410 protein-coding genes, 2 tRNA genes, 1 other RNA gene and 2 pseudogenes (2 of these 415 cut by a window edge) are annotated in these 453,884 nt (G+C 68.5%); 206 read left to right on the top strand and 209 right to left on the bottom strand.

Translation table 11 applies throughout. The features are described 5' to 3' along the window. Nucleotides 1–308, bottom strand: partial view of an OPT/YSL family transporter gene (locus WG902_RS06070; protein ID WP_340059055.1) — the 5' portion only. The gene continues 1,414 nt to the left of window position 1, outside the view; the window shows 308 of its 1,722 coding nt (coding positions 1–308); it begins with the start codon at nt 306–308; its stop codon lies beyond the left edge, outside the window. A 169-nt stretch (nt 309–477) separates the two neighbouring features. After that, nucleotides 478–1,506 carry a fumarylacetoacetate hydrolase family protein gene (locus tag WG902_RS06065; protein ID WP_340059054.1) on the bottom strand — a complete coding sequence of 343 codons (1,029 nt, stop codon included), beginning with the start codon at nt 1,504–1,506 and terminating at the stop codon, nt 478–480. Between the two features lie 87 nt (nt 1,507–1,593). Here WG902_RS06065 and WG902_RS06060 point away from each other — a divergent pair, with 87 nt between their 5' ends. The 4 genes from WG902_RS06060 to WG902_RS06045 all read left to right on the top strand — a co-directional run bounded on the left by WG902_RS06060 (nt 1,594) and on the right by WG902_RS06045 (nt 4,611). Then, nucleotides 1,594–2,376, top strand: a complete 783-nt coding sequence (locus WG902_RS06060) for an IclR family transcriptional regulator (RefSeq protein ID WP_340059053.1) — start codon at nt 1,594–1,596, stop codon at nt 2,374–2,376. Nucleotides 2,377–2,381: 5 nt separating this feature from the next. Next, nucleotides 2,382–3,392 carry a DUF3108 domain-containing protein gene (locus WG902_RS06055; protein WP_340059052.1) on the top strand — a complete coding sequence of 337 codons (1,011 nt, stop codon included), beginning with the start codon at nt 2,382–2,384 and terminating at the stop codon, nt 3,390–3,392. 117 nt (nt 3,393–3,509) lie between these two features. Beyond that, on the top strand, nt 3,510–3,782 hold the full coding sequence (locus WG902_RS06050) for a BTH_I0359 family protein (RefSeq protein ID WP_340059051.1): 273 nt from the start codon (nt 3,510–3,512) through the stop codon (nt 3,780–3,782). A gap of 82 nt (nt 3,783–3,864) precedes the next feature. Continuing rightward, on the top strand, nt 3,865–4,611 hold the full coding sequence (locus WG902_RS06045; protein ID WP_340059050.1) for a ChaN family lipoprotein: 747 nt from the start codon (nt 3,865–3,867) through the stop codon (nt 4,609–4,611). Between the two features lie 103 nt (nt 4,612–4,714). Here the strand turns inward: WG902_RS06045 and WG902_RS06040 are convergent, their stop codons facing one another. Beyond that, nucleotides 4,715–6,046 carry an aminotransferase class III-fold pyridoxal phosphate-dependent enzyme gene (locus WG902_RS06040; RefSeq protein WP_340059449.1) on the bottom strand — a complete coding sequence of 444 codons (1,332 nt, stop codon included), beginning with the start codon at nt 6,044–6,046 and terminating at the stop codon, nt 4,715–4,717. Nucleotides 6,047–6,111: 65 nt separating this feature from the next. Here WG902_RS06040 and purU point away from each other — a divergent pair, with 65 nt between their 5' ends. After that, nucleotides 6,112–6,960 (top strand): formyltetrahydrofolate deformylase, encoded by an 849-nt coding sequence (gene purU / locus WG902_RS06035; RefSeq protein WP_340059049.1) that lies wholly within the window; start codon nt 6,112–6,114, stop codon nt 6,958–6,960. Between the two features lie 31 nt (nt 6,961–6,991). Further along, nucleotides 6,992–8,485 (top strand): FAD-linked oxidase C-terminal domain-containing protein, encoded by a 1,494-nt coding sequence (locus WG902_RS06030; protein WP_340059048.1) that lies wholly within the window; start codon nt 6,992–6,994, stop codon nt 8,483–8,485. A 19-nt stretch (nt 8,486–8,504) separates the two neighbouring features. On the opposite strand, the gene WG902_RS06025 is transcribed toward WG902_RS06030, so the two are convergent. The 4 genes from WG902_RS06025 to tsaB form a co-directional block, all read right to left on the bottom strand. Then, entirely contained in the window at nt 8,505–13,553 is a 5,049-nt protein-coding gene (locus WG902_RS06025; RefSeq protein ID WP_340059047.1) for a beta strand repeat-containing protein, read from the bottom strand. 128 nt (nt 13,554–13,681) lie between these two features. Then, nucleotides 13,682–14,443 (bottom strand): uracil-DNA glycosylase, encoded by a 762-nt coding sequence (locus WG902_RS06020; protein ID WP_340059046.1) that lies wholly within the window; start codon nt 14,441–14,443, stop codon nt 13,682–13,684. Further along, on the bottom strand, nt 14,440–14,904 hold the full coding sequence (gene rimI, locus WG902_RS06015) for a ribosomal protein S18-alanine N-acetyltransferase (RefSeq protein ID WP_340059045.1): 465 nt from the start codon (nt 14,902–14,904) through the stop codon (nt 14,440–14,442). Before rimI ends, WG902_RS06020 begins: the two co-directional genes overlap by 4 nt. After that, the gene (gene tsaB, locus WG902_RS06010; RefSeq protein ID WP_340059044.1) at nt 14,901–15,620 is read right to left on the bottom strand and encodes a tRNA (adenosine(37)-N6)-threonylcarbamoyltransferase complex dimerization subunit type 1 TsaB; all 720 of its coding nucleotides are present in this window, start codon (nt 15,618–15,620) and stop codon (nt 14,901–14,903) included. Before tsaB ends, rimI begins: the two co-directional genes overlap by 4 nt. A 54-nt stretch (nt 15,621–15,674) precedes the next feature. Between tsaB and dacB the strand changes: the two genes are divergently transcribed. Continuing rightward, complete coding sequence (gene dacB, locus WG902_RS06005; protein WP_340059043.1) at nt 15,675–17,063, top strand: D-alanyl-D-alanine carboxypeptidase/D-alanyl-D-alanine endopeptidase; 1,389 nt, start codon at nt 15,675–15,677, stop codon at nt 17,061–17,063. 19 nt (nt 17,064–17,082) lie between these two features. Here the strand turns inward: dacB and WG902_RS06000 are convergent, their stop codons facing one another. The 4 genes from WG902_RS06000 to purE all read right to left on the bottom strand — a co-directional run bounded on the left by WG902_RS06000 (nt 17,083) and on the right by purE (nt 20,824). Further along, nucleotides 17,083–18,042, bottom strand: coding sequence for an SGNH/GDSL hydrolase family protein (locus WG902_RS06000; protein WP_340059042.1), 960 nt, complete (start codon nt 18,040–18,042; stop codon nt 17,083–17,085). 70 nt (nt 18,043–18,112) lie between these two features. Next, on the bottom strand, nt 18,113–19,102 hold the full coding sequence (locus WG902_RS05995) for an L-threonylcarbamoyladenylate synthase (RefSeq protein WP_340059041.1): 990 nt from the start codon (nt 19,100–19,102) through the stop codon (nt 18,113–18,115). Nucleotides 19,103–19,110: 8 nt separating this feature from the next. Further along, nucleotides 19,111–20,268: a 5-(carboxyamino)imidazole ribonucleotide synthase gene (locus WG902_RS05990; protein WP_340059040.1), complete on the bottom strand. Its 1,158-nt coding sequence runs from the start codon at nt 20,266–20,268 to the stop codon at nt 19,111–19,113. 55 nt (nt 20,269–20,323) lie between these two features. Beyond that, nucleotides 20,324–20,824, bottom strand: coding sequence for a 5-(carboxyamino)imidazole ribonucleotide mutase (gene purE, locus WG902_RS05985; RefSeq protein ID WP_340059039.1), 501 nt, complete (start codon nt 20,822–20,824; stop codon nt 20,324–20,326). Between the two features lie 60 nt (nt 20,825–20,884). Between purE and trxA (WG902_RS05980) the strand changes: the two genes are divergently transcribed. Next, nucleotides 20,885–21,772 carry a thioredoxin gene (trxA, locus tag WG902_RS05980; RefSeq protein WP_340059038.1) on the top strand — a complete coding sequence of 296 codons (888 nt, stop codon included), beginning with the start codon at nt 20,885–20,887 and terminating at the stop codon, nt 21,770–21,772. 108 nt (nt 21,773–21,880) lie between these two features. On the opposite strand, the gene WG902_RS05975 is transcribed toward trxA (WG902_RS05980), so the two are convergent. The 10 genes from WG902_RS05975 to def form a co-directional block, all read right to left on the bottom strand. Further along, nucleotides 21,881–22,303: a hypothetical protein gene (locus WG902_RS05975; RefSeq protein WP_340059037.1), complete on the bottom strand. Its 423-nt coding sequence runs from the start codon at nt 22,301–22,303 to the stop codon at nt 21,881–21,883. Between the two features lie 51 nt (nt 22,304–22,354). Next, nucleotides 22,355–23,260, bottom strand: coding sequence for a phosphoribosylaminoimidazolesuccinocarboxamide synthase (locus tag WG902_RS05970; protein WP_340059036.1), 906 nt, complete (start codon nt 23,258–23,260; stop codon nt 22,355–22,357). Continuing rightward, a complete protein-coding gene (fba, locus tag WG902_RS05965; protein ID WP_340059035.1) occupies nt 23,261–24,325 on the bottom strand; it encodes a class II fructose-bisphosphate aldolase in 1,065 nt (354 codons plus the stop codon). Between the two features lie 104 nt (nt 24,326–24,429). Then, nucleotides 24,430–25,863 carry a pyruvate kinase gene (gene pyk / locus WG902_RS05960; protein ID WP_340059034.1) on the bottom strand — a complete coding sequence of 478 codons (1,434 nt, stop codon included), beginning with the start codon at nt 25,861–25,863 and terminating at the stop codon, nt 24,430–24,432. Between the two features lie 52 nt (nt 25,864–25,915). Continuing rightward, complete coding sequence (locus WG902_RS05955) at nt 25,916–27,109, bottom strand: phosphoglycerate kinase (RefSeq protein WP_340059033.1); 1,194 nt, start codon at nt 27,107–27,109, stop codon at nt 25,916–25,918. Between the two features lie 67 nt (nt 27,110–27,176). Further along, entirely contained in the window at nt 27,177–27,515 is a 339-nt protein-coding gene (locus WG902_RS05950) for an AzlD domain-containing protein (RefSeq protein WP_340059032.1), read from the bottom strand. After that, on the bottom strand, nt 27,512–28,249 hold the full coding sequence (locus WG902_RS05945) for an AzlC family ABC transporter permease (RefSeq protein ID WP_340059031.1): 738 nt from the start codon (nt 28,247–28,249) through the stop codon (nt 27,512–27,514). Before WG902_RS05945 ends, WG902_RS05950 begins: the two co-directional genes overlap by 4 nt. Continuing rightward, a complete protein-coding gene (fmt, locus tag WG902_RS05940) occupies nt 28,249–29,208 on the bottom strand; it encodes a methionyl-tRNA formyltransferase (protein WP_340059030.1) in 960 nt (319 codons plus the stop codon). Before fmt ends, WG902_RS05945 begins: the two co-directional genes overlap by 1 nt. A gap of 7 nt (nt 29,209–29,215) precedes the next feature. After that, nucleotides 29,216–29,710, bottom strand: coding sequence for a hypothetical protein (locus tag WG902_RS05935; protein WP_340059029.1), 495 nt, complete (start codon nt 29,708–29,710; stop codon nt 29,216–29,218). Between the two features lie 13 nt (nt 29,711–29,723). Continuing rightward, complete coding sequence (gene def, locus WG902_RS05930; RefSeq protein WP_340059028.1) at nt 29,724–30,236, bottom strand: peptide deformylase; 513 nt, start codon at nt 30,234–30,236, stop codon at nt 29,724–29,726. Nucleotides 30,237–30,375: 139 nt separating this feature from the next. On the opposite strand from def, the gene WG902_RS05925 reads away from it, so the two are divergent. The 3 genes from WG902_RS05925 (at nt 30,376) to WG902_RS05915 (ending at nt 33,325) form a co-directional block, all read left to right on the top strand. Continuing rightward, nucleotides 30,376–31,602 carry a LysM peptidoglycan-binding domain-containing protein gene (locus tag WG902_RS05925; RefSeq protein WP_445263656.1) on the top strand — a complete coding sequence of 409 codons (1,227 nt, stop codon included), beginning with the start codon at nt 30,376–30,378 and terminating at the stop codon, nt 31,600–31,602. A 10-nt stretch (nt 31,603–31,612) separates the two neighbouring features. Next, a complete protein-coding gene (gene dprA / locus WG902_RS05920; protein WP_340059026.1) occupies nt 31,613–32,722 on the top strand; it encodes a DNA-processing protein DprA in 1,110 nt (369 codons plus the stop codon). Between the two features lie 117 nt (nt 32,723–32,839). Beyond that, nucleotides 32,840–33,325 carry a DUF494 domain-containing protein gene (locus WG902_RS05915; protein WP_340059025.1) on the top strand — a complete coding sequence of 162 codons (486 nt, stop codon included), beginning with the start codon at nt 32,840–32,842 and terminating at the stop codon, nt 33,323–33,325. Between the two features lie 93 nt (nt 33,326–33,418). Here the strand turns inward: WG902_RS05915 and WG902_RS05910 are convergent, their stop codons facing one another. The 5 genes from WG902_RS05910 to WG902_RS05890 form a co-directional block, all read right to left on the bottom strand. After that, nucleotides 33,419–36,229: a DUF1631 family protein gene (locus tag WG902_RS05910; RefSeq protein ID WP_340059024.1), complete on the bottom strand. Its 2,811-nt coding sequence runs from the start codon at nt 36,227–36,229 to the stop codon at nt 33,419–33,421. Nucleotides 36,230–36,241: 12 nt separating this feature from the next. Continuing rightward, nucleotides 36,242–37,195, bottom strand: a complete 954-nt coding sequence (gene secF / locus WG902_RS05905; protein ID WP_340059023.1) for a protein translocase subunit SecF — start codon at nt 37,193–37,195, stop codon at nt 36,242–36,244. A 64-nt stretch (nt 37,196–37,259) separates the two neighbouring features. Continuing rightward, nucleotides 37,260–39,143: a protein translocase subunit SecD gene (secD, locus tag WG902_RS05900; RefSeq protein ID WP_340059022.1), complete on the bottom strand. Its 1,884-nt coding sequence runs from the start codon at nt 39,141–39,143 to the stop codon at nt 37,260–37,262. Between the two features lie 3 nt (nt 39,144–39,146). Further along, nucleotides 39,147–39,479 carry a preprotein translocase subunit YajC gene (gene yajC, locus WG902_RS05895; RefSeq protein WP_340059021.1) on the bottom strand — a complete coding sequence of 111 codons (333 nt, stop codon included), beginning with the start codon at nt 39,477–39,479 and terminating at the stop codon, nt 39,147–39,149. Between the two features lie 98 nt (nt 39,480–39,577). Then, nucleotides 39,578–43,147 (bottom strand): indolepyruvate ferredoxin oxidoreductase family protein, encoded by a 3,570-nt coding sequence (locus WG902_RS05890; protein WP_340059020.1) that lies wholly within the window; start codon nt 43,145–43,147, stop codon nt 39,578–39,580. 95 nt (nt 43,148–43,242) lie between these two features. On the opposite strand from WG902_RS05890, the gene WG902_RS05885 reads away from it, so the two are divergent. Then, nucleotides 43,243–43,722 carry an Lrp/AsnC family transcriptional regulator gene (locus WG902_RS05885; RefSeq protein ID WP_340059019.1) on the top strand — a complete coding sequence of 160 codons (480 nt, stop codon included), beginning with the start codon at nt 43,243–43,245 and terminating at the stop codon, nt 43,720–43,722. A gap of 150 nt (nt 43,723–43,872) precedes the next feature. On the opposite strand, the gene mltA is transcribed toward WG902_RS05885, so the two are convergent. The 5 genes from mltA to WG902_RS05860 form a co-directional block, all read right to left on the bottom strand. Next, nucleotides 43,873–45,078: a murein transglycosylase A gene (mltA, locus tag WG902_RS05880; RefSeq protein WP_340059018.1), complete on the bottom strand. Its 1,206-nt coding sequence runs from the start codon at nt 45,076–45,078 to the stop codon at nt 43,873–43,875. Nucleotides 45,079–45,240: 162 nt separating this feature from the next. Further along, nucleotides 45,241–45,867: a response regulator transcription factor gene (locus WG902_RS05875; protein ID WP_340059017.1), complete on the bottom strand. Its 627-nt coding sequence runs from the start codon at nt 45,865–45,867 to the stop codon at nt 45,241–45,243. Further along, nucleotides 45,867–47,897, bottom strand: a complete 2,031-nt coding sequence (locus WG902_RS05870; protein ID WP_340059016.1) for a PAS domain S-box protein — start codon at nt 47,895–47,897, stop codon at nt 45,867–45,869. The genes WG902_RS05875 and WG902_RS05870 overlap by 1 nt, the downstream gene beginning before the upstream one ends. 94 nt (nt 47,898–47,991) lie before the next feature. Further along, nucleotides 47,992–48,801 (bottom strand): carbon-nitrogen hydrolase family protein, encoded by an 810-nt coding sequence (locus WG902_RS05865; RefSeq protein WP_340059015.1) that lies wholly within the window; start codon nt 48,799–48,801, stop codon nt 47,992–47,994. 13 nt (nt 48,802–48,814) lie between these two features. Beyond that, nucleotides 48,815–52,963: a YhdP family protein gene (locus WG902_RS05860; RefSeq protein WP_340059014.1), complete on the bottom strand. Its 4,149-nt coding sequence runs from the start codon at nt 52,961–52,963 to the stop codon at nt 48,815–48,817. Nucleotides 52,964–53,065: 102 nt separating this feature from the next. Between WG902_RS05860 and glnE the strand changes: the two genes are divergently transcribed. From glnE to WG902_RS05840, 4 genes are read left to right on the top strand one after another with little or no spacing between them, the layout of a single operon-like run. Then, nucleotides 53,066–55,762 carry a bifunctional [glutamate--ammonia ligase]-adenylyl-L-tyrosine phosphorylase/[glutamate--ammonia-ligase] adenylyltransferase gene (glnE, locus tag WG902_RS05855; protein WP_340059447.1) on the top strand — a complete coding sequence of 899 codons (2,697 nt, stop codon included), beginning with the start codon at nt 53,066–53,068 and terminating at the stop codon, nt 55,760–55,762. A 16-nt stretch (nt 55,763–55,778) separates the two neighbouring features. Continuing rightward, a complete protein-coding gene (locus WG902_RS05850; protein WP_340059013.1) occupies nt 55,779–57,200 on the top strand; it encodes an efflux transporter outer membrane subunit in 1,422 nt (473 codons plus the stop codon). Between the two features lie 28 nt (nt 57,201–57,228). Then, a complete protein-coding gene (locus WG902_RS05845) occupies nt 57,229–58,332 on the top strand; it encodes an efflux RND transporter periplasmic adaptor subunit (protein ID WP_445263655.1) in 1,104 nt (367 codons plus the stop codon). Further along, nucleotides 58,332–61,412 carry an efflux RND transporter permease subunit gene (locus WG902_RS05840; protein WP_340059445.1) on the top strand — a complete coding sequence of 1,027 codons (3,081 nt, stop codon included), beginning with the start codon at nt 58,332–58,334 and terminating at the stop codon, nt 61,410–61,412. Before WG902_RS05845 ends, WG902_RS05840 begins: the two co-directional genes overlap by 1 nt. Here WG902_RS05840 and rfaE2 read toward each other — a convergent pair. Together rfaE2 and WG902_RS05830 are read right to left on the bottom strand one after the other, a co-directional pair. After that, a complete protein-coding gene (gene rfaE2 / locus WG902_RS05835) occupies nt 61,399–61,878 on the bottom strand; it encodes a D-glycero-beta-D-manno-heptose 1-phosphate adenylyltransferase (RefSeq protein WP_340059012.1) in 480 nt (159 codons plus the stop codon). The genes WG902_RS05840 and rfaE2 overlap by 14 nt on opposite strands. Further along, nucleotides 61,875–62,735, bottom strand: a complete 861-nt coding sequence (locus WG902_RS05830) for a ferritin-like domain-containing protein (RefSeq protein WP_340059011.1) — start codon at nt 62,733–62,735, stop codon at nt 61,875–61,877. Before WG902_RS05830 ends, rfaE2 begins: the two co-directional genes overlap by 4 nt. A gap of 154 nt (nt 62,736–62,889) precedes the next feature. On the opposite strand from WG902_RS05830, the gene WG902_RS05825 reads away from it, so the two are divergent. Continuing rightward, entirely contained in the window at nt 62,890–63,474 is a 585-nt protein-coding gene (locus tag WG902_RS05825; protein WP_340059010.1) for a glutathione peroxidase, read from the top strand. A gap of 414 nt (nt 63,475–63,888) precedes the next feature. Here WG902_RS05825 and WG902_RS05820 read toward each other — a convergent pair whose 3' ends face one another. Continuing rightward, nucleotides 63,889–64,503, bottom strand: coding sequence for a glutathione S-transferase family protein (locus tag WG902_RS05820; protein WP_340059009.1), 615 nt, complete (start codon nt 64,501–64,503; stop codon nt 63,889–63,891). An 80-nt stretch (nt 64,504–64,583) separates the two neighbouring features. On the opposite strand from WG902_RS05820, the gene purB reads away from it, so the two are divergent. After that, nucleotides 64,584–65,963: an adenylosuccinate lyase gene (gene purB, locus WG902_RS05815; protein ID WP_340059008.1), complete on the top strand. Its 1,380-nt coding sequence runs from the start codon at nt 64,584–64,586 to the stop codon at nt 65,961–65,963. A gap of 13 nt (nt 65,964–65,976) precedes the next feature. Further along, nucleotides 65,977–66,537, top strand: coding sequence for a YaeQ family protein (locus WG902_RS05810; RefSeq protein WP_340059007.1), 561 nt, complete (start codon nt 65,977–65,979; stop codon nt 66,535–66,537). Between the two features lie 3 nt (nt 66,538–66,540). On the opposite strand, the gene WG902_RS05805 is transcribed toward WG902_RS05810, so the two are convergent. From WG902_RS05805 to WG902_RS05795, 3 genes are all read right to left on the bottom strand, one after another. Continuing rightward, nucleotides 66,541–67,374 (bottom strand): calcium-binding protein, encoded by an 834-nt coding sequence (locus WG902_RS05805; RefSeq protein ID WP_340059006.1) that lies wholly within the window; start codon nt 67,372–67,374, stop codon nt 66,541–66,543. Between the two features lie 84 nt (nt 67,375–67,458). Next, on the bottom strand, nt 67,459–67,758 hold the full coding sequence (locus tag WG902_RS05800) for a putative signal transducing protein (RefSeq protein ID WP_340059005.1): 300 nt from the start codon (nt 67,756–67,758) through the stop codon (nt 67,459–67,461). Nucleotides 67,759–67,760: 2 nt separating this feature from the next. Next, nucleotides 67,761–68,210: a DUF3717 domain-containing protein gene (locus tag WG902_RS05795; RefSeq protein ID WP_340059004.1), complete on the bottom strand. Its 450-nt coding sequence runs from the start codon at nt 68,208–68,210 to the stop codon at nt 67,761–67,763. A gap of 295 nt (nt 68,211–68,505) precedes the next feature. Here WG902_RS05795 and WG902_RS05790 point away from each other — a divergent pair, with 295 nt between their 5' ends. From WG902_RS05790 to WG902_RS05780, 3 genes are read left to right on the top strand one after another with little or no spacing between them, the layout of a single operon-like run. Next, nucleotides 68,506–69,192, top strand: a complete 687-nt coding sequence (locus WG902_RS05790; RefSeq protein WP_340059003.1) for a TerC family protein — start codon at nt 68,506–68,508, stop codon at nt 69,190–69,192. Between the two features lie 22 nt (nt 69,193–69,214). After that, entirely contained in the window at nt 69,215–69,610 is a 396-nt protein-coding gene (locus tag WG902_RS05785; RefSeq protein WP_340059002.1) for a hypothetical protein, read from the top strand. A gap of 51 nt (nt 69,611–69,661) precedes the next feature. Further along, on the top strand, nt 69,662–70,015 hold the full coding sequence (locus tag WG902_RS05780) for a phage holin family protein (RefSeq protein WP_340059444.1): 354 nt from the start codon (nt 69,662–69,664) through the stop codon (nt 70,013–70,015). On the opposite strand, the gene WG902_RS05775 is transcribed toward WG902_RS05780, so the two are convergent. Both WG902_RS05775 and tfpZ read right to left on the bottom strand, forming a co-directional pair. Next, on the bottom strand, nt 69,983–71,473 hold the full coding sequence (locus tag WG902_RS05775; protein WP_340059001.1) for a M48 family metalloprotease: 1,491 nt from the start codon (nt 71,471–71,473) through the stop codon (nt 69,983–69,985). The two genes, WG902_RS05780 and WG902_RS05775, sit on opposite strands and share 33 nt — an antisense overlap. 5 nt (nt 71,474–71,478) lie before the next feature. Beyond that, nucleotides 71,479–72,279, bottom strand: coding sequence for a TfpX/TfpZ family type IV pilin accessory protein (tfpZ, locus tag WG902_RS05770; protein ID WP_340059000.1), 801 nt, complete (start codon nt 72,277–72,279; stop codon nt 71,479–71,481). On the opposite strand from tfpZ, the gene moaC reads away from it, so the two are divergent. After that, nucleotides 72,278–72,766 carry a cyclic pyranopterin monophosphate synthase MoaC gene (gene moaC / locus WG902_RS05765; protein ID WP_340058999.1) on the top strand — a complete coding sequence of 163 codons (489 nt, stop codon included), beginning with the start codon at nt 72,278–72,280 and terminating at the stop codon, nt 72,764–72,766. The two genes, tfpZ and moaC, sit on opposite strands and share 2 nt — an antisense overlap. Nucleotides 72,767–72,949: 183 nt before the next feature. After that, nucleotides 72,950–73,243 (top strand): hypothetical protein, encoded by a 294-nt coding sequence (locus WG902_RS05760; RefSeq protein WP_340058998.1) that lies wholly within the window; start codon nt 72,950–72,952, stop codon nt 73,241–73,243. Nucleotides 73,244–73,249: 6 nt separating this feature from the next. Here WG902_RS05760 and WG902_RS05755 read toward each other — a convergent pair whose 3' ends face one another. Together WG902_RS05755 and WG902_RS05750 are read right to left on the bottom strand one after the other, a co-directional pair. Continuing rightward, entirely contained in the window at nt 73,250–74,773 is a 1,524-nt protein-coding gene (locus WG902_RS05755) for a PglL family O-oligosaccharyltransferase (RefSeq protein WP_340058997.1), read from the bottom strand. Nucleotides 74,774–74,871: 98 nt separating this feature from the next. Further along, nucleotides 74,872–76,023 carry a glycosyltransferase family 9 protein gene (locus tag WG902_RS05750; RefSeq protein ID WP_340058996.1) on the bottom strand — a complete coding sequence of 384 codons (1,152 nt, stop codon included), beginning with the start codon at nt 76,021–76,023 and terminating at the stop codon, nt 74,872–74,874. Nucleotides 76,024–76,083: 60 nt separating this feature from the next. On the opposite strand from WG902_RS05750, the gene WG902_RS05745 reads away from it, so the two are divergent. Further along, a complete protein-coding gene (locus tag WG902_RS05745; RefSeq protein WP_340058995.1) occupies nt 76,084–77,079 on the top strand; it encodes a glycosyltransferase family 4 protein in 996 nt (331 codons plus the stop codon). A gap of 33 nt (nt 77,080–77,112) precedes the next feature. On the opposite strand, the gene WG902_RS05740 is transcribed toward WG902_RS05745, so the two are convergent. The 24 genes and pseudogenes from WG902_RS05740 to sucC form a co-directional block, all read right to left on the bottom strand. Then, the gene (locus WG902_RS05740; protein ID WP_340058994.1) at nt 77,113–78,084 is read right to left on the bottom strand and encodes a class I SAM-dependent methyltransferase; all 972 of its coding nucleotides are present in this window, start codon (nt 78,082–78,084) and stop codon (nt 77,113–77,115) included. 11 nt (nt 78,085–78,095) lie between these two features. After that, nucleotides 78,096–79,085 (bottom strand): glycosyltransferase, encoded by a 990-nt coding sequence (locus WG902_RS05735; RefSeq protein WP_340058993.1) that lies wholly within the window; start codon nt 79,083–79,085, stop codon nt 78,096–78,098. Next, nucleotides 79,078–80,184: a glycoside hydrolase family 99-like domain-containing protein gene (locus WG902_RS05730; protein WP_340058992.1), complete on the bottom strand. Its 1,107-nt coding sequence runs from the start codon at nt 80,182–80,184 to the stop codon at nt 79,078–79,080. Before WG902_RS05730 ends, WG902_RS05735 begins: the two co-directional genes overlap by 8 nt. Before the next feature lies 1 nt (nt 80,185). Beyond that, complete coding sequence (locus WG902_RS05725; protein WP_340058991.1) at nt 80,186–81,283, bottom strand: glycosyltransferase WbsX family protein; 1,098 nt, start codon at nt 81,281–81,283, stop codon at nt 80,186–80,188. Then, nucleotides 81,280–82,491, bottom strand: coding sequence for a glycosyltransferase family 4 protein (locus WG902_RS05720; protein ID WP_340058990.1), 1,212 nt, complete (start codon nt 82,489–82,491; stop codon nt 81,280–81,282). The genes WG902_RS05725 and WG902_RS05720 overlap by 4 nt, the downstream gene beginning before the upstream one ends. After that, nucleotides 82,488–83,447 (bottom strand): glycosyltransferase family 2 protein, encoded by a 960-nt coding sequence (locus WG902_RS05715; RefSeq protein ID WP_340058989.1) that lies wholly within the window; start codon nt 83,445–83,447, stop codon nt 82,488–82,490. The genes WG902_RS05720 and WG902_RS05715 overlap by 4 nt, the downstream gene beginning before the upstream one ends. A 9-nt stretch (nt 83,448–83,456) precedes the next feature. Then, the gene (locus WG902_RS05710; protein ID WP_340058988.1) at nt 83,457–84,113 is read right to left on the bottom strand and encodes a class I SAM-dependent methyltransferase; all 657 of its coding nucleotides are present in this window, start codon (nt 84,111–84,113) and stop codon (nt 83,457–83,459) included. Beyond that, the gene (locus WG902_RS05705) at nt 84,110–85,258 is read right to left on the bottom strand and encodes a glycosyltransferase (RefSeq protein WP_340058987.1); all 1,149 of its coding nucleotides are present in this window, start codon (nt 85,256–85,258) and stop codon (nt 84,110–84,112) included. The genes WG902_RS05710 and WG902_RS05705 overlap by 4 nt, the downstream gene beginning before the upstream one ends. Before the next feature lie 175 nt (nt 85,259–85,433). After that, nucleotides 85,434–86,057: pseudogene (locus tag WG902_RS22500) on the bottom strand (ATP-binding cassette domain-containing protein); the annotation flags it as partial. 941 nt (nt 86,058–86,998) lie between these two features. Then, complete coding sequence (locus WG902_RS05695; protein WP_340058985.1) at nt 86,999–88,192, bottom strand: glycosyltransferase; 1,194 nt, start codon at nt 88,190–88,192, stop codon at nt 86,999–87,001. Continuing rightward, nucleotides 88,189–90,411, bottom strand: coding sequence for a glycosyltransferase (locus tag WG902_RS05690; protein WP_340058984.1), 2,223 nt, complete (start codon nt 90,409–90,411; stop codon nt 88,189–88,191). Before WG902_RS05690 ends, WG902_RS05695 begins: the two co-directional genes overlap by 4 nt. Then, nucleotides 90,401–91,615, bottom strand: coding sequence for a hypothetical protein (locus WG902_RS05685; RefSeq protein ID WP_340058983.1), 1,215 nt, complete (start codon nt 91,613–91,615; stop codon nt 90,401–90,403). The genes WG902_RS05690 and WG902_RS05685 overlap by 11 nt, the downstream gene beginning before the upstream one ends. A gap of 1 nt (nt 91,616) precedes the next feature. Continuing rightward, on the bottom strand, nt 91,617–92,459 hold the full coding sequence (locus WG902_RS05680; protein ID WP_340058982.1) for a hypothetical protein: 843 nt from the start codon (nt 92,457–92,459) through the stop codon (nt 91,617–91,619). Further along, a complete protein-coding gene (locus WG902_RS05675; RefSeq protein ID WP_340058981.1) occupies nt 92,456–93,670 on the bottom strand; it encodes a glycosyltransferase family 2 protein in 1,215 nt (404 codons plus the stop codon). Before WG902_RS05675 ends, WG902_RS05680 begins: the two co-directional genes overlap by 4 nt. A 118-nt stretch (nt 93,671–93,788) precedes the next feature. Further along, nucleotides 93,789–94,289, bottom strand: coding sequence for a pilin (locus tag WG902_RS05670; RefSeq protein ID WP_340058980.1), 501 nt, complete (start codon nt 94,287–94,289; stop codon nt 93,789–93,791). 145 nt (nt 94,290–94,434) lie between these two features. Continuing rightward, the gene (locus tag WG902_RS05665) at nt 94,435–96,843 is read right to left on the bottom strand and encodes a GspE/PulE family protein (RefSeq protein ID WP_340058979.1); all 2,409 of its coding nucleotides are present in this window, start codon (nt 96,841–96,843) and stop codon (nt 94,435–94,437) included. Beyond that, nucleotides 96,840–97,631: a 3',5'-cyclic-nucleotide phosphodiesterase gene (locus WG902_RS05660; protein WP_340058978.1), complete on the bottom strand. Its 792-nt coding sequence runs from the start codon at nt 97,629–97,631 to the stop codon at nt 96,840–96,842. The genes WG902_RS05665 and WG902_RS05660 overlap by 4 nt, the downstream gene beginning before the upstream one ends. A gap of 9 nt (nt 97,632–97,640) precedes the next feature. Next, complete coding sequence (locus WG902_RS05655; protein ID WP_340058977.1) at nt 97,641–99,890, bottom strand: CHASE2 domain-containing protein; 2,250 nt, start codon at nt 99,888–99,890, stop codon at nt 97,641–97,643. A gap of 12 nt (nt 99,891–99,902) precedes the next feature. Further along, nucleotides 99,903–100,601, bottom strand: a complete 699-nt coding sequence (locus WG902_RS05650) for an FHA domain-containing protein (protein WP_340058976.1) — start codon at nt 100,599–100,601, stop codon at nt 99,903–99,905. Nucleotides 100,602–100,644: 43 nt separating this feature from the next. After that, complete coding sequence (locus tag WG902_RS05645) at nt 100,645–101,430, bottom strand: Stp1/IreP family PP2C-type Ser/Thr phosphatase (protein WP_340058975.1); 786 nt, start codon at nt 101,428–101,430, stop codon at nt 100,645–100,647. A gap of 10 nt (nt 101,431–101,440) precedes the next feature. Then, complete coding sequence (locus WG902_RS05640; protein ID WP_340058974.1) at nt 101,441–104,278, bottom strand: CHASE2 domain-containing serine/threonine-protein kinase; 2,838 nt, start codon at nt 104,276–104,278, stop codon at nt 101,441–101,443. A 248-nt stretch (nt 104,279–104,526) separates the two neighbouring features. Beyond that, on the bottom strand, nt 104,527–105,234 hold the full coding sequence (locus WG902_RS05635; RefSeq protein WP_340058973.1) for a TerC family protein: 708 nt from the start codon (nt 105,232–105,234) through the stop codon (nt 104,527–104,529). 81 nt (nt 105,235–105,315) lie between these two features. Then, nucleotides 105,316–106,209, bottom strand: a complete 894-nt coding sequence (gene sucD, locus WG902_RS05630; RefSeq protein ID WP_340058972.1) for a succinate--CoA ligase subunit alpha — start codon at nt 106,207–106,209, stop codon at nt 105,316–105,318. Between the two features lie 2 nt (nt 106,210–106,211). Next, nucleotides 106,212–107,384, bottom strand: coding sequence for an ADP-forming succinate--CoA ligase subunit beta (gene sucC, locus WG902_RS05625; protein ID WP_340058971.1), 1,173 nt, complete (start codon nt 107,382–107,384; stop codon nt 106,212–106,214). Nucleotides 107,385–107,554: 170 nt separating this feature from the next. On the opposite strand from sucC, the gene argC reads away from it, so the two are divergent. Further along, nucleotides 107,555–108,475, top strand: a complete 921-nt coding sequence (argC, locus tag WG902_RS05620; protein WP_340058970.1) for an N-acetyl-gamma-glutamyl-phosphate reductase — start codon at nt 107,555–107,557, stop codon at nt 108,473–108,475. A gap of 40 nt (nt 108,476–108,515) precedes the next feature. On the opposite strand, the gene recX is transcribed toward argC, so the two are convergent. Then, complete coding sequence (recX, locus tag WG902_RS05615; RefSeq protein WP_340058969.1) at nt 108,516–108,968, bottom strand: recombination regulator RecX; 453 nt, start codon at nt 108,966–108,968, stop codon at nt 108,516–108,518. 92 nt (nt 108,969–109,060) lie between these two features. After that, nucleotides 109,061–110,119 carry a recombinase RecA gene (gene recA, locus WG902_RS05610; protein ID WP_340058968.1) on the bottom strand — a complete coding sequence of 353 codons (1,059 nt, stop codon included), beginning with the start codon at nt 110,117–110,119 and terminating at the stop codon, nt 109,061–109,063. Between the two features lie 144 nt (nt 110,120–110,263). On the opposite strand from recA, the gene WG902_RS05605 reads away from it, so the two are divergent. The 3 genes from WG902_RS05605 to WG902_RS05595 all read left to right on the top strand — a co-directional run bounded on the left by WG902_RS05605 (nt 110,264) and on the right by WG902_RS05595 (nt 113,185). Next, nucleotides 110,264–110,740 carry a MarR family winged helix-turn-helix transcriptional regulator gene (locus tag WG902_RS05605; RefSeq protein ID WP_340058967.1) on the top strand — a complete coding sequence of 159 codons (477 nt, stop codon included), beginning with the start codon at nt 110,264–110,266 and terminating at the stop codon, nt 110,738–110,740. Between the two features lie 299 nt (nt 110,741–111,039). Next, entirely contained in the window at nt 111,040–111,711 is a 672-nt protein-coding gene (locus WG902_RS05600; RefSeq protein ID WP_340058966.1) for a response regulator transcription factor, read from the top strand. 19 nt (nt 111,712–111,730) lie between these two features. Continuing rightward, nucleotides 111,731–113,185, top strand: coding sequence for a sensor histidine kinase (locus WG902_RS05595; RefSeq protein ID WP_340058965.1), 1,455 nt, complete (start codon nt 111,731–111,733; stop codon nt 113,183–113,185). On the opposite strand, the gene WG902_RS05590 is transcribed toward WG902_RS05595, so the two are convergent. The 4 genes from WG902_RS05590 to WG902_RS05575 are packed head-to-tail and all read right to left on the bottom strand — an operon-like array spanning nt 113,182 to nt 115,772. Next, nucleotides 113,182–113,829 carry a glutathione S-transferase family protein gene (locus WG902_RS05590; protein ID WP_340058964.1) on the bottom strand — a complete coding sequence of 216 codons (648 nt, stop codon included), beginning with the start codon at nt 113,827–113,829 and terminating at the stop codon, nt 113,182–113,184. The two genes, WG902_RS05595 and WG902_RS05590, sit on opposite strands and share 4 nt — an antisense overlap. Nucleotides 113,830–113,851: 22 nt before the next feature. After that, nucleotides 113,852–114,508 (bottom strand): SPOR domain-containing protein, encoded by a 657-nt coding sequence (locus WG902_RS05585; protein WP_340058963.1) that lies wholly within the window; start codon nt 114,506–114,508, stop codon nt 113,852–113,854. Nucleotides 114,509–114,515: 7 nt separating this feature from the next. Then, on the bottom strand, nt 114,516–115,280 hold the full coding sequence (locus tag WG902_RS05580; RefSeq protein ID WP_340058962.1) for a biotin--[acetyl-CoA-carboxylase] ligase: 765 nt from the start codon (nt 115,278–115,280) through the stop codon (nt 114,516–114,518). 6 nt (nt 115,281–115,286) lie between these two features. Continuing rightward, on the bottom strand, nt 115,287–115,772 hold the full coding sequence (locus WG902_RS05575) for an SET domain-containing protein (protein WP_340058961.1): 486 nt from the start codon (nt 115,770–115,772) through the stop codon (nt 115,287–115,289). 123 nt (nt 115,773–115,895) lie between these two features. Between WG902_RS05575 and WG902_RS05570 the strand changes: the two genes are divergently transcribed. From WG902_RS05570 to WG902_RS05545, 6 genes are all read left to right on the top strand, one after another. Then, the gene (locus WG902_RS05570) at nt 115,896–118,886 is read left to right on the top strand and encodes a DNA topoisomerase III (RefSeq protein ID WP_340058960.1); all 2,991 of its coding nucleotides are present in this window, start codon (nt 115,896–115,898) and stop codon (nt 118,884–118,886) included. A 46-nt stretch (nt 118,887–118,932) separates the two neighbouring features. Next, nucleotides 118,933–119,493, top strand: a complete 561-nt coding sequence (locus WG902_RS05565) for a YbhB/YbcL family Raf kinase inhibitor-like protein (protein WP_340058959.1) — start codon at nt 118,933–118,935, stop codon at nt 119,491–119,493. After that, on the top strand, nt 119,490–120,509 hold the full coding sequence (locus WG902_RS05560) for an AI-2E family transporter (RefSeq protein WP_340058958.1): 1,020 nt from the start codon (nt 119,490–119,492) through the stop codon (nt 120,507–120,509). Before WG902_RS05565 ends, WG902_RS05560 begins: the two co-directional genes overlap by 4 nt. Before the next feature lie 93 nt (nt 120,510–120,602). Next, entirely contained in the window at nt 120,603–121,181 is a 579-nt protein-coding gene (locus WG902_RS05555) for a TetR/AcrR family transcriptional regulator (RefSeq protein WP_340058957.1), read from the top strand. Further along, nucleotides 121,178–122,551, top strand: coding sequence for an MATE family efflux transporter (locus WG902_RS05550; protein WP_340058956.1), 1,374 nt, complete (start codon nt 121,178–121,180; stop codon nt 122,549–122,551). The genes WG902_RS05555 and WG902_RS05550 overlap by 4 nt, the downstream gene beginning before the upstream one ends. 47 nt (nt 122,552–122,598) lie before the next feature. Next, entirely contained in the window at nt 122,599–123,435 is an 837-nt protein-coding gene (locus WG902_RS05545; RefSeq protein WP_340058955.1) for a hypothetical protein, read from the top strand. Here WG902_RS05545 and WG902_RS05540 read toward each other — a convergent pair. Next, complete coding sequence (locus WG902_RS05540) at nt 123,432–125,714, bottom strand: DUF6600 domain-containing protein (protein WP_340058954.1); 2,283 nt, start codon at nt 125,712–125,714, stop codon at nt 123,432–123,434. The two genes, WG902_RS05545 and WG902_RS05540, sit on opposite strands and share 4 nt — an antisense overlap. Before the next feature lie 287 nt (nt 125,715–126,001). Here WG902_RS05540 and WG902_RS05535 point away from each other — a divergent pair, with 287 nt between their 5' ends. The 10 genes from WG902_RS05535 (at nt 126,002) to WG902_RS05490 (ending at nt 133,691) form a co-directional block, all read left to right on the top strand. Then, complete coding sequence (locus WG902_RS05535; RefSeq protein WP_340058953.1) at nt 126,002–126,532, top strand: RpiB/LacA/LacB family sugar-phosphate isomerase; 531 nt, start codon at nt 126,002–126,004, stop codon at nt 126,530–126,532. A gap of 12 nt (nt 126,533–126,544) precedes the next feature. Next, nucleotides 126,545–127,315: a FadR/GntR family transcriptional regulator gene (locus tag WG902_RS05530; RefSeq protein WP_340058952.1), complete on the top strand. Its 771-nt coding sequence runs from the start codon at nt 126,545–126,547 to the stop codon at nt 127,313–127,315. Next, a complete protein-coding gene (rbsK, locus tag WG902_RS05525; RefSeq protein ID WP_340058951.1) occupies nt 127,312–128,199 on the top strand; it encodes a ribokinase in 888 nt (295 codons plus the stop codon). Before WG902_RS05530 ends, rbsK begins: the two co-directional genes overlap by 4 nt. Then, nucleotides 128,196–128,879 carry an amino acid ABC transporter permease gene (locus WG902_RS05520; RefSeq protein ID WP_340058950.1) on the top strand — a complete coding sequence of 228 codons (684 nt, stop codon included), beginning with the start codon at nt 128,196–128,198 and terminating at the stop codon, nt 128,877–128,879. Before rbsK ends, WG902_RS05520 begins: the two co-directional genes overlap by 4 nt. Before the next feature lie 26 nt (nt 128,880–128,905). Next, on the top strand, nt 128,906–129,547 hold the full coding sequence (locus WG902_RS05515) for an amino acid ABC transporter permease (protein WP_445263668.1): 642 nt from the start codon (nt 128,906–128,908) through the stop codon (nt 129,545–129,547). Further along, complete coding sequence (locus WG902_RS05510; RefSeq protein WP_340058948.1) at nt 129,544–130,269, top strand: amino acid ABC transporter ATP-binding protein; 726 nt, start codon at nt 129,544–129,546, stop codon at nt 130,267–130,269. The genes WG902_RS05515 and WG902_RS05510 overlap by 4 nt, the downstream gene beginning before the upstream one ends. A 34-nt stretch (nt 130,270–130,303) precedes the next feature. Continuing rightward, entirely contained in the window at nt 130,304–131,104 is an 801-nt protein-coding gene (locus tag WG902_RS05505) for a transporter substrate-binding domain-containing protein (RefSeq protein ID WP_340058947.1), read from the top strand. A 7-nt stretch (nt 131,105–131,111) separates the two neighbouring features. After that, a complete protein-coding gene (locus WG902_RS05500; protein WP_340058946.1) occupies nt 131,112–131,999 on the top strand; it encodes an amidohydrolase family protein in 888 nt (295 codons plus the stop codon). Nucleotides 132,000–132,011: 12 nt separating this feature from the next. Next, nucleotides 132,012–133,325: a PQQ-dependent sugar dehydrogenase gene (locus WG902_RS05495; protein WP_340058945.1), complete on the top strand. Its 1,314-nt coding sequence runs from the start codon at nt 132,012–132,014 to the stop codon at nt 133,323–133,325. A 150-nt stretch (nt 133,326–133,475) separates the two neighbouring features. Then, nucleotides 133,476–133,691, top strand: coding sequence for a hypothetical protein (locus tag WG902_RS05490; protein WP_340058944.1), 216 nt, complete (start codon nt 133,476–133,478; stop codon nt 133,689–133,691). Between the two features lie 18 nt (nt 133,692–133,709). Here WG902_RS05490 and WG902_RS05485 read toward each other — a convergent pair whose 3' ends face one another. From WG902_RS05485 to WG902_RS05400, 18 genes are all read right to left on the bottom strand, one after another. After that, nucleotides 133,710–134,207, bottom strand: coding sequence for a DUF4396 domain-containing protein (locus WG902_RS05485; RefSeq protein WP_340058943.1), 498 nt, complete (start codon nt 134,205–134,207; stop codon nt 133,710–133,712). Continuing rightward, on the bottom strand, nt 134,204–134,689 hold the full coding sequence (locus tag WG902_RS05480; RefSeq protein ID WP_340058941.1) for a GFA family protein: 486 nt from the start codon (nt 134,687–134,689) through the stop codon (nt 134,204–134,206). The genes WG902_RS05485 and WG902_RS05480 overlap by 4 nt, the downstream gene beginning before the upstream one ends. 18 nt (nt 134,690–134,707) lie before the next feature. Then, complete coding sequence (locus WG902_RS05475; protein ID WP_340058939.1) at nt 134,708–135,643, bottom strand: cupredoxin family protein; 936 nt, start codon at nt 135,641–135,643, stop codon at nt 134,708–134,710. Nucleotides 135,644–135,735: 92 nt separating this feature from the next. Then, nucleotides 135,736–136,359 carry a hypothetical protein gene (locus WG902_RS05470; protein ID WP_340058937.1) on the bottom strand — a complete coding sequence of 208 codons (624 nt, stop codon included), beginning with the start codon at nt 136,357–136,359 and terminating at the stop codon, nt 135,736–135,738. Between the two features lie 22 nt (nt 136,360–136,381). Beyond that, nucleotides 136,382–137,383, bottom strand: coding sequence for a Bug family tripartite tricarboxylate transporter substrate binding protein (locus WG902_RS05465; RefSeq protein ID WP_340058935.1), 1,002 nt, complete (start codon nt 137,381–137,383; stop codon nt 136,382–136,384). Between the two features lie 64 nt (nt 137,384–137,447). Continuing rightward, nucleotides 137,448–137,696 carry a hypothetical protein gene (locus tag WG902_RS05460; RefSeq protein WP_340058933.1) on the bottom strand — a complete coding sequence of 83 codons (249 nt, stop codon included), beginning with the start codon at nt 137,694–137,696 and terminating at the stop codon, nt 137,448–137,450. Nucleotides 137,697–137,850: 154 nt separating this feature from the next. Further along, nucleotides 137,851–140,241: a hybrid sensor histidine kinase/response regulator gene (locus WG902_RS05455; RefSeq protein WP_340058932.1), complete on the bottom strand. Its 2,391-nt coding sequence runs from the start codon at nt 140,239–140,241 to the stop codon at nt 137,851–137,853. A gap of 26 nt (nt 140,242–140,267) precedes the next feature. Then, nucleotides 140,268–141,419, bottom strand: coding sequence for a flavin-containing monooxygenase (locus WG902_RS05450; RefSeq protein WP_340058931.1), 1,152 nt, complete (start codon nt 141,417–141,419; stop codon nt 140,268–140,270). Between the two features lie 69 nt (nt 141,420–141,488). Next, a complete protein-coding gene (locus WG902_RS05445) occupies nt 141,489–142,163 on the bottom strand; it encodes an HAD family hydrolase (protein ID WP_340058930.1) in 675 nt (224 codons plus the stop codon). Then, nucleotides 142,139–143,515, bottom strand: a complete 1,377-nt coding sequence (locus WG902_RS05440; RefSeq protein ID WP_340058929.1) for an aldehyde dehydrogenase family protein — start codon at nt 143,513–143,515, stop codon at nt 142,139–142,141. Before WG902_RS05440 ends, WG902_RS05445 begins: the two co-directional genes overlap by 25 nt. Then, nucleotides 143,512–144,285, bottom strand: a complete 774-nt coding sequence (locus WG902_RS05435) for a gamma-glutamyl-gamma-aminobutyrate hydrolase family protein (RefSeq protein WP_340058928.1) — start codon at nt 144,283–144,285, stop codon at nt 143,512–143,514. The genes WG902_RS05440 and WG902_RS05435 overlap by 4 nt, the downstream gene beginning before the upstream one ends. A gap of 149 nt (nt 144,286–144,434) precedes the next feature. After that, nucleotides 144,435–145,568 carry an iron-containing alcohol dehydrogenase gene (locus tag WG902_RS05430; RefSeq protein ID WP_340058926.1) on the bottom strand — a complete coding sequence of 378 codons (1,134 nt, stop codon included), beginning with the start codon at nt 145,566–145,568 and terminating at the stop codon, nt 144,435–144,437. Next, complete coding sequence (locus WG902_RS05425; RefSeq protein WP_340058924.1) at nt 145,565–146,053, bottom strand: GNAT family N-acetyltransferase; 489 nt, start codon at nt 146,051–146,053, stop codon at nt 145,565–145,567. The genes WG902_RS05430 and WG902_RS05425 overlap by 4 nt, the downstream gene beginning before the upstream one ends. 19 nt (nt 146,054–146,072) lie before the next feature. Beyond that, entirely contained in the window at nt 146,073–147,431 is a 1,359-nt protein-coding gene (locus WG902_RS05420; RefSeq protein ID WP_340058922.1) for a glutamine synthetase family protein, read from the bottom strand. 21 nt (nt 147,432–147,452) lie between these two features. Beyond that, on the bottom strand, nt 147,453–148,571 hold the full coding sequence (locus tag WG902_RS05415) for a 2-aminoethylphosphonate--pyruvate transaminase (RefSeq protein WP_340058920.1): 1,119 nt from the start codon (nt 148,569–148,571) through the stop codon (nt 147,453–147,455). A 10-nt stretch (nt 148,572–148,581) separates the two neighbouring features. Beyond that, the gene (locus WG902_RS05410; RefSeq protein ID WP_340058919.1) at nt 148,582–150,297 is read right to left on the bottom strand and encodes a putative 2-aminoethylphosphonate ABC transporter permease subunit; all 1,716 of its coding nucleotides are present in this window, start codon (nt 150,295–150,297) and stop codon (nt 148,582–148,584) included. Then, nucleotides 150,297–151,349: a putative 2-aminoethylphosphonate ABC transporter ATP-binding protein gene (locus WG902_RS05405; RefSeq protein ID WP_340058917.1), complete on the bottom strand. Its 1,053-nt coding sequence runs from the start codon at nt 151,347–151,349 to the stop codon at nt 150,297–150,299. The genes WG902_RS05410 and WG902_RS05405 overlap by 1 nt, the downstream gene beginning before the upstream one ends. A gap of 26 nt (nt 151,350–151,375) precedes the next feature. Further along, nucleotides 151,376–152,425, bottom strand: coding sequence for a putative 2-aminoethylphosphonate ABC transporter substrate-binding protein (locus WG902_RS05400; RefSeq protein ID WP_340058916.1), 1,050 nt, complete (start codon nt 152,423–152,425; stop codon nt 151,376–151,378). 182 nt (nt 152,426–152,607) lie between these two features. Here WG902_RS05400 and WG902_RS05395 point away from each other — a divergent pair, with 182 nt between their 5' ends. From WG902_RS05395 to fusA, 9 genes are all read left to right on the top strand, one after another. After that, complete coding sequence (locus WG902_RS05395; protein ID WP_340058915.1) at nt 152,608–153,297, top strand: phosphonate utilization associated transcriptional regulator; 690 nt, start codon at nt 152,608–152,610, stop codon at nt 153,295–153,297. A 19-nt stretch (nt 153,298–153,316) separates the two neighbouring features. Then, the gene (phnA, locus tag WG902_RS05390; RefSeq protein ID WP_340058913.1) at nt 153,317–154,531 is read left to right on the top strand and encodes a phosphonoacetate hydrolase; all 1,215 of its coding nucleotides are present in this window, start codon (nt 153,317–153,319) and stop codon (nt 154,529–154,531) included. Nucleotides 154,532–154,574: 43 nt separating this feature from the next. Further along, nucleotides 154,575–155,990, top strand: coding sequence for a phosphonoacetaldehyde dehydrogenase (gene phnY / locus WG902_RS05385; RefSeq protein WP_445263667.1), 1,416 nt, complete (start codon nt 154,575–154,577; stop codon nt 155,988–155,990). A 9-nt stretch (nt 155,991–155,999) separates the two neighbouring features. Continuing rightward, on the top strand, nt 156,000–156,551 hold the full coding sequence (locus tag WG902_RS05380; protein WP_340058912.1) for a phosphonate degradation HD-domain oxygenase: 552 nt from the start codon (nt 156,000–156,002) through the stop codon (nt 156,549–156,551). Beyond that, nucleotides 156,548–157,393 carry an EamA family transporter gene (locus tag WG902_RS05375; protein ID WP_340058910.1) on the top strand — a complete coding sequence of 282 codons (846 nt, stop codon included), beginning with the start codon at nt 156,548–156,550 and terminating at the stop codon, nt 157,391–157,393. Before WG902_RS05380 ends, WG902_RS05375 begins: the two co-directional genes overlap by 4 nt. A gap of 5 nt (nt 157,394–157,398) precedes the next feature. Continuing rightward, on the top strand, nt 157,399–159,804 hold the full coding sequence (locus tag WG902_RS05370; RefSeq protein ID WP_340058908.1) for a GcvT family protein: 2,406 nt from the start codon (nt 157,399–157,401) through the stop codon (nt 159,802–159,804). A gap of 39 nt (nt 159,805–159,843) precedes the next feature. Then, nucleotides 159,844–160,710: a hypothetical protein gene (locus WG902_RS05365; RefSeq protein WP_340058907.1), complete on the top strand. Its 867-nt coding sequence runs from the start codon at nt 159,844–159,846 to the stop codon at nt 160,708–160,710. Continuing rightward, on the top strand, nt 160,707–161,369 hold the full coding sequence (locus tag WG902_RS05360; protein ID WP_340058905.1) for a 2-C-methyl-D-erythritol 4-phosphate cytidylyltransferase: 663 nt from the start codon (nt 160,707–160,709) through the stop codon (nt 161,367–161,369). Before WG902_RS05365 ends, WG902_RS05360 begins: the two co-directional genes overlap by 4 nt. Nucleotides 161,370–161,430: 61 nt before the next feature. Continuing rightward, entirely contained in the window at nt 161,431–163,485 is a 2,055-nt protein-coding gene (fusA, locus tag WG902_RS05355; RefSeq protein ID WP_340058904.1) for an elongation factor G, read from the top strand. A 114-nt stretch (nt 163,486–163,599) separates the two neighbouring features. On the opposite strand, the gene WG902_RS05350 is transcribed toward fusA, so the two are convergent. The 3 genes from WG902_RS05350 to WG902_RS05340 form a co-directional block, all read right to left on the bottom strand. Beyond that, a complete protein-coding gene (locus WG902_RS05350; RefSeq protein WP_340058903.1) occupies nt 163,600–165,666 on the bottom strand; it encodes a DUF6600 domain-containing protein in 2,067 nt (688 codons plus the stop codon). A gap of 167 nt (nt 165,667–165,833) precedes the next feature. Continuing rightward, nucleotides 165,834–166,538, bottom strand: a complete 705-nt coding sequence (locus WG902_RS05345; protein WP_340058901.1) for a GntR family transcriptional regulator — start codon at nt 166,536–166,538, stop codon at nt 165,834–165,836. Then, the gene (locus WG902_RS05340) at nt 166,529–167,254 is read right to left on the bottom strand and encodes a maleate cis-trans isomerase family protein (protein WP_340058900.1); all 726 of its coding nucleotides are present in this window, start codon (nt 167,252–167,254) and stop codon (nt 166,529–166,531) included. Before WG902_RS05340 ends, WG902_RS05345 begins: the two co-directional genes overlap by 10 nt. 308 nt (nt 167,255–167,562) lie before the next feature. Here WG902_RS05340 and hydA point away from each other — a divergent pair, with 308 nt between their 5' ends. The 14 genes from hydA (at nt 167,563) to WG902_RS05270 (ending at nt 182,135) form a co-directional block, all read left to right on the top strand. Then, nucleotides 167,563–168,981 (top strand): dihydropyrimidinase, encoded by a 1,419-nt coding sequence (gene hydA / locus WG902_RS05335; RefSeq protein ID WP_340059443.1) that lies wholly within the window; start codon nt 167,563–167,565, stop codon nt 168,979–168,981. Between the two features lie 13 nt (nt 168,982–168,994). Then, nucleotides 168,995–169,741: an aspartate/glutamate racemase family protein gene (locus tag WG902_RS05330; protein WP_340058899.1), complete on the top strand. Its 747-nt coding sequence runs from the start codon at nt 168,995–168,997 to the stop codon at nt 169,739–169,741. 15 nt (nt 169,742–169,756) lie between these two features. Continuing rightward, nucleotides 169,757–170,755 carry a TRAP transporter substrate-binding protein gene (locus WG902_RS05325; RefSeq protein ID WP_340058898.1) on the top strand — a complete coding sequence of 333 codons (999 nt, stop codon included), beginning with the start codon at nt 169,757–169,759 and terminating at the stop codon, nt 170,753–170,755. Nucleotides 170,756–170,774: 19 nt separating this feature from the next. Further along, complete coding sequence (locus tag WG902_RS05320; RefSeq protein WP_340058897.1) at nt 170,775–171,305, top strand: TRAP transporter small permease; 531 nt, start codon at nt 170,775–170,777, stop codon at nt 171,303–171,305. Then, nucleotides 171,302–172,582 carry a TRAP transporter large permease gene (locus tag WG902_RS05315; protein WP_340058896.1) on the top strand — a complete coding sequence of 427 codons (1,281 nt, stop codon included), beginning with the start codon at nt 171,302–171,304 and terminating at the stop codon, nt 172,580–172,582. Before WG902_RS05320 ends, WG902_RS05315 begins: the two co-directional genes overlap by 4 nt. A 38-nt stretch (nt 172,583–172,620) precedes the next feature. Then, the gene (locus WG902_RS05310) at nt 172,621–173,670 is read left to right on the top strand and encodes a TRAP transporter substrate-binding protein (RefSeq protein ID WP_340058895.1); all 1,050 of its coding nucleotides are present in this window, start codon (nt 172,621–172,623) and stop codon (nt 173,668–173,670) included. Nucleotides 173,671–173,735: 65 nt separating this feature from the next. Beyond that, nucleotides 173,736–174,317, top strand: coding sequence for a TRAP transporter small permease subunit (locus WG902_RS05305; RefSeq protein WP_340058894.1), 582 nt, complete (start codon nt 173,736–173,738; stop codon nt 174,315–174,317). Beyond that, complete coding sequence (locus tag WG902_RS05300; protein ID WP_340058893.1) at nt 174,314–175,606, top strand: TRAP transporter large permease; 1,293 nt, start codon at nt 174,314–174,316, stop codon at nt 175,604–175,606. Before WG902_RS05305 ends, WG902_RS05300 begins: the two co-directional genes overlap by 4 nt. Nucleotide 175,607: 1 nt before the next feature. Beyond that, complete coding sequence (locus tag WG902_RS05295; RefSeq protein WP_340058892.1) at nt 175,608–177,011, top strand: amidase; 1,404 nt, start codon at nt 175,608–175,610, stop codon at nt 177,009–177,011. 143 nt (nt 177,012–177,154) lie between these two features. After that, nucleotides 177,155–178,222: a hypothetical protein gene (locus WG902_RS05290; RefSeq protein ID WP_340058891.1), complete on the top strand. Its 1,068-nt coding sequence runs from the start codon at nt 177,155–177,157 to the stop codon at nt 178,220–178,222. Between the two features lie 31 nt (nt 178,223–178,253). Then, nucleotides 178,254–179,021 carry a fumarylacetoacetate hydrolase family protein gene (locus WG902_RS05285; RefSeq protein WP_340058890.1) on the top strand — a complete coding sequence of 256 codons (768 nt, stop codon included), beginning with the start codon at nt 178,254–178,256 and terminating at the stop codon, nt 179,019–179,021. Between the two features lie 172 nt (nt 179,022–179,193). Then, on the top strand, nt 179,194–180,432 hold the full coding sequence (locus tag WG902_RS05280) for an MFS transporter (protein ID WP_340058889.1): 1,239 nt from the start codon (nt 179,194–179,196) through the stop codon (nt 180,430–180,432). Beyond that, nucleotides 180,429–180,905: an FKBP-type peptidyl-prolyl cis-trans isomerase gene (locus tag WG902_RS05275; protein WP_340058888.1), complete on the top strand. Its 477-nt coding sequence runs from the start codon at nt 180,429–180,431 to the stop codon at nt 180,903–180,905. The genes WG902_RS05280 and WG902_RS05275 overlap by 4 nt, the downstream gene beginning before the upstream one ends. A gap of 177 nt (nt 180,906–181,082) precedes the next feature. After that, nucleotides 181,083–182,135 carry a pirin family protein gene (locus WG902_RS05270; RefSeq protein WP_340058887.1) on the top strand — a complete coding sequence of 351 codons (1,053 nt, stop codon included), beginning with the start codon at nt 181,083–181,085 and terminating at the stop codon, nt 182,133–182,135. On the opposite strand, the gene WG902_RS05265 is transcribed toward WG902_RS05270, so the two are convergent. The 4 genes from WG902_RS05265 to tkt are packed head-to-tail and all read right to left on the bottom strand — an operon-like array spanning nt 182,113 to nt 187,043. Beyond that, nucleotides 182,113–182,952 carry a hypothetical protein gene (locus WG902_RS05265; RefSeq protein ID WP_340058885.1) on the bottom strand — a complete coding sequence of 280 codons (840 nt, stop codon included), beginning with the start codon at nt 182,950–182,952 and terminating at the stop codon, nt 182,113–182,115. The genes WG902_RS05270 and WG902_RS05265 overlap by 23 nt on opposite strands. A gap of 9 nt (nt 182,953–182,961) precedes the next feature. Continuing rightward, nucleotides 182,962–183,978, bottom strand: a complete 1,017-nt coding sequence (locus tag WG902_RS05260) for a hypothetical protein (protein WP_340058884.1) — start codon at nt 183,976–183,978, stop codon at nt 182,962–182,964. Further along, nucleotides 183,979–184,977 carry a type I glyceraldehyde-3-phosphate dehydrogenase gene (gene gap, locus WG902_RS05255; protein WP_340058883.1) on the bottom strand — a complete coding sequence of 333 codons (999 nt, stop codon included), beginning with the start codon at nt 184,975–184,977 and terminating at the stop codon, nt 183,979–183,981. A 32-nt stretch (nt 184,978–185,009) separates the two neighbouring features. Continuing rightward, a complete protein-coding gene (gene tkt, locus WG902_RS05250; RefSeq protein ID WP_340058882.1) occupies nt 185,010–187,043 on the bottom strand; it encodes a transketolase in 2,034 nt (677 codons plus the stop codon). 100 nt (nt 187,044–187,143) lie between these two features. Here tkt and WG902_RS05245 point away from each other — a divergent pair, with 100 nt between their 5' ends. The 4 genes from WG902_RS05245 to WG902_RS05230 all read left to right on the top strand — a co-directional run bounded on the left by WG902_RS05245 (nt 187,144) and on the right by WG902_RS05230 (nt 190,290). Further along, entirely contained in the window at nt 187,144–187,521 is a 378-nt protein-coding gene (locus WG902_RS05245) for an S-adenosylmethionine decarboxylase family protein (protein WP_340058881.1), read from the top strand. Between the two features lie 9 nt (nt 187,522–187,530). After that, on the top strand, nt 187,531–188,232 hold the full coding sequence (murU, locus tag WG902_RS05240; RefSeq protein WP_340058880.1) for an N-acetylmuramate alpha-1-phosphate uridylyltransferase MurU: 702 nt from the start codon (nt 187,531–187,533) through the stop codon (nt 188,230–188,232). A gap of 19 nt (nt 188,233–188,251) precedes the next feature. Next, nucleotides 188,252–189,649: an aminopeptidase P N-terminal domain-containing protein gene (locus tag WG902_RS05235; protein WP_340058879.1), complete on the top strand. Its 1,398-nt coding sequence runs from the start codon at nt 188,252–188,254 to the stop codon at nt 189,647–189,649. Between the two features lie 128 nt (nt 189,650–189,777). After that, entirely contained in the window at nt 189,778–190,290 is a 513-nt protein-coding gene (locus WG902_RS05230; protein WP_340058878.1) for a pilin, read from the top strand. A 7-nt stretch (nt 190,291–190,297) separates the two neighbouring features. Here WG902_RS05230 and WG902_RS05225 read toward each other — a convergent pair whose 3' ends face one another. After that, nucleotides 190,298–195,106: an NAD-glutamate dehydrogenase gene (locus WG902_RS05225; protein ID WP_340058877.1), complete on the bottom strand. Its 4,809-nt coding sequence runs from the start codon at nt 195,104–195,106 to the stop codon at nt 190,298–190,300. 180 nt (nt 195,107–195,286) lie between these two features. Between WG902_RS05225 and WG902_RS05220 the strand changes: the two genes are divergently transcribed. The 4 genes from WG902_RS05220 to WG902_RS05205 all read left to right on the top strand — a co-directional run bounded on the left by WG902_RS05220 (nt 195,287) and on the right by WG902_RS05205 (nt 199,336). Next, entirely contained in the window at nt 195,287–197,596 is a 2,310-nt protein-coding gene (locus WG902_RS05220; protein ID WP_340058876.1) for an NADP-dependent malic enzyme, read from the top strand. Between the two features lie 229 nt (nt 197,597–197,825). Further along, nucleotides 197,826–198,182: a ribonuclease domain-containing protein gene (locus WG902_RS05215; RefSeq protein WP_445263666.1), complete on the top strand. Its 357-nt coding sequence runs from the start codon at nt 197,826–197,828 to the stop codon at nt 198,180–198,182. Between the two features lie 50 nt (nt 198,183–198,232). Further along, nucleotides 198,233–198,661, top strand: coding sequence for a barstar family protein (locus tag WG902_RS05210; protein ID WP_340058874.1), 429 nt, complete (start codon nt 198,233–198,235; stop codon nt 198,659–198,661). Between the two features lie 306 nt (nt 198,662–198,967). Then, a complete protein-coding gene (locus WG902_RS05205; RefSeq protein WP_340058873.1) occupies nt 198,968–199,336 on the top strand; it encodes a hypothetical protein in 369 nt (122 codons plus the stop codon). A gap of 51 nt (nt 199,337–199,387) precedes the next feature. Here WG902_RS05205 and rsmA read toward each other — a convergent pair whose 3' ends face one another. Genes rsmA through WG902_RS05190 form a run of 3 tightly spaced genes read right to left on the bottom strand, consistent with a single transcriptional unit; the run spans nt 199,388 to nt 203,998 of the window. Next, complete coding sequence (gene rsmA / locus WG902_RS05200) at nt 199,388–200,149, bottom strand: 16S rRNA (adenine(1518)-N(6)/adenine(1519)-N(6))-dimethyltransferase RsmA (protein WP_340058872.1); 762 nt, start codon at nt 200,147–200,149, stop codon at nt 199,388–199,390. 27 nt (nt 200,150–200,176) lie between these two features. Continuing rightward, nucleotides 200,177–201,547, bottom strand: coding sequence for a peptidylprolyl isomerase (locus tag WG902_RS05195; protein WP_340058871.1), 1,371 nt, complete (start codon nt 201,545–201,547; stop codon nt 200,177–200,179). Between the two features lie 15 nt (nt 201,548–201,562). Continuing rightward, nucleotides 201,563–203,998 (bottom strand): LPS-assembly protein LptD, encoded by a 2,436-nt coding sequence (locus tag WG902_RS05190; RefSeq protein WP_340058870.1) that lies wholly within the window; start codon nt 203,996–203,998, stop codon nt 201,563–201,565. Nucleotides 203,999–204,066: 68 nt separating this feature from the next. Between WG902_RS05190 and WG902_RS05185 the strand changes: the two genes are divergently transcribed. The 3 genes from WG902_RS05185 to WG902_RS05175 are packed head-to-tail and all read left to right on the top strand — an operon-like array spanning nt 204,067 to nt 207,056. Then, a complete protein-coding gene (locus WG902_RS05185; protein ID WP_340058869.1) occupies nt 204,067–205,164 on the top strand; it encodes an aminoglycoside phosphotransferase family protein in 1,098 nt (365 codons plus the stop codon). A gap of 9 nt (nt 205,165–205,173) precedes the next feature. Further along, a complete protein-coding gene (locus WG902_RS05180; protein WP_340058868.1) occupies nt 205,174–205,887 on the top strand; it encodes a 16S rRNA (uracil(1498)-N(3))-methyltransferase in 714 nt (237 codons plus the stop codon). Further along, nucleotides 205,884–207,056, top strand: a complete 1,173-nt coding sequence (locus WG902_RS05175) for an MFS transporter (protein WP_340058867.1) — start codon at nt 205,884–205,886, stop codon at nt 207,054–207,056. The genes WG902_RS05180 and WG902_RS05175 overlap by 4 nt, the downstream gene beginning before the upstream one ends. A gap of 20 nt (nt 207,057–207,076) precedes the next feature. Here WG902_RS05175 and WG902_RS05170 read toward each other — a convergent pair whose 3' ends face one another. Together WG902_RS05170 and WG902_RS05165 are read right to left on the bottom strand one after the other, a co-directional pair. Beyond that, nucleotides 207,077–207,925 carry an alpha/beta hydrolase gene (locus tag WG902_RS05170; protein WP_340058866.1) on the bottom strand — a complete coding sequence of 283 codons (849 nt, stop codon included), beginning with the start codon at nt 207,923–207,925 and terminating at the stop codon, nt 207,077–207,079. Nucleotides 207,926–208,011: 86 nt separating this feature from the next. Continuing rightward, on the bottom strand, nt 208,012–209,484 hold the full coding sequence (locus WG902_RS05165) for a M20 family metallopeptidase (protein WP_340058865.1): 1,473 nt from the start codon (nt 209,482–209,484) through the stop codon (nt 208,012–208,014). A gap of 87 nt (nt 209,485–209,571) precedes the next feature. On the opposite strand from WG902_RS05165, the gene WG902_RS05160 reads away from it, so the two are divergent. Together WG902_RS05160 and WG902_RS05155 are read left to right on the top strand one after the other, a co-directional pair. Continuing rightward, entirely contained in the window at nt 209,572–210,276 is a 705-nt protein-coding gene (locus tag WG902_RS05160) for a hypothetical protein (RefSeq protein ID WP_340058864.1), read from the top strand. Continuing rightward, the gene (locus WG902_RS05155) at nt 210,273–211,019 is read left to right on the top strand and encodes a DUF72 domain-containing protein (RefSeq protein WP_340058863.1); all 747 of its coding nucleotides are present in this window, start codon (nt 210,273–210,275) and stop codon (nt 211,017–211,019) included. Before WG902_RS05160 ends, WG902_RS05155 begins: the two co-directional genes overlap by 4 nt. Before the next feature lie 3 nt (nt 211,020–211,022). Here the strand turns inward: WG902_RS05155 and WG902_RS05150 are convergent, their stop codons facing one another. Genes WG902_RS05150 through WG902_RS05135 form a run of 4 tightly spaced genes read right to left on the bottom strand, consistent with a single transcriptional unit; the run spans nt 211,023 to nt 214,667 of the window. Further along, on the bottom strand, nt 211,023–212,045 hold the full coding sequence (locus WG902_RS05150) for a Cj0069 family protein (RefSeq protein WP_340058862.1): 1,023 nt from the start codon (nt 212,043–212,045) through the stop codon (nt 211,023–211,025). Nucleotides 212,046–212,059: 14 nt separating this feature from the next. After that, nucleotides 212,060–212,380, bottom strand: coding sequence for a rhodanese-like domain-containing protein (locus WG902_RS05145; protein WP_340058861.1), 321 nt, complete (start codon nt 212,378–212,380; stop codon nt 212,060–212,062). Nucleotides 212,381–212,400: 20 nt separating this feature from the next. Continuing rightward, a complete protein-coding gene (gene chrA, locus WG902_RS05140) occupies nt 212,401–213,726 on the bottom strand; it encodes a chromate efflux transporter (protein WP_340058860.1) in 1,326 nt (441 codons plus the stop codon). Then, complete coding sequence (locus tag WG902_RS05135; protein WP_340058859.1) at nt 213,723–214,667, bottom strand: chromate resistance protein ChrB domain-containing protein; 945 nt, start codon at nt 214,665–214,667, stop codon at nt 213,723–213,725. The genes chrA and WG902_RS05135 overlap by 4 nt, the downstream gene beginning before the upstream one ends. Nucleotides 214,668–214,802: 135 nt before the next feature. Between WG902_RS05135 and WG902_RS05130 the strand changes: the two genes are divergently transcribed. Beyond that, entirely contained in the window at nt 214,803–215,267 is a 465-nt protein-coding gene (locus tag WG902_RS05130; RefSeq protein WP_340058858.1) for a DUF421 domain-containing protein, read from the top strand. Here the strand turns inward: WG902_RS05130 and otnI are convergent. From otnI to WG902_RS05100, 6 genes are all read right to left on the bottom strand, one after another. Further along, on the bottom strand, nt 215,248–216,069 hold the full coding sequence (gene otnI / locus WG902_RS05125) for a 2-oxo-tetronate isomerase (protein ID WP_340058857.1): 822 nt from the start codon (nt 216,067–216,069) through the stop codon (nt 215,248–215,250). The two genes, WG902_RS05130 and otnI, sit on opposite strands and share 20 nt — an antisense overlap. A 7-nt stretch (nt 216,070–216,076) precedes the next feature. Further along, nucleotides 216,077–217,087: a D-erythronate dehydrogenase gene (gene denD, locus WG902_RS05120; protein ID WP_340058856.1), complete on the bottom strand. Its 1,011-nt coding sequence runs from the start codon at nt 217,085–217,087 to the stop codon at nt 216,077–216,079. Between the two features lie 25 nt (nt 217,088–217,112). Beyond that, the gene (gene metW / locus WG902_RS05115; protein ID WP_340058855.1) at nt 217,113–217,697 is read right to left on the bottom strand and encodes a methionine biosynthesis protein MetW; all 585 of its coding nucleotides are present in this window, start codon (nt 217,695–217,697) and stop codon (nt 217,113–217,115) included. Further along, on the bottom strand, nt 217,694–218,866 hold the full coding sequence (gene metX, locus WG902_RS05110; RefSeq protein WP_340058854.1) for a homoserine O-succinyltransferase MetX: 1,173 nt from the start codon (nt 218,864–218,866) through the stop codon (nt 217,694–217,696). The genes metW and metX overlap by 4 nt, the downstream gene beginning before the upstream one ends. Before the next feature lie 210 nt (nt 218,867–219,076). Next, nucleotides 219,077–219,613: an REP-associated tyrosine transposase gene (locus WG902_RS05105; protein ID WP_340058853.1), complete on the bottom strand. Its 537-nt coding sequence runs from the start codon at nt 219,611–219,613 to the stop codon at nt 219,077–219,079. 230 nt (nt 219,614–219,843) lie between these two features. Further along, complete coding sequence (locus tag WG902_RS05100; protein ID WP_340059442.1) at nt 219,844–220,401, bottom strand: TMEM165/GDT1 family protein; 558 nt, start codon at nt 220,399–220,401, stop codon at nt 219,844–219,846. 130 nt (nt 220,402–220,531) lie between these two features. Between WG902_RS05100 and WG902_RS05095 the strand changes: the two genes are divergently transcribed. The 3 genes from WG902_RS05095 (at nt 220,532) to WG902_RS05085 (ending at nt 223,168) form a co-directional block, all read left to right on the top strand. Then, nucleotides 220,532–221,734: an ammonium transporter gene (locus tag WG902_RS05095; RefSeq protein WP_340058852.1), complete on the top strand. Its 1,203-nt coding sequence runs from the start codon at nt 220,532–220,534 to the stop codon at nt 221,732–221,734. A 225-nt stretch (nt 221,735–221,959) separates the two neighbouring features. After that, nucleotides 221,960–222,406 (top strand): RNA recognition motif domain-containing protein, encoded by a 447-nt coding sequence (locus WG902_RS05090; RefSeq protein ID WP_340058851.1) that lies wholly within the window; start codon nt 221,960–221,962, stop codon nt 222,404–222,406. A 228-nt stretch (nt 222,407–222,634) separates the two neighbouring features. After that, on the top strand, nt 222,635–223,168 hold the full coding sequence (locus WG902_RS05085; RefSeq protein WP_340058850.1) for an RNA recognition motif domain-containing protein: 534 nt from the start codon (nt 222,635–222,637) through the stop codon (nt 223,166–223,168). Between the two features lie 144 nt (nt 223,169–223,312). On the opposite strand, the gene WG902_RS05080 is transcribed toward WG902_RS05085, so the two are convergent. From WG902_RS05080 to WG902_RS05065, 4 genes are read right to left on the bottom strand one after another with little or no spacing between them, the layout of a single operon-like run. Further along, nucleotides 223,313–224,086, bottom strand: a complete 774-nt coding sequence (locus WG902_RS05080; RefSeq protein ID WP_340058849.1) for an SDR family oxidoreductase — start codon at nt 224,084–224,086, stop codon at nt 223,313–223,315. A gap of 2 nt (nt 224,087–224,088) precedes the next feature. Then, on the bottom strand, nt 224,089–224,709 hold the full coding sequence (lptC, locus tag WG902_RS05075) for an LPS export ABC transporter periplasmic protein LptC (RefSeq protein WP_340058848.1): 621 nt from the start codon (nt 224,707–224,709) through the stop codon (nt 224,089–224,091). After that, complete coding sequence (locus tag WG902_RS05070) at nt 224,706–225,197, bottom strand: KdsC family phosphatase (RefSeq protein WP_340059440.1); 492 nt, start codon at nt 225,195–225,197, stop codon at nt 224,706–224,708. The genes lptC and WG902_RS05070 overlap by 4 nt, the downstream gene beginning before the upstream one ends. A gap of 55 nt (nt 225,198–225,252) precedes the next feature. After that, complete coding sequence (locus WG902_RS05065; RefSeq protein WP_340058847.1) at nt 225,253–226,230, bottom strand: KpsF/GutQ family sugar-phosphate isomerase; 978 nt, start codon at nt 226,228–226,230, stop codon at nt 225,253–225,255. A 50-nt stretch (nt 226,231–226,280) separates the two neighbouring features. On the opposite strand from WG902_RS05065, the gene WG902_RS05060 reads away from it, so the two are divergent. Together WG902_RS05060 and WG902_RS05055 are read left to right on the top strand one after the other, a co-directional pair. Continuing rightward, complete coding sequence (locus tag WG902_RS05060; protein WP_340058845.1) at nt 226,281–228,266, top strand: monovalent cation:proton antiporter-2 (CPA2) family protein; 1,986 nt, start codon at nt 226,281–226,283, stop codon at nt 228,264–228,266. A 2-nt stretch (nt 228,267–228,268) separates the two neighbouring features. Continuing rightward, nucleotides 228,269–228,823, top strand: coding sequence for an adenine phosphoribosyltransferase (locus WG902_RS05055; protein WP_340059439.1), 555 nt, complete (start codon nt 228,269–228,271; stop codon nt 228,821–228,823). 144 nt (nt 228,824–228,967) lie between these two features. Here WG902_RS05055 and WG902_RS05050 read toward each other — a convergent pair whose 3' ends face one another. The 6 genes from WG902_RS05050 to nth form a co-directional block, all read right to left on the bottom strand. Continuing rightward, entirely contained in the window at nt 228,968–229,759 is a 792-nt protein-coding gene (locus WG902_RS05050; RefSeq protein WP_445263654.1) for a hypothetical protein, read from the bottom strand. Nucleotides 229,760–229,804: 45 nt separating this feature from the next. Next, complete coding sequence (locus tag WG902_RS05045) at nt 229,805–230,296, bottom strand: Crp/Fnr family transcriptional regulator (protein WP_340058843.1); 492 nt, start codon at nt 230,294–230,296, stop codon at nt 229,805–229,807. A 148-nt stretch (nt 230,297–230,444) separates the two neighbouring features. Next, nucleotides 230,445–230,819 (bottom strand): VOC family protein, encoded by a 375-nt coding sequence (locus WG902_RS05040; RefSeq protein WP_340058842.1) that lies wholly within the window; start codon nt 230,817–230,819, stop codon nt 230,445–230,447. A 21-nt stretch (nt 230,820–230,840) separates the two neighbouring features. Then, nucleotides 230,841–231,938 (bottom strand): quinone oxidoreductase family protein, encoded by a 1,098-nt coding sequence (locus tag WG902_RS05035; RefSeq protein ID WP_340058841.1) that lies wholly within the window; start codon nt 231,936–231,938, stop codon nt 230,841–230,843. Nucleotides 231,939–232,263: 325 nt separating this feature from the next. Beyond that, a complete protein-coding gene (locus WG902_RS05030; RefSeq protein WP_340058840.1) occupies nt 232,264–232,551 on the bottom strand; it encodes a hypothetical protein in 288 nt (95 codons plus the stop codon). Nucleotides 232,552–232,599: 48 nt separating this feature from the next. Further along, entirely contained in the window at nt 232,600–233,250 is a 651-nt protein-coding gene (gene nth, locus WG902_RS05025) for an endonuclease III (RefSeq protein ID WP_340058839.1), read from the bottom strand. A gap of 72 nt (nt 233,251–233,322) precedes the next feature. Here nth and WG902_RS05020 point away from each other — a divergent pair, with 72 nt between their 5' ends. Genes WG902_RS05020 through WG902_RS04995 form a run of 6 tightly spaced genes read left to right on the top strand, consistent with a single transcriptional unit; the run spans nt 233,323 to nt 237,978 of the window. Further along, nucleotides 233,323–234,054, top strand: coding sequence for a GntR family transcriptional regulator (locus tag WG902_RS05020; protein ID WP_340058838.1), 732 nt, complete (start codon nt 233,323–233,325; stop codon nt 234,052–234,054). Beyond that, the gene (locus tag WG902_RS05015) at nt 234,051–234,887 is read left to right on the top strand and encodes a transporter substrate-binding domain-containing protein (protein WP_340058837.1); all 837 of its coding nucleotides are present in this window, start codon (nt 234,051–234,053) and stop codon (nt 234,885–234,887) included. Before WG902_RS05020 ends, WG902_RS05015 begins: the two co-directional genes overlap by 4 nt. A gap of 27 nt (nt 234,888–234,914) precedes the next feature. Then, nucleotides 234,915–235,592 carry an amino acid ABC transporter permease gene (locus WG902_RS05010; protein WP_340058836.1) on the top strand — a complete coding sequence of 226 codons (678 nt, stop codon included), beginning with the start codon at nt 234,915–234,917 and terminating at the stop codon, nt 235,590–235,592. Between the two features lie 3 nt (nt 235,593–235,595). Next, the gene (locus WG902_RS05005; protein WP_340058835.1) at nt 235,596–236,255 is read left to right on the top strand and encodes an amino acid ABC transporter permease; all 660 of its coding nucleotides are present in this window, start codon (nt 235,596–235,598) and stop codon (nt 236,253–236,255) included. Next, the gene (locus tag WG902_RS05000) at nt 236,255–237,046 is read left to right on the top strand and encodes an amino acid ABC transporter ATP-binding protein (protein WP_340058834.1); all 792 of its coding nucleotides are present in this window, start codon (nt 236,255–236,257) and stop codon (nt 237,044–237,046) included. The genes WG902_RS05005 and WG902_RS05000 overlap by 1 nt, the downstream gene beginning before the upstream one ends. Before the next feature lie 8 nt (nt 237,047–237,054). Continuing rightward, nucleotides 237,055–237,978, top strand: coding sequence for an aminotransferase class IV (locus tag WG902_RS04995; RefSeq protein ID WP_340058833.1), 924 nt, complete (start codon nt 237,055–237,057; stop codon nt 237,976–237,978). Nucleotides 237,979–238,094: 116 nt separating this feature from the next. On the opposite strand, the gene WG902_RS04990 is transcribed toward WG902_RS04995, so the two are convergent. Next, on the bottom strand, nt 238,095–238,955 hold the full coding sequence (locus WG902_RS04990; protein WP_340058832.1) for a LysR substrate-binding domain-containing protein: 861 nt from the start codon (nt 238,953–238,955) through the stop codon (nt 238,095–238,097). An 82-nt stretch (nt 238,956–239,037) separates the two neighbouring features. On the opposite strand from WG902_RS04990, the gene WG902_RS04985 reads away from it, so the two are divergent. After that, complete coding sequence (locus WG902_RS04985) at nt 239,038–240,651, top strand: gamma-glutamyltransferase family protein (RefSeq protein ID WP_340058831.1); 1,614 nt, start codon at nt 239,038–239,040, stop codon at nt 240,649–240,651. Nucleotides 240,652–240,757: 106 nt separating this feature from the next. Here the strand turns inward: WG902_RS04985 and WG902_RS04980 are convergent, their stop codons facing one another. The 8 genes from WG902_RS04980 to WG902_RS04945 are packed head-to-tail and all read right to left on the bottom strand — an operon-like array spanning nt 240,758 to nt 248,906. Beyond that, nucleotides 240,758–242,605 (bottom strand): tannase/feruloyl esterase family alpha/beta hydrolase, encoded by a 1,848-nt coding sequence (locus WG902_RS04980; protein WP_340058830.1) that lies wholly within the window; start codon nt 242,603–242,605, stop codon nt 240,758–240,760. Between the two features lie 33 nt (nt 242,606–242,638). After that, nucleotides 242,639–243,544: a sugar phosphate isomerase/epimerase family protein gene (locus tag WG902_RS04975; RefSeq protein ID WP_340058829.1), complete on the bottom strand. Its 906-nt coding sequence runs from the start codon at nt 243,542–243,544 to the stop codon at nt 242,639–242,641. Continuing rightward, entirely contained in the window at nt 243,541–244,464 is a 924-nt protein-coding gene (locus WG902_RS04970) for a 4-hydroxyphenylpyruvate dioxygenase (RefSeq protein ID WP_340058828.1), read from the bottom strand. The genes WG902_RS04975 and WG902_RS04970 overlap by 4 nt, the downstream gene beginning before the upstream one ends. 1 nt (nt 244,465) lies before the next feature. Next, nucleotides 244,466–245,302: a shikimate dehydrogenase family protein gene (locus WG902_RS04965; protein ID WP_340058827.1), complete on the bottom strand. Its 837-nt coding sequence runs from the start codon at nt 245,300–245,302 to the stop codon at nt 244,466–244,468. A gap of 5 nt (nt 245,303–245,307) precedes the next feature. After that, entirely contained in the window at nt 245,308–246,306 is a 999-nt protein-coding gene (locus WG902_RS04960; protein ID WP_340058826.1) for a TRAP transporter substrate-binding protein, read from the bottom strand. Nucleotides 246,307–246,339: 33 nt separating this feature from the next. After that, nucleotides 246,340–247,620: a TRAP transporter large permease subunit gene (locus tag WG902_RS04955; protein WP_340058825.1), complete on the bottom strand. Its 1,281-nt coding sequence runs from the start codon at nt 247,618–247,620 to the stop codon at nt 246,340–246,342. Further along, nucleotides 247,617–248,174, bottom strand: coding sequence for a TRAP transporter small permease (locus tag WG902_RS04950; RefSeq protein WP_340058824.1), 558 nt, complete (start codon nt 248,172–248,174; stop codon nt 247,617–247,619). Before WG902_RS04950 ends, WG902_RS04955 begins: the two co-directional genes overlap by 4 nt. A gap of 48 nt (nt 248,175–248,222) precedes the next feature. Then, a complete protein-coding gene (locus WG902_RS04945) occupies nt 248,223–248,906 on the bottom strand; it encodes a TetR family transcriptional regulator (protein WP_340058823.1) in 684 nt (227 codons plus the stop codon). 102 nt (nt 248,907–249,008) lie between these two features. Here WG902_RS04945 and WG902_RS04940 point away from each other — a divergent pair, with 102 nt between their 5' ends. From WG902_RS04940 to WG902_RS04910, 7 genes are all read left to right on the top strand, one after another. Then, entirely contained in the window at nt 249,009–249,440 is a 432-nt protein-coding gene (locus WG902_RS04940) for an AtaL-like protein (RefSeq protein WP_340058822.1), read from the top strand. A 145-nt stretch (nt 249,441–249,585) separates the two neighbouring features. Then, on the top strand, nt 249,586–250,191 hold the full coding sequence (locus WG902_RS04935) for a hypothetical protein (RefSeq protein ID WP_340058821.1): 606 nt from the start codon (nt 249,586–249,588) through the stop codon (nt 250,189–250,191). Between the two features lie 131 nt (nt 250,192–250,322). Then, nucleotides 250,323–251,513 (top strand): aminotransferase-like domain-containing protein, encoded by a 1,191-nt coding sequence (locus WG902_RS04930; protein WP_340059438.1) that lies wholly within the window; start codon nt 250,323–250,325, stop codon nt 251,511–251,513. Nucleotides 251,514–251,602: 89 nt separating this feature from the next. Then, a complete protein-coding gene (locus WG902_RS04925) occupies nt 251,603–252,475 on the top strand; it encodes a DMT family transporter (protein WP_340058820.1) in 873 nt (290 codons plus the stop codon). Next, nucleotides 252,436–253,926 carry a sensor histidine kinase gene (locus tag WG902_RS04920; RefSeq protein WP_340058819.1) on the top strand — a complete coding sequence of 497 codons (1,491 nt, stop codon included), beginning with the start codon at nt 252,436–252,438 and terminating at the stop codon, nt 253,924–253,926. The genes WG902_RS04925 and WG902_RS04920 overlap by 40 nt, the downstream gene beginning before the upstream one ends. 152 nt (nt 253,927–254,078) lie before the next feature. Next, on the top strand, nt 254,079–255,056 hold the full coding sequence (locus WG902_RS04915; RefSeq protein WP_340058818.1) for a sugar ABC transporter substrate-binding protein: 978 nt from the start codon (nt 254,079–254,081) through the stop codon (nt 255,054–255,056). A gap of 1 nt (nt 255,057) precedes the next feature. Beyond that, a complete protein-coding gene (locus tag WG902_RS04910) occupies nt 255,058–255,420 on the top strand; it encodes a response regulator (RefSeq protein ID WP_340058817.1) in 363 nt (120 codons plus the stop codon). A 6-nt stretch (nt 255,421–255,426) separates the two neighbouring features. Here WG902_RS04910 and WG902_RS04905 read toward each other — a convergent pair whose 3' ends face one another. Then, entirely contained in the window at nt 255,427–256,200 is a 774-nt protein-coding gene (locus WG902_RS04905; protein ID WP_340058816.1) for an IclR family transcriptional regulator, read from the bottom strand. A gap of 114 nt (nt 256,201–256,314) precedes the next feature. Between WG902_RS04905 and WG902_RS04900 the strand changes: the two genes are divergently transcribed. The 5 genes and pseudogenes from WG902_RS04900 to WG902_RS04880 form a co-directional block, all read left to right on the top strand. Further along, entirely contained in the window at nt 256,315–257,289 is a 975-nt protein-coding gene (locus tag WG902_RS04900) for a Bug family tripartite tricarboxylate transporter substrate binding protein (protein ID WP_340058815.1), read from the top strand. Between the two features lie 5 nt (nt 257,290–257,294). Continuing rightward, nucleotides 257,295–257,984 (top strand): RraA family protein, encoded by a 690-nt coding sequence (locus tag WG902_RS04895; RefSeq protein ID WP_340058813.1) that lies wholly within the window; start codon nt 257,295–257,297, stop codon nt 257,982–257,984. Next, nucleotides 257,981–258,910 (top strand): NAD(P)-dependent oxidoreductase, encoded by a 930-nt coding sequence (locus WG902_RS04890; RefSeq protein WP_340058812.1) that lies wholly within the window; start codon nt 257,981–257,983, stop codon nt 258,908–258,910. The genes WG902_RS04895 and WG902_RS04890 overlap by 4 nt, the downstream gene beginning before the upstream one ends. A gap of 103 nt (nt 258,911–259,013) precedes the next feature. Beyond that, nucleotides 259,014–259,616: a DedA family protein gene (locus tag WG902_RS04885; protein WP_340058811.1), complete on the top strand. Its 603-nt coding sequence runs from the start codon at nt 259,014–259,016 to the stop codon at nt 259,614–259,616. A 73-nt stretch (nt 259,617–259,689) separates the two neighbouring features. Beyond that, a pseudogene (locus WG902_RS04880) lies at nt 259,690–260,286 on the top strand (L,D-transpeptidase); the annotation flags it as partial. Between the two features lie 155 nt (nt 260,287–260,441). Here WG902_RS04880 and WG902_RS04875 read toward each other — a convergent pair. Together WG902_RS04875 and WG902_RS04870 are read right to left on the bottom strand one after the other, a co-directional pair. Then, nucleotides 260,442–261,302 (bottom strand): alpha/beta fold hydrolase, encoded by an 861-nt coding sequence (locus WG902_RS04875; protein WP_340058810.1) that lies wholly within the window; start codon nt 261,300–261,302, stop codon nt 260,442–260,444. Further along, nucleotides 261,299–262,561, bottom strand: a complete 1,263-nt coding sequence (locus WG902_RS04870) for a phospholipase D-like domain-containing protein (RefSeq protein WP_340058809.1) — start codon at nt 262,559–262,561, stop codon at nt 261,299–261,301. Before WG902_RS04870 ends, WG902_RS04875 begins: the two co-directional genes overlap by 4 nt. Before the next feature lie 215 nt (nt 262,562–262,776). On the opposite strand from WG902_RS04870, the gene WG902_RS04865 reads away from it, so the two are divergent. Then, entirely contained in the window at nt 262,777–263,838 is a 1,062-nt protein-coding gene (locus tag WG902_RS04865; protein WP_340058808.1) for an Ldh family oxidoreductase, read from the top strand. A gap of 3 nt (nt 263,839–263,841) precedes the next feature. Here the strand turns inward: WG902_RS04865 and WG902_RS04860 are convergent, their stop codons facing one another. The 4 genes from WG902_RS04860 to WG902_RS04845 all read right to left on the bottom strand — a co-directional run bounded on the left by WG902_RS04860 (nt 263,842) and on the right by WG902_RS04845 (nt 268,105). After that, nucleotides 263,842–265,338 (bottom strand): tripartite tricarboxylate transporter permease, encoded by a 1,497-nt coding sequence (locus WG902_RS04860; protein WP_340058807.1) that lies wholly within the window; start codon nt 265,336–265,338, stop codon nt 263,842–263,844. A 16-nt stretch (nt 265,339–265,354) separates the two neighbouring features. Continuing rightward, nucleotides 265,355–265,876 carry a tripartite tricarboxylate transporter TctB family protein gene (locus WG902_RS04855; RefSeq protein ID WP_340058806.1) on the bottom strand — a complete coding sequence of 174 codons (522 nt, stop codon included), beginning with the start codon at nt 265,874–265,876 and terminating at the stop codon, nt 265,355–265,357. A 49-nt stretch (nt 265,877–265,925) separates the two neighbouring features. Then, a complete protein-coding gene (locus WG902_RS04850) occupies nt 265,926–266,906 on the bottom strand; it encodes a tripartite tricarboxylate transporter substrate binding protein (protein ID WP_340058805.1) in 981 nt (326 codons plus the stop codon). Between the two features lie 89 nt (nt 266,907–266,995). Further along, complete coding sequence (locus WG902_RS04845) at nt 266,996–268,105, bottom strand: peptidoglycan-binding protein (RefSeq protein WP_340058804.1); 1,110 nt, start codon at nt 268,103–268,105, stop codon at nt 266,996–266,998. A 102-nt stretch (nt 268,106–268,207) separates the two neighbouring features. Between WG902_RS04845 and WG902_RS04840 the strand changes: the two genes are divergently transcribed. Next, a complete protein-coding gene (locus WG902_RS04840; RefSeq protein ID WP_340058803.1) occupies nt 268,208–268,564 on the top strand; it encodes a translation initiation factor Sui1 in 357 nt (118 codons plus the stop codon). Nucleotides 268,565–268,583: 19 nt separating this feature from the next. Continuing rightward, nucleotides 268,584–270,617: a penicillin-binding protein 1A gene (locus WG902_RS04835; protein WP_340058802.1), complete on the top strand. Its 2,034-nt coding sequence runs from the start codon at nt 268,584–268,586 to the stop codon at nt 270,615–270,617. Between the two features lie 37 nt (nt 270,618–270,654). Here the strand turns inward: WG902_RS04835 and WG902_RS04830 are convergent, their stop codons facing one another. Next, the gene (locus tag WG902_RS04830) at nt 270,655–271,260 is read right to left on the bottom strand and encodes a 3'-5' exonuclease (RefSeq protein ID WP_340058801.1); all 606 of its coding nucleotides are present in this window, start codon (nt 271,258–271,260) and stop codon (nt 270,655–270,657) included. Between the two features lie 108 nt (nt 271,261–271,368). Between WG902_RS04830 and WG902_RS04825 the strand changes: the two genes are divergently transcribed. The 6 genes from WG902_RS04825 to WG902_RS04800 all read left to right on the top strand — a co-directional run bounded on the left by WG902_RS04825 (nt 271,369) and on the right by WG902_RS04800 (nt 276,357). After that, nucleotides 271,369–272,349: a Bug family tripartite tricarboxylate transporter substrate binding protein gene (locus tag WG902_RS04825; protein ID WP_340058800.1), complete on the top strand. Its 981-nt coding sequence runs from the start codon at nt 271,369–271,371 to the stop codon at nt 272,347–272,349. A gap of 13 nt (nt 272,350–272,362) precedes the next feature. Further along, nucleotides 272,363–273,004, top strand: a complete 642-nt coding sequence (locus WG902_RS04820; protein WP_340058799.1) for a glutathione S-transferase family protein — start codon at nt 272,363–272,365, stop codon at nt 273,002–273,004. Nucleotides 273,005–273,015: 11 nt separating this feature from the next. After that, nucleotides 273,016–273,801 (top strand): 2-keto-4-pentenoate hydratase, encoded by a 786-nt coding sequence (locus WG902_RS04815; protein ID WP_340058798.1) that lies wholly within the window; start codon nt 273,016–273,018, stop codon nt 273,799–273,801. A gap of 332 nt (nt 273,802–274,133) precedes the next feature. Next, nucleotides 274,134–275,204, top strand: coding sequence for a L,D-transpeptidase family protein (locus WG902_RS04810; protein WP_340058797.1), 1,071 nt, complete (start codon nt 274,134–274,136; stop codon nt 275,202–275,204). Next, a complete protein-coding gene (locus tag WG902_RS04805) occupies nt 275,201–275,596 on the top strand; it encodes a hypothetical protein (protein ID WP_340058796.1) in 396 nt (131 codons plus the stop codon). The genes WG902_RS04810 and WG902_RS04805 overlap by 4 nt, the downstream gene beginning before the upstream one ends. After that, nucleotides 275,596–276,357: a M23 family metallopeptidase gene (locus WG902_RS04800; RefSeq protein WP_340058795.1), complete on the top strand. Its 762-nt coding sequence runs from the start codon at nt 275,596–275,598 to the stop codon at nt 276,355–276,357. The genes WG902_RS04805 and WG902_RS04800 overlap by 1 nt, the downstream gene beginning before the upstream one ends. On the opposite strand, the gene WG902_RS04795 is transcribed toward WG902_RS04800, so the two are convergent. Next, nucleotides 276,317–277,594: a YbfB/YjiJ family MFS transporter gene (locus WG902_RS04795; protein ID WP_340058793.1), complete on the bottom strand. Its 1,278-nt coding sequence runs from the start codon at nt 277,592–277,594 to the stop codon at nt 276,317–276,319. The two genes, WG902_RS04800 and WG902_RS04795, sit on opposite strands and share 41 nt — an antisense overlap. Before the next feature lie 61 nt (nt 277,595–277,655). On the opposite strand from WG902_RS04795, the gene WG902_RS04790 reads away from it, so the two are divergent. Genes WG902_RS04790 through WG902_RS04760 form a run of 7 tightly spaced genes read left to right on the top strand, consistent with a single transcriptional unit; the run spans nt 277,656 to nt 281,296 of the window. Next, complete coding sequence (locus tag WG902_RS04790; RefSeq protein ID WP_340058792.1) at nt 277,656–278,558, top strand: hypothetical protein; 903 nt, start codon at nt 277,656–277,658, stop codon at nt 278,556–278,558. 10 nt (nt 278,559–278,568) lie between these two features. Next, nucleotides 278,569–279,036 (top strand): DUF2721 domain-containing protein, encoded by a 468-nt coding sequence (locus tag WG902_RS04785; protein WP_340058791.1) that lies wholly within the window; start codon nt 278,569–278,571, stop codon nt 279,034–279,036. A 58-nt stretch (nt 279,037–279,094) separates the two neighbouring features. Further along, nucleotides 279,095–279,706 carry an FHA domain-containing protein gene (locus WG902_RS04780; RefSeq protein WP_340058790.1) on the top strand — a complete coding sequence of 204 codons (612 nt, stop codon included), beginning with the start codon at nt 279,095–279,097 and terminating at the stop codon, nt 279,704–279,706. A 14-nt stretch (nt 279,707–279,720) separates the two neighbouring features. Further along, nucleotides 279,721–280,383, top strand: a complete 663-nt coding sequence (locus WG902_RS04775) for a hypothetical protein (RefSeq protein WP_340058789.1) — start codon at nt 279,721–279,723, stop codon at nt 280,381–280,383. Between the two features lie 6 nt (nt 280,384–280,389). Further along, nucleotides 280,390–280,773 carry a hypothetical protein gene (locus WG902_RS04770; RefSeq protein WP_340058788.1) on the top strand — a complete coding sequence of 128 codons (384 nt, stop codon included), beginning with the start codon at nt 280,390–280,392 and terminating at the stop codon, nt 280,771–280,773. A gap of 2 nt (nt 280,774–280,775) precedes the next feature. Next, nucleotides 280,776–281,036 (top strand): DUF5985 family protein, encoded by a 261-nt coding sequence (locus tag WG902_RS04765; RefSeq protein ID WP_340058787.1) that lies wholly within the window; start codon nt 280,776–280,778, stop codon nt 281,034–281,036. Between the two features lie 2 nt (nt 281,037–281,038). Further along, nucleotides 281,039–281,296 (top strand): DUF5985 family protein, encoded by a 258-nt coding sequence (locus WG902_RS04760; protein WP_340058786.1) that lies wholly within the window; start codon nt 281,039–281,041, stop codon nt 281,294–281,296. 13 nt (nt 281,297–281,309) lie between these two features. Here WG902_RS04760 and WG902_RS04755 read toward each other — a convergent pair whose 3' ends face one another. Next, on the bottom strand, nt 281,310–281,939 hold the full coding sequence (locus WG902_RS04755) for a CDP-alcohol phosphatidyltransferase family protein (RefSeq protein ID WP_340058785.1): 630 nt from the start codon (nt 281,937–281,939) through the stop codon (nt 281,310–281,312). A 211-nt stretch (nt 281,940–282,150) separates the two neighbouring features. Here WG902_RS04755 and WG902_RS04750 point away from each other — a divergent pair, with 211 nt between their 5' ends. From WG902_RS04750 to WG902_RS04740, 3 genes are read left to right on the top strand one after another with little or no spacing between them, the layout of a single operon-like run. Beyond that, nucleotides 282,151–283,410, top strand: coding sequence for an MFS transporter (locus WG902_RS04750; protein WP_340058784.1), 1,260 nt, complete (start codon nt 282,151–282,153; stop codon nt 283,408–283,410). Nucleotides 283,411–283,426: 16 nt separating this feature from the next. Further along, complete coding sequence (locus tag WG902_RS04745) at nt 283,427–284,980, top strand: alkaline phosphatase D family protein (protein ID WP_340058783.1); 1,554 nt, start codon at nt 283,427–283,429, stop codon at nt 284,978–284,980. Continuing rightward, entirely contained in the window at nt 284,980–287,700 is a 2,721-nt protein-coding gene (locus WG902_RS04740; protein WP_340058782.1) for a sensor histidine kinase, read from the top strand. The genes WG902_RS04745 and WG902_RS04740 overlap by 1 nt, the downstream gene beginning before the upstream one ends. Nucleotides 287,701–287,736: 36 nt before the next feature. On the opposite strand, the gene serB is transcribed toward WG902_RS04740, so the two are convergent. The 4 genes from serB to WG902_RS04720 form a co-directional block, all read right to left on the bottom strand. Then, nucleotides 287,737–288,459: a phosphoserine phosphatase SerB gene (gene serB / locus WG902_RS04735; RefSeq protein WP_340058780.1), complete on the bottom strand. Its 723-nt coding sequence runs from the start codon at nt 288,457–288,459 to the stop codon at nt 287,737–287,739. A 143-nt stretch (nt 288,460–288,602) separates the two neighbouring features. After that, entirely contained in the window at nt 288,603–289,826 is a 1,224-nt protein-coding gene (locus tag WG902_RS04730) for an MFS transporter (protein ID WP_340058779.1), read from the bottom strand. 77 nt (nt 289,827–289,903) lie between these two features. Then, the gene (locus WG902_RS04725) at nt 289,904–290,581 is read right to left on the bottom strand and encodes a Vgb family protein (RefSeq protein WP_340058778.1); all 678 of its coding nucleotides are present in this window, start codon (nt 290,579–290,581) and stop codon (nt 289,904–289,906) included. A 46-nt stretch (nt 290,582–290,627) separates the two neighbouring features. Further along, a complete protein-coding gene (locus WG902_RS04720) occupies nt 290,628–291,848 on the bottom strand; it encodes a helix-turn-helix domain-containing protein (protein ID WP_340058777.1) in 1,221 nt (406 codons plus the stop codon). A 179-nt stretch (nt 291,849–292,027) separates the two neighbouring features. Here WG902_RS04720 and WG902_RS04715 point away from each other — a divergent pair, with 179 nt between their 5' ends. From WG902_RS04715 to WG902_RS04705, 3 genes are all read left to right on the top strand, one after another. Further along, the gene (locus tag WG902_RS04715; protein WP_340058776.1) at nt 292,028–293,671 is read left to right on the top strand and encodes a hypothetical protein; all 1,644 of its coding nucleotides are present in this window, start codon (nt 292,028–292,030) and stop codon (nt 293,669–293,671) included. 102 nt (nt 293,672–293,773) lie between these two features. Beyond that, the gene (locus tag WG902_RS04710; protein ID WP_340058775.1) at nt 293,774–295,438 is read left to right on the top strand and encodes a hypothetical protein; all 1,665 of its coding nucleotides are present in this window, start codon (nt 293,774–293,776) and stop codon (nt 295,436–295,438) included. Nucleotides 295,439–295,447: 9 nt separating this feature from the next. Further along, nucleotides 295,448–296,353 carry a class I SAM-dependent methyltransferase gene (locus tag WG902_RS04705; protein WP_340058774.1) on the top strand — a complete coding sequence of 302 codons (906 nt, stop codon included), beginning with the start codon at nt 295,448–295,450 and terminating at the stop codon, nt 296,351–296,353. Nucleotides 296,354–296,365: 12 nt separating this feature from the next. Here the strand turns inward: WG902_RS04705 and WG902_RS04700 are convergent, their stop codons facing one another. Continuing rightward, entirely contained in the window at nt 296,366–297,247 is an 882-nt protein-coding gene (locus WG902_RS04700) for a class I SAM-dependent methyltransferase (RefSeq protein WP_340058773.1), read from the bottom strand. Between the two features lie 121 nt (nt 297,248–297,368). Here WG902_RS04700 and WG902_RS04695 point away from each other — a divergent pair, with 121 nt between their 5' ends. Beyond that, nucleotides 297,369–298,058, top strand: a complete 690-nt coding sequence (locus tag WG902_RS04695; protein WP_340058772.1) for a winged helix-turn-helix transcriptional regulator — start codon at nt 297,369–297,371, stop codon at nt 298,056–298,058. A gap of 135 nt (nt 298,059–298,193) precedes the next feature. On the opposite strand, the gene mfd is transcribed toward WG902_RS04695, so the two are convergent. Beyond that, complete coding sequence (mfd, locus tag WG902_RS04690) at nt 298,194–301,697, bottom strand: transcription-repair coupling factor (RefSeq protein ID WP_340058771.1); 3,504 nt, start codon at nt 301,695–301,697, stop codon at nt 298,194–298,196. 104 nt (nt 301,698–301,801) lie between these two features. On the opposite strand from mfd, the gene ispD reads away from it, so the two are divergent. Continuing rightward, nucleotides 301,802–302,497, top strand: a complete 696-nt coding sequence (gene ispD, locus WG902_RS04685; protein ID WP_340058770.1) for a 2-C-methyl-D-erythritol 4-phosphate cytidylyltransferase — start codon at nt 301,802–301,804, stop codon at nt 302,495–302,497. Between the two features lie 4 nt (nt 302,498–302,501). Beyond that, nucleotides 302,502–302,981 carry a 2-C-methyl-D-erythritol 2,4-cyclodiphosphate synthase gene (ispF, locus tag WG902_RS04680; RefSeq protein WP_340058769.1) on the top strand — a complete coding sequence of 160 codons (480 nt, stop codon included), beginning with the start codon at nt 302,502–302,504 and terminating at the stop codon, nt 302,979–302,981. Between the two features lie 69 nt (nt 302,982–303,050). On the opposite strand, the gene WG902_RS04675 is transcribed toward ispF, so the two are convergent. Next, nucleotides 303,051–304,529 carry a sensor histidine kinase gene (locus WG902_RS04675; RefSeq protein WP_340058768.1) on the bottom strand — a complete coding sequence of 493 codons (1,479 nt, stop codon included), beginning with the start codon at nt 304,527–304,529 and terminating at the stop codon, nt 303,051–303,053. A gap of 39 nt (nt 304,530–304,568) precedes the next feature. Then, complete coding sequence (ompR, locus tag WG902_RS04670) at nt 304,569–305,300, bottom strand: osmolarity response regulator transcription factor OmpR (RefSeq protein ID WP_169419489.1); 732 nt, start codon at nt 305,298–305,300, stop codon at nt 304,569–304,571. 217 nt (nt 305,301–305,517) lie between these two features. Here ompR and WG902_RS04665 point away from each other — a divergent pair, with 217 nt between their 5' ends. The 4 genes from WG902_RS04665 (at nt 305,518) to WG902_RS04650 (ending at nt 308,599) form a co-directional block, all read left to right on the top strand. Beyond that, complete coding sequence (locus tag WG902_RS04665) at nt 305,518–306,222, top strand: SIMPL domain-containing protein (protein WP_340058767.1); 705 nt, start codon at nt 305,518–305,520, stop codon at nt 306,220–306,222. Nucleotides 306,223–306,304: 82 nt separating this feature from the next. Next, nucleotides 306,305–307,291, top strand: a complete 987-nt coding sequence (locus WG902_RS04660; protein ID WP_340058766.1) for a diacylglycerol/lipid kinase family protein — start codon at nt 306,305–306,307, stop codon at nt 307,289–307,291. Continuing rightward, nucleotides 307,288–308,103 carry a metallophosphoesterase family protein gene (locus tag WG902_RS04655; protein WP_340058765.1) on the top strand — a complete coding sequence of 272 codons (816 nt, stop codon included), beginning with the start codon at nt 307,288–307,290 and terminating at the stop codon, nt 308,101–308,103. Before WG902_RS04660 ends, WG902_RS04655 begins: the two co-directional genes overlap by 4 nt. Nucleotides 308,104–308,293: 190 nt before the next feature. Beyond that, nucleotides 308,294–308,599, top strand: coding sequence for a WGxxGxxG family protein (locus WG902_RS04650; RefSeq protein WP_340058764.1), 306 nt, complete (start codon nt 308,294–308,296; stop codon nt 308,597–308,599). Nucleotides 308,600–308,701: 102 nt separating this feature from the next. Here WG902_RS04650 and WG902_RS04645 read toward each other — a convergent pair whose 3' ends face one another. Continuing rightward, nucleotides 308,702–309,472, bottom strand: a complete 771-nt coding sequence (locus WG902_RS04645; protein WP_340058763.1) for a 3-hydroxybutyrate dehydrogenase — start codon at nt 309,470–309,472, stop codon at nt 308,702–308,704. Nucleotides 309,473–309,545: 73 nt separating this feature from the next. On the opposite strand from WG902_RS04645, the gene WG902_RS04640 reads away from it, so the two are divergent. The 6 genes from WG902_RS04640 to rimO all read left to right on the top strand — a co-directional run bounded on the left by WG902_RS04640 (nt 309,546) and on the right by rimO (nt 315,423). Then, entirely contained in the window at nt 309,546–310,487 is a 942-nt protein-coding gene (locus WG902_RS04640) for an alpha/beta fold hydrolase (RefSeq protein ID WP_340058762.1), read from the top strand. Next, the gene (locus WG902_RS04635; protein ID WP_340058761.1) at nt 310,459–312,663 is read left to right on the top strand and encodes a RelA/SpoT family protein; all 2,205 of its coding nucleotides are present in this window, start codon (nt 310,459–310,461) and stop codon (nt 312,661–312,663) included. The genes WG902_RS04640 and WG902_RS04635 overlap by 29 nt, the downstream gene beginning before the upstream one ends. 29 nt (nt 312,664–312,692) lie before the next feature. After that, entirely contained in the window at nt 312,693–313,121 is a 429-nt protein-coding gene (locus tag WG902_RS04630) for a hypothetical protein (protein WP_340058759.1), read from the top strand. A gap of 95 nt (nt 313,122–313,216) precedes the next feature. Further along, a tRNA-Val gene (locus WG902_RS04625) sits at nt 313,217–313,291 on the top strand. Nucleotides 313,292–313,433: 142 nt separating this feature from the next. After that, a complete protein-coding gene (gene phaR / locus WG902_RS04620) occupies nt 313,434–313,970 on the top strand; it encodes a polyhydroxyalkanoate synthesis repressor PhaR (RefSeq protein ID WP_340058758.1) in 537 nt (178 codons plus the stop codon). 67 nt (nt 313,971–314,037) lie between these two features. Then, the gene (gene rimO, locus WG902_RS04615) at nt 314,038–315,423 is read left to right on the top strand and encodes a 30S ribosomal protein S12 methylthiotransferase RimO (RefSeq protein ID WP_340059437.1); all 1,386 of its coding nucleotides are present in this window, start codon (nt 314,038–314,040) and stop codon (nt 315,421–315,423) included. A gap of 187 nt (nt 315,424–315,610) precedes the next feature. Here rimO and WG902_RS04610 read toward each other — a convergent pair. After that, nucleotides 315,611–315,695: transfer RNA gene (locus WG902_RS04610), tRNA-Leu, on the bottom strand. 18 nt (nt 315,696–315,713) lie between these two features. Here WG902_RS04610 and rnr point away from each other — a divergent pair. After that, nucleotides 315,714–317,975 (top strand): ribonuclease R, encoded by a 2,262-nt coding sequence (rnr, locus tag WG902_RS04605; RefSeq protein ID WP_340058757.1) that lies wholly within the window; start codon nt 315,714–315,716, stop codon nt 317,973–317,975. Between the two features lie 22 nt (nt 317,976–317,997). After that, nucleotides 317,998–318,762, top strand: coding sequence for an SDR family oxidoreductase (locus WG902_RS04600; protein WP_340058756.1), 765 nt, complete (start codon nt 317,998–318,000; stop codon nt 318,760–318,762). A gap of 91 nt (nt 318,763–318,853) precedes the next feature. Here the strand turns inward: WG902_RS04600 and WG902_RS04595 are convergent, their stop codons facing one another. Genes WG902_RS04595 through WG902_RS04585 form a run of 3 tightly spaced genes read right to left on the bottom strand, consistent with a single transcriptional unit; the run spans nt 318,854 to nt 322,917 of the window. Continuing rightward, nucleotides 318,854–320,281, bottom strand: coding sequence for an NAD(P)H-hydrate dehydratase (locus WG902_RS04595; protein WP_340058755.1), 1,428 nt, complete (start codon nt 320,279–320,281; stop codon nt 318,854–318,856). A 15-nt stretch (nt 320,282–320,296) separates the two neighbouring features. After that, nucleotides 320,297–321,571, bottom strand: coding sequence for a D-amino acid dehydrogenase (locus WG902_RS04590; RefSeq protein ID WP_340058754.1), 1,275 nt, complete (start codon nt 321,569–321,571; stop codon nt 320,297–320,299). Further along, on the bottom strand, nt 321,571–322,917 hold the full coding sequence (locus tag WG902_RS04585; protein ID WP_340058753.1) for an amidase: 1,347 nt from the start codon (nt 322,915–322,917) through the stop codon (nt 321,571–321,573). The genes WG902_RS04590 and WG902_RS04585 overlap by 1 nt, the downstream gene beginning before the upstream one ends. Before the next feature lie 193 nt (nt 322,918–323,110). On the opposite strand from WG902_RS04585, the gene rpsB reads away from it, so the two are divergent. From rpsB to WG902_RS04505, 16 genes are all read left to right on the top strand, one after another. Further along, the gene (gene rpsB, locus WG902_RS04580; RefSeq protein ID WP_340058752.1) at nt 323,111–323,863 is read left to right on the top strand and encodes a 30S ribosomal protein S2; all 753 of its coding nucleotides are present in this window, start codon (nt 323,111–323,113) and stop codon (nt 323,861–323,863) included. Nucleotides 323,864–323,947: 84 nt separating this feature from the next. Then, entirely contained in the window at nt 323,948–324,841 is an 894-nt protein-coding gene (tsf, locus tag WG902_RS04575) for a translation elongation factor Ts (protein WP_340058751.1), read from the top strand. Between the two features lie 71 nt (nt 324,842–324,912). Beyond that, a complete protein-coding gene (pyrH, locus tag WG902_RS04570; protein WP_340058750.1) occupies nt 324,913–325,632 on the top strand; it encodes a UMP kinase in 720 nt (239 codons plus the stop codon). A gap of 23 nt (nt 325,633–325,655) precedes the next feature. Next, nucleotides 325,656–326,219, top strand: coding sequence for a ribosome recycling factor (gene frr / locus WG902_RS04565; protein ID WP_340058749.1), 564 nt, complete (start codon nt 325,656–325,658; stop codon nt 326,217–326,219). A 16-nt stretch (nt 326,220–326,235) separates the two neighbouring features. Continuing rightward, nucleotides 326,236–326,964, top strand: a complete 729-nt coding sequence (gene uppS, locus WG902_RS04560; RefSeq protein WP_340058748.1) for a polyprenyl diphosphate synthase — start codon at nt 326,236–326,238, stop codon at nt 326,962–326,964. Between the two features lie 10 nt (nt 326,965–326,974). Further along, complete coding sequence (locus WG902_RS04555) at nt 326,975–327,829, top strand: phosphatidate cytidylyltransferase (RefSeq protein WP_340058747.1); 855 nt, start codon at nt 326,975–326,977, stop codon at nt 327,827–327,829. Continuing rightward, entirely contained in the window at nt 327,826–329,016 is a 1,191-nt protein-coding gene (gene ispC / locus WG902_RS04550; RefSeq protein WP_340058746.1) for a 1-deoxy-D-xylulose-5-phosphate reductoisomerase, read from the top strand. Before WG902_RS04555 ends, ispC begins: the two co-directional genes overlap by 4 nt. Before the next feature lie 19 nt (nt 329,017–329,035). Next, entirely contained in the window at nt 329,036–330,412 is a 1,377-nt protein-coding gene (rseP, locus tag WG902_RS04545; protein ID WP_340058745.1) for an RIP metalloprotease RseP, read from the top strand. 63 nt (nt 330,413–330,475) lie between these two features. Then, nucleotides 330,476–332,770 (top strand): outer membrane protein assembly factor BamA, encoded by a 2,295-nt coding sequence (gene bamA / locus WG902_RS04540; RefSeq protein ID WP_340058744.1) that lies wholly within the window; start codon nt 330,476–330,478, stop codon nt 332,768–332,770. Beyond that, on the top strand, nt 332,770–333,279 hold the full coding sequence (locus WG902_RS04535) for an OmpH family outer membrane protein (RefSeq protein WP_340058742.1): 510 nt from the start codon (nt 332,770–332,772) through the stop codon (nt 333,277–333,279). The genes bamA and WG902_RS04535 overlap by 1 nt, the downstream gene beginning before the upstream one ends. A 13-nt stretch (nt 333,280–333,292) precedes the next feature. Continuing rightward, the gene (gene lpxD, locus WG902_RS04530) at nt 333,293–334,261 is read left to right on the top strand and encodes a UDP-3-O-(3-hydroxymyristoyl)glucosamine N-acyltransferase (RefSeq protein ID WP_340058741.1); all 969 of its coding nucleotides are present in this window, start codon (nt 333,293–333,295) and stop codon (nt 334,259–334,261) included. Continuing rightward, a complete protein-coding gene (gene fabZ / locus WG902_RS04525) occupies nt 334,258–334,707 on the top strand; it encodes a 3-hydroxyacyl-ACP dehydratase FabZ (protein WP_340058740.1) in 450 nt (149 codons plus the stop codon). The genes lpxD and fabZ overlap by 4 nt, the downstream gene beginning before the upstream one ends. A gap of 4 nt (nt 334,708–334,711) precedes the next feature. Next, complete coding sequence (lpxA, locus tag WG902_RS04520; RefSeq protein WP_340058739.1) at nt 334,712–335,500, top strand: acyl-ACP--UDP-N-acetylglucosamine O-acyltransferase; 789 nt, start codon at nt 334,712–334,714, stop codon at nt 335,498–335,500. Nucleotide 335,501: 1 nt separating this feature from the next. Beyond that, nucleotides 335,502–336,641: a lipid-A-disaccharide synthase gene (gene lpxB / locus WG902_RS04515; protein ID WP_340058738.1), complete on the top strand. Its 1,140-nt coding sequence runs from the start codon at nt 335,502–335,504 to the stop codon at nt 336,639–336,641. Next, nucleotides 336,613–337,323 carry a ribonuclease HII gene (gene rnhB, locus WG902_RS04510; RefSeq protein WP_445263653.1) on the top strand — a complete coding sequence of 237 codons (711 nt, stop codon included), beginning with the start codon at nt 336,613–336,615 and terminating at the stop codon, nt 337,321–337,323. Before lpxB ends, rnhB begins: the two co-directional genes overlap by 29 nt. Continuing rightward, nucleotides 337,320–338,108, top strand: a complete 789-nt coding sequence (locus WG902_RS04505) for a TrmH family RNA methyltransferase (RefSeq protein ID WP_340058737.1) — start codon at nt 337,320–337,322, stop codon at nt 338,106–338,108. The genes rnhB and WG902_RS04505 overlap by 4 nt, the downstream gene beginning before the upstream one ends. Before the next feature lie 2 nt (nt 338,109–338,110). Here the strand turns inward: WG902_RS04505 and WG902_RS04500 are convergent, their stop codons facing one another. From WG902_RS04500 to WG902_RS04490, 3 genes are all read right to left on the bottom strand, one after another. Next, nucleotides 338,111–339,313: a sensor histidine kinase gene (locus tag WG902_RS04500; protein WP_340058736.1), complete on the bottom strand. Its 1,203-nt coding sequence runs from the start codon at nt 339,311–339,313 to the stop codon at nt 338,111–338,113. A gap of 61 nt (nt 339,314–339,374) precedes the next feature. After that, on the bottom strand, nt 339,375–340,064 hold the full coding sequence (locus WG902_RS04495; RefSeq protein ID WP_340058735.1) for a Crp/Fnr family transcriptional regulator: 690 nt from the start codon (nt 340,062–340,064) through the stop codon (nt 339,375–339,377). Nucleotides 340,065–340,206: 142 nt separating this feature from the next. After that, nucleotides 340,207–340,935, bottom strand: coding sequence for a Crp/Fnr family transcriptional regulator (locus WG902_RS04490; protein ID WP_340058733.1), 729 nt, complete (start codon nt 340,933–340,935; stop codon nt 340,207–340,209). A 142-nt stretch (nt 340,936–341,077) separates the two neighbouring features. Here WG902_RS04490 and WG902_RS04485 point away from each other — a divergent pair, with 142 nt between their 5' ends. The 6 genes from WG902_RS04485 (at nt 341,078) to WG902_RS04460 (ending at nt 347,419) form a co-directional block, all read left to right on the top strand. Then, complete coding sequence (locus WG902_RS04485; protein WP_340058732.1) at nt 341,078–341,392, top strand: BON domain-containing protein; 315 nt, start codon at nt 341,078–341,080, stop codon at nt 341,390–341,392. 9 nt (nt 341,393–341,401) lie between these two features. Continuing rightward, complete coding sequence (locus WG902_RS04480) at nt 341,402–341,773, top strand: hypothetical protein (RefSeq protein ID WP_340058731.1); 372 nt, start codon at nt 341,402–341,404, stop codon at nt 341,771–341,773. Between the two features lie 193 nt (nt 341,774–341,966). Next, nucleotides 341,967–343,136: a glutamine-hydrolyzing carbamoyl-phosphate synthase small subunit gene (gene carA / locus WG902_RS04475; RefSeq protein ID WP_340058730.1), complete on the top strand. Its 1,170-nt coding sequence runs from the start codon at nt 341,967–341,969 to the stop codon at nt 343,134–343,136. A gap of 3 nt (nt 343,137–343,139) precedes the next feature. Further along, entirely contained in the window at nt 343,140–346,424 is a 3,285-nt protein-coding gene (carB, locus tag WG902_RS04470) for a carbamoyl-phosphate synthase large subunit (RefSeq protein ID WP_340058729.1), read from the top strand. An 83-nt stretch (nt 346,425–346,507) separates the two neighbouring features. After that, complete coding sequence (greA, locus tag WG902_RS04465; protein WP_340058728.1) at nt 346,508–346,987, top strand: transcription elongation factor GreA; 480 nt, start codon at nt 346,508–346,510, stop codon at nt 346,985–346,987. Continuing rightward, complete coding sequence (locus tag WG902_RS04460; RefSeq protein ID WP_340058727.1) at nt 346,988–347,419, top strand: DUF4149 domain-containing protein; 432 nt, start codon at nt 346,988–346,990, stop codon at nt 347,417–347,419. It abuts the gene before it with no gap. Here the strand turns inward: WG902_RS04460 and WG902_RS04455 are convergent. Beyond that, nucleotides 347,397–347,870, bottom strand: coding sequence for a YhbY family RNA-binding protein (locus tag WG902_RS04455; RefSeq protein ID WP_340058726.1), 474 nt, complete (start codon nt 347,868–347,870; stop codon nt 347,397–347,399). The genes WG902_RS04460 and WG902_RS04455 overlap by 23 nt on opposite strands. A 32-nt stretch (nt 347,871–347,902) precedes the next feature. Between WG902_RS04455 and WG902_RS04450 the strand changes: the two genes are divergently transcribed. After that, a complete protein-coding gene (locus tag WG902_RS04450) occupies nt 347,903–348,577 on the top strand; it encodes an RlmE family RNA methyltransferase (protein WP_340058725.1) in 675 nt (224 codons plus the stop codon). Here WG902_RS04450 and WG902_RS04445 read toward each other — a convergent pair. The 10 genes from WG902_RS04445 to WG902_RS04400 form a co-directional block, all read right to left on the bottom strand. Then, nucleotides 348,518–348,832: a hypothetical protein gene (locus WG902_RS04445; RefSeq protein ID WP_340058724.1), complete on the bottom strand. Its 315-nt coding sequence runs from the start codon at nt 348,830–348,832 to the stop codon at nt 348,518–348,520. The genes WG902_RS04450 and WG902_RS04445 overlap by 60 nt on opposite strands. Before the next feature lie 54 nt (nt 348,833–348,886). Continuing rightward, nucleotides 348,887–349,516 carry an SCO family protein gene (locus WG902_RS04440; protein WP_340058723.1) on the bottom strand — a complete coding sequence of 210 codons (630 nt, stop codon included), beginning with the start codon at nt 349,514–349,516 and terminating at the stop codon, nt 348,887–348,889. A gap of 20 nt (nt 349,517–349,536) precedes the next feature. After that, the gene (locus tag WG902_RS04435) at nt 349,537–351,306 is read right to left on the bottom strand and encodes a multicopper oxidase family protein (protein ID WP_340058722.1); all 1,770 of its coding nucleotides are present in this window, start codon (nt 351,304–351,306) and stop codon (nt 349,537–349,539) included. A gap of 28 nt (nt 351,307–351,334) precedes the next feature. Continuing rightward, entirely contained in the window at nt 351,335–352,675 is a 1,341-nt protein-coding gene (locus WG902_RS04430) for an HlyD family type I secretion periplasmic adaptor subunit (RefSeq protein ID WP_340058721.1), read from the bottom strand. 21 nt (nt 352,676–352,696) lie between these two features. Further along, nucleotides 352,697–354,379: a type I secretion system permease/ATPase gene (locus WG902_RS04425; RefSeq protein WP_340058720.1), complete on the bottom strand. Its 1,683-nt coding sequence runs from the start codon at nt 354,377–354,379 to the stop codon at nt 352,697–352,699. A 39-nt stretch (nt 354,380–354,418) separates the two neighbouring features. Continuing rightward, nucleotides 354,419–354,745, bottom strand: coding sequence for a hypothetical protein (locus WG902_RS04420; RefSeq protein ID WP_340058718.1), 327 nt, complete (start codon nt 354,743–354,745; stop codon nt 354,419–354,421). A 78-nt stretch (nt 354,746–354,823) separates the two neighbouring features. Beyond that, complete coding sequence (locus WG902_RS04415; protein WP_340058716.1) at nt 354,824–366,196, bottom strand: peroxidase family protein; 11,373 nt, start codon at nt 366,194–366,196, stop codon at nt 354,824–354,826. A gap of 388 nt (nt 366,197–366,584) precedes the next feature. Further along, entirely contained in the window at nt 366,585–366,962 is a 378-nt protein-coding gene (locus WG902_RS04410; protein WP_340058715.1) for a response regulator, read from the bottom strand. A 133-nt stretch (nt 366,963–367,095) separates the two neighbouring features. Then, complete coding sequence (locus WG902_RS04405; protein WP_340058714.1) at nt 367,096–367,752, bottom strand: response regulator transcription factor; 657 nt, start codon at nt 367,750–367,752, stop codon at nt 367,096–367,098. A gap of 112 nt (nt 367,753–367,864) precedes the next feature. Beyond that, nucleotides 367,865–368,818 carry a sensor histidine kinase gene (locus WG902_RS04400; protein WP_340058713.1) on the bottom strand — a complete coding sequence of 318 codons (954 nt, stop codon included), beginning with the start codon at nt 368,816–368,818 and terminating at the stop codon, nt 367,865–367,867. A gap of 532 nt (nt 368,819–369,350) precedes the next feature. Between WG902_RS04400 and ftsH the strand changes: the two genes are divergently transcribed. The 5 genes from ftsH (at nt 369,351) to WG902_RS04375 (ending at nt 374,705) form a co-directional block, all read left to right on the top strand. Then, complete coding sequence (gene ftsH, locus WG902_RS04395; RefSeq protein WP_340058712.1) at nt 369,351–371,258, top strand: ATP-dependent zinc metalloprotease FtsH; 1,908 nt, start codon at nt 369,351–369,353, stop codon at nt 371,256–371,258. Between the two features lie 97 nt (nt 371,259–371,355). Further along, nucleotides 371,356–372,207 (top strand): dihydropteroate synthase, encoded by an 852-nt coding sequence (gene folP, locus WG902_RS04390; RefSeq protein WP_340058711.1) that lies wholly within the window; start codon nt 371,356–371,358, stop codon nt 372,205–372,207. Then, entirely contained in the window at nt 372,204–373,538 is a 1,335-nt protein-coding gene (gene glmM / locus WG902_RS04385) for a phosphoglucosamine mutase (RefSeq protein ID WP_340058710.1), read from the top strand. The genes folP and glmM overlap by 4 nt, the downstream gene beginning before the upstream one ends. Further along, entirely contained in the window at nt 373,535–374,077 is a 543-nt protein-coding gene (locus tag WG902_RS04380) for an MOSC domain-containing protein (protein WP_340058709.1), read from the top strand. Before glmM ends, WG902_RS04380 begins: the two co-directional genes overlap by 4 nt. A gap of 148 nt (nt 374,078–374,225) precedes the next feature. Then, the gene (locus WG902_RS04375) at nt 374,226–374,705 is read left to right on the top strand and encodes a hypothetical protein (RefSeq protein WP_340058708.1); all 480 of its coding nucleotides are present in this window, start codon (nt 374,226–374,228) and stop codon (nt 374,703–374,705) included. A gap of 21 nt (nt 374,706–374,726) precedes the next feature. Here the strand turns inward: WG902_RS04375 and WG902_RS04370 are convergent, their stop codons facing one another. The 3 genes from WG902_RS04370 to WG902_RS04360 form a co-directional block, all read right to left on the bottom strand. Next, the gene (locus WG902_RS04370) at nt 374,727–376,946 is read right to left on the bottom strand and encodes a PhoX family protein (RefSeq protein WP_340058707.1); all 2,220 of its coding nucleotides are present in this window, start codon (nt 376,944–376,946) and stop codon (nt 374,727–374,729) included. Between the two features lie 91 nt (nt 376,947–377,037). Next, nucleotides 377,038–377,706: an MIP/aquaporin family protein gene (locus WG902_RS04365; protein WP_340058706.1), complete on the bottom strand. Its 669-nt coding sequence runs from the start codon at nt 377,704–377,706 to the stop codon at nt 377,038–377,040. Further along, nucleotides 377,703–378,203: an arsenate reductase ArsC gene (locus WG902_RS04360; RefSeq protein WP_340058705.1), complete on the bottom strand. Its 501-nt coding sequence runs from the start codon at nt 378,201–378,203 to the stop codon at nt 377,703–377,705. The genes WG902_RS04365 and WG902_RS04360 overlap by 4 nt, the downstream gene beginning before the upstream one ends. Before the next feature lie 116 nt (nt 378,204–378,319). Here WG902_RS04360 and pstS point away from each other — a divergent pair, with 116 nt between their 5' ends. The 7 genes from pstS to phoR are packed head-to-tail and all read left to right on the top strand — an operon-like array spanning nt 378,320 to nt 384,820. Then, a complete protein-coding gene (pstS, locus tag WG902_RS04355; protein WP_340058704.1) occupies nt 378,320–379,354 on the top strand; it encodes a phosphate ABC transporter substrate-binding protein PstS in 1,035 nt (344 codons plus the stop codon). Between the two features lie 28 nt (nt 379,355–379,382). After that, nucleotides 379,383–380,348, top strand: a complete 966-nt coding sequence (pstC, locus tag WG902_RS04350; protein ID WP_340058703.1) for a phosphate ABC transporter permease subunit PstC — start codon at nt 379,383–379,385, stop codon at nt 380,346–380,348. Then, a complete protein-coding gene (pstA, locus tag WG902_RS04345; RefSeq protein ID WP_340058702.1) occupies nt 380,345–381,229 on the top strand; it encodes a phosphate ABC transporter permease PstA in 885 nt (294 codons plus the stop codon). Before pstC ends, pstA begins: the two co-directional genes overlap by 4 nt. Before the next feature lie 5 nt (nt 381,230–381,234). Next, nucleotides 381,235–382,017, top strand: a complete 783-nt coding sequence (pstB, locus tag WG902_RS04340; protein ID WP_340058701.1) for a phosphate ABC transporter ATP-binding protein PstB — start codon at nt 381,235–381,237, stop codon at nt 382,015–382,017. 14 nt (nt 382,018–382,031) lie between these two features. Continuing rightward, the gene (gene phoU / locus WG902_RS04335; RefSeq protein WP_340058700.1) at nt 382,032–382,736 is read left to right on the top strand and encodes a phosphate signaling complex protein PhoU; all 705 of its coding nucleotides are present in this window, start codon (nt 382,032–382,034) and stop codon (nt 382,734–382,736) included. 4 nt (nt 382,737–382,740) lie between these two features. Continuing rightward, nucleotides 382,741–383,451: a phosphate regulon transcriptional regulator PhoB gene (gene phoB / locus WG902_RS04330; RefSeq protein WP_340058699.1), complete on the top strand. Its 711-nt coding sequence runs from the start codon at nt 382,741–382,743 to the stop codon at nt 383,449–383,451. A 7-nt stretch (nt 383,452–383,458) separates the two neighbouring features. Further along, nucleotides 383,459–384,820, top strand: a complete 1,362-nt coding sequence (gene phoR / locus WG902_RS04325; protein WP_340058698.1) for a phosphate regulon sensor histidine kinase PhoR — start codon at nt 383,459–383,461, stop codon at nt 384,818–384,820. Here phoR and WG902_RS04320 read toward each other — a convergent pair. The 5 genes from WG902_RS04320 to trxA (WG902_RS04300) all read right to left on the bottom strand — a co-directional run bounded on the left by WG902_RS04320 (nt 384,768) and on the right by trxA (WG902_RS04300) (nt 390,268). Beyond that, nucleotides 384,768–386,111 (bottom strand): MATE family efflux transporter, encoded by a 1,344-nt coding sequence (locus tag WG902_RS04320; RefSeq protein ID WP_340058696.1) that lies wholly within the window; start codon nt 386,109–386,111, stop codon nt 384,768–384,770. The genes phoR and WG902_RS04320 overlap by 53 nt on opposite strands. After that, nucleotides 386,108–387,793, bottom strand: coding sequence for a hypothetical protein (locus tag WG902_RS04315; RefSeq protein ID WP_340058695.1), 1,686 nt, complete (start codon nt 387,791–387,793; stop codon nt 386,108–386,110). The genes WG902_RS04320 and WG902_RS04315 overlap by 4 nt, the downstream gene beginning before the upstream one ends. 78 nt (nt 387,794–387,871) lie before the next feature. Then, nucleotides 387,872–388,129 (bottom strand): type B 50S ribosomal protein L31, encoded by a 258-nt coding sequence (locus WG902_RS04310; protein ID WP_332824658.1) that lies wholly within the window; start codon nt 388,127–388,129, stop codon nt 387,872–387,874. 239 nt (nt 388,130–388,368) lie between these two features. Next, complete coding sequence (gene rho / locus WG902_RS04305; protein ID WP_340058694.1) at nt 388,369–389,640, bottom strand: transcription termination factor Rho; 1,272 nt, start codon at nt 389,638–389,640, stop codon at nt 388,369–388,371. Between the two features lie 295 nt (nt 389,641–389,935). After that, nucleotides 389,936–390,268 (bottom strand): thioredoxin TrxA, encoded by a 333-nt coding sequence (gene trxA / locus WG902_RS04300; protein WP_340058693.1) that lies wholly within the window; start codon nt 390,266–390,268, stop codon nt 389,936–389,938. Nucleotides 390,269–390,423: 155 nt separating this feature from the next. Between trxA (WG902_RS04300) and WG902_RS04295 the strand changes: the two genes are divergently transcribed. Next, nucleotides 390,424–392,895 carry a PD-(D/E)XK nuclease family protein gene (locus tag WG902_RS04295; protein ID WP_340058692.1) on the top strand — a complete coding sequence of 824 codons (2,472 nt, stop codon included), beginning with the start codon at nt 390,424–390,426 and terminating at the stop codon, nt 392,893–392,895. A 10-nt stretch (nt 392,896–392,905) separates the two neighbouring features. Then, nucleotides 392,906–396,136 (top strand): UvrD-helicase domain-containing protein, encoded by a 3,231-nt coding sequence (locus WG902_RS04290; protein WP_445263665.1) that lies wholly within the window; start codon nt 392,906–392,908, stop codon nt 396,134–396,136. 15 nt (nt 396,137–396,151) lie between these two features. Here the strand turns inward: WG902_RS04290 and WG902_RS04285 are convergent, their stop codons facing one another. Both WG902_RS04285 and ffs read right to left on the bottom strand, forming a co-directional pair. Continuing rightward, on the bottom strand, nt 396,152–396,808 hold the full coding sequence (locus WG902_RS04285; RefSeq protein WP_340058690.1) for a hypothetical protein: 657 nt from the start codon (nt 396,806–396,808) through the stop codon (nt 396,152–396,154). A gap of 207 nt (nt 396,809–397,015) precedes the next feature. Further along, nucleotides 397,016–397,112: signal recognition particle sRNA small type (gene ffs, locus WG902_RS04280), an RNA gene on the bottom strand. Nucleotides 397,113–397,175: 63 nt separating this feature from the next. On the opposite strand from ffs, the gene dnaX reads away from it, so the two are divergent. The 5 genes from dnaX to WG902_RS04255 all read left to right on the top strand — a co-directional run bounded on the left by dnaX (nt 397,176) and on the right by WG902_RS04255 (nt 401,507). Next, nucleotides 397,176–398,999, top strand: a complete 1,824-nt coding sequence (dnaX, locus tag WG902_RS04275) for a DNA polymerase III subunit gamma/tau (protein ID WP_340058689.1) — start codon at nt 397,176–397,178, stop codon at nt 398,997–398,999. An 11-nt stretch (nt 399,000–399,010) separates the two neighbouring features. After that, nucleotides 399,011–399,334, top strand: coding sequence for a YbaB/EbfC family nucleoid-associated protein (locus tag WG902_RS04270; protein WP_340058688.1), 324 nt, complete (start codon nt 399,011–399,013; stop codon nt 399,332–399,334). A gap of 13 nt (nt 399,335–399,347) precedes the next feature. Then, nucleotides 399,348–399,941, top strand: coding sequence for a recombination mediator RecR (recR, locus tag WG902_RS04265; protein ID WP_340058687.1), 594 nt, complete (start codon nt 399,348–399,350; stop codon nt 399,939–399,941). After that, nucleotides 399,938–400,351 carry an MAPEG family protein gene (locus WG902_RS04260; protein ID WP_340058686.1) on the top strand — a complete coding sequence of 138 codons (414 nt, stop codon included), beginning with the start codon at nt 399,938–399,940 and terminating at the stop codon, nt 400,349–400,351. The genes recR and WG902_RS04260 overlap by 4 nt, the downstream gene beginning before the upstream one ends. A 118-nt stretch (nt 400,352–400,469) precedes the next feature. Beyond that, nucleotides 400,470–401,507 (top strand): ABC transporter substrate-binding protein, encoded by a 1,038-nt coding sequence (locus WG902_RS04255; protein ID WP_340058685.1) that lies wholly within the window; start codon nt 400,470–400,472, stop codon nt 401,505–401,507. Nucleotides 401,508–401,573: 66 nt separating this feature from the next. On the opposite strand, the gene WG902_RS04250 is transcribed toward WG902_RS04255, so the two are convergent. The 3 genes from WG902_RS04250 to gloB all read right to left on the bottom strand — a co-directional run bounded on the left by WG902_RS04250 (nt 401,574) and on the right by gloB (nt 404,548). Continuing rightward, nucleotides 401,574–401,984 (bottom strand): thrombospondin type 3 repeat-containing protein, encoded by a 411-nt coding sequence (locus WG902_RS04250; protein ID WP_340058684.1) that lies wholly within the window; start codon nt 401,982–401,984, stop codon nt 401,574–401,576. A gap of 171 nt (nt 401,985–402,155) precedes the next feature. Next, nucleotides 402,156–403,778, bottom strand: coding sequence for a transglycosylase SLT domain-containing protein (locus WG902_RS04245; RefSeq protein WP_340058682.1), 1,623 nt, complete (start codon nt 403,776–403,778; stop codon nt 402,156–402,158). Beyond that, nucleotides 403,775–404,548, bottom strand: coding sequence for a hydroxyacylglutathione hydrolase (gene gloB / locus WG902_RS04240; RefSeq protein ID WP_340058681.1), 774 nt, complete (start codon nt 404,546–404,548; stop codon nt 403,775–403,777). Before gloB ends, WG902_RS04245 begins: the two co-directional genes overlap by 4 nt. Between gloB and WG902_RS04235 the strand changes: the two genes are divergently transcribed. The 6 genes from WG902_RS04235 (at nt 404,547) to WG902_RS04210 (ending at nt 411,850) form a co-directional block, all read left to right on the top strand. Then, nucleotides 404,547–405,332 (top strand): class I SAM-dependent methyltransferase, encoded by a 786-nt coding sequence (locus WG902_RS04235; protein WP_340058680.1) that lies wholly within the window; start codon nt 404,547–404,549, stop codon nt 405,330–405,332. The genes gloB and WG902_RS04235 overlap by 2 nt on opposite strands. Next, on the top strand, nt 405,329–405,772 hold the full coding sequence (gene rnhA, locus WG902_RS04230; RefSeq protein WP_340058679.1) for a ribonuclease HI: 444 nt from the start codon (nt 405,329–405,331) through the stop codon (nt 405,770–405,772). The genes WG902_RS04235 and rnhA overlap by 4 nt, the downstream gene beginning before the upstream one ends. A gap of 160 nt (nt 405,773–405,932) precedes the next feature. After that, nucleotides 405,933–407,243 (top strand): efflux RND transporter periplasmic adaptor subunit, encoded by a 1,311-nt coding sequence (locus WG902_RS04225; protein WP_340058678.1) that lies wholly within the window; start codon nt 405,933–405,935, stop codon nt 407,241–407,243. 20 nt (nt 407,244–407,263) lie between these two features. After that, nucleotides 407,264–410,422, top strand: coding sequence for an efflux RND transporter permease subunit (locus WG902_RS04220; protein WP_340058677.1), 3,159 nt, complete (start codon nt 407,264–407,266; stop codon nt 410,420–410,422). Between the two features lie 60 nt (nt 410,423–410,482). Then, complete coding sequence (locus tag WG902_RS04215) at nt 410,483–410,752, top strand: MoaD/ThiS family protein (RefSeq protein WP_340058676.1); 270 nt, start codon at nt 410,483–410,485, stop codon at nt 410,750–410,752. Nucleotides 410,753–410,755: 3 nt separating this feature from the next. Beyond that, a complete protein-coding gene (locus tag WG902_RS04210; protein WP_340058675.1) occupies nt 410,756–411,850 on the top strand; it encodes a WD40/YVTN/BNR-like repeat-containing protein in 1,095 nt (364 codons plus the stop codon). Here the strand turns inward: WG902_RS04210 and WG902_RS04205 are convergent, their stop codons facing one another. From WG902_RS04205 to WG902_RS04175, 7 genes are all read right to left on the bottom strand, one after another. Beyond that, the gene (locus tag WG902_RS04205; protein WP_340058674.1) at nt 411,851–412,642 is read right to left on the bottom strand and encodes an FkbM family methyltransferase; all 792 of its coding nucleotides are present in this window, start codon (nt 412,640–412,642) and stop codon (nt 411,851–411,853) included. A 19-nt stretch (nt 412,643–412,661) separates the two neighbouring features. Beyond that, on the bottom strand, nt 412,662–413,930 hold the full coding sequence (gene moeA, locus WG902_RS04200; RefSeq protein ID WP_340058673.1) for a molybdopterin molybdotransferase MoeA: 1,269 nt from the start codon (nt 413,928–413,930) through the stop codon (nt 412,662–412,664). After that, nucleotides 413,927–414,538, bottom strand: coding sequence for a molybdenum cofactor guanylyltransferase MobA (gene mobA / locus WG902_RS04195; RefSeq protein WP_340058672.1), 612 nt, complete (start codon nt 414,536–414,538; stop codon nt 413,927–413,929). Before mobA ends, moeA begins: the two co-directional genes overlap by 4 nt. Nucleotides 414,539–414,573: 35 nt before the next feature. Further along, the gene (moaA, locus tag WG902_RS04190; protein WP_340058671.1) at nt 414,574–415,689 is read right to left on the bottom strand and encodes a GTP 3',8-cyclase MoaA; all 1,116 of its coding nucleotides are present in this window, start codon (nt 415,687–415,689) and stop codon (nt 414,574–414,576) included. A gap of 182 nt (nt 415,690–415,871) precedes the next feature. After that, complete coding sequence (locus tag WG902_RS04185; RefSeq protein WP_340058670.1) at nt 415,872–416,633, bottom strand: SDR family oxidoreductase; 762 nt, start codon at nt 416,631–416,633, stop codon at nt 415,872–415,874. Between the two features lie 25 nt (nt 416,634–416,658). Beyond that, nucleotides 416,659–418,092: an aldehyde dehydrogenase family protein gene (locus tag WG902_RS04180; protein ID WP_340058669.1), complete on the bottom strand. Its 1,434-nt coding sequence runs from the start codon at nt 418,090–418,092 to the stop codon at nt 416,659–416,661. A 133-nt stretch (nt 418,093–418,225) separates the two neighbouring features. After that, entirely contained in the window at nt 418,226–419,056 is an 831-nt protein-coding gene (locus WG902_RS04175) for a metal-dependent hydrolase (RefSeq protein WP_340058668.1), read from the bottom strand. A gap of 56 nt (nt 419,057–419,112) precedes the next feature. Here WG902_RS04175 and WG902_RS04170 point away from each other — a divergent pair, with 56 nt between their 5' ends. Beyond that, nucleotides 419,113–419,688 carry a TetR/AcrR family transcriptional regulator gene (locus WG902_RS04170; protein WP_340058667.1) on the top strand — a complete coding sequence of 192 codons (576 nt, stop codon included), beginning with the start codon at nt 419,113–419,115 and terminating at the stop codon, nt 419,686–419,688. A gap of 109 nt (nt 419,689–419,797) precedes the next feature. Here the strand turns inward: WG902_RS04170 and WG902_RS04165 are convergent, their stop codons facing one another. Beyond that, entirely contained in the window at nt 419,798–421,864 is a 2,067-nt protein-coding gene (locus WG902_RS04165) for a sodium-translocating pyrophosphatase (RefSeq protein WP_340058666.1), read from the bottom strand. 222 nt (nt 421,865–422,086) lie between these two features. On the opposite strand from WG902_RS04165, the gene ppa reads away from it, so the two are divergent. Continuing rightward, the gene (ppa, locus tag WG902_RS04160) at nt 422,087–422,623 is read left to right on the top strand and encodes an inorganic diphosphatase (RefSeq protein ID WP_340058665.1); all 537 of its coding nucleotides are present in this window, start codon (nt 422,087–422,089) and stop codon (nt 422,621–422,623) included. Nucleotides 422,624–422,884: 261 nt separating this feature from the next. On the opposite strand, the gene WG902_RS04155 is transcribed toward ppa, so the two are convergent. Beyond that, the gene (locus WG902_RS04155; RefSeq protein ID WP_340058664.1) at nt 422,885–424,045 is read right to left on the bottom strand and encodes a GNAT family N-acetyltransferase; all 1,161 of its coding nucleotides are present in this window, start codon (nt 424,043–424,045) and stop codon (nt 422,885–422,887) included. Here WG902_RS04155 and WG902_RS04150 point away from each other — a divergent pair. Beyond that, the gene (locus WG902_RS04150; RefSeq protein WP_340058663.1) at nt 424,044–425,708 is read left to right on the top strand and encodes an NAD+ synthase; all 1,665 of its coding nucleotides are present in this window, start codon (nt 424,044–424,046) and stop codon (nt 425,706–425,708) included. The two genes, WG902_RS04155 and WG902_RS04150, sit on opposite strands and share 2 nt — an antisense overlap. Nucleotides 425,709–425,722: 14 nt before the next feature. Further along, entirely contained in the window at nt 425,723–426,061 is a 339-nt protein-coding gene (locus WG902_RS04145) for a P-II family nitrogen regulator (protein WP_340058662.1), read from the top strand. A gap of 89 nt (nt 426,062–426,150) precedes the next feature. Here WG902_RS04145 and WG902_RS04140 read toward each other — a convergent pair whose 3' ends face one another. The 6 genes from WG902_RS04140 to WG902_RS04115 are packed head-to-tail and all read right to left on the bottom strand — an operon-like array spanning nt 426,151 to nt 429,387. Then, nucleotides 426,151–426,738 carry an LOG family protein gene (locus WG902_RS04140; RefSeq protein ID WP_340058661.1) on the bottom strand — a complete coding sequence of 196 codons (588 nt, stop codon included), beginning with the start codon at nt 426,736–426,738 and terminating at the stop codon, nt 426,151–426,153. Beyond that, a complete protein-coding gene (locus tag WG902_RS04135; RefSeq protein ID WP_340058660.1) occupies nt 426,735–427,142 on the bottom strand; it encodes a diacylglycerol kinase in 408 nt (135 codons plus the stop codon). Before WG902_RS04135 ends, WG902_RS04140 begins: the two co-directional genes overlap by 4 nt. A gap of 50 nt (nt 427,143–427,192) precedes the next feature. Then, nucleotides 427,193–427,684, bottom strand: coding sequence for an RDD family protein (locus tag WG902_RS04130; RefSeq protein WP_340058659.1), 492 nt, complete (start codon nt 427,682–427,684; stop codon nt 427,193–427,195). Next, entirely contained in the window at nt 427,681–428,385 is a 705-nt protein-coding gene (locus WG902_RS04125; RefSeq protein WP_340058658.1) for a DUF3106 domain-containing protein, read from the bottom strand. Before WG902_RS04125 ends, WG902_RS04130 begins: the two co-directional genes overlap by 4 nt. Nucleotides 428,386–428,401: 16 nt before the next feature. After that, nucleotides 428,402–428,824 carry a DUF3619 family protein gene (locus tag WG902_RS04120; protein WP_340058657.1) on the bottom strand — a complete coding sequence of 141 codons (423 nt, stop codon included), beginning with the start codon at nt 428,822–428,824 and terminating at the stop codon, nt 428,402–428,404. Further along, complete coding sequence (locus WG902_RS04115) at nt 428,821–429,387, bottom strand: RNA polymerase sigma factor (protein ID WP_340058656.1); 567 nt, start codon at nt 429,385–429,387, stop codon at nt 428,821–428,823. The genes WG902_RS04120 and WG902_RS04115 overlap by 4 nt, the downstream gene beginning before the upstream one ends. Nucleotides 429,388–429,651: 264 nt before the next feature. Here WG902_RS04115 and WG902_RS04110 point away from each other — a divergent pair, with 264 nt between their 5' ends. From WG902_RS04110 to pbpG, 7 genes are all read left to right on the top strand, one after another. Further along, nucleotides 429,652–431,427 carry an acetolactate synthase 3 catalytic subunit gene (locus WG902_RS04110; RefSeq protein WP_340058655.1) on the top strand — a complete coding sequence of 592 codons (1,776 nt, stop codon included), beginning with the start codon at nt 429,652–429,654 and terminating at the stop codon, nt 431,425–431,427. 216 nt (nt 431,428–431,643) lie between these two features. Beyond that, nucleotides 431,644–432,135: an acetolactate synthase small subunit gene (ilvN, locus tag WG902_RS04105; RefSeq protein WP_340058654.1), complete on the top strand. Its 492-nt coding sequence runs from the start codon at nt 431,644–431,646 to the stop codon at nt 432,133–432,135. 40 nt (nt 432,136–432,175) lie between these two features. Beyond that, nucleotides 432,176–433,192, top strand: coding sequence for a ketol-acid reductoisomerase (ilvC, locus tag WG902_RS04100; RefSeq protein ID WP_340058653.1), 1,017 nt, complete (start codon nt 432,176–432,178; stop codon nt 433,190–433,192). Nucleotides 433,193–433,336: 144 nt separating this feature from the next. Further along, nucleotides 433,337–434,149 (top strand): CDP-diacylglycerol--serine O-phosphatidyltransferase, encoded by an 813-nt coding sequence (pssA, locus tag WG902_RS04095; protein ID WP_340058652.1) that lies wholly within the window; start codon nt 433,337–433,339, stop codon nt 434,147–434,149. A 182-nt stretch (nt 434,150–434,331) separates the two neighbouring features. Further along, on the top strand, nt 434,332–436,026 hold the full coding sequence (gene leuA / locus WG902_RS04090; RefSeq protein ID WP_340058651.1) for a 2-isopropylmalate synthase: 1,695 nt from the start codon (nt 434,332–434,334) through the stop codon (nt 436,024–436,026). Further along, the gene (locus WG902_RS04085) at nt 436,011–437,549 is read left to right on the top strand and encodes a 2-isopropylmalate synthase (protein ID WP_340058650.1); all 1,539 of its coding nucleotides are present in this window, start codon (nt 436,011–436,013) and stop codon (nt 437,547–437,549) included. The genes leuA and WG902_RS04085 overlap by 16 nt, the downstream gene beginning before the upstream one ends. 164 nt (nt 437,550–437,713) lie before the next feature. Further along, nucleotides 437,714–438,766 (top strand): D-alanyl-D-alanine endopeptidase, encoded by a 1,053-nt coding sequence (pbpG, locus tag WG902_RS04080; RefSeq protein WP_340058648.1) that lies wholly within the window; start codon nt 437,714–437,716, stop codon nt 438,764–438,766. Nucleotides 438,767–438,812: 46 nt separating this feature from the next. Here the strand turns inward: pbpG and WG902_RS04075 are convergent, their stop codons facing one another. Genes WG902_RS04075 through aat form a run of 3 tightly spaced genes read right to left on the bottom strand, consistent with a single transcriptional unit; the run spans nt 438,813 to nt 441,140 of the window. Beyond that, nucleotides 438,813–439,610: an IclR family transcriptional regulator gene (locus WG902_RS04075; RefSeq protein WP_340058647.1), complete on the bottom strand. Its 798-nt coding sequence runs from the start codon at nt 439,608–439,610 to the stop codon at nt 438,813–438,815. 46 nt (nt 439,611–439,656) lie between these two features. Continuing rightward, nucleotides 439,657–440,397 carry an arginyltransferase gene (locus WG902_RS04070; protein ID WP_340058646.1) on the bottom strand — a complete coding sequence of 247 codons (741 nt, stop codon included), beginning with the start codon at nt 440,395–440,397 and terminating at the stop codon, nt 439,657–439,659. Beyond that, nucleotides 440,394–441,140 carry a leucyl/phenylalanyl-tRNA--protein transferase gene (gene aat, locus WG902_RS04065; protein WP_340058645.1) on the bottom strand — a complete coding sequence of 249 codons (747 nt, stop codon included), beginning with the start codon at nt 441,138–441,140 and terminating at the stop codon, nt 440,394–440,396. Before aat ends, WG902_RS04070 begins: the two co-directional genes overlap by 4 nt. A gap of 155 nt (nt 441,141–441,295) precedes the next feature. Here aat and WG902_RS04060 point away from each other — a divergent pair, with 155 nt between their 5' ends. Then, nucleotides 441,296–441,607 carry a PilZ domain-containing protein gene (locus tag WG902_RS04060; protein ID WP_340058644.1) on the top strand — a complete coding sequence of 104 codons (312 nt, stop codon included), beginning with the start codon at nt 441,296–441,298 and terminating at the stop codon, nt 441,605–441,607. Here the strand turns inward: WG902_RS04060 and WG902_RS04055 are convergent. After that, nucleotides 441,604–441,975 carry a PilZ domain-containing protein gene (locus WG902_RS04055; protein ID WP_340058643.1) on the bottom strand — a complete coding sequence of 124 codons (372 nt, stop codon included), beginning with the start codon at nt 441,973–441,975 and terminating at the stop codon, nt 441,604–441,606. The genes WG902_RS04060 and WG902_RS04055 overlap by 4 nt on opposite strands. Nucleotides 441,976–442,143: 168 nt before the next feature. Here WG902_RS04055 and WG902_RS04050 point away from each other — a divergent pair, with 168 nt between their 5' ends. Both WG902_RS04050 and WG902_RS04045 read left to right on the top strand, forming a co-directional pair. Beyond that, nucleotides 442,144–442,317, top strand: coding sequence for a hypothetical protein (locus WG902_RS04050; RefSeq protein ID WP_340058642.1), 174 nt, complete (start codon nt 442,144–442,146; stop codon nt 442,315–442,317). A gap of 123 nt (nt 442,318–442,440) precedes the next feature. Beyond that, on the top strand, nt 442,441–443,712 hold the full coding sequence (locus tag WG902_RS04045; protein WP_340058641.1) for an ABC transporter substrate-binding protein: 1,272 nt from the start codon (nt 442,441–442,443) through the stop codon (nt 443,710–443,712). A gap of 7 nt (nt 443,713–443,719) precedes the next feature. Here WG902_RS04045 and WG902_RS04040 read toward each other — a convergent pair whose 3' ends face one another. After that, entirely contained in the window at nt 443,720–444,088 is a 369-nt protein-coding gene (locus WG902_RS04040; RefSeq protein ID WP_340058640.1) for a response regulator transcription factor, read from the bottom strand. A 112-nt stretch (nt 444,089–444,200) separates the two neighbouring features. Next, a complete protein-coding gene (locus WG902_RS04035) occupies nt 444,201–446,027 on the bottom strand; it encodes a sensor histidine kinase (RefSeq protein WP_340058639.1) in 1,827 nt (608 codons plus the stop codon). A gap of 267 nt (nt 446,028–446,294) precedes the next feature. Between WG902_RS04035 and WG902_RS04030 the strand changes: the two genes are divergently transcribed. Further along, nucleotides 446,295–446,879, top strand: coding sequence for a hypothetical protein (locus WG902_RS04030; protein WP_340058638.1), 585 nt, complete (start codon nt 446,295–446,297; stop codon nt 446,877–446,879). On the opposite strand, the gene WG902_RS04025 is transcribed toward WG902_RS04030, so the two are convergent. The 6 genes from WG902_RS04025 to WG902_RS04000 form a co-directional block, all read right to left on the bottom strand. Next, nucleotides 446,800–447,834, bottom strand: a complete 1,035-nt coding sequence (locus tag WG902_RS04025; RefSeq protein ID WP_340058637.1) for a DUF2955 domain-containing protein — start codon at nt 447,832–447,834, stop codon at nt 446,800–446,802. The genes WG902_RS04030 and WG902_RS04025 overlap by 80 nt on opposite strands. 10 nt (nt 447,835–447,844) lie before the next feature. Further along, a complete protein-coding gene (locus tag WG902_RS04020; RefSeq protein WP_340058636.1) occupies nt 447,845–448,948 on the bottom strand; it encodes an HlyD family secretion protein in 1,104 nt (367 codons plus the stop codon). Then, a complete protein-coding gene (locus WG902_RS04015; RefSeq protein ID WP_340059435.1) occupies nt 448,945–450,531 on the bottom strand; it encodes a TolC family protein in 1,587 nt (528 codons plus the stop codon). Before WG902_RS04015 ends, WG902_RS04020 begins: the two co-directional genes overlap by 4 nt. Then, a complete protein-coding gene (locus tag WG902_RS04010; protein ID WP_340058635.1) occupies nt 450,528–451,568 on the bottom strand; it encodes a transporter suffix domain-containing protein in 1,041 nt (346 codons plus the stop codon). The genes WG902_RS04015 and WG902_RS04010 overlap by 4 nt, the downstream gene beginning before the upstream one ends. A gap of 85 nt (nt 451,569–451,653) precedes the next feature. Beyond that, nucleotides 451,654–453,483 (bottom strand): esterase/lipase family protein, encoded by a 1,830-nt coding sequence (locus tag WG902_RS04005; RefSeq protein ID WP_340058633.1) that lies wholly within the window; start codon nt 453,481–453,483, stop codon nt 451,654–451,656. Further along, nucleotides 453,480–453,884: the end of an Lnb N-terminal periplasmic domain-containing protein gene (locus WG902_RS04000; protein WP_340058632.1), read on the bottom strand. Its footprint extends 636 nt past the window's final position; only the last 405 of its 1,041 coding nucleotides appear in the window; its start codon lies beyond the right edge, outside the window — the gene reads right to left on this strand; it ends in the stop codon at nt 453,480–453,482. The genes WG902_RS04005 and WG902_RS04000 overlap by 4 nt, the downstream gene beginning before the upstream one ends.

Below are 453,884 nucleotides of genomic sequence, written 5' to 3'. Positions count from 1 at the left end.
GGCAGGCCCATCCAGACCATCGCCTGCACCAGCACGCCCATGCCGCTCATGCTGGCCACCGATGCCGCTGCCGTCTGGATGTAGTTGGCGCCGTGCTTGCCGTCGCTGCCGTAGCCTGCGGTCACGGCGGACCCGAGCAGGCCCGCGAGCACCTGGCCGCCGACGAAGAAGCCGAGCGAGAAATTCATGTAGGCCGCCGTCACGCCGGCCAGCGGCCCGAGCAGCAGGATGCCGGTGGCGGCGAGCAGGAGGTGATAGCGCCAGCTGCCCTGCGCGGGCAGCCAGGACCAACGCGGCGTCCCGTACATCCGAGCAGTATGCTGCCTGGCGCGGCCCGGAAAAGCCAACTTCCGGACGCAGAAGGCGCAGAAATTACGCGGAAGACGCAGAAGGAAGGCAGAAGAGGAAAAGCATTCCCTGGATGTTCTTTTGCGGCTTCTGCGTCACTTCTGCGGCTTCTGCGTCCGGTTCCCGTTTCTACGCCACCTTGACGTCACTGCCCGGTCCGACCACGCGCTGCTCGATGGCGCCGAAGATGCTCTGCCCGTCCTTCCCCTTCATCTCGATGCGGATCGTGTCGCCGAAGCGCATGAACTCGGTGGCCGGCTTGCCGTCCTGGATGGTTTCGATCGCGCGCTTCTCGGCGATGCAGCTGTAGCCCTTGGGCCACTCGGTCTTGCCGCCGGCGCCCTCCACGCCCTTGTTGCTGACGGTGCCGGAGCCCACGATGCTGCCGGCGCGCACGTTGCGGGTCTTGCAGACATGCGCGATCAGCTGGCCGAAGTGGAACGTCATGTCGGGACCGGCTTCGCACATGCCGACGCGGCGTCCGTTCCAGCTGCTTTGCAGCACCCCGGCGAGGCGGCCGCCGGACCAGGCGTCGCCCAGTTCATCGGGCGTGATGGCGACGGGGCTGAATGCAGTGGCCGGCTTGCTCTGGAAAAAGCCGAAGCCCTTGGCCAGCTCGTTCGGGATCAGGTTGCGCAGGCTCCAGTCGTTGGCGATCATCACCAGCCGCACGCCGTCGAGCGCCTGGTCCGGCGTCGCGCCCATGGGAACATCGCCGGTGACCACCGCGATCTCCGCTTCGAAGTCGATCCCCCACGCCTCGTCCAGGAAATGCGCGTCTTCCTGCGCGCCGAGGAAGTCGTCGCTGCCGCCCTGGTACATCAAGGGGTCTTCGTAGAAGCTCTGGGGCACTTCCGCCTTGCGCGCGGCCCGCACCAGCTCCACGTGATTGATGTACGCGGAGCCGTCGGCCCATTGGTAGGCGCGCGGCAATGGCGCCATGCATTGCGCGGGATCGAAGGGAAAGGCGTGGCGGGACTTGCCGTTGTTCAGGGTCTCGTAGAGGTCCTGCAATTGCGGGGCGAGGAAGTTCCAGTCGTCCAGCACCTGCTGCAGCCGCGCCGCGATGCCGGTCGCATAATGCGCCGACTGCAGGTCGCGCGAAACCACCACCAGCTGCCCGTCGCGCGAGCCGTCCCTGTACGTTGCAAGCTTCATCGATTTAATTCTATCGGATGGCATTCGCATGAGCCGCCGGGCCGCCCCAAGGCGAATCCCGCAGCGCATGGCGCGGAGGGAAACTGAATGAGCACGAAGGAGCGCGCGGGCATCCAGTCGGTGGAGGTCGGCTTCAGCCTGCTGCAAGTGCTGGGCGAAGCACAGGGCGCGCTGATGCTGCGCGACCTGGCGCGCGCCGCCAACATGAGCGCCGCCAAGGCGCACCGCTACCTCGTGAGCTTCCAGCGCCTGCAGCTCGTGGTTCAAGACGCGGCGAGCACCCGCTACGACCTGGGCCCCGCGGCCCTCAAGCTGGGCCTGGCCTCCCTGTCCCGGCTGGATGCCGTCAAGCTCGCCCGCGATCGGGTGGCGCTTCTCATGGAAGAGATCGGCCACACGCTCGCGCTCGCCGTGTGGGGCAACCAGGGGCCCACGATCGTGCACTGGGAGGAGTCGCCGTCGGCCGTCACCGTCAACCTGCGCCTGGGCGACGTGATGCCGCTGCTGTCCTCCGCCACCGGCCAGTGCTTCGCCGCGTACGCGCCGAAGGACGCCATCGCCCCGATGGTGAAGGAGGAACTGGCCCGCGCCCAGAAGCAGGGCCGCACCGACCTGCCGACGTCGATGGCCGAGGCGCGCAGCCTCTTCGATGCGGTTCGAAAGCGCGGCGCCTCGCGCGTCGTCGACACGCTGCTGCCTGGCATCGTCGCCTTCTGCGTGCCGGTGTTCGATTCCGACGGCCACATGGCGCTGGGGATGGTGGCGCTGGGCCCCGCCGGCAGCTTCGATGCCGAATGGGGCGGGGCGGTGGAGAAGCCGTTGCGCGCGGCGGCTGCGCAGCTCTCCAGCGACCTCGGGCACCGGGGATGAGATCCATGCCTGCCGCAGCCACACTGCGGCGGCTGGCGCCGCTGACCGCGGTCGTGCTTGCAGTGCACGTGCTCCTTTTGCAGCCGGAGGGCGACAGGATCGTTCCAACGCCGCCGGTGCCGTTCCTCACGCGCACGATTGCGGCGCCGCTGCCGGCGCCCCGCACGGTCGTCGAACCGCCTGCAGTGACTCCTCCTGCGCCAGCGCCAGCGCCAGCGGCCATTGCGCCGAAGCCGCGGCCCCGCCCCGCCATGGCACAGGCACCGGCGGCGGCCCCACCACCACCCACCGCTGGGCCAGTATTCGCCGCGCCTGCCACCGAGCCGGCTGCAGAGCCAGCGGTTCGCCCGGCTGCTGCCGCCGCGCCGGAATTTGCCGTGGCGATCCTGCCTTCAGCGCGCCTGCACTACGAACTGCAAGCCCAGGTGCGCGCTTTCTCGCTCGGCGGCCGGGCGGAACTGACCTGGCGGCATGACGGCCAGGCCTACGAAGCGCGGCTCGAAGCATCCGCGCTGGGGCGGCCGTCCCGCGTGCAACGCAGCGTGGGCCGCGTGACCCCGCAAGGCCTTGCGCCCGACTACTTCTCCGACAGGAGCCGCAGCGAGCAGGCGACGCACTTCGACCGGGACAGGAACCGGCTCGTCTTCAGCAACAACAAGCCCGAAGCGGCATTGGCCGAAGGCATGCAGGACCGGCTGAGCGTGGTGCTGCAACTGGCGGCGCTGGTGGCCGGGAACCCCGGCCGGCACGCCGCAGGCACGACCATCACCATTCCCACCGCCGGTACGGGGGATGCGGAGAACTGGATCTTTTCCGTGGAAGGAGAGGAAGACCTGCGCTTGCCAGGCGGCGCCGTACGGGCCCTGAAGCTGCAGCGGCTGCCCCGAAAGGAGTACGACCAGAAGGTGGAACTCTGGTTGGCTCCCGGCATGGATTACGCCCCCGTGCGCCTGCGTCTGACAAATCCCAACGGTGACGCGGTCGATCAGCGCTGGTCATCAACCGACAGGGGTTGATGAGGCCGAGGCCTAGATTGCATCCATGGCCAATCCGGCCGGTGCCTGCGGTGTTCTGGTTGAGTGACTACTTGAATCGGAGCGTCTCGCAGCCAGCTACAGGCATAAGGAACAGACATGCAAATGCTTTATGACTCCGATTCTTTCGTCGTGGTGCACCTGCAAGCCAACGAGCCGGCGGAGGGCGAGACCCATCCGCCGATGGTGAGGCACGGCTTCGAGATCGTGGACAAGCGCTCCAACAAGGAGGTCTACCTCGACGGTTCCTGGGCCGACGCCTTCCAGCGCCAGATCAATGCGTGGCAGCTCAACACCCCCACCCAGGAAGAGGTCGAGGAAACCCTCGACGGCTACGCCGAGCTTGCGCAGAATCCGCTCGTCATCCACTGACGGATTTCACCGGCCGGGCCAGCATGGCCCGGCAATGCGTTTCGACACATAGCCCAGCCGCAGCACCGGTACCATCCGGTGGATGCGCTTCTTGGCTGCCATCGCTGTTCCGCTCCTCCTCGCCGGTTGTTCCGGCGTTCCACTTGCCCCCGAGACCCCCGAGCCTGCCAAGGCAACCGAGGTCGACGTCCTGCTGCTAGGTGAGCAGCACGACGCACAGAGCCATGCGCGGACCCACGAGCGGTGGGTGACGACCTTGGCCGCACAGGGTCGACTGGAGGCGCTGGCCCTGGAAATGGCGGAACAGGGCACGAGCACCGGCAGCCTGCAACCCACTGCCTCCGAGCAGCAAGTGCAGCTTGCGCTGCGCTGGAACGTGGTGAGCTGGCCCTGGCCGCGCTACGCTCCCGCGGTGATGGCGGCCGTGCGCGCGGGCGTGCCCGTGGTCGGCGCCAATCTGCCGATGGACCGGCAGCGGCAGGCGATGCGCGACGACCTGCTGGACCAGCGGCTGACGCCAGCCGCGCTCGCCGCGCAGCGGCAGGCGGTACGGGATGGCCATTGCGACACCGTCCCCGCGCAGCAGATCCCGCCGATGACACGCATCCAGATCGCGCGGGATGTGTCGATGGCGCAGACAGTGGCGTCGCTGGCGCGACCCGGCAAGACGGTGGTGCTGGTGGCCGGATCCGGCCATGTACGCCCGGATGTCGGGGTGCCGCTGCACCTGCCGCCCACCTTGACGGTCCGGCCAGTCGAACTGCCGAAGGAAGAGACGGGGCGAGACTACTGCGCGGAGTTGCGCAAGCAGATGGAGCCGCGCAAGTAACCGGGGTTCGCTTCGCTCACCGCCGGCCTACAGGGATGGGACGAAGCCAGACCGCGGTCAAGTCGGTAGGCCGGCGGTGAGCGCGCAGCCGAACCCCGGTGCCCTACGCGTGCGCCTTCACCGAGTCAGCCAGCACATTGACCAGCTTGTCGATGTGCGACTTCTCCACGATGTACGGCGGCGCGATCACCAGCACGTCGCCGGCCGGGCGCACCAGCGCGCCTTTCTTGAAGCAGTCCACGAAGATGTCGTAGGCACGCTTGCCGGGCGAGCCGGCGATCGGCGCCAGTTCCACGGCCGCGGCCAGGCCGAGGCTGCGGATGCCGACCACGTTGGGCAGGCCCTTGAAGGTCGCGTGGAACGCGTCCCCCAGCACCTTGCCCATCTCACCGGCGCGCTGGAACAAGCCTTCCTTCTCGTACAGGTCGAGCGTCGCGATCGCCGCGGCGCAGGCCACGGGATGGCCGGAGTAGGTGTAGCCGTGGAAGAACTCGATGACGTGCTCCGGTGCGTCCGTCTTCATCATCGCGTCATAGATCTTGTCGCGGCAGATCACGCCGCCCAGCGGGATGACGCCGTTGGTGACCGCCTTGGCGAAGTTCAGCATGTCGGGGACGACGCCGTAGTAGTCCGCGCCGAAATTGGTGCCCATGCGGCCGAAGCCGGTGATCACCTCGTCGAAGATCAGCAGGATGCCGTGCTTGTCGCAGATCTCGCGCAGCCGCTTGAGGTAGCCCTTGGGCGGCAGGTACCAGCCGGCCGAGCCGGCGACCGGCTCGACGATGATGGCCGCCACGTTGCTCGGGTCGTGCAGCGGCAGGATGCGCTGCTCCAGCTCCAGCAGGTAGTCCTCCTGCGACTCGGGCTCGCGGTTGTGGATGTACGCGTTGGCCGGGTCGTGGATGAAGCGCATGTGGTCCACGCGCGGCAGCAGCGCCGCGCCGAACATCTTGCGGTTGGCCGGGATGCCGCCCACGCTCATGCCGCCGAAACCGACGCCGTGGTAACCCTTCTCGCGGCCGATGAAGACGTTGCGGTGCCCCTCGCCCCGCGCGCGGTGGTAGGCCAGCGCCACCTTCAGCGAGGTGTCGGCCGCCTCCGAGCCGGAGTTGCAGAACAGCACCTTGTTCAGGTCGCCCGGCGCCATCGCCGCGATCCTCTGCGCCGCCACGAAAGCCTGGTCGTTGCTGGCCTGGAAGGCCGTCGCGTAGTCCAGCGTGTCCAGCTGCTTCTTGATCGCTTCGTTGATCGGCAAGCGGCGGTGGCCGGCGCCCACGCACCAGAGGCTGGAAATGCCGTCGATCACCTGGCGGCCGTCGTGCGTGGTGAAGACCATGCCGTCCGCGCCGGTGAACACGCGTGGATCCTTGCGGAAAGCGCGGTTGGGGGTAAAGGGCAGCCAGTGGCTGTCCATGTTGAAGTCGTTGTACGCCATGGCGGGAAACTCCTGGGAACGAACCGCCATTTTGCCCCTTCCGGCCCCTGCGACAATGACGCGCTATGTCCGACGCCTACATCCTGACGCTCTCCTGCCCGGACCGACCGGGCATTGTCCATGCCGTCTCCGGCTTCCTGCTGGAGCGGGGCGGCAACATCGAAGAGGCCGCGCAGTACAACGACCACGACACCGGCCTGTTCTTCATGCGGGTGCGGTTCGCCTGCGGCCAGTTGACGCAGGACGACCTGCAGGCGCAGCTGAAGCACTTCGGCGAGGGGTACCGGATGGACTGGAAGCTGCACGCCGCGCGGCAGCCCATGAAGACGGTGATCTTCGTCAGCAAGGACGGCCACTGCCTGAACGACCTGCTGTTTCGATGGAAGAGCGGCTTGCTGCCCCTGGACATCCGCGCCATCGTCTCCAACCACCGCGAGTTCTACCAGCTGGCCGCCAGCTACAACGTGCCCTTCCACCACATCCCCGTGACCGCCGCCACCAAGGCGCAAGGCGAGGCGCGCCAGTACGAAGTGATCGAGTCGGAAGACGCGGAGCTGGTGGTGCTGGCGCGTTACATGCAGATCCTGTCGGACGACCTGTGCCGCAAGCTCGCGGGACGCGCCATCAACATCCACCACAGCTTCCTGCCCAGCTTCAAGGGCGCCAAGCCGTACTACCAGGCCCACGACCGCGGCGTGAAGCTGATCGGCGCGACCGCGCACTACGTGACGGCCGACCTCGACGAGGGCCCGATCATCGAGCAGGACGTCGCGCGGGTGGACCACGCGTACTCGGTGGAAAGCCTCACCGCGCAGGGCCGCGACACCGAAAGCATGGTGCTGGCGCGGGCCGTCAAGTGGCACAGCGAGCACCGCGTCCTGATCAACGGCCACAAGACCGTGATCTTCCGCTGACGCGAAGCCAGCACGTCGCTACAGTGCCAGCATGAACGCCCCCGCCGACCCCGAAGTCCTGCAGCGCGCCGAGCGGCAGGCCGCTGTCGTCGCCGCGCTGGAGCCGCTGCTGCCGCGTGGCGCCCTGCTCTGGCATCGCGAGGACACCACGCCGTACGAGTGCGACGGCCTCACGGCTTACCGCCAGCGCCCGCTGGTGGTCGCGCTGCCGGAATCGGAAGCGCAGGTGCAGGCCGTGCTGAAGGCCTGCCACGCGCTGAAGGTGCCGGTGGTGGCGCGCGGCGCGGGCACCGGGCTGTCCGGCGGCGCGCTGCCCCACCAACTGGGCGTGACGCTGTCGCTGGCGAAGTTCAACGCCATCCGCGGCATCGACCCGGTGTCGCGCACCGCGGTCGTGGAATGCGGCGTGCGCAATCTCGCGATCAGCGAGGCGGCCGCCAGCTACGGCCTGTACTACGCCCCCGACCCCTCGAGCCAGATCGCCTGCACCATCGGCGGCAACGTGGCGGAGAATTCCGGCGGCGTGCACTGCCTGAAGTACGGCCTGACGCTGCACAACGTGATGAAGGTGCGCGGCTTCAGCGCGGCCGGCGAGCCGGTGGAATTCGGCAGCGATGCGCTCGATGCGGCGGGCCTGGACCTGCTGTCCGTGGTGATCGGCAGCGAAGGCATGCTGGCCGTGGCGATGGAAGTGACGGTGAAGCTCATTCCCAAGCCGCTGCTGGCGCGCTGCATCATGGCCAGCTTCGACGACATCCGCAAGGCGGGGGACGCGGTGGCGTCCGTGATCGCGTCGGGCATCATCCCCGCGGGGCTGGAGATGATGGACCGGCCCATGACCGCCGCCGTCGAGGGCTTCGTGCACGCCGGCTACGACCTGACCGCCGAAGCGATCCTGCTGTGCGAGAGCGACGGCACGCCCGAGGAAGTGGAAGAAGAGATCGGCCGCATGAGCGAGGTGCTGCGCAACGCCGGCGCCACCGCCATCGCCGTCAGCCGCGACGAGCCGGAACGCCTGCGCTTCTGGAGCGGCCGCAAGAACGCGTTTCCCGCGTCAGGCCGCATCAGCCCCGACTACATGTGCATGGATTCCACCATCCCGCGCAAGCGGCTGGCCGACATCCTGCTGGCGATCCAGGCGATGGAGAAGAAGTACGGCCTGCGCTGTGCCAACGTCTTCCATGCGGGCGACGGCAACCTGCACCCGCTGATCCTGTTCGACGCCAACGACGCCGACCAGCTGCACCGCTGCGAGCTGTTCGGCGCGGACATCCTGGAAACCAGCGTCGCCATGGGCGGCACGGTGACGGGAGAGCACGGCGTCGGCGTGGAAAAGCTCAACTCCATGTGCGTGCAGTTCAGCGAGCCGGAGCTGCAGCAGATGCGCGGAGTGAAGCTGGCGTTCGATCCGCAGGCACTGCTCAACCCGGGCAAGGTGGTGCCCACGCTGAACCGCTGCGCCGAGTACGGGAAGATGCTGGTCCGCGGCGGCCGCATCAGCCACCCCGACCTGCCGCGCTTCTAGGAGGCTGCGCGGCTGCCCGTCACGGCTTGCAGGCCGTGTCGGTGATGACGATGTCGTCCTTGCCCTTGTTCTCGTTCTCCTGCTCCCTGGCTTCCCTCACGAACAGCTCGGCGAAGGTCACGACTTCGTTCTGCACCACGCGCGGCGGCCTCGGCGGCGGCGGCGGTGGCGGCGGCGGTGGCGGTGGCGGTGGCGGTGGCGGTGGCGGCGGCGGCGGCGGCGGCGGTGGCGGTGGCGGTGGCGGCGGCGGCGGCGGCGGTGGCGGCGGCGGTGGCGGTGGCGGCGGCGGCGCAACGACCAGTTGCAGGTCCGGCCCGTTGGCGACGGCGTCGAAGAGCGGTGCCACGGTGGGCAATGTCCCGGCGTCGAGCGTCGCGGCCTGGACCACGGTGTAGGAACCGTCGGGAACCGAGACGCCGCCCAGCAGGTTGACTGCCAGGGCTCCGCCGGTCGTCGCGGCGCCGGTCACGGCAAGCTTGTCGTAGGAGGTAGGGCTGGCGAAGTCGATCTCCAGCCTCGACCCGGCGTGCATGACCAGATTGCCCGTCAACGTCAGCGTGCCGACGCTGCCCGCGCCACCGGGCGAGATCGTCCCGAAGTTGTCGACCGTGCCGGCGCCGCCGGCGACGACCAGGTTGCCGGTGCCGCTGATCTCCCCGCTGGCGGCGTTCGTGAAGCCGGTGGCGATCAGCGCGGCCGGGCCGCTGCTCACGCCCGACCCGATGTTCAAGGTGCCGTCGACCACCACCCGGGCTTCGTTGAAAGCGAAGTCGGGCGTGGTGACCGTGGCGCCCGAGGCCACCCTGAACAGCCCGTGGTTGTCGACCAGGTTGAGGCTCGAATTGCCGCCGACGGCGACGATGCGCGCCCCGTCCGAATTGACGACGCCACCCGAGGGCAACAGCGCGGTCGCGTCGGCCAGTTGCACGTCGCCGAAATTGATGAAAGCGCCGCCGCCCGTGACGGAGGACGCGGCCTCCATGCGCACGTCGGAGTTGTTCACCCAGATGGAGTGCAATTGCATCGCGCCCTGCACCCGTACCGTGGTGCCGGCGGCGGTGAAGGCGCCTTGCTGCCCTGTGGCGCCGGTGGTGCTGTCGAAGTTGATGCCCCCCATGCCGCCCTGCGAATGGATTTCCGGCGCCCGCAGCACCACCGCGGCGTTCGCGGAAGAAACGTCGATCAGTCCGCCGGCGCCGCCGTTGCCGGCCAGGGGCGCGCCTTCGAACTCACCGTCGCCGCCGTCGCCGCCGCGCGCGATCAGCTGGATGCCGCTTCCCAGCAGCAGGTTGCCGCTGGAGCGCACGACCTTGACCGTGCCGCCGCTGCCGCCGGCGCCGCCGCCCGTGGTGGCGACCGCGCTGCCACCCTTGCCGCCGCTGGCGTCGATGAAGGGTGTGGCCAGGGAGCCGCCGAAGGTGACGGCGGCAATGCCGCCGGCGCCGCCCTGTCCGCCCCCTGGCTCGGCGTAGCCACCCATGGCATCGACGCCATCGGTGCGGATGTCGAGTTTCGCCTCGATGTCGATGCCACCGCCGTCGCCTCCCGAGGCGCCATAGCCGCCGTTGGCACGGAAACCGGGGGTCGCCCCGTCGATCGCGGCCATGCCGATGCCGGCCAGGGACGCCGGCATCTGCTCGGCCACGATGGAGCCGCCAGTGGACTTGACGGTGATGAAGCCGGCGTCGCCGCCGCGGCCGATGTAGCTGCTGCCGCCGTCCACCGAGACTGCCGCGTTGCCGAAGGAGCGCAACGTGATGTCGCCCGCAGCGGTGACGGACACCAGGCCGCCCCGGCCGCCGCTGCTGTCACTGTCCGAGAAGCCGCCGTTCGCATGCAGATCCTGCATCTCCACGAAGCCGCCGGCGCTGATGTCGATCGAGCCTGCGGCCCTGCCCGTCGCGCCGCTGCCTCCGCTGACGTCGGCGTTGTAGCCGAACACATTGCCGCCCGCCGAGACGAGCACGGTACCGCCCAGGCCGCCGGGGCCTGCGCCGATCGTGCCCTGGGAGCTGCCGCCGAAAGCATTGAGCGAGGCAAGCGTCACGTCGCCGGTGGTGCTCGTCACCTCGATGCCGCCGCCGGCGCCGGCCGTGCCGCCCGTTCCGGTCGTCGCTTCCGCCCGGCCGCCCGTGGCCCACAGGTCGCCGGCCTGCACCCCGGTCGCCGCGGCCAGCAGGATCCTGCCGCCCGCGCCCGCGGTGCCACCGCCGCCCGAGCCGGCGGATACGTTGCCGCCGTCCGCCTGCACGCTGGCCAGGTCGATGCGGCCGCCGGAGGTCACGCTGATGTCGCCGGCGCGCCGTGCGACCAGTGCCGTGGTCACGCTGGATGCCATGGCGTCACCGCCATTGGAAAGGATATTGCTGCCGCTGACGTCCGTCGCGGCCTGCAGGATGATGTCGCCGCCGCGGCCGGCCCGGCCGGTCGCGTCGAACGAATCGCCGCCTTGCGCCTCGATCGTGTTGACGAAGATGCCGCCATTGCTGGACGTGACGGTCACCAGGCCGCCGTTGCCGGCGTTCTGGCTGCCGAATGTGTCGTAGCCGTTGGCGAAGACGCTGGTGCCCCTGATGTCCCCCTGCGCGAGCAGCGTGATGTCGCCGGCGAAGATGCCCGAGAAGCTGCCCTGCGACCGCACTTCCAGGAAGCTGAGCGACCCGCCCGCGGCGTTGAGCCTGATGCTGCCCGAGGCGCCCGGGACGCGGCCGTTGGTCCAGAACCTGCCGTCACCCCGGATGCTGCCGCCGGCGAACACGTCGATGCTGCCGCCGGAGCGTTGCACGAAGGTGTCGGTGCTGAAGTCGATGTCGCCGCCGGCATCGATGTTGGTGGCCTGCCCGGTTCCGTAGCCGGAGATCGAGTTCGACGAGGAGCGGAACCTGATGTCGCCGCTCGCATTGACGTCGATGGTCCCACTGCCGCTGTAGAGGCTGGTGGTCGATCCGACCTCGACGCCGTTGTTGCCGATGACCACGTTGCGGCCGCCGGTGACGCTCAAGCCGGAGTTGCCGCTCAGGTTCGTGCTGGTGTCGCCCGGCACGGCCCCGATGCGCACGTCCTGCCCGGCCACCACTTGCAGCGTACCCATGGCGTAGACGGTGACGTCGTCGATCACGACATGGGAGGCCGCATTGAGCAGCGCGTTGCCGCCGACGTAGAAGTTGGCTCCGGGCGCGACCGTCAGGTCACCCGTCGTGGTGGTGATGTCGGCGTTGCCGGCGTTGGTGCCGTCAAAGGTGCTGATCGCGTCGCCCCCGCCGCCGCCGAAAACGGTACTCACCTGTCCGATGGTGAGCGGCGCGGCATTGACGATGGCGATGTGGTTGCCCGGTCCCGCGGCAACGCCCTGGAAGCGGTCCATCTTGTTGCCGCCGGTCAGCGAAATGCCGCCGCCCGCGGTCTGCGCGAAGACCGAGCCGACCTGCAGCACGCTGGTGGTCGCGTTCTGCTGGATGTACGTGCCCGCCTGCATGTACAGCGCGCCGTTGGTGGAACCGGCCGCGGGCGCCGGAGACGCAGCGACCGTCGCAGTGATCCTGCCATCCAGCTGGATGAAGCTGTCGGCGAACAGGCCCAGGGTATTGCCGGAGTTCCAGGCGACTTCGGCAGCCCCCAACAGGGTGATGGAGCCGTTGTTGGGGCCCAGGGAACCGCCCGACGTCCTGACCTCCACATGCGCCATTTCGAGCTGGGCCGCGAGGTCGGTGTCCAGGATGCGCGACGTGCCGCCACCGCCGCTGAAGATGGAACCCTGGTTCGTCGTGTTCGTGGTGCCGTTGCCCCGGATCTCGATGTCGTTCGGGTCCAGCAGCAGCGTGCCCGCCGCGCCTTGCGGCGCGCGCAAGTCCACCAGGCCGGCGAACTCGAGGAATTTCTTGCCGGATACCTCGGCAAAGCCGCCGTTGCCGCCCTGCTCGCCGCCGCGCGCGGAAATGTCGCCGTGCATGCGCGTGCTGTCGTCGGCCCAGACGATCACGCGACCGCCGTCACCATGGACGGTGGCATCCGCGCGGACGGTCGCTGCTGCGTCCACGTACGTCGCCTTGGCATTCGGCACGTTCGCGTTGTTGCCCTGGTAGTCACCGCCGATGCGCACCTGGCCGCCGCCCTGGGCGCCGCTGGCGTCGATCGCCGCGCCCGCCAGCAGCCCGACGCGCTCGCCGAGCACGTCCACGCTGCCGCCTTGCCCCCCGGCCGAGGCGACGATGGCGCCGCTGACGAGCGCATCGCCGCCGGTGGCCCGCAGGACCACCTTGCCGCCTTTGCTGGTCAGCGCGCGCGCTTCGACCAGGCCCGAGTGCTTCAAGGTCTGCGCAAAGATGCCCACCGCGTCGCCCTTGAGCGTGCCCAGGTTGACGGCCTTGTCCCCCGCCTGCACCTCCATGTGGATGCCTTCGAGCCCGCGGCCGGTGATCTCCACCTTGCGCCCGGCGGCCAGCACGGTCGACCCGTTGCTCTGGACCAGCGCCGCTTCGCCCGTGCGCACGTTCGGCGCGATCAGCACGATGTCGCCGCTGCGCGCCACGATGCTGCCGTCCACGGTCAGCGCGCCGGCGCTGTCACCGGAAAAACGCAGCCGTCCCGCCGCCGCATCGTCGTCGCTCATGCCCAGCGTGGATGCCGTGAAGCCCGCCGTGTCGACCACCGCGCCGGCGCCGACCGCGATGCCCGACTGGTTGACGAGGACCAGCTTGCCGTTGGAGCGCAACGTGCCGAAGATGGCCGACGGGTCGTTGCCCACCACCCGGTTGATCGACGTGCTGTCCCGCGTGGGCTGCACGAAGCGCGTGACGCTGCCGGCGGGGATGGAGAAGCTTTGCCAGTTGAGGGCCGAGAAGTTGCCCGCGCCGTTCTGCGTGCGCACCACCAGGTTGTTGCCGTTGGACGAAAAGCTCGCCTGCCCGTGGATCGCCTGGCCGCCGGTCGGCTGCGCGGGCGCGATGACCGGCTGCATCCCCAGCGCGGCGGCGACGGCCAGGGCGGCACCGGCAGGACGAAAGCCGGCGACGGCTGGCGCCGATGCGACGCTGTAGGCGGCTGGGCGCCTGGTCTTGGGCCTGGACATGCGGTGTGCTCCTGCTACTCAACGAAGGTAGCACAGCGTTACAGTCATCGCAATGTGTTCGCGGGCGCCGCCGGGCGGGGGGCCGCACTGGTGCGCGCGATTGCGCCTTACGTCACGAAAAGGCGGCTTCAGCCGCCATCGCGCAGCACCGTCTTGGCGAGGCAAAGGTCGGCCCAGGCCCGTCCCTTGTCCGGCAGGTTGTGCAGCAGGTATTTCGGATGGAAGGTCACCACCACCGGCACGTCGCCATAGCGGTGGACCCGGCCACGCAGGCGTCCCGGCGGTTCGTTCGCCTGCAGCAGCATCTGCACCGCGAACCGGCCCATGGCCAGGATCACCCGGGGGCGCAGCAGTTCCACCTGGCGCCGGAGCACCAGGGCCCAGCGGGCCGCTTCCTCCGCCTCGCGCTCGCGATCGTCGGGCAGGCGGCACTTGAAGGCGTTGGTCAGGTAGGCGCCGCGGCGGCGGCTGGTGCCCACCGCCTGCAGCATGTTGTCCAGGAGCTTGCCTTCGTCGCCGGCGAAGGGCGCGCCGCGCCGCAGTTCCTCCTCCACCGGGGGATCGCCGACGCACAGCCAGTCCGGTTGCCGGTCGCCTTCGCCGAACAGGGGCTTGCGCCGCAGGGCCGAAGCCCAGTCGCCTACCACCTGCTCCAGCGCCTCCCAGCCGAGACCGTCGACGCCCTCTTGCGGCGACGACAGGGCTGCCACGGGTGCCGGCCTCGCCGCCGGCGTGGCGAGCGGCGCCGCGGTCAGTGGCGACTGGATGCGCGCGACGGAAGGCTCGAGCACGGCCGGCGCGACGTCGTCCCTCCCCGGCACCGGCTCCGGGAGGAAGACGCGGACGCCCATCTCGGCCAACATGGCGCGTTGCCGCGGGGAGAGGTTCACAGCTTGAGGCTCATGACGATGGCGTCTTCCCGGCCGTGGTCGGCCGGGTAGTAGTTCCGGCGCTCGCCGACCCGCCGGAAGCCGTAGCGCTGGTACACCTGCTGCGCCCGGACGTTGGTGGTGCGCACTTCGAGCCACAGCCACTGGGCGCCTTGCGCCCGCGACCACAGGACCAGTGCGTCGAGCATCACGCGGCCCCAGCCCTGCCCCTGCCAGGCCGGCTCCACCGTGATGTTCAGGAGGTGCACTTCGTCGACGCCCTGCATGGCGACGAAGTAACCGAGCACCGCGTCGCCCGCGCCGAGGATCTGGGCGTGATAGCCGGAGCGCAGGGAATCGGCGAAGTTGCCGCGGGTCCAGGGCTGGGCGTAGGCGCGGCGCTCGATCGCGACCACGTGCTCCAGCCGGGCCTCGGTCATGGGCTCGAAGCCCGCTTCCATGCTCTTGAAAACTGCGCTCATGTCGGTTCCGCCGCGTCGGCCGCGCGCTGGGAGTCCTTGCGCGCGCGATCGGCCGCGCGTTCTTCGGTAGTTTGCGCCACTTTGTCGCGGATGTAGAGCGGCAGGGCCTGCGCGGCGGGATGGGCGGCCTGTCCGGCAAGCCCGGCGGGGGCCAGCCGCAACAGGGCGGCGGCGGTGGGCAGGGCCGTGACGCGGCGCGCCGGCGGCAACTGGCCGGCGAGCGCATCGGGCAGGTTGCCGGCAATCGTCCAGCCTGCAGGAACCTGCACGTCCTGCGGCCGCCCCAGCGCGGGCGGCGTGCGCGTGGTCCACGCCGGCCCGCTGCGCTCGTACGCCGCGTAGTAGACCTCGCCCATGCGCGCATCGAGCATCGCGACCACCTGCGTGGCGCCGCAAAGGCCGTGTGCTTGCTCCGCCACGGCCAGCAGCGTGTCGATGGGCAGCACCGGGACGCCGGCGCCGAAGCCGAGCCCCTGCGCCACGGCGGCGGCCGTGCGCAGGCCGGTGAAGGAGCCCGGCCCGCGGCCGAAGGCTATCGCGTCCAGTGCCGCCAGCGTCAGGCCGGAGCGGGCCAGCAAGTCCTCGATCACGGGAATGAGGCTGGCCGATGCCTGCGGCCCGCCGGCCGCCGTGTGCTCCAGCACGGCTGCGCCTGCGGCCACGGCCACGGCCACGGAAAGCGTCTCGGTGCTGGTGTCGAAGGCGAGGAGGTTCAAGTCGGGTTCCGGCAACCGCCATTATCGAAGCATCAGGACAACATAATGGCGCGCATGAAGTACCGGACCCACCTTGCCTGCTGGCTGCTTGCCTGGACCGGTGCCACGGCGCTCGCCCAGGGCCTGCCTGCGGAAGTCGAAAGCGCGCTGGCCGAAGCCGGATTGCCACGCGACGCCGTCGTCATGCTGGTGGCGCCCGTCGATGGCGGCCCGGCGCGCGTGGCCCACCGGGTCGACGTGCGCGTGAACCCGGCGTCCATCGCCAAGCTGTCGACGACGCTGGCCGGCCTGGAATTGCTGGGCCCCACTTACGTCTGGAACACTCCCGTCTATTTCGACGGCCCGGTGCGCGACGGCGTGCTGCAGGGCAACCTGGTGATCAAGGGCCAGGGCGACCCGAAGCTGGTGATCGAGCGGCTCTGGCTGCTGCTCAAGCGCGTGCAGTCGATGGGCGTTCGCAGCATCACCGGCGACATCGTCCTGGACCGAACGGCGTTCGCGCTGCCTGCGCGCGATCCCGCGGCCTTCGACGGCGAGCCGCTGCGCCCCTACAACGCCAGCCCGGACGCGCTGCTGGTGAACTTCAAGGCCGTGACCGTGACGATCACGCCGCAAAACGGCCAGGCGCGGGTGCGCACCGAGCCCGCGCTGGCCGGCGTGCAATGGCCCGCCGGCGTGCCGCTGGGCGGCGGCGAGTGCGGAGACTGGATCACCTCCCTGCAGGCGGACTTCCGCAATCCGGCGCAGGTGCGCTTTGCCGGCACCTTTCCCGCTGCCTGCGGCGAACGGGTCTGGCAGGTCGCCTACCCGGACCCCGCGAACTACGCGTCGCGCGCCATCGCGGCCGCCTGGCGCGAGATCGGTGGTGAACTGCGGGGACAGGTGCGCGACGGTCGCGTGCCGGCCGGCGCGAAGCCGGCGTTCGAATTCGCATCGCCCGGACTGGCGGAGGTCATCCGCGACATCAACAAGTTCAGCAACAACGTGATGGCGCAGCAGCTGTTCCTGACGCTCAGCCTGCAGCAGCGCACGGTGGGCACCTTCGAAGGCTCCCGCGAGGTGCTAGGGGCCTGGTGGCGCGACCGCTTCGGCGGCGAGCCGCCCGTCACCGACAACGGCTCCGGCCTGTCGCGCACCGAGAGCATCACCGCCGGCCAGCTCGGGCAGTTGCTGCAGGCCGCGTGGGCCTCGCCCCTGATGCCGGACTTCGTGGCTTCACTGCCCGCGCTGGGCCTGGATGGAACCTTGCGGCGCAACCGGCAGAACGCCGGCCTCGCGCACCTGAAAACGGGCAGCCTGGTGGACGTGTCCGGAGTGGCCGGCTACGTGCACGGCCCGCTGGGCCGGCGCTACGTGCTGGTCGCGATTGCCAACCACCCGCGCGCCTCGGCCGTGCGGGCCGCGACCCAGGCGCTCGTGCAATGGGCCGCCCGCCAGCCTTGACGGCCGGCCTGCGTGCAGCCTAGAACCGCTCCTTGATGCGGTCGTAGACGTAGTCGCCGAACAGCTGGTGGCCACGCGGCGTGGGATAGACGCGATCGGCGAACACGTACCGCGTGTAGTCCTCGCGCCCGGCGGCCAGGGTGTTCGGCGTGCACAGGTTCGAGTTGACCTCGCCGGAGCCGGTGCCGATTCCGGGACCCGGATCGACAGAAGTGCAGACAACGGCGGTCGGCGACAGCTCGTTCAGGTCGTAGGCCGCGGGGTTGCCCGTGACCTGGTTGAAATACAGCGCCGCATCGACATACAGCACGTTCTCGCCCAGGTCCTTGATGTAAATGAGGAACTGCTGGTTGAAGCGGCTGCTGGCGCTTTCCAGCAATGACCCCTGGTTCACTTGAAACGCCCACGGCGAGCGGCCCAGGTTGTACGGGCCCGCGACCACCACATGGAGTGCGCCGGCGTCCACCAGGCGCTTGACCTGTGCGCCCAGCGCGCGGCCGGCCTGCCCGAGAGCATCCAGCATCTGGTCTTCGGACTGCGCGCCGGTGATCACCTTCTGCGCTTCGGCGATCACGTCCGAGGTGCCGGCGCTGATCAGGATCAGGTCGTCGTCACCGAGCGTGCCCGTCGCCAGGAACGTGTCGATCTGTTCCTTCACGGTGGGCGTGGCATTGCTGCCGGCCGCATCCGGCCTGGCCGCCACGCGGGCGTTGCCGGTGGCATAGGCGAAGCCGCCGGTTGAAGAGGGCGCCGTGGTCAGGCCGTACTGCACCGACACGGCTTCCGTCCAGACATTCAGCGTGCCGTCGTTGACGGTATAGCGCGAACCGTTCTGGCCCAGGTCGGCCATGGCGTCGCCGAAAGTGACGACCCGCGCAGGCGAGAACGGATCCACGATGTCGCCGCCGCCGCATGCGACCAGCAGCAAGGCCGACGCACAGGCCGCCAGCCAGCCGCGCCGCAACCATTGAGTTGCCATGATGAAAATCTTTCCCGGTGAAACGAGCGAGTTTACCGACGGCGCGTAAACCCGTCGCCGGACGCCAGCCTCAGCTCGCGGCCGCGCGCTGCAACCGGTCGCGCACGCCGTCCCACTCGGGGGCGTCCGGTGGCGCCTCCACCCAGATGAGCTTGACGCCTTGCGCGTCGAATTCACGCAGCACGGCAAACAGTTGCCGCGCGGTCTCGACGGCATCGTCGGGCATGCGCCGGTAATGCGGCGAGCGCGTGCGCAGCGCCGAGCGGGCGTACACGGCGATGGCGGCGGCGTCCGGGCCCAGAAGATCCAGCGCCGTCTGCATGAGCTTGCCGTCCATGAGCCGCACCTTCGCATCCGGGGCGTAGTGAGACTCCAGGGTGCCCGAGGCGCGCGGGCCGGCATCCGGCATCTCCTCGGGCAGCCACAGTCTTTCGCCGCACGCCTGCTCGATCTGCGAGCGCGTCAGCACGCCCGGGCGCAACAGCACCGGCTGGCCGCGCGAGCAATCGACGATGGCGGACTCGATCCCCACGGGAGTGGCGCCGCCATCGAGCACCAGCAGGCCGTCGTCGAATTCCGAAGCCACGTGCGCCGCGGTCGTGGGGCTGACGCGGCCGAAGCGATTGGCGCTCGGGCCTGCCAGCCCGTCCACCGGCGGCGTGCACTGGGCGCACGCCAGCAGCAAGGCGTGCGCCACGGGATGGGCGGGGCAACGCAGTCCGATCGAATCCTGTCCGCCCGCGGCCGCCGCGCCGCGTTCGGGCCGGCGGGGCAGGATCAGCGTCAGGGGTCCGGGCCAGAAGGCCTGCATCAGGCGTTGCGCCACCGGGGGCACTTGCGCTGCAAAGCGCTCCGCGGCGGCGGCATCCGCCACGTGGACGATCAGGGGGTGATCGCTGGGGCGGCCCTTGGCGGCGAAGATCCCGCCCACGGCGCCATCGTTGCCTGCGTCCGCGCCGAGCCCGTACACCGTCTCGGTGGGAAACGCCACCAGGCCGCCGGCGGCAAGCACCTGCGCGGCTTGCGCGATCGACCCTGGCAGACGCCCGTCGAGGATCATGGGTCGGCTCAGAAAGGCTGGAGGCCCAGGCGCTGCGCCGCCTGCAATGCGACCGCCCGCACGGCTTGCGGCGAGGTGCCGGTGACCGTGAGGTGGCCCATCTTGCGGCCGGGCCGCGCGCCCAGCTTGCCGTACAGGTGCAGGTGCGTGCCGGGCAAGGCCAGCACGGAACCCCAGTCCGGCGTGCTTTCCTCAGCGCCCCTGGCGAACCACAGGTCCCCCAGCAGGTTCAGCATGAGCGCCGGACTGTGCTGGCGCGGCTGCACCAGCGGCAGGCCGGCCAGCGTGCGCACCTGCAGTTCGAATTGCGACACATCGGCGGCATCCATGCTCCAGTGCCCGCTGTTGTGGGGCCGCGGCGCCATCTCGTTGACCACCAGCGCGCCGTCTTCCAGCCCGAAGAATTCCACGCACAGCACGCCGACGTAGTCGAGTCCTTCGGCGATGCGGCGCGTGGACTCCACCGCCCGGCGCGCCTGCTCCGCGGGCACGCAGCCCTCGTGCACTTCGGTGACGGCGAGGATGCCGGCCCGGTGCAGGTTGCGCTGCACCGGCAGGTGCACCATGGCGCCGTCGCGCCCGCGCGCGACCAGCACCGAGCATTCGAAGGCCAGCGGCAGCAGCTTCTCCAGCACGCACGGCGCACGCCGCAGGCCTTCCCACGCCGCGCGCAGCTCGGCCCGGGTGCCCACGCGGGCCTGCCCCTTGCCGTCGTAGCCCAGCCGCGCGGTCTTGAGGATGCCGGGCAGCAGGTCGTCGACGACGCGGTCCAGGTCGTCCGCGTCGGCGATCACCGCGTGCGGCGCGCAAGGCACACCGCAGCGCGTGAAATGGGCTTTTTCCTGCGCGCGGTCCTGCGCTATGGCCACTGCAGCCGCGCCCGGGGCCACTGGCCGCCGCTCGGCCAGGCGGGCCAGCGCGTCGGCGGGCACGTTCTCGAATTCGGTGGTGATGGCATCGGCATGGCCGCACAAGCGGACGAGGCCTGATTCGTCGAGGTAGTCCGTGCGCACATGGTGATGGCTCACGCTTCCAGCCGGACTGCTTTCGTCCGGATCGAGCACCGCCGTGAAATAGCCCATGCGCTGGGCGGCATGCACGAACATGCGGCCCAGCTGGCCGCCTCCCATGACGCCGAGCGTGGCGCCGGGCAGCAGCACTGTCATTCGGATGCCCTCCGCGCTACGCGCTGTGGGATTCGCCTTGGGGCGGCCCGGCGGCTCATGCGGCGTCCTTGGGGGGCAGGGTCATGGCGCGGGCGGCGTCCGTCTGGCGCGCGCGGAAGGCGTCGAGCCTGGCGCGCAAGGCAGGGTCGTGGCTGGCCAGCATGGCCACGGCGAAAAGCGCCGCGTTGGCAGCGCCGGCGGCGCCGATCGCGAAGGTGGCCACCGGAATGCCCCTGGGCATCTGGACGATGCTGTGCAGCGAATCGACCCCCTGCAGGTGGCGGCTGGCCACCGGGACGCCCAGCACCGGCACCGTGGTCTTGGCCGCGAGCATGCCGGGCAAATGGGCCGCGCCGCCCGCGCCGGCAATGATGGCCTGGAGGCCTCGACCGGCGGCGGCCTCGGCATAGGCGAACATGTCGTCGGGCATGCGGTGGGCCGAGACGACCTTCGCTTCATGGGGGATGCCGAATTCCTGGAGAATCTGCACCGCGTGCTGCAGGGTGTCCCAGTCGCTGCTGGACCCCATGACGACCCCGACCGACACGGCGCTCATGTTCATAGAATTCCCGAAGAAGACCCTGATTTTACTTTTAGCGAGCCGAGCGACCCCCGCATGATCGACATCACCGCCGAGAACTTCGAACAGGAGGTCATTGCAGCCTCCATGAGCCAGCCCGTGCTGGTGGACTTCTGGGCGCCCTGGTGCGGGCCCTGCAAGGCCATCGGCCCGATCCTGGAAAAGCTGGAGGGTGACTACGGCGGCGGCTTCAAGCTGGCAAAGATCAACTCCGACGAGGAGCAGCAGCTGGCGGGCGCCTTCGGCATCCGCAGCATTCCCACCGTCGTCCTGATGAAGAACGGCCAGCCGGTGGACGGCTTCATGGGCGCCCTGCCGGAAGGCAAGGTGCGCGAGTTCCTGGACAAGCACGTGCAGGCGCTGGCCGAACAGCCGGAGGAAGAGGAGCCGGCCCCCGATCCGCTCGCCGAGGATCCTGCCGCCCGGCTGGAAAAACTGCAGCAGGCCGTGGCCACCGATCCGTCGAACGACGACGCGCGCGTGGACTATGTGAAGGCGCTGTTGCAGGCCGGCCGCGAGGCGGACGCGCGCCGCACCTTCGAGCCGATGGCCGCCAAGGCTGCCGCGGTGCGCAAGGTGGATGCGCTCGCACGCTGGCTGGACGCGCTGGCGTTTGCCGCGGCCAAGCCATCGGCCGCGCAGCTGGACGCGAAGATCGCCGCGAACAAGCGCGACTTCCAGGCCCGGTTCGATCGCGCGCGCCTGCTCGTCGCGCAGCAGCAGTGGACGGCCGCGATGGACGAATTGCTGGAGATCCTGATGCGCGACAAGGCATGGAGCGAAGACCTCGCCCGCAAGACCTACATCGCGATCCTGGAAATCATCGAGCCGCCGAAACCGAAGGTGGCCGAAGGGCAGATCCCGCCGGACGATCCGGTGGTGGCGACGTACCGGCGCAGGTTGTCGAGCGTGGTGCTGTCGTAACGAGACCAATGTCGGGGTCGGCTCGTCGCCGAACCCGACCTACGATCAGCGTCGATCGATTCCGCCGCTCCACGGTAGGTCGGGTTGCGCGACAGCGCACCCCGACATTCACCGGGTGAGCATCACCACCCGCTGCGCCGGCGCCCGCACGCGCACCTCGACGAGCTCGCCGCCGGTGCGCAGTTTCAGGAACGAAACGCCATCGACGTCCAGGACCCCGGCGGACAGGGCCGGCACCTCGGTCTTGCGGCCGGCCGGTTCGCCGTCGGCGCTCAGCAGCGGCTGCACGCCGTTGCAGCTGGACAGGAGCGCGGGCTGGGACAGGCGCACCTGCTTGGCGCTCGCGATGGCGTTCCTTGCGCTGCCGGCGAGCGCCTGCCCCTTGGCGCCGAGCAACTGGACACCCGCCAGGCGCGGCGCCCAGGCGCCATCGCTCAGCCGGCCGGCCACGATGCACTGCGCGTCGGATTGCGCGAACGCCGGCACCGCAAGCAGCGCAGCGGCGCCCAGGAGAAGGAGCTTGGCTTTCATCGCGCCAGCATAGCGCGCAGGGTGGCTGCGCGCGCCGGCCTTTACATGCTGCTACGCCGTCAACCGGTCGAGCGCTTCCCGGTACTTCGCCGCCGTCTTCAGGATCACGTCCTGCGGCAGCCGTGGCGCCGGCGGCGTCTTGTCCCAGGGATGGCCGTCGATGCTGGCCGACTCCAGCCAGTCGCGCACGAACTGCTTGTCGTAGCTCGGCGGATTGTCTCCGTTGGCGAACGCGGCCTGGTAGCCCTCGACCGGCCAGTAACGCGAGGAGTCGGGGGTGAGCACCTCGTCCATCAGCACCAGGGCGTCGCGCTCGTCCAGCCCGAACTCGAACTTGGTGTCGGCGATGATCAGGCCCTTGGTCAGCGCGAAGTCGGCGGCCTCGCGGTACAGGCGGATGCTGGTGTCGCGGATCTGCGCGGCCAGCTGCGGGCCGATCATCTCCACGACGCGCTCGTAGCTGACGTTCTCGTCGTGGCCGGAAGTCGCCTTCGCGGCGGGCGTGAAGATCGGCTGCGGCAGCTTCGATGCGTTCTTCAGGCCGGGCGGCAAGGGCACGCCGCAGACCGACTGCGACTGCTGGTACTCCTTCCAGCCGCTGCCGGCGAGGTAGCCGCGAACGACGGCCTCCACCATGATCGGCCGCAGGCGCTTGACCAGCATGGAGCGGCCCTGCACCTGCGGGATTTCGGCGGGCGTGACGACGCTTTCCGGCGCTTCGCCCGTCAGGTGGTTGCGGCACACATGCCCGAGCCGCGCGAACCAGAACAGCGCCATCTTCGTCAGGATCTCGCCCTTGCCGGGAATGGGCTCGCCCATGATCACGTCGAAGGCCGAGAGGCGGTCGCTGGCCACCATCAGGATGCGGTCGGCGCCCACCGCATAGTTGTCGCGCACCTTTCCGCGCGCCAGCAGCGGCAGCGAGGTGATGTTGGAAGTGTGGAGGGCAGTTGCCACTCAGTTCACGACTTGCGCGAGCTCGCCCTTGGCGTACTTCGCGGCCACCACCTGCAGGTTCTCGCCCTTGATCTTCGACCCCTGGCCCTCGCAGCCGAATTCGATGTAGCGCTGCTTGCAGATCTGCTTGGCCGCCTCGCGCGCCGGCTTCATCCACTCGCGCATGTCGAACTTGTCGGGGTTCTGGGCCAGGAACTGGCGCACCGCGCCCGTCATGGCCAGGCGGATGTCGGTGTCGATGTTGATCTTGCGCACGCCGTGCTTGATCGCTTCCTGGATCTCTTCCACCGGCACGCCGTACGTTTCCTTCATGTTGCCGCCGTACTTGCGGATCACGGCCAGCAGGTCCTGCGGCACCGAGGACGAGCCGTGCATCACGAGGTGCGTGTTGGGGATGCGGCGGTGGATTTCCTTGATGCGGTCGATCGCCAGGATGTCGCCGGTGGGCTTGCGGGTGAACTTGTAGGCGCCGTGGCTGGTGCCGATGGCGATGGCGAGCGCGTCGATCTGGGTGCGCTTGACGAAATCCGCGGCCTGCTCCGGGTCGGTCAGCAGCTGTTCGCGCGTCATGGTGGAGTCGGTGCCGTGGCCGTCTTCCTTGTCGCCCTTCATCGTCTCCAGCGAGCCGAGGCAACCGAGCTCGCCTTCGACCGTGACGCCGTACGTGTGCGCCATGTCGGCGACCTTCTTGGTCACCTCGACGTTGTAGTCATAGCTGGCGATCGTCTTTCCGTCCGCCTCCAGCGAGCCGTCCATCATCACGGACGAGAAGCCCAGGTTGATGGCGCCCTTGCAGACGTCGGGGCTCTGGCCGTGGTCCTGGTGCATCACCAGCGGGATCTGCGGGTACGCCTCGATGGCGGCGGAGATCAGGTGCTTGATGAAGGACTCGCCGGCGTACTTGCGCGCGCCTGCGCTGGCCTGCAGGATCACCGGCGCATTGGTTTCCTTCGCCGCCTCCATCACGGCCTGGACCTGTTCGAGGTTGTTGACGTTGAAGGCGGGGATGCCATAACCGTTGGTGGCGGCATGGTCCAGCAGTTCGCGCATGGAAACGAGGGGCATGGCAGTTCCTGGGGGTACGACAGAGCGGGCCGGGCAGTCGTCGCAACCGCCCGGTAACCGAGGAATTCTAGCGCTGAGCCCCGCCGGCCGGGGCCCCGCCCAGCTCAGCTGGCGCGAACGATCTTGAGCATGTTGGTGCCGCCCGGCGCGCCCATCGGCTCGCCGCAGGTGATCGCGTAGATGTCGCCGGCCGAGAGGATGCCGCGCTTCTTCAGGTGGGCCTCGGCTTCGGCCAGCGCCATGTCGCGCTCGACGTTCTGGTCCATCAGCAGCGGCCGCACGTTGCGGTACAGCGCCATCTTGCGCTGCGTCACCAGCTTGGGCGTCAGCGCATAGATCGGGATGTGGATGCGGTGCCGGCTCATCCACAGGGCGGTGGAGCCCGAGTCCGTCAGGGCCACGATCGCCTTGCAGCCCAGGTGATACGCGGTGAACAGCGCGCCCATCGCGATGGACTGGTCGATGCGCGAGAACGCCATGCCGGTGAAGTCGGCGTCCAGCTTCACGTCCTCGGCCATCTCGGCCTCGGCGCAGATGGCGGCCATCTGCAGCACCACCTCCACCGGATACGCACCGGTCGCCGTCTCGGCGCTGGTCATCACCGCGTCCGTGCCGTCCAGCACCGCGTTGGCGACGTCGCTCACCTCGGCGCGGGTCGGCACGGGCGCGGAGATCATCGACTCCATCATCTGGGTGGCGGTGATCACGACCTTGTCGTGCTCGCGCGCCAGGCGGATCATCCGCTTCTGCAGCGCCGGCACCGCGGCGTTGCCGACTTCCACTGCCAGGTCGCCGCGCGCGACCATGATGCCGTCGCTGGCGCGCAGGATCGATTCGAGGTTGGGGATCGCTTCGGCGCGCTCGATCTTGGCGATCAGCGCCGGCTTGTGCCGGTACTCCGCGGCCGCCACGTTGCACAGTTGCCGCGCCATCTCCATGTCGGTGGAATTCTTCGGGAAGCTCACGGCCACGTAGTCGGCCTGGAAGCTCATCGCGGTGCGGATGTCTTCCATGTCCTTGGCGGTCAGCGCCGGCGCGGTCAGCCCGCCGCCCTGCTTGTTGATGCCCTTGTTGTTGGACAGCGTGCCGCCCATCTTGACGGTGGTGCGGATCTGTTCGCCCTTGACGCTCTCGACCACCAGCACGATCAGCCCGTCGTTGAGCAGCAGCACGTCGCCCGCCTTCACGTCGCGGGGCAGCTCCTTGTAGTCCAGGCCCACGCCCGCCACGTCGCCCGGCTCGGTGCGCGAGGCGTCGAGGACGAATTTCGCGCCCGACTGCAGCATGACCTTGCCCTCGGCGAACTTGCCGACGCGGATCTTGGGCCCCTGCAAGTCCGCCATGATGGCCACTTCGCGCCCGGCCTCCTGGCTGACGCGGCGCACCAGCGCTGCCAGCTCGATGTGGTCCTTGGCCGTGCCGTGGCTGAAGTTCAGCCGCACCACGTTGACGCCGGCGCGGATCATCCGCTCCAGCACGACGGGTTCATTGGAAGCAGGCCCGAGGGTAACGACGATCTTGGTGGCACGACGCGCCATGGAGGCGTTCTCCTCTGTAATTCAGTGGGCGATTCTCACACGGATGCGGAGTTCAGCCGTTCGCGCGCTTCTGCAGGATCTCGAACGCCGGCAGCGTCTTGCCCTCCAGCACTTCGAGGAAGGCGCCGCCGCCGGTGGAGATGTAGCCCACGTCCTGCTCGATGCCGTACTTGGCGATGGCCGCCAGCGTGTCGCCGCCGCCGGCGATGCTGAACGCATCCGATGCGGCGATCGCCCGCGCGATGGTTTCGGTACCGTTGGCGAAGGCGTCGAACTCGAACACGCCCACCGGGCCGTTCCAGACGATGGTGCCGGCGGCCTCCAATTGCCGGGCCAGCTTCAGCGCGGTTTGCGGCCCGATGTCCAGGATCATGTCGTCGGGCGCCACGTCCGCCGCGGCCTTCACGCTGGCGGGCGCATCGGCGGCGAAGGTCTTCGCCACCACCACGTCGGTCGGGATCGGGACTTCGGCGCCGCGCGCCTTCATGGCCTGGATCACCGCGCGGGCCTGGTCCAGCAGGTCCGGCTCGGCGAGCGACTTGCCGATCGGCAGTCCCTCCGCCAGCATGAAGGTGTTGGCGATGCCGCCGCCGACGATCAATTGGTCGACGTTCTTCGCCAGCGCTTGCAGGATGGTCAGCTTGGTCGACACCTTCGAGCCGGCCACGATGGCCACCAGCGGCCGCTTCGGATTCGCGAGCGCCTTGGTGATGGCGTCGATCTCCGCTGCGAGCAAGGGCCCCGCGCACGCGATCCTGGCGTGCTGCGCGATGCCGTACGTGGAAGCTTCCGCCCGGTGGGCGGTGCCGAAGGCGTCGTGCACGAAGATGTCGCACAGCGCGGCCATCTTCTGCGCCAGCACCGGATCGTTCTTCTTCTCGCCCTTGTTGACGCGGCAGTTCTCCAGCAGGACCACCTCGCCGGGCTGGACGTCGACGCCGTCCACCCAGTTCGCCTTCAGCGGCACGGGCCGGCCGAGCAGCTCGGACAGCCGCGCGGCGACCGGCGCCAGGGAATCCGCCGGTTTCAGCTCACCCTCGGTGGGCCGGCCCAGGTGCGACGTCACCATCACCGCGGCGCCGCCGGCCAGCGCCATCTGGATGCATGGCACCGAAGCGCGGATGCGCGTGTCTTCGGTGATGCGGCCTTCGTCGTCCTGGGGCACGTTCAGGTCGGCCCGGATGAAGACACGGCGGCCGCGGGCGCGGCCCTCGTCGCAGAGATCGGAAAAGCGCAGGACGTTCATGGAATGCAGCGTTTCTTGTTGGACGGGAGAACCCGCCATTCTAGGAAGGCGGGCACGGCCGCGCTGGCTACCAGCGCAGGCCGAGGTGCAGCGGCAGGTACACGGCCATGCCGACCAGCAGCGTGACCAGCACGCTGCGGCGCCAGAAGAAGGCGGCGCCGCCGGCCAGGGCGGCGAACAGGCGCGCATCCTGCCAGGTGGCGATCAGGTGCCCGTTGCTCATCACCACCTCGGGCAGCACCACGCCGGCGAGCGCCGCCACGGGTGCGTACCGCAGCGCGCGCTGCACCCAGTCCGGCATGGCCCAGCGCTGGTCGAGGATGAAGAAGAAGCAGCGGGTGAGCACCGTCACCACGCCCATGCCGGCGATGATGAACAGCGTCCAGCCGTCGGTGACACCGGTCATGCCGCGCGCTCCCGTGCAGCCGCTGGCATCCGGCCTTCCAGCCACAGGCAAGCCAGCACCGCGACGGTGATCGCCACGACGACGTTCAGCTTCAACGGTAGCGCGTACGTCGCCACGGCCGCTGCGCCGGCGACCAGCGCCGCGACCAGCCGCAAGCGGGTGTTGGCCAGCGAGCAGACGATGCCGACCAGGCACAGCACGCCCGCGAAGCCCAGTCCCCAGTGGCTGGGCACCAGGTTGCCCACTGCGATGCCGGCCAGGCTGGCAGAACACCATGCGCACCAGGTGAGGAAGTAGTTGCCGGCGAGGAACGCCTCCTGGGCGGCGCGCTCCGCCGGGTCCGCCGACGGCGCGGGATAGCGCTGGGTGAACAGCGCATAGCTCATGTCGGCAGTGAGGAAGCCGTTGACCAGACGCCGCCACCGCGGCAGGTGCATCAGGTAGTCGCGCAAGTGCAGGCTGAACACCACGAAGCGCAGGTTGACGCACAGGGCCGTGGCCCAGATCACCCACGCCGGCGCGCCGGCGGCGAGCAGCGGGATCGCGGCCAATTGCGAGCTGCCCGCGTAGACCCACATCGTCATGGCCACGGCCTCCGTCACGCTCATGCCGGACTTGATCATGGCGACGCCGGTCATGAGCCCCCATGCGGCGATGCCGGGAGCGACGCTGGAGCTGGAACGGATGCCTGCGCGGAACTGCGGATGCCGGTGGACGGAAGGCAGGAAGAACATCAGCTGTCGAAACGCATGCCGGCTTCGACCGCGAAGCCCCGCAGGAAGTCGGCGGCGGGCAGCCGCCTGCCGCCCGGGCGTTGCAGTTCGGTGATCTGCAGCCGGCCCTGCCCACACGCGACGCCGATGCCGTCGCCATCCAGGGCCACCACGGTGCCGGGCGGCACGCTGCCCCCTCCTTGCATGACGGCGTGGGCGCGCCAGATCTTCACTGCTTCGCCGCCCAGGGTCGAGGTCGCTCCCGGGAACGGGTCGAAAGCCCGGACCCGGCGTTCGATCCTGTCCGCGGGCTGCCCCCAGTCGATGGTCGCTTCGGCCTTCTCGATCTTGTGCGCGTAGGTCACGCCCTCGGCCGCTTGCGGCGTCGGACGCAAGCCTCCGCAAGCGGCCAGCTCGAGCGCCTCCACGATCATGCGGCCGCCGAGCGCGGCGAGCTTGTCGTGCAGCGTGGCGGTGGTGTCGTCCGGGGCGATCGGGGTCGTCTCCACCAGCAGCATGTCGCCCGTGTCCAGCCCCGCGTCCATCTGCATGATGGTGATGCCGGTTTCGGCGTCGCCCGCTTCAATGGCGCGGTGGATCGGGGCGGCGCCGCGCCACCGGGGCAGCAGCGAGGCATGGATGTTCAGGCAGCCCAGGCGCGGGGCGTCGAGCACCCATTGCGGCAGGATCAGTCCATAAGCCGCGACCACCATCACGTCCGCCCGTGCTGCGGCGATCGCATCGCGCGCAGCGGCGGCGTCGCCGGGATGCTTGCCGTCCAGCCGCAGCCCGCGCGGTTGCGCCACCGCGATACCGTGTTCGAGCGCGAATTGCTTCACCGCGGACGGCTGCAATTTCATGCCGCGACCGGCCGGGCGGTCCGGCTGTGTCAGCACCAAGGGGATGTCGAAGCCGGCGGCATGCAGCCGCTGCAAGGCGACGCGGGCGAACTCGGGCGTGCCCGCGAAAACCACGCGCATGCGTCGCTTACTTGCGTTCGTTGGGCGCGTTGACGAGCTCCATCGCCTGGTGGGCGCGCCCCACCGTGCCCTGAGGATCGAGGTACACGTAATAGAGCATCGGGCTGCCGCCCAATTCCTTCCAGCGGTACATCATGATCGGGCCGTTCCAGCTGGCGACGCCGTCGACTTGCGCGGGCGGACCGAACTCGCGCAACACGTCGGCGCCGGTCCACTTGCCTTCCTCGATGCGCGCGAACTCCTGCGCCGTCAACACCTGCCGCGATCGCACCACGCGGCCGGAGGCATCGAGGTCCACCATGAACGCGTAGCGGCCCCAGGGCTGCATGGTGTATTGCAGGCGCTGGCCGCCCTCCGGCATGGGCACCACCCGGACCGGCTGGCCGGCCCGGGCGATCACCTCGTCGCGTGGGGTGCCGGGGGCGACGTCGACCGTGTTCCAGGGGTGCGCGCAGGCAGCCAGCACCAGCGCGGCGGCGGCAAGGGCGAAAACGGTACGCATGGAGACTCCTTGGTCAGACCCGCTCGGTGTCTCGGCGGGCCTTGAGCATCTTGGTCTTGATCCGGTTGCGCTTCAGGGGCGAGAGGTATTCTACGAACACCTTGCCCTGCAGGTGATCCATCTCGTGCTGTATGCACACTGCCAGCGTGCCTTCAGCGGCAAGCTCGCGCTCCTTGCCCTCCCCATCCAGGGCGCGCACGCGGATGGCAGTGGACCGCTCCACGCCGTCATAGATGCCCGGCACCGACAGGCAGCCCTCGTCACCGACCTGCACTTCCTCGCTGGCCCAGGTGATCTCTGGGTTGATCAGCACCAGCGGCTGGTTGCGCTGCTCGGACACGTCGATGACGACCACCCGCTCGTGGACGTCCACCTGGGTGGCGGCCAGGCCGATGCCGTCGGCGTCGTACATCGTTTCCAGCATGTCGGCCACCAGGCCGCGGATGCGGGCGTCCACGGCCTGCACCGGCTTGGCGACGGTGTGCAGGCGGGGATCGGGATAACGGAGGATGGTGAGGAGCGCCATGGAGATCACGGAAAAGGCTGTTGTCGCTATTTTCGCCACTTTTGCCGTTGCCGGCTGGCGACAAAAGCCATAAACATTGCCCAATCAAGGACTTGAGTGGAGAATCGCCAGCAACTTGTCAAGAGCGGACGAAACACAGATGGCTCTCTCCAAGGCGGTTTCCGGCCTTTCTCATCGTAGCAATGTGGCGCTCGCCGCACTGCTCGTTGCCTGGGGCCTGGCCTCCATCCCCGCAGCGGCGCAGAACTTCCCGATCACGCCACAGCAGCGCTCCACGGCGGAAGTGGTGGCGGTGAGCGGCATCCCGTTGTCGGAGCTCGCTCCCAACGCGCCGGATTCGTACATCGTGAAGGTCGGGGACACCCTCTGGGGCATCTCCGGCATGTACCTCAAGACGCCGTGGCGCTGGCCCGAGCTGTGGGGCATGAACATGGAGCAGGTGCGCAATCCGCACCGCATCTACCCCGGCCAGACGCTGTACCTGGACAAGCTCGACGGCATGGCCCGGCTGCGCATGGGAGCGATCCCGGACGGCGCATTGGGCACCGTGCGCGTTTCCCCGCGCACCCGCCTGTCCTCGCTGCCCGACACGTCGATCCCGACGCTGCCGCCGGGAGCCATCGATCCGTTCCTGAACGAAGCCATCATCGTCGGCGAGGGCGAGCTCGATCGCGCGCCGCGCATCGTCGCCGGTCCTGAAGACCGCGTGCTGCTGACCCGCGGTGACCGCGCCTACGTGCTGGGCCGCCCTGGCACTCCGATGGTCGAGCGCAACCCGCGCTTCGTCGAGGCCTTCCGGGTCTTTCGCGAAGCGAAGCCATTGGTGGACCCGCTGACCGGGCAGTTGCTGGGCTACGAGGCCCACTACCTGGGCAGCGCGGACCTGGTGCGCAGCGAATCGATCCAGAAACTGCTCGTGAGCAGCGGCAAGATGGAAGACACCCTGGTTCCCGCCACGGTGGACATCACCCGCGCCAAGGAAGAAATGCGGGTGGGCGACCGGCTGCTGCCGGAGCCGCCGCGCCAGTTGACCAGCTACGTGCCGCGCGCGCCGACGGTGCCGGTGGAAGGCACCATCGTGTCCGTCTACGGCGACGCGGTCTCGCTGGTGGGCCAGAGCCAGGTGGTCGTGATCAACCGCGGCACGGCGCAAGGCGTGGAGAATGGCCACGTGATGACCATCCTGAAGGCCGGACGCCGCATCCTGGACCGCTCGCAGCCCGGCGAGCTGGTGTCGCTGCAGTTGCCCAATGAACGCAACGGCCTGCTGATGGTGTTCCGCAGCTTCGAGAACCTGTCGTACGCCCTGGTGCTGGAAATCTCCGACACCGTGAGCATCGGCGACCACGTCACCAACCCGCGCTGACGGCGCGCCCATGCAGCGCGACGAGCTGGCAGCCTGGCTGCGCCTCTCGCTGAATCCCTCCCTCGGTCCGCAGGCCGCCCGCAAATTGCTGGCGGCCTTCGGCTTGCCGCAACAGGTGCTGGCGCAGACCGACACCGTCCTGGCGCAGGTGCTGGACGCCGGCCGCATCAACGCGCTGCGCAAGGACCCGCCAGGACACGAGGCGGTGCTCGAATCGACGCTGGCCTGGCTCGCCCAGGACCCGGCCGGGCGCGAGGTGCTCACCCTCGCCGACCCCGACTATCCAGCGACGCTGCTGCAGACGGACGACCCGCCGCTGATGCTGTACCGCATGGGACGGCTCGGCGCCATGCCCGAGCGCGCACTCGCCGTCGTTGGCAGCCGCAATCCGACGCCGCAGGGCCTGCAGAATGCGCGCCGGTTTTCCCGCGCCTTCGCCGAGGCCGGCGTGACCGTGGTCTCCGGGCTGGCGCTGGGCATCGACGGCGCCGCGCACCAGGGTGCGCTGGACGGCGCCGCGCCCGACGCGGTGGCCACCATCGCCGTCGTCGGCACGGGGCTGGACCGGGTGTACCCGAAGCAGCACCTGCAACTGGCCCACCACATCGCCGAGCGCGGCATGATCGTCAGCGAATACCCGATCGGGACGCCGCCGCTGCCGGCGAACTTCCCGCGCCGCAACCGACTGATTTCGGCGCTCGGCCAAGGCACGCTGGTGGTGGAGGCGGCGCTGCAGTCCGGCTCGCTGATCACGGCGCGCTTTGCGGCCGAACAGGGCAAGGAGGTGTTTGCCATCCCCGGCTCCATCCACTCACCGCACGCGCGCGGCTGCCACGCGCTGCTGCGGCAAGGGGCCAAGCTGGTCGAGAGCGCGCAGGACGTGCTGGAGGATCTGCGGCTCGTGCTGCCTGCGGCGCCGTCGCCCCACGCCGGCGAAGAAGCGGAAGGCGAGGACGCGCTGCTCGAGGCCCTGGGGTTCGATCCGATGGGGCTCGACGCGATCATCGCGCGCACCGGCATCCCCGCACCGCTGCTGCAGGCGCGCCTGCTCGAACTGGAACTGGCGGGCGATGTCGCGCGGCTTCCCGGCGGGCTGTTCCAGAGGCAAGCGAAAGCCTAGGAGCGCGCGGCACAGCGACGAGCCGGCGCAGGCGCGTGGCCCGGCCGACGCGGCGATGCAACAGCATCGCGTAAAGGCCTGGCGGGAGGCCTCACGTTCTGGGCTATATTGAGGTTCATGTTTGAAGTGCTGGTGTTCGTCTACGAAAACTACTGGCGCGGCGATGCTTGCCCCGAGCTCCACCAGCTCGGACGCAAGCTCAGCGCCCATGGCTTCGAACCCGACGAGATCCACGATGCCCTGGTCTGGCTCGATGGACTCAACGTCGCCGCGCAGAACATCACCCTCCCCGTCGAACCCGAGCCCGAGTGGGCGCCCGAGCAGAGCGCCACGAGCATGCGCGTGTTCTCGGTGTCCGAGCAGGACCGGCTGGGTGCCGCATGTCTCGGCTTCATCAGCTTCCTCGAAAGCTCCGGCGTGCTGCCGCCGGCCCTGCGCGAGATCGTGGTGGACCGCGCCATGGCCGCGGGCCTCGACGGCGAGATGCCGCTGGACGCACTGAAGATCATCGTGCTGATGGTGTACTGGCGCTTCGGCCACGAGCCCGATGCGCTGATCCTCGACGAGCTGTGCGACGACACCGAGGATCGGCTGGCGCATTGAAGGAACGCCGGGGTGCGCTGCGCGCAACCCGGCCTACAGGTTGCCCTGGCCATCGGGTAGGTCGGGTTGACCGCAGGTCACCCCGACACCCGTTTACTGCAGCAACCGTTCCGGATTCGCGTCCAGCTTGGCCAGCGCATCGCGCGTGGCGCGCACGGTCAGCGCCTCCTCCTCGGTCGGCACCAGCAGCCCCGCTTGCAGGTAGGCGCCCAGGCGGCGCAGCGGCATGAGGTAGCAGTAGCCGTCGCTGGCGGCGAACAGGTGCAGCTGGCGGCGGTCGCTGGCCCACGAGTACTGCACCTGCCGCATCTTGCCGTTGTGGTCCAGCGTGAACCAGTTGCCCGGCTGCAGCTCGTTGGCCCACCCCATCATGGCCGCATTGGGCTGCGAGCCCCCGGTGCTGATCACCTCGATCATGGAGGCGTCGATGCCCAGCATCATCTCGATGCTCTCCTGGTCCAGCGGCAGCTCGCCGGCATCGTCGTCGGAGACGAAGTCTTCCAGGTTGGCCAGCCGCTTGGTCATCTCCTCGATGCGCGCGTGCGGGATGGCCTCGGTCTTGGACAGGAAGGCGTCGGCCAGCGTATCGCCGATCGCCTTGATGTGGTTTTCCTGGTCGCCGGCGTTCAGCCCCAGCAGCGTCATGCCGCGCCGCAGGCGCGCCAGCAGCTCGGGCAGGTCCTGGATCACCTTGGCGCGGTCATCGCGGTTCGGCTTGGCGCTGGCCGCCCAGACCAGGTCGCTGGCGGACTTCTTCAGTGCCAGCGTCTCCTCGTGCTGCGGCCCGTTCTTGACTGCGGCCACGGCCAGCACCTCGGCCCAGACCTTGAACAGGAATTCGCGGATCTCGTCGCGCACCGGCACGTCGCTGAGCATCTTGCGCAGTTCGATGGTGTACTGGACCGCCATCGTCTCCTTCTGCTCCACCTGCTGGGCGACGGTGACCAGCTTCTGGGACGGGCCCTTCTCGGTGAGGAAGCGGGAGAGGAAACGCTGGAACTCCTCGTAGACCAGCTGGAACACGCGCCGGCCGGTCTCCGGGTACTGCTCGATGACCTGCACCACGCGGCGGATCTCCGCCTCCATGGCGCTGCCCGAGATGTCCGTCGAGTCGAACCCGAGCACGCACGAACCCATGCGGTCGATCAGCTGGCGCGCGGGGTGCTCCAGCGTGCCGAAGAATTCCGGCTCGCCCAGGGCCACCCGCAGCACCGGCATCTGCAGCCGCGCGAACCAGACGCGCACCGTGGCGGGAATGCGTTCCTCCGCCAGGATGCTCTGGAACATCAGCGCGACGATTTCGATCGTGGCCTTCTCGCTGGTGGAGGCGGCCTTTTTCTTGAGGTCCTGGGTGCGGACGCGCAGGTCCTGGGCGACCTGTTCGACGGCTTCGTCGTCGAACACCACGATGTCGCCAGCCGTCACCGCCTCGTTGACGCGGGCCTGCACCTGCGTCTGCACCTGCGTCGCGTGCACCGTCACCGCCTGCACCAGCGCCGCGGACGGGGCCGGGCGCGTGCCTTCCGGCGCGTCGAAGCCGGCCACCTTGTCGCGCAGCAGGCGCTTCAACTGGCCGATGACACCGGAGGCCCGGGCCTTGGCCCGCGCCAGCGGCGTCGTATTGGTCATCATGCGGGTCTCGTCCTGGATCCCGCTGCCCTGGGCCGTGGAACTGCCGCCGGCGTAACCCGATGCGGGGCCGCCCTGGCCGTTGGAACCACCGGGGCGGCCGGTACCGTCGGAGCCGAAGCTGCTGCCATTGCCGCCGGCATAGCCGCCGCCACCGAAGCCGCCGCCAGGCCCGCCCGCACCTGCACCGCCGCCACCGCCGAACGCGGAGCCTCCCGCGGCACCCCCCGCGTAACCCGCGCCTGAGAAACCGCCGCCGCTGGAGCCACCGCCGCCTGCGCCGCCGCCATATCCGCCGGAACCCGCGGCGCCGCCGCCGCTTCCACCGCCACCGGAGCCACCGCCGCCCGAGCCACCGCCACCGCCACTGGCGCCACCGCCGCCGCCAAAGCCGCCGCCGCCGCCACCGCCAGCGAAGCCGCCTTGCGTGGACGCGCCCGCATAGGCGGAGCCGGGCCCGCCGTGCGCCGAACCGCCGAAGCCGCTGCCGTTGCCGCCGCCGCCGGAACCGTTGCCGCCGCCGAAGCTGCTGCCGCCCCCGGCCCCGCCGCCGCCCTGCCCCCCACCGCCTTGGCCGCCCGGCCCCATGCCGGTCGGCTTCGGTTCCGGCCGGCGTTCGGGCGTGCCGACCGGCCGCTTGACGCGCGAACGCAGGTCGATGTGCGGCAGCACGCCGCTTTCGACCAGGAATTCGTTGGCCTGCTGGTAGCCCTCCAGCGCCCGCGGCACGACCGCGTCCTGGATCACGTCCTTGACGGCGACCCAGGTTTCACGCGTCAGCTTGGCCGCGCTCCATTGCTCCACCAGCATCTGCGAGAGCGCTTCCGGGCGCAACACGTCCTCGGTGGCGAGCTCCTCGCCGCCTTCGAGGTGCGTGATGCGCAGCTTCAGGTCGTTCAGGTCCCAGACGGCTTTTTCCTGCACCGCCATGGCCAGTCGGGAGGAAAGGATCTTGTTCTCGACGACGTCGTCGCCGATCAGCTCCAGGCTGGCAAGCTGCATGCGCACGCGCCCGGTGACCGTGGGCGGCACCACGGCGCGCCGCCAGGAGCGGGCCGCGGCATCCACCCAGCTCGCGGAGGCGCGCTCGAATTCGACCAGCTGGTCCCGCTTTTGCTGCATCGCCCGGCTGCTTTGCGCCGTGTTCATCTGCTCGCCCAGGGCCGTGCGGATGGACTCCACCAGTTCGGGCAGCACGCCCTGCATATGGGCGACGAACCGCTCGCGCGCCTGCCGCGCCAGGGGCGTGGAAGCAGGGGTGAGCGTGGAAGCCATCGGTCTGCGGCCTCAGACGGTTGCGCCCGCGTTCGGGTCGTTGCCGTCGCCTTCGCGCTTGGGCTGCGCCTTCACCAGGTCCTCGCGCTTGATGCCCAGCCACATCGCGATGGCCGCGGCGACGAACACGGACGAATAGATGCCGAACAGGATGCCGATCGTCAGCGCCAGCGCGAAGTAATGCAGCGTCGCCCCGCCGAACAGCAGCATCGACAGCACCATGATCTGCGTGGAGCCGTGGGTGATGATGGTGCGGCTGATGGTGGAGGTGATCGCGTTGTCGATCGTCTGCACCGTGGTCAGCTTGCGATAGCGCCGGAAGTTCTCGCGGATCCGGTCGAAGATGACGACCGACTCGTTCACCGAATACCCCAGCACCGCCAGCACCGCCGCCAGCACCGCCAGCGAGAATTCCCACTGGAAAAAGGCGAAGAAGCCCAGGATGATGACGATGTCGTGCAGGTTGGCGAGGATGGCCGCCACCGCGAATTTCCATTCGAAGCGCACGGCCAGGTAGATCATGATGCCGGCCACCACCATGGCCAGCGCCTTCAGCCCGTTGGTCACCAGCTCCTCGCCCACCTGCGGCCCGACGAACTCGACCCGCCGCAGGGTGATGCCGGGATCGACCGTTTTCAGGGCCGCGAACGTGCGGTCACTCTGTTGCGCGGAGGTGACACCCTTTTGCGCCGGCAGCCGGATCAGGACGTCGCGGGCCGTTCCGAAGTTCTGCACCTGGACGTCCGAGAAACCGAGGTCGGCCACGGCCTTGCGCACCGCCTCGACGTCGGCGGGCTGGGAATAGCTCACCTCCATCACGGTCCCGCCGGTGAACTCCACCGACAGGTGCAGCCCCCGCGTCACGAGGAAAAACACCGCGGCGATGAACGTGAGCACGGAGATCACGTTGAACACCAGCGCGTTCTCCATGAACGGGATGTCCCGTCGAATCTTGAAAAACTCCACTGCCTGATTCCTTCTTGGGCATGATTTTCCCCGGGCGATCCGGTGGAAAAACCGCCTCTTTTCCCTACTCTGCCTTGGTTATAGCGCCATCCGCGTTCGGCCGCCAGACCGTTCCGATGGACACCGACTTGAGCTTCTTCTTCCGCCCGTACCAGAGGTTCACCAGGCCCCGCGAGAAAAACACCGCGGAGAACATCGACGTCAGGATGCCGATGCAGTGGACGACGGCAAACCCGCGCACCGGGCCGGAGCCGAAGGCGAGCAACGCGACCCCGGCGATCAGGGTCGTGACGTTCGAGTCCAGGATGGTCGCCCAGGCCCGGTCATAGCCGGCCTGGATCGCCGCCTGCGGGGAGGCGCCGTTGCGCAATTCCTCCCGCACCCGCTCGTTGATCAGCACGTTGGAGTCGATGGCCATGCCCAGCGCCAGCGCCATGGCCGCCATGCCCGGCAGGGTCAGCGTCGCCTGCAGCATCGACAGGATGGCCACCAGCAGCAGCAGGTTCACGGCCAGCGCCACGCCGGAGAACACGCCGAACAGCATGTAGTAGATGCCCATGAAGGCGACGATGGCGGCAAAGCCCCAGGCCACGCTGTGGAAGCCCTTCTGGATGTTCTCGGCGCCCAGCGTGGGGCCGATGGTCATCTCCTCGATGATCTCCATCGGCGCGGCCAGCGAGCCGGCGCGCAGCAGCAGCGCGGTGTCGCTGGCCTCCACGGTGCTCATGCGGCCGGAGATCTGGACGCGCCCGCCGCCGATCTCGCCGCGGATCACGGGCGCGGTCACGACTTCGCCCTTGCCCTTCTCGAACAGCAGGATGGCCATGCGCTTGCCGACGTTCTCGCGGGTGACGTCGCGGAAGATCCGCGCGCCCTTGGCGTCCAGCGTCAGGTGCACGGCCGGCTCCTGGGTCTGGTTGTCGAAGCCCGCCTGTGCGTCGGTGAGGTTCTCGCCCGTCAGCACCACCTGCTTGCGCACGATGTTGGGACGGCCTTCGCGGTCCAGGTAGCGCTCGGCGCCGAAGGGCACCGGCCCGCTGCCCGCCTCGGCGGCGCGGCCTTCGGAGCTTTCGTCGACCATCCGCACTTCCAGTGTGGCCGTGCGGCCCAGGATGTCCTTGGCGCGGGAGGTGTCCTGCACGCCGGGCAGCTGCACCACGATGCGGTCGGTGCCCTGCTGCTGGATCACGGGTTCGGCGACGCCGAGCTCGTTGATCCGGTTGCTCAGGGTCACCATGTTCTGCTTGAGCGCCTGGTCCTGCACGCGGCGCGCGGCTTCCGGCTTCAGCGTCGCGGTCAGCCGGGTCGTGTCGCCGGCGACGGTGTCCACCACCTGCAGGTCGGGGAACTGGTCGGCCAGCACGGCGCGCGCCGCGGTCAGCGCGGCCGGATCGCGGAAACTGACTTCGACCGTCTGGTTGTTGCGGTTGATGCCCGCGTGGCGGATGTTCTTTTCGCGCAGCACCGAACGCAGGTCACCGGCATACGACTCCGCCTTCTTGGTGATCGCCGCCTGCATGTCGACCTGCAGCATGAAGTGCACGCCACCGCGCAAGTCCAGCCCCAGGTACATGGGGGCCGCCCTCAGCGAGGCCATCCACGCGGGGGTCTTCGACACCAGGTTCAGCGCCACCACGTAGGGAGAGTCGGCGGGGTCCGGCGACAGCGCGCGCTGGATCGCGTCCTTGGCCTTGAGCTGGGTGTCCGTGCTGTCCAGCCTGACCTTCAGCGAGGCGCCGTCCAGCGCAATGGACAGCGGCTTGATGCCGGCTTGCGCCAGGGCCTGCTCGACCCGGGCGCGGGTGGATGCGTCCACCTTCACGGTGCTGCGGGCGGACGCCACCTGCACGGCGGGGTCCTCGCCAAAGAAGTTGGGCAGGGTGTAGAGCACCCCGATCAACAGCGCGACCACGATGATCGCGTACTTCCAGAGGGGGTAACGGTTCACGGCTTACTTGATCGAGCCCTTGGGCAGCACCTGGACGACCGCGCTGCGCTGCACCTGCACTTCGACGTTGGGCGCGATCTCGACGGACAGGTAGGTGTCGCCGAGCTTGGTGACGCGGCCCAGCAGGCCGCCGGCGGTGGCGACCTCGTCTCCCTTGGCGAGCGCCTCGACCATCGAGCGGTGCTCCTTCTGCCGCTTCATCTGCGGGCGGATCATCACGAAGTACAGGACGACGAACATCAGCACCAGCGGCAGCAGGCTCATGAAGGAGGACTGCATGTCGCCGCCGGCAGCGGCGGCCGGCGCCGTTTGGGCGAAGGCGGAAGAAATGAACACGGTTGCTCCAGGGCGGAAAGCCGTCAGGGAAGGGAGACACCCATGGCTCGGCCTGGCCGCTGCCATGGGAAGGGACTGGCGATTGTATGCGGCGTCGCTCAGGCGGCCTGGCGCTGCGGCGCGGCGCCGCGCCATTGCTGCAGCAGGCGCTCCCACTGCGGCCGCACGGCCGCCAGGTTGCGCTCCTTCACGTGGCCATAGCCCTTGACCTGCTCGGGCAGCCGGGCGATTTCCACGGCCAGCCCATGGTTGCCGGGCTGCAGCCCCGCGACCAGTTCCAGCACGGTCTGCCGGTACTCCTCGATCAGGGCCCGCTCGGTGCGGCGCTCCTCGGAGCGGCCGAACACGTCGAGCGCGGTGCCGCGCAGCCCCTTCAGCCGCGCCAGCAGGCGGAACAGGTGAATGGTGGCAGGGCCGAACTTGCGCTTGACCAGTTCGCCCTTGTCGTTGCGCCTGGCAATGAGCGGAGGCGCCAGGTGGTAGTGGATCTTGAAGTCGCCCTCGAACTGGGCCGCCACCTTCTCGCGAAAGCCCGTCTCCGCGTGCAGCCGCGCCACCTCGTATTCGTCCTTGTACGCCATCAGCTTGAACAGGCCACGCGCAACGGCTTCGGTCAGCGCCGTCTTGCCCAGCGGCAGTTCGGCGACCCGCACCCGCTCGACCAGGTCCTGGAAACGCCGGGCGTAGGCCGCGTTCTGGTAGCCGGTGAGGAATTCGACACGGCGGGCAATCACGGTTTCGAGCGTCTCGCGCTTCTTGAACTCGATGACCTGCCCGCCCGACCCGAGCAGGGCGGCGACCGATGCGGGATCGTGCGCGGCGCGGCGGCCCCACTCGAAGGCGGCCTTGTTGTTGTCCACCTGCACCGCATTCAGCTCCATCGCACGCAGGATCGATTCACGGGCCAGCGGCACCCAGCCCTTCTGCCAGGCGAAGCCCAGCATCAGCGGGTTGGTGTAGATGCTGTCGCCGAGCGCGCGCTCGGCCAGCGCATCGGCCTGGACCGTGGCGAGCTGCGCCGCGCCCACGGCCTTGCCGATCTCGGTCGCACAGGCGTCCGACGGGTTGTCCCAGGCGCCGTTCTTCACGAAGGCCGCCGTCGGCGTGCCGTGTCCGTTGAGCGCGACCCGCGTGCGGCCCGGCCGCATGCGCAGGACCGTTTCCTTGCCGCCGGTGACGATGGGATCGCAGCCGATCACGAGGTCGGCCGCCGCCGCGCTGACGCGCGTCGTGCGGATCGCATCCTGGTCGTCGGCGATCAGCACGTGGCTCCAGGTCGCGCCGCCCTTTTGCGCCAGGCCCGCGGAGTCCTGCGTGACGATGCCCTTGCCTTCCATGTGCGCGGCCATGCCGAGCAACTGGCCGATGGTGATGACGCCGGTGCCGCCGACACCGGCCACCACGATGCCGTAGGCTTCGCGCGTGGCGGGCAGCTGCGGCTCGGGCAGGGCGGGGCCGTCGTGCGGCGAAGGCAGGTCCTGTTTGGCTTTCGACCTGCCTTTGAGCTTGCCGCCTTCGACGGTGACGAAGCTGGGACAGAAGCCCTTGAGGCAGCTGGTGTCCTTGTTGCAGGTGCTCTGGTTGATGACGCGCTTGCGGCCGAACTCGGTTTCCAGCGGCTCGACCGACAGGCAGTTGGATTGGACGCTGCAGTCGCCGCAACCCTCGCACACCAAGTCGTTGATCATCACGCGCAGCGCCGGGTCCACCATCGTGCCGCGCTTGCGGCGGCGGCGCTTCTCCGTGGCGCAGGTCTGGTCGTAGATCATGGCCGTGACGCCGGGCGTGTCGCGCAGCTCGCGCTGCACCTTGTCGAGGTCGTCACGGTGATAGACCATGGTGCCGGCGGGCAGCGCGGCGCCATCGTACTTTTCGGGTTCGTCGCTCACCACCACCAGCTTCGCCACGCCTTCGGCCACCAGGCTGTGCGCGATCTGCAGCGGCGTGTGGCCCTCGGGCCGTTCGCCCACCGGCTGGCCGCCGGTCATGGCGACCGCGTCGTTGTAGAGGACCTTGTAGGTGATGTTCACGCCGGCCGCGATGGCCTGGCGGATCGCCAGCGAGCCGCTGTGGAAGTAGGTGCCGTCGCCGAGGTTGGCGAACATGTGCTTGTCGCTCGTGAACGGCTGCTGCCCCACCCACGGCACCCCCTCGCCCCCCATCTGGGTGAAGCCGACGGTGGCGCGGTCCATCCAGGTCGCCATGAAGTGGCAGCCGATGCCGGCCATGGCGCGCGAGCCTTCCGGCACGACGGTGGACGTGTTGTGCGGGCAGCCGGAGCAGAACCAGGGCGCGCGGTCGCCCTTGACCTCCACCACCTGCATCGCGCGCTCCTTGGCTTCCAGGATCGCCAGTTGCGCGTCGATGCGCCCCTGCACGTCGGCGTCCAGCCCCATCTTGCGCAGGCGCCGCGCGATGGCGGAGGCGATCAGCGCCGGCGACAGGTCGGCGTTCGCCCGCAGCAGCGTGTTGTTGGTGGGGTTCGGCATCGACCACTCGCCGCCGGAGAAGTCGCCTTCCACCTCGTTGAACTTGCCCACCACCACGGGGCGGACGTCGGGGCGCCAGTTGTACAGCTCCTCCTTCAACTGGTACTCGATGACCTGGCGCTTTTCTTCCACCACCAGGATCTCCCGCAGCCCCTGGGCGAACTCGCGCGTGCCCTGCGCCTCCAGCGGCCACACCACGCCCACCTTGTGCAGCCGCACGCCGATGCGCCGGCAGGTGTCGTCGTCCAGGCCCAGGTCCAGCAGGGCCTGGCGCGCGTCGTTGTACGCCTTGCCGCTGGCGATGATGCCGAAGCGGTCGTTCGGGCCTTCGATCACGTTGTAGTTCAGGCGGTTGGCGCGGATGTACGCCAGCGCGGCGTACCACTTGTAGTCGAACAGGCGCGCCTCCTGCTCCAGCGCGGTGTCCGGCCAGCGGATGTGCACGCCACCGGGCGGCATCGCGAAATCCGTGGGCAGGCGGATCTGCACGCGCTCGGGATCGATCATCGCGGTGGCGCTGGACTCGACGACCTCCTGGATCGTCTTCATGCCGGACCACACGCCGGAGAAGCGGCTCATGGCAAAGGCGTGCAGGCCCAGGTCGAGGATCTCCTGCACGTTGGCCGGGAAGAACACCGGCAGCCCGCAGGCCTTGAAGATGTGGTCGCTCTGGTGGGCCGCGGTGGAGCTCTTGGCGACGTGGTCGTCGCCGGCCACCGCGATCACGCCGCCCCACGGCGTGGTGCCCGCCATGTTGGCGTGCTTGAAGACGTCGGAACTGCGGTCCACGCCGGGGCCCTTGCCGTACCAGATGCCGAAGACGCCGTCGAACTTGTTGGTGCCGGGCGGCGCGAAACCCAGTTGCTGCGTGCCCCACAACGCGGTGGCAGCGAGTTCCTCGTTGACACCTGGCTGGAACACGATGTTCTGCGCCTGCAGGTACTTCTTGGCCTTCCAGAGCGCCTGGTCGTAGCCGCCCAGCGGCGAGCCGCGGTAGCCGCTGATGAAACCGGCCGTGTTCTTGCCGGCCAGGGCATCGCGTTGACGCTGCAGCATCGGCAGCTTCACGAGCGCCTGCACGCCGCTCATGAACGCGCGGCCGTAGTCGAGCGAATACTTGTCGTCCAGCGTGACGGTCTCGAGCGCCTTGCGGATGTGTTCGGGCAGGGGTGCGTTCATGCGCAAAGTGTAGGGCGGCATGTGCCGGTATGTCTTTGCGTTCAGTGCCCGGAATACCCTAGGATGCGAAATATCCTTTCGCGAAACGGGCGCTTATGGAAAAGCTTGACCGATATGACATCCAAATCCTTACCGAGCTCCAGGCGGATGCGCGGCTGACGAACGCCGAGCTGGCGCAGCGCGTGGGCCTGTCCGCGGCCCCGTGCTGGCGGCGCGTACGGGCGCTGGAGGAGGCCGGCTACATCAAGGGCTACCACGCGGAGATCGACCGCCATCGCATCGGCCTGGGGGTGCTGGCCTTCGTGCGGCTCGATGCCGACCGCAACACCGGCGAGCGCACGCGCGAGATGGAAGAGGCGATCCGCAAGATCCCGGAGATCGTGTCCTGCCACTACATCAGCGGGGCGGGCACGTTCGAGCTGCAGGTGGTGTCACGGGACCTGGACTCCTTCTCCGAGTTCGCGCGCAAGGTGCTGATCAACCTGCCGAACGTGAAGGACATCCACACGAGCTTTTCCCTTGGGGAGGTGAAGGCTTCCAGCAGTTGGCCGTTGGCGCATCTCGCGAAGGCCTGAAGGCGGGAGCGGACAGCCGGACGCAGAAGGCGCAGAAGTTACGCAGAAGTCGCAGAAGGAAGACAGGAAGGATTGGAAGAAAAACCCTTCAGGCTGTTCTTTTGCGTCTTCTGCGTAACTTCTGCGCCTTCTGCGTCCCGGTTGTTGGTCTTATCTAGGCCAGAGCACCCACATCGCCAAAGGCTGCTTGAGACGTCCCGCAATCTCGCCCGCCGCATCGCCCCAGCCGACGAAATAGTCGGCGCGCACGGCGCCGACGATGGCGCTGCCGGTGTCCTGGGCGAAGACCAGCCGGTTCAGGGACAGCACCGGGCCTGGCGTCGACAGCCACACCGGCGTGCCATACGGAATGCTCTCCTTGTCCACCGCGATCGAGCGGCCCGGCGTCAGCGGAACACCCTGCGCGCCGCGCGGGCCGAAGCCGGCGTCCAGCTCCGACAGCGGCTCCTCGCGGAAGAACACCACCCGCGGATTCGCCCACAGCATTTCCTGCACCCGCTGCGGGTTGGCGCGCGCCCACGCCTTGATGCCGGGCCAGGACGCATCGGTGATCGCGCGCTGCTGCAGCAGCCAGCTGCCCACGCTGCGGTACGGCTGCTCGTTGGTGCCGGCATAGGCCACGCGCACGATGCTGACCCGCCCATCCGGCTCGGTGACGCGCAGCCGACCCGAACCCTGGATCTGGAGGGTCAGCGCATCGAGCGGATCGGCCACGTAGGCGATCTCGCGCCCGCGCAGCGCCGCGCGCGCCTGCGGCAACGTGTCGATCTCCTGTTTCGTGTACCAGGGCCGCCGCGTCGCCAGGTCGGCGGGCGGCCGGTACAGCGGTGACTGCTGCGTGGAAGTGGGCTGCCGCGAAGCATCGAGCACCGGCTCGTAATAGCCGGTGAGCAGGCTTTCCGCGCCGGCCTGCAACGGCTCCACCCGGTACGGCTGCAGCCGCCGCTGCATCCAGTCGCGCTGCTCCTCGACGGAGGCGATCGACAATCGCCGCACTTCCGGACACAGCCGCGCGTGCGGCCCTGCAGGCCGTTCGCAGCTGCGGATCCAGGCGTTCCACGCGTCGTGCAACGTGTCGGCGTTGAAGCCCGGCAGCTCCGACCAGCGCACGGCCTGCCAGCGGCTCTTGCCCTGCACCAGCGCCGGCGGCAGCGCCACGCCGTCGTCGGGCGGCAGGGGCAGGGCGCCCGCGGGAGCGGTGGAACCGGACGGCGTGGGCGGCACGCGTGGCGACGGGGGCAGGGGCACGGAGCCGCAGGCCGCCAGCATTCCTACAATCGCGCTCAATGCAAGGACACGGAACATGTTGCTGATTCTGCTGGAAGCCCTGCTCGCGTTGGTGGTGCTGGTGGGCATCGTCTGGTGGACCATGTTCTCGGGTCGCAAGGGCGGCGAGCCGCCGCGCGATGGAGACGACTCGTAGGCTGGAGGTGAGCGCAGCGATTCGTAGGCTGGTGGTGAGCGCAGCGAACCCCAGCTGGACGCTCGCCGACCTGGGGTTCCTGTGTCACCGCCAGCCTACAAATCCCGCATCAGGTTCGCCAGCTCGACCGCCGACTTCACCTCCATCTTGTCGAACACGCGCGCCCGGTGCACTTCCACCGTGCGCACGCTGATCGCCAGCTGGTCCGCGATCAGCTTGTTCGGCATGCCCTTGGCCACCAGCCCGATCACGTCGCGCTCGCGTTCCGTCAGTTCGGCCAGCCGGCGTTGCAACAGCCGCCTGGCACGCTGCGCTGCCACCACCTCGGCCGAGCGGCGCAGCGCCTCCTCGATGCGATCGACCAGCGCATTGTCGGAAAACGGCTTCTCGCAGAAATCGAAGGCCCCGCGCTTGACCATGTCCACCGCGGTCGGCACGTCCGCGTGGCCGGTCAGGAAGATCACCGGCATCACCTGGGCCAGTCCGCGCTGCACCAGCTGCTCGAACAGCGCCAGCCCGCTCATGCCCGGCATCCGCACGTCCAGCAGCAGGCAGCAAGCCTGCTCCGGTGCGAGGCCGCCCTCGATCGTCGCGGCGAACTCCTCCGCGCTGGCGTAGCTCGTCGACAGCAGCCGCCGCGACCGCAGCAGCCAGGCCAGCGCCTCGCGCACGCCGGCGTCGTCGTCGACGATGTAGACGGTGGCATCGCTGGCGGGTTGCATCAGGCTTTGAGGTCCGGCTGGGCGGGCAAGGTGAAGCGGAAGATCGTACCTTGGGGCAGGTTGGGCTCGAACACCAGGGAGCCGCCATGCTGCTCCACGACCGTGCGGCAGAGGCTGAGTCCCAGCCCCATGCCCTCGACCTTGGTGGTGAAGAAGGGAGTGAACAGCTGCCCCTTCACCTCCTCGGCGACGCCGGGCCCCACATCGGCGACGGAGAAGGCGAGCCAGCGCCGGCCGCCCTCGCCGGCGGTTGTCGCGCGCACCTCCAGCACCAGCTCGGGCTCGGCCACGTGCGCATCGTCCATCGCCTGCATGGCATTGCGCGCCAGGTTCAGCAACACCTGTTCCACCATGGTGCGGTCGCACAGCACCGAGGGCAGGCCGTCCGCCATGCGGATTTCCACCCGCACGCGCAGCTTGCGCGCCTGCAGGTTCACCAGGGGCAGCACGGCGTCGACCAGCTCGCGCGCGCTGACCGGCTCGCGGGCCTGGTCGCGCCGCCGCACGAAGTCGTGCACGCTCTTGATGACGCGGCCCGCGCGGTCGGCCTGCTCCGCGATGCGCGCCATCGCCAGCCGCAGCTCGACGGCCGGCGGCGCGTTCTGCTGCAGCAGGTTCATGGAGCCGTGGGCGTAGCTCGCGATCGCGGCCAGCGGCTGGTTCAGCTCGTGGCTGAGCAGCGACGCCATCTCGCCCACCGTGGCCAGCCGCGCCGTCGCCTGCAGCCGCTCCTGGCTGGCGCGCGACAACTCCTCCACGCGGCGCTGCTCGCTGATGTCCAGCACGGCACTCATCCAGCCGGTCTGCAGGCCCTGGGCGTTGATCAAGGGCGCCTCGATGATCAGCACCGGAAAGCGCGTGCCGTCCTTGTGCATGAAGACCGACTCGAAGCCCTCGCGCGGCGGCGCGTTGCGGCCGGCCAGCCGCACCTGCTGCCGCTGGCGGTACTCGTCTGCGCGCTCGGGCGGCCAGTAAGGCGCGGGCGAGCCTTGCCCGAGGAGCTCTTCGGGGCTGAAGCCCACCATCTGGCAGAAGGCCGGATTGACGTAGGTCGTGTGCCCCTGCAGGTCGCGCGCGCGCAGGCCCGTCACCAGCGAATCCTCCATCGCCTTGCGGAACGCCAGCGCATCGGCGAGGTCCTGTTCCGCGCGCAGCCGGCGCCGCGTGTCATGGCCCAGCGTGAACAGCACGGTCACCAGCGCGATCGACATCACGGTGACCAGCGCCGTGAGCACGTTGGGAAACAGGTCCGGCTCCGAGCGCCGCCAGCTGTCCATCCGCAGCACCATCGTGTTGCCCGGCAGGTCCAGCAGTTGCTGCGCGGTGAACACGCGCCTGCCGCGGCGCGCCAGCCCATGGATCGCCAGCCGCGTGCCATCCGCTTCGGTGAAGGAGATCTCCTGGCTGCGGCCCATCTGCGGCCCGATGTGGGTGGCCAGCAGGTCCGTGAGCGAATAGGTGGCCACCACGAACCCGAGCAGGCGGCCCGCCTCCACGTGCGGCAGGCACAGCTCCATCAGCTCGAGCCCGAGGCCGTCGGGTTGCGGGACGAAGTGGCTGCGCGCGTAGGCATGGCCGCTGATGCGGCGCGCGCCGGCGCAGGCCTGCTGGATCTCGGGCAGCGAGTTCGCGCGGCCGAGACGGGCGAACACCGGCGGGCGGTACGGCGTGTCCGCTTCCGCCACGAGCTCCAGGCCCGGCCCGCGCCGTTCCAGCCGCACCCAGTCGCGGTGTTCGCGCAGCAGCCGCTCCGCCTCCGGTTGCCAGCGATCGAGGTCCGCCCGGCCCGACTGCAACGCCTGCAACTCCTGCACGTTGCGCGTCATGGCGGAGCGGATGTCGCTCAGTGCGTCGGCCACGTCCCGCTCGACGTTGGCCTGGGCCACGCTGGCCTCGTACCGCGCCGCCAGGTAGACCAGGGTGACCAGCAAGGCCACGACGATGACGCCCAGCAGCACCCACAAGGACCAGCCGCGCCAGGACGACAGTCGCCGCAGCCCCGATCGGAAGGACCTCGGAACCGCTGTCAATCAGGAACCTCCCCCAGGCTTGTCCGCTGCGCGGCCTGCGCCTCCCCCCTCCGCAAGCGGAGGGGGCGAGCGCCTTCGGGCGGCCGTGCGGCGCTCACAGCACCCGGTGGCCGAGCGCGGGCAGTTGCTGCCGCACTTGCTGCAGGCGTTCGATCGACAGGTCCGCGATCACCACGCCTTCGCCTTCCTCGGCGCGCTGCGACAGCACGCCGCCCCACGGATCCACGAGCATGGAATGCCCCCAGGTGCGGCGGCCGTTCTCGTGGCGGCCGCCCTGCGCCGGCGCGACCACGAACGCCAGGTTCTCGACGGCGCGGGCGCGCAGCAACAGCTCCCAGTGCGCCTGGCCGGTGGTGTAGGTGAAGGCGCTCGGCACCAGCAGCAGGTCCGCGCCAAGGCCGCGGTACAGCTCCGGAAAGCGCAGGTCGTAGCACACCGACAGGCCGACCCGCCATGCATGGCCGTCGCGAGACGGCAGCGTGAACGCCTGCAGGGCGCTGCCCGGCTCGATGACGCGCGACTCGTCGTACTGCTCGCGGCCGTTGTCGAACCGGAACAGGTGGATCTTGTCGTAGCGCGCGACGCACTCGCCCCGCGGCGAATAGGCCAGGCTGGTGTTGCGGACATGCGCCGCATCGGCGCCGGACAGGGGCAGCGTGCCGCCGACGATCCACAAGCCGAGGCTGCGCGCCTGCTGCGCGAGGAAGTCCTGCACGGGGCCGCTGCCGAAGGATTCGCGCACCTCCAGCTTGTCGGTGTCTCGCCGTCCCATCAGGCAGAAATACTCCGGCAGCACGGCCAGCTCCGCGCCGGCGCCCGCAGCCGCGGCCAGCAGGCGCGCGGCCGCGTCGAGATTGCCTGTCACGGTGGTGCCGGAGACGGTCTGCAGCGCGGCGACTTTCATGCAAGGCTCCTGTTCAACGCATGGCCGGCTCGTCCGGCCTGCCGGAAGTGGCCCTCGCCGCGCCGGCGGCGTCGGCCCCCCCGCTGCTGCGCGGCACGCGGGTGATCTTCGGGTCGGTCCACGTCCCGTCGATGTGGAACTCCTGCGTCGCCGCCTTCATCAGCGGATCCCGCAGGAAGTACTGCGCCAGGAACGTGGCCAGGCCGATGGCCGGGTTGATCGCCGTGGCGACCAGTGACGCCGTGCCGGCATTGATCTCCGGCACGACCAGCACCTTCACGTTCTGCGTCTCGCGCGCGATGTCGGCCTTGCCCTCCATCAGCACCGCGGCATTCACGCCCTTCATCTGCAGGTTGTTGGTGGCGGCGATGCCCTGCTCGATGGCGATGTCCCCGCGGACGAAGTCGAAGGTGAAGCCTTCGCTGAAGACATCGCGGAAGTCCAGCGCAAGGCGGCGCGGCAGCGACTGCAGGCTCAGCACGCCGAGCAGCTTGGCCAGCCCCGGGTCGGCCTTGAGGAACTGGCCGTTCTCCACGTTGACGTTGAAGGATCCGGACATGCTCGGGTAATCGAAGGTCAGCGGCGAGCCTGTCCACGCCACCGTGCCCTCCATGGCGCCCGTGCCGCGCCGCACGACGTCCTTCATGCCGAAGCGCGCCAGCGCCAGCCCCGCATCCGCGATGTCCACCCGGAATTTCACCGCGGTGCGGCGGCGCTCGCCCGGCCGGCCTTCGCGCCGCGGCCCGCCCGGCGCCACGGCCTGGGCGCCGACCTCCGCCCAGTTGCCCGAGGCCGCGAACGTGGCTTCGGGCATCGACAGGGTCAGCTTGTTCAGGCGCCATTCGCGGATGCCTCCTTCGCGCACCACGGTGCCCGCCCCGCGGTTCACCGCATCGATTTCCAGCCGGCCGAGGCGGCGGCCCTTGAGCTCGAACTCGTCGACGACCACGTCCAGCGCGGGAATGTTGCCGGGCTGCTGCTCGAGCAATGCTTCGACCTGGCTGGCCGCCGCTGCCGCGATGCTCAGGCGCGTCAGGCGCGCGTAGACGCGTCCCGAGCCGCTCGCCTGCGGCTGCCGGTATTCGACGTAGCCATTGAGCTGCTCGGCATCGACGTTGGCCCGCCAGACGCGCCCGTCGCGCGAGCCGCCGACCACCAGGTGGTTCAGCGTGCGTCCCTCGACACTGAGTTCGCGCGCCCGCAGCGCTATCACCGACGGCAAGTAGGACTGGGCTGCGGACCGGAGGTCCGTGGGGGCCGGCGGGGCCGCGCCCGCCACCGGTGCGGCTGCCGCAACAGGAGCGCCGACCAGGCGGTCCACCGCCGCTTCCCACGCATCCACGTTCAGCTGCGCCAGCTGCACGTTGGCGGTCACGCCTTCCTGCGGCATCACCACGCTTTCGCCGGGCGACAGGCCGATGGCGATGGTGCCCCGCAACACCCTGGGCTCGGGCGTCGAGAGGTCGCGCACGTAGGTCACCGCGGCCAACCGGCCCAGCTCGAAGCTCAGCACCTCCTGCGGCGGCGCGCCAGCCGCCAGCGACTCGCGCGTCAGCGCCGTCTCGTACCGCATCGGCAGCGTCGTTTCCGCGCTCTTGCCCAGCGGCGCGGGGAGATCGACGGCCAACCCCTGCAGGCTGCTGTTGACATGCACTTCCGGATGGCCGCGGCGCACCGTCAGCGCCAGCGTGTACGGGGTGCTGCCGGAAAAGTCGCGCGCCAGGCGCGACACGAAGCCCAGCTCGCGGGCCTGGCGCAAGCCCTCCGCCGTCACGGTGCCCTGCGCGCGCAGTTGCACCGCCTGCACCTCGCCGGCCGCAGGGGGACGGATGCCGCCTTCGATGCGCACGTCGCCGCCCAGTGCCCGCGCCTGCACGCCGGCAAGCTGGAAGCCCCGGTCGGAAAACACCACCGCGCCGCGGGCGCGCGACAGCATCGGGCTGTCCGGCGTGACCTGCAGGTCATTGCCGGCCAGCGTGACCGTTCCCAGCACGCGGGACTGCGCGAGGTCCCGGATGGGCAGCAGCAGCTCCAGGTCCACGTCCGCATTGCCGCTGCCGCTGGCGCGCGCCATCGCATCGCCGATCAACGCCGCAATCGGCGAGGTGTTCACCACCGCCAGCGAATCGGCCAGCGGGCCGCGCACCTTGCCTTGCACGCGCACCTGGGTCTGCCGGAAGTCGGGGATCTGGGCCTGCGCCTCGACCTGCAGCCGGCCGGGAAACTGGCCCGCCGCACTGTTGATCTGCATCCCGTTGCCCTGGAACACCAGCTCGCCCGACAGGGCGGTCAGTGCCGGCCACCGCTTGCCCGCGCCGGCCGCGTCGTGAGGCACGTAGGCAAAGATCACGTCGCGCACTTGCGCGGTCACCAGGAATTCGCCGTTCTTGCCGTCGGCGAAAGGGAAGCGGCGCAGGTCGCCCTTGACGCGGAATTTCGCGCCGGTGGCGACGCCCGCGACCACCGACTCCTTCACGTAGTCGCGCGCGCGTTTCGACACGCCCAGCGGCAGGTAGCGCCAGACCCGCGTGCCGTCGGCGCGGCTCAGGCTGGCCTGCAGGTCCAGCGTGCCCGGAAATCTCTGGCCCCCCGGCGCATTCGCGTCACCGGTGCGCCAGCTGCCCTGCGCCTCGCCTTCGACATCGGCGCTGCTGAACTTGAGGTTGCGCACCTCCAGCGAAATCCGCTCGCCGTTGACCTGCCACTTCACGTCACCGGCCAGGCTGTCCATGGGCAGGGATGGCTCCTCGAACACGCCGGGGAAATCGAGCGCGCCGTCGACCACCACGAGCCGCGCCGTGCCGCCAGCCTGGTCGAGGTCGAAATCCAGCGCCGCGCCGCGCAGGCCCGGGACGCCGGCAGCTCCCTGCGGACTCGGCGACGCGGCAATCTCCAGCCGGCTGGCGCGGCCGCGCGCTTCGTACTTGACCGGCGCATCCAGCGGCCCCTGCCAGGTTGCCTGCAAGGTTTCCACCAGGCCTTGCGGCGCGTAGGTTTCCAGCGCGGCATGGGTGCGGGCGCCCAGCGGCAGCCGGCTGGCCAGCTGCCCCAGGGCGCCCAGGTCCAGCCGGTCGGCACGGATCTCGCCGCGCGCCGGCGCCTGCCCTTGCGCGTCGGTCCACGTGACCAGCACGTTGCCTCCCGGCCACTGGCGGCCGTCGGCGGTGGTGAACTGCAGCTCCTGGGTCCGGAAGGTGAAGCCGCCGGGCAGCCGCTCGCCACCGACGCGACCCGACACCGTCTGCAACAGGAGCGGTTGCAGGTGCGGCCCGAGCGAGGCACTCACGTCGGACAGCACCACATCCGCGGTGCCCCCGGTCACCTGGCCGTCCTCGATGTCGGCCCAGGCGCGCAGCCGACCTCGCCCCTTGGCGACGTCGATGCCCACATTGACGTGCCGGCGCAACTGCGCCAGGTCCACGACGCCGAAATCGCCGTGCAGTTCGCCGCTCCACTTGCGCCAGTCGCCGGCGCGGGCGGTGAGCAGCGGCTGGCGGAACACGCCGGCCAGCGTGAAGCGCTCGCCCCAGTCGCGCGGCGGCGTGGCGTCCAGCCGCAGCTGGTGGCGCCGCGCCTGGTTGCGCACGACCAGGTCCACCTGGGTCAGCGCCAGCAGCGGCGCGCCCCGCAGTTCGTCCGTCCATTGCAGCCGGCCGCGCTGGACGATGAATTCGGTCTGGCTGAAGAACCAGTCGGCAGCGCGCCCCTTGTTGTCGCTGCTGCGGGTGAAGTCCAGGCCGCCGACGAAGATGTGGCCGGCCGCGTCGCGCCGGATGTCCAGTTGCGGCTGGTCGATATAGAGCTGGTGGAAACCGAGATGGAGCAGCGAACGCGGCGACACCGCGGCCACCACCAGCGGCAGCCTCAGGGCCTCGCGGCCTTGCGGGTCCAGCAGCACCACGTCCTGCAGGGTGAAGGTGGGGATCAGCCCCTCCGTGCGCGCGCTGATGGCGCCGATGCGCACCGGCACGCCCAGGATGCGGCTGGCCCGGATTTCCACCTCGGGGCGCAGCTCGCCGATTCGCGGCACAATGAATCCATGAAGCGCACCCCACGCCAGCGCGAGCAGCAGCGAAACGGCCAGAAGCAGCCCCAACGTCCAACGGGCCGCTGCGGCAAACAACCTCAGCGTCCGTGAGGGAATCAGCGGCGTCGCATTCATGAAAGCATTGAAGTGGCGGGAATTATGACCCTCGGCACGGCGCCGGGCTTGCCGAAGGACGAAGTTGCTCCTGGCAACGGTGCGGCCGCTTCCTTCGCCGACATGGACGGCGGACCCGATTCCCTCTCCGGCCATCCGCGCTTCATCCAGCGGCTGCGGCGCCGCTACCCCGATGAACTGGCGCTGCTTCCGGCGGGCGTGCCGACCCCCGCAACCCTCGCGAGCACCTACGAGGCGTTGCGCGCGCGCGGCTTCGACACCGGGTCCGCGCTGCGCGTGCTGCGCCAGCTGGTCCTCGAGCGGCTGGCGGTGCTGGACTGCGACCAGCAGGCGCCGCTTTCCACGATCACGCTGGCCGTCACCGAACTGGCCGAGTTCGCCCTGGACGTCGCCTGCACCGAAGCTTTCACCCGCCTGGACGCCGACCATGGCGCCCCGCGCACCGCCGCAGGCGCGCGCGCGCAGCTCTGGGTGGTCGGCATGGGCAAGCTCGGCGCGCGCGAGCTGAATGTCTCCAGCGACATCGACCTGGTCTACGTGTTCGACGAAGACGGCGAGACGGCGGGCACGTCGGCCGGCCGCGGCCGGATCTCCAACCACGAGTATTTCGGCAAGGCGGTGAAGGCCATCTTCGGGCTGATCGGCGACGTCACCGAGCATGGCTTCGTGTTCCGCGTCGACCTGGCGCTGCGCCCCAATGGCAATTCCGGCCCGCCGGCGGTGTCGCTCGACGCCCTGGAGCACTATTTCCTGGTGCAGGGCCGCGAATGGGAGCGCTTCGCCTGGATGAAGAGCCGCGTGGTGGCGCCGCGCAGCGGCATCAAGGACCGCTCCGCCGAGGCGCTGCGCAGCGCGGTGCTGCCCTTCGTCTTTCGCCGCTACCTCGACTACGCGGTGTTCGATGCGCTGCGGGTGCTGCACCGGCAGATCCGCGAGCACGCCGCCCGCCGTGCCGCCGGCCGGCCGGAGCGCGCCAACGACGTCAAGCTGTCGCGCGGCGGCATCCGCGAGATCGAGTTCACCGTGCAGCTGCTGCAGGTGGTGCGCGGCGGCCAGTTTCCCGAGTTGCGCACGCGCCCGACGCTGCAGGCGCTCGAGCGGCTCGCCGTCGCCGGGCTGATGTCGCAAGGCACGGCCCGGTCCCTCGCCGACGCCTACATCTTCCTGCGGCGCGTGGAACACCGCATCCAGTACCTGGACGACCAGCAGACGCACGTGCTGCCCGGCGACGCGGACCTGACGTGGATCGCGCACTCCATGGGGTATGCCGATTGCTGCCCCTTCCTGCACGAGCTGGACGGGCACCGCGAGCTGGTGGCGGAGGAATTCGACAAGCTGCTGGGCGGCGGCATCGAGTGCAAGGGCTGCGCCGGCCCGCGCGGCCAGAAGGCGCCGCCCGACCTGGAAGACCTTCTCGAGCAACTGCCCGCGCAGCTGCAGCAGCGCATCGCGGCGTGGTGCAAGCACCCGCGCGTGATGGCGTTGCGCGACGACGCCCGCACCCGCCTGTCCAAGCTCATCGCGCGCACCGGCGTGTGGCTGCAGGAAGGCACCGTGGGCGAGGAGGCGGCGCTGCGGATGATCGACTGGATCGAACCGCTGCTGCGCCGCGAAAGCTACCTCGCGCTGCTGTGGGAGCGGCCGGGCGTGCACGAACGGTTGCTGCGCCTGCTGGGCGCCGCGCGCTGGCCGGCGCGCTACCTGATGCAGCACCCGGGCGTGATCGATGAACTGGCCAGCGACGGCCTGCTGGCGGAACGCTTCAGCGCCGAAGACTACGAGCGCGAGCTCGAACACCGGCGCCGCTCCCTGCAGATCACCGGCGAGGACGACGACGAGACGCTGCTGAACCTGCTGCGACGCGCGCACCATGCGGAGCTGTTCCGCACGCTGGCGCGCGACGTCGAGGGCGCGCTGACGGTGGAACAGGTGGCGGACGAACTGAGCGCCCTGGCCGACAGCACGCTGCGCGTCACCTCGCGCTGGTGCTGGGAGCGCCTGAAGCAGCGGCATCGCGACACGCCGCGCTTCGCGATCCTGGGCTACGGCAAGCTCGGAGGCAAGGAGCTGGGCTACGGCAGCGACCTCGACATCGTGTTCGTCTACGAGGACGACGACGAGCGCGCCCCGGACGCCTATGCGGCCTACGTGCGCAAGATCATCAACTGGCTGTCCACCAAGACGGCCGAGGGCGACCTGTTCGAGATCGACACGGCCCTGCGCCCCAACGGCAATTCGGGCCTGCTGGTCACCACCTTCCGCGCGTACGACGACTACCAGCAACGCCGCGGCAGCAACACGGCATGGACCTGGGAACACCAGGCCATGACCCGCGCCCGCTTCGTCGTCGGCCTGGAGGAGCTGCGCCCGCGCTTCGACGCGGTGCGCGAAGCGGTGATCACGGCCGAGCGCGACGTCGACGCGCTGCGGCGCGAGATCGTCGCCATGCGCGAGAAGGTGCGCAGCGCGCGCCCGGTCAAGGCCGGCAGCTTCGACCTGAAGCACAGCCCCGGCGGCATGGTGGACGCCGAGTTCGCCGTGCAGTTCCTGGTGCTGTCGCAGTCGGCGCGGCATCCCGAACTGGTGCCGAACGTCGGCAACATCGCGCTGCTGCAGCGTGCCGAAGGCGCGGGCCTGCTGCCGGCGGGGGTCGGCCACGCGGCCGCCTCCGCCTACCGCCAGCTGCGCCGGCGCCAGCACCACGCGCGGCTGGACGAGGAACCGACGCAGTTCGCCCAGCAGCAACTGCAAGCGGAACGCGACGCCATCCTGGCGCTGTGGCGCCACGTGTTCGGCTGAACTTCGAGACGGATCCATGAAGCACTTGCGCCCGGTAGCGGCGGCGGCCAGCTTGTTGTTGTTGCTCGCCGGTTGCGCCGTCCCCCGTCCCCCATCGTCCGTGGCCACTGAGGCTCCGCCTCGCTGGTATGCGTCGCTGCCGCATGGCGGAACGCTGTCCGACCTGCGCCAGTGGTGGCAGCAATTCAACGATCCCTTGCTGGTTGACCTGGTGGAGGCCGCGCAGACGGCGAACCCGGACATCGCGACCGCGGCCGCCCGCATTGCCGAGGCGCGCTCGGCCCGCGTGGCCGCGCGTGCCGCGCTGCTGCCCACCCTGGATGGCAACGCAACCCTCGAGCGCGGCAACGCGCTGCAGGGCTTGCCCCTGGCGGCAACCATCGGGCAGGCCGGACTCCAGTCCGCCTGGGAACTCGACTTGTTCGGCGGCCGCGGGGCGCAGTCGGACGCCGCGCAGGCGCGACTGGCCGGCGCCCAGGCGGGCTGGCATGAGGCGCGGGTGGCGGTGGCCGCGGAGACCGCCACCACCTACGTCGACCTGCGCACCTGCGAACGCCAGCTGGCGGTGACGCTCAACGACGCGCGTTCGCGCGTCGAGACCGCGCGACTCACGGGCCTGAGCGCGGAGGCCGGCTTCACCGCGCCGGCGGTGGCCGCGCAGGCCCGCGCGAGCGCGGCCGATGGCTCGGCGCGCGCCACCCAGCAGCAGGCGCAGTGCGACCTCACCGTGAAGGCATTGGTGGCGCTGACCGGCCTGCCGGAGCCGCAGCTTCGGCAGCGGCTGACCGTGCCGTGGGTGGAACCTTCGGGCTTCTCCTTGGCGGCGATCCCGTCGGTGCCTGCGCGGCTGCTGGCGCAACGGCCCGACGTGTTTGCCGCGGAGCGCGCCGTGGAGGCGGCCAGCGCCGACGTCGGGGCGGCCCGGGCCGACCGCTTCCCGCGACTGTCCCTCAGCGGCCGCATCGCCGGCGGTTTCATCCACGCGGGCGGCCAGACCAACGACCTGCAGACCTGGTCGATCGGGCCGCTGGCCCTGACGGTGCCGCTGTTCGACGCCGGCCGCCGCGCGGCCGCGGAGGACGCCGCGCAGGCGCGCTACGAGGAAGCGGCGATGCTGTATGCCGCGCGGGTGCGGCAGGCGGTGCGCGAAGTCGAGGAAGCCCTGGTCATCCTCGAGAGCGCGCGCCTGCGCGGCGACGACGCGCGTACCGCGGTGGAAGGCTACCGAACGTCCTTCGCCGCCACCGAAGCGCGCTACCGCAGCGGGCTGGGCAGCCTGATCGAACTGGAAGACCAGCGTCGCGTGGCCCTCGTCGCCGAGATCACGCTGGTGAACCTGCAGCGGGACCGCGTGGCCGCCTGGATCGCGCTCTACCGGGCGCTCGGCGGCGGCTGGGAACGACCGGACGAAACGTCGGCCGCCGCGCGCCGCGACTGAACCAGCAAAACAAGAAGGAACGAGCAACGTGAATCTCCTGTCCTCCCGCCTCGCTCGCGCCGGGGCGCTGCTGCTGGCGCTGGCCCTGGCCGCCTGCGGCGACAAGGCCGCCGACGCCAAGGTCGCCCCGAAACCGGCGCTCACCGTGACCACCACCACGCCGACGCAGGCCATGCTGCCGCTCACCTTGCCGGCCAACGGCAACCTGGCTGCCTGGCAGGAGGCCAGCATCGGCGCCGAGGCCGGCGGCCAGCGCATCGCGGAAGTGCACGTGGGCGTGGGAGACCAGGTCCGGCGCGGGCAGGTGCTGGCACGCTTTGCCGGCGAGACGCTGCGGGCGGATGTGGCGCAGGCGCGCGCGGCGCTGGCCGAGGCCGAGGCGAGCGCCGCGGACGCCGCCAACAACGCGGCCCGGGCCCGCACGCTGCAGGAGACCGGCGCCATGAGCGCCTCGCAGATCAACCAGTACCTCACGGCGGAGAAGACGGCGCAGGCGCGCGTCGCGGCCACGCGCGCGCAACTGCAGGCCCAGGATGTCCGCCTGGGCCAGACGGAGGTGCACGCGCCGGACGACGGCATCATTTCCGCCCGCTCCGCCACGGTTGGTGCGGTGGTGGGCAACGGCACGGAGCTGTTCCGCCTGATCCGCAAGGGCCGCCTCGAGTGGCGCGCCGAGGTCACCTCGGCGGAGCTCGGACGCATCACGCCCGGCACGCGCGCCCTCATCACGGCCCCGAGCGGCGCGCGACTGGAAGGCCGCGTGCGCATGATCGGGCCGACGGTCGATCCCCAGAGCCGGCTGGCGCTCGTCTACGTGGACGTGACTTCGCTGCCGGGTCCGGCGGCGGGCAGTGCGCGTGCCGGCATGTTCGCCCGCGGCGAGTTCGACTTGGGTGCGCAACCGGCGCTGACCGTGCCGCAGCCGGCGGTGGTGGTGCGCGAGGGATTCAGCTACGTCTTCCGCGTCAATCCGGACAACCGCGTCAGCCAGGTGAAGGTGGAGATCGGCCGCATCGCCGGCGACCGCCTGCAGGTGCTGTCGGGACTGACGCCCGACATGCGCATCGTGGCCAGCGGCGGCGGCTTCCTGAACGACGGCGACCTGGTGCGCGTGGTGGCGGCCAAGCCATGATGAATCTCTCGTCCTGGTCCATCCGCAACCCGATCCCGGCGGTGATGCTGTTCGTGATGTTCACGTTCGGGGGCCTGCTGTCCTTCAACGCGATGAAGGTGCAGAACTTCCCGGACATCGACCTTCCGACCATCATGGTGACCGCGTCGTTGCCGGGCGCCGCACCGGCGCAGCTGGAAACGGACGTGGCGCGCAAGCTGGAGAATTCCATCGCCACCGTGCAGGGGCTCAAGCACGTCTACAGCAAGGTGCAGGACGGCGTGGTGACCATCACCGCGGAATTCCGGCTGGAGAAACCGGTGCAGGAGGCCGTGGACGACGTCCGTTCCGCGGTGACCCGGGTGCGCGCGGACCTGCCCGCGGACCTGCGCGATCCGATCATCACCAAGCTGGAACTGGCGGGCCAGCCGGTGCTGGCCTTCACCATCGCCTCGCGCGCGATGGACGAGGAAGCGCTGTCCTGGTTCGTGGACAACGAGATCTCGCGCAAGCTGCTGACCGTGCGCGGCGTCGGCGCCGTCGGCCGGGTGGGGGGCGTGAACCGGGAGATCCGCGTTGCGCTGGACCCGGTGCGCCTGCAGGCGCTGGGGGCCACGGCGGCGGACATCTCGCGCCAGCTGCGCCAGGTGCAGACCGAAAGCGCGGGCGGCCGCACCGACGTGGGCGGCGGCGAGCAGCCGGTGCGCACCCTGGCCACCGTGCAGACGGCGCGCCAGATCGGCGAGATCCAGATTTCGCTGGCGGGCGGCCGCACCATCCGGGTCAACGACGTGGCCGACGTGACGGACACCACTGCCGAACAGCGGTCTGCGGCGTTGCTCAATGGCAAGCCCGTGGTCGGCTTCGAGGTGTCGCGCAGCCGCGGCGAAAGCGAAGTCGCGGTCGGCGCGGCGGTGCAGCAGGCCCTGGCCGAACTCAAGGCGCAGCACCCCGACATCGAACTCACCCAGGCCTTCGACTTCGTGACCCCGGTGCAGGAGGAATACGAGGGCTCGCTGCACCTGCTGTACGAAGGCGCCGCGCTGGCCGTGCTGGTGGTCTGGCTGTTCCTGCGCGACTTTCGCGCCACCTTCGTCTCCGCCGTCGCGCTGCCGATGTCGGTGCTGCCCGCCTTCATCGGGATGTACCTGCTCGGGTTTTCCATCAACGTCATCACGCTGCTGGCGTTGTCGCTGGTGGTCGGCATCCTGGTGGACGACGCGATCGTGGAGGTCGAGAACATCGTGCGCCACCTGCGCATGGGCAAGAGCCCGTACGAAGCCGCGATGGAGGCGGCCGACGAGATCGGGCTGGCGGTGGTCGCGACCACCTTCACCCTGATCGCGGTGTTCCTGCCCACCGCGTTCATGAGCGGCATTGCGGGCAAGTTCTTCAAGCAGTTCGGCTGGACGGCGGCGCTGGCCGTGTTCGCCTCGCTGATCGTGGCGCGCGTGCTCACGCCCATGATGGCCGCGTACATGCTCAAGCCGATCGTCACCCAGGAGAAGGAGCCGAAGTGGTTGACGATCTACATGAAGATGGTGAACTGGAGCATGCGCCACCGCGTGGTGACGATGGTGCTGGCGACGCTGTTCTTCTTCGGCTCCGTGGCCCTGATCCCGCTGCTGCCCACCGGCTTCATCCCGCCGGACGACAACTCGCAAACGCAGGTCTACATCGAGCTGCCGCCGGGCTCGACCCTGGCGCAGACACGCGACCTCTCGGAGCAGGCGCGCCGCGCCGTCATGCGCGTGCAGCACGTCAAGAGCGTCTACACCACCATCGGCGGCGGCAGCGCGGGCACCGACCCGTTCGCCAGCGCGGGCGCCGCCGAAGCGCGCAAGGCCACCCTGACGATCCTGCTGGCCGAGCGCGGCGAGCGGCCCCGCAAGCAGGCGATCGAAAACCAGATCCGCACGGCGCTGGAGCCGCTGCCCGGCGTGCGCAGCAAGGTCGGATTGGGCGGCTCCGGCGAGAAATACATCCTGGTGCTGACCGGGGAGGACCCGAAGGCGCTGCTGGCGGCATCGCTGGCCGTGGAAAAGGACTTGCGCACCATCCCCGGCCTGGGCCAGATCGCATCGACGGCCAGCCTGATCCGGCCCGAGATCGCGGTGCGGCCGGACTTCGCGCGGGCCGCCGACATGGGCGTGACCAGCGCCGCCATCGGCGAGACGCTGCGCATCGCCACCTCGGGCGACTACGACGTGTCGCTGCCGAAACTGAACCTGTCGCAGCGGCAGATCCCCATCGTGGTCAAGCTGCGGGAGGACGCGCGGCAGGACCTGCGCGTGCTGGAACGCCTGACGGTGCCCAGCGCGCGCGGCAACGTGATGCTCGGGCAGGTGGCGACCCTGGAGCTCACCGGTGGCCCGGCCGTGATCGACCGCTACGACCGCTCGCGCAACATCAACTTCGAGATCGAGCTGTCCGGCCAGCCGCTGGGCGACGTGGCGGCGGCGGTGCAGCAGCTGCCCTCCGTGCGCAACCTGCCGCCGGGCGTGAAGGTGGTGGAAGTCGGCGATGCGGAGGTGATGGGCGAGCTGTTCGCCAGCTTCGGCCTGGCCATGCTCACCGGGGTGCTGTGCATCTACATCGTGCTGGTGCTGCTGTTCAAGGACTTCCTGCACCCCGTGACCATTCTCAGCGCGCTGCCGCTGTCGCTGGGGGGCGCCTTCGTCGGCTTGCTGCTGGCGCAGAAGAGCTTCTCCATGCCGTCGCTCATCGGGCTGATCATGCTGATGGGGATCGCCACGAAGAACTCGATCCTGCTGGTGGAGTACGCCATCGTCGCGCGGCGCGACCACGGCATGAGCCGCTTCGATGCGCTGCTGGATGCGTGCCACAAGCGGGCCCGTCCGATCGTCATGACGACCATCGCGATGGCCGCCGGCATGCTGCCCATCGCCATCGGCTTCGGCACGGCCGACCCCAGCTTCCGCTCACCGATGTCGATCGCCGTGATCGGCGGCCTGTTCACGTCGACGGTGCTCAGCCTGCTGGTGGTGCCGGTGGTGTTCGAGTACGTCGACGACGTCGAGCACTGGCTGCGCAAGCAGGAGGCGCGCATACGGCGTAAGCCGCCGCCTACGAAGACTTGATCCGGCGGACCAGGTTGGTCGTCGAATACCCATCGACGAAGGGGATGGCGACCGCGCTGCCGCCGTAGCTTTCCACCAGCGCCGTCTCCGCCAGCTTGCGCATGTCGTAGTCGCCGCCCTTCACGTACACCTGCGGCCTGAGCTCGGAGAGCAATTCCACGGGTGTGTCTTCGTCGAACCAGGTGACCAGGCTCACCGACGCCAGCGCGGCGATGACGACGGCGCGGTCCTGTTGCGCGTTCAGCGGCCGGTCGGGGCCTTTGCCGAGGCGGCGGGCGGAGGCGTCGGTATTGAGGGCCACGACCAGGCTGCCGCCCAGCGCCCGGGCCTGCGCCAGGTAGGTGACGTGGCCGCGGTGCAGGACGTCGAAGACGCCATTGGTGAAAACGACGGGGCCCGCGAGGGCCCCGATGCGTGCGGCAGCTTCCCGCCGCGAAACGATCTTGTCGAGGAAGTCCGGGCTCACACCGGGGTGGGCGCGCCGGCGCCGCTGGCCAGGCCGGCCTGCAGTTCCTTGCGGTAGCGATTGAGCTCCTGCACGCTCTTGAAGCTGCGGTCCATCAGCAGGCTCAGGTTGTGCAGGATGCGCTCGACCACCTTGGACTCCCACACGGCGTCGAACTTGATCTGGGTGTCCAGCCAGTGCTCGAGCCATTCCGGGTTGGGCAGGCGCGACTGGATGGTGTCGCGCGGAAAGAGCGCCTTGTTGACGTGCAGGTTGGTCGGGTGCAGCGCCTGCGCCGTGCGGCGCGCGCTGGCCATCAGCACACCCACCTTGGCAAACGCGGCCTTGGCCTCGTTGCCGAACTTGTTGATCGCCCGCTTCATGTAGCGCAGGTAGGCGCCGCCGTGCCGGGCTTCGTCCTGGCTCAGCGTCTGGTAGATGTGCTTGATCACCGGCTCGGTGTGCCATTCGGCGGCGCGGCGGTACCAGTGGTTCAGCCGGATCTCGCCGCAAAAGTGCAGCATCAGCGTTTCCAGCGGCGGGGCCTTCTCGAATTCGAAGCGCACTTCGTGCAGCTCCTCCTCGGTGGGCACCAGGTCGGGCCGGTAGCGCTTGAGGTATTCGATGAGCACCAGCGAATGCTTCTGTTCCTCGAAGAACCAGATCGACATGAAGGCCGAAAAGTCGCTGTCGTCCTTGTTGTCACGCAGGAACATCTCGGTGGCCGGCAGGGCCGACCACTCCGTGATGGCGTTCATCTTGATCGTCTGCGCCTGCTCCTCCGAAAGGAGCGCCGCGTCGAACTTGTCCCACGGGATGTCCTTGTCCATGTCCCATCGGACGGACTCGAGTTGCTTGAACAATTCCGGGTACAGCATGGCGCGGGAAGTCTTTCGTTGAACCCGCCATTTTAGGCTGCGGGCGGCACAAGCGCTTGACAGACAACATCGCAGCCTGCAGGGCCCCAAGGCCATGGGCTCCCGCGAACCGGGGCGCTGCCACACAATACACCTCTTTGCCCAAGGGCCGCGCATGAAAATCCCAGCCGTTCTTGCCCTCTTCCTGGCCGCCCCGCTGGGTGCGCCCCCGGCCGCGGCCCAGGCGCCCGGCCCGGCGGCAGCCACCGTGGACGCCGCCTGTCCGGCCCTGCTGCGGCACACCTTCCCGCGGCTGCAGGACGAAAAGCCCCAATCCCTTTGCCAGTACCGCGGCAAGGTGCTGCTGGTGGTCAACACGGCCAGCTTCTGCGGCTTCACGCCGCAATACGAAGGCCTGGAGAAGCTGCACGCCCGCTACAAGGACCGCGGCCTGGTGGTGCTGGGCTTCCCCTCCAACGATTTCGCCCAGGAGGCCGGCAGCAACAAGGAGATCGCGGACTTCTGCGAGAACACCTTCGGCGTCAAATTCCCGATGTTCGGCAAGACCGCCGTTCGCGGCAGCGATGCCAACCCGCTGTTTCGCCAGCTGGCCGAACAGACTGGCCGCGCGCCGCTCTGGAACTTCCACAAGTACCTGATCGGCCGGGACGGCAAGGCGGTGGCGAGCTACACCAGCCTGACCAAGCCGGACGACGCCACGCTGCTGAAGACGCTGGAGCAGCAACTGGCGGCGCGATAACGACGGCGGCCGGTTCACAAAAATTTACCACGGCCCTCAGGGCGGCCGGGAACCGCACCGGTGCGGGGGGACTCCATCACCGCAAGAGGCGAGACTCCACCGTTTTCCTGCTGCGAAGCCATCCGGACCCACGGGCCGCGGATGCAATCCCGAGGCGACTCTTCTCCTCCTCCCTCCCTCCCTCCTTCGTCAAGGGGCGCTTCGCGGCAATTTTCTTTCACCCGGAAAAGTCGTTCCGACTTTTCCGGGTGCTTGATCAGTACGACAAAGCCCGGCCAAGCCGGGCTTTGTCGTATGGGGGATGGCGCTGCAAGTTATTCCGGGGTTGCCGGGGTGCGGCTGCGCCGCAACCCGGCCTACGGGATTCCGGTCCGCTTGCTCGTAGGTCGGGTTGCGCGAAGCGCACCCCGACACTTACTTGGGGGCGGTTTCGATGAAGCTCGGGCGCGCCGCCAGCTTCTCGTACAACTTGCCAAGATTGGGGTAGCTTGTGCGCCAGTCGATGTCCGGGAACCGGAAGTCGACATAACCGAGCGCGCAGCCGACGGCGATGTCGGCCAGGCTGAGGTAGATGCCGGCGCAGAATGGCTTGTCGCCCAGGCCCTGGCTCATGGCCTTCAGGCTGGCGTGGGTCTTGTCGATCTGCCGGTCGATCCAGGCCTGGCTGCGCTCGCCCTTCTTGCGGTGCGCCCAGTTGGCCTCCAGCCGCGCGAGGATCAGGGCGTCCAGCACGCCATCGGCCAACGCTTCCCAGGTCTTGACTTCCGCGCGCTCGCGGCCGACGGCCGGAATCAGCTTGCCGACCGGCGACAGCGTGTCCAGGTATTCGACGATCACGCGCGAATCGAACAGCGCCTCGCCGCCTTCCATCACCAGGCACGGCACCTTGCCCAGCGGGTTGGAATGCATGATGGCGGTGTCGGCGGACCACACATCCTCCTCGACGAAGTGGTAGTCCAGCTTTTTCTCGGCCATGACCACGCGCACCTTGCGCACGTAGGGGCTGGAGGTGGAACCGATCAACTTCATGGGCGTTGCCTGGCGTGTTCGAGTTATGGGGGTGGGTGACGGAATCATTCTAGGGGAAGCCGCCGCCTACAATTCCGCGCATGGCACTCTCGACGATCTCCGCCCTCTCTCCGCTGGACGGTCGCTACGCCTCCCGGCTGGCGGCGCTGCGGCCCCTGATGAGCGAGCAGGGCTACATGCACAGGCGCGTGCAGGTGGAGGTGTGCTGGTTCATCGCGCTGTCCGACGCCGGCTTCGCGGAGTTCAAGCCCCTGTCGCCGGGAGCGCGCACCTATCTCCTGGGCCTGGTGAAGAACTTCTCCGAGGCCGATGCCCTGGCGATCAAGGAGATCGAGAAGACCACCAACCACGACGTGAAAGCCGTCGAGTACTGGATCAAGTCCCGCTTCGAGGCCCGCCCGGAACTGCGCCACGCCAGCGAGTTCGTGCACTTCGCCTGCACCAGCGAGGACATCAACAACACCAGCCATGCGCTGCAACTGAAGGGAGCGCGCGAACACGTCCTGTTGCCGGCCCTGGACACCGTGATCCAGAAGACGCGCGAGCTGGCGCATGCGCACGCCGAAGTTCCGATGCTCAGCCGCACGCACGGCCAGACCGCCAGCCCCACCACCGTCGGCAAGGAACTCGCCAACGTGGCGGTGCGGCTGGCGGCGGCGCGGGAGAAGATCGCAGCGGTCAAGCTGCTGGCCAAGATGAACGGGGCGGTCGGCAACTACAACGCGCACCTGGCGGCATGGCCGGACCACGACTGGGAGGCCTTCAGCCGCAAGGTGGTGGAGTCGCCGGAACCGCTGGGCCTGGGCCTCGCGTTCCAGCCCTACAGCATCCAGATCGAACCGCACGACTACATGGCGGAACTGTTCGACGCGGTGGCCCGGGCGAACACCATCCTCATCGACTTCAGCCGCGACGTCTGGGGCTACATCAGCCTGGGCTACTTCAAGCAGAAGCTGCGCGAGGGCGAAATCGGCTCGTCCACGATGCCGCACAAGGTGAACCCGATCGACTTCGAGAACGCCGAAGGCAACCTGGGGCTGGCCAACGCGCTGCTGCGGCACCTGTCGGAGAAGCTGCCCATCTCGCGGTGGCAGCGCGATCTCACCGATTCCACGGTGCTGCGCAACATGGGCGTGGCGCTCGGTTATGCGACGCTGGCCTACCACTCGCTGGGCATCGGCATGGGCAAGCTGGAGCTCAACGAGGAAGCGCTGCGGCAAGACCTCGACGCGGCTTGGGAGGTGCTCGCCGAGCCGATCCAGACCGTGATGCGCCGCTACGGCCTGGAGGGTGCGTACGAGAAACTGAAGGAAGTCACGCGCGGCAAGACGGTGCAGGCCGCCGACCTGCACGCGCTGATCCGCTCGCTTCAGATCCCGCAGGCCGAGAAGGACAGGCTGCTGGCCATGACGCCGGCCAGCTACACCGGCAAGGCCGCCGAACTGGCGCGGCGCGCCTGACCGGTCCCGACCCTTGGCCATCAAATCCACCGTCTTCAAGGCGCAACTCGCCGTCGCCGACATCGACCACGGCTACTACGCGGACCATGCGCTCACGCTCGCCCGCCATCCCAGCGAAACCGACGAACGCATGATGGTGCGGCTGGCGGCGCTGGCCTTCCATGCGCATGAACTGCAAACGGTCTGCGGCGGCGACGGCACGCTGGCTTTCGGCAAGGGCCTCAGCGACCCCAGCGAGCCGGATGCATGGCTGCGCGACTTCACCGGCGCGACGCGCCTGTGGATCGAGGTCGGCCAGCCGGACGAAGTCGCGATGATGAAAGCCTGCCGGCAGGCCGACCAGGTGGCCGTCTATGCCTTCCACCATGCCGCGGAAGTCTGGTGGCGCGGCATCGAGACCAAGCTGACGCGACTGCCGAACCTGACGGTGTGGCGCGTCCCGGCCGAGGCCTCGCAGCAGCTCGCCGCGCTGGCGCAGCGCTCGATGCAGCTGCAGGCGACGCTGCAGGAAGACGTGCTGATGATGGGCGACGGCGCGCGCACCGTCGACATCGAGCCGCTGCGCTGGAAGTAGGCGCTAGAGGACCAGGTCCGCGACGCTGAGCGCGTTGACGCCGTTCAGCACGATCGCGAATTCGGCCGCGGCGTCGGAGTCGGTGTTCCCCATCAGCACGCCATCGACGAACCGCAGCTGGCCCGCGCGCGTGAAGTCCGCGCCCGCCCTGATGAAGCCGGTGAAGGCCTGGTTGGTGGCGGTCGCCGAGTTGGCATCGATGCCGGACAGGTCGATCCTGTCCACGCCGCGAACGAAGTCGGTGATCAGGTCGCTGGTGCGCAGGCCCGATTCCGTGGCCAGGTTGTAGTCGAACACGTCGGCGCCCGCATTGCCGGTCAGCCGGTCCGCTCCAGCGCCGCCGACCAGGGTGTCGTTGCCGCCATCACCCGACAGCACGTCGTTGCCGTTCATGCCTTTCATCAGGTCGTTGCCGCCGAAGCCGCGCATCTTGTCCGCGAACCTCGAAAGCAAGAAGGTGTCCGCGCCGGACATGGCAGTCGTCACGATCGACATGTCGTCTGCGGTGCTGGCCGTCAGGGCGGCACGGTAGAGGGAAACGGCGGAGACGTTGACGCCCTCCAGCACCCAGTCCATGGCCCATGCGGAGCCCGTCCACACTTCCGTCAGGACACCCGTCACGGTGCCGCCGGTGACCGCGTCCGCCTGCATCGTGAAGCCGGTGCCACCGAAGGCGGTGTTGTCCGGCCCTTCCTCGAACCAGAGGATGTCCTGGTAGACGATGCCGTTGTAGTTGACGTTCAGGTTGTCGTCGAAACCGGAGTCGTTGGCGGTGCGAAGGCCGCTGAGGTCCAGCTGGCTGTAGTCGATCGCGCGGGTGGCTTGCAGTTTGGCCATGGAGTGCCCGAAGATGTTGAAGGCACGCATTGCAACAGTTGTCCGACTTGGTTACAACCATCCATTCGGCATACGAAAAAAAGCTTACGGCATCGCCCGCCCGCAGTTCCAGCACGACTCGAACCCGCCTTCCACCATTTCGCCGCAGCTGCACAGCCAGCGGCGCTGCGGCAGGCTTTGCAGCTGCTCGAGCAGCACGCGCGCGGCGCCCTCCTGCTCCTCGTGGGCGATCCAGATTTCCGGCAGGCACTGGTCCGGCGGCAGCTGCCCCGCGGCGCCGGAGAGGAACTGGCGCTCGACGCTGGCCGTGATGCCAGCCTCGCGCAAAGTGTCCACCCACATCGCGGCAATCGCCAGGTTCGGAGCCTGCAGCAGCCGCCGCACGGTCAGCGCGGCTGCGGTGCGGCGGCGGGCTCGGCCTCCTCTGAAGCGCCCTCCGCCGCCCGCTCCGCGTACCGGTTGAAGCGCCAGGCATCGCCTTCCATGGTGATGCGGCGCCACACGTGGCGCTTCTCGGCCGGACTCATCTCGGTCCAGTGCCGCACTTCCTCGAACGTGCGGCCGCAGCCCTTGCACTCGGCGTCGCCCTGGCTGGTGGAGCAGATCGCGATGCACGGTGTGTCCGGCTGGGTGTCGAACCAGGCCTTCCAGGCCGCGAATGCCTTCGGCGGAAAGCCGGTCTCGTCGGCCTCGTCCTCGTGGTGGAACACCATCAGCGCGTACACCTCGGCCAGCGCTCGCAGCTCGGGGCCGAGCGTGACGCCATCGGTGGAGGGCGCGCGCTGGCGCCACCAGTTGATGGCGGCTTCGATGTCGGTGATGTGGATGCCGGCCATGGGTCGGGCGTTGAAAGCCCCAGGCCATGATAGCGCCCGCTTGCTGCACGACGGCGCGGCTTGTGGTCTAATCCGCCTGCGAAGGGGAGTAGCTCCCATCCGCGGCGCCAATCGCCGCGACTCGGTCCGCCGTCAATACGAAGCATTCGCTTCCGGCGCACCGGGCGGCCCCCACGGGCCGCTGAGCAAGACCTTCGATCGGGCCCGCGCGGCCTGGATCGAAGCCCGCTTTCGCCCCCGAAACGAAGCTCCATCCGCCGCCGGGCATGTTCACGTCCGACCGGAGCTCTCGTCCATGGAATTTCTCTCTGCCCCCTGGTGGTCCGCCCTGCTGGCCATCGTCCTGATCGACCTCGTGCTGGCGGGCGACAACGCCATCGTCATCGCATTGGCTGCCCGCAACCTGCCACCGCACCTGCAGAAAAAGGCAGTGCTCTGGGGCACGGTGGGCGCGATCGCCGTGCGCTCGCTGATGACGGTGGGCGTGGTCTGGCTGCTGAAGATCCCCGGGCTGATGCTGCTGGGCGGCCTCGGCCTGCTCTGGATCGCCTACCGGCTGGTTGCGGAAGATGAGCGCAAGGATGAACACGGTCCCGTGGTCACCACCTTCTGGGGCGCGATGAAGACCATCGTGATCGCCGACGCGCTGATGGGCGTGGACAACGTGCTCGGCGTGGCCGGGGCCGCCAACGGGGCGATGGACCTCGTGGTGCTGGGACTGCTGATCAGCGTGCCGATCGTGGTCTTCGGCAGCAAGGTCGTGCTCAAGCTGGTCGAACGCTTCCCGATCATCATCCAGCTCGGCGCCGCCGTTCTGGCCTTCACCGCCGGCAAGATGATCGTGGGCGAACCCATGCTCGATGCCGTGTTCGACCCGAATGCCATCGCCCGCTGGAGCACGTATGCTGCCTGCGTCGCCGGTGTGCTCGGCGCCGGCTGGTGGGCTGCCCGCGCCTCGCGGGAGCCGGCCCAGGCCGGCTGAGCGCCGGCCCAAGGAGCCCGAGATGGACAAGGTCATCGTGTACCTGGACGATCCCGCCTACGCCTGCCAGCACATGGCTGGCGGCAGCGCGCCCACGCACTGGGTGCTGGTGGCCTGCGCGCCGCGGGCGACGCATCGCATCAGCAAGTGGGTCAGTCATTCGGCCCGCGAGAACTGGCGCGCCAAGTGGGCGGGCAAGCTGTTCGACCAGGTGGTGCCTGCGCTGCGTGCGCGCGGCGACGACGTCACGCCCATCCTCGCCCGCGGGCCGCTGCCCGAGCTGACCCGCACGCTGATGGCGGAGCACGGGACCGCGCGGGTGCTCGACGTGCGTCGCCCCAAGGCGCCGGCAGACGACGGCCGGGGGCCCGCGGCCCTGCTGGGCCTGGGCGCGATGCTGCTGCTGGCCGCCGACTAGGCCCGGCGGCGAGGCGGCCCTGCAGCTCGGCTGCTATGCTCTACCGCCATGGTGAAACTGATCGTCAAATGGGTGCTCAGCGCCGCGGCCCTGCTCTTCGTGGCGTACGTCTACCAGGGCGTGACGGTCAGCAGCTTCGGCTCCGCCATGCTGGCGGCGCTGGTGATCGGGCTGCTCAACGCCGTGGTGCGACCGGTGCTCGTGGTGCTCACCCTGCCCGTCACGGTGGTCACGCTCGGCCTGTTCCTCTTCGTCATCAACGCCCTGATGTTCTGGGCGGCGGCCGGCGTGCTGGACGGCTTCCAGGTGCGCGACTTCGTGGCGGCCCTGGTCGGCTCGCTGATCTACACCCTCATCGGCGTGGTGATCGAATCAGCGCTCGAGCGCCTGTTCGCGAAGAAGTGATTCGACGGCGCGCGTTCGCGTGTCGATGATCGAGGCCTCGATGTGGTCCGTTCCCGGGCCGCGGCGTCCCATCTCCTGCGCCGCCTTCAGGCGGTCCAGCGCCGCCGGGTAATCGAGCTGCGCCACCCGCGCCTCGGCTTCGGCCCGCACCGCGCGCAAGGGCTGCCGGTCGGCAAGGTAGGCCGCCGACAGCAGTTGCCATGCTGCCGCGTCGCGCGGCTGGTTGGCCACCCACGTCTGCAGGCGCTGGGCCGCCTCGGCGCCTTGCCCGGTCTGGACCTGGGCTTGCGACACCAGCAGCAGCTCGGGGCGTCGCGCCACGCCGTCCACCAATTGCAGTGCGGGAGCCGTGTTGCCCTGCGACAGCGCGATCTCCGCGCCCAGCAAGCGTGCCAGGCGCTGGCCGACCGGATTGGCGGCCACCGACGCCTCCAGCCGCGCCTGCAGGCGCTGCACCGCGGCGCCATCACGCAGCCGCGAGGCCGCGAAGGTGGCGGAATACAGCACCGCCGCCTGCCGCACGCGGGACATGCCGGCGAAACCGGCGGCGTCGGGCTCGGCCACCATGGCGCGCTGCGCATCGACGGAGGGATTCGAGATGACGCGGGCCCGCGCCGCCGCCAGTGAATGTTCCAGCGCCGGCTGCACCGGAGCCCGGGTGGTCAGCGGTTGCCGCGCCTGCATCTCGGCGGCGCGCTCGGTCGTCATCGGGTGCGAACGCAGGTACGGATAGTTGCCGTTGTCGTTCAGGCGGGCGGCCTGCTGCAGCTTCTCGAACATCGTGACGAAGCCCTGCGGATCGAAGCCCGCCTGCGACATGACGCCGAAACCGATGCGGTCGGCCTCGCGCTCCATGTCGCGCGAGAAATTCAGCTGCTGCTGGATCGCCAGCGCCTGGCTGCCGGTCATGAGCGCGCCGCCGGCCTGCGGACTCTTGCTGGCTGCCAACGCGCCCAGCAGCATGCCGGCGACGATCCAGGGCAACTGTTTCGCCTCGTTCGACACCATGCGAGAGATGTGGCGCTGGGTCACGTGCGTCAATTCGTGGGCCAGCACCGATGCCAGTTCATCGCGCGTGACGGTGGCGCCGACCAGCCCCAGGTGCAGGCCCAGCCAGCCGCCGGGCAGCGCGAAGGCGTTGATGCTGCGGTCCTTGCCCAGCAGGACTTGCCAGGCGAAGCGTTCGTCCAGCTCGGAAGTCAGCTCGCCGCGCGCGCGGGCCGCCACCAGCAGCGGCTGCCAGATGGCCTGCACATATTCCACCAGCACCGGGTCGTCGATGTAGTCGGGGTCGCGGTACAGCTCCCGCGCAATGCGCTCGCCCAGCTTGCGCTCGGCGCTGCTGGTCATGTCGCTGGTGTCACCCAGCGTGGGCAATTGCGCGGCCGCCGGCGTGCCGGCGAGCAGCGTCCCGGCCAGCATGGCCGCCAGCGCGCGGCGCCAGAAGGGCGGGGACATCAGGGTCAAAAGGAATCCAGGGCCAGGTAGCCGATGACCTCGGCGGTCCCGGCGTCCAGCAGCACGGTCCAGCCTTCGGACTTGCGGGCCACCAGGGGCAAGTATGAGGCTTGCGCGGCGCTGCGACCGGCCCGCTGGAGGGCGCCATCGATCTCGGCGGCTCGCTCGGGAAAGCGGCTCTTGAGCTGGCTGACCGGCTTGGCCGCCTGCAACACCTGCGGCGCGCCTGCTTCATAGGACTGCCAGAGATCGGGCCGGGCCGAGAGCGGCAAGCCCTGCAGGGCTGCCATCGTGTACTCCGCGTTCTCGTTGTTGTCCTTGAAGGGGCGCAGCGTCAGCAGCGTGGGGCCCAGGACCGGGGAAATCGGGATGCCGGCCGGGGCGCGCGCGAGCAGCTCTTCGGGGATCTCGACCTGGTGCACGACCCGGAAGCGGTCGTATTCGAACACCATGTGCACCGGCCGCGCCAGGTGCACCGTCCACAGGCCGTAGGCCAGCGCGGAAAGCTGCAGCAGGGCGACGACGGCCAGGTCGCGCCGCAGTTCCTTGCGCGGCTTCGCCCGGTTGAACACGGCGAACGTGATCAGGGGCCCCATGATCACGTCCACCGTCACGACCAGCAGGAACAGCTCGCGGCCGCCGGAGATCTCGCGGTAGGGAAAGGGGTACCAGACGGCGAACACCAGCAAGCCGGCCAAGGCAGCGACCAGCGCGCTGAGCCCCAGGTGGATGGAAGCGGCCTTCAGGCGCGAGCGCCAGTCGAAGCGGACCGTATGATGATCGATGGTCACAGAGGACTCTTGCATGAGCGGACTCACCCACTTTGATGAACAGGGCCAGGCCCACATGGTAGATGTCGCCGGTAAAGCGTCGACGCACCGCATCGCGGTGGCCGCGGGCCGCATCGAAATGCTACCCGCGACCCTGGCCCTGATTCAAGCGGGCACCGTCAAGAAGGGCGACGTCCTCGGCGTCGCGCGCATCGCAGCCATCCAGGCCGCCAAGAAGACCAGCGACCTCATCCCCCTGTGCCACCCGCTGGCCCTGACCCGCGTGGCCGTCGATTTCGAGTTGTTGCCCGGTGCCGACGCGGCGTCGCCCGCGGTGGCCTGCACCGCCCGCGTGGAGACCGTCGGCCCCACCGGGGTGGAGATGGAAGCCCTGACCGCCCTGAACGTCGCCCTGCTCACCATCTACGACATGTGCAAGGCCGTGGACCGGGGCATGACAATTACATGTGTGCGTCTGTTGGAAAAACACGGCGGAAAGTCGGGGAGTTTTAGGCAGCCCTGACGGCTGCGGCGGCTTGGCCTTGCCGGGCACCACGGTTGGACATCAGAATGGGTGCAGGGAGACCACAGGCTGGAGCCTTGGCCGCAATGTCCGGCCTGCCCGCCCTCGGAGCGCGAAATGTTCAGTTGGTTGAAGCGCCTTGTCGGGCCCGCCAAGCCGCAACCTGCCCCCAGGCGGTCGGCGATGGCATCGGACAAGAAGGCCGCCCGCGCCGGTGGCCGCAGCGCTTTGCCCCCGGGATTCCTGCCGTCGGCGCCCGCGGCGCTGCCGGAGGTGCTGGGCGAAGGCAACACCCACGCCGACTGGAGCGCCTGGGAGGACTCCATGACGGCGCTGGACAGCCAGATGCAGGATGAGCTGGTGCCTTCGGCCCGCGTGTACGTGCGCGATACGCGCCCCAGCCAGCTGGGCGACGCCGAGCCCGACCCCGAGGTGGACGCCTTCGCCAGTGTGCGCCGCAAGCAGCGCAGGGTCTGAGGGACTTCAGGGGGCGATCGGCTGCCGCTTCAGCGCGGCGGACCACTGCGCATAGTCCTCGGGAAACGCGGCGCGATACCGCGCCAGGTGCAGCACCGCTTCGTCTTCCTGTCCCACCATGGTCGCGCTCTCGATCAGCCGTTCGATCACGCGCGGCTCGGGCGAGTAATGCAGCATGCGGCCCGACAGCTCGTACATCCAGACGGCATTGCTGCGCGACAGCGAGGCCAGCGTGAGGTCGGCGAAGCGCGCCTGCCCCGCAAACAGCCAGGAGCGGCGAACGTGTTCCAGCGCGTCGTCGGCCCAGGCGCTGCGGCGCTGCTCCGGCGGCAAGTAGACCTGGCTCACGCGCACGTAGTCCCAGCCAGCATAGGCGAGCGCCAGCAACAGCACGCCAGCCAACGCCGCTGAGGGCGCGAACGGCCGGACGACAACATCCGGTTCCTGCTCGCTGGCCAGCAACCAGCCCACCGCGGCGCCGAAAGCGATCTGGAACGGCCCGTACCAGAGCGGATATTCCAGCAGGCCGTGCAGCAGGATGAGGGCGATCACGGCCCACGCCAGTTGCCGCTGCGGCAGCGCCTCCTGCCACGGCCGGCGGTTCCAGGCCCAGAGGACCGCCCCGCCGGCGATCAGCAGCGCCGCCGGCAAGCCGAGTTCGACCGCCAGGTGCAGCGGCAGGTTGTGCGCGTTGTCCAGGATGTCGCAAAAGCGCGCGCCGGGATAGAGCGTCATGAAGTGCGCGTAATCCAGCTCGCCCCAGCCCCAGCCGGTGATCGGCTTCAATGCGACCAGGCGCAGCACGTTCGACCACAGCACCAGCCGGCTGTTGCAGCCGTCGCCGCCGCCCAGCCGACCCCACAGCGTGCGCGTGGGTTCGACTTCGGCCGATGCCTGCAGCGCCAGCGGCAACAGCACCGCCGCGGCGAAGTAGGACGCCAGGGCGATCGCGCACAGCAGCAGCCGCTGGCGCCGCGCCGGCCCGCTCCACATCGCCGCCAGCACCGCGAGCGCCAACGCCTGCAGCAACCCGGTGCGCGACACCGATGCCGCGCTGCCCGCCGCCAGCAGCGCGATCAGCGCCGCGCGCAGGGGGAACGGCAGGCGCAAGCCGCCCCACAGGACGACCGCCGCGCCGATCCAGCACAGGCTGGCGTACAGGTTCGGCTGGCGCAGGTTGGCATACGCCTCGCCGGCGCGGGCGACATTGATCCAGGGGATGAAGTGTTCGGACCAGCCGAGGTACTGCACGATGCCGAACACGGCGCTGATCGCGGCAGCCGCCAGCACGCCGGCGCTCATCGCGGTGCTCGTGCCTTCGTCCTGCGCCAGCCCTGCGGCGATGGCCATGAGCAGCAGGCCCATGGCGAGCATCACCATCTCCGGTCGCAGCGACAGCTGCGACAGCACCGCCCAGGCCGTGATGGCCAGTGCCGGCAACCACAGGCGCAGGCGCGGGCGCAGGCCGCCCATCATGGCCAGCAGCCAGATGCCCAGCGCGCAGGCGGCGCTCGTGAGCCACGGTTGCACGGCGGGCGATGGACCGGAGGCAAAGGGGTTGAGCCACGGAAGCGCGGAGAGCAGGGCCACGCAGCCCCACCGGAAAGACAGTCGACCCATCGCGGCTTTCAGCTCGCCGCCACCATGGCTTGCCGGGGGTCGTGCTGGCCGGCCGTCACCTGCCGGACCGCGTCGAGGACCGCGTCCACCGGGATGCGCTGCATGCAGTCCACCGGATGCGCGGGATATTCGAAGCCGAGGTGCAGGAACTCGCAATCGGCGCCGCCCGGGACCAGTGCGATGCTGCGCGCGCCGACCGGTCCCCACCGCAACCGGCTGGTGGGACCGTGCAGCGCCACCAGCGCGACATCCAGCAAGGCGGCGAGATGCATGACTCCCGTGTTGACGCACACCAGGGCGGCCGCCCCGCGCAACACCGCGGCCAGTTCAGGCAACGCCAGTTCGCCCGCGGCCGATGTCACCGGCAGTCCGGCCGGACACGCGCCCACCAGCGCGGCGGCCCTGGCACGATCGGCCGGGCCACCCGAGACCAGGATCGCATAGCCCGCCGACGCGGCCCGGGAGATGAACTCCACCCACCGCTCCAGCGGCCACTCGCGCGAAGCGAAGCGAAAGCCGCTGGCCCAGGGATGCACGACCAGGTACGGCCTCGTGATGCCGTTGCGCGGCGCGGCCGCCGCGACGGGGCGCAGCACCGCAGCGGGAGCCAGGGGCGTCACACCGGAGATCGGGGCCAACAGCCGCTGGAAATTGACGACCTCGTGCACGTCGCGGCCATGCGGCACGGCGGCGTCGTACGCGTAGTGGCGCGCCTGGCCCGGCGTCGCGAAGCCGATCGTGAAGGAACTGCGCGACGCGGCGCAGAGCAGCGCATACCAGCGCGGCCACTGGCCGATGTCGATCATCACGTCCACCGGCTCGCTTCGCATCGCGGCCAGCGCGCGCAGGGGCCGCGTCAGCGGCACCTCCACCACCCGCGCGATGCCTTCGAACAGCGGCAGCACGCCCCGGTTGCCGCGCGATGCGAACACCACCAGCTCGCAGCCCGGGAACGCGGCCCGCAGGCTGGCGGGCACGGTGCCGGCCAGCAGCGTGTCGCCGATGGTCTCGAACATCATGAGCCCGAAGCGGCGCGGTGCGCGCGGCAAGGCGCGGCGCCGTCGCAGGGCGCCCCACAGCCACAGCAGCGGCGCGCCGGCCACCTGGTCGATGACACGCGGCAGCGCGCTCTCTCGCAGGCGGGACAAGGTGGAAGACATCGGTGGCCGATTGTGCCAGCCGGCCCGGACGCTACACTCGTTTGCCAGTCCACCGATTCAATGCAAACGCCGATCCACTACGACACTCGCTGGAACGGCAACCACGGCATCGGCCGGTTTTCGGCGGAGTTGCAAAAGCGCCTGCCAGGCATCGTGCCGCTGCCCATCTTCGGGCCGAAGCTGTCGCTGATCGACCCGCTCGCGCTGACCCTGGCGCTGGCCAGCCGGAGAAGCGGCTGTTTCCTGTCGCCGGGCTTCAATCCGCCGCTGGCCAGCCCGATCCCCTTCGTCTTCACCATCCACGACCTGGCGCACCTGCACGTGCCCGAGGAGTCGTCGCCGCTGCGCCGCCTGTACTACCGCCTGGTCGTGCGGCCCGCCACGCGCAAGGCCGCGCGCATCCTGACCGTGTCCGAGTATTCGCGGGCGGACATCCTCGCCTGGACTGGCCTGCCGCCCGGCCAGGTGCGCGTGGTGGGCAACGGTGTATCGCCCGTGTTCCGGCCGAAGGCCGACCCGCTGGCGGGGCGCGAGCCCTTCCTGCTGCACGTGGGCCGCCGGGCCGGGAACAAGAACATCCGCAACCTGCTGCGCGCGTTCGCGGCGAGCCGCGCCAGCGCATCGCTCGGCCTGCGCTTCACCGGCGCCCCCGATGCGCGGACGCTGGCCTGGGCCGCCGAGGCCGGCGTGGCCGACCGCATCGCGTTTGCCGGCGACCTCGGCGACGAGGCGCTGCTTGGCCTGTACCAGCGTTGCACGGCGTTCGTGTTCCCGTCCGTGCATGAAGGCTTCGGCTTGCCGGTGATCGAGGCGATGGCGACCGGCACGCCGGTGGTGACCTCCACCACGACATCGCTGCCGGAAGTGGCGGGAGCGGGCAACGCGCTGCTGGCCGATCCCCACGACGTGGAAGCGCTCGCCGCCGCCCTCGACCGCGTGGTCGAAGACCAGGCGCTGCGCAGCGAGCTGTCGGCGCGCGGCCTGCGGCGCGCGGCGGACTTCACCTGGGAGAACGTTTGCGCACGCGTCGTGCAGGCCATGGAACTGACGGGGTGACGGCAGGCGCGGTACCTGCCGCCGGGACACCGCCTACTTCCTGAGACGGAACACCAGCAAGGGAACGCCGAGGTGACCGAAGGCGTCGTTCATGTACACCTCGCACGCCGCGTCCGAAAAGCCGGCCTGCCGCATCGTCGCCAGCAGGTCCCAGCCGAAATCCTGGAAGACCAGCGATCCTTCGGCGGACACCGGGTTGCCATGGAATTGCGCTGGCAGCAGGTGCTTCAGCCCACCGGCGCCGAGCGTTGCGCGCACCACCGTGGCCTCGCTGCCCGTTTGAAAAGGGAAGGTGGCGAGCACCACGCCGCCTGGCCGCAAGACCCTGCTGCACTCGCGCAAGGCCTTCGCCGGGTCGGGAATGTGCTCGAGCACGTCGTTGCTCACGATCAGGTCGAACGAGGCATCCGGGTAGGACAGGTTCATCGCGTCCTCGTGCCGCACGCCGTCCATCACGTCCCCGCCCCGGTGCTGGTCGCCCAGGTACTCGCTGCCGTGGACATCCGTCGCCGGCAGCCGCCGCACCCATTGGAAAATCGGCGTGACCTGTTCGGTCAGGTAGATCCGGGCCCGCTCGTGTTCCGCGGCGGCTTGTTGCACCAGCTTGGCGACCAGGCGCTGCCGATTGTTCATCCCGCACTGGTCGCAAATCAACCGTTCCCGCCAGTTCAGGACGCGGGCGCCATCGCGCCCCTGCCACGATGATTCCATGTCGACCAGCATCGGCGTGGTCTCGTTGCAGCACAAGCAGAAACGCTGCAGGTGGATGCGGCCGCCTTGTGCCTCCAGCTTCTGCTCATACCCCGCCAGCCATGGGGCCGGTTGCACGCGGGATGCGCCCGCGTGAAACGCGTGCGCGTCGCGCGCGACGAAGACCGGGTCGATGCGAAGCAGGCGGCCCACGTCGCGCTGCAACGCGGCGAGCCGCTTGCGCGCCGAGGGCCTGCGCACGGCACGCAACAACGCATGCAGGGGCGAGACGGCTTGCTGCAGGGGATTTTTCATGGGTCGGAAACTCAGGTACGTAGCCAGAGAGAGGGCTTGAACATCAGCCGCAGCACCAGCGCAGCGCGGGCAGCTTCGCCGTGCAGGAGACGGTCGAGGATGACGATGAACAGGCTGGACCACACCACCGGCAGGTAGTGCGGCCAGAACTTGCGGGTGATGCGCAGGCGGCTGATGACGCCGTACCGCTCGGACAGCAGCGACTTGCCGCGCACGCCTCCGCGTGAATCGGTGCTCGCTCCCTCCTTGTGGCGCAGGCGGCTGGCGAGCGCCACGATGGCGCGGTAGCCGAATCGCCGGCCGCGCTCGGCCCAGTCCATTTCCTCGCAGTACAGGAAGTAGCCGGGGTCCATCGGGCCGACTTCGTCCAGGTAGCCGGCGGCCACATACATCGAGGCGCCGACCGGGTAGTCGACCTCCACGCTCGGGCCGCTGCCCTCCTCGGGCAGCCGCGTCTGGTGCCAACCCACACCCAGCCACCGCCGATACACGCCGGCCACCGCTTGCACACGCTGCGGGGCGTCCCAGTCCAGCAGCACCGAGCCGCAGATGCCGGCGCGCGCCGCGCCCGCATGCGCCGCGAGCAGGGCGCGCAGCGCACCGGGTTGCGCCTCGACGTCGTTGTTCAGGATCCAGAAGCCCCGCGGGGACCACCGCTGGCGCGCCCAGTCGATGCCGGCATTGGCGCCGCCCGCATAACCCAGGTTGCGCGGCAGGCGCAGCAGGTGCACGGCGATGACAGCGTCGTGCGCAGCGGCATCCGTCGCCGCGAATCCGGGCTCGCCGGGCGCATCGGCCCAGCCGCGGCAACGCGCCTGGAGGTGCCGGGCCAGTTCGTCGCGCGAGCCGTCGTCCGATCCGTTGTCGCACACCACCACCCGCAACGGCGCATCCCGCAGGGCCAGCAGGCTGTCCAGGCAGGTGACGGTGTCGCGCCAGCCGTTCCAATTGACGACCACGGCGCAGACGGCCGACGCGCCGGGGTCCTGGACTTCAGCCACGGCGCAGGCCGCGCGCTTGCGCGTGGGCCTCCAGGAAGCCGCGGCCCCAGCGCTGGCAGGGCTCGAGATGGTTGCCCTCGGCCCATTCGTTCCATGCGTTGACGAACACCAGCTTCTCGTCGTCCAGCACCGGCCGAGACGCCTCCTGCTGCAGCAACTGCCGCAGCCAGTCGCCGTAGGCTGCGGGCGTGCTGCCCGTGAGGATCAACGCATCCTTGCGGCGTCGCGGCGAGTTGTCGAAGCCGGGCGTGGCGCAGCGGATGCGACGGTACCCGGGCTCGGGCTTGGCCAGCATGCGCGCGGCGAGCGCCTCGTAGTCGGCGAAACGGTGGTGCCGGTAACCCGCCGGCTGCAGGCCGGCCCAGGCCGCCATGCGGCGCAGCCGCGCTCCCGCACCAACGCGGACGCGGCGCCAGTCCGGAGCGAACTCCAGCGCCGCATCGAAGCCGATTCTTGCCGGGTCGACGTCCGGCACGAAGGATTCCACGCGCACCAGGTACAGGTCGCCGACGCCGGCGCGGACGGCTTCGTTGCGCCACAGCTCCGCGGTGCGCCGCGGCTGCGGCATCAGTTCCGTCCGATACACCGCCAGCACCGGCCGGCCGCCCACGCGCAGGTAGCGGCGATCCGCCAGCACCGGCAGCAGGTGGCGAATGTGCGCGATGTCGTCCGCATCGGAATAGTGCTGCTGTAACAGGACGTCACCGGAGCGGCCGTCCCAGGAGCGCGTCCAGTCCTCGTTGGCCCAGCACAGGCAGAACGGGAAATCCGGTCGGCCGCTGGCGACGATCTCGTCCACCGGCCGCTGCAGCACCTGCCGGCCCGTGAACCAGTAGTGGTAGTAGCAAAAGCCATCGATGCCGTAGGCGCGAGCCAGTTCCGCCTGCGCCTCGCGCACCTCCGGCAAGCGCAGGTCATAAAACCCCAGGTCAGCCGGCAAGTGGGGTTGCTGATGACCGGGAACGACCGGTCGTGCCGACGCCACGTTGGTCCACTCCGTGAAGCCTTTTCCCCACCATGCGTCGTTCTCGGGAATGGGGTGGTATTGCGGCAGGTGGAAGGCGATGCAACGCAAGGCGGAGCTTTCGGCGGCGGTCATGTCAGGCGGGCGCGGGGCCAGGCGCGGGGCGCCCCTGAAGCGCGGCATGCAGGGCCTCGAGGTAGGCGCGGCCCTGCCCCGTGTCCGGTTCGAGGTGGTTGCCTTCGGCCCACTCGTTCCAGGCATTGACGAACAGCAGTTGCTCCTCGGCCGGCCGGCTGCGGGCGATCTCCAGGGCGCGCACCACCTGCGCATGAAAGCGCGCCGGCGATTCGCCAACCACCACCACGCCCCGCTCGCCGCGCCGCGGCGTGTTGTCCCAGCCGACGAAGACCGAGGGGAAGTAGTGCGCATGCCCTGGCGCGATCCCTTCCATGCGGCGCAGGAACTCGGCGTAGTCGATGGCTTTCAGCCGGCCGCTGCCGATCCCCAGGCGCCGGTTGCGCCACCAGCGGCGCCACTGGAAACCGTCATCGGTGACACCGGGCACCAGTCCGAGCTGCGGGCGGAAGTTCATCGTGTAGTCGAAGCCGTCGGCGCGGAAGTCGCGGCCGGACTCGCGGCTGTCGACCGCGACCAGGAAGGGGTCGCACCCGGCTTCCTGCTGCACGACCCGGCGGTAGACGCCCAGCGCATCCGGCAGGTCGGGAATGTCCAGCGGTCGATAGACCAGGAACACCGGCCGGCCATGCACGCGGATGTAGCGGGGATCCACGAATGCACCCGCGAGCCAGCGCGCATGGCGTTCGTGGTCGGCCATCGAATAGGTCTGGCGCAGCAGCACCTCGCGATCCTCGCCGAGCCAGCGGCGCGACCACGTTTCGTTGGCCCAGCAGAGCATGAAGGGAAAGTCGGGACGTCCGCTCGCCAGCATCTCGTCGACCGGACGTTCGATCAGGCGCTGCCCCTCGAACCAGTAGTGGTAGTAGCAAAAGCCGTCGATCCCGTGGCTGCGTGCCAGGCTGGCCTGCGCTTCGCGCGCCTCGGGCAGGCGCAAGTCGACGTAACCCAGGTCCGCGGGCACGCGCGGCTGCCGGTGTCCCCTGAACAGCGGCCGCGCCTTCGCCACGTTGGTCCACTCGGTGAACCCCTTGCCCCACCACGCATCGTTCTCGGGAATCGGGTGGAACTGGGGAAGGTGGATGGCAATGCTTCTCATGCGACCCGTGGCCGTTGCGAAAGCGGAGACCGGGCCGCACAGGCTTCCTCGATGATCCGGACGATCTGCGGCAGGATCACCGCGGGCGCGTGGAGTTGCCGCACGCGGGCTTGCGCCACGGCGCCCAGGGCGCCCCGCCGTTCGCTGTCGGCCAGCAGTTCCTGCGCCATGGCGGCGAGCGCCGGCAAGTCGAGATACGCCGTGCAGGCGCCGGCGTCGGCGCCGATGAATTCCGCGGCGCCTCCCGCGTCGCGGAATGCCAGGGTGGGGACGCCGTGGACTGCGGCTTCCATCACCACCAGGGGAAAGGGATCCTCGCGCGAGAGCAGCAGGTGGAGGTCGAAGATCGACAGCCAGTCCGCCGGCGCGCGGGTCACCCCGACGAAATGGATGCGTGACTTCACCCCGGCCGCGAGTGCGTCCTGCAGCGCCAACGCGTGCGGATACTCGGGCGCCTCGGCGCCGACCCACACCATGTGCACTTCACGCCCGCCGACATGCGTTGGCAGCAACCGCGCCACGGGCACCGCCAGGTCGACGCCTTTGCGCAGGTCGCCATGGCCGCACATCCCGACCACGTGCGCATCCAGCGGGATCCCCAGGGGTTCCAGCAGGCGGCGCCGGCGCTCCAGCGGCGTGCCCGCCGGGGTGACGTCCACCGGGACGAAACCGTGGACGCGCCGTGCCTTGTGCGGCGGGCAGCCGTGGGACCTCACCAGGTTGTCCAGCACGGCATCCGACACGCAGATGACCCGGTCCGAGCACTCCAGTACGCGCTGTTCGTGCCCGTGCGCGTAACGCCGGATGGCCCATTCCAGCTCGTGCACATGGGTCACGACCGGCAGCGCCAGCCGCTGCAGCCGCGCGAGCTGTTTCCCGAGCGTGATCGTGTTCAGGTACAGCAGGTCGTAGCCGCCGCCATCGAGGAGGGACTGCAGGCTGCGGTATCGCCCCAAGCTGCGTGCGCGCTTGAGCCAGGCCTGCAGCCTGTCGCAGGCGCCGCCATCGGCGGCGGGCAGCGGCTGCAGCACGAAGGCGCGACAGACCGGCTCGAACTCCGCCACCATCTCGCCCTCGCAAGGCAACGCCACGTCGAACTGCAGCTCGGTGTGCGCGCGCAGCCAGCGCAGCATGTTCAGCAGGAACAGCGTTCCGCCCGCCCGGTAGGCATCGTGGGCGACGAACAGCACGCGCAACGGACGGCTCACGCGGTCCTGCCCCACCCGAGGGTGCGCTTGAACCCGACCCAGGCCATGGCCCGCACCTGCGGATGCCAGGGCGAGGCGCGCACGGCCTCCCAGCGCAGCTGGCGCGCGCGGTCCGGCGCGCCGACCCGCTCCAGCATGTCGGCCCAGAACACGCTGCCGGCCGCCAGCGCGGCGCGCAGGCGGGCCGGGGATTCGGCGGGATCGGCGTGCGCCAGTGGCAGGTCTTCGGGCCGTCCGCTGCGCCGCTGCCGGGCCAGCGCCCGGTACAGCTGCGCCGACCGCAGCTGGGGCTGCATCTTCGTCACCGTGATCTGGCCGGGATGGATGCGGTAGCCGATCAGCCGCTGCGGCAGGTTGCCGACCTTCCCCAGTTCGGCCATCCGCAGGCACAGGTCGTAGTCCAGCCCGTACGGATTCAAGACCTGGCGGTACCCACCGAGCGAGCGCAATGCCTCGGTGCGCATCAGCACGGACGGGTGGCAGAACGGGTTGCCGGAGTCCATGAGCGTCGCCTGCAGCGCGGCATCCTCCAGCGGCGGATGGCCCTCGCCCACCACGCGACCGGTGGCGTCGATGTAGTCGAAGGCGCTGCCAAGCAGCACCAGCTCCGGTTGCCGGTCGAACGCCGCCACCTGCAACGCGAGCCGGTCGGGGCGGCAGACATCGTCCGCATCGAGGCGGGCCACCAGGGGCGCGCGGACCTCGGCCAGGCCATGGTTCGCGGCCAGGACGGGGCCACCGTTGGCGGCCATGCGCAGCACGCGCACGCGCGGGTCCAGCCGGCGAAAACGCTCGAGCGCAGAGGGCGTCTCGTCGGTGGATGCGTCATCCACCACGATCAGCTCGAAATCCCGGAAGGTCTGGTCCAGGATGGACTGGATCGCCTCCTGGACATAGGGCAATCCGTTGTAGACGGCGACCAGGACGGCGACGCGGGGCACGGGGGTTTCTGGCATGGGGATCGCTCAGGCCTGGCCGCTCCGGCGGTAGATGAAGAAGTCGCAGAACGATGTCGTCCTGTAGTCGCCGTTGTAGGGAAAGGCGTTGGGGATCCGTTCCACCAACGTCCACCGCGCACCCATCTCGCGCTCCACCCATTGCGAAAAGTGACGGTGGCGCACATGCGGCGCCGCCGGCTGGACGGGCTCGTCCCGGTCGGACGAATAGACGATGACGTACCTGCGTCCCGCCTCGAACAGCCTGCGCATGTAGGCATCGAAGACCCGGTCCTCGGTCAGATGGAACACCACGTCCAGCGACAAGGCGAGGTCGGCCTGTCGGCCGTCATCGTCTGGCGCCAGCAGAAATTCCTTCGACGCATCTGCCTTGAACCGTTCACGGCAGCTCTCGACGGCCAGCGGACTCACGTCGATGCCGGTGTACGCGGGATAGTGTGCGAGGCCCAGCTGGTTGCCGTCCCCGCAGCCGAACTCGATGACGGAGCCGACTGCATGCTCCCGGACGAAGCGGTTCAGGACGTCGGCCTTGAACTTCGCCAGTTCTCCGTAGGAGCCGGGGCCCGAATTGCCGCCCGCCGAATACCGGTCCTTCCAGTAGGAAGCCGACGAGAAATTGCTGCGCGCGAACCACTTGCGGCCAAGGTCTGCGATCCAGGTCTTCATGGGGAATGCGCGTGAGCGCAGTGCGATTCATAGATCTGCTCCAGCCGCCGGGCGCCAGCCTGGAGGTCGAACGATTCGGCGACGAACCGTGCCGCGGCAGCCGACGCGGAGTTGGCGAATGCATCGTCCTCGAGAAACCGCAGCAGTTTCGCCGCGAGGGCATCGACATCTCCTTCCGGGACACCGTATCCGGTGCGACCCTCGAGCAAGCCCTCCGTGGCGCCGCCCAGGGCGGAGGTGACGACGGGGACGCCGCAAGCCTGCGCTTCCAGCAGCACCAGGCCGAATCCTTCGGCGTCACCATTGCTGGCCGTCACGCTCGGCAGACAGAAGACCCTGGCGCGATGGATCTGGTCCCGCACCTCCACCGAGCTGCGAGCGCCAAGCCATTCCACCGGTACCGCGAGGTCCCGCGCGAGGGCACGCGCATCTTCCAACAGCGGCCCCACGCCGACCATGGCGAGCTCCGCGTCGGGCAGCCGCTCGCGCACCTTCTCGAACGCGCGGACCATCAGCAGCGGGCCCTTCTTCTCCAGCATCCGGCCGACGAACAGGATCCGCCTGCGCCGCTCTCCCGGCGGCACGCCGGCTGGCTGGAACCGCTGCGTGTCCACGCCGATATAGGAGACGCAGATCTTTTGCGCCGGGATGCCATAGGCGATGGCGCGCTGCCGCATGGCCTCGGACACGGCGATGAACCGGACCTGCGGATGCCGTGCCATGCGTCGCAGCCGGCGCGGGTAGAGGCGCATGGCCCATCCCGCGTGTCCCCTCTCCCACCACTCCCGCCGGATGTTGATGTCATAGCCGTGCAACGTGACCACCATCGGCACACCTGCGGCCCGCACGCTGGGCCAGGCCCGCAGTGCGTCGGTGCCGAAGTGCGCGTGGACCAGCCGGACACCCAGCCGCCGGAACGTGTCGACCAGGGCCGGGATGGGAAGCGCGAGCAGGAATCGCCACTCGGTGGAACGCTGGCGCGTCGCGACGATTTCGCGCGGCACCTTCGGCGTCTCGAGCCCGTCCGGGACCTCCCAGAGGCCCACCAGCACGGGCTCCCAGGTGCCCAGCGCCGCGGCCTGGTCGCGAATGAAGGTCTCCGAAATCGGCAGCAGGCTGGCGCGGAAGATGGCGACTCGCTTCATGTCAGGCCGGCTGGACGATGCGTTCGGAATTGCCGTCCGCGACGAGGCGGCCGCCAACGAGTTCGAACACCGCGTCGGCCGCGTGGATCGGCGCCGGCCGGTGCGAGACGATCACGATCCCGGTCGTGGCCGCCAGCTCCTTCAGGGTGGCGAGCAACTGCAGTTCCGTCTCCGCATCGAGCGCCGCGGTGGGTTCGTCCAGCAGGAGGTAGTCGCACTCCATGTACAGGGCGCGTGCCAGTGCCAGGCGCTGGATCTGGCCACCGGAAAGCGTCTGGACGAACCCGAGCTTGTGATCCAGCTGGCCGGGCAGTGCGCGGATCACCTCGTCCAGGTGGGCGCGCGCGAGCGCCCGCCAGACCGCGGCATCGTCGATGTGTTCGGACGGCCGCCCGAAAGCGATGTTGGCGCGCACGGTGTCGGGGAAGACGGCGGGCTGCTGGCCGGCGTAGGCCACGCGGCCCACCAGCGCCTGCTTGTGCGGGATCCGTTCGCCGTCGAGGGTGATCCACCCTTGCGCGGGCGTGCGAAGCCCGGCGACGATTTCCAGCAGGGTGCTCTTGCCCGCTCCGGAGCTGCCCTTGATGGCGACGAGCGAGCCTCGCCGCAACTCCAGGTCCAGGCCGGCCAGCACCGTCTTGGTCGCGTCGTAAGCGTAGGAAATTCCCACCAGCTTCAGGACCTGCGCCGCCCCCGCGTGGCGATCGGTAGCGACCGCGACGCCAGTTCCCGCGGCGGGCGCCGCCGGGCGCGCCAGCACGCGCACGATGCGCTCCACCGTGGGCCCGGCAAAGCGCATGGCTTGCACGCAGGCCACCACGCGGTTGATGCCCAGGAGCAGCCGGAAGCCCGCGACCGCGAACACGCCGATGCTGACGATCAGGGTCGGGTCCCTGCGGTCTCCCGCCTGCCAGTACACCACCAGCAGCAGCACGCCGACCAGCGTCACCTCCAGCACGAACCGCGGCGAGGCCTGCAGCATCTGGAAGCCTCGGTAGGTGGCGGCCAGGCGCGTGAGCACGCCATGCAGGTGCACCACTGCGCGAGGGCCGGCGGAATACACGTACATCTCGCGCAGGTGGGAGAAGATGCCCGACAGGAACTGCAGCTTGTCGTTCTCCGAGCGATGGCGGTCCGCGCCGAGGCGCAGCACCAGCCGCCGGCTGATGACGACCAGCAGGCTGGCCACAGCGCACAGCGTCGCCAGCATCCCGCTGACGAACAGCGGCTGGGTCGTCACCAGGAAAATCACCAGCGCCGTCATCAGCGTGGCCTCGGCCAGCAGCGTCAGCGCCGGCACCAGCACGTTGAAGGCGAAGTGGTACATGCCGCCCGTGAGCAGGTTGATCTTCTCGCTGCCCTCGCCCCGGCTCGCCTCCTCGTAGTCCTGGCCCAGCATGGACTCGAGCGTCTTCGTGCTCAGGTGCACCTGCACGCCGAAGGCGAGGCGGGCCTCCAGCCATGCGAGCAACCACATGAGCGCGTTCTTGCCGACGTAGACGATGCCGCAGGCCACCGTGACGCTGCGCAGGTCGGCGCTGCCCAGCCAGGAATGAATTCCGCCCAGGGCCAGCCAGGTCACCGCGAGGTCGCCCTGCGTCAGCCGCAGCAGCACGGCACCGAACAGGGCCAGGCCCACCACTTCCAGCACGGACGCGGCCAGGTTCCCGAGGGTGAGCGCCACCGCCCCCGCGCGGTGCAGCGGGGCGAGGTACGACCAGAGTTGCAGATACTTCCTGATCATGGTGCGGACGCTCCGAGGCAGCGACTCAGCGCCGTGACATGGCTGCCGTGCCAGCGCTTCGCGTCTTCGCGCGCCGCCAGGCCAAGGGTGCGGCGCAGGATGGGGTCGGTCGCAAGGCGCACGACCGCCGCCGCGAATTCTTCGGCGGCATCGTCGTCCACGACACACACCCCGGCGCGCAGCGTCGCAGGCAGCCCGCGCGCGCCGGTGGTCGTCGTGACGCTGGGGACTCCGGCCCCCATGGCGTCCAGGAGCTTGATGTTGATCCCCGTGCCGGCACGCATCGGATTGATGGAAAGCGGCACGCGTGCATACACTGCCCGCGCGTCGTCGACCCAGCCCAGCCGGGTCACATTGGGCAGGTCGCCGGCCGCTGCACAGATGGAGCCGGCGAGCTTGAGGTCGAAACGCGGGATGTCGCGCACGATGCGCGGCAGGATGTGCGAGGCCAGGGCCTGCAGCGCATCGCGATTGGCGGGATTGTCGGAGGCAAGGAACACAGCCGTATTGTCGACTGCGTAGTCCACTTGCGCCTCGCCGCCGGCAAGGAGATGGCCGACGACCGCCACTTCCGGGTCCTTGCCGCGACGGTCGCCCGCCAGCTGCGCGCGAAAGCGGTCGGCCTCCTCCTGCTGGATCGCGAGCACCACGTGGGCGCGGCGAAAGCCGGTGTTTTCGTCCTGCGGACGCAGCGACACCCAGTAATCGCGGATGCCACGCGCCACGTACGACCTGTGGCGGTCGGCGAAGGCGTCGTGGGTGTCGAGCACGCGGCGCGCCGTCGCCGGAAAGGCATCGAACGCCCACGAGTCCAGCACATATTCCACGACCACCGCATCGGGGCGCAGCTGCAGCGCGCGCAGCGCGGCGAGGAAGCCGCGGTCGCGAAAGCGGTCCAGCCGCGAGTAGTGGGCCGCATCCACCCCGAGCAGCCGCAGCGCCCACTTGACGCCCCCGACGAGGACGTCGCGCGCCCACTTGGCGCGCCAGTGCTTCCTGGGAATCCGCACGAACGCGTCGAACGCGGCTTCGTGCGCGGCATCGTCGCAGGCCTCCCAGGGCGACTCCAGGTAGACGAAGGTGAGTTCGTGCCCCAGCTCGCGGACGGCCGCTGCCAGCTGCCGGATGCGGCTGCGGTTGCCCGCGCTGGTCGGGAATGCCGGAAAGCTGGAGACCAGGACCACCTTCATGGCAGCGCCGCCGCAGGCTGGGGCTCGGCGCGATGCTCGACGCCCATGCCGAGCCGCAGCGCCTGTTGCATGGCAGCCAGCGAGAAGCGCCCTTGCATGTACGCCTGCTGCGCGCGGGCTGCGCGCTGCCAGGCGCCGTCGTCGCGCAGCAGTTCGATCAGCGCATTCGCCAGCACGGCATCCTCGGCCGACACGCAGGCGATCGCATCCAGGCCTTCCAGCCCTTGCGCGCCGACCGGCGTGGTCACCAGCGGCAGCCCGTGATGCAGCGCTTCGATGACCTTTCCCTTCATGCCGGCGCCCATGCGCAGCGGAACGATCGCCACACGTGCCTGGCGATAGCACGCCAGCAGCTGCGCGTCCGTCACGAAACCGGTGACCTCCACGTCCGGACCGGCCAGCCGCAGCACCTCCTCGGAGGGATTCGACCCGACCAGCCAAAGCCGCGTGGGCGCCCCGGATGCGGCGCGCACCAGCGGCATGATCGCGTGCACCAGCCACTTCGCCGCATCCACGTTGGGGGCCCGGTCGAAGCCCGCGACGAACAGGATGCCGTCCCGGCCGGCCGGCTGTGGCGGCGGCGCCGGCGTGTCGAAGTAGTACAGCGGCAGGGTGAAGGCAGGCACGCCGGGGACCTGCGCGCGCACGAAGTCCGTTTCGACCGACGACGGGTAATACACCGCGTCCACCTCGCGCCAGATCGACCGCTCCAGCTTCTTCATCGATTCCGCCTCGCGCCGCGCCGTGAGCGAGCCGGTGAGCGCGTGCTCCGTGGCCAGGCGCGCGGAGTGCAGGTCGTGGCCGTAGAACAGCACCCGCGCGTCGCTGGCGCGGCGCAGTTCCGGCAGGAATGCGGTCACCACCGCCGGCCGGCTCAGGAGCACATGATCGAGCTGGTCGCGATTGGCGGCGAGCCAGCGCGGGAAATCCCGCCTGCAGCCATCTTCGCCCAGCAGCACCTCGATGCCGGCTTGCTGCAGCCAGTCGGTGTAGACGGGGTCGTGGGCCTGGTCCTCGGGCCAGAACTTCACCACCAGCCCCATCGACTTCAACGCCAGCAGGATGCACCACATGGAGCGCGAGCCGGCATCCTGGTCCGGCTGCGGGATGTGGTGGTCCACCACCAGGACCATCCGCCGCCCGGCCCCACGGTCATAAGCACGCTCGGGATCCCAGAAGGGTTCCGGCTGCTGGCTGCCCAGCAAGTGGTGCCAGCGCTCGTGGAACTTCGCCCGGTTGCTCACGTGGTAGGCCTTGATGCCGGAGGTCACCTCCTTGCCATTGGAAATGCCTTCATGGTGCACCACCAGCGACAGCGGCTGGTACAGCACGCGCTTGCCCGCGGCGCGCACGCGGAAGGCCAGGTCGGTGTCTTCCCAGTACGCCGGCGCAAACGCCTCGTCGAAGCCGTGCAGGGTGGTGAACAGGCCGGCTGCGATCAGGAGCGACGCGCCGGAGCAGTAATCGACTTCCCGCACGTAGTTGAACGCGCTGCGGCGCGGTGACGCGAGCCGGCCGAAATTGTCGGAGCCGCCATCGCGCCAGATGATGCCGCCCGCTTCCTGCAGGCGGCCATCGGGAAAGACGAGCATGGAGCCCACCATACCGCAGTCCGGTTCGGTGGCGAACAGCCGCAGCATCGCGTCGAGCCAGCCCGGCGTGACTTCGGTGTCGTTGTTTAGGAAGTGCAGGTACTCGCCGCGCGCCTGCCGCGCGGCGGCGTTGCACGAGCGCAGGAAACCCAGGTTCCGGTCATGCACCAGCAGGCGCAGGCCACTGATTTCGCGCAGGCGCAGGATCTGCGGGTCCCCGGATGCGTCCTCCGCGACGATCACCTCGATCGGCGCGGCCGGCATGCAGCGGTGGATGGAGCGCAGGCAGGCCAGGGTGTGATGGATGTTGCCGTACGCAGGAATGATGATCGACACCACCGGTTGGGCGACGGCGGGAAAGCGGATCTCCTGCAGCAAGGCGCCAATCTCGTGGTCCTCCACCGGCGTCACGACGACGGCGATGCGGCGGCCCGTGTTCGCCCGGTTCCACAGTTCGTAGCTGCGGTCGCCCCGGAAGATCCAGCCGGTGACGCCGTACAGGCCGTGCGCGATGCGGTTTTTCCAGGGCAGCGGCAGCGGCGTGAAGACATAGCAGGCGTGGGCGGCCTTGCGCAGCCAGGCACGCGCACCGCCGGACGGGTCGGGGGAAAGCGCTTTAGAAGCCACGGTTCCACGGCAGCCCCGAACGGCCCCGGATGTTGTCGCAATCGATGCGCGAGCGGCCCGCCACCACGTCCGGCGCCAGGCCGACGCGCTCGGCGTTGAGCGCGCGGTGGTACTTGTAGTACACCTCGCCGGTGTCATACACATAGGCCTTCATCTCGGCCCGGTGGTAGCTGCGCATCTCGCCCGAGCGGATCGCCAGGCTGGCGCCGTCCCCGCCGGCCGGGAAGAAACGGGGGCACTGCAACTCCAGCGCCTTGAACACGTCGTCGTGACGCCGGCCGCGGGATCCTTCGGCCGGCACGCCGGGCGCCACGCGAACCAGCTCGCACAACCAGAAGCCGGAGCGGGCCCGCTGCTCCTCGGTCTTCTCGCCCAGTCCCATCTGGGCCAAGGTGCGGGAGGCCAGGAAGCGACAGGACTGCGGCTGCGCAAACGCCAGCCGGTACGGCGCCAGCTGGCCTTCCATCGCCTTGGCCACGTCGGCGTTCGGCAGGCGATCCGCCGTGAGCGAGCCCGCGACCACCGGCGCCAGCAGCACGATGCGCCCTTTTTCCGCGCTGGCCAGGAAAGCCGCGGTGCGGCTGGCATCGTGCGCGCCGCTGTCCGGTGGCGGTGCGTTGTGCAGGCTGATCCACCGGGATTGCGGATGCAGCTTGGGGGCGATCGCGGAATAGCTGATGGCGGACAGCGTCACGTAGGTTGCCGGTGCCGCATTCACCTCCGTTCCGAGATCCACGTGGACGTAAGGCGGCTCGGCCCAGGCGGCAAGCTCCCACGCGCGCAGCGGTGCGCTTTGCTGCACGGCGAATGCCTGCAGCAGCACCATGCCGGCGACGATCGCCAGGCGCATGGCCTTGGTCACCGGCAACAGGCAGGCGAGCCCGACGCAGACGGGGCCCACCATGAGCAGTCCCACCAGGAAGTAGCGCCCATTGCCCGTGGTGGCGAGCCAGGGCACGAAGGCCAGGGCCAGCGCCGCCAGCAGCACCAGCACCGCGCGTGGACGCGGGCTTGCCGGCCCACCGGCGGCGTCCCCCTGCTTGCGACGCAACAGCAGGATGGCCAGCACTGCGACCGACAGCGCGAGCGCGAACACGAAGCGGAAGTCCGGCGCCATGATTTCGACGTAGACGTTGGCGTCCGCCGCCGCCATCGCGATCGGCCGCAAGACCATCTCCGCCCACGTGTCGGGTTGGAATCGCATGTCAGCGCGCCCACCACACCCAGGTGCGCAGCAGCGAGAACCAGGGATGATCGAACGGGTAGACCGGGTTTCCGTAGTACTGCCAGAGCAACGATCCCCAGTGCCCGTACGCCAGCAGGAAGGCCCCGATGGCAGCCAGGCCGCCGAGCGCCGCGCCCTGGATCCGGCCACGCCAGTGCGACGCGCATTGAAGCCAGAGCAAGGGCAGAAGGATCGCGAAGGGTCCGTTGCTCAGTTTGAGGGCCACGGCCAGACCGGCGCTCACGCCCGAGAGCAGCACGTAGCGCCGTGCGCTCACCGGCGACAGGGTGGCGCCACGCGCGATAGGCTCCATGGCCAAGGCCAACGCCCACACCATGGGGACGGCCGCCAGCAAGTCGTTGATGCTCGCGCCGAAAGCCGACAGCACGAGACCGGAAAGGAAGGCGAGCATCACCGCCAGCGCGCGCATCGTGAAGTCGTACACCGAAGGTCCGGGCACACAGGCGCGCGCCAGCATCCAGACCGGCCACACCGCGGTGGCTTGCAGCGAAGCGAGCATCACGCCTGCCGCGCGGCCCGACCAGCCATCGAGCGCCATGCGATACAGCGGCCAGTTGACGTACGGGGCCTGGAACGACTGGTACCCGGCGCCGAGGAAGTCCCGGTCGAAGCGATGCTGCTGCGCCGTCCATCCGAGGTAGATGTGGTGATTGAGCGCGTCCCAGCTGAGCCCCAGCGCTGCGTTGGACAGCGGGATCAGGAGCAGCAGCCCCCAGGCCACGACACACACCAGCGCACCTTCCCACCGCAGCAGCGCTGCCGGGAGGCTTCGCTCCAGCGGCGTCGGTCCGGCCGCGTTCACGCCGGCGATTTCCGCTCGGACGACGCCCAGCTGTAATTCAGGGCACCGGCGAACAGCGAACCCGCCGCGACCTGCGCGCCCAGGATCATCAGCGTGACCGCGGGAATGGCGATGCGCATCGTCTGGGTTGGATCGAGCGCCCCGAAGCCCGCGCTTCCCCAGTCCCACGTCAGCCAGGCCGACCAGGACAGCCCCACGCCCACGAGCAGCATGCCGGCGAGCAAACCGTTTTCCAGCTTCAGGTAGGGCGACAACCCGTCCAGCCAGCGCTGCGGCGGCACGACCCCCGAGACGATGCCCACCCACTTGGTGAGCAACGCCAGTTGAACCATCTGGGCGCCCAGCACGGTCGCTGCCGCCATGTAGAGAAGCGAGTGGATGCCCAGTTGCATCCGGCCGGCCTCGGCCCCGCTGGCCGCGAAGCCCGCCAGCCCCAGCGCCACCAGCGCAAGGCCCGGATAGAGGAACAGCCAGCGCGGGCAGAACAGCAGCAGGAAACGCAGGTGCCGCCAGCCGTCGCGCCAGGTGCGCAAGTGCGGCGGCCGGTCGCGGCCGTCCAGGCGCAGCGCCGTCGGCACCTCCTCGATGCGCAATCCCGCGAGCGCCGCCTTGGCCACCATTTCACTGGCGAATTCCATGCCCGGCGAGATCAGGCCGAGGCCCTGCATGGCGTCGCGGGAGAAGCCGCGCATGCCGCAATGGAAGTCGCCGATGCGCGCGCGGAAGAACAGGCGGCCGACGAAACTGAGCACCGGGTTGCCCAGGTAGCGGTGCAGCGGCGGCATGGCGCCGGGAGCGATGCCGCCTTCGAAGCGGTTGCCCATGACCAGGTCGGCGCCAGCGTGCAGCTTGTCGACGAAGGCGTGCAGGGCGGAAAAATCGTAGCTGTCGTCGGCGTCGCCCATGATCACGTAGCGACCGCGGGCGGCGGCAATGCCGGCCTGCAATGCCGCGCCGTAGCCACGGCGCGCAACGTGGAGCACGCGGGCGCCGGCATGGCGGGCGAGCTCCTGCGAACCATCGGTGGAGCCGTTGTCCGCCACCAGGACTTCGCCGGTCATGCCCGCTTCCCGCAGGAAGCGGCGCGCGGCGGCGACGCAGGCGCCCACCGTCCGTGCCTCGTTCAGGCAGGGCATCAGCACCGTCAGCTCGATCGCGGGGACCGGCTCGACGGCGGCGTCGGCAAACACTTCAGCGGCAGGAGCGAACATGGCTCTCAAGGTACAAGAAGCGTCCCGGGGACGCAAAGAAAACGAGCGGCCCGAAGGCCGCCCGTTGCACAGACTCGTCAAACCCCCGGGGCGAGCCCCGGGAAGCTTGCCGGCCTGATTAGCCGCGGCAGGAGCCGGGCAGGAACTTCAGGGCAACGGTCGTGCCCGTGCCGCCGCAGGTCCACTTCTTGACGGTGGACGAAGGCGTGGGGGCGCCCGTACCGGCGACTTCAGCCCACGGGATCAGCGTCACGATACCGCCGGTGCCGCCGTTGTCCAGGTTGGGGATGTTCTGGCTGGTCACGCGGATGACACCCTTGTGCGGGGTATCGATGGTGTCGACGCGAGCCACATACTGGGAAGAACCCAGAGCGGCGGTCTGCTCACAGCCCCAGGCGCCGGCAGCCGGCAGGTCCGAGTTGGCAGTGCCCGAAGACGACTGGATCACTTCCGTGATCGAGGTACGGCAGCTGGAAGCAGCCAGGATCACCTCGGACATCTTGGCGCGCTTGGTGTAGTCCTGGTACGCGGGCAGAGCCACGGCAGCCAGGATACCGATGATCGCGACCACGATCATCAGTTCGATCAGGGTGAAACCCTTTTGCAGTTGACGCTTCATGAAAACCTCCGGTTGTTGATGAGAGAAGCGGAGGAGTTAGCGCAAGGGCTGTGCCAGCGAGTTTCCGTGATGCAAATCACGCTTTTGAGGCGTTGCCTGGCTCAACACCGACAGGAACGTCAGACACGGCTGACGAATCGTGTCACTAACGGATACAGACCGACCTAACCTGCTTCAAGTCGGTCAGGCCCATCATGATCTTCTCCATGCCGTCCATCTTCAGCGTGCGCATGCCGCTGGCGACCGCCGACACGAACAGGGTCGCGACCCGGGCGCGCTCCTGGATCAGGCGCTTGATTTCGTCGTCGGCCACCAGCAGTTCGTGCAGGCCGACCCGGCCCTTGTAGCCGGTCTTGTTGCACTTGTCGCAGCCGACGGCGCGGTACAGCTTCACCTGGCCGTCCGTTCCGTAGTCCTCGACCCAGCTCTCGTACAGCTTCTGTGCTTCCCCTCCGGGGTCCGCCACCCAGGCCTCGGTCTGCTTGAGATCCAGCGCGTATTCGTCGATGAACGAGCGCAGTTCCTGGTGCGTGGGCGTGTACGCCTCCTTGCAGCCGCACAGGCGCTTGGCCAGGCGCTGCGCCAGGATGCCGAGCAGGGCGTCAGCGAAGTTGAACGGGTCCATGCCCATGTCCAGCAGGCGGGTGATGGACTCGGGCGCGGAGTTGGTGTGCAGCGTGGAGAACACCAGGTGGCCGGTGAGCGAGGCTTCCACGCCCATGGATACCGTTTCCTTGTCGCGCGACTCGCCCACCATGATGATGTCCGGGTCGGCGCGCAGGAAGGCGCGCATCACCAGCGCGAAGTCGATGCCGGCCTTCTTGTTCACCTGGACCTGGCGCAGCCCGCGCTGCGTGATTTCGACGGGGTCCTCCGCCGTCCAGATCTTGGTCTCCGGCGTGTTCAGGAATTTCAGGATCGAGTGCAGGGTGGTCGTCTTGCCCGAGCCGGTCGGGCCGCAGACGTAGAACAGGCCGTACGGCTTGCTGACCGTCTTCTCGAGGTTCGCGCGGTTGTGTTTCGTCAGGCCCAGCTTCTCCATCGGGATCGGCTCGCCGGCGGCCAGGATCCGCATCACCACGTCTTCCACCGCGCCCGCGGACGGAATGGTGGCCACGCGCAGCTCGATGTCGAGCGGCCCGTACTTCTTGAACTTGATCTTGCCGTCCTGCGGCTTGCGGCGCTCGGAGATGTCCAGGTCGCACATGATCTTCAGCCGCGTGACCATCGCCTGGCGGAAATGCGCGGGCACCTCCACGTACGGGATGAGCGTGCCGTCGATGCGAAAGCGGATGCCGGTCTTGAGCTTGCCGGGCATCGGCTCGATGTGGATGTCCGACGCTTTCTGGTTGTACGCGTCGATGATGATCTTGTTGACGAACTTCACCAGCTCGTTGTCGGCGGCCGCGGACTCGAGCGAGTTGTCGTCGCTGCCGTCGTCCTCCATCGGGCCGCTCAGGTCGGCCAGCATGTCCTCGACCGAGTGACCGGCGTCCGCGCCCCACAACTGCGCCACCGTTTCCTCGAACTCGGTCTGCGTCGTGACGCGCCAGGAGAACTTGCTCGCGCGCGGGAAGATCTGCGGCACCATGCGCGCGCTGCGCACCGCCTCCGGGTCCGTGCACATCACGACCAGGCCTTCCGGCCCCTCCTCCAGCGGGATCCAGCCCTGCTCGGTGACGAACTCGCGCTTGAGCGCGCCCTGCAGCATTTCCACGCGGATGCGGCCGGGGTTGAAAGGCTCGTACGGAGCGCCGAAGAACTTGGACAGCGAGGGGCCGATCTGCGCCGGGCGGATCGAGAAGTCGGCCATCAGGACCTGTTCGACCGGCGTGGCGCGCTCGCGCGCCTTGAGCACGGCCTTCTGCAGCTCCTCCTGCGTCAGCACGCCGTCGGCGATGAGGCCGTCGTACTTGGTGGCCTTGCGCCGCACGCCCTCCTCGGCGCGCTGCATGCGCTGGCGGATGGCATGCGCCAGGGTCTTGCAAAGCTGGCCCGCGCCTTCCATTTCGAGCTCGCCGAACGGCTGGTCGCTCTTGTTGTTGATGACCTGCAGCACGCCATGCAGCACGTCGCCATCGAGGATGGGCACCACCAGCATCTGCTTGGTGCGGTAGCCGGAGCGCTTGTCGACCTCCTTCAGGAAGGTCAGGCTGGTGTGGATGCGCTTGAGCGCGTCGTCGTCATAGACGTCGGCGATGTTGACCAGTTCGCGCGCCATGGCGACGTAGCCCGCAATGCTCTGCGGGCTGATCGGCAATTTCAGGTCGCGGCTGGTGTTCAGGCCGGTCTTGACCTTGGAGATGATCGCGCTGCGGTCCTCGTTGACCGCGTACAGCGTCAGGCGGTCGGCGTTGAACAGCTTGCAGATGTCCTGCGACGCCTCGAGCATGATCTCGTCGATGTTCTCGGTGGCGTGGATGCGGGTGGTCACCGCCTGCAGCTGGCGGAAGAACAGCGCCTCGAAGGAGATGCCGCGCTTTTCGGGCGGCAGCTGCTGCGAGCTGAGGAACTCCTGCTCGCTGTCCCGCGCGGGCTTCAATACTGCGCTCATAACTCAAACTCCTGGCCCGCTCGCAGCCAGCGGATGTCATGCACGACGTTGGGCCCGAACGGCTGCGTCTGGTCGAAGCGCTGGATCTCCGTCATGATCAGCTCGGTCTCCGCCGGCTTGGTGTGCGTGATGAAGATCGGGAAGTGCTTGCTCTTGTCGATGCAGTCCAGCTCCTCGGCCAGGGCCAGCGGCGACAGGTGCAGGCTGCGCTTGGCGAGGTCCTGCTCGCGATTGCTGAAGGCGGTTTCGATGATGAGGGCCGCCACGTCCATCTGGTTCAGGCGGCGCCAGAACGCGGGGTTGCGCTCGGTGTCGCCGGTGAAGACCCAGCAGCCCCGCCCGGAAGCCACGGCATAGCCGCAGGCCGGCACCGTGTGGACGGCCGGGAGCACCTCGATGGACTTCCCATTGAGCTCCAGCGTCTGCCCCACCTGGATTTCGTGGAAGCTGACGAAGGGCGCCTGCGGCGACGGGATGCGGCTGAAGTCGGGCCAGATCACGTTGTTGAAGATGTGCGTCTTGAGCGCGGCGATCGTGCCGGGCAGCGCCGACACGCGGATGGGCTCGGTGATGTGCGAGGCGACCGCGTCCACCATCAGCGGCAGGGCGGCCACGTGATCGAGATGGGAATGCGTGAGGAGCACGTGGCGGATGCCGCGCATTTCCTCCAGGGTCAGGTCGCCCACGCCCGTGCCGGCGTCGACGAGGACGTCGCCGTCGATCAGGAAGGAGGTGGTCCTGCAGTCCTTCGCGATCGCGCCGGAACAACCCAGCACCCGCACCTTCATTGGCGCCTCTTATTTCGTCTCGAAATTGGTCGCGCCGTCCCAGGAGGGGTCGAAAGGCAGCAACCTCATCGAGGCTACACGTTCGGAGTACAGCTCGTAAAGGTATTTTTGCGCACCCAGGCGCTGCAGGTTCAGCATCTGCAGGTCGCACTGGTCCCAGTCCTGGGTCCGGTACGCCTTGAGGAAGGCGCCCCAGATGCGCAGTTCGTCGGCGACGTTCTTGTCCACCGCGCCGGCGACGGCGACCGGGTAGAAGATGCCGACCGCCTGTTCCTTGCCCTTCACCCGCACCCGGTCCAGTTCCTGCCAGGTGAAATCGGGCGCCAGCTTGCGGGTGCTTTCGCTCACCACGATGTCCACCCCGTACGCCTTGGACAGGCCCTCGAGGCGGGAGCCGAGGTTCACCGCGTCGCCGATCACGGTGTAGCTGCGGCGGATGTCCGACCCCATGTCGCCCACGCACATGGTCCCGGTGTTCAGGCCGACGCCCACGCCGATCTCCAGCATCTCCTTGGCCCGGTGCTCCGCGTTGATCTGGCGCACCGCCAGCGACATCTCGATGGCGGCCTTCACCGCCAGTTCGGCGTGCTTCGGGGTTTCCACCGGCGCGCCCCAGAAGGCCATGACGCAGTCGCCCATGTACTTGTCGATGGTGCCCCGGTTCGCGCGGATGATGTCCGTCAGGCGGCTGAAGACGGCGTTCAGCAGCTCCTGCAGCTGCGTCGGCTCCATCCGCTCGGACATCTTGGTGAAGCCGCGCATGTCGCAGAACATGACGGTCAGCTCCTTGTTCGTCGCCTTCATGCTGTAGCTGTCCGGGTCCTTCACCATCTCGTCCACCAGCTCCGGCGGGACGTAGGTGCCGAACAGGTTGGCCAGCTCGCGCTTGCTGCGGCTTTCGACGAAGTAGCCGTAACTCATGTTCAGCGCGAAGGCGGTGCCCACCATCGCGAGCGCTGCCGCCATCGGCAAGGCCAGCATGTGCGCCATGTACAGGTAGAAGTTCAGCGCGAAGATGGCGGCGCCGACCAGCACGCTCAGGAGCACGGCGCGTGTCGCGGAGATCAAGGGCAGCGCGAACGCGAGCAGCAGCCCCGCGAGGACCAGGATCACCAGGTCGTAGCCGAGCGCGTAGTCCGGCTTCACCGGGATCTTGTTGTCCAGAAGGCCGGAGATCAGGTTGGCGTGCGTTTCCACCCCCGGATAGGTTTCGCCGACCGGCGTGACACGCAGGTCCTGCAGCCCCGGCGCCGTGGTGCCGACCAGGATGATCTTGCCCTTGAGGCTCTCGGCGGGCAGCTTCTTGCCGATCAGATCGGCCGCCGAGACGTACTTGTACGAGCTGGCCGCGGGACCGCCGCCGCCGCGGAACGGCACCAGCGTGATCACGCCTTCGGCCACCGGCACCGCGCGCGAGCGCTCCCCCAGCTTCAGGCGGATGTGGTCGAGCCCCTGGTAATGGCGTGGCAGGTACGACTCGGTCGGAAATCCCGGCTCCACCGCCGGCGAGCCCACCAGCATCCGGAACATCGCCAGCGCCAGCGACTCGTAGTACTGGCCCTTGTGTTCGGCCACCAGCGGCACCGCGCGCACCACGCCGTCGCCGTCCACCATCGGGTTGAAGAAACCAGCCACGGGCGCCGCCCGGGCCAGCAGCTCGATGTTGGAGCCGAAGCCGTTCCAGCTGGTGAACTTGATGGGCCGCCCGTGCATCGCCTCCTGGCCCATCACCGGCCGGGGCAGCGCCCCGGAAGTGCGGCCCTCGCGGTCGCTGGTGAAGTAGTAGCCCAGGACGATCGGCCGGTCCTTCAGCGCCTTGGCGAACGCGGCGTCGTAATCGAGCGAGGACTGCAACTGCGCGATGCGCTCGGCGAAGCCCGGCTGGTCCTTCAGCTCGCCCTGGGCCAGCTGGCGCAGGCGCTTGAGGCCCGAGCTTTCGTCGGCCTCGGCGAACACCACGTCGAAGCCCAGGATCTCGATCTTCTGGCGGTCGAACAGTTCGTCGACCATCTCCGCCAGCCGGTTGCGGCCCCATGGCCAGCGGCCGATCTCCGCCAGGCTCTTCTCGTCGATGTCCACGATGACGATGCGATCGTCCAGCGTGCGCGGCATGGTCGCCCGCAGCCGCGCGTCGTAGATGATGTCGTCCAGGCGCTGCAGCACCCCGATGTTCAGGACCCCGATGGCGTGCATCAGGGCGAAGGCCAGGGGGACCAGCGTGATCGCTATGCGCGACCAGTGCCGCGCGAGCAGGCCCATGGGCGGCGGGCGTTAGCCGCCGGCCTGCAGGAACTGCATCTGGGTGCCGGCGAGCTCCAGCATGTCGCCGTTCTTCAGGGTCACCGGTTCCGGCCCGATCGCCGACCCGTTGAGGGTGGGCTTGTTGGTGCCTTCGACGTGCGCGACCACGAAGCCGTGCGAGCGCTTGGTGATGGCAGCCACGGCGACGCCGGGCTTGCCGATGGTGGTGACCACCTTGACCAGCGGAACCTCGCGCCCGGCGGCGGCGCCGGACAGCACCTTGATGCTGGCGTTCTGGCCCGAGCCGGCCTCGGCGCCGGCGGACGCCGCTGCCGGCGCCGCGGCGGTGGCCGCGCCCGCGGGTGCGGGAGCCGGCTTGGCCGGCATCGGCGGGATCATCCCCGCCTTCATGATCATGGTCTTCTCGAACGTGGCGCCCGGCACCTCGTTGATGAACTTGATCTTGTACTTTCCGATTTCTACCGTATCGTTGTTTTGCAACAACTGTTTCTTCACGGCCTTCCCATTCACATAGGTGCCGTTGGTGGAATTCAGGTCCTCGAGAAAGACCTCATTGCCGGTCAATTGCAGTACGGCGTGCTCGCCGGAGACCGCGAGGTTGTCGATCACGATGTCGTTGTACGGACGGCGGCCCAGCGTGGTCCGATCCTTCGTCAACTGCACTTCCTTGATGACGACACCGTCGATCGACACGATCATCTTCGGCATGGTCGACTCCTGTTCCTCAATGCAAATTTGCAATCTTCACGCTTCATTGCCCAAGCCAGCGCGAGATCAGTCCCCGTTTCCTCGAGCCGCTGCTGGCCTGCGCCAGCAGCACTGAAATGTTGTCCCTTCCGCCGTTCGCGTTCGCAGCGTCGACCAGCTGCACCGACTTTTGCTCCAGCGGAAACTCGCCCGCCATGATGCGGGCGATTGCCTCATCGTCCAGCATATCCGACAGTCCGTCGGAACACATCAGATAAAGATCGCCCGGTTCGACCTTGTGCTCGTTGACTTCCAGCAGCACGGCGTCTTCGACCCCCAGCGCGCGGGTGACCAGGTTCTTGTTGGTGGACGTGGCCGCCTGCTCCGGCGTGATCAGCCCGGCGTCCATCTGCTCCTGCAGCAGCGAGTGGTCCTTGGTGATCTGCTCCAGCACCGCCCCGCGCAGCCGGTAGCAGCGGGAGTCCCCGATGTGCCCCAGCATCAGGCGGCCGTCCTGGAACACGCCCACGACCAGCGTGGTGCCCATTCCGCTGTACTGCGGGTTGGAGTTGGCGGCGTTGAAGATGGAGCGGTTCGCGTTGTCGACGCAGATCTCCATGGCGCGGCGCACTTCGCGGGCGTTCGCGTGCCGGCCGGCCTGCGCCAGCCAGCGTCCGAGCTCTGACTTGATGAAGGTGGTCGCCATTCCGCTGGCCACCTCGCCGGCGTTGTAGCCCCCCATGCCGTCCGCCAGGATGCCCAGGCGGGTCGGCTCATCGACAGTGACGGAATCCTCGTTGTTTTCCCGCGCAAGGCCTGGATCCGTGCGGGTGCAAAACTCGTAGTTCATAGTTCGCGGGTCAAGGCTCCTGGCCGGCGTTCGGTTCGCCGGCGCGGGGGGGAACAGGAGCCCCCGGGTTGTTCATCACGGACGTTTTCTCGAAGTGCGGCGCTTGCGCGGGCACCTGTTTCTGGGCCGCATCATAGCCGGGCATCCCGGCAGCCGGCACGGTTGCCGCAAAAGCGTTGCCCGCAGGCACCGTCGCTTCGAAGAACGCGCCGGGCCCCGGGCCCGCGGCTGCGGGTGCATCGGCGCGGAACGCCACCGTCTGGTCGTCGCCGGCGCCGGTTGGCGTGGCGAACGAGGCCGACGTCGCCGGTGCGGCAGCGGCCAGGGCGGCCTCCCCGGACAGCGAAGCGAGCACGGCACGCAGGTCGCGCGCAAACGCATCGCCGTCCTGGTAACGCGCATCCGGCTTCTTGGCCAGCGACAGGGCGATCACTTGCGCCAACCGCTCCGGCAGGTCGGGACGCGCCACGCGGAAGTCGGGCGCCTCCTCGTTGGCGATCTTGTACATCAGCTCCGCCATCGACTCGCCGCGGAACGGCAGCACGCCGGTGAGCATCTGGTACAGCATCACGCCCAGCGAATACAGGTCGGAGCGGCCATCGACCTTCTTGCCGGCGATCTGCTCGGGCGACATGAAGCTGGGGGTGCCCAGCACCAGGCCGGTCTTGGTCTTGCTGGAGTCGGTGATGCGGGCGATGCCGAAGTCGGTGACCTTGACCGTGTCCGACGCCAGCTCGTACATGATGTTGGCCGGCTTGATGTCGCGGTGCACGACGTTCTGCCGGTGGGCATAGGCCAGCGCCTCCGCCACGCGCGCCACGATCGACAACACTTTGGGCACGGGCAGCAGGTTGCCGTCCTTGCACTGGTCCACCAGGTCGCGCCCCTTGAGGAATTCCATGGCGATGTAGGCGAGGTCGTGCTCCTCGCCGGCATCGAAGATGGTCACGATGTTCTGGTGCTGCAGGCGGCCGGCCGTCTCGGCCTCGCGGAAGAAGCGCTCGCGCGCGTCGGTCAGCTCGTCGCCCTCGAACTCCTGCGACAGCGCCATCGTCTTGATCGCCACCACGCGGCCGATCTTCGGGTCCTTGCCGAGGTACACGACACCCATGGCGCCCTTGCCCAGTTCCTTCTCGACCTGGTAGCGGCCCAGCATCGGCTTTTCCACCGCGCCGCCATCGAGCAGCAGGGTGCCGCCGGGGTGCGAGCCGCCGCCGCCGAGGATGACGGTCTCGGACAGGTTCTTGGCGCGATTGAGCTTGGACTCCAGGTCCTTGTACTTGCGGTTGAAGGCCGACATGTGCTCGTACACCGCCTGCGCCTTGTTGAACTGGCGCTTGCGCTCGAAGTCCAGCGCCAGGTTGTACATGTTGGCCATGAGTTCGTCGCTCACCGGCACGCGCTGGAAGCGGTCGAAGGCGGCATCGAGCTGGCCCTGCCCCTGCAACGCCAGTCCCATCATGCGGTTGGTCTCGGCCGATTCCTCGTCCGACTTCAGCTTGCCCGCCTCGGTCACCAGGAAGCGCTTGGTGGTCAGCGCGATGTGCCCGATCAGCAGCAGCGTCGCCGGGTACACCAGCTGCACCCAGGTGGACGCGCCGGCCAGCAAGCCGAATTCGGCGCCGACCAGCAGCAGGAACGCCAGGGCGGTGATGGCGCCCGCCATGCCGGCCGACAGCCGCGGCAACAACGCGATCAGGTATCCCGCCACCAACAGCAGCGCGCCGAACGACGCCCAGGCGGCCCAGGCCGGCTGCACGATGAAGTGTTCGCCGAGGATGCTGGAGGTGATGTGCGCGATCATCTCCACCGGCGTGATCGCCGGCGAGCCCGGCACCGGCGACTGCACGCCGACGCCGGCGGCCGTGGCGCCGATCAGCACGATCTTGTCGCTGTACTTCGACACCGGGATCTTCCCGGACAGCACGTCGTAGAAGGAATCGACCGGGAACGGCTGCTTGCCGTTGTGCGCCTTGTAGAACTGCGGCAGCACGCGCGCGGCCTCGTCGGTCTTCACGCGCAGCTTGCCGATCTGCACCGACTCGCCGATGTTCAGCTTGATGTCGCCGGGCGTGAGGTTCAGGCTCTTGGCCGCGGCGAGCAAGGCCATCGAGGGCACCGCCTTGCCGTAGTAGTTGACCAGCATCGGCTCGGAGCGCACCGCGCCGTCGACGTCATTGAGCTGGTTCAGGTGGCCGATGCCCGCGGCCGCATTGCCGATCACCTCGATCGGCTGCTGCGTGCTGATGCTGGGCGTGGAGAACGCGTTGTTCTCGTCGATGGCGCTCTTCAGCGCTGCGGCGGTCAGCGGCTTGTCGGCCTTGCCCTGCGGCTCGCCCAGCACGAAGTACGACGGCACCAGCACGTTGCCGGCGCGCTGCATGCTGGCGGCCAGCTTGGCGTCGGTGTCCAGCGCCAGCTCCGCCTCCGCGATCAGCCGGCCGGCCTCCTGGGCGCCGGCATTGTCGCCCGACTGCGCCAGCGCCTGCTTGATCTTGCGGATGTGCGTCAGGCCCCGGTCGGTCTGCGGCTCGAAGAAGAAGGCCGTATGGACGATGGTCTTGGCCTTGGCCGCCGCCAGCTTGTCGATCAGGTCGGCATGCACGTCGCGCGGCCACGGCCAGCGGCCGATGTTGCCGATGCTCTGGTCGTCGATCGCGATGATCGCGATGCGCTCGGAGGGCTGGCGCGAGGTGCTGGTGCTGGCGAAGTCGTAGTAGCGCCGCTCCAGGGTGCCGATGAAGTCGGTGGCCTGGTGCAGGATGATGACGGCGACGACGACGAGCACACCCACGAACCAGTCGGTGCGCCAGAACTTCCTGCGCGATGCAGATGACGATGCGCTCACTTCGTGCCCCTTCCCGGCGTGCTGAAGGCCTGTGGAAAACCACAGCCAACCGTTCCCAAAGCCGCCAGACTGCAGCGCAGGACACCCCGCGTTGACGGTATCAGACGGCCCAGCCAGCAACAAGCGACTTTGTCACGGAGGGTACTACGTTTCGTTGCAAATTCACGAAGTAGCGACACACAAGCGCCGAGAAAAAGCCGGGCTGGCCCCGGCTTTTTCGACCCTGCGGCGCGCGCCGGTGCCCGCGCTCAGTGCCTCTCGGCGACTTCCTTGCGGCGGATGCCGAGCTTGCCGATGGCCAGCACCAGCAATGCCCCGGCGACGGCTGCCCCGTGCGCCCACAGCTTCGAGTCGGGCAGGTAGGGCTGGAGGCCCGGGTCGGTGTACATCATCTGGCCGGCGATGTAGCCAAGCAGCATGGCGCCCAGCGTGATGATGATGGGGAAGCGGTCCATCAGCTTGAGCACGATCTGGCTGCCGGCCACGATGATCGGGATGCTCACCAGCAGGCCGAAGATCACCAGCGGCAGCTGGTGCTGGCCGGCGCTCTCGGCGGCGCCGGCGATCGCCAGCACGTTGTCCACGCTCATGACGAGGTCCGCGACGATCACCGTCTTCACGGCGCCCCACAGCTTGTCGCTGGTCTGGATGTTGCCGTGGCCCTCTTCCTCCTGCGGCACCATCAGCTTCACGCCGATCCAGATCAACAGCAGGCCGCCGACCAGCTTCAGGTAGGGAATCGACAGCAACGCCAGGGCAAAGGCGATCAGGATCACCCGCAGCACGATCGCGCCGACGGTGCCGTAGATGATTCCCAGCTTGCGCTGCTTGGGCGGCAAGCCGCGGCACGCCAGCGCGATGACCACTGCGTTGTCACCGCCCAGCAGGATGTCGATGACGATGATCTGGCCGACGGCAACCCAGAACGCAGGAGTCAGGAATGCAAGGAAATCCATGCTCGTCTCTTGTTATTGATGCGAAAGAGCCGATTGTCAGTCAGACAATCGGCTCTGGGGGGCGAGGGACGGGCGGCCGACTTACAGCAGAGCTTTGAGCAGCTTGGCCATCTCCGAGGGATTGCGCGTCACCTTGAACCCGCACTCCTCCATGACGGCGAGCTTGGCGTCCGCGGTGTCGGCGCCGCCGGAAATCAGGGCGCCGGCGTGCCCCATGCGCTTGCCGGGAGGCGCGGTGACGCCGGCGATGAACCCGACGATCGGCTTCTTCATGTGGTCCTTGCACCAGCGCGCGGCGTCCGCCTCGTCGGGGCCGCCGATCTCGCCGATCATGATCACCGCATCGGTCTCCGGGTCGTCGTTGAAGGCCTTCATCACGTCGATGTGCTTCAGGCCGTTGATCGGGTCGCCGCCGATGCCGACCGCGCTGGACTGGCCCAGGCCGATCTCGGTGAGCTGCGCCACGGCTTCATAGGTGAGCGTGCCGGAGCGGGACACCACGCCGATGCGGCCCTTGCGGTGGATGTGGCCGGGCATGATGCCGATCTTGATCTCGTCCGGCGTGATCAGGCCGGGGCAGTTGGGGCCGAGCAGCAGTGTCTTCTTGCCGCCCTTGGCTTCCTTCTGCTTCATCCGGTTGCGCACCTCCAGCATGTCCCGCACCGGGATGCCTTCGGTGATGCAGATGGCCAGGTCGAGGTCGGCTTCCACCGCTTCCCAGATCGCCGCCGCGGCGCCGGCCGGCGGCACGTAGATCACGGAAACGGTCGCGCCGGTTTCCTTCGCCGCTTCCTTCACGGAGCCGAAGATCGGGATGTTGAAGATCTTCTCGCCGGCCTTCTTCGGGTTCACGCCGGCGACGAAGCAGTTCTTGCCGTTGGCGTATTCCTGGCACTTCTCGGTGTGGAACTGGCCGGTCTTGCCCGTGATGCCCTGGGTGATGACCTTGGTGTTCTTGTTGATGTAAATCGACATTCTCAGCTCCCTGCCTTCTTCACAGCTGCAACGACCTTCTGCGCAGCATCCGCCATCGTGTCCGCGCTGATGATCGGCAGGCCCGACTCCGCCAGCATCTTCTTGCCCAGCTCCTCGTTGGTGCCCTTCATGCGCACGACCAGCGGGACCTGCAGGTTCACGGCCTTGCAGGCGGTGATGACGCCGGTGGCGATGGTGTCGCACTTCATGATGCCGCCGAAGATGTTGACCAGGATGGCCTTGACCTTCTTGTTCTTCAGCATGATCTTGAAGGCCTCGGTCACCTTCTCCGGGGTGGCGCCGCCGCCCACGTCGAGGAAGTTGGCCGGCTCGGCGCCGAACAGCTTGATGGTGTCCATGGTCGCCATGGCCAGGCCGGCGCCGTTGACGAGGCAGCCGATGTTGCCGTCCAGCGAGATGTAGGCGAGGTCGAACTTCGACGCCTCGACCTCCGCCGGATCCTCTTCGTCCAGGTCACGCAGCGCCACGATCTCGGGGTGGCGGAACAGCGCGTTGCTGTCGAAGTTGAACTTGGAGTCCAGGGCAATGATGTTGCCCTTGCCGTCGCGGTTCAGCGGGTTGATCTCCAGCAGCGCCGCGTCGGTGTCCATGTAGCACTTGTAGAGCTTCTTGAACACGTCGACCGCCTGCGCCGTGGACGTGGCCGGGATGCCGATCCTGTCGGCAATCTCCTTGCCTTGCGCGTCCGTCACGCCGGCCAGCGGATCGACGAACACGGTGACGATCTTCTCCGGGGTGTCGTGCGCCACTTTCTCGATGTCCATGCCGCCTTCGCTGGAAGCGATGAAGGCGACGTTCTGCGTGGCGCGGTCGGTGACGATGGAGACGTAGTACTCCTGCTGGATGTCGGCGCCGTCCTCGATGTAGAGGCGGCGGACCTTCTGGCCTTCGGGGCCGGTCTGCACCGTCTTGAGCTGCATGCCCAGGATCTCGCCGGCCAGGCGCTTGACGTCGTCCACCGACTTGGCCACCTTCACGCCGCCGCCCTTGCCGCGGCCGCCCGCGTGGATCTGGGCCTTGACCACCCAGACCGGGCCGCCGAGCTTCTGGGCCGCTTCCACGGCCTCCTGCACGGTGAAGGCCGGGATGCCGCGCGGCACCGGCACGCCGAAGTTGCGCAAGATCTCCTTGCCTTGGTACTCGTGGATCTTCATGAGGTGTCTCTTGGGGGGGAACGGTCTTTGGGGGGTGACCCTGCAGCGGGGCGGGCGCGGCGCAGCGGCCATTCTGCACGGTGCGGTCGGCAACTGTATCATGGTGCAATGCACCAATTCGCTGCATTGGCTTAGAGTCACCCCAGGCAATTCCCAGAGGAAAACAAGCGATGGCCAAGGTCTTCATCGACGGCGAAGCCGGCACCACCGGATTGCAGATCCGCGAGCGGCTCGAAAAGATGCCGCAGGTCGAGCTGGTGAGCATCGCGCCGGACAGGCGCAAGGACGCCGGCGCCAAGCGCGAGCTGATGGCGGGCGTGGACCTGGTGATCCTGTGCCTGCACGACGACGCGGCGCGCGAATCGGCGGCGATGGTCGACGAGATCGGCCGCGGCGGCGGCAGGAAGCCGCGGATCATCGACGCCTCCAGCGCGCACCGCACGGCCGAAGGCTGGGTGTACGGATTTCCCGAGCTGGCGCCGGCCCAGCGCGATGCGATCGCCCGGGCCGAGCGGGTGACCAACCCCGGCTGCTATCCCACCGGCGCCATCGCGCTGGTGCGTCCGCTGGTGGATGCGGGCGTGCTGCCCACCGACTACCCCGTGGTGCTGCCCTCGGTCAGCGGCTATTCGGGCGGCGGCCGCTCCATGATCGAAGCCTACGAGTCCGGCCAGGCGCCGGCGTACGAACTCTATGGGCTGGGGCTGAAGCACAAGCACCTGCCCGAGATCGTGAAGTACACGGGCCTGGTGCGCCGTCCGATCTTCGTGCCCTCGATCGGCAACTTCCGCCAGGGCATGCTGGTGCAGTTGCCGCTGCACCTGAACACGTTGCCCGGCAAGCCCACGGCGAGCGATCTCGACAACGTGCTGCGCCGCCACTACGAAGGCAGCGAGTGGGTGACCGTGGAGAAGCCGGGTGAGGACGGCAAGCTGGAGCCGCAGGCGCTGAACGACACCAACAAGATGGAGCTGCGCGTGTTCCATAACATGGAGTACGCGCACGCCGTGCTGGTGGCGCGGCTGGACAACCTGGGCAAGGGCGCCAGCGGCGCCGCGGTGCAGAACCTCAAGCTGATGCTGGGGCTGTAGCCCCGGCGAAACTGGTGCTGCAGCCCCGGCGGGCCGCAGCTCAGTCCTCGATGTCGTCGGACTGCAGCACCCGCCGGATCACATCGCCGCCAAAGCCGCGGGCCGCCAGGAAGCGCGCCTGCTTGCCGCGCTGCGCCGCGTCCTGCGGCAGCTCGCCGAATTTCTTGCGCCAGACGGCGCGGGCCCGCTCCACCTCGGACGCCTTGAGGCTGGCCACGGCCAGCGCGACACGTTCGGCATCGAGCCCCTTGGCCTGCAGTTCCTGCCGCACGCGCCCGGCGCCCAGCCGCGGCGCGCGCCGGTTCAGCACCGACTCGACGACCCGCTGTTCGTCGATGAACCCGCGCGCCTGCAGTTCGTCCAGCGCCGTCTTCAGCTGGCCCGGCTCCTGCTCGTGCTGCGCCAGCTTGCGCTCGAGCTCGCGGCGGGAGTGCTCGCGGCCGGCGAGCAGCTTCAGCGCGCGGCCCTTGAGCGACAGCTGGCCGAAGGCCATGTCAGCCTCCGCCGAGCCGCCTCAAGGAGGCTGAAGCCCCCTCGGGGGGCAGCGACCCACACGCAGTGGGGGAGCGTGGGGGCCACATTTCTTTATTCGGCGGCGGTGACGTCGGCGGGGAGCAGCGGGATTTCGAGGCTCTCGCGCACCTTGTTCTCGATCTCGCGTCCGAGCTCGCGGTTCTCGCGCAGGAATTCGCGCGCGTTGTCCCGGCCCTGGCCGATCTTCTCGCCCTTGTAGGCGTACCAGGCGCCCGACTTCTCCAGCACGCCGGCGCCCACGCCCATGTCGATGATCTCGCCCTCGCGGCTGATGCCCTCGCCGAACAGGATGTCGAACTCCGCCGTCTTGAACGGGGGCGCCACCTTGTTCTTGACCACCTTGACCTTGGTCTCGTTGCCGATGGCCTCTTCGCCCTTCTTGATGGTGCCGGTGCGGCGGATGTCCAGGCGCACGGAGGCGTAGAACTTCAGCGCGTTGCCGCCGGTCGTGGTTTCGGGGCTGCCGAACATCACGCCGATCTTCATGCGGATCTGGTTGATGAAGATGACCATGCAGTTGGTGCGCTTGATGCTGGCGGTGAGCTTGCGCAGCGCCTGGCTCATCAGGCGGGCCTGCAGGCCGGGCAGCGAGTCGCCCATCTCGCCTTCGATTTCGGCCTTGGGCACCAGGGCCGCCACCGAGTCGATCACGATCAGGTCGACCGCGCCGGAGCGCACCAGGCTGTCGACGATTTCGAGCGCCTGCTCGCCGGTGTCCGGCTGGGAGATCAGCAGGTCCGACACGTTCACGCCGAGCTTCTGGGCGTACTGGATGTCCAGCGCGTGTTCGGCGTCGACGAAGGCGCACTGGCCGTTCTGGCGCTGCATCTCGGCGATGACCTGCAGCGTCAGCGTGGTCTTGCCCGACGATTCCGGGCCGTAGATCTCGACCACGCGGCCGCGCGGCAGGCCGCCGACGCCCAGCGCGATGTCGAGGCCCAGCGACCCGGTGGAGACCACCTGGATGTCCTCGATCTTCTCGCCTTCGCCCAGCCGCATGATCGTGCCCTTGCCGAACTGCTTCTCGATCTGGGCCAGCGCCGCCTGCAGCGCCTTGGATTTCTCGCTGTCCGCGGGTGCGATCCGGGTTCCCTTGACTTGTGCGTCCATGGTGGGTTTCTCCTTTGCCATCAATGATTTAGGTTGGGAGCACCCACTGGTTCGACGAACAGGCTGGATGCATGCCCAGTAATGTAACGGCCGAGGTCGCATCCGGACAACCGATTTTTTGGTCAGTTTGCCTTACGATGCGGCATGGCCACACATGACGACGGCTGGCGCCTCATCCACCTGGGCCGGCTCCTGGGCCACGCGATGCGCCGCTTCGACGAGCGCGTGCTGCACCTCATGGCGCACAACATCGACGTGCCGCTGGCGCTGTCGAACCTGGCCGCCCGCGCGCAGATCAGTGCAGCGCACATCCACATCACCCGCCACCTCGATTTGCAGGGCACCCGGCTGACCGAGCTGGCGCTGAAGGCGGGGATGACCAAGCAGGCCATGGGCGACCTGGTGGACCAGTGCGAGGCCTGGGGCCTGGTCACGCGCGAGCCGGATGCGCGCGATGCGCGCGCCCGCGTCGTGCAGTTCACGCCGACGGGCCTGTTGTGGCTGCAGGCCTTCAAGGACGCCGTGGCGCAGGCGGAGCGGGAGTTCCGCGTGGAAGTGGGGCCCGACGTGGCGACGGTGGTGAAGATCGGGCTGGAGGCCTATGCGGGCGGCCATCCGTGATGGCGGGGTCGCTTTGCGAACCCGCCCTACGGGGAGACGGGGCCCGTAGGCCGGGTTCGCGCAGCGACCCCGGCGTACTCGTGTGTCCGCGACGCACGCCGTAGGCCGGGTTCGCGCAGCGACCCCGGCATGCCCGTGTGTCCGCGACGCACACCGTAGGCCGGGTTCGCGCAGCGACCCCGGCGTGCCCGTGTGTCCGCGCCGCACGCCGTAGGCCGGGTTCGCGCAGCGACCCCGGCGGGCCCGCCTAGAATCGCCGCAACAAGCGCCCACCACGAGGCGCACACCGGAGACAGGGCATGCGCATCCTCATCGCCGAAGACGACCAGGTGCTGGCCGACGGACTGCTGCGCAGCCTGCGCGCAGCCGGCGCAGCGGTGGACCATGTGGCCAGCGGCACCGAGGCCGACGCGGCGCTGCGGACCAACAACGAGTTCGACCTGCTGATCCTCGACCTCGGGCTGCCCCGGATGCACGGGCTGGAAGTGCTGCGCAAGCTGCGCGCGCGCGGCACCGCCCTGCCGGTGCTGATCCTCACCGCGGCCGACGGCATCGACGAGCGCGTCAAGGGCCTCGACCTCGGCGCCGACGACTACATGGCCAAGCCCTTCGCCTTGTCCGAGCTCGAGGCGCGGGTGCGCGCGCTGACCCGCCGCGGCATGGGCGCCTCCACCAGCACCATCAAGCACGGCCCGCTGGTGTACGACCAGGCCGGGCGGGTGGCCACCATCGACGGCAAGATGGTGGAGCTGTCGGCCCGCGAGCTCGGGCTGCTGGAGGTGCTGCTGCAGCGCGCCGGCCGCCTGGTCAGCAAGGACCAGCTCGTCGAGCGGCTGTGCGAGTGGGGCGAGGAGGTGAGCAACAACGCCATCGAGGTGTACATCCACCGCCTGCGCAAGAAGATCGAGAAGGGCCCGATCCGCATCGCCACCGTGCGCGGCCTGGGCTACTGCCTCGAGAAGATCCCGTGACCGCGGACGTGACGCACGCATGAAGATCTTCCAGCGCGAACAGCGCTCGCTGTTCGGCGAGATCCTGGACTGGATGCTCACGCCGCTGCTGCTGCTGTGGCCGGTGAGCCTGGCGCTCACCTGGCTGGTGGCGCAGAGCATCGCAGGCAAGCCCTTCGACCGCGCGCTCGAATACAACGTGCAGGCGCTGGCCCAGCTGGTCAACGTGCAAGGCGGGCGGGTGAGCTTCACGCTGCCGCAGCCGGCCCGCGAGATCCTGCGCGCGGACGACTCCGACCAGGTCTATTACCAGGTGGTGGGCCCGCGCGGCGAGCTGCTCTCGGGCGAGAAGGACTTCCCGCCGCCGCCCGAGGACGAGCGCCCGACCCCCGGCGAGACCCGGCTGCGCGACGCCGAGATGCGCGGCCTGGACGTCCGCATCGCCTACACCTGGGTCAATCCCCCCGCGCCCGGGACCGCCCCCGCGCTGGTGCAGGTGGCCGAGACGCGGGAAAAGCGCTCGGTGCTGGCCACCGAGATCATCAAGGGCGTGATGCTGCCGCAGCTGGTGATCCTGCCGATCGCGGTGCTGCTGGTGTGGCTGGCCCTGGTGCGCGGCATCAAGCCGCTGTCGGAGCTGGAGGAGCGCATCCGCGCGCGGGACCCGGAGGACCTGAGCCCGCTGGACGAAAAGGTGGTGCCGCTGGAAGTGGCGCCGCTCGTGTCTTCCGTCAACGACCTGCTGACACGCCTGAAGGCCTCGATCGCGACGCAGAAGCGGTTCCTCGCCAACGCCGCGCACCAGCTGAAGACGCCGCTGGCGGGACTGCGCATGCAGGCCGACCTGGCCGAGCGCGAGCAGTTCAACACGCAGGAGTTGAAGCAGTCGCTCAAGCAGATCGGCCGCTCCAGCATGCGGGCCACCCACACCGTCAACCAGCTGCTGGCGCTGGCGCGCGCCGAGAGCAGCGGCAAGGCGCTGGGGCGCCAGCCCTGCGACCTGGCCGCGCTGGCGATGGAGGCGGTGCGGGACACCGTGCCGCGCGCGATGGACCGGCACATCGACATCGGCTACGACGGCGCCGAGCCGGGGACCCCGGGTGTCACGCTGCAGGGAAGCCCCACCCTGCTGAAGGAGCTGATCCGCAACCTCCTGGACAACGCGGTGATCTACACGCCGTCCACCGCGCAGCAGCCTGGGGTGGTCACGGCCCGCGTGCTCGCGGACCCCTTCGGCCGCGTGCTGGTGCTGCAGGTGGAGGACACCGGCCCCGGCATTCCCCAGGGAGAGCGCGAGCTGGTGCTGCAGCCGTTCTACCGGGCCCTGGGCACCAACGTCGACGGTTCCGGACTGGGCTTGCCGATCGTGCTGGAGATCGCGCGCCAGCACCGCGCGGTGATAGCGATCGAGGATGCGCGGCCGGGGCACGTGCCGCCAGGAACGCGAGTGACCGTGCGCTTCGACGCGGCGGCGGCCGACGAGGCCGATGCCTAAGGCTTGAACAGGTTCAACTGCAGCCGCTCGCGCTCGATGGCGCGGGCCACGCCAGGCAGTTGCGCGACCTTCTGCACATGGGCCCACAGCGCCGGGTAGCTGGTCGGGTCGATCTGCGCAAAGCCGCCCCAGCGCAGCAGCACCAGCGCGTACGCATCCAGCGGGCCGAAGCGATCGCCGCCCAGGAAGCCCGCGCCGGCCTTCGCGGCCATCGTCTCGATGTCGCCCAGCAAGCGGGCGTACACCTTGGCATTGAACGCCTTGAGCTCGGCCTGCGCCTCCGGCGTGCCGGCGAACTTGAACGGCATGAACACGTGCGTGAAGGTGGGGTGCACGGTGTTGTTCATCCAGGCCAGCGTCTCCAGCACGCGCGCGCGCGCCAGCGGGTCGCGCGGCAGGAACTGCTGTTCGGGAAACTTCGCATCGAGCCAGGTCACGATGGCCAGGATCTGGGTGATGGTCTCGCCGCCGTCCACCAGCACCGGGACCTGCCCGCGCGGATTGACCGCCTTGAAGGCGGCCTCGTTCTGCTCGCCCTTGTGCAGCTTGACCATCACCGGCTCGAACGCGGCGCCCGTGGTTTCCAGCAAGGCGTGGGGCACGAAGGAACAGGCGCCGGGGGCGAAGTACAGCTTCATCGACATGACGGTCTCCAGGGGTTCGCGCTCAGCGGCACGATTGCAGGGTCCGGGTGTTCAGGGGCGCGGCCAGCTCGGCCAGCCGCGAACGCAGATTGTCGTCCACTGCCGGCAGCAGCAGGCGTTGGCCGCGCTGCTCCGGCCGCTCCTGCACCACGCGCGCGGTCTGCACGCCGCGTTCGGCCAGCGCCTGCAGCTGCCGGTTGGCGGCGGCCTCGTTCGGATAGCTGCCCAGCGACAAGCCGGGCTCCAGCTCGGGGTTCGAGGGCGACTCGAAAGTGATGCCGAGTTGCCGCAGTTCGGCGCGCTTGCGCGCCACCTGTTCGACGCCCGCATAGCGGCCCATGTAGACGATCCAGCGTGCCGGCTCCACCACCGGGTCCAGTCTCCACGATCCGGAGGGCCAGGACTCCAGCGCGGTGCGCAGCGGGAAGATCTGGGCATCTTCCAGCGCCGGGGTCTGAAGACATTCCGGTGGCCGGGGGGCTTGCGCCACCACGGTCTCGACGCGCCGCAGTTCGTCCGGCCGCAGGATCCGCACCGACTCCGGCCGCACCTGCTGTTGCAGGCGCTGCGGCTCGGACTGCTGCGCCGGGCCCAGCCCCCACGGCAGCAGGTAGCCCTGCGACCAGGCGAGGAAGCCGCCATTGGCCAGCAGCAGGACGAGGACGATGAAGCGCAGCATGGGGTGGTCAACGGGCCGCGGGCCGCACGCTCACCTCGGAGCTGCTGATGGCTTGCAGGCCCGCGGCAGTATGCACCAGCAGGCTGCCGCCGGCGTCCACGCCCTGCGCGGTTCCGGCCGTCCCGTCGCTCAGCTGCACCGCGCGGCCGCGCAGTGCGTCGCGCTGTTCGAAGCGGTGCCGGAAAGCCGCGAAACCATCGCGCTCGAAGCGCTGCACATCGCGCACCAGGGGCCCAGCGATGCGTTCCAGCACCGCCGGGCCGTCCGCCTGAGGCAACAGTTCACGCAAGGCCGCGGGCGGCGTCGACAAGCCCCCGGGCGGGCGCGGCGCGATGTTCAGCCCGATGCCGATGACGGCGTACCGGGCGCCGGCGGCGCCATCGCCGAAGCTGGCCGTCTCGATCAGGATCCCGCCCAGCTTGCGGTCGCCCAGCCACAGGTCGTTGGGCCACTTGAGCACGATGTCCGGATGCAGGGCCTCCGCCACGCTGGCGCCGACGGCCAGGGACAGCCCCGACCAGTCGGCGGGCGCCAGCGGCAGGCCCAGCGAGAAGGTGAGCGAGTCGCCGGCGCTGCTGAGCCAGTCACGTCCCAGGCGGCCGCGGCCGGCGTTCTGCTGCTCCGCCACCAGCAACACCGGGTCGCCCAGCCCCTTGCGGGCCCGGCGCATCAGCTCGGTGTTCGTCGAATCCAGCAGCGGCAGCACTTCGACCGTGAAGCCGGGCAGCAGCGGCGCCACCGCCTCCCAGATCGCTTCGGCCCGCCAGATCATCTTTTCCTATCTGCGGCGCTTGGGCGCCAGCAGGGTGCCGCGGCAGTTCTTGCTGCCGCACCAGCAGGGGTATTCGGCCTTGAGTTTCTTCGTGTACGGCTCGTCGATGATCAGGCCATAGTCGTAGTTCAGCTCTTCTCCCACCTTGATGTTGCGCAGGGCCTTGATGAACACCCGGCCGTCGTCCTCGTCGGCCTCGCAATTGGGGTTGCAGCTGTGGTTGATCCAGCGGGAGGCATTGCCGCCGACCGCCGCGTCGATGACCCGGCCATCGTCCACATGGAAGTAGAAGGTATGGTTGGGGTCTTCCGGATTCCAGGGATGACGACGCTGCGCCTCTTTCCACGTGATGATTTCGCCCACATATTCGATCAGGGTCTCGCCCTCGGCGATGGGCTGGACCGCGAAGACCCCCTTGCCGTGGACGCCCGACTTGCGGACCTGGATTCTGCGATTCGATTTCGGGGCTGGCTTGGCGGGCGTTGCGGGCATTCGGGAAATTCTGTTAATTTGAACTCGTACACGTGTGCGCGTGCGTGTGCGCGTACGCGCGCGGAAAAGCGTGGATTGTATGAACAGACCAGGACATGGCGCCGCAAGGCCCCTAGTTGACCCGTGACCAAGACCCTAGTGATTGCCGAAAAACCATCAGTTGCCCAGGACATCGTCCGGGCGCTCACCCCCGTGGCCGGCAAGTTCGAGAAGCACGACGAGTACTTCGAGAGCGAGAAGTACGTCGTCACCAGCGCGGTGGGCCACCTCGTGGAGATCCACGCTCCGGAAGAGTTCGACGTCAAGCGCGGCAAGTGGAGCTTCGCCCACCTGCCCGTCATCCCGCCCTACTTCGACCTGAAGCCGGTGGACAAGACCAAGTCGCGCCTGAACGCGGTGGTCAAGCTGGCGAAGCGCAAGGACGTGACCGAGCTGGTGAACGCCTGCGACGCCGGGCGCGAGGGCGAGCTGATCTTCCGGCTGATCGAGCAGTTCGCCGCCGGCGAGAAAAAGCCGGGCACCGCGAAGGCCGCCGGCGGCCTCGGCAAGCCGATCCGGCGCCTGTGGCTGCAGTCGATGACCCCGCAGGCCATCCGCGACGGCTTCGACAAGCTGCGCAGCGACAAGCAGATGCAGGGCCTGGCCCATGCAGCGCGTTCGCGCTCGGAGGCGGACTGGCTGGTGGGCATCAACGGCACCCGCGCGATGACCGCGTTCAACTCGCGCGACGGCGGCTTCTTCCTCACCACGGTCGGGCGGGTGCAGACACCGACGCTGGCCATCGTGGTCGAGCGCGAAGAGCAGATCCGCAAGTTCATCAGCCGCGACTACTGGGAGATCCACGGCAGTTTCCTGGCGGACGCGGGTGAATATCCCGGCAAGTGGTTCGACCCCAAGTGGAAAAAGGACGCCGAGGACCCGGAAAAGCGGGCCGACCGCGTCTGGAGCCAGAAGGAAGCCCAGGCCATCGCCGATGCCGTGCGCGGCAAGGCTGCCACCGTCACGGAAGAATCGAAGCCGACCACCCAGGCCGCGCCCGGCCTGTTCGACCTGACCTCGCTGCAGCGGGAGGCCAATGGCCGCTTCGGCTATTCGGCCAAGACCACGCTGTCGATCGCGCAGTCCCTCTACGAGCGCCACAAGGCGCTGACCTATCCGCGGACGGACTCGCGCCACCTGCCGCAGGACTACCTGCCGGTGGTGCACGAGACCATGGGCATGCTGGCCTCCAGCGACATGCGCCACCTCGCGCCCTTCGCCAGGCAGGCCATCGACGAGCAGTACGTCAAGCCGGTCAAGCGCGTGTTCGACGACACCAAGGTGTCGGACCACTTCGCCATCATCCCGACGCTGCAGGCCCCCAGCGGCCTCTCCGACGCCGAGCAGAAGGTCTACGACCTGGTGGTGCGCCGTTTCCTGGCGGTGTTCTTCCCGAGCGCGGAGTACCTGGTCACCACCCGCATCAGCCAGGCGGTGGGCCACCACTTCAAGACCGAGGGCAAGGTGCTGGTCAAGCCGGGCTGGCTGGCCATCTACGGCAAGGAAGCGGCCTCCGAGGTGGAGGACGCCAAGGAAGGCGACAAGGGCCAGAACCTGGTGCCGGTGAAGCCCGGCGAGATGGTGCGCACCGAAAGCGTCGAGGTCAAGGGCCTGAAGACGCGGCCGCCGGCCCGCTACAGCGAAGCGACGCTGCTCGGCGCCATGGAAGGCGCCGGCAAGTTCGTGGAGGACGACGAACTGCGCGAGGCGATGCAGGAGAAGGGCCTGGGCACGCCGGCCACGCGCGCCTCCATCATCGAAGGCCTGATCAACGAGAAGTACATGCTGCGCGAGGGGCGCGAGCTGATCCCCACCGCCAAGTCCTTCCAGTTGATGACGCTGCTGCGCGGCCTGGGCGTGGAGGAGTTGAGCAAGCCGGAGCTGACCGGCGAATGGGAATACAAGCTGGCGCAGATGGAGCACGGCAAGCTGTCGCGCGACCAGTTCATGCAAGAGATCGCCGACATGACCAAGCGCATCGTCATGAAGGCCAAGGAGTACGACCGCGACACGGTGCCGGGCGACTACGCCACGCTGACGACACCGTGCCCCAACTGCGGCGGGGTGGTGCAGGAGTCCTATCGCCGCTACAACTGCGTCGGCAAGAAGGGCGCCGAGCCTTGCGGCTTCTCCTTCACCAAGATCCCGGCCGGCCGCGCCTTCGAGCTGGCCGAGGTGGAGCAGTTCCTGGAGAACAAGCGCGTCGGGCCATTGCAGGGCTTCCGCTCCAAGGCGGGCTGGCCGTTCACCGCCGAACTGGCGCTGGCGTACGACGAGGAAGAGAAGAACTGGAAGCTGGAGTTCGACTTCGGCAAGGAAGACAACCCCGCCGAGACCGGCGAAGTGGTCGACCTGTCGGCGCAGGAGCCGCTGGGCCCCTGCCCGAAGTGCGGCCACAAGGTCTTCGAGTGGGGCAGCAACTACGTCTGCGAACGCGCGGTGCCGACGCAGGACCATCCCACGCCCACCTGCGACTTCCGCAGCGGCAAGATCATCCTGCAGCAACCGGTGGAGCGCGAGCAGATGGCCAAGCTGCTGGCCACGGGCAAGACCGACCTGCTGGACAAGTTCGTGTCCATGCGCACCCGGCGGCCTTTCAAGGCTTTCCTGGCGTGGGATGCGGAAGCGGGCAAGGTGAATTTCGAGTTCGAGCCGCGCAAGTCGAAGTTCCCGCCGCGCAAGGGTGCGGGCGCGGCGACCAAGGGCACGGCCGTGACGCGGGGGAAGGCGAAGGAGCCGCCGGCGCCGTACAAGGCCACGGCCAAGGCCGCGAAGGCGGTCGTCGCCAGGAAAGCGCCGGCGAAGAAAGCCGCGCCGGCCAAGAAGGCCGCGGCCAGGAAGGCGCCGGCCGGCACGCTCAAGCCGAGCGCCGAACTGGCCGCGGTGATCGGCGACGGCCTGGTGGCGCGCACCGAGGTGATCAAGAAAATCTGGGACTACATCAAGGCCAACGGGCTGCAGGACGCGACCAACAAGCGGGCCATCAACGCCGACCCCAAGCTGGCCAAGGTGTTCGGCAAGCCGCAGGTGACGATGTTCGAGCTGGCCGGGATCGTGGGCAAGCACCTGACCTGACTTTGGTTCATCATTCCAACCGCCCAACAACGACTGGAGGCTCCCCATGAACCGTGTCCTGATCCCCGCCATCCTCGCGCTGGCCGCCACCGGCGCCCACGCCGCCGGCTTCAAGCTGGAAAGCGCCGACATCAAGGCCAACAGCACGATGGACAAGAAGTTCGAGGCCAACGTGTTCGGCTGCGGCGGCGAGAACAAGTCGCCCGCGCTCAAGTGGAGCGGCGCGCCCAAGGACGCGAAGAGTTTCGCCGTCACGGTGTACGACCCGGATGCGCCCACCGGCTCCGGCTGGTGGCACTGGTCGGTGATCAACATCCCCGCGACGGTGACCGAGCTCAAGCCCGACGCCGGCAACGTGAGCAACGCCAACCTGCCGCAGGGCGCGCGCCAGGTCCGCATCGACTACGGCACGGCCGCCTGGGGCGGCGCCTGCCCGCCGCCCGGCGACAAGCCGCACCGCTACGTGTTCACCGTGCACGCGCTCAAGACCGACAAGCTGGACATCCCCGCGGACGCGACCGCGGCGCTGGCCGGCTTCATGATCAACGCCAACGCCATCGGCAAGGCGACCTTCACGGCGAAGTACGGGCGGCCGAAGGCGAAGTGATCACCGCGCCGCCGCCTTCGCCCGAGGAGAAACTGCGGCTGCGCAGCATCCTCGTGGCCGCGGCGGTGCTGCTGGGCATCCTTTGGCTGCACCTGCTGTCCGCGGTGTTCGCGGGGCTGGCGGGCTACGTGCTGTATCGCAAGGTCAGCGCGTTCACCGGGCCGGAGCAGGGTGACTGGCGCAACCGGACGGTGCGCTGGCTGCTGGTCTTCACCGCCGTCGCGGGCCTGGTCGGGGGTGTGCTCTTCGCCTTCGAGCTGCTGTTAAAATCGGGCGGCCTCGGCCGGCTGATGCAGCTGCTGGCAGACACGCTGGACCAGATCCGCGCGACCGCGCCGCAATGGGTGGTGGACCGGTTGCCGGAGTCGGCTGACGCCGTGCAGCACGCGGTCAGCAACTGGTTGCGCGCGCACGCCGGGGAGATGCAGCGCTGGGGCGGCGAGGCGCTGAAGATCCTGGTGCACATCATCATCGGCCTGGCGATCGGCCTCATGGCGGCAGCCGCCAGGCGCCATCCCGACGCGGCGCCGAGCCGGCCGTTGATCCTGCTGGCGCAGGGGCGGCTGCAGAACCTGGCCACCGCATTCGGCGACGTCTTCTCCGCGCAGCTGCGCATCTCGTTCATCAACGCCTCCCTCACCGGCATCTACCTGCTGGTGATCCTGCCGGCGCTGGGCTACCGCGTGCCGCTGGCGCCGACGCTGGTGGGCTTCACCTTCTTCGCCAGCCTGTTGCCCATCGTCGGCAACCTGCTGTCGAATGCCGCGATCACGGTGGCGGCCCTGACCGTGTCGATGTGGCTGGGCGTTGCCTCGCTGGGCTTCCTGGTGGTGGTCCACAAGCTGGAGTACTTCCTCAACGCGCGCATCGTCGGGGGCCGCACCAATGTGCCCACCTATGCGATGCTGGCCTCCATGCTGGTGCTCGAAGCAGCGTTCGGCGTCGCCGGCCTGGTGGCGGCGCCGATCTACGCCGCGTGGGTCACCCGCGAACTGCGCGAAGGCGGTTGGGTCTAGGCGCCAGCGCGGCGCCGCCGCAGCGGGCAAGACCGCTCCTATATGATGGTCATCATATAGGCGTATCCTGCGGTCCCTCTTCTGCTGAAGACCATGGACCAAGCCCCCGGCACCCGCAAGCAGCGGACGCACGACCGCATCCTGGACACGGCAGCGCGCGTGCTGCGCGCAACCGGCTTCCAGGGCGTCGGCGTCGCGGACATCATGAAGCGCGCGGGCCTCACCCACGGCGGCTTCTATGCCCACTTTCCGTCGCGTGACGCGCTGCTGGCCGAAGCGCTGCTGCGCGCGGGCGAGGACAGCCATGCGCGGCTGGCACGCTCCATCGCCGCCGGCGAAAAGAAGGACGGCCCGTTTCGCGCGCTCGTCGAAAGCTACCTGTCGGACCGTCACCTGGCATCCGCCGAAAGCGGGTGTCCCGTGGCCGCGCTGGCCTCCGAGCTGCCGCGTCAATCCGACCCCGTCCGCGCCGCCGGCGCGACGCGGGTGCAGTCCCTCATGGCCACGGTCGCTGCCACCATGGAACCAGGCGTTGCAGCGGAGTCGGCCGGCGTCGTCGCCGCCCAGCTCGTGGGCGCGCTGCAGATCGCGCGTGCGCTGGGCGACAACGCCAAGGGCCGGCGCCACCTGGCCGCGGCGCGGCGCTTCCTGCTGGAGCAATTCGAATCATGAGCACCGTGGCCCTCGCGCCCAACGCCGCCACGCAAAGGATGCTGGACGGGCCGGTGCTGCCGACGTTGCTGCGCCTGGCGACGCCCAACGTGCTGGGCCTGTTCGCCAACACGGTGGTGATCGGGTTCGATGGCTACATCGTCGGGCGGCTCGGTGCCGATGCCCTTGCCGGTGTCGCCGTGGTCCTGCCGCTCGCCATGCTGATGCTGCAGATGTCCGCCGGGGGCCTGGGCGGCAGCACGACGGCCGTGGTGGCGCGCGCGCTCGGCGCCGGTGATGCGCCACACGCCACGCAGCTGGCGCGGCACGCCCTGCTGCTCGGGCTGGCCGCGTCCTTGCTGTTCACGCTCGTCGCTTCCGGGTCTGCGCTGTACGGCGCGATGGGCGCGCGCGGCGGGGTGCTGGCGCAGGCCAGCAGCTATGCCGCGGTGCTGTTCGCCGGCGCCGCCGCGGTGTGGTCTGTCAACGTGCTCGCAGGCATCGCGCGAGGCACCGGCGCCATGGGCTCCGCAGCCCTGGCACTGGTGGGAACGACGGCGATGCACCTGGTGCTGTGTCCGCTGCTCGTCTTCGGCGCCGGGCCGGTGCCGGCCCTGGGCGTGGCCGGCGCGGCGGCGAGCACCGTGACATGCAGCACCGTGTCGGCGCTGGGCCTGCTCGCGTGGCTGTCGCGTCGCAAGGCCGCCGTTCGCATCATCGGGCCCGCATGGAAACTGCGGTCCGCCACCTTCCGGCAGATCCTGAAGCTCGCGCTGCCGTCGGCGATGAATCCCGTGCTGAGCAACGGATCGATCGCCGTCGCCACGGCCTACGTGGCCACCTTCGGCAGCCTCGCGGTGGCCGCGTACGGCATCGCCGCCCGGCTGGAGTACATCCTGGTTCCCATCGCCTTCGGCATCGGCAGCGCGCTGACCGCCATGGTCGCCACCAACCTGGGCGCACGGCAACCGGCGCGCGCCAAGCGCGTCGCGTGGGTCGGCGCCGGACTGGTGTGGGGCGTGACCGGCCTGATCGGCGTCGGGGCCGCATTGTGGCCGCAGGCGTGGATGGCTCTGTTCAGCAGCGATCCGACGGTGCTGGCCATGGGCAACACCTACCTGCGCATCGTGGGCGGCGCCTATGGCTTCTTCGGTTTGGGGCTCGCCTTGTTCTTCGCGTCGCAAGGCGCCGGACGGCTCTCCTGGCCGCTGGTGGCCAGCACGGCACGCCTCGTCGTCGTGGGCGTGGGCGGCTGGCTGGTGCTCCGCGTTCTTGGCGGATCGGCCGAATCGTTGTATGCGGTCATCGCAGGCAGCCTGTTGGTGATGGGCGTGACGCTTGCGACGGCGACCTGGCTGTCGAACTGGGCGACGGGCCGGCAGGCTGCATAGTTGAGGGCTTGCTGAAGGGAGTTGATGTGCCGACAGTCCTGTCTCTCTTGTCCGGCCTGGACCTGAACATGGCGGTCGTGGAGCTTTCCGGAATCACGCTGTCCGGTCCACTGGTCGCCCCGGTGCCCCGGACGGACGACCGTTCCGCGCCGGGGACCACCGTGCCCGCAGCCTCCTGGTCGCTCGGCCCTTTGGCGACGGCCGAAGGCGCCATCCGCGCCGAGATCGTGGATGCGCACCTGGTGTTCGACGCCGACGTCACGGTGCCGATCCGCCAGGGGCGGATCCATTTCAACGACGCCACGGTCGAACATGTCGGGCCGGATTCGCGCATGGGCGTGAGCCGGATGGGCATCTACGTCGACGCGCCGAACGGGCGCAGCTATCTCTACCAGTTTCCTGCCACGCCGGTGTCGGGTGTCCAGTACGAACAGCGCGGCGCCTTGCTCGGCGCGAGGGTCTCCGACCGTGGCAGCCTGGAGTTGCAGCCGTTTGCGGAGGCGCTGTTGGGACAGCTTGGGGGCGGCCACGGGCTTGGCGTCACCGAGCAAGCCCGCTTGTTGTTCGACCGCACCGCCGTCAAGGGTGAGGTGCGTCTGGCCGACGGCCAGCTTGCCCTGCCGGGCGTGCAAGCCGACATGGTGGGCCGTGCGAAGGGCCACAACACGGTTCGCGTGCACTCGGAGTCGGTCGGCCGCGGGCTGACCGTCGAGGTCGATTCGTTATCGGCCCGGAATGCGCAGATCCATGCAGGCGACGTGCGATTTCACTGCGACGAAATCACGGCAGCCCTGGGCCTTCGACTTTTCATCGAAGGGACGCAATTGCGATTCACGATGGAGATCGCGAAGTTGCGGCTCTCAGGGCTGCGGAAGATGGCCTAAGGACGGGGTTGGCTGGCCGCGTCACGCGCGCCCCGCCGTTGACCCGGGCGCTGCGGCTCGCTGGCTGCATCGGCGGGCGCGGATGCAGCTGGCGCGGCAGGTGCTGCTGCACCTGACGGGCGCGGGCGCCGGCGCTCGGATCCGTCGGCAGCGGATGCACCCGGCGCGGCCGCCGCCGGTGCCGTTTCCCTCGCCTGGCGCGCACGCTGGCGTCCAGCGGCTCCCGGCTCGGCAGGCGCCGAAGCGGGACCGGCCGCGGCAGAACTCGGCGCCGCCGGGCGTGCCGCCGGTGTGGCCGGTGTCGCCGGTGTGGCGGGCGAAGCTGCACCGGGTGGTGTCGCCGATGTTGCGCGATCGGAACCTCGGCCGCCTTCCTCCCTGGCGTTGCGTGGACGCGGGCGTCCAGATGCGCCGGCATCGGCGGGAGCGGATGCCGGACCGGCGGCGGCCGAAGCCGGCGGCGCCGGCCGGGCGGCGGGAGTCGGCGCCGCCGGTGTTGCGGGCGTTGCCGGTGCTGCCGGCGTAGCGGCGGCAGGCGGGGTCGCCGGCGTGGCAGCAGGCCTGCCCGGTGCAGCGGATGCGGGTGCGGCAGGCCTGCCCGGTGCAGCCGATGCCGGTGCGGCAGCGGCGGGGGCGGCAGCCGCGGGTGCCGCGGAAGCCGGTGCGCCGGGTGCGGCGGCTGCGGGCGCACCGCCATCACGCTGCCGGCGGCTGCGCCGCTCGGCTGCGGCCGACGACGCCGCTGCGGGCGCCTTCGGCACTTCGACAGCCTTGGTTTCCGGCACCACCTTGACTGCCGCCGCACTGGCGGGTGCAGCCGGCTTGATGGCGGCGACGGCGGCTGCATCGAGCGGCTTGCCCGCATTGGCGGCCAGCGCGGCTTGCTTGGCTGCGAAGGACGGCTGCGGCGGCGGCGGTGCGACCTGGGCGACGACCGCGCGGCGCGGGGGCGCCTCGGGGGGCCGCCCGGCCGGTGCCGATGCAGCACCCACCACGCTGATCCGCAGCGGGACCACCGGGGGCGCCGCCAGGACGGCCCCGGCCCGGAAGCCCTGGTCCGTGATGCGGATGGTCACGCGTGCCACGGGTTGCGACTGCGAAAACGCGGCGGCGGGCACCGCGACGATCGCCCCGGGCACCTGTCGGTTCTTATAGGTGACGGTGATGTTGCGATTGTCGTAATGGTTGGTGACGACCTGGCGGTCGACGCGTGCATTGCTGGCGTTCAGGCTGTAGAAGTATTCGCGGCTGGTGGTGTAAGACGGGCGATACACGTCACGCGGCCCGAGCGGGAACCAGGCGACCGTGCCATTGGCAGCGCCGGGAGTGCCGGTCCCCACGAAGGCCACCACTGCCGGCGCGTAGACCGGTCGCGTGTTGGCCGGGCCGGGCACCCAGCCCCAGCTGTTGTCCACGCGCATCCAGCGACCGTAATGCGACGGCGCGAATCCCCACGGGGCATCGTCGATCCACGTCCAGCCCCACGGATCCACCCAGGCCCAATGGCCGTCACGGTAAGGCGCCCAGTCGGCAGCCACACGGCGCGGGATCCACACGGGGCCGACGTCGGGAACCGTGCGCCAGGTCCCGTGCTGGTCGAGGTCTTCGAAGCCGATCATTTCGGCCGAAACGTAGCGGCGCGATGGCGACGTGTCCCAGCGACGGTCGCGGCCCGCGACCCAGCGATCGAATTCGTCGGGCGCGCGCAGCGCAAGGACGTCGTAATCGTCGAGCTCCCCGCCATAGAAAGCGAAGCTCTGGCGCTCGTTGACGAAGAACGCGCGGCGCTCGGCGAACACTTGCGCCCGCCCTTGCAGGACCGCTACGGTGGTCGAGTCATCTCGCGGGCTGACGTCGATGCGATAGCTGCCCGGCCGGCGGATGGAAAAAGCCAGGTTGGGCGTGTCGATCTCGACGATCTCTCCGCGGTCGAGGCGGCGCACGCGCACGTGCAGCGTGCCCTCCGTCAACTGGATCTGCGTGGTGCGGTCGTCGACGTTGAGCAGCGTGAGGTCGGTGCCGCCGCCAGCGCGAACCGCCACGGCGCCCAGCTGCAGTTCAGCGCGCGCGCCGCGCTCGACCCACAGGCGGTCGCCGGTGGTGAACGGGCGGTTGACGATCGCGCGGCCCCAGTCGCGCTCGCCGCCGGGCGAGAAGCTGGCATTGCCGCTGACATAAGCGAGGCGCGCGACGCGGGTGGGTGGATCGGCGAGGGCCGTGCCGGCCAGCACCGCGAAAAGCAGGAACGAAAGCAGCGCGCGAGCGCGTGAGAGGACCATGAATAGTCTCCAGGATGCCAATGATGAGTTCTAGGGGCGAATGCGCAACCCTTATAACGTTTCGGTTGGAAGGGTCGCCGACACGCGAGGGTAACTGGTGTTTCAAGACTGACTTTGCTCAGTCACGGCGCCGCGGAATGAGTGGCGCCCTGGATCGCAGCCACCACCGCGTCGCCAAAGCAAGGGCAATCCCCGATGACAACCCAATCCCTGGCGGTCTACCCTTGGTAATACCACGGTAAGGCATCCCTCCCCACGGGCTGCCGCAATCTCCCAAAGGCCCCCCGATGTCCAGAGACGAAGCACGCTCACCGCACGCGATCGCGGTACCACGATGGCCGGCGATCGGCCTCGCCAACGACCACGCCGGGTTCCTGCTGAAGGGATTCGTCACCAGCGTCCTCAAGCAGCACTGCGACCAGATCATCGACGTCGGCGCCAATTCCGAAGCGCCGGTCGATTTTCCGGATGTCACGCGCCAGGCCATCTCGCTGATCCAGACCGGAAAGGTCAAACGCGTCATCCTCGTCTGCGGCACCGGCGCCGGCGCCTGCATCGCAGCCAACAAGATCCCCGGCATCCGCGCCGCCGTCTGCCACGACACCTTCGTGGCGCGCCAGGCCGTCGAGCACGACGACGTCAACGTGATGTGCATCGGCGCATGGATCGTCGGGCCGCAGGTGGCCCGCGACGTGATCGAGACCTTCCTCTCCGCCGAATTCAGCACGGAAGAGCATTTCCGCCGGCGCGTCGAAAAGCTCGGCGACCTGGAGCGGGAAGCAGCCAGGGCCCTGATGCAGGGAAGCCAGAAGGGCTGAACCGTTTCCAGGATGGACAAACCGATCAAGATCACCCAGCAGGCCGACGCCAAGGAAGACGGCTACGACCGCGTGCTGTCCTTCCTGCGGGGCGAGCTGATGTCGGGCCGCCTGAAGACGGGCGACCGGCTGCTGCCCGAACGCGACCTCGCCAGCGCGCTCGGCGTGAGCCGGCCGGTGATCCGCGAGGCGCTGACCGCGTTGTCCACGCTGGGCGCAGTGGAGATCAAGCGGGGCTTCGGCACGGTGGTGCGCGAGCCCAACTTCACGGCGCTCGCCGATTACTTCAGCCTGGTGCTCGCCCAGCAGGCCGGCGCCGTGGACGACGTGATGCAGGCGCGCATCGCCATCGAGCGGCAGGCGATCCGCCTGGCGTGCATGCGCGCGCAGGCGCCCGACCTGGACCGGTTGTCGCAGGCGTTGCAGGCGATCAAGGAAACCATCGACGATCCCGCACGCGGCGGCGCGGCGGACTTCCACTTCCACTCGATGATCGTGGAAGCGTCCCACTCCCCCGCGCTCGCCAGCGTTTACGCCGCCGTCGCCAAGCTGCTGCAGGAGTCGCACCTGGAACGCAGGAAGGTGATCGCCAGCGTCCCCGCAGTGGATGCGTACCTGATCGACCATCACGAATCGGTCCTGGTGGCGATCCGCCGAAGGAATCCGGCGGAAGCGGATGCGCTGCTGCTGGAACACTTCGAGATCGGTGCCAACCTGCGCGAGGACGCCGCCGCGGCGGCCGCCAGGCAACGCGGCCCCCGGCGCAGCACCCAACGCGCATGACTCCTGAGATCGTCGTCTTCGGCAGCCTGAACATGGACCTGGTGGTCCGTGTGGCGCGCGCTCCGCGCGGCGGCGAGACGCTGCAGGGGCTTTCGTTCTTCACCAATCCGGGCGGCAAGGGCGCGAACCAGGCGGTGGCCTGCGCGCGTCAAGGCGCGCGCGTCGCGATGGTCGGATGCGTGGGCGAGGATGACTTCGGCAGGACCCTGCGCAATGCGCTGGCCGCGGACGGCATCGACGTCGCACACGTGCGCGCAGTCGAAGGGAGCACCGGGGTCGCCGTCGTGATGGTGGACGCGGAAGGCGAGAACCGCATCACCATCGTTCCCGGCGCCAACGACTTGCTGAAGGCGGACCCCGAAGCCCTCGCGGGGCACTACCTGCTCCTGCAATGCGAGGTGCCGATGGCCGAAGTGGTGCTTGCGGCCAGGGCCATGCGCGCCAAGGGCGCGACCGTGGTGATGAACCCCGCACCCGTGTGCCAGTTGCCCGACGAACTCTGGTCCCTGGTCGACATCATCGTGATGAACGAGATCGAGGCCTCGGAGCTGGCGAGCTTGACCGTGACCGACCCCGCGAGCGCGGCCAACGCCGCGTCATCGATTCGACGGCGGGGGCCGTCGACGGCGATCGTGACCCTGGGAAGCCAGGGCGTGCTGGTCGCCGACGACGCCGGCTGCCGCCACTTTCCGGCGCTCGAAGTTCGGGTGGTGGATACGACCGCCGCGGGCGACACGTTCATCGGCGCGCTGTGTGCGGCGCGAGCTGCCGGGCAATCCATGGACGCCGCCGTCCTGCGGGGCATCCAGGCAGCGACGATCTGCGTCACGCGGTCCGGCGCCCAGTCCTCCATCCCGTACCTGCACGAACTGGACGCGCGGTGACCTACAAGTTCGACTTCACCAGCGTGCTGGCGCAGTGGCCGCTGTTCCTGCACGGCGCCTGGCTCACCATCAAGTTGTCGATTGCCGCCACGCTGCTCGGCCTGTTCATCGGAACCTTGTGCGCCATCGGCCGGGGCAGCCCCAACAAGGTCGTGGCGCGCGCGTGCGCGGTCTATGTCGAGGCGATCCGCAACACGCCCTTGCTGGTGCAGATCTTCCTGGTGTACTTCGGCCTGGCCAGCATCGGCCTGAAGGTGCCTGCCTTCACCGCCGCCGTGCTGGCGATGGTCATCAACGTGGGGGCCTACACCACGGAGATCATGCGGGCGGGCATCGAGTCGATCCACAAGAGCCAGATCGAGGCGGCGGAGTGCCTGGCGCTGTCGCGCGCGCAGATCTACTGGCACGTGATCCTGCGTCCGGCGATGGAGCGGGTCTATCCCGCCCTGACCAGCCAGTTCGTGCTGCTGATGCTCGCCACCTCCATCACCTCCCAGATCTCGGCCGAGGAGCTGACGGCGATAGCGAACCGGGTGCAGTCGGACACCTTCCGCTCCTTCGAGACCTATGCCGTGGTGGCGGTGTTCTACCTGCTGTTGTCGCTGTTGATGCGCGGCGCCTTCTGGGCCGCCGGCCAGGCCCTGTTCACGCGCCGCCGCAAGCTGGGGACGCCGCTGTGAACGTCTCCTTCAACGCGAACCACGTCATGTTCCTGCTGCAAGGGGCGGGCTGGACTCTGGTGCTCTCGCTCATCGCGTTCGTCGGCGGCGGGCTGCTCGGCTTCGTCGTCGCCCTGTGCCGCATCTCGCCCTTGCGGCCGCTGCGCTGGCTGTCCACCGGCTACGTGCAGCTGGTCCAGGGGACGCCGCTGCTGATCCTGATGTTCCTGGCGTACTTCGGGCTGAGCATCGTCGGCCTCACGCTGCCTGCGCTGGTGGCCGCGGGCATCTCGATGACCATCTACGTCAGCGCCTACATCGGGGAGATCTGGCGCGGCTGCATCCAGGCAGTGCCGCGCACGCAGTGGGAGGCCGCCGAATGCCTGGCGCTGTCGAAGGTGCAGCGCATGGGGCTGGTGGTGCTGCCGCAGGCCCTGCGCATCGCGACGCCCCCCACCGTGGGCTTCATGGTGCAGATCGTCAAGAACACTTCCCTCGCCTCGGTGGTCGGCTTCGTGGAGCTCGCGCGCGCCGGCCAGGTGGTGAACAACTCGCTCTTCGAACCCTTCCTGGTCTACATGCTCGTCGCCGGCCTCTACTTCCTCCTTTGCTTCCCGCTGTCCTGGTGGAGCCGCCAACTGGAACGCCGCCTGCTGGTAGCGCATCGCGTGGAGGTAGCCGCGGCATGAGCATCATCACCTTGGACAACGTGCACAAGAGCTTCGGCGCGCTCAAGGTGCTCGACGGCGTCAGCTTCAGCGTCAACAAGGGCGAAGTGTTCGCCATCATCGGCCGCAGCGGCTCGGGCAAGAGCACCGCGCTGCGCTGCATCGACCGGCTGGAGCAGATCGACCAGGGCCGCATCCAGGTGTGCGGCCACGAGGTCAGCGACCCCAAGCTCGACCTGCGGCAATTGCGCCGCGACGTCGGCATCGTCTTCCAGAGCTACAACCTGTTCCCGCACCTCACGGCGGCCGAGAACATCGCGCTGGCGCCCCGGCACAGCAAGGGCAAGACGCGCGCCGAGGCCAACGAGCTGACCGCACGGGTGCTGGCGCAGGTCGGCCTGTCCGACAAGGCCGCAAGCTACCCCGAGCAGTTGTCGGGCGGCCAGCAGCAGCGGGTGGCGATCGCGCGCTCGCTCGCCATGGAGCCGCAGGTGATGCTGTTCGACGAAGTGACGTCGGCGCTCGACCCGCAACTCACCGGCGAAGTGCTCAAGGTGATGGCCGACCTGGCCGCCGGCGGCATGACCATGGTGCTGGTCACCCACGAGATGGCCTTCGCGCGCAACGTCGCCGACACCACGCTGTTCATGCACAAGGGCCGCGTCTGGGAACACGGCGGCCCCGAAATGTTCGACCGGCCGCAGACGGCGGAGCTGCAACAGTTCCTCGGCGCCGGTCTTTGAGAGTTCCTTTCCCGCAACAACCACTGGAGACACCATGAACCCCAAGAACCTGTTCCGCCGCGCACTGCTGCTGGCCGGCCTGTCCACGGCCTTCTTCGCCGCGCACGCCGACACGCTGGACAACATCCGCGCCGCCAAGAAGATCCGCGTGTCGATCGACCTGGCCGTGCCGCCCTCGGGGATGACCGACGCGAGCATGAAGCCCACCGGATCCGACTATGACGTGGCCGTGCTGCTGGCCAAGGACCTCGGGGTCGCCCTCGAAGTGGTGCCCACCGTCGGCGCCACCCGCATCCCGAACCTGCAGACCGGCAAGGCGGACATCATCATTTCCACGCTGGCCTATACGCCCGAGCGCGCCAAGGTCATCGACTACTCGGTGCCCTACGCGCCGCAGATCTCGCTGGTGGGCGGCGTGAAGGGCATCAACGTCAAGAGCATGGCCGACCTGGCCGGCAAGAGCGTCGCGGTGAACCGCAGCACGACACAGGACAAGGACCTGACGGACAACGCCAAGGGGGCGAACATCGTGCGCTACGACGACGATGCCGGCGTGATCACCGCTGTCGTCACGGGCCAGGCCGACCTGGTGGGCACCTCGAACGCCCTGTTCCAGACCATGCAGCAGAAGGCGCCGCAGCGCAACCTGGAGATGAAGTTCGTGCTGCGCGTCAACGACCTGGGCATCGGGGTGCGCAAGGACGATCCGGCGCTGCTGGCGTGGGTGAACACCTGGGTGAAAGCCAATCACGCCAACGGCAAGCTCAACGAGATCTTCAAGAAATACCACGGCACCGAGATCCCGAAGGACGTCGTGGAGAAGTGGGTCAAGTAACGGCGTCATGCTGTCGCTGATCGACACCCACCACCACTTCTACGACCCGCAAGCGCACTACTACCCGTGGCTCAATGATGCGGGGCACCCCCCGCACCGTTACGGCGACCATTCCGCGCTGAAACGGCCGTACCTGCCGGCGGACTACCGGCGCGACACGGCGGGCGTGAACCTGCTCGGCAGCGTGCATGTCGAGGCCGACTGGGATCCGAAGGATCCGGTAGGGGAGATGCGCTTCATCGCTGCGCTGCGTGAAGCATCGGGCCTGCCCTCGGTCGCGGTGGGGCAGGCCTGGCTGCACCAGAGCGACGCGGCGAGCACGCTGGAACAGCTGGCCGCGTTCGACTTCGTGCGCGGCATCCGCCAGAAGCCGCGCGCCAACGCGGCGCCGGGCGGTCCGCCGGGCGGCATGACGGATGCCGCGTGGCGAGCAGGTTATGCGCGGCTGGAGCCGCTCGGCCTGCACTATGAACTGCAGACGCCCTTCTGGCACCTGCACGAAGCGGCGCGCGTGGCCGCCGACTTCCCCCACACGCGCATCGTCATCAACCATGCGGGCATGCCGTCGGACCGCAGCGAGGACGGCTTGCGTGCCTGGCGCCAGGCGCTGGCCGGAATGGCCGCGCAACCCAACGTGGCCATCAAGATCAGCGGCATCGGGGAGGCCGGCTACCAGTGGCGGCCGGATGCCAACCGGCGCGTGGTGCTGGAAGTGATCGCCCTGTTCGGCGTGGACCGTTGCATGTTCGGCAGCAACTACCCGCTGGACAGCCTGTGCGCGCCGTACCAGAGTATCTTCGACGCCTTCGCCGCGTACGTTGCCGACTTCAGCGCGCAGGAGCGCGCGCAGCTGTTCGTCGAGAATGCACGTCGGATCTACCGAATCCCGGTGTAGCAAGGAAAAGCAATGAGTGGACGAACAAGCCTGCTGGCTCGCGGCGTGGCGCTGGCGGGCGGAGCGGCGCTGGTGTGGCGGCGCTGGACCCAGGGACCCATGCCGACGCCCGCCTTGGGCGGCGCTCCCCACATCCCCCCGGGCCGGCCGCAAGGTGCCGTGCCGACCCTGAAGATGCCGACGGCGCGCGGCTGGGCCACAGGGCAGACGCCCACCGCCGCCGCAGGCCTCACGGTCAACGCCTTCGCCGCGGACCTGAAGCATCCGCGCTGGATCCAGGTGCTGCCGAATGGCGACGTCGCCGTGGCGGAGGCCATGCAGGCGCTGCGCACGCCGAAGAACGTGTTCGACCACGCGATGGTCGCGACCCTGCAGCGCGCGGCCGCCATCGGCGAGAGCCCGAATCGCATCACGCTGCTGCGCGACGCGGACGGCGATGGCGTCGCGGAGACACGCGACACGCTGCTGCAAGGCCTGCGCCAGCCGTTCGGCATGGCGCTGGTCGACGGAACGTTCTACGTCGGCAACACGGATGGCGTGGTCGCGTTTCCCTACACGCCGGGCGTGACGCGCATCGACGCACCCGGCCGCCCGGTCGCACGGTTCAAACCCGGCGGGCACTGGACGCGCAGCCTGCTGCCCAGTCCCGACGGACGCCGGCTGTATGTCGGCGTGGGTTCGCTCACCAACATGGGCGAGCTCGGCTTGCAGGTCGAGGAGGGACGCGCCTGCATCGTGGAACTGGACTTGGCGAGCGGCGGCCAGCGCGTCTTTGCCGACGGCCTGCGCAATCCCGTGGGCATGGCGTGGCATCCGGAGACCGGCGCGCTGTGGACGGTGGTGAACGAACGGGACGGCCTGGGGGACGAAACGCCGCCCGACTACCTGACCTCCGTGCGCGAGGGTGGCTTCTACGGCTGGCCGTATTGCTACTGGGGCCGCACGGTCGACGACCGCGTGCAGCCGCAGGACGCGGCGCGGGTGGCGACGGCGATCACGCCGGACTACGCGTTGGGCGGGCATACCGCCTCGCTGGGCCTGTGCTGGATGCCGCGCGGCACGCTGCCCGGCTTCGACGAGGACGGGATGGTCATCGGCCAGCACGGGTCCTGGAACCGCAGCATCCTCAGCGGCTACGCGGTCGTGTTCGTGCCCTTCGCCAATGGCCGCCCGACCGGACAAGCGCCACGCGACATCCTGACCGGCTTCCTGGCTCCGGACGAAAGCGAATCCTACGGGCGACCCGTGGGCGTGGCGATCGGGCCGGATGGGAAGTCGCTGCTGGTGGCAGATGACGTGGGCGACGTCATCTGGCGCGTCGGCTGAGGAGCCGGTGGACGGCGCCAGTTCCGCCGCTTTCCGGCGACACGGTAGCCCGGCGGCGGATCACGGCACCGCTTCCTGCTGGCCTACAGACGCCTCGATCGAGCCGCGCCGACACTGCGTGCATCGGCGCATTCCGCCCGGGAGACTTCGATGACCACCGAATCCTTCGTCCACGTCGGCCACCTTCGCTCGCAGCTCACCGCGATCAGCAGGAAAGCGGAACAGGCGTTCGAGTGCGCTTTCGACCTCCAGCAGGCCGGCGCTTCGTCAGAGCGGGTCGAAGCGGCCATGGCGGAGATCAGCCGGCTGCAGGAAAGCGCTCGACAGTTGCGCGAGCAACTCGGCGAGCCGCCCGTGCTGCATTGAAGGCGCGGGTCCTGCGCCTCAGTGCGCGTGGTGGCCGTGCGCCAGCGCATGACCGCGCCCGCGCGAGATGAGCCAGCGGTTGGCCGGATAGGCGACGACCCCGGCGATCACCAGCGACGCTGCGAGCGCGATCCAGAACGTCGCATGTCCCAAGTCCGCCTCCATGGCGCCGGGCCACACGAACATCACACCGTTGTCGACCACTTCCATGATGGTGATGGAGATCGTGTCGGCTCCGAACGCAAGCCGCGCGGCATTGCGCAGCGGCATGCCCGTGCGCAGCAAGGGGACGATCGTGAAGGCATAGCCAAACAGGAACGAGAGCGCCACCGCCAGCGCGATGGTCGCTGCGTTCGACAGGCCCATCGCGGTGCCGATCACCATGCCCAGCACCTCGCCCACTGCACAGCCGGACAGGCAGTGGACGGTAGCTCGGAACGCGACCGCGCCCAGGCTCTGCGGTTTGCTGCGCGGCCGCGCGTGATCGTGTCCGGAATGCGGGTCATCGGGATTCATCGCAGCCCCTTCGCCTCGTGCCACTCCTTCAGCGACATGTCGGGATATTCATCGAAGCGCGGATCGCTCACATGGCCCTCCACGCCCACCCACGGCGCCTTCGAGCCCAGCATGATGTGCACGTTCCCGGGCGGCTGCGGCAACGGCGTGTCGATCGCGCTGGCATGCGGGTGCACGAGTTCCGGCCAGCGCGGGTCCCACACCCATAGCGCGCTGCCACACCGGGTACAGAAGTAGCGCCGGGCCTCGCTGGCGTGCGCGTCCGAGCCACCGTCATGCTGGATGCGCGCGCGGTAGATGCCCAGGTAGCGCTTGCCCGTCACCTTCATGCTGTGCGTGTCGGCGCCCAGGTTGATGGCGTAGCCGCCGCCTCCCGCCGTCTTGCGGCAGATCGAACAGTAGCAGCGCATGAAGGGAACGGGCTCGGCCGCGTCCACCGTGAACCTCACCTTCCTGCAGTGGCATGAGCCTTCCAGGTGCATCGCGTCGTCCTCGTTGGCCTAATGCTTGTGCGTGCCGTGGTCGTGGCGCTTCGTCGCCGCACCGGGGACCGCTTCCTGTCCTGCGGCCTGGGCCGCCGCGGCAACTTGCACGCTGCCGCTCATGCCCGCCTCCAGGTGGCCGGGCAGCAGGCAGGCCATGGTCAGCGCGGCGGGTTCCGTGAACGTCACGACCAACTCTCCCGTGTTACCCGGGGCGACCTTGATCGCGGCTCCTCCCGGATGGCTGTGTGCGGCGCCGCCGCGCATCAGCGCAGCGTGTTCCTTGATTTCGGACGCCGATCCGATGACGAGCTCATGTTCCAGCGCGCCTGCGTTGCGAGCCACGAACCGGACCGTCTCGCCGGCGCGGACCTGGACCAGGCCAGGTTCGAAGCGCATCGTGTCGAGCATCCGCACCTCCACCGTGCGGGTCACGACCTGCGCCAGCAGGCCCGTGGCAACGATGGAAGAAGGTTGTGCATCCCTGTGCGCCACCCCGGGCGGATGGCGCTCGAGCCATTGCCACGCGCCCAGGCTTGCCGCCGTCACCGTCAGTCCGACGATGGCCACATACGCGATGGTGTTGGAGTTGCCGGAGCGCCGGTATGGGACGTGGATCAGCAAGGCGACAGCGGAGATGGCGAAACCCAGCGGAACCACCCAGGCGCTTCGGTCCGGCGAATCCGGGAAGTGCTGCAGCCCACCGGTGAAAAACCCGAGTCCGATCGAAAGCAGCGAGCCCCAGAAGAGGGTGCGCACGATCGTTTCACGTGGCTCCTCCTTGTTGCGATGGTCGAGCCAGGAGCCGAGCACGAACAGCAGGATGCCGCCCGCCGCAGTCCACAGGGACCGTTCGCCGCTGAAGAATCCGTGATTGACCGCTCCCGAGACGAAGCTGATGCCGGAATAAGTGAGCAGCATCGCAACGTGCTGCTGCCGGAAAGTCGCTGACATGGGGCTCCCGTTCTGCCTGGACCCGACCCAGGCGATGAGGCCATCCTGAACCTTGCCACCGTGGCAAGGTCAAGAAGTTTTTCCTGGCTTGCTCAGAGCGGATTCGGTCCCGTGAAGAGCACGGTGATGGGCCGGGTCGGCTTGCGTCCCTGTTCCATCATCCATTTCTGCGCGAATTCGCGCACCGTTTTCTCGGCAGTCCGCTGCTGCGCGTCCAGGTAGGCAGCGCTGGTCCCACGCTGCGCCAGTTCCGCGCCGATGTGGCGAATCGCGTTCTCGCGGTGCGGCGCTGCGGCCGGCGAGAACACGCCGTTGTCGGTCTCGATCGCCAGCGTCGCGGTATCGAAAGCCACCGGCTGGCGCAGTTGCAGTGCCGGAACCGTCAACCGGTAGTGGTCGCCCTGCGGCTCCAGGCGCCATTCCGCCGCCAGGGGGATCTGGTAGCCGTAGTGCGCCTTGACGCGAACCTTCGACACCGTCTTCGGCAGCCCGCTGCAGTCCACGAGCGGGCAATCCCACGATGTGCGCCAGCCGAATTCCTCGACCTTCTCCATGGCGCTGACCTCCAGCAGGCCGCCCGGCGTGCGGATCATCTCCACTTTCGTGGGGTCGAGAAGCTCGACGCGCTCCTCGCGTGGGCTGGTGCCGAACCGCTGCCACGTGGCGACAGCCGCGACCACGATCACCGCTGTGGCTGCGACGGCCAACTTGTTCATGATGGGTGCCGGTGGCCGCGGATCAGTCCAGCGGCTTGATATCCAGCTCGCGCGCGAGGCGCACCCATTGCGCGGCATCGGTCTCCACCTTGCGCTTCATCTCGGCCGGGCCGGGCGCAGCCACCTGCATCGCCATGCCGGCCAGGCGCTCGCGCACGTCGGGCATCGCCAGCACCTGCGCCATCGCCGCGGCGAGCTTGTCCACCACCGGCTGCGGCAGGTTGGCCGGCCCCATGAGGCCGAACCATTGCTCGTAGTCCATGCCCGCCACGCCCGCTTCGGCAAACGTGGGCACGTCGGGGAAGTCCGCGTTGCGCTTGTCGCCGGTCACCGCCAATGCGCGCAGCTTGCCGGCCTTCACGTGCGATCCCGCGCTGGCCATGGTGGTGATCATCACGTTCACCTGCCCGCCCATGAGGTCCACCATCGCCGGCGAGGAGCCGCGATACGGCACGCTCACGAATTGCAGGCCGGTGCGCGCCCGGAACAGGTCGACCACCACGCTGCCGGTGCCCGCAATCGCCATGGTCATCTTGCCGGGCTGCGCCTTGGCAAACGCCAGTGCTTCGGCGGCGGTCTTCGGCTCGAAGCCGGGGTTCGCGACCAGGAATGCGGGCGACCGTCCGACCAGGGAAACCGGCGTGAAGTCCTTGACCGCGTCGTACGGCATCTTGCGCGTGTAGATCGGCGTGCTGGTGTGGAACACGTCGACCAGCACCAGCGTGTAGCCGTCGGCCGGCGACTTGGCTACGAAGTCGGCGCCGATGATGCCGCCGGCGCCGCCCTTGTTGTCCACCACCACGGTCTGCTTGAGCACGCCCGAGAGCTTGTCGGCGACCTGCCGGCCGATGCCGTCGGAGCTGCCGCCTGCCGGGAAGGGGATGACCAGCTTGATCGGCTTGACCGGATAGTCCGCCTGGGCGTGGACCGCAGCGCCGGCGAGCGACAGCACGCCTGCCAGGCCGATGGCCAGCGCGCGGCGGCGTTGCGGGAACGACCGGGAAGAGGGGGAGGGCTTGCTCACGAGGGCCTTTGCGTTGGCGAGTTGAAACCGCGATTTTGCACGGTTCAGCTCGCCACGCGAGGCCCTATCTGGAACCGCCGCCCATCTTTCCCTGGAGCACGGCCACCAGGTGTTGCTTCGCTTCCGCAAGCTGCGCCTTGTCCGAGTCGTGCACCTTGCGGAAGAAGGCCGCGCACTCCGGCGAATTCGCGGCTTCGGCGTCCTTGATGTACTGGTCGTAGGCCAGCAGGGCCTGCGCCTTGTTCTGCATGAGCGTGATCCAGTCGTAGGCCAGGTCGCTCAGCGGATGCGGGTCGGAAGAGGTTTCCTTCATGGCATTTCCTTTGCTTTGGGGGGTCGAGGCAGGAGAGGGCTGAAACGGTGTCGCGGAGGGAGGCCTCGGTCCTGTCGCCCGATGGTGACGCAACCGGTCACCGCGCGGCGTCGGACGATGCCCAGAGCGGACGGTCAGCCCGCGAGACCGTTGCTCATCCGGACAGCGACGCCAGCATGCTTTCCACCGCGGCGATGTCCACCGGCTTGGTCAGGTGCACGTCAAATCCGGCGGCGAGGCTCCTGGCACGGTCGCCTTCGCTGCCCCAGCCTGTCAGCGCCACCAGCGTGCGCACGCCGCCGCCGGGCAGCCCGCGCAGCCTGGCCGCTGTCTCGTAGCCGTTCATGCCGGGCATGCCGATGTCCAGGAAAACCACCGACGGCTGGTGCCGGGTGGCGATCTCCAGCGCCGCGCCGCCGTCGTGGGCGAGCAGCACCTCGTGCCCGCCCATCTCCAGCACCATGGCAAGCGTCTCGGCCGCGTCCCGGTTGTCGTCGACCACCAGCACCTTGCGCCGCGAGGCCTCGACGCGCGCTGCACCGTCGGCGCCGCCGGCGATCGAATCCTCCGCATGGGCACGGGGCAGCCAGATGAGGAAGCGACTCCCCGCGCCCTGGCCGGGGCTCTCGGCGGCGACACGGCCGCCATGCATCTCCACCAGGCCCTTGACGACGCTCAAGCCGATGCCCAATCCGCCCTGCGCCCGGTCGAGATGCTGCTCCACTTGCGCGAAGCGATCGAACACGCGCTCCAGCATCGCCGCGGGAATGCCGATGCCCGTGTCCTCGACTTCGATGCGCAACATCTCGCCTTCCGCGCTCGCACGCAGCGTCACGCGTCCGGCCGGCTGCGTGTATTTCGCCGCGTTGTTCAGCAGGTTGCCCACCACCTGCACCAGTCGGGTTGCATCGCCCAGGACGTGCAGCCCCGGGTCCGCGCCCTCCCACGCGAGCGAATGCCCCTGCGCGTCCATCAGCGGCCGGCAGAGGTCCATGGCCTGCTCCAGCACGCTGCGCAGGGGCACGATTTCCTTGCGAAGGGAAATCTTGCCCTGGCTGATGCGCGCGATGTCCAGCAGGTCGTCGACCAGGCGCACCATGTGGTCCAGCTGGCGCTGCATGATGCCGTGCACCTGCGCCATCCTGCCGCCGTCGACGCCGCCGCGCTGCAGCAGGTGCAGGCCGGTGCGCAGCGGCGCGAGCGGATTGCGCAACTCGTGGGCCAGCGTCGCCAGGAAATCGTCTTTCTGGCGGTCCGAGCGCCGCACCGCCTCGCGCGCCTGCCACAGGTCCGTGATGTCGACGCAGGCGCCGGTCATCGTCTGGGCGCGGCCCGCCCCGTCCAGGAAGGTGCGGCCGCGGTCATAGAGCCAATGCTCCGAACCGTCCGGGTGCACCACCCGGAACTCCATCTCGAAGTCGTCGGCGAAATCGCGGCAGCGTTCGCAGCGCCGGATCACCTCCGCGCGGTCGTCCGGATGCACCAGCGCGATGAACTGATCGAGGCTCTGCACCGCGTCCCCCGGAGCCAGGCCGAACAGCCGGTCGAGTGCGGCATCCCACCAAAGCGTGTTCTCCTGGATGTCCCAGTGGAAGGTGCCCGTGCGGCTGGCTTCCAGGGCGACCGCCATCGCGTGCGCCGTGGCCTTGCGCGCCGTGATGTCGATGGCGGTTCCCAGGGCGCGCACGCAGCGTCCGGCCTCGTCGAACATGCCGCGTCCCCGCGCGGCCACCCAGCGGACGAGGCCGTCGTCCCGGCCGACCGTCCGGTACTCGGCCTGGTAGAGCGACCGGCGCTGCGGGTCGCAGGCAGCGGCAAGGAGTGCGCCGACGCGGTGGCGGTCTTCGGGATGGAGGCCTTGGGTGAAATCATCCAGCGTCAGCGGCCCGTCGCCGAGGATGCCGAACATCGCGCGCAGGCGCGGCGGCCACACCAGCGTGTTGTCGACAAGGTTCAGGTCCCAGAAGGCGATCTCCGCGGCGTCGGTGGCCAGCCGCAACCGCTCTTCGCTCAGCCGCAGGGCCTGCTGGGCCGCGCGCGCCGCGTTGGCCTCCTGCGCCAGGCGCACCGTGCTGGTGGTTTCGTTGGCGGCGCAGAAGATGCCGGCGACACGCCCTTCGTCGTCGAGCAGGGGCGTGTACGTGAAGTTGAAATAGCTGGGAGCCGTCACCTCGCGGCCGGCCAGGTTGAAGGGCCGGTTCTCGAAGGACAGGGATTCGCCGCGCATCACGGCTTCGTTCAGCGCCCCCAGCTCGTGCCAGATCTCCTTCCACACCGCCGACATCGGCTGCCCCAGCGCCCGCGGATGCTTGTCGCCCAGGATGCTGATGTAGCCATCGTTGTAGAGCGAGATGAAGTCGGGACCCCAGCCGATGAACATCGGCTGTTGCGCGCGCAGGATCAGGCTGACCGCCGTCTTGAGCGATTGCGGCCAGCCCGCGGGCGCACCGAGGGACGTGGCGGACCAGTCGAACGCCTGGATGAGCGCGCCCATGGCCCCGCCCTCCTGCAGGAAGGGAAGAAAGGATGCGTCGCGGGCGGCCATGGAGAAATGTAGCTGTCCCCAGCCGCTCAGTCACCAGTCGGGGCTATATGGTCCGCCACCTTGACCGCTTGCTGGGCGATGGTCCGCAGCACCCCGCCCGGCTGGCGGATGTCGTAGCCCACGAAGTACACGCCGTCGAGGTCGCCTTTGCCGACGACGTCGGCGGGCAGGCCCTTGTCCCGCACCGGCACCGCCGCCTGCGGGAACAGCCGCGCGAGGTCGGCGTGGTAGCCGGTGGCGAGGATCACGGCATCGAACGGCTCGTCGCGCCCGTCGGTGAAGCGCACGCCATCCGACGTGAAGCCGGCGATGCCCGGGCGTACCGCGATGTCGCCGCGGCGGATCATGTCGACGGTGCCGATGTCGATGACGGGCGTTCGCCCCTGCTCGCGCAACTGGCGCAACGGCGAGATCGCCGGCGTTTCGATGCCGTAGGGCCGGAGGTCACCGACCGTCAGTTTGCGGAAAGCCAGTGCGATGCCGTCCGCCAGCTGGTCCGGCAGCTTCGACAGCAGGATGGAAGTCACCTGCACCGGCCGGCCCAGCACGTCGCGACGCACGATGTTCAGCGGCGAGCGCACGGAAATGGTGGCGCTGGCGCCGTTGTGCGCAAGATCGAGCGCAATCTCCGCGCCCGTGTTGCCCATGCCCACCACCAGCACGCGGCTGCCGGTGTAGGGTTGTGCGTCACGGTAGTTCTCGCTGTGGAGCATGCGGCCCAGGTAACCGTCCTGCCCGGGGAAGGTGGCATGGTTGGCGCGTCCGTTGGCGCCGGTGGCCAGGACGACATGGCGGCTCAGGTATGTGCGGCCGCTGCGGCAGCGGGTGAACCAGCGCCCTTGTTCGCGGGTGATGGAGTCGGCTTCTTCGCCGAACCAGGGCCGCAGCTGGAACTGGTCGGCATAGCGCTCGAGGTAATCCACCATCTGCTCCCGTCCGACATAGCGAGGGAAGTCGTCGGGAAAGGACAGGTGCGGCAGCGCCGAATGCTGCTTGACCGTGTGCAGCCGCAAGCGCCGGTAGTGATTGCGCCAGCTGGTGCCCACCGCCTTGCCGCGTTCGATGATTTCGGCACGCACGCCTCGTTGCGCCAGGCTGGCGGCGACCGCCAGGCCTCCCGGGCCGGCACCGATCACGAGAACTTCGGCCTGCAGCGGCTCGCCATCCGGACTGGACATCACGAACTTTCCTCCTGGCCGAGCATAAGGCCTTCGCCACCGGGGTTCGGCTGCGCGCTCACCACCGGTCTACGAAAGATGCAGCACCTTCCACCCGCGCTCCCGCGCAATTCCGCCGAGCCGGGGATCGGGGTCGACGGCCACCGGCGCCTGCACGGCCTCCAGCAGCGGCAGGTCATTGATCGAATCGCTGTAGGCCGTGCTGTGGAAATCAGCGAGCGATTGACCGCGCTGCTGCAGCCACGCGTGCAACCGCGTGACCTTGCCTTCGCGCATGTTCAAGGTGCCCGTGACGCCCCCGGTGAACCTGCCGCCGGCCAGCTCGGGCAGGGTCGCGAGAAGATGCGCAATCCCGAAGTGCTGCGCGGTCAGCTCCGTGATGAAGTGGTTGGTGGCCGTCGTCATCACCACCAGGTCGCCCGCCTCCAGGTGATCGTCCACCAGCCGCGTCGCATCGCGCGGTATGCGCGGCGCGACGATCTCGCGCAGGAAGCGGCGGCGCAGCGGCTCCCAGTCAGCGGCGGTGCGGCCGGTCAGCGTCCCGACATAGAAACGCGCGAACTCCTCGACGCCCACGGTGCCGCTGCGGTAGCGCGCCTCCATGTCGACATTGCGCGCCGCAAAATCGCGCCGCTCCAGCACGCCCTCGTCCATGAGGAACTCGCACCACAGCACGTCGCTGTCGCCGTGCAGCAGCGTGTGGTCCAGGTCGAACAGGGTCAGGCGGGCTTGCGCAGGTGCCACGCTTTCGGCCGGGTGAAGGTCTGGATGCCGTAGGTGGACAGGGTCAGCCCCACGCCGGAGTCGCCGACGCCGCTCCACGGCAGGCGCGGGCTGACGCGGTCGCAGCAGTTCCAGTAGACGCTGCCGGCGCGCACCTGCGACAGCACCTTCCGCGCGCGCTGTTCGTCGCGCGTGAAGACGCCGGCCGTCAGGCCGTAGCGCGTGTCATTCATGAGGCGCACCGCCTCCTCGTCACCCGCCACCTTCTGGATGCCGATGACGGGGCCGAAGCTTTCCTCGCGCATGATGTCCATGTCGTGGTCCACCTCGGTCATCACGGTCGGCTCGTACCAGTTGCCCGGAGCCTTGCCCTTGCGGCCGCCGAGCAGCAGGGTTGCCCCCTTGCGCTGGGCGTCGGCCACCTGCTGGTCCAGCACCTTGAGTTGCGGCTCGCGCGTGATGGCGCCGATGTAGGTGTCCTCGCTGGCGGGGTCGCCCATCTTGTAGCCGCGCACCGTCTTGACGAAATGCGCGACGAACGCATCGTGGATTGTCTCGTGCACGTAGATGCGCTCGACCGAGCAGCAGCTCTGGCCGGTGTTGTACATGGCGCCGTCGGCCAGCGATTCGGCGGCGGCCTGCGGGTCGGCATCGTCGCAGACATAGGTGGGGTCCTTGCCGCCCAGCTCCAGTTGCAGCTTGACGAAGCGCTGGCCCACCGCCTGGGCGATGCGCTGGCCGGTGGCGTGCGAACCGGTGAAGAAGACGCCGTCGACCTGCTGCGCCAGCAGCGCCGCGCCGACCTCGCCGGCGCCGACCAGGCACGCCATCGCGTCCTTCGGCACGCCGGCCTCGTGCAGCAGGCGCGTGATCTCCAGGCCCGTCATCGCCGCGTATTCGGACGGCTTGTACAGCACCGTGTTGCCCGTCAGCAGTGCGGGCAGGATCACGTTGCAGCCGACGAACCACGGATAGTTCCAGGCCGAGATGTTGGCCACCACGCCCAGCGGCTCGTGCTGGATCTGCTCGCGCATGCCGCCTTCGTCGTACACCGTCTGCGCTGCGATGGCCTGGTCCACTTCCGCCAGGAAGAAGTCGATGCGCGGCACCAGGCCGTTGAGCTCGTTGCGCGACATCCGGACCGGCTTGCCGGTCTCGCGCGTCATCACGGCGGCCAGCCGCTCGGTTTCCCGCAGCACGCCGGCGCGGAAGCCTTCGATGCAGGCCTTGCGTTCGGCCAGGGGGCGCGCGGCCCATGCCGCCTGGGCGGCGCGCGCGGCCGCCGCCTTCTGCGCCACCGACGACGCGTCGTCGGCCGGCAGCTCGGTGATCAGTTCGCCCGTCGCCGGGTTGTGGATGGGAAGAGTGCTCATGTCTTGCGGGCCGCACGCGCGGCCTCCAGGAAGTCGCGCAGCAGCGGCGTGTCGTCGACGACGCCGAGCTCGGGGCGGTGGAACTCGGGGTGCCATTGCACGGCCGCGACCCAGGGGCCGCCGGTGTGGCGGATGGCTTCGACCACGCCGTCTTCGGGCGACACCGCCTCGACCTGGAAGCCCGGCGCGACGTCCTTGATGCCCTGGTGGTGCACGCTGTTGATCTTGTGCCGGCCGGGCGGCAGCAGCTTCGCCAGGCGGCTGCCCGGGACGATGTCGACCTCATGGAAGTTCAGGTCGTACGCTTCCGCGTCGCGGTGCACGCGAGCGCCCGGCTTCTGGGTGGTGATGTCCTGGTAGAGCGTGCCGCCGTGCGCCACGTTGATCAACTGCAGGCCGCGGCAGATGCCGAACACCGGCTTGCCGGCAGCCGAGAAGGCTTTGACCAGGGCCATCTCGTATTCGTCGCGCACGCGGTCGCCGTGCCATTCGGGGCGCAATGGCTCCTCGCCGTAACTGCCGGGCCAGACGTCCGCGCCGCCGTGCATCACGATGCCATCGAGCCATTGGACGTAGTCGTTCACGCCGACGCCGCCTTGCCGGTACGTGGCGCCGCCGAACGACGGGATCATCACGGGCAGCGCGCCTTCCGACATCACCCAATGCGCGGTGGACTGCTCGATCCAGAGCAGGGTTTTCTGCGGCGCAGCCTTGCGCTCCCCGTCGGGGTGGAAGAAGCAGGCGCTGATGCCGATCTTGAGAGGATTCATGTCATGCAGCCGTCAAAACCAACAACCGGACGCAGAAGACGCAGAAACTACGCAGAAGACGCAGAAAGAATCCAAGAAGGGTTTTGGATGTCCTTTTGCGACTTCTGCGCAACTTCTGCGACTTCTGCGTCCGGTTGTTTGGCTGTTCATCACATCGCCGCCTTGAACAAGCGCTCGAAGTCGCCCGCCGTCACCGGCCGCGGATTGGTCTGGTGGCAGATGTCCTTCACCGCGATGTCGACGAGCCTCGGGATCTGCTCGGGCTTGACGCCGTGCGACGACAACGTGCCGGTGATGCCGACGCTGCGCTTCAACTGCCGCAGCCACGGCACGAAGGCCTTGCCGCCGCCCGCCACCTTGCAGACATGCGCGAGCTCGTCGAACTTCTCCGGCACCATCTCGTGGTTCCACTCCAGCACCGCGTCGATCATCAGCGCATTGGCCAGCCCGTGGTGCAGGTCGGCCACGGCGCCGAGCGCGTGGGCGCAGGAGTGCACCGCGCCCAGGTCCTTCTGGAAGGCGATGGCGCCCATCATCGAACTCATCATCATGTCGCTGCGCGCGGAGATGTCACTTGGCTCCTTCACGGCCTTGAGCAGCGAACGCGCCGCGATGCGCGCGCCCTCCAGCGCGATGCCGTCGCACAGCGGGTGGTAGGCGGGCGAGAGGTAGCTCTCGATGTTGTGCGTGAGGGCGTCCATGCCGGTGGCCGCCGTCACGTGCGGCGGCAATCCCAGCGTGAGCTCGGGATCGGCGAACACCTTCCTGGCCAGGATCCTGGCGCTGAACACCACGCGCTTCAGGTGCGTGTCGTCCTCGCTCACGACGGACGACCGCCCGACTTCCGAGCCGGTGCCCGACGTGGTCGGCAGCGCCACGAAGTAAGGCAATGCGTTGGTGATCGGACGCACGTTCGGGTGGTCCCACACGTATTCGATGATGTCGCCCTCGTGCGTGGCAGCGATACCCACCACCTTGGCAACGTCCAGCGCGGCGCCACCGCCGAATCCGATCACGCAGTCGGCCCGGTGCGCCTTGTATGCGGCTCCGCCCGCCATCACCTGGCTGGCGGTCGGATTGCCGAACACGCCGGAAAACACGGCCACGTCCAGCCCTTGCAAGTGCGACTGGAATTCCTTGAGCACCGGCAGCGCGCCGAGCGCCTTGTCGGTGACGATCAGCGGCCGCTTCAGGCCCTGGTCCAGCAGGTGCTTGCCGACTTCCTTGCGGGCGCCGGGCCCGAACTGGATGGCGGTGGGAAAGGAGAATCCGGAGAGGCTCATGGTGTGGACGCGAGGTTCAGTTGCATGTGGTTCTTGCCGAAGGAGCGGCCGGCGACGCGGATCGCATCCGGCTCGACGCCGAAGGAGCGGAAGCCTGCCGACTGGTACAGGCGCATCGCGCGCTCGTTGCCGTCCGTCACGGTCAGCACCAGCGACTCCACTCCGTTCAGGCGCGCATGGGCGATCAAGGCCTGCAGGAGTTTTCGGCCGACGCCCTGGCCGCCGGCTTCCGGCGCGACGTACATTCCCATGACCGTGGCCTTGTGCCGGCACTTGGGACGCGGTTCGCGCTCCAGCCCGACAAAGCCACAGAGCTCGGCGTGATGGTACGCGCCCCAGAAAGGATGAGCCGCCAGCCGCTGCGACGTCGCCTCCACCGGCCGCTCGCGGTCCTCCTCGTAACTGGAGGTGAAGGCGTCCGGATGATCGCGCAGCGCGCGCAGCCGCAGCGAGCGGACCAGCGTGGCGTCTGCAGGACCAAGCATGCGAATGAGCATGGGGCAGTCAGATGATCTCGAAGTAGCGCTTCAATTCCCAGTCGGTCACGCCGTCCTGCCACTGGCGCCATTCCCAGTCGCGCGTGGCGGCGTAGTGGTCGACGAAGGTGTCGCCGAGCCAGTCGCGGGCCACCTCGGACTTCAGGAACGCCTGCGTGGTCTCGATCAGCGTGCGCGGCGCGCGCGGAATGTTCTCGCTGCCCTGGTTGGTGCCGGTGATGGGCGGAGCCGTGAGCTTCAGGCCTTTCTCCACGCCGTGCATGCCGGCGGCGATTACGGCGGCCATGGCGAGATACGGATTCACGTCGGACCCGGGGCAGCGCGTCTCCAGCCGCGTGGCCTTGGGCGAACCCGCCAGCACCCGGAAACTCGCCGTGCGGTTGTCCATGCCCCAGGTCGGCTTGACCGGCGCCCAGAAGCCGTCGACCAGCCGCTTGTAGCTGTTGATGGTGGGCCAGATCATCGGGCCGAAGTCCATCATGCAGGCCACCTGGCCGGCCAGGTAGCTCTCGAACAGCGGGCTCATCTTGCGCTGCGTGTTCGCGTCGTGGAACAGGTTGGTCTTGCCGTCGGACAGGCTCTGGTGGATGTGCCCGCTGCAGCCCGGGTACTTCTGGCTCCACTTGGCCATGAAGGTCGGCATGATGCCGAAACGCTTGCCGATCTCGCGCGCGCCGGTCTTGAACAGGATCGCGCGGTCGGCCTGCTCCAGCGCCGGCGAGAAAGCGATCGCCGCTTCATACACGCCGGGCCCGGTCTCCGTGTGCAACCCTTCGATCGGCACATTGAAGGCAAGCATCTCGTCCATCAGCGCATTGAAGAAACCCGGGTTGTCCGCCATGCGCAGCAGCGAGTAGCCGAACATGCCCGGGGTGATCGGCTCCGGCGGCGCGCCGTTCTTGGCGGCCCAGGTCTGCGGCGTTTCGCGGAAGTTGAACCACTCGAACTCCATGCCCGTCATCACCTGGAAACCCAGCTTCTCGGCGCGCGCCAGCACGCGCTTGAGCGTCTGGCGCGGACACAGCGGGTGCGGGGAGCGATCCTCGTTGACGAACTCGCCCAGGAAGAACGGCACGTTGTTGTCCCACGGGACGTTGCGGGCCGTACCCAGGTCCACCGCCGCCAGCGCGTCGGGAAACCCGTGCTGCCACCCGGTGACGCTGGTGTTGTCGTAGGTCACGTCCAGCATGTCCCAGCCCAGCACCACGTCGCAGAAGCCGAAGCCGCCGGTGGCGGCGCCCTCGAACTTGTCGATGTGCAGGTACTTGCCGCGCAGGATGCCGTCGATGTCGCTGACGGCCACCTTCACCTTGGTGGCGCCGCTCTTGCGCAGCTTGTCGATGGCGGGTGGGGTGGGGCTGGCCATGGGTCTCCCTGTTTTGGATGCCTAGATCGCGGGCGCCCCGGAGGAGATGCCCATGTCCTGCAGCGCGAGTTCCACCGCGTGCACGGCCTGCTCCATCTCGTGGCGGCCGATGGCGCCGATGCAGCCGACGCGAAAGGTGTCCACCTGCGTGAGCTTGCCGGGATAGAGGACGAAGCCGTGCGCGCGGGCGAACGCGTAGAAGGTCTTGAAGTCGTAGCGCGAATCGCCCGGCGCATGGAAGGTGACGATGATCGGGGCTTGCACCGCCGGGTCGAGGAACGGCATGAAGCCCAGGCGCGACATGCCGTCGATCAGCGTGCGGTAGTTGTCGGTGTAGCGCGCCAGGCGCGCCGGCTGGCCGCCCTCTTCCTCGAACTGCGCGATGGCCTCGGCCAGCGCCACCACCACATGGGTCGGCGGCGTGAAGCGCCACTGGCCGGTCTTCTCCATGTAGACGTGCTGGTCGTGCAGGTCCATCGCCAGCGACTGGCTGTTGCCGGCGCAGCCCTCCAGGACGGCCTTGCGCACGAAGACGAATCCCATGCCGGGCACGCCTTCCAGGCACTTGCCGCTGGCGGCGACCAGCGCGTCGAAGCGGATCTCGCGCGCGTCGATGGGCAGCGCGCCGAACGAGCTCATGGCATCGACGATCAGGCCCTTGCCGCGGCGCGCGCAGACCTCCGCCACTTCCGCCAGCGGATTCTGGACGCCGGCGCCGGTCTCGCAATGGATGAGGATGACGTGCGTGATGGCCGGGTCCGATGCCAGCTTCGCATCGACTGCCTTGGGATCGACCGCCGCGGAGTCATCGAACGGCAGGACCGCGCAGTCGCGGCCCATCAGGGTGGCCAGGCGCGCGGCGCGCTTGCAGTACGCGCCGTTGTCCAGGACCAGGATCTTTCCGTCCCGTGGCACCACGGTGGCGACGGCCGCCTCCACGCTGAAGGTGCCGCTGCCTTGCAGGGGCACGACGACGTGCGAGTCCTCGCCGTGGACGATCTTCAGCAAGCTCTTCCGTACGCGCGCCGTCACCGCATTGAAGTCGGCGTCCCACGAGCCCCAGTCCCGCAGCATGGCCAGCTTGGTCCGCAGCGTCGTGGTCAGCGGGCCCGGGGTGAGGAGGATGCGGTCTCGGTCCATCGTGCGTCTCCTATCTTGACAGCGTTCGCCAGGCTTGTGTGCGGCGGTCGACCCAGCGTCCCAGCAGCATGAACAGCACCGTGGCCGTGCCGGAGATGCACGCGATCAGCACCGCCATGGCAGCGGCCGGGCTCAGCTCGCCGGCCTCGTCCATGTTCAGGATGGCGATGGACGCGAGCTTGGTCTCGGGCGAATACAGGAACACCACCGCGGAGATGGTGGTCATCGCGTTGATGAAGAAATAGCGAGCGATGTCCACCAACGCCGGCATGCAGATCGGCAGCGTCACGCGCCAGAAGGTCTTGTAGAAGGGCACCTTGAGCGAGGCGCTGACCGCCTCGAATTCGCCGTCCAGCGCCTTCAGCGCGGTCACCGCCGTCAGGTGGCCGGTGGTGTAGAAGTGCACGATGGTGCACAGCATCATCAGCGTGAGGGTGTGGTACAGGCCGTTGAGCGGGTTCTCGCGGGCGTTGAAGAAGAAGATGTAGCCCAGGCCCAGCACCAGGCCGGGCACCGCCATCGGCAGCATCGCCAGCAGGCGTGCCGCGCTGCGCAGGGGGTCCATGCCGCGCGTCTTCTCCAGCATGTAGGCCGTGACGAACACCAATGCGGTGCCGAAGAAGGCCGTGCCGGCCGCCATCCGGATGCTGTTGACGAAGCCCGTCCCCACCTCGTTGTCGACCAGGCCGTAGACGTAGTGCTTCAGGCTGGGCTTGAGGTCGTAGGGCCAGAAGTTGGCAAAGGACGCGAAGATGGCCATGCCCAGCATGGCCAGCATCAGGAAGGCGATGAAGCAGCAATAGGCCGTCATCACCGCGTCGAAGCGGCGCGCGGGCCGCGGTGCATAGGGCACCGCGCGGGCCGAGAGCATCGCGGTCTGCCTGCGCTGCACGAAGTGGTCGACGGCGAACGTGAGGACGGCCGGGGCCAGCAGCAGGATGCCCACGACCGCGCCCTTGGCGAAATCCTGCTGGCCGATCACCAGCTTGAAGACGTCGGTGGCCAGCACGTTGAAGCTGCCGCCGATCACCTTGGGAATGCCGAAGTCGGTGACCACCAGCGTGAAGGTGACCAGCGCCGCCGAGATGAGCCCGTACTTGGCGCCCGGCAGCGTGATGGTGAAGAACTTGCGCCGCGCGCTGGTGCCCATGGCGTCGGCGGCTTCGTACAGCCGCGCGTCGGCCAGCGTGAGCGCCGTCACCAGGATCATCAGCGCGTGCGGGAACACGGCCAGGCACTCGGCGATGATGATGCCTGGTGCGCCGTAGATCTGATCCACGCCCACCACCTGCAGCCAGGACTTCAGCACGCCCTGGTTGCCGAACCAGTAGATCAGCGAAATGGCCGAGAGCAGCGACGGCGCCAGCAGCGGGATCAGCGTGATGGCGCGGAACAGCCCCTTGAAGGGCATGCACGAGCGCGCGAGCGCGTAGGCGAAGCCGAAGGCCAGCGGCACCGTGACCAGCGTGACCACCGCCGACACCCACAGGCTGTTGCCCAGGCTCTGCAGCAGCATCGGCGTCTGCGCGTAGTCGATGAAGTTGCGCAGGCCGACGAAGTCGCCTTGCCTGTCCTCGACCGCCTGGCCGAGGATGGAGACGAGCGGCGCGGCCAGGAACACCAGCAGCAACACCACGGTGATTGCCAGCGTCGCGTGCGCGAGCCGGTCGGTCCAGTGCGACTTCAGGCGCACTTCCGGCAGGGACGGTCGCAGCACCGCGGCCATCAGAACACCTTCACGCGTTCCTGCAGCAGGCGCAGGCGCAGGTTGGAGCCTTCCTGCAGCGAATGCTCGGCCAGGTAGTTCAGCGACAGATAGACCGTCAGCTTGTGCGGGTCCAGGGTCGGCGAGCGGACGTGGACGTGGCAATAGGAGCCCAGGAAGTCGATGCGTTCGATGCAGGCGTCGAACACGTGCGGGTCGCCTTCGGCGATGGGCCGGGCCAGCACGTCCTCGGGCCGCAGGTAGATCCGCACGTCGCGGTCCTCGCCGCCGGCGGCGAATGCGAGCCCGGCGGCTTCGAGGCGGCCGTCGCGCACCTTGCCGGGTAGCACGTTGACCTTGCCCACGAAGTCGGCGACGAAGGGCGAGTTCGGCTCCCGGTAGATTTCCATCGGCGTGCCCACCTGCTCGATGACGCCGTCCTTCATCACCACGATGCGGTCGGCCACCGACAGTGCCTCCTCCTGGTCGTGCGTCACCATGATGGTGGTCACGCCCAGCTTCTGCTGCAGCGCGCGGATCTCCTGGCGCAGGCGCACGCGCTCCAGCGCGTCCAGCGCCGAGAGCGGCTCGTCCAGCAGCAGCAGGCCGGGCGAGGTGGCCAGCGCACGGGCCAGTGCGATGCGCTGCTGCTGGCCGCCGGAAAGCTGCGATGGGTATTTGCTTTCGCTGCCAGGCAGGCCGACCAGCTTGACGAGCTCGGCGACGCGCCCGGCGACCTCGGCGCGCGGCACCTTGCGGTTGACGAGGCCGTAGCTGACGTTGTCGGCCACGCTCAGGTTGGGGAAGAGCGCGTAGCTCTGGAACACGATGCCGTAGTCGCGCTCGGCCGGCGGCAGGCGCGAGATGTCGCGCCCCGACTGCCGCACCTCGCCGCGGCTCTGGCTTTCCAGGCCCGCGATCACGCGCAGCAAGGTGGTCTTGCCGCAGCCCGAGGGGCCCAGGAAGCAGATGAACTCTCCCTGGTGGATGTCCAGGTGGATGTCGTGCAGCGCGACGAAGCTGCCGAACTCCTTGCGCACGCCGCGCAGCGCGAGATAGGGCTCCTGGCTCATGGACGCGCGGCCGCCGGCGGCAAGGCTTACCTCTTCTCCGACTTGGCGTTGTAGCGCTTGTTCCATTCGGACAGGATGCGCTCGCGGTTGGACGCCGAGTAGTTGAAGTCCATCTTGATCAGGCGGGCCTCGTAGTCGGCGGGGATGTTGGCCAGCTTGGGCGCGACGCCCGGCTGCGCGGTGATGGCGAAGTTCTTGCCGTACAGCATCATCGCGTCCTTGCTCGATGCCCAGTCGGCCAGCTTGCGGGCCGCGTCCATCTTCTTCGTGCCCTTGTGGATGGCGAAGGCCTCGAGGTCCCAGCCCAGGCCTTCCTTCGGGAACACGAGGTCGATGGGCGCGCCCTTCGCCTTGTTGCTGTGGCCGCGGTATTCGAAGGAGACGCCGGCGACGTACTCGCCCGCGGCGGCCATGTTGCAGGGCTTGGAGCCCGAGTGCGTGTACTGCGCGATGTTGTCGTGCAGGCCGTCCATGTACTTCCAGCCGCCGCCCTTCCCATTGTCGTCACCCCACAGCTGCAGCCAGGCCACCACGTCGAAGTAGCCGGTGCCGGAGGAGGCGGGGTTGGGCATCACGACCTGGCCCTTGTAGACCGGCTTGAGCAGGTCCTTCCAGGTCTCGGGCTTGGGAATGTTGCGCTTCTGCGCCTCGACGGTGTTGAAGCAGACGACCGCGCCATAGACGTCCATGCCCCACCAGGCCGGCACCTTCTTCTTGTCGCGGTACTGGCTCATGATCGCATCGAGGTTGATCGGCGCGTAGGGCTCGAGCATGCCCTGCTGGTCAAACAGCGCCAGCCCGGACGCGGCCACGCCCCAGATCACGTCGGCTTGTGGATTCGATTTCTCGGCGAGCAGCTTGGCGATGATGACGCCCGTGGAGTCCCGCACCCACTTGATCTCGATGTCGGGCTGGACCCGGTTGAAAGCCTCCTGGTACGCCTTCAGCTGGTCGGTCTCCAGCGCGGTGTAGACCAGCAACTGCGTCTTCTGCGCGAAGGCGAAGCCCGAGAACAGGGCCAGGCCCGCGAAGGCGGCCGAGGCCAGCAGGCGGGGCGAACGTAGCGATGCAAGCATTGAGAACTCCTGGTGATCAAGACATGGGTGTGCTGCCAAATCGATCCGGACCGCGCGATGGGTACTGCCGTCCCCTCCTGCATCGCCGCGTGTGCAAATCATTGGAGACGCACGAGCAGAGCTTGTCAATTGTTTTTTGCAGATTGTTGACAATCCATTTGGGGTGGAGTGCAATGCGGCCCATGACGGCCGTCCTGCACCCCACCATCGCACTGCTCCAGAGCAGTTCGCTGGCCAACGTGGTGCAGCAGGAGATCGAGCGCGCCATCCTGGCGGGCGAGTACGCGCCGGGGGACAAGCTGATCGAAGCCACGCTCGCCCTGCGCATGGGCGTGTCGCGCGGCCCGGTGCGGGAAGCCTTCCGCATGCTGGAAGAGGCCGGGCTGGTGCGCACCGAGAAGAATCGCGGCGTGTTCGTGCGCGACATCCCGATCGACGAGGCGGTGGAGATCTTCGACCTGCGTGCCGTGATGGACCAGTTGGTGGGGCGGCAGCTCGCCGAGCACATCACGCCCGCGCAGCTCAAGGAAATTCGCGCCCTGGTGGACGGGATGGAAAAGGCGGTGAAGGCGCAGGACGCGCGGGACTACCACCTGCTGAACCTGAAGTTCCACGACCGGCTGGTGGAGATGGCCGGCAACCGCAAGCTCACCGCCATCTACCGCAAGCTGATCAAGGAGCTCTCGCTGTTCCGCCGCCTGAACCTGGCGGACAGCTGGCTGCTGCCGATCTCGGCGGGCGAGCACCGGCAGATCGTCAAGGCCATCGCGTCCGGTGACGCCGAGGCCGCCGGCCGCGCGATGTTCCAGCACGTGATGGACAGCAAGGAACGCACCATCGCCAACGACCTGCGCCGGCAGGCCCGCACCTAGGCCGCATCGAGGAGGCGCCATGCTCACCGTCAACCAGCGCAACTACCGCGCGCCCCGCCAACCCACGGTGGTGGTCTGTGTCGATGGCTGCGAGCCGGACTACCTGGCGCTGGCAGTGGCCGGCGGCCACATGCCCTGGCTCAAGAGAGTCCTGGTCGAGGGCACCGGGCTCATCGCCGACTGCGTGGTGCCCAGCTTCACCAATCCGAACAACCTGTCGATCGTGACCGGCGCGCCGCCCAGCGTGCACGGCATCTGCGGCAATTTCATCTACGACGCGGCCACCGGCACCGAGGTCATGATGAACGACCCCAAGTGGCTGCGCGCACCGTCGCTGCTGGCGGCGCTGGCCGACGCCGGCCATTCCGTCGCCGTCGTCACGGCCAAGGACAAGTTGCGCCGCCTGCTCGGCCACGGCATGCGGGGCATCTGCTTTTCCTCCGAGAAGGCGGACCAGGCGACGCAGGCCGAACACGGCATCACGGGCGTGGTCGATCTCGTCCGCATGCCGGTGCCGGATGTCTACAGCGCCGAGCTTTCCGAGTTCGTCTTCGCCGCCGGGGTGCAGTTGATGCGCACCCGCAAGCCGGACGTGATGTACCTGTCCACCACCGACTACGTACAGCACAAGCACGCCCCGGGCACGCCGGGCGCCAATGCCTTCTGCGCGATGATGGACCGCTACCTCGGCGAGCTGGACGCGCAAGGCTGCGTCGTCGTGCTGACGGCGGACCACGGCATGAATTCCAAGGTGGGCCTGGACGGCCGTCCGGACGTGATCTACCTGCAGGACTGGTTCGACCGTGCGATCGGACCGGGCAAGGCCCGCGTGATCCTGCCCATCACCGACCCTTACGTCGTGCACCACGGCGCGCTGGGTTCGTATGCCACCGTGTACCTGCCGCCCGAACTGGCGGCGGGGCCTATCACGTCGCAGTTGCTGGCCTTGCGCGGCATGGAGGTGGTGCTGGACCGCGAGGCGGCGGCGCGCCGGTTCGAGCTGCCGCCGGACCGCATCGGCGACCTGGTGTGCGTGTCGGAGCGCTTCACCGTGCTCGGCACTTCGCGCGAGCGGCACGACCTCTCCGGCCTGGACGCTCCGCTGCGCTCGCATGGCGGCATCAGCGAGCAGCGCGTGCCGCTCATCGTCAACCGCACGCTGCCTGGCCTGGACCCGAACCGGCGCCTGCGCAACTTCGACGCCTTCGACCTGGCGCTGAACCATGCGCAATGACGCCGGCATCGCGCAATTCATCCGCGACCACGCCCTCGACCGCATGCGCATCGGCGGCAAGCCGGCGGGCACGCGCACCGGTGAGCAGGGCATCGCAGTCTTCAATCCCTACACCCAGGAGCGCCTCGGCTCCGTTCCGAAGGCCACGCTGGAGGAAGTGCGCCGGGCCTTCGACAGCGCGCACGCCTGCCAGCCGAAGCTGACCCGGGCCGAGCGCGCGGGCATCCTGCAGAAAGCAGCCGAACTGGTGCGCGAACATCGCGACGACATCGCGCGGCTGATCACGGCGGAGTCGGGCCTGTCGCTCAAGGACTCCACGTACGAAGCCGGCCGCGTCAGCGACGTGCTGCTGTTCGGCGCGCTGGAGGTGCTGAAGGACGACGGCCAGATCTTCAGCTGCGACCTCACGCCGCACGGCAAGAAGCGCCGCGTCTACACGCAGCGCGCGCCGCTGCTGGGCGTGATCAGCGCGATCACGCCCTTCAACCACCCGATGAACCAGGTGGCGCACAAGGTCGTGCCCAGCGTCGCCACCAACAACCGCATGGTGCTCAAGCCATCGGAGAAGGTGCCGTTCTCCGCGATCTTCTTCGCCGATTTGCTGTACCGCGCCGGCCTGCCGCCGCAGATGCTGAGCGTGGTCACCGGCGACCCGCGCGAGGTCGCCGACGAACTGATCACCAACGACCACGTGGATCTCGTCACCTTCACAGGCGGGGTCGCCATCGGCAAGTCCATCGCCTCCAAGGCCGGCTACCGGCGCATGGTGCTGGAGCTGGGCGGCAACGACCCCCTCATCGTGATGGAAGACGCCGACCTGGAAGAGGCGGCGACGCTCGCGGTGCAGGGCTCGTACAAGAACTCGGGCCAGCGCTGCACCGCGGTCAAGCGGATGCTGGTGCAGCAGTCGGTGGCCGGCCGCTTCACCGAGCTGGTGGTCGAGAAGACGCGCGCCTGGAAGTTCGGCGACCCGATGGATCCGGCCACCGACATGGGCACCGTGATCGACGAAGCGGCGGCGCGCCTCTTCGAGTCGCGCGTGAAGGAGGCGGTGTCGCAGGGCGCCCGGCTGCTCGCAGGCAACCAGCGGCAGGGCGCGCGCTATGCCCCCACCGTGATCGACAACGTACGGCCCGAAATGACCGTGGTGCGCGAGGAGACCTTCGGCCCGGTCTCGCCCATCATCACCTTCGGCGACATCGACGAGGCGATCCGCATCTCCAACGGCACGGCCTACGGCCTGTCCAGCGCCGTCTGCACCAACCGCCTGGACTACATCACCCGCTTCGTCGACGAGCTGCAGGTCGGCACCGTGAACGTGCGCGAGGTGCCGGGCTACCGCCTGGAGCTCACGCCCTTCGGCGGCATCAAGGATTCCGGCCTCGGCTACAAGGAAGGGGTGCAGGAGGCGATGAAGAGCTTCACCAACCTCAAGACCTACTCGCTGCCCTGGGCCTGAGGCGCGCACGTGGCCCTCACACTGGACGACATCGAGACGCTCTTTGCCAGGCGCGGCCACGAGCAATACACCGGCGAGCCCGTCACGCAGCTGGAACACGCCTTGCAGTGCGCGCTGCTGGCGGAACAGGAAGATGCCGACGACGAACTGGTGACGGCGGCGCTGCTGCACGACCTGGGCCACCTGCTGCACGACCTGGGCGCCTCGCCCACGCTGCAGGGGGTGGACGACCTGCACCAGTACCGCGCCATCCCTTTCCTGCGCGGGCTGTTTCGCGACGAGGTCGTCGGCGCGATCCAGGGCCACGTCGATGCCAAGCGCTACCTGTGTGCCGTCGACGCCAACTACTACGCGGCCTTGTCGGAGGACTCGAAACGCTCGCTCGTCCTGCAGGGCGGCGTGTTCGACGCGGGCGAGGCCGATGCGTTCATCGCCCGGCCGGGCGCCGGCCGCGCCGTCCGCCTGCGCATCTGGGACGACCGCGCCAAGACCGAAGGACTCGGCACACCGCCGCTGGCGCACTACCTGCAACGCGCGCGGCGTTGCGCGCTGGCCCCATGATCCTCACCTGGCCCGTCGTGGCGGCGGTGCTGTTCGGCGCGCTGCTGCACGCGGGCTGGAACGCGATGGTGAAGTCCAGCGCGGACAAGGCGCTGGACACGGCGGTGATCCACCTCATGGGCTCCCTCGTCGGCATTCCGCTGCTGGTGATCGTGGGGTTGCCGCCGCCGTCGTCGTGGCCCTACATCGCGGCTTCCGTCGTCATCCACATCGGCTACTACATCGCACTCACCGGCGCGTACAAGCATGGCGACCTCGGGCTCACATATCCGCTGATGCGCGGCACGGCGCCGCTGCTGGTGGCGCTGTCCGCCACGCTGACGGTCGGCGAAACGCTGTCGCCGCTGTCCTGGGCCGGCGTGATCGGCGTCAGCTGCGGCGTGCTGGCGCTCGGCCTGTCGCGCCACGCCATGGACTCGCCGCGCGCGGTGGGCTTCGCGTTGACCAACGCCGTCATCATCGCGATCTACACCGTCGTGGACGCGTTGGGCGCACGTCAATCCGGCAACCCGCTGCAGTACGTGGCGATGCTGTTCGTGCTGGACGGCTGGCCCTTCGCCGCGATCGTGCTGGCGCGGCGTGGCTGGGCCACCGCATGGCCTTACGCGCGCCAGCGCGCGCCGCTGGCATTGGTCGGGGCTTCGGCGTCGCTGGGTTCCTACGGCATCGCCTTGTGGGCGATGACGCGGGCGCCGGTGGCCACGGTCGCGGCGCTGCGCGAGACGTCGGTGCTGTTCGCCGCCTTGCTCGGCACCTGGTTCCTGAAAGAGACTTTCACGGTCCGCCGTGCCGTCGGCACCGCCGCCATCGTGGCCGGCGTGATGGCCTTGCGCATGGGGTGACGACGATGGCCTTGCCCACGCATGCGCAGATCGTCATCGTCGGCGGCGGCATCGCCGGCTGCTCGACGGCCTATCACCTGGCGAAACTCGGAAAGACCGACGTGCTGCTGCTGGAGCAGGGCCAGTTGACCAGCGGAACCACCTGGCACGCCGCCGGGCTGGTCGGCCAGATGCGGCCCAACCGCACGATGACGCAAATGAGCAAGTACGGCATCGAGCTGTACGCCACGCTCGAAGCCGAGACCGGCCTGGCCACCGGCTGGAAGCAGTGTGGCAGCGTCAACGTGGCGAAGACGCCGGAACGCATGAAGGTGCTGCGCAAGCAACTCGCCATGGCGCGCAGCTTCGGCGTGGAGTGCCACGAGATCTCGCCGGCCGAAGCGGGAGAGAAGGCGCCGGTGCTGCGTACCGATGACCTCCAGGGCGCGCTCTGGCTACCCGGCGACGGCAAGGCCAACCCGGCGGACCTGTGCATGTCGCTGGCCAAGGGCGCGCGCCAGCGCGGCGTGAAGATCGTCGAGGGCGTGGAGGTGACAGGCGTCACGATCTCGCGCGAACGCGTGACCGGCATCGCCACGGCGCAAGGCGAAGTGACTTGCGAGGTCGTCATCAACTGCGGCGGCCAGTGGGCCCGCCAGTTCGGCAGGCTCGCCGGCGTCAACGTGCCGCTGTATCCGGCCGAGCACTTCTACATCGTCACCGGCCGCATCCCCGGCGTGCTGCCGGAGATGCCGGTGCTGCGCGACCCCGACGGCTTCATCTACTACAAGGAGGAAGTCGGCGGACTGGTGATGGGCGGCTTCGAGCCGCAGGCCAAACCCTGGAAGGTGGACCCGATTCCATCGACCTTCCAGTTCCAGCTGCTCGACGAGGACTGGGACCAGTTCGAGATCCTGATGAAGAACGCGATCCATCGCACGCCATGCCTGGAGACCGCGGAGATCAAGATGCTGCTGAACGGCCCGGAAAGCTTCACCCCCGACGGCAACTTCATCCTGGGCGAGGCGCCTGAGCTGCGCAACTACTTCGTCTGCGCCGGCTTCAACTCCGCCGGCATCGCCAACAGCGGCGGCGCCGGACGCCTGATCGCGGAATGGGTGGTCGGCGGCGAGCCGAGCACCGATGTATGGGACGTGGACATCCGCCGCTTCGCCAGCTTCACCGGCAACCGCAAGGCGCTGGCCGAACGCACCGGCGAAACGCTCGGGCTGCACTACGCGATGCGCTGGCCGCGGCAGGAACTCGAGACCGCGCGGCCGTTGCGGACGTCGCCGCTGTACGACTTGCTGAAGGGCAAGGGAGCGGAGTTCGGCAGCAAGAACGGATGGGAGCGGGTGAACTATTTCCGTGGCACGGCGGCCCGCCCCGAGCCGACCCTCTCGGCACCCGGCTGGCTCCCCTGGATGATCGACGAACAACGCGCCACCCGCGAACACGTGGCGCTGTACGACCAGACTTCCTTCGGCAAGCTGCTGCTGCAAGGCCGCGACGCGCTGGCTTTGCTGCAGCGCCTGTGTGCCAACGACATGGACGTGCCGGTGGGCCGCATGGTCTACACGCCGATGCTCAACGCGCGCGGCGGCATCGAAACCGACCTTACCGTGATGCGGCAAGGCCCCGACCGCTTCCTGCTGGTCACCGGTTCGGCGCAATCCACGCGCGACGCCGACTGGATCCGCCGCCACGTCGATGCGGACGCGCACGTGACGCTGACCGACGTGTCGGCGCTGTACAGCGTGCTCTCCGTGATGGGCCCCAGGTCGCGCGAACTGCTGGCGCGCGTGAGCCCCGACGACCTCTCCCCCGACGCGCTGCGCTTTTCGTGGACCCGCGAGATCGACCTGGGCCACGCCCGCGTGACCGCCGCGCGCATGAGTTACGTGGGCGGCCCGGGCTTCGAGTTGTACGTGCCCATCGAGATGGCGCGCCACGTGTACCTGGCGCTGACCGAAGCGGGGGCGGGACTCGGCCTGCGCGACGCCGGCTACTACGCACTCGACGCGCTGCGCATTGAGCAGGGCCGCCGCGCCTGGGGGGCCGAGCTCGGCCCCGACGAAACACCGTGGGAAGCCGGGCTTCACTTCAGCGTGAAGATGGACAAGCCCGGCGGCTTTCTCGGTCGCGACGCGCTCGCCGCGCAGCGCGGCCAGCCGCTGCGCAAGAAGCTGGTGAGCGTGGTGCTGCGCGACCCGCAGGCGTACGCGTGGGGCGGCGAGAGCATCGAACTGCACGGGGCACCTGCCGGGGAGCTCGGTTCCGTCGGCTTCAGTCCGCTGGCGGGCGCGTGCGTCGGCCTCGGCTATGTGCGTGGCGCGGCCGCCAACGTGCCGCATGCCGCCACGCCGGCGCACATCCTGCTGTGGGGCGAACGCGTCCCCGTGGAACTGCACGACCAGTGGCCGCCCCGGTGAGGCTGGGCGCGGCCGGGCCGCACTGCTAGAGTCGCCGCCATGACGCACCCGGCGCTGCCCCGCATCGAGTCCGGCCTGGCCGCGATGCATGCGGCATTGCTGGGCGGCGATCTCGAAGTGATGCACGTGCGGCTGGTGGAAGTGCTCGACGCGCTGGCCGAAGTGACCCGCGCAGGGTTCGTCCCGAAACAGGAACGCGCATCCATTCCATGGAACGAGCCCGAGGTACGCACGCTCGTGTGGCAGCTGCTGGCGGCGTTCAAGGCCGCCGACTGCCACGTCTTTCCCTATGCCGGCACGCTGCTCGGGCTCGAACGCGCGGGGCGCCTGCTGCCCGAAGACAAGGACGTGGACGTCGGGGTCTGGCTGGAGGACTTCGCCCTGGCCGGACGGCTGCTGGTGCAGTGGGGCCTGCAACGCGCAAGCGACGTCCCGCCTTTCGCCAACGTGGCCACCTATGTCGAGCCTGGCACCGGGACGTCGCTGGACCTGTTCGGGCTGCGCCGCGATCCGATGCGCGGCCGCGTCGAAGGCGGCGTGTGGCTGTATGGACGGCCGCCCTCGCACCAGCGGCTGGTGGCGCTGCCCTGGTTCGAGCTGGCGCCGCGCGACGGCCCCGCCGGCCCGGCCTGGTGGCCGTCCGCACCCGATCAAGTGCTGGCTGCGCTCTACGGAGCAGGCTGGCGCACGCCGCAGGCCGACTGGGACACGCTGGTCTCCAACCCGTCGCTGCAGGACCTGAACCTGAACTGGCGCTGCTGGGCGTTGAAGAGCCTGTGCCAATGCTGGCTCACCGGCAACCTGCCGCGCACCCGCGGCGTGCTCGCGCAGATCGCCGCGCGGGCCGGGGAGGACGCGCAGCTGCGCGGCTGGCGTGAAGCGCTGGAAGCGGGCGCCGCAACATGACGGCCAGCGTACCGACGCGCGAGCAGGTCTCGGTCCTCATCCCCGCAGCCGGCATCGGCGGGCGCCTCGGCATGGGTCCCAAGGCCTCGTTGCCGCTGCACGGCCGCCCCGTCATCGAATGGATCCTGGACAAGGCCACGCAGGTTGGCGCCGAGGTGCTGGTGGCGATCGCGCCAGGATGCACGCTTGCCGCGCCTGCAACGGCCGTCGCCGGCGGCGCCACCCGCCAGGAAAGCATCGAGCGGCTGACGGCTGCGGCCACGCGCCCCTGGTGCCTGCTCTGGGATGCGGCCAACCCGTTCGCCTCCGTCGCCCTGGCGCGCCGGGTCCTGGCGGCCGCGGCCGGCACCGGCGCGGCCGCGGCGTGCGTGCCCGCGGTGGTGCCCTGGCTCGAAATCGAAGGCGAGCGCGTGCTGCGCGCGCATCCGGCAGCCGGCAGCGGCTCCATCAGCATGCCGCACGCCTACGCCACCTCGTTGCTGCGCGAGGTGACGGGCCGCGCAACGCGCGCAGGCTGGGTCGCGTCCTCCACCATCGAACTGATGTTGATGGCCGGCCAGGAGGTGACGTGCGTGACGGGTGAGCGGCTCAACATCAAGCTGACCACGCCGGAGGACTGGCAGCTGGCGCAGGCGCTGCTTGCCCAACTGCAGAGCTGACACGATTGCAGCCGGCGGGCGAGCTGCGTAGGATGGTCCTCCCGTGTTGCTGGAGAGTCCTGTGGCCACCCATCGCGACATCGCCACACGGCGCACCGTGGCCCTGGTCGGCCCCAGCGCCGCCGGCAAGACCAGCCTGGCCGAGGCCTTGCTGTGGAAGGCGGGGGTGGTGGGCGCCCCCGGCAGCGTGGAGCGGGGCAGCACCGTCTCCGACCATGACCCGCTGGAGAAGAAGGCACTGCGTTCGCTCAATTCGACGCTCATGCACTTCGAGCACCGCGGCATCCTCACGCACCTGATCGACACGCCCGGCGCCGCCGACTGCCTGGGCCAGTCGCTGCCCGCGCTGGAGGCGGTGGAGACCGCGGCCATCGTCATCAACGCCGTCACAGGCATCGAGCCGATGGCCGTGCGCATGATGGAGTGGGCGAAGCAGCGCGAGCGCGACCGCATCATCATCGTCAACAAGATCGATGCGCAGGGCGCCAACCTGCAGGGCCTGGTGACGCGGATCCAGGAGGTGTTCGGCAAGGAATGCCTGCCCATGAACCTGCCGTCGCAAAAGGGCGAACGCGTGCTGGACTGCTTCTGGAAGATGAAGGACGACGGGCCGCCGCCCGATTTCTCCTCCATCGAGCAGGCGCATCGGGCGCTGGTGGAGCAGGTGGTCGAGGTCGATGCCGCGTTCGTCGAGCGCTACCTCAACGACGGCGACGTCGATCCGGCCGAATTGCACGCGCCGCTGGAGCAAGCGCTGCGCGAAGGCCACCTGGTGCCGATCTGCTTCGTATCGGCTCGCACCGGGGCCGGCGTGCCCGAGCTGCTGGACGTGATCGAGCGGCTGCTGCCCGATCCCACCGAGAGCAATCCCCCGGCCTTCCTGGAAGGCGAAGGCAGTAGCGCGAAACCGGTGGCGGCGGTGGCCGATGCGGGCAAGCACGTGCTGGCCCACGTGTTCAAGGTCACGCAGGATCCTTACGTGGGCAAGATGGGCGTGATGCGGGTGCACCAGGGCACCATCACGCGCGACAGCCAGCTCTACGTCGGGGACAGCCGCCGCCCTTTTAAAGTGGGCCACCTCTTCATGCTGCAGGGCCGGGAGCTGAAGGAGGTGGCGAAGGCGGTACCCGGCGACCTCTGCGCGATCGCGAAGGTGGAGGAACTGCACTACGACGCGGTGCTGCACGATGCGGCGGAGGACGCGCACATCCACCTGAAGCCGCTGGAGTTCCCGGTGGCCGTGCATGGCCTGGCGATCTCGCCCAAGCGCCGCGGCGACGAGCAACGGCTGCACGACATCCTGATCAAGCTGGTGAGCGAAGACCCGTGCCTGCGCGTGGACCACGCGGCCAGCACCAACGAGACCGTCGTCTATGGCCTGGGCGAGCTGCACCTGCGCACGCTGCTGGACCGGCTGACCGACGTCCACAACTGCCAGGTGGAGACGCGGCCACCGCGCATTGCGTACCGCGAGACCATCACAGCTCCCGCCGAAGGCCACCACCGCCACAAGAAGCAGACCGGCGGCGCCGGCCAGTTCGGCGAGGTGTTCCTGCGCATCGAGCCGTTGCCGCGCGGCAGCGGATTCGAGTTCGTCGACGAGGTCAAGGGCGGGGCCATCCCGCACAACTTCATGCCGGCGGTGGAGAAGGGCGTGCGCCTGGCCATGGAGCAGGGCGTGATCGCCGGCTACCCGGTGGTGGACCTGAAGGTCGTCGTCTACGACGGCAAGCACCACACGGTGGACAGCAAGGAGATCGCGTTCGTGACGGCCGCGAAGAAGGCGTTGGCTTCCGCCGTGCAGTCGGCCCGGCCGTGCGTGCTGGAGCCGATCGTCCACGTGGAGATCGCGGCGCCGGAGCAGCACATGGGCGACATCACCGGGGACCTGGCGTCGCGGCGGGGGCAGGTGAGCGGCACGCAGTCGGCCAGTGCGGGCGCGTTGACGGTGCTGGCGCAGGCGCCGCTGTCGGAGCTGGCCAGCTACCAGTCACGGCTGAATTCGCTGACCGGCGGCCAGGGCCGCTACACCATCGCCTTCAGCCACTACGAGCCGGTGCCGCCGGCGGTGCAGGCGCAACTCGCTTCGCAATACAAGATCCGGGACGACGCCTGAAGCGGCGCGCACCGGGCGCCGCCACAAAGGAAAACGCCCGCCCTCCAGGAGGGCAGGCGTTCCCTGCTTCTTCACACACAACATGCGCCCGGCCGCGAGGCCGGGCCCGGGAGATCAGCGGCGCGGACGCTCGTCGTCGTCCTTGTCGCGGGCGCGGCCACCGCCACGCTGTTCGCGCGCCTCGCGCTGCGGCTGCTCGGCGCGCTGCTGGCGGGGGGCCTCGGCGCGTTCGGGCCGCTGCGGCTGCGCGGCTTCCGGGCGTTCCGCCCGTTCCTGGCGGGCCTGGCGTTCCTGGCGCTGCTGCATGCGCTGCTCGCGCTCCTGGCGCACCTCGGCGCCGCGGCCGCGCTCTTCGCGGGCTTCCGGACCCCTGCCGCCACCGCGCTCTTCGCGGGCTTGCGGACCACGGCCCGGACGATCCCGGCCGGCTTCGGGTCCGCGCCCGCCGCCACGCTCTTCACGAGCCTCCGGGCCACGACCGGGGCGGTCTTCGCGGGCGCCTTGGCGCGCGCCGCGATCGTTGTCGTCGCCCTGGCGCCGGGCTGCACGGTCATTGTCGCCACGCGGGTTCGGGCGGTTGCTGGCACGGTCGTCGTTGCCGCCGCGTTGCTGGTCACGTTGCGCTGCGCGCTGCGGCTGGCGGTTGTCGCCATCCCCGCGGCCCGCCGCCTGGGCACGGTTGCCACGCTCATCGCCGCCACGGCCCGCTGCCTGGGCACGGTTACCACGCTCATCGGCGCCGCGACCCGCTGCCTGCGCACGGTTGCCACGGTCATCCGCGGCGCGGCCGGCACTGCGGATTTCCTGCTTGCGCCGATCGGCAAAGTGCGCCGCCCCGACGGTGCGGACACTCGCCGGACGCGCCTGCAGCCGCACGACGGCTGAGCCATGGACTGCGCGCAGTTCGACGCGGGTCGGACGGGCCGGCGCGAAGCCGATGCGGGCGGTGGCGATCACTTGCGCATTCAACGGTGCCCAGCCGCGGTACACCGGGCGGCCGAGGCGGAAGTCGCCGATCTGCACCGCGGTCACGGCGTAGGGGCGGCGCGCCCAGTAGTAGTTGCTGTAGCCACGCGGATAGGCCCGCACGTTGTAGCCGAAATTGACGCCGCCGAAGTAGCGCGGCGAGGCGCGGAAAGCCGGCCACCACACTTCACCGGGAGCCAGCGGATACCAGCCGACGCCGGGGCCGCCACGCACCTGCAAGCTGGCGCTGGGGCCGCCGCCGAGGAACACGACCAGCGCGGGCGAATACACCGGGCGCGGGGCCAGCCGGCCGGGCACCCAGCCCCAGCGGTTGTTGACCTGCGTCCAGCGGCCGTAGTGGAACGGAGCGAAGCCCCACGGAGCCTCGTCCACCCAGGTCCAGCCCCAGGGAGCGACGTGCGTCCAGCGGCCCTGGCGGTACGGCGCCCAGTTCTCGGGCGTGGTGCGGGGATACCAGACCGCGCCGTGCTCGGGCGACTGCTGCCAGTCGCCATGCTGGTCCAGCTGCGCATGACCCACCACGCTGCGCGGCACGTAGCGCGCCGACACGGACTGCTCTTCGGCGCGGTTGCGCTCGCCGGCCCACTGGGCCAGCTCGTCGGGCCGGAAGGCCGGACCCTGCACCTGCGCCAGCGCCCGGCCGGTGAAGACGATCGATTGGCCGGCAGCGATGTTGATGGACTGCGACCCGTCGCCGAACACCGTGACCGCGCCGAGCAGCACCGTCACGCGGGTCTGGCCGCCCTTGTCGTCCACGTCCACCCGGTAGTCGCCAGGCTGCACCATGCGCACCGCGACGTTGGGCGTGTCGACCTCGAAGTTCTCGCCTGGCTCCAGTTCCCGCAAGCGCACGTTCATGGAGCCTTGCTCCAGGATCAGCTGCGTGGCCTTGTCGTCCAGGACGCTGACGCCGACATGGGTTTCGCCGCCGACGTGGAGGGTGGCGGTGTCGAGTTGCATCTCGGCCCGCGCGCCGCGGTCGCTCCACAACCGGTCACCGTCGGTCAGCGGCCGGTTCTGCGGCAGCTCGATCCATTCGTCCTCGCCGTCGGGGGCGAAGACGACCTCGCCCTGGCGGGCGCTGATGTGCGCCACGCGACCGGGAGGGTCTACCTCGGCTTCACCCTGTGGCGCTTGCTGCGCGAAGGCGGCCAGGGAGAACCAGGACAGCATGAGCGCGGCAAGCCAGGGCAAGCTACGCCAAAGAGATTTGTAAGTCATATGGTGCATGGCAGGCTGTGAGAGAACTGGATATGTTCCCTCAACGCGCGAGACCCCCCTGTGGGAGTAAACCCTGCGTAAAGAGATTTGCAGCGCGACGGCAGTGAACACGAGGGTTCGTGATTTTCTGCACAGCGCGGTCACCCCCGGAAGATCGCCTCCAGGTCAGCCTCGCCGTTGCTCTGATCGAGCTGCAGGCTGCCTTCTATATGGTCCAGGTGGTCGAGCATCAGCTTTTCCGCGCGGGCGCGGTCCCGCTTGGCCACCGCATCGATGATCATCTGGTGCTCGTCATCCCGGCAGCTCTGCGCTGTCGGCGCGTCGTACAGGAAGATGGTCAGGCAGGTCAGCATGCACAGCTCGCGCATGCTGCGCGCCAGCGCGGAGTTGCCCGCAAGCTCCGCCGAAAGCGTGTGGAACTCGCCGGACAGGCGGATCACGGCCCGCTTGTCGCCCCGGCGGCGCGCATCCGCCTCCAGTTCGACGTGCTGGCGCAGCCGCTGGGTCTTCTCCGGCGTCAGCGTGTCGATCAGCCGACGCAGCACGGCGGGCTCGATCAGCCGGCGCGCCTCGAAGACATCGCGGGCCTGTTCGGTGGTGGGCTTGGCCACATAGGCGCCGCGCTGGGGGAACAGCTCCACGATCTGCTCGTGCGCCAGGCGGGCCAGCACCTCCCGCACGCGCGCCCTGCTGACCCCGAAGATGTCCGCCATGCGTTCCTCGCCGAGCTTGGTGCCCGGGTGCAGCCGGTGCTCGAGGATGGCGACGTAGATCCGCTCGTAGATCTCGTCGACCGTCTTCTCGCGCTCCGCGCGGTTGCCCGTGCCCTTGCGGCTCACGTCCATTGGAACAGCTCCCCCCAGCCGGTGATCGACGCTGGCGAGGCGCCCGCAGCGCGGACCATCCCCCAGACGGTGGTGCTGACGGTATCGAGCAGCGGGATGCCGAGCTCGCTTTCGACCTGCGCCGCCAGCGGTGCGGCGTTCAGGTTCGTGCAGAAGGTCGTGATGGCCTGGGGGCGCGCTGGCGCCACCTCGGCCATCAGCTCGCGCAGCGTCTTCGCAGTAACGCCGGCAAAGTCGTGGTTCACGCGGATGCCCAAGTGGCGTTCCGCCACCACCTCGATGCCCAGCGCGGCGTAGTTCGCGACGATCTTCTGCTGGACGTCAGCGGTGTAAGGGGTGACGAGGCCGAGCCGGCGCACCTGCTTGAGCGCCAGCAAGTCATTCAGTGCCAGTACAGCGGTGGTGGCCACGATGCCGGTCCGCTCCCGGATCCGCTCCACCAGCTTGCGGTCGCGGTCGAAGCCGAGCCAGCCCGACGACGTGCCGCTCCAGCCGATCACATCCACCTTGGCATCTGCCAGCAGTTCGGCCGCCGCCAGGATCTTGCTGTCATCGAATTGCCCCAGGGCCGCGGCATCCAGAGCGATCTCCGTGACCTTGAAGCGCGAGAAGTGGGCGCTGGCGCCCGGGAGCGCCGCGACCAGCGCGCTGGTCAGCGGCTCCAGCGCAGTGTTCGAAGACGGGGTCAGCACCCCCAGGCGCAAGGTTCGGGACACGGTTCAGGTTCCTGTGGAGGTCGGACTCAGGCGCAGTATGAAGCATCGGGCCGGCGACTTTTGCGACCGATTGTCGACATTAGTGTAAACACCTGCGCCGCAACGTCTTCCTTTCGGCCATATTCGCGGCAGTGCAACTGGGCGTCGCGAACCGTCGCCATGGCTCGGAAGTTGCAAGTTGTCCCTCGAAACACCATGACAGTGACCGGATTTCTCCACCTGAAACCCATAGCAAGATTGTCGACAAGACTGTCCGCACTTTCTTGGAGCCTGCCTTGCACTCGCGTGGTGCGCCGGGCCGGTTCGTGATGGCCGACGCTCTCGACCTGGTCGTCCGCAATGCGCGTGTCGCCACTGCCAGCGACACGTTCGACTGCGACATCGGCATCCGCGACGGCCGTGTGGCCCTGCTCGGCGCCGGCCTGCCGCCCGGGCAGCGCGAGATCGACGCCGCCGGCCGCACCGTCACGCCCGGTGGCGTGGACGCGCACTGCCATCTCGACCAGCCCATGGAGGGTCCGGCAAAGATGGCCGACGACTTCCTCTCCGGCACGCGCTCGGCGGCCTGCGGCGGCACCACCACCGTGATCCCCTTCGCCGCGCAGATGAAGGGGCAGTCGCTCGAAGCCGCGGTGGTGGACTACCACGCGCGCGCCGAAGGCAAGGCCTGCATCGACTACGCCTTCCACCTGATCGTCAGCGACCCCACGTCGAACGTGCTGGCCGTTGAATTGCCGCGCCTCATCTCGCAGGGCTATACGTCGTTCAAGGTCTACATGACCTACGACGACCTGAAGCTGGACGACGGGCAGATCCTGGACGTGCTCGACGTCGCCCGCACCCACGGTGCGCTGGCCATGATCCATGCAGAGAACGCGGACTGCATCGAGTGGCTGACCAAACGGCTGGAGGCCGCCGGCCGCACCGCGCCCCGGTGGCATGCCCACGCCCGGCCGATGCTGGTGGAGCGCGAGGCCACGCATCGCGCGATCGCCTTGTCCGAACTGGTGGACGTGCCGATCCTGATCGTGCACGTGTCCGGCCGCGAAGCCATCGAGCAGATCCGCTGGGCCCGTGCGCACGGACTGTCGGTGTTCGCCGAGACCTGCCCGCAGTACCTGTTCCTCACCGCGGAGGACCTGGGGATCGACGACAGCTACCAGGGCGCGCGCTGCATCTGCAGCCCGCCGCCGCGCGACAAGGCCAACCAGCAGGTCATCTGGGACGGCCTCGGCGACGGGCTGTTCACGGTGTTCTCGTCCGACCACGCGCCTTTCCGCTACGACGATGCGCAGGGCAAGAAGCCCGGCGGCGAAGAGGTGGCCTTCCGCCACATCCCCAACGGGATTCCCGGCCTGGAGACCCGGCTGCCGCTGCTGTATTCCGAGGGCGTGCTGGCCGGCCGCATCACGCTGCAGAAGTTCGTGGAGTTGACCGCCACCAACCCCGCCAAGGCTTACGGACTGCATCCGCGCAAGGGCACCATCGCCGTCGGCAGCGACGCAGACCTGGTGGTCTGGGACGAGCGCGCGCTGGCCATCGACAACCGCAAGTTGCATCACGCGGTGGACTACACGCCCTACGAAGGCATGCAGCTGAAAGCGTGGCCCGGCCTGACCCTCAGCAGAGGCGAAGTGGTGTGGGACGGCCAGTCGTTCACGGGCCAGGCCGGTCGCGGCAGGTTCCTGCCGTGCGGCACGCCGACGCTGTTGCCCAGGCGTCCTTGAGGAACCCGCCACCATGCGCATCCTGCTGATCAATCCCAACACCACCGACAGCGTGTCCGCGCTGATCCGCGCCGAGGCGCAGCGCAGCGCGTCGCCGGGGACCGAGGTCGAGGTGCTGACCGCGCCTTTTGGCGTGGCCTACATCGAGACCCGCTTCGAGGCGCTGATCGGAGCCTATGCCACTGCGCAGCTCGCCGCCGAACACGCGGCGAACTACGACGCCGTGGTGGTGGCTGCGTTCGGAGACCCCGGTCTCTCGGGCCTGCGCGAAGTGCTGCCGGTCCCGGTGACCGGGATGACCGAGGCGGCGCTCGCCAGCGCCCACTTGCTCGGGCACCGCATTTCGATCATCGCCATCTCCCAGCGCATCCAGGCCTGGTACCGCGAGGTGGTGGAAAGCTACGGCTTCGGCCCGCGCCTGGCCAGCATTCGCGCGCTGGATCGCCCGCTTTCGGGAATTTCCAGCGTGCAGGAAGAACACGCGCAGGCATTGCAGGCCCTGGCCGAACGTGCCGTCGCCGAAGACGGCGCCGAAGTGATCGTGCTGGCCGGCGCGCCGCTGGCGGGCCTGGCGCGTTCGCTGCACGGCTGGCTACCGGTGCCCGTGGTCGACGGCGTCTCCAGCGCGGTGCGCCACGCCGAAACGCTGGCCGCGCTCAAGCCGGGCCGCCCCCGCCAGGGCAGCTTCGCGATGCCGCCCGCCAAACCCCACCGCGGCCTGCCCGACGCGATCGCGCGGCTGCTCGATTCACCCCGCTGAACTTCAGGACCCGCCATGCCGACTCGCACCATCACCCGCATCGCCTTCGCCGCCCTGCTCGCGCTTGGCGCCGCGCTGCCCGCCGCCGCGCAGCAGAAGCTGCAAATCGCCGGCAACTTCGCCAGCGAACACCCGTCGAGCGTGGCGGTCGACCAGGTGTTCAAGAAGGAACTGGCGCGCCTCACCAACAACCAGCTGCAGGTGGACGTGTTCCCCGCCATGCAGCTCGGCGGCGCCAAGGAGAACGTGGACGCAGTGCGTTCCGGCACGCTGGCGATCACCTGGGTCGGCGCCGCGTTCCTCTCGCGCATCGCACCGGAACTGGAGGCGGTGAGCCTGCCCTTCGTTTTCGCCAATCGCGAATCGGCCTTTCGAGTGATCGACGGCCCGGTCGGGGACGCGATCGACAAGAAGTTGCAGGACAAAGGGTTCATCTCGCTGGGCTGGATGGAACTGGGCATGCGCCACGTCACCAACAGCAAGACACCGATCCGCTCGAAGGCGGATCTCGACGGCCTGAAGGTCCGCCTGCAGCCCAACGAAACCCACCTGAACACCTTCCGCGCCCTGGGCGCCAACCCGGTAGCCATGGACGTGAAGGAGCTGTATTCCGCGCTGGAGCAGCGGGTGGTGGACGGCCAGGAAAACCCCTACTCGGTGATCGCGGCCAACCGCTACAGCGAGGTGCAGAAACACCTGTCCAACACCGGCCACTTCTTCGATTTCATCGCCGTGGTGGCCAGCAAGCGGGCTTTCGAACAGCTGAAGCCCGAGTTCCAGAAGGCCGTTCGCGACGCCATGACTGTCACCATCGCCCACCAGCGCAAGCTGGCCGCCGAGGACGATGCCAGGCGCTTTGCCGAGCTCAAGGCCAGGATGACCTACACCGAGGTCTCGCCCGCCGCGCGCGCGGAAATGCGCAAGATCGCCTTGCCCGCCGTGATCGATGGCGTGAAAAAGCGCGCCGGTGCCGACCTGGTCAACCAGGTGCTGAGCGAAGCGGCCAAGCACTGAGGCGATGGATAAACAGGCCATGGAACAGGCTCTTCCCCTGCCGGCCGCGCACGCCGCGCCGGCTTGGCCGCTGCGCCTGCTCTACGCGGCCGACAGGCTGCTGACAGTCGTCCTGGTGGCCTCCGTTGCGGTGATGGTCAACGTCGTCGCCTCCCAGGTCGCGCTGCGCTACGGCCTGAACGAGTCGATCGACTGGGCCGACGAAATCGCGCGATTGGCTTTCGTGTGGTCCATCTTCCTGGCGATCCCGCTGGGCGTGCGCGACGGCGCCCACATCGGCATCGACCTGGTGGTGGACAAGCTGCCGCCGGCCGGACAGTCCGCGCTGCGGCGCGCCGGCGCTGCGGCGGGGGCGGCGATGATGCTCGCCATCTGCTGGGCCGCCGTGCGCACCTGCCGCGAGCAATGGGACGAGCTCATGTCCACCGTCGACATCAGCGTCGGGTGGTTCATCGTGCCGGTGGCCGTTGGCGCGCTGTTCAGTGCCTTTCACCTCCTGCACATCGTGATCGCGGGTCCGCCGGCCAAGCACATCGGGGGTGCGGAATGAGCGGGGCCGTCATCGCCGGTTTCATGGGCCTGGCGCTGCTGGGCCTGCCGATCGCATTCGCCATGGGCGTGGCCGCCCTGATAGCGCTGCTGGCCACCGGCGTCGACTTGTCCATGGTGCCGCAACGCATGATGCATGCGGTCAACTCGTTCCCGCTGATGTCGATCCCCTTCTTCATGCTCGCCGGCGAGCTGATGATCAAGGCGGGCATCGTCGAGCGGCTGATCGCCCTGGCGAACACCATGGTCGGCCGGGTGCGCGGCGGCCTTGCGCACGTAACCATGCTCGCAGGCGCGGGACTGGCCACCGTTTCCGGCGCTGCCGTGTCCGACGCCAGCGCCCTGTCCGCCACGCTGGTGCCCTCGCTGTCCAAGGTGTACGACAAGGGCTTCGCCACCGCCATCGTGGCCGCGGCGGCCAACCTCGGGCCGATCATCCCGCCCAGCGGCGCGATGATCGTCTACGCTTTCATGGCGGGCTCCTCGGTGTCGGTGGGCGGCATGTTCATGGCGGGCGTGGTGCCCGGCATCATCATCACCATCGGCTTCATCGCGCTGTGCTCGTGGATAGCCACGCGGCGCGGCTGGGCGGTGACCGGTGCCCCATTCCGCCTGCGCGTGGTGTTCACCGAACTGCGGCGCTCGGCCATCGTGCTGGCGATGCCGGTGCTGGTGATCGGCGGCATCGTCGGGGGGGCGTTCACCGCCACCGAGGGTTCCGCGATCGCGGTGGTGTATGCCACGGCGCTGGGCTTCTTCGTCACCCGCACCCTGAAGGTGGCCGACCTGCCCGGCATCGTCGTCCGCGCCGCGATCACCTCGGCCATGGTGGGCGCCCTGATCGCCTTCGCCTCCGTCATCACCTACCTGATGACGGTGGACCTGCTGCCGCAAACGCTGACGGTGCTGCTCAAGGCGCTGACGGACAACCCGCTGGTCTACTTGGCGCTGGTGGCGGTGCTGCTGCTCATCGTCGGCATGTTCCTCGAGTCCAACGCGGCCTACATCATGCTGGTGCCGCTGCTGCACCCCATCGCCATCCAGTACGGCATCGACCCGCTGCACTTCGGCTTCCTGTTCGTCCTCAACCTCGTCATCGGCATGCTCACGCCGCCGGTTGGCGTGGTGCTGTTCGTCGTCTGCGGCATCACCGGCGTGCGCATGCGCGAGCTGGTGGCCAACGTCTGGCCCTTCATCGCGCTGATGTACGGGGTACTGGTCGCCTGCATGCTTTTCCCGCCCCTGGTCCTCGCGCTGCCGCGGGCGCTGGGCTACTGATCGCATCCCCCCCTTTCGTTCCACCCGAGGAGTCCCACATGTCGCTTCCTTCCCTGAAACTGCTCGCCGCCGCGGCCCTGGCCGCCCTGCTGGTGTTGCCGGCCGCCGCCCAGGACCGCATCAAGTTCAAGGCGATCGGCCAGCCACTGGCCACCGGCCTGATCCAGAAGAACAAGGAGCAGCCGTTCTTCGAGCATTTCGCGGAGCGCACCGGCCTGCCCATCGACGTGGACTACAAGCCGATCGACACCTTGGGGCTGAAGGACACCGAGCAGCTGCGCGTGATGAAGGCCGGCCTGTTCGACATCGTGTCGCTGCGCGTGTCGCAGAACTCGCGCGACGAGCCGACGCTGCTGGGACTGGACCTGGTGGGCGCCAGCCCCGACTACGCCACGGGCCGCAAGGTGTCCAAGGCTTACTTCAAGACGGTGGACGAGCGCCTGCAAAAGCAGTTCAACGTCAAGCTGCTGGGCGTCTGGCCGTTCGGCCCGCAGATCCTGTTCTGCAAGAAGCCCATCACCAAGCTTGGCGACATCAAGGGCATGAAGGTCCGCGTGTACGACCAGAACCTGGCCAAGTTCATCGAAATGGTCGGCGGCACGCCGGTACCCGTCTCTTTCGCCGATACCCACCAGTCGCTGTCGCTCGGCGTCGTCGACTGCGCCATCACCGGCCCGAGCTCGGCCAACTCTGCCGGCTGGCCGGAAGTCACGACGCACCAGTTGCCCCTGGGCTTCCAGATGGCGCTGAACGGCTACGCGATGACGCTCAAGGCGTGGAACCAGCTCAAGCCCGACCAGCAGGTCAAGCTGCAGGCTGCCTTCGACAAGCTGACCGAGGAAATCTGGGTCTATTCGGAAGAACTGTTCCAGGACGCCCTGAATTGCAACACGGGCAAGGACCCGTGCACCACCGGCAAGAAGTTCAAGCTGGTGAACGTGCCGCTGCAGCCCGCCGACAACGAGTTGATCCGCAGCGCCGTGAGCAAGGTGTCGCTGCCCACGTGGGCCGAAGTCTGCGACAAGTCCAACCCCGGCTGCTCGAAGGGCTGGAGCGCGCAGGTCGCACCGGTGCTGGGGCTGAAGTGAATCCTGGCGCGTCCATACTGGAGGAGGACGCGCCAAAGTCGGCCGCCCCCTCACCGGAGACCAGCGTGAAGACACACATCGAGAACGTCCTCGCCTGGGTGTTCGGCACCATCTTCCTTGCGCTCGCCGTCGTGGTGACGGTGGAGACGATCACCCGCAAGGTGTTCAACGTCTCGCTGCAAGGGGCCGACGAGCTGGGCGGCTATGCGCTGGCGGTGGGATCCACCATCGCCTTCAGCCTTGCGCTGATGGGGCGCAACCACATCCGGGTGGATGTCTTCCACGAGATGCTGCCGCGTGCCTGGCAAGCCTTCCTGAACTGGTTCTCGATCGTCAGCCTGGCGGCGTTCGGCATCTTCGTCGCCTGGGTCGCCACCAAGGTGATCACCGACACCCAGGCCTACGGCAGCACGGCGCAGACGCCCTGGGCGACGCCGCTGATCTGGCCGCAGTCCGTCTGGTATGCGGGCCTGGTGATCTTCGCGCTGGTGGCCACGGGCTACGCGCTGCGGGCCACCGGCCTCCTTGCGCGACGCCGGATCGATACGCTGAACCACGACTTCCATCCGAAGAGCGCGAAGGAAGAACTGAAAGAAGAACTGGACGACCTGGCGCAGCGCCAGGCGGTCGAAGGAGCCAAGCCATGACGCTGCCTTTTTTCGGGGTGGCCTTTGCCGCGATGCTGGGCATGATGCTGATCGGCATGCCGATCGCCGTGTCGATGGCGCTGGTCGCGATCATCGGCGGCATCGCCGCCTACGGCGCACCGTTCATGGACTCGATCGCACCCGTGGTCTGGGGCGTGCACAACGAGAACCTGCTCACCTGCATCCCGCTGTTCGTGCTGCTCGGCGAGCTGCTGCTGCGCTCCGGCATCGCGGACCGCATGTACATCGCGCTGTCCGCCTGGCTGGGCCGGCTGCCCGGCGGCCTGTTGCATACCAACATCGGCAGCTGCGCGCTGTTCGCCGCCACATCGGGGTCCTCCGTGGCCACCGCGGCGACCGTGGGCACCGTGGCCCTGCCTTCGCTGCAGCGCCGCGGTTACCCCATGCGCGCCTCGCTCGGCAGCCTGGCCGCCGGCGGCACGCTCGGCATCCTGATCCCGCCGAGCGTCAACATGATCGTGTACGGATCGCTCACCAACAACTCCATCGGCCAGCTGTTCATCGCGGGCATCATCCCCGGCCTGCTGCTCACCGGCTGCTTCATGCTGTACATCGCGATCTCCAGCATCGCCAGCGGCAACGTGATGCGCGAAGCGAAGGTGCCGTGGGCCGACAAGCTGCGCAGCCTGGTGCACCTGGTCCCGCCGCTGGTGGTGTTCGGCATCGTCATGGGCAGCCTGTACTTCGGCATCGCCACCACCACCGAGAGCGCAGCGCTCGGCGTGATGGCGGCCATGGGTTTCGTCTGGCATTCCGGAAAGATGAGCCGCGAGCTGCTTCGCAACTGCTTCATTTCCACGGCACGCGTCAGCGGAATGATCCTGCTGATCATGACGGCCGCATTCATCCTGAACCTCGCGATCAGCCTGACCGGCGTTGCGGAACAGATGACCAAGTGGGTGACCAGCCTCGGCCTCTCGGCAACCGGCCTGATCCTGGTGCTGATCGTCTTCTACCTGGTCCTCGGCATGTTCATGGACGTCCTGTCGATGCAGGTCGCCACCATCCCGATCACCTACCCCATCGCGGTGGCGGTCGGCGTGGACCCGATCTGGTTCGGCATCTTCATCGTGCTGATGTGCGAGCTGGGGCTGATCACGCCGCCGGTGGGGATGAACCTGTTCGTGGTGCACGGCATCCGGCCCGACAAAGGCGGGATCGAAGACGCCATCTGGGGCGCGCTGCCCTATGCGGCGATCATGATCCTGTTCACGCTGCTGTTGATGGCGGTACCGCAACTGGTGACGTGGCTGCCGGGACACATGTGAGATGGCGGCACGGGACCTCTGGCGGCTGTCCGCTACGGAGCTGCAACGCGACTATCGTGAAGGCCTGAGCCCGCTGGCGGTGGCGCAGGCGTGCCTGGCGCGCCTGGAGGCGGTCAACCCGCGCATCAACGCGGTAGTGGCGCGGCGCGACGACGCCTTCCTGCGCGAGGCGCAAGCCTCGGCGCAGCGGCATGCGCGCGGCGCACCGCTGTCACCGCTCGACGGCATTCCGCTGTCCGTGAAGGACAGCCTCTACACCGAGGACCAGCCCACGACGTGGGGCTGTCCCGCGCTGCGCACGCATGCGACCGGCCAGGACGAGCTGTCGGTGGGCCGCGCGCGCGCCGCCGGGGCGCTGATCATCGGCAAGACCAACGTTCCGGAGTTCGCGCTGGAGGGCTACACCGCCAACCCGATCTTCGGCGTCACGCGCAATCCATGGAACCTGGCGCTCACGCCGGGCGGCTCCACGGGCGGCGGCGTGGCGGCGGTCGCCGCCGGCATCGCGCCGCTGGCGATCGGACAGGACGGCGGCGGCTCGATCCGCCGGCCGGTCTCGCACACCGGGCTGGTGGGGCTGAAGCCCTCGCTGTCGGCTGTCCCGCGCGAGCACGTGCTGCCGAGCCTGTTGCTGGATTTCGAAGTCATCGGGCCGGTGGCCCGCACGGTGGCGGATGCGCGCATGCTGTTCGAGGTGATGCGGGGTCCGGCGGCGGCAGACCGCAGTTCGCTCGCGGCAGCCTTCGCGGCCCGCGATGCCCGCGAGCGGGGCCCGCTGCGCATCCTCTACGTCGAGCGTTTCGGCCAGGCCCCGCTCGATCCGCAAATCGCCGCCAGCGTGGCGGGCGCGGTGCGGCAACTCGCGGCGCTCGGACACCGCGTCGACTCCGGCAGCCTGCCACTGGACCTGGACTTCTTCGCCGAAGCCTGGCCGCAGATCGGGCAGATCGGCCTGGCGCAGATGTTCGACCGCCATCCGGACTGGGCCGCGCAAGCCTCGCCCAAGTACCTGGACATGGCCGGGAAGGGCCGCGCCTTGCCCGGCGCCCGCCTCTGGCAGATCCTGGAGGAAGTGAAGCGCCTGCGCCGCGACACCGTCAACCTCTTCCGCGACATCGACGTGATCGTCCTGCCCTCGGCGGCGGCCCTGCCGTGGAAAGCGGAGGACTCCCATCCGACGCAGATCGATGGGCAGGAGGTCGGCCCGCGCGGCCACGCCGTCTACACCGGCTGGGTGAACGCCGCCGGCTTGCCGGGCCTGGCGCTGCCGTGCGCGCCATCGCGGGAGGGCCTGCCGATCGGCATGCAACTGGTCGGGCCGTACGGCTGCGACGACACGTTGCTGGACCTGGGCGCGGCGTACGAAGCCGCGCAGCCCTGGTCGCACCGTTGGCCGGTCCTGTAGGGCTTGCTGCGCCGCAGCGAGTCCACCTGTTTCAGGCAAAAGCGTTTCGACTTGGCATGCCAACGATCGAGGCGTAGTCTGGCGCCCGGCCTCACGGCCCGACGGTCGCATTCCCGGACCGCGCAACGAAGGAGACATCAGACATGGCCAAGATCCTCATCCTGGGCGCCTCTTACGGTTCCCTGCTCGCATCCAAGCTGCTGTTCGCCGGCCACGAGGTCAAGCTCGTGTGCCTGCCGGCCGAGGCCGACCTCATCAACGCGGAGGGCTTCCGCGTGCGCATGCCGGTCCGTGGCCGCGCCCAGCCGGTGGAGATCGACTCGCGCAAGCTGCCGGGCAAGGTGTCCGCGGGCGGCACCGGCGACGTCAGCCCGGCGGACTACGACCTGGTCGGCCTGGCCATGCAGGAGCCGCAGTACCGCTCGCCGGGTGTGCGCGAGCTGCTGGCGGCCGTCGCGAAGTCGCGCGTGCCCTGCATGTCCATCATGAACATGCCCCCGCTGCCTTACCTGCGCCGCATCCCCGGGCTGGACGCGAATGCACTGAAGGCGGCGTATACGGATGCGAGCGTGTGGGACGACTTCGACCCGGCGCTGCTGACGCTGTGCAGCCCCGACCCGCAGGCGATCCGCCCGCCCGAAGAAAAAGTCAACGTGCTTCAGGTCACGCTGCCGACCAACTTCAAGGTGGCGCGCTTCAACAACGCGAAGTACACGGACCTGCTGCGCTCGCTGGAGCGGGACGTCGACGCCGTGCGCTTCGCCGCGCCGGAGGGCCCGATCGAGCTGCCGGTGAAGCTGCGCGTCTCGGATTCGATCTTCGTGCCGCTGGCCAAGTGGTCGATGCTGCTGGCCGGCAACTACCGCTGCATCACGGCCAACGGCATGCGCACTGCGCAAGAGGCGGTGCACACCGACATCGCCGAATCGAAGTCGGTGTACGACTTCGTCTACGACGTCTGCCTGCGCCTGGGCGCCCACCCGGAGGACCTCGTTCCGTTCGAGAAGTACGCCGCGGCCGCGCAAAGCCTCACGCGGCCGGCTTCCGCCGCACGGGCGTTGCAGAACGGCGCGACCAACATCGAGCGGGCCGACAAGCTGGTGCAGCTGGTGGCGCGCCAGCTCGGCTTGCGCCACCCGGTCATCGACCGCGGCGTCGACCTGGTGGACACCCGGCTGCACGCCAACCGCGAGCTCGCTGCGAAGAAGTAGCATCGGCCTTTTCCTTACGGAAGGTGGATCCATGACGAATTCGGTGCAAGCCGTGGCGGCGGTGCTGTTGCAGGCCCGGCGCGACCACCAGGCGGCCGATGCGGCGGGGCTGGAAACGCTGTTGCAGTCCCCCGAGGACGCCTATGCCGTGCAGGAGCAGGTGGGTCGCTCGGCCGACTGGTTCTCCACCGGCGTGCCGCTGCACTGGAAGTCCGGCGGGCCCTCGCGGAGCGCCGCGCTCACGCACGCCGGGCTGCCGCCGCGCAACGTCTTCTCCAGCCCGGCCGACGCCCGCGGCTGCCCCTTCCATCACCGGCTCATCGAGGCTGAAGTGGCGCTGCGGCTGGCGCGGGACGTCTCTCCCGACGATGCGGCGAAGCTGTCGCACGAAGATGCGGCGACGCTCGTGGACGGGATGACGGTCTCCATCGAAATCGTCGATTCGCGGTGGCAGCAGTTTCCGGAGACGTCGGCGCTGCTGAAGCTGGCCGACCAGCAGTCGCACGGCGCACTGGTACTGGGCGAATGGCGGCCCTTCGCGGCGCGTGACTGGAGCCGGCAGACCTGCGTGGTGCAGATCGGGCAGGGCGCGCCTGCGTCCTTTCGCGGTTCGCTCTCGCTGGGAGACCCGGCGTGGGGGCTGCCGATCTGGCTGCGGCACGTGACCCGCCAGGGCGCCAGCGTGCCGCGCGGCACCATCGTCACCACGGGAACGTGGTGCGGGATGCTCCGGGCGCAGCAAGGCGACAAGGTGAAGGTGGTGTTCGAGGGCGTCGGCGAGGCGGAAGTGCAGCTTTGACCGTTTGAATGCGGACAGCCGGACGCAGAAGGCGCGGAAGTTGCGCAGAAGACGCAGAAGAACATCCAGAAATTCTTTGGTTTTTTTTGCGTCTTCTGCGTAGTTTCTGCGTCTTCTGCGTCCGGTACCCGCATTCACGCAGCCATCGCTCCGCGGCCCGACAATCGCGGTCGTGACCGCTTCCTCCACCTCCCGCGCCGCCTGGACCATGCTGCTGGTCCTGATCTCCGGCTTTGCCCTGAGCCAGGCCTTTCGCACCGCCGCCGCCATCATGGCGACGCCGCTGCAGCAGACCTTCGGCCTGACGCCGCAACAGCTCGGCCTGTTCGCGGGCGCCTTCCACTTCGCGTTCGGCGCGCTGCAACTGTTCATGGGCATGGGCATCGACATGTACGGCGTGCGCCGCACCGTGCTGGCGGTCTTCCCCTTGGCCATCGTCGGCGCGCTGGTCACGGCCAGTGCGGACAGCTATGGCGTCCTGCTGCTCGGCCAGGCGCTCACGGGCATCGGCTGCGCGCCCGCCTTCCTGGTGTGCACCGTGTTCATCGCCCGCAGCTTCCCGGCCAGCCGCTATGCATCGGTCAACGGTGCGGCGCTCGGCATCGGCTCGGTCGGACTGCTGCTCACCGGCACCCCGCTGGCCTGGGTGATCGAAGCCTGGGGCTGGCGCTCCGGCTACGTCGCGCTGGCCGCCTGTGCAGGGCTGGCCTGGCTGGCGATCCTGCTGCTGGTGCGGGAAGAGCTTCCAGCCATGCCCGGCGGCCGCCCCAGCGTGATGGGCGCACTGCGCGGCTACGGCGAACTGTTCCGGCTGCCGCACACGCTGGGCATCATCGGACTGGCGGTGTTCACCTATGCGTCGTTCCTGTCGCTGCGCGGGTTGTGGTTGGGCCCCGCGCTGATCGACCGCTACGGTTTCTCGCTGGTGCAGACCGGCAACGTCGCGATCGCCGTGTCGGTGCTTGGCATGGTGGGGCCGCCGTTGTTCGGCCGGCTGGACCCTGGCGATCGCACGCGGCGCCGCTGGATCCTCGGCTTCACCATCGCCTGCGCGGTCATCTTCGCGCTGATGGCGCTGCCGGTTCCAGCCGCCGTGGAGGTCGGGTTGTCGCTGGCGATCGGCATCATCTCCGGCTACATGGTGATGCAGTACGCGGACGTGCGCGCCAGCTATCCCACGCACATGACCGGGCGGGCCATGGCCGTGTTCACCATGGCGATGTTCCTCGGCGTCGCGCTGATGCAGTGGCTCACGGGGCTCGCGGCGTCGGCGGCCACCGTGCTGGGGATCGAAACCTACATGGCCGTGTTCGGGACGATCGCCTTCTTCCTGTTGCTGGGAACGCTGCTGTTCCGCTTCCTCCCCGGCCCCCACGGGGTTGTCGCCGAGGCGGCACAATCGACGCCATGAAAATTTCCAAAGACACCGTGGTCACCCTGCGCTACAAGGTGGCCGAGCCCGGCGGCAAGCTGATCGAGGAAAGCCGCGAACCCATGGTCTACCTGCACGGCGGCTACAACAACACGCTGCCGAAGATCGAGGAGGCGCTCGACGGCAAGGAGGCCGGCTACGAAGTGACCTTGCAGCTGGCGCCCGCGGACGCTTTCGGCGTGCGCGACGAGTCGCTGCTGCGCGTGATCCCCAAGAGCGAGTTCCCGCCCGGCGTGAAGGTCGGCGGCCAGCTCGAAGGCCGCACCGACGACGGCCAGCCGCATGTCTTCCACGTCATGAAGATCAAGGGGCATGAGGTGCACCTGGACGGCAATCATCCGCTCGCGGGCAAGGCGCTCAAGTTCCAGCTGAAAGTGACCGGCGTGCGCATGGCCAGCGGCGAGGAGATCCAGCATGGCCATGTCCATGGCGAGCATGGGCACCATCACTGAACCGGTCTGAATACGGATACCGGACGCAGAAGTCACAGAAACTATGCAGAAGACGCAAAAGAAACCAAAGACATTGTTCTGGATGTCCTTTCCGCGACTTCTGCGCAACTTCTGCGACTTCTGCGTCCGGTTGTCCGCATTGAAACAACCGCCGCGTGCCCCCACTTAGGAGGAACGATGCCAACCCCCACCTCCCCCGTCCTCTCCGTCCAGCCCCTCGGCTTTCCGTGGGTGACTGCCGATCCGTTCCTGTTTTGTGCGTACCACGACGACGCCTACCCGCGCGGGAACGGGGCGATGGGGCCGGCGGCTTCGCTGGCGGGGCGGGACATCGGGCAGGACTTCAGCCGCAAGGACGGCTGGAGCATGTACCACGGGGACAGCGTGCCCGGCTTTCCGGCGCACCCGCACCGCGGCTTCGAGACGGTGACCATCGTCCGCAAGGGCCTCATCGACCACAGCGACTCGCTCGGCGCCACCGCCCGCTTCGGCGGCGGCGACGTGCAATGGGTCACGGCGGGCAAGGGCATCGTGCACTCCGAGATGTTCCCGCTGCTCAAGGCCGACGAGGACAACCCGCTGGAGCTGTTCCAGATCTGGCTGAACCTGCCCAGGCGCAACAAGATGGCCGAGCCGCACTTCACGATGCTGTGGAACGAGCAGATCCCGCGCCGCGTCGTCGCGGACGCGCAAGTCCGCAAGACCGAAGTGGCGGTGATCGCCGGCAACTTCGGCGACCTCTCCGCGCTGGCGCCGCCGCCCGACTCCTGGGCCGCACAGGCCGAGGCCGACGTTGCGATCTGGACGCTGCGCATGGAAGCCGGCGCCGGCTTCCAGCTGCCGCCCGCGGTGTTGGCCGGAACGCAGCGCACGCTCTACTTCTTCAAGGGCAAGGGGGCCAGCGTCGGCGGCCAGGCCGTGCAAGGCCCGGTGGCGATCAAGTTGCAGGCTGATGTCGAAGTGGCCATCGCCGCCGGCGACACGATCTGCGAATTCCTGGTGCTGCAGGGCCGGCCCATCGCCGAGCCGGTGGCGCAGTACGGGCCGTTCGTGATGAACACGCAGCAGGAAATCCAGCAGGCCATGCAGGACTACCGCCGCACGCAGTTCGGCGGCTGGCCGTTCGGCGACAGCGCGCCCGTGCACGGCACCGAGCCGAAGCGCTTTGCCCGGCATCCGGGCGGCAAGACTGAAGCGCCCGAGGCGCTCAGCCCTTCAGCAACTGCGTGAGCACCGCGCGGGCGACGCGCGGCTCCAGCTTGAGCGTGCGGGCGATCAGCTCGCTGGTGGCGGCGCAGGCAGCCACGGGGTCCATGTCGGCCACGCCGATGGTGTGCACCTGGTTGGCCGCGTCGCCGTGCTTTTCGGCGGTGGCCTTGCGCACTTCGTCCAGGCTGGCCTGCACCTCCTGCAAGGATGCGGTGGGCTCGGTCTTCCACGCGCCCTTGACCGCACTGGCCGTGTTCTCCGCCACCAGCCGCGCGATCGCCTGCTCATAGGCCAGGTTCACCGGCCCGCTCAGGCGCAGGCTCGCGTCGAAGGCGTCGGCGGGCACTTGCGGCCACGCCAGGCGCACGCACTTCGGCGGATCGGACACGCGCAGCTCGTCGAGCGCCGGCACCAAGGCCTGCGCGTACGCCATCACGGCGCCGGTCTGGGCCGTCGCGATCATCTTGCGCGCCAGCGCCGGGTACTGCTTGCGCGTCTGTGTCAGCACCGTCGCCGGCGGCACCAGCGCGTCGAACGCCTGCACAGCCACCCCGTGCATCTGCTTCCACTCGTCCGGCCGATGCTGGCGCAGCGCGACGTGCACTGGCATCTTCAGCCACGCCACGCGCCCCTGGTAGCCCTCGTCGAAGCGGCTGCGGATGAACTCGGTGCGGGTGATGGCCAAGCTCACCATCAGCAGCATCGCCAGCGCCACCAGGAAGTCCCGCAGCAGCTCGCCGTCGCTCGGCTTGCGGTCGCCGGTGAGCAGCCAGACGGCAACGCCGGCCAGCGCGGCGCAGGGCGCCACGAGCCAGGGGAAGAGCGAGAACCACCACATGGCTGATCCTCAGGGCCGCGCGCCCAGCAGGCCGACGCGCCAGCCGGCCGCACGCAGCTGGCGGGTGGCCTGCACACTCAGCCAGATCCACGCGCCCAGGCTGACCAGCGGAACGAAGGTCAGCACCATGTACAGGATGGTCGATGGGGTCGGCTTGCCCAGGCCGGAGCTCAGTCTCACCACGCCCACCAGGCTGTACAGGCCCAGCACCACGTACATCGCGAAGATCGGCAGGGTGGACAGCACGCCGCTGCGCGCCACGCCGTTGACCAGCAGCGAGCCCAGGATGCTCAGGACCAGCATGCGCTGGCCGTTGGCGACCTTGTCCAGGTCCACGCCGGCGTCGACCTGCTCCTCGGCGTCCGCCTCGTCATCATCGTCGTCGTCGTCCACCTTCCGCGCTGCGGCGGTGACGACCGGGGCGACCTGGGGCTGGGGCCGCGGCAAGTCCGCATACGGCTGCCAGCCGGTGGCGTCGAAGCGGTAGATACAAGCCGACAAGGTGGCGGCGCCGGCCGAGGCGAGCGTGCGGGTGGCGATCTTCTGGAGCTGCGCCTCCACGGCGGCGTCGCCGGCAGGAGCGAACATCAGCACGCCCTTGCGCGGCACGGCGGCCAGCAGGCCCTGCGGAAACTTCTCGAGTTGCTGGCGCCAGAACGTGCGGTCCAGCATGAACGTGGCGTTGTAGTCGGCGTGCTGGCCGCGCAGCGTGTGGATGCCGCCGTCCAGCGGGGTGACCTGCGGCGCCCCGCTGGCGCGCTTGCTGTTGGAGCTTGCGTAGGCCACCGCCTTTTGCGGCGTGAGTTCGAGGCGGGCCAGGTCGTCGGGTCGGACGGCCGATGTCCTGGACACCCCGGGTTCGTCGAACACCAGCCGCAACTGCAGGTCTCCGAGATAGCCGTAGGCGACCGTATCGGCCGCGGGGGACGGCCGCAGGGTCTCCCGGGCGAGTCGCTCGCCGGGCCAGGGGTGCAGTTGCACCATCAGCCGGTCGCGCTCGCGCGCGGGCTCCTGGCCGGAAGCCATTTACTTCGCGACGACGCGAACCATCTCGAGGCACTTGTTCGAGTAGCCCCATTCGTTGTCGTACCAGCTCACCAGCTTGACGAAAGTGCCGTCCAGCGCGATGCCGGCGTCGGCGTCGAAGATGGAGGTGCGCGTGTCGCCGCGGAAGTCGGTGGCCACCACCTTGTCTTCCGTGTAGCCGAGGATGCCCTTGAGCGCGCCTTCGCTCTGCGCCTTCATCTCCGCGCAGATCTCGGCGTAGGTGGCCGGCTTTTCCAGTTCCACCACCAGGTCGACCACCGACACGTCGGAGGTGGGCACGCGGAACGACATGCCGGTGAGCTTCTTGTTCAACTCGGGGATCACCACGCCCACCGCCTTGGCCGCGCCGGTGGAGGAGGGAATGATGTTCTCCAGGATGCCGCGGCCGCCGCGCCAGTCCTTGTTGGACGGGCCGTCCACGGTCTTCTGCGTGGCGGTGGCGGCGTGCACGGTGGTCATCAGGCCGCGCTTGATGCCCCACTTGTCGTGCATCACCTTGGCCAGCGGGGCCAGGCAGTTGGTGGTGCACGAGGCGTTGGAGATGATCTGCTCGCCCTTGTACTTGGTGTGGTTGACGCCGAAGACGAACATCGGCGTGTCGTCCTTGGACGGCGCCGACAGGATCACCTTCTTCGCGCCGGCCTGCAGGTGCTTGGTGGCGCCGGCCTTGTCGAGGAAGATGCCGGTGGACTCGATCACCACGTCGGCGCCGATCTCGCCCCACTTCAGAGCGGCCGGATCCTTCTCCTGCGTCAGGCGGATCTTCTTGCCGTTGACGATGAGCGTGTTGCCGTCGACCGCGAGCTTGCCCTCGAAGCGGCCATGGACCGAGTCGTACTGCAGCATGTACGCCAGGTAGTCCGGCTCCAGCAGGTCGTTGATGCCGACGATCTCGATGTCGGGGAAGTTCTGCACCGCAGAGCGCAGCACGTTGCGGCCGATGCGGCCGAAGCCATTGATGCCAACCTTGATGCTCATTCGATCACTCCTGAATAAGAAAAGCCGAAAACCTATTCGTCCTGCTTGAGCAGCACGGCGCGCACCGTGTCCGCCACATTGTCGGCCGTGAAGCCGAAGTGCTGGAACAGCGCGTTGGCCGGCGCCGACTCGCCGAAGCTGTCGATGCCCACGACAGCTGCGCAGCCGTACTTCCACCAGAAATCCGTCACGCCCGCCTCGACCGCGATGCGCGGCAAGCCAGCGGGGAGAACGCTCTCCTTGTACTCGCGGTCCTGTCGGTCGAAGGTGGTCGTGCTCGGCATCGAGACCACGCGCACCGAGATGCCCTGGCGCGCCAGTTCTTCCTGCGCCTTCAGCGCGAGCTGCACTTCCGAACCGGTCGCGATCAGCACGGCCAGCGGCTCCTCGGCACCCACTTCGCTGGGCTCGGCCAGCACGTAGGCGCCGCGGCTGATGTCGCCCAGGTCCGTCTTGGGCGCATAGGGCAGGTTCTGCCGCGACAGCAGCAGCGCGGTCGGCCGGTCGGCGTTCTGCAGCGCCACCGCCCAGGCCACCGCGGTTTCCGCGGTGTCGCCGGGGCGCCAGACATCCAGCCGGGGGATCAGCCGCAGGCTGGCCGCGTGCTCGATCGACTGGTGCGTCGGGCCGTCTTCGCCCAGGCCGATGGAGTCATGCGTGAACACGTGGATGACGCGGCGCTTCATCAGGGCGGCCATGCGGATGGCGTTGCGGCTGTAGTCGCTGAAGGTGAGGAAGGTGCCGCCGTAAGGGATGTACCCGCCGTGCAGGGCCACGCCATTCATGATGGCGGCCATGCCGAATTCGCGCACGCCGTAGTTGATATGGCGTCCGACTTTCCCTTCGGTCACCACGACGTCGCCGGACTGGTCGAAGCGCAGCGGCGGCGTCGACTTGGTGTTCGTGAGGTTGGACCCGGTCAGGTCCGCCGAGCCGCCCAGCAGCTCCGGCATCGCGGCGGTGAATGCTTCCAGCGCGATCTGCGACGCCTTGCGCGAAGCCACGGTCTCCGCCTTGGTATGGGCGGCGATCGTCGCGTCCACGGCGACCTGGTGGAAGTTCTTGGGCAGCTCGCCCTTCATGCGGCGCACGAACTCCGCGGCGAGTTCCGGATGCGCGATTCGATAAGCGTCGAAACGCCGGTCCCAGTCGGCCTCGATGGCGTCGCCCTTGGCGCGCGCATCCCATTCCTCGTACACGCCCTTGGGCAGTTCGAAAGGCTGGTGCTGCCAGCCCAGCGCCGTGCGGGTCAGCTTGATCTCGTCCGCGCCCAGCGGCTCGCCGTGGGCCTTGGCGGTGTTGGCGCGATTGGGCGAGCCCTTGCCGATATGCGTCCTGGCGATGACGATCGTGGGCTTTTCGGCGCTGCGCTTGGCGTCCGCGATCGCGCGGCTCACCGCCTCGATGTCGTGGCCGTCGACCGGGCCGATCACGTTCCAGCCATAGGCCTTGAAGCGGGCCGCCGTGTCGTCGATGAACCAGGGCGTGACCTGGCCATCGATGGAGATGCCGTTGTCGTCGTAGACCGCGACCAGCTTGTTCAGCTTCCAGGCGCCGGCCAGGGCGCAGGCCTCGTGGCTCACGCCTTCCATCAGGCAGCCGTCGCCCAGGAAGACGTACGTGCGGTGGTCGACGACCGTGTGGCCTTCGCGGTTGAACTCCGCGGCGAGCAGCTTTTCCGCCAGCGCCATGCCGACGGCGTTGGTGAGGCCCTGGCCCAGCGGGCCGGTGGTGGTTTCCACACCCGGCGTCACGTCCACTTCGGGGTGGCCGGGGGTCTTGCTGTGCAGCTGGCGAAAGCCCTTGAGCTCGCCGAGCGGCAGGTCGTAGCCGGTCAGGTGCAGCAGCGCGTACACCAGCATCGACGCATGGCCGTTCGACAGGACGAAGCGATCGCGGTCGGCCCAGTGCGGGTTCTTGGGGTTGTGGCGCAGGTGCCGGTGCCAGAGGGCCACCGCGATGTCCGCCATGCCCATGGGGGCGCCGGGATGGCCCGAGTTCGCTTGTTGCACGGCGTCCATGGCGAGCGCGCGAATCGCGTTCGCCATCAGGGAATCGTTGGCCATCAGGGGCAGCTCCGGGGGAAGGAAGGATCAGGGGAACCCCGCATTTTAGCGGGCCGCCCCTGCACGGCTTCGCCCGGCAGCCATGGCATACATTCGGACCATGAAAGGCTTGCACCTCACTGCCGACCTGTACCGCTGCCGCTGCGAGGCCCTGTGGCTGACCGACGCGCAGAAGCTGGGGGAGTGGTGCATGGCCGCCGTCACGGCCGTGGGCCTGGAACCGGTGGGCCACCTGTTCCACGCCGTGCCCGCAACCGCCAAGGGCCCCGGGGGTGTGACGGCAACCGTGCTGCTGGCCGAATCGCACATCTGCCTGCATACCTGGCCCGACGAGCGTGGCGTCACGGCGGACGTGTTCGTGAGCAACTTCGGCGGCGACCACTCGGCCAAGGCCCGCGGGCTGATGTTCGCGCTGGTCAACCGGTTCCAGCCGGAATGGACCGAGCAGCGGTCGCTCGATCGCGGCGAAGAGGAATGAAGTGACTTCATGATGCGACAGGCCATGATCCTGGCGGCCGGCCGCGGCGAGCGCATGCGGCCGCTGACCGACACCTGCCCCAAGCCCCTGCTGCCGCTCAAGGGCAGGCCGCTGATGGGCTACCACCTGGACGCCTTCGGCCGCGGCGGCTTTCGTGACGTGGTGATCAACACGGCGTGGCTGGGCGAGCAGATCGAATCGCATTTCGGCCACGAGACGCCCGCAGGCGTGCGCATCGCCTACTCGCACGAAGGCAAGGACTTCGGCGGGGCGCTGGAAACCGCCGGCGGGATCCTGCGGGCGCTGCCGTTGCTGGACGAGGTGTTCTGGATCGTTGCCGGCGATGTCTACATGCCGCAGTTCCTGTTCACGCGCGCCGCGTACGACCGGTTTGCCGCCAGCGGAAAACTTGCGCACCTGTTCCTGGTGCCCAACCCGGTTCACAACCCCAAGGGCGATTTCGGGCTCTCAGCCGACGGACTCGCCCTGAACACGGACGCCAGGCGGCATACCTATTCCACCACCGCCCTCTTTCGCCGTACCTTCTTCGACAGCCTGCCGTCCGGAAATCCGGAAGGACTGAAAATTGCCCTGGCGCCGCTGCTGCGCAAGGCCATGGACCGCGGCCAGGTCAGCGCGGAGTTGTACGCCGGGCCCTGGACCGATGTCGGCACGCCGGAACGGCTGGCCGCGCTGGACGCTGCGCCGTAAAGACGCGGAGAATGCAGGCATGAACACCACCGTGCCCACTTCCGTGTACGCCCAGCGGCGCGCCCGCCTGGCGGCCAAGCTCGGCGGAACCGGCATCGCCATCGTGCCGACAGCGCCGGAGCGCCCGCGCAACCGCGATTCTGATTTCCTGTACCGCCACGACAGCTACTTCTATTACCTGACCGGCTTCACCGAGCCGAACGCCTGCCTGGTGCTCACGGGCGACGGCAAGAGCACCCTGTTCTGCCAGCCCAAGGACCTGGAGCGGGAGATCTGGGACGGTTACCGCCTCGGCCCCGAAGCCGCGGTCGGCGCGCTGGCCTTGGACGCAGCCTTCCCGGTGACCGACCTGGACCAGCAGATGCCCAAGCTGCTGGAGAACCGCGCCACCGTCTGGTTCCCGTTCTCCATCCACGAAGGCCTGGAGCAGCGGGTCGCGGGGTGGTTGACCCAGGTCCGGGCCCGCGTCCGTTACGGCGCCTTGTGCCCGGAGCAGCAAAGCGACCTGTGCGCGCTGCTGGACGAGATGCGGCTGTTCAAGGACGCCCATGAGCAGGATGTGATGCGCCGCGCCGCGGCCATCAGCGCCCGCGCCCATGTGCGCACCATGCAGGCCTGCGCCCGCATGCTGCGCGACGGCCGCGACGTGCGCGAGTTCCACCTCGACGCCGAACTGATGCACGAGTTCCGCATGGGCGGCTCGCAGTCCCCTGCCTACAACTCCATCGTGGCGGCCGGCTCCAACGCCTGCGTGCTGCACTACCGCGCCGACGTCGCGCCGGTGCGCGCCGGCGAGCTGGTGCTGATCGACGCCGGCTGCGAGCTCGATGGCTACGCCAGCGACATCACCCGCACCTTCCCGGCCGACGGCAAGTTCACGGGTCCGCAGCGCGCGCTGTACGACATCGTGCTGGCCTCGCAGGAGGCCGCGGTGGCCGCCACCAGGCCGGGCGCGCGCTTCACCGACCCGCACGAGGCCGCGGTCAAGGTGCTGGCGCAAGGCATGCTCGATGTCGGCCTGCTGGCCCGCGACAAGGTCGGCTCGCTGGAGGACGTGATCGAGAAGCGCGCGTACTTCCCCTTCTACATGCACCGCACCGGCCACTGGCTGGGGATGGACGTGCACGACTGCGGCAGCTACGTGGAGCCGGGCGAGGTGGGCCAGGTGAGCGAGCGCAAGGACCCGCTGTCCGGCGAGATCATCAAGAACCGCCCCAGCCGCGTCCTGCAGCCCGGCATGGTGCTGACCATCGAGCCCGGCATCTACGTGCGCCCGGGCGAGGGCGTGCCGCCGGCCTTCCACAACATCGGCATCCGCATCGAGGACGACGCCATCGTCACCGCGCAGGGCTGCGAACTGATCTCGCGCGGGGTGCCGGTGCGCGCCGAGGAAATCGAGGCCCTGATGCGCGCCTGACGCGCGATTTCCGACAAAAAGGGAACGTTTCGGCCAAGAAGTGTCACACTTCATTTCCAAAACGTGTGCTTTGTCACGTGGAACCCCATGGCACGGCACTTGCCCGTGTATCCCATCGGAGTACCGCGATGAGACCCCTCAAAAGTAAACACCAGCAGGCCGGCTTCACGATCATCGAACTGATCATCAGCGTCGCGATCGTCGCCGTGCTGGGCTCGATCGCGCTGGCGCAGATGCGGGACTACTCGCGCCGCGCCAAGATCTCCGAGCTGGTGATGGCGGTCGGCACGTGCAAGAACACCGTGACGGAGGGCTACCTGTCCCGGGACAATGCGCCCGAGCCGGGCCGCTGGGGGTGCGAGTCGGCCACCCCGAGCTCCAGGTACGCCGGACCGATCCAGACCTCCGCCGATGGCGCGATCCGCGTTGCCATCGACAACCTCGATGGCCTGGTGAACGGCCGGTACGTCTACCTGGTGCCGGTGCTCGGCGGGGGGACGCCGATGTCGACCAACGTGCATCTCGGGCAACCCGTGCGTCAATGGGCCTGCGGCTCCGACTGGCAGCCGGTGCTCAACGCGCTGCCGTCCAACTGCCGGACCGACACCACGGCCATCGCCGCGGGCAGCGACTTCGAGTGAGGCCGAGCTAAACCAGGTTGCGCAACTCCCGCAGCGCCACCGACAGCATCGCCAGGTCGCTTCCCGGCGTCTCCTGCAACTCCGCCAGCAGCCGCCGCGCGCGCTCCAGCGCCTGCTTGTTTCCCTGCTCCCAGTGATCGAGCACCTGCCGCGCGTCGCCTTGCTGGCTGCCGACGGCCTGCAATGCGATGGACCGCTGCAGGTCGGTCAGGTCGTCGGACAGCGCCAGCTTCGCCAGGCTGTGCCAGAAGCTGGCGGCCGGCAGCAGCTCGATCTGCTGGCGCATCCGCTCCAGGCCCAGCCGATCCCCGACGCCGGCGTGCACCTGCGCGGTGAGCTGCAACGGGTGCTTGCTGCTCTCGGCGATCTCGGCGATGTCGAGGGCGTTGAACCACATCTCCGCTCCGTCGACCAGCGTGGCCACCGGCTCGGGCACGCCCGCCTCGATCCATCCGGCGGCCCGCGGTGACGCGGTGGCCTCGGCCTCGCGGTGCGTGCGCAGCGCCTGCACCGCGGGTGCGAAGCGCTCCACCAGCTGCTGCGTCGGCTCCAGCAGCCGCCGCGAGCGCAGGAACCAGGTGGTGGCGCGTGCGACCAGGCCGCGCAGCGTGATGACCATCTCCGCCTGCACCACGTCCGACACCTGGCTGTCCAGCGCTTCGATCTGCTGCCACAGGGGCACCAGCCCGAACACCTCGCGGCTGGCCAGGTAGGCGCGCACGACTTGCGGCGCAGTGGCGCCGGTGATCTCGCCGAGCCGGTGCACGAAGGTCGGACCCACCCGGTTGACCATGCTGTTCAGGACATGGGTGGCGATGATTTCGCGCTTGAGCGGATGGCGCGGAATGTACGCGGCGAACTTCTCCTTGAGTTGCGTCGGGAAGTAGCGCTCCAGCGCGGTGGCGACCCACGGGTCCTCCGGCAGGTCGGAGGCGATCAGTTCGTCGTTCAGCCACATCTTGCTGTACGCCAGCAGCACCGCCAGCTCGGGGCTCACCAGTCCCAGCCCGCGCGCCTTGCGGTCGGCAATGGCTTCGTCCGTGGGCAGGACCACGATGGCGCGATCCAGCTCGCCCTTCTTCTCCAGGAAGCGGATGAAGCGGGCCTGCTCGTCCAGCATGCGCGGGGCGATCCGTACGCCGATGGACAACGCCTGGCTCTGGAAATAGTTGTCGCGCAGCACCAGCGCCGCGACCTGGTCGGTCATCTGCGGCAGCAAGGTGTTGCGTTGCTTCTCGGTGAGCTCGCCGTCCGCCACGGCCAGCCCCAGCAGGATCTTGATGTTGACCTCGTGGTCGGACGTGTCGACGCCGGCGGAGTTGTCGATGGCGTCGGTGTACAGCTTCACGCCGGCCAGCGCGGCCTCGATGCGGCCGCGCTGGGTGAAGCCCAGGTTGCCGCCTTCGGCCACCACCTTGCAGCGCAGTTCGCCGCCGTTGATGCGCACCGCGTCGTTGGCGCGGTCGCCGACATCCGCGTGGCTTTCGGCGGAGGCCTTGACGTAGGTGCCGATGCCGCCGTTGTACAGCAGGTCCACCGGCGCCTTGAGGATGGCGTTGACCAGCTCGGTCGGCGTCAGTTGCTCCGCATCGATGCCGAGAACGGCGCGGGCTTGCGGCGACAGGGGCACCGACTTTTCAGACCGGGCCCAGACGCCACCGCCCTCGGAGATCAGCTTGGCGTCGTAGTCGGCCCAGGACGACCGCGGCAGCTTGAACAGCCGTTCCCGCTCGACAAATGCCGCTTCGGCCGAGGGCGATGGGTCGATGAAGATGTGGCGATGGTCGAACGCCGCAATGAGCCGGATGTGCCGCGACAGCAGCATGCCGTTGCCGAACACGTCGCCGGACATGTCGCCGATGCCGACCACGGTGAAGTCGGTCGATTGCGTGTCGAGCCCCAGCTCGCGAAAGTGCCGCTTGGTGCTTTCCCAGGCGCCGCGCGCCGTGATGCCCATGGCCTTGTGGTCATAGCCCTGGCTGCCCCCCGAGGCGAAGGCGTCACCGAGCCAGTGGCCGTATTCCGCACTGATCGCGTTGGCGAAGTCCGAGAAAGTGGCGGTGCCCTTGTCGGCCGCCACCACGAGATAGGGATCGTCGCCATCCACCCGCACCACCTGCGGCGGCGGCACCGGTTGCCCCGCCACCAGGTTGTCGGTGAGGTCCAGCAAGCCGCGCAGGTAGTCCTGGTAGCAGGCCACGCCTTCCTTCATGAAGGCTTCGCGGTCGCTCGGCGGCGGCGCCTTCTTCAGCACGAAGCCGCCCTTGGAGCCGACCGGCACGATGACGGTGTTCTTGACCATCTGCGCCTTCACCAGCCCCAGCACCTCGGTGCGGAAGTCGTCCGGCCGGTCCGACCAGCGCAGCCCGCCGCGCGCGACCTTGCCGCCACGCAAGTGGATGCCTTCGAAGCGCGGCGAATACACCCAGATCTCGTACAGCGGCCGCGGCTCGGGCAGGCCCGGCACCTGGTGCGAGTCGAGCTTGAAACTGAGGAAGGGGCGACGCGGTCCCGGCGCGCCGCTGGCGCCGACGCCGGTGCGCCAGTAGTTGGTGCGCAGCGTGGCCTGCACCAGCGCCAGCAGTTGCCGCAGCACCCGGTCGTCCGACAGGTTGCTCACCTTGTCCAGCGCCTGCTCCAGCGCGTTGACCTGCGCGGTGGCGCCAGCCGCGTCGTGGGCCGCGGGGTCGAAGCGCAGGCGGAACAGCGACACCAGCATGCGCGCGATGCGCGGATGCGCCGCCAGCGTGGCCATGATGGTGGCCTGCGTCTGCGCGAAGCCGACCTGCTTGAGGTACTTGGCATAGGCGCGCAGCACCACGATCTCTTCGGCCGACAGGCCGGCCAGCAGCACCAGCCGGTTGAAGTCGTCGTTTTCGACCTCGCCGCGGAAGACGCGTGCGAACGCATCTTCGAACAGGCGCGCCAGGGCCTGCGGGTCGATCTCCGCGTTCGGCTGCGCCTGCAACGTGAAGTCGTGCATCCACACGGTGTCTTCGGCCGCGGCGAGCTGGATGCGGTGGTTGTCTTCGGCCAGCACGCGCGCGCCCATGTGTTCCAGCATGGGCAGGCTGTCCGACAGGATGACCGGCGCGCCGCGGCGGTACACCTTCAGGCCCAGGCTGCCTTCGGCGGCGCCGAGCGGCCAGTACAGCGCCAGCGCCAGCGGCGCGGCGGCAGTCAGCGACTCGATCTTGCGGATGTCGTGCACGGCGGCGCGGGCCGGAACCCGCTCGCGATAAGCCACCGGAAAAGCCGCCCCGAAGCGGCGGTCCAGTTCCAAGCCGGTGGCTTCGCCTTCCACCTCCACCAGCGCCTCGCGCAGCTCGTCCTCCCAGCGCCGCGCCGTGGCGGCCAGGCGCCGCTGCAGATCCTTCGGGTCGAACGCAGGCAGCGGCTGCTGCGGCGCAACGCGCACGGTGAAGTGCACGCGGGCCAGCTGCGTGCCCGACAGCAGCACGTCGAAATCGATGTGGACGCCGCCCAGCGCCTGCAGCAGGATCTGCTGGAACTTCAGGCGCAGCTGGGTGGAGAACGCTTCACGCGGCATGAACACCAGGCAGGAGACGAAGCGGTCGAACGGGTCCTTCCAGGCGAACAGGCGCAGCCGGTGCCGGCCACCCAGCGCCAGGATGCCGAGCGCGGTGTCGTACAGGTCCTCCAGCGGAATCTGGAACAGGTCGTCGCGCGGGAAGGTCTCCAGCGTGTGCTCCAGCGCCTTGGCCAGGTGCCCCCCCGGCGCGAAGCCTGCGCGCTGCGCGATGGCCTCGACCTTGCGGCGCAGCAGCGGCGTCTCGTAGACACGGGAGGCGTAGGCGGCCGACGTGAACAGGCCGATGAACCGGTGCTCCCCGATCACCTGCCCGCGCGCGTCGTAGCGCTTGACGCCGACATAGTCCGTATAGCCCTCGCGGTGCACGGTGGACCGGGTGTTGGCCTTGGTCACCACCAGCGCCGGCGACGGCGCACGGGCGAGGGCGCGCGCCGTCGCCGGCAGCGCGGCAAAGCTGGCCGACGGTGGCGCCTCCATGCCGTCGCGCAGCAGGCCCAGCCCGCTGCCTTCGACCGGCTTGAGCAGCAACTCGCCGCCCTGTTCCACCAGGTCGTGCTGCCGGTACCCGAGCAGCGTGATGTGGTCTTCGGCCAGCCACTGCAGGAAGGCGCGGCTCTCGGCGGCCTCCTCCGCGCCCACGCCCGGCGGGCTGGCCAGCGACGTGGCCGCTTCCTGCAGGCGCGACAGCATCGGCTTCCAGTCCTCCACTGCCACCCGCACGTCGGCCAGCACCCGCTCGATGCCTTTCGCCAGCGCGGCCCGGCGCTGCGGGTCGACCACGCGGTCCACCTCGATGGTCATCCAGGATTCGCGCGGCTGCTGCGGCGCCGCCACCCTCGGCGCCAGCGACTGCAGCATGCCGCCGGCATCGCGTTGCACGGCGAAGATCGGATGCACGATCAGGTGCAGCGTCAGGCCCTGGCGCGCGATCTCCATGGACACCGAGTCCACCAGGAAAGGCATGTCGTCGTTGACGACCTGCACGATGGTGTGGCGCGATCCCCAGCCGTCTTCGCCCGGCGTCGGGCTGAGCACGCGCACCTTGGCGCTGCGCGGGTTGCGCTGCTGGCCGAACTGGCAGTGCGACAGCAAGGCGCCGAGCAGGTCTTCCGGCGTGCGCTCCTCCAGGTCCTCCACGTCGACCTGGCGGAAGTACTCGCTGGCCAGGGCGTCCAGCGGCATCGGCGTTTGCGCCTTGCGGGCGGCGCCGACTGCGGCGATGAGTTCGAGCCGCTCCTGGCGTTTCGCTTCGGCAGTTGCCATGCTGATATTCCTCCTGGACCGGCGCGACTTTACGCCCGTGGCCGCCGCGCGGGTCCCGTACGGACATGCCACATCGGCATGGCCCCATGCCAGGGTTTTCCCACCCGGCCCGGGTCTACAATCACTGGCACTTTCCAAGAACAAGCGAGCGAGCGCCGTCGCGCCAGGAGACCGGATCCCATGCCCATCGATTCCCCGGCGCAAGCCGACAAGCGCGCCGAATTGCGCCAGGCCGCGCTCGAATACCACGAGTTCCCGACCCCCGGCAAGATCGCCATCGCGGCGACCAAGCAGCTGGTGAACCAGCACGACCTGTCGCTCGCTTATTCACCCGGCGTGGCGTCGCCCTGCGAGGAGATCGTCAAGGACCCGACCAACGCGTTCCGCTACACCGCCCGCGGCAACCTGGTGGCCGTCATCACCAACGGCACCGCGGTGCTGGGACTGGGCGACATCGGCCCGCTGGCGGCCAAGCCCGTGATGGAAGGCAAGGGCGTCCTGTTCAAGAAGTTCGCCGGCATCGACGTGTTCGACATCGAGATCGCCGAGAAGGACAACCTGGACAAGCTGGTCGACATCATCGCGGCGCTGGAGCCGACGTTCGGCGGCATCAACCTGGAGGACATCAAGGCGCCGGACTGCTTCTACGTGGAGCGCAAGCTGCGCGACCGCATGAAGATCCCGGTGTTCCACGACGACCAGCACGGCACGGCCATCACCGTCGGCGCCGCCATCCTGAACGGCCTGAAGGTGGTGGGCAAGGACATCAGCAAGGTGAAGCTGGTGACCTCGGGCGCCGGCGCCGCGGCGCTCGCCTGCCTGGGCCTGCTGGTGAAGCTGGGATTGCCCCGCGAGAACATCTTCGTCACCGACCTGGCCGGCGTCGTCTACAAGGGCCGCAAGGAGCTGATGGACGAGGACAAGATCCAGTTCGCGCAGGAGACCGCCGCCCGCACGCTGACCGAGGTGATGGAGAACGCCGATGTCTTCCTGGGCCTGTCGGCCGGCGGCGTGCTGAAGCCCGACATGGTCAAGAAGATGGCGGCGAATCCGCTGATCCTGGCGCTGGCCAACCCCAATCCGGAGATCTCGCCGGAAGACGCCAAGGCCGCGCGCGCCGACTGCATCATCGCCACCGGCCGCACCGACTATCCCAACCAGGTCAACAACGTCCTGGTGTTCCCCTACATCTTCCGCGGCGCGCTGGACTCCGGGGCCACCACGATCACCACGGAGATGGAGATCGCCGCGGTGTACGCGCTGGCCGAACTGGCGCAGGCCGAACAGAGCGAGGTGGTGGCCGCGGCGTATGTCGGCCAGCAATTGTCGTTCGGCCCGGAATACCTGATCCCCAAGCCGTTCGATCCGCGGCTGATGATCAAGATCGCGCCGGCGGTGGCGCAGGCGGCGATGGACAGCGGGGTGGCGCTGCGCCCGGTGAAGGACATGGACGCCTACCGCGACAAGCTGCAAAGCTTCGTCTACGCGTCGGGCACCACCATGAAGCCGATCTTCACCGCGGCCAAGACGGCGGTGAAGAAGCGGGTGGCCTTCTGCGAGGGCGAGGAAGAGCGGGTGCTGCGCGCCATCCAGATCGTGGTGGACGAGCACGTGGCGCGGCCGACCATCATCGGCCGGCCGAAGATCATCGCCCAGCGCATCGACAAGTTCGGCCTGCGGCTGCAAGAAGGCCGCGACTACGACGTCGTCAACGTCGAACAGGACGACCGCTACCGCGACTTCTGGCAGACCTATCACCGCATGACGGAGCGCAAGGGCGTGACGGTGCAGATGGCCAAGATCGAGATGCGCCGTCGCCTCACGCTGATCGGCGCGATGTTGCTGCACAAGGAGCAGGTCGACGGCATGATCTGCGGCACCTGGGGCACCACCAACCTGCACCTGAGCTACGTCGACCAGGTGATCGGCCGGCGCGCCGGCGTGAATACGTATGCCTGCATGAACGGGCTGCTGCTGCCGAACCGGCAGGTGTTCCTGGTGGACACGCACGTCAATTACGACCCGACCGCGGAACAGCTGTCGGAGATCACGCTGCTGGCGGCCGAGGAAATGCTGCGCTTCGGCCTGAAGCCGAAGGTGGCGCTGCTGAGCCACTCCAACTTCGGCAGCAGCAACCAGCCCAGCGCCGTGAAGATGCGCCGCACGCTCGACCTGCTGCGCGAGCAGGCTCCCTGGCTGGAAGTGGATGGCGAGATGCATGGCGATGTCGCCCTCGACGGCGCCGCGCGCCAGGCGCTGATGCCAAGCAGCACCCTCTCCGGCGATGCCAACCTGCTGGTGCTGCCGAACATCGATGCTGCCAACATTTCCTACAACCTGCTCAAGACGGCAGCGGGCGGCAATATCGCCATCGGCCCGGTGCTGCTGGGTGCCGCCAAGCCGGTGCATATCCTGACGGCGAGCACGACCGTGCGCCGCATCGTCAACATGGCGGCCTTGACGGTGGCGGACGCCAACGCGGCGCGCTAAGGCCCGCCTAGATAGCTGGCACTAACTTTTGAGTTGGTGACCGGCTGTCGAAAGCCCTTGCTGGGTGCCCAAAAATTGGGCATCGGCTTGCCTTTTGCCTGGACATCGGTCACACTAGCCCGCTTGAAGTTCCGGGTAAACCCGGAGTGTGCGTCCCTCGAAGATCTCCCCAGAAGGTCCGTTCATGGCTCGGTCGGCTTCCCTCAAGTCAGTGCTCACCAGCGCCTTGATGGCCGCCGTTGTGACCGCCGCCCCTCTTGCGCAAGCACGGGGTCCAATGGACGGAGCGCGGAACGGGATGGCCACGGTGCATGTCACCGAGCTGCCCCGGCCTGGCCGGGAGGTCTATGAACTGATCCGCCTGGGCGGGCCGTTCCCATACGACAAGGATGGCACGGTGTTCGGCAACCGGGAGCGGCTGCTTCCGATCGAAAAGCGCGGCTACTACCGCGAATACACCGTGGCGACGCCTGGATCACGCGACCGGGGCGCCCGGCGCATCGTTTGCGGCGGCCCCTCCCGGACGCCGCATGCCTGTTTTTACACCGCTGACCATTACGCCAGTTTTCGCCAGATCGTGGAGTGAACCCCCAAATGAAGCGGGACCTGTTTTTGACTACCGAGAAAGAAACGGAGATGGAAAAACCACTTCGTCCTGAGACCACCGAATCGCCCATCAAGGGCGTCCGGAGCAATATCGTGCAGTCGATCCGCGCCTTCCGCGTGTCCGACCTGCAGGAGGTCGCCACCGGCCTGGGCCACCACTTCCTGTATGCCAACCTGGCCACGGCCCAGAGCAAGCAGGACGTGCTGGACATGATCGCCCAGCAGTTCACGTTCCCCCAGCACTTCGGGAAGAACTTCGACGCGCTGTACGACTGCATGACGGACCCACTGCACAAATCGGGCCCGCAGCCCGGCTTCATCGTGGTGCTGGAGCACATCCCGGCCAACGGGAAGTTCGACAAGGAGGCGCGCGAGCAGCTCCTGGACATCTTCCGCGACACCGCCGACTTCTGGGCAGACAGGAAAGTACCTTTCCGCTGTTTCTATTCTTTTCAGTAGCCCGTTCCGCGCAACAAGGCCAAGCGGAACGGGCGAACGAGGCCCAGGGGGAGACGGTGCAACAGCCGGCAGCCCTGGTAGAAGGTGAAAAGATGCCGACGGACAAGCTGCTGGACGTGAGTCCGCTGGCTCTGCGCATGAGCAGTCCGTTCAATGCGGGTTACTGGCTGGCAGCTGCCTAGCCGTTGACCGCTTGTACGAAGCCGGGCACCGCCCGGCTTTTTTCATGGCGAAAGCGTGTCGCTTCCTTGCACCGTTGAGCAGTAATTCACAGACGAGCTTGCCGGCACCCTCTACAAAGCAGGCATGAAGAACCTTTGCGCAAGCACCCTCCTCCTCGCCCTGGCGGCGATGCCCTTGTCTGCCCTTGCCGACAACTGCAAGATCAAGATCAAGGACAAGAACGGCCACTACCGGGAAGACATCAAGTGCAAGGGCCATCCGCACGGCGACGTGCGCGTGCATGCCGTCGTGCCGGGGCCCGTGGTCGTCCAGCGCCCGGCGGTCGTTGTTCGCCAGCCCGCAGTGGTGGTTCGTCCGGCCGTGGTGGCCACGCCGGCCGTCGTGGTCCGCCAACCTGCCGTGGTGGTCCGTCAGCCCGCGGTGGTCGTCCGGCCGCCGGCGGTGGTGGTCACGCCGCCGGCTCCTCCGCGCGTCACCGTCCGGGTGAACTGAGGCTTTCCCGCATCGCTTCGCAGGCGGGTTCGCGCAGCGACCCCGCCCGCCTCACGCCAGCGCCTGCACCAGCGCTACGTACTCTTCCACCGGCACTTCCTCGGCGCGCCGCTGCACGTCGAAGGCGCCGGCAAAGCCCTTCTGCTCCAGCCACCGGCCCAGCGTGTGGCGCAGGATCTTGCGGCGCTGGCTGAAGGCCACCTGCACCAGCTCGGACAGCAGCGCCTCGTCCACCTCCGGCGGCACGGCCAGCGGCACCATGCGCACCACGGCGCTGTCCACCTTGGGCGGCGGCTCGAAGGCCTGCGGCGGCACGGACAGCACGTTCTCCATCGCATAACGCCACTGCAGCATCACCGAGAGGCGCCCGTAGTCGGACGTGGCGGGGACGGCCACCATGCGGTCGACCACTTCCTTTTGCAGCATGAAGTGCTGGTCGACCACCTGGTCCACGTACTGCAGCAGGTGGAAGAGGATCGGGCTGGAGATGTTGTACGGCAGGTTGCCGACGATGCGCAGCTTCGCCGCGCCGACGTTCGCGGCGAGCTCGGCGAAATCGACCTTCAGCACGTCCGACTCCACCACCCGCAGTTGCGGGTGCTGGCGCAGGCGCGCCGCCAGGTCGCGATCGAGCTCGATCACCGTGAGCTTGCCCAGGCGCTCCACCAGCGGCTGCGTCAATGCGGCCAGGCCGGGACCGATCTCCACCATCGGGTCGCCTGGCTTGGGCGCGATCTCGCGCACGATCGCATCGATCACGCTGGCGTCCGCCAGGAAGTGCTGGCCGAAGCGCTTGCGCGCAACGTGCTTCATGGAGCTTGAATTGGAATCTGACCCCAATTATTGGGGCGGCTCGCGGAATTCGACATACGCGCGGCCGCGCACCTCCTGCGACCACTGGGCATAGGCTTCGTCGAGCTTGCGCTCCTTGACCAGGTTGCGGGCGATCTCGCGCTGCTCGCGCTGGGTCAGGCTGGATTGGCGGCGCTCGAGCAGCTGGATCAGGTGCACGCCGAAACGGGTGGTGATGGGGTCCGCGATCTGGCCGGGGGCCAGCGCATTCAATGCTTCCTCGAACTCCGGCACGAACATGCCGGGGCTCGCCCAGCCGAGGTCGCCGCCGTTGCGGGCACTGGCGTCCTGCGAGTTCTCGCGCGCCAGTTGGGCGAAGTCGGCCTGGCCGGCGGCGACGCGGCGCTTGTATTCGGCCAGCCGCTCGCGAGCCTGCACCTCGGTCAGCTGCGCCCCGGGGCGCAGGAGGATGTGGCGCGCATGGTTTTGCGTGACGGTCACGCCTGGCGTGGCGCCCAGCACCTTCTCCACCACCTTGACGATGTGGAACCCCGCGGAAGTGCGCACCAGGTCCGAAACGCCCCCGTTCGAGACGTTGCGCACGGCCTCGACGAACAGGGGGGGCAGCCCATTGACCGGACGCAGCCCGATCACGCCGCTGTTCTGCGCGGCGCCGGCGGCATCGGAATTCTCGCGGGCCAGCTTGCCAAAGTCCTCGCCGGCGCGGGCGCGCTGCAGCAGCTGCTGCGCCTTGGCCTGCTGTTGCGCGACCTGCGCCGGGGGCGCATTCTCGGCAACGGCCACCAGGATGTGGGAGAGATTGACCTGGCCCAGCGCCGCGCCGCCACTGGCCTCCTGCTCGCGCAGGTACTGGTCGATGTCCAGCTCGGTCACCTTGACGCGGGCATCGAGCTCGCGGTCGCGCAGCCTCTGCAGCAGGATCTGGTTGCGCAGTTCCTCGCGGTACTGGGTGACGTTCATGCCTTCGGCCGTCAATCGCCTGCGCAACTCCGGCACGTCGATGCCGTTCTGGCGGGCGACCGCCAGCTCCGCCTGGTTCACCAGCACGTCGTCGGCGCGCACGCCGGAGTCGCGCGCCAGCTGGAGCTGCGCTTTCTCCGTGATCAAGCGCTCCAGCACTTCGCGCGCGAGCTGCGGGCGCGGTGGCATCGGCGAGCCCTGCTGCGCCAGCTGCTGCTCGAAGCGCGCCATGCGAGCGCGCACTTCGTTGTTGGTGATGGGCTCGGAGTTGACGACGGCCACGATGAAGTCGGCCGAACGCGGACCGCTGTCGAAGCGGGAGGGCTGGCCGCCACCCAGCAGGGGTGCGGGCCGCAGCCCTTGCGCTGCGGCCGGAGCGGCCAGGCCGGCGAGCAGGCCGGTCGTGGCCAGCCCCAGGGCCAGGGATCTTAGTTTCATCGTACCTACTCTACTTCAGTCGTAATTGCTGAACCGGCTGGGCACTTCGGTGCGCTCACGCAGGTACTGGTAGCGGGGGACATTCTGCTTGAGCGACTGCAGCGCGTTGGAGCCCAGGCGGCTGAAGCCCAGGAACTCGAGCTGGAACAGTACACGCTTGTTCGCCAGCTCGGTGCCGGCCTGAAGGCGCTCGAACACCACCCGGCCGATCCAGCAGCCCGCGTCGTACTCCATGCCAACCACCGCGTCCACGAAGCGCTTGTCGCGCAGGTCGTAGTTCAGCCGTCCAACGCTGAACCAGCGGCCCGAGACTTCGCCCGTGACCGGGCCATCCTTGGGGGCCGCCGAACCCCACAACTGGTCCAGCGGCCATTGCCAGCCGAAGTCGAGCTGTTCGCTGATGCCTTTCTGGCGCCGGTAGCCCGCGCTCACCACGCGGAACGGGCCGGGGCTGTAGTTCGCGCCGACCACCGTGCGGAGCGACTCCGTCGTCTTCGGGTTGAACTGCACGGTCGTGTCGAAGCCCCACTTGGGCACCAGCGCGATGGAGGCGCCGAACAGCACGTCCGACAGCCGCTCGCTCACCACGGGGGGACTCTCCGCCGGCAGCGTGGTGCCGCGTTCCACCGGCAGCGTGACCTTCTGGTCCGAAAAGCGGAAGCGCTGCGCCAGCGCAAACCGCGCCGCCTCCGCGCCGGTGCCGGGGTCGATCAGGCGGGTCGTCGCGCCCACCGTCAGCAGGTTGTTGTCGGCGATGCGGTCGTTCCCGCCGAACGCGTTCTCGGTGAAGATGGTCGCGAAACTGAAATCGTTGAGCCCGGAGTCGTAGTTGGGCAGGTAGTTCTGGTCAACGAACGGCGTGTTGACGTAGAAGGCGCGCGGCTCCAGCGTCTGCCGGAAGGCACGGCCGAAGAAGCTGGCATCGCGTTCGAACACCAGCCCGCTGTCGAGACTGAAGGTGGGCACCGTGCGCGAGGCGCTGTTGGCGCCGTTGGAGATGGGGGCGTCGAAACTGTAGCTGCGCAGGTGCGCCTGGAACTTCGGGATGAAGAACCAGCCGGGAGCGCGCCACGGACGGCTGATCTGCGCCAGCAGGTAGCCGCGGTCCGCGTTCGGCTGGTCGAACACCGTGCCGCTGGGCACGCCGAGAATGCTGTAGGCCGACGCCGCCGTGAAGCGGGTGAAGTCGGCTTCCAGGTAGGTTTCCAGGCCACCCCAGAGATCGGTGCGGGACTGGGTGGCCGTGAGCTGCGGCGCCCGGTCATACGGCGGCACGATCGGCGTGCTGGGGTCCTGCAGCGTCTGGAACGTCAGCATGCGGCCGGTGACGGTGACGTCGCCGACGCCGAAGGTGAGCGCTCCGTTGTTGGCCAGCAGGCGCTGCGTGAAGGAGGCGCTGTCGCGCGAGAAGTCCTTCCAGTAGTCGTCGTCGCTCACGCGGTTCAGGTCCAGCGTGATATTCGAGCGGCCCAGCCAGGGCAGCACGAGCCCGTTTTGCGCGTGTTCCGTGTGGAAACCCCAGCGGTCGTTGCGCTCGCGCAGGCGGTCTCCAGGCAGGTAATTGCCGCGCAGCAGGCCGGAGTAGGTGGGCTCCAGGTAGCGGAACTCGCCGCCCAGGTCGATGCCGCGCTTGGACATCACCGTCGGATACAGCGTCAGGTCCCGGTTCGGCGCGATGTTCCAGTAATAGGGCAGCGTGACTTCGACGCCGTTGCGATTGTCCAGGCCGACGGTGGGCGGCAGCAGACCCGACTTGCGCTTCTCGCCCAGCGGGAAGCTGATGCTGGGCACCGGCAGGACCGGGAACCCCAGGAAATCCAGCACCGCGCCCTCGGCGTGCCCGATCTCTTCTTCCTGGTCGAGCGAGATCCGCGTGGCCCGCAGGATCCAGTCGGGCATCCAGCTCGGCCCGCCGTGGCGCTTGCAGGTCGTGTAGGTCGCCTTGTGGATGACGGCGTGTTTGTCATCGATGAAGTCGATGCGCTCCGCCTCGCCGTAGGCGCCATTGCGCAGGAACCGGTAGCGCGGCTCGTTGAAGAAGCCCTGGAAGGCATCGACCTTCAGTTCCAGCAACGGGCCTTCGAAGATGTTGCCGGCCTTGTTGATGCGCACGTCGCCGCGCGCCCGCGCCAGGTCGTCCGGAACGTTGTACTCGAGCCGGTTCGCGCGGATGACGGTGTCGCCGCGGCGCAGCACCGCATTGCCCTCGATGCTGGTCTCCACGTCGGTGCGGCCCTGGATGCGATCACCCTCGACGAAGGTGGGCAGCTGCGGGCGCGCCGCGCCCGTCGGGATCTCTTCCTTCAGCTGCGGCTCCGGCCGCAGGCGCGGCGACGGCTCGCCGCCGGCCTGCGCCAGCACGGGCAAGGGCTGCAGCAGCGATGCCGCGACCACCGCCACCGGGCTCAGTGCAAAGCGGGCGGCGGACGCCTTGTTTCTCAGGTGATGCATCGGGGGTGAAGACCCGTGCGGCCGCGGTTCGCGGTCCCGCCACGTTGGATTTGTAGAATCGATTATCCATGAGCGATTCCACCGAGCCTTCCCTCCAGCCCGCATCCGTGCACGCCAATGTCGCCTGGAGCGACCCCGGCCGCGAAGCTGCCTTCCACGGCTGGCTGGCGCAGGTGGCGCCGGCGCACGCGCTGCGCCCGGCCACGGTGCGAACGGCCTCGGCCGACGCCAGCTTCCGGCGCTACCTGCGCGTGGACGGGGAGGGCCGCAGCTACATCATCATGGACGCGCCGCCCGAGCGGGAGGACTGCGCGCCCTTCGTCAAGATCGCGGGGCTCATGGCCGATGCCGGCCTGAACGTGCCGCGGGTGCTGGCGTGGGACGCGCCGCAGGGCTTCATGCTGCTGGACGACCTGGGCAGCCGCACCATGATCGAGGCCGTGGATCCGGCCGCGCCGCAGGCCAACCTGCCGCTTTACACGCGGGCGATCGATGCGCTCATCGCGTGGCAGCTCGCGTCCCGGCCCGGTGTGCTGCCTCTTTACGACGATGCGTTGCTGGCGCGCGAATTGTCGCTGTTTCCCGACTGGTACCTGAAGCAGCATCGCGGCCTGGCCTTGAGCGCGGCGCAGCAAGCCACGCTGGACAGCCAGTTCCGGCTGGTGATCGAGCGCAACCTGGCCGCGCCCAGCGTCTACGTGCACCGCGATTTCATGCCGCGCAACCTGATGATTCCCGGTGACGCGGCCGAACCCCGTCTGGGCGTGCTCGACTTCCAGGACGCGGTGTACGGCCCCATCACCTACGACATCGCCTGCCTGATGCGCGACGCGTTCCTCAGCTGGGACGAGGACTTCGTGCTCGACGTGACGGTGCGGTACTGGGAGAAGGCGCGCAAGGCCGGCTTGCCGGTGGGCACGGACTTCGGCGAGTTCTACCGCGCCGTGGAGTGGATGGGGCTGCAGCGCCACCTGAAGGTGGCTGGCATCTTTGCCCGCCTCACGCTGCGCGACGGCAAGCCGAAGTACCTGGCGGATGCGCCGCGCTTCATCGGCTACATCCGCCATACGGCCACGCGCTATCGCGAGCTGGGGCCGCTGGCCAGGCTCATCGACCAGGTCGAGGGCACGGACGCGCTCACCGGCTTCGCCTTTGGCCGCGTCTGATCGCCCCCCTTGCCACGCCTGCACTGCACCGAGCCCCTCTCCAGCGGACTGCTATTGGCACTGCCACCCGGGCCCGCGCGCCATGTGCAGGTGTTGCGGCTGCAACCGGGTGACGCGCTGACCCTGTTCGACGGCCGGGGCGGCGAGTACGACGCGGTGGTGGAGCACATGGGACGCAGCGAAGTCCGCGTCACCGTCGGTGCGCACCACGCCATCGAATGCGAAGCGTGGCCGGCCGTGCACCTGGCCGTTGGCATGCCCGCCAACGAACGCATGGACTGGCTGGTGGAAAAGGCGACCGAACTCGGCGCCGCCTCCATCCAGCCGCTGCTGGCGGAGCGCAGCGTGCTGCGGCTGTCCGGCGAGCGGGCGCAGAAAAAGCAGGCGCACTGGCAGGGCGTGGCCGTGGCCGCGTGCGAACAGTGCGGCCGCAACCGCGTCCCCGTGGTGCATGCGGTGCAGCCCTTGGCCGCGTGGCTGGCCGCGCAATCGGCGCCGGGCCTGGTCCTGTCGCTGCGCGAAGGCACGCGGGCCCTGGCCGGCTTTCCGGCCGGCGCTGCGGTGACCTTGCTGTCGGGGCCGGAGGGCGGCCTCACGCCGGCCGAGGAAGACGCCGCGCTGGTCAGCGGCTGGACACCCGTGCACCTGGGGCCGCGCGTGCTGCGTGCCGAGACCGCGCCGCTCGCGGCGCTGGCCGTGCTCACTTCCGCAAGGACCGCATGAACCGCAACCTCTGGCTGCTGGCCGTCCTGCAAGGCCTCTTCCTGACCAACAACGTCACGTTCATCGCCATCAACGGGCTGGTGGGGCTGTCGCTGGCACCTTATGGCTGGATGGCGACGCTGCCGGTGATGGGCTACGTGGTGGGCGGTGCCCTGTTCACGGGCATCGTCGCCCGCTCCCAGGCCCGCCTGGGCCGCAAGCGCGCCTTCCAGCTCGGGCTGCTGGTGGCCATGGGGTCGGCGCTGTTGTGCGCGTACGCCGCCGGCACGCGCAACTTCTGGCTGCTGTGCGCCGGCACGCTCATCGCCGGCTTCTATGCCGCCAACGCGGGGCTGTACCGCTTCGCCTCCGCCGAACTGGCGCCACCGCAGGCGCGAGAGAAGGCGGTGTCGCTGGTGATGGCAGGCGGCTTGATCGGCGCCGTTGCCGGCCCGTGGCTGGCCACGCACACGCGCGACCTTGCCGAGGCGCCGTTCGCCGGTGCGTATCTCGCGCTGGCCGGTGTCGCGGTGCTGGCGCTGGTGATGCTGGCTGTCATGCGCTTTCCGCCCGTGCCCGCCAAGGTTCCCGGTGCGCCGGCCGGCCGCTCGGTCATGCAGCTGCTGCGGCAACCGGTCTTCGCCATCGCCGCGATGGCAGGCGCACTCGGCTTCGGCGTCATGAACCTGTTGATGGCATCGACGCCGCTGGCCATGCAGATGTGCGGCCTGCCCTTCGCGGACGCCGCCTTCGTGCTGCAGTGGCACGTGATCGGCATGTTCGCGCCGGGGTTCTTCACCGGGCACCTGATCAAGCGCTTCGGCGCGCTGCCGGTGATGGGCGTGGGCATCACGCTGAACTTCGTATGCATCCTGGTGGCGCTGTCGGGCGTCGAACTGCACCAGTTCACCCTCGCGCTGTTCCTGCTCGGGCTGGGATGGAACTTCCTCTTCACCGGCAGCACGACGCTGGCCTTGACCTCCTATGCGCCGGAGGAGCGCGACCGCGCGCAGGCGGTCCTGAACTTCCTGCTGTTCGCGACCTTGTCCCTGACTTCGCTGGCCTCGGGCGTGCTGGTCACCACGCAAGGGTGGGCGTGGTTGAACGTCGGGTCGCTGTTGCCGATGGCGGTGGTGGCGGGCGGCTTGGTGTGGTTGGGGATGCGGCAGGCACGGCCGGTGGCCGCTTGATCACCGGGGTTCCAAAGTCGCTAAAACCGTGCGTCCAGCCACCGCTTGAGGCAATCGAACACCGGCTCGGCATCGACTTCGTTGAAGATCTCGTGCCACATGCCCTCGAAGCAATGGGACGAGACCACCGCGGGCGGCGCCACGCGGGCGAACTCGAGGCTGCCCGCGGGGTCGACGATGCGGTCGTCGCCGGCATACATCAGCAGCGTCGGCACGTTCCAGTGCGGCGCCTGCGCCATGATCGGCACCGCCTCGTCCTGGATGAACCGCGCCAGGCGCCCGGACACACGGTCGTGCACCAGCGGATCGGCGCGATAAGCGTCGACGACCGCGGTGGCATGGGTGAGGAACTGCGGGTCCAGCCCGTTGCCGACGGTGAGGTTGGGCGCCAGGCGCGGGACCACCGCCATCAGCATCTTCTGCACCGCGTTCAGGCGTGTGGCCAGTGCGGGTGACGAGAGCACCAGTGCGTCCACGCGGCACAGCCCACGGGCCACCAGGCTCGCCGCGACCACGCCACCCATGCTGTGTCCCAGCACCACCAGCGGCGTGCCCGGGTAGCGGCGCTGCATGCTGTCCGCCAGGTCGCACAGGTCTTCGACCAGGCGGGTGGGCTGCGGCAGCGCGCCGCGCACGCCGCCCGATTCGCCGTGGCCGTACTGGTCGTAGCTGCGCACGGCAAAACCCCAGGCATTGAGCCGCTGCGCCAGCGGGTCGTAGCGGCCGGCGTGCTCGCCGAGGCCGTGCACCATGAGCACCGACGCGCGCGGCTGCGCGCCGGGCGGCAAGTGCCAGTCCTGCACCGCCAGGTTGTCGCCATCGCTGGCCGTGTAAGTGGAGAGGGTCGATTCGACCCGGGCGTCGCTCATCCGTGGTGATCATCGCCACGGATGAGGCGCTGTCAATGCCCCATTGGGGCAGAACAGGCCGTTCCCCGCCCGTCGGCCGACGAGCGTCAGGGCATCTGCGCCATGACTTCGGCGACGGCCGCCGTCAGGCGCTTGGCGTAGGGCACGTGCAGGAATTCATTGGGGCCGTGCGCATTGCTGCGCGGACCCAGCACCCCGCAGACCATCATCTGCGCCGTCGGGAAGCCTTGTGACAACATGTTCATCAGGGGGATGGTGCCGCCCTGCCCGATGTAGCCGACCGGCGCGCCGAAGTGCGCCAGCGACGCCGAATTCAGCGCGCGCTCGAACCACGGCGTGGTCGAAGGCGCATTCCAGCCCGAGGCCGCGCCGCTCGACTCGAAAGTCACCTTGGCCTGGTAGGGCGCGTTGTCTTCCAGCAGCGTCTTGAGCTCCTGCACCGCCTGGCCGGCGTCGATCAGCGGCGGCAGGCGCAGCGACAGCTTGAACGCGGTGTACGGACGCAGCACGTTGCCCGCATCCTGCAGCGCCGGGAAGCCCTCGGCGCCGGTGACCGACAGCGTCGGCTTCCAGGTGCGGTTGACCAGCGCCTGCACCGGGTCGGTGGTGGTCGGCAGCGCGAACGCGGTGGAGCCGCCGCAGTCCGCATGGGCCCAGGGAAAGCGCTTGTAGACCTCCTCGCCCAGGATCTGCGCGGTGGCCTTGGCCTGCTCCAGCCGGTCGGCCGGCATCTCGCAATGGAAGCTTCGCGGCAGCAGGGTGCCGGTCTTGCTGTCCTCCAGGCGGTCCAGCACCTGCCGCATGATGCGGAAGCTGGAAGGCACGAGCCCCGATGCATCGCCGGAGTGGACACCCTCGGTGAGGATCTGGACCTTCAGCGTGCCGCCGGCGAGGCCGCGCAGCGAGGTGGTCAGCCAGAGCTGGTCGTAGTTGCCGGCGCCGGAATCCAGGCAGATCACCAGGCCGACGTCGCCCAGGCGCGGTCGCAAGGCGTCGACGTAAGGCAGCAGGTCGTAGGAGCCGGATTCCTCGCAGGTTTCGATCAGGCCGACGATGCGCGCATGCGGCTTGCCCTGCGCCTTGAGCGCCTGCACCGCGGCGATGCTGGCGTACACCGCATAGCCGTCGTCGGCGCCGCCGCGGCCATACAGCTTGCCGTCTTCGTACTTGGGGGTCCAGGGGCCGAGGTCGTTGCGCCAGCCGGTGAACTCCGGCTGCTTGTCGAGGTGGCCGTACATCAGGATGGTCTGCGTGCTGTTCGCGCGCGTGGCCGGCACGTCGAAGAAGATCACCGGCGTGCGGCCGGGCAGCCGCACCACTTCCAGCTCCAGGCCCTCGACCTTCTGCGCCTCGACCCAGGATGCGGCGTTGCGCAGCACCGTGTCGATGTAGCCATGCTCCGACCACTTCGGATCGAAGCCGGGCGACTTGGCCGGAATGGCGATGTAGTCGGTGATCTGGCGCACGATGTCGCCGTCCCACTGGCGCGTGACCCGGTCCAGCGCGGCGGCGCTGTCGAGTACGGTGGCGGGCATTTCGCGGTGGAGGGGAGCGTTCATGGCGTCTCGGTCGAAAAAGGGATGCCGCAACTGTACGCGCCGCAGCGGCGCTGGGCTAGGATGGCCCGGAATTCACGCGGTCTGTCCTTGGTCAAATTCCTCGTCCTCGCCTTGTTCTACGGCGACCATCCGCAGCTCGCGCGCCGCTGCGGCGCGACCTTGCGCGCGCTGTGGAACACGGGGCAGGTGGACCTGCGCATCGGCCTGAACGAAGTGTCGGCAGAGTCGCGCGCGATCCTCGACGCGTTGCTGCCCGGCGTGCAGCGCGAGCAGGCGGATCCGCAGATCTACAAGTACCCCATGATGCGGCGCCTGCTGGCCGGCTACAGCGGGGATGCGACGCACCTGATGTGGTTCGACGACGACTCCTTCCTGCGGCCCGGCCTGGACGTCAAGGGCTGGCTGCAGGCCGTGAGCGCCCGCGCGGCGACTGCCCGTGGATCGCTCGGCTCGGTGTACACGCAGCAGCTGGACGCCGCGCAGCAGGCATGGATTCGCGCCAGGCCGTGGTACCGCGGCCTCGACGTGCCGGGCGAGGTCGCGTTCAACACGGGCGGCTGGTTCGTCGTCCCGCTGGAACTGATTCGCCGCTGCGGCTGGCCCGAGCCGGAACTGCGACACGACGGCGGCGACCGGATCCTCGGCGCGCTGCTGCACCAGCAGGGACTGGCACCGCAGCAGTTCCGCGTCGGGCTGGCGATCAACTCGGATGAGGCGATGCACGAATCCGGCGCGCCGCGTCGCGGCCTGGACCTGGCGCGTCCGCGCGATCTCTGGACCTGCGAGCCATGAACCGCATCCACGTCGGCGTCGGCGGCTGGACCTTCGCGCCATGGCGCAACAACTTCTATCCGGCCGGCCTGGCGCATGCGAAGGAGCTGCAGTACGCCAGCCGCCAGCTCACCGCGGTGGAAGTGAACGGCACGTTCTACAGCACGTTCAAGCCGGCGACTTTCGCCAAGTGGCGCGACGAGACGCCCGACGGCTTCGTCTTCTCCCTCAAGGCACATCGCTTCACGACGCATCGGCGCGAGCTGGCCGGCGCGGCCGAGGGCATCGGGCGCTTCATCGGCAGCGGCCTGGCCGAGCTCGGGGACAAGCTCGGGCCGATCCTGTGGCAGTTGATGCCCTCCACCGTGTTCGACGTGAACAACATCGAGCCGTTCCTTCGGCTGCTGCCGCGCGAAGTGCAGGGCCGGCCGCTGCGGCACGTGCTCGATGTTCGCCACGCGAGCTTTGCGTGCGAGGAATACCTGGACCTGCTGGCACGCCACGACTGCACCACCGTGTACACCGACTCCGGGAAATTTCCCGCGATCCCGCACGCGCGCAGCGACCTCGCGTACCTGCGCCTGATGCGCAGCCGCGAGGACTGCGCATCCGGTTATCCGGTGGAAGAGCTCGCCCCGTGGGCGCGCGGCGCCAGGGAATGGGTGGCGATGGACGCGCGCAAGGAGGCGTTCGTGTTCTTCATCAACGGCGCGAAGGAGCGGGCGCCGCATGCGGCGCGCGAGTTCCTGAAACAGTTGGGCTGAGCGTCAGGCGACCAGCCGCCGCTGCACCGCCGCCACCAGAGGCTCGATGGCCGAGCCCGGAAATGGCGAGACACTGCTGACGTTGATCTCGCACAGCACGTAGCGCTCCGTGTCGACCGCGGTGGCTTCGCCCAGCATGAAGTCGCAATCCCAGAGCAAGGGAAGCCGCTCACGCGGCAGGCCGACGCGCGAGCGGAGCAGGTCGACCCATCCGCTTTCGAGACGCTGCTTCAGCTGCTGGAAGCGGGGATCGTCCGGCGGGTGGTACAGCCTCTGGCCCGGCGTCGGCGGCGCTTCGCCCGGCGCGGCCGGATAGAGCGCGTTGATGGCCTGGTGGCCGAAGCCCTCCACGCGGTCCTCCACCAGGTAGGCGCGCACCATGCCTTCGGCCAGCCGCGGCTGCCAGGCCTGGTCGATCATGTGTCCGCCATTTGCGGGCTCGAAATAGGGCGCCAGCGTGGCGAGCAACTGCGGCAGTTCCATCACCTCTTCGGTGCTGCCACGCTGGGCATGGCGCACGCGCAGGGAACCCGCCGCGGCAGCTTCCACGCGCCACACGCCGATGCCGCTGTGGCCGCGGTACTGCTTGAGCACGCGCGGCCCGCGCGCAAGCCGCGCCGGCAGCTCCCGTTCGAGTTGCGCGAGGCTGTCGACCCGCAACACGTCACTGCCGAAGGGCAGGTCGCGCGTGTCCACCAGCACGTCCTTGGTGCCCAGCGCGAGGATCGTGTCCGGGTGCGCGCTGACGAGCACGCCTGCCTCGGCCACGCGGCGCAACATGGCGTCGAGCCGGTCGCGTCGCCGGCCGCCTTCGATGGGGTTGCACCACGCCAGCACCACGCGGCATCCACGCAATTGCGCTTCGACCTCGTCGGCGAAGTCGTCGTTGTAGACGGCGGGGACCGCCCGCAGGCCGGCGCGACCGAACGCCTGGAACAAGCCGGCGAAACGGCTTTCGCCCGGGTCGCTGCGATCGCGCAGGGCGCGATCCCCTGGATACAGCAGTGCAACGGAGGGCGCGAGCATGGTGCGCGACCTGGCTAGCGTGGCTTGGCCGCGAGGGGCCGGCCCGCGGCTTTCCAGCCCTCGATGCCGCCGCGCAGGAACCGCGCATCGATCCCGGCCGCGCGCAGGGCCATCGCGGTGGAGCGGCCGACCTCGTGTCCGTGGACGCAATAGACCACCACCGGCGCGCCCTTCGGCACCTGCGCGCACCAGTCGTTCACCTGTTCCGGGTCGCGCCATTGCGCGCCCGGAATGACGGAGTCCGCCAGGTCGAACGCGGCCTTGCGGCGCACGTCGACGATGTGGGCCCCTGCCAGGTCCTCGGCCGCGGCCGCGAAGGGTTCACTGTCTTGCATGCGAGCGTCCATGGAGCACCTCAGATCACGTTGGTGAGTCGCAGCATCAACCCGGCGGCGCCGGAGACCAGCACGACGGGGATGACGCCAACCTTGAAGCGGAACAGCGCGATGGCCGCAGCCACGCCGATGACGGCCGCAAGCCACTCGAATCGGCCGGACAGGCCTTGCGTCCAGAGCACGTGGTACGCGAAGAACACCGCCAGGTTCACGATCACGCCGACGACGGCGGCCGTGATGCCCACCAGCGGCGCCGTGAACTTCAGGTTGCCGTGGGTGGACTCGATGAAGGGCCCGCCCAGCAGGATGAACAGGAAGGACGGCAGGAAGGTGAAGAACGTCACCACGGTCGCCGCCGCCGCGCCGGCAAGAAAGAGCGCATCGGGACCGAAGATCGCCTTGGTCCATCCGCCCACGAAACCGACGAAAGCGACCACCATGATCAGCGGGCCGGGCGTCGTCTCGCCCAGCGCCAGGCCGTCGATCATCTGCAGGCCGGTCAGCCACTGGTAGTGGTCCACCGCGCCCTGGTACACGTAGGGAAGCACGGCGTAGGCGCCGCCGAACGTCAGGAGTGCCGCCTTGGTGAAGAACCACGCCATCTGCGTCAGCACCGCGTCCCAGCCGTAGACCGCGGCGAGCGCGCCGATCGTCGCCACCCACAAGCCCAGGAACGTCACGAGCACCCGCCAGAAGTGCGGCCACGTGAACAGCGCATGCTCGGGTGTCGGCGTGTCGTCGTCGATGAGGGCCGGGCCCAGCGGCTTGGCCGCACTTGCATGGCCGCCGCCCGGCTTGAACTTGTCCGGCGCGTACTTGCCGCCGAAGTAGCCCAGGGCGCCGGCCGCGAGCACGATCAGGGGGAACGGGATGTTGAAGGCGAAGATGGAGATGAACGCGGCCGCGGCGATGCTCCAGAGCCATCCGTTCTTCAACGCCCGGGAGCCTACGCGCCAGGCCGCATGCACGACCAGGGCCGTCACCGCCGGCTTGATGCCGTAGAACATGCCGGCGATGGCAGGCACGTCGCCGAACGCCATGTAGATCCACGAGAGGCCGACGAGGATGAACAGCGAGGGCAGGACGAACAGCCCGCCCGCGACAAGGCCGCCCCAGGTGCGGTGCAGCAGCCAGCCGATGTACGTCGCGAGCTGCTGCGCCTCCGGTCCGGGCAGCAGCATGCAGTAGTTCAGTGCGTGCAGGAAGCGGTTCTCGGAGATCCAGCGTCGCCGCTCCACCAGCTCCTCGTGCATGATCGCGATCTGCCCGGCGGGACCTCCGAAGCTGATGAAGCCGAGCTTCAGCCAGAACCAGAACGCTTGCGCGCGTGTCAGTTGCGTCGTCATCGGGGCGCCTTCATCGCGGCATGCAATGTGTCGAAGAGGCCGAAGGCGGCCTGCAGCAAGTCGTCGTCGTCCGCGTGCTGGGCCTGCAACCCGCGAACCATCAGCTCCAGCCCCGGCGCTTCATCCAGCGGGATGCCGCCGACGTCGATGGAGTGAACGAGCTGGGCGATCCGCGCCACGGCGGCGTCCGCATCGAGGCCGAAGCTCCTGGCCACCACCTCGAAAGTGACCAGTTCCCCCACGTGCGTGAACGTCGCGCCGTCGAAGTCGTAACCGATCGCCGACTTCGGGCATTTCTTCGGGTCCGACAGCCAGAGGAATTTCGGCGACTTGTCGACGAAGCGCCAGACGAGCCACGCGGTGGCCAGCCGGTCGACCCACGGCCGCTTGCGCGTGGCCCATGTCCGCCCCTGGTACTGGGCCACCGAAAGGGACGCGATCGCGGCCGCCGTCGGCGAGGGCTCGTCCGGGGAGAGATGCAGTTCCACTTCGCGCCGCAAGCTTGCCAGGGCGTCGACCGCCCGTGCGGCCTCCTTGCCCGGGAAGAAGTCGCTGTCCTGCACTTGCTGCAACTGCTGCTCCAGGGCCCTCAGGGTCTTGCGCAGCTGCGCTTCCGTGGCTCTGGCCATTGCCTTGCGGGCCTCCTTCACGGCCTGGAGCAACTCCGCGTACGCATCGGAGCGGTCGAACAGCGCGCGGAAGGCTGCTTCCTGCGCCTGGTCGCGCGCGCGGACCTCGAGCAGGTGCGATTCGGCGCCGGCCTCGGCAATCGTATGGGCCAGGTCGCGCAGGGACGCGGCCGCGGGCGCGGATTCCGGAAGCACGTACACCCCCTCGCGCAATGTGCCCGCACCGGTGGCTTTCAAGGCCCGCCAGACCCGCACGCGCAGTCCGCTCGGGCTGGTGGGCAGCGTCGCCGTGAGGATGAGCCAGTCGGTCATGCAGCAAATATCTCACAATGTGATGATTGTTGCAAGCGCCTGGCAGAAGCGGCGGACCGCGCGTCGCGCCGCCGTCCGACACGGCTGAGTCATGCCCGGTGTTTCACTGCGCTGCAGCACAACCGGAGAGCAACCATGTTCGACATGCAAGTCCCCTGGTGGGAATTCATCCTGCGCGCCAGCGTCGTCTACCTCGTGCTGCTCGTGATGGTGCGGATGACGGGCAAGCGAACGGTCGGCCAGTTCACGCCCTTCGACCTGATCGTGGTGCTGCTCCTGTCGGAGGCGGTCAGCGGCTCGATCGCCGGCCAGGACGACTCGCTGGTGGGCGGCCTCATCGCTGCAGCGACGCTGCTGGCGCTCAACGTGCTGCTTGCCACGGTCAGCGCCCGCAGCAAGAAAGTGGACGCCTTGTTGGAAGGCAGCCCCGTGCTGGTCGGCCGCGAAGGCGTGGTCTACGAGGAGGTGCTCAAGCGCCAGCGCATCGCGCGCAGCGACATCGACAAGGCGCTGCGCGAGGCCGACTGCGAGCTCAAGGACATGCGCATGGCCGTCCTGGAGGCGGACGGCGCCATCACCATCATGAAGAAGCAGCCTTGAGCCGGCGCATCCAGGCCAGCCCTTCGGACGTGCCACCCGGCTGCGCGCCGCGCGCGGGCCGGTATTCGCAGCCCACCCAGCCCTGCCAGCCGCATGCGGTGGCCACTTCGTCAATGACCGAGAACAGGAACGGATAGTTCATCTCGCCGAGATCCGGCTCGTGCCGCTGCGGCACGCCGGCGATCTGGAAATGGCCCACGCGCCCGGTGGGCAGGTACTGGCGGATCTTCATCGCCACGTCGCCCTCCACCACCTGGCAGTGGTACAGGTCCATCTGCACCTGCGCGCCGGCCTCGCCGATCTCCGCCAGCAGCGCGTGCGCATCGTCCTGCCGGTTGACGAAGAAGCCCGGGATGTCGCGCGTGTTGATCGGCTCGATCAGGATCTTGACGCCCTGCCTGGCCGCTTCGCGTGCCGCCCAGCGCAGGTTGGCCACGTAGGTCGGCCGGACTGCGGCGCGCTCCACGCCCCGCGGCACCAGCCCGGCCATCACATGCACGCGCGGGCAGCGCAAGACCTCGGCGTACTTCAGCGCCCGGGTGACGCCGTCGCGGAATTCCTGCTCACGGCCCGGCAGGCAGGCCAGGCCCTTCTCGCCCGCGTCCCAGTTGCCGGGCGGTGCATTGAACAGCACCTGCTGCAGGCCGTGGGCGCGAAGCCGCGCCGCCAGTTCGGCGGCTTCGTGCTCGTAGGGGAAGAGGTATTCCACGCCTTCGAAGCCGTCGCGCGCGGCGGCCTCGAAGCGGTCCAGGAAGGGCAGCTCCGGATAGAGCATCGACAGGTTGGCGGCGAAACGCGGCATGGGAACCTCAGCGCACCGGCAGGCGCACGGCCTGCGGGTTTTCGGCGATGTACTCGCGCACGATGGCTTCGAAGCTGGCGTCGCTCTGCAAGCCGAGCCCGCGCGCGCGTTCCCACGCAACGTCGCCCGGCCAGCTGCGCACCAGCTTCTCGATGGCCGGGTCGACCTGCCAGTCGAGCAGCGCGGCGGCCTCCTTGCCGGCCACCTTCTCCAGCGCGGCGGCCATCTCGCCGACCGTGGTGCGCAGGGACGGCAGGTTGATCGCGGTGCGGTGGCCCCATTCGGCGTCGCTCGCCTCGCCGGCGCGGATGAAGCCGGCGATGGTGCTGCGCGGTGAAGCCAGTGCCGCGGGCGTGTCGGCCGGCACCGGGATGCGGGCCCTCACGCCGGCCAGCGGTTCGCGGATCATGCCGCTGAAGAAGCTGGAGGCCGCGCCATTGGGCAGGCCCGGGCGCACCGCCACGGTCATCGGCCGCACGATGCGGCCCGCCACGTAGCCCTTGCGCGCGTAGTCGGCCACCAGCTGCTCGCAGATGAACTTCTGGATGCCGTAGCTGCCTTGCGGCGTCGGCAGCGTGTCATCGGCGATGGTGCCCAGCGGGCCGTCGCCGGGACGGCGGCCGAACACGCCGACCGAACTGGCGAACACGAACACGGGGCTGGTGCCCAGGGCGCGGCAGCCCTCCAGCAACGCGCGCGTCGTGTCGACGTTGCTGCGCATGCCCAGGTCGAAGTCGGCCTCGCATTCGCCACTGACGGCAGCGGCCAGGTGGAACACGGCGTCGGTGCCGGCCGCCGGCAGCTCACGGCGCTGCAGCAGCTCGAGCAAGTCGCCTTGCACCACGCGCACCCGCGGGTCGGCCGCCAGGTCGGGGGGGGCGGGGCCGCGGTCGGCCAGCACCACCTGCTCGATGCGTCGCGGCGGTGCGCCGCGCAGGGAAACGGAGTTGGCGGCCAGCAGCGTGCGGGCCAGCCGGGCACCGAGGAAACCGGTGCCGCCGGTGATCAGGATGTTCATGCGCGCAGCATAGCGCCAGTGCGGGCTATCCGCGCTCGAACTTGAAGACGGCGGTGCTGGCGGTCATGTTGGGCAGGAAGCGGCGCTCGTGCCCGTCCTGCAACCCGAACGCATCGAGGATGGTCAGCCGGTTCTTGGTGGCCAGCACCTCGAAGTCCTTGAACGTGCCCACGCGGATGTTGGGCGTGTCGTACCACTGGTAGGGCAGCCGCTTGGTCACCGGCATGCGGCCGCGCACGATCGAAAGCCGGTTCGGCCAGTGCGCGAAGTTGGGGAAGGCCACGATGCCCAGCTTGCCCACGCGTGCCGTCTCGCGCAGCATGGTCTCGGCATTGCGCAGGTGTTGCAGCGTGTCGATCTGCAGCACGACGTCGAAGCTGTCGTCGTCGAAGATGGACAGGCCCTGGTCCAGGTTCAGCTGGATCACGTTGACGCCACGTTTCACGCAGGCCAGCACGTTCTCGTCGGCCAGCTCGATGCCGTAGCCGCTGCAGCCGCGCTCGCGCTGCAGGTGGTCCAGCAAGGCGCCGTCGCCGCAGCCGAGGTCCAGCACGCGCGCGCCTTGCGGAACGAGCCGGCCGATGGATTGGATCGTCGCGCGGTCGCTCACAGCATGGCTCCCGCGGGCAGCTCGCGCACTTCCGGCGTCGGCTCGACCCGCTCCGCCGCGATGCGCTCGAAGTAGGAGCGCACCACGCCCAGGTAGCGCGGGTCTTCCAGCAGGAAGGCGTCGTGGCCGTGCGGCGCGTCGATCTCGGCGTAGCTGACGTCGCGGCGGTTGTCGAGCAGCGCCTTGACGATCTCGCGGCTGCGCGCCGGCGAAAAGCGCCAGTCGGTGCTGAAGCTGACCAGCAGGAACTTGGCGGTGGCCACCGCCAGCGCCCTGGCCAGGTTGCCGTCGTGGCGCAAGGCCGGGTCGAAGTAGTCGAGCGCGCGGGTGATCAGCAGGTAGGTGTTGGCGTCGAAGTACTCGCTGAACTTGTCGCCCTGGTAGCGCAAGTAGCTCTCGATCTGGAACTCGATGTCCTGCGTCGTGTACTGCAGATCCATGCCCTCGCGCAACTGACGGCCGAACTTCTCGTTCATCACGTCGTCCGACAGGTACGTGATGTGTCCGATCATGCGGGCGATGCGCAGGCCGCGCTTCGGGATCACGCCGTGCTGGTAGAAGTGGCCGCCGTGGAAGTCGGGGTCGGTGACGATGGCGCGGCGCGCCACCTCGTTGAAGGCGATGTTCTCGGCGTTGAGGTTTGGCGCGCTGGCGATCACCACCGCGTGCCGCACCCGTTGCGGATGCTGCAGCGTCCACGACAGCGCCTGCATGCCTCCGAGGCTGCCGCCCATCACCGCGGCCAGCGTGCGGATGCCCAGGCCGTCGAGCAGCCGGGCTTGCGCATCGACCCAGTCCTCCACCGTCACCACCGGGAAGTCGGCTCCGTAGACGCGGCCGGTGTCGGGGTTTTCGTGCATCGGCCCGGTGGAGCCGAAGCAGGAGCCCAGGTTGTTGACGCCGATGACGAAGAAGCGGTCGGTGTCCACGGGTTTGCCGGGGCCGATCATGGTGTCCCACCAGCCTTCGGATCTCTCCTGGCCGGGATACACGCCCGCCACGTGATGCGACGCATTGAGCGCGTGGCAGATCAGCACGGCGTTGCTGCGCTGCGCGTCGAGCGTTCCGTAGGTCTCGTAGGCCAGCGAGTAGCCGCGGATGGAGGCGCCGCTGCGCAAGGCGAGCGGCGCGTCGAACTGCATGGACCGTGAAGTGGCGATCAGCGTCATGGAAACGAAAAGCCCGGCTCCGCTGTGGCGGGCCGGGCTCGGCCTGTCTTTAGCGGCATTTATTGAGCGCCCGCAATCGAGGCAAATCGGCGCTGGGGGAAGTATATCAACGCGGAACGCCGGGGTCGCCTGCGGCGAACCCGGCCTACGGGCGGCGCGGTTTGCGGCGTTTGCAGGTCGGGTTGCGCGAAGCGCACCCCGACACCCATGTCACTCTCCGAAAGCGCCGGGCACGTCCGCGCGCAAACCCCAATCCGCTGGCACGACTCCTTGTCGAACGAAGCGATGAAAGCTCGAATACGGCCAGTCCCTCGCCTGCGCGACCAAACCATGTTTCACTGGATTGACATGGATGTACTCGACGTGTCGCGCGAAATCGTCGTCATCCCGGATCTGGTGCTCCCAGAAGCGCCGCTGCCACAAGGAGCGCTCGGTGCCGCGTCGGGGCAGCGACGATGCGGGATCGAGCAGCCGCCGGCACAGCAACTGTCGGGTGAACCGCCGCTTGATGAGCATCCAGCGCAGGGAGAAGTCCGCATCCTGTTCGGGCAAGGTCCAGATGGCATGGAGGTGGTCCGGCATGACGACCATCGCGTCGGTTCGAAACGGGTGGTCGGCCTTCGTGGCCGCAACACACTCCCGCAACAACGGAACGTGGTCGACCAGCCAGCGCGACTGCCGGTCCAGGAGGGTCACAGTGAAGAAGTAGGTGGCGCCCGGTGTGTTGGCGCGGATGTAGCGGGACATCCAGCCATAACGCGGTGGAGCGCCACGCAACGTCGCCCGATCGGAGGACGCCAGGACGTCGGGGTCGCGTTCGCGAACCCGACCTACGAAGTCCGCATCCTCGTAGGGGGTTGCGCGCAACGTATCCCCGGCGTCAGCGCCGCACCCTCGTAGGCCGGGTTGCGCGCAACGTATCCCCGGCGTCAGCGCCGCACCCTCGTAGGCCGGGTTGCGCGCAGCGCACCCCGGCGTCAGCTCGCCAGCGCCAGCACCCCCAGCACCAGGAAGATCCCCGCCCCAACCGTGTGGACCAGCTTGATCGGCACCCGCCGCATGATCCGCTCGCCCAGCCAGACCACCGGCGCGTTGGCGAGCATCATGCCCAGCGTCGTGCCCGCCACCACGGCGGCCCAGGAATCGAAGCGGGCGGCCAGCATGACGGTGGCAATCTGCGTCTTGTCGCCCATCTCGGCCAGGAAGAAGGCCACGACCGTGGTGAGGAACACGCCATAGCGCGGCGCCTTGTCGACATCGTCCGCATCGAGCTTGTCGGGGATCAGCATCCAGATCGCCATCGCGATGAACGAGCCGCCCAGCACCCAGCGCAACACGTCCGGTCCGAGGGCCGACGTCACCCAGCTGCCGACCGCGCCGGCGAGCGCATGGTTGACGATGGTGGCGGCGAAAATTCCCAGCACGATCGGCCAGGGCTTGCGAAAGCGGGCGGCCAGGACCAGGGCCAGCAGCTGCGTCTTGTCGCCCATTTCGGCGAGGGCGACGATGCCCGTGGAGACGAGAAAGGATTCGATCAAGACGGCGGAAAGTGTACCCAGCCCGGAATGCGCACGCCGATGGCGCACTTTTTGCTTTTTTTGGTGCGGACAGCTGCCAAGCCGCCAAAACGCACCATCAACAAGCATTCCTCCGGAGACAAAAGACATGGAAGCACTAAAACAGGGATCGGACGTCCTGTTCATCCTGCTCGGCGCAATCATGGTGCTGGCCATGCATTCGGGCTTCGCCTTCCTCGAACTCGGCACCGTCCGCAAGAAAAACCAGGTCAACGCGCTGGTGAAGATCCTGGTCGACTTCTCCGTTTCCGCCGTCGTCTACTTCCTGGTCGGCTACTCGGTGGCGTACGGGACCAGCTTCCTGGTGGGCGCCGACCAGCTGGTGGCCAGGAGCGGCTACGAGCTGGTGAAGTTCTTCTTCCTGCTCACGTTCGCCGCGGCCATCCCGGCCATCATCTCGGGCGGCATCGCCGAGCGCGCCCGCTTCGGGCCGCAGCTGGTCGCCACCGCCATCATCGTCGGCCTGGTCTATCCGCTGTTCGAAGGCGTGGCCTGGAACCAGCGCCTGGGCGTCCAGGCCTGGATCAAGGACCTGACCGGCGCCGAATTTCACGACTTCGCCGGCTCCATCGTCGTCCACGCCATCGGCGGCTGGCTGGCCTTGCCGGCGGTGGTGCTGCTCGGCGCACGCAGCAATCGCTACCGCAAGGATGGCGCGATCTCGGCCCACCCGCCTTCCAACATCCCCTTCCTGGCGCTCGGTGCGTGGGTACTCACCGTCGGCTGGTTCGGCTTCAACGTGATGTCCGCGCAGACCATCGACAAGATTTCCGGGCTGGTCGCGGTCAACTCGCTGATGGCCATGGCGGGCGGCACCATCGCCGCCACGCTGCTGGGCCGCAACGATCCCGGCTTCGTCCACAACGGCCCGCTCGCCGGGCTGGTGGCCGTCTGCGCGGGCAGCGACGTGATGCATCCGCTCGGCGCCCTGGCCGTCGGTTCCGCCGCCGGCGTGATCTTCGTCGTCATGTTCACCCTGACCCAGAACCGCTGGAAGATCGACGACGTGCTGGGCGTCTGGCCGCTGCACGGCCTGTGCGGACTTTGGGGCGGCATCGCCGCGGGCATCTTCGGCAGCCAGGCGCTCGGCGGCCTCGGCGGGGTGAGCTTCGGCGCCCAGGTCATCGGCAGCCTGCTGGGGGTGGGCTGGGCGCTGCTGAGCGGTTTTGCGCTCTACGGGCTGCTCAAGGTCGTGATGGGCTTGCGGCTGTCCCCGGAAGAAGAGCACGAGGGCGCCGACCTGGCCATCCACAAGATCGGTTCGACCCCGGAGCGGGAAGTGAACTGGTGATGACGGGCGGGCTGTGGGCTGGCCGTGTGGCAGTTTCCACCAAAGCGGCCTATCGCTCGACGTCCGGTAGAACCCTGACAGACGAAAAACCACTTTGGCGCGCATAATATCGGCCGTGGGCCCCGCGAGGGTCCACTGTTTGCGGTGTTTAGTCGGTCTCGCGTGGTTTTGATTGCGTCTTGCGGACTCCATCGCGTTGTGCGTTTCTTTTAGCGGAGTCCTTTCATGGGCAACAAACTTTACGTGGGGAACCTTCCCTATTCTTACCGCGACAGCGACATGGAACAGGCTTTCGCCCAGTTCGGTACTGTCACCAGCGCCAAGGTCATGATGGAACGTGACACCGGTCGCTCCAAGGGCTTCGGTTTTGTCGAGATGAGCAGCCCCGCTGAAGCGCAGGCTGCCATCGCCGGCATGAACGGCCAGCAAATCGGCGGCCGTGGCCTCGTGGTCAACGAAGCCCGTCCGATGGAACCCCGCAGCGGTGGCGGCGGCGGCGGCTTTGGTGGTGGCGGCGGCGGCGGTGGTCGCGGCTTCGGCGGCGGCGGCAGCGGCGGCGGTGGTGGTGGCGGCTACGGCGGCGGTGGCGGCGGTGGCCGTCGCGAAGGCGGTGGCGGCGGCTACGGCGGCGGCGGCAGTGGCGGCGGCGGCGGTGGCCGCGACCGCTACTGATCATTGCGCAATCCAGGGCCGACGCGCCCTGTAGACAAAGGGCCTGCGGGCCCTTTTTTCATGGCCGGGCCGGCCTGCCCCCTCTGCAGTGATTTCCTCCATAATGTTTTTGTGGGTCTTGCAGTTCCACTCGGGTTGCGGTGACAGGTGCCTATCGCGTCGCTTTCAGTTGAATGCGTTTTCGGGACTCCATCGCTTCGGTTCAATGTTTTTCAGGAGTCCCTGTAGATGGGCAACAAACTGTACGTAGGCAACCTTCCCTATGAGGTGCGCGACAGCGACCTCGAACAGGCGTTTGGCCAGTTCGGCCAGGTCAGCAGCGCCAAGGTGATGATGGACCGCGAGACCGGTCGTTCCAAGGGCTTTGGTTTCGTCGAGATGGGCAGCGACCAGGAGGCGCAAGCGGCGATCAGCGGCATGAACGGCCAGTCCATGGGCGGCCGCAGCGTCGTCGTGAACGAAGCGCGCCCGATGGAAAACCGTCCGCCCCGCAGCGGTGGCGGCGGCTTCGGCGGCGGCGGCGGTGGTTACGGCGGTGGCGGTGGCGGCGGTGGCCGCTCCGGCGGCGGCGGTGGCTACGGTGGCGGTGGCAGTGGGGGTGGTGGCGGCCGCCGCGAAGGCGGTGGTGGCTACGGCGGTGGCGGCGGCCAGGACGGCGGCTTCCGCAGCCCGTACGGCGCCGGCCCGCGCGGCGGCGGCGGTGGCCGCTCCGGCGGCGGGGGTGGCGGCGGGTACGGCGGCGGTGGCGGCAACAGCTACTGAGCGTCGATCACGCCAAGACAAGAGGCTCCTGCGGGAGCCTTTTTCATGGGCGTCGGGGTGCGCTGCGCGCAACCCGACCTACAGGGATTCCGGCATTCCGCATTGACCTCGCAGGCCGGGTTGCGGCGCAGCCGCACCCCGGCGCTATCGAGTTTCCCGATGCTTGCGCGGCTGCCCCGCCATCGCCTTGTCGAACAGCGCATCGGGCAACACGCGCAGCAACTTCGCCACGATGCCCATCTGCCATGGAATCACGCGGTAGCTGCGCCCCGCCGCGATGGTGCGGAAGGCGGCATCGGCGAAGCGTGGCGCCTTCATGAGGAACGGCATGCCGTAGCGATTGCGCTGCGTCAGCGGCGTGTCCACGTAGCCCGGCGCGATGGTCACCACGCGCACGCCATGCGAACGCATCTCGCCGCGCAGGCTCTCGCAATAGCTGATGACGGCGGCCTTGCTCGAACAATAGGCGGCATGTCCCGGCAGGCCGCGGATGCCCGCCACGCTGGCGATGCCCACCAGCGTGCCGCTGCCGCGACGCACCATCGCATCGATGAAGGGATGGAACGTCGCCGCCAGGCCCACGTTGTTGGTGGCGTAGATGCGAGCGATGACGTCCAGGTCCTCGCGCATCCCCGTATCCACGCCGACGCTGATGCCGGCGTTGGCGATCACCACGTCGGGCACGCCTTGCGCATCGATGCAGGCGCGGCCGGCCGCGACGATGCTGTCGGTCTGCGCCACGTCGGCGCCATAGACACGAAAGCGTTCCGCCGGGATGCCCTGCGCCTGCGCCCACTGCGTGATGTCCGCGGCGCGCCGCGCCGACAGTGCCAGCCTCCAGCCGGCCTGGTGATAGCGCCACGCCAGCGCCTGCCCGATGCCGCTGGAGGCGCCGGTGATGAAGACGAGGCGATCCATTCCTAGGGGGCGGGCCGCGCCTGCAACGTACCGCGCACCCGGCCTTCCAGCTGCAGCACGCGATCGAGGTTGTCGTAGGCCATGCTGTCACCCACGAACACGTCAGCGCCGCGCGTCAGCCGCACCGGCCGGTTGGACTTGACCTGCTCGGTGTCCATGAAGGCGTGCAGGAACTCGCCGCGGATCTCCATCGGCTCCTGCGGCTTGCCGGCCGCGTCGAATGTCGTCCGGGTCACGACCGCATCGCCCATCAACTGCACCTCGCTGCCGTCGCCGTTGCTCAGCGCACGCTTGGCGGTGGCCACCGTCAGCGCCCCCTTCTGGTTGTACGAGCGGATGCGCGGCGAGTCGATCTCGGTGATGTCCGTGTCGGGGTAGTGACGCGCCTCGACGCCGTGGATTTCGGTCTTCAGCCGCCCCGCGGGGTCGAACGACTTCACGGAGAAATTGCGCAGGAAGTGGTCCGGCTCGTGCGTGGGCGTGCTTTTGACGCCTGGAGCGGAAAAGGTGGGTGTGTTGCGCGCCAGCCAGTAGGTGCCCAGGGCCAGCAGGCCCATCAGGATGATGGGCAGGTAGATGGTCAGGCGGTCCCAGGCGCGGCCGAAACCGCGCTGTTCGGTCACCCGTAGGCCTCCAGCAACTGCGCGTAGCGGCCCGAAGCCACCAGCAACAGGTCGCAGAACTCCCGCGCGGCGCCATGGCCGCCCCGTGCCTGCGTGACATAGCGGGCCGCGGAACGCACCTCGACATGCGCATTGGCCGGTGCTGCCGCGAAGGCGCAGCGGCGCAGCACCGGCAAGTCCGGCCAGTCGTCGCCGATCGCCGCAGTCTGCGACCAGGCGATGCCCAGCGCCGCCAGCGTCTGCTCCGCCGCCGGCCGCTTGTCCTCGGTGCCGTAGTGGACGTGCGTCACGCCCAGCGATTCGAGCCGCTTGCGCAGCGGCTTCGAATCGCGGCCGGTGATGACGATCGGCGTGATGCCGCCGCGCTGCAGCAGCTTCAAGCCCAGGCCGTCCAGGATGGAGAAGCGCTTGAGCATTTCGCCCTCGTCGCTGACCAGGATGCCGCCGTCGGTCAGCACGCCGTCGACGTCGAAGATCGCCGCCCGCATGCCTTGCGCGGCGAGCAGCAGCTCGGGCGGGAAGGTCAATGCGGGCACGACCACCTCAAATCACCTTGGCGCGCATCAGGTCGTTGGAGTTGACCGCCCCGACCAGCAACCCGTCCCCATCCACCACCAGCACGCTGGTGATGCGGAACTGCTCCATCAGCTGCGCCGCCTCCGCCGCCAGCGAGTCGTCGCGGATGGTGCGCGGGCCGGGATGCATCACCTCGTGCGCCTTGGTGTTGCGCAGGTCCACGCCCTGCTCGATCAGGCGGCGCAGGTCGCCGTCGGTGAAGATGCCCAGCACGCGGCCGGCCTGGTCGACCACGGACGATGCGCCCAGGCCCTTGCGGCTCATCTCGCGCATCAGCTCGGTGAACGACGCATCCGGCAGCACGCGCGGCACGCTGTCGCCCTTGCGCATGACGTCGCTCAGGTGCGTCAGCAGCTTGCGGCCCAGCGCGCCGCCCGGGTGCGAGCGCGCGAAGTCCTCGGTCTTGAAGCCGCGCGCGTCCAGCAGCGCCACGGCCAGCGCGTCGCCCAGGGCCAGTTGCGCGGTGGTGCTGGCGGTGGGCGCCAGGTTCAGCGGGCAGGCTTCCTTCTCGACGCCGCTATCCAGCAGGATGTCGGCATGGCGGGCCAGGGTCGACCTGGTGTTGCCGGTCATGGCGATCAGGGGCACGCCCAGGCGCTTGAGCATCGGCAGGATCGCCACGATCTCGTCGCTCTCGCCGCCGTTGCTGATGGCGACCACCAGGTCGGTCGGCTTGATCATGCCCAGGTCACCGTGACTGGCCTCGGCCGGGTGGACGAACATGGCGGGCGTGCCGGTGGAGGCCAGGGTCGAGGCGATCTTGCGGCCCACGTGGCCGCTCTTGCCCATCCCCATCACCACCACCCGCCCGCGCAGGTCCAGCATGGCCTCCACGGCCCGGGCGAAGTCCTCCCCGGTGCGGGCTTTCAGGCCCTGGACGGCGGCCGCCTCGATCTCGAAGGTTTCCTGTGCGAGGCGCAGCGCACGTGTGCGGTCGAAAGTCATCACGGGGATTTTAGTCGGGCCGGGCCGGACGCCGGATAGCATAGGAGGGGATGACCTCACTGGAACTCACTCTGTTGTACCTGCTCGCCGCAGTGCTGGGCGTGGTGCTGTGCCGGTTCCTGCGGCTGCCGGCGATGCTGGGGTACCTGGTGGTCGGCGTGGTGATCGGTCCCAATGCCCTGGCCCTGGCCCAGGATTCGGCGGACGTGCGGCACCTGGGCGAGTTCGGCGTGGTGTTCCTGATGTTCGTGATTGGCCTGGAGTTCAACCTCTCCAAGCTGCGGGCGATGCGCGCCCACGTGTTCGGGCTGGGCCTGTCGCAGGTGGTGCTGACCGTGGTGCTGGGCACCATCGGCTCGCTGCTGTTTGCCTGGGCGGCGCCCGGCTTCTGGCGCATGAGCTGGCAAAGCGCGCTGGCCTTGTCCGGCGCGCTGGCCATGAGCAGCACCGCCATCGTGGTGAAGATGATGGCGGACCGGCTGGAGATGGACTCCGAGCATGGCAAGCGCGTGATGGGCGTGCTGCTGTTCCAGGACCTGGCGGTCGTGCCGCTGCTGGTGCTGATCCCGGCGCTGGGCAGCCCCCCGGAGGAGTTGCTGCGCGAGATCGGCTATGCCCTGCTCAAGGCCTCCATCCTGATCGCGCTGCTGCTGGTGGGCGGCCAGCGCGTGATGCGCTGGTGGCTGACGATGGTGGCGCGGCGCAAGAGCGAGGAGCTGTTCATCCTGAACATGCTGCTGATCACGCTGGGGCTGGCCTGGCTGACCGAGCTGGCCGGCCTGTCGCTGGCGCTCGGCGCCTTCATCGCGGGCATGCTGATCTCCGAGACGGAGTTCAAGCACCAGGTGGAAGCGGACATCCGCCCCTTCCACGACGTGCTGCTGGGCCTGTTCTTCATCACCGTGGGCATGCTGCTGGACTGGCGACCGGTGTTCGAGCGCTGGCCGCTGGTGCTGCTGATGGTGAGCGTGCCGGTGGGCTTCAAGCTGCTGCTGGTGACGGCGCTGGCCAAGGTGTTCGGGGCGACCACCGGCGTGTCCCTGCGCACCGGCCTGTACCTGGCGCAGGCGGGCGAGTTCGGCTTCGTGCTGCTGACGATGGCCCAGCAGGAAAGACTGGTGCCGCCCACGCTGATCAACCCGATCCTGGCCAGCATGGTGATCTCCATGCTCGCCACGCCCTTCATCATCCAGTGGAGCAACCGCATCGTGATGAAGGTGGTGGCCAGCGAATGGCTGATGCAGTCGCTGCAGATGACCACCATCGCGCGCCGCTCGATCAACGCCAACAAGCACGTGATCATCTGCGGCTACGGCCGCTGCGGCCAGAACCTCGCGCGCATGCTGGAACAGGAGAACATCCCCTACATCGCGCTCGACCTGGACCCCGACCGGGTGCGCCAGGCCGCCGCCGCCGGCGACTCCGTGGTGTTCGGCGACGCTTCCCGGCTGCAGGCGTTGATCGCCGCCGGCCTGGGCCGCGCCAGCGCGCTGGTGATCACCTACCTGGACGTGCCGGGCGCGCTGAAGGTGCTGGCCAGCGCGCGCGGCCACGCGCCCAACGTGCCGGTGATCGTGCGCACGCAGGACGACTTCGACCTGGAGCGGCTGCAGCAGGCCGGCGCCACCGAGGTGGTGCCGGAGACGCTGGAAAGCTCGCTGATGCTGGCCAGCCACGCGCTGGCGCTGGTGGGCGTGCCGATGCGCCGCGTGCTGCGGCTGGTGCAGGCGCAGCGCGATGCGCGCTACAACCTGCTGCGCGGCTACTTCCATGGCAGCGACGACGACACGCTGCACGAGCGCGAGCAGGAGCGCCTGTCCACTATCACGTTGCCGTCGGAAGCCGGCGCGCTGGGCCGCGTGCTCAGCCACCTGCGGCTGGCGGAAGAAGGCGTGCGCGTCGTCAGCCTGCGGCGCAGCAACGGCCGCATCGTCGATGCCGCCTCCGACCCGTCGCTGGAAGACGGCGACACCCTCGTGCTGTCCGGCCGGCCCGAGCCGCTGGCGATGGCCGAGGAGATCCTGCTCAAAGGATGACCATGCAAGACCTGCCCTTCAGCGTGGGCGACTACCTGCGCAGCCACATCCGCACCGTGCCCGACTGGCCGGCGCCGGGCGTCCAGTTCCGCGACATCACGCCGCTGCTGCAGAACCCCAAGGTGTTCCGCGTGCTGATCGACGCCTTCGTGCACCGCTACATGGACCGCCGGCCCGACGTGGTGGCGGGTCTCGATGCGCGCGGCTTCATCCTGGGCTCGGTGGTCGCCTACGAACTCGGCGTGGGTTTCGTGCCGATCCGCAAGAAGGGCAAGCTGCCGTTCACCACGGTGGAGGAAACCTACGAGCTGGAGTACGGCAGTGCGACGGTGGAACTGCACACCGACGCCGTGAAGCCGGGCCAGCGGGTGCTGTTGATCGACGACCTGATCGCCACCGGCGGCACGATGATGGCCGGCAAGAAGCTGCTGGAAAAGCTGGGCGGCACCGTGATCGAAGGCGCCGCGATCGTGGAGCTGCCGGAACTGGGCGGGATGGGAAAGCTGCGCGAGAGTGGGCTGGCGGTGTTCACGCTGGTGGATTTCGCGGGGCATTGAGCCATCGCATGGCGGGGTCGCTGGCGCGAACCCGCCCTACCAGGAGAACGGGTGCTGGCGTAGGGCGGGTTCGCACAGCGACCCCGCCAATGAACTCCCCCAGCTGGCGTAGGGCGGGTTCGCGCAGCGACCCCGCCAATGAACCTATCGCAACGCCCCGTACTGCGTCGAGCTCAAATGCTCCTGCGGCGCCGCCTGGTCGCTCATCTCCGTGTCCTCGAAGCCGGTGAGGAGCGTATAGCTCTGGGCCGCTTTGCCAGCGCCCACCGCGGCGAGTGCCTGCTCGCCGCGCACACCGGCTTCGAGTGCTTTGCGGAATGCCGCAACTTCTTCCTGCTGCAGCGGATCGAACTTCTGCGCCAATGCGGAGCGCAGCACCGACGGACGCGAGGCCATCGGTTCGTACAGCGGCGCCGGGCCCGACTCGATCGCATCCGGATGCAGCGGCGCCGGCCGCGAGGTCGGGGGTTGCGCCTGCGCATTGCGCTGCGCCAGTCGCGCCGGATGGGTGGGATGGGCCGGGTCGCCGATCGCCACATGCTCGCTGGCGCGCCAGTACACGGCGGACACCGCGATGTCGTAGCGCGCCTTGGCCGATTGCGTGACGCTCGCCTCGATCTCCGACAGCCGCCTGGTGTCGCTGCCGGCGCCCTGCGCCAGGTCCACCATCACCATGAACTGCGCACCGCGCGGGTCGAGCGACAGCACCTTGAACTTGTAGCTGGAGGACAGCACGCCGGCGCGCACCATCGACTCGCGCACCACGGCGTAGAGCAGCTCGCGGCGCTCCAGGCGCTCCTGCTTGCGGCTGGACGACGGCCGCGGGCCGCCCTGCGGCTTGCTCGCCTCCAGGCGCGACAGGCCGGAGTTGGCGGGGTCGCCGCCCGGTGTATCGGCCTTCTTCTTTGGCGGGGAAAACCAGTTCAACAAAGACATTCCGCGACTCTCTTGGTTGTGTTTTGTTCTGCGCGAGACGTGCGCTCAGGTGACAGCAATGCGCTTGAGCCGGCTGATGAGGCGCCGGGACACCAGCCCGCCAAGGGCCATGGCGATTTCCAGTGCCATCTGCGGCTGCCGGTTGGACAGCTCGGTGAAGCGGATCGGGTTGAGCGACCACAGCTTGCACGCCGACGCGGCCTGCACGGTGGCGCTGCGGGGCTGCCGCGTGAAGAAGGCGCCTTCGCCGACGGCGGAGCCCGCTTCGACCGTCGCGATGCGCAGGCGGCCCTTGTCGTCCTCGAAGTGCACGGTCAGGCTGCCGGTCTCCACGAAATAGATCGTGCGATCGCTGGCGTTCTGCTGGATCACCACCTGGCCCTGCGTCACCGCGAACGGCTGCAGGTAGGTGCCGAACAACTCCCATTGCTTGCTGCTCAGGGCCGGATGGAACGCATCGAGCGACTCGTTGTGCGCCGTTGCGTGGATCAGGCCCTGCACATCGAAGTGCATGGTGGAAGGCAGGGGTGCGTTCATGCGGCGAACAGTAATCGCGGCGGCATGGGGCGCACAAGCGCTGTTAGCGTTCGATTACACCGGATACGCGGCGGTGTGGCGCCGTTACGCGGTACGCGGACAGACGGCTTCGCCGCGCCGTCCAACGGTATTGGCGCCGAACAACCGCTCAGGGCACCTCGTGCGGCTCGAAATCGAGTTCGACCTTGGCGCCGTTCGGATCGGTGCAGAACAACTGCCAGGTGCCCGCGCCTTTCTGCCGGCGCAAGTCGTAGGCGATGCCTCGCGTGTCGAAGCGCGCCTTGATGTCCTTCAAGCCGCTGGCGGTGAAAGCCATGTGGTCGATGACACCGGCACGCTGCGCCGGCACCGGCCGGTCGGTGTAGACGTGCAGGATGGGTCGGCCATCCGCGTACAGCCACGCGCCGGGGAAGCCCAGGTCCGGACGCGGGCCCATCTGCAGCCCGAGCAGGCCGGAATAGAACTCCAGCGTGCGGTCCAGGTCCTCCGCGATCACCGTGAAGTGGTTCATTCCGTGGATCATCTTTTCATCTCCTGCAAGGTTTCATGTCACCAGCACCAGCGCGCCTGTGCTCTCGCGCGATTCGAGCCGCTGGTGCGCCTGACCTGCGGCATCCAGCGCGAACAGTTCCGGCGTCGGCGGCCGCAGCACACCGGCTGCCAACGCGGCCCACAGGCGCCCGGCGCGTTCCTGCAACTCGGTGGCGGTCGCCACGAAGTCGAACACCACCGGCCGCGAGAACGTCATCGACTTCATCACCAGCTTGTCCGCGTCCAGCGGCGGCAACGGGCCGCTGGCCTGGCCCAGGCTGATCCAGTGGCAGCGGCGGTCGGCCGCGGCGAGGTTCTCCGCCACCGCCGCGGCGCCGAGCCCGTCGACGATGACGTCGGCGCCGCCGCAATGCGCGCGCACCGCTTCGGCGAAGCGATAGTCCCGCGCGACGATCACGTGGTCGCAGCCGCGCTCGCGGGCGACACGGGCCTTGGCCTCGCTCGAGACCGTGCCCACCACCGTCGCGCCCAGGTGCTTCGCCCACGCGCACACCAGCGAACCGACGCCGCCGGCAGCGGCATGCACCAGCAGCCGGGTACCGCGGCCGACGCGGCCGAGGTCACGCAGCAGGTAATCCGCAGTCAGGCCCTTGAGCAGCAGCGCCGCAGCGGTTTCCTCGTCCACGTCGTGCGGCAGGCGCAATGCGTGGCGCGCGGCCAGCGTGCGCACGCTGCGGTAGGCGCCGGGTTCGGGGCACAGGTAGGCAACGCGGTCGCCGGGCAACAAACCGCCAGTGTTGTCGCCGACGTCGATGACGGTGCCCGCCGCCTCCATCCCCAGCACGCCGGGCAGCGGCAGCATGCCCGGCATCCAGCCGCGGCGCAGGTAGATGTCGATGAAGTTGATGCCGATGGCGCGTTGCCGGATGCGGATTTCGCCGGGGCCGGGTGCGCGCGCGGTGGCATCGACCGGTTCGAGTTCCTCGGGGCCGCCGTAGCGGGAGAGGCGGATTTCGCGCGAGGGGATGGATGCGCGGGAGGATGTTGTCGGGGTCGCTTCGCGAACCCGACCTACGGGTTCCGGACCGGCACCCGGCGAATGAACGGCATATCCGGTAGGTCGGGTTCGCGAAGCGACCCCGACATCCAATCCCCCCCCCCCCCCCCCCCCCCCCCCCCCCCCCCCCCCCCCCCCCCCCCCCCCCCCCCCCCCCCCCCCCAAGCGCCCCCCCGGCGGCGCCCCCCCCCCCCCCCCCCCCCGCCCCCCCCCCCCCCCCCGCCGCCCCCGGGGGCGCGGGCGGGGGGGCCCGCGGGCCGGGCCCCCCCCCCCGGGCGGGGGGGGGGGGGGGGTTGACCCGGGGGGGGGGGGGGGGGGGGGGGGGGGGGGGGAGGGGGGGGTCGCTGCGCGAACCCGCCCTACGGAATGCAATCCCTGCGTAGGGCGGGTTCGCGCAGCGACCCCGCCGGCGAAGGCATTACTGCTTCTCCGGCTCCGTGCCTTGCCCCAGCAGCGCGAGCATCCCGCCTTCCAGCGCCTCCATGTGCCGCGACAACTGGGGCGTCGATTCCTTCGAGATCTTCATGTAGCCCCTGAACGTGCGCAGCAACTGGCCGCGGTCGGGGTGGTGCAGGAGCACCGTGGCCAGTGCGGCTTGCAGCACCTGCACCTGCGCGGCCAGCATCATCTGGTTTTCCACCAGGCCCTGGATGCTCTGGGTGTGAACCTCGAGCATCTCCTTCAGTTCGTTCTCGTCCATGTCCATGCGGGCCTCGTTCGCTTGCTTCGCAGGATTGTGACACCGGGCCGTGGATCAGGTTCGCACCGCCGGCGGCGCCGTTTTCGGCTGGTAATCGCACCAGCAGGCGACCGCGCACTCCCAGCATTTCGGCAGGCGGGCCACGCAGACATAGCGGCCATGCAGGATCAGCCAGTGGTGCGCATCCACGAGATACGGTTTCGGCACGCGCTGCATCAGCTTGCGCTCCACCTCCACCGGGTCCTTGCCCGGCGCCAGGCCCGTGCGGTTGCTGACGCGAAAGACATGGGTGTCCACCGCCATCGCGTCCTCGCCGAACGCGACGTTGAGCACCACGTTGGCCGTCTTGCGGCCGACGCCGGGGAGGGCCTCCAGCTCCTCGCGGTTGCGAGGCACCCGGCCGCCGTGCCGCTCCACCAGGAGGCGGCAGGTCTCGAGCAGATGCTTGGCCTTCATGCGGTACAGGCCGATGGTCTTGATGTAATGCTCCAGCCCGTCCTGCCCCAGCGCGAGGATGGCCTGCGGCGTGTTGGCGACGTGGAAAAGGTGGCGCGTGGCCTTGTTCACGCCCGCATCGGTGGCTTGCGCGGACAGCAGCACCGCGGCCAGCAGCTCGAACACGGTGCTGTATTCCAGCTCGCTCACGGGGGACGGGTTGGCCGCCTTCAGGGTGGCGAAGAAGGGTTCGATGTCTTCGTCTTTCATCGGCGGCAGTTTAGGTGGGGCCGGGGCCGCGTCGGCAGTGGTAGGATTGTTGACAATCGATCATCGACATCCTTGAGCGCCACCACCTCCGCCTCGGCCAGTCAGGGCCTGCCCCGCGTGCGCGTGGAGCGGGTGCCCAAGAGCACGTTCCGCCAGCACATCGCCGAGCGCTTGCGTGCAGCCATCCTCGAGGGCGAACTCGGCCCGGGTGCCCAGCTCGTCGAAAGCGCGCTGGCCGCGCAGTTCGACGTCAGCCGCGGACCGTTGCGCGAAGCCTTGCGCCAGCTCGTGGAAGAGGGCTTGCTGGTGACGGTGCCCTATACCGGCACGCACGTGATCTCGCTGTCCGTCGACGACGTGCGCGAGATCTACTCGATGCGGATCACGCTGGAGCGCTTCGCCTTCGAGCAGGCCTGGGACAAGCGCGACGATGCCTTCCGGCGCGAGCTGCTGCGGCGGCACGAAGCACTCACCGCCTGCATCGACGCACGCGACGACGCGGCCAGCATCCTGGCCGAGCTCGACCTGCATGGCCTCGCCTACGAGGCCAGCGGCCATCGCTTGCTGCAGCGCGCCTGGCAAAGCCTGCGCGGCCGCCTTCAACTCTATTGGGCGGCGCACCACCGCGCGCACGGCACCCGCGGGCCGCGCCGCGACTCGCACGACAGCTATGTGCAGCTCGCGCTCGGCGACGACCTGCAGGCCATGCTGGACGAGATCGCCACCCACATGGGCCGCGGCGCGCACCAGACCGAACGATTTCTCTCCACCCCTCCCACGTCCCCTCCAGGAGCTTCCTCATGACCACTCGTCGCCACGCCCTTTCCGGCATCGCCGCCGGCGCCGTCGCCCTCGCGCTTCCGCTGGCCACCCGCGCGCAAGCGGGCGGCACGCTGGACGAGATCAGGAAGCGCGGCAGCCTGCGCGTCGGCGTGACGCAGGCGCCGCCCTGGTATTCCAAGGACCCGAAGAACGGCGAATGGTCGTCCGGCCTCGGCGTCTCCATGGGCAAGGCCATGGCTGCCACGCTGGGCGTGAAGTTCGAGCCGGTGGAAGTCACCTGGGGCACGGCGATCGCCGCGCTGCAAAGCAACAAGATCGACATCATCTACATGCTGGACGCCACGCCCGAGCGCGCGCAGGCGGTCGACTTCCCGCAGACGCCGCTGCTGTACTACTCGCTGGCCGTGCTGGCCAAGGACAGCCTGCCGGTTGCCAAGTGGAGCGACCTGAACAAGCCGGAGGTGAAGATCGCGGTGCCGCAGGCGAGCAGCATGGACAAGTTCGTCACGGAGAATGCGCCGAACGCTTCGATCCAGCGCTTCCCCGGCAACACCGAAGCCATCGCCGCCTTCCAGGCCGGCCGCGTCGACGCGGTATGCCTGTTCCACCCGCCGCTGCTGGCCGCGCGCCAGCGCCTGGGCGCCGGCAAGATCGTGGTGCCGACGCCGGCGCAGTCGCAGCCTTCCAGCGCTGCGGTGCGCAAGGAAGACAACAAGGCCTTCCTGGCCTTCGTCGACAAGTCGCTGGGCGAGTACTACAAGAGCCGCCAGACGCAGAAGTGGTACGAGGAGTTCCTGGTCGGCTTCGGCCTGGACCCCAAGGCCTCGCCGCCCGTGATGAAGGAAATGCTCTAACCGATTTGCGACGACGGGCGCGGCGCCATGTACACCTGGGACTTCACGCCCGTCATCGCCAATGCGCCCCTGCTCGCGCAGGGGCTCGCCAACACGCTGAAGGTCACCGGCACCGCGCTGGCCTTCGGCGTTCCGCTGGGGCTGGTGCTGGCGCTGCTGCGCCTGTCGCCGCGCAAGGCGCTGTCCTGGCCGGCCGGCTTCATCATCGAGTTCTTCCGCACCACGCCACCGCTGGTGCAGCTGTTCTGGTTCTTCTTCGCCTTGCCGATGCTGCTGGACGTGGAGATGACGCCGTTCGCGGCCGCGGCCATCACCTTCTCGATCCAGTCCTCGGCCTTCTTCGCCGAGGTGTTCCGCGGCGGCATCGTGTCGATCGAACGCGGGCAATGGGAGGCGGGCCGGGCGCTGGGCATGACCCAGTCGCAGGCGATGCGGCGCATCATCCTGCCGCAGGCCGTCAAGCGCATGATCCCGGCCTTCCTGGAACGCTCGATCGAGCTGATGAAGACCACGACGCTGGTGGCGACGGTTTCCTACGCCGACCTGCTGTTCCAGGCCAACGAGCTGGCGCAGAAGACGTTCCGGCCGCTGGAGGTGTTCACGGTGGTGGCGCTGATCTACTTCACGGTCATCTTCGCCGCCAGCCTGCTGGTGCACCGTGTCGAGCGGCGCCTCGCCGTCAGCGGCGAAACCACGGTGCATTGAACGATGAAGTGGGATTTCGCTTCCGTCTTCTCGAACACCGACGCGCTGCTCGCGGGTGCGGCGGGCACGCTGCGCATCTTCGCAATCTGCCTGGTGGCGGGTCTCAGCCTCGGGCTCGTGGTCGGCCTCGCGCGGTATTCGCGACGGCGCGTGTTCTACATCCCGGCCAGCGTGTTCATGGAGTTCTTCCGCAACACGCCGGTGCTGGTGCAGATCCTCTGGTTCTACTTCGCCTTCCCCATGATCTCGCCGTTCGAGATCAGCCCGCTCATGGCGGCCGCCCTGGGCATCTCGCTGAACTCCGCCGCGTTCTCGGCCGAGATCTACCGCGGCGGCATCCAGTCGATCGACAACGGCCAATGGGAAGGCGCCCGCGCGCTGGGCATGACGTATGCGCAGGCGATGCGCCGCGTGATCCTGCCGCAGGCGCTGCGGCGCATGCTGCCGCCGCTGACCAATCGCGGCATCGAGATTTTCAAGATGTCCACGCTCGCCTCCGTCGTGGCCTACGTGGAGCTGCTGCAGCAGGGCAAATTGATCGCCTCGCTCAACTACAACCCGATCGAGGCCTACACCGTCGTCGCCTTGATCTTCTTCGTGCTGCTCTACCCCCTGGTGCAGGCGACCTATGCCTTGGAGCGGCGCCTGCGCCGGGCCGATTGATGACCACCACTTCTGCCTTGCTGCGCGTGAGCGGGCTGCACAAATCCTTCGGCCGCGACCCGGTGCTCAAGGGCATCGACCTGGACGTGGCGCCGGGCGACCGCATCGCCATCCTGGGCGCCTCGGGTTCGGGCAAGAGCACGCTGCTGCGCTGCCTGAACTTCATGGAACAGCCCACCGCCGGCCGGGTGGAACTGGGCGGCCGCGCCATCGGCACCGAGCGCAAGCTGCGTGACGGCAGCACCGCGATGACGTACCAGGAAGCGGAGCTCACGCAAGTGCGGCAGCGGGTGGGCATGGTGTTCCAGCAGTTCAACCTGTTCCCGCACATGACGGCCCTGGCCAACGTGATGGAAGGCCTTCGCACGGTGCGCGGCATGCCGCGCGACGAGGCCGAGACGCGCGGGATGGAGCAACTGCGCCGCGTCGGGCTGGAGGAGAAGGCGCAGCACTACCCGTCGCGTCTGTCGGGCGGGCAGAAGCAGCGGGTGGCCATCGCCAGGGCGCTGGCGATGGAGCCGGAACTGCTGCTGTTCGACGAGCCGACCTCGGCGCTGGACCCGGAACTGGTGGGCGAGGTGCTGGGCGTGATCCGCGCGCTGGCGCAGGAGGGCCGCACCATGCTGCTGGTCACGCACGAGATCGGCTTCGCCTACCACTACGCCAATCGCGTGCTGTTCCTGGCCGACGGCGTCATCCACGAAGCGGGCACGCCCGACGAAGTGCTGAAGCACCCGAAGCAGGCGCGCACGCAGGCCTTCCTGGCCAGCCACAACGAATTCACCTTCTGAGCAGTCGCATGAAACAGCTTTCCGATTCCAGCGCCCAGGGTTACGCGCACGACGCGCGCAACGACGCCGTGCTCGTCTACGTCAATGGCGAGTACTTTCCCCGCAACGAAGCGCGCGTCTCCGTCTTCGACAGCGGCTTCGTGCTGGGGGACGGCGTGTGGGAGGGGCTGCGCCTGGTGCGCGGCCGCCTGATCAGCCTGGAGGCGCACATGGACCGGCTGTACGAGGGTGCGCGCTCGATCGCCCTGGACATCGGCCTGACGCGTGACGAGATGAAGCAGGCGTTGTGGCAGGTGCTGGAGCGCAATGGCATGCAGGACGGCGCGCACCTGCGCCTGATGGTCACGCGCGGCATGAAGAAGACGCCCAACCAGGACCCGCGCTTCGTCATCGGCAAGGCCACGGTGGTGATCGTGGCCGAGTACAAGGCGCCCAAGCCGGAGACGCGCGCCAAGGGCCTGACGCTCTTCACCTCGACCTTCCGCACCAGCGGGCCGGACGTGTTCGACCTGCGGCTGAACTCGCACAGCCGCCTGAACCTGATCCAGGCGCTGATCCAGGCCATCAACGCCGGCGCCGACGAGGCGCTGATGCTGGACCCGCGCGGCTTCGTCGCCAGCTGCAACTCCACCAACTTCTTCATCGTGCGCGGCCAGGAGCTCTGGACATCCACGGGCCTGTACAACTTCAAGGGCATCACGCAGGCGACGGTGGGCGAGGTTTGGCGCGCCGCCGGCGGCGCGGCGCGGGAATGCGATTTCACGCTGGCGCAGGTCTACTCGGCCGACGAGGCCTTCGTGACCGGCACGTTGGGCGGCGTCACGCCCGTGACGCGCATCGATGGGCGCGTGATCGGCAACGGGGTGCCGGGACCGATGACGGCAAGGGCGAGTGACTTGTACCTGGCGTCGGTGGCGCCGCTACAAGCCTGACGTGCCTTCCTCCCTCTCCCTCTGGGAGAGGGCTGGGGTGAGGGCCGCCCGCCGAGAGCACGTCACGCATGCCCTCACCCCAACCCTCTCCCAAGGGGAGAGGGAGGAAGACAGAGTCAAGGGAGCAGTTCCGCCGCAAGCGCCGCGATGATCGCCGCCTTCGTCGACTCCCTCCGCTGCACCAGCGCCATCCTGCGCTCCTCGGCCCGCGGAATCTCCACGACGCGCAGCTTGCCGTCCTGCGCCCAGCGCGCATCGCGCAGCAGCGGCACGACGGCGACGCCGAGGTCGGAGCGCACCAGGTCGGCGATGCTCTCCAGCGAGTTCAGCTCCAGCAGTTCCACCGGCTTGATCCGCAGGCGGCGCAGCGTGCGGTCCACCAGGCGGCCCGTGTGCTGGGTCGGGTCGAAGCGGATGAAGGGATGCCTCTGCAGGATGGCGCGCGCGTCGGTTTCATCCAGCTTGCGCGGCACCAGCAGCACCATGGGCTCTCCGTACAGCGGAGTCCAGGCCAGGTCCTTGCCGACACCCGGCTCGCGCACCGCCACCGCCGCGTCGAGTTCCCCCGACTGCACGCGTGCGATCAGTTCGATCGACTTTGCCGCGCTGACGTGCAGGTCCAACGCGGCGTGCCGCGCCTTGAGGGCGAGCGTCGCCTGGATCAGCGGCCGCACGGCGGAGACCACGGCGCCCAGGTGCACCGTTCCGGCCATGGCGCCGGAGTCGGCGGCAGGCGCCAGCATCTGCTCGTACGAGCTCAGCAGCCGGCGAACCTGCGGCACCAGCGCGCGCCCGACATCGTTGAGCACCACGGACTTGCCCTGCCGCTCGAACAGCGGCCGGCGCAGCTCGGACTCCAGCGCGCGCATCTGCTGGCCCACGGCCGCTTGCGTGAGCGCGACACGCGGCGCGGCGGCGGCGAACGATCCTTCCGCCGCCACGGCCACGAAGGTCTTCAGGAGCCGGATGCTGCTCATGCCGCCATGCTAAAGCAGGACTATCGGGTGGCTAAAGGATTATTCGCTTTTCCTTTGCTGTGGGGGTTCCTATGATCGCGGCATGAAGAACTTCGACTTCCACAATCCCTATCCGACCACGCGCATCCCGGTGTTCGCGCGCAACGCGGTGTCCACGTCGCACCCGCTGGCCGCGCAAGCCGGCTTGCGCATCCTCTGGAAGGGAGGCAACGCGGTGGATGCCGCCATCGCGGCGGCGGCGGCCATGATGATCTGCGAGCCGGTGAGCAACGGACTGGGCAGCGACGCCTTCGCGATCCTGTGGGACGGCAAGCAGTTGCAAGGCATCAACGGCTCGGGCCCGGCCCCCGCGGCCTGGACGCCCCAGTACTTCGAGAAGAAGTACGGCGCCGATGCGAAGACCCCGCCCAAGCGCGGCATCGACTCGGTGAGCATCCCCGGCGCGGTCGGCATGTGGATGGCGCTGTCGCAGCGTTACGGCAAGCTGCCTTTCGGCGACCTGATCGCGCCTGCCATCGAGATCGCGGAGCGCGGCTACCTGGTGCCCATCGTCGTGCAGCAGAAGTGGGAGGCCGCGACGCCGGAACTGAAGGACCAGCCCGGGTTCGCCAGGTCCTTCCTTCCGTGGGGCCGCGCACCGAAGGTCGGTGAGATGTTCCAGTTCCCCGCCGCGGCACGTGCCCTGCGCCTGATCGCCGAGACCAAGGGCGAGGCGTACTACAAGGGCGAGATCGCCGAGGCGCTGGCGCGCTTCAGCAAGGAGAACGGCGGCGCGCATACGGTGCAGGACTTCGCCAACTACCGGCCGGAGTGGGTGACGCCGGTCGCCAAGAACTACCGCGGCTACACGGTGCACGAGATCCCGCCCAACGGCCAGGGCATCGCGGCGCTGATGGCGCTGGGCATCCTGGACAAGTTCGACCTGGCCTCGCACAAGATCGATGGCGCCGACTCGCAGCATCTGCAGATCGAGGCGATGAAGCTCGCCTTCGCCGACACCTACCGCTACGTGGCGGAGCCCTCCAGCATGGAGCTGACGCCGGCGCAGATGCTGGACGACGGCTATCTCGCCAGCCGCGCCAGGCTGATCGACATGAAGCGCGCGCAGGACTTCAAGGCCGGCAACCCGGTCAAGGGCGGCACCATCTACCTGACGGCCGCCGACGAGAACGGCATGATGATCAGCTTCATCCAGAGCAACTACATGGGCTTCGGCTCAGGCTGCGTGGAGCCCACCTTCGGCATCAGCCTGCAGAACCGCGGCCACGGCTTCAGCACCCAGCCGGGCCCGAACCAGGTGGCGCCGGGCAAACGCCCCTTCCATACCATCATCCCGGCCTTCCTCACCAAGGACGGCGCCCCGGTCATGAGCTTCGGCGTGATGGGCGGCAACATGCAGCCGCAGGGCCACATGCAGACGCTGGTGCGCATGCTCGACTATCACCAGAGCCCTCAAGCGGCATGCGATGCGCCGCGCTGGCGTTTCAATGCGGGACTGGAGATCAACGTCGAGAAGCAGATGCCGCAGGCGACGGTGCAGGAACTGATCGGCCGCGGCCACCGCATGGAAGTGATCAACGACAACTACCAGGACTTCGGCGCCGGCCAGTTCATCTGGCGCATGGGCGATCCGAAGAAAGAGGGCTACGTGGTCGCTTCGGATTCGCGGAGGGATGGGTTGGCGGCGGGGTTCTAGGGCGGGACGGCGGGGTGCGCGTTGCGCAACCCGCCCTACGCAAATGCCCCGCGGCGATGGCGTGGCTAGACCCGTAGGGCGGGTTCGCGCCAGCGACCCCGCCACTTCACTTGCAGCTGTAGCTGCCCGCCTCCTTCGCCGGCCCGCTCCCGTTCCACGTGATCTTCTTCGGATACACGCAAATGGGATAAGCGGTGGCGTTGTCGCGGGAGCGGATCACGATCTGCTCCGGCGCGACACCGCGCTCCACCCAGTCCACGAGTGCGCTGAACAACGGGTCCTGCTCCGGGGTGGGGTTCTGGTTGGCGTTGCCCGGCAGCATGGGCATCGGCACGATGTTGTTGTTGCCGCCGACCGTGGAGGCGCGGCCCTGCGAGCTGTGCGCCATGCCGGGCATGTTGTACATGCGCAGGAACTTCTGCGTCTCCGCGTCACCGCCCGCCGCCGCCTTGACGCGCTCGTAGTAGTTCACCGAGCCCTGCGGCGGAATCACGTCTTCGGCCAGGCCGCTCCACAGGATCATCTTGCGTCCGAGGCGGCGAAACTGCGCCAGCTCCGGCTTGTCCGTCATGTAGTCGCGCAGCATCTGCTGGGCGGACACGCGCTGGAAAGCATCCGCGTAGCTCGCGTAAGTGAGTTCCTGCCAGCGGTTGCGCACCGGCGTCGATGTGTTCGTGATCGGCGTGCCGCCGCCCGCGTTGGCATCGCCGGCATAGCGCACGTCGGCCATGGCGATCGCCAGCATGTCGGTGCTGGCGCCGGTGATCACGCCGTTCAGGCTGGAGCCGCGGGGGAAGCCCCACCACAGCTGCTTCGGGCCCAGCACAGCGCCGCTGCGGTTGGCATACGACTGGTTGGAGACCGGGACATAGCTGCCGTCCGAGGTCGGCCCGTGCCAGATCTTGTTCAGCGCGAGCGCCTCCTTGGGGCTCATGCAGGTCGCCGCGTCAGCGTTGGTGCCCAGCACGCCTTCGCCGACGGCGCTGGTGCAAAGCGCCTCCGCCTCGCGCAGCGGGTCGTAGGTGCAGGCAGCCGGGTCCAGCAGGAAACCGAGCTTCTCGCGGTCGCAGCTGGCGACGGCGCGCGCGTTGACTGCCGCCACCTTGCGCGCGAAAGCGGTCGCCGCCGGCTTGTCCAGCGCGGTGAAGCCCAGTTCCATCTTCATCACGACCTGCGGGTACAGGCTGGAGAGGCTGAACTTCGGCACGCTCACCGCCGGCTGTCCGATCAGGAAGCCGTCGTATTGCTCCGGCCATTCCTGCGCCGCCTTCAGGCCCTGGCGCCCGCCTTGCGAGTGCCCGTCGTAATAGGAGAAGCGCGGCGCACGGCCGTAGTAAGCCTCCACCAGGGCGCGGGTCTTGATCGCCTGCTCGTGGATCGCGCGGCTGTTCATGTCCCAGAAGCTGTCCTGGTTGATGCTGCCGCTGGAGAGGAACGCGAAGGAGGCGTCCTGGTAGTGCGGCTGGCCGCCATCGTGCGTGGACGATGCATAGCCCATGTTCGCATTGGCCAGCGCCGGCAGCTTGCTGCCGATCTTGTCGGCGTAGCGGTGGCCGCCGCCGACCCAGCCGCCGCCGCCGTAGTTGCGGATGCGCTCGTTCCAGCCGGCGCGCTCGGGCAGCCAGACTTCCATGCCGATGCCCTCGGAGTACGAGCGCGCGCTGCGGTCCCTTTCCGTTGCGGTCGAACCGGGGCCCACCAGCAGCTTCACCAGGCACATGTCACGGGCGATGGTGACCGGCGTCGTCGAGTCCACCGCGATGATCTGCTCGCCCTTGGCCACGCGGCGCACCGACACGACGGTGGTGTTGGCGTCCGGCTTGAAGGATGTCTTGATGCCGTCGTCACACGCGAGCGTGCGGCTCGCGGCGGGCTGGACGGGCGCGACGCTGGTGCAGGCAGGCAGCAATGCCGCGGCGAGCACCGCGCCCGTGAGGAACGGGAACTGGGTCATGGCTTTGTTTCCAGGAAGGGGGTGGGCAGAAAATCAGCCGGTTCGCAGCTTCAGCTGCCCGGGCAGGGGCACGGAACGCCGCAGGACGTCTTCGCCCAGCCACAGCGCCGAGCGGCGCGCGCGCTGGGCCACCATCGGCAGCGGCATCTGCACGTAGTCGTCGTTGAACACCTCGAAACTGTAGTCGCCCGTGTAGCCCAGCGTGTCGAGTTTCAGCACCATCTGCACCAGCTCTTGCGTGTGCACGCCTTCACCGGGGAAGACGCGGAAGGTGCGCGCCGTGGCCATGCGCTCCTCGAACGTGCGCGTTTCCTGCCACATGAAGTCGGACAACTGCACCAGGAAGATCTTGCCGGGGTCGAGGTCCTCGATCGCGTCCAGCGAGGTGCCCGCCGCGAGGATGTGGAAGGAGTCGATGCCGATGCCGAGGTTGGGGCAGTCCGCGCGGCACACCACGTCCCATGCGGTCGTGAATTCGTTGACCGTGCGGCCCCACGACAGGCCTTCGTAGGCGATGCGGATGCCGAACGGGATGGCCAGCATGGCCAGCTTGCGCAGGTCGCGCGCGATGTGGTCGAGGTCTTGCGACGCGTGCGTGGAAGTGGAAGAGCACGCCAGCAGCACGTCGCAGCCGAGCGCGGCGCACATCTCCAGCATGGTCCTGGCGATGTCCACCTTGTACTGGTGCAGGTGGCCCGACAGGCCTTCGAAGTCGCGCAGCACCTGGAAACCGGTGCCCCGCAGCCCGCTGCCACGCACCGCCTTCACGGCGGCCTGCCAGCCCTGCGGATGGCCGACCAGGTCGTTGGCCTTGAGCATCACCTGGGCGAAGCCGGCTTCCTGCATCGCCTCCAGCTTGGCCTCCAGCGGGCCGGCCAGCGTGATCGTGTCCATGCCGAAGTCGGCGATGGCCTGCTGCAGGCTGGGCCGGTGGTTCATCGAGCGTCCACCTGGCTGTGCACCAGCTCGAACACCACGCTGCCGAGGTACGTCTTGCTGATGGCGCCGCGGCGCTCGGTATGCACCGCCTCGGTCTCCATGAATTCCATGCCGAGCGCCCGCAGCGCGCGCACGGCCGCCAGCACGTCGGGCACGCCCAGGCCCACCCGCTGCAGCCTCTCCGCCCCGGACTCGATGAAGTCGATCTCCGGCTCGATCACCTGCAGCATGAAGCGGTTGCGCGGCTGCAGCGCGGGGGCGCGCAGCAGCTTGCCGGCCGGCATGATGCCGAAGCGCTGTTCGTCGGGAATGGCGCGGATGCCGAACAGCTCCTCGTAGAACTCGAGCCAGTCGTTGGTGCGGCCGATGCCGATGTACTGCACGATGCCGAAGAAGTGCAGGCCGGCGGTGGCCGGCGGCCGTGGGTCGACACCGGGCACCGCGATGAAGTCGACGTCGTAGATCGAGAACTCCCGGTAGCGGTCGACCAGGTAGATCCGGCTGCCGCCGACGCCGTGGATGGCCGGGATGTTCAGCTCCATCGCCTCGGGGTGCGTGGGCACCTCCCAGGCGCCGCGCTCGAGGGCGTAGCGGTAGGCGGCGCGCGCGTCGCGCACGCGCAATGCGACGGCGCTGATCGCCGGTGCTTCCTCGCCGTGGGTGGCGCCCTCGGCGTCGCTCGGATGCGCGTTGACCACCACGTTCATGTCGCCCTGGCGGTACAGCGTCACCTCGCGGGAGCGGTGGCGGGCGACGGGACGGAATCCCATCATCTCCAGCACCTGCCCCAGCGCCTGCGGCTTGGTCGTCGCGTATTCGATGAACTCGACGCCGTCCAGGCCGACCGGGTTGTCCTCGTCGCTCAGCGCGTCCTGCAGGGGTTCGCGCGCGTGCTCGGGTTGCAGGAGCAGGTCGGACATTTCAATACTCCAGGCGGGCCACCGAGCGCAGCGTGTCCGCGTCGGTGGTGGGAAATCCGAAGAACTCCAGGTACGCGGGGATCATCTCGAACAGCATGTCCGTGCCCACCTGCACCCGGCAGCCGCGGGCACGCGCGGCCAGCAGCAGGGCGGTCATCTCCGTCTTCATCACCACCTCGCCGACGAAGGCCTGCGGCTCCAGGCGGCTCACATCCACCGGCAGGGGATCGCCCGCGTTCATCCCCAGCGGCGTCGCATTGACGACCAGCTCGAAGCCGGCGGGGTCGTTGCTGCCGGTGGTGACGCGGATGCCGGGGTAGTTCGCCTGCAAGCGGCCGGCCAGCGCCTTGGCCGAAGCCGCATCGACGTCGTAGAGGGCCAGGGTGTGGACGCCCGCGGCAGCCAGCGAAGCGGCGATCGCCGAGCCGACGCCGCCGCTGCCCACCACCAATGCGCGCGCACCGCGCAGCTCCAGGCCCTTGCGCTTGAGTCCCCGGACGAAACCCTCGCCGTCGAACATGTCACCCACCAGGCGGCCGTCGCCGGTGCGCTTGACGGCGTTGCAGGAGCCCGCCACGCGGACCACCGGCGTGACCTCGTCGCACAAGCCCACCACGGCCACCTTGTGCGGCATGGTGATCAGCGCGCCGCGGACGTTCTCCAGCGCGAACACGCTGCGCAGCACGGTGGGAAAACTGCGGGGCTGGCAGCCCATGGGCACCACGACGGCATTGACGCCGATAGATTCGAAATAGGGGTTGTAGATCATCGGCGCCTTGAAGGCGTGCGTCGGCCACCCGAGGTGGGCGATCAGCTCCGTGTCTCCGTTGATCGACACGCCGATTACTTCCTTGCCTTGTCCAGCTCCGTCATGATGGCCTTGACGGTGGCATCGCCGACGTTGGCGGAATGCTTGGCCACCACCGGCTTCATCTTCTCGCGCAGCTTGGCGACCTCCGCGGCGGGCAGCTCGCTGACCTGCATGCCGCCCTTCTTCAGGTCTTCCAGGCCGGCCTGCAGCGCGGCGCGCGACTGCGTGCGCTGGTAGGCGATGGATTCGCGGGCGGCGTCTTCCAGGATCTTGCGGTCGCCCGCGGCCAGCGTGTCCCAGAACTTCTTGCTGATCACGATCGACTGCGGGTTGTACTGGTGATTGGTGAGCGTCATGTACTTCTGAACTTCGTACAGCTTGGCGCCCTTGATGGTGGCCACCGGGTTCTCCTGGCCGTCCACCGCCTTCTGTTCCAGTGCGGCATAGAGCTCGGGGAAGGGCAGCGGGGTGGGGTTGGCGCCCAGCGCGGTGACCCAGTCCACGTTGATCGGGTTCGGGATGACGCGCAGCTTCAGGCCGGCGATGTCTTCCACCTTGGTGATGGGGCGCTTGCTGTTGGTGATGTGGCGAAAGCCCAGCTCGTAGTAGCCCAGGCCGACCAGGCCTTTTTCTTCCAGCTTGGCATGCAGCGCCTTGCCGAACGGGCCGTCCACCACCGCGTCGGCTTCCCTGGGATTGCCGAACATGAAGGGGAAGTCGTAGATGGCGAAGTCCTTCACCAGGCTGGCGAAGATGCCGGAGTTCATGGACGCCATCTCCAGCGTGCCGCCCTGCAGGGACGAGACGTTGGACTGGTCGCTGCCCAGCGCGCCGCCGGGGAACACCTGCACCTTGAGCTTGCCGCCGGACTTCTGCTCCACCAGTTCGCCGAACTTCTCCATGCCGAGGACGATCGGGTGGCCCTTGGCGTTCTGGTTGGCGAACTTGATGGTGCGGGTCTGGGCCTGCGCCATGCCGAATGCGGCGACGGCGACGGCCGCTACCAGGGTCTTGAGGATCAGTCGTTTCATGGGGGTGGTCTCCCGGTGCGTTGCAAGAGGAAATCAGCCGGACAACCAGCGGGCCGGCGCCATCACCAGTTGCGGGAACAGGACCATCAGGAACATCATCGCGAACTGCGCCACCATGAAGGGCCACACGCCCTTGGTGACTTCGTCCATGCTGATCTTGCCGACGCCGGCCACGGTGCTGAGCACCGTGCCCACCGGCGGCGTGATGAGGCCGATGGCGTTGTTGATCATGAAGAGCACGCCGAAGTAGACGGGGTCGATGCCCGCAGCCTTGACCAGCGGCATCAGGACCGGCGTGAGGATCAGGATGGTGGGCGTCATGTCCATGGCCGTGCCCACCAGCATGGTCAGCAGCATGATCGCGATCATCAGAAGGGTGGGGCTGTCCAGCAGCGGCTTGAGCAGCGTCACCAGTTCGGCGGGCAGGTTGGCCACGGTGATCATCCAGGCCGACACCATCGCGGCGGCCACCAGGAACATGATCACGGCGGTGGTCTTGGCGGCCGCCTCGAACAGGCCATAGAGCTGCCTGATCTTCAGCTCCCGGTACACCACGGTGGAGATGAACAGCGAATACACGGCTGCCACCACGGCGGCTTCCGTCGGCGTGAAGACGCCGAACTTCAGTCCGAACACCACGATGCAGGGCAGCACCAGCGCGAAGGTGGCGTCCTTCAATGCCACCAGCACTTCCGCGCGGGTCGCGCGTGGCGCCGCCTGGATCTTGTCCTTGCGCACCAGCCACCACCAGGTGAACCACAGCGCCGCGCCCAGCATCAGGCCGGGCGCGATGCCGGCCAGGAACAGCTTGGAGATGGAGACGTTGGCCGCCACGCCGAACACCACGAAGCCAATGCTGGGCGGAATGATCGGGGCGATGATGCTGGCCGATGCCAGCAGGCCGGCCGAGCGCGCCTTGTCATAGCCGGCCCGGTTCATCATCGGCAGCAGCAGGGCGGCCAGCGCCGCGGCGTCGGCAACGGCGGAGCCGGACAGCGCCGCCATGATGATGGCCGCCATGATGCCGACGTAGCCGAGGCCGCCGCGCACGTGGCCCACCAGCGTCATGGCGAAGTTGACGATGCGGCGCGACAGGCCGCCCGCGTTCATGATCTCGCCGGCCAGCATGAAGAAAGGCACGGCCAGCAGCGGGAAGCTGTTGGCGCCTTCGATCACGTTCTGCGCCAGGATCTGCGCGTCGAACATGTTCATGTGCCACATCAATGCGGCGCCGCAGGCGAGCAGGGCAAAGGCAATCGGCACGCCGAGGGCCATGGCGCCCAGCAGGGATCCCAGGAAGATGGCAATGGTCATGGGGGGGTCACCTGGGGGGAGTTCTTGGGGTCGCCGTGCGGCATGTCGTCGGACTCGGTGATGCCGATCAGCTCGCTCTCGCGGATCTGGCCCGACAGCAGCTTCCACAGGTCGCTGAGGATGAAGACGCAGGCGACCACCGAGAAGAAGAGGCCCGACGCGTAGAAATAGCCCATGGACAGCTCCATCACCGCGCTGGTGCTGCCCCAATTGATGACGGTCTGTTGCCAGGCTCCGCGAAACATCACCCAGCAGAGATAGAGCATCAGCACGTGGGTGAGGCCCAGGCAGATCTTCTTGCCGAGGACCGGCAGGCGCGAGACGAGCGAGTCCGTTCCCAGGTGGTGGTGCGTCCGCAGCGCTATCAGCGCGCCGAGGAAGGTCATCCACACGAAGAGCCAGCGGGAAAGCTCCTCGGAAACGGTGATGCCGCTATTGAATGCATAGCGCAGCACGACGTTCCCGAACACCATGACGACCATGGCCGCGAGGAACATCACCATCACGAAGGCCATCACCCGGCAAAACCGGTCGAGAAGGTTCTGGAACCACATGGCCCGATTTTGTACGGGTTGGTTACTTTTGCAGTTGAGGGTTAACCCTCAGGGCGCGCGCATGAAGCGCAGGAGCATCTCGATCACGTTGTCCCGCCGGTGCGCGATGTACGCCGAGGACTTCATGTCGAGCTTGAAGATCAGCCCGAAGGTATGCTGGTTGGACACGTTGAAGAAGCTCAGCGCCGAGATCGATGCGTGGATGTCGACCGCATCCAGGCCGCGGCGGAACACCCCGTCCTGCACGCCCCGCTCGTAGAGGTGCTTGATCGCCGCGATGGCGGGGACGTTGAGCTCCTGGATGCGCTGGGACTGCGCCAGGAACTGGCCGCGATTGATGTTCTCGTTCATCACCAGGCGGATGTAGTTCTCGTGCTGCAGGTGATGGTCGAAGGTGAAGGCCACCAGCCGGCGCAGGGCCTGCTCCGGCTCCAGGTCCTGCAGGTGCAGCTCGGACTCGATGTCGCGCACGCGCTTGTACGACTCCTCCAGCACGGCAAGGTACAGGCCTTCCTTGCTGCCGAAGTAGTAATAGATCATCCGCTTGCTGGTTTGCGTCAGCGCGGCGATCTCGTCGATGCGCGCGCCGGCCAGGCCTTTCTCGCCGAACTCCGAGGCGGCCACTTCCAGGATGTTGGCCTTGGTGCGTTCCGGATCGTTGGTGCGCGTCGTCTCCCGGGCAGGCGCCCGACGGCGTTTCGCGGGCACCTGCGAATGTACCGGTTCGTTCATTTCGCGGAGTATAGGTCGCGCGCCGCCGTCCGCCAACCAGCATTGCCCGGCGCGGCGCGGGATGCGAGGATGGAGGGCTGGAGAACTCGAAAGACAACGAGCATGGCCTTCTACACGCATCGCGTTCCGGTCCGCACCAGCCTCGATACGCTCTGGTCCCTGTTGCTGGACAAGATCCGCCGCCCGGACCGCTACATCGACGGCGTGGAGCAGGTGGAGATCCTGGACGACATCGGGCCGATGGCGATCGAGCGTCGCATGCACATACGATCTTCCAGCCATGTAACTGCCGTTCGCGAACGTATCCTGGCTGACGAATCCACACACACCGTGCTGTTCAAGTTGCAGGGCGATCCCGTGTTCACCGGATGGGTCGTCAACGTCATCCACGAGGACGGCGAGCACCTGGAATTGGAGTACGCCATGCACTGGACGCCCCGCCCTGGCGCGCAGGTGCCGGAGAGGGATTGGCAGGGTGCCATCACGCGTGCGGTGGAACACACGCGGGAGATGGCCGAGGGGCGCGACGCATAGGCGTTTCGAACGCGCGAAAGCGCGGATCCCCGGCCTCCAACTTGTATCAGGTAGTCCTCCACCTACCGGCCTGTTCATTTCTTGCCGACTGTAGCCGCGCTGCTACAGCGCTTAGATGTCGGTAAGCATTGCAAAGGAGTACCCCATGCATACCGCCATCTGCACATTCGACGACCGCGCCACGGCTGAACAAGCCGTGCAGCGCCTCGTCCAGGCGGGATTCGACCGCCACGACGTCCACATCCAGCACCGGCAATCCGACGGCACCCTCTTGACCGAGGACAACGCGACCCGCTGGGAGGGCATGGAGCGAGAGGTGGCCGTGGGCCATCGCGTGGCCGAAACGCTGGGCTTCTTCTCGAGTCTCTTCGGCCAGGACGCCATGGGGCACACCGCCACTTACTCCCGCGCGATGGAGCGCGGCCAGTGCGTCGTGATGGTGGACGCGCCGGACGATGCGGAAGGCGAGCGCGCGCAGAACATCCTGCTCGGGATGGAACCCGGCGACGTCAAGCTGGTGCCTCGTTCCGGCCAGCCGTTGCGCGACATCGTGAGCGACGGCCGCTCGCCGGGCGTGCAGGAGCGCTTCGGCAGCGCCCGCTCGGACGCCGCTCGCGAAGGCGAGGTCGCGCGCGAGCGCGCCATGGCTTCGCAAGGCTGGGGCGAGCAGCGCACCCTGGAACTGGTGGACGACGACCAGCCGATCGCGTCGCCGCGCCTGCAGTCCGATCGGGACGAGAAGCCGCGTTGACGGCTCTTTCCCACTGGTCGAGGCCCGCATTCGCGGGCCTTTTTCGTTGGAGCGACAATCCGTGGCCGGCTTCGCGAACGCGAACCCCGGCGTCCCCCGCACTCCGCTCACTTCGAGACCCCGCCATGCCCTTGCAATTCGCCGACCGCCTGAACAACGTCGAAACCTCCGCCATCCGCGAGCTGTTCAAGCTGCTTGGCAAGCCGGGGATCATCTCCTTCGCCGGCGGCTTCCCCGACTCCGCGATGTTCGACGTGGAAGGCCTGCGCGAAGCGTCGCAGAGGGCGCTGCAGGAAGAGCCGGGCGGCGCCCTTCAATACGGTGCGACCGAGGGGTACGAGCCGCTGCGCACGCAGCTCGCCGCCTTCGAGCGCAGCAAGGGCGTGACCGACATGGAGCCGCAGAACCTGATCGTCACGACCGGCAGCCAGCAGGCGCTGGACCTCCTGGGCAAGACGATGATCAGCCCGGGCGACAAGGTCATCGTCGAAGGCCCCACCTTCCTGGCCACCATCCAGTGCTTCCGTCTGTATGGCGCCGACATCGAAAGCGCCCCCATCGACGCCGACGGCGTGCAGGTGGACAAGCTGGAGCAGATGATCCGCCAGCACAAGCCGAAGTTCGTCTACCTGATTCCCACCTTCGGCAATCCGAGCGGCGCGCTGCTCTCGCTGGAGCGCCGCAGGAAGATCCTGGAACTGGCGGTGAAGTACCAGGTGCTGGTCGTGGAAGACGATCCGTACGGGGACCTCTACTTCGGCGAGCCGCCGCCCCCGAGCATGCTGGCGCTGTCGAAGGACGTGCCCGGCAGCCGCGAATGGCTCGCGCATTGCGGCAGCATGAGCAAGGTGCTCAGCCCCGGCCTGCGCGTGGGCTGGCTGGTGGCCCAGCCCGAGTTGCTGGCCAAGGCGACGATGTGCAAGCAGTTCAGCGATGCCCACACGAGCACTTTCGCGCAGGCGACGGCGGCCCAGTACTTGAAGAGCGGGCGGATGCCGGCGACGCTGGACAACGTGCGAAAGAAGTACGCGGAGCGGGCGCATGCGATGGCGCAGGCGCTGCGGCGGGAGCTGGGCGATGCGATCGCGTTCACCGAGCCGAAGGGCGGCTTGTTCTTCTGGGCGCGGCTGACGGGCAAGGGCGGCAAGGTGAAGGATGCCGGGGAGTTCGCGAAGCGCGCCATCGAGCAGGGGGTGGCGTTCGTGCCGGGGGCGCCGTTTTTTGCGAAGGATGCGGACTTGAGTACGTTGCGGCTCAGTTTTGCGACGGCGGATGTCAACAGGATTCTGGAAGGCGTCGGCAGGCTGCGAGCGGCCCTCTAGGTACGCAAGCGCGGGGCGGCCGCCGGAGGCAGCGGCTCAGGCGGAGCGCGGCGCCCGCCGTCCGCAGAAATGCCGCATGATGCGCGCCGATGCCGCGCTCGCCCTCCGCCAAAGCCCTCCCTCTCGTGCTCCTGCTCACCTTCGTGTGGGGCACCAACTGGGCGTTGTTCCCGCTGGCGGTCAAGGAGGTCTCGGTCTGGACCTTCCGATCCATCAGCCTCGTGGGCGCCGGTGTCCTGCTGCTGGCGATCGCCCGACTGCGCGGCATGTCGCTGGCCGTTCCGCGCGCTTGCTGGCCCGCCGTGACGGCCGCGGCGTTCATCTACCTCGTCGTCTGGAATCTCGCGAGCACCTATGCCGCGGTCCTGATCCCATCGGGCCAGGCCGCGATCCTCGGGTTCACGATGCCGCTGTGGACCGTGCTGGTCGTGTGGCTGGCGTTCGGGGAGAAGCCGCGCGGCCGCATGGTGATCGCCATGGCGCTTGCCGCCCTGGGGGTTGTGCTGCTCGCGATCCCCGCGCATGCCGACTATGCCGCCGCCCCGGCAGGCTTCCTGCTCGGCCTGCTCGCCGGACTTGGCTGGGCGGTCGGCACGGTGATCCTCAAGCGCGCGAACGTACCCACACCGGCGCTGGTGCTGACGGGCTGGCAGTTGTTGATCGCCGCCGTGCCGCTCACCATTGGCGCGTTGTGGCTGGGAGCTGGCCAAGCGCACAGCGTGTCGTGGCAGACCATCCTCGTCATCGCCTACATCACGGTCGTGCCGATGGCCATCGGCAACGTGACGTGGTTTTCCATCGCGGGACTGCTGCCGCCGGGCGTCGCGGGGCTTTCGTCCGTGATGGTTCCCATGGTGGCGATGGTGACCGGGGCGCTGGCGCGCAGCGAACCCCTCGGACCGTGGCAACTGGGCGCGATGGCATGCAGCGCCACCGCGATGTTCCTGGCGCTTCGGAAGTGATCTCGATTGCGCAGCGCGGCAATTTCTGGCTCAATCGGCCGGGGCCTCCCAAGGTCGGGCATTGCACAAGCGCGCCCTTTTGTTACACCCAGCCCTTTGAAAGTTGGTTGATGTTTGGACGAAGCCGGTTGGCGCTGGGCGTTGGCGCGGGACTGACGATCGGCTTTCTCGCCCTGATAGTGATCGTGGGCGCCACCATCTGGCTGGTCGAACGCGGCAACAGCCTGTATGAGCAATCGGCGTTGCAACGGTCGATCCGCATCGTCGCCGTGGATCTGCGCGATCACCTGCGCACCGCGGAGTCGAGCCAGCGCGGATTTCTCCTGACCGGCAACGAGATCTATCTGGCCCCTTACGACACGGCCAAGACGCGGGCACGGCAGGAGCTGGACGACCTGGGCCGAATGATTGCGCCGGATGCCCCGAACCGGGCCATGCTGCCCCGGTTGTCGGAAGCGGTGGCCGAAAAAATCGCCGAGATGGACAACACCATCGCGCTGAAAAGTGCCGGGCGCGATGCCGACGCCATGGCATTGGTCCAGAAGAATCGCGGCAAGACGCTGATGGATGAAATCAATGTCTTTCTCTATGGCGCGATATTGACTGCCGACGAGAGCGGCACGCTCCATGGCGCGGAACACCAACACAACGCATCGCTGCTGCGCTGGATCTCGGCGGGCGCCGCCGTGGTCATCGTCCTGGTGGTGTTGGTGGTGGCCTTTACCGTCTACCGCAACGGGCAGGACCTGAAACAGGCGCGCGACGAGGTGCAGGCCATCAACCTGACCCTGGAAGAACGCGTGAAGGCCCGCACCGCCGATCTGGCCCAGGCACGGGAGCGCGCGGAAGTGCTGCTGACCGAGGTGAATCACCGCGTGGCGAACAGCCTGCAGCTGGTGGCGGTGCTGGTGCGGATGCAATTGCGCTCCGTCACCGATACCGCGGCCAAGGACGCATTGCTGGAAACGGAATCGCGGATCAACGCCATCTCGCTGATCCACAAGAGCCTCTATACGTCAGGCGACGTGACCAGCGTGGCGCTGGACGATTACCTGGGCGCCATGCTGGGCAACCTGGAAACGGCGATGAGGAAGGACGGCCATACCGCCATCCTGAAGTGCTACCTGGAGCCGATTTCGCTGCGCACCGACGCCAGCGTCAGCCTGGGCGTGGCCGTGCAGGAACTGGTGACCAACGCCTTCAAATATGCCTATCCCGACGACAAGCCCGGCGAGGTGCGGGTGCGGCTGAAGCGATTGGACGACGACAAGGCCGAGCTGACGGTCGAGGACGATGGCGTGGGGATTGCGCCGGACGCCTCGCCGGCGGGCACCGGCCTGGGCAGCAAGATCGTCCGCACGATGGCGTCGTCGCTGCAGACCCATGTGGAATACATCAACCGCGCCCCGGGGACGTTGGCGCGGCTGGTGCTGAAGACGGCGACTGCGTGATGGGAACTGGGATGAAATTCCGACTGGCCGCGATGGCTGCACTGGGGTGTCTCGGCGGCGCTGCGTGGGCCGCTGGCGGCGAGGGGCTGACCGTGCCGGTCAAGCTGCCCGCGTACGACGCGGCACGCGCTTCCTGCAGGGCGCCGGCCGGGTTGCAGAAGAAGCTGGTGTTCGTGCAGGACAACCGGCGCGAATTCATGCAAGGCGCGGGGCGCGGGCTGGAAGCCGCGGCGCGGGCGCGGGGCCTGGCCTATGGCGTTGCCTTCGCCAACAACGATCCCGCGCTGATGATCAAGCAGGTGGGCGACATTGCGACCGACAAGACGGGCGCGATCGTGGTCGCGCCGATCGATCCGCCGTCGCTCGCGCCGGCCTTGAAGAAGGTCATCGTCGCGGGCGCCTACGTGGGTGCCATCGTGCCGCCGCCGGCGACCACGGTGTTGAACGCGCCGCAATACCTGACCGGCAAGGTCCTGGCGGAAGCGGCGGCAGATTACATTCGCACGCGGCTGGGCGGAAAGGCCAGGGTCGTGCTGCTGACGCATGACAGCCTGCAATTCCTGGCGCCGCGGTTCACCGCCATGCGCGATACCCTGCGGAAACTGCCGGGCGTGACGATCGTGGCGGACATTTCGCCCGCCACGGTCGACAAGCAGGGCGGCTATCGCACGATGAAGACGATCCTGCTGGCGCAGCCGAACATCGATGTGGTGCTTGGCGCGGACACGGTGGTGCTCGGCGCGCTGGCGGCATTGCGCGAAGCGGGCAAGGCGCGGGCTGACCAGTTTCTGGGCGGTATCGACGGCGAGCAGGAAGCGGTCGTCGAAATCAAGAAAGGTGGCGGCCCCTACAAGGCAAGCATCAGCCTTGCTTCCTCCATCTTCGGTTATGCGATGGGCCAGCAGGCCGCGGACTGGCTGGAAGGAAAATCCATCCCGCAGGCAATGGACATCCTGCCCAAGGCGCTCACCGGCAGCAACATCGCGGACTATGAACGCGATACTGCCAACCCCGGCGAGGTGTATGCCGATCCGGCGCGGCGCGCGTCCTACCTGAAGATGTACGGCAATATCTGTTCCGACACGCGGGAGAACTACATCAATTTCCCCTGGTCGTCGGAAACCAAATAGCATGGCCGCCAACCCTTTCGTCATCCTCTACGTCGAAGACAACGACCTGGTCCGCGAGTCGTTCGCCGAGTTGCTCACCACGGCCGAGCGCCGGGTCGTCTCGGTGGCTGACGGCGCCGGCGCGCGCGAGGCCCTTCGCGCGCAGGGCGTCAACCTGCTGATCACGGACATCAACCTGCCCGACGGCTCTGGCGTCGACGTGGCGCGCGAGGCCCTCCGGCAGAATCCGGCGCTGCCGGTGATCGTCTGTTCCGGGTATGACTTGGGCGACGTCGCCCGGTCGCTCGGCCCTACCGCTCATTCGATGAGGAAGCCCGTCGACCTGGACGAACTCGAGGCGCTGGTCGAGCGGCTGGCGCGATGAGCTCCATCATGGATGCCACGTCGAGACCACCTTCGGCGTAGCCTCCGAAGCACTCCCCGCCAAGGCATAGGACAACTCGTTGGCCGCCGCGATGACGGTCTTCGCGTGCGCCTCCAGCTTCTTGTGCGACAGCCTGGCCACCGGCCCGGAGATGCACATCGATCCCAGCAGCCGCCAGCTCAATCCGAACACCGGCGCGGCGACGCTCGCCACCTCCGGCTCGCGTTCCCCCATCGAGATGTGATACCCCTTCTGGCGGATCAACTCGTAGTCCTTCCCCTTCTCGCCCATGAAGGCCAGGATCACCTTGCCGGGCGCTCCCTTGTCCAGCGGCAGCCGCTCGCCGATGCGCACGTGGTGGCGCACGGCCTGCGGGCCCTCCACGCGTGAGATGCAGGCACGGATGTCGCCCTCGCGCGCATAGAAGGACGCGCTCTCGCCGGTGGCGAGGCTCAGTTGCCGCAGTGCGGGCTCCACCACGCCGTTGACGTCGAAGCCGGCCTGGTAGCGCGCGCCCAGCCATCCGGTCGCCGGGCCCAGGCGCCAGCCGCCGTCATCCCGCTGCACCATGTAGCCGGACTGCGCGAGGGTGCGCGCGAGGCGCAACACCGTCGTCTTGTGCATGCCGGTGCGGCGGCTCAACTCCGCCAGCTGCAGGCTGGCTTCGCCGACCTGGAACGCCTCCATCAGCGACAGCGCGCGGGTGACGGCGGTCACGCCGCCGGCAGCGGGTTCCTCTTCGACGGGAGCAGGCTGGACTTTGCGGGACGGGTTGCGCATGGTGAAACAAGGCGTGCAGAGTGCAACCCCATTGTACGGAGTGGAACGCGCTTTCAAAATCCGCCCCATCGACGAAGCAACGCTTCGCGAGATCCACCCGAAGGAGACAAACCCATGCAGATTTCCCGTCGCGTCGCGCTGGCCCTGGCCGTCGCTGCCACCTTTTCTTCCGGCGCCGTGCTGGCCCAGGCCTGGCCCGCCAAGCCCATCAAGCTGATCGTGCCGTTCCCGGCCGGCGGCGGCACCGACATCATCGGCCGCGAGGTGGCGCAGAAGCTTGCCACCAATACTGGCTGGACGGTCATCATCGACAACAAGCCGGGCTCCGGCGGCAACCTGGGTGTGGACGCCGCTGCCAAGTCGCCGGCCGACGGCTACACCTTCGTGCTGGGCCAGACCAGCAACCTGGCGATCAATCCGACGCTGTACTCCAAACTGCCTTACGACCCGGTCAAGGACCTGTCGCCGGTGAGCATGGTGGCCAGCGCGCCGCTGGTGATCGTGGTGGCGGCCGACTCGCCGTACAAGACGCTGGCCGACATCGTCGCCGCCTCCCGCGCCAAGCCGCTCAGCCTGAACTACGCCACCTCCGGCAACGGCACCGTGGCCCACCTGGCCACCGAGATGTTCCAGCGCACGGCCAACGTGCAGCTCACGCACGTGCCGTACAAGGGCGCAGCGCAAGGTGCGACGGACCTGATCGGCGGCCAGGTGCAGCTGTACGTGTCGTCCGTGCCCACGCTGATCGGCCACATCAAGAACGGCAAGATGCGCGCCATCGCCGTCACGTCCGCCAAGCGCGCCGACGACCTGCCGCAGGTGCCCACCATCGCCGAGTCCGGCTACAAGGGTTTCGAGGCGGTCACGTGGTTCGGCATCGCCGGCCCGGCCAAGCTGCCCAAGGAGGTGGTGACCCGCCTCAACGCCGAGATCAACAAGGCCCTGCAGGCGCCCGACCTGCTGAAGAAGCTCAGCGACCAGGGCGCGGACGTCGCCGGCAGCACGCCGGAACAGTTCGCCACCCTCATCCGCGACGAGATCGCCCGCTGGGGCAAGGTCGTCAAGGAATCCGGCGCCAAGGTGGATTGATCGCCATGAAGCAAGCCACTCCCGACATCGTCCGCAACTTCGAGCGCGTTTCCGCCGACCTGGTGAAGCAGGCCTCGCAGTACCAGCCGGCCATCATGGCCGACGTCGCCGGCCGCCGCGGCGCGCTGCACGGCCGCATCGCCGCGCTGCGCCCGCGCATGAAACTGGCCGGCCCCGCCTTCACGGTGGAAGTGCGTCCCGGCGACAACCTGATGATCCACGCCGCCATGGCGATGGCCAAGCCCGGCGACGTGCTGGTCATCGACGGCAAGGGCGACCAGACCGCTGCGCTCATGGGCACCATCATGATGACGGCCTGCCGCCAGCTCGGCATCGCCGGTGTGGTGATCGACGGCGCGGTGCGCGACAGCCTGGAGATCGACGAGATGGACTTCCCGGTCTTCTCCGTCGGCATGAATCCGAACGGACCGACCAAGCAAGTCGGGGGCCGCATCGGTCATCCCGTCACGGTGGGCGGGGTCACCGTGCATCCCGGCGACTTCGTGATCGGCGACGCCGACGGCGTGGTGGTCGTGGAGCGCGACAAGCTCGAATCGCTCCTGCCGCTGGCCGCGAAGAAGGTGGCCGACGAATCGGCGCGCATCGCGCAGATCAAGCAGGGCAAGACCAGTGCTTCGTGGCTCGACGCCGCGTTGCGCACCGCCGGCGTGTTGAAGGAAGGCGAGTCGCTGTGAGCAAGCCGGCCCTCCTGGTGACCGCGGCAGACCTGGCGCCGCAGGCGCTCGCGCTGCTGCAGGATTTCGAGATCGTGTACGCGGGCAAGACGCCGCAACCGGCGGACATCGTGGCCCTGGCGCGCCGGCACGATCCCGTCGCGATCATCGTTCGCTACGGCCAGGTGAACGCCGAGGCAATGGACGCGGCGCCATCGCTGAAGGTGATCTCCAAGCACGGCAGTGGCATCGACACGATCGACAAGGTGGCCGCGGCCGCGCGTGGCATCGAAGTGAAGGCGGCGGTGGGCGCGAACGCCGCGGCGGTGGCGGAGCAGGCGATGGCGCTGCTGCTGGCATGCGCCAAATCGGTCGTCAAGCTCAACGACCGCATGCACCACGGTCACTGGGACAAGGCCACGCACAAGAGCGTGGAGCTGGCGGGGCGCACCGTCGGCGTCGTCGGCCTCGGTGCGATCGGGCGCCGGTTCGCGCGCATCGCAGCGGCCATGGAAATGCGCGTGATCGGTTTCGATCCGTTTGCCAAGGACTTGCCGGACCACGTGCGACCGGTGGATCTGGCCACGCTGTGGAGCGAGGCGGACGTGATCTCGCTGCATTGCCCGCTGACGGAGGAGAACCGGAACCTGCTGAATGCGCAGACTCTGTCGCAGTGCAAACGCGGCGTGATCGTCGTGAACACGGGGCGTGGTGGCTTGATCGACGAGGCGGCGCTTCTCGCCGCGTTGGAGAGCGGACAGGTGGGCATGGCGGGGCTGGATGCGTTCGCCCAGGAGCCGACGCCGGCGAACCATCCGTTCTTCGGGCATCCGCAGCTGGTGCTGAGTCCTCACATCGGCGGCGTGACGAGCGACGCGTACGTGAACATGGGGATCGCCGCCGCGAACAATGTGTTGGCGGTGGTGGGGAAGGCCGTGGCGGCCTGAACCGGGGTTCGGCTGCGCGCTCGCCACCGGCTTTCGCAAGCCGTTCCCTCGTAAGCCGGGGTGACGCAGGAACCCCGGTATCCACGCCCGCTACCATCCCCGGGTGTTCTTCGACATCTTTCTCGGCCTGCTCGCCTCGCTGCAGGGCGCCGCGGCCTACGGCATGGCGCTGTGGCTGCTGTTCTCCGCCGGCGTCGGCGCGCCGCTGAGCCAGGACGTCCTGCTGCTCGCAAGCGCGAAGCTCGCATCGATGCAACCGATCCCGTTGGTCCTCGTCGCATGGCTGGCGGTGATGGCGGGTGACACCCTCAGCCTGTGGATCGGCCACCATTACGGCGCCCGCTGGATCCGCAAGCCCTGGGCGCGCCGCATCGTCGCCCCGGAGCGGTTGCCGGGCCTGGAGGAAAAGATGCGCCGCTACGGCGGCCTACTGGCCTTCGTCACGCGCTTTCTTCCCGGCCAGCGGGGCACGCTGTTTTTCATTTACGGCACGCTGCGGCTGCCGTATCGCACCTTCTTCCTCGCGAACGGCATCGCCGCCGCGATCCAGGTACCGCTTTTCGTCTACGGTGCACGCAGCCTGGGTTGGCAGTGGCAAGCCCTGCAGACGCGCTTCGATGGGGCTGACACGATCCTGACCGTCGCTGTCGTCGCGATCCTGCTTGCGTGGTGGCTGCGTGAGCGTCGTCGCACGCGTACGGCCTGAGTGCCGCGTTCCTACAAGCGCCGCCGCCATCGGCGCACCCGGCCCGTCCGCCCGCTTTCCTAAGGTGGCGACCATGCAGAAATCGTTTGCCCTCTCTTTCCGATCGGCGCTTCACAAGGCCGTGCTCGTCGGCGCAGCCTGTTGCCTGTCACCGGTGTTTGCCGGGGTGGACAAGACGCCCGGGCCGGCGAAGTCCAAGGCAAAGGCAAGCCCGGCGAAGAAGAAAGCAAAGCCCGGACCGCTCGCCGACTTCGGCCAGACCGAAGCGCCTGCCGACGTCGTGCACATCGCCAACTGGGTTTCCTACACGCGCAACAACCAGAAGAAGGCCTTCGTCGTCATCGACAAGAAACAGGCGCAGATGTACCTGTTCGAGCCGGACGGCAAGCTCAAGAGCCATTCGCCTGTCTTGTTGGGCCGCGCGGTCGGTGACGTGATTCCTCCCGGCACGGCCAGCAAGCCGATCTCGCAACTGAAGGAAGACGAGAAGACGACGCCGGCCGGCCGCTTCCTGGCCATGCCCGGCAAGAACAAGGGCGGCGACAACGTGATCTGGATCGATTACGACGCAGCCATCTCGTTGCACCGCCTGCGCAAGGTCGGCAAGGAGAACCGGGCCGGGCGCATGGCCACCGCGGACATTGGCGACAACCGCATCTCGAACGGTTGCGTCAACGTGCCCGCCGCGTTCTACGATGGATTGCTGCGGCCGACGGTGTCGAAGAAGGGTGCGTATGTTTACGTGCTGCCGGAGACGAAGACGGCGCAGCAGTTGTTCGGCTCGTACGACGTCCGGAGCAAGGCGGTGCAGGTGGCTGCGGCGGCCTACGAAATCCGCGACCCCAGCAGTCGCAACAACTCGCGGTTCACCGATTCCGCCGCTTCGTACTGCACCCAATGCCCCGCCCCGGGCACCAGCACCAGCTCCCCGAACCGCGGCGCCGTCGAAATTTTCGCCCGCAGCGCCGGCAGCACGTCGCAGTACAACGCATCCCGCTCGCCGTAGATCGCATCCATCGGGCAGGACAAGGCAGGCAGCGTGCGCGCCAGGATGTCCGTCAGCGCCAGCCGGCGCCGGTGCATGCGGTCGCGCGGCACGTTGGCGGATTGGAGGGCCACCGCCACGTCGTCGACCGACTCCGGCTTGTGCAGCATCAGCATGGCCAGGTTGCCGCGATGGGCCGCGGCCCGCTGATCCGGGGGCAGCGTCCGCCACGACGTGAGCGGCAAGCGCTTGTCCCGCAAACCGAGGCCCGGGGCTCCAAGCAGGACGAGCCTTCGCACCCGCTGCGGATGCGAAGCCGCCATCAACGCGGCGACCAGCCCGCCGAAGGAAAAGCCGGCAACGTCCACCGGCGCGTCCCCCAGCAGCCGCCGAATCCCCTCGACCACGACCGGCGCGACCGCATCGGCGTCCTGCCCGCCAGGCGGACGCGCCGAGTCACCGAAGCCGGGCAGGTCCGGCACCAGCACGTGGCGGCCGGCGGCGGCCAGTGCCTCCACGTTGCGGATCCAGTGCGTCCAGCTGCCGCTGCCGCCGTGCAGCAGCACGAGGGGGTCCCCTCGGCCCCAGCCGTGCCACACCACGTCGCCCTCGCCGCCCGCGGTCGTGCTGCGCGTGGCGAGCGCCAGGACGCGCAGTGCTTCGGGCGGCAGTTCGGTTTCGAGCGCGGGGATGCCGGTCACAGCAGGTCGTTCAGCAAGTACGCCGCGTTGGCCTTCACCTTGCGCACGATCCCGCGCTTGTGCCATTCCTCGATCACGATCTCGTTCGCGCGCTGCGCGTACTTCTCGAAGATCGCGTCCAGCTTCGCCGTCACGCCCTTGTCCAGGATGCCGACGGTGATCTCGTCGTTGGTGTCGAAGGAGCGGTCGTCGAAATTGGTGGAGCCCACCGCGCTCCAGCAGCTGTCCACCGTCATCACCTTCTGGTGCAGCAGCGTGTGCGGGTACTCGAACAGGCGCACGCCGTTCTTCAGCAGCCTCTCGAAGTGGTAGTGCCCGGCGTGCTGCACCATCGGCGAGTCGGAGCCGCTGGTGGACGGCATCAGCACGCGCACGTCCACGCCGCGCTTGACGGCAGCTCCCAGCGCGTCGATGGCCTCCTTCTTGGGAATGAAGTACGGGTTCTGGATCCAGATGCGCTCGCGCGCCAGGCACAGCACCGTGTGGTGCAGGATCTTCACCGCCGGCGCAGAATTCTCCGGCTTCGCGTACGCGGCGAACACGGAGATGTCGCCCGTTTTCTCCAGCTTCGGGAAGAACGCGTCGCCCACGAACAGTTCGCCGGTTTCCCCCGCCCAGTTCTCGCTGAAGGTCCCCTGGATGCTGTGGACGATCGGTCCATGCATCCAGACGGTCACGTCGGAGTTGTGTTCGTGGTCTTCCGCATTGCCGAGCCAGTCGTCGGTGATGCAGTGGCCGCCGACGAAGGCCTCCTTGCCGTCCACGATGCAGATCTTGCGGTGGTCGCGGTCGTTCAGCACCCCCAGCGACCGCAGCGATCGCTTGTGGAAGAACTTGACCTTGCAGCCCGCCTCGCGCAGGCGGTCCACCATGTCCTGCTCCATGGTCTTGCTGCCCACGGCGTCGAGCATGATGCGCACCGTCACGCCGGCGGCCGCGCGGTCCATGAAGGCGGCGGCCAGTCGCTTGGCCAGTTCCCCCGGCTTCCACAGGAAGGTCTCGAAGTGCACCGATTTCTGCGCGGCCCGGATGCGCTGCTCCAGCACGTCGTAGAACTGGCCGTTCTCCAGGATCTCCACGGAGTTGCCTTCCACCGAAGAGCCGAGCGTCAGGCCGGACAGCGAGGGCATCAGGTCGGCAATGCCGGATTCGGACTGCACCTGCAGCACCGGGCTGCGGTGGCGGCGGATGGACCAGATCGCCAGCAGCATCAGGGGCACGGTGGCGAAGAACAGCCACATCCAGAAGGTTTCGCTCATGTCGTCTCGTCGGTTGCGTCGGGCGGGATTATCCCGGCGGCCGGCGTAACCGGGGGCATCACAAGGCCTCCTCGTGCCCGTGCCATCGAGTGTTGCAAAACCGTAACTCAGCTGACACGCAGGTGGCAGGGGCGAATACCCGCCCGGCGGATCCTGCTCAAGGAAGCTGGATGACGGACGGGCGCTAGACTGCGGCAGCACCACCTGCCGCCGTCATGACCACCACACCGACCCGCCACGCCGCATCCGCATTGCTCACTTTCTCGCGCGACCTCCTGGTCGGGGCGGGCATGCCCGGCGACAAGGCCGAAGCCGTCGCCGGCATCCTGCTCGAGGGCGACCTGCTCGGCCACACGACGCACGGCCTGCAGTTGCTCCCCGGTTACCTGAAGGAGGTGGAGTCCGGGTCGATGCGCGTGCAGGGCGATCCGGAAGTGATCCACGAAGCGCCGGCGGCGCTCACCTGGAATGGCCGACGACTGCCTGGCCCGTGGCTGGTCCTGCAGGCCATGCAGGCGGCCACGCGCATGGCGCGCGCCTGCGGCACCGGGTCGGTGGCCATCCGGCAGAGCCACCACATCGCGTGCCTGGCGGCATTCCACAAGCGCGCGACCGACGAGGGCCTGATGATGATCCTGGCCTCGTCGGACGCCAACTCGGCGAGCGTCGCTCCCTTCGGCGGCCTCGACCCGGTGTTCACGCCCAATCCGATCTCCATCGGCATTCCCACCAGCGGCGCGCCCATCGTCACGGACATTTCGACGTCCGCCACCACCAACGGACTGACCAACCGGCTGCACCAGGAAGGCGGCCGCCTGCCGGCGCAATGGGTGATCGACGGACATGGCAAGCCATCGGACGACCCGGCGGTGCTGTTCAAGGAACCGAAGGGCACGATCCTGCCCCTGGGTGGGCTGGATTCGGGGCACAAGGGCTACGGCCTGTCGCTGACGGTCGAAGCGTTGACCGGCGGGCTCGCGGGCTTCGGCCGCGCCGACCCCAAGCAGGGCTGGGGCGCCACGGTGTTCCTGCAGATCATCGACCCGGAGGCCTTCGGCGGGCGTGCGGATTTCTTGCGGCAGATGGACGAAGTGGCGCGGCAGTGCCATGCGTCGCGCCCGGCGCAAGCCGGCAGGCCGGTGCGCCTGCCGGGCGAGAAAGGCTTCGCGCTGGCCGAGGAGCAGCGCGCCAAGGGCATCGCCCTGCACCCCGGCATCCTCGATGCGCTCAAGCCGTGGGCGGAGAAATTGAAGGTGAAGTTGCCGGCGGATGCGTGATCGTCACGCGGGCTTTCCGGCCGCAGGGCGCCACTTGCGCACCCACACGGCCAGCGGCCACAGCACGGCTGCAATCGTCATGACCGCGAGCACCATGGAAACGGGGCGGCTGAAGAACGGCATCAGGGTGCCGTCCGACTTGATCAGCGACGTGACGAAGTTCTGCTCCACCATCGTGCCCATCACGGCGCCCAGCACGAGCGCGGCGACGGGATAGCCATTGCGGTCGAGGAAGAAGCCGACGAGCCCGAAGGTGGCGACGGTGAACACCAGCGCCAGGTTGTTGCCCGTGGCGAAGGACCCGACCGCGCACAGCAGCACGATGATCGGCATGATGAACGAGCGCGGCACGTACAGCACGTAGCGCGCCGAGCGGATCATCATGATGCCCAGGGGGATCATGATGATGTTGGACAGGATGAAGACGATGTACAGGGCGTACATGCTCGACGCCTTTTCCGTGAACAGCATGGGCCCCGGATTCAGCCCCTTCATGTAAAGGACGCCGATCGCGATGGCCGTGATGGTGTCGCCCGGAATGCCGAACAGCAGCGAAGGCACCCAGCCGGACGCGAGGCTGGCGTTGTTGCTGGAGCCCGCCTCGATCAGGCCTTCCGGGTGGCCGGTGCCGAACTTCTCGGGAGTCTTCGAGAAGCGCTTGGACATCGCATAGCTGACCCAGGCCGCCATGTCGGCGCCCGCGCCGGGCAGCACGCCGATGATGATGCCGACGATGTTGCCGCGCACCTGCTGCTTGGGATGCGACTTGGTCAGCGCCCATTGGCCCGCGAGGATGCTGCCGAACTTGCGTGGCGGCAGCACCGGCACATCGCGTGCGGTGTACGAGCGCATCACCTCCGAGACGGCGAACACGCCGACCAGCACCGGGATGATCTCCAGGCCGCCCATGAGTTCGGTGATGCCGAAGGTGAAGCGCGGCACGCCGCCGGGGTTCTCGTTGCCGACGCAGGTGATCAGCAGGCCGAGGAACATGGCGGCGATCGCCTTGATCGGCGAAGAGCGCGCCACGATCGTCGCGCACATCAGCCCCAGCAACGCGAGCCAGAAATACTCGTAGGTCGAAAACTGGAACGCCATCTCGGCCAGCAGCGGCGCCATCGCGATGAGGGAAATGGTGCCGACGATGCCGCCGATGGCCGAAAACCACAGGCAGATGCCGAGCGCCAGTTCAGGCTGGCCGTTGCGGGTCATCGCGAACGCCTCGTCGGTGTACGCGGCCGACGCCGGCGTGCCGGGGATGCGCAGCAGGCAGCCCGGGATGTCGCCGGAGAAGATCGCCATCGCCGAGGCCGCAATGATCGCCGAGACGGCGGCGATGGGCGACATGTAGAACGTCACCGGCACCAGCAAGGCCGTGGCCATGGTCGCCGAAAGCCCCGGCAGGGCCCCCACGATCAGCCCGTAGATGGAAGCGAAGAGGATCGTCAGCAGCACGTCCGGCTGCGCGACCATGGAAAAGCCCTGGAGCAGGTTGTTCATGCAATGCGGCCGCGGCTCAGGCCCATGGGAAGGGCAGGATGCCCGGGGGCAGCGGCACGCGCAGCAGCTTGTAGAAGACCAGGTGCAGCAGCGCCGGCGCGACGAGGGCCAGCACGATGGCGTGCCGGAACTTCGCGCCCTGGCTCCAGGCCAGTCCCAGCACCATCAGCAACGCCGTGATCCAGAAGCCCAGGCGCTCGGAAGCGAAGAAGTAGAAGAAGAGGGCCGCCGGGGGAATCAGCGCCTTCCAGTCGCCATCCACGAAGTTGGCCAGGCGACCCCGGGACGCCCGCAGGGCGTCGGCGTCCGCCACCTCGCCGGTGGCCGAGGTCACGATCTTCTCGTCTTCCTCGAAGGTGCGCCCCACGCCCAGCATGATCAGCACGCCGCAGGCCACCAGCGCGCCGCCGATGACCATGGGGAACACGTTGGGCCCGACCTGCTGGCCGGGCACCGGCGGCAGCAGCGAGCCGCCCCAATAAGAGGCGACTCCCAGCCCGACCAGCATCGCACCGGAGATCCGGTCGGATACCTTCATGCGTGGATCCCCGCCTGCGCGGGGATGACGGCCGGCGTCGCGCTTGCCGTCACTTCGCGATGCCCACGGCCTTCATCGTCGCGCCGAGTTCGGCGTCCGACTTGGCCATGAAGCGGCCGAAGTCGTCCGGCCCGGCGTAGATCACGCCGAAGCCGCGGCCCGCCATGAAGTCCTGGTATTCCTTGCTGTTGGCGACCTTCTGCACGGTGGCCGCCAGCTTGGTGCGCACGTCGGCCGGGATGCCCTTGGGCGCGACGATGCCGCGCCACGCCGCCATCGTCCAGTCGCTGCCGATGGCCGACTTGAGCGTCGGCACGTTGGGGTACAGCGCAGCCGGCTTGTCGTTCATGATCGCCAGGCTCTTGACCTTGCCGGCGTCGATCAGCGCGCGCGCCTCCGGCAGCGACACCGGGGCGATCTCGATGCCGCCCGCCACCATGTCCTGCAGGCCGGGCGCGGCGCCGTTGCTGGGCACCCAGGGCACGGAGCCGGGATCCATCTTCTGGTCGCGCAGCAGGCCGGCGATGGCCAGGTGCCAGATGCCGCCCTGGCCCGTGCCCGAGGCCTTGAACTTGCCCGGATTCGCCTTGATGGCCGCCAGCAGGTCCTGCACGGTCTTGTACGGCGCATCGGCGCGCACGTTGATGCTGGCCGGATCGGCATTCACCAGGCCGATGGGCGTGTACGACGCGCCGGTCAGGTCGGTCAGGCCCTGCCAGTGCATCATGCCGATCTCCACCGTGGCCAGGCCGATGGTGTAGCCGTCGGGCGGCGCCGAGGCGATGGCCGCGTGGCCCACCACGCCGCTGCCGCCCGTGCGGTTGACCACGTTCACCGGCTGTCCCAGCTCCTTCTCCATCAGGCTGCCGATGATGCGGGCGGTGGCGTCGGTGCCGCCGCCGGCGCCCCACGGCACGATCAGCGTGATGGGCCGTGCGGGGTAATTCTGCGCGGCAGCGGGAAAGGCGGCGGCCAGCGCGGCGGCAGCGAAGGCGCCCGCGATCAGCGAGCGGCGGGAAGGACGGGTCATGCTTGGTCTCCTGGTCGCGAATTCGGAAAGGGTGCGACCCGCAGGGAATCTATCCGGCATACGCCGCCGGCGGCATAGGGATGACCCTCTCAATCGCCCAGGGCCAACAGCCTCTGGATCAGCGCCGCGTCCGCCATGCCGGTTTCCGGCAATTCGCTGCTGCGCTGGAAAGCGCGGATGAAGCGCGCCGAGGCGTTGCCGTAGATGCCGTCGGCGCGCACGTCGCAGCCTTGGTCGGACAGCGCCAGCTGCACCAGCCGCACGTCCAGGCCGCGCTGCAACGGGGACTGCACGCCCAGCGGGCGGCTCCCCGGCTGCGGCCCGTCGTAGCAGTTCGGCGGCAGCGCGGACAAGGTGCCGAGCGAAATCTCGTGGCCTCGCACCACCAGTGGCAATTGCAGGCCCCACGCTTCCTGGTCGATGAGCCGCTGGAATGCGTCCATGCGGTAGACGGTGGCGCGCAGCAGCGCGTTGCCGTGCGTGGCCAGCCACTCGCGCCGGTTGCGCACGTAGCGCTGCACCCAGTCATGTTCGCCCAGCCCGTTGATCGTGCCGCTGGCGTTGGTGCGATCGCGCAGCGGCGTCCACGACCCGTGCACCCAGCTGTCGTAGACCACGGCGGTGCCCAGCGGCGAGCGGATTCCCAGCCGGCTGGCGGACCGCGCGGCCGGCTCCCAGAACAGCTCGTCGAAGAAGGCGTCCTGCACGTCGCGCATCACCGGGTCGTCGGCACTGGCGCGCAGCAGGTTGTGCAGCTTCTGGTCGGCATCCGCCGCCGGGCTGCGCGTGGCCAGCGCCGGCAGCCAGGGCCGCAGGCGGGCGCCGAAACGCGCCCCCGCCATTGCGCAATAGCGCGAGACCAGCAGGTGCAGGTTGCCCGAGCCCAGCGTGGTCTGGGCCCGGCCATAGGTGAGCCGGCCGGTGTCACCCGGCAGCAGCGTGACGGCGCTGTAGTCGCCGCGCACCTCGCCGGTCTCGAAGATGTTGACGATGGCCCGCGCGGCCAGGGCCTGCGTCGCTGCCAGCGGAGCCGGGCCGCCGTCGGCCATGGCGACCGGGCGGGTATAGCGGATGGTGCAGTAGCCGGGCAGGGTGGGGTCGTCGCTGCATTCCAGCACGCGATGCCCGCAAGCCTCCAGGTCCTGGCGGTGCGCGGTGCAATCGGCGCAGGCCACGGTGGTGCTGAAAACGTCGCTCATGGACATCTCCCCAGGAGGTTGGGCATGGAACCTTAATGCAGAGCCACCCGGGCCGCATACCCCGCCGGTCGGCACGCCGCGCCGTCCCGATAAGATTGCCGGATGCGATCGACCAGCGGCGGCCTCGTCTACTCCACCGATGCGGGCCGCATGTGCCCCGCCTGCCGGCGACCCGTGGCCCAGTGCGCCTGCCGCAAGGCCGCGCCCGTGCCTGCCGGCGACGGCATCGTGCGGGTGCAGCGCGAAACCAAGGGGCGCGGCGGCAAGGCCGTCACCCTGGTGCGCGGCGTGCCGGTGGACGCCGATGCGCTGGCCGCGCTGGGCAAGGAGCTCAAGGCCGCGTGCGGCAGCGGCGGCACCGTCAAGGACGGCGTCGTCGAAGTGCAGGGCGACCATGTGGAAAAAGTCATGGGATGGCTGCAGCACCGCGGTTACAAGGTCAAGCGCGCCGGTGGCTAGCCGTGGTTAGATGCCCGGGATGACACCTGCCCTCCACCGCGCCCGGGCCTGGAGCATCGAGCGCTTGCGCAGCGGCTGGGAACTGGCGCGCCGCCATCCCGTTCGCAGCGCGCTCGTGCCGCCGGCGCTGCTGCTGGCCTACGTGCTCGTGCTGATTCCGTTCACGCCCAGCATCTCCGACATCCGCAAGGCCAGGTCCGAAGTCCCGTCCGTGGTGATGTCGGCCGACGGCATCGTGCTGGCCGAGTTCAAGCGCCTGAACCGGGAGTGGGTGCCGCTGGCGCGCATCGCGCCGTCGGCCGTGCAGGCCCTGATCGCCACCGAGGACCACCGCTTCTACCAGCACCACGGCATCGACATCCGCCGCACCGGCGCCGCGGTGCTCAACACGCTGCAGGGCCATCGGCAAGGTGGCTCCACCATCACGCAGCAGCTGGCGCGCAACCTGTATCCCGAGGAGATCGGCCGCGCGGTCTCGCTGAACCGCAAGGCCAAGGAGGCGATCACGGCGTTGAAGATCGAGGCCGTCTACTCCAAGGACGAGATCCTGGAGACCTACCTCAACACCGTTCCCTTCCTCTACAACGCGTTCGGCATCGAGATGGCCGCGCGCACCTATTTCGACAAGACGGCCGACAAGCTGGACGTGCTGGAGAGCGCCACGCTGATCGGCATGTTGAAGGGCACCAGCTACTACAACCCGGTGCTCAATCCCGATCGGGCCAAGGACCGGCGCAACACGGTGCTGGCGCAGATGGTCAAGCACGGCAAGTTGCCGGCAGACCGTGCCAAGGTGCTGGCGGCGCGGCCGCTGCGGCTGGAGTTCGAGCGCCAGCCCGAGCCGGTGGGCATCGCACCCCACGTCGCGCAGCAGGTGCGCAAGTGGCTGATCGCATGGGCCGACCGCGAGGACTACGACATCCACGCCGACGGCCTCGTGGTGCGCACGACGATCGACACGCGCCTGCAGAAGGCGGCCAACCAGGCCGTCGTGCGCCAGGTCAAGCAGTTGCAGGACATCGCCGACCGCGGCCGGAAAAAGGGCGAGGAGCGTTCGGTCCTGCAGGCCGGCTTCCTGGCGATCGATCCGCGCGGCGGGCAGGTGAAAGCCTGGGTGGGCAGTCCCGACTATGCGCAGGAGCAGTTCGACCACGTCAACCAGGCGCGGCGCCAGCCGGGGTCGACTTTCAAGCCTTTCGTCTACGGCGCGGCTTTCCTGCAGGGCCTGGGGCCGGACGACGCCTTCATCGACCAGCCGGTGTCGCTGCGCGATCGCGGCGGCGCCGTGTGGAGCCCGCGCGACGCCACGCCGCCCACCCACGAGCCGATGACGCTGCGCGACGGGCTGGTCCAGTCCCGCAACAGCATCACCGCGCAACTGGTGGAGCGCATCGGCGCCCAGCGCGTGGCCGACCTCGCGTACAACCTCGGCGTGCGCGAGAGCAAGCTGGAGGCCGTGCCGTCGCTGGCGCTGGGCACCAGCCCGGTGACCCTGCGCGAGATGGTGACGGCCTACGGCACGCTGGCCAACAGCGGCCGGTATCTCGGCGACCCGCAGCTGATCGTGACCGTGGAAGACCGCGCGGGCCGCACGCTGGTGCAGTTCGCCCAGAGCAAGCCGGTGGAGGCGATGCCCAAGCCGCAGGCGCTGAGGCTGGTGGACATGATGCGCGGTGTCATCGACGAGGGCACGGGCACCGCCATCCGCACGCGCTACGGCATCCAGGCCGATGTGGCCGGCAAGACCGGCACCACCCAGGACAACAGCGACGGCTGGTTCATCCTGATGCATCCCGAGATGGTGGCAGGCGCCTGGGTGGGCTTCAACGACAACCGCGTGACCATGGGCGACAGCTGGGGGCAGGGCGCGCGCAGCGCCTTGCCGATCGTGGGCGACTTCTTCGTGCAGGCGCTGCGCTTGCGCGCGATCGACGCTCGCGCGGAATTCGAGATTCCGCGGCCGCGCCCGAAGCCCGTGGAAATCCAGCGGCGGGATCCGGTGCACGAGCTGGTCAACGACCTGCTGGGGCGGCTGTTGCGGATCATCCAGTAGCGCCGCGACGTGCTGCTGCGCAAGGCGCCGGAAGTGCTCAGGGCGCCGGCGCGGTCAGCCCGAGCGCGTGGTACACGCGCAGTGCCGCCCACGCATCGTTGGCCGCATAGAGCAGTTGCGATTCCGAAAGCTGCCGCTGCGCCCAGTTGGACGTGGCGGCGCGCTTCGACTTCAGGTAACGACGGCCGAACAGCACGGCCACTGCCGCCTTGGTGCCCATCTGCCGCCGGTAGCCGCGCTGGCGGAACACCGTGTCGAGGTCCAGCACGTCCTTCGGTTCCACGCCCAGCTTGTGCGTGATGCGGCGCTTGTCGTCGTGCAGCCCGAAGCCGGCCTTGACCACGCCGGTGCGCGCCAGCAACTCGCCGGCGACGGCCCGGCAGTGCGCATCGTGCAGCTGGAACACGAAGGCGCGCTCGAGGGTCGCGAGCTGGATCACGTGCGGCCCTTCGGAAGCTTCGCCGACCTGGAAGGTCGGCTTCGATTCGGTGTCGAAACCCCAGACGTCGGTCTCCAGCAGCACGTCGGCGGCGCGATCCGCCTGCGCGCCGTCGCCCACCAGCGCGATCCGGTCGAGCCCGAGCCGCTCGAACGGCTCCAGCAGCGCGATTTCTTCCGGGGCGGGCAGCACGGGTTCTTGCATGGGCGGGAGGATAGCCCTTCTCCCGAGCAAACCCCTAGCGCGGTCGCCGGGATGCCGTTCGAGAATGTTTGCATGCCAATGCAGTCCACGACTTCCAGGAGAATTTCCATGTCCCGTTTCCGCGTTCGCCTGCTCGCCGCCGTGCCGGCCCTGCTGCTGGGGGTGGCGCTCCCGCTGGCTGCCCAGGCGCAAGGCGCGGCCTGGCCGACCAAGCCGGTGCGCATCGTGGTCACCTTCCCGCCGGGCGGCGCGCCCGACACGCTGGCGCGCGTGCTGGCCGAGAAGTGGGGCAGCCTCGGCCAGCCCGTCACGGTGGACAACAAACCCGGGGCCGGCGGCAACATCGGCGCCGACATCGTCGCCAAGGCGCCCGGCGACGGCTACACGCTGGTGGTCGGCACGGTCGGCACCCACGCCATCAACGCGTCGCTGTACGACAAGATGCCGTACAACAACCTGAAGGACTTCACGCCGATCACCTTCCTGGCCTCCACGCCCAACCTGCTGGTGGTCAACAAGACGGTGCCGGCCAACAACGTCAAGGAGCTGATCGAGCTGGCGAAGAAGCAGCCGCTGGCGTTCGCCTCCTCCGGCAGCGGCACCTCCATCCACCTGTCCGGCGAACTGTTCAACACGCTGGCCGGCGTGAAGATGCAGCACATTCCCTACAAGGGCCGTGCCCAGGCGATCCCCGACGTGCTGGGTGGCCGCGTGCACATGATGTTCGACAACATGCCGTCGTCGCTGCCGCTGGTGAAGTCCGGCGAGCTCAAGGCCATCGCCGTGACCAGCGCGCAGCGTTCGCCGGCGGCGCCGAACATCCCCACCATCGCGGAGTCGGGGCTGCCCGGCTTCGAGGCGACGTCGTGGTTCGCGCTGCTCGGCGCGCCCGGCATGCCGCGCGACGTGCAGATGCGCATCAACGCGGAGACGCTCAAGGTGATGGCCATGCCCGACGTGAAGGAAAAGCTCGCCACCCTCGGCCTGGACATCAACACCGGCACGCCGGATGCGCTGATGGCGCTGATGCAGGCCGAAACGGCCAAGTGGGCCAGGGTCGTCAAGGAATCCGGCGCCAAGGCCGATTGAGGAGAAGGCAACCATGTTCATCCTGCACGGCTCCCCGATCAGCAACTACCACAACAAGGTCAAGCTCGCCCTGTTGGAAAAAGGCATTCCGTTCGAGGAACGCGTGATCGCCTTTCGCGACAAGACGCCGGAAATGCTGGCGGCCTCGCCCATGGGCAAGATCCCCTTCGCCACCACCGAGCACGGCAGCCTGTGCGAGAGCCTGGTGATCCTGGAGTACCTGGAGGCGATGCATCCGACGCCGGCGCTGCTGCCCGCGGATCCCTACGCGGCCGCCAAGGTGCGCGAGCTGGCGAGTGTCGTGGGCTGGCACCTCGAGATGGCCGCGCGGCAGCTCTATCCCTCCGCGTTCTTCGGCGCCCCGGCGCTGTCGGAGAGCAACTCGGCCCGCATCCGCCGCGAAGTCGAGCAAAAGATCGCCGGCTTCCAGCGCCTGGCGAAGTTCGCGCCCTTCGTAGCCGGCGACACCTTCACCATGGCGGATTGCGCCGCCTTCGCGGACCTGCCGGTGGTGGGGCTGGCGACCAAGGCGATCTACGGCGAGGACTTGCTGGTCGCCGCGGGTGTCGACTACAAGCCCTACGTCAAGATGATCGGCGAGCGGCCGGCGGCGCAGAAGGTGGTCGCCGACCGCAAGGCGGCGCAAGTGCGGTAGGAGCGAGCGCTTTGACTCCCGAGCTGCTGCTGCGCCACCTGGACGACGCGACGCCCTGGCCCGCCGGTTGCGGCGTCGGCGTGGCGCAAGCGTACGAACGCGCGCTGAGCGTGCGGCAGTTGCGCCTGGGCCGCGGCGAGCAGCCGCGCGGCTACAAGATCGGCTTCACCAACCGCACGATCTGGGAACGCTACGGCGTGTTCGGGCCGATCTGGGGCACCGTGTGGAACACCACGCTGTCGTTCTGCGACGGCGCGGGCGAGATTTCCTTGGCCGGCACCTGCCAGCCGCGCATCGAGCCCGAATGCGTGTTCGGCCTGAAGGCGGCACCGCCGGCGCGCGCCTCGCTCGACGACCTGCTGGGGTGCGTGGAATGGATCGCGCCGGGCTTCGAGATCGTGCAGTCGCACATGCCGGACTGGAAGTTCACCGCGGCCGACACGGTGGCCGACAGCGGCCTGCACGCGCGCCTGCTGGTCGGCCGCAAGGTGCCGGTGGAACAGCTGCCGCGGGATGCGGCGGCGTTCGACGCGCAACTCGAAGCGGCGCGCATCGTGCTGTTCAACGGCGACGCGCGCAAGGACGAAGGCGTCGGAGCCAACGTCCTCGACGGGCCGCTGCACGCGCTCGCCCATTTCCTGGTGGCGCTGCGCGACTGCCCGGGCGCCACCGACCTGCAGCCCGGCGACGTGGTGACCACGGGCACCTGGACCGACGCGTGGCCGGTGCGACGCGGCGAACATTGGCACGCGGTGTTCGACGCACCGCTGACGCCGTTGCGCGTGCGTTTCACCTGATGGGGGTGGTGGCGAGCGACGGTCCGTGAACGCAGAGGACGCAAAGGTTACGCAGAGGACGCAGAGGGAAGACAGGGAAAGGACAAGAGGGGAAAAAAAGCGAAACGGAAAAACCAGAAATGGTCTTGCGTTTTTCTCTCTGCGTTCTCTGCGTCCTCTAACCGTAACTTTGCGCACTCTGCGTAACCTCTGCGCACTCTGCGTTCACCTTCCCGGATCCTCCATGCCTCGGCAAGTGGGCAGCCAGCCGTGGCCGACTGCCGGCGTCGTCGCACGACTACACGGCAGCGCCGCCGGCAGCACTACGGTACGGCAATCCACTGGAGCATTGCATGTACAAGACAACCGTTCTCCTGCGCGCGCTCGCGCTGGTCCTGCCGCTGGGGTTTGCGGCAGCACCGACGGGCGCCCAGGCGCCCGACCCGAAAAAGGCCGCGACCAAGCAGGCGCATCGCAAGCCGGCGCCCGCGGTCGTCGTGCCGACGCCGTTTCCCGCCGACGCCGTCCAGCACATCCAGCAATTGAACGCCGACGTCCTGACCCCTGAACTCGCCGAGGGCGCCAGGGGGACAGCCGTGATCCGCGCGCAGGTCATGCTGGATCGCGCCTGGTTCACGGTCGGCGAGATCGACGGCAACTTCGGCGCCAACATGAAAAAGGCGATCGTCGCTTTCCAGGCGGCTCGCGAACTGCCTCCCACGGGCAGGCTGGATGCAGCAACGTGGCAGGCCCTCGGCCAGCAGGCCCCGGTCTTCGCGACCTATGTGCTGACGGAGCAGGACGTCGCGGGGCCGTACGTCTCCATCCCCAAGGACGACCCCGAGGCCCAGTCGCAGTTGGCCACGCTGGGCTACCAGAACGTCGAGGAAGCGCTGGGCGAGCGATTCCACATGAGCCCGGCGTTGCTCGTCGCGCTCAACAAGGGCCGCCCGCTGCAAGCCGGCCAGTCCCTGGTGGTCACCGACGTGGGCCGGGCGTTCGCCACGAATTCCAAGGCCGTCTCGCTTCGCATCAACAAGAGCGAGCAGATGCTCTACATCCTGGGCGCCGACAACCGCGTGATGGGGGCGATGCCCGTGACGATCGGCGGCAAGGAGTTCCCGTTGCCCGAAGGCGTGCTGCAGATCGCCGCCCGGGCGCCGAATCCGGACTTCAGCTACAACCCGGCGATCCTGCGCGACCCGAAGAGCGACAAGAAGGTGAAGTTGCCCCCAGGTCCGAACAGCCCGGTCGGCGTGATGTGGCTGTCGCTGAGCAAGCAGCACCTGGGCATCCATGGCACCGCCGAGCCGTCGCAGATGTCGCGCGCCGAAAGCAGCGGCTGCGTGCGCCTGACCAACTGGGACATCGTGCGCTTGTCCAGCATCACCGACAAGGGCATCAACGTGGAAGTGCAGTCATGAAAACAATTCGAATTCCCCTCGTGATCGCCCTGGCGGCGCTGGGCCTGCAAGGTTGCGACATCAACGTCAAGCCGCCGGCAACACAGGCCACGGCGCCGCAGCCGGCGCCGGCGGCGGAGCAACCAGCCGCGCCGCCTGCGCAGCAGCCCGTCGCGCCCGTCGATGCCACGCCGACGCCGGCCCAGGCGGGCGAAGCGCCGGCGCCGGCCGCACAAGCGGAGGCCCCGGCGGACGCGAACGCCTCCGCCACGACCCCGCCGGCTGCTCCGGCGGCGAATGCCATGGGCGCGCAACCCGGTGAGGTGACTGCCGCGCCGTCGGACGGCGTCGCAGCCCCGACCGAGCTCGCGCTCTTTTTCGAGCAAAACCCGATCAAGCCGAAGGCCCCGTGATGCGTTGGCGCTGGCCTGTCGTGATCGCGCTGGCGGCTGCCGGCCTGCAGGGTTGCGGGAAGCAGGCGCCCGTCACCCACGTCGAACCGCCGCGAGCATCCTTGCCGGACAACGCGGTGCTGACGCCCGGTGCAGCATCCGCGCCTGCGGCGCCCGTGATCGCGGCGCCTGCTCCGGCAGTCCCGGCGCCGCAGGCAACTGCACCTGCGCCAACCCCGGCGCCGCAGGCAGCGGTGCCTCCGCCCGCGCGCGCTTTGCCGGCCGTGGGCGATCGCGGCGATGCGCAAGGCTTCGAGCTGCTGGCGCAGCGGCCGCTGGAAGTGCCCGTGGTGGGCATCGCTCCCGCTTCACTGACCGACCAGTACCAGCAAAGCCGTGGCAACCGCAAGCACGAGGGCATCGACATCCTGGCGCCGGCGGGCACCGCGGTGGTGGCGGTGGACGATGGCAAGGTCGTCAAGCTGTTCAACAGCAAGCCGGGTGGACTGACGGTGTACCAGTTCGACCCGCAGGGCCGCATCGCCTACTACTACGCGCACCTGCAAGGCTATGCCGATGGCTTGCGCGAAGGCGCCGAGGTCAAGCGCGGGCAGGTGATCGGCTACGTCGGCAGCACCGGCAACGCCGACCGGGGGACGCCGCACCTGCACTTCGCCGTGTTCCGGCTCGGCACGCCCGCCAGGTGGTGGGAGGGCGAGCCGATCAATCCTTATCCGGCCCTCAGCCGCGCCGCGCCGGCGCAGCAGGTCGCGGGCCGCTGAGGCCGCGCAGCATCGGGAAGCGCCGCGCCAGCGCCAGATACAACAGCGCGCCGAACACCAGCAGCGCCGTTGCGATCCACAGCGACAGGTTGAATCCGGCGGCCGGCGTCGCACTGCGGGCCACCAGCCATGCCGCCAGCGGTGGGCCGGCGATCTGCCCGGCCCCGTACACCATCGTCAGCAGCCCCATGAAGCTGGTCGCCTGTTGCGGGCGCAGGCGGCGCACCTCCTGCAGTCCGAAAAAGGTGATGGCGGTGAATGGCAGCCCGAGCAACAGGCTGCCGATCGCGAAGCCGGCCAGCGTCGGGCTCACCAGGCCGGCGCACACGCCCGCCGCCTGCATGGCGTAGCAGATCGCCAGGCGCACGCGCATGTCGCCACTGGGCGGCAGGCGTGAGGCGCCCAACGCGCCGACCATCACGCCGGCCCCGAACAGCGGCCAGAACAAGTCCAGCCAGTGCGACTCGGGCAGCGCCTGCCGCGCGATCACGGGCAGGAAGGTGGCGGTGATGATGTAGCCGATGCCCGCCAGCCCGTAGGCGGTGGCCAGCAGGCCCATCTCGATGCCGCCCGCCGGAAGTGCCGGCGGCGCCGCTGCGACGCCGCTGGTGCCGGCGACGGGCGCCGCGATCCCGTTGCGCACGTGGAACACGCGCCACACCAACGCCGTCAACACCACCGCCAGCACGCCGAAAGTGAACCAGCCGACCGCGGCCAGCGCGCCCCATTGCACCAGCACGGTCGCCGCCAGCCCGCTCGCCACGATGCCCGCGCCGGGCCCGACGAAGATCAGGGCCCCCATGGATGGCACGCCCCGGCGTGCCAGTTGCTCCAGGCACCATCCGGAGGTATAGAGGAACACCACCGCGCTCGCCACCCCGGCGGCGAACCGCAACAGCGTCCAGGCCGCAGTCCAGTCCGCCGCCATGGCCAGCGTGAGCAATGCCGTGACCGCGAGGCCGATGCGCACGAGGCGCGGCCCGTTCACGACCGCAGACCAGCCGAAGCGGCGCCACAGCCAGGGCTGGAAGGTGCATGCCAGCGCGCCGAGCAGGTAGCCGAGGTAATTGGCGCTCGCCAGCAGGCTGGCGCCGGCCAGCGTGAGGGAGCGTTCGGCCAGCATCAGGGGCAACAGGGGCGTGAAGGCGAAGCGGCCGATGCCCATCGCGACCGCCAGTGCGACGAGGCCGGCCAGCGCGATGGCGATCGGTCGCGGGGAAGGGGAGGGAACGGACATGGGGCGCGCAGTTTCGCATGGCGCGAAGGGCGCCTGGCCGGTGCGGATACGATCACGCCCCATGAAACTCCTCCTCGCGCTGCGACCCTGCAGCCCCGGACTGGCGCGCCGGCTGGCCGCCGACGACGCCCTCGCACGGGCGCTCGGCGCCAAGCCCAACCCCGCGGTCGGCTATGTGTTCTCCCGCTTCTTCGACGCCGGGGGGCCGGTGCTGGGCAAGCTGCTGGACCTGGCCGAGGGCGAGCCGGTGAGCTTCCTGCGCGACATGCAGTGCAGTCCGGCCGAACTGCAATCGGCCTCGCACGTGGAGGCCGTGGCGCGCTCGAGCGTGCCGCAAAGCCGCGCGGACTCGAAGGCCACCATGGCGGCGTACCACCAGGACAGCCTGCATGCCACGTCGAGCCGGTGGTCGGTGCGGCTGCCGCAGCGCATCTACCTGTCCAAGGCGGTCGCCGAATCGGCCATCAGCCACGTGGACGAATGGACCGGCGAGTACGTGCTGGGCGCGCAGGCCGCGCAGGCCTTGCGGGACAGCGGGCTCACCGGCTTCGATTTGCGGCCGGTGCTGCACCACAAGACCGGCTCGGCGCACGATGCCGGCCACCACCTGGTGGCCCGCGAGCTGCTGCCGGCGGCGCTGGAGGACGCCACCATCTTCGAGACCTTCGACGACGGCCCGCGCCAGCCCTCCACGCCCCGCCGCTACGGCTTCCTCAGTTACGCGCAGGGCGCGCTCCAGCCCAGCCCGGACCTGGCGCGCACCGCCGAACCCTGGGGCGCCTGGCGCACGCCGGTCTGGATCGTGCGACAGCGCGTTCGCGGCTGGTTCGAGTCGGCGCAGGTGCGCGGCTGGAAGTTCCAGCCGGTGCTGGAGGAGGGCACCGCCCCGCATGGGGAACACACCCAGCGCTGGGGCGACCTGCTCGGGCGGCTGCGCGCGGCCGGCGCCAGCGTGGTGGCTTAGCCTCACCCAAATGGCTTTTCCAATCGACGGCGCGACCATCACCCACGGCATCCAGCTGGCCGTGGCGCCGGTGTTCCTGCTGACGGCGGTGTCCGGGATGATCGCCGCCGTGGCCGGCCGGCTGGGGCGCATCATCGACCGCGCCCGCCTGGTGGAGGACCGCGCGCTCGTCGCGACCGACCCGGACTGGCTGGCGCGCGCCAGCCTGGAGCTGCAGCAGCTGCGCCGGCGCGGTCGCCTGGCCAATGGCTGCATCGCCCTGCTCACGACGTGCGCCTTCCTCATCGGACTGACCATCATCCTGCTGTTCCTCGGCGAGACCGGCGGCATCGCCGTGAGCGGATGGGCAGTGGCCAGCTTCCTCGCGGGCGTGGTGTGTTTCCTGGCGGCGCTTCTGTGCTTCCTGGCGGAAACGTACCTGGCCACGCGCCTGCTGGATTTCCGCGTGCGCAGTCGACCCGCTGGTCCGCCCGCTTGAAGCGCAGCCCGCGCAGCGCTAGCATGGAGAGGCTCCCGGTCGGGGGCTGGAGTGCAACATGCCGCAGCTGATCGCCAGCGTCAAGGGTGTCGAGGTCAAGCACGTGTTCCTGAAAAAGGAACGCACGACGCTGGGGCGCAAGGCCGGCAACGACATCGTGCTGGACACCATGGTCGTCAGCGGCCAGCACTGCGCGTTCGAGATCGTGGGCGTGGCCGACGTTTTCCTGCAGGACCTGGGCAGCACCAACGGCACCTATGTCAATGACCGCATGATCAAGGACCGCACCAGGCTGCAGGACGGCGACGTCATCGCCATCGGCCCCTACCGCATCAAGTACCTGCAGGCGAGCGAGGAGCCCAGCAGCTTCTTCGGCACCACGGCCATGCAGATCGACGCGCGCGAATTGCAGGCCAGCTTCATGGTGGTCAGCGGCACGTCCAGCGGCCTGGAGATCCCGATCGTCAAGGCCGTCACCACGTTCGGCAAGCCCGGCGTGTCCGTGGTGTCGGTGGCGCAGCGGCGTGGCGGCTACTTCGTGGCGCGGCTCGGTGGCGAGACGATCCCCCTGCTCAACGCCACCCCGGTCGGCGAGGATCCCGTGCAACTGGTGGACCACGACATCCTCGAGCTGGCCGGCACCCGCATGCGGTTCCAGCTCAGGGAATGAAGCACAATGCGCGAATGGGGCTGATCGACCGGATTTTCAAGGGCAAGGAGAAGGACCAGGGCGGGCCCGCCAGTTCGCATTTCTACGAAAGCGAGCCGTCCTCCGGCGACGAGCCGTCACGCAACGCGCCGCGGCGCGAGCTGGTGCAGGTGATCCTGCGCGACACCATGCGCAAGCACGGCATCCCCTCCGACTGGATCGAAAGTCGCGTCCTTTCCACGGTCAGCCGCAGCGGCCGCCCCGGCCTGCACGTCAATTTCGTCGTGAAGAGCGCACACCAGCAGATGCTCGGCTACGTGTTCCCCTTCCAGGCCAGCTTCGAGCGCGAACTGGCCCGCTTCGAGCCGCGCGCCCGCGATTGGCTCATGAGCCTGGCCTGGGAGTTCCAGGACTTCAAGGTCGACGATCTCCCGGACCCCAAGACTTTCGCGGCCAGCGGGCCGGCGCCGCTGGCGGAGCTGAAGGAGGCGCACACCGCACGGTCCTTCGCGCCCACCCATGATCCGGCCGCGGACGAGGAAGAGCGCAAGAACGAGGAAGATGTCGAGCGGGACCTCAAGGCCTTGTTTGCCATCCGCGACGCCGCACTGGCCGATGCCGCGCGCAAGCCGCCCCTGCCCGGCCACGGGGACTTCGCGCCCACCCAGCCGTTCAAGGATTCCGGCAAGGGCGGCTGAGACGAAGTGGCGATCCCAGAACTGCCGGCGGACGTGCGCCGGTTCATCCTGACCAGCATTCCGTCCGTGCCTTACCTCGAGGCGGCGCTGCTGCTGCGCGCCGAGCCGCAGCAGGCCTGGACGGACTCGCTGCTGGCGCAACGCCTGTACGTGCCCGAGCGCACCGCAGCCGAGCTGCTGGCCCAACTGCGCCAGGCGGGCGTGGTGACGGCCGCCGACGGATCCTCGGTGCGCTTCGCGCCGTTGCCGGAGCTGGCGGTGCTGCTCGACCGGCTGGCCGCGGTGTACACGGCGCACCTCATGACCGTCACGAACCTCATTCACTCGCGGCTCGAGCGGCGCGCGCATCAGTTCGCGGACGCTTTCCGCTTCCGCAAGGACAAGGAGTAGCCGTGGCAGCACTGATCTATGGCCTGTGCGCCGTGACCTCCATCACCTGCTTCGTGTTGCTGTTCCGAAGCTGGCGGGCCAGCGGCGCGCGGCTGTTGTTCTGGAGCGCGCTGTGTTTCGGCGCGTTGAGTGTCAACAACGTGCTGCTGGTGCTGGACCGCGTGGTGTTCCCGGTGGAGGTGGATCTCGGCTACCCCCGGCTCGTTGCAGCGCTGGTGGCCGTGCTGCTGCTGCTGTTCGGGTTGATCTGGGAGGAGGACTGACCATGCATGAAATCCTCACGGGCGCCGTCGCCATGGGGTGGCTGCTGGTCGGCGTCTTCTTCTTTCGTTTCTGGCGGCGCACGCGCGACCGCTTCTTCCTGTGGTTCGCGCTGTCTTTCTGGCTGGAATCGTTCAACCGCATCGCGCTGGGCATCGTGGATGGCGCCGGGGAGGACGCGCCGCTGATCTACGGCCTGCGCGTCGTCTCCTACGGCTTCATCCTGCTGGCGATCTGGCAGAAGAACCGCCCCCGTCGCTAGGAGGCGGCGCGGCTCAGAATTTCGGGATGTGCAGCGTTTTGCTGATCATCAGGCTGCCGGACAGCACGAACAGCAGCGACAGCGGATGGAAGTTCCAGGGGCCGATGTCGTACACGCCGCCCCAGATGCGGTCGCCCATGGCGCCCTGCCAGGCGGCAGCCGCCAGGATGCCGGTGAGGACCACGCTGGTCGGAATGGGCGTGCCTTCGAAATACTTCACCTTGCCGCTCTCGTTGCCTGCGAGCTGTTCGGCCGTCACGTTGTAGCGCGCCAAACGGCTGACGCCGCAGCAGACGAAGTACACCAGGGCCGCGGCGTCCCAGCCGCCTTGCAGGCCGGCGGCGAAGGCCAGCGCGGCCGGGGCCATGCCGAAGGAGATGACGTCGGAAAGCGAATCGAGCTCGCGGCCCAGCGCGGAGTGCTGGTGCCGGGCGCGGGCGATGCGTCCGTCCAGCACGTCGAAGATGAAGGCGGCGGGGGCCAGCGCAGCGGCGGCCATGAAGTGCGACATGTCGCGGCTGGCCATGAACGTCATCGCCAGCAGGATGGCGCCCACCCCGCAGGCCGCGTTGCCCAGCGTGAAGAAATCGGCCAGGTGGAATTCCCGGAGCATCGAGAAATGACGGGGTGCGCTGCGTTCCATGGAAGCCTCTTCGTTGTGGCCCCGACGATACGCACCAGCTAGGTGGCGGGCCGTAGTCGCGGGACATCCCGGAATGTAGTCGGGCGACTACGGGCCCACCGGGTTGCGTCTTCGTCGCGACCCGGCCTGCGGCCCATGCGCGCGCGCAGCCGCGCCCCGGCATGTGGAAACCCCGGTTTCCAGCCCGGCCGCAATCGCGTCCAATCGACCCATGCCTGCCAGCCGCGAAGCCATCGAATCTCCTTACGCCTGGGCGCGGCTCACCATGTCCCTGCTGCTCATGACCATCGGCGGGTCGGGCATGTACGCCGTCACCGTGGTGCTGCCGCACATGCAGCGCGACTTCGGCATCGACCGCGGCGCTGCATCGCTGCCGTACACGTTGACCATGATCGGCTTTGGCGTCGGTGGCATCGTGATGGGGCGGCTGTCCGACCGCTTCGGCGTCATGGTGCCGGTGATGATCGGCGCGGTCGGGCTGGGCATCGGTTTCATCGGCGCGGGACTGGCGCCGGGGCCGGTGCTGTTCGGGCTGATGCAGGGACTGTTCGTCGGGCTGCTCGGCACCTCCGCCACCTTCGCACCGCTGGTGGCCGACACCACGCGCTGGTTCGACCGCCGCCGAGGCATCGCGTTGGCGATCTGCATGAGCGGCAACTACACGGCGGGCGCCGCGTGGCCGCCGGTGATGCAGTACTTCATCGACACGGTGGGCTGGCGCCAGACCTATGTCGGCATGGGCATCTTCTGCGTGGCCAGCATGCTGCCGCTGGCGCTGTTCCTGCGGCGGCGGCCGCCGGCGCAGCAGTCCGCCGCGCCGGCCACGGCGGCCACGCCATCCACCGTGTCGGAGCGCCCGCTGGGCCTGTCGCCGAACGTGCTGCTGGGGCTGCTCTGCGTGGCCGGTGTCTCGTGCTGCGTGGCGATGTCGATGCCGCAGGTGCACATCGTCGCTTACTGTGGTGACCTCGGCTTCGGCGCGGCCCGCGGCGCGGAGATGCTGTCGCTGATGCTCGGGATGGGCGTGGTGAGCCGGCTGGTGTCGGGATGGATCTCCGACCGCATCGGCGGCCTGCGCACGCTGCTGCTCGGCTCGCTGCTGCAGGGGGTGGCGCTGCTGATGTTCCTGCCCTCCGACGGGCTCATGTCGCTGTACCTGGTGTCGGGGATGTTCGGGTTGTTCCAGGGCGGCATCGTGCCGGCCTACGCGCTGATCGTGCGCGAGTACTTCCCGCCGCAGCAGGCCGGCGCGCGCACCGGCACGGTCCTGATGGCCACGCTGCTCGGCATGGCGCTGGGCGGGTGGATGTCGGGCGCGGTGTTCGACCTGACCGGTTCGTACCGCGCCGCCTTCCTGAACGGCATCGCCTGGAACCTGCTGAACCTGGCCATCGTGGGCTCGCTGGTGTGGCGGGCGCACTCGCTCGGCCTCTTCGTCGGCTACGCCGCGGGAAGGCGGGCGGCTGCCTGATCTATAGTCGGCGGCCATGCAAGTCACCGACCGCCGCCGCTTGCTGCAACTGGCGGCAGCGACGGCCGCCGCCGGCTGGCTGCCGCGCAGTGCGTGGAGCCAGGTCCGCACGCGCGACAACCCCTTCACGCTGGGCGTCGCCAGCGGCTCACCGCTGGCGGATTCGGTGGTGCTGTGGACGCGGCTGGTCGCGCCGGAGCTGTCCGCCCAGCCCGTGACGGTCCGCTGGGAGCTGGCGCACGACGAAGCGTTTGCGCGCGTGCTGCACAGCGGGCAGGCCGAGGCGCTGCCGGAGCTGGCGCACTCGGTGCACGTGGAGACCGCCGCGCTGGCGCCGGACACCGGCTACTTCTACCGGTTCGTGTTCGGCGAGTGGACCAGCGCGGTCGGCCGCACGCGCACGCTGCCACGCCCGGATGCAGCGATGGCCCGCGTCCGGATCGCCTACGCTTCCTGCCAGCGCTGGGAGCACGGCTTCTTCGCCGCCTGGCGCCACATGCGCGAGGACGCGCCGGACTTCGTGCTGTTCCTGGGCGACTACATGTACGAATACGCCGGCGCCGCACGCTCCGTGCGCGCCACCGACGGCCCGGAAACCTTCACGCTGCAGCAGTACCGCAACCGCTACGCCCTGTACAAATCGGACGCCGACTTGCAGGCGATGCACGCGGCGTGCCCCTGGCTGTTCACCTGGGACGACCACGAAGTCTCCAACGACTATGCCGCGCTCAACGCGGGCGGCGGCGGACCGTCTCCCGATTTCCCGGCGCGGCGGGCCGCCGCCTACCAGGCGTATTACGAGCACATGCCGCTGCGCGCCTCCGTGCTCACGCGCGCGCTGCAGGGACTGGCCGGTGGCGCGGAGCTGCGGCTGTACGGTGAAGTGCGTTTCGGCACGCTGGCGCAACTGCTGCTGCTGGATGGCCGCCAGTTCCGCGATCCGCAGCCCTGCAGCCCGCCCGGTCGCGGATCGGTGACGCGCGATCCCGGGACCTGCGAGTCCTGGAACGATCCCTCCCGCACGATGTTGGGCGGCGCGCAGGAGCAATGGTTGGACATGCGACTCGGTGCCGGCGGCGCGGCATGGACGGTGCTGGGCCAAGGCACCCTGTTCGGCCAGCGCGACTTCCGCCCCGGCCCGGGCAAGATGCTCTGGAACGATGGCTGGGACGGTTATGCCGCCGCGCGCGGGCGCCTGGTGCAGGCGCTGCAGCAACAGCGCGCCGCCAACCCGGTGCTGTTCGGCGGCGACATCCACGAGAACTGGGTGGGCCAGGTCAAGGCCGACTACGACCGGCCGGAGAGCGACAGCGTCGGCGTGGAGTTCTGCGGCACCAGCATCACTTCGCGCGCGTTCGAGCCCGACAAGCTGCGCCAGCGCATGGCCGACAACCCGCACTTCGTCCATGCCGACGCCGAGCGGCGCGGCTACGGTATCGCCGACTTCACGCGCGGGCGGCTGCAGGTGCGGCTGCGCACGCTGGACGACGTCACCCGGCGCGACACGGCCGTGCGCACCGAGGCGGCCTTCGCGGTGGAGGCCGGCCGGCCGGTGGTGGAACGCGCCTGATGCGGCGCGCGCTCGCCCTCGTGGTCCTGGCATGGTGCTGCGCCTGCGGCGTGGCCGCGCAGCCGGTGCTGCAGCTGGGGACGCAGGACAGCTACGACCTGGGGCCGCATCTGGCCTACCTGGAAGACGAGACGGCGCGGCTGACGCTGGACGAAGTGTTGCAGCCGATGCAGCAGGCGCGCTTTCGGGCCGCGCGCAGCGATGGCCCCGCCGCCAACTTCGGCCTCACGCGGTCGGCGGTCTGGCTGCGCATCCAGCTGCATGCCGCTGCTGGCGCCGACCCCAACTGGTTGCTCGAACTGGCCTATCCCCCGCTGGACCACCTGGAGCTGTACGCGCCCGCTGCGGGCGGCGGCTGGTCGCGCCAGACCGCCGGCGACCTGGAACCCTTCGCCAGCCGCCCCGTGGCGCACCGTAACCACGTGCTGCCGCTGGCGCTGCCCGCGGGCACGACGAGCGTCGTCTACCTGCGGCTCACGTCGCAAGGAACCATTGCCGTGCCGCTGCGGCTGTGGCGCCCGGCCGCCCTGTGGAAGAACGACCAGGCCAGTTACGCGCTGCTGAGCCTGTACTTCGGGCTGCTGGCCGGCCTGCTGCTCTACAACCTGCTGCTGTATGTGTCGGTGCGCGACCCGGCTTACCTGATCTACGTGCTGTTCGTCGCCGGCATGGCGACGGCGCAGGCGGCGCTGACCGGGCTGGGCTACCAGTTCGTGTGGCCGGGCCAGATCTGGTGGAACAGCGTGGCGCCGCCGGTGGGCCTGTGCCTGGCAGCGGTCTTCGGCCTGTTCTTCGCGCGGCGATTCCTGGACAGCACGCACGGCATGCCGCGCACCGACCGCGTGCTGCTCACGCTGGCGGTCCTCTGGGCGGTGGCCGCGGCGACCGGCGTGGCGTTGCCGTACGTGGTGTCGACGTGGCTGGTCACGGTGCTGGCACCGGTCACCGTCGCCGCGCTCGTGATGTCCGGCGTGCTGGCCCTGCGCCGTGGCCACGGCGGCGCGCGGCACTACCTGGCGGCCTGGGCCTTGCTGCTGGTGGGCGCGCTCACCCTGTTCCTGCACAACACGGGGCTGCTGCCGTCGAACGCCTTCACCTCCAACTCGCTGCTGGTCGGGTCCGCGCTGGAAATGGTGCTGCTGTCGTTTGCCCTGGCCGATCGCATCAACGTGGCGCGCCGCTTCAAGGAGCAGTCGCAGGTGCGCCTGGCAGCCGAACACGCCATGGTGGAGGCGCTGTCCGCTTCGCAGGAGCAACTGCGCACCGTGCTGGAAGAGCGCGAGATCGTGCTGGAGAACTCCATCGTCGGCATCTGCTTCCTGTCGCCGGAAGGGCGCCTGCGCTGGGCCAATCGGGCGATGATGGAGATGTTCGGTTCGCAGGGAAAACCCATCACCACGATGGAGCCGTTCTACCTGTCGCGGCAGCAATACCTGGAGGTGGGCGGCGAAGTCGCCGCAGCGACCGCGCGGGGCGAAGTGTACGAACGGGAGCTGCCGGTGCAGCGCCTGGACGGCACCCGCCTGTGGATCCAGCTTTCCGGCAAGGCCGTCGGCGGTGACGTGCTGAACCAGGGCACGGTCTGGGTGATCCGCGACGTGACGCGCCGCAAGGACCTGGAGGAGCGGCTGCAGCACACGATGTCCGAGCGCGAGGCGATCCTGAACAACGCGGTGGTCGGCATCGTGCTGTCGGTGCGCCGCCGGCACGAGTGGGTCAACGAGAAGTTCGCCCGGATGCTGGGATATCCGCGCGAGGTGCTCACCGGCCAGGGCTCCGAGTACCTGCACCCGGACACCGAGAGCTGGGAGCGTTTTGGCGCGCAGGCGCGCCAGGCGCTGATCGACAGCGGCTCGTACACCTGCGAGATGCAGCTCAAGCGCCGCGACGGCGAATTGTTCTGGGTGCAGATGGGCGGCAGCTGCGTGCGGCCCCACGACCCGGACTCCGGCGTGATCTGGACCTTCCTCGACATCACCGACCGCAAGAAGTCGGAGGCCGAAATGCGCGAGGCGCTGGAGCAGCAGAAGGCATTGAACACGCTGCGCTCCCGCTTCGTCGCGATGACGAGCCACGAATTCCGCACGCCGCTGGCCGCCATCCTGTCCGCCGAGGAATTGTTGCGGCACTACGGCGACCGGTTGCCGCCGGAAGAGCGGCGCGAGACGCTGGACAGCATCGCCGCCGGCGTCCAGCGGATGTCGCGCATGCTGGACCGCGTGCTGCTGCTCGGGCGCGTCGATGCGCAGATGCTCGACTTCCAGCCGGCGCAGGTGGACTTGCGCACGCTGTGCCCGCAGCTGGTGCAGGAGGCACGGCAGCAACACGCGGAGGCCGCCAGCGAGGTGGTGTGCGACGTGGCGTCCGACGTCGCGCCGGGGCTCTACGACGAGAAGCTGCTGCGGCACATCTTCGGCAACCTGCTGTCGAACGCGATCAAGTATTCGCCGCAAGGCGGCCGGGTGGTGTTCGACGTGCGCCGGGAAGAGGGCGCCACCGTGTTCCGCGTGGCGGACCAGGGCATCGGCATCCCGCCCGACGAGATCGGCCACCTGTACGAGTCGTTCCATCGGGCCAGCAACGTCGGCGCGATCCAGGGCACGGGGCTGGGGCTGGCGATCGTCAAGAACGCCGTGGAGGTGCACCGGGGCACCATCGCCGTGGCAAGCCGGCTGGGTGCCGGCACGACCTTCACCGTCACGATACCGGCATCCTCGTAGGCCGGGTTCGGCCATGCCGACCCCGGCGCGGTGGTGTCACACCATCACTTCCAGCAGTCGATCCAGACCGCCCGAGTTGATGGCCACCATCGCCTGCTCGCGCACCTTCGGCTTGGCGTGATAGGCGACGGACAGGCCCGCTGCGCCCATCATCGGCAGGTCGTTCGCGCCGTCACCCATGGCGACGGCCTGCTTCGGCGAGATCCCCAGCCGGGCGCAGGTCTCCAGCAGCATCTTGCGTTTTTCCTCGCCATCGCAGATGTCGCCCCAGGGCTGGTCCACCATCCGGCCCGTCAACTCCCCGCAGTTGGGGCCGGATCGGATCTCCAGCACGTTCGAGCGCGTGTAGTCGATGCCCAGCCGGTCGCGGATCCGGTCGGTGAAGAAAGTGAAGCCGCCGGAGACCAGCAGCACCTTCATTCCCGCGGCCTTGCAGGCCCGCACGAGCGTCTCGGCGCCGGGGTTGAGTTGCAGGCGCTCGGTGTAGACCCGCTCCATGTCGGCGACCGTCACCCCTTCGAGCAGCCCGACGCGGCGGCGCAGGCTTTCCTTGTAGTCGGCGATCTCGCCGCGCATGGCCGCCTCGGTGATGGCGGCCACCTGCTCCTTCATGCCCACGGCATCCGCGATTTCATCGACGGATTCGATGTTGATCAGCGTGGAGTCCATGTCGAAGGCGATGAGCTTGAAGTCGGCCAGTTTCAGCGGCGGCGTGAAGCCCTGGATCTGGAGGCCGGGTGCGTATTCTTGGGAAGCCATGGCTGGATTCTCCGTCATCGACGCGGTCCAGGAACCGTCATCCCCGCGTTTCCCGTCATTCCCGCGGAGGCGGGAAACCAGGGCTTCCGCAGGCCCGTCGTGAACCCGGACCGGGACGGGCTGCCCCACCCAGGCCCGGTGCATTACGCCATCTGCATCCTGGCAACCACCGAAGGCCGGGGAAACATCATCGCGATCCCGGCTGCGGCGAGACCCACCACCATCGACCCGATGTACAGCCACGCATAGCTGCCGAAGCGGTCGTACAGCCAGCCGCCGATGAACGGGCCGAGCGCCATGCCCAGGCTGGACAGCAAGGTGGCGGCGCCGAGAACGGTGCCCTGGATGCGAGCGTCGAAGGCATCGCGCGCCAAGGCGGCGTAGAGCGGCATGGTGCCGCCGTATGCGGCCCCGAAGATGATCGCCACCGCGTAGAAGCCGCCCAGCTGGTTGACGGCGAGGTACGCCACCGCGGCGAACGCCTGCACCAGCAGGCCGACCACCAGCACCGGCTTGGCGCCCCACTTGTCCGCGGAGATGCCGAACAGCAAGCGGCCGCCGAGACCCGCCAGGCCTTCCATGCTGTAGATGGTGACGGCAGCCACCACCGGCAGGCCGCAGCCGATGGCATAGCTGACGGTGTGGAAGATGGGGCCCGAGTGCGCGGCGCAGCAGGCGAAGAAGGCGCCGCCCAGCACCAGGAAGGCCGGCGAGCGCAGCGCGTCACGCGCCGGCATGCCTTGCGTCGGGGCCGTGGGTCCCCGCGCCGCTGCAGCCGCCATCGGCACCGCGCGGATGAAGTGCACGAAGGGCAGCAGGAGCAGCCAGGTGCCGATGCCGATGCCCAGCATCGTGGTGCGCCAGCCGTACAGCGTGACGAGCCAGCCGGCCAGGGGTGCGATGGTCATCGGCGCGACGCCCATGCCGGCGCTCACCAGCGCGATGGCCAGCCCGCGCCGCTTTTCGAACGAGACGCTGGTGGCCGAAATGATCGGCGCGAAGAAGGCGCCGGCGGCCACACCGATGAGGATGCCGAAGGTCGCCTGGAACTGCAGCAGCGTCGCTGTCCGACTGGCCAGCACGCTCGCCAGCCCCAGCAACACGACGCCCGCCAGCACCACGCGGCGCGGGCCGTGGCGATCGCTCCATGCGCCCCAGCCGAAGCCGGAGAAGCCCATGGCCAGGAAGGCCAGGGTCATCGCCGCCGAAATGCCGGCGCGCGACCAGCCCGTGTCCGTTCCCATCGGCTCCAGGAACACGGCCAGCGAGAACACCACGCCGATGGCCACGCAGGTCATCAGGGCGCCGGCGGCGACCAGCGCCCAGTTGCGGTCGAGCGTGGGGAGGGAAGGGGACGAGGCAGGCATGGCGATCCTTGGTCAGTGCATGAACTGACGACGAACGAGGCGGGGCCGGATCGACATCCGGTCGTCGGAGCGGGGCTTCAGTTGCGCGCGGCCCTGGGGCGCCGCACGGCGCGCACCTTGCCGCTCTCGCCGCCGCCGCAATAGAGCAGGTCGCCGCCGTCGGCTTCCAGCCCGCTCACGCCCGTGCCTGCCGGCATTGCAAGCCGCTGAAGCACCTCGCCGCTTTGCGGGTCGACGCGGCGCAGTTCGCTTTCGTTCGCTTCCCAGGTCCCGTGCCACAGGTCGCCCCCCGCCCAGGTGACGCCGGTGACGAAGCGGTTGGATTCGATGGTGCGCTTGACGGCGCCGGTCCCCGGATCGATCTGGACGATCTTGCGGCCGCGGTAGTTGCCCACCCACAGGCTGCCCTCGGCCCATGTCAGGCCCGAATCGGTGCCTGCGCCCGGCGCGGGGATGGTCGCCAGCACCTTGCCGTCGGCCGGATCGATCTTGTCGATGCGCGATTCCGCGATCTGGTACAGGTGCTTGCCGTCGAACGCGGTGCCGGCGTCGCAGGCGACGTCGAGCTTGCGCGTCACTTCGCCGCTGGCCGGATCGAGGGCCACCAGCTGCGCCCCCAGCGCGGCCCAGACGCGGCTGCCGTCGTAACTGACGCCAGCCACGTTGGGCGCACCGGGGAAAGGGCCGTACTCGCGAACGATCTCCGCGGGCGTGGCGGCGGCTTCGGCCTGGCGGGTGAGGGTCTTGCTGCTCATGGCGATGCTCCTGGTGCAGCGCCTGGAACGGCGCGATGGGAGGACTCTAGGGAGTCGGCAGGAAAGCGGGGAGTAACAAGATTGTCGTGAAACCCGCCAGCGGCGGCGCCAGCCAGCGCCGGGACCGCGCCTGGCCGATGGCGCGCACCTGGCCGGTGGGCTGCAGGTCGGCCAGTGCGCGCTGGATGGTGCGCTGGCTGGCGTCCATGGCCAGGGACAAGGCGGAGGTCGACCACGCAGCGCCGTCCGACAGGAGCGCGACCAGCGCCGCCTGTTCGCCGGCAATGGGCGGCAGCAGCACGGCGACCGGAGCGGCGTCGTGCGGCCGCAGGACGAAACCATCGGCCGTGGCTTCGATGCGCGCCATGGGCTTGACCAATTCACGCAGGCGGCCGATCTCCACGCGCAGGCGGGCGCGATGGGTTTCGTCGGGGTGGCGCGTGCGAAAGGCGGTCGCGATCAGGGTGTCGCGCTTCACGTCCCGGGGCCAGGCTTCGGCCAGGGCGTGGGCCAGGGTGAACAGGACAGGGCGGCGGGCCAGCGGTTGCCATGCGCCCGCGTGCGCCAGGCCACGGCGGCACGCGTCGAGGACGAGCGCGCCGGACGAGAGCAGGGCCTCGACTTCGGTGAGGCGCAGGGTGTGGCCGATGCCATCCTGGACCCGGCGGGCGGCCGGGCGCGTGAGCGTGGCCTGGGCATCGGCGACTTCGGCGATGAGCGCCGGGATCGCCGCTTGCTGCGCCGACTGCGCTGCGCGTGCCAGGGCCGCCTCGGCGGAGGCGCAGTGCAGCGAGCGCAGCGCGAGTTCCGCCGCGGTCAGGTTCGCAACCGCGGCGAGCGTCGGCGGCAGCCGGGTCGTGTCGAGTGCTTCCATCATGGCCCTGGCCTCGTCCAGGCGGCCGACCAGAAGCTGCTGCCTGGCGGCGACCAGGCGGGCGTGCGCCGCATTGTCGCGGTCTCCGTGCCCTTCCAGGGTCGTCGTGGCCGCGGCCAGGGCGCGTGGAGAGCCACCGAGGTCACGCATGGCCAGCGCCACTTCGGCCTCGGCCACGACGCAGCGGGCCCGCGCGAGGTCTTCATGCGATCCGAATCCGCGGGCCGCACGGCGCAAAAGGTCCCGCGCGACCGGATGCTCTCCCAATTGCGCCATGGCGATGCCGCGCAGGGCCAGCGCCGGGGGATCGCCGCGCAGCGCGACGCGCTTGAGCGCGCCCAGCGCATCCCCCGCGGCGAGGGCGCGGGCGGAAGCGGCAATGAGCGAGTCCATGGGAACGAGGGTAGCGGATCGCCTGCGCTGCCGCTGAGCCGGCCCGGAGCGGGGCGTGAAGGGATGCGATGCACACGCGCTGCCGACGCAAGACGACGCAGGCCGCCCCATCCTCTCCTACAAACTTTCCATGCTCTGGAGCAAACCATTCGTACCTCATCTCTGGGGGTCCGATCGTCATGCACCTTGCTCGCTCGCTTTGCCTGTTGGCCTGCTTCCTCTCGCCGCTCGCCTTCGCACAGAAGCAGACGGTGTGCACGGTGACCATCAATTCGGCGGACGAGCAGAAGACCTTCCGCAAATACCTGCCCGCCGACAAGTACGACTTCGTGGAACTGGTGGAGCGCAACCGCAAGGACTGGCTGGGCTCCGCCTGCGAGCAGAAGGTGTCCTGCGACGTGCTGCTGATCTCCGGCCACCACGGGGAAGGCAACGTGTTCTTTTCCGATGCCCTGGACCGCGGCGAACACCTGCCCATCGCCGAACTGGAACGCGTGGCCTGTTCGGACTCCTGCCCCAGCCTGTTCGCCAACCTGAAGGAGGTCTACCTCTTCGGTTGCGACACCATGAATCCCCAGGCGCAGCACACGGTCAGCAGCGAGATCCTGCGCAGCTTCACCCGCGAGGGACGCTCGCCCGCCGAGGCTGCGCGGCTGACCAGCCAGTTGAAGGCGGAGCGCGGCGAAAGCAGCCGCGACCGGATGCGGCTGGTGTTCAAGGACGTCCCCGTGATCTATGGCTTCGCTTCGGCCGCGCCGCTCGGCGCTTCGGCCGCCGTCACGCTGAACCGCCACTTCCAGTCCTCCGGTGCCGGTGATGTGGGCAAGGGGCGCGTCAGCGCCGGCCTGCTGCGGCAGTTCGCGTCGCAAGGCCTGGTGGCCGGACGGGGCATGACCGCCGGCGATTCGCTGGCGGCCCTGCGCGGTGACGTCTGCTCGTTCTCGAATGACAGGATGACGACGGCGCAACGGCTGGATTCCGTGCACAAGATCATGCAGCGGCCGGTGGCGGAGTCGCGCCTGCTGCTGGATCGCATCGAGCATTTCGCCAAGACGCTCGACGCCGACTCGCGCAGGAAACCCGAAGTTGCGCAGGCCATCGAGCGCATCGCGCGCGACACGGTCACTCGGGACCGCTATCTCGCCTTCGCCCGCGACGCGGACCAGCCCGACACCCGCGCGCGCATGATCGGCGTGGCGCATGCGGTCGGCTGGTTGAACGCCCAGCAGCGCCGCGACGAGTTGCTGCAGATGATGGGCGAGATGCTCGCGCAGAAGTCGGTGGCCGGCACCGACGTGGGACTGGCCTGCACCTTGAACAAGGATGGCGCGCTGGATGGCGCGCTCGACCGGCTGGCGCGACCGGGGCAAGCCGACTCGGTCGGGCATTCCGCGGTCCTGGCCTGCATGGGCAGCACGGAAGCGCGAACGCAAGCCTTGAAGGGCCTGGTCAGCCCGGACGATGCCGATGTGCGCGTGGCGCAGTTCTACCTGCGGCACCGCCCGATCACGGATGCCGACGAACTGCGCGCCGTGACGCGGGCCATCGCCGGCATGAACGGGTTCGAAGCGCAGGCGCGTGCACTCGACGTGCTCGCACGGCACTACCTGTCCGACCGCGGCAGCGTGGAAATCCTGAAGCAGCTGTTTGCCAGGACCCCGGCCTGGGCGGTGCAGAACGCGATCGCCGGTGTCCTGTTGCGCGCCGATCCGAAGGCCGCCGCCCACCCGGATGTGCTGCGCACACTGCGTGAATACCGCCTGAAGTCGTTGCCCGAGGGCAACATGGTGGACGCGCTGATCGAGCGCCTGAAGTTGTCCTGAGCGCGAGACCTGCAACAGCAGGTTTTTCCCTTACAAAACCAAGCGCGTCCGTACGTGCTGTGGAATACTCGCGCGTCACCGCGCAGTACCTCCGCAGTACCCATGCCACAACCCTTTTCCTTCATCAGCAAGGTGTTCGCCGCCTGCCTGGGCATTGCCGTTTCGGCGAGTGCCATCGGCGCGCCGCGGACGGTGTGCACCATCACGGTCAATTCGCCCGACGAGAGGGAGAGCTTCCGGCGCAATCTTCCGCCCGGTGACTACCGCTTCGTCGAGCTGGTCGAGCGCGGCCGCCCCGACTGGCTGGCATCGGCGTGCCAGCAGAAGGTGCAGTGCGATGCACTCATCATTTCCGGGCATTTCGACGGCGGCACCGAGTTCTACACCGACCGCCACGACAACAGCGAGTACCTGTCGGTCGAGGAGATGGAGCGGGCTTCGTGCAGCGACTCCTGCCCCGGCGTGTTCTCCCAGCTCAAGGAGGTCTACCTCATGGGCTGCAACACGCTGAAGACGGAGGCGCGCCAGACCGTCACCGAGGACATCGTGCGCGGACTGCTGCGCTCGGGGCATACGCCGGCGGATGCTTCGCGGGTTGCCGGGATCCTGGGTGAACAGCACGCCGGCACCAACCGGGACCGGATGCGCGCCATCTTCAAGGACGTGCCCGTCATTTACGGGTTTTCGTCGCTGGCGCCGCTCGGCCGCACCGCCGGGCCGCTGCTGGACCGCTACTTCCAGTCGGCGGCCGTTCCCGAGATCGGCAGCGGCCAGGTCAGCAGCAAGCTGATGGCTGCCTTCTCGAACACTGCATTGACCGTCACCCCCGGCTTGTCGGACGCGGAGTCGAAGGCGACGTTGCGTCGCGACGCCTGCCAGTTCGTGGACGACCGGCTGTCGGCGTCGCAGAAGGTCGCCTTCATGCACGAGGTGCTGCAGCGGGACATGGCCGAGGTGCGCATGCTGCTCGGGCACCTCGAGCGCTTTGCCGCCTCCATCCCGCCCGTGCAGCGCGTGGCCGGGAGCACCGCCGCGGCTTTCGCGAAGATCGCCGGCGACCAGGGCACGCGCGGCCGCTACCTCGAGGCGGCGCGCGATGCGGACGAAGCGTCGGTGCGCACGCGGATGATGGCGCTGGCCACCAACGTGGGCTGGTTGACGCCGGCGCAGGAGCAAGCCGAGTTCATGCGCACGATCGCCGACCACGTCGCCCGTGGCCGCGTCGGCCGGGACGAAGTGGACCTCGCGTGCGGGCGGGGCCGCCAGGATGGACAGGACCCGGCATTGCGCACACTGGCCACCGGCGTGCTCAAGTCCGGAAAGATCGCGCAGGCCGCGGCGATGGCCTGCCTGGGAAGCGCGGAGGCGCATGCGCGCGTCGTGCGCGCGGTCACGAGCACCGATGCCGACGAGATCACCATCGCGCAGGCGTACCTGCGCCATCGGCCGCTGGCCGACGTCGGGGAGGTGCGCTCGGTCGCCTCCGCGATCTCCCGCATGCCGGCTTCCGCGGCCCAGGTGCGCGCGATCGAAACGCTGGCGCAGCAACGCGTGTCCGACCCCGAGAGCCTGCGCGCGATCGCGGCCTTGTTTCCCCTGGCGAAATCCGTGCAGGTGCAGCGGGCGATCGCGGGCGTGTTGATCCGCTCCGACTACCGGGTCCTCGGACAAGCGGACCTGGCACGCTCGCTCAAGCAGCACCGCCTGAAGTCGCCGGACGGCAGCGACGTGATCGACGCGCTGCTGCGGGTGCTGCAGGCGGGGTGACGCGGGGCGATGGACGACGCCGCAACTGCCGTCTTCGTCGAGCGGGTCGCCTGCATCAGCTGCGGCGGCGGGACGCTGCAGGAAGTCTGTGCGGGCCGGTTCGACGAAGGCGCGGTCGAGCGCTTCATCCGCGAGGATCCTTGGGGCGAGCATCCCGCTCCTTTCCTGCGCGGCCAGCGGTGGTCGTATGTCGCATGCCAGGATTGCGACATGGCGTTCCATCGCTACGTCCTCGCGCCGGACTGGAGCGAACGCCTGTTTTCCCGCTGGATGTCGCAAGAGGCCATCGCGGCTTTCGAGAAGACATTGAAGACGCCCCCGAACAAGTTTCGCAAGGCCGGGGAGCACACGGCGCACGTGCTGCGCATCGAGAAGCTCACGCGCGTCCTGCGCGGATCGCAGCCGACCCGGGTGCTGGACTTCGGTTGCGGCTATGGTGAGTTCCTGTCGATGTGTTTCCTGTACGGCTTCGACGCCTGCGGGGTGGACCGGTCTGCCGCCAAGCGCGACAACAACACGTATTCCAGGGTGTTCGCCGAGATCGACGACGTTGCGGCGATGGCGCCGTTCCATGCACTGACGCTGTTCGAGGTGCTCGAGCACCTGGTCGAGCCGCAAGCCCTGATGCTCCGGCTGCGTGACCTGCTGGCCACCGGCGGCATCCTGGTGCTGGAGACGCCCGATTGTTCGGGCGTGCGCAAGATCGAGACGCGCGAGGAGTACGCCAGGATCCACCCGCTCGAGCACCTCAACGGCTTCACGCCGGAGACGCTCAAGGGCTTCGCGGAACGGCTCGGATTCGAGTCGATCACCAGGCCGATCGCCTGCGTGACCAGCGACCTGGACCGGGTGGCGAAGAGCCTGCTCCACCCCCTGGTCACGCCCACGACGCGGCAGTACTTCCGCAAGCGGTAGCCGCGCCGCGCATCAGCGCGTGCCCGCGCCCACCAGCATCTCGCACGGACCGACGAAGCCTTCCCCGGCCTGGTACTGGGCCAGCGCCTGCTCGATCTCCCGCCAGGTGTCCGCGCGGCCGGCGTCATCCATGCCGGCCAGCATCTGGTGCAGTGCGCCGAAGGACTCGCGTTCGAAGCGCACGCATTCCGCCGCCGTGGGCAGCCGCACCGGGGAGTCGACGCGGCGGACTTCGACATCGCGAAATCCCGCCTGCTCCAGCGTGCGCTGGAGCACGCCCTCGCCACCGAGCGAAAACGGGCCGGGCTGGCCCGGCAGCGGCGGCGGCAGTTGCGCGCGGCGCCGGATGATGCCGACCGGCACGGAGAAGAACGCATTGCGGTCCGGCGTGGAATAGACGATGGCGGCGAAGCGGCCACCCGGCCGCAGGGCGTGGCGGATGCCGGCCAGGGCCCGCTGCTGGTCGGGAAAGTAGATCAGGCCCACGCGCGAAATGGCCGCGTCGAACGAGCCCGCGGGCAACTGGTCGTGGCGCTCGCCGTCCAGTTCCTGCGTCTCCACGTTGCGCAGCCCCTCGCGCCGCGCCGCGGCCTGGGCGTAGCGCAGGATGGCGGGCGAAATGTCGGTGGCCAGCACATACCCGGCGGAGCCCGCGCGGCGCGCGGTGACGAGGGTCTGCTCGCCGGCGCCGGCGGCGATGTCCAGCACGCGCGCGCCGGGGCCCACGCCGGCCATGTCGAGCATCACGTCGGTCGCCGGGCCGAGCCAACGGGACAGCAAGGGCCCCCACCGGTCCCACGCTTCGGCGGCCGACTCCCATTGCGAGCGGGTGCTCTGGCGGAACTTGTCCGGATCGAAGGTTGCGGGTGCCGGGGCGGCGAGGGTTTCAGCCATGGTGATCTCCTGGGTTCGGCGCGACATGCGCCGGTGCTGGCAAGGTTCGCGCCTTGGGCGCGCGCCCTCAAGTCCAGAATCTGGAGTTCACGGCAGCCCCCGACCTGCCTACACTGCCCGCATGATCGATTACCTCCAGTTCTGCACCGTGGCGCGCGGCGCCGAGGTGCTCGGCGAGCTGTGGACGCCGCTCGTGGTGCGCGAGCTGCTGTGCGGCAGCCATCGCTTCAACGACATCCATCGTGGCGTGCCTCGCATGTCGGCCACCCTGCTGTCGCAGCGGCTGCGCAAGCTCCTGGCCATCGGGGTGATCGAGCGGCGCAAGGCCGACCACGGTTGGGAGTACCACCTGACACCGGCCGGAGAGGAACTGCGCCCGATCGTGGTGGGCATCGGCGAGTGGGGCGCGCGCTGGATCGGCAGCCGGCTGCGCCGCGAACAGCTCGACGCGGGTTTCCTGATGTGGGACATCCGGCGGTTCGCGCGCATGGAGGAGTTCCCGGTCGACCGGCGGGTGGTGGTCCACTTCCGCTTCCGCGATGCGCCGGCGGCCGAGCGGAACTGGTGGCTGGTGGTGGAGAACCGCGCGGCCGACCTGTGCCGCGACGACCCGGGCCACGACCTGGACGTGGTCGTCGACAGCACGCTGCGGGCGCTCACCGAAGTGTGGACCGGAGACAGCGAGCCCAACGAGCAGATCCGCGCCGGCGCGATCAGCGTGGCCGGTGGCGGGCGGCAGGGGCAGCAGCTGTGGAAGTGGCTGGGGAGGAGCTTGTTTGCGCCGACGCGCAGCCTGGCTCGGGCGGGCTGAAAGCGGACAGCCGGACGCAGAAGGCGCAGAAGTTACGCAGAAGACGCAAAAGGACATCCATTTTCCTGGTTTCTTCTGCGTGTTCTGCGTGCGCAGCTTCCGCGTCTTCTGCGTCCGGCTGTCCGATCCCGCTTTTCAGGCCGTCTCGGCAATTTTGGGCTGCCCGAGTGCCCGCAGCGTGTCGCGGACCATCTGTGCGCGGTCCTTCACTTCGACCAGCGCCTTCTCGATGCGCAGCTTGTCGTTGCCGGCCAGCTTGATGTGCTTGTTCTTCTGCACCAGGTGGATGATCGCCATCTGGTCGATCGGCGGATTCGGCTTGAAGGTGATGTGGATCACCGTCGGCGCCGCATCCACCTTCACCACGCCATAGGGCCGCGCCAGCACGCGCAGCCGGTGCACGTCGATCAGCGTCTGCGCCTGCGGGGGCAGCTTGCCGAAGCGGTCGACGATCTCCTCCAGCAAGGTGTCGATCTGGTCCACCGTCTTCGCCGTGGCCAGTTTCTTGTAGAAGGAAAGCCGCAGGTGGACGTCGCCGCAGTAGTCGTCCGGCAGCAGCGCGGGCGCATGCAGGTTGATCTCGGTGGTCACCTGCAGCGGCGCCAGCAGGTCCGGCTCCTTGCCGGCCTTCAGTGACCGCACCGCTTCGGACAGCATCTCGTTGTACAGCTGGAAGCCGACCTCCAGCATGTTGCCGCTCTGGTTCTCGCCCAGCACCTCGCCGGCGCCGCGGATCTCCAGGTCGTGCATCGCCAGGTAGAAGCCGGAGCCCAGCTCCTCCATCGCCTGGATGGCGTCGAGCCGTTGCGAGGCCTGCTTGGTGAGGCTTTCGATGTCCGGCACCATCAGGTAGGCATAGGCCTGGTGATGGCTGCGGCCGACGCGGCCGCGCAGCTGGTGCAGCTGCGCCAGGCCGAACTTGTCGGCGCGCGCGATCACGATCGTGTTGGCGGTCGGCACGTCGATGCCGGTCTCGATGATGGTCGAGCAGAGCAGGACGTTGTGGCGCTGCTGCACGAACTCGCGCATCACCCGCTCCAGCTCCCGCTCGGGCATCTGCCCGTGCGCCACCGCGATGCGCGCCTCGGGCAGCAGGCGCTCCAGCGCCTCGCGCCGGTTCTGGATGGTCTCCACCTCGTTGTGCAGGAAGTAGACCTGGCCGCCGCGCTTCAACTCGCGCAACACCGCCTCGCGGATGACGCCCGCGCCCTCGTTGCGCACGAAGGTCTTGATCGCCAGCCGCCGCTGCGGCGCGGTCGCGATCACCGACAGGTCGCGCAGGCCTTCCAGCGCCATGCCCAGCGTGCGCGGGATCGGCGTGGCCGTCAGCGTCAGCACGTCCACCTCGGCCCGCAGCGCCTTGACCGCCTCCTTGTGGCGCACGCCGAAGCGGTGCTCCTCGTCGATGATCAGCAGGCCCAGGTTCTTGAACCTGGTGGATTGCGACAGCAGCTTGTGCGTGCCCACCACGATGTCGATGCTGCCATCGGCCAACCCCTTGAGCGCGGTGTTGATCTCCTTGGTGGAGCGAAAGCGGCTCATCTCCGCCACCTTCACCGGCCACTTGCCGAAGCGGTCGACCAGCGTCTGGAAGTGCTGCTCCGCCAGCAGCGTGGTGGGCGCGAGGAACGCGACCTGCTTGCCGCCCGTGATGGCGATGAAGGCCGCGCGCAAGGCCACCTCGGTCTTGCCGAAGCCGACGTCGCCGCAGACGAGCCGGTCCATGGGACGCGGCGACACCATGTCCTGGATCACCGCGTGGATCGCCGCGTTCTGGTCCGGCGTCTCCTCGAACCCGAAGTCGTTGGCGAAGGTTTCGTAGTCCTGCGCGGAAAAGCGGAAGGCGTGGCCTTGCCGCGCCGCGCGGCGTGCGTACAGGTTCAGCAGTTCGGCGGCGGTGTCGCGCACCTGTTCGGCCGCGCGCCGCTTGGCCTTCTCCCACTGGCCCGAGCCCAGGCGATGCAGCGGTGCCTCGTCCGCGCCGACGCCCGTGTAGCGGCTGATCTGGTGCAGCTGGCTGACCGGCACGTACAGCGTGGCCTTGTCGGCGTATTCGAGGTGCAGGAACTCGGTGCTGCCCTGGCCGACGTCCATGCTCATCAGGCCCCGGTAGCGGCCGATGCCGTGCTGTGCATGCACGACCGGGTCGCCGACGTTCAGCTCCGACAGGTCCTTGATCAGCGCCTCGACATCGCTGATCTGCTCCTGCTTCTTGCGCCGCCGCGCTGTCGGCGCGCTGGCGAACAGCTCGGTCTCGGTGACGAAGTCGACCGCTTCCTCGGCCCAGGAGAAGCCGCTGGCCAGCGCGGCCGTCGCGATGCCCAGCTTCTCGTCGCTGGCCAGGAACTCTTCCAGCGAATCGAAGGCCGGCAGCGTCAGGTGGCTGGCGCGCAGGAAGTCCAGCAGGCTTTCGCGCCGCCCCGCGCTTTCGGCCAGCACCAGTACCTGGTTGGGCGTGCGCTGGGTGTGCTCCTTGAAGCGGGCCAGCGGGTCTTCGGCGCCGCGGACCACGGAGAGTTCGGGCAGCTGCTGGAAGGCACCCTCACCCCAACCCTCTCCCGCAAGCGGGAGAGCGGGCGAAGAAACTCCCTCTCCCGCTTGCGGGAGAGGGCGGGGGTGAGGGCCGCGCAGCGCCAATTGCGCATGCTCATTGGCGCGCGTGTAGAACTGCTCCGCGCTGAGGAACAGCGATTCCGGCGGCAGCACCGGCCTTTCGGGGTCGCCCTGCAGCAGGCGGTAGCGGTCGCGGGTGTCCTGCCAGAAGCGCTGGAACGCGGGTTCCAGCTCGCCGTGCAGCACCAGCGTGGACTGCGCGCCGAGGTAATCGAACACCGTGGCGGTCTCTTCGAAGAACAGCGGCAGGTAGTACTCGATGCCGGCGGTGGCCACGCCGTTGCCCATGTCCTTGTAGATGCGGCTCTTGGTCGGGTCGCCTTCCAGCAGTTCGCGCCAGCGGCTGCGAAACCGGGCCCGCGCGTCCTCGTCCATCGGGAACTCGCGGCCGGGGAGCAAGCGGACTTCGGGGACGGGGTAGAGGCTGCGCTGCGAATCCGGATCGAAGGTCCGGATCGAATCGACCTCGTTGTCGAAGAGGTCCACGCGAAAGGGGACCGGCGAGCCCATCGGGAACAGGTCGATCAGGCCGCCGCGCACGGCGTACTCGCCGGGACTGACGACCTGGGTCACGTGGTTGTAGCCGGCCAGCGTGAGCTGGGCCTTCAGCCGCGCCTCGTCCAGCTGCTGCTGCACGCGGAACTCGAAGGTGTAGCCCGCCAGGAAGCTCGGCGGGGCGACGCGGTACAGCGCGGTGCTCGCGGGCACGAGCACGAGGTCGGCCTCGCGCTGCAGGATGCGCCACAGCGTCGCCAGCCGCTCGCTGATCAGGTCCTGGTGCGGCGAGAACTGGTCGTAGGGCAGCGTCTCCCAGTCGGGAAACAGGGCCGTGCGCAGGCCGGGCGCGAAAAAGGCGATCTCGTCCAGCAGTCGCTGCGCGTCGTTGGCATCGGCCGTGACGATGGCCGTGAGGCGGCCCTGCTGTTGTTCGCGTTGGGCCAGCCGGGCCAGCAGCAGTGCGTCAGCGGAGCCGACCGGCCGGGGAAGGGCCATGCGCCGGCCGGGCGAGAGCTTGGGTAATTCCATGAAGTGGGTGAGACCGGAAATGCAAAACACCCCGCTCCTGGAAAGGGTGGGGTGTGGACGCATTGTAGGGGGAACCACGCGGCTTAGAATGATTCGGACATTCCATGAACACGAGCGCACCCGCCCCACGGTATTTCGCCCTCATTCCATGCGCCGGCCTCGGCAGCCGGGCCGGCACGGCCGGCCCCAAGCAATACGAACGCGTAGCCGGCCAGCCGATGGTGTGGCACACGCTGTCGGCGTTCGCCGGCGTCAAGCGCATTGCCCGCACGCTGGTCGTCGTGGCCCCCGGCGACGGCTTCTTCGAACGCAACCCCACGACGTCCGCGCTGGTCGTCCCGGTCGGCGGGCCGACCCGGGCCGCCACGGTCACCAACGGCCTGCGCGAGCTGCGCCGCGCCGGCGCGGTGGACAACGACTGGGTGCTGGTGCACGACGCGGCGCGCTGCCTGGTCACCCCCGAACTCATCGACCGCCTGATCGACGCCTGCGATGGCGACGAGGTCGGCGGCCTGCTGGCCCATCCGCTGGCCGACACGCTGAAGATAGGCGAGGGCGGCCGCGTGGCCGGCACCATCGACCGCGCGGACAAGTGGCAGGCGCAGACGCCGCAGATGTTCCGCCTGGGGATGCTGCGCCAGGCGCTGGAGGGCGTGGCCGACCGCATCACCGACGAGTCCAGCGCCATCGAGGCGATGGGGCTGAAGCCGCTGCTGGTGGAAGCGGGCGGCCAGAACTTCAAGGTCACGTACCCGGAAGACTTTGCCATGGCGGAGGCCGTCTTGCGCGGCCGCCGCTGAAGCGATGGAACTGCGCGTCGGCGAAGGCTGGGACACGCACGCGCTGGTGCCCGGCCGGCCGTTGGTGCTGGGCGGCGTGGCGATTCCTTTCGAGCGCGGCTTGCTCGGTCACTCCGATGCGGATGCCTTGCTGCACGCGATCACCGATGCCTTGTTCGGCGCCGCCGGGTTGGGGGACATCGGGCGGCATTTTCCGGATACCGACGATGCCTTCCGCGGCGCCGACTCAGTTGCCTTGTTGAAGGAAGCGGCGGCGCGCGTGCGCGCCCAGGGCTGGACGATCGCCAACGTCGACAGCACCGTGATCGCGCAGGCACCGAAACTCGCGCCGCACATTGAAGCGATGCGCGCCCGCATCGCGCAGGCGCTGGAGATTGCGCCCGCGCAGGTCAACGTGAAGGCCAAGACGGCGGAGCGGCTGGGCCCGGTGGGGATGGGGCAGAGCATCGAGGCGCGGGCGGTGGTTCTGCTGGTGAAGCAGTAGGGAGTGCATGGGGAGCCCTGGGTCCCCGCCTGCGCGGGGATGACGGAGAGGGGGCCGGGATGACGTCTACTATGCCGTCGCTTCGCGCGCCGCCGCTGCCCTGCGCTCCGCTTCCGCAGCACCGCCACCCGGCACCGGCGGCATCTGCCTCGGACGCTGCAGCTTGATGTGGGCAGCCAGGCCGCCGGAGGTGGTGTTGGCCAGGGCGAAGATGCCGCCCATGCGCTGCACCGTCTTGTCGACGATCGCCAGGCCCAGCCCCGCGCCGGTGGCCGCCGTGCGTGCCGCGTCGCCGCGGAAGAAAGGCTTCACCAGGTTCGGCAAGGCATCGGGAGACACGCCCATGCCGTGGTCGCGCACCTTCAGCAGCACCCATTCGTTGCGCGCGCGCGCGGCGATGTCCACCACCGCCACGCCCGTCTCCGGCGTCTTGCCGTAGCGCCGCGCGTTTTCCAGCAGGTTGCTGATGACGCGCGCCAGCTCCACCTCGTCGGCGAGCACCTGCACGTTCTTCGGCAGGTCCAGGTTCACCCGGATGTCGCCGTGGTCCTCGATGGCGTACATGCACGCCTCGATCACGTCGTTCAGCACCACCGGCTTCAGCTCCGCGTGGTCCGGCCGCGCGTAGTCGAGGAACTTGTCGATGATGGCGTCGAGCTGGTCGATGTCGGCCGCCATGTGGTCGCGCGCATCGGCGTCCACCACGCTCATCTCGGTTTCCAGCCGCAGGCGCGCCAGCGGCGTGCGCAGGTCGTGCGAGATGCCGGCCAGCATGACGGCGCGGTCCTGCTCGATCTTGGCAAGCTGCTGCGCCATGCGGTTGAAGCCGATGTTCACCTCGCGGATTTCGGAGGTCACGGCCTTCTCGTCGAGCCGGCTGGCGTCGAAGTCGCCGTCGCGCACGCGGCTGGCGGCAAACGAGAGCTGCTTCAGGGGACGGTTGATCAGCCGCGCGATCACCGCCGCGCCCGCCAGCGACAACGCCGCCGCCGTGATCAGCCAGACCAGCCAGGTCTTGCCGCCGACTTGCGAAAACTTGGTCCGGTCCAGCAGCATCCAGTAGTCGTCGCGGTCGATCCTGAACCCGATCCACAGGCCGTCGTCCCCGTTCATGGCGCTGGCCATCACGGTGCCGCTGCCCAGCCGGCTCGCCAGCTCGTCGACGATGCGCTGGTCGATCGCACTGGCGTTGAGCGGCGTGAACTTGTCGACCGGCTCGCGCGGCAGGATGCGCACGCCTTCCTGGTCGGCCAGGGTCTTGATGAGCGAGACCCGCGCGATGGGGTCGGCATGGACCAGCGCCGCGCGGCTCAGGTTCACCAGCGATGCGATCTGCTGCGCCGTCTGCACCGCGCGCGGTTCGAATTCGAGCTGGCGGAAGGTCTGCAGCCAGGCCACGATGGACCCGATCAGCAGCAGCGACAGCAGGAAGAAGGTGCGCCAGAAGAGCGACAGCCCCAGCCGCGGCCGCATCTCGAGAGGTGCGGGCGCGGTTTCCAGGGGGGCCGGGCTGGTGGCCTCGAGTTGGGTGGTGACGCCGCGGATCATGACCTCGTCATTCTGTCACCCGCTGCCACCGGGCTCGTATCAACCCGCTCCGTCCGGCACGAAGACGTAGCCCACGCCCCACACCGTCTGGATGTAGCGGGGCGACGCCGGGTCGGCCTCGATGAGCTTGCGCAGGCGCGAGACCTGCACGTCCAGGCTGCGGTCGAAGGGCTCGAACTCGCGGCCGCGGGCCAGTTGCGCCAGCTTCTCGCGCGACAGCGGCTGGCGCGGGTGCCGCACCAGCGCCTTGAGCATCGCGAATTCGCCGGTGGTCAGGGGCAGCTCCTCGCCGTTCTTGCGCAGGGTGCGGGCACCGAGGTCGAAAGCGAAGGGGCCGAACGACACCACCTCGTTGTCGGAGGAGGGCGCGCCGGGCGCTTCCTGGGCCGGCCGGCGGCGCAGCACGGCGTGCACCCGGGCCAGCAGCTCGCGCGGGTTGAAGGGCTTGCCGAGGTAGTCGTCGGCGCCGACTTCCAGGCCGACGATGCGGTCCACGTCCTCGCCCTTGGCGGTGAGCATGATGATCGGGGTGCGGTCGTTGGCGGCGCGCAGGCGCCGGCAGATCGACAGGCCGTCCTCGCCGGGCATCATCAGGTCCAGCACGATCAGGTCCGCGGTTTCCCGCAGCATCAGCCGGTTGAGCGCCTTGCCGTCTTCCGCGAGGATGACTTCGAAGCCTTCCTGCGTCAGGTAGCGGCGCAGGAGGTCGCGGATGCGCGCGTCGTCGTCGACGACAAGGATCTTGTCGGTGCGGGCTGCTGCTTGCGTCATGGTTCTCCTGGGGCCTATTTGTAACAGCGCCGATTCTGCAGGGCTACACAGCCGGATTGCGGGTTTTCACGGGTGCTTTTCACACCGTTACAAATGTTGCCCCAGCCGTGCGCCATTGACACGATGGATGTGAACCTCGGCGCCGGGCCGCCGTTTCCAGAAGATGAGAACCTGCCCTGTGCAGAATCGCCCCGGCTCTCCAACCAGAAGAAGAAGCATGAATACCACCCGAACCTTCCTCGCCGCGTGCCTGCTGGCCGCCGGCGCCGCGCAGGCGCAGGTCGCCGCCGTCGCGCCGCCGCAGAACGTGCTGCAGCTGCAGGCCAGCGGCACCGTCGAAGTGCAGCAGGACCTGCTGATGCTCAATCTCACGACGGCGCGGGATGGCACCGATCCGGGCGCCGTGCAGTCCCAGCTGAAGACGGCGCTCGACGCGGCGCTCATGGAAGCCAAGAAGAACGTGCAGCCCGGCCAGCTGGACGTGCGCACCGGCAACTTCGCGCTCTATCCGCGCCACAACAAGGAAGGACGCATCTCCGGCTGGACGGGCACGGCGGAACTGGTGCTGGAGGGTCGTGACTTCGCCCGCATCACCCAGACCGCGGGTCGGATCACCACCATGACGCTGGGCGGCGTGAGCTTCGGCCTCAGTCGCGAGCAGCGGGAGCGTGTCGAACGCCAGGCGCAGGCCACCGCCATCGAAAGCTTCAAGGCGCGCGCCGGCGAACTGGCCAAGGGTTTCGGCTTTTCCGGCTACACGCTGCGCGAGGTGTCGGTCAACGCCAGCGACCCCGGCTTCCAGCCGCGCATGCGGATGATGGCGCAGGAGGGCCGCGTGGCTGCGGCGGATGCTTCGGTGCCGGTGGAACCCGGCAAGAGCGCGGTGGTCGTCACCATCTCGGGCTCCGTGCAACTGCGCTGAGCGCCGGCCGGCACCGCGCGGCCCATCATTTCGGCGCTGCAGTCCGACAAGCGCGGCCGTCGGCTGGCCCTAAGCTCGTCGGATGTCCGCCGTCCTGCCAGAAACCACCGAGGAGGAAACACCCGACGCGCCCCCTGCGTCGGCGGAGTTCTTCATCGTGATGAACCAGGGTTCCGGTTCCGGCGAGAAGGACGAGGTCCGCCAGGCCATCGAGCAGGTGCTGGACGGTGCGTCCCGGCGCTACCGCTTCGTGGACGTGCAGCCCGGCCGGATCCTGGCGGCATGCCAGCAGGCGGCCCGCCTGGCCAAGGACGAACACGGCATCCTGGTCGCGGCGGGCGGCGATGGCACCATCAACTGCGCCGCGCAGGCGGCCTTCACGCACGACGTGCCGATGGCAGTGATCGCGCAAGGCACGTTCAACCTGTTCGCGCGGCAACTCGGCCTGGCCCTGGAGGCAGCGGAGGCCACGCGCATGCTGCTGGCCGCGCGCCCGGAGCCGGTGCAGGTGGGCTGGGTCAACCAGCGCCTCTTCCTGGTCAATGCCTCGGTGGGGCTGTATCCCAAGTTGCTGGCCGATCGCGAGCAGGTGAAACACAAGCTGGGGCGCCGCCGCTGGATCGCCATGCTCGCGGCGCTCAAGAGCCTGCTCGAATGGCACCGGCAACTGGTGCTGGAGGTCGAACTGGACGGACAGCTGAAGCAGGTCCGGACGGCCAGCGTCTTCGTCTGCAACAACCGCGTGCAACTGCAGCGCATCGGCATCGCGGACGACATCGTGGCGCAGGTCGGGGAGGGCCGCCTGGCCGGGGTGACGGTGCGTTCGATCGACCTGTGGGCCAAGCTGCGCATGATGGCTTACGCGATGGCCGGGCGGCTGGGCGACGAACGCGGGGTGGATTCGTTCACCCTGCGGACGCTTTCGGTCGGCTCCCGCCGCGTGCGCCGCATGACCGTGGCCACCGACGGGGAGGTGCAGAAGATGCAGTTGCCGCTGCGCTTCACGGTCGCGCCGCGGCCGCTGCGCGTGATGCTGCCGCCGGCGGAGCAGAGGCTGCCGGCCGAATGACGGTTCTCCTGCACATCTCGGACACGCACTTCGGCACGGAAGAGCCGCCGGTGGTGGCCGCCGTGCAGCAACTGGTGCGCGACGAGAAGCCGGACATCGTGATCCTGAGCGGCGACATCACGCAGCGCGCCCGCAGCGCCCAGTTTGCCGCCGCGCGCCGGTTCTGCGATTCGCTGGGCGTTGCGCATCTCCTGACGTTGCCGGGCAACCATGACATCCCCCTCTACAACGTAGCGGCGCGGCTGTTCTCGCCGTACGGCAAGTACATGAACTGCTTCGGGCGCGACCTGGAGCCGGAAATCGAACTGGTTGACGTGCTGGTGATCGGCGTCAACACCACGCGGCCGCGGCGGCACAAGGACGGCGAGGTGTCGTCGGGGCAGATCCAGCGCGTGGTGGACCGCCTGCGCACGCGCCGGCCGGACCAGCTGCGCATCGTCGTGACGCACCAGCCTGCGTGCGTGATGCGGCCGGAGGACGAGAAGGACCGCCTGCACGGCGGCGAGAAGGCGGTGGTGGCGTGGTCGGGGGCCGGCGCCGACCTGGTGCTGGGCGGCCACATCCACCTGCCCTATGTGAGCGACATCTGCGCGCTTGCGCACGGAGCGCCGCGCACGATGTATTGCGTGCAGGCGGGCACGGCCGTGTCGCACCGCGTGCGGCACGGCACGCCGAACTCGCTGAACATCATCCGCTGGGACCCGCCGGCCGCCGGCGCGGTGCGCGCCTGCCGGGTCGAACGTTGGGACTATGACCTGGCGGACGGCCGCTTCGAAATGACGCATCCGTACGACCTGCAGCTGGGCGACTAGAGACTCTGCCAGTGCCCTTCAAGTAGGACGCAGGCGCGTTTTCCTCCCCGACACGGTTCGTGCTGCTGGCCCTCCATCCGCAACCGCTGGCCCACCTTTTCCGGGCTGCACTCGCGCCACGCGCCGACTGCATGGGCGCCCCCGGGCATCGATCATTGACTCCATCGAAACACCAACAGGAGCCCTATCGATGAAGAAGCTTTCCCAAGTCGCTGCCGTCGCAACCCTCGGCCTGGCCTGCGCCATGCCCGTGATGGCCCAGGGCAGCGCCACGACCGATACCTCCGCTTCGACCACGGCGCCGGCGTCCACCGTCAGCGCGACGCCGAACACCACGTCCATGGGCGCCGGCCCGTCCGACCTGAACCGCGACACGGAAAACGACCGGGACATGGGATGGATCGGTTTGCTGGGTCTTGCCGGCCTGCTGGGCCTGCGCCGCAAGCGCAGCGACTACGACCGCCACAACAGCGTGCGCCCGACCACCGCGCGCTGAGCACGTGAATTGTCGGGGTCGGCTCCTCGCCGAACCCGACCTACGATCTCTGAACTCTCCCAATGCGAAAAGATTGCCCGCCTCGGCGGGCTTTTCTTCGTCTTACTGGGCCGCCCAGCCCCCGTCCATGTTCCACGCGACGCCGCGCACGTTCTTCGCGGCATCGGAACAGAAGAACACGGCCAGCTCCCCCAGTTCTTCCGGCGTGGTGAACTGCAGCGATGGCTCCTTCTCGGCCAACAACTGCTTCTTGGCTTCCTCGTTGGAGACGCCGTTCGCCGCGGCCCGCGCGTCCACCTGCTTTTGCACCAGGGGCGTGAGCACCCAGCCGGGGCAGATGGCATTGCAGGTCACGCCGGTGGTCGCGGTTTCCAGCGCCGTCACCTTGGTCAGGCCGACCAGCCCGTGCTTGGCGGCGACATAGGCGGACTTGTGGGCCGAGGCGACCAGCCCATGCACCGAAGCCACGTTGATGATGCGGCCCCAGTCCGCCTTCTTCATCGCGGGCAGGGCCAGCCGGCTGGTATGGAAGGCGCTGGTGAGGTTGATGGCGAGGATGGCGTCCCAGCGCTCGGGCGGGAAGTCCTCCACCGGCGCCACGTGCTGGATGCCGGCGTTGTTCACCAGGATGTCCACGCGGCCGAACTGCGCGGCGGCGTACTTCATCATGTCTTCGATGTCGGCGGGCTTGCCCATGTCGGCGCCGTGGTAGCCGACCTTCACTCCGAGGCCGGAGACCTGGGCCTTGGGCCCTTCGAAGTCGCCGAAGCCGTTGAGCACGATGTTGGCGCCTTGCCGGGCCAGCGCCAGGGCGATGCCCAGTCCGATGCCGCTGGTGGAGCCGGTGACGAGTGCGGTCTTGCCTTTGAGCATGGGATGTCTCTTTGCGATGATTTACGATGACGTGAACGGCCGAGCGTAATCCCAACCGGAACGAGCCGCATCCATGACCGTCCCTACGCTGAACTACGTATCCTGCCCGGACCCGGCGGGCAGCCACCGCATGGCGTACTGGTTGTGGGGCGCCGCCGATGCCACCCACGTGGTGGTCTGCGTGCACGGCCTGTCCCGGCAGGGGCGCGACTTCGACGTGCTGGCGAACGCGCTGGTCGAGCGCAGCGCGCAGCCCTTGCGCGTGGTGTGCCCCGACGTGGTGGGGCGCGGGCGCAGCGACTGGCTGGCCGATCCCATGGGCTACGGCGTCCCCACCTATGCGGCCGACATGCTGCAGCTGGCAGCGCACCTGCACGCCGCGTCCCCGCTGCACACGCTCGACTGGGTGGGCACCAGCATGGGTGGCTTGATCGGCATGGCGCTGGCGGGCTCGCCCAAGCTGCCGCTGCCGGCGCCCATCCGCCGCCTGGTCCTCAACGACGTCGGCCCGGTCATCGAGTGGTCGGCGCTGCAGCGCATCGGCAGCTATCTGGGCAACACCGGCCGCTTCGACACCGTGCAGCAGGCCGCGGACGCGATGTGGCAGATCTCGCAAGGCTTCGGTCCCCATACGCCGCAGCAGTGGCTGGCCCTCTCGCAGGCCATGGTCGAGCCGGTCGCCACTGGCGGTTTCAAGCTGCATTACGACCCTGCGCTGGCGGTCCCGTTTCGCGCGCTCGACGAGGCGGCCGCGCGGGCCGGGCAGGTGTCGCTCTGGGCCTTGTACGACGCCATCCGCGCGCGCACCCTGCTGCTGCGTGGCGCGCAGTCGGACTTGCTTTCCGCCGACACGGCAGCCGAAATGACCCGGCGCGGGCCGCGCGCCCGGCTGGTCGCCTTCCCCGGCGTCGGCCATGCGCCCACGCTCGTTGCCCCCGACCAGGTGGAGGCCGTCGTCTCCTTCCTCTTGAACGAAGCGCCATCCGATGAAGAGCCACGCAGCCGAACAGGCTGAACCCCTCGCGGTCCCCGGGCTGGTGGCGGCGGCGGAACAGGCGCTGCCGCAGCAGGCCCACGCGCTGGCGCGGGCGCGCGCCTTCGCCGAGCCGCTGATCGCCGGCGAAACGCTCGACACCGGCGAGAACACCCTGGCCCATGCGGATGCGGTGGCCGAGATCCTGAAGTCGATGGGAGGCTCGGAGGCGATGCAGGCCGCCAGCTACCTGGTGTACGCGTCGCATCACCTGAACAAGCCGCAGGAAGTGATCGCCAAGGCGTTCGGCGACAGCTATGCGGCCCTGGCCGTCGAGACGAACAAGCTGGTGCGCGTGCAGCAGCAGGCGCGCGGCGCGCAGGTGTCGGCGCACCTGGTGGACGATCCGCGGGCGCAGACCGAAAACGTGCGCAAGATGCTGCTGGCGTTCTCGCGCGACCTGCGCGTGGTGATGCTGCGGCTGGCATCGCGGCTGCGCACGCTGCGCTACTTCGCCTCCACCAAGCGGCCGGTGCCGCCCGGCGTGGCGCAGGAGGCGCTGACCGTGTTCGCGCCGCTGGCCAACCGGCTGGGCATCTGGCAGGTGAAGTGGGAGATGGAGGACCTGGCCTTCCGCTTCCTGGAGCCGGACATCTACAAGAGCGTGGCGCGCTGGCTGGACGAAAAGCGGGTGGAGCGCGAAGCGTACGTCGAGCAGTTGCGCAGCGAACTGGAGGCCGACCTCAAGGATCAGGGCATCCAGGCGCAGGTGCATGGCCGGCCCAAGCACATCTACAGCATCGTCAAGAAGATGCGCGGCAAGGCGCTGGACTTCGAGCAGGTGCTCGATGTGCGCGCGCTGCGGGTCATCGTGCCGGACGTCAAGGACTGCTACGCGGCGCTGGCCTGGGTGCATGCGCGCTTCTCGCCGATCCTCGAGGAGTTCGACGACTACATCGCCCGCCCCAAGCCGAACGGCTACCAGTCGCTGCACACCGTGGTGCGCGACGGCGTCGGCCGGCCGATCGAGATCCAGCTGCGAACCCAGGCGATGCATGAACATGCCGAGCATGGCGTGGCGGCGCACTGGGCGTACAAGGAGGCGGGGCCCAAAGGCTATTCGGGCGTCAGCGCCTCGAGCGAGTACGACACCAAGATCGCGGTGCTGCGCCAGCTGCTGGCGTGGGAGCGCGACATGGCCGGCGCGGACCAGGGCCTGTTCGAGGACAGCATCTACGTGCTGACGCCGCAGGCCTCCATCGTGGAACTGCCGCGCGGCGCCACGCCGGTGGACTTCGCGTACAGCGTGCACACCAACCTGGGCCACCGCTGTCGCGGCGCCCGCGTGGACGGCGCGATGGTCCCCTTGAACACGCCGCTGCGCAACGGCCAGACCGTGGAGGTGGTGGCCGCCAAGGAAGGCGGCCCGTCGCGTGACTGGCTGAACACGGAACTGGGTTTCCTGGCCAGCCACCGCGCGCGCTCCAAGGTACGCGCCTGGTTCAACGAACAGCAGCGCCACGAGACGGTGGCCCGCGGCCGGGAGCTCGTCGAGCGCCTGCTGCAGCGCGAAGGCCGCACCGCGATGAAGCTGGACGACCTGGCGGTGAAGATGGGCTTCAAGTCGGCCGAGGACCTGTTCGGCGTGGTCGGCAAGGACGAACTGTCGCTGCGCAGCATCGAGGTGGTGCTCAAGCCGGCCGCGGCGCCCAGCGACGACGAGGTGCTGCTGGCCCGCAAGTCGCGGCCGGCGCAGCCGAAGTCGCCCAAGGGCGGCGTGCTGGTGGTCGGCGTCGATTCATTGATGACGCAGCTGGCCAAGTGCTGCAAGCCGGCGCCGCCGGATCGCATCAGCGGCTTCGTCACGCGCGGCAAGGGCGTGAGCATCCACCGCAGCGACTGCGCCAACTTCCACCAGATCGTGGCGCGCAATCCGGAGCGCGTGATCGAGGTGGAGTGGGGCCGGCCGAAGGCCGGCGACGTGGCGGTGTACCCGGTCGACGTCTTCATCGAGGCCACCGATCGCCAGGGCCTCCTGCGCGACATCTCGGAAGTGTTCGCCAAGGAAAAGATGAACGTGATCGGCGTGCAGACGCAGTCGGTCAAGGGCACCGCGTGGATGACGTTCACGGTGGAAGTCGCCGACTCGCAGCGCCTGGGCAAGGTGCTGTCGGTGGTGCGGGAGGTCAAGGGCGTGAACGCGGCGCGGCGGCGTTGAGGGCGGCGTATTGGACTACCCTCCGTGCCATGCACTTCGGGATTCGCCTCGGGGCGGCCCGGCGGCTCATGGCCGCTGACGAACCCACGCCCGCCGAACTCCTCCTGATCGCCTGCGAGCTCGCCGTCAGGGTGGAGAGCCGGCCGGAGCGGCGTGACGGCACGGACGCCGCCGTCTACGCGAGCTCGGGTCGGACGCTCGCGCGCCGGATCCAGGCCGGGACGGAATGCGCGGCTTCGTGCAACGAGACCCCGCTGGCGTCGGATCAGGCGCCGGCGCCTTTCTGCTGGGACGTCTCGCTGCGGGTGGGTGCGGCCCGCAGGACGAACTACAAGGTCTGGCTGCGCGAGGACCAGGGCCAGCTGCAGGCGATCTGGATGGCCCGCGCGAAGGCAAGGCAGCTGCGCGACCGGCTGCCGCACGACCAGCGCAAGAAGAAGCCCTGGGGCCCGCTGTGACCGGTGCGGGGCTCCTGCCCTGGGGCCGATGCATGTTTTGCTATACTCCGAGGCTGTGACGCAGCTGCACTCGCGGCGCGCGTCGTGAAGATCACGGGCCGTTAGCTCAGCGGTAGAGCGCCTCTTTGACGTGGAGGATGTCGGAGATTCGATCTCTCCACGGCCCACCAATTGCATCGTTCGCGACCGGCCCGCCCCGCAAGGGTGGGCCTGTGTCTTAAGGGTTCTTCCCTGCACCGGCTGCCGGGCCCCCTCCTAGAATCTGCTGCAACGCAACAGTGCGGGCTCCAGCCCGCCCAGAGGAGTCCGTCCGTGACCAGCAAGAAAGCCAGCGGCGGCGCCAAGCCGGCGTTGCGCGTGATCAAGAAGTATCCGAACCGCCGGCTGTACGACACGGACACCTCGACCTACATCACCCTGATCGAAGTGAAGCAGCTGGTGATGGACTCGCAGCCCTTCGTGGTGCGCGATGCCAAGACCAACGAGGACCTGACGCGCAGCATCCTGCTGCAGATCATCCTGGAAGCGGAGGCGGGCGGCGAACCGATGTTCAGCGAGGCTGCGCTGGCCAACATCATCCGCTTCTACGGGCATGCGATGCAGGGCTTCATGGGCAGCTACCTCGAGAAGAACGTGCAGGCCTTCACCGACCTGCAGCGCCAGATGGCGGAGCAGTCGAAGACCTTGAACCCCGAGGTGCTGGCACCGTTCCTGGGCGTGCCCAATCCGCTGGTGCAGGGGGTGATGGGCAGCTATGCGGAGCAGTCGAAGGCGATGTTCGAGAAGATGCAGGAACAGATGCAGAAGAACACCGAACAGATGTTCGGTGCATTCGCCATCAAGAAATGACCGCAAGGCCTCCCGGTCTTGCACCGGGAGCAGGAATTTGTCGAACATGAACTGGGACAATCGGGCGATGACCGAGATCGCGTCCCCTGAAACCACTGCCGCGCCGAGAGTCGGCTTCGTCAGCCTGGGCTGTCCCAAGGCCCTCACCGACTCCGAACTGATCCTCACGCAGCTGAGCGCGGAAGGCTACGTCACCTCCAAGACCTTCGAAGGCGCGGACCTGGTGATCGTCAACACCTGCGGCTTCATCGACGACGCGGTCAAGGAAAGCCTGGACACCATCGGCGAGGCGCTGGCCGCCAACGGCAAGGTGATCGTGACGGGTTGCCTGGGCGCGCGCGCGGGCGAGGGTGGCGGCAACATGGTGCGCGGCGTCCACCCGTCCGTGCTGGCCGTCACCGGGCCGCATGCCACGCAGGAAGTGATGGATGCGGTGCACCTGCACCTGCCCAAGCCGCACGACCCCTTCACGGACCTGGTGCCGCCGGCCGGCATCAAGCTGACGCCGAAGCACTACGCGTACCTGAAGATCAGCGAGGGCTGCAACCATCGCTGCACCTTCTGCATCATCCCGTCGATGCGCGGCGACCTCGTCAGCCGTCCCATCGGCGACGTGCTCAAGGAAGCCAAGGCGCTGTTCGAAAGCGGCGTGAAGGAGTTGCTGGTGGTCAGCCAGGACACGTCGGCCTACGGCGTGGACGTCAAGTACCGCACCGGTTTCCATGACGGGCGCCCCGTGCGCACGCGCATGTTCGACCTGGTGGCGGCGCTCGGCGAGATCGCGGAGCCGTACGGCGCCTGGGTGCGACTGCACTACGTATACCCGTACCCGCACGTCGACGAGATCATCCCGCTGATGGCGCGAGGCCTGGTGCTGCCTTACCTGGACGTGCCGTTCCAGCATTCGCACCCCGACGTGCTGCGGCGGATGAAGCGTCCCGCCAGCGGCGAGAGGAACCTGGATCGCATCGCGCACTGGCGCGCGATGTGCCCCGAGCTGGTGGTGCGCAGCACCTTCATCGCGGGATTCCCGGGCGAGACGGAGCAGGAATTCCAGCACCTGCTGGAGTTCGTGCGCGAAGCGCAGATCGACCGCGCGGGCTGCTTTGCGTACAGCCCCGTCACGGGCGCCGCGGCCAACGAGCTGCCCGGCGCGCTGCCGCTGCAGGTGCGCGAGGAACGGCGCGCGCGCTTCATGGCGGTGGCCGAGGAAGTGTCGGCGGCGCGCTTGCATCGCCGCGTGGGCGCGACGATGCAGGTGCTGGTGGATTCGGCGCCGGCGCTCGGCCGCAAGGGCGGCCTCGGCCGCTCGTATGCGGACGCCCCGGAGATCGACGGGACCGTGCGCCTGCTGCCGCCGCAAAAGCTCAGCAAACGGCTCACGGTGGGCGAGTTCACCCGGGCGCGGATCGTGGCCACCGACGGCCATGACCTGGTGGCGGAGCCCATCTGAGCGTCCCGAAAAGCAAAAAGGCCAACGGTGAGCTGGCCTTTTTATCTGTCCACAAACAACAAAGCCGGCGAAGCCGGCCTTATCATTCCTCTCGTGACGAGAGTTGGTGCCCAGGAGATGAATTGAACCTCCACGATCACGTTCGAGTCCCATTGAAAAAGCCGGCAAGGCCGGCTTTTCGTGATCTTGGTGCCCAGGAGAGGACTCGAACCTCCACGATGTTACTCGCTAGTACCTGAAACTAGTGCGTCTACCAATTCCGCCACCTGGGCATTTCAGGAAAAACAAGATTGTATATCAAAAACATCGAACGAACCAATGGCAGCGGCCTCCTCGACGAGATCGAGGGAGTGATCCAGGGACACCGTGACGGCCACGGTTATGTGAGCCGCGACGACGGTGAAGCCGACATCTACCTGCCACCCAACGAGATGCGCGCGGTGCTGCACCGCGACCGGGTTCGCGCGCGCATCGTGCGCCACGACCGCAAGGGCCGGCCCGAAGGCCGCGTGGTCGAAATCGTGGAGCGGCCGCCGCATCCCATCATCGGCCGCCTGCTGCACGAAAGCGGCGTGTGGCTGGTGGCGCCGGAAGACAAGCGCTACGGCCAGGACGTGCTGGTGCCCAAGGGCGCCACCGGCCTGGCCAAGTCGGGACAGGTGGTGGTGGTCGAACTGACCGAGCCGCCCAGCCTGTACGGCCAGCCGGTGGGCCGCGTGAAGGAAGTGCTGGGCGAGGTCGACGACCCCGGCATGGAGATCGAGATCGCGGTGCGCAAGTACAGCGTGCCGCACGAGTTCTCCGAGGGGTGCATCGCGCAGGCCCGCTCGCTGCCGGACAAGGTGCGGCCGCAGGACAAGAAGGGCCGCGTGGACCTGACCGATGTGCCGCTGGTCACCATCGACGGCGAGGACGCGCGCGACTTCGACGACGCGGTCTATTGCGAGCCGGCCAAGGTGGGCCGCGGCAAGGGCTGGCGGCTGCTGGTCGCCATCGCCGACGTCAGCACCTATGTGCAGACCGGCAGCGCCATCGACATCGATGCGTACGAGCGCGCCACCAGCGTCTATTTTCCGCGGCGGGTCATCCCGATGCTGCCGGAGAAACTATCGAACGGGCTGTGTTCGCTGAACCCGGAAGTCGAGCGCCTGTGCATGGTTTGCGACATGCTTGTCACGGCCTCCGGCGACGTGCACGCCTACCAGTTCTATCCGGCCGTGATGTGGAGCCACGCCCGCATGACCTACACCGAGGTCGCGGCGATCCTGGCCAACACCCGCGGCCCGGAAGCAACGCGCCGCAAGGATCTTGTTCCGCACTTCCTGAACCTGCACGATGTGTACCGCGCGCTGCTGAAGTCCCGTAACGCCCGCGGCGCGGTGGACTTCGAGACGACGGAAACGCAGATCATCTGCGACGAGAACGGCCGCATCGAACAGATCGTGCCGCGCGTGCGCAACGACGCGCACAAGTTGATCGAGGAGGCGATGCTGGCCGCCAACGTGTGTTCGGCCGACTACATCCAGCAGGCCGAGCACCCCGGGCTGTTCCGGGTGCACGAGGGCCCGACGCCGGAAAAGCAGGAGATCCTCAAGCAGTACCTCAAGGCCATGGGCGTGGGGATGTCCATCAGCGCCGACCCGACGCCCATGGAGTTCCAGCAGATCGCGCTGGCTACCAAGGAGCGGCCGGACGCCCAGCAGATCAGCACGATGCTGTTGCGCTCGATGCAGCAGGCCATCTACTCGCCGCACAACAGCGGGCACTTCGGCCTGGCCTACGAGGCCTACACCCACTTCACCAGCCCGATCCGGCGTTACCCCGACCTGCTGGTGCACCGCGTGATCAAGGCCATCCTGGCCAAGGAGCGCTACCAGCTGCCGGCCCTGCCGACGCCGGGCGAGGCGCACGCCAAGCTGGCGCGCCGGCTGGCCTCGCGCGCCGCGGCCCCGACGCAGAAGCTCAAGAAGAAGCCGGTGGTGCAGACGCGCGAGTTGATGGCGTGGGAAGCGGCGGGCCTGCACTGCAGCGCCAACGAGCGGCGCGCCGACGAGGCCAGCCGCGACGTCGAGGCCTGGCTGAAGTGCAAGTACATGCGCGACCACCTCGGCGAGGAATACTCCGGCGTCGTCACCGCGGCCACCAGCTTCGGCATCTTCGTCACGCTGGACGCCATGTACGTCGAAGGGCTGGTGCACATCACCGAGCTGGGCGGCGAATACTTCAAGTTCGACGAGGCGCGGCAGGAGCTGCGCGGCGAGCGCACCGGCATCCGCTACGCCATCGGCAGCCGCCTGCGCGTGCAGGTGAGCCGGGTGGACCTGGACGGCCGCAAGATCGACTTCCGGCTGGTGCGCGAAGGCGAGGAATTCATGGCGCGCGCCCTGAAGGACAAGGGTGTCGCGGCGCCGGAAGGCGTGCCGGCCAAGACATCCATCAAGCGGGCCGCCAAGAAGGCAGCCGCCAAGGCCAAGCGCTCGCCGGCGGACGCCGGCAAGGCCGCGCCCCGCAAGGCGGCGGCCAAGAGCAAGACGCGCAAGCCGCGTCGCTGACACACACGAAAGAGGAGACACCATGGCAACGAATCAGGCAGCGGCCGGCAAGGTCGCGATCGTCACGGGCGGCGGCAGCGGCATCGGCAAGGCCGCGGCGCTGGCGCTGCTGGGCGCGGGCTGGCGAGTCGCGGTCGCGGGCCGCCGCGCCGACGTGCTGCAACAGGTGGCCGAGCAGGCGCCCAAGGGGCAGGCGCTCGCCGTGCCGACCGACATCACCGACCCCGCCTCCGTGGAGGCGCTGTTCGCCGCCACCGTGAAGGCTTTCGGCCGCGTCGACCTGCTGTTCAACAACGCCGGCATCGGCTTGCCGGCCGCGCCGCTGGAAGACATGGCGGTGGCGGACTGGAAGCGGGTGGTGGACACCAACCTGAACGGCGTTTTCTACGGCATCCAGAACGCGTTCCGCGTGATGAAGGCGCAGCAGCCCATGGGCGGGCGGATCATCAACAACGGTTCCATCTCGGCCTATGCGCCACGCCCGCACTCGATCGCCTACACGGCGACCAAGCACGCGGTCAGCGGCCTGACCAAGACGGCGTCGCTGGACGGCCGCCGCTACAACATTGCCGTCGGCCAGATCGACATCGGCAACGCGATGACGGACCTGGCAGCGCGCATGGCCAAGGGCGTGCCCCAGGCCAACGGCGAGATCGCCGTGGAGCCGCTGATGGACGCGAAGATCGTGGGCGACTCCATCCTGTACATGGCCAGCCTGCCGCTGGAAGCGAACGTGCTGTTCCACACGGTCATGGCGACCAAGATGCCGTTCGTGGGACGGGGTTGAGCGTGAACCATGCCGGGGTGCGCGGTCGCGCAAGCCGGCCTGCGGTCACCGTCCTGGCGTAGGCCGGGTTGCGCGCCAGCGCACCCCGGCATCAGGCACCCGCCAACGCGCTCGCTGTCAATGGCTGCCCCGCCGGCCAGCGATCCGCCGCGAGGCCATGCAGGTACACCGCCGCGCTCGCGGCGGTCCACGCATCTTCTCCAGCCGCCAGCCGCGCCGCGATCATCCCGGCGAGCACATCCCCCGTGCCAGCGATCGCCAATCGTGCATTCCCCGTCGGATTGATCCGCACAGGTCCCCCTGGCGCCGCGATCACGGTTCCCGACCCTTTCAACACCACCACCGCACCGAACCGCTTCGCCAGTTCGCGCGCGGCAGCGAGCCGATCGGCCTGTACGGCAGCCGTGTCCTGTTGCAGCAGCCGCGCCGCCTCCAGCGGATGCGGCGTCAGCACCGTCGGTGACTGCCGACGCCCGCGGGCCTGCAACTGCGACTGCAGTTGCGCATCGGCGGCGATCGCATTGAGCGCATCCGCATCCAGCACCAGCGCCCTGGCGCGCAGCACCCGCGGCAAGGCCGCGCGCACCGCTTCGCCGCCGCCACACCCGCAGGCCACGCTCATCGCGGGAAAGTCCAGGCTGTTCCACGCCCGCACCATCAGGTCCGGCTGGTCCGCATCGAAGCCGGGCGCGGACGGATCGAGGAAACCGACGAACACGCGACCCGCGCCATGCTGCAGGGCCGCGCGCGCCGCCAGCAGCGCCGCGCCGGTCATGCCCGGTGCGCCGCCGACGATGGCCACGTCGCCGTAGCTGCCCTTGTGCGACGCGTGCAGGCGCATCGGCGGCGCCGGCGCCGTTGACAACGTCGCGCACGGCGCTTCGGTCGCCGGCACGACGCCCAGGTCATCGAGCCACACCGCGCCGCTCGCATCGCGCCCATGCGCCGTGAACAGGCCGGGCTTCAGCGACAAAAGGCTCAGCGTGTGGGTGGCCCGCACGCACACGCCCGCGTGACCGGTGTCGGCGTCCAGCCCGGACGGCAGGTCCACGGACAGCACGGGGGCGCGCCCCGTGTCCAGCCGCGCGATGTGTTCGAGCAGCATGCCCTCGGGCGGCCGCGCACTGCCAATGCCGAGCAGGGCGTCGATCGCCATGTCCCATTGGGCGGGCGGCTCGCCGGCGAAGCGCACGCCGGCGTCGCGGGCCCGTTGCAGTGACTTCCGGGCATCCTCCGGCATCCGATGTTCCTCGCCGAGCCAGGTCACCACCGGGTCCTTGACCCACTGCTTCAGGTGCAAGGCGGCCTCGAAGCCGTCACCGCCGTTGTTGCCGGGGCCGCAGGCGATCCACACCGTGCGGGCATGCGGGGCGATGGCCAGGGCCAGGCGGGCGACGGCGAGGCCGGCGCGCTGCATGAGCGTGTGGGCGGGCAAGGCGGCCGCGGCGGCTTGCTCGAGGCGCCGCACGGCGGCGACGTCGAACAGAGGCCAGGGGCGGTCGGGGGAGACGCGCTGCATGGCCCGATTGTGCGGTCAGCCGGCCAGCCGCTCCACCCCCAGCCCCTCGATGTCCACCTCCGGCGCGCGCGCCGACATCAGGTCGGCCACCACGCGCGCGCTGCCGCACGACAGCGCCCAGCCGCTCGAGCCGTGGCCGATGTTGATCCACACGCCCGGGACGCCGGTGGCGCCGAGGACTGGCGGGCCGTCCGGCAGCATCGGGCGGGCGCCTTTCCATTCCTGCACCGCGGAGCCGGTGTTGGCATGCTGCGCGGCGCCGGGGAACCAGTCGTGCAGCACCTTGTACAGGGTCTGGATGGCCGAAGGCCGCTTGTACGCCGGATCGCCGCCGATCTCCGCGCTGCCCGCGACGCGCACGCGGTTGCCCAGTCGCGAGATCGCCACCTTGTAGCGGTCGTCCATCACGCCGCTGCGGGGCGCATTCAGCGGCTCGCGGATCGGCGCGCTGATCGAGTAGCCGTGCACTGCCGCCAGCGGCACCTTCAGGCCCACCGGCCGCAGCAGGGCGGCCGAAGCCACGCCGCTGCAGATGACGACGCTGTCGAAGCGCGCGCTCACGGGCGCCGCATCGTCGTCGCGCGTGATGCGCAGCACGGTCGGCTGCGCGGCGTCGAGGGGCGCGACCGCGCAGTTGAATTCGAAGCGCGCGCCCAGCGCCTGCGCCTGGTTCTTCAGCAACAGCGCGAACTGCCGGCAGTTGCCCACCTCGTCGTCCGGCAGGTGGATGGCGCCCAGGAAACCGGTGTCCGGGTTGAGCGCCGGCTCCACCACGCGCGCCTGCGCCGCATCGATCTCGTGGAACTTCACGCCGGCGTCGCGCAGCACCTCCAGCCCGGGCAGAACCATCCTGCGGTCCTTTTCCGAGCGCAGCAGCACCATGTAGCCCTGGCTGCGGTCGTACTCGATCTGCAGGTCCTCGGTCAGCTGCTGCAGCCGGTGCCGGCTGTAGAACGCCAGCCGCTGCATGCGCCCGCGGTTGGCCAGGTACGTCGGCAGGCTGCAGGCGCTGCGCCAGCGCAGCATCCAGCGCAGCTCGTGCGCCGCGAGCGGCCAGCACACGCGTACCGGCGCATGGCGGCTGAACAGGTAGCGCGCGACCTTGGACGTCATCCCGGGCGCCGCCCAGGGCGTGACATAGCCGGGCGCGACGACGCCGGCGTTGGCAAAGCTGGTTTCGAGCGCAGCGGCGCCGTGTCGCTCGAACACGGTCACTTCGTGACCGTCGGCGGCCAGCTCGTACGCTGTGGTCACGCCGATGATGCCGGCGCCCACGATGGCGATTTTCATCAGGTGGGGGAGGAGGAGGCGGAGGAGAGCAGGCGCTCGATCTGCAGGGACAAGGCGAGGATCGTATCGTCCCGCAGCGGTCCGTGCCACGCCATCAGGCCCACCGGCAGTTCGCCGGGCGCGTGGCACGGCAGGGACAGGGCGCAGCCGTCCAGCATGTTCACCACGCTGGTGTTGCGCAGCAGCAGGGCGTTGGTGCGGAAGAAGGCCTCGTCGCGCTCGGCGCCCGGCGCGACGTCGGCGATCGGGGGCGCCACCATCGGGACGGTGGGCGACAGCACGGCGTCGTAGCCGGACAGGGCTTGCTCGATGTCCGCGATCCAGGCGGTGCGCGCGCGCTGCAGGTCGATGTATTCCCAGGCCTTGATGGCGGCGCCGCGCTCGATGCGCACTCGCACGCGGGGGTCGTACCGGTCCGCGCTGGACGCCAGCAACTGCCGGTGCCAGGCATAGCTTTCCGCGGCCGCGAAGCCGCCGGTGGCCTGCAGGCTGCCCAGGGCGGTGACCTGCGCCAGCGGGATCTCGTCGATGCGGACCCCGGCGTCGCGCAACTGGCGCAGCGTGCGCTCGAATGCACGGGCGACGGTGGCATCGGCGCCGTCGAGCATCAGCGTCGTGGCCACGGCCAGGCGGTAGGCGGACAAGGGCTTGTCGGAACGGGCGACTGTGCGGGCGGCAAGGATCTCGTGGGCCAGCACGGCGTCCCGCACGCTGCGCGTCATGGCGCAGACGGTGTCCAGCGTCCACGACAGCGGATAGGCGCCCTGCAGCGGCGTCAGCCGCGCGGTGTTCTTGAATCCGACGATGCCGCACAAGGCCGCCGGGATGCGGATCGACCCGCCGGTGTCCGAACCGAGGCCGATGAAGGCAGCGCCGGTGGCGACCGACACCGCTGCGCCCGACGAGGAGCCGCCCGGGATGCGCGGGACCTGCGTGTCGCACGGATTGGCCGGTGTGCCGTGGTGCGGATTGACGCCGACCCCCGAAAAGGCGAATTCGCTCATGTTGGTGCGGCCCACCACGACCCCACCGGCGGCGCGCAGGCGCGCCACGGCAACCGCGTCGGAGCCCGCCGGCTTCGCGTCTGCCAAAGCGGCGGAGCCCGCGCGCGTGGCCTCGCCCTCGACGTCGAACAGGTCCTTGACCGACACCGGCAGGCCGGCCAGGGGCGCGTCGGCGGCCGCGCGCCGGGCCTCGGCCGCGGCTTCGTCGAAGCGGGTCTTCAGGAAGGCATGCGCGCAGGCCGGGGAACCGGCGGCGGCGCGGGCGCTGGCAAGCTCGTCGGCGATGGTGGCCTGGCCTTGGCGCAGGCGCTCACGGGTGCTGTGGAGGTCGGGGCGGAGCATGGGGAAATGGGAGGGCGGTCGAGGCGGTGACAGAGGGGGCTGTGCTAGAATCGTGCGGTTTTGCTGGTCGGCACGCGCGATGTGCGCTGTCCGTCGTCAGCAAGGCAAATCGCGGATCCCGCCCTTCGAGGTGTCGCAACTTCCAACCGTTGCGATTCTGGCCGGGATTCTAGACCCAACCTTCGGAGCTTCAATGACTGTATCCATGCGCGAAATGCTGGAAGCCGGCGTCCATTTCGGACACCAGACCCGCTTCTGGAACCCCAAGATGGCCCCGTTCATCTTCGGGCACCGCAACAAGATCCACATCATCAACCTGGAAAAAACGCTGCCCATGTTCCAGGAGGCGACCAAGTTCGCCCGGCAGCTGGCCGCCAACCGCGGCACGATCCTGATGGTGGGCACCAAGCGCCAGGCGCGCGAACTCATGGCCACCGAGGCCGGCCGCGCGAACATGCCCTTCGTCAACCAGCGTTGGCTGGGCGGCATGCTGACCAACTTCAAGACGGTGAAGCTTTCGCTCAAGCGCCTGAAGGACATGAAGGCCCAGCAGGAAACGGGGCTGGAGGCGATGTCCAAGAAGGAACAGCTGATGTTCCAGCGCGAGCTGGACAAGCTCGAAAAGGACATCGGCGGCATCCAGGACATGAACACCCTGCCGGACGCCCTGTTCATCGTCGACGTCGGCTTCCACAAGATCGCCGTCGCCGAAGCGCAGAAGCTGGGCATCCCGATCATCGGCGTGGTGGACTCCAACCACTCCCCCGAGGGCATCGACTACGTGATCCCGGGCAATGACGACTCCTCCAAGGCCGTGACGCTGTACGTCCGCGCCATGGCCGACGCCATCCTGGAGGGGAAGAACAACCCCGCCGGTGAAGTGCAGCGCGCCGTGGCCGAAGGCAGCGACGAGTTCGTGGAAGTGAAGGAAGGCGCCGCCGCCTGACACTGGCCCCGGGCCATGACGAAGGGGGCTTTCGGGCCCCCTTTGCACACCAAGATTCAACTGAACAGAGATACGAGGATCCCAATGGCTGCAATCACCGCAAGCATGGTCGGCGAACTGCGCGCGAAGACCGACGCGCCCATGATGGAATGCAAGAAGGCCCTGACCGAGGCCAACGGCGACATGGAGAAGGCCGAGGAACTGCTGCGCATCAAGCTGGGCAGCAAGGCCGCCAAGGCCGGCTCGCGCATCACCGCTGAAGGCGTGGTCGCCGCCTCCATCCAGGGCAGCACCGGCGCCCTGCTGGAAGTGAACTGCGAAACCGATTTCGTGACCAAGAACGACAGCTTCCTCGCGCTCGCCAATGCGGCCGCGGAGCTGGTGGCGAAAAACAAGCCGGCGGATGTCGCCGCGCTGGCCGCGCTGCCCTACAGCCAGGACGGTTTCGGCCCGACGCTGGAAGACGTTCGCCGGGGCCTGATCGGCAAGATCGGCGAGAACATGAGCTTTCGCCGCTTCAAGGCCTTCTCCGGGTCGAACAAGCTGGTGAGCTACCTGCACGGCACCCGCATCGGCGTGGTCGTCGAGTACGAGGGTGACGAAACCGCCGCCAAGGACGTCGCGATGCACATCGCCGCCATGAAGCCGGTCGCCCTGGCCAGCTCCGAAGTGCCTGCCGCGCTGATCGAGAAGGAGCGCACCGTCGCCACCGCCAAGGCTGCCGAGTCCGGCAAGCCGGCGGAGATCGCCGCCAAGATGATCGAAGGCTCGGTGCAGAAGTACCTCAAGGAGGTTTCGCTGCTGAACCAGCCCTTCGTGAAGAACGACAAGCAGACCGTGGAGCAGATGCTCAAGGCCGCCAACACCACCGTGAAGGGCTTCACCCTGTACGTGGTGGGCGAGGGCATCGAGAAGAAGGCCGACGACTTCGCGGCGGAAGTGGCCGCCCAGGTCGCGGCCGCCAAGCAGGCGGCCTAGCCCGTTTGCCGCTCCCGCCGGGAGGCCGCTTCAGTACACTCGAACCCACCGCCACCAGGAGATCATCCGTCATGCCAGCCCGTCCAGCCCACAAGCGCATCCTGCTCAAGCTGTCGGGCGAGGCCCTGATGGGCGATGACGCCTTCGGCATCAACCGCGCGACGATCGTGCGGATGGTCGAGGAGGTCGCCGAGGTGGTGAACATGGGCGTGCAGGTGGCGGTCGTCATCGGCGGCGGCAACATCTTCCGCGGCGTGGCCGGCGGCTCGGTGGGCATGGACCGCGCCACCGCCGACTACATGGGCATGCTGGCCACCGTGATGAACGCGCTGGCGCTGTCCGACGCGATGCAGAAGCAGGGCCTGGTGCCGCGCGTGATGTCGGCCATCGCGATCGAGCAGGTGGTCGAGCCCTACGTGCGGCCCAAGGCGCTGCAGTACCTGGAAGAGGGCAAGGTCGTCATCTTCGCGGCCGGCACCGGCAACCCGTTCTTCACCACCGACACCGCCGCCGCGCTGCGGGGCGCCGAGATCGGCGCCGAGCTGGTGCTCAAGGCGACCAAGGTCGACGGCGTCTATTCGGCCGACCCCGCCAAGTTCCCCGACGCCAAACGCTATTCGCGCATCAGCTTCGACGAGGCGATGTCGCAGAACCTGGGCATCATGGACGCCACGGCCTTCGCGCTGTGCCGCGACCAGAAGCTGCCGATCAAGGTGTTCTCGATCTTCAAGCATGGCGCGCTCAAGCGCGTGGTGCTGGGCGAGGACGAAGGCACCCTGGTCCACGCCTGAGCGACCCCCAAGAGGAGCAAGACATGGCAACCATTCCCGAAATCAAGCAGAGCACGCAGGCCAAGATGGACCAGTCCATCGCCGCCTTCAAGAACACCCTCACCAAGATCCGCACCGGCCGTGCGAACCCGGGCATCCTGGACACCGTGCAGGTCGATTACTACGGCTCGATGATGCCGATCGGGCAGGTGGCCAACGTGTCGCTGCTCGACGCCCGCACCATTTCGGTCCAGCCCTGGGAAAAGGGCATGGGCGCCAAGATCGAGAAGGCCATCCGCGAAAGCGACCTGGGCCTGAACCCCGCTTCGATGGGCGACCTGATCCGCGTGCCGATGCCGGCGATGTCCGAGGAGCGCCGCAAGGAAATGACCAAGCTGGTGCGCCACGAGGCCGAGACCGCCAAGATCGCCATCCGCAACCTGCGCCGCGACGCCAACGAGCACGTGAAGAAGCTGGTGAAGGACAAGGCGGCCACCGAGGACGACCACAAGCGCGCCGAAGCCGACGTGCAGAAGGTGACGGACAAGCACATCGCGGAGATCGATGCGCTGGTGGCGGCCAAGGAAAAGGAGATCATGGAGGTCTGAAGGCCGCCATGACCGAATGAGCAAGTCCAGCGCCGTTCCGCACCACGTCGCCATCGTGATGGATGGCAACGGCCGCTGGGCCACCAAGCGTTTCCTGCCGCGGGTGGCGGGGCACAAGAAGGGCGTGGACGCCCTGCGCGCCTGCGTGCGCCACTGCGGCGACGTCGGCGTGAAGGTGCTGACCGTTTTCGCCTTCTCCTCGGAGAACTGGAACCGTCCCGCCGAAGAGGTGTCGGGCCTGATGGAACTGCTGGTGATGGCCCTGGGCCGCGAGGTTCCGCAACTGCAGGCCGAGGGCGTGCGCATCCGCTTCGTCGGCGATCGCGCCGCGCTGTCCGACAAGGTGCGCGCCGGCCTGGAGCATGCCGAGCAGATCACGGCGTCCAACACGCGGCTGGTGCTCAACATCTGCTTCAACTACGGGGGCCGCTGGGATGTCGCCCAGGCGGCGGCCGGGTTGGCCGCGCGCGGCGAAGCCATCACCGAGCAGAGCCTGGACCGCGCCATGGCGCTGGCGTACGTGCCGGATCCGGACCTGGTGATCCGCACCGGGGGTGAAATGCGCATCAGCAATTTCCTGCTCTGGCAGGCGGCCTACAGCGAGCTGTATTTCAGCGACCGGCTCTGGCCCGATTTCGACGGTGCCGCGCTGGACGAGGCCATCGCCGCCTATGCCGGCCGCGAGCGCCGCTTCGGCCGCACGTCCGGGCAGCTGGATCCGCCGGCCGGCCGCAAGGCTGCGTGAAGGCGCCGACATGCTGAAGCAGCGCATCATCACGGCCATCGTCCTGCTGGCCATCCTGCTGCCGGCGCTGTTCTGGACGACGCCGCAGCCTTTCCTGGCGGTCACGCTGATCCTCATCGCCGCCGCGGGCTGGGAGTGGGGCCGCCTGTGCGGGCTGGGCCAGGGCGGCAGCATCGCCGTGGGCGCGGCGACGCTGGCGCTGTGCATCGCGGCCTGGGCGGCGGGCGCGCCGGGCGCGCCTTCCGCACTGCTCTGGACGGTGGTCGGCGTGCTCTGGGTGATCGTGGGCGCGGCGCTGGTGCGCGGCGGCGTCGACGGCTGGCCCAGGGTTCCGCGGGCGGTGCGCATCGCCGGCGGCGTGCTGGCGCTGGCGCTCGCCTGGCTGGCGATGGCGCAGGCCCGCGTCATCGGCGTCAACTTCCTGCTGTCGGTGCTGCTGCTGGTGTGGGTGGCCGACGTCTTTGCCTACTTCGCCGGCCGTGCGCTGGGCGGCAAGTTCATCCAGGGCAAGCTCGCGCCCGTGATCAGCCCCAAGAAAAGCTGGGAAGGCGTCTGGGGCGGCATGGCAGGCGTGATCGTGCTGGCCGTCGCCTGGACGCTGGCGGACCAGTCCGCCCAGGCGCAGGTGCCCAGCCTCTATTCGCGGCTGGTGCAGGTCGGCTGGTGGGCGCTGGTGCTGGGCGCGGTGTTCATGACCGCCATGAGCGTGGTCGGCGACCTGGCCGAGTCGCTGGTCAAGCGCAGCGCGGGCTTCAAGGATTCCAGCCAGCTGCTGCCGGGCCATGGCGGCGTGCTCGACCGCGTGGACGCGCTGCTGCCGACATTGCCGCTCGCCATGATGCTGGCGAGCCTGGCGCAACGATGATGCAACGCATCGCGGTCCTCGGCTCCACCGGTTCCGTCGGGGCCAGCACGCTGGACGTGATCGGCCGGCACGCGGACCGCTTCGAGGTCTTCGCGCTCAGCGCGTCGTCGCAGGTCGAGCCGATGCTGCAGCAGTGCCTGCAGTTCCGGCCGGCCTTCGCCGTCATGGCGCAGGAGGAGGCCGGGCGCGCGCTGGCGGCCCGGATCGAATCGAGCGGCTTGCCCACGCGCGTGCTGTGGGGCGCATCGGCCCTCGAGACGATCGCGTCCCACGAATCGGTCGATACGGTGATGGCATCCATCGTCGGCGCCGCGGGGCTGTCGTCGTGCATGGCGGCAGCGCGTGCCGGCAAGAAACTGCTGCTGGCGAACAAGGAGGCGCTGGTCGTCGGCGGCGACCTGTTCCTGCAGGCGGTCCGCCAGGGGGGCGCCACGCTGCTGCCGATCGACAGCGAGCATTCGGCGATCTTCCAGTCGCTGCCGGAAGACCCGGGCACCTGGGACGCCCGCGTAGAGAAGATCATCCTCACGGCCTCGGGCGGGCCGTTCCGCACCCTCGACCCCGCAGCGCTGCGCGACGTGACGCCCGAACAGGCCTGCGCCCATCCCAACTGGGTGATGGGCCGCAAGATCTCGGTGGACTCCGCCACCATGATGAACAAGGCGCTGGAGGTGATCGAGGCGCGCTACCTGTTCGGACTGGCGCCCGGGCGGCTGGAGGTGGTGATCCACCCGCAAAGCGTGATCCACTCCATGGTGCAGTACCGCGATACCTCGGTGGTCGCGCAGCTCGGCACGCCGGACATGCGCGTGCCCATCGCCTATGGGCTGGCCTGGCCGGACCGGGTGGCCTCGGGCGCGCAGGCGCTGGATTTCAGCGCGCTGGCGGACCTGTCGTTCGAGTCGCTGGACAGCCGGGGGCACCGTGAACGCTTCCCCGGCCTGCAGCTGGCGTGGGACAGCCTGCGCGCGCCGGCGGGGACGACCGCCGTGCTCAATGCCGCCAACGAGGTGGCCGTGGCTGCCTTCCTGGACCGCCGGATCCGTTTCGACCAGATCCATGCGGTAAACGTTGCAACTTTGGCTGGACTGGCGCCCTCCAAGCCGTCAGGCTTGCAGGACCTGCTGGCGCTGGACGCCGACGCCCGTCGCGTCGCCGACCAGGCCATCCGCCGGCTCGCCGCCTGAATCCCGGAGTCCATCCGCCATGCTGACCGTCGTCGCCTTCATCGTCGCCCTGGGGCTGCTGATCGCCGTGCACGAGTACGGCCACTACCGCGTGGCCGTCGCCTGCAACGTCAAGGTGCTGCGCTTCTCGGTCGGCTTCGGCAAGACCGTGTTCAAGTGGAAGCCGCGCAAGCCGCGCGCGGGCCAGGACACCGAGTTCGTCATCGGCGCCTTCCCGCTCGGCGGCTACGTGAAGATGCTGGACGAGCGCGAAGGCCCCGTCGCGCCGGAGGACCGCCACCGCGCCTTCAACACGCAGCCCCTGAAGTACCGCGCCGCCGTCGTGGCAGCCGGCCCGGCGGCCAACCTGCTGCTGGCCATCGCGCTGTATGCCGCGGTCAGCTGGATGGGCGTGGAGGAGCCGCAGCCGGTTCTGGGCAGTCCGGTCACCGGCTCCATCGCGGCCGCGGCCGGCCTGCGCGGCGGCGAGCGCGTCGAGAGCGCCGGCCTGGCAGGCGACGAACCCGCCCCCATCCGCTCGTTCGAGGACTTGCGCTGGATGCTCACGCGCGGCGCGCTGGATGGCGAGGACCTGCGCATGGTGCTGGCGGCCGAGGGCTCGGGCGGGCGGCGCGAAATCCTGCTGCCGCTGTCCCAGGTGAACGCGCGCGAGGCCGACGCGCAATTGCTGCGCCAGGTGGGCATCGTCGCGCCGTGGAGCCCGCCGGTGCTCGGCGAGGTGATGGCGGGCGGGGCTGCCGAGCGCGCCGGCCTGCGCCAGGGGGACACGGTGGTCCGGGTGGCGGGCCAGCCGGTGGGCGACGCGCAGCAGCTGCGCGACCTGATCCGGGCGCAGGTGCAGGGCGGCCAGCCCGTGACGACCGTGTGGGACATCGACCGCCAGGGGCGACGCCTGCAACTGCCCGTGACACCGGAGGTCGTCAAGGACAAGGGCGTGCCGCCGGTGGGCCGCATCGCCGCCTTCGTGGGCGCCCCGCCGGCGATGCTGACCGTGCGCGACGGTCCCATCGACGGGCTGTGGAAGGGTGTGGTGCGCACCTGGGACGTGTCCGCACTCACGCTGCGCATGATGGGCCGCATGGTGATCGGCCAGGCCTCGGTGAAGAACCTGAGCGGCCCGCTGACGATCGCGGACTACGCCGGCAAGTCGGCCAGCATGGGCCTGACGCAGTACCTGCTGTTCCTGGCCCTCATCAGCGTGAGCCTCGGGGTGCTGAATCTGCTGCCGCTGCCGGTCTTGGACGGTGGACACCTGATGTATTATCTTTGGGAGGCCGTCACAGGCAGGAGCGTCTCCGACGCCTGGATGGAGCGCCTGCAGCGCGGCGGCGTGGCAGTGCTGCTGGTGATGATGTCGATTGCCCTCTTCAACGACTTCGCCCGGCTCTTTGGCTAGAACAACACAGCAGCCGCCGCCGCGGCCGCCGGCTCGAGACACGCCGACGCCACCCCGAGATCAATGAAACAACAATTCAAGCGCTTCCGCGTGCGTACCGTTGCGGCAGTGGCCGCACTGGCCTTTGCCGCCAACACCTGGGCGGTGGATCCCTTCACGGTGCGTGACATCCGCGTCGAGGGCCTGCAGCGCGTCGAACCCGGAACGATCTTCGCGTCGCTGCCCTTTCGAGTGGGCGACCAGTACAACGACGACAAGGGCTCGGCCGCGATCCGGGCCCTCTTTGCATTGGGGCTGTTCAAGGACGTCCGCCTCGAGGTGAACGGCGACGTGCTGGTGGTGGTGGTCGAGGAGCGCCCCACCGTGGCCGACGTCGACTTCGCCGGCACCCGCGAGTTCGACAAGGACACGCTGAAGAAGGCGCTGCGCGAGATCGGGCTGACCGAGGGCCGGCCGTACGACCAGGCCCTGGCCGATCGCGCGGAGCAGGAGCTCAAGCGCCAGTACATCAACCGCAGCCTGTACGGCGCGGAGGTGGTGACCACCGTCACCCCGATCGAGCGCAACCGCGTCAACCTCACCTTCACGGTGACCGAGGGCGAACCCACGCGCATCCGGGACATCCACATCGTCGGCAACCGGGTCTTCAGCGAGAAGGAGCTGCTGGGCCAGATGGAGCTGGACACCGGTGGCTGGCTGTCCTGGTACACCAAGTCCGACCGCTATTCGCGCACCAAGCTCAATGCCGACCTGGAGACGCTGAAGTCCTACTACCTGCAGCGCGGCTTCCTCGAGTTCCGCATCGACTCCACGCAGGTGGCGATCTCGCCGAACAAGCAGGACATCAGCGTCACCGTCAACATCACCGAGGGTGAGCGTTACGTGGTCACGGGCGTCAAGCTCGAGGGCGACTACCTGGGCAAGGAAGACGAATTCAAGTCGCTGGTGAAGATCCGCGCCGGTGAGCCGTACAACGCCGACCAGGTGGCCGAAACCACCAAGGCCTTCACCGAATACTTCGGCAACTTCGGCTTTGCCTTCGCGCAGGTCGAGGCACGCCCGGAGGTGGACCGCGCGACCAACCGGGTGGCGTTCACGCTGGTGGCCGAACCCTCGCGCCGCGCCTACGTGCGCCGCATCAACATCGCCGGCAACAACCGCACGCGCGACGAAGTCATCCGCCGCGAATTCCGCCAGTTCGAGTCGAGCTGGTACGACGCCGAGAAGATCAAGCTGTCGCGCGACCGCATCGACCGGGTGGGTTTCTTCAAGGAAGTGAACGTCGAGACCTCGGACGTGCCCGGCGCGCCCGACCAGGTGGACCTGAACATCACGGTGGAAGAGCGGCCCACCGGCAGCCTCCAGCTGGGTGCGGGCTTCTCCAGCGCCGAGAAGCTGGCCTTGTCGTTCTCCATCAAGCAGGAGAACGTGTTCGGCACCGGCCACTACCTGGGCGTCGAGGTCAACACCAGCAAGTACAACCGCACGCTGGCGTTCAACTCGGTGGACCCGTACTTCACGGCCGACGGCATCTCCCGCACGGTCGACCTGTACTACCGCACGTCCCGCCCCTACGACGAAATGGGCGGCAACTACCAGCTGGTCACCGCCGGCGTCGGCACGCGCTTCGGCATCCCGTTCAGCGAGACTGACACGGTTTTCTTCGGCGGCACGCTCGAGCGCACCGAGATCGAGCCGGGCACCAACATCCCCGCGGCCTACCTGGCCTATGGGGAGCGTTTCGGCTACGTCAGCACGAGCATCCCCCTGTCGGTCGGCTGGACCCGCGATGACCGCGACAGCAGCGTGACCCCTTCACGCGGGCGCTACCAGCGCTTTTCCGGCGAGTGGGGCGTGGCCGGCGATGCGCGCTACCTGCGCAGCAACTACCAGTACCAGCAGTACGTGCCGCTGAACAAGCAGTTCACGTTCGCCTTCAACGGCGAGCTCGGCTGGGGCGTGGGCCTGCAGGACCGCCCGTATCCGGTGTTCAAGCACTTCTACTCCGGCGGACTGGGTTCCGTGCGCGGCTTCGAGCAGGGCACCCTGGGCCCCAGGGACCCCACGGGCTCCTCCATCGGCGGCCCGCGCAAGGTCACCCTCAACGCCGAAGTCATCACCCCGTTCCCGGGGGCCGGCAACGACAAGTCCCTGCGCATGTTCGGGTTCGTGGACATCGGCAACGTGTTCGGCGAGCACCAGAAGGTGTCCTTCAGCGATATGCGGGCTTCCGCCGGGGTGGGACTTTCCTGGCTGTCCCCCATCGGGCCGCTGCGCATCGCCTTCGCCCAGCCCATCCGGACGAAGCCCGGGGATAAAATCCAGAAAATGCAATTCCAGATCGGAACCTCCTTCTGATGAAGTATCTGACCCGTCATGGCCTCGCGATCATGCTCGGCGCGCTCGCGTTCGGCGCCCAGGTGCAGGCCCAGGACTTCCGGGTCGGTTTCGTCAATACCGACCGGATCTTCCGCGAGGCCAACACCGCCAAGGCGGCGCAGGTGAAGCTGGAGCAGGAATTCGCCCGCCGCGAGAAGGACCTCAACGAAATGGGGACCGCCCTCAAGAGCGCCTCGGAGCGATTCGAGCGCGAGGCGCCCACGCTGGCGGAGTCGCAGCGCGGCCAGCGCCAGAAGGCGCTGATCGACCAGGACCGGGAGTTCCAGCGCAAGCGCCGCGAGTTCCAGGAAGACCTGAACGCGCGCAAGAACGAGGAACTGCAGCAGGTGCTGGACCGCGCCAACCGCGTGGTCAAGCAGGTGGCGGAGCAGGAGAAGTACGACCTGATCCTGCAGGAAGCCGTCTACATCAATCCCAAGCACGACATCACCGACAAGGTGATCAGAGCGCTCAACGCCGCGCGGTAGGGCAGCCCGCGCCGTGGCCCTGCAACTCGGCGAGATCGTTGCCTCCCTCGGCGGTGAGCTCCATGGGGACGCCACCATCGCCGTCCAGGGCCTGGCGCCACTGGAGTCCGCGCAACCGGACCAGCTCAGCTTCCTGAGCAACCCGCGCTACCGCCAGCAGCTGGCCGACTCCCGCGCCGCGTGCGTGATCGTGGCGCCCGCCCTGCGCGACGAAGCGCTGGCGCGGGGCGCCTGCATCGTCGCCGACGATCCCTACATCTATTTCGCCCGGCTCACGCAGCTGTGGAAGCGCACCCATGCGCGCGGCGGGGAGCCGGACATCCACCCGAGCGCGGTCGTCCACCCGGAAGCGCAGGTGGCGCCCGGCGCCCGCATCGGCGCGTTGTGCGTCGTCGAACGCGGCGCCAGGATAGGCGCGGGCACCGTGCTGAAGGCGCGGGTGGTGGTGTCGCAGGACTGTGTCGTCGGCGAGCGCTGCATCCTGCACCCCGGCGTGGTGATCGGCGCGGACGGCTTCGGCTTCGCGGGCGGCCCGGGCCAGTGGGAGAAGATCGAGCAGCTGGGCGCGGTGCGCATCGGCGACGACGTGGAGATCGGCGCCAACACCTGCATCGACCGCGGCGCGCTGGCGGACACGGTGATAGAGGACGGCGTCAAGCTGGACAACCTGATCCAGGTGGCGCACAACGTGCGCATCGGCCGCGGCACCGCCATCGCGGCCTGCACCGGGATCGCGGGCAGCGCCACCATCGGTGCCAACTGCACGATCGGCGGCGCCGCCCGCATCCAGGGCCACATCAGCATCGCCGACGGCACCTTCGTCTCCACCGGGACCTTCATTTCGCGCTCCATCCACAAGCCGGGGATGTACACCGGCGTGTTTCCCATGGACGACAATGCGTCCTGGGAGAAGAACGCCGCGGCGCTCAAGCAGCTGTACACGCTGCGCGAGCGCATCAAGGCTCTCGAAAAGAAACCATGACCACCGCACTGGACATCCACCAGATCCTCAAGAAGCTGCCGCACCGCTACCCGATCCTGCTGGTGGACCGCGTGCTGGAGATCGAGGACGGCAAGCGCATCAAGGCGCTGAAGAACGTGACCATCAACGAGCCCTACTTCGTGGGCCACTTCCCGCACCGGCCGGTGATGCCGGGCGTGATGATGCTGGAGGCGATGGCGCAGACGGCGGCTCTGCTGGCCTTCACGACCACCGGGTCCTCCCTCGGCGCCAACTCGGTGATCTACTTCGCGGGCATCGACGGGGCGCGCTTCAAGCGGCCGGTGGAGCCCGGCGACCAGCTGGTGATGGAAGTGGAGTTGCTGCGCTCCAAGGCCGGCATCTACAAGTTCAAGGGCGTGGCGCGCGTGGGCGGGGACCTCGCCTGCGAGGCCGAGCTGATGTGCACCATGCGCAACGTGGGTTGAGGGCATGGGCAACATCCACCCGACCGCGATCGTCGACGCGAAGGCGCAGCTCGACTCCAGCGTCACCGTCGGGCCCTACACGCTGGTCGGGCCGCACGTGAAGATCGGGGCGGGCACCACGGTGGCCGGCCACGTGGTGATCGAGGGCCACACCACCATCGGCCGCGACAACCGCATCTTCCAGTTCTCCTCCATCGGCGCGGCCAACCAGGACAAGAAGTACAAGGGCGAGCCGACCGAACTGGTGATTGGCGACCGCAACACGATCCGCGAATTCACGACGCTGCAGGTGGGCACCGTGCAGGACAAGGCCCGGACCACCATCGGCAACGACAACTGGCTCATGGCCTATGTGCACGTCGCCCACGACTGCATCGTGGGCAGCAACGTCACGATGGCCAACAACGCCACGCTGGGAGGCCACGTCGAGGTGGGTGACTGGGTGACGGTGGGCGGCCTGACCGGCATCCACCAGTTCGTCAAGGTGGGCGCGCACGCGATGCTCGGTTTCCAGAGCGCCGTTGCGCAGGACGTCCCGCCTTTCATGCTGGTGGACGGCAACCCGCTCACGGTGCGCGGCATCAACACCGTGGGCCTGAAGCGGCGCGACTTCAGCAACGAGCGCATCGCGGCGGTCAAGCAGATGCACAAGCTGCTGTACCGCGAAGGCCGCACGCTGGAGGCCGCGCGGGCGGCCATCGAGGCGCTGGCGCAGTCCGCGCCGGAGGCGGCGGCGGAGGTGTCCCTGATGACCGCCTTCCTGGCCGGCGCCACGCGCGGCATCGCCCGCTAGCATGGGCCATCCACGATTCGCCATGGTCGCCGGCGAGGCGTCCGGTGACCTGCTGGCCAGCCTGGTGCTGGACGCCATGCGGGTCCGGTGGCCGCAGCACACCGCCCAGGGCATCGGCGGGCCGCAGATGCAGGCGCGCGGCTTCGAGTCCTGGTGGCCGGTGGAAAAGCTGTCCGTCAGCGGCTATGCCGAGGTGCTGCGCAGCCTGCGCGAGCTGCTGGGCATCCGCAAGGAACTGCGTGAGCGGTTGCTGCGCGAGCGCCCGGACGCCTTCATCGGCGTGGACGCACCCGACTTCAACCTGGCGCTGGAAGGTGACCTGCGCCGTGCCGGCGTGAAGACGGTGCATTTCGTCTGCCCCTCGATCTGGGCCTGGCGCATGAACCGGGTGAAGACGCTCAAGCGCAACTGCGACCATGTGCTGTGCATCTTCCCTTTCGAGCCGGAGCTGCTGGAGCGCCATGGCGTTCCGGCGACCTACGTCGGCCATCCCTTGGCCAGCGTCATCCCGATGGAGCCCGACCAGGCGGCGGCCCGGCGCAAGGTGGGCGTTCCGGAACAAGGCGAGGTGATCGCGTTGCTGCCCGGCAGCCGGGCGTCGGAAATCGAGGCGCTCGCGCCGCGCTTCCTGGCCGCGGCCGCCGAATTGCAGAAGACCCGGCCGAGCGCGTGGTTCGTGATCCCCGCGGTGCCGCACCTGCAGGCGCGCATCAGCGCACTGGCCCGCGCCGGCAGGGCGCCGCGGCACCTGGTCATCGTCACCGGGCAGTCGCACGCGGTGCTGGCGGCCTGCGACGTGGCGCTGGTGGCCAGCGGCACGGCGACGCTGGAGGCCGCGCTGTTCAAGCGGCCGATGGTCATCGCCTATCGCACGCACTGGCTCACGTACGCGCTGATGAAGCCGCGGCAATTGCAGCCCTGGGTCGGGCTGCCCAACATCCTGTGCCAGGATTTCGTCGTACCGGAGTTGCTGCAGTCCAACGCAAAACCCGACAAGCTCGCCGGGGCGCTGGCCGCCTGGCTGGACAGCCCTGAGAGAATGCGTGCCGTGCAGGAGAAGTTCCGCGACGTCCACGTCCGGCTCCGGCGCGATACCGCCACCCTCGCCATCGATGCCATCGAAAAAGTCCTCGCCTCCTGAGACCGTCCAGCGCATCCGGACCACCACGATCCGCACGCGCGCGCTGCCGGCGCGCCAGGTGCCGCTGGTCTTTCCCGAGCCGGTCGGGCTGCACGCCGGTGTCGACGAAGCCGGGCGCGGGCCCCTGGCCGGGCCGGTGGTCGCCGCCGCCGTGATCCTCGACGACAAGAAGCGCATCAACGGACTGGCCGACTCCAAGGTGCTCACGCCGCTGCAGCGCGACAAGCTGTTCGACCGGATCCGCGAGAAAGCCTTGTGCTGTTCGGTCGCGCTGGCGACGGTCGAGGAGATCGAGGAGCTGAACATCTTCCACGCCACCATGCTGGCGATGAAGCGGGCGGTGGAAGGCCTGCGCCTGAAGCCCGTCAAGGTGCTGGTGGACGGCAACCGCCTGCCCAAGCTGGAGATGCTGTCCGAAGCCATCGTGGACGGGGATGCCAAGATCAAGTCGATCTCCGCCGCCTCGATCCTTGCCAAGGTCACCCGGGACCGGATGCTCGTGGAACTGCACGAGCAATTCCCGCAGTACGGGTTCGCCGCGCACAAGGGCTACAGCACGCCGGAGCACCTGCTCGCGTTGCGCGTGCACGGCCCCTGCGTGCATCACCGCCGCTTCTTCGCGCCGGTGGCCGCGCAGTTCTTCACCGAAGAGGGCGCGACGGTTTCCGTGCAGGTGCAGTGACCTCGGCAGGTCCGCAGGTCATCGCCTCGCGCGACAACGCTTTCCTCAAGGAGCTGCGCCGGCTGGCGCAGGACAGCACCGCGTACCGCAAGCAGGGCCGCATCTGGCTCGAAGGCGACCATCTTTGCCGCGCCGCGTTGCAGCGTGGCCTGCAGCCCGCCCACGCCGTGTTCCAGTCCTCGTTCTGGGATGCCTCGGGCCACGACTGGGCGGATACGGGCGGCAAGGTGGTGGTGATCGACGATGCGCTGTTCGCCACCGTCAGCGGCCTGGAGTCGCCGGCGCGCATGGGTTTCGTGTTGCCCTTGCCGGCGCGCGGCGAACTGCAGGCGGACGCGCCGACCGTGGTCCTCGACGGCCTGCAGGACGCCGGCAATGTCGGGACCATCCTGCGCAGCGCGGGCGCCTTCGGCTTTCGCCAGGTGGTGGCCATGAAGGGCACCGCGGCGCTGTGGAGTCCGAAGGTGCTGCGCGCCGGCATGGGCGCGCATTTCGGCCTGTCGCTGCTGGAGGGCATCGAGCCCGATGGCTTGTCGGCGCTGGCGGTGCCGCTGCTGGCGACCAGTTCCCACCAGGGCGCTTTCCTTCATGCCGCGCGGCTGCCCTGGCCGTGTGCGTGGGTGTTCGGCCACGAAGGACAAGGCGTGGGCAGCGCGCTGGCGGCCCGTGCTTCGCAGTTCGTGCGCATCGTGCAGCCGGGCGGCGAGGAGTCGCTCAACGTCGGCGCCGCGGCGGCGATCTGCCTGCATGCGAGCGCGGCCGCGGCCGCCGCAACCCGGCCCTGAGATCAGGCGGACTTGGCCCGGGCAGGGGCGGCGATCGCCTGCGCGTGGCGCGGCAGCGTCGCCGTGAAGGTGGTTCCGCCCTCTTCGGTGGACTCGAGGTGCAGTTGCCCGCCATGGGACTGCACGATCTCCCGGCAGATGTACAGCCCGAGTCCCAGCCCGGTGGTTTCCCGGCTCTCGCCTTCGGCACGCTGCTGCCAGCCGCGCTCGAGGGGCCGGAAGATGCGCTCACGCTCGCCCTTGGGGATGGGCCGGCCGTGGTTGTGCACGGACAGGCTCACGCCCGCTGGCGACGACCACATCTTGACGGTGACGGGGCCGTCGCGCGTGCCGTACAGCAGCGCATTCGCCAGCAGGTTGGACGTCAGCTGCCCGATCCGGCCTTCATCCCAGCTGCCGGTGAAATCCCCGGAGGTGTCGAGAACGATGTCGCGCACCGGATGCCGCACCTGCGTTTCCTGCACGACCTTGGACACCTGCTCGGCGAGGTCGCCCGGCGTGCGCTCGATGGGCATCACGCCGTCCGCCTGGGCGCGGGTGAAGTCCACCACCTGCTCGACGATGCTCTTGATGCGCATGGCCGCGTTGTTGATCGGCGCCGCGGCGGCAGGGGTGAGCTGCCCCGTGCGCTGGAGCACGGCGGCGCTCATCAGGATGGTGCCCAGCGGGTTGCGGATGTCGTGCCCGAGGATGCCGATGAACAGCTCCATCGCGCTGCTGGTCTGCCGGGTGTAGCGGCTCACCGATTCGGCGATGGCCTGGTCGATCGCCTCGTTGAAGCGGGTGAGGTCCGTCAGGTCGTCCGGCTCGGTGCCGCCGCCATGCTGGCCCCAGATCTTCAGCACGCTGGCACGCAGCGCGCGGTATTCCGTGATCATCGCGTCCACCGCGAAACCCGCGACCATGCGGAAGTCGGCATGCGTCTCCGCCGGCGTCGGCAGCCCGCTGCTGCGCGGGCCTTGGCCCTTGCCCTTGGCGTCCTGCTGCGCCGACGACTGCGGCTGGGCCAGGTCGGCGGCAATGGTCTTCAGGATTTCGGCAGCGTGGTCGCGCAAGGCCACGGCATCCAGGGCCTTGCCTTCATGGCTGACGGTCGCGGCGAACTCGTCCCACGCGAGCAGGATGTCCTCGGCGTGCAGTTGCAGGAACTCCGAAAGCCGCGGCCGGGAAGCCGGCCGCGTCTGTGCCTTGGCGGAGGTGTTCAAGGCCTGGACCTGCTTGGTTGCACGCGGCAAGTGTAGGGTGCTTTCGACGCAGCGGATGGCGTCAGGTGACCGCTTTCGAGCGCATCAGCCGACGGTAGGAACTCTCGTCGGCGGCATAGCAGGCGCAAGCCACTGCTTCGAGCCCCTTGCGGTCCAGAAGTGTCATCTCGCCACGCCGGTAGGCAATGAGTTGCCCTTGTTGCAGGATGGCGGCCGCGCGCGTGATGCCGGCGCGGCGTACGCCCAGCCGCGTCGACAGGGATTCGTGTGTCGCGTGCAGCTGGCTCGGCCGCACCCGGTCTCCGGCCATCAGGAGCCAGCGCGCCAGGCGCTTGTCGAGCCGGTGGTGCCGCGTGCAGACCGCGGACTGCGCCGCCTGGGCCAGGGACACCAGCAGGTAGCGATGCAGCCGCTGCGCCAGGGACGGGCTGGCCGAGAGGGCGGCGCGCAGCGCTGCGGCCCCGATGCGCATGGCCTGGCCGGGGGACGTCACGGTCGCGAACACCTCCGACACCGTGCCGCCCAGCAGCAGGGGCAGGCCGACCATGCCTTCCCGGCCGACCAGTGCCACCTCGAGGTTGTCACCCTTGCCGGCAGTGCCGAGCGACAGGGACACCACCGCTCCCATGGGGAAGTAGGCATGCGTCATGCGCCCGCGTGGCTGGCCCAGGACCTGCCCGGCGACCAGCGTGACGGTTTCGCACAGGAGCGTGAGCCTCGTGCGGTCGACGGCGAGAAGGGAGGCCAGCAAACCATTCGCAGGCGGGTGTTTCGGGGGTCGGGAGACCAAGGCGTTCTCCATGTACCACCGCAGGGTGGACCCCCTTTGGCTCTGCGTCTGCGCGCCACCGTACAGACCCGGCCGGGGGCGGCGTCTTTCCGGCAGATGCCGGCTATTTCGTGTCCGGCGGCGCTGCCCGCGGCAGCAGCCGGTCGTATTCCTTTTTCACCACGGCATAGCATTCGCAGGCGCGCAGCTCGATCGCCGGTCGATCGAGCACCGTGATGCGGCCCCGCTCATAGCGGATGAGGCCGTCCTTCTGCAACTGCCCGGCCACGTCGCTGATGCTGGCCCGCCGCACCCCCAGGATGTTGGACAGCAGTTCCTGGGTCATGACGAGATGGTTGGAGTGCAGCCGGTCCAGCGTCAGCAGGAGCCAACGGCACATCTGCTCGTCGATCGCGTGGTGGCGGTTGCACGCGGAGGTCTGCGCCATCTGGGTGATCAGCGCCTGCGTGTAGCGCAGCAGCAGGTGCAACACCGGGCCGCCGCGATTGAACTCCTGCAGCAGGACCTTGGCTTCGAGCCGGAAGCCGTCGCCGGAGGCCTGCACGACGGCCTGGCTCGATGTCGACTCCCCGCCCATGAAAAGCGAGACGCCGACGAGCCCTTCGTTGCCGACCACGGCGATTTCCGCCGAGGCGCCGTTCTCCATCACGTAGAGCAGCGAGACGATGGCCGTGGTGGGAAAGTACACGTGGGCCGGCGTGGTGCCGGGGTCGTACAGCACCTGGCCCAGCCGCATGGCGACTGGCTGCAGGTGCGGTGCAACCCGCTCCCACTCGGCCGGCCCCAGTGCGCAAAGGAGCCAGTTGAGTCGGGGATCGGGCGCTTTGGTCATGGATGCCGCCCCAGTATAGGGAAGCCCGTTCGCCGGCCGGTGCGTACGTTAGCGGACAGACACGGCCGGGCGCGACGCTTATGGTTCGGTCCACGCTGCGCGAGCGCGCAGGCCGATCTTCCCTTTTCTCACTGGAGCCTTCATGAACACCCCCCGTCTTTTCATCTCCGCGGCGCTTGCCGCCTCCCTGCTCGTGCTGTCGGGCTGCGCCGTGACACGTGGCCAGGAAGGCCCCGGCGCTTACGTCGATGACTCGGCCATCACCACCAGCGTCAAGACCCGCTTCGTGGGCAACCGAGAGGTGGACGCTTCCAGCATCAAGGTGGAAACGCTCAACGGCACCGTGATGCTGTCCGGCTTTGCCAAGAACAGCAGCGAGCGCACGACGGCCGAATCCATCGCGCGCAAGGTGTCCGGGGTGCGTGAAGTGCGCAATGAAATCATCGTCCGGCCGTAAGGCAAGGGCGTGAACTTCCTCCTTGGCACCGCGGCCGCGACCCTGGCCGCCGCAATCGCCGCACCCGGATGGGCGGCGGGTCCGCCGGCAACCCAGGCCGAGACCAACTACCAGCAGGAACGTGCGCGCTGCCTGGCCGGCCAATCCAACCAGGCGCAGGAAACTTGCCTGAAGGAAGCCGGCGCGGCGCAGGACGAAACCCGGCGCGGCAGCCTCGGCGGCGCGAGCGCCGCTGACCTGGAGCGCAATGCGACGCAGCGGTGCGAGGCGCAACCTCCGGCGGACCGCGCGGCGTGTATCCAGCGGACCCTCGGCGGTTCCACGGACGGCAGCGTCGGCGGCGGCGGCGTGATCCGCCAGACCGAGACTCCGGTCAAGTAAGGCGGGGCCCGCGCATGCCGGGGCATGCATCCCCCTGCGAAGAGGGGATGCTTCCCCCTCACGCTATAATCAGCGGCTTTCCCGCAAACAGCGTACGCCCTAGCGCATCCAGCACTCCCCCCGACAAGAGCAACATCGAGAGCCCGCTTTCGTGTCGCGCCTGGGCGTACCCGCATCAACACCGGAGAACCCAGTGCTTTCGTCGCTTCAGGGAGCTTTCCCGCCCGCCATCCTGGCGCTCGCAGACGGCACGGTCTTTATCGGCAACTCGATCGGCGCCGCAGGTTCCACCACCGGCGAAGTCGTGTTCAACACGGCCCTGACCGGTTACCAGGAAATCCTGACCGATCCGAGCTACCGCCAGCAGATCGTCACGCTGACCTACCCGCACATCGGCAACTACGGCGTGAACGCCGAAGACGTCGAGGCCCGCAAGGTCTACGCGGCCGGCCTGGTCATCCGCGACCTGCCGTTGATCGCTTCCAACTTCCGGTCCGACATGACGCTGCAGGATTACCTGCGGCGCGAGCAGACCGTCGGCATCTCCAACATCGACACCCGCAAGCTCACCCGCATCCTGCGCACCAAGGGCGCGCAGAACGGCTGCCTCGTCGGCCTGAAGCAGGGCGAGGAGGTCACGCCGGCGCTGGTGGAGCAAGCCGTCGCCCTGGCGCGCAAGGCACCCGACATGGCGGGGCAGGACCTGGCGAAGGAGGTGTCGGTGTCGAAGTCCTACGGATGGGACCAGACCGAGTGGCAGCTCGGCGAGGGCTACGGCCACCTCGAGAATGCGAAATACCACGTGGTTGCGTTCGACTACGGCGTGAAGAACAACATCCTGCGCATGCTGGCGGAACGCGGCTGCAAGGTCACGGTGGTGCCGGCCCGGACGCCCGCGGCCGACGTGCGCAAGCTGGAGCCGGACGGCGTGTTCCTGTCCAACGGCCCCGGCGATCCGGAACCCTGCGACTACGCCATCGATGCCACGCGCGAGCTGATCGAGGACGGCTACCCCACCTTCGGCATCTGCCTGGGCCACCAGATCATGGCGCTGGCTTCCGGCGCGAAGACGTTCAAGATGAAGTTCGGGCACCACGGGGCCAACCATCCGGTGAAGGACCTCGACTCGGGGCGCGTCTCCATCACCAGCCAGAACCACGGCTTCGCGGTGGACGAGAAGACGCTGCCGGCGAACCTGCGCGCCACGCACGTGTCGCTGTTCGACGGCACGCTGCAAGGCCTGGCGCGCACCGACAAGCCGGCTTTCTGCTTCCAGGGCCATCCCGAAGCCTCGCCCGGCCCGCACGACATCGGCTACCTGTTCGACCGCTTTACGGGCCTGATGGACGAGAAGAAGAAGTAAGACATGCCGAAACGCACCGACATCAAGAGCATCCTCATCATCGGCGCCGGCCCGATCGTCATCGGGCAGGCCTGCGAGTTCGACTACTCCGGCGTGCAGGCCTGCAAGGCGCTGCGCGAGGAGGGCTACAAGGTCATCCTGATCAACTCGAACCCGGCGACGATCATGACGGACCCGGCCACCGCCGACGTCACGTACATCGAGCCGATCACGTGGCAGACGGTCGAGAAGATCATCGTCAAGGAAAAGCCCGACGCCATCCTGCCGACCATGGGCGGCCAGACGGCGCTGAACTGCGCGCTGGACCTGTGGCGCCACGGCGTCCTGCACAAGTACAAGGGTGCGGCCACCAACAAGGCCATCGAACTGATCGGCGCCACGCCGGAGTCGATCGACAAGGCCGAAGACCGCCTGAAGTTCAAGGACGCGATGACGCGCATCGGCCTGGGTTCGGCGCGCTCGGGCATCGCCCACAACATGGACGAAGCATGGGGCGTGCAGAAAACCGTGGGCTTCCCCACCGTGATCCGTCCCAGCTTCACGCTGGGCGGCACCGGCGGCGGCATCGCCTACAACCCGGAAGAATTCGAGACGATCTGCAAGCGCGGACTGGAAGCGTCGCCCACCAGCGAACTGCTGATCGAGGAGTCGCTCCTCGGCTGGAAAGAGTACGAGATGGAGGTGGTGCGCGACAAGAAGGACAATTGCATCATCGTCTGCTCGATCGAGAACCTCGACCCGATGGGCGTGCACACCGGCGACTCGATCACGGTCGCCCCGGCGCAGACGCTGACCGACAAGGAATACCAGATCATGCGCAACGCCTCGCTGGCGGTGCTGCGCGAGATCGGGGTGGACACGGGCGGGTCCAACGTCCAGTTCTCGATCAACCCGAAGGACGGTCGCATGATCGTCATCGAGATGAACCCGCGGGTCTCGCGCTCTTCGGCGTTGGCGTCCAAGGCTACCGGCTTCCCGATCGCCAAGGTGGCCGCCAAGCTGGCTGTCGGCTATACGCTCGACGAACTGCGCAACGACATCACGGGCGGCGCGACGCCGGCGAGCTTCGAACCCTCCATCGATTACGTCGTCACCAAGATCCCGCGCTTCGCCTTCGAGAAATTCAAGGACGCGGACGACCGCCTGACCACGCAGATGAAGTCCGTCGGTGAAGTGATGGCCATGGGCCGCACCTTCCAGGAAAGCTTCCAGAAGGCCTTGCGCGGGCTGGAAGTGGGCGTCGACGGCCTGAACCAGAAGACCACCGACCGCGAAGTGCTGGAAAAGGAACTGGGCTCGCCCGGTCCCGAGCGCATCTGGTACGTGGGCGATGCCTTCGGCATGGGCCTGTCCGTCGACGAGGTGTACGACCTGACGAAGATCGACAAGTGGTTCCTGGTGCAGATCGAGGAGATCGTGAAGATCGAGCTGGACCTGGACAAGCTGGCCGAGGAGAAGGGCGCCGGCGCGCTGGCGGCGATCGACGCCGCGACGATGCGCGCGCTCAAGCGCAAGGGCTTCTCCGACCGCCGCCTGGCCAAGCTGCTGCACACCAACGACAAGGCCGTGCGCGATGCGCGCAAGAAGCTGAATGTGCGTCCGGTCTACAAGCGCGTGGACACCTGCGCGGCCGAATTCGCCACCGACACGGCCTACATGTACTCGACCTACGAGGACGAGTGCGAGTCCGAGCCGACCAACCGCAAGAAGATCATGGTGCTGGGCGGCGGGCCCAACCGCATCGGCCAGGGCATCGAGTTCGACTACTGCTGCGTGCATGCGGCGCTCGCCCTGCGCGAGGACGGCTACGAGACCATCATGGTCAACTGCAACCCGGAGACGGTGTCCACCGACTACGACACCTCCGATCGCCTGTACTTCGAGCCGCTGACGCTGGAAGACGTGCTGGAGATCGTGGACAAGGAAAAGCCCACCGGCGTGATCGTCCAGTACGGCGGGCAGACGCCGCTGAAGCTGGCGCTCGGCCTGGAGGCCGAGGGCGTGCCGATCATCGGCACCTCGCCGGACATGATCGACGCCGCCGAGGACCGCGAGCGCTTCCAGCAATTGCTCATGAAGCTGGGCTTGCGGCAGCCCCCCAACGCGACGGCGCGCACCGAAGCCGAGGCGCTGGAGAAGGCGCAGGCCCTGGGCTACCCGCTGGTGGTCCGTCCTTCGTACGTGCTGGGTGGCCGGGCGATGGAGATCGTGCACGAGCAACGGGACCTGGAGCGCTACATGCGCGAGGCCGTGAAGGTGTCGCACGATTCGCCGGTGCTGCTGGACCGCTTCCTGAACGACGCCGTCGAATGCGACGTCGACTGCATCGGCGACGGCCAGCGCGTCTTCATCGGCGGCGTGATGGAGCACATCGAGCAGGCCGGCGTGCACTCGGGCGACTCCGCCTGCTCGCTGCCGCCGTATTCGCTGAAGAAGGAAACCATCGACGAGATGAAGCGCCAGACCGCCGCCATGGCCAAGGCGCTCAACGTCATCGGGCTGATGAACGTGCAGTTCGCGATCCAGGAGAAGGACGGCCAGGACGTCATCTTCGTGCTGGAGGTGAACCCGCGCGCGTCGCGCACCGTGCCCTACGTGTCCAAGGCCACCGGCATCCAGCTGGCCAAGGTGGCGGCGCGCTGCATGGTCGGCCAGACGCTGGACCAGCAGGGCATCTTCAAGGAGGTGACGCCGCCTTACTTCAGCGTCAAGGAAGCGGTGTTCCCGTTCGTGAAGTTTCCGGGCGTGGACACGATCCTCGGCCCGGAGATGAAGTCCACCGGCGAGGTGATGGGCGTGGGCAGGACCTTCGGCGAAGCCTTCGTCAAGAGCCAGCTCGGCGCCGGCACCCGGCTGCCGTCCCCCAGGGACGCCGACGGCAAGCCGACGGGCAAGGTGTTCCTGACGGTCAAGAACAGCGACAAGCCGCGCACGGTTGAGGTGGCGCGCCAGCTCCACGCCATGGGCTTCCCGCTGATCGGCACCAAGGGCACGTCGGCCGCGATCGGCGCTGCCGGCATCCCGTGCGAGACCGTGAACAAGGTGACGGAAGGCCGGCCCCACGTGGTCGACATGATCAAGAACAACGAGATCATCATGGTGGTGAACACGGTGGAAGAGCGCCGCAACGCCATCGCCGACTCGCGCGCCATCCGCACGTCGTCGCTCCTGGCGCGGGTGACCACCTTCACGACCATCGCCGGCGCCGAAGCCGCCGTCGAAGGGATGCGGGCGATGGACGACCTGGATGTCATCAGCGTCCAGGAGATGCACGCGCTGCTCGCCTGAATCCCTGAACGCCTATAATTGAGGCATACAAGAACCGCCGAGCGGCAACGCCCGGCGGTTTTCATTTTGCTGGAGACACCCTGATGCCCACCACCATTCCGATCACGACCCGCGGCGCCGAGAAGCTCAAGGCCGAACTGCACCGCCTGAAAACGGTGGACCGCCCGGGCGTCATCCAGGCGATCGCCGAGGCGCGGGCGCAGGGCGACCTGTCCGAAAACGCCGAGTACGAGGCCGCCAAGGACCGCCAGGGCTTCATCGAAGGCCGCATCCAGGAGATCGAAGGCAAGCTCGCCGCCGCCCAGATCATCGATCCGACGACGGTGGACGCCGGCGGCCGCGTGGTCTTCGGGGCCACGGTGGAACTGGAAGAAGAGACGAGCGGCGAGAAGGTCAGGTACCAGATCGTGGGCGAGGACGAGGCCGACCTCAAGCAGGGCCTGATCAACGTGTCCAGCCCGATCGGCCGGGCGCTGATCGGCAAGGAGGAGGGTGACGTCGCCGTGGTGGAGGCGCCGGGCGGCACCAAGCGCTACGAGATCGTGGCCGTCCACTACGTCTAGATGCACTGGAAGGCGCGCCTCCCCATCCTCGCCGCCGCGCTCTGGTGGGGCAGCCTCACCGCGATCGGCCTGGTGGCCGTGCCGCAACTGTTTTCCCACGCATCGTCGCCGGCGGTCGCCGGCAACCTGGCGGCGCGGTTGTTCGAGGCGCAGACCTGGCTGAGCCTGGTGTGCGGCGTGCTGGTGCTGATGGGTGCGCGCGAACCGGACGGCGAGGCCACGATCGGCTGGGCCGGTGGCGCGGTCACATTCGTGCTGGTCGGGATGCTGGCCGCGCTGCTGCAGCAGTTCGCCGTGGCGCCGCGCATCGTCGCGCGGCAGGACCTGGCGTTCTGGCACAGCGCCGGATCGGCGCTGTTCGCGGCGCAGTGGTTTTGCGCGCTGGTGGTGCTGTGGAAAACGACGACCGCTAGGTCTGCGTCGTCTTCTTGACCGATTTCTTCTTGGGCTTGGACTTCTTGACGATGCCGCCGGAAGTCAGGCGCTGGTTGCCCAGCACGCGCACGCGCTTGACCTCGGGCCGCTGCCCGCCCCGGCTGGCGTTCTTGACCACCTTGAATTCGCGGGGGCCGGGCTTGCGGTCCTCGTCTTCCGCTTTCACCTTCTCGGGCTTGGGGCGCCAGAGCACGAGGAGTTTGCCGATGTGCTGGATGGGCGCCGCGCCGAGTTCGTCGCACACCTGCAGGTACATGGCCTCGCGGGCCTCCCGGTCGTCCCCCTGCACGCGCACCTTGATCAGGCCGTGGGCCTTGAGCGAGGCGTCGATTTCCTTCTTCACGGCGGGCGTCAGCCCGTCGTTGCCGATCATCACGACCGGGTCGAGGTGATGGGCTTCGGACCGATGCGCCTTGCGCTCGGCTATGGTCAATTGGATCGCTGGCATCCCCGTATTATCCGCTCCAGGCGCACAGGCATATGAAAGTCAAGACGAAGAGCAAGAAGGTCAACAAGTCATGGTTGAACGACCATGTGCGGGACCCGTACGTCCAGCTCGCCCAGAAGGAGGGCTACCGCGCCCGTGCCGCCTACAAGCTCAAGGAGATCGACGAGCAGCTCGGATTGGTCAAGCCGGGCCACCTGGTGGTGGACCTCGGCTCGACCCCGGGCGCCTGGAGCCAGTACGTTCGCCGCAAGCTGTCTCCCGGCGGCGCCGCCGTCGGCGCGCTGGATGGGACCATCCTGGCGCTGGACATCCTGCCCATGGAGCCCATCGAGGGGGTCACCTTCATCCAGGGTGACTTTCGCGAGCCGGAAGTCGCACAGCAGCTCGAGCAGCTGCTGAACGGCAGGAAGGTGGACGTGGTCGTCTCCGACATGGCGCCCAATCTTTCGGGCATTCCCGCCTCCGACGCTGCGCGGGTAGGCCACCTCGTCGAGATCGCGGTCGAGTTCGCGCTGGCCCACCTGAAGCCCGAGGGGGCCCTGGTGTGCAAGGTGTTCCACGGCAGCGGGTACAGCCAGCTCGTGAAGCACTTCAAGGAGAGCTTCCGCATCGCGAAGCCCGTCAAGCCGAAGGCCTCGCGGGACAAGTCATCGGAGACTTTCCTGGTCGGCATCGGCCCCCGCACGCGGGCTCCTGGCGCTGGCTAGCTCGGGGTTCGCCAGCTGCCCTTCGGCGGGCAGCGTGACGAGCTTGCCATCCACGCAAACGAAGTGGATGGTCGCCGGGGCCCCGCCGGGCTCCACGACCTCCGCCGTGACCTGCGCGCCCGGGGTTTCGCAGGGGTCGACTGTCATCGCGATCGTGCGGGTTTCCGCAAGTACGGCCTTGGCCGGTTCAGCAGTGTGGTCGTCGCCACCGCACGAGGTCAGTACCACCCACGCACAAAGAAAGATTGCCTTCATGCTTCCTCCTTCCGGCGCGGCCGGTGGTCCCCGGCGGCGCGCCGTTGCGGCCGGTCAACTGGCGCGGTCGGGCCGCCGGGTGTCCATGTGCAGGATGTGCGACACGATCTGGCGGGGGCTCGCCAGCGCCGGGGCCATCCCCCAGCGCCTGGCGGTGTCGTTTCCGATGCGGACCATGCCGACGTGGCGCCCTGCCTGCTTGTCGACCTCGGGGTCCGGATCGTAGTAGCCCAGCGCAAAGCGAAGCCGCTCGATATCGGGCGGCGAGCCCGTGAGGAACAGCCATCCCGGCTGCACGTGATGCTGCCTCGCGTACTGCGCCAGGTCCTCCGGCGAGTCCTGTTCCGGCCTCAGGGTGATCGAATACATGAAGATGTCCTTGCCGACACGGTCGCCCAGGAGCTGCTGCACCTGCACCAGGTTGTAGGTCATGGGGGGGCACGTGTTGTTGCACAGCGCGTACATCATGTTGATCACGACGAGCTTGTCGCGCAGCAGGTCGTCATAGAAGCGCACCGTCGCACCGGTATGCGCCTTCAGGACGACGTTGGGGATGCCATTGCCATCGCTGGCGGCCCGCGCGGGGGTGGGTGCCGGCCGCTCGGACCGGCTCAGCAGGGCGGCGCCCAGGCCCACCAGGGAAGCGGCGCCCGCGCCGGCCACGAGATTTCTACGGGTGTTCATGTCGTCTCCTTGTCCGGGCCTCAGACGATGTCCCACCGGAGCATCATCGCGTGGTCCTCGTGGGTGAGGTTGTGGCAATGCATCATGTATCTGCCCGGGAAGTCGCGGAACCGCAGCAGCACCCGGACCGTCATCCGCTCGCCCACCACGAAGACGTCCTTGCGTCCACGCTCGTTCGGAGGGATGGGGATGGGAACGCCGTTCACGGATTTGCTCAGGATGCGTCCTTCCTCGAAGTGGATGTGGATCGGGTGCTGCCAGCCGTCGTCCAGGTTGGTGAGTTCCCAGATCTCCGTGCTGTCCCTGGCGGGCGAGATGGTGGGCGTGAAGACGTCGAAGAACCTGCCGTTGATGGCCCACATGCCGCTCGCGCGCTCGAAGTTGAAGCGGCGCACCGGGAGGGCGGCGATTTCCGCGGCGCTGGGCAGCGGGCGCAGGGGTCGCAGGACGCTCGGCACGACGCTGGTGTCGGGTTCCGGCGGACTGCGGTCGATCACGAACTTCAGCAACCGGGTGCCGGGCGCCTGCACCCGGTCGGGGCGGCGCGTCGTCGTCTGCACCAGCTGGTTGACCAGGTACAGCTCCGTCCCCATCGGGAAACGGCCGAAGTCGATGACGATGTCAGCGCGTTCGGCCGGCGCGATGCGCACGTTGACCTGGTTCAGCAACGGAGCGGGCAACAGGTTGCCGTCGTTGGCGATGTTCGTGAAGGTGAAGATCCCGTTGCCGCCGGCATTCTGCAGCACGAACTCGTAGAAGCGCGTCGGTCCGGTGTTGAGCAGGCGGAAGCGGTACTTGCGGCGGGCCACCCGGAGCACCGGCTCGATCTTGCCGTTGACGATGACCTTGTCGCCCATCACCCCTTCCGGATTGAGCTGGTCGAACGTCAGGCGTCCATCGACGTCGAAACGCCGGTCGCCGAACGTCAGCGGGTAGTCGTAGGGACCGCTCGGCAGCCGCAGGCCGCTCTGCTCGTTTCCGGTGTCCAGGTCGTCATAGATGTTGTAGCGGCCGGACAGGCCCCGCAGCACGTTCGGTGCGGTCACGCCCTCGGTGTGGTCGTGATAGAACAGGGTGCCCAGGGCCTCGCGCGAGTCGCCGTACCCACCATATTCGTCAATGCCGGCACAGCAGTTCGGATAGAAATGGTCATGGAAGTAGCCCGGGCTGGTGATCGTCGGCCCCCTCCTGGTGGCGCTGTAATAGTCGCCGGCGTAGCCATCGCTCTCCGAGGGAGTGTGCATGTTGTGCAGGTGCGTGGTGATCTCCGGAGAACCGAAGCCCGTGTGGAACTGGGGCAGCGCGTTGCGGATCCTGCAGAGGATGGGCCGCCCGTAGCGGGCATGGATGGTCGGGCCCGGGGTGGTGGCGCCGGGCGTGTTGCCCTCGAAACCCCAGATCGGCTGCGCCGGGTAGAAGGCGTTGTTGCCGTTGAAGCGCCAGTACGGGTTTTCCTTGGCGGTCAGCTGGTACAGCTCCGGCGCACCGAGCCGCCCGCAGAGCTCGTCATAGCGCTGGTGCGCTGCCCGTCCCATCTCGCCTCCCGCCGTGTTCGCGAACAGCGTCGGCGCCGGATCGAGGGCCGACAGCGGGGCGAGCGGAGTGTCCTGCAGCGGCAGTTCCTCCACCCACGGCGTGGTCGGCGGGCTGGGGGGCAGGACGACCACCTGGGCCTCCGTCCTGCGGGCGGTCAGCACCATGGGCGCCGCCACCGCGGCGGCCTTCAGCAGGGTTCGTCGTCCCAGGGAGGGTGTCTCGGGATCACGGGGTCTACGGTTATGGTGGTTCATGGTGGGTCCTCGCGTGAAAAATGCAGGCTCACATCTGCCGGCCGGCGCGCCGCAATGTCGTGGTGATGGGTTCGGCCAGGTACTGGAGCGCGGTCTGCTGCGTACCCTGGATGTAGACCTCGGCCGGCATGCCGGCCTGGAGCTTGAAGTCGGCGGCGATGCCACCGAGGGTGCTGGAGTCGGCGACGATCAGGGCCGAGTAGTAGGGCTCTCCGTTCTGGCGCTCGACCAGGCGGTCGCCCGAGACGTAGGTGACCTTGCCGGCCACCATCATGCTGTTGCGGTACTTCAGCGCCGTGAACTTCACCCGGGCGGCCTGGCCAATGTTCACGTTGGCGATGTCCTCGGGTCGGATACGTGCCTCCACCACCAGTTGCGTGTCGCTGGGCACGATGTCCGCGATCGGATCGCCCGGCCGGACCACCGCGCCGGGGGAACTGAACTTGAGGTCGATGACTTCGCCGCTGGCTGGAGCCACCACGACCTGCCGCGTGGCGGCGTCCGCGGACTTGCGCTGCTCCTGTTCGACCTCGGTCAGGCGCAGCACCGCTGCCTTCAACTGGTCGCTCGCCGATTTCACGTAGTCGTTGCGGGTGGACTCGATCTTCAGGTCGATCTCCGCCAGCCGCTGATGGGCGCGCGCGTGCTCGGTGCGCCGCTCCTCCAGCTTGGCGGCGTAATCCATCACCCCGGACTCGAGCTGCGAGATGCGGCTCGCGGAGATGAATCCCTCCCGCACCAGGCCGCGGTTGGCTTCGAGGTCGGCACGCTGCAGCTCCAGCGACTGCTTCGCCTGCTCGATCTGCGCCTGCACCGCCGCCAGCTCGTGCTCCACCCGTTCACGCTGGGTGCGCATGAGGGCGGTGCCGCTGTCCAGCGAATGGCGCTGCGCCCGGAACAGGGCCATTTCCTTGAGCAGCGCGCTTTCGACGCGCTTGTCTTGCTTCGCGGCGGCGAGCAGGTCGTGCGGAAACTCCAGCGTGCGGGCCAGGCTCTGTTCCGCTTCGAGGCGAACCATGGAGGCGCGCTCGACGTGCACGCGATAGTCGAGCCGGTTGCGGTCGGCGTCCACCCGCACGTCCCCCAGCACCAGGACCGTGTCTCCGGCCTTGACGAACTGGCCGTCCCGGACCAGGACCTCGCGCACCGTCCCGCCTTCGAGGTGCTGCACCGGCCGGCGATTGAGGTCCACTTTCACCACGGCCGGCGCGACCACCGCCATCGCCAGCGGGGCGAACGCCATCCAGCCCGCGATGGGAAGCACCGCGCACACGATGATCCAGCACCCCGCGCGCATCAGACCGCGGGCGTGGTCCTGGTTGCTGCGGGTTGGCACCGCCGCGCCCTTCGCCAGTGTTTCCGTGCCCATGTCGCCTCCTGCGCCGCGTCCTCACGCGGCCTTCCGTGCAACCTCGGCCTGCGCCTGGCGCTGCATTTCCTTCATGACCTCGCCGGCCGGACCGAACTGCTGGATGCGCCCCGCGGCCAGCACCATGACCTTGTCCACGTGCGCAATGAGCGAGGGCCGGTGCGTGACCACGACCGTCGTCACCCCGGCCTTGCGCAGCCCTCCCATGGCCGCGGCGAGCGCGGCTTCGCCGGCGCCGTCCAGGTTCGAGTTGGGTTCATCCAGGACGACCAGCTGCGGGTTGCCGTACAGCGCGCGCGCCAGGGCTACGCGCTGGCGCTGGCCGGGTGACAGCCGGCTGCCATGCTCGCCGACCTGGGTGTCGTATCCCTGCGGCAGGCCCAGGATCAATTCGTGCGCATTGGCGCGGGTCGCCGCCGCAACGACTGCCTCCGAGTTCACCCGGTCGAGGCGGGCGATGTTGTCGGCCACGCTGCCGTCGAACAGTTCGACGTCCTGCGGCACGTAGCCGATGTGCTGTCCGAGTTGCTCGCGCGGCGGGTAAGACATGTCGGCGCCGTCCAGGCGCACCTTGCCCGCCGCGGGTGACCATACGCCCGTCAACAGGCGCGCCAGCGTCGACTTGCCGGCCGCACTGGGTCCCACGATGGCGAGCGCCTCGCCGGGCGCCAGGGCGAACGTGATGTTGCCGAGCACCTGGCTTTCGGAACCGGGCACGCGGAACGAGATGTTCTCCGCAGTGAGGCGGCCTTCCGGGCGCGGCATGGTGACGCGTTGCTCGTTGCGGTCGAAATGCTCCGACAGTTCCGACAGCCTCCAGTAGGCCGCACGGGCTTCGGTCAGCACGCGCCAGCTGCCCACCAGCTGTTCGACGGGCTGCACCGCCCTGCCCAGCAGGATGCTGGTGGCGATCATGATGCCGCCGGAGGCCTGGTGCGAAAGCACCAGGTAGGCCCCCAGCGCCAGCATCATGATCTGGATGGCCTGGCGGACGGTCTTCGTCGCCACCGTGAAGCCGACCGTCGTGCGGCTCGCGCTGGTCTGCATCTGCGCGATCTGCTGCTGCAGGGCGCGCCACCGGGCCAGCAGGCGGTGTGTCATGCCAAGCGCCTGCAGCACTTCGGCATTGCGCAACGAACTCTCCACATAGTGCGATGCGCGCCGCCCCTCCTTCTGAAGGTGTTCAAGCGATCGCCTGCTCAGCACGTCGTTGAGCCAGGCAAGCGCGAGCATCAGGCACGCCGACAGGGCCGCTCCGATGCCCAGGTAGGGATGGAACAGCCAGATCACCACCACGTAGACCACCACCCACGGCGCGTCGAACAGGGCGAGCAGCCCGTTCGAGGAAAACATCGCGCGCAGCGCAGCCACGTCGCGAATGCCATCGACCTTCGGCCCGCCCGCCAATTGCGCCGAGCGGGCGACGATCGCAGTCACCACCGGCGGCGACAGCTGTTCGTCGATCAGGTTGCCGACCACGTTCTGCAGCCGCGTGCGCACGTAGTCCAGCAGCATCAGGAGCAGCAGCGCGATCCCCGTTCCCGCCATCAGCACCAGCAAGGTGTCATGGCTGTTGGTCGAGATGACGCGATCAAACACCTGCAGCGAGAAGAACGCCGGAACCAGGAACAGCAGATTGATCACGAACGAGAACGCCGCGATCCCGCCCAGCAAGGGGCGCAGGTCCGATAGCAGGGGTTTCATGGCATGGGGGCGGGTCGCTCCTCGCGGCCGCGTGCCCGGCTACTGGATGGAAGCGGGGCGGTCCCCGACCGCCGCGGTCGATGCCGCCGCCTGCTCGAGCTCTTTGACGCGGCGACGCAACTGCTCCATGGCCAACAGCTGCTCCCCGTAGGAGCGCGTCAACTGCTGGGCGATGTCGACCAGCCCGTGGATGGCGATGGCCAGTTCGTCCTTTTTCGCATTCACCAGGTTCATGCGCGCCATGACGACGGATGCGACTTCGCGCGGATCGGAAATCGCGCGCTGCTTGCGATCGGCCGGCCTGGCGGCTGCCGCATTCGTCGTCGCGGCCGGGGATGCTTCCGTCGTTTTCGTTTGCGTGCTCATGTCCATCTCCTGTCGTGGAAGGGGTTGGTGCGCCCGCGCGGCCGGCCGCTGCCGGTCCGCGGCGGGTACGACTTCATGTCAGCCCAGCATGAAGTCCTGGGCAGTGATCACGTTCTGGCCGTTCCCGGCGACCGCGAGCACTTCGATGGCGTCGGCGCTGCCCGCAAAGCGAATCAGCGTGTCGAGCTGGCCCGTGTTGTCGATGTTCAGCACCGTGATGGTCACGTTCGTGGCGAAGTTGGCCGCGGTGATGCCGAGCGGCCGCAGGTCCAGCAGGTCCTGTCCGCCGTTCGGGTTCGCATCGAATCCCGTGATCCTGTCGACCCCGAACCCACTCCGGAACACGAAGACGTCGTCCCCGGCGCCGCCGTCCATGGCGTCGTTGCCGGCGCCGCCCTCCATGACGTCGTTGCCGGCGCCCCCCGTGAGGGAGTCTGTGCCTGCGCCGCCATCGAGGCTGTCGACGGCGGCGCCGCCGTCGAGCGCGTCGTTGCCGGCGCCGCCGAGGAGGCGGTCGTCGCCACTGCCGCCGTCAAGCGCGTCGTTGTCGTCGCCGCCGTCCAGCGTATCGTTGTCGTTACCGCCGTTCATTGCGTCGTTGCCGGCGCCGCCGCTCAGCGCGTCGTTCCCCGCGCCGCCGTTGATGGTGTCGTTGCCTCCCTGACCCAGCAGCGTGTCGGCGCCGCCAAGCGCGGTGAGTACGTTCGCCAGCGCATTGCCGGTCCCGACGAAATTGCCTGCGCCGGTGAAGACGAGGTTTTCCACGTTTTCGGACAGCACATAGATGTTCGCGGTGGAGCGCACTTCGTCGGTGCCTTCTCCGGCCCTTTCGACCACCACGTCCAGCTGGTCCTGCACCCCGTAGATGTCGTTGCCAGTGCCGCCCGTCAGCGTGTTGATGCCGGCAGCCCCGGTCAGCGTGTCGTTGCCGCTGCCGCCCACCGCGTTCTCGATACCCGCAATGGAGGTGAACCCCGTGGCGGTGCCCGCCAGGTTCACGACGACCGCCTGCGTGTTGCCCGCGTAATCCAGGGTGTCCGTGCCGCCCTGCAGGTCTGCCACCACCGATTCCACGTCGATCACCGAGCCGCCGTCCACCCCGGTGAGCACGCTGGCGGTGAGGATCACCGCCAGCGTCTCGTCGGCGCCCGTCCCCCTGACGTTCAGCCGGTCGCTGTCGAGGCCGCCGGTGACGACGTCGCTACCGTGGCCCACCTGGTGGTTGATGATGTCGGCACCGTCACCGCCGTTGATCACATCATTCCCATCGCCCCCCTCAAGCGTGTCGTTGCCTATGCCGCCTGCCAGGGAGTCTGCGTCCGAGCCGCCGTCGAGATTGTCGTTGCCGCCGTTGCCATGGAGCGTATCGTTGCCAGCACCGCCAAAAAGCGCGTCGGTGCCGCCGCGACCGAGGAGGGTGTCGTTGCCGCCCAGTCCCGATAGCACGTTGGCCGCGGTGCCGCCGGTGATCACGTTGTTCTCGGCGTTGCCGGTGCCCGCGAAATCGGCGGTGCCGGTATACGTGAGGTTCTCCACGTTGTCCGACAGCGTGTAGCTGCCCGAGGCGGTCCTCACTTCGTCCGCGGCCCCGCCGCCCGCAAGCTCGACCACGACGTCTGCGTTATCCACGACGTAGATGTCGCTGCCATCGCGGCCTGTCAGGGTGTTGACGCCGGCCGCGCCGGCCAGTGTGTCGTTGCCGCTGCCGCCCGCCGCGTTCTCGATGCCGGTGATGGAAGTGAAGCCGGATGCGGTACCTGCCAGGTCAACCGTGATCGCCTCGGTGGTGCCTGCATAGCTCAAGGTGTCCGAGTCGCCCAGCAGGTCGGCGACCACCGACTCGACGTTCGCCACGCGGCTGCCGTCGAACTGCGTGATCAGCCCCGCGGCAAGTACCACCGAAAGCGTGTCGGACAGAGCGGTTCCCCGGATGTTGAGGCGGTCGGTGTCCGCGCCGCCGTCCACATCGTCAGCGCCGTCACCCAGCGTGTATTCGATCGTGTCGTCGCCGGCGCCACCGCGGATCTGGTCCGCGCCAGCACCGCCGGTGAGCGCGTCGTTGCCGGCTCCGCCGTCGATCGCGTCGCCCCCGGCATCGCCCGTGAGCGTGTCGTCGCCGGCGTCGCCCGTGAGCGCGTCGTCGCCCGCTGCGCCGGTGAGCCGGTCGGCCGAATCGCCCCCGCTCAGAGCGTCGTTGCCCTGGCCGCCATCCAGCGCGTCACCATCGACGCCACCCGCCAGCGTGTCATTGCCGCTGCCGCCCACCACGCGCTCCACGCCCGCGATGGTGGTAAAGCCCGAGGCCGTCCCGGCTCCGAGGTTGACCGTCACGCCTTCCGCATTGCCCTCGTAGCTGAGCGTGTCTGCCGCGCCCAGCAGGTTCGCCGTGACGGTTTCGACGCCTGTCACCGTTCCGCCCGCCACGCCAGCGAGCACGCCGCCCGACGTGAGGACCGACAGCAGGTCGCTTCCCGCGGTCCCCAGGATGTTCAGGGTGTCCGCGCCGTTGCCGCCATCGATCGCGTCAGCGCCGTCGCCGATGACATAGCTGATGGTGTCGTTTCCATTGCCGGCCACGATGGTGTCGCTGCCGACGCCGCCATCGAGGAGGTCGCTCCCGCCCAGGCCGATCAGGCTGTCCGCTCCGCCGCCGCCGAAGATGATGTCCTGCCCTTCGGTGCCGGTCAGCGTCTGCGACGCGTCATCGGGGCCGATGAAGTCCCCGGTCACGATGGTCGCCGCCGAGGTAAACGTCTCCGGCTGCCCGGCGTCGTCGACGAAGCTCACGACCACCTGCAACTGCCGGTTCACCTGGTCCTGCGTCGGCGTGAACGTTTCCGTCGTGGCACCGACGATGTCGGTGAACGGCCCGCCGCCGCCGAGCGCGCCTTCCTGCCACTGGAAGCTGAACACCGAGGTGGTGGTGCCGTCCGGATCCGTGACGAGGTTGGTCGCCGTCAGGGCCAGACCCTCCGTGGGCGAGGTGTCCGAAATGGTCAGGGACCCGGTGGGAACCGCGTTGTCCACCGCCGCCGTCGGTTCGGAGAACACGGTTTCCAGCGTGCCATTGGCGTCCTGGTAGATCGCCTTCACCCGCAGCAGCAGCCCGGCCTCGGCCACGCCCGGCCGGAACTTCGTGCCCGTGGCCAGCAGGTCGCCGGCCGGCGTGGTCACGGAGATGTCGTCGAAGATGCCGCTGCCCGGCACCGTTTCGACCTGCCAGAAGTACGAGATCGGGCTCGTGATCGCGCCGGTCGGGTTGTCGCCATCGGTGACGCCGGCTGCGGAGACGGTAATCAATTCGCCCTGCCGAGGCCGGGTGTTGCTGATCTCCAGCAGTCCCATGGGCATCTCGTCCCAGTCGAGCATCACTGCCATGTTGGCGAACTGCAGACGCTCGATGTTGGTCAGGCGGTCGACGCCGTCGATCCCCACCGGCCCGCCGTCGACGCTGTGCGAGACGATCACCGCGCCGGTCAGGGGATCGGTGTCGATCGTGTACTCTTCGATGTTGCCGCGGAACACCACCGTGTCGTAAGCCGGAGCCTGCTGCACCAGGTGGCGGGCGATCTGGAGCTGTCCGGGGGCGATCGCGCCGGAGAACACGTCGTCGATCAGTTCGCGCATGTCGTGCGCCATCCCGACCTCCGGCCCGGTGCCATCACGGTTCGCGCGCACGCTGATGTACACGTCCAGCGCCATGTCGCCGTCGATGAGGTCGTCGCCCCCGTTGCCCTGCAGGATGTCGCTGCCGCCGCCGCCGAGGATGATGTTGCCGCCGTCGAAGAAGGTCTTGTCCAGCCCGACGAACTCGTGCAGGCCCTCGATCAGGTCGAAGTTCCTCAGCACGCTGCCGTTGGCGCCGGCCGCCGCAAGCGCGTCGGCGCCGGCCTCGTCGCCGATCAGCACGTCGCTGAAGGCGGAGCCGCTCATGCCTTCGGTCAGCGAGAAGCGCGTCTGCGTCTGCGCCAGGGAGCCGGGCAGGATGTTCGCGGTGTTGGAGATGCGCAGGTTCATGTCCGCGTACGCGCCCTGCGTCGGGTGGGCGAAGGACGCCCAGTCGAAGCCGGAGAAGCCGGCGTAGCGGTCCACCTGGCCGCCCATGCCGATCATGATGTCGTCGCCGCCTTCGCCGTCCATGCGGTCGGCCACGCCGCCACCCATGAAGACGTCGTTGCCGGGGATGAGGTCGCGGCTCAGGACGTCGAAGTTGTCGCCCGCGGCGCCGTCCGCGTTGCCTTCCTGGATCCAGTCGTCACCCTCGTTGCCGAAGGTGAATTCGTTGCCCTTGCCGGCCAGGATGAAGTCGTTGCCGGGCCCGGGGATGATTTCAGTCGCGTCGTTGCCGCCGACGATGAAGTCGTTCCCGTGGCCGCCGATCACCAGTTCGATGCCGCTGCCGCCATGGATGGCGTCGTTGCCGTCGCCGCCCTGCAGGTTGTCGTCGCCGAACAGGTTGGTGATGATGTCGTCGCCGGCGCCGCCGCGGATCTGGTCGTTGCCCGTGCCGCCGTCAAGGCGGTCGTTGCCTTCGTCGCCCCAGAGGGTGTCGTCGCCCTCGCTGCCGATCAACGTGTCATTGCCGGACGAGCCTCCCAGGACGACGTGTTCCACGCCGGTGTACTGGAGGAACCCGTCGCCGCGGATCACGTCGCCCTCGGGGTCGCCTCGGCCGCCGTCCAGGCCCGTGTACTGCTTCAAGGGGTCCACTTCCAGCGTGAAGGCCGGCGTGCTGAACACCAGCCCGGACAAGTGCGTCACGTCGGTGTTCGCCATGATCAACCGTGCGAAGCTGTTGCCTTCGAGTTCCGAGTTGAAGTTCAGGCTGGCGGTGCGCTCCAGGTAGTAGAAGCGGTCGGCGTTCTGCAGGTTCTCCAGCTGGGTCTCGAACACGAAGTTGAAGGTGGACCCGAGGAGGCCGCCGAACGGCGTCTGCTTCTCGGCCAGGCCGCCGATCCACAGGTCGATGTCGTCGACGCCGGTCGTGGTCGCGCCGCTCGCCAGGTTGGCGTAGGCACCGGTGCTGTTCAGGAACGCGAACCGGTCCGCCTCGTCGGCGACGAAGATGCGCTCCTGGTCGGTCCCGGCATTGATCACGGCGCTGCCGCCGAGGACCAGCGCCACCGCGACCGCGCGGCGGTCCGCGAGGGTGTCGACGTCGGCCGCGGCCAGTTCCGCGTGCCTGCCGTAGGACGCGATGAAGTTGACCAGCGAGGCCTCGTGCTTCAGGTGGCCCGCCAGGTCAGCCCAGCTCGTGTACGGCTTGAGGTTGGCGTCGCCCGTCATCGCGTAGAACTCGGCGCGCGACTGGTTCAGGGTGGGCACGCCGGCATCGCGGCCGCGCACCATGTTGATCGCGGGCAGGTCGAGGGGCAGGCCCAGCAGGTTGTTGCGCAGCGCCTCTGTCACGAACTCGTCGATCTCGTTGCCCACCTGGCGGGTGAGGCCGCGGATGATGGTGCTGGCCGCCTCGGTGTCGTTGTCGGCGCCGCCCCCGCCGCTGGCGGTGAACTCCAGCGGGTTCAGGAACGCGGCGATCAGCCCGAGCTGCTTGTCGCCATGGACCATGTTGAAGTCCGCATCGAAGCGGTCCACGGTCTCGGTCAGCATCGAGTGCCCGAACCGGTACACCACGTGCGCGAACTCGGCAACGATGGCAGGATTGATGTCGGACTCGTAGTTCTGGCCTTCGGGCAGGAACGGGTCGATGTTCGGCTGCACGCGGCGGGCGAATTCCTCGAACACCAGGTGCTGGTACTGCATCTCGGTGACGAAGCGGGCTGCCTGGAACAGGCGCTCGCCGTTCCAGGACTCGTCGGGCGTGCCGACGTCCAGCTTCCACTGGGCGACGAAGTCGGGATCGTTGGAGGCGACGACCAGGTCCTTGATGTAGTCCACCAGCCGGTTGTGTTCGGCGTGGAAGATGAAGTGCACGGTGGTCAGGCCGATGTTCTCGTTGCCGCGCCCGTCGCCGGTGAGGAAGTGCTTGTCCAGCAGCTCGTCGTCGTACACCGGGTTCTGGCCGCCGGGGCCGGGGATGATCACGTTGCCGGCAACGTGGTCTCCATCCGGCGCGAGATGGCCGCTGGCGTCGAACACCGGCGCGGCGTTGTGCGCGATGTCGTTCAGGAAGGCGTGGCCCGTGCGGCCGGCCGTCGTCGGATGGCCGTCGATGTCCGGCAGGTTGTGGATGTCCAGCCCGCCGGCGACGCCTTCCACGAGCCCGTTGTTGGTGACGAGCTGCGCGAAGCCATGGGGCCCGGGGATGAACTTGCCGTACAGGTCCGTGGCGATGAGGGGCACGTCCAGCACGTCGGCGTCGTTCAGCAGGAGGCCCAGGTACTGGGCGGCCTGCGCCTTGACCTCGGCCCAGTTGCCGATGCCGCCGTTCGCGCCGTCGAGCAGCCGGCCGGTGGCGACCGTGTGGCCCGCCGCGTTGGTCGTGTACTCGCGCAGGAATACCTGGTGCGAGGCATGCGACGTGTACGTCTGGTTCTGGTCGACGAAGGGCGTCGTCTCGTTGTTGTGGAAGTGCTTGTCGTCGGACGTGCCGAAGATGCCGTCGTCGCCGGCTTGCACCGCGGTGTTGTCCGCGCGCGTGAGCAGCATGAAGCGCTGCTGCACCGGCAGGTCGTCCGAGGTGCCGAATTCACCGTCGGCGCCGGCCACCAGCGGGTCGTCCGCCTCGAGCGGCACGAAGATGACGCCGTTGTTGCCCTTGTCGACGAGGTCCAGTCCGTGGTCGAAGAACTGGCCGAAGAAGGTGAACCAGGCGTTGAAGGGCGAGGACAGCCCGGCGTCCGGCGCGACGTTGGGGATGAAGAACACTTCCCGGTCGTCCTCCGTGCCGAACAGGCCGTCCAGGCCCGGGCTCACGACCGGTGTGGCGCCGTCATTGGCGCCGACCGCCGCAGGGTTGGTCTCCGTCTGGTCGACCACCAGGTTGGAGATGATGCGCGGGTCGTTGTCCACGACGTTCGCGCCGGGCCCGCTGGTGGCGTAGTTGGTGTTGGTGATGCCGAAGAAGTTGTCGCCGTCGCCGTCGTCGCGGAAGATCTGGTCGATCAGCATCGGGAAGTCCTGGTCGGACGCGCCGAAGAACTCCTGGCCGTCCAGCAGGTTGTTGTACGAGCCGTCCACGGTGCGCAGGCCCCAGGGCAGGCGCGTGTTGGGGATCAGGTCGCGCAGCGCCACCGGGTCGTGTCCATAGGCGTTCGAGTTCGCTTCGCCAATCAGGATCTGGTCGAGGATGAACTGCAGGTCGGACCGGATCAGGTGGACGCCGGGCGTGGCGACGTCACTCTCGGCGGGCAGGACACCGGGTGGCGGCGGGGGCGCCACGGCCCCCGTGACCGGGTCGGTGGGCGCGGAGTAAACGTTCTCCAGCACGCCATGGCCGTCCAGGTACACCGCCCGCACGCGCAGCGCGAGCCCGTCCTGGGCCGCGGTCACCGTGAAGGTCGGGCCGGTCGCGGACTCGCGGTTGCCGAGCACCGCCGTCACGATGTCATCGAAGACACCGGAACCGGGGACGCTTTCGACCTGCCAGAAATACGCGATCCGCGAACCGGCGATCGAGCCGCCGTTGTCCGCGTCTTCAATGCCGGCCGAAGAAACGGTAAGGACCTGGTTGACTTGAGGCGTGCCATCGTTCAGCGACAACAAGCCGGTGGGGCCTTCGTTCCCGGCGGCCAGCACCATGGCCTGGTCGTTGAACTGCAGCCGCTCGACGTTGCGCACGGTGTCGATCCCGTCGCTGAAGTTCGGCCGCAGCGGACGGGCGTGGTCGACCAGGAAGCCGCCGTCCGCCAGCGGCGTGATGTCGTACTCGTCGAGGTTCCCCGAGAACATCGCCGTGTCGTAGTTGAATTCGCCGTTGCCCGGCAGGATCTCGCGCACGATCTGCAGCTGGCCGGGGTTGTAGCGGCCGGCGAGCATGTCCGGAACGAGGGGGATCATGCTGTCCTCGCTGCGGATCTCCGCCCCGGTCCCGTCGCTGTTCTCGCGAACGCTGATGCGCACGTTCAGCCAGCGATCCCCGTCGATGATGTCGTTGTCGCCGCGTCCTTCCAGCAGGTCGCTGCCGTCGCCGCCGAGGATGATGTTGCCGGAATTGAAGAACGTCGCTCCGTCGCCAAGGAGCTCCTGCAGCCCGTCGTACAGTCCGACGTTCTCGAGCGTCTGGTCCAGCGCCGGAATGCCGACCACCACGTGGGCCAGCAGGTCGCTGTCGCCGCGCAGGTAATCGGAGTTGTGGGAGCCGGAGAGGCCTTCCACCTCGGCGAAGCGGTCCATGATGCCCTGGTTGGAGGGCGTGGGCGGGAGCTCGGCCCGCGCATTGATGAAGAGGTCGCCGGTCACGCCGAACGGGTCGTTCGCGTAGCTGGCCCAGTCGAACTGCCCGCCGCCGGTCCAGTTCTCCTGCCCGTCGGACATCACCATGATGTCGTCGCCGCCTTCGCCTTCGCCTTCGTCGAAGCCCTCGCCGGTGATGAACACGTCGTTGCCGCGGATCGTGCCCATCCCCTTCGGGTCGAAGTTGTCGCCGCCGGCGCCGTCCTGCGTCCCGATCTCGATCCAGTCGTCGCCTTCGTTGCCGAGGGTCGGCAGATTCAGCTTGGAGCCGAGGATGAAGTCGTTGCCCGTCCCGCCGAAGGTGGTGGAGATGTCCTCGCCGGTGATGATGAAGTCGCTGCCGTCGCCACCGAACAGGTTTTGCGGAGCAAGCAGCCCGCCGGGGCCGCCGTGGATGACGTCGTTGCCCTCGTCGCCGTGGATGACGTCGTCGCCGCCGGCGTCGGTGATGATGTCGTCACCGGCGCCGCCGCGAAGGATGTCGTTGCCGTAGCCGCCTTCGATGCGGTCATTGCCTTCGTCGCCGTAGAGGGTGTCGTCGCCCTCGCTGGAGATGAGCGTGTCGTCTTCGCCGGTGCCGCCCAGGACGACGTGGTCCGGACCCGTGTAGCGCAGGTAATGCATGCCGCGGTCCGACGCTACGGGGCCGTCCCGGATCACGAGCGGCTGCAGTTCGGTCCCGCCTTCGGGATCCGCCCGTCCGTCCTCTCCAAGTCCCGTGAACTGCTTCGTCGGATCGACTTCGAGGGTGAGCCCGGGTGTCGCGAACACGTCGCCCGGCAGGTGCGTGGCATCCGTGTTGAGCATCACCAGGTTGGCGAAGCTGTTGTTCTCGAGTTCGGTGCCGAAGTGCAGTCCGGCGGTGCGCGAGAGATAGTAGAAGCGGTCGCCGTTCTGCAGGCTTTCCAGCTGGTTCTCGAAGATGAAGTTGAAGGTCGATCCCAGCATGCCGCCGAAGGGCATCTGCTTCTCGGCGAGGCCGCCGATCCACAGGTCGATGTCGTCCACGCCGGTGACGGTGCGGCCATCGGCCTCGTTCGCGTAGTCGCCGGTGCCGTTCAGGAAATCGAGGCGGTCGGCGGGCGAGTCGGCGCCGCCGAAGACCAGCGCCGCCGCCGCGGCGCGCTTGTCCGCGACCGTGGTGGCGGCGAGGATGCTCCCGTGCAGGCCGTACGCCGCGATGAAGTTGACGACGGAGGCCTCGTGCTTCAGGTTCAGCGCCAGGTCGAGCCAGCTCGTGTACGGCTTGAGCTCGCTGGCGGCGACCCCCGTCGCCGCATTCTCCAGCGCCTGGTTGTACATCTCGCGCCGCGCTTCGTTCAGCGACGGCACACCCGTGTCCCGCCCGCGCGCGATGTTGATGGCCGCGAGGTCGAGCGGCAGGCCCAGCAGGGTGTTGCGCACCGCGTCGGTCACGAACTCGTCGATCTCGTTGCCGACCTGGCGCGTCATGCCGCGCACCACGGCCCCCGCGGCCTGGTCGGCCGTCAGGGCACCGTCGTTGTCGAACGCGACCGGGTTCAGGAAGGCGTCGAGCAGCGAGAGGCTCTCGTCGTTGAACTGGGCGTCGAACCGGTCGACGGACGACGTCAGCATCGTGTGGCCGACGCGGAAGACCGCGTGCGCGAATTCGCCGACGATGGCCGGATTGATCGTGACGTCGTAGCCTTCCGGAGCCAGGAATTCGTCGATGTTCGGATCCATCTTGCGCGCGAATTCCTCGAACACCAGGTGCTGGTACTGCATCTCGGTGGCGAAGCGCGCGGCCTGGAAGAGCCGCTCGCCGTTCCACGAGCCGTCGGGCAGCTGCCAGGCAGCGATGACGGCCGGGTCTCCGCTCGCGAGCAGCGTTTCCTTGATGGCGTCGATCTGCCGGTTGTGTTCCGCGTGGAAGACGTGGTGCACCGAAGTCAGTGCGATGTTCTCGTTGCCGCGGCCATCGCCGGTGATGAAGTGGCGGTCCAGCAGCTCGTCGTCGTACTTGCCGGCGTCCGGCGGGCCGTCGTTGATCTGGTCGTCGGCGTCGGCAGTGAGCACCTGGCCCCTGTCGTTGATCGGGGCGGCGGAGTGCGCGATGTCGTTCAGGAACGCATGGCCGGCGCGCAAGGCGAGGCTGGCGTCGACGAACGTGCCTTCGCTGCCGGACAGGGTGGGCGGCGGATGGCCGCCGCCGGTCACGATCTGGGGAAATCCGTCGGGCCCCGGGACGAAGTTGCCGTACGGGTCCGTCAGCACCAGCGGCAGGTTCAGGACGTCGAGGTCGTCGAGGTCGATGTGCAGGATGTCGTGCGCCTGCGCCTTCACGTCGGCCCATGTGGGCAGCCCGCCGTTCACGCCATCGAGCAGCCTGCCGGTGGCCTCCGGCAGCCCGTCGGCATCCAGCACGTACTCGCGCAGGAAGACCTGGTGCGAGGGATGCGAGGTGTAGGTCTGGTTCTGGTCGACGAAGGGGGTGGTGGCGTTGGTCGGATTGCCGTCCGCGTCCTTGGTGACGCGCGCGACGACCATGAAGTTGCTCGGGCTGCCCTCCACGTACAGCGGGTCGTCCGGCTGCAGCGGCATGACGATGACCTCGGTGGAGCTCTTGTTCACGAGATCGAGCCCGTGGTCGAAGAACTGCCCGAAGAACGTGAACCAGGAGTTGAATGGCGCGGAGAGGCCGGCGTCTGGCGCGACGTTCGGGATCGTCAGCAGCGTGCCGGCGGGGATGACGGTGCCCTCCGCATCGAGCAGGGCGCCGTCGGACTCCCGGATGCTGCCGAGCCCGCCATCCACGAACGCCTGCACCGCGGCGGGGTTGTCGCTGGTCATGTCGGCGACCAGGTTGCTGATGATGCGGGGCTGCGCGTCGTACACCCAGCCGCCGGCGCCGTACGCCCCCGGAGGATCGGGCGGGACGAGCGTCGGGAAGGGCTGGTCGGACGCGCCGAGCAGCGGGTCCACCAGGCTGTTGTTCGAGCCGTCGACGGTGCGCAGGCCGACGGGCGCAAACACGTCGGGCACCAGCGACAGGAGATCGGCACCGGCGGCGTGGGCCTCGGCGATCAGGATCTGTTGTTGGATGAATTCCAGGTCTGACAGGTTCAACGTAGCCATGCGAATCTCCTGAGGAGGCGGTGAAGGAAGGCGCGGACTGGACTGGCACAGGCAATGCTTGTCCGCGCTCGCCGCTTTCGCGGCGGGCTGTCACTGGTGCCGACGGGGTCGGCTGCGGGTGGGAGGAAAGGCTAGGAGTTCAGGCCGCGCCATCGCAGGCGCGGGGAGGCCTTGCCACGGCAGCCGTGCACGCGTGGGCGTGCGGCGTGCGCACGAGCGGCGTTCTGTTGTGCGTTCATCTGACCTCCTCCAGGGCCGTGCAGGGCAGCGGCTCTTGTTGGGTCAAAGCGTAAAGGGCGCGACCTTGTGTTGCACATGCGGTGAAGGCTGTAATCGCCGGATACGTAGTGGGTACAGCAAGCCTGCGCACCCGCGCTGCGCGCCTCGCCTATCCGCGTGTGACGGACTGCAGGACGGATTCGACGACCGCCAGGATGTCGGAGGCCGTCGCCTCGCCCTTGTCCAGGAACAGGTCCGCACCGCTCTCGAAGGCCGCGCTCCGGTACTCCGGCAGCGCATAGTTGCTGATCACGCAGACGATGCAGCGCGGACACGCCTCCTTGATCGCCTTCATCAGGGCGAATCCGCTTCCATTCTGCAGGCGCAGGTCCACGAAGACCAGGTCGTGTGCGGGGGACAGCGCCTGCGCCAGGCCGTCCGCCTCGCTTGGTGCCTCCGCGACTTCGACGGCCGGAAACCGGTCCGCCAGCAGGGAGCGCAGCGTGGCGCGATAGCCTGGGTTGTCGTCGACGATCAGGACCTTCATGAGCCGAGGGTAGGAAGCGGCTCCGCCTGCCGCAATACAGGTGACGCCGTAGAAGGCCGGCGCGGGCACGCATGGGTCCGCGCTTCATCCCACAAGTGGACGCATGGCGCTGTTGCCCGCTCGAACTGCGGGCTCAGTTCTGGACGAGCCCTTTCTGGATCGCGTAGCTTGTGAGCATCGCGGAGTTGTGCAGGTCCAGCTTGCGCATCAGGTTGGACCGGTGCTTTTCCACGGTCTTGGTGCTGAGGGAGAAGTACTTGGCGATCGACTTGTTCGAGTGTCCCTCTCCGATCAGCTTGAGGATCTCGCGTTCGCGGTGCGTGAGCAGGTCCCACGGCGTGGTGGCCCGCACTGACGCGCCGCTGTTCACGTAGCCGTTGATCACGCCGCCCGACACATCCGGGCTGAGGTAAGTCTTGCCGTTCAGGATGCTCTTGACAGCAATGAGCAGTTCCTCGTGCGTCCCCTCCTTGAGCATGTAGCCGTCCGCGCCGGCGCGCAGGCTGGCAAGGATGTACTCGTCCGCCCTGTGCATGGTGAGCACCAGCAGCCGCACGCCGGGAGAGCGGCGCTTGAGGTCGACGATGGTCTCGATGCCGTTCATGCCGGGCATGGAGATGTCCATCAGGACGAGTTCCGGCATCGTCGCCGCCACGCTCCGGATCGCGTCGTGGCCGTTGCCCGCTTCGCCGACCACCTCGAGGTCCGGGACCTGGGACAGCAGTGCTCGCAAGGCGCTGCGCAGCAGCGCGTGGTCATCCACGATGAAGATGCGGTGCTTCCGGTTCATCGTTTACCCTTGGTGCCTGAGAGCCGCGCTACGCGTGCGCTACCTTAAGCCTGTCTGGCGCCAACCCGGATGGAGCGAGCACGGTAGGTGCCCCTCAGCAATTCACTGTATTTCAGTGACGCGGAAGCTTCGCCTCCGGCCAGGAGATGGAGATGGTGGTCCCGTCGCCGGGTGCCGAGTGCAGCCGGTAGGACGCGCCCGAGACCCTGGCGCGTTCCCGCATGCTCAGCAGCCCTCGGCCCGCCCCATCGCGCTGGCTGGCGCGGGCGGCGTGCGGATCGAAACCGCAACCGTCGTCCTCGATCGACAACCGCAAGGTTCCGCCTTCGCGCCAGAGCCGCACCTGGACGAAACCCGCGTTGGCATGCTTGGTGACGTTATGCAGCGCCTCCTGGAGGATGCGGAACACAGTGACGTGCAGCGGCCGGGGCACATCGTGCTCGGCGACCTTGATCGTGCGTACCAGCACGACTCCGGCACTCGCACTTTCGAACTCGCGGAAGAACCAGGACAGAGTCGGCAGCAGCCCCAGATCCTCCAGCATGGGCGGACACAACTCCATGGCGACGTGCCGTACTTCGGCCAGCGCTTCGTCGATGCGGGGACGCAACTGGCGTAGGGCCTCCTCGGCCTCCTTCGCCGCGCCTTGCGCCATCAGGCGCGCCGACTTTTCCGCCGAGAGCTTCAGCAGGCTGAGGGATTGTCCGATGCCGTCGTGCAGGTCGAAGGCGATGCGCCGGCGCTCATTTTCCTGCGCGGAGATCAGCAACTCCCCCAGGGCCCGCCGGCTGCTTGCGGCAGTCCGCAAGCGCGGCAGCCGGACGTCGGCCAGGTCGCGCCCGGCGCTGACCAGGTGTTCCCAGGTGCGCACCCACGGTTCGCTCATGCCGCCCCGCCTTTCATCCACCTCTGGCTCGGCGAGGGGATCCGCGTGGCGCGGCGAGGCGGCGTGGCCGAAAGCAGCCTGTGCGTACGGCACAGCTGCCTCGCGTGTCGCAGGTGTGAACGCGAAGCGGAACAAGCCGGGCCAGCCCATGTGAACGACAAGCTGCCACTTTTCTCTCATCACGGGCTCCTTCCGTGTCATGTGGAACCGGTTTCGTCGTGCGCGGTGCAGGACCACCGATCCTTTTGCATTAAGGGGAATCTTTATAGACCTGTGTATTTCGGTAAGCAAATGCTGTGTTGCATCGGGACGCCAGGAAAGTGGGTGCATCGGGTTGCCGATGATGGTGAAAGTCGCATCTCGACCCAACGTGTGCCAACAATGGGGCAGAGTGCCGCGGGAAGCTTTTTCCGGGGCAGCGAGCTAACCCAGGCGCCCGGAGGGCGGCCCATTTTCTCGAACAAATGGCAGCTGATACTTACAATAGGATTCAACTTGGCTGCATCTGCGGGGTCGGGGGCAAACGTAGCGCGTGTTGGGCGGGTCCGATTGTCCGGAGGACCCGAACCGTGCGTGTTCCCTGACGCGGCCACGGCGCCGCCTCCTATGGAGCCCATGGCGAGAAATAGATCGTTCCACCCATTGAAACCCCTAGAATGAGCGGCACCTGCCCCCGTACATGGGCTGCATGGGCCCAACCCGGAGATTCAGTTTGAACAATCAGTGGTTTTCGAAGATCGCCGTCTGGCTGGTGATCGCCCTGGTGCTATTCACCGTATTCAAGCAATTCGATACCCGTGGCGCCGCCGGCGCTTCCGTGGTCGGCTACTCCGACTTCCTGGAGCAGGTGCGCAACAAGCAGATCAAGAACGCGGTCATCCAGGAGGGCCAGGGCGGCACCGAGATCGTCGCCATCACCAACGATGACCGCAAGGTTCGCACCACTGCCACTTACCTCGACCGCGGCCTGGTCGGCGACCTGATCAACAACGGCGTCAAGTTCGACGTCAAGCCGCGCGAAGAGGGCTCCCTGCTCATGACCCTGCTGGTCAGCTGGGGCCCGATGCTCCTGCTGATCGGCGTATGGATCTATTTCATGCGGCAGATGCAGGGTGGCGGCAAGGGCGGCGCCTTCAGTTTCGGCAAGAGCAAGGCGCGGATGCTCGACGAGAGCAGCAACCAGATCACTTTCGCGGACGTCGCCGGTTGCGACGAGGCCAAGGAAGAGGTCAAGGAAGTCGTCGACTTCCTGAAGGACCCGCAGAAATTCCAGAAGCTCGGCGGACGCATTCCGCGCGGGCTGTTGCTGGTCGGGCCTCCGGGCACCGGCAAGACGCTGCTGGCCAAGGGCATCGCGGGCGAGGCCAAGGTCCCGTTCTTCTCGATCTCCGGCTCCGACTTCGTCGAGATGTTCGTCGGCGTGGGCGCGGCCCGCGTGCGCGACATGTTCGAGAACGCCAAGAAGAACGCCCCCTGCATCATCTTCATCGATGAAATCGACGCGGTGGGCCGCCAGCGCGGCGCCGGGCTCGGCGGCGGCAACGACGAGCGCGAGCAGACCCTCAACCAGATGCTGGTCGAGATGGACGGCTTCGAGACCAACCTGGGCGTGATCGTGGTCGCCGCCACCAACCGCCCGGACATCCTGGACGCCGCGCTGCTGCGCCCCGGCCGTTTCGACCGCCAGGTCTACGTGACGCTGCCGGACATCCGCGGCCGCGAGCAGATCCTCAACGTCCACATGCGCAAGATCCCGATCGGCCAGGACGTCGCCCCGGGCATCATCGCCCGCGGCACCCCCGGCATGTCCGGCGCCGACCTCGCCAACCTCTGCAACGAGGCCGCGCTGATGGCCGCCCGCCGCAGTGCCCGCGTGGTGGAGATGCAGGACTTCGAGAAGGCGAAGGACAAGATCATCATGGGCCCGGAGCGCAAGTCCATGGTCATGCCGGAAGAGGAACGCCGCAATACCGCGTACCACGAGTCCGGCCATGCCATCCTGGGCAAGCTGCTGCCCAAGTGCGACCCGGTGCACAAGGTCACCGTCATTCCGCGCGGCCGGGCGCTGGGCGTGACCATGAGCCTGCCGGCACAGGACCGCTACAGCTACGACCGCGAATACATGCTCAGCCAGATCAGCATGCTGTTCGGCGGCCGCATCGCCGAAGAAGTGTTCATGAACCAGATGACCACCGGCGCTTCCAACGACTTCGAGCGCGCCACGCACATCGCCCGCGACATGGTGATGCGCTACGGCATGAGCGATGCCCTGGGCCCGATGGTGTACGCGGAGAACGAGGGCGAGGTGTTCCTGGGCCGCTCGGTGACCAAGACCACGAACATCAGCGAATCGACCATGCAGAAGGTCGATGCGGAAGTGCGCCGCATCATCGACCAGCAGTACGGGCTCGCCCGTCGCCTGATCGAGGACAACAAGGACAAGATGCACGCGATGGCCAAGGCGCTGCTGGAATGGGAAACCATCGACAGCGACCAGATCGACGACATCATGGCCGGCAAGGACCCGCGTCCTCCCAAGGACTTCACGCCGCGCCCGGGCAATTCCGGTGGGACGGGTGGGCCTACGGTCGGTGCGGATCCGGCACCCAACGCCGCGTAAATTCCTGCTTGTTCTGGTAAGGGCCCCGTCGGGGCCCTTTTCATTTCACGGCGCCGTTCTGCGCCTTTTTCATGCCGTGCTGACGCACAATCCCCGCATGCAGTGGCAGACATCGCGGTTCCAGATCGACCTGGCCCAGCCTCGGGTGATGGGGATCGTCAACGTGACGCCGGACTCCTTTTCGGACGGCGGCAGCTTCGGCAGCTCGCGGGCTGCGCTGGACCACTGCGAGCAACTGGTGCGCGACGGGGCGCACATCCTCGACATCGGCGGCGAGTCGAGCCGTCCGGGGACGCCGCCCGTGCCGCTGGATGAAGAACTCGCGCGCGTGCTGCCGGTGGTCAAGGACGCGGTGCGCCTGGGCGTGCCCATTTCGGTGGACACGTACAAGCCCGAGGTGATGCGCGCGGTGCTGGAACTTGGCGTGGACATCGTGAACGACATCCGGGCGCTGCGAGAGCCGGGCGCGGTCGATGCGGTGGCGCGGCATGCGCACTGCGGTGTCTGCCTGATGCACATGCATGGCGAGCCGCAAACGATGCAGCGCGCGCCCATGGAAGGCGACGCGGTGCCGCAGGTGCTGGCGTTCCTGCGCGAGCGCACGCAGGCGCTGCGCGAACGCGGCGTCGCCGGCGTCCGCATCTGCTGGGACGCGGGCATCGGCTTCGGCAAGACCGTGGAACAGAATTTCGCCTTGCTGGCGCGCCAGCGGGAACTGCTCGGCGATGGCTTCCCGCTGCTGGCCGGCTGGTCGCGCAAGTCCTCGCTGGGCACGGTGTCGGGCGAGCCGCCCCCGCGGCTGGTGTCCAGCGTGGCGGCGGCCTTGCTGGCGGTGGAACGAGGTGCGCGCATCGTGCGGGTGCACGACGTGCGCGAGACGGTGGCGGCCCTGAAGGTGTGGGCCGCCGCGCAATCCGCCCTGGACGGGCACGCAGGAACCAAGACATGAGCAGAACCTATTTCGGCACCGACGGCATCCGCGGCACGGTGGGCGAAGCCCCCATCACTCCCGACTTCGTGCTGCGTCTCGCGCACGCCGTGGGCCGTGTCCTGCGGCGCACCGAGGACCGACCGACGGTGTTGATCGGCAAGGACACCCGCATCTCGGGCTACATGCTCGAAAGCGCGCTCGAGTCCGGCTTCAACTCCGCCGGCGTCGATGTCGTGCTGCTCGGCCCCCTGCCGACGCCCGGCGTGGCCTACCTCACGCGGGCGCAACGGGCGAGCCTGGGCGTCGTCATCAGCGCCAGCCACAACCCGTTCCCCGACAACGGCATCAAGTTCTTCAGCGCCCACGGCACCAAGCTGCCGGACCAGTGGGAGCTGGACGTGGAGGCTGCGCTGAAGGAGCCGCCGCAGTGGGCGGACTCGCCTTCGCTGGGGCGCGCGCGGCGCCTGGACGATGCGGCGGGCCGCTACATCGAATTCTGCAAGAGCACGTTTGCCCACGAGCTGACGTTGAAGGGCATGAAGATCGCCGTGGACTCGGCGCACGGCGCCGCGTACCACATCGCGCCCAAGGTGTTCCACGAACTCGGCGCGGAAACGTTCTGCATCGGCTGCTCGCCCGACGGCCTGAACATCAACGACAACGTCGGGGCCACGCACCCGGAGGCGCTGGTCGCCGCCGTGCACGCCAACCGGGCGGACTTCGGCATCGCGCTCGATGGCGACGCCGACCGCCTGCAGATGGTGGACGCGCAAGGCCGGCTGTTCAACGGCGACGAGCTGTTGTACCTGATCGTGATGGACCGCCTGGCCCAGGGCCAGCGCGTGCCCGGCGCCGTCGGGACGCTGATGACGAACATGGCCGTCGAAGTGGCCTTGAAGCGGCAGGACGTGCAGTTCGTGCGCGCCAAGGTCGGTGACCGCTACGTGCTGGAGGAACTGGAAAAGCGCGGCTGGCTGCTCGGCGGCGAGGGCTCGGGCCACCTGCTTTGCCTGGACAAGCACACCACCGGCGACGGCCTGATCAGCGCGCTGCAGGTGCTGAACGCCTGCGCCCGCAGCGGCAGGACGATGGCGCAGTTGCTGGAGGGCGTGACCCTGTTCCCGCAGACGTTGATCAACGTGCGGCTGCAACCGGGCCAGGACTGGAAGAAGAATGCGAAGCTGCCCGTCGAGACCGAGAAGCTGGAGCGGGAGCTGGCGGGCAACGGACGGGTGCTGATCCGCGCCAGCGGGACCGAGCCGGTGCTGCGCGTGATGGTCGAAGCCAGCGATGAACAGGCGGCCCGCCAGGGCGCGGAGCGGCTGGCGGACGTGGTGCGGGCAGGATGACGGGTCGGGTCCTCGCGGTCCACCGCAGCAGCAGCCACGACTTCAGCAAGCACCCGGAAGACGCCATCACCCTGGTCGAGGGACTGGGCGTCGAGGGTGACGCCCACGCCGGCCGGACCGTGAAGCATCGCTCGCGCGTGGCGCGCGATCCGGCGGCGCCCAACTTGCGCCAGGTGCACCTCCTGCAGTCCGAACTCTTCGACGAACTCATTGCCCGGGACCATCCGGTGTTTGCCGGCGACCTGGGGGAAAACGTGACCACCCGCGGCATCGACCTGCTGGCCTTGCCGGCGGGCACCGTGCTGCAACTCGGGGACACCGCGCAAGTGGAAGTCACTGGCTTGCGCAACCCCTGCAGCCAGATCGACCGGTTCCAGCGCGGGTTGATGGCCGCCGTGCTCGATCGCGATGCACAAGGGCATCTGGTGCGCAAGGCCGGTGTGATGGCGGTGGTGCGCCGCGGCGGCATCGTGCGGCCCCAGGATGCGATCCAGGCTCATCTGCCGCCAACGCCCCACAAAGCCCTGGAACCCGTGTAACGCGCAGTTACCCAGGCGTGGCATTCCGGCAACTGGCCCGGGACGGTCGCCGACCGCTGGTGGTGCCCCCGCGACGGCTCGTCGCGCAACGACCACAGAAGGAAAACGGCACTGTGCATGGGCTACGGTAAACGTCTAAATTGGGCCCATGAGCTACCCGATCCGCTGTGTCAAGAAGGCTTTCACGGCCGGCCTGGTGCTGGCCGCTGCAGCTGCCGTGCACGCGCAGCCGGTCTCCGCGAATTACGACCTGACGGTGCCATCGTTGTTGTCGGCGCCGGAGTTCACGCCGGAGCACCCGCTGTTCGAGCTGGGCCCGGTGCGCCTGGCGGGGGCGCGTTCCAGCGACGGCAACGGCCTGTCGCTGGAAGCGGGCCGCTCCTGGTTCGCCCGCGTCGGGGTCGGCCGCAGCCTGGACAGCGAGGTGCTCAGCCTCGGCGGCGGCTTTCGCTTCCGCGCGGGTGACGCCCTGTCCATGCACGTCACGCGCCAGCTCGGCCAGGAGCGCCTGGGGCTGGCGGTGCGCTACGACTGGACCCGTTCCTACCTGCGCGTCTCCTACGACACGCCGGACCGCACCATCGGGCTGCCGGACCGGTTGCGCTTCTCGGCGGGCGTGCGTTTCTGACGCTCCTGGCCGCCGCGCGCTTCACAGGTCGTTCAGGACCTGGTCGCCGTCCACCCCGATGCGGCCACCGTCGTCGCGGGTGATGACGATCGTCGCCGACCTCGGTCGGGCGGTCGCGCCGCCCGCACCGTAGCCGGCGTTGCCCGGCCAGTGGCTGAGGTCGCTCGCCGGATCGGTCGAGGCCCCGCGGCGGATGCCCTTGCCGGGGTGCTGGATGTTCACAAAGAGGGCACGGCCGTCGGGGGTTTCGCAGGTGCCGGTGATCTCGCAACCCACCGGGCCGACCAGGAAGCGGCGCAAGGTGTCAGGCGTCGGGATGGCGCCCACGTGGGTCTGTACTCTGACCGTGCTGCCGTCGGCCTTGGTGTACTGCAGCACCTCCGGCGCCCCGTCTCCCACCTGGCCGGGCCGCCCGAGCAGCATCATGCAGTTGGTGACGTCCTCGTACGCGCCGTCATCGGTCCGGATGAACAGGGTGCCGGTCTTGGGGCTGAACCACAGCCCGTCGGGGCTGGAGAAATCCTGGTCCGCCGTCAGGCGGGACAGGTTCACCTTGCCGGCGTCGGCGCCCGACTCCGCGCCGAACAGGTAGATGTCCCAGGTGAAGACGGTGGCAGCGCCATCGCCACCCGATTCCTTCAGGCGAACGATATGGCCATTGACGTTGCCTGGCGAGGTCGCCGCGGTCGGTGCGTCGGTGTAGGACCGCGGGTTCGCCGAGTCCACTGCCATTTGCGTCGAACCGACGGGTGTCACCTTGCGGTTGTTGTTGTGCGTGAGGGTGTAGTAGATCTCGCCGCTGACCGGGTGCACGGCACACCACTCCGGCCGGTCCATCTTCGTCGCGCCCACCGCGTCGGCGGCCAGGCGTGCGTTGACCAGCACGTCGGCCTGGTCGGCGAAGCGGTACGCGGCGTAACCGGCGATCGCCGCATTGGCGATGGACAGTTCGATCCAGCGACCCGAGCCATCCTCGTCGAACTGCGCCACGAACAGCTTGCCCGCGTCCAGGTACCTGTCGCCGGTGGTCAGGCGGTTTGCCGGCGTTGCGTCGTCGGCCCTCCAGCCGGCCTCGGAGACGAACTTGTAGATGTACTCGCCGCGCGAGTCGTCGCCCATGTAGACCGCCAGCGGACGTCCGGCAACCGGGATGCCGAAGGCGGCGCTCTCGTGCGCGAAGCGGCCCAGCGCAGTGCGCTTGCGCAGTGCCTGGGTGCCGTCGTACGGGTCGGCCTCCACGATCCAGCCGAAGGTGTTGAGCTCGTTGCGGTAGTCATCGGTGCCGTCGGCACTGGCGCCGGTCTGGCTGATGTTCCAGCGCGCGAAGCGGTCGCCGGCACCCGCCGTCTCCCACCCGTGGCGGCTGGTCGAGCCTTGCGTGCATCCATAGCGGTTCAGGGACACCACGCTGTTCGCCGTGGATCCGCCGCGCGGTGTGTTGTCGGTGGCCGAGCGCGCGAAGTAGCCGGCCCAGTTTTCCTCGCCCGTGAGGAAGGTGCCCCAGGGCGTGGTGCCCGTGCCGCAGTTGTTGATGGTGCCGCGGCAGTCGGTGCCGGCAGCGGAGAACTTCGTCTTCATCAGCGCCGATCCGCGCGCCGGACCGTGGATGCGCATGGGTGTGAGCGGCGTCACCCGGCGGTTGTAATCGGACGTGCGGACGTATTCGAAGCCGCGGCCTCTCTGGCGCACTTCCACGAAGGACAGGCCGACCGCGGGGATTTCCTTGTCGGCTTCGGCCACGGGTCGGGGGTTCGGCGTGGCGCCCGCAGGATGCAGGAACTGGTCGTTGAAAGCCTCGTGGTTCACCGCCAGGATGCCGCGCGTCGAACCGGAGCGGTCGGGGCGCGTGCCGCCAGGGTCCAGGCCGTAGAACTCCATGCCGTCGTGGTGGTCGCCGGCTCGCATCTCGAAGCCGGTGTCGCTGCCGTCGTTGCGGAACTCCGGCGTGGCGTCGTCCAGCGGATCACCCTTCGCATAAAGCACCTCGGCGGTGTAGCCGGCAGGGACGGTCACGCGGTCGGCGGTGTTCTTGGCCACCGCCTCGAAGCTCAATCGCAGCGAACGGTCGGACGCGGGTGCGTCGTCGGCCGCCGCGACGCCGCCGCCTCCGCAGGCGGTCAGCACGGCGGCGCCGGCGGTGCCCAGGCCGACGCGCATGGCGTTGCGGCGCGAAAGGCGTGCATCGAGCACGTCCAGCAGGGAGCGGTTGGCGCTGGTGTTGCAGTTCTCGTCGTCGATCATGTCGTCTTCCCGGTGAGTCGAAAGAGCGCAGCGGAGGAACGGCGGATTCGTAGCGATGGCAAGTGCCTGGCGACGGCGTGGCACGACGCGGCTAGTCGTCCGTCCTCCGGTCGCCCAGGCATCGTGCGAGCCAGTAGCCGGCGGCCGCCCCCACGCACTGCGCCAGAACGAAGCCGGGCGCGCTTTCGGGTGCGATGCCCGCGAAGGAATCGCTGGCCATCCGCCCCAGCACCGCCGCGGGATTGGCAAAGGCGGTGCTGGCCGTGAACCAGTAGGCCGCCCCAATGTAGCAGGCCACCAGGGCCGAGCCCTTGCCTGCGGGCGCCCTCAGGATGACGAGCAGCAGGCCGGCCGTGGCGACGACCTCGGCGAGCCATTGCGCCGGCCCGGCGCGCACTTTCGTGCTGGCCTGCAGCACGTCCAGCCCGAACATCGCGTGCGCGAGCCACGCACCCGCCACAGCGCCGAGCAGCTGCGCCAGGATGAACACCGGCACCAGCACGCGGCGGCGCACTTGCGCGGTCGGCTGCCGTACGGCGAGCACGATCGTGACCACCGGATTGAAGTGCGCGCCACTCACCGGCCCGAGCGTTTCGATCAGCACGAACAGCGCGAACACCGTCGCCAGCGTGTTGGCGAGCAGGGCGATCGCGTCGTTGCCGCCCGCCAGGCGTTCCCCCATGATTCCGGAGCCGATCACCGCCGCCAGAAGGCCGGCGGTCCCCAGGAATTCGGCGCAGGCGGCCCGGCCCAGTTTCATCGGGAGGCCAGTTCTCGCGCGGCACTCTGCAGATTCGCGCGCTCCAGCCGGTCCGGCGGCAGGGCCAGCATGGCCTGGAGACGCTGCCGGATCGCGTCCAGGGTGCGCCGAAAGGCCTCCAGGCGGTCTTCCTCGGTGCCAGCCTGCCCGGACGGATCCGCATACCCCCAGTGCGCGGTGGCAGGGCCACCCGGCCAATAAGGGCAGGGCTCACCGGCAGCGTTGTCGCACACGGTGATCACCAGGTCCATGCGCGGCGCGCCTGCAGCAGCGAACTCGTCCCAGCTCTTGCTGCGCAGCCCGTCGGTCGGAACGCCGGCCATTCGCAGCACGCGCAGCGCCAGCGGATTCGGGTGCTGGTTCTCGCGCGGCGAACTGCCGGCCGAGAACGCGATGAACCTGCCGCCCGCGAGGTGGTTCAGCAAAGCCTCGGCCAGGATGCTGCGCGCCGAGTTGTGCGTGCAGAGGAAAAGGATGCGCAGGGGCTGGTGTTCCATGGGGCATCCGATTCTGCGCTCCGCGCATGACGGATGCATGACAGGGATGTCACGCGGCTGTCACGAAGGCCGCCTAGAGTCCTCCGCAAGATGTCTTCAACCCCCCAGAGGAACGCATGAACTTTCCCCTCCGCACCACCGCGGCATTCGCTGCCTTCGCCTTCGCGGGCATCGCCGCCGCCCAGGACGTCACGGGCGCCGGCGCCACCTTCCCGGCGCCGTTGTACGCCAAGTGGGCCTCCGACTACAACAAGGCCACCGGCGTGCGGATCAACTACCAGTCGGTCGGCTCCGGCGCGGGCATCCGCCAGATCGACGCCAGGACGGTGGCGTTCGGAGCGACCGACATGCCGCTCCAGGATGACGAACTCGCGAAGAAGGGTCAGATCCAGTTTCCCGTGGTGATCGGCGGGGTGGTCCCGGTGGTCAACATCAAGGGCATCGCCCCCGGCCAGCTGCGCCTGAACGGCCAGGTCCTCGGTGACATCTACCTGGGCAAGATCACGCACTGGAACGACGCCGCGCTGAAGGCACTGAACCCGTCGCTGGCGCTGCCCGACGCGGCCATCGCGCCGGTGCGGCGCGCCGATGGCTCCGGCACCAGCTTCCTATTCACCAACTATCTGTCCAAGGTGAACGCGGACTGGAAGGCCAAGGTGGGCGAAGGCACCGCCGTCAACTGGCCCACCGGCGCCGGCGGCAAGGGCAACGAGGGCGTCGCCGCTTTCGTGGGCCGCCTGCCCAACTCCATCGGCTACGTCGAGTACGCGTACGTCAAGCAGAACAAGATGACGTACACACTGATGCAGAACGCCGCCGGCCAGTTCGTGGCGCCGGAAGACACCGCCTTCAAGGCCGCCGCCGCGGGCGCCGAGTGGTCGAAGAGCTTCTACCAGATCCTGACCCACCAGCCGGGCGCGCAGTCCTGGCCGCTGACGGGCGCCACTTTCATCCTGATGCACAAGGTGCAGGACAAGCCCGCCGAGGCCGCTGCCGCGTTGAAGTTCTTCGACTGGGCCTACAAGAACGGCGACAAGACCGCCGACGACCTGGACTACGTGCCGATGCCGGCCGCGGTGAAGACGCAGGTCGAGAAGCTGTGGACGACCGAGTTGAAGGATGGCTCGGGCAAGACGGTTGTTTTCAAGTAAGCCTTTGCGCACGCTCTCGCCGACCCGCATGAGCCTGTCGCCCGCCCGGGGCCGATTCAACATCGGTCCGGTGCTGGACAGGCTGTTCGGCTTGCTGGCCCGCATGGCGGCGCTGCTCACCCTGGCGCTGCTGATCGGCATCCTGGTTTCCTTGTTCATCGGCGCCAAGCCGGCGATGGACAAGTACGGCTTCGGCTTCCTGACCAACAGCGTGTGGGACCCGGTGGCCGGCGAATTCGGTGGCGCGGCGATGATCATCGGCACGCTGGCCACTTCGATCATCGCACTGGTGATTGCGGTGCCGGTCAGTTTCGGCATCGCAGTCTTCCTGACCGAACTGTCGCCGACCTGGTTGAAGCGACCCCTCGGCACCGCGATCGAATTGCTGGCTGCCGTGCCATCGATCGTCTATGGCATGTGGGGCCTGCTCGTCTTCGGCCCGATGCTGGCCACCTTCGTGCAGCAACCGCTGCAGGCGTTGTTCGTCAACGTGCCGCTGCTCGGGCCGCTGTTCGCCGGTCCGCCGGTGGGCATCGGCATCCTGGCGGCCGGAATCATCCTGGCGATCATGATCATTCCCTTCATCGCCGCCGTGATGCGCGACGTGTTCGACGTCACGCCGCCGATGCTCAAGGAGTCGGCCTATGCGCTCGGCTCCACCACCTGGGAAGTCGTCTACAAGGTGGTGCTGCCCTATACCAAGGGCGGCGTGATCGGCGGCATCATGCTCGGCCTGGGCCGTGCGCTGGGCGAAACCATGGCCGTGACCTTCGTCATCGGCAACTTCAACCAGCTCGACACCTTCAGCCTGTTCGCCCCGGCGAACAGCATCACGTCGGCGCTGGCCAACGAGTTCGCCGAGGCGGCCGAAGGCCTGCACCAGGCGGCGCTGATCTACCTGGGGCTGGTGCTGTTCTTCATCACCTTCGTGGTGCTGTCGCTGTCCAAGGTGCTGCTGGCGCGCCTGCGCCGTGCCGAGGGGACCGTGACATGAGAACCGCTGAGCGCTTGATTCGCGCGGCCGACTCGGCCGAGGCGCGGGAACTGCGCTACATGGCGCGTAAGCGCACCAATCGCGTGGCGCTGGCCCTGTCGCTGGCGGCCATGGCGTTCGGGGTCTTCTGGCTGATCTGGATCCTGTGGGAAACGGTGCGCCTGGGCTTTGCCGGTCTCACCTGGGCCACGCTCAGCCAGATGACGCCGCCGCCGAACGAGACCGGTGGATTGTTGAATGCGATGTGGGGCTCGCTGATGATGGTGCTGCTGGCCACCTTCATCGGCACGCCGGTCGGCGTCATGGCCGGCATCTACCTGGCCGAGTACGACGCCAAGGGGTGGCTGGGCAACACGACCCGCTTCGTCAACGACATCCTGCTGTCCGCGCCGTCGATCGTGATCGGGCTGTTCGTCTACGCGGTGGTGGTTGCCCGGTTCAAGCAATTTTCGGGCTGGGCCGGCGTCATCGCGCTGGCGCTGATCGTCATTCCGATCGTGATCCGCACGACGGAGAACATGCTGCTGCTGGTGCCTTCGGCGCTGCGCGAGGCGGCCTACGCGCTGGGCGCGCCCAAGTGGCAGGTGATCCTGAAGATCACGCTGCGGGCCGCCCGCGCCGGCGTCGTCACCGGCGTGCTGCTGGCGGTCGCGCGCATCGCGGGCGAGACGGCGCCGCTGCTGTTCACCGCGCTGAACAACCAGTTCTTCACTTCCAGCCTGGCCGAGCCGACGGCCAGCCTGCCGGTCACCATCTTCAAGTTCGCCATGAGCCCTTACGAGAACTGGCAACAGCTCGCGTGGGCGGGCGTCTTCATCATCACCATGGCCGTGCTCGGCCTGAACATCGTGGCGCGCATCGTCACCCGCGCGCGGATCTGAACCCCATGGACGCAACAATGGCTCCCGATCGCGTGCGCGCCAAGCTGGCCGTGCGCAACCTGAACTTCTACTACGGCAAGTTCCACGCGTTGAAGTCCATCAACCTGGACATCCCGGAGAACAAGGTCACGGCCTTCATCGGCCCTTCCGGCTGCGGCAAGTCGACGCTGCTGCGCTGCTTCAACCGGATGTACGAGCTCTATCCCGACCAGCGGGCGGAGGGTGAGATCGTGCTGGACGGCGTGAACCTGCTGAAGTCGAAGCAGGACGTCGCGCTGATCCGCGCCAAGATCGGCATGGTGTTCCAGAAGCCGACGCCGTTCCCCATGTCCATCCACGACAACATCGCCTTCGGCGTGCGCTTGTTCGAAACGGTCGGCGACGCCGACATGGACGACCGCGTCGAATGGGCGCTGCGCAAGGCGGCGCTGTGGGACGAGGTCAAGGACAAGCTGCGCCAGAGCGGCTCCGGCCTGTCCGGCGGCCAGCAGCAGCGGCTGTGCATCGCCCGCGGCATCGCCATCAAGCCGGAGGTGCTGCTGCTGGATGAACCCTGCTCGGCGCTCGACCCCATCTCCACCGGCAAGATCGAGGAGCTGATCATCGAGCTGAAGAAGGATTACACCGTGGTGATCGTCACGCACAACATGCAGCAGGCGGCGCGCGTGTCCGACTACACGGCCTACATGTACCTGGGCGACCTGGTGGAAGTGGGCGACACGGAGCAGATCTTCTTCAAGCCCAAGCGCCAGGAGACCGAGGACTACATCACCGGCCGCTTCGGCTGAACGGGAGCACCCACATGGCGGACAAGCACCTCTCCACGCAGTTCGACAGCGAGCTGAATTCCCTCTCCTCGCGCGTCATGGAAATGGGCGGGCTGGTCGAGTCCCAGATCCGGCAGGCGACCTATGCCATCGGCGCGTTCAACGCGGACGTCGCCCGCCAGGTGATCGAGACGGAGGACCGCGTCAACCAGATGGAAGTCGAGATCGACCGCGAACTGTCGTCGGTGATCGCCCGCCGCCAGCCGACCGCACGTGACCTGCGCCTGCTGATGGCCATCTCCAAGACCACCGCCAACCTGGAACGCGTGGGCGACGAGGCGCGCCGGATCGCCCGCATGGTACTGTCCATCGTGGACAAGGGCGGCGCCGTGCGCGCGCTGCCGGCCAGCGAGCTGCAGGTGGCCGCGGACCTGGCGTCGGCGCAGCTGCGCAAGGTTCTGGACGCCTTTGCCCGCCTGGACACGGCGGCGGCGCTGGCGATCATGAAGGGGGACCACCTCCTGGACAAGGAGTTCGACGGCTTCGTGCGCAAGCTGATCACGTACATGATGGAGGACCCTCGCACCATCTCGAGCAGCCTGGACCTGCTGTTCGTGGCCAAGGCGATCGAGCGCATCGGCGACCACGCCACCAACATCGCGGAGTTCATCATCTACGTGGTCAAGGGAGCCGACGTGCGTCACAGCTCCATGGAGCACATCGAATCCACACTGAAGTAGCGCAATGAGGACCCAGCCCCGCATCCTGATCGTGGAAGACGAGCCGGCCATCGCCGAACTCATCTCCGTCAACCTGCGCCACAACGGCCTGGCGCCGACGTGGGCGGAGGACGGCGATGCCGCACAGCGCGAGATCGACGCGGTGCTGCCGGACGCCATCCTGCTGGACTGGATGCTGCCCGGCCAGAGCGGCCTGGACCTGGCGCGCCGCTGGCGCAGCGACGCGCGCACCCGGTCCGTCCCCATCCTGATGCTCACCGCGCGTGGGGACGAGCCGGACAAGGTGGCCGGGCTCGACGCCGGCGCCGACGACTACATCACCAAGCCTTTTTCCACGCAGGAACTGCTGGCGCGCATCCGCGCCGTACTGCGCCGGCGCGCGCCGGAGAAGACCGACGAAACCATCACGCTCGGCGGCATCGTGCTGGATGGCGCGGCCCATCGCGTGACCTGGCAGGGCCGGCCGGTGAAGGTCGGTCCTACCGAGTTCAAGCTGCTGCGCTTCCTGCTGAGGCACCCCGAACGTGTCCACAGCCGCCAGCAATTGCTGGACAAGGTGTGGGGCGACCACGTGTTCCTGGAAGAACGGACCGTCGACGTGCACGTGAAGCGGCTGCGCGAGTCCCTCGGCGGCGGCGGGGCCTTGGTGGAGACGGTGCGCGGCGCGGGCTATCGCATCACCGCGCAGCCGGCCGGCGGGCGCGAAGCGGCATGATGGCGGGATGACCGCACGCCTGTCGCTCTTTGTCCTGCTGCTCGCAGGCGGCGCGATGGCGGGATGGTTGCTGCATGGGGCTGTGGGGGCCCTGCTCGGAGTGAGCGCAGCAGCGGTGCTGTGGTTCACCATCGAGAGCTACCAGGCCACCCGCGTACTGCGCTGGTTGCGCGCGGGTCAGCTGCGCGGCGCGCCCAATGCGGGCGGCTGGTGGGGCGAAGCGGCCCACCGCATGCGCCGCTCGCTGGCGCTGCGCGAGGAGCAGAAGGAGGACGCCGAGCGCCGGCTGGAGGCCTTCCTCGATGCCATCCGCACCTCGCCGAACGGCGTCGTGCTGCTCGACCCGCAGGGCCGCATCGAATGGTGCAACCAGACCGCGGCCGGGCACTTCGGGCTCGATCCGGCGCGCGACCTGCAGCAGCACGTGGTGCACCTGTTGCGCGATCCGGCCTTCAGCGTTTTCTATCACGCGGGAAGCTACGCCCACGATGTCGTCATCCCCGCGCCCGGCAGCACGGCTGCCAGCCAGCGCAAGCTGTCGCTGCACCTGCACCCGTATGGGGAAGGGCGCCTGCTGCTGCTGTCCCGCGACGTCACGGCGGTGGAGCAGGCCGAGGTGATGCGGCGCGACTTCGTCGCCAACGTCTCGCACGAGATCCGCACGCCGCTGACGGTGTTGAGCGGATTCGTCGAAACCCTGCAATCCCTGGAACTGCCCAAGCAAGAGCGGGATCGCTACCTGCACATGATGGCGCAGCAGGCGCAGCGCATGCAGACCCTCGTAAGCGACCTGCTCACGCTGTCGCGGCTGGAGGGCAGCCCGCTGCCGGGGCAGGGCGAGTGGACCCCGGCCGCGGCGTTCCTCTCGCAATGCGAACAGGAGGCGCGTTCGCTGGCCGGCGCGCTCGGCAAGGACCTGGACATTCACGTCGATGCGGCGCCGCCGGTGGCGCTGGGTGGCTCGCCCAGCGAGCTGCAAAGCGCGTTCTCCAACCTGGTCACCAATGCCGTGCGCTACACGCCCACCGGCGGCAGCATCCAGGCGTCCCTGCGCGCCGGCGATGCCGGCCGCTGGGAGCTCTCCGTGCGAGACACGGGGCCCGGCATTCCCGCGGAACACCTGCCGCGGCTGACCGAACGCTTCTACCGCGTCGACCGCAGCCGCTCGCGCGAAACCGGGGGCACCGGCCTCGGCCTGGCGATCGTCAAGCACGTGGTGCAAAGGCACGGCGGCGAGCTCAAGCTGGAGAGCACCCCCGGCGTGGGGTCCACGTTCACCATCGTCCTGCCGTCCGCGCGCGTGCGGCCATTGGACGCTACGCCGGCCGATACCGCCGCACGGCCCGCCAGAGAATCAACGGCAGGATGACGGCCAGCAGCGCCAGCGCGAAACTGCTGGCGATCCAGAAGGCGGCCGGGCTCTGCTGCGCGGCCCACGGGCCGATGCCGCGGTAGGCGAGGTGGTAGCCGCCGACGACACCCACGCCCCAGAGCAGCAAGCAATACGCCAGCAGCGGCGCCACCGCCACGCGGTAGCAGCGCAGCACGAACACGCACAGCGCCTGCACTGCGTCGCCCAGGTGGTAGGCGGCCAGCCAGCCCAGCAGCCCGGTGGCGAGTGCGGCGACTTCGCGGTCGGCCGAGTAGATGGCGGCGATGCCGTCGCGCGCGACCAGCACGGCGCCGGACAGCACCAGGGCCATGGACAGGCCCATGCGAAAGCCGGTGCGGATGGCCGCGCGCGCCCGCCGCGGGTCGCCGGCGCCGAGCCAGAAGCTCACGCGCGCGCTGGTGGCGATGGCGATGGACAGCGGCACCATGTACATCACCGCGGCGAGGTTCGACGCCACCTGGTGCGCGGCCGCCGACAGCGTGCCCTGGCGTGCGATGAACAGCGCCATCAGCGTGAAGGAGGTGACCTCCACCATGATCGCCAGTCCCCCCGGGACGCCCAGCCGCGCGAACTGCCCGATGGTGGGCCAGTGCGGGCGCTCCAGCGCGCGCCAGATCGCGTAGGGGCGATAGAGCGGATCGGTGCGCAGCAACCAGGTCGCCATGCCCAGGAACAGCCAGTTCACCATCACGGTGGCCCAGGCGCAGCCCACGGCGCCCATCGCGGGCAGCCCGGCGCCGCCGAAGACGAACCAGATCGTCAACGGCACCTTGACCACCAGCGACGCCAGTTGCAGCCAGGTCACCAGCTGCGGCTTGCCCAGGCTCTGGTTCAGCGTGCTGTACAGCCGGAACAGCAGCGCCGGGGGCAGGGCCAGCGCGAGCACGCCCAGGTACTGGCGCACGTCGTCCTGCAAGGCCTCGGGCACCTGGGTGGCGTGCAGCAGCGCGTTGGGGAACAGCAGGCCGAACACGCCGGCGACGGCCGCCAGCACGGCCAGGTAGACCGCCTGCCGCACCGAGCGGCCGACGTCCTGGTGCCGGCCGGCGCCATGCAGCTCCGCCCACGTGGGCAGCAGCGCCTGCAGCACCCCCATCAGCGCCACGAACACGGTGATGTACACGGCGGAGCCGACCGACAGCGCGGCCAGGGCCTGCTGCGAATAGCGGCCGGCCACGATGGTGTCGGTCACGCCGAACGCCATGGTGGCCAGTTGGCCGGCCAGCACGGTGCCCGCGTGGCGCGCGATGATGCCGCGTTCGCTCAACTTCTGCGGTACAGCAGCAGGTTGTCGCGCTTGTCTGTGGGCCGCGGAATCTTGGCCACCAGTCTCCAGCGGCGCGCGTCGAACGCCAGCGACACCGAACTCTGCAGGTCCTCCGCGGCCACCAGCCAGGGGCAGGTGCCGGGCGTGGCGGCCATGCGAAGGTCCATCTCGCCGTGGAAGCGCAGGGCGGCGATCTGCGCGCGCGTCAGGCCGAACACCTCCACGCACCCGGCCGCGTCCATGCGTTGCTTGAGCACCTGCACCACCGGCGCATAGCTGCGCGCGTAGTCCAGCGCCGGCAACCACAGGGTCATGATCAACAGCCAGCCCAGCGCCGCGCCGGCGGCCGGCAGCACCATGCTTTTCCAGATCGCATGGCGGCTGCGCTTGGTCCGCCAGCGCACGAGCGAGATCCAGGCGATGGTGGCCACCAGCGCCACGACGAAGGGGAGCAGGGAGAAGCTGGGCGAGAAGCCGGGCGCCAGCTTGACGACGTTGGCCGCGGGCTTGGCCGGCACGCCGGTCTGCAGCGAGATCCAGATCACCCAGATCACCAGTGCGCAGCCGCTGAAGAACAGCAGCGTGAACCAGTCGATCAGCGCCGAGGCGCTGCGCTGGAAGGTCGGCAATGCGAAGGCGGCCAGCGCGGCGAGCGGCGGCAGGCTCAGCAGCAGCGCGCGGTCGGAATTGGGTGACAGGATCGCGGTGCCCAGCGACACGAGGGCGAACCACAGCGGCAACGCCACGTGCCGGTGCCCGAGCTGGCGGCGCCAGCGCCACACCGTCCACAGGGCCAGCGGCCAGGCCGGCCAGGTGAACCAGACCAGCAGGCGCGCCACCGACCGCCATTCACGCGGCGAGTCGAAGGCGGTGGGCGTCAGCCGCCATTGCCACATGTCCAGCGACAGGGCCACCACCGCGGCCAGCAGGGCCAGCGCCACCACGATGGCGGTGCCGCGGCTGCCTCGCAGGTCGCTGGCGCCGTCGTCCGGCGCGTCCGTCGTGTGCAGCACGGCGCCGCCCATCGCGAAGAGGGCCGCCATCGCGGGTGCGCCGCTGAGGCCCAGGCCCACCAGGCCCGCGGCGATGGCCACGATCGGCCCTGCCAGCCGGTAGGGCAGGGCCGCCATTCCATAGAAGGTGAGGGCGGTGAATCCGAGCTGGGCGAGGGCGGGCGTGGTCTCGTGCGAGAGCTGCGCCAGCCCCAGGCAGGCAATCAGCGCCAGCAGGGCGCCGTCGGCGATGGCCCGGGCGTAGTCGGTCGGCAGCGCCTCGCCGCCGAAGGCGAAGGGCACCGGCTGCGCCCGCGGCGTGCGCGCCAGGTAGTACGCGCCGTACCAGGTGGCCAGCAGCGTGAGCACCAGCAGCGCGATGAAGGGGATGCGGGCGGCGAAGTCGGGCGCCAGCCAGGCCGGGGCGAGGCGGATCGCCCAGGCCCCCAGCCAGTAAGGCAGCAGCGCATCGAATTCGGGGGGCTGGCCCAGCAACTCGGGCGCCAGCCACTCGGCCCGGCCATGGGCGAGTTCCAGCATGTAGCCCAGCGCCATGATGTCCGCGTTCTTCCATGGCTCCCGGCCGACGAAGCCGGGCAGCACGTACGCCGCGCAGAACAGCAGCAGGGCCAGCCGGGGGAGGCGGCGCACGGCGCTCTGGGCGACGATGGCGGGAGTGGGCTGGTTCACGCGCGCGAGTGTGTCACAGGGTCCGATGCCAAGAAAAAAGGCAGCGTAAAGCTGCCTTTTCCTGGGTGGGCCGCGGGCTTACTTGCCGGCGGTCTTGCCGAATTTCTTGAAGAACTTGTCGACCCGGCCGCCCATGTCGTTCACGGACTTCTGGGTGCCCGTGTAGAACGGGTGCGACTCGCTGGACGTGTCCAGCTTGAAGAGCGGCAGCTCGCGGCCGTCTTCCATGGTGATCTTGTCCCGCGCCGGCACGCAGGAACGCGTGACGAACTTGAAACCGTTCGAGAGGTCCTGGAAGCAGACGTCTCGGTAGTTGGGGTGAATGCCTTCTTTCATGGTGTCCTCGTCAGCTCCGGCAGCCGCGCCAGGACATCTGGCGTACTTTCCGGGAAAGCCTTGGATTATAGCGCGGGATGTACGGAGGAGCGCTCAGCGGCTAAAACCAACAACCGGACGCAGAAAACGCAAAAGTTACGCAGAGGACGCAGAAGGACTTCCAATTCAATTTGGTTCCCTTTGCGTCTTCTGCGTAACTTCTGCGCCTTCTGCGTCCGGTTGTTTGGTTTAGCGGTGGCTCACCCGCCCCTACGCATCATGTCGAAGAACTCCACGTTCGTCTTCGTGGCCTTCATCGACTTCAGGACCATTTCCATCGCTTCGATCTCGTCCATGTTGTACATGAACTGGCGCAGTATGCGGGTCTTCTGCAGGATCTCGGGAGCCAGCAGCAGCTCCTCGCGGCGCGTGCCCGAGCGATTGAGCTGGATCGAGGGGAACACGCGCTTTTCGTAAAGGCGGCGGTCCAGGTGCAGTTCGCAGTTGCCGGTGCCCTTGAACTCCTCGAAGATCACCTCGTCCATGCGCGAGCCGGTGTCGATCAGCGCGGTGGCGATGATGGTCAGCGAGCCGCCCTCTTCGACGTTGCGCGCCGCGCCCAGGAAGCGCTTGGGGCGCTGCAGCGCGTTGGAATCGACGCCGCCGGTCAGCACCTTGCCGGAGGACGGCACGACGTTGTTGTAAGCGCGGGCCAGGCGGGTGATCGAGTCCAGCAGGATCACCACGTCCTTCTTCAGTTCGACCAGGCGCTTGGCGCGCTCGATCACCATTTCGGCGACGTGCACGTGGCGGGCGGCCGGCTCGTCGAAGGTGGATGCGATCACTTCGGCCTTCACGGAACGCTGCATGTCCGTCACTTCTTCCGGACGCTCGTCGACGAGCAGGACCATCATGTGGACGTCCGGGTGGTTGGCGGCGATCGCGTGCGCGATGTGCTGCATCATCACCGTCTTGCCGCTCTTGGGCGGCGCCACGATCAGCGCGCGCTGGCCGCGGCCGATGGGAGCGATGATGTCGATGACGCGGCCGGTGACGTTCTCTTCGCTCTTGGCGCCGGCGCCGTCGCGTTCCAGCCGCATCTGTTCGCGCGGGAACAGCGGCGTCAGGTTCTCGAACATCACCTTGTGCTTGTTGTCCTCCGGCAGGCCGTCGTTGACCTTGTCCAGCTTGGTCAGCGCGAAGTAACGCTCGCCGTCCTTGGGCGTGCGGACCTCGCCTTCGATCATGTCGCCGGTGTGCAGGTTGAAGCGGCGCACCTGGCTGGGCGAGATGTAGATGTCGTCCGTGCTCGCCGTATAGCTGGTGTCCGGGCTGCGCAGGAAGCCGAAACCGTCCGGCAGGATCTCCAGGACGCCATCGGCGAAGACCTGTTCGCCGGCGCGGGCGCGCTTCTTGATGATGGCGAACATCAGCTCCTGCTTGCGCATGCGGCCGGTGTTCTCGATCTCGAGCTCTTCGGCCTGCTTGAGGACTTCCGAGACGTGCAGCGCCTTGAGTTCGTTCAGGTGCATGGAGTGACCCCTTTGGGGTGTTCTGAGGATCTTGGGGGAGGTTCTGTGCCGGGCGAGAGCTGCCCTGCGAACCGGATCTCGATCTGCCCGCCTGTGTGGGCGGATCAGTGATGGGGCGGATTATGCAGCAAAAAGAGCTGGTGAGGTACGCCGGGTCAAAACCAACAACCGGACGCAGAAGGCGCAGAAGTTACGCAGAAGGCGCAAAAAGGAAACCCAAACCTGAATTGGGAGTCCTTCTGCGATTTCTGCGTAACTTCTGCGCCTTCTGCGTCCGGTTGCTCGGGGTTGGTCTTCAGGCCAGCTGCTGGTCGATGAAGGCGGTGAGCTGCGCCTTGCTCATCGCGCCCACCTTGGTGGCGGCGAGTTGGCCGTCCTTGAACAGCATCAGGGTCGGGATGCCGCGGATGCCGAACTTCGCCGGGATGTCGCGGTTTTCGTCCACGTTCATCTTGGCGATCTGCAGCCTGTCCTTGTAGCTCTGGGAGACTTCGTCGAGGATCGGGGCGATCATCTTGCACGGCCCGCACCATTCGGCCCAGTAGTCCACGAGGACCGGCTTGTCGGCCTTCAGGACGTCGGATTCGAACGAAGAGTCGGAGATGTGCTTGATCAGGTCGCTGGCCATGGGTTCCTCTCGTGAAGCGGGGTCCGTCCCGCCTACAGCTACAGTCAGGGCATTGTGACAGAAACCAAGACCCCCCGCCGGGTACGGGGCCGCAGTGCAATGCTATGGATGCGATAGCAACAACCCATCCATTCGCGCGGCGTTGGCAGGAGCTCATGCGCGACCTGCAGGCCGCCATCGCGGTGCGCGGCGCGCATCCGGCGCGCACCGTGGTCCTGCTTCCCTATGCGCAACTGATGCCCGTGGCGCGGCGTTTCTGGGCGCTCGCGCAGCCGTCCGGATTCGCGCCGCGTTTCGAAACTTCGATGAACTGGGCGCGCCGCCATCCCTGGGAGCCGGGCGAGCTGGACCTTTCATTCGACATCGGGCGGGACCTGCTGACCGCGCGCGGCTGGCTGGAGCAGGGCGGATTGCGCGCGCAGGCCGACGTCCTGGCCGGCTCGCTGGTGGACGCCGCGTGGCAGGCGGCGCACGCGGCGCGCGCGGTGCCTGCGGCGCAACGCGCCGCGTGGGCCGCCCGGCTGCGGCCGCAACTGCTGCAGGGGATGGAGGCGCCCGCCCTGGCCACCGAAGCGGCCATCGCCCGCATCGCCTTCGAGTGGGTGGCTGCGTCGACGTATGCCACCGATGCCTTGCTCGATGGCACGCTCACGCGCGACCTCGACCTCCTGGTCGTGTTGCAGGGTTTCCAGGAAGAGCCGGTGCCGCGCGCCTTGCGCGAGCAACTCGGCGAGCGCGCCCTGGCGTGGCCGCTGGCGGCGCAGGCCGACCCCGGCGTCATCGCGCTGCATCCGGCCACCGACGCTGCCGAAGAAGCGGAGCGCGCCGCGGCCAGCGTGTGGCGGCGGCTTGCGCAAGGTGAAGTGCCGGTGGCGCTGGCCGCCACCGACCGCGTGCTGACGCGGCGCATCGGCGCGCTGCTGTTCACCCGCGGCGTGCGCGTGCACGATGAAACGGGATGGACACTTTCGACGACGCTGGCGGCGGCGCGCGTGATGGGTGCGTTGCGTGCCTGCGCGTGGGACGCCACCAGCGATTCGGTGATCGACTGGCTCAAGAGCGTGCCCGCCCTGGGCAGCGGCACCGTGCAGTCGCTGGAGCGGCGCGTGCGGCGCAGCGGCCAGCGCGAATGGCGCCAGCTGCGCGATGGCGACTGGGCCGGGTCCGAGGCGGTGCAGGGTGCCGCGGCGCGGGTGGCGGGCTGGCGCGAGTCCATGCAGCCCGCGCGCGGCCTGCTGCAGTGGCTGGCCGCGCTGCGGCAGTTGCTGCGCGATGCCGGCCAATGGGAGGCGCTGCGCGGCGATTCCGCCGGCAGCAAGATCCTGTCGGCGCTGCGGCTCGACGAGGCGGCCGGCGACGAATGGTCGGCGTGGTCGCACGGGCAGCGGCGCATGGGCTTGCGCGACTTCACGTCGTGGGCCAACGAGGTGCTGGAAAGCGCCAGCTTCGTGCCGCCGCACACCGGCGAGGAACAGGTGGTGGTGCTGCCGATGAGCCAGTTGCTCGGACATCCGTTCGCATCGCTGGTCATGCCTGGCTGCGACGAGCGCAATCTGCCGGCGTCGCCGGAGCCCGCGGCGGGGTGGACGCAGGCGCAGCGCCGCCTGCTGGGCCTGCCCTTGCGGCAGGACCTGGAGGAAGTGCAGCGCGCGGCGTGGCGTTGCGCGTTGCAGGCTCCCCAGGTGGACGTGTTCTGGCGCGCCAGCGACGACACCGGCGAGGCCACGCTGGCCAGTCCGCTGGTGCAGGCACTGGCGCTGGACGGTGTGGGCGCGCCGGGCGCGGACGCCCGCGAGGCGCGCGACGAGCACGCGCAATCCGTGCTGCCCCCGATGGTGGAGGCCGCTGCGCTGGTGCCCACGACATTGTCCGCCAGCAGCTACGAGGACCTGCGGCGCTGCCCCTATCGCTTTTTCGCGATGCGCATGCTGGGCCTGAAGGAAGCCGAGGAGATCGACGCCGAAGCGGACAAGCGGGATTTCGGCAACTGGCTGCATGGCGTCTTCAAGGTCTTCCACGAGGCGCTGCGCGAACGAGGCGCGATGTCCCGGCCAGAGCGCGCGGCCTTGCTCGACACCATCGCGCGCGACGGCATGGCTGCGCAGAGGCTGGGCGAAGGCGAGTTCCTGCCGTTCGCATCCACCTGGCCTGCCGTGCGCACGGGCTACCTGGAGTGGCTGGAGAAGCACGAGGGCACCGGGATGGCGTTCGTCGAAGGCGAGGCCGAACACAGCGTGCAGCTTGGCGGCCTGACGCTGGCGGGCCGGATCGACCGCGTCGACCGCGGCTCCGACGGCCTGCTGGTCATGGACTACAAGACCGAAGGGTTGCCCTCCACCAAGGACCGCATGAAGGCGCCGCTGGAAGACACGCAACTGGCGTTCTATGCCTTGCTCCTCCCCGGCGAGGCACTGCAGGCCGCCTACCTCAACGTCGGCGAGCGCGGCAAGGTGGAGGCCGTGAGGCACCCGGAACTCGCGCCGGCTGCGCACCTCCTGAAAGAGGGCATCGAGGCGGAGCTGCGGCGCATCGGGCAAGGTGCACCGCTGTCTGCCCTGGGCGAGGGCCGGGCCTGCGAGTTCTGCAACGCGCGCGGGCTGTGCCGCAGGGATGGCTGGAGTGACTGAGGCCGCCGGGATGCCGGTGCGGCCGGCCTATGAACACAACGGCCACACCATTGGCCGCGAACAGTTCTATGCGGTGGCCTGCGACCCGCGGCGACACGTCGCCGTCGAGGCCTGCGCGGGCGCCGGCAAGACCTGGATGCTGGTGTCGCGCATCACGCGCGCGCTGTTGGCGGGGGCCGAGCCGCACGAGATCCTGGCCATCACCTTCACGCGCAAGGCCGCCGGCGAGATGCGCAAGCGGCTGGCGCAGTGGCTCGAACAGTGGAGCCGGGCGAGCGACGAAGAGCTGTCGGGCGAGCTGGCGGCGCGCGGGTTGCCCGAGGCCGATGCCGCGACGCGCGCGGCCCTGCGCGGCCTTTATGCCCGCCTGCTGCGGTCGGGCCGCCCGGTGCAGATCCGCACCTTCCACAGCTGGTTCGCGGCGCTGTTGCGCGGCGCGCCGGTCGCGGTCCTGCAGTCGCTGGGGCTGCCCACCCGCTTCGAGCTGCTCGAAGACGACAAGGAAGCCGTCTTGCGCGTCTGGCGGCGCTTCCACGCGGGCGTGGAGGGCGATGCCGCGGCGCGGGCCGACTACGAAGCTTCGGTCGCCGCCTTCGGCCGCTTCAACACCTTGAAGGCACTGGAGGCCGCCCTGGCCAAGCGCGTGGAGTTCGCGATGGCCGACGCCCATGGCGTGGTCGAAGACTCGGTGCGGCCGTTCGGCGAGCTGTTCGAGGAATTCGCCGGCCTCGAGCGGCCGGAGGCGGCGCTGCAGCTGCCCTGGGTGCGCGAGGCGCTCTTCGAGGCGGCCCGCACGCTCGGCCGCGCGTCCGCCCCCAGCTTCTCGGCCAAGGGCCGCGAACTGGAGGAGGCCGTCACGAACGGCGATTTCGCTCGCGTGGCATCGGCGCTGCTGACGGACAAGCAGGAAGGGCGCAAATTCAATGCAACGCTGGCCGGCACGGACGCGGTGCGCGGCGCGCAGGAGCTCGCGCAACGCCTGTGCCGCGCTGTCCACCAGCACGAGGCGCAACTGCACCACCTTCGCATGGCCCGCCTGGCGCGCCGGCTCCTGCAGGACTATGCGGCGCTGAAGCGCGAGCACGGTTGGGTGGACATGAGCGACGTCGAGCGGACCGCGCACGTGCTGCTGTCCGACAGCGTGCTCTCCGGCTGGGTGCAGGAGCAACTGGACCTGCGCCTGCGGCACCTGCTGATCGACGAGTTCCAGGACACGAATGCCCTGCAGTGGCAGGCGCTGCACGCGTGGCTCTCGAGTTATGCGGGTGCCGGCGGCGCCGCGCCGAGCGTGTTCCTCGTGGGCGACCCGAAGCAGAGCATCTACCGTTTCCGCCGCGCCGAGCCGATGGTGTTCCGGGCTGCCCAGGCCTTCATTGCGCAGGACCTGCACGGCGACCGCCTGAGCTGCGACCACACCCACCGCAATGCGCCCGCGGTGCTCGCGGCGGTCAACGCGGTGATGCTGGAGACCCAGCGCGAAGGCCTCTACAGCGACTTCCGTGCGCACAGCACGCAGTCCCGTGCGGCGGGCGCGGTGCTTGCGCTGCCACCGATCCAGCGCCCAGTGAAGGACGATGCCCCGCAGGACCACTGGGCGTGGCGCGACAGCCTGACCGTGCCCCGCGAGCTGCCGGAGGAACGGCTGGTCATGCTGGAATGCCGGCAGGCCGCCGCCTGGGTCGCGGCGCAGCTGCGCGCGGGCGCGCGCCCGCAGGACGTGATGGTGCTGGCCCGCAGGCGCGAACGACTGGCCGCGATGGAAGAGGAACTGCGCGTGCTGCACATCCCCGCGCAGCAGCCGGAAAAGACCGATCTGTGCGAAGCGCCGGAGGTGCAGGACCTCGCCGCGCTGCTGGACGTGCTGGTGTCGCCGGCGCACGACCTGTCGCTGGCGCGCACGCTGAAGTCGCCGCTGTTCGGCTGCAGCGATGACGCGCTGGTCGCACTGGCGCTGCGGGTGCGCGCGTCGGCGCAGGACGGCCCGCCGCGATCCTGGTTCGAATGCCTGCTGGCGGGCGCGGACCTGCCGGCGCCGCTGCCGGAGATCGCAGGCAGGCTGCGCGCCTGGCAGCAGCTGGCGCAGTCGCTGCCGCCGCACGATGCCTTGCAGGCGATCTACGACCAGGGCGACGTGCTGGCGCGGTTCGCGCGCAGCGCACCGGTGCCCATGCGCCCCGGCGTGCTGGCCAACCTGCAGGCGTTGCTGGGCGCGGCCCTGCAGGTGGAGGGCGGGCGCTACCTCACCCCTTACGCATTCGTGCGGGCGCTCAAGGCGGGCGGTATCCGCGGGCCGGCGGTGGCGGCGGAGGGCGTGGTGCGGTTGCTGACGGTGCACGGCGCCAAGGGGCTGGAAGCGCCGACCGTGCTGCTGCTGGACACCGACGGCCTGCCCAGCCGCCCCGAGAGCATGGGCGCGTTGTGCGAATGGCCGGGCGAGGCGCCGTCACCATGGCGCTTCGCCTTCCTGGCCAGCGAAACACGGCCGCCTGCCTGCAATGCGGAGGCGCTGGACATCGAGCACGCGGCCCGCGCAAGGGAGGAGCTGAATGCCTTGTACGTCGCCATGACGCGCGCCGAGCACCGGCTGGTGATTTCTTCCGTGGTGCCATCGTCCGCCCCCGGGGTGCCCACCTGGTGGCAGCGCCTGCTGCCTTGCGCCACGTTGCTGCCCGCCCCCGGGCCGGCCCAGCCCTTGGGCGAGGCCGGCGCCGCCGACATCTTCACCCTGCGCACGGTCCCCGGGGCGGCGGCGGCGACTTTGCTGGAATGGCTGCGTCCCGGGCCGGCGGAAGGCAGCGCCGTGTCGCGGCTGGGCGAAGCGATGCACCGGCTGCTGGAAACCGCGCCGGCCGGCGGCCGGCTGCGCCCGGCGCAGCTGCGCGAGGTGGAACGCACCTTCGGCCTGGATGGCGCAGCGGTGCAGCAGGCGGCGGCGATGGCGCAGCGCATCCTGCAGGGTGAGGGCGCGTGGGCCTGGGACGCCGGCCAGGTGGATTGGCAGGACAACGAAGTCGAGCTGCTCGCCGCTGGCGAGCTGCTGCGGCTGGACCGGCTGGTGCGGCGGCGCGACAGCGGCGAATGGTGGGTGCTCGACTACAAGTCCGCAGCCCACCCCGAGCGGCGGCCCGAGCTGCTGGAGCAGATGCGCCGCTACCGCGAGGCCGTCGCGGCGGCTTATCCCGGTGCCGCGGTGCGCAGCGCTTTCCTCACCGCGCAAGGCGCCCTGGTGGTCCAGCCTTGACGCGCCGCGGGTGGGTCAGAAGGCGGTGCGGTAGTAAACCATCGCGCCGCCGTTCTTGCGCTTGACCGAGATGCGGCCGCCGCTTTCCAGCTGCAGGCCGACGAAGCGGCTTTTCAGGTCCGCCATCAATCCCGCCTTGCTGGAGGATTCCGCCAGGTTCAGCTCCACCCTGGCCGCGTACAGCGGCTGCTGCTGCTGGCGCTGGATCAGGCTGTAGGCGTCCTGGTCCATCATCATGCGGCGCCAGGCCGTCACGTCGATCTGGTGCTGGCTGTTCAGGCGCTGGATCCAGCGCACGCCCAGGTCCACACTGGGCTGCGGCGGGTTCAGGCCATAGGAATGCACGCCGACGCGCGGAGTGCTCATGCCGATCACGGCGCCGATGCCGCTGGGGCCACCCGGGGGAAACAAGGAAACGTCCACCCGCGGCGCCTGGAAACCGTTGTCGTTCGCGTCCAGCCGCGGCAGGCTGCTGGCCTGCACCTTCAGCCGGGCGGGCTGCTGGTCCGTGCGCGCTTCGGCAATCAGCGTTTCGGCGGGGAGCTGGAGCGTTTCACCTGCGGCGAAGGCCGGACCGGCGAGACCGGCCAGCGCCAGCACCGCAGCGGGCAGCAGCGAAACACCATTCCAGCGATGTCCGGCATTCCTGCCGGAAGTAGCGGCCCTTCCCATGGCTCATCTCCCTTTGTTGCTGCGAACTTTAGGCGCGGCCATAAGGTAAGGTTTGTGGGAAGCCCAAGCGCGACCGTGTCAGCCGGCGCCGGTTCGTCATGCGGGCCGGATGACAGAAGCACGGGCTGCGGACGAAGTATGGTTGCGCAGCCGGCGAATGCAAGGCCGCAAGGCAAAGGCCCCGCACTGCGGGGCCTTTTGAAGATGGTTGACGAGCCTTACCCCCGGCACTGGCTCCACGGTTAGGGCTGCTTGGTTCCCCACCTGACCCGGTTGGCCGCTTCACCATGCGGGGAGGCCCGTCAGGCCGTATTGTAGGCGAGCGGCGTGGCCGAGCTCGGTGTGGGGCCACCGTAGAATCGACCGCATGTCGTACCTCGTGCTCGCCCGCAAGTACCGGCCCCGGACCTTCGGCCAGATGGTGGGCCAGGCGCACGTGGTGCAGGCGCTTTCCAACGCGCTCGACCAGCAGCGGCTGCACCACGCCTACCTGTTCACGGGCACGCGCGGCGTCGGCAAGACCACCGTGGCGCGCATCCTCGCCAAGTCGCTCAACTGCCAGGGCGCCGACGGGCAGGGCGGCATCACTTCCACACCCTGCGGCATCTGCCAGGCCTGCACCGACATCGACTCCGGCCGCTTCGTCGATTACACCGAACTGGACGCGGCGTCCAACCGCGGCGTGGACGAGGTGCAGTCGCTGCTGGAGCAAGCGGTCTACAAGCCGGTGCAGGGGCGCTTCAAGGTCTTCATGATCGACGAAGTGCACATGCTCACCGGGCACGCATTCAACGCGATGCTCAAGACACTGGAGGAGCCGCCGGAATACCTGAAGTTCGTGCTGGCCACGACCGACCCGCAGAAGGTGCCGGTGACGGTGCTGTCACGCTGCCTGCAGTTCAACCTGCGTCCGATGGCGCCCGAGACGGTGCAGGAGCACCTGGCGCACGTGCTCGAGGCCGAAGGCGTGCCCGCCGACGCGCAGGCGCTGCGCCTGCTCTCGCGCGCCGCGCGCGGCTCCATGCGCGATGCGCTGTCGCTGACGGACCAGGCCATCGCGTTCGGCGGCGGCGAGCTGCGCGAACCGGCGGTGCGCGCGATGCTGGGCAGCGTGGACCGCAGCCATGTGTTCCGCCTGGTCGAAGCGCTGGCCCAGGGTGACGGCAAGACCGTGGTCGAGACCTCCGAGGCCTTGCGCCTGCACGGCCTGTCCGCCGGCGCGGCGCTGGAGGAAATGAGCATGGTGCTGCAGCGCATGGCGGTGCAGCAGGCCGTGCCGGACACCGGCGAACCCATCGATGAAGAAGCGGCGACGATCGCGCGCCTGGCGGCGTCGATGCCGGCCGACGAGACGCAGCTGCTGTACAGCATCTGCCTGCATGGGCGGGCGGAGCTGGGGCTGGCGCCGGACGAATACGCGGCGCTGACGATGGTGTTGCTGCGGCTGCTGGCGTTCAAGCCGGGGGCGCAGGAAAAAAAAACTCTGAATGACGGGGTTGCCGGGGTCGCTGCGCGAACCCGGCCTGCGGAATCGGTCGCGCCCGGCAGGCCGGGTTCGCAACGCGACCCCGGCGTTGCTTCTGAACCCCGCAGGCCGGCGGTGAGCGCGCAGCCGAACCCCGGTGCACCGTCACAACCCGCCCCTCCCGGCCACGTGCTGCCTGTCGTCGAACCGCGCCAAACACCGCCGCGCACCGCCGCCCCGGCCCGCGACAGCGGCGACGTCATGGGCGTGCCGGTCCGCGTGCAACCCGAGCCGCTGCGCGAGACACCGTCCCACGCCCCCGCGGTCGTTCCCACCGCCGACGGCGACTTCTGGTCGGCCACCGTGCAGCAACTCGTGCAGCGCGAAGCCATCGTCGCCCTCGTGCGCGAGCTCGCGTTGCAGGCCCAGCTGGTGGGCCGCGACGAAGGCCACTGGATGCTGCGCGTGGAGCGCGAGTCGCTCAACCAGCCGGCCAGCCGCGAGCGGCTGCGCGCCGCATTGCATGCCGCCGGCCACCCCGTCGAGCTCTCGGTGGAAGTCGGCCCGGTGACCGACAGCCCGGCGCGCCGCAACGCGCAGGCCGCGGCGGAGCGGCAGCAAGCCGCGGAGCAGATCATCCTGAGCGATCCGTTCGTGCAGCAGATGCAGCGTGACTTTGGGGCGAAAATCGTCCCGGGCAGTATCAAACCGATCGAGAAACACTAAGCGAGCACACCATGTTCAACAAGGGACAGCTGGCCGGCCTGATGAAACAGGCGCAGGCGATGCAGGACAACCTGAAGAAGGCGCAGGAGGAACTCGCGCACATCGAGGTGAGCGGCGAATCCGGCGCCGGCCTCGTGAAGGTCACCATGACCTGCAAGCACGACGTCAAGCGCGTGACCATCGACCCCAGCCTGCTGGGCGAGGACAAGGACATGCTGGAGGACCTCGTCGCGGCGGCGTTCAACGCCGCCGTGCGCAAGGCGGAAGAAACGTCGGCGGAGAAGATGGGCAAGCTGACGGCCGGCCTGCCGCCCGGCATGAAGCTTCCGTTCTGAGCTTCCCGAGCACTTGGCCGAACCTTCCCTCCAGGCTTTGATCGAGGCGCTGCGGCGCCTGCCCGGCGTGGGCGTCAAGTCCGCCTCGCGCATGGCGTTCCACCTGCTGCAGCACGACCGCGAGGGCGCGCACGTGCTCGCCCGGTCGCTCGAGCAGGCCGCCAGCAACATCCGGCACTGCAGCCAGTGCCACACGTTCACCGAGGACGAGGTGTGCGCCACGTGCCGCAGCCCGCAGCGCGACCGCAGCAAGCTGTGCGTGGTGGAGACGCCGGCCGACCAGGCCGCCGTGGAACGCACGCAGGCCTTCAACGGCCTCTACTTCGTGCTGATGGGCAAGCTGAGTCCGCTCGACGGCATCGGCCCCAAGGACATCGGCCTGGCCAAGCTGTTCGCGCGCGCCACCGAGGGCGAGGTCCAGGAGGTGATCCTGGCCACCAACTTCACCGCGGAAGGCGAGGCCACCGCGCACGTGATCGCCGAGGCCCTGAAGCAGCGCGGGCTGAAGGTGACCCGGCTCGCGCGTGGCGTGCCCGCCGGCAGCGAACTCGAATACGTCGACTTGGGAACCATCGCGCATGCGCTGGTGGACAGGAGGACCCGATGACTTTCGCGCGTTTCACCGTGGCCTACTGGTGCGTGCTCGCCGCGGCGCTGTTGCCGCTCGCGTGCGCGTACCTGGCCAAGTTCCAGGACTTCGGCAAGCCGCGCAGCCAGGGCGGCTACGACAACCACGCACCGCGCGAGTGGCTGGCGCGGCAGGAGGGCTGGAAGGCGCGCGCCAACGCGGCGCAGGCCAACACGTTCGAGGCGCTGCCGTTCTTCTTCGCGGCGGTCATCATCGCGCACCAGCTCGGCGCGCCCCAGACGCTGCTGGACATCCTTGCGCTGCTGTTCGTGACGCTGCGCATCATCTACGCGGCCATGTATGTCGCCGGCATGCCGAAGACGCGGTCGGCCATCTGGGCTGCCGCCTTCCTGGTGAACATCGCCATCCTCCTGAGCGCCTGGCGCTGACCCACGGCGCGCAGGGCCTTGCGCGTTACGTGAAAACCCGCACGGGAGAGTCCCGATGCGGCTGCGCAGCATGGCGCTTAACCTGCGGAACATCCAGAAGAAGATCCAGGGAGGATCCATGCACCCGAGTTCCCTCAGTCGCCGCAGCTTCACGCTGCTGGCCGCTGCCGCAGTGGCCGCCCCTGGCGTGCGTGCGCAAGGGAAGCCGGAAAAAAGCAGGGTCTCCATCGCAGTGGGCGGCAAGGCCGCGTTCTACTACCTCCCCCTGACGATTGCCGAACAGCTGGGGTATTTCAAAGCGGAAGGCCTGGACGTCGAGATCGCCGATCACGCCGGCGGTGCGACGGCGCTGCAGGCGTTGGTGGGAGGCTCCGCCGATGTCGTGAGTGGTGCGTACGAGCACACCATCCACATGCAGGCGAAGAATCTTCTTCTCCAGTCGATCGTGCTGCTGGGCCGCGCGCCGCAGATCGCGATGGGCGTTTCGACCAAGGCCGTTCCCAACTACCGGGGCGTGGCGGACTTGCGCGGCAGGAAGATCGGCGTGTCCGCGGCGGGCTCGTCGACCAACATGGTGGCGAACCTGGTGCTGTCGCGCGGCGGCCTGAAGGCCAGCGACGTCAGCTATGTCGGCGTGGGCACTTCCACCGGGGCGCTGGTCGCGCTGCGCACGGGGCAGGTCGACGCGATGAGCAACACCGATCCCGTGATGACGATGCTCGAGCAGAAGGGCGAAGTGCGCATCATCAGCGATACGCGCACGCTCAAGGGCACGCAGGAGGTATTCGGCGGGCCCATGCCCGCCGGCTGCTTCTACACGCACATCGACTACGTCAAGGCCCATCCCAACACCTGCCAGGCGCTGGCCAACGCGATCGTGCACGCCCTGAAGTGGCTGCAGACGGCCGGCCCCAGCGACATCGTCAAGACGGTGCCCGAAAGCTACCTGCTTGGCGACCGCGCGCTGTACCTGGCTTCGTTCAACAAGGTGCGCGAAGCGATCGCGCTGGACGGCCTGTTGCCCGAAGAGGGCGCCAGGACGGCCGTGAAGGCAGTCGCCAGCATCGACACGGGCATCCGGGCCGACAAGATAGACATCGGGCGCACGTACACCAACGACTTCGCGCGCCGCGCCAAGGAGAAGTTCAAGGCGTGACGGCAAGCCGCAGTCCGAAAAAAGCGGGGCCCGAGGGCCCCGTTCCGATGCGACTGGCGCGGCGCGTTACTTGTTCGGGTTGTACTGGCGAGCATCCTTGCTGTTGCGGATGCCGTCACCATCGCGGTCACGGTCGTAGCGGTTGGCGACACCGTCGCCGTCCTTGTCACCTTGCGGTCCGCGCTCCCACGCGTTGCCCACCATGACCCAGCCGCCATTGCGCTGCACCCACTGCGGTTCCCGATAGACGTAGCCGCTGCGAGCGGCGACGTGGTGGCCCTTGACCCAGACGTACTGGTTGCCGCGCCACACGTAGTGGCCACGGACCCAGACATGGCCGGGACGGGCAGCCGGCGCGACTTCGTGACGCGGCGCGGGCGGCGCCACCCGGACGGTGATGCTTTGGGCCTGGGCCACCGCGCCGAAGCCCATGAGGGCAGCCGCGAAGGCGGCGCTGAGCAGAGTTTTGCGATGCATGGTCATTCTCCTGAAGTGAATGACGTACTGTCGCCCTGAATCCGGCTCGACGGCATCAGCGCACGGCGGGGACGGTGGTCGGAAGTGTCCTGCAGCGGGACTGGCTGCTTACAACTGGACGCGCGCGCTTTACGCGGGAAGCCGGCCATTGTCCCAAAAGGCCCGGGAAGCTCAGCGGATCGGCTTCACCGGGGCCTTGGCGGTGGGCTTCGCGGGCGCCTTGGCGGCGGTCTTCGCGGCCGCAACCGGCTTGGCCGGCGCCTTGGCCATCGCCTTCACCGGCGCGGCGGCGCGGTGCGGCACGGCGTGGGTCGCCGACGTGCGGACCACTGCCTTGTCCGGCACCTTGACCGCGACCGGCGCCCTCGCGGCCACGTGCAGCACGACCTGCTGCCCGGGCTTGAAGGCCGCCGCCGCGGACAGGTTGTTCCATTCGGCCACCTGCGACGCCGGCAGCCTGTAGCGCAGCGCGATGCTCACGACCGTATCGCGCGGGCCGGCCTTGACCACCATGCGCCGCGTGACGATCTCGGGCGCCAGGCTCAGTTGCCCGTTGTCGGCCACGTGGCTGGTGACGTCCGACTGGCTCGCGCTGCCGCGCGGCACGATCAGGACCGAGCCCGACTTGATCAACATGCGCGGCGGGATGCTGTTCACCGCGCGCAGGTCCGCCTCGCTCATGCCGTTGCGGCGGGCGGCCTCGGCCACCGACATGGTGGAGGGCGCGCTCCAGGCTGTCCACGACGCGAACCGGCCCTGGGTGTATTCGGAGAAGTTGCGCTTGAAGACGGTGGCGTTGTCCCATGGCAGCAGGATCTGCGGCGTGCCGGCGGCCAGGATGACCGGCCGGTTGTGCTGCGGGTTCAACGCCTTGAAGTCGTCGACACTGACGTCGGCCAGGCGCGCGGCGAGTTCGACGTCCATGTCGCGTTCCAGCGTGACCGACTGGAAGTAGGGATGGTTCTCGATGTTGGGAAGTTCGGCGCGGAACTGCTCGGGGCTGCTGATGATGTTTTTCACCGCTTGCAGCTTCGGCACGTAGTTGCGCGTCTCGTCCGGCATGCTCAGCTCGGCGTACGAAGTGCCCCGGCCGGCCCGCTGGTTGAACTTGATGGCGCGGCCCACGCTGCCTTCGCCCCAGTTGTAGGCCGCCAGGGCCAGGTGCCAGTCGCCGAACATGCCATGCAGCTTCTGCAGGTAGTCCAGCGCGGCGCGGGTGGAGGCCAGCACGTCCCGGCGGTCGTCCCGGAAGACGTTCTGCCGGAGCTGGAAGTCGTTGCCCGTGGCGGGCATGAACTGCCACATCCCCGCGGCGCGCGCGCTCGACACGGCCTGCGGGTTGAAGGCGCTCTCGATGAAGGGCAGCAAGGCCAGCTCCATCGGCATGTTGCGGCGCTCCAGCTCCTCGACGATGTGGAACAGGTACTTGCGCGAACGGTCGGTCATGCGCAGCATGTAGTCGGGACGCGTGGAATACCACTGTTCGTGTCGCCGCACGAAATCGTCGTCGAGGTTCGGCATCGCGAAGCCCTTGCGGATGCGGCCCCACAGGTCGGCCGGCGGCTCCGTGGACTTGACCCGCTGCGAGCTCACCTCGGACGACTGGATCGCGGACATCGGGCCGGACGGGATCACGGCTTGCTGCTGCGGTTGCTGCGCTGCGGGCTGTGCCTGCGGCGGCTGCCCCTCCCTCGTTTCGACCGTCGCTTCGTGGGTGCCGGGGCCGGTGCCAGTGGTGGCGCAGCCGGCCAGGGCCAGGGCGGCGGTGAGGGCGAGCAGCTTGTACATCGTCATCTGAACTCGTTCTTCCATTGGCGCAAGGCCGCGAAAACCGCGACCTCGTCTTTCACGTCCGCCGCGTTGTACGCGTGGGCCGCCTGCGTGACCGCGGGGATGCGGGTGCGCAGGAAGGGATTGACCTCCCGTTCCGTCGCGATCGTGGAGGGGAGGGTGGGCTCGCCGTGCGAACGCCTGAGCTCGCATTGTTGCCTGTAATGGATCAGCCTGGAATTGGCTGGTTCCACGGCTGTGGCAAATTTCAGGTTTCCGAGGGTGTATTCGTGCGTGCAGCACACCCGGGTATTCCCGGGGAGGGCCGCAAGCTTGGCCAGCGAGTCGTGCATTTGCGCCGCCGTGCCCTCGAACAGGCGGCCGCAGCCGCCGGAAAACAACGTGTCGCCGCAGAAAAGCAGCGGGGAATCGTCGACGTCCCTGGCGTAGTAGGCGATATGGCCTGCCGTGTGGCCGGGAACGTCGATCACTTCGAAGCGCAGCCCGAGCACATCGATGGCATCGCCTTCGGACAGGCGCTGCAACGGCTCGGGGATGCGCTCGCGCGCCGGCCCGAACACGCGCGCGCCCGTCGCATCGCGCACGGCATCGACGCCGCCGACGTGGTCCGGGTGGTGATGCGTGACTAGAATCGCCTCCAGTTGCAAACCGCCCTCTTCGAGCGCGGCGAGCACCGGACCGGCCTCGCCGGGGTCGACGACCAGCGCGCGCCGGCCGTCGTGGAGCAGCCAAAGGTAGTTGTCCTGGAATGCGGGCAGCGGGATCAACTTCATGAGCGAGCGGATTATAGGAATGCAGCAGTGGTTCGAGACGCCGCCCGGCAGGTATTTGCTTGCATGGGAGCGCGCGGAATTCGATCGCGCGGTCGGTGACATCTTCGGCTACCACGCGCTGCAGCTTGGCTTGCCGGAGCTGGACACGCTGCAGGCCAATCGCATGCCGCACAAGTGGCTCGCGCTGCGCGAGCCGGACGCACTCGCCTCCGAAGTGCGCCCGGACATCATCACCGAGTACTCCGCGCTGCCCTTCGAGGAGAACAGCCTCGACCTGGTCGTGCTGCCGCATTCGCTGGAGTTGAACGTCGACCCGCACACCACGCTGCGCGAGGTGGAGCGCGTGCTGGTGCCCGAGGGCAAGGTCGTGGTCTGCTGCCTGAACCCGGCCAGCCTGTGGGGCCTGCGCCAGCGCCGCGCCCATGTCTACCAGCGGCTCGGGTTCGGCGAGCTGTACCTGCCGGATGCCGGCGAGTTCATCGGCTACTGGCGGCTGCGCGACTGGCTGCGGCTGCTCGGATTCGAGGTCGAGACCAGCAGCTTCGGCTGCTGGCGCCCCGCCATGGCCAGCGAGAAATGGCTGGAACGGTATGCCTGGATGGACGGACTGGGCGAGCGCTGGTGGCCGATCTTCGGCGCCGTTTATTTCATCGTCGCGGTCAAGCGCGTGCGCGGCATCAAGTTGCTCGGAACGCCGTGGAAACGGGCCAAGCGCCTCGCCTCCGCGCCGTTGCCGGTGGCCAACCGCAGCCGCGATCGAAGCGAACTCACACCTTTCGAATGAACGAAGTCGAGATCTACACGGACGGGGCCTGCAAGGGCAATCCGGGGCCCGGCGGCTGGGGCGTCCTCATGCGCTCCGGCACCACCCAGAAGGAGTTGTACGGCGGCGAGGCGGGCACCACGAACAACCGGATGGAGCTCACCGCCGTGATCCGCGCGCTGGAAGCCTTGAAGCGGCCCTGCGCGGTGACGCTGTACCTGGACAGCCAGTACGTGCTCAAGGGCATCACGGAGTGGCTGCCGGGCTGGAAGGCCAAGGGCTGGAAGACCGCGAGCAAGCAACCGGTGAAGAACGTGGAACTCTGGCAGCGACTCGACGATCTGCTCCGGCAGGGCGGACACGTGGTGGACTGGCGCTGGGTGCGCGGCCACAACGGGGATCCCGGCAACGAACGGGCCGACGCGCTGGCCAACCTGGGCGTGGCGACCGTGCAGCGGTAAAGAGCCGGTAAAAAAAGGCAGCTGTCGCGGATTTGCCGCACGCTGGAGGCGGGTGCGGGAACCGCTGCCTTACACCAGCTGTTACATTGCGAAATTCGTTCTCGCCACATTTGGCGGGAAGCACTTGCGCGCACCAGATTTGTCCACGGATCAGCACTACATGGCATCCAAGTCCATCTACACCGTCGTTGCGATCGCCGGCATCGCCGTGGCTTCGGGCGCAGCGTGGTGGCTCCAGAAGCCCCGGCAGGCCGAGGGCACCGACGCCGCCGCAACGCCAACGGCGCCGGGACCCGGCCGTGGCAAGGGCGCAGGCACGCCGTCGGCGGCCGGCGGCCCCGGCCGCGCGCCGGCAGTGGAAGTGGCGCGCGTCGAAACGATGCGCATCACCGACGACGCGCAGGCGGTGGGCAGCCTGCGTTCGCGCCAGAGCGTGGTGCTGCGCCCCGAAGTGTCCGGCCGCGTGACGCAGATCAATTTCCGCGACGCCGACCGCGTGCGGCGCGGCCAGCTGCTGGTGCAACTGGACGACGAGCTGCCGATGGCCCTGGTGAAGCAGGCCGAGGCCGAAGTCTCCATCGCGCGCGCCAACCACCGGCGCAACCGGGAACTGGTGGAGGAGAAGTTCATCGCCCAACGCGCCGTGGACGAAAGCGCGGCCAACCTGCAGGTGGCCGATGCCAAGCTGGCCCTGGCCCGGGCGACGCTCGCACGGCTGAAGATCCTGGCGCCTTTCGACGGCGTGGCCGGCATCCGCAGCATCAACGTCGGCGACTACCTCAAGGACGGTGCCGACATCGTCAACATCGAGGACCTCGACGCGCTCTACGTCGACTTTCGCCTGCCGGAGCGCTTCCAGACCAAGGTCAAGCCGGGACAGACCGCGCTGCTGGACGTCGATGCGCTTCCCGGCCAGCGCTTCAGCGCGATGATCCAGGCGATCGACCCGCTGGTGGACGCCAACGGGCGTTCCGTCGGCATCCGCGGCTGCGTGGACAACCGGCACCTGAAACTGCGCCCCGGCATGTTCGCCCGCATCACGCCGGTGTTCGGCGTGCGCGAGGACGCCCGCATGATCCCCGAGGAGGCGATCGTGCCGCAGTCCGGCCGCCAGTTCGTCTACCGGCTGGTGGACGGTCCCGACCAGGACACGCGCATCGCGCAACGCGTCGAGGTCAAGGTCGGCGTGCGCCAGCAGGGCAAGGTGGAGGTCACCCAGGGCCTGGGCGCGGGCGACACGGTGGTGACCGCGGGCCAGCAACGCATCCTGAAGGATGGCACGCCGGTCCGGGTGCTGGATGTCTCCGGCCGGTCCGGCCAGCCCGCCGCCGCCGCCGCGGGTGGACCGCCTGCGGCGACGGCCGCCGCGCCGGAACTGGTCCCCAACTCCCGGGGCAATCCCTGCTCGGTCGCCTCCGGTGCGCCGGGTGGCCGCAGCGCACCGGCCACGCGGCCGGTGCAGGGCGGCTGAGGCCGCAACCAGGAGCATTCATGCAGTTGCCCGAGATCGCCATCCGGCGGCCGGTGTTCGCCACCGTGCTGTCCCTGCTGATCGTGCTGGTCGGCGTGGTCAGCTTCGACCGGCTGTCCGTGCGCGAGTACCCGAAGATCGACGAGCCGGTGGTGACCGTCACCACCCGCTACCCGGGCGCCTCGGCCGAAGTGATCGAGTCGCAGATCTCCAAGCCGCTGGAGGACTCCATCGCCGGCATCGACGCGGTGGACGTGATCACCTCCATCAGCCGTGCCGAGCAGAGCCAGATCTCGGTGCGCTTCCGCCTGGAAAAGGACCCCGACGCCGCCGCCGCCGAAGTGCGCGACCGGACCGCGCGCGTGCGCAACCGCCTGCCGCAGGAAGTGGACGAGCCGGTCATCGCCAAGGTCGAGGCCGATGCCTTTCCCGTCATCTTCCTGACATTCTCCAGCGACACGATGTCGCGGCTGCAGATCAACGACATGGTCAACCGCATCGCCAAGCCGCGGCTGCAGACCGTGACGGGCGTGGCCGACGTGCGCATCTACGGCGAGCGCAAGTACGCCATGCGCGTCTGGCTGGATGCGCAGAAACTGGCCGGCTACCGGCTCGCGTCACAGGACGTCGAAGACGCGATCCGGCGCAGCAACCTGGAGTTGCCGGGCGGCCGGATCGAATCCGCCCAGCGCGAGTTCAGCGTCACCTCCCAGACCGACCTGCTGCGGCCGGAGCAGTTCGCCGACATCACGATCAAGAGCGTCAATGGGTACCCGGTGAAGATCCGCGACGTGGCGCGCGTGGAAGAGGGCGCCGCCGATGAGCGCAGCGCGGTGCGCATCAACGGCCGTGACTCCATCTCGACGGGGGTGATCCGCCAGGCCACCGCCAACCCGCTGGACCTGTCGCGCGGCGTGCGCGAGATGATCCCGAAGCTCAAGCAGGACCTTCCGGGCGACGTGGTGATCGACATCGCCAACGACAACTCGGTCTTCATCGACCGCTCGATCAAGAACGTCTACCGCACCATCATCGAGGCCGTGCTGCTGGTGGCGCTGGTCATCTTCGTCTTCCTGCGCACCTTCCGCGCGTCGATCATCCCCATCGTCACGATCCCGGTCAGCCTGGTGGGCACGTTCGCGCTGATGTCGCTGGCCGGCTTCTCCATCAACACGCTGACGCTGCTGGCGCTGGTGCTGGCCATCGGGCTGGTGGTGGACGACGCCATCGTGATGCTGGAGAACATCTTCCGCCACATCGAGGAGGGGCTGGATCCGTTCTCGGCGTCCATCAAGGGCGCGCGCGAGATCGGCTTCGCGGTCATCACGATGACGATGACGCTGGTGGCCGTGTATGCGCCGCTGGCCTTCACGCCGGGGCGCACCGGCCGGCTGTTCATCGAGTTCGCCCTGGCGCTCGCCGGCGCGGTGGTGGTCTCCGGCTTCGTGGCGCTGACGCTCACGCCCATGATGTGTTCCAAGCTGCTGCGCCACAACCCCAAGCCGAACTGGTTCGACCGGGGCATGGAGAAGGCGCTGACGGGCCTGTCCAACGGTTATGGGCGCCTGCTGCGCTGGATCATCAGTACCGGCTACAAGCCACGCGCCGGCGAACGTGGCGCCGGCGTAAGGGCCCGCCGCATCCTGCTGCAGGCGCGCTGGATCGTCATCGGCGGCATGCTGCTGAGCGCCATCGCCATCTCGTTCGTCTACCCCAGCATGCGTTCGGAACTGTCCCCGATCGAGGACCGCGGCGTGATCTCCTCGAACATCACCTCGCCCGACGGGTCTACCCTGGCCTACACCAACAAGTACGCGCGCGAGCTGGAGCGGCTGGGACAGCAGTATCCCGAGTTCGACCGGATCTTCGCCAACGTGGGCAATCCCTCGGTGTCCCAGGGCAACGTCACCTACCGCACGGTGGACTGGGAGGACCGCAAGCGCAGCACCATCGACCTGGCGCGCGAGCTCGGCCCGAAGATGGCGGCATTGCCCGGCGTGAATGCGTTTCCGATCACGCCGCCTTCGCTGGGGCAGGGTTTCCGCGACCGGCCCATCAACTTCGTGATCCAGACGTCCGACACGTACCAGAACCTCAACCTGGTGGTGGGGCAGATGCTGGCCGAGATGGCCAAGCAGCCCGGCATCCTGCAGCCGGACGTGGACCTGCGCCTGAACAAGCCGGAACTGCGCCTGGACATCGACCGCACGAAGGCGGCGGACCTGGGCGTGCCGGTGGACGCCGTCGCCCGCGCCATCGAGACGATGCTGGGCGGCCGCAACGTCACGCGCTACAAGCGCGACGCGGAGCAGTACGACGTGATCGTGCAGATCCAGTCATCGGGGCGCACCACGCCGGACGACATCGACGGCATCTACGTGCGCGGCCGCAACGACACCGTGCTGCCCTTGTCCGCGCTGGTGAAGATCAGCGAGAACGTCAGCCCGCGCGAACTCAACCACTTCGGCCAGCGCCGCTCCGCCACGATCTCGGCCAACCTGTCGCCGGATTACTCGCTGGGCGAAGCGCTGGCGTACATGGACCAGGCGGCCGCGCGCGTGCTCAAACCCGGCTACACGACCGACCTGAACGGCACCTCGCGCGAATTCCGCAACTCGCAGGGCGCGCTGGCCATCGTCTTCGTGCTGGCGCTGGTGTTCATTTTCCTGGTGCTGGCGGCGCAGTTCGAGAGCTTCGTGGATCCGCTGGTGATCATGTTGGCGGTGCCGCTGTCGATGATCGGCGCGCTGCTGGCGTTGAAGTGGTCGGGCGGATCGCTGAACGTGTACTCGCAGATCGGCCTGATCACGCTGGTGGGCCTGATCACCAAGCACGGCATCCTGATCGTGGAGTTCACCAACCAGCTGCGCGAGCACGGGCTGCAGACGGTGGACGCCATCGTGAAGGCGGCTTCGCAGCGGCTGCGCCCGATCCTGATGACGACCGGCGCAATGGTGCTGGGCGCACTGCCGCTGGCGCTGGCGACCGGCGCCGGCGCCGAGAGCCGCCAGCAGATCGGCTGGGTGATTGTCGGCGGCATGTCGCTGGGCACGCTGCTCACCGTGTTCGTGGTCCCCACCATGTACTCGGTGTTCGCCCGCGGCAAGGTGCCCGGCGCCAATACCGCGCTCGCCAAGGAAACGCCGGTGCCGCACCACGACGATCTCGTGGCGAAGTGACCGTGCGCCAGCACGTTCATCCCCGCGCAGGCGGGGATCCAGATCCAAGGAGGTAGACACGTGCCGACCGTCAGCTTCGCCCCGGCACTGACGCGACACGTACCTTGCCCGCCGCAGGAGGTGGCGGCCACCACGGTGGGCGCGGCGCTCGATGCCGCTTTCCTGGCCGCCCCGACGCTGCGACACTACGTACTGGACGAGCAGGGCGGCGTGCGCAAGCATGTGGCGTTGTTCGTCAACGGGGAGATGCTGTTGCGGCCAACTGCCCTGGAACGGCCCCTTGCGGGCGGCGACCACCTGATGGTCATCCAGGCGCTCACCGGAGGTTAGGCGATGGATCTGTTGCAGGTTGCCACCCGCAAGGGACTGTTCGAACTCCGGCGCTCACCCGCGGGCTGGCGGCTGGGCCGGCCGCATTTTGCCGGTGAGCCCGTCACGCAGGTGCTGGCCGATGCGGCCGACGGCATCTGGTATGCCGCCCTGCGCCTCGGCCACTTCGGCGTGAAGTTGAAACGCAGCGCCGACCAGGGCCGCAACTGGCAGGACGTGGCAGCGCCGGCCTTTCCGCCCAAGCCCACCGAAGGGCGGTGGAAGGACGACCCGATGCCGTGGGCGGTGGACCTCGTCTGGAGCCTGGAAGCGGGAGGTGGGCGGCTGTGGGCCGGCTGCCTGCCGGCCGGCCTGTTCGTCTCCGACGATCGCGCAGACAGCTGGCAGCTGGTGGAGTCGCTCTGGGACCGGCCGGAACGCGGCGAATGGTTCGGCGGCGGCTACGACCATCCGGGCATCCATTCGATCGTGGTGGATCCGCGCGACCGCAACCACGTGACGCTGGCCATCTCCTGCGGCGGCGTCTGGCAGACGCGCGATGGCGGCGGCACCTGGGCGAATACGTCGCAAGGCCTGGACGCCGGGGCCTACATGCCGCCGGAGCGTCGCTACGACGGCAACATCCAGGACGTGCATCGCCTGAGCGCCTGCGCTGCGCACCCCGACGCGCTGTGGGTGCAGCATCACGGCGGCATCTTCCGGTCCGGGGACGGCGGCATGCAATGGCAAGCCATCGCCTCGCCGGCACCCAGCGGATTCGGCTTCGCCGTTGCCGCGCATCCCGCGGATGCGCAACGTGCCTGGTTCGCACCCGCGCATTCGGACGCGCAGCGCATGCCGGTGGAGGGCTGCATGGTGGTGACCGAGACGCGCGATGGCGGGGCCAGCTTCGTGACGCACGGCGAGGGCTTGCCGGCGCGCGATGCGTATCACCTGGTGTACCGGCATGCGCTGGTGTGCGCGGACGATGGCCGCACGCTGGCGATGGGGTCCACCACCGGCGGCTTGTGGGTCAGCGAGGATGCGGGTGAAAGGTGGGAGAGCGTGGCACGGGACCTGCCGCCGATCGCGGCGCTGCGGTTCGCGCGGGTCGGCTGATCACGCCGCGGCCATGTAGTAATAGTCGCTGCCGGTGGAAAACTGCCTGCAGAACGCTTCGCGGCTCAGGCCAGGCCCGCTGTCGCGCAGCCAGTCGGCCATGACGAACAAGCGCAGGCCGCAGCGGCCGGCCAGCAGGTCGTACACCTGCTCGGGACGGGTGGCGTAGTAGTCCGCGCCGCCGAGTCCGTGTTCGAAGACGATCACGGGGCGGTGCTTGCGAATCGTCTCGGCCGCGCCCTGGAACACCTGGAGTTCAGCGCCCTCGACATCCACCTTGATGAAGTGGACCGGGACGGCCCCCTGCAGCAAGCCGTCCAGCAACCGGGTCTCCACGCGGATCTCCTCCACCTGCTCGTGGGCACGGTCGTATCGCCTGCGGCGCAAGCCGCTATAGGCGGGATTGCTGACCACGTGCTGGAACGACGTCGTGCCGTCGGCGTCGCTCAGGGCGCAATCGTGGAGATGGACATTGGGCAGGTGGCCGAACTTCTTTCGCAAGCCCGCATACATCGCGGGGAGCGGCTCGAAGGCGAAGTGGGTGCCGCGCGGCGACAGGCGCAGCATCTCCTCGAGCATGCTGCCCTGGTGGCAACCGACATCGACGCAATTCGAGTCTTCGCGCAGGACCCGCTGCATCACCTGCAGCGTCTGGAGGTCGTAGTCGCGGCTCTTGTCCGCCGCATCGGAAGCCGCCGTTCCCGCACCGGCACCGGTGAGCAGGGAGTGCACCTTCCTGGCAAGGGGTTCGAGGGGCGTTCCCACCAACAGCTGCTTGATCCGATCCTTCACGCAGGCTCCATGGCGAATGTCAGATCCCGCCCTCGAACATCATCACATCCACCTCGTCGCCCACCGCGACGTTTCCCTGCGCGTGGTGCAGCACGATCAGCCCGTTCGCCTGCACCATGGAGCTGAGCACGCCCGACCCCTGGTTGCCGGTGGTGCGCACTTCCAGCGCGCCATCGGCGCCGCGCGTGACGATGCCGCGCTGGTATTCCGTGCGTCCCGGTTTCTTGCGCATCGCCTCGCCGCTGCGCGCCTTCAACGGCACCGGCTGCGTGACGCGCGCGCCCATCATGCGCAGCAAGGCGGGCCGCACGAACGCCAGGAACGTCACCATCACGGCCACCGGATTGCCCGGCAGGCCGAACAGCGCGGCGTTGCCGATGCGGCCCACCGCCATCGGCCGGCCGGGCCGCATCGCGATCTTCCAGAAGGCGACGTCGCCCAGCTTTTTCATCATCGCCTTGGTGAAGTCCGCTTCCCCCACGCTCACGCCGCCGCTGGTGATGATGGCGTCGGCGAGCGATGCGGCGTCGTGGAAGGCCCGCTCCAGCAGGGCCGGCTCGTCGCGCACCACGCCGAGATCGATGACCTCGCAGCCCAGGCGCCGCAGCATCCCGTGCACGGTGTAGCGGTTGCTGTCGAACACGGCGCCTTCCCGCCGGGGCTCGCCCAGGCTCAGGATTTCGTCACCGGTCGAGAAATAGGCCACCTTCAGCCGCCGGAAGACGTCGACCTGCGCGATGCCGAGGCTGGCGATCAGTCCGCAGGCCGCGGGGCCGATGCGCTCGCCGGCACGCAGTGCGGGTTGTCCCTCCATCAGGTCTTCGCCCGCGTGACGGCGGTTGTCGCCGGGCTGCAGCAGGCCGGCGGGAATCTCGACGCGGCCATCGGCCAGCGTCTTCGTCAACTCCTGCGGCACGACGGTGTCCAGCCCCGCCGGCATGATGGCGCCGGTCATGATCTTCATGCACTGGCCCGGGCCCACCCGGCCCTGCCATGCCTTGCCGGCCAGCGCGGTTCCCATCACTTGCAGCTGCAGGGCGCCGGCGGCCAGTTGCGCGCCATCGAACGCGTAGCCGTCCATGGCGGAGTTGTCGTGCGGCGGCACGCTGATCGGCGAGACCAGGTCGCCGGCGAGCACGCGGCCGAGCGCGTCGAGCACGCTGACCTGTTCGACTTGCGCGACCGGCGAGACCAGCCGCTCCAGGAAGGCGCCGACCGCATCGGCCGGCAACGCCTGCGGGTCGTAACCCTGCAACTGCGCCGCGATCTCGGCGATCGATGCGCTCACGGCGATTGCTCGAGCTTGTGCAGCTCGGCGAGCGTGTTGGCGTTGAAGAAGGCCGAGGCGTCGTCGCCGGGGCCGTCGAAGGGAACCAGCACGGTGCGATGCTGCGCCGTCCAGGCGTCGATCTTGCGGCCGCCTTCGTGGGTGAAGCGCACCAGGCTTTCCATCAGTTCACGCCGCATCAGCGAGAACACGGGCTGCGCGCGCAACTGGCCGTCCTCTTCGCGCGCGCTTGCCATGGCGATCTCGGCGCCGTCACGCTCCAGTGCTTCGCCCAGCCGCGCGACCAGGTCCTGCGGGAAGAGGGGCGTGTCGCAAGGCACGGTGACCATGTACTCGGTTTCGCAATGCTCCAGGCCGGTCAGGAAGCCGGCGAGCGGTCCCGCATAGTCGGACAGGCTGTCGGGCCACACCGGGATGCCGAACGATTCGTAGGCCGAGAGATTCCGGTTGGCGTTGATCATCACCTCGCCGACTTGCGGGCCGAGCCGCATCAGCGTGTACATCGCCATCGGCATGCCGCGGAAGGTCTGCAGGCCCTTGTCGGCGCCGCCCATGCGCGAGCCGCGGCCGCCGGCGAGGATCACGCCGGTTACGTCGTTCTTGTCCATGCCGGGACTGTAACGCCGAACATTGCCGGCGGCGGCTAGCCGCCGATGTAGCTCATTTCGACGCGGCGGCCGCCGGCTCCGGCGTCGGCGCCGAGCGTCCCGCGCAGCTCGGAATAACGGTCCGTGCGGCCTTGCCAGATGTGCCCGAGCGCCGAGGCGATCTCCGCGTCGCTGGCCCCGCCGCGCAGCAGTTCGCGCAGGTCGTACCCATTGGCCGCGAACAGGCACAGGTACAGCTTGCCTTCGGTGGACAGGCGCGCGCGGTTGCAGTCGCCGCAGAAGGCCTGGGTCACGCTGCTGATGAAGCCGACCTCGCCTTCGCCGTCGGCGTAGCCCCAGCGCTCGGCGGTCTCGCCAGGAGCGGAAGGGTCCAGCTGTACCAGCGGGAAGTGGGCCGCGATGCGCGACCGCACCTCGGCCGAGGGCACGACTTCGTCCATGCGCCAGCCATTGGTCGCGCCGACGTCCATGTATTCGATGAAGCGCAGCACGATGCCGCTGGAGCGGAAGTGGCGCGCCATCGGGACGATCTGGTCCTCGTTGGTGCCGCGCTTGACGACCATGTTGACCTTGATCGGGCCGAGGCCCGCCTCGCGCGCCGCGGCGATGCCTTCGAGCACTTCGGCCACCGGGAAGTCGACGTCGTTCATCTGGCGGAACACGGCGTCGTCCAGGCCGTCCAGGCTGACGGTCACGCGCTGCAGGCCCGCGTCCCTGAGGGCGCGCGCCTTGCGTGCCAGCAGCGAGCCATTGGTGGTGAGCGTCAGCTCGGGCGGCATGCCGTCCACGGTCCGCAGCTGGGCCAGCTGGCCGATCAGGATCTCGATGTTCTTGCGCAGCAGCGGCTCGCCGCCGGTGAGGCGGATCTTGCGCACGCCGTGGGCCAGGAACTGGCGCGCCAGGCGCGTGACTTCCTCGAAGCTCAGCAGGGATGCATGCGGCAGGTATGCATGGTCCTTGTCGAACACCTCCTTGGGCATGCAGTAGCTGCAGCGGAAGTTGCAGCGGTCGGTGACGCTGATGCGCAGGTCCCGCAGTTCGCGCCCCCGCGTGTCCGCCAGCAAGCCGTTGGGCGTGATCGCATCGGCAGGCAGCGCGGCGCGCAGCGCCGTCAGGCGCTGGTCGACCAGCGGGATCACGCGTTCAGCCATGGCTCCATTGTGACGCCAGTGTCTTTTCCGACAAAGTGGCGGGCGAAAGGGGGGAATGCGGACTACCGGACGCAGAAGGCGCAAAAGTGCCGCAGAAGACGCAGAAGAAACCCAAAAATGGTTTTGGACTCCTTTTGCGTCTTCTGCGCAACTTCTGCGCCTTCTGCGTCCGGCTGTTGGGCTTAAACGCAGCGAGCCCCATCCACCTCGATACAGACCCCCGAGATGAAGGCCGCCTCATCGCTGGACAGGTACAAAGCCGCATTGGCGACATCCATCGCTGTCGAAAAGCGACCCAGCGGGATCGTCGCGAGGAATTTCGCACGCCGGGTCTCGTCCACCGGGCCGCCCGCGAACTCGGCGGACAGGCCGGTGTCGGGGTTGAACACCGGGTTGATGCAGTTCACGCGGATGTTGTCCGGCCCGAATTCGGCCGCCAACGACTTGCTGGTGGTGATCACGGCACCCTTGGAACCGTTGTACCAGGTGAGGCCCGGACGCGGCCGCACGCCCGCGGTGGAGGCGATGTTGATGAACACGCCGCCCTTGTTGGCGCGGAAGGCCGGAACCGCGTGGATCGTGGAGAGGTAGATGCTCTTCATGTTGATCGCATAGACGCGGTCGAAGTCCTCCTCGCTCACCTCCAGGGCCGGGCGGTTGCGGTGCGTCCAGCCGGCGTTGTTGACCATCACGTCGAGCTTGCCGTGCCGCTGCACCGCGGTGGCCACGAGCGCCTTGACGTCGGCCGACCTGGTCACGTCGGCGGCGAAGAAGGTCGCGCGGCCGCCTTGCTCGCGGATGGCGGCAGCGACTTTCTCCCCCCGGCCGGCATCGATGTCATTGACGATCACCTGGGCGCCCTCGGCGGCCAGGCGGTGGGCGATGCCCTCGCCGATGCCGCCGCCGGAGCCGGTGACGATGATCGATTTGTCCTTCACTCGCATTCGTTGATCTCCTGGGATGGCCCGTTCAGCCGTGCTTGATTGCAACCGTCTTCAGCGTCGTGAAGCCGTACAGGGCCTCGAAGCCCTTTTCGCGGCCATACCCCGAGGACTTGACGCCGCCGAAGGGCAGCTCCACGCCGCCGCCGGCGCCGTAATTGTTGATGAAGACCTGGCCGCTGCGCACCCGGCGCGCCATGCGCAGCTGGCGGGCGCCGTCGCGCGTCCAGACGCCGGCCACCAGGCCGAACTGCGTGGCATTGGCCAGTTCCACCGCGTGGTCCTCGCCGCGGAAACTCATCGCGGACAGCACCGGGCCGAACACTTCCTCCTGCGCCAGCCGATGCGTGATCGGCACGTCGCGCAGCAGCGTCGGCGCCTGGTAGTAGCCGGTCTGCGGCGCTTCCTCCACCACCTGGCCCTGGGCCATGACGGAGATGCCGGCGTGCTGCGCGTCCGACAGGAAATCCCACACGCGCTGCTGCTGCGTCTGGCGGATCAGCGGCCCGACGTCCAGGTCCATGGCGGCGGGTCCCACGCGCAGGCGCGTGAAGGCCTCGGCCAGGCGCTCCATCAGCGGCTCGTACAGGCTTTCCTCCACCAGCAGGCGCGAGCCGGCAGAGCACGTCTGCCCGGCGTTCTGCACGATGGCGTTGATCACCACCGGCAGCACCTGGTCCACGTCGGCGTCGGCAAAGACGATCTGCGGGCTCTTGCCGCCCAGCTCCAGCGTCACCGGGCAATGGCGTTCCGCCGCCACCTGCTGGATCACGGTACCCACGCGCGGGCTGCCGGTGAAGCTGATGTGGTCGATGCCGGCATGGCGCGCCAGCGCATCGCCCACTTCGTGGCCGTAGCCCGTGACGATGTTGATCGCGCCGGCGGGGAAGCCGACGTCCGCGGCGAGCTGCGCCACCCGGATCAGCGAAAGGCAGGCGTCCTCCGAGGGCTTCACCACGCAGACGTTGCCCGCGGCCAGGGCGCCGCCGACGCTGCGGCCGAAGATCTGCATCGGGTAGTTCCAGGGGATCACGTGGCCGGTGACGCCATGCGGCTCGCGCCACGTGAGCACGGTGTAGCCGTCCTGGTAGGGCAGCGTCTCGCCGTGCAGCTTGTCGCAGGCGCCCGCGTAGAACTCGAAGTAGCGGGCCAGCGCCACCGCGTCGGCGCGGGCCTGCTTGGTGGGCTTGCCGCAATCGCGCTGCTCGATGGCCGCGAGCTCGTCGATGCAGTCGGAGATCTTCAGCGACAGCCGCATCATCAGCCGGCCGCGCTCGGCGGCGCTCAGCTTGCTCCACGGGCCTTCGAAGCACTGGCGCGCTGCTTGCACGGCGCGGTCGATGTCTTCCGGCGTGCCGCGCTGGATGGCGTCGAAGGGTTGGCCGTCCGATGGGTCGATGACCGGCAGCGTGCGCTCGGACGAGGACCGCACGCCGGCGTTGGCGATGTAGTGGAGCTGCATGGGTGAATTGTGCGCCAGACGGGCCGCCTGCCAGAATCCCCGCAGGAAGTCCGCCCATGCGCCCCGCGAGTGCGCCAGCTCGCGCCGCCGGGGTTAGCGGGGGGCGGGGTTCGGCGGCGCGCTCGCCGCCGGCCTACGCGGAGGCGGGCTGTCCGACGGGGACGAAGCTGTCGGCGTGCTCGGCCAGCCAGCGCGCAGAGGCTCCGGAATTCTGCTGGTTGGGGTGGAAGTCGCGCCGGAAGTACTGCCGCCAGGGCGCATAGGTCTCGCGCACCAGGCCGCGCTTGCCGAAGAGGTAAATGAAGGCGCTGTTCCAGGTGCTCCACTTCCACAGCGTGCCGTCCTGGCGCAGGTTCTTCAGCGTCTGGCGCAAGGTTTCCATCAGGAACAGCGTCGTCACCCGCTTCATCCACTTCACCCGCCACTCGTGGCTGCCGTCGAGCGCCTGGTACAGGTCGAATGCCGTGCTCTTGTGCTCCGACTCCTCGGAGCTGTGCCAGAGCCAGAGCGTCGCGAGGCGAGGATCGCTGTCACCCAGCAGGTCCGGGTTGCGCAGCATGAATTCGGCCAGGATCGCGGTGAAGTGTTCATTGGCTGCAGTGATGCCCAGCCAGTGCCGTACGTCGACGCCCTCCAGTTCCTTGAAGCGCGCCAGGTTGCGTGCCTCCCAGTCGTTCACCAGCCCCAGCTTGTCGAGATGTCCGTTGTACAGCGCGTGCAGGCGGCGGTGCGTGGCCTCCTGGCCGATGAACCCCTGGACCTCCGCGCGAAAGCGCTCCTGCTGCTGGGGCGACAGTTCCTTGAAGCCATTGCGCACGGAGTCGATGAAGAACTGCTCACCGGTCGGGAAGCTCATCGACAGCGCATTGAACAAGGCGGTGCGGAAGGCATCCCCGGCGCACCAATGGCGCGCGATGGGTTGCTCCATGTCGACGAGGAGCCGGCGGACGACGAGATCGGTCATGGAGTGAACACTTAAGTGGGATGGCGCGAACTGGTACGCATTGGTACCATGTTCGCATGCAGGACTGGGCCTTGTCAACCACGAGCCGGGAACACCGCAGCCGCCTCTTGCAGGGCATGGCACAGGCCGTGGCCGTGAAAGGCTATGGCGACACGACCATCGCGGACGTGGTGAGCCAGGCAGGTGTGTCCCGTCGCACCTTCTACGAACACTTCAGCGGCAAGGCCGAGTGCCTGGTCGCGCTCTACGAGGCGGCCAGCCATAACGCGCTGCGGGTGCTGCGCGAAGCGATCGATCCCAGCCATGGCTGGGAGCAGCAGGTGGATCGCGCCATCGGGGCCTACCTGCAATGCATGGCCGGCAACCTGGTGCTGATGCGCACGCTGTTCGTCGAGATCCTGGCGTTGGGGCCCGTCGGCTTGGCCGCACGCCGGCGCGTGAACCAAGAGATCGCCGACTACATGGTGGCGGTCGTGAACGCGCCGCACGTCACGCCCGGCCTGGCCATGGCCGTGGTGGGCGGCATCCACGAGCTGGTGCTGCAGGCGATCGAGGACGGCAAGGTGGACGAGTTGCCGGACCTGACGGCGACGGCGGCGGCGCTGGTGAAGGCGATCGCGCGCCGGCCATGAAAAAGGCCCGCTTGCGCGGGCCTGCCTCGTAGGCCGGGTTGCGCAGCGCGCATCCCGGCATGGCGCACCGGACGCCAGGGTCGCTGCGCGAACCCGGCCTACGGAGGCGTCAGCCGTGCAGCTTCACCACCAGCGGCACGATCAGCAGCGCCACGATGTTGATGATCTTGATCAGCGGGTTGATCGCCGGGCCCGCGGTGTCCTTGTACGGATCGCCCACGGTGTCGCCGGTCACGGCTGCCTTGTGCGCCTCGGAGCCCTTGCCGCCGTGGTGGCCGTCTTCGATGTACTTCTTGGCGTTGTCCCAGGCGCCGCCGCCCGTGCACATGGAGATGGCGACGAACAGGCCCGTCACGATGGTTCCCATCAGCAGGCCGCCCAGCGCCTTCGGGCCGAGGATCAGGCCGACCAGGATCGGCACCACCACCGGCAGCAGCGACGGGATCATCATTTCCTTGATGGCCGCCTTGGTCAGCATGTCGACCGCCACGCCGTACTCGGGCTTGGCCGTGCCTTCCATGATGCCCTTGATGTCGCGGAACTGGCGGCGCACTTCCACCACCACGGCGCCGGCGGCGCGGCCCACGGCTTCCATCGCCATCGCACCGAACAGGTAGGGGATCAGGCCGCCGATGAACAGCCCGATGATCACCAGCGGATCCGACAGGTCGAAGCTGATCTGGCGGCCGTAGCTCTCCAGCTTGTGGGTGTAGTCGGCGAACAGCACCAGCGCGGCCAGGCCGGCGGAACCGATCGCATAGCCCTTGGTCACCGCCTTGGTGGTGTTGCCCACCGCGTCCAGCGGGTCGGTGATGTCGCGCACGCTCGCGGGCATGTCCGCCATCTCCGCGATGCCGCCGGCGTTGTCGGTGATCGGCCCATACGCGTCCAGCGCCACGACGATGCCGGCCATCGACAGCATGGCGGTGGCGGCGATGGCAATGCCGTAGAGGCCGGCCAGCCAGTAGGCGGCGTAGATGGCGGCGCAGACGAACAGCACGGGCCAGGCAGTGGAGCGCATCGACACGCCGAGGCCGGCGATGATGTTGGTGCCATGCCCGGTGGTCGAGGCCTGGGCGATGTGCTTGACCGGCGAGTACTGGGTGCCGGTGTAGAACTCGGTGATCCAGACCAGCGCGCCGGTCAGCACCAGGCCCACCGCGCAGGCGCCGAACAGGCGCATCTGGCTGCCGGATTCGACGATCGAATTGTCGGGCATCAGCCACTTCGTGACGAAGAAGAAGGCGATGAGCGACAGCACGCCGGCGATGGCGAGGCCCTTGTAGAGGGCCGGCATCACGTTCTTCATGCCGGGCGAAGCCTTGACGAAGAAGCAGCCGATGATGGAGGCGATGATCGACACGCCGCCCAGGGCCAGCGGATACAGCACCGCGTTCACCGGCGCCGCGGCGACCAGCAGGGCGCCCAGCACCATGGTGGCGATCAGCGTGACCGCATAGGTCTCGAACAGGTCCGCAGCCATGCCGGCGCAGTCACCGACGTTGTCGCCCACGTTGTCGGCGATCACCGCCGGGTTGCGCGGATCGTCCTCGGGGATGCCGGCTTCCACCTTGCCCACCAGGTCGGCGCCGACGTCGGCGCCCTTGGTGAAGATGCCGCCGCCCAGGCGCGCGAAGATCGAGATCAGCGACGAGCCGAAAGCAAAGCCGATCAGCGGGTTCAGCAGGTTGGCGAGCTTGCGGTCCGGCGTGAGGTTGCCGTTGCCGACCAGGAACCAGTAGAACGCCGTCACGCCCAGCAGGCCCAGGCCCACCACCAGCATGCCGGTGATGGCGCCGCCGCGGAACGCGACGTCGAGCGCCGGGCCGATGCCGCGCGTGGCTGCCTGCGCCGTGCGCACGTTGGCGCGGACGGAGACGTTCATGCCGATGAAGCCGCAGGCGCCCGACAGGACCGCGCCGACGATGAAGCCGACGGCCGTCTGGACGTCGAGGAAGATGCCGATGAGGATTGCCAGCACGACGCCGACGATGGCGATGGTGCGGTACTGCCGCGCGAGGTAGGCTGCGGCGCCGGCCTGGATGGCCGCCGCGATTTCCTGCATGCGTGCATTGCCCGCGTCCTGCGAAAGGATCCAGCTGCGGGCCCAGAAGCCGTAGGCTACGGCCGCGAGGCCGCAGACGAGCGCCAGGATCAGCGCCGAGTTGCCAGTCATCTAAGTTTCTCCTGTTGTCTGAGTCTTCGAGGGGGCTGCGAACGCTGCGGTGCCCCCGCTGCGTTGCTTCCTCGTGACTCCCCGACGGGAGACGATTGGCCAACCGGCGGACTATAAGGGCAAAGGCTTTACAGACAAATGACGGCGGCGGGATTGAGGTGCCGCACCAACTAAAATCAGGGTTTTTCCCGATCCTTCCTGTTTCCTTATTAGAACCAAACCATGTCCCTCGACAACGTCCAGCCCGGCAAGAACGTGCCCGATTCGTTCAACGTGATCATCGAGATCCCGATGAACGCCGACCCCGTGAAGTACGAGGTGGACAAGGAGACCGGCGCGATCTTCGTCGACCGCTTCATGAGCACGTCGATGCACTACCCCACCAACTACGGGTACGTGCCCAAGACCATCAGCGGCGACGGCGACCCGGTGGACGTGCTGGTGATCACGCCGGTGCCCCTGATCCCGGGCGTGGTGGTGACTTGCCGGCCGATCGGCATCCTGAAGATGCAGGACGAAGCCGGCGACGACGCCAAGGTGCTGGCGGTGCCGATCGACAAGGTGCTGGGGATCTACACCCAGTGGCAAAAGCCGGAAGACCTGAACCCGGTGCGCCTGAAGACCATTGCGCACTTCTTCGAGCACTACAAGGACCTGGAGCCGGGCAAGTGGGTCAAGGTGCTGGGCTGGGAAGGCGCGGATTCGGCGAGGCAGGAGATCCTGGACGGGATCGAGAACTACAGGAAGCAGCAGGGCTGACCGCACGCCGGGGTCGCTACCGCGAACCCGGCCTACGGGTGTCGCCGCCATGCGTGACGATGCCGGAACGGCGCTCATGTGACGGTGCGGGAACGGCGCTCATGTGACGGTGCGGGAACGGCGCTCATGTGACGGTGCGGGAACGGCGCTCATGTGACGGTGCGGGAACGGCGCTCATGTGACGATGCCGGAACGGCGCTCCTATGTGACTGCCGGAATGGCGCTCATCGTAGGCCGGGTTGCGCAAAGCGCACCCCGGCGTTACGTGGGATGCCGGAACGGCGAGCGCTCGTCCAGGTGCTCCATGTACGCCTCGATTCCCTTGTCCTCGCGCGCCAGAAACTTCTCCACGGCATCGGCGAAGGCCGGATGCGCCAGCCAGTGCGCGCTGGTCGTCTTCACCGGCATCAGCGCGCGCGCCATCTTGTGCTCGCCCTGCGCGCCGCCCTCGAAGCGCTGGTAACCATTGGCGATGCACCACGCCAGCGGCTGGTAATAGCAGGCCTCGAAGTGCAGGCAATCCACGCGCTCGAGCGCGCCCCAATACCGGCCATAGGCCACGCCATCACCGATCCCGATCAGGCTGCTGGCGATGGGCGCGCCCTCGCGCTCCGCGACGAACAGCAGCCAGTTCTCCGGCATCGCCGCCGCCATGCGCCGGAAGAAGTCCCGCGTGAGGTAGGGCGCGTTGCCATGCTCGAGATAAGTTCGCTCGTAGCAGCGGTAGAAGAAATCCCAGTCGGCCTGCGTGATCGCGGCACCCTCGGCGTGGCGGAAGCTCACGCCGGCGTCGGCCACCTTGCGCCGCTCCTGCCGGATCTTCTTGCGCTTTTCCTGCGTCAGGCTGGCCAGGAAGGCATCAAAGTCCGGCCAGCCGTCGTTCAGCCAATGGAACTGCACGGTGTGCCGCAGCATCAGGCCGGCCTCGTCGCACGCGGCTACGTCGTCGTCATTGGCAAACAGCAGGTGGAAGGAGGACACCTTCTTCTTCATGCACCACGCACGAACCTCCTGCACCAGCGCGAGGCGGGCGGCCGCATCGACGGCCAGCAGCCGCGGCCCCGGAACGGGCGTGTAGGGAACAGCGGTGAGCGCCTTCGGGTAGTAGCGCTCGCCGTGCTGCTCGTAGGCATTGGCCCAGGCCCAGTCGAACACGTACTCGCCGTAAGAGTGGCTCTTCAGGTACAGCGGGCAGGCGGCATGCAGTTCGCCGTCGCGCCAGAGCGTGACGAAGTGCGGATCCCATCCCGTCCTGGCGTCGGCGCTGCCGCTCGCATGCATGGCATCGAGGTACTCGTGCCGCATGAAGGGCGAGCCGCCCGCCTTTGCCAGCAGCGCATTCCAGGCCGGCGCGTCCGCTTCGGACGGCGTCCGCAGCACCCGGGTGACATAATCGTTTGAGCTCGATTGCACGACTGACATGGCACTCACTATCTGTACGGCCCAACTCAACGTCACGGTCGGTGACATGCAGGGGAACGCGCAAAAGATCATCGCGGCGGCGCGCACCGCCTACGAGCGGGGCGCCCGCCTGGTGCTCACCCCCGAACTTTCCATCTGCGGCTATCCCGCCGAGGACCTGTTGTTGCGGCCGGCCTTCATTGCCGCCTGCGATGATGCCGTGAAAACGGTGGCCCGCGAGCTCGCGGGGTTGAAGGGACTGCACGTCGTGGTGGGTCATCCGCACGGCACGGCCATCCGCGGCAAGTCGGTCCAGGTGCAGCAGCGCTACAACGCGGCCAGCGTTCTGTGCGATGGGAAGGTGCTGGAAACCTACGCCAAGCGCGAGCTGCCCAACTACCAGGTGTTCGACGAGTACCGCTACTTCACGCGCGGGCAGGGCACCTGCGTGTTCCAGGTGGAGGGCATCAGCGTCGGCCTGCTGATCTGCGAGGACGCGTGGTTCGCCGAGCCCGCGCAGCTGGCGCGCGCCTCGGGCGCGCAGTTGCTGGTGGTGCCGAACGCCTCGCCCTTCCATGCGGGCAAGAGCGGCGAACGCATGGCCCGCATGGCGGACCGCGCCCAGGACATCGACCTGCCGCTGGTGTATGCGCACCTGGTGGGCGGCCAGGACGAAGTCATCTTCGACGGCGCCTCCTTCGCGGTCAATGCCGACGGCAGCCTGGCGGCGATGGCGCCGGCCTTCGTCGAGGACCTGTTCTACGTGCAGGCGGAAGCGGGCGACAAGGGCGTGACCTTGTCCGGCCCCAAGGCGAACCAGCCGGATGGCGACGCCGAGTTGTGGCACGCGCTGGTGCTGGGCGTTCGCGACTACATCGGCAAGAACGGCTTTCCCGGCGTGCTGCTCGGTTTGTCCGGGGGCATCGACTCGGCGCTGGTGATGGCGATTGCCGTCGATGCCCTGGGCGCCGACAAGGTGCGCGCCGTGATGATGCCGTCCCCGTACACGGCAAGCATCTCGTGGATCGACGCGGCGGAGATGTCGAAGCGCATGAACGTGCGGTACGACGAGATTTCCATCAAGCCGATGTTCGAGTCCTTCCTGCAGTCGCTGTCCAAGGAATTCGCCGGGCGGCCCGAGGACACGACGGAGGAAAACATCCAGGCACGCATCCGCGGCGTGCTGCTGATGGCGCTGTCCAACAAGTTCGGCAGCATCGTGGTCACCACCGGCAACAAGAGCGAGATGGCCACCGGCTATTGCACGCTGTACGGCGACATGGCGGGCGGCTTCGCGGTGCTCAAGGACGTGCTCAAGACCGTGGTGTTTCGCTTGGCGCGCTGGCGCAACGCCAACGACCCCTACGGCACCTGTGCCAACCCGATCCCCGAACGCATCATCACGCGCCCGCCGAGCGCCGAACTGCGCGCAGACCAGACAGACCAGGACAGCCTGCCGCCGTACGAAATCCTGGACGGAATTCTTTCGCGCTACATGGAGAACGACGTGGGCGTGGAGGACATCGTGGCGGAGGGCTATGACCGCGCCACGGTGGAGCGGGTGGCGCGGCTGGTGCGGATCAACGAATACAAGCGGCGGCAGTCGCCGGTGGGCATCCGGGTCACGCACCGGGGCTTCGGGAAAGATTGGCGCTATCCTATTACCAGCAAGTTCAAGTTCTGAAACGAGATACGCCCATGAAACAGATCACCGCCATCGTCAAACCGTTCAAGCTGGAGGAGGTCCGCGAAGCCCTCGCGGAATGCGGTGTGACGGGATTGACGGTCACCGAAGTCAAGGGCTTCGGCCGCCAGAAGGGCCATACGGAGCTCTATCGCGGCGCCGAGTACGTCGTCGACTTCCTGCCGAAGGTGAAGGTGGAAGTGGTGGTGAAGGACGACGACGTCGACCGCTGTGTCGACGCCATCATCAAGGCCGCGCGCACCGGCAAGATCGGCGACGGCAAGATCTTCATCACCACCGTGGAACGCATCGTGCGCATCCGCACCGGCGAACTGGACGAGTCTGCGGTCTGACGCGCGGCGGGGTTCGGCTGCGCGCTCACCGCCGCCCTACGAACGCCCGGCGAACCCCGCAGGCCAGTGGCGAGCGCAGCGAACCCCGGTCATATTTGCGAGATGTCCACCGGCCTCGCCTCGTAGCCGGCGGCGAGCACCAGCCGTGGCAGCAACTCCGCCGGGTCGTCGCCCACCGTCAGCAAGTCCGTCTGCGTGGTGTTCATGAACCCATGGCTGACGCCTTGCTCCAAAAACTGTAGCAAGGTGGAGTAGTAGCCGTCCTGGTTCAGCAAGCCCACCGGCTTGTGGTGGAAGCCCAGCATCCGCCAGCTCCACACCTCGAAGAGTTCCTCGAAAGTGCCGATGCCCCCGGGCAGCGCCAGGAAGGCGTCCGCGCGCTCCGCCATCATCGACTTGCGCTGGTGCATGTTGTCGACGACGTGCAGCTCGGTGCAATCGCGCTTGGCCCATTCGCGTTCCACCATCGAATGCGGAATGATGCCCACCACGCGGGCGCCCGCGGCCAGCGCCGCGTCCGCCAGCACCCCCATCAGGCCGTTGTTGCCGCCGCCGTAAACCAGCTGGCCGCCCTGCTGTCCGATCCAGCGGCCCACCTGCGCGGCGGTTTGCGCGAAGCGCGGGTCCTTGCCCGGGCGTGAACCGCAGTACACGCACAGCGAGAAGTTCGGCTTCATGCGAAGAACAGCTGGTGCAATGCCGCGAGCCAGATTCCGGCGGCAATCAGCAACGACAGCAGCACGGCGGCACTGCCCATGTCCTTGGCGCGCTTGGAAAGATCATGGCGCTCCAGGCCGATGCGGTCGATCGCGCTTTCGACGGCGGTGTTGAGCAGTTCCACGATCAGCACCAGCAGCACCGAGCCTGCGAGGAGCGCCACCTCGACCCAGCTGCGGCCGATCCAGAAGGCCAGCGGCGCCATCACGAAGGCCAGGCAGGCCTCCAGCCGGAAAGCCGCTTCCGCCCAGCCGGCCCGCAGCCCCGCCAGCGAATAGCCGGTGGCATGCCACATGCGGTTGAAGCCGGTGCGGCGCTTTTGCGGGTTGACGAGGTCGGCGAAGGTGTCGTCGCGGGTGGACATGCGGCGATTGTCGCCCAGGGTAAGGACAGGAGCCTGCGCGGCAGGCAGACCTAGCCCGCGTCGACGAGTCTGGTGCCGGCCCACGCGTCGTGCCAGAACTGCCGCTGCGGGTGAAACCGGCTCAGGAGCGCCCAGAAGGCTACCCACCCGGCCGCGACGACAGCGAGCTCACGCAGGTTGAACCGGCCGGCTGCATACGCGGCCAACGGCGCGGCGAACCACATCGAGCAGTACACGTAGCGCAGCAGCGCGCGGCCCTGCGTCGGCCGGCGTCCGTGGCGGTCGACGATGGCGATGCGCCACGTCTTCATGGGCAGGGTCTGTCCCTTGCTCCACAGGTAGGAGAAATACACCGCGAACACCAGCACCAGGAACCCTTGCAGCAGCCAGCGCCGTGCATCCATGGCATTGCGCATGTCCACGGCCACCGAGAAGACCAGTGCGGCGATGAGGCCGATGGCGAACAGCAGGAAGGCCTCGTACAGCCACGACGCCATGCGGCGCCGCAGGCTGGGCGCGGCCAGGGAAACGGGCGCGGTCAAGGGGCGTCGGGCAGGGTGCCGGGTCGCGGCAGCAGCGTATTGCGGTCCACCTGGCCGGGCGGCATGACCGCCAGCCGGCCGCTGTCGGGCCGCTTCCTGGGGGGAACGCGCGCCAGGTCCCGCTTCGGGGCGGGTTGCACGGCGGGCGCGGTCACCGGCGGTGGCGGCCGGGCGGCCGTGGCGCCGGCGGCCAGCCTGCGCTTTTCCTCGGGCGGGAGGGCCTGGTAGGCCTCCCACTTCGCGCGCTTGTCCACCGCGTCCACCTGCTGCGATTCGGCGAAATTCAGGCGGGCCTGGGTGCGCTGCTGGGGCGACAGGGTGGCCCACTCGGTCATGCGGGAGCGCAGCCGGGCCTGCTCCGCCGGCGGCAGGGCGGTGTAGTTGGACGACAGGGCCAGCCACTTGCGCTTGTGCGCCTCGCTCAGCGAGCGCCAGGAGGCGCCCAGCGGCGACAGGGCCTGTTGCTGCTGGGGCGTGAGTTCGGCCCAGGGCAGCGGCTCGCTGCGCTGGTACGGGGCGAGGCGAACCGGAGGCGGCCGCCTGTCGGCCTGGCCGGACACGGACGGCGCCACCACCGGCCCCTCCGACGGGCCTTGTCCCTGGGCGGGGCCCAAAGGCGGCGCCACCACCACCTGCGCCCACGCCGTGGCGGCGGCCAGCAGCAAGCTGGCCAGGGCGAGGAGGGTGCGCACTGGGGTCATGGCCGGGCCCGGGGGGCTATTCCGTCCGGCCGGAGGACTTGAGGTACTGCACGAAGCCAGGGTCGGCGTACGCGGCAGGAGGCAAGTCGTCCGTCAGCAGGGCGGCATCGACCTCGGCCAGTTCGCTGGCGCGGCGATCGGTCTGGATGCTGTGGATCAGCACCAGCCCCGCGGCCAGCACGATGAGGGGCAGCGCGGAGGCGATGCGATTGAACCAGCTGCGTTCGTCGCCGCCCAATGCAAGCGTGGCGGCCGCGCCACGGCCCACGACCACGGGGGCCCGGGCCGGCGTGCTGCGCAGCGCGAGCGCGCGCATGCGGGCCGCGCGCAGGCGCTCCCGGGTTTCGTACGGCATCTCTTCGGCGCCTGCCGACAGGCGCATGGCGACGGCCCGGCCGAACTGGTCGGCCTGTCGCTGGGCGCGCTGCGTTGTGGTCATAGTTCGATTCCCTTTGCCTTCAGTGCCTTGCTGAGGGCCTGGACGGCTCTGGAGCAGTGGGTTTTCACACTGCCTTCCGAGCAGCCCATGGCCGCCGCCGTTTCAGCGACGTCCATCTCCTCCCAGTAACGCATCAAAAACGCTTCGCGTTGACGAGCCGGCAATTCCTGGATCTCGACTTCGATCTCCCGGAACACCTGCGCGCGCCGGGTGACGTCCTCCGCGCTCTCGACTTTCTGTGACTCGTCCGGAGATTGATAAGTTTCCAGCAGGTCGAAATCCCCGTCTTCCGAGGCGGATTCGAAATCGCTGAGGTTGGAAAAGAGCGCATTGCGCGTCTTCTGCCGCCGGAACCAGTCGAGCGTGCAGTTCGACAGGATCCGCTGGAACAGCATGGGGAGCTCGTTCGGCGGCTTGTCCGCGTAGTGCTCGGCCAGCTTCATCATGCTGTCCTGCACGATATCCAGGGCCGACTCCTCTTCGCGAACGTGATAGATGGTGCGCTTGAAGGCGCGTTTCTCGACGCCTTGGAGGAAGTCGGAGAGTTCGCGTTCGGTGGCCAAGAGTCCGTGGAAGTGGTTTTTATGTATCGCGTGCGGGCCGCGGCGGCCCGACTGGACAGCTCGAAATTATGGCATTGCCCGCCGGCCGTCCGGGCACTGTTCTGTTGCAGTGCGATAATGCGGCTGCAAGTCAACGGCAAACGAGCCCGGATCCGGCGTGCGAAGCGCGCGCCCATGGCCCGGAGTTCTAAGTCCCGACGCAGCCTCACGAGGGCGGGCGAAGGGGCACCCCAAGGTTCGAAGTCGAATCCCGAAAGGTTCATCATGGAAATCTCCCGCACGGAGCTCAGCTCCGCGGCCGCCGCGCAGGCCGGCCCATCGCAAGACCTTCGAGGCGCCGAAATCCTCGTCAAGGCCCTCCAGGCCGAGAGCGTGAAGTACGTCTGGGGCTACCCGGGCGGCGCGGTGCTGCACATCTACGACGCGTTCTACAAGCAGGACACCATCCAGCACGTGCTGGTGCGCCACGAGCAGGCCGCGGTGCACGCCGCCGACGGCTATGCCCGCGCCACCGGCGACGTCGGCGTGGCCCTGGTCACCTCGGGTCCGGGCGTGACCAACGCGGTCACCGGCATTGCCACGGCGTACATGGACAGCATCCCGATGGTGATCATCACCGGGCAGGTGCCCACTGCGGCCATCGGCCTGGATGCGTTCCAGGAATGCGACACCGTGGGCATCACCCGGCCGATCGTCAAGCACAACTTCCTGGTGAAGGACGTGCGCGACATCGCGATGACCATGAAGAAGGCCTTCCACATCGCCCGCAGCGGCCGCCCCGGCCCGGTGGTGGTGGACATCCCGAAGGATGTCTCCTTCAACAAGGCGACCTATACCGGCTACCCGGACAAGGTGGAGATGCGCTCGTACAACCCGGTGCGCAAGGGCCACAGCGGCCAGATCCGCAAGGCGCTGCAACTGCTGCTGGCGGCCAAGCGGCCGTACATCTATTCCGGCGGCGGCGTGATCCTGGGCAACGCGAGCGAGGAACTGCGCACGCTGGCCAACCTGCTCGGCTACCCCTGCACCAACACGCTGATGGGGCTGGGCGCGATCTCCGGCACCGATCCCAAGTTCCTGGGCATGCTGGGCATGCACGGCACCATTGAGGCCAACAACGCGATGCAGAACTGCGACGTTCTGCTGGCCATCGGCGCGCGCTTCGACGACCGGGTGATCGGCAACCCCAAGCACTTCGGCTCCACCGACCGCAAGATCATCCACATCGACGTCGACCCCTCCAGCATCTCCAAGCGGGTCAGGGTCGACATCCCGATCGTCGGCGACGTGAAGGAAGTGCTCATCGAACTGCTCGCGCAGATCCGCGAATCCGGCCTGAAGCCCGACGCCGCGGCGCTGGGCGGCTGGTGGGAGACCATCGAGAACTGGCGCAAGAAGGATTGCCTGCGCTACGACCGCGCCAATCGCGAAGTGATCAAGCCGCAGCACGTGATCGAGACGCTGTGGAACATGACCAAGGACGTCGAGACCTACATCACGTCCGACGTCGGCCAGCACCAGATGTGGGCCGCGCAGTTCTACAAGTTCCAGGAGCCGCGCCGCTGGATCAACTCGGGCGGCCTCGGCACCATGGGCGTGGGCATCCCGTACGCCATGGGCATCAAGCTGGCCAAGCCGGATGCCGAGGTGTACTGCATCACCGGCGAGGGCTCGGTGCAGATGTGCATCCAGGAACTCTCGACCTGCTTCCAGTACAAGACGCCGATCAAGATCGTCTCGCTGAACAACCGCTACCTGGGCATGGTGCGGCAGTGGCAGCAGCTCGATTACGAAGGCCGCTACAGCCATAGCTACATGGACGCGCTGCCGGACTTCGTCAAGCTGGCCGAGGCCTATGGCCACGTGGGCATGCTGATCGAGCGGCCGGAGGACGTGGAGCCGGCGCTGCGCGAGGCGCGCAAGCTGAAGGACCGGACGGTGTTCATGGACTTCCGCACCGACCCGACCGAAAACGTCTGGCCGATGGTGAAGGCGGGGCAGGGCATCACGGAGATGCTGCTCGGGTCCGAGGATCTCTAAGGCCAAACCCAACAACCGGACGCAGAAGTCGCAGAAGTCACGCAGAAGACGCGAAAAAGACAAAGAGAAAATTCTTCAGGTTTCTTCTGCGTCTTCTGCGTAACTTCCGCGCCTTCTGCGTCCGGTAATCCGATCCCGAATTAGACGAATCTATTGCCCGCCAAGCCTGCCGCTTACCGGCTGCAGGGGAGGGCGGCGAAAAGAGGAATCAGGAACATGAAACACATCATTGCCGTGCTGCTCGAAAACGAGCCCGGCGCACTCTCCCGCGTCGTCGGCCTGTTCTCGGCGCGCGGCTACAACATCGAGTCGCTCACCGTGGCGCCGACGGAGGACCCCTCCCTTTCGCGCATGACGATCCAGACCGCGGGCTCCGACGAGGTGATCGAGCAGATCACCAAGCACCTGAACCGCCTGATCGAGGTGGTCAAGGTGGTCGACCTCACCGAAGGCAGCTACACCGAGCGCGAACTCATGATGGTCAAGGTGCGCGCGGTGGGCAAGGAGCGCGAGGAGATGAAGCGCATGGCCGACATCTTCCGCGGCCGCATCATCGACGTGACCGAGAAGAGCTACACCATCGAGCTCACCGGCGACCAGACCAAGAACGACGCTTTCCTGGTCGCCATCGACCGCAGCGCCATCCTGGAGACGGTGCGCACCGGCGCCAGCGGCATCGGCCGCGGCGAGCGCATATTGCGCGCCTGACCCACCCATCACCCCCCAACGATTTTTTCTGGAGAGACTCATGAAGGTTTATTACGACAAGGACTGTGACCTGAGCCTGATCAAGGGCAAGACGGTCGCCATCATCGGTTACGGCTCGCAAGGCCATGCGCACGCGCAGAACCTCAACGACAGCGGCGTCAAGGTCGTCGTCGGCCTGCGCAAGGGCGGCGCGAGCTGGTCCAAGGTGGAGAAGGCCGGCCTGAAGGTCGCCGAAGTCGCGGACGCCGTGAAGTCCGCCGATGTCGTGATGATGCTGCTGCCCGACGAGCAGATCGCCACCGTGTACAAGAACGACGTGGAGCCGAACATGAAGCAGGGCGCCTCGATCGCCTTCGCCCACGGCTTCAACGTGCACTACGGCCAGGTCGTGCCGCGCGCCGACCTCGACGTGTGGATGGTCGCCCCCAAGGCCCCGGGCCACACCGTGCGCAGCACCTACACCCAGGGCGGCGGCGTGCCGCACCTGGTCGCGGTGAGCGCGGACAAGTCCGGCAAGGCGCGTGACCTGGCGCTGTCGTACGCGATGGCCAACGGCGGCGGCAAGGCCGGCATCATCGAGACCAACTTCCGCGAAGAAACCGAGACCGACCTGTTCGGCGAGCAGGCCGTGCTGTGCGGCGGCACCGTGGAGCTGATCAAGGCCGGCTACGAGACGCTGGTGGAAGCCGGCTACGCGCCCGAGATGGCGTACTTCGAGTGCCTGCACGAGCTCAAGCTGATCGTCGACCTGATCTACGAAGGCGGCATCGCCAACATGAACTACTCGATCTCCAACAACGCGGAGTACGGCGAGTACGTGACGGGCCCGCGCATCATCACCGACGAGACCAGGAAGGTGATGAAGCAGGTGCTCAAGGACATCCAGACCGGCGAGTACGCCAAGAGCTTCATCATCGAGAACCGCGCCGGCGCGCCCACGCTGCAGTCGCGCCGCCGCCTGAACGCGGAAAGCTCGATCGAGGTGGTCGGCGAGCAGCTGCGCGCCATGATGCCCTGGATCAAGAAGAACAAGCTGGTCGACCAGACCCGGAACTGACGTTCGCGCGGCGCGCAGCGCCGGAGCAACGTCATCCCCGCGCAGGCGGGGATCCAGAGAACGCCCGCAGCTGCGGGCGTTTCTTTTGGGAGCCCTGGGCCCCCGCCTTCGCGGGGGTGACGGAGAGGGAATTACACTCCTCCCATGCACGACGGACACGACGACGAACACCTGGGCGATGGGTTGGTGGTGCGCAAGCGCCGCAAGGGCATCTACATCCTGCCCAACCTGTTCACGCTCGCCGCGTTGTTCGGGGGCTTCTACGCCGTCGTAATGGCCATGAACGGCCGCTTCGACCTGGCGGCCGCGGGCGTGTTCTGCGCCATGGTGCTCGACAGCCTGGACGGGCGCGTCGCGCGCATGACCAATACCCAGAGCGCCTTCGGCGAGCAGATGGACTCGCTGTCGGACATGGTGTCGTTCGGCGCCGCACCCGCGCTGATCGCCTATGAATGGGCGCTCAAGGGATTGGGCCGCTGGGGCTGGATCGCGGCCTTCGTCTACTGCGCCTGCGCCGCGCTGCGGCTGGCCCGCTTCAACGTCAACACCGCCGTGGTCGACAAGCGCTTCTTCCAGGGCCTGCCTTCGCCCGCCGCCGCGGCGCTGGCCACCGGCTTCATCTGGATCATGACGGACTACGGCGTCAAGCCGTACGACGTGGCCTGGGTCATGTTCGGCGTGGCGCTGTACTCGGGGCTGACGATGGTGACCAACGTGCCCTTCTACAGCTTCAAGGACATCAGCATGAAGAAGAGCGTGCCCTTCGCCGTGATCGTGCTGATCGCTCTGGGCATCGCCATCATCAACATCGACCCGCCGGTCGTGCTGTTCTCGATCTTCGTCGTCTATGGGCTGTCCGGCTACGTCCTGTATTTCTGGCGCAAGGCCCGCGGCCAGCGCGCCAGCGTGATCAGCACGTCGACGGACGAGCCGGAAGAAAGCGGCCTGCACCGCTGAAATGGTCTTGTGCTACATTGACGCCATGAACCGCATTGCGCTGGCCCTACTACTCATCCCCCACGGGCGGAGACGGTAGCGCGCGCGCATTTTCCGGATCAACGGCCCGTTTGCACCAGCAGCGGGCCGTTTTTCTTTGGGGCTGCCGGTCCACCACCCTTGAAGCGAGAACTCCGATGCCGATGTTGAAGAACCCCGCCAGCAAATACAGCCCCTTCGCCCCCGTGCGGCTGGCCGACCGCACCTGGCCGGACGCCGTGCTGTCGAAGCCGCCGGTGTGGTGCAGCGTGGACCTGCGCGACGGCAACCAGGCGCTGATCGAGCCCATGGACATCCCGCGCAAGCTGCGCCTGTTCCACGCCCTGGTGGCGATCGGGTTCAAGGAAATCGAGGTCGGCTTCCCTTCGGCCTCGCAGGTGGAATTCGACTTCGTCCGCAAGCTGATCGAGGAAGACCTCATTCCCGGCGACGTGACGATCCAGGTCCTGACCCAGGCGCGCGAGCCGCTGGTACGCCGGACGTTCGAAGCCTTGCAGGGCGCGCCACGGGCGATCGTGCACCTGTACAACGCCACGGCGCCGGTGATGCGCAAGGTGGTGCTGGGACTGGACGAGGAAGGCATCGTCGAACTGGCCACCAGCCAGGCCCGGCTCTTCGTGGAACTGGCCGCACGACAGCCGCAGACCCGATGGACCTTCCAGTACTCGCCCGAGATGTTCTCCGGCACCGAGCTGGCGTTCGCCAAGCGCGTGGTCGATGCGGTCACCGAAGTCTGGCAGCCGACGCCCGCGCGCAAGTGCATCGTCAACTTGCCTTCGACCGTGGAGCACTCCACGCCGAACATCTTTGCGGACATGATCGAGTGGATGCATCGGCACCTGGCGCGGCGCGACAGCATCGTGCTGTCCGTGCATCCGCACAACGACCGCGGCACGGGAACCGCCGCTGGGGAATTCGCCGTGATGGCGGGTGCCGACCGGCTGGAGGGCTGCCTGTTCGGCAATGGCGAGCGCACCGGCAACCTCGACCTGGTGAACGTCGCGCTCAACCTCTATAGCCAGGGCGTGGACCCCGGGCTGGACTTCTCGGACATCGACGAGATCCGCCGCACCGTGGAGCATTGCAACCAGCTGCCGGTGCACCCGCGCCATCCCTACGTCGGCGACCTCGTGTACACCTCGTTCTCCGGCTCGCACCAGGACGCGATCAAGAAGGCCTTTGCCGCCCGCAAGGACAGCGACGTCTGGGACATGCCCTACCTGCCGCTGGACCCCAAGGACCTGGGACGCAGCTACGAGGCGGTGATCCGCGTGAACAGCCAGTCCGGCAAGGGCGGGATTTCCTACCTGCTGGAGTCCGAGTACGGGCTCGAGCTGCCCCGCCGCTTGCAGATCGAATTCAGCCAGGCGGTGCAGACCGTCATGGACGCCAGCGGCAAGGAACTGAACGCGCAGGCGCTCTGGTCGCTCTTCGAGGGCGAGTACCGGATCGGACAGGCCGCCGTGCAGCACCAGGTGCTGGAGCAGGGGACCGCGAGCGCGGGCGGGCTGGTCACGCTGGCCGCGGACGTGCGCATCGCCGGCGGCACGCTGTCGGTGCGCGGCGCCGGCAACGGCCCCATCGACGCCTTCGTCCAGGGCCTGAGCGCGGCGACGGGTGAATCCATCCGCGTGCTCGACTACCATGAGCACGCCGTCGCCTCGGGGGCGGACGCCCGCGCTGTCGCCTACCTCGAGCTGCGGGTGGGCGAGCGCACCCTGTTCGGCGTCGGCATGGACGCGAACATCGTGTCCGCCTCGCTGCAGGCCATCGTCTCGGGCCTGCAGCGCGCCGGCCTCCGCATGGAACACAAGGAACCGACATGGCAGACCAGCTGATCATTTTCGACACGACGCTGCGCGACGGAGAGCAGTCGCCCGGCGCGTCCATGACCCGGGACGAAAAGCTGCGCATCGCGCGCCAGCTCGAGCGGCTGAAGGTGGACGTCATCGAGGCGGGGTTCGCCGCCAGCTCCAATGGCGACTTCGACGCCGTGTACGCCATCGCCACGGCGATCAAGGACTCGACGGTGTGCTCCTTGTCCCGTGCCAACGACCGCGACATTTCCCGCGCCGCCGAAGCGCTCAAGCCGGCGGCCCGCGCGCGCATCCACACCTTCATCGCCACTTCGCCGCTGCACATGGAAAAGAAGCTGCGGATGACGCCGGAACAGGTGCTGGAACAGGCCAAGCAGTCCGTTCGCTTTGCCCGCAACCTCTGCGGCGACATCGAGTTTTCGCCGGAGGACGGCTACCGCAGCGAAATGGACTTCCTCTGCCGCGTGCTCGAGGCCGTCATCAAGGAGGGCGCCACCACCATCAACGTGCCCGATACCGTGGGCTACGCGGTGCCCGAGCTCTACGGACAGTTCATCAGGACGTTGCGCGAGCGCGTACCCAACGCCGACAAGGCGATCTGGTCGGTCCACTGCCACAACGACCTGGGCATGGCGGTGGCCAACTCGCTGGCCGGGGTGAAGCTGGGCGGCGCCCGGCAGGTGGAATGCACGATCAACGGGCTGGGCGAGCGCGCCGGCAACTGTTCGCTGGAAGAGATCGTCATGGCGGTGAAGACGCGCAAGGACTACTACGGACTTGAGCTCAACATCGACACGAAGCACATCGTGGCGGCCAGTCGCATGGTGAGCCAGACGACCGGCTTCGTCGTGCAGCCGAACAAGGCCGTGGTGGGCGCCAATGCCTTCGCCCACGCCAGCGGCATCCACCAGGACGGCGTGCTCAAGGCCCGCGACACCTACGAGATCATGCGGGCCGAGGACGTGGGCTGGAGCTCCAACAAGATGGTGCTGGGCAAGCTGTCGGGCCGCAATGCCTTCAAGGCGCGCCTGCAGGAGCTGGGCGTCCAGCTCGAGAGCGAAGCCGAGGCGAACGCCGCCTTCGCCAAGTTCAAGGAGCTGGCGGACCGCAAGAGCGAGATCTTCGACGAGGACATCCTGGCGCTCGTCGGCGACGAGACCGTGACGCAGGAGCAGGAAACCTACCGGCTTGTCTCTTTGCGGCAACATAGCGAGACCGGCGAGCGGCCGCATGCGGTGGTCGTCTTCACGGCCGGCGGCAAGGAGGTTCGCGGCGAGTCGGACGGCAACGGGCCGGTCGATGCATCGCTCAAGGCGATCGAGAGCCACGTCAGGAGTGGCGCGGAAATGGTGCTGTATTCCGTGAACGCCATCAGCGGTTCCACCGAAAGTCAGGGAGAAGTGACCGTTCGTCTCCAGAACTCCGGTCGCGTCGTCAACGGGGTGGGGGCGGATCCGGATATCGTCGTCGCCTCCGCGAAGGCCTATCTCAGCGCCTTGAACAAGCTGACCAGCAAGTCCGATCGCGTCGCCGCGCAGGGATGAACGGTCGCAACAGTGTCATCCGGCACATGACTCAGCTGTAGGATGCAGCCGTAAGTCATTGATTTGTGTAAATTCTGCGCCATGAGGTTCGTGGCTCAAGTACACTTTGCGCAGAGGGTGTAAGCCGTCTCCTACACCCAAGGCGTCGTTGCCAGGAGTAGCACTTGAACCGACTCGTACAAACCTTTGCATGGAGCGTCGTGGCTCTGGCATTGGCACCCGGCGTGCACGCCGTGGAAGCCAAGGGCGGGGCGACGAAGGATCCGAAGCAGCCGACCATCGTCAAGCAGCCTCGGGTCAGCAAGAGCTTCGCGCAAACGCGCACCACCGTGGTGACCCGGCAGTCGCGCTCGGTCGCACGCATGGTCCCGGCCAAGCCGTCTTTCGGCCAGATCGCCGGCCTGCACGCGGCGGCCGATGACCTGGACCTGAAGTCCAGCGTGGCCCTGGTGATCGACCAGGAAAGCGGCCACGTGCTGCTGCGCAAGAACGAGTCGGCGGTGCTGCCCATCGCCTCCCTCACCAAGCTGATGACCGGGATGATCATCAGCGATGCCAAGCTGCCGATGGACGAGTCCATCACCATTTCGCAGGACGACGTCGATACCGAAAAGCATACCGGCTCGCGCCTGAAGGTGGGCGTCACGCTCACCCGCGGCGAACTGATGCACCTGTCGCTGATGTCCAGCGAAAACCGGGCGGCGAACGCCCTGGGCCGCACGTACCCCGGTGGCATGTCGGCGTTCGTCGAGGCGATGAACACCAAGGCCAAGCTGCTGGGCATGAAGGACACGCGCTACGTCGAGCCGACGGGGCTGTCCAGCCGCAACCAGTCCAGCGCGCAGGACCTCGCCCAGCTCGTGATGAGCGCTTCGCAGGATCCGTTGCTCAGCGAGCTGTCGACGTCGCCGCGCCACGAGGTCACCGTGGGCAAGCGCACCCTGCAATTCAGCAACACCAACCGCCTGGTGAAGAACTCGGCGTGGGACATCACGCTGCAGAAGACCGGCTACATCTCCGAGGCCGGCCAGTGCCTGGTGATGCAGGCCAAGGTGTCCGGCCGCAAGCTGGTGATGGTGTTCCTCGACTCGGCCGGCAAGCTCAGCCGCATCGGCGACGCCGAGCGCGTGCGCCGCTGGGTGGAAACGCAGATGCCTGCCGGGCTGCCCATGCCCACCACGGGTGGCAACACCCTCGTTCGCCAGGTCTCTGGTTGAACCGGCCTGGGCCGTAGGCCGGGTTCGCGCAGCGACCCCGCCGGGATCAAGCGGCCAGCCGCTGCGTCGGCGGCTTGTGCCCCAACGCGTTCGAGATCTCGTTGGCCGTCGCCTGCAGCTTGGAGAGCCAGCTTTCGTCCAGGCGGTCCGCCGGTGCAGAGATCGACAGGCCGGCCACCAGCTTGGACTGGTCGTCGTAGATGCCGGCGGCCATGCACCGAACGCCGAGCTCCAGCTCCTCGTTGTCCCGCGCCATGCCGTATTGGCGCGCCTTGGCCAGCTCCCGTTCCAGCACCGGCAACTGCGTGATGCTGTTCTTCGTGTGCCCGGCCAGCCCCGTGCGGGTGGCGTAGGCACGCACGCGCGGCGCATCGTCGGCGGCGAGGAACAGCTTGCCGGTGGACGTGAGGTGCAGCGGCGCCCGCCCGCCGATGGCGCGCACCACCTGCATGCCGGAGCGTTCGCTGTACGCACGCTCCACATAGATGATTTCGTCGCCCTGGCGCACGCTCAGGTTCACCGGCTGCTGGATCTGCTTGTGCAATTCGCGCATCGGCGCCAGCGCCGCGTCGCGCACATTCAGGCGCGCCTTGACCAGGTTGCCCAGCTCGAGCAGGCGCATGCCGAGGCGGTAGCTGCCCGCCTCGGGACGGTCCACGAAGCGGCCCGTGGCCAGGTCGTTCAGGATGCGGTGGGTGGTGGAAGGGTGCAGGCCCGTCTTCTCGCTGATCTCTTTCAGCGACACGGCATCTTCCCGCGAGGCCAGGACGTCGATCAGCGCAAACATGCGCTCGATCACCTGGATGGTCGGAGTGGCGGGGCCCTGGGAGTCTTTCTTGCGCATGGACGGTTCCTCACCGTCCATTTTACCTTGTGAAAAGGCAGGTGCCTCAGCGGGCGCCGGGCGTCCACTCCCCGTCGACCAGCACCTCGTGGGGATGGAAGCGGGCCTTGTAGTTCATCTTCGGGCTCTCGTCGATCCAGTAGCCCAGGTACACGTGCGGCAGTTTCAGCCGCTTGGCCTGGTCGATCTGCCACAGCACGCTGTAGGTGCCGAAGCTGGCCAGCGGGTCCGGTTCGTAGAAGGTGTACACGGCCGAAATGCCGTCGTTCAGCACGTCGAGGATGGACACCATGCGCAGCGGCCCGGGGCTGCCGTCGGGCAGTTTCTCGCGGAACTCCACCAGGCGGGAGTTCACGCGGCTTTGCAGCAGGAACTGCGTGTACTGGTCGATGCTGTCGTGGTCCATGCCGCCGCCTGCGTGCCGGCCGGTCTGGTAGCGCAGGTACAGGTGGTAGTGCTCGGGCACGAAGCACAGCTTGAGCACGCGCGCCTGCAGGTTGGAATGGCGCGCCCACGCCCGGCGCTGGCTGCGCCCGGGCTCGAACCCGTCGACGACCACGCGCAACGGCACGCAGGCGCGGCAGCCGTCGCAGTAAGGCCGGTACGTGAACATCCCGCTGCGCCGGAAGCCGCCGGTGACGAGTTCCGAGTACGCGTCGTTGTGGATCAGGTGGCTGGGCGTTGCGACCTGCGACCGCGCCTGGCGGCCCGGCAGGTAGCTGCACGGGTACGGCGCCGTGGCGTAGAACTGCAGCGTCTGGAGCGGGAGATCCTTGAGGTGCGTCACGCGGGTGTGGGATGCAGCACGAGTGAATTCCAGTATACGGGTTCGAACTGCCAGCGAGCGGATTCGTGGTGCCGCTCGCGCGCTACTTGTTGCACAAATTGCGCCCGCGCGATCTCGCGGGCGCCGAGCGACGCGAGGTGGCGTGTGTTCTGCTGGCAGTCGATCATCCGCACCTGTGCGTGCCGGCACCACGCCACGAGCGCGGCCAGGGCAATCTTGGAGGCATCCGGCACGCGGGTGAACATCGACTCGCCGAACACGGCGCGCCCGAGCACCACGCAGTACAGCCCACCGGCCAGGCGGCCGTCGATCCAGGTCTCGACGCTGTGCGCATGACCGGCGCGGTGGAAGGCGCGGTAGGCGGACACCATGGCAGGCACGATCCAGGTGCCGCTCTGCCCCGGCCGTTCACTGCCCGCGCACGCCGCGATGACGGCGTCGAAGTCGCCATCGAAACGGATTTCGCAGCGCGGGTCCGCGGCAAAGCGGGCGATGGTCTTGCGCAGCGAGCGATGCAGCTTGAACTCGTCGGTGAACAGCACCATGCGGGGATCCGTGCTCCACCAGAGCACGGGCTGCCCCTCGCTGAACCATGGGAAGACGCCGCTGGCATAGGCGCGCTGCAGGCTGTCGACGTCGAGCGCGCCGCCAGCCGCCAGCAGTCCGGGGGCGGGCTGCTTGTCGTCCCATGCCCGGGACGGGTCGGGAAACGGGTCGCCGGGTTGGAGCCAGGGTAGGTTCATCGGGAAAACGCAGCGGTGCAGGGCCCATTGTGCCGCCCATGCAGGCAGCGGCAGCGCCGCGTCGGTGGCATCCGACGGCGGCTCATCCGAATCCGCCTACAGCGAACAGCGCGAATCCCTCCTAGCGTGTGGCACGCTCGAAGCAAAGGAACTCCATGCACATCACCACCCGGAAGGCACAGCGCGAACAGCGCGTGGCGGAGCGCTTCGAGACGGCCATGCCGGTCTCGGTCGACGGCGTGCCGGGCCTGACGCGCAACATCAGCGCGCGGGGTGTGTACTTCGAGACCGATGTGGCGCAGCGCCTGGGAGCGCTGGTGAACTTCACCGTCGAATACACCTTGCAGGGCCGCAAGCGCTACCTGCTGTGCGAAGGCAAGGTGGTGCGCGTGGAGCAGCAGGGCCGGCGCGTGGGCGTGGCCACCCGCCTGGTGGCGCCATTCTTCGAGGATGCGTCCGCGGCCTAGGCGACGCGGCGCAGCGGGCGCGGCGGGTGGTCCGGGCCACCTTCGGGCACGTCGGGCAAACGCGTCTCGGGCAGCAGCCGTGCCCCTATCGTGAATGCCGTCCCGGATGCCTGGACGCGCACGACCTGCGCCTGGCAGCGCAGCGGGTAGTGATGTCCATCCAGGATGTATTCGACGACGACGTCGATCCGGGCGCCCACGTCATAGCTGCGGTCCGCCACGAAACTCAATCCGCCGGCGCTGAGGTCGTGCGTGGTGCTGTCTTCGCCGTTCACCTGCACGGGCATGGACGCCACATAGCGGTCGGAACTGCGGCGCTCTTCGCGGCGCTGGAGCGGAACCTGGATGGTGACGGCGTTGGCCTGCATGGGTGCTCCCGTTTGCTTCACCCTATCGCTGGGCTACGCGGGCCATGTAGTCCGTGAACGATCCACGGCGTCGGAAGATGCCCTGCACGGGCGAGACCGTTGTGACAAACTGTCGTGCCCAGCCGTGATTTCGTGATGCGCTCTCCCCGTAACAGCGACCATGACCCCGTGCGCCTGCAACCCGCAGGCCGACGCTGGGGCTTCGGCGCCCACAGCGTGGTTCCGTACCTCGCGCATACCCCGGCGCCGCATGCGAAACCAGGCGAATCCGGCGGCGCGATCCGCAATCCTGTGTTTCCGCACATGGACTCGGGGCTGCCGGCGATGCGCCGCAGCCACTGATTTCCTTTCTTTTGGCTAGGGGAGTCCCTTAAAGCGGCAAAATTGCCGAGTTGGCGTGGCTTGCATGCTTGCCACGGAAGTCATAGGCATGTAACTTTCTGTAATCAACACAGAGGAGCATCCATGAGGAACTCGGCACTAATTGCAGCGTTCATCGCAGCGGCCATCGCCGTCCCGTCCTGGGCCCAGGACTCCGCGAAGCCGATCCGCATCGGCCTCATCTTTCCGCTGACGGGCGGCTCGGCGGACATGGGCAACAGCGCCCGCATCGGCGCCCAGGTGGCCGTCGACGAGATCAACCAGGTTGGCGGTTATCTCGGCCGCAAGTTCGAGCTGGTGATCCGCGACGACAAGGCGGACCCGGACACCGGCCTGGCCCACGCGAAGGAACTGGTCGAGAAGGAGAAGGTGAACTTCAACATCGGCTTCTGCAACACCGGCGTGGCGATGAAGGCGCTGGACGTGTTCCAGACGAACAAGAGCATTCTGGTCGTCACCTGCGCAACCGGCACGGCCATCACCGCCAAGTATCCGGCAGCCGACAGCTACATCTTCCGCACCTCGGCGCGCGACTCGCTGCAGACGCAGTTCCTGGTGGACCAGATCGTCAATCGCGGGCTGTCGAAGGTGGCGTTGCTGGTGGACACCAGCGGCTATGGCGAAGCCGGCCTCAAGGACCTGGAAGCGGCCCTCGCACGCGCCAAGCTGAAGCCGCAAGCCGTGGTGCGTTTCAAGGTCGGAGTGAAGAACCTCGACGAGGAAATGCAGCAGCTCAAGGCCAGCGGCGCCGACTCCCTGATCGGCTGGACGGTGGGGCCGGAAGAGGGCGTCATTTCCGCCAGCCGCGCCGCGGTGAACTGGAAGGTGCCGCAATACGGCCCGTGGGGCCTGTCGCATGCGTCGGCCTTCACAGTTTCGGGCGGCAAGGTCGAAGGTTCGATGATGGTCCAGACCGTGCTGCCGAACATCTTCATGGAGCGCAACAGCACCTTCCTGCGCAACTACGCCAAGATCAGCAAGGAAGCGCCGATCGGCTCGATGATGTCCGCGGCGCAAACGTATGACAGCGTCTACCTGATGCTGCGCGCGATGTTCGACTCCAAGGGAGACTTGAGCAGCGCCGGCCTGAAGAAGGCGCTGGAGAACCCGTCGGGCACTTACCGTGGCGTCGTGACGACGTATGAACGCGCCTTTTCGCCGGCCGACCACGACGCCATCTCGGCCAACATGCTGTGGCTGGGAACGTGGAAGAACAGCGAACGCGCCTACGCCTTCAAGGACGACGAGCGCAAGGCGAGCATCATCCGCCGCAAGGAAGTTGCGGCATCGCCGGCCACGGCCGCGGTCATGCCCGTGGCGGTGACAGGGACTGCGGCTGCAGCCGCGAAGAAGTAGTTGCGGCTCAGGCGGTCAGCCGGCGAATGGCTTCCAGCACGCCGGAGCCGCCGTCCGTCTTGCGGAAGTAGGCTGCGCCTCCCGCGCGTTCGGCGCGGCTGCGCGTTTCGTTGTCGTCGAATGCCGTCATGAAGATGATGGGCGAGCTGCCACCTTCGGCAGTGAGCCAGTGCCCGAGATCGATGCCGGACATGCCGCCCAGTTGCACGTCCAGCACCAGGCAATCGAAGGCTGGCTGTTTCGAATCGGCCAGGAAGTCTTCCGCCGACGCGTAGCTGATCGCGTGCATGCCGGCCGCCCGCAGCAGGCGACTGAGCGATCTGCAGAGACTGGGGTCATCGTCGACAACGGCGACGTAAAGGGGCGGCGGGGACATGATCAACATCGCCAGTCTGCGCACCGGCGCGCACCATGTCCACTGCCCTTAAGGGAGGGGCCTAAGCCCTGTCAGCAACCCCCGCCTGCGTGTCACCGACGCACGGTTGCAGTCATTGCTCCAACTCCTCGGCCGTCGGCACGGTAAAGAGGAAACAGGCGCCGCCGCCGGGATGGTTCTCCGCCCATAGCTTGCCGCCGTGGGCCTCGATGATCGTTCGCGAGATGGACAGGCCCATGCCCATGCCCTTGGGTTTGGTCGTGAAGAAGGGCTCGAACAGCCGCGCTGCATCGGTGGCTGCAATTCCGCGGCCACTGTCGGTCACGGCAATTTTCACCGACGCCGGGTCTTCACTCCGGGCGGTGACGACGATGCTGCGCCCCTGCCGGCTCGACTCCTCGATCGAGTCCATTCCGTTGGACACCAGGTTGAGGAGAACCTGCTGCAGGTGGATCCGGTCCCCGGCGATGCGGGGCACGTCTTCGATGATTTTCACATCCAGCTTGACCCGCCGCGCCGCCGCCTCGGGCCTGAGCAACGCGGCCACGTCCCCCAGCAATTCGTCCACGTGGAGGGGTCGCATCTGGACTTCCTGCCGTTTCAGCAGTGCCCGCATGCGGTCGATGACGGCACCCGCACGCTGATCGTCCTTGCGGATGTCGTCGATGATGGCGCGGATTTCCTCGAGGTCGGGCGACTCCTGCTGCAGGAACAGGGCGGCGGCTTCGGCGTTGCGAAGGATGGCGCCCAGTGGCTGGTTGATCTCGTGCGCCAGCGCCATGGCGAGCTCGCCTACGACGGACACCCGTCCGACGTGGGCGATTTCCTGCCGCAGCAACAGCGTTTCCTGCTCGGACAGCTTGCGCGCGGTGCAATCGATCGAAGCGCCCCGGGCGCGGATCGCCCGGCCGTGCGTGTTGAACTCCGCCTGCCCTTGCGATGCGATCCAGCGTATGCCCCCATCGGGCAGCTGGACCCGGAACTCGCCCTGATGGACTCCCGGCGAACTGGTCGTTGCGGTGACGAGCCGGCGGACGCGATCGCGGTCATCGGGATGCACCTTCTGGAGGACCTTCTCCGCCGTGATCAGCTCGGCTTGCGAAAACCCCAGCAGCTCGCGCCACTTGGTATTCGCCCAGATTTCCTCATGGGCGAGGTCCCGGCTCCAGACGCCCAGGTTCGCTGCACGGGCCGCCAGGGTCATGCGTTGTTCGCTCTCGCCAAGTTCGGCCGCCAGTTGGCGGGCATGCAGGAGATCGCGGCTCAACTCGTACGCCATCACGCCCACGATCGGCAAGAGGAACAGGCTGGTGGTGACCGGCATCGGGACGCCCAGCCAGACGATCAGCAGCGCCTGCGCGGCGCTGGCGAGAAGGCAGACGACGGTGCTGCCGCCGATGCGCAGCGCCTTGTCCCGCGCACCCTGGCGCCAGGCGGTCATCATGGCGTCGGCCACGAACAGGATGCAAAGCCACAAGCCCAGATGGGGCACGATCATCCAGGGGTTCGGCACAGCCGTCGGTATCGGGACCCGTTCGCCGAGGAAGGGCACGAAATCCAGCTGTGAAACTTCAAGAAAATTGACGTTCACGCCCGTGGTGAAATTCGGCACCAGCGAAAGCGTGCGCAGGCCGACCACGGTCCATGCCAGCCAGGCGCGGCCGGTCCCCAGGTGTGTATGGGTGAAGCCCACCATGGAAACGATCACCAGCCAGATCGGCAGGTGGCCCCACCGAAGAATGCTCGCCAGCTCGGTGGTCGTGCGCGCGTGCATCAGCATGGCCTCGCATAGCACCATGCCAGCCGTGCCCACGCACATCAGGGAGAAGAACAAGCTGGGCCGGGCCGCGCGATCGTGCAACCAGATCGGCAGGTGGATGGCCGCGAGTGTCAGGCAGGCGGCCGCGAGCATCGACCAGATGACGACGATCCAGTTCACGCGTGTACGCCTGCTTCGATCAGCATTCCATCCCTGCGGCCTCTTATATTGCGCACGAGTGTGCCCTTGGTGCTTCGGATTCGTTGTCCTGGCCTATTGACCTTTGACGGAGAGGGGATTTGCTCATCGCGGGTTGGGGCCGTGGTTCAAGACGGACATGGGACCTTGGGCCAATAGCCAGGGGCGATGCGGGACGCCAGAGTGCCGGATCGAGGCTCGCGGCCAAACGGTCGAATGACAACCCCGATCAACACAGGAAAAACCTTCATGAAGCTCGTCTCGGCTTTTGCCGCCACCCTGCTCGCGCTGCAAGCCGCACCTGCCTTGGCTCAGGTCACCGAAACCACGAAGTCTTCGCCAGGCAAGGCCACCATGGAGCGAACGCGAACCGTGACGGCTGTCGTGACCGAGGTCGATGCCGCGGCAGGCACGGTGACGCTCAAGGGCCCCGACGGACGCATCCATCCCCTGAAGGCGGGGCCGGACGTTCGCAATCTGGCGCAAGTGGCGGTCGGGCAGCGCGTGACCGTCCGTTATCTCGAGTCCCTGTCGCTGACCTTGAAAAAGGACGGCAAGGTCGTGCCCGGCGGCACCACCACCGCCGCGGGAGCGCGCACGAAAGCCGGTGAACTTCCGGGTGGCGCGATCGCCGCCCAGGCTGAAGTCACGGCCGACGTCATCGCCGTGGATGCCAAGTCGCAGATCATCACGCTCAAGGGGCCGCAACAGACGATGGACATGCGCGTGCGGGATCCCGCGCAGCTGAAGCTGATCAAGGTAGGCGACCAGGTCCACGCGGTCTATACGCAGGCCGTGGCGCTTTCCGTGGAACCCGCCCCTGCATCCAAGTGAATGCGGAGACCGCTGCCCACGCATAGAGGGAGACACCCAGCAACACGGCGACCCGCGTGGCGGCTGCGCTCGGGACATCCTTGCCGGCAGCGCTGTCCTCTATCGCAGGCCCCAGCACGATGAACATGGTCACGAGGGCATTGGCCCAGAATGACGGGGGCCAGGAGGTCGGGCGGATCCCGAACATCCTGGTCCCGGCCCACAAGGCGGCGGCCGTCAGCCACAAGACGAGCATCCACAGGTTCGGCCGCAACGTCAGGCCGAACCAGACCAGTGCCGCCATCGCAGCCCCTGCCACCGTGGAGCCCACGAGTTCGCGTCCCGCCGATCGCGCCGTGGCACCACCAGCTTGCTGGCCCAGGAGGACGGACTTCACGAGGGCGGGGACGTAAGAAGCCGGATTGATCAGCGCGAGCACGAAAACCGGCATCACGACCAGCGTGGCCTGCATCGGGTGCCACGGAGCGAGGGGCGGCGCGGCTTTCACCGGGGCGGGTGGGTCCGGAAACAAGGCATGCATCAGCCCGCTGACCACAACCCCGGCCGCGAGCCCGACACCCATGTGAACGCTCAGCACCGTGGCCATCGCCTGGTTCTGGAGGGCGGTCACCGGAATGGCCGTGCACGCGATCACCAGGATCGTGGTGAACGCATTGGCGGTCCGCTTGCCGGCGGAAAATATGGCATGCAGCAAGACGCCGGTGAGCAGGACGCCTGCCAGGGGGTAATGCTCGAGGACCGGGACCATCAGCACCCCGGCCACCAGGACGGCGGCAATGATCATCGCCGCGAGCATGCCCTTGACGAAGGGAAGGGGGGGCCCGGGCTTGGCCAACAGCACGACGGTGACGATGCAGCCCACGAACGGCAACGGGAGCGCAGAAGCGTAGGAAATGAAGGCCGACAGGCCGACGCCAACTGCCAGCCGCAACACCGCCTTGTCAGCCGCATGCATCGGGGCGTGCTCAGTACAGGTAGGAGAAGTAACTCATCGCGCCGATGAAGACCCGCGCGAGCCAGTTCATCACGGGGTAGTCCCCGGTATAGACCAGGACGTCGGCCTGGCCGCCGACGCGGACGCCACGCAATCGAGACTGCTCGGAAGCGTCGAATTCCACCGCCACCGGGAAGCGCTGCGACTGCCGCAGCCAGTCCCGGCTGTTCTCTATCTCCGGCAGGGTGCCCGGCGGAGGCGGCTTGCTGGCGCCGATCCCGGTGCCCACGCTGCGCACCCGCCCCTTGAGCACTTCTCCCGGCATCACGTCCAGCACGATGGCTGCTTCGTCGCCCGGCTTCACGTTGCCCAGGTTGTTTTCGGTCATGTCCGCGCTGATCCACAGGTCGTGGACGGCGATGAGGGTCATGGCAGCCGCTCCCGCCGAGGTGAACTGGCCGACGTCGGTGCGCAGGTCGGTCACGGAGCCGCGCGCCGGAGCAACCACCCGGGTTCGCCGCAGGTCGAGCTCCGCCTTTTCGATCGCCGCGCGGGCGCTCTGGAGCTGGGCGTTCAGTTCACCTTGTTCCCCTGCGGATTCGCGGGCCCGCCGCAAGTCGGCTTCCGCCGCCTTGACACGGCTGTATGCCTGCAGTCGGTTGGCTTGCGCGCTCTGGACCCGCCGAACCGAAAGCGCCCCCGGGTCTTCCGCAAAGATCTGTTCCAGCCGGGCCGCGTCCTGTCGCGCGAAGACTTCGCCGGCCTGCGCCGCCTGCAAGGATGCCTTGGCGGCATCCACGACCGCGGACGACGCGTTGACGGACATGCGCACCGCATCAAAGTCGGAACGGCTGCGCTGGAGCGCGATGCGGTATTGCGTCGGGTCGATGTCGAACAATGGCTGGCCCGGCTGCACTTCGTCGTTGTTCTTCACGTAAACCTTGAGCACCGTACCTGAGACCTCGGCTGCAACCGGGACGACAAAGGCTTGGATCCGGGCCTGGGTGCTGTAGGGGGTGAGGCGGTCGGAGACGAAATACCAGGTCAGGCTGGCGAGGATCAGCACGAGCACGAGGATGGCGCCCCGGCGGCTGCCTCCACCGGGGGCGGGCGCGGGGTTCTGGGTCTTCGTCATGGTTGTCGATCCGGTATCGCAGGTTGCGCATCATCGGCGGCTGGCAGTGGCTCGGCCAGCAGGCCTTTCCAGTTGCTGCGCTTTTCCATCGTCTCGCGGGTCGCATCGTCGATGGCCGGGCGGTTGCGTCCCGGCTCCCAGCCGCCCCCCATGGCCTTGTACAAGGCCACCAGGTTCTGCGTCAGGTTGCCGCGCGTGGTGACCAGCAGGTCCTGCTGGCCGAAGAGCACACGCTGGGCGTCCAGCACGCGCGAGAAGTCGGCCAGCCCTTCCCGGTACTGGATGGTCGCGATGTCGAGCGATCGCTGCGCCGCTTTCACGGCGTCCGCAAGCAAGGGGACCTGTTCACCGGTCTTGACGAAACCGACGGCCGCATCGTCCACCTCGCGCGCCGCGCGCAGCAATGTGTCCTGGTACTGTTCATACAACTGCTGGAACCGTGCGTCCTGCACCAGCACCGCATTGGCGAGGCGTCCGTAGTCGAACACGTTCCAGACCAGGCTTGGCCCCGCGCCCCAGGTGAGCGTCCGGGGCGAGCCATTCAGCGAAGTCGCGGACAAACCAACGGAACCCAGCAGCGAAATGGAGGGATAGAGATCGGCGGCGCTGACGCCGATCAGTGCGGACTGGCCGGCCAACTGCAGTTCCGCCGCGCGGACATCCGGACGACGGCGCAACAGTTCGGCCGGGACATCGACGATGACATCGAGTGTGGCCTGCGGAATCTCGCTGGTGCCCGCGTTCATTTCGACCAGGGGGCCGGGAGTCCTGGCCAGCAAGGTGCCCAGCGCGTTCTGCGCCTGGCGCAGCACCGCCTCGAGTTGCGGAATCGTGGCCAGCGTGCCGAGGTATTGCGCATTCGCCTGCTGGACGTCGAGTTCGGATTCGGTGCCCCCTCGGAACAGGCTCTGGGCGATGTCCAGGCTCCTCTTCTGGAGTTCAGCGTTCTTCCGGGCGATCACCACGCGCGCCTCGAGCGTCCGGATCGAGCAGTACAGGCTGGCAACCTGCGCGGCCATCAGGACCTGCAGGTCGTCGTACCTGGCGATGCTGGCGAAATATCCGGCATCGGCGGCTTCGATGCCGCGCCTGAATTTGCCCCAGAAATCGATTTCCCAGCCGACCTGGAACGCGGCCCCGAGGGTCACCGCGGTGAAGTCGGGCCCGCCGAAGCGCTGCTCGCCGCCCCGCAGCAATTGCGCGCTGGCCTGCTGCACCTGCGGAAAGCGCGCGCTTCCGGCAATCCCGAGCTGGGCCCTCGCTTCCATGATGCGGAGCCCGGCGATGCGCACATTCGGGTTGGCCTGCTGCGCCTCGAGCACCAGGCGATCCAGCACGGGGTCCCCCAGGTTCCGCCACCACTCCGGGTAGGGTGCGCTGCGCGGGCCGCCTGTCGCCGGTGGCAGCGACTGCAGCGATCCGCCGCTCCACGCGTCCAGCCAGGACGAGCGCGGCCGCTCGAAGTCCGGGCCCACCGTCGTGCACGCGCCCAGCAGGACGGCCGTTGCAGCGGTCGCCGCGCGGCAGAACGATGGGATCGCCGGGATGCGGCAAATCCATCCCGCCCGGTGCTCGCAATTCACGCGACCCAAGCGGGGGAAGCGGACGATCGGCCCGCGACCTGGACTCTGGCGCGATGCTGGAAGAGGGCCCGAACCTTGTCCCAGAAGTCGCCCCCCAACAGGAACAATCCGACCAGCACCAAGGCTTCCAGCGCCAGTTCCTGCAGGAACCCGTAGACGCTGCCTGGCGCGCCGGTGATGTACGGAGCAATCCAGGTCATCAGCATGGGCACCATGAACAGCACGAGCCCGAGCCGGTAGCGCCCGCGGCTGACCTGCCGGGGCGGCCCGAACCTGCGCAGCGCGCCAAAGACGAGCTGCTTGAGGTAGTTGAAGCCCGACTTCCCCATGACCGCGACGGCGCCGATCAGCAGGACCTTGTTGGCAATGAAGATGCCGCCGGTCAGGCTGGCGATCTTCCCCGTGCTCCACCCGGCATTCGAGGCCAGGGGGATGAGTCCCCAGGAAAGCACCGTGCACATCAGCATGGCGACTCCCACATAGAACCGCCATCCCACCAGCACGGGCTCCGCGTGCAGGGTGCCTTTCGACGGATCGGGCGTGACGCGTGCGTCGTGCACGAACAATGCATGCAGCTTGTCCCAGAATTCTCCACCGAGCACGAACAGGCCGATGAGCACGACCGCATCGGCAAAGGCGCCCAGCGGGACGCGGAGGTCCGCGATCGTGGGGAACCTGGGTGACAGCAGCGGCTCCGTCCAGCTCAGGAGAAGAGCGATGAAAACGAGCACGACTCCGATTCGGTAGCGTGTCAGGCCCACGGCAGCGGGAGGCGAATCCTGCCTGCCGACCCGGCGCTTGATGAACGCGAACGCCGGCTGGCCGACGAGGCCGACCACGATCAGCATCATCGCCATCGGCAGGCCGAACAGCATCAGCCCGGCCAGCGGTCCGCGTACTTCGCGCGGCAGGTCCATGGCCAGGACCACGGGCACCAGCAACGGCGACAGCATTGCCACGATGAGCAGGACCAGGGCCGTCTTCGTCTTCCAGTCTCCGGATACGGGCGGCTGCTCCTGGAAAGTTCGTTCGCTCATGGTGCCACTCCAGTTGCTCCGATTGCCGTCGCGGACCCCCTTTCTAGCGGCCTCCCGGCGACTTAGATATCGGACCTTGGTCCCATCACTTGGCCGAGCCCTCCAGGTGGGTGTGCAGGATCCGCCGCACCTCCTCGATGGTTTCCGGCAAGGACTGGGCCGAGTGGCCGGAGCGGACCACGAGCTCGGACTCGACCCCTGCGAGGTGCGCGCTGCGGTAGGCGACCACGCCGTCATTCAGCCCGTCCGGTGGCCCGGTTCCGCGCACCGCGATGATCGAATGGGCCCGGACATGCGCCGCGATCTGCAGGTCCGCCAGGGTGCGGATGAAATCGGTGTCCGGATTCATGTTGTCGACGGAGGTGAGCTGTCCCGCCCCAGGACGGAACGACACCGGCAGGTCCAGGAAAGCCTGGGTGCTCCGGACCAGGCGGCCCGGCATCGTGATCAGGCGGCGCATGATCGTCGGCATCCACCCGACCGCGCGAAAGCTGCCTTGGTGCGGCGTGGCGATGAATACCAGCCGCGCGACATCATTCAGCGGCTCGAAGAACATGCCCTCGCGGAACAGATTCTTCGCGTCCGCCGGAGCCTCGAATTTGTCGAACGGCACGTCCGTCACGTTGTCCCAGAACCGGGTGCCGCTGCTCACGGCCATCAGCTTTGCAAGCAGGCCACCCTGGCTGTGGCCGATCACCACGATGCGTCGAAGCGCGGGATCGGCGCGGCGAGGATCGAGTTCTTCGATCGCCGATTGCAGCTCGCGTCTCAACAGGGACGCGGAATAGAGCACGGGTTGTCCGGTGCCGTACTGGAACAGCCAGAACTCGTAACGGTCCCGCAGTGCACTGTCGTTCGCGAGCTCGTTGTACATCTCGGCCCACCTTGCCGGGCTCGACGCCGTGCCATGCACCAGGACCACCGGGATGCGGCCCGGCCGATGCGGCTGCAGCATGAGCAGGCCCCCGCCCTCCGCCGCAATCTCGGCGGACCTCCTGAACCCGGAAATCTCCGAGTTCCACACGTCCGCCCCCTCCAGCTGGTAGGCGATGGCCGCGGTCGAATCGAGTTCCAGCGGCACATCGCGACCGGCCACGCGCAGCGATGTGGCCTGGTCGGACGTGTACACCTCCAGGCGCGCATCGAGCTTGCCGGCGAGAAGGCGGCTCAGCGGGTCCGGAATACGCAGGAAGACGGTCACCGGTACCTTCGTGCTGGCGGGAATGCGGCGGTGTGCGGCCGCGGCGCCCGTGTCCGTGCCGCTGCGTTCGATTTCGGCGGCAAGCGGCATGCCGATGCCCGGCTGCCGGTAGCGGTTGCGCAATCCGCGCACGCGAAAGCTTGCCAGGGGCACGAAGCGGCTGAACCGATACCCTGCCCATTGAAGCTGCGCCGGATCGAGCTCGACGCGCAACTCACCGAAAGGCAGCTGATGCGTGGCCGAACCCACGACCACTTGCCGGCCATCGTCGGACGCGAACCCGCCGGCAAGGCTCTGGTTGTAGAAGTCCATGGCAAGGCGTCCGCGCGGATCGACCGGCGACACCACCGACTCCGGGTCCGCAAGGAATGCGTAGGCGAAGACCGCCGACGCCAGGTAGTAATCGCGGCGGTCCGATTCCCTGGCGATCAGGAAGGACAGCTCTGCCAATGCGAAAAGACGCTCCGGCGTGGGTTGCTTGCGCAGCAGCGTGTACAGCACGTCGAGCGCTTCCTTCGGGCTGTCGCGGTGCATGGCGGCCAGCGCATTGCGGTGCAAGACCTGTTTCGACCATTCGCTGGCTTCACTGCCGGACAGGGCGCTGGCTGTCACGGAGCGGTGGACTTCCTGCGGGCTCGCCCGGGTGACCCCGACCGGCGTGGCACAGCCGGCAAGCAGCCATGCCGCGGCGAGGACGAGTGCGACTGCTTTCATCTGGCCGCCATCCCCGGCAGCCCGTGGCGGATCCGGCGCGAAAAGTCCGGGGCGGTATCCGCGGCGCGCGCGGCTTCGTTGACGTGCGAAGCCCGCATCAGGTCGCTGAAGGGCAGGCTGGTGTCGAGCCGGCCCTCGTCATAGGCGTACTCCGGCGCATACCCCGAAGCAAGAGCCTTCCAGGAGTACACGGGAGCATCGGGATTGGCGCGAGCGTGAAGCAGGATGCGGGTGGTGCAGTTCGTCAGCAGCGTGTTGTAGAACTCCGGCGCGTCGCGCAAGGCATTGATGGCCGCGACATAGTCGAGGAAGAATCGGCGCGCGTTCTCGACCGGTGCCTGCAACCTCAGGAGGTAGACGTCTTCCGGCGGGTCCTTGCGGTAGTTGGTGCGCAGACGGAT

Origin of the sequence: Ramlibacter sp. PS3R-8 (genome assembly GCF_037572435.1) — a bacterium.
Taxonomy (GTDB): domain Bacteria; phylum Pseudomonadota; class Gammaproteobacteria; order Burkholderiales; family Burkholderiaceae_C; genus Ramlibacter.
The sequence above is the reverse complement of the archived record's forward strand: the minus strand, read 5'-3'. Positions and strand labels throughout refer to the sequence as shown.

Coding starts and splice junctions, on each gene's coding strand:
- WG902_RS06065 (WP_340059054.1), bottom strand. CDS start 1,506: ATGAAGCTTGCAACGTACAGGGACGGCTCGCGCGACGGGCAGCTGGTG.
- WG902_RS06060 (WP_340059053.1), top strand. CDS start 1,594: ATGAGCACGAAGGAGCGCGCGGGCATCCAGTCGGTGGAGGTCGGCTTC.
- WG902_RS06055 (WP_340059052.1), top strand. CDS start 2,382: ATGCCTGCCGCAGCCACACTGCGGCGGCTGGCGCCGCTGACCGCGGTC.
- WG902_RS06050 (WP_340059051.1), top strand. CDS start 3,510: ATGCAAATGCTTTATGACTCCGATTCTTTCGTCGTGGTGCACCTGCAA.
- WG902_RS06045 (WP_340059050.1), top strand. CDS start 3,865: ATGCGCTTCTTGGCTGCCATCGCTGTTCCGCTCCTCCTCGCCGGTTGT.
- WG902_RS06040 (WP_340059449.1), bottom strand. CDS start 6,046: ATGGCGTACAACGACTTCAACATGGACAGCCACTGGCTGCCCTTTACC.
- purU (WP_340059049.1), top strand. CDS start 6,112: ATGTCCGACGCCTACATCCTGACGCTCTCCTGCCCGGACCGACCGGGC.
- WG902_RS06030 (WP_340059048.1), top strand. CDS start 6,992: ATGAACGCCCCCGCCGACCCCGAAGTCCTGCAGCGCGCCGAGCGGCAG.
- WG902_RS06025 (WP_340059047.1), bottom strand. CDS start 13,553: ATGTCCAGGCCCAAGACCAGGCGCCCAGCCGCCTACAGCGTCGCATCG.
- rimI (WP_340059045.1), bottom strand. CDS start 14,904: ATGAGCGCAGTTTTCAAGAGCATGGAAGCGGGCTTCGAGCCCATGACC.
- dacB (WP_340059043.1), top strand. CDS start 15,675: ATGAAGTACCGGACCCACCTTGCCTGCTGGCTGCTTGCCTGGACCGGT.
- WG902_RS06000 (WP_340059042.1), bottom strand. CDS start 18,042: ATGGCAACTCAATGGTTGCGGCGCGGCTGGCTGGCGGCCTGTGCGTCG.
- WG902_RS05995 (WP_340059041.1), bottom strand. CDS start 19,102: ATGATCCTCGACGGGCGTCTGCCAGGGTCGATCGCGCAAGCCGCGCAG.
- WG902_RS05990 (WP_340059040.1), bottom strand. CDS start 20,268: ATGACAGTGCTGCTGCCCGGCGCCACGCTCGGCGTCATGGGAGGCGGC.
- purE (WP_340059039.1), bottom strand. CDS start 20,824: ATGAGCGCCGTGTCGGTCGGGGTCGTCATGGGGTCCAGCAGCGACTGG.
- trxA (WP_340059038.1), top strand. CDS start 20,885: ATGATCGACATCACCGCCGAGAACTTCGAACAGGAGGTCATTGCAGCC.
- WG902_RS05975 (WP_340059037.1), bottom strand. CDS start 22,303: ATGAAAGCCAAGCTCCTTCTCCTGGGCGCCGCTGCGCTGCTTGCGGTG.
- fba (WP_340059035.1), bottom strand. CDS start 24,325: ATGCCCCTCGTTTCCATGCGCGAACTGCTGGACCATGCCGCCACCAAC.
- pyk (WP_340059034.1), bottom strand. CDS start 25,863: ATGGCGCGTCGTGCCACCAAGATCGTCGTTACCCTCGGGCCTGCTTCC.
- WG902_RS05955 (WP_340059033.1), bottom strand. CDS start 27,109: ATGAACGTCCTGCGCTTTTCCGATCTCTGCGACGAGGGCCGCGCCCGC.
- WG902_RS05950 (WP_340059032.1), bottom strand. CDS start 27,515: ATGACCGGTGTCACCGACGGCTGGACGCTGTTCATCATCGCCGGCATG.
- WG902_RS05945 (WP_340059031.1), bottom strand. CDS start 28,249: ATGTTCTTCCTGCCTTCCGTCCACCGGCATCCGCAGTTCCGCGCAGGC.
- fmt (WP_340059030.1), bottom strand. CDS start 29,208: ATGCGCGTGGTTTTCGCGGGCACGCCCGAGTTCGCCCGCGTCGCCTTG.
- WG902_RS05935 (WP_340059029.1), bottom strand. CDS start 29,710: ATGCGTACCGTTTTCGCCCTTGCCGCCGCCGCGCTGGTGCTGGCTGCC.
- def (WP_340059028.1), bottom strand. CDS start 30,236: ATGGCGCTCCTCACCATCCTCCGTTATCCCGATCCCCGCCTGCACACC.
- WG902_RS05925 (WP_445263656.1), top strand. CDS start 30,376: ATGGCTCTCTCCAAGGCGGTTTCCGGCCTTTCTCATCGTAGCAATGTG.
- dprA (WP_340059026.1), top strand. CDS start 31,613: ATGCAGCGCGACGAGCTGGCAGCCTGGCTGCGCCTCTCGCTGAATCCC.
- WG902_RS05915 (WP_340059025.1), top strand. CDS start 32,840: ATGTTTGAAGTGCTGGTGTTCGTCTACGAAAACTACTGGCGCGGCGAT.
- WG902_RS05910 (WP_340059024.1), bottom strand. CDS start 36,229: ATGGCTTCCACGCTCACCCCTGCTTCCACGCCCCTGGCGCGGCAGGCG.
- WG902_RS05890 (WP_340059020.1), bottom strand. CDS start 43,147: ATGAACGCACCCCTGCCCGAACACATCCGCAAGGCGCTCGAGACCGTC.
- WG902_RS05885 (WP_340059019.1), top strand. CDS start 43,243: ATGGAAAAGCTTGACCGATATGACATCCAAATCCTTACCGAGCTCCAG.
- mltA (WP_340059018.1), bottom strand. CDS start 45,078: ATGCCCACCAGCACCACCAACGCGAGCAGGGCTTCCAGCAGAATCAGC.
- WG902_RS05875 (WP_340059017.1), bottom strand. CDS start 45,867: ATGCAACCCGCCAGCGATGCCACCGTCTACATCGTCGACGACGACGCC.
- WG902_RS05865 (WP_340059015.1), bottom strand. CDS start 48,801: ATGAAAGTCGCCGCGCTGCAGACCGTCTCCGGCACCACCGTGACAGGC.
- WG902_RS05860 (WP_340059014.1), bottom strand. CDS start 52,963: ATGAATGCGACGCCGCTGATTCCCTCACGGACGCTGAGGTTGTTTGCC.
- glnE (WP_340059447.1), top strand. CDS start 53,066: ATGGACGGCGGACCCGATTCCCTCTCCGGCCATCCGCGCTTCATCCAG.
- WG902_RS05850 (WP_340059013.1), top strand. CDS start 55,779: ATGAAGCACTTGCGCCCGGTAGCGGCGGCGGCCAGCTTGTTGTTGTTG.
- WG902_RS05840 (WP_340059445.1), top strand. CDS start 58,332: ATGAATCTCTCGTCCTGGTCCATCCGCAACCCGATCCCGGCGGTGATG.
- WG902_RS05830 (WP_340059011.1), bottom strand. CDS start 62,735: ATGCTGTACCCGGAATTGTTCAAGCAACTCGAGTCCGTCCGATGGGAC.
- WG902_RS05825 (WP_340059010.1), top strand. CDS start 62,890: ATGAAAATCCCAGCCGTTCTTGCCCTCTTCCTGGCCGCCCCGCTGGGT.
- WG902_RS05820 (WP_340059009.1), bottom strand. CDS start 64,503: ATGAAGTTGATCGGTTCCACCTCCAGCCCCTACGTGCGCAAGGTGCGC.
- purB (WP_340059008.1), top strand. CDS start 64,584: ATGGCACTCTCGACGATCTCCGCCCTCTCTCCGCTGGACGGTCGCTAC.
- WG902_RS05805 (WP_340059006.1), bottom strand. CDS start 67,374: ATGGCCAAACTGCAAGCCACCCGCGCGATCGACTACAGCCAGCTGGAC.
- WG902_RS05795 (WP_340059004.1), bottom strand. CDS start 68,210: ATGGCCGGCATCCACATCACCGACATCGAAGCCGCCATCAACTGGTGG.
- WG902_RS05790 (WP_340059003.1), top strand. CDS start 68,506: ATGGAATTTCTCTCTGCCCCCTGGTGGTCCGCCCTGCTGGCCATCGTC.
- WG902_RS05785 (WP_340059002.1), top strand. CDS start 69,215: ATGGACAAGGTCATCGTGTACCTGGACGATCCCGCCTACGCCTGCCAG.
- WG902_RS05775 (WP_340059001.1), bottom strand. CDS start 71,473: ATGTCCCCGCCCTTCTGGCGCCGCGCGCTGGCGGCCATGCTGGCCGGG.
- moaC (WP_340058999.1), top strand. CDS start 72,278: ATGAGCGGACTCACCCACTTTGATGAACAGGGCCAGGCCCACATGGTA.
- tfpZ (WP_340059000.1), bottom strand. CDS start 72,279: ATGCAAGAGTCCTCTGTGACCATCGATCATCATACGGTCCGCTTCGAC.
- WG902_RS05760 (WP_340058998.1), top strand. CDS start 72,950: ATGGCATCGGACAAGAAGGCCGCCCGCGCCGGTGGCCGCAGCGCTTTG.
- WG902_RS05750 (WP_340058996.1), bottom strand. CDS start 76,023: ATGTCTTCCACCTTGTCCCGCCTGCGAGAGAGCGCGCTGCCGCGTGTC.
- WG902_RS05745 (WP_340058995.1), top strand. CDS start 76,084: ATGCAAACGCCGATCCACTACGACACTCGCTGGAACGGCAACCACGGC.
- WG902_RS05740 (WP_340058994.1), bottom strand. CDS start 78,084: ATGAAAAATCCCCTGCAGCAAGCCGTCTCGCCCCTGCATGCGTTGTTG.
- WG902_RS05730 (WP_340058992.1), bottom strand. CDS start 80,184: ATGACCGCCGCCGAAAGCTCCGCCTTGCGTTGCATCGCCTTCCACCTG.
- WG902_RS05725 (WP_340058991.1), bottom strand. CDS start 81,283: ATGAGAAGCATTGCCATCCACCTTCCCCAGTTCCACCCGATTCCCGAG.
- WG902_RS05715 (WP_340058989.1), bottom strand. CDS start 83,447: ATGCCAGAAACCCCCGTGCCCCGCGTCGCCGTCCTGGTCGCCGTCTAC.
- WG902_RS05710 (WP_340058988.1), bottom strand. CDS start 84,113: ATGAAGACCTGGATCGCAGACCTTGGCCGCAAGTGGTTCGCGCGCAGC.
- WG902_RS05705 (WP_340058987.1), bottom strand. CDS start 85,258: ATGAAGCGAGTCGCCATCTTCCGCGCCAGCCTGCTGCCGATTTCGGAG.
- WG902_RS05695 (WP_340058985.1), bottom strand. CDS start 88,192: ATGAAGGTGGTCCTGGTCTCCAGCTTTCCGGCATTCCCGACCAGCGCG.
- WG902_RS05685 (WP_340058983.1), bottom strand. CDS start 91,615: ATGCGATTCCAACCCGACACGTGGGCGGAGATGGTCTTGCGGCCGATC.
- WG902_RS05675 (WP_340058981.1), bottom strand. CDS start 93,670: ATGTTCGCTCCTGCCGCTGAAGTGTTTGCCGACGCCGCCGTCGAGCCG.
- WG902_RS05670 (WP_340058980.1), bottom strand. CDS start 94,289: ATGAAGCGTCAACTGCAAAAGGGTTTCACCCTGATCGAACTGATGATC.
- WG902_RS05665 (WP_340058979.1), bottom strand. CDS start 96,843: ATGAGCGCAGTATTGAAGCCCGCGCGGGACAGCGAGCAGGAGTTCCTC.
- WG902_RS05660 (WP_340058978.1), bottom strand. CDS start 97,631: ATGAAGGTGCGGGTGCTGGGTTGTTCCGGCGCGATCGCGAAGGACTGC.
- WG902_RS05655 (WP_340058977.1), bottom strand. CDS start 99,890: ATGGGCCTGCTCGCGCGGCACTGGTCGCGCATAGCGATCACGCTGGTC.
- WG902_RS05650 (WP_340058976.1), bottom strand. CDS start 100,601: ATGCCGAAGATGATCGTGTCGATCGACGGTGTCGTCATCAAGGAAGTG.
- WG902_RS05645 (WP_340058975.1), bottom strand. CDS start 101,430: ATGAACTACGAGTTTTGCACCCGCACGGATCCAGGCCTTGCGCGGGAA.
- WG902_RS05635 (WP_340058973.1), bottom strand. CDS start 105,234: ATGGATTTCCTTGCATTCCTGACTCCTGCGTTCTGGGTTGCCGTCGGC.
- sucD (WP_340058972.1), bottom strand. CDS start 106,209: ATGTCGATTTACATCAACAAGAACACCAAGGTCATCACCCAGGGCATC.
- sucC (WP_340058971.1), bottom strand. CDS start 107,384: ATGAAGATCCACGAGTACCAAGGCAAGGAGATCTTGCGCAACTTCGGC.
- argC (WP_340058970.1), top strand. CDS start 107,555: ATGGCCAAGGTCTTCATCGACGGCGAAGCCGGCACCACCGGATTGCAG.
- recX (WP_340058969.1), bottom strand. CDS start 108,968: ATGGCCTTCGGCCAGCTGTCGCTCAAGGGCCGCGCGCTGAAGCTGCTC.
- recA (WP_340058968.1), bottom strand. CDS start 110,119: ATGGACGCACAAGTCAAGGGAACCCGGATCGCACCCGCGGACAGCGAG.
- WG902_RS05605 (WP_340058967.1), top strand. CDS start 110,264: ATGGCCACACATGACGACGGCTGGCGCCTCATCCACCTGGGCCGGCTC.
- WG902_RS05600 (WP_340058966.1), top strand. CDS start 111,040: ATGCGCATCCTCATCGCCGAAGACGACCAGGTGCTGGCCGACGGACTG.
- WG902_RS05595 (WP_340058965.1), top strand. CDS start 111,731: ATGAAGATCTTCCAGCGCGAACAGCGCTCGCTGTTCGGCGAGATCCTG.
- WG902_RS05590 (WP_340058964.1), bottom strand. CDS start 113,829: ATGTCGATGAAGCTGTACTTCGCCCCCGGCGCCTGTTCCTTCGTGCCC.
- WG902_RS05585 (WP_340058963.1), bottom strand. CDS start 114,508: ATGCTGCGCTTCATCGTCCTCGTCCTGCTGCTGGCCAATGGCGGCTTC.
- WG902_RS05580 (WP_340058962.1), bottom strand. CDS start 115,280: ATGATCTGGCGGGCCGAAGCGATCTGGGAGGCGGTGGCGCCGCTGCTG.
- WG902_RS05575 (WP_340058961.1), bottom strand. CDS start 115,772: ATGCCCGCAACGCCCGCCAAGCCAGCCCCGAAATCGAATCGCAGAATC.
- WG902_RS05565 (WP_340058959.1), top strand. CDS start 118,933: ATGAACCGTGTCCTGATCCCCGCCATCCTCGCGCTGGCCGCCACCGGC.
- WG902_RS05555 (WP_340058957.1), top strand. CDS start 120,603: ATGGACCAAGCCCCCGGCACCCGCAAGCAGCGGACGCACGACCGCATC.
- WG902_RS05550 (WP_340058956.1), top strand. CDS start 121,178: ATGAGCACCGTGGCCCTCGCGCCCAACGCCGCCACGCAAAGGATGCTG.
- WG902_RS05540 (WP_340058954.1), bottom strand. CDS start 125,714: ATGGTCCTCTCACGCGCTCGCGCGCTGCTTTCGTTCCTGCTTTTCGCG.
- WG902_RS05535 (WP_340058953.1), top strand. CDS start 126,002: ATGTCCAGAGACGAAGCACGCTCACCGCACGCGATCGCGGTACCACGA.
- WG902_RS05530 (WP_340058952.1), top strand. CDS start 126,545: ATGGACAAACCGATCAAGATCACCCAGCAGGCCGACGCCAAGGAAGAC.
- rbsK (WP_340058951.1), top strand. CDS start 127,312: ATGACTCCTGAGATCGTCGTCTTCGGCAGCCTGAACATGGACCTGGTG.
- WG902_RS05515 (WP_445263668.1), top strand. CDS start 128,906: ATGTTCCTGCTGCAAGGGGCGGGCTGGACTCTGGTGCTCTCGCTCATC.
- WG902_RS05510 (WP_340058948.1), top strand. CDS start 129,544: ATGAGCATCATCACCTTGGACAACGTGCACAAGAGCTTCGGCGCGCTC.
- WG902_RS05505 (WP_340058947.1), top strand. CDS start 130,304: ATGAACCCCAAGAACCTGTTCCGCCGCGCACTGCTGCTGGCCGGCCTG.
- WG902_RS05500 (WP_340058946.1), top strand. CDS start 131,112: ATGCTGTCGCTGATCGACACCCACCACCACTTCTACGACCCGCAAGCG.
- WG902_RS05495 (WP_340058945.1), top strand. CDS start 132,012: ATGAGTGGACGAACAAGCCTGCTGGCTCGCGGCGTGGCGCTGGCGGGC.
- WG902_RS05490 (WP_340058944.1), top strand. CDS start 133,476: ATGACCACCGAATCCTTCGTCCACGTCGGCCACCTTCGCTCGCAGCTC.
- WG902_RS05485 (WP_340058943.1), bottom strand. CDS start 134,207: ATGAATCCCGATGACCCGCATTCCGGACACGATCACGCGCGGCCGCGC.
- WG902_RS05480 (WP_340058941.1), bottom strand. CDS start 134,689: ATGCACCTGGAAGGCTCATGCCACTGCAGGAAGGTGAGGTTCACGGTG.
- WG902_RS05475 (WP_340058939.1), bottom strand. CDS start 135,643: ATGTCAGCGACTTTCCGGCAGCAGCACGTTGCGATGCTGCTCACTTAT.
- WG902_RS05470 (WP_340058937.1), bottom strand. CDS start 136,359: ATGAACAAGTTGGCCGTCGCAGCCACAGCGGTGATCGTGGTCGCGGCT.
- WG902_RS05460 (WP_340058933.1), bottom strand. CDS start 137,696: ATGAAGGAAACCTCTTCCGACCCGCATCCGCTGAGCGACCTGGCCTAC.
- WG902_RS05455 (WP_340058932.1), bottom strand. CDS start 140,241: ATGGCCGCCCGCGACGCATCCTTTCTTCCCTTCCTGCAGGAGGGCGGG.
- WG902_RS05450 (WP_340058931.1), bottom strand. CDS start 141,419: ATGTCCAGTCCGGATGGCGAGCCGCTGCAGGCCGAAGTTCTCGTGATC.
- WG902_RS05440 (WP_340058929.1), bottom strand. CDS start 143,515: ATGAGCACTCTTCCCATCCACAACCCGGCGACGGGCGAACTGATCACC.
- WG902_RS05435 (WP_340058928.1), bottom strand. CDS start 144,285: ATGAATCCTCTCAAGATCGGCATCAGCGCCTGCTTCTTCCACCCCGAC.
- WG902_RS05430 (WP_340058926.1), bottom strand. CDS start 145,568: ATGAGCCTCTCCGGATTCTCCTTTCCCACCGCCATCCAGTTCGGGCCC.
- WG902_RS05425 (WP_340058924.1), bottom strand. CDS start 146,053: ATGCTTGGTCCTGCAGACGCCACGCTGGTCCGCTCGCTGCGGCTGCGC.
- WG902_RS05420 (WP_340058922.1), bottom strand. CDS start 147,431: ATGGCCAGCCCCACCCCACCCGCCATCGACAAGCTGCGCAAGAGCGGC.
- WG902_RS05415 (WP_340058920.1), bottom strand. CDS start 148,571: ATGGACCGAGACCGCATCCTCCTCACCCCGGGCCCGCTGACCACGACG.
- WG902_RS05410 (WP_340058919.1), bottom strand. CDS start 150,297: ATGGCCGCGGTGCTGCGACCGTCCCTGCCGGAAGTGCGCCTGAAGTCG.
- WG902_RS05405 (WP_340058917.1), bottom strand. CDS start 151,349: ATGAGCCAGGAGCCCTATCTCGCGCTGCGCGGCGTGCGCAAGGAGTTC.
- WG902_RS05400 (WP_340058916.1), bottom strand. CDS start 152,425: ATGCTTGCATCGCTACGTTCGCCCCGCCTGCTGGCCTCGGCCGCCTTC.
- WG902_RS05395 (WP_340058915.1), top strand. CDS start 152,608: ATGACGGCCGTCCTGCACCCCACCATCGCACTGCTCCAGAGCAGTTCG.
- phnA (WP_340058913.1), top strand. CDS start 153,317: ATGCTCACCGTCAACCAGCGCAACTACCGCGCGCCCCGCCAACCCACG.
- phnY (WP_445263667.1), top strand. CDS start 154,575: ATGCGCATCGGCGGCAAGCCGGCGGGCACGCGCACCGGTGAGCAGGGC.
- WG902_RS05375 (WP_340058910.1), top strand. CDS start 156,548: ATGATCCTCACCTGGCCCGTCGTGGCGGCGGTGCTGTTCGGCGCGCTG.
- WG902_RS05370 (WP_340058908.1), top strand. CDS start 157,399: ATGGCCTTGCCCACGCATGCGCAGATCGTCATCGTCGGCGGCGGCATC.
- WG902_RS05365 (WP_340058907.1), top strand. CDS start 159,844: ATGACGCACCCGGCGCTGCCCCGCATCGAGTCCGGCCTGGCCGCGATG.
- WG902_RS05360 (WP_340058905.1), top strand. CDS start 160,707: ATGACGGCCAGCGTACCGACGCGCGAGCAGGTCTCGGTCCTCATCCCC.
- WG902_RS05345 (WP_340058901.1), bottom strand. CDS start 166,538: ATGGACGTGAGCCGCAAGGGCACGGGCAACCGCGCGGAGCGCGAGAAG.
- hydA (WP_340059443.1), top strand. CDS start 167,563: ATGGCCGACGCTCTCGACCTGGTCGTCCGCAATGCGCGTGTCGCCACT.
- WG902_RS05330 (WP_340058899.1), top strand. CDS start 168,995: ATGCGCATCCTGCTGATCAATCCCAACACCACCGACAGCGTGTCCGCG.
- WG902_RS05325 (WP_340058898.1), top strand. CDS start 169,757: ATGCCGACTCGCACCATCACCCGCATCGCCTTCGCCGCCCTGCTCGCG.
- WG902_RS05320 (WP_340058897.1), top strand. CDS start 170,775: ATGGAACAGGCTCTTCCCCTGCCGGCCGCGCACGCCGCGCCGGCTTGG.
- WG902_RS05315 (WP_340058896.1), top strand. CDS start 171,302: ATGAGCGGGGCCGTCATCGCCGGTTTCATGGGCCTGGCGCTGCTGGGC.
- WG902_RS05310 (WP_340058895.1), top strand. CDS start 172,621: ATGTCGCTTCCTTCCCTGAAACTGCTCGCCGCCGCGGCCCTGGCCGCC.
- WG902_RS05300 (WP_340058893.1), top strand. CDS start 174,314: ATGACGCTGCCTTTTTTCGGGGTGGCCTTTGCCGCGATGCTGGGCATG.
- WG902_RS05295 (WP_340058892.1), top strand. CDS start 175,608: ATGGCGGCACGGGACCTCTGGCGGCTGTCCGCTACGGAGCTGCAACGC.
- WG902_RS05290 (WP_340058891.1), top strand. CDS start 177,155: ATGGCCAAGATCCTCATCCTGGGCGCCTCTTACGGTTCCCTGCTCGCA.
- WG902_RS05285 (WP_340058890.1), top strand. CDS start 178,254: ATGACGAATTCGGTGCAAGCCGTGGCGGCGGTGCTGTTGCAGGCCCGG.
- WG902_RS05275 (WP_340058888.1), top strand. CDS start 180,429: ATGAAAATTTCCAAAGACACCGTGGTCACCCTGCGCTACAAGGTGGCC.
- WG902_RS05270 (WP_340058887.1), top strand. CDS start 181,083: ATGCCAACCCCCACCTCCCCCGTCCTCTCCGTCCAGCCCCTCGGCTTT.
- WG902_RS05265 (WP_340058885.1), bottom strand. CDS start 182,952: ATGTGGTGGTTCTCGCTCTTCCCCTGGCTCGTGGCGCCCTGCGCCGCG.
- WG902_RS05260 (WP_340058884.1), bottom strand. CDS start 183,978: ATGGCTTCCGGCCAGGAGCCCGCGCGCGAGCGCGACCGGCTGATGGTG.
- gap (WP_340058883.1), bottom strand. CDS start 184,977: ATGAGCATCAAGGTTGGCATCAATGGCTTCGGCCGCATCGGCCGCAAC.
- tkt (WP_340058882.1), bottom strand. CDS start 187,043: ATGGCCAACGATTCCCTGATGGCGAACGCGATTCGCGCGCTCGCCATG.
- WG902_RS05245 (WP_340058881.1), top strand. CDS start 187,144: ATGAAAGGCTTGCACCTCACTGCCGACCTGTACCGCTGCCGCTGCGAG.
- murU (WP_340058880.1), top strand. CDS start 187,531: ATGATGCGACAGGCCATGATCCTGGCGGCCGGCCGCGGCGAGCGCATG.
- WG902_RS05235 (WP_340058879.1), top strand. CDS start 188,252: ATGAACACCACCGTGCCCACTTCCGTGTACGCCCAGCGGCGCGCCCGC.
- WG902_RS05230 (WP_340058878.1), top strand. CDS start 189,778: ATGAGACCCCTCAAAAGTAAACACCAGCAGGCCGGCTTCACGATCATC.
- WG902_RS05225 (WP_340058877.1), bottom strand. CDS start 195,106: ATGGCAACTGCCGAAGCGAAACGCCAGGAGCGGCTCGAACTCATCGCC.
- WG902_RS05220 (WP_340058876.1), top strand. CDS start 195,287: ATGCCCATCGATTCCCCGGCGCAAGCCGACAAGCGCGCCGAATTGCGC.
- WG902_RS05215 (WP_445263666.1), top strand. CDS start 197,826: ATGGCCGCCGTTGTGACCGCCGCCCCTCTTGCGCAAGCACGGGGTCCA.
- WG902_RS05210 (WP_340058874.1), top strand. CDS start 198,233: ATGGAAAAACCACTTCGTCCTGAGACCACCGAATCGCCCATCAAGGGC.
- WG902_RS05205 (WP_340058873.1), top strand. CDS start 198,968: ATGAAGAACCTTTGCGCAAGCACCCTCCTCCTCGCCCTGGCGGCGATG.
- rsmA (WP_340058872.1), bottom strand. CDS start 200,149: ATGAAGCACGTTGCGCGCAAGCGCTTCGGCCAGCACTTCCTGGCGGAC.
- WG902_RS05195 (WP_340058871.1), bottom strand. CDS start 201,547: ATGAAACTAAGATCCCTGGCCCTGGGGCTGGCCACGACCGGCCTGCTC.
- WG902_RS05190 (WP_340058870.1), bottom strand. CDS start 203,998: ATGCATCACCTGAGAAACAAGGCGTCCGCCGCCCGCTTTGCACTGAGC.
- WG902_RS05185 (WP_340058869.1), top strand. CDS start 204,067: ATGAGCGATTCCACCGAGCCTTCCCTCCAGCCCGCATCCGTGCACGCC.
- WG902_RS05175 (WP_340058867.1), top strand. CDS start 205,884: ATGAACCGCAACCTCTGGCTGCTGGCCGTCCTGCAAGGCCTCTTCCTG.
- WG902_RS05170 (WP_340058866.1), bottom strand. CDS start 207,925: ATGAGCGACGCCCGGGTCGAATCGACCCTCTCCACTTACACGGCCAGC.
- WG902_RS05165 (WP_340058865.1), bottom strand. CDS start 209,484: ATGAACGCTCCCCTCCACCGCGAAATGCCCGCCACCGTACTCGACAGC.
- WG902_RS05155 (WP_340058863.1), top strand. CDS start 210,273: ATGAACCGCATCCACGTCGGCGTCGGCGGCTGGACCTTCGCGCCATGG.
- WG902_RS05150 (WP_340058862.1), bottom strand. CDS start 212,045: ATGCTCGCGCCCTCCGTTGCACTGCTGTATCCAGGGGATCGCGCCCTG.
- WG902_RS05145 (WP_340058861.1), bottom strand. CDS start 212,380: ATGCAAGACAGTGAACCCTTCGCGGCCGCGGCCGAGGACCTGGCAGGG.
- chrA (WP_340058860.1), bottom strand. CDS start 213,726: ATGACGACGCAACTGACACGCGCGCAAGCGTTCTGGTTCTGGCTGAAG.
- WG902_RS05135 (WP_340058859.1), bottom strand. CDS start 214,667: ATGACCGACTGGCTCATCCTCACGGCGACGCTGCCCACCAGCCCGAGC.
- WG902_RS05130 (WP_340058858.1), top strand. CDS start 214,803: ATGTTCGACATGCAAGTCCCCTGGTGGGAATTCATCCTGCGCGCCAGC.
- otnI (WP_340058857.1), bottom strand. CDS start 216,069: ATGCCGCGTTTCGCCGCCAACCTGTCGATGCTCTATCCGGAGCTGCCC.
- denD (WP_340058856.1), bottom strand. CDS start 217,087: ATGAACATCCTGATCACCGGCGGCACCGGTTTCCTCGGTGCCCGGCTG.
- metX (WP_340058854.1), bottom strand. CDS start 218,866: ATGACGCTGATCGCCACTTCACGGTCCATGCAGTTCGACGCGCCGCTC.
- WG902_RS05105 (WP_340058853.1), bottom strand. CDS start 219,613: ATGTCCCGCTACATCCGCGCCAACACACCGGGCGCCACCTACTTCTTC.
- WG902_RS05095 (WP_340058852.1), top strand. CDS start 220,532: ATGGAAGCACTAAAACAGGGATCGGACGTCCTGTTCATCCTGCTCGGC.
- WG902_RS05090 (WP_340058851.1), top strand. CDS start 221,960: ATGGGCAACAAACTTTACGTGGGGAACCTTCCCTATTCTTACCGCGAC.
- WG902_RS05085 (WP_340058850.1), top strand. CDS start 222,635: ATGGGCAACAAACTGTACGTAGGCAACCTTCCCTATGAGGTGCGCGAC.
- WG902_RS05080 (WP_340058849.1), bottom strand. CDS start 224,086: ATGGATCGCCTCGTCTTCATCACCGGCGCCTCCAGCGGCATCGGGCAG.
- WG902_RS05070 (WP_340059440.1), bottom strand. CDS start 225,197: ATGCGGGCGGCGATCTTCGACGTCGACGGCGTGCTGACCGACGGCGGC.
- WG902_RS05065 (WP_340058847.1), bottom strand. CDS start 226,230: ATGACTTTCGACCGCACACGTGCGCTGCGCCTCGCACAGGAAACCTTC.
- WG902_RS05060 (WP_340058845.1), top strand. CDS start 226,281: ATGACCTCACTGGAACTCACTCTGTTGTACCTGCTCGCCGCAGTGCTG.
- WG902_RS05055 (WP_340059439.1), top strand. CDS start 228,269: ATGCAAGACCTGCCCTTCAGCGTGGGCGACTACCTGCGCAGCCACATC.
- WG902_RS05050 (WP_445263654.1), bottom strand. CDS start 229,759: ATGTCTTTGTTGAACTGGTTTTCCCCGCCAAAGAAGAAGGCCGATACA.
- WG902_RS05045 (WP_340058843.1), bottom strand. CDS start 230,296: ATGAACGCACCCCTGCCTTCCACCATGCACTTCGATGTGCAGGGCCTG.
- WG902_RS05040 (WP_340058842.1), bottom strand. CDS start 230,819: ATGATCCACGGAATGAACCACTTCACGGTGATCGCGGAGGACCTGGAC.
- WG902_RS05030 (WP_340058840.1), bottom strand. CDS start 232,551: ATGGACATGGACGAGAACGAACTGAAGGAGATGCTCGAGGTTCACACC.
- nth (WP_340058839.1), bottom strand. CDS start 233,250: ATGAAAGACGAAGACATCGAACCCTTCTTCGCCACCCTGAAGGCGGCC.
- WG902_RS05015 (WP_340058837.1), top strand. CDS start 234,051: ATGACCACTCGTCGCCACGCCCTTTCCGGCATCGCCGCCGGCGCCGTC.
- WG902_RS05010 (WP_340058836.1), top strand. CDS start 234,915: ATGTACACCTGGGACTTCACGCCCGTCATCGCCAATGCGCCCCTGCTC.
- WG902_RS05005 (WP_340058835.1), top strand. CDS start 235,596: ATGAAGTGGGATTTCGCTTCCGTCTTCTCGAACACCGACGCGCTGCTC.
- WG902_RS05000 (WP_340058834.1), top strand. CDS start 236,255: ATGACCACCACTTCTGCCTTGCTGCGCGTGAGCGGGCTGCACAAATCC.
- WG902_RS04995 (WP_340058833.1), top strand. CDS start 237,055: ATGAAACAGCTTTCCGATTCCAGCGCCCAGGGTTACGCGCACGACGCG.
- WG902_RS04990 (WP_340058832.1), bottom strand. CDS start 238,955: ATGAGCAGCATCCGGCTCCTGAAGACCTTCGTGGCCGTGGCGGCGGAA.
- WG902_RS04985 (WP_340058831.1), top strand. CDS start 239,038: ATGAAGAACTTCGACTTCCACAATCCCTATCCGACCACGCGCATCCCG.
- WG902_RS04980 (WP_340058830.1), bottom strand. CDS start 242,605: ATGACCCAGTTCCCGTTCCTCACGGGCGCGGTGCTCGCCGCGGCATTG.
- WG902_RS04975 (WP_340058829.1), bottom strand. CDS start 243,544: ATGAACCACCGGCCCAGCCTGCAGCAGGCCATCGCCGACTTCGGCATG.
- WG902_RS04970 (WP_340058828.1), bottom strand. CDS start 244,464: ATGTCCGACCTGCTCCTGCAACCCGAGCACGCGCGCGAACCCCTGCAG.
- WG902_RS04960 (WP_340058826.1), bottom strand. CDS start 246,306: ATGAAACGACTGATCCTCAAGACCCTGGTAGCGGCCGTCGCCGTCGCC.
- WG902_RS04955 (WP_340058825.1), bottom strand. CDS start 247,620: ATGACCATTGCCATCTTCCTGGGATCCCTGCTGGGCGCCATGGCCCTC.
- WG902_RS04950 (WP_340058824.1), bottom strand. CDS start 248,174: ATGTGGTTCCAGAACCTTCTCGACCGGTTTTGCCGGGTGATGGCCTTC.
- WG902_RS04945 (WP_340058823.1), bottom strand. CDS start 248,906: ATGAACGAACCGGTACATTCGCAGGTGCCCGCGAAACGCCGTCGGGCG.
- WG902_RS04940 (WP_340058822.1), top strand. CDS start 249,009: ATGGCCTTCTACACGCATCGCGTTCCGGTCCGCACCAGCCTCGATACG.
- WG902_RS04935 (WP_340058821.1), top strand. CDS start 249,586: ATGCATACCGCCATCTGCACATTCGACGACCGCGCCACGGCTGAACAA.
- WG902_RS04925 (WP_340058820.1), top strand. CDS start 251,603: ATGCCGCGCTCGCCCTCCGCCAAAGCCCTCCCTCTCGTGCTCCTGCTC.
- WG902_RS04920 (WP_340058819.1), top strand. CDS start 252,436: ATGCAGCGCCACCGCGATGTTCCTGGCGCTTCGGAAGTGATCTCGATT.
- WG902_RS04910 (WP_340058817.1), top strand. CDS start 255,058: ATGGCCGCCAACCCTTTCGTCATCCTCTACGTCGAAGACAACGACCTG.
- WG902_RS04905 (WP_340058816.1), bottom strand. CDS start 256,200: ATGCGCAACCCGTCCCGCAAAGTCCAGCCTGCTCCCGTCGAAGAGGAA.
- WG902_RS04900 (WP_340058815.1), top strand. CDS start 256,315: ATGCAGATTTCCCGTCGCGTCGCGCTGGCCCTGGCCGTCGCTGCCACC.
- WG902_RS04895 (WP_340058813.1), top strand. CDS start 257,295: ATGAAGCAAGCCACTCCCGACATCGTCCGCAACTTCGAGCGCGTTTCC.
- WG902_RS04870 (WP_340058809.1), bottom strand. CDS start 262,561: ATGAGCGAAACCTTCTGGATGTGGCTGTTCTTCGCCACCGTGCCCCTG.
- WG902_RS04865 (WP_340058808.1), top strand. CDS start 262,777: ATGACCACCACACCGACCCGCCACGCCGCATCCGCATTGCTCACTTTC.
- WG902_RS04860 (WP_340058807.1), bottom strand. CDS start 265,338: ATGAACAACCTGCTCCAGGGCTTTTCCATGGTCGCGCAGCCGGACGTG.
- WG902_RS04855 (WP_340058806.1), bottom strand. CDS start 265,876: ATGAAGGTATCCGACCGGATCTCCGGTGCGATGCTGGTCGGGCTGGGA.
- WG902_RS04850 (WP_340058805.1), bottom strand. CDS start 266,906: ATGACCCGTCCTTCCCGCCGCTCGCTGATCGCGGGCGCCTTCGCTGCC.
- WG902_RS04845 (WP_340058804.1), bottom strand. CDS start 268,105: ATGAGCGACGTTTTCAGCACCACCGTGGCCTGCGCCGATTGCACCGCG.
- WG902_RS04840 (WP_340058803.1), top strand. CDS start 268,208: ATGCGATCGACCAGCGGCGGCCTCGTCTACTCCACCGATGCGGGCCGC.
- WG902_RS04835 (WP_340058802.1), top strand. CDS start 268,584: ATGACACCTGCCCTCCACCGCGCCCGGGCCTGGAGCATCGAGCGCTTG.
- WG902_RS04830 (WP_340058801.1), bottom strand. CDS start 271,260: ATGCAAGAACCCGTGCTGCCCGCCCCGGAAGAAATCGCGCTGCTGGAG.
- WG902_RS04825 (WP_340058800.1), top strand. CDS start 271,369: ATGTCCCGTTTCCGCGTTCGCCTGCTCGCCGCCGTGCCGGCCCTGCTG.
- WG902_RS04820 (WP_340058799.1), top strand. CDS start 272,363: ATGTTCATCCTGCACGGCTCCCCGATCAGCAACTACCACAACAAGGTC.
- WG902_RS04810 (WP_340058797.1), top strand. CDS start 274,134: ATGTACAAGACAACCGTTCTCCTGCGCGCGCTCGCGCTGGTCCTGCCG.
- WG902_RS04805 (WP_340058796.1), top strand. CDS start 275,201: ATGAAAACAATTCGAATTCCCCTCGTGATCGCCCTGGCGGCGCTGGGC.
- WG902_RS04800 (WP_340058795.1), top strand. CDS start 275,596: ATGCGTTGGCGCTGGCCTGTCGTGATCGCGCTGGCGGCTGCCGGCCTG.
- WG902_RS04795 (WP_340058793.1), bottom strand. CDS start 277,594: ATGTCCGTTCCCTCCCCTTCCCCGCGACCGATCGCCATCGCGCTGGCC.
- WG902_RS04790 (WP_340058792.1), top strand. CDS start 277,656: ATGAAACTCCTCCTCGCGCTGCGACCCTGCAGCCCCGGACTGGCGCGC.
- WG902_RS04785 (WP_340058791.1), top strand. CDS start 278,569: ATGGCTTTTCCAATCGACGGCGCGACCATCACCCACGGCATCCAGCTG.
- WG902_RS04780 (WP_340058790.1), top strand. CDS start 279,095: ATGCCGCAGCTGATCGCCAGCGTCAAGGGTGTCGAGGTCAAGCACGTG.
- WG902_RS04775 (WP_340058789.1), top strand. CDS start 279,721: ATGGGGCTGATCGACCGGATTTTCAAGGGCAAGGAGAAGGACCAGGGC.
- WG902_RS04760 (WP_340058786.1), top strand. CDS start 281,039: ATGCATGAAATCCTCACGGGCGCCGTCGCCATGGGGTGGCTGCTGGTC.
- WG902_RS04755 (WP_340058785.1), bottom strand. CDS start 281,939: ATGGAACGCAGCGCACCCCGTCATTTCTCGATGCTCCGGGAATTCCAC.
- WG902_RS04750 (WP_340058784.1), top strand. CDS start 282,151: ATGCCTGCCAGCCGCGAAGCCATCGAATCTCCTTACGCCTGGGCGCGG.
- WG902_RS04745 (WP_340058783.1), top strand. CDS start 283,427: ATGCAAGTCACCGACCGCCGCCGCTTGCTGCAACTGGCGGCAGCGACG.
- WG902_RS04740 (WP_340058782.1), top strand. CDS start 284,980: ATGCGGCGCGCGCTCGCCCTCGTGGTCCTGGCATGGTGCTGCGCCTGC.
- serB (WP_340058780.1), bottom strand. CDS start 288,459: ATGGCTTCCCAAGAATACGCACCCGGCCTCCAGATCCAGGGCTTCACG.
- WG902_RS04730 (WP_340058779.1), bottom strand. CDS start 289,826: ATGCCTGCCTCGTCCCCTTCCCTCCCCACGCTCGACCGCAACTGGGCG.
- WG902_RS04725 (WP_340058778.1), bottom strand. CDS start 290,581: ATGAGCAGCAAGACCCTCACCCGCCAGGCCGAAGCCGCCGCCACGCCC.
- WG902_RS04720 (WP_340058777.1), bottom strand. CDS start 291,848: ATGGACTCGCTCATTGCCGCTTCCGCCCGCGCCCTCGCCGCGGGGGAT.
- WG902_RS04715 (WP_340058776.1), top strand. CDS start 292,028: ATGCACCTTGCTCGCTCGCTTTGCCTGTTGGCCTGCTTCCTCTCGCCG.
- WG902_RS04710 (WP_340058775.1), top strand. CDS start 293,774: ATGCCACAACCCTTTTCCTTCATCAGCAAGGTGTTCGCCGCCTGCCTG.
- WG902_RS04705 (WP_340058774.1), top strand. CDS start 295,448: ATGGACGACGCCGCAACTGCCGTCTTCGTCGAGCGGGTCGCCTGCATC.
- WG902_RS04700 (WP_340058773.1), bottom strand. CDS start 297,247: ATGGCTGAAACCCTCGCCGCCCCGGCACCCGCAACCTTCGATCCGGAC.
- WG902_RS04695 (WP_340058772.1), top strand. CDS start 297,369: ATGATCGATTACCTCCAGTTCTGCACCGTGGCGCGCGGCGCCGAGGTG.
- mfd (WP_340058771.1), bottom strand. CDS start 301,697: ATGGAATTACCCAAGCTCTCGCCCGGCCGGCGCATGGCCCTTCCCCGG.
- ispD (WP_340058770.1), top strand. CDS start 301,802: ATGAACACGAGCGCACCCGCCCCACGGTATTTCGCCCTCATTCCATGC.
- ispF (WP_340058769.1), top strand. CDS start 302,502: ATGGAACTGCGCGTCGGCGAAGGCTGGGACACGCACGCGCTGGTGCCC.
- WG902_RS04675 (WP_340058768.1), bottom strand. CDS start 304,529: ATGATCCGCGGCGTCACCACCCAACTCGAGGCCACCAGCCCGGCCCCC.
- ompR (WP_169419489.1), bottom strand. CDS start 305,300: ATGACGCAAGCAGCAGCCCGCACCGACAAGATCCTTGTCGTCGACGAC.
- WG902_RS04665 (WP_340058767.1), top strand. CDS start 305,518: ATGAATACCACCCGAACCTTCCTCGCCGCGTGCCTGCTGGCCGCCGGC.
- WG902_RS04660 (WP_340058766.1), top strand. CDS start 306,305: ATGTCCGCCGTCCTGCCAGAAACCACCGAGGAGGAAACACCCGACGCG.
- WG902_RS04655 (WP_340058765.1), top strand. CDS start 307,288: ATGACGGTTCTCCTGCACATCTCGGACACGCACTTCGGCACGGAAGAG.
- WG902_RS04650 (WP_340058764.1), top strand. CDS start 308,294: ATGAAGAAGCTTTCCCAAGTCGCTGCCGTCGCAACCCTCGGCCTGGCC.
- WG902_RS04645 (WP_340058763.1), bottom strand. CDS start 309,472: ATGCTCAAAGGCAAGACCGCACTCGTCACCGGCTCCACCAGCGGCATC.
- WG902_RS04640 (WP_340058762.1), top strand. CDS start 309,546: ATGACCGTCCCTACGCTGAACTACGTATCCTGCCCGGACCCGGCGGGC.
- WG902_RS04635 (WP_340058761.1), top strand. CDS start 310,459: ATGAAGAGCCACGCAGCCGAACAGGCTGAACCCCTCGCGGTCCCCGGG.
- WG902_RS04630 (WP_340058759.1), top strand. CDS start 312,693: ATGCACTTCGGGATTCGCCTCGGGGCGGCCCGGCGGCTCATGGCCGCT.
- rimO (WP_340059437.1), top strand. CDS start 314,038: ATGACCGAGATCGCGTCCCCTGAAACCACTGCCGCGCCGAGAGTCGGC.
- WG902_RS04600 (WP_340058756.1), top strand. CDS start 317,998: ATGGCAACGAATCAGGCAGCGGCCGGCAAGGTCGCGATCGTCACGGGC.
- WG902_RS04595 (WP_340058755.1), bottom strand. CDS start 320,281: ATGCAGCGCGTCTCCCCCGACCGCCCCTGGCCTCTGTTCGACGTCGCC.
- WG902_RS04590 (WP_340058754.1), bottom strand. CDS start 321,571: ATGAAAATCGCCATCGTGGGCGCCGGCATCATCGGCGTGACCACAGCG.
- WG902_RS04585 (WP_340058753.1), bottom strand. CDS start 322,917: ATGCTCCGCCCCGACCTCCACAGCACCCGTGAGCGCCTGCGCCAAGGC.
- rpsB (WP_340058752.1), top strand. CDS start 323,111: ATGACTGTATCCATGCGCGAAATGCTGGAAGCCGGCGTCCATTTCGGA.
- tsf (WP_340058751.1), top strand. CDS start 323,948: ATGGCTGCAATCACCGCAAGCATGGTCGGCGAACTGCGCGCGAAGACC.
- pyrH (WP_340058750.1), top strand. CDS start 324,913: ATGCCAGCCCGTCCAGCCCACAAGCGCATCCTGCTCAAGCTGTCGGGC.
- frr (WP_340058749.1), top strand. CDS start 325,656: ATGGCAACCATTCCCGAAATCAAGCAGAGCACGCAGGCCAAGATGGAC.
- uppS (WP_340058748.1), top strand. CDS start 326,236: ATGAGCAAGTCCAGCGCCGTTCCGCACCACGTCGCCATCGTGATGGAT.
- WG902_RS04555 (WP_340058747.1), top strand. CDS start 326,975: ATGCTGAAGCAGCGCATCATCACGGCCATCGTCCTGCTGGCCATCCTG.
- ispC (WP_340058746.1), top strand. CDS start 327,826: ATGATGCAACGCATCGCGGTCCTCGGCTCCACCGGTTCCGTCGGGGCC.
- rseP (WP_340058745.1), top strand. CDS start 329,036: ATGCTGACCGTCGTCGCCTTCATCGTCGCCCTGGGGCTGCTGATCGCC.
- bamA (WP_340058744.1), top strand. CDS start 330,476: ATGAAACAACAATTCAAGCGCTTCCGCGTGCGTACCGTTGCGGCAGTG.
- WG902_RS04535 (WP_340058742.1), top strand. CDS start 332,770: ATGAAGTATCTGACCCGTCATGGCCTCGCGATCATGCTCGGCGCGCTC.
- fabZ (WP_340058740.1), top strand. CDS start 334,258: ATGACCACCGCACTGGACATCCACCAGATCCTCAAGAAGCTGCCGCAC.
- lpxA (WP_340058739.1), top strand. CDS start 334,712: ATGGGCAACATCCACCCGACCGCGATCGTCGACGCGAAGGCGCAGCTC.
- lpxB (WP_340058738.1), top strand. CDS start 335,502: ATGGGCCATCCACGATTCGCCATGGTCGCCGGCGAGGCGTCCGGTGAC.
- rnhB (WP_445263653.1), top strand. CDS start 336,613: ATGCCATCGAAAAAGTCCTCGCCTCCTGAGACCGTCCAGCGCATCCGG.
- WG902_RS04490 (WP_340058733.1), bottom strand. CDS start 340,935: ATGACCAAAGCGCCCGATCCCCGACTCAACTGGCTCCTTTGCGCACTG.
- WG902_RS04485 (WP_340058732.1), top strand. CDS start 341,078: ATGAACACCCCCCGTCTTTTCATCTCCGCGGCGCTTGCCGCCTCCCTG.
- carB (WP_340058729.1), top strand. CDS start 343,140: ATGCCGAAACGCACCGACATCAAGAGCATCCTCATCATCGGCGCCGGC.
- greA (WP_340058728.1), top strand. CDS start 346,508: ATGCCCACCACCATTCCGATCACGACCCGCGGCGCCGAGAAGCTCAAG.
- WG902_RS04460 (WP_340058727.1), top strand. CDS start 346,988: ATGCACTGGAAGGCGCGCCTCCCCATCCTCGCCGCCGCGCTCTGGTGG.
- WG902_RS04455 (WP_340058726.1), bottom strand. CDS start 347,870: ATGCCAGCGATCCAATTGACCATAGCCGAGCGCAAGGCGCATCGGTCC.
- WG902_RS04450 (WP_340058725.1), top strand. CDS start 347,903: ATGAAAGTCAAGACGAAGAGCAAGAAGGTCAACAAGTCATGGTTGAAC.
- WG902_RS04445 (WP_340058724.1), bottom strand. CDS start 348,832: ATGAAGGCAATCTTTCTTTGTGCGTGGGTGGTACTGACCTCGTGCGGT.
- WG902_RS04440 (WP_340058723.1), bottom strand. CDS start 349,516: ATGAACACCCGTAGAAATCTCGTGGCCGGCGCGGGCGCCGCTTCCCTG.
- WG902_RS04435 (WP_340058722.1), bottom strand. CDS start 351,306: ATGAACCACCATAACCGTAGACCCCGTGATCCCGAGACACCCTCCCTG.
- WG902_RS04430 (WP_340058721.1), bottom strand. CDS start 352,675: ATGGGCACGGAAACACTGGCGAAGGGCGCGGCGGTGCCAACCCGCAGC.
- WG902_RS04425 (WP_340058720.1), bottom strand. CDS start 354,379: ATGAAACCCCTGCTATCGGACCTGCGCCCCTTGCTGGGCGGGATCGCG.
- WG902_RS04420 (WP_340058718.1), bottom strand. CDS start 354,745: ATGAGCACGCAAACGAAAACGACGGAAGCATCCCCGGCCGCGACGACG.
- WG902_RS04415 (WP_340058716.1), bottom strand. CDS start 366,196: ATGGCTACGTTGAACCTGTCAGACCTGGAATTCATCCAACAACAGATC.
- WG902_RS04410 (WP_340058715.1), bottom strand. CDS start 366,962: ATGAAGGTCCTGATCGTCGACGACAACCCAGGCTATCGCGCCACGCTG.
- WG902_RS04405 (WP_340058714.1), bottom strand. CDS start 367,752: ATGAACCGGAAGCACCGCATCTTCATCGTGGATGACCACGCGCTGCTG.
- WG902_RS04400 (WP_340058713.1), bottom strand. CDS start 368,818: ATGAGAGAAAAGTGGCAGCTTGTCGTTCACATGGGCTGGCCCGGCTTG.
- folP (WP_340058711.1), top strand. CDS start 371,356: ATGCAGTGGCAGACATCGCGGTTCCAGATCGACCTGGCCCAGCCTCGG.
- glmM (WP_340058710.1), top strand. CDS start 372,204: ATGAGCAGAACCTATTTCGGCACCGACGGCATCCGCGGCACGGTGGGC.
- WG902_RS04380 (WP_340058709.1), top strand. CDS start 373,535: ATGACGGGTCGGGTCCTCGCGGTCCACCGCAGCAGCAGCCACGACTTC.
- WG902_RS04375 (WP_340058708.1), top strand. CDS start 374,226: ATGAGCTACCCGATCCGCTGTGTCAAGAAGGCTTTCACGGCCGGCCTG.
- WG902_RS04370 (WP_340058707.1), bottom strand. CDS start 376,946: ATGATCGACGACGAGAACTGCAACACCAGCGCCAACCGCTCCCTGCTG.
- WG902_RS04365 (WP_340058706.1), bottom strand. CDS start 377,706: ATGAAACTGGGCCGGGCCGCCTGCGCCGAATTCCTGGGGACCGCCGGC.
- WG902_RS04360 (WP_340058705.1), bottom strand. CDS start 378,203: ATGGAACACCAGCCCCTGCGCATCCTTTTCCTCTGCACGCACAACTCG.
- pstS (WP_340058704.1), top strand. CDS start 378,320: ATGAACTTTCCCCTCCGCACCACCGCGGCATTCGCTGCCTTCGCCTTC.
- pstC (WP_340058703.1), top strand. CDS start 379,383: ATGAGCCTGTCGCCCGCCCGGGGCCGATTCAACATCGGTCCGGTGCTG.
- pstA (WP_340058702.1), top strand. CDS start 380,345: ATGAGAACCGCTGAGCGCTTGATTCGCGCGGCCGACTCGGCCGAGGCG.
- pstB (WP_340058701.1), top strand. CDS start 381,235: ATGGACGCAACAATGGCTCCCGATCGCGTGCGCGCCAAGCTGGCCGTG.
- phoU (WP_340058700.1), top strand. CDS start 382,032: ATGGCGGACAAGCACCTCTCCACGCAGTTCGACAGCGAGCTGAATTCC.
- phoB (WP_340058699.1), top strand. CDS start 382,741: ATGAGGACCCAGCCCCGCATCCTGATCGTGGAAGACGAGCCGGCCATC.
- phoR (WP_340058698.1), top strand. CDS start 383,459: ATGACCGCACGCCTGTCGCTCTTTGTCCTGCTGCTCGCAGGCGGCGCG.
- WG902_RS04310 (WP_332824658.1), bottom strand. CDS start 388,129: ATGAAAGAAGGCATTCACCCCAACTACCGAGACGTCTGCTTCCAGGAC.
- rho (WP_340058694.1), bottom strand. CDS start 389,640: ATGCACCTGAACGAACTCAAGGCGCTGCACGTCTCGGAAGTCCTCAAG.
- trxA (WP_340058693.1), bottom strand. CDS start 390,268: ATGGCCAGCGACCTGATCAAGCACATCTCCGACTCTTCGTTCGAATCC.
- WG902_RS04295 (WP_340058692.1), top strand. CDS start 390,424: ATGCGCGACCTGCAGGCCGCCATCGCGGTGCGCGGCGCGCATCCGGCG.
- WG902_RS04290 (WP_445263665.1), top strand. CDS start 392,906: ATGCCGGTGCGGCCGGCCTATGAACACAACGGCCACACCATTGGCCGC.
- WG902_RS04285 (WP_340058690.1), bottom strand. CDS start 396,808: ATGGGAAGGGCCGCTACTTCCGGCAGGAATGCCGGACATCGCTGGAAT.
- dnaX (WP_340058689.1), top strand. CDS start 397,176: ATGTCGTACCTCGTGCTCGCCCGCAAGTACCGGCCCCGGACCTTCGGC.
- WG902_RS04270 (WP_340058688.1), top strand. CDS start 399,011: ATGTTCAACAAGGGACAGCTGGCCGGCCTGATGAAACAGGCGCAGGCG.
- WG902_RS04260 (WP_340058686.1), top strand. CDS start 399,938: ATGACTTTCGCGCGTTTCACCGTGGCCTACTGGTGCGTGCTCGCCGCG.
- WG902_RS04255 (WP_340058685.1), top strand. CDS start 400,470: ATGCACCCGAGTTCCCTCAGTCGCCGCAGCTTCACGCTGCTGGCCGCT.
- WG902_RS04250 (WP_340058684.1), bottom strand. CDS start 401,984: ATGCATCGCAAAACTCTGCTCAGCGCCGCCTTCGCGGCTGCCCTCATG.
- WG902_RS04245 (WP_340058682.1), bottom strand. CDS start 403,778: ATGACGATGTACAAGCTGCTCGCCCTCACCGCCGCCCTGGCCCTGGCC.
- WG902_RS04235 (WP_340058680.1), top strand. CDS start 404,547: ATGAGCGAGCGGATTATAGGAATGCAGCAGTGGTTCGAGACGCCGCCC.
- gloB (WP_340058681.1), bottom strand. CDS start 404,548: ATGAAGTTGATCCCGCTGCCCGCATTCCAGGACAACTACCTTTGGCTG.
- rnhA (WP_340058679.1), top strand. CDS start 405,329: ATGAACGAAGTCGAGATCTACACGGACGGGGCCTGCAAGGGCAATCCG.
- WG902_RS04225 (WP_340058678.1), top strand. CDS start 405,933: ATGGCATCCAAGTCCATCTACACCGTCGTTGCGATCGCCGGCATCGCC.
- WG902_RS04220 (WP_340058677.1), top strand. CDS start 407,264: ATGCAGTTGCCCGAGATCGCCATCCGGCGGCCGGTGTTCGCCACCGTG.
- WG902_RS04210 (WP_340058675.1), top strand. CDS start 410,756: ATGGATCTGTTGCAGGTTGCCACCCGCAAGGGACTGTTCGAACTCCGG.
- mobA (WP_340058672.1), bottom strand. CDS start 414,538: ATGGACAAGAACGACGTAACCGGCGTGATCCTCGCCGGCGGCCGCGGC.
- moaA (WP_340058671.1), bottom strand. CDS start 415,689: ATGGCTGAACGCGTGATCCCGCTGGTCGACCAGCGCCTGACGGCGCTG.
- WG902_RS04185 (WP_340058670.1), bottom strand. CDS start 416,633: ATGCGAGTGAAGGACAAATCGATCATCGTCACCGGCTCCGGCGGCGGC.
- WG902_RS04180 (WP_340058669.1), bottom strand. CDS start 418,092: ATGCAGCTCCACTACATCGCCAACGCCGGCGTGCGGTCCTCGTCCGAG.
- WG902_RS04175 (WP_340058668.1), bottom strand. CDS start 419,056: ATGACCGATCTCGTCGTCCGCCGGCTCCTCGTCGACATGGAGCAACCC.
- WG902_RS04170 (WP_340058667.1), top strand. CDS start 419,113: ATGCAGGACTGGGCCTTGTCAACCACGAGCCGGGAACACCGCAGCCGC.
- WG902_RS04165 (WP_340058666.1), bottom strand. CDS start 421,864: ATGACTGGCAACTCGGCGCTGATCCTGGCGCTCGTCTGCGGCCTCGCG.
- ppa (WP_340058665.1), top strand. CDS start 422,087: ATGTCCCTCGACAACGTCCAGCCCGGCAAGAACGTGCCCGATTCGTTC.
- WG902_RS04150 (WP_340058663.1), top strand. CDS start 424,044: ATGGCACTCACTATCTGTACGGCCCAACTCAACGTCACGGTCGGTGAC.
- WG902_RS04155 (WP_340058664.1), bottom strand. CDS start 424,045: ATGTCAGTCGTGCAATCGAGCTCAAACGATTATGTCACCCGGGTGCTG.
- WG902_RS04145 (WP_340058662.1), top strand. CDS start 425,723: ATGAAACAGATCACCGCCATCGTCAAACCGTTCAAGCTGGAGGAGGTC.
- WG902_RS04140 (WP_340058661.1), bottom strand. CDS start 426,738: ATGAAGCCGAACTTCTCGCTGTGCGTGTACTGCGGTTCACGCCCGGGC.
- WG902_RS04135 (WP_340058660.1), bottom strand. CDS start 427,142: ATGTCCACCCGCGACGACACCTTCGCCGACCTCGTCAACCCGCAAAAG.
- WG902_RS04125 (WP_340058658.1), bottom strand. CDS start 428,385: ATGACCCCAGTGCGCACCCTCCTCGCCCTGGCCAGCTTGCTGCTGGCC.
- WG902_RS04120 (WP_340058657.1), bottom strand. CDS start 428,824: ATGACCACAACGCAGCGCGCCCAGCGACAGGCCGACCAGTTCGGCCGG.
- WG902_RS04110 (WP_340058655.1), top strand. CDS start 429,652: ATGGAAATCTCCCGCACGGAGCTCAGCTCCGCGGCCGCCGCGCAGGCC.
- ilvN (WP_340058654.1), top strand. CDS start 431,644: ATGAAACACATCATTGCCGTGCTGCTCGAAAACGAGCCCGGCGCACTC.
- ilvC (WP_340058653.1), top strand. CDS start 432,176: ATGAAGGTTTATTACGACAAGGACTGTGACCTGAGCCTGATCAAGGGC.
- pssA (WP_340058652.1), top strand. CDS start 433,337: ATGCACGACGGACACGACGACGAACACCTGGGCGATGGGTTGGTGGTG.
- leuA (WP_340058651.1), top strand. CDS start 434,332: ATGTTGAAGAACCCCGCCAGCAAATACAGCCCCTTCGCCCCCGTGCGG.
- WG902_RS04085 (WP_340058650.1), top strand. CDS start 436,011: ATGGCAGACCAGCTGATCATTTTCGACACGACGCTGCGCGACGGAGAG.
- WG902_RS04075 (WP_340058647.1), bottom strand. CDS start 439,610: ATGCGCAAGAAAGACTCCCAGGGCCCCGCCACTCCGACCATCCAGGTG.
- aat (WP_340058645.1), bottom strand. CDS start 441,140: ATGAACCTACCCTGGCTCCAACCCGGCGACCCGTTTCCCGACCCGTCC.
- WG902_RS04060 (WP_340058644.1), top strand. CDS start 441,296: ATGCACATCACCACCCGGAAGGCACAGCGCGAACAGCGCGTGGCGGAG.
- WG902_RS04055 (WP_340058643.1), bottom strand. CDS start 441,975: ATGCAGGCCAACGCCGTCACCATCCAGGTTCCGCTCCAGCGCCGCGAA.
- WG902_RS04045 (WP_340058641.1), top strand. CDS start 442,441: ATGAGGAACTCGGCACTAATTGCAGCGTTCATCGCAGCGGCCATCGCC.
- WG902_RS04040 (WP_340058640.1), bottom strand. CDS start 444,088: ATGTCCCCGCCGCCCCTTTACGTCGCCGTTGTCGACGATGACCCCAGT.
- WG902_RS04030 (WP_340058638.1), top strand. CDS start 446,295: ATGAAGCTCGTCTCGGCTTTTGCCGCCACCCTGCTCGCGCTGCAAGCC.
- WG902_RS04025 (WP_340058637.1), bottom strand. CDS start 447,834: ATGCATGCGGCTGACAAGGCGGTGTTGCGGCTGGCAGTTGGCGTCGGC.
- WG902_RS04020 (WP_340058636.1), bottom strand. CDS start 448,948: ATGACGAAGACCCAGAACCCCGCGCCCGCCCCCGGTGGAGGCAGCCGC.
- WG902_RS04010 (WP_340058635.1), bottom strand. CDS start 451,568: ATGAGCGAACGAACTTTCCAGGAGCAGCCGCCCGTATCCGGAGACTGG.
- WG902_RS04005 (WP_340058633.1), bottom strand. CDS start 453,483: ATGAAAGCAGTCGCACTCGTCCTCGCCGCGGCATGGCTGCTTGCCGGC.